At 67.9% G+C, this 461,373-nt stretch carries 387 protein-coding genes, 5 tRNA genes, 19 pseudogenes and 2 riboswitches (2 of these 413 cut by a window edge); of the genes and pseudogenes, 247 read left to right on the forward strand and 164 right to left on the reverse strand.

Features of this window, described 5'->3' with window-relative positions:
- The 5 genes from MVF96_RS03650 to MVF96_RS03670 all read left to right on the forward strand — a co-directional run.
- A protein-coding gene (locus MVF96_RS03650) for a helix-turn-helix domain-containing protein (RefSeq protein WP_272498882.1) crosses the window boundary here: on the forward strand, window positions 1-479 show its 3' portion. It extends 43 nt beyond the left edge of the window; only the last 479 of its 522 coding nucleotides appear in the window; the start codon falls outside the window, past its left edge; the stop codon is at window positions 477-479.
- A 3-nt stretch (window positions 480-482) separates the two neighbouring features.
- The gene (locus MVF96_RS03655) at window positions 483-1,685 is read left to right on the forward strand and encodes a heparin-binding hemagglutinin (protein WP_247451259.1); all 1,203 of its coding nucleotides are present in this window, start codon (window positions 483-485) and stop codon (window positions 1,683-1,685) included.
- Between the two features lie 68 nt (window positions 1,686-1,753).
- The gene (locus tag MVF96_RS03660; RefSeq protein ID WP_058251270.1) at window positions 1,754-2,077 is read left to right on the forward strand and encodes a DUF2516 family protein; all 324 of its coding nucleotides are present in this window, start codon (window positions 1,754-1,756) and stop codon (window positions 2,075-2,077) included.
- Between the two features lie 6 nt (window positions 2,078-2,083).
- Window positions 2,084-2,902: a MerR family transcriptional regulator gene (locus tag MVF96_RS03665; protein ID WP_226512402.1), complete on the forward strand. Its 819-nt coding sequence runs from the start codon at window positions 2,084-2,086 to the stop codon at window positions 2,900-2,902.
- A 58-nt stretch (window positions 2,903-2,960) separates the two neighbouring features.
- Complete coding sequence (locus MVF96_RS03670; protein WP_137810496.1) at window positions 2,961-4,076, forward strand: alpha/beta fold hydrolase; 1,116 nt, start codon at window positions 2,961-2,963, stop codon at window positions 4,074-4,076.
- 13 nt (window positions 4,077-4,089) lie between these two features.
- Here MVF96_RS03670 and MVF96_RS03675 read toward each other — a convergent pair whose 3' ends face one another.
- Entirely contained in the window at window positions 4,090-5,184 is a 1,095-nt protein-coding gene (locus MVF96_RS03675) for a UDP-N-acetylmuramate dehydrogenase (RefSeq protein WP_137810495.1), read from the reverse strand.
- 38 nt (window positions 5,185-5,222) lie between these two features.
- Here MVF96_RS03675 and MVF96_RS03680 point away from each other — a divergent pair, with 38 nt between their 5' ends.
- The 5 genes and pseudogenes from MVF96_RS03680 (at window position 5,223) to MVF96_RS03700 (ending at window position 9,126) form a co-directional block, all read left to right on the forward strand.
- Complete coding sequence (locus MVF96_RS03680; RefSeq protein ID WP_137810494.1) at window positions 5,223-5,729, forward strand: DUF2505 domain-containing protein; 507 nt, start codon at window positions 5,223-5,225, stop codon at window positions 5,727-5,729.
- A gap of 10 nt (window positions 5,730-5,739) precedes the next feature.
- Entirely contained in the window at window positions 5,740-6,252 is a 513-nt protein-coding gene (locus tag MVF96_RS03685; protein ID WP_058251265.1) for a DUF2505 domain-containing protein, read from the forward strand.
- Window positions 6,253-6,362: 110 nt separating this feature from the next.
- Window positions 6,363-7,062, forward strand: a pseudogene (locus MVF96_RS03690) (class I SAM-dependent methyltransferase).
- 10 nt (window positions 7,063-7,072) lie between these two features.
- Window positions 7,073-7,948, forward strand: coding sequence for a carbon-nitrogen hydrolase family protein (locus MVF96_RS03695; protein ID WP_247451261.1), 876 nt, complete (start codon window positions 7,073-7,075; stop codon window positions 7,946-7,948).
- Window positions 7,945-9,126, forward strand: coding sequence for a hypothetical protein (locus MVF96_RS03700; RefSeq protein WP_247451263.1), 1,182 nt, complete (start codon window positions 7,945-7,947; stop codon window positions 9,124-9,126). Before MVF96_RS03695 ends, MVF96_RS03700 begins: the two co-directional genes overlap by 4 nt.
- Window positions 9,127-9,133: 7 nt before the next feature.
- Here MVF96_RS03700 and MVF96_RS03705 read toward each other — a convergent pair whose 3' ends face one another.
- Window positions 9,134-9,757: a hypothetical protein gene (locus MVF96_RS03705; protein ID WP_247451265.1), complete on the reverse strand. Its 624-nt coding sequence runs from the start codon at window positions 9,755-9,757 to the stop codon at window positions 9,134-9,136.
- Window positions 9,758-9,978: 221 nt separating this feature from the next.
- Between MVF96_RS03705 and MVF96_RS24475 the strand changes: the two genes are divergently transcribed.
- Entirely contained in the window at window positions 9,979-10,107 is a 129-nt protein-coding gene (locus MVF96_RS24475; RefSeq protein WP_264186680.1) for a hypothetical protein, read from the forward strand.
- A gap of 534 nt (window positions 10,108-10,641) precedes the next feature.
- Here the strand turns inward: MVF96_RS24475 and purU are convergent.
- Window positions 10,642-11,538 carry a formyltetrahydrofolate deformylase gene (gene purU / locus MVF96_RS03710; RefSeq protein ID WP_137810490.1) on the reverse strand — a complete coding sequence of 299 codons (897 nt, stop codon included), beginning with the start codon at window positions 11,536-11,538 and terminating at the stop codon, window positions 10,642-10,644.
- 27 nt (window positions 11,539-11,565) lie between these two features.
- Between purU and deoC the strand changes: the two genes are divergently transcribed.
- The gene (gene deoC, locus MVF96_RS03715) at window positions 11,566-12,243 is read left to right on the forward strand and encodes a deoxyribose-phosphate aldolase (protein WP_211539042.1); all 678 of its coding nucleotides are present in this window, start codon (window positions 11,566-11,568) and stop codon (window positions 12,241-12,243) included.
- A gap of 32 nt (window positions 12,244-12,275) precedes the next feature.
- Here deoC and MVF96_RS03720 read toward each other — a convergent pair whose 3' ends face one another.
- Window positions 12,276-13,253: an NAD(P)/FAD-dependent oxidoreductase gene (locus MVF96_RS03720; RefSeq protein WP_065631523.1), complete on the reverse strand. Its 978-nt coding sequence runs from the start codon at window positions 13,251-13,253 to the stop codon at window positions 12,276-12,278.
- The gene (locus tag MVF96_RS03725) at window positions 13,250-14,143 is read right to left on the reverse strand and encodes a class I SAM-dependent methyltransferase (protein ID WP_247451268.1); all 894 of its coding nucleotides are present in this window, start codon (window positions 14,141-14,143) and stop codon (window positions 13,250-13,252) included. Before MVF96_RS03725 ends, MVF96_RS03720 begins: the two co-directional genes overlap by 4 nt.
- A gap of 47 nt (window positions 14,144-14,190) precedes the next feature.
- On the opposite strand from MVF96_RS03725, the gene MVF96_RS03730 reads away from it, so the two are divergent.
- Both MVF96_RS03730 and MVF96_RS03735 read left to right on the forward strand, forming a co-directional pair.
- The gene (locus MVF96_RS03730) at window positions 14,191-14,793 is read left to right on the forward strand and encodes a helix-turn-helix domain-containing protein (protein ID WP_137810487.1); all 603 of its coding nucleotides are present in this window, start codon (window positions 14,191-14,193) and stop codon (window positions 14,791-14,793) included.
- 63 nt (window positions 14,794-14,856) lie between these two features.
- Window positions 14,857-16,113, forward strand: coding sequence for a L,D-transpeptidase (locus tag MVF96_RS03735; protein WP_247452048.1), 1,257 nt, complete (start codon window positions 14,857-14,859; stop codon window positions 16,111-16,113).
- A gap of 3 nt (window positions 16,114-16,116) precedes the next feature.
- Here MVF96_RS03735 and MVF96_RS03740 read toward each other — a convergent pair whose 3' ends face one another.
- Entirely contained in the window at window positions 16,117-16,881 is a 765-nt protein-coding gene (locus MVF96_RS03740) for an SDR family NAD(P)-dependent oxidoreductase (RefSeq protein WP_247451270.1), read from the reverse strand.
- Window positions 16,882-16,919: 38 nt separating this feature from the next.
- Here MVF96_RS03740 and MVF96_RS03745 point away from each other — a divergent pair, with 38 nt between their 5' ends.
- Genes MVF96_RS03745 through MVF96_RS03755 form a run of 3 tightly spaced genes read left to right on the forward strand, consistent with a single transcriptional unit; the run spans window position 16,920 to window position 20,071 of the window.
- Window positions 16,920-18,047, forward strand: a complete 1,128-nt coding sequence (locus MVF96_RS03745) for an ROK family transcriptional regulator (RefSeq protein WP_247451273.1) — start codon at window positions 16,920-16,922, stop codon at window positions 18,045-18,047.
- Window positions 18,048-18,105: 58 nt separating this feature from the next.
- Window positions 18,106-18,915, forward strand: coding sequence for a transglutaminase-like domain-containing protein (locus tag MVF96_RS03750; RefSeq protein ID WP_247451275.1), 810 nt, complete (start codon window positions 18,106-18,108; stop codon window positions 18,913-18,915).
- Between the two features lie 4 nt (window positions 18,916-18,919).
- Window positions 18,920-20,071, forward strand: a complete 1,152-nt coding sequence (locus tag MVF96_RS03755; protein WP_247451277.1) for a zinc-binding metallopeptidase family protein — start codon at window positions 18,920-18,922, stop codon at window positions 20,069-20,071.
- On the opposite strand, the gene otsB is transcribed toward MVF96_RS03755, so the two are convergent.
- The 4 genes from otsB to MVF96_RS03775 form a co-directional block, all read right to left on the reverse strand.
- On the reverse strand, window positions 20,068-20,856 hold the full coding sequence (gene otsB / locus MVF96_RS03760; protein ID WP_058251253.1) for a trehalose-phosphatase: 789 nt from the start codon (window positions 20,854-20,856) through the stop codon (window positions 20,068-20,070). The genes MVF96_RS03755 and otsB overlap by 4 nt on opposite strands.
- A complete protein-coding gene (locus MVF96_RS03765) occupies window positions 20,853-22,340 on the reverse strand; it encodes an alpha,alpha-trehalose-phosphate synthase (UDP-forming) (RefSeq protein WP_058251252.1) in 1,488 nt (495 codons plus the stop codon). Before MVF96_RS03765 ends, otsB begins: the two co-directional genes overlap by 4 nt.
- Before the next feature lie 46 nt (window positions 22,341-22,386).
- The gene (locus tag MVF96_RS03770) at window positions 22,387-22,557 is read right to left on the reverse strand and encodes a hypothetical protein (RefSeq protein WP_165630609.1); all 171 of its coding nucleotides are present in this window, start codon (window positions 22,555-22,557) and stop codon (window positions 22,387-22,389) included.
- Between the two features lie 164 nt (window positions 22,558-22,721).
- On the reverse strand, window positions 22,722-24,218 hold the full coding sequence (locus MVF96_RS03775; protein ID WP_247451279.1) for a threonine/serine exporter family protein: 1,497 nt from the start codon (window positions 24,216-24,218) through the stop codon (window positions 22,722-22,724).
- A 179-nt stretch (window positions 24,219-24,397) separates the two neighbouring features.
- Here MVF96_RS03775 and MVF96_RS03780 point away from each other — a divergent pair, with 179 nt between their 5' ends.
- A complete protein-coding gene (locus MVF96_RS03780) occupies window positions 24,398-24,784 on the forward strand; it encodes a RidA family protein (protein ID WP_247451281.1) in 387 nt (128 codons plus the stop codon).
- A 69-nt stretch (window positions 24,785-24,853) separates the two neighbouring features.
- A tRNA-Thr gene (locus MVF96_RS03785) sits at window positions 24,854-24,928 on the forward strand.
- 70 nt (window positions 24,929-24,998) lie between these two features.
- Here the strand turns inward: MVF96_RS03785 and MVF96_RS03790 are convergent.
- Window positions 24,999-25,352 carry a Fe-S protein gene (locus MVF96_RS03790; protein WP_065631513.1) on the reverse strand — a complete coding sequence of 118 codons (354 nt, stop codon included), beginning with the start codon at window positions 25,350-25,352 and terminating at the stop codon, window positions 24,999-25,001.
- 72 nt (window positions 25,353-25,424) lie between these two features.
- Between MVF96_RS03790 and MVF96_RS03795 the strand changes: the two genes are divergently transcribed.
- Window positions 25,425-27,062, forward strand: coding sequence for a carboxylesterase/lipase family protein (locus MVF96_RS03795; RefSeq protein WP_207624922.1), 1,638 nt, complete (start codon window positions 25,425-25,427; stop codon window positions 27,060-27,062).
- Window positions 27,063-27,074: 12 nt separating this feature from the next.
- Here the strand turns inward: MVF96_RS03795 and MVF96_RS03800 are convergent, their stop codons facing one another.
- Window positions 27,075-30,848 carry an nSTAND1 domain-containing NTPase gene (locus MVF96_RS03800; RefSeq protein ID WP_247451284.1) on the reverse strand — a complete coding sequence of 1,258 codons (3,774 nt, stop codon included), beginning with the start codon at window positions 30,846-30,848 and terminating at the stop codon, window positions 27,075-27,077.
- Window positions 30,849-31,345: 497 nt separating this feature from the next.
- Here MVF96_RS03800 and MVF96_RS03805 point away from each other — a divergent pair, with 497 nt between their 5' ends.
- Genes MVF96_RS03805 through MVF96_RS03820 form a run of 4 tightly spaced genes read left to right on the forward strand, consistent with a single transcriptional unit; the run spans window position 31,346 to window position 34,429 of the window.
- The gene (locus MVF96_RS03805; protein WP_247451286.1) at window positions 31,346-32,536 is read left to right on the forward strand and encodes a winged helix DNA-binding domain-containing protein; all 1,191 of its coding nucleotides are present in this window, start codon (window positions 31,346-31,348) and stop codon (window positions 32,534-32,536) included.
- A gap of 42 nt (window positions 32,537-32,578) precedes the next feature.
- Window positions 32,579-32,941 (forward strand): ArsR/SmtB family transcription factor, encoded by a 363-nt coding sequence (locus tag MVF96_RS03810; protein WP_065631509.1) that lies wholly within the window; start codon window positions 32,579-32,581, stop codon window positions 32,939-32,941.
- Window positions 32,938-34,026: an ACR3 family arsenite efflux transporter gene (arsB, locus tag MVF96_RS03815; RefSeq protein ID WP_247451287.1), complete on the forward strand. Its 1,089-nt coding sequence runs from the start codon at window positions 32,938-32,940 to the stop codon at window positions 34,024-34,026. Before MVF96_RS03810 ends, arsB begins: the two co-directional genes overlap by 4 nt.
- Window positions 34,019-34,429, forward strand: coding sequence for an arsenate-mycothiol transferase ArsC (locus MVF96_RS03820; protein WP_159370061.1), 411 nt, complete (start codon window positions 34,019-34,021; stop codon window positions 34,427-34,429). Before arsB ends, MVF96_RS03820 begins: the two co-directional genes overlap by 8 nt.
- 62 nt (window positions 34,430-34,491) lie before the next feature.
- Here MVF96_RS03820 and MVF96_RS03825 read toward each other — a convergent pair whose 3' ends face one another.
- Window positions 34,492-34,977 carry an ArsI/CadI family heavy metal resistance metalloenzyme gene (locus MVF96_RS03825; RefSeq protein ID WP_159370062.1) on the reverse strand — a complete coding sequence of 162 codons (486 nt, stop codon included), beginning with the start codon at window positions 34,975-34,977 and terminating at the stop codon, window positions 34,492-34,494.
- A 101-nt stretch (window positions 34,978-35,078) separates the two neighbouring features.
- On the opposite strand from MVF96_RS03825, the gene MVF96_RS03830 reads away from it, so the two are divergent.
- Window positions 35,079-35,441, forward strand: coding sequence for an Rv2640c family ArsR-like transcriptional regulator (locus tag MVF96_RS03830; RefSeq protein WP_058251241.1), 363 nt, complete (start codon window positions 35,079-35,081; stop codon window positions 35,439-35,441).
- A 28-nt stretch (window positions 35,442-35,469) separates the two neighbouring features.
- Here the strand turns inward: MVF96_RS03830 and MVF96_RS03835 are convergent, their stop codons facing one another.
- On the reverse strand, window positions 35,470-35,709 hold the full coding sequence (locus MVF96_RS03835; RefSeq protein WP_247451289.1) for a three-helix bundle dimerization domain-containing protein: 240 nt from the start codon (window positions 35,707-35,709) through the stop codon (window positions 35,470-35,472).
- A gap of 172 nt (window positions 35,710-35,881) precedes the next feature.
- Here MVF96_RS03835 and MVF96_RS03840 point away from each other — a divergent pair, with 172 nt between their 5' ends.
- The 4 genes from MVF96_RS03840 to MVF96_RS03855 all read left to right on the forward strand — a co-directional run bounded on the left by MVF96_RS03840 (window position 35,882) and on the right by MVF96_RS03855 (window position 39,166).
- On the forward strand, window positions 35,882-36,091 hold the full coding sequence (locus MVF96_RS03840) for a hypothetical protein (protein ID WP_058251239.1): 210 nt from the start codon (window positions 35,882-35,884) through the stop codon (window positions 36,089-36,091).
- 114 nt (window positions 36,092-36,205) lie between these two features.
- Window positions 36,206-36,892, forward strand: a complete 687-nt coding sequence (locus tag MVF96_RS03845; RefSeq protein WP_247451291.1) for a DUF899 domain-containing protein — start codon at window positions 36,206-36,208, stop codon at window positions 36,890-36,892.
- A gap of 95 nt (window positions 36,893-36,987) precedes the next feature.
- A complete protein-coding gene (locus MVF96_RS03850; protein ID WP_247451293.1) occupies window positions 36,988-37,710 on the forward strand; it encodes a response regulator transcription factor in 723 nt (240 codons plus the stop codon).
- 61 nt (window positions 37,711-37,771) lie between these two features.
- Window positions 37,772-39,166 carry a sensor histidine kinase gene (locus tag MVF96_RS03855; RefSeq protein ID WP_247452049.1) on the forward strand — a complete coding sequence of 465 codons (1,395 nt, stop codon included), beginning with the start codon at window positions 37,772-37,774 and terminating at the stop codon, window positions 39,164-39,166.
- Here MVF96_RS03855 and MVF96_RS03860 read toward each other — a convergent pair.
- The gene (locus MVF96_RS03860; protein WP_247451295.1) at window positions 39,163-40,002 is read right to left on the reverse strand and encodes a hypothetical protein; all 840 of its coding nucleotides are present in this window, start codon (window positions 40,000-40,002) and stop codon (window positions 39,163-39,165) included. The two genes, MVF96_RS03855 and MVF96_RS03860, sit on opposite strands and share 4 nt — an antisense overlap.
- Before the next feature lie 17 nt (window positions 40,003-40,019).
- On the reverse strand, window positions 40,020-41,117 hold the full coding sequence (locus MVF96_RS03865; RefSeq protein ID WP_418930417.1) for a DNA adenine methylase: 1,098 nt from the start codon (window positions 41,115-41,117) through the stop codon (window positions 40,020-40,022).
- 98 nt (window positions 41,118-41,215) lie between these two features.
- On the opposite strand from MVF96_RS03865, the gene MVF96_RS03870 reads away from it, so the two are divergent.
- A complete protein-coding gene (locus MVF96_RS03870; protein WP_004020640.1) occupies window positions 41,216-41,641 on the forward strand; it encodes an HIT family protein in 426 nt (141 codons plus the stop codon).
- Window positions 41,642-41,732: 91 nt separating this feature from the next.
- Here the strand turns inward: MVF96_RS03870 and MVF96_RS03875 are convergent.
- Window positions 41,733-43,854: pseudogene (locus MVF96_RS03875) on the reverse strand (RecQ family ATP-dependent DNA helicase).
- A gap of 137 nt (window positions 43,855-43,991) precedes the next feature.
- On the opposite strand from MVF96_RS03875, the gene MVF96_RS03880 reads away from it, so the two are divergent.
- From MVF96_RS03880 to purD, 3 genes are read left to right on the forward strand one after another with little or no spacing between them, the layout of a single operon-like run.
- Window positions 43,992-45,257 (forward strand): bifunctional glycosyltransferase family 2/GtrA family protein, encoded by a 1,266-nt coding sequence (locus tag MVF96_RS03880; RefSeq protein ID WP_159370074.1) that lies wholly within the window; start codon window positions 43,992-43,994, stop codon window positions 45,255-45,257.
- Window positions 45,254-47,332 carry an ArnT family glycosyltransferase gene (locus tag MVF96_RS03885; protein ID WP_247451297.1) on the forward strand — a complete coding sequence of 693 codons (2,079 nt, stop codon included), beginning with the start codon at window positions 45,254-45,256 and terminating at the stop codon, window positions 47,330-47,332. Before MVF96_RS03880 ends, MVF96_RS03885 begins: the two co-directional genes overlap by 4 nt.
- A 54-nt stretch (window positions 47,333-47,386) precedes the next feature.
- A complete protein-coding gene (gene purD / locus MVF96_RS03890) occupies window positions 47,387-48,640 on the forward strand; it encodes a phosphoribosylamine--glycine ligase (RefSeq protein ID WP_175401151.1) in 1,254 nt (417 codons plus the stop codon).
- A 73-nt stretch (window positions 48,641-48,713) separates the two neighbouring features.
- Here the strand turns inward: purD and MVF96_RS03895 are convergent, their stop codons facing one another.
- The 3 genes from MVF96_RS03895 to MVF96_RS03905 all read right to left on the reverse strand — a co-directional run bounded on the left by MVF96_RS03895 (window position 48,714) and on the right by MVF96_RS03905 (window position 51,040).
- Window positions 48,714-49,658 (reverse strand): alpha/beta hydrolase, encoded by a 945-nt coding sequence (locus tag MVF96_RS03895; RefSeq protein ID WP_068971235.1) that lies wholly within the window; start codon window positions 49,656-49,658, stop codon window positions 48,714-48,716.
- An 81-nt stretch (window positions 49,659-49,739) separates the two neighbouring features.
- On the reverse strand, window positions 49,740-50,231 hold the full coding sequence (locus tag MVF96_RS03900) for a nucleoside deaminase (RefSeq protein WP_165630588.1): 492 nt from the start codon (window positions 50,229-50,231) through the stop codon (window positions 49,740-49,742).
- Between the two features lie 53 nt (window positions 50,232-50,284).
- Window positions 50,285-51,040 (reverse strand): DUF6882 domain-containing protein, encoded by a 756-nt coding sequence (locus MVF96_RS03905; RefSeq protein WP_247451299.1) that lies wholly within the window; start codon window positions 51,038-51,040, stop codon window positions 50,285-50,287.
- Window positions 51,041-51,221: 181 nt separating this feature from the next.
- On the opposite strand from MVF96_RS03905, the gene MVF96_RS03910 reads away from it, so the two are divergent.
- The 3 genes from MVF96_RS03910 (at window position 51,222) to purB (ending at window position 53,807) form a co-directional block, all read left to right on the forward strand.
- The gene (locus MVF96_RS03910; protein WP_205333427.1) at window positions 51,222-51,815 is read left to right on the forward strand and encodes a TetR/AcrR family transcriptional regulator; all 594 of its coding nucleotides are present in this window, start codon (window positions 51,222-51,224) and stop codon (window positions 51,813-51,815) included.
- A gap of 99 nt (window positions 51,816-51,914) precedes the next feature.
- Window positions 51,915-52,316 carry a hypothetical protein gene (locus MVF96_RS03915; RefSeq protein ID WP_205333414.1) on the forward strand — a complete coding sequence of 134 codons (402 nt, stop codon included), beginning with the start codon at window positions 51,915-51,917 and terminating at the stop codon, window positions 52,314-52,316.
- A 63-nt stretch (window positions 52,317-52,379) separates the two neighbouring features.
- Entirely contained in the window at window positions 52,380-53,807 is a 1,428-nt protein-coding gene (purB, locus tag MVF96_RS03920; RefSeq protein WP_247451301.1) for an adenylosuccinate lyase, read from the forward strand.
- A gap of 223 nt (window positions 53,808-54,030) precedes the next feature.
- Here the strand turns inward: purB and MVF96_RS03925 are convergent, their stop codons facing one another.
- A complete protein-coding gene (locus tag MVF96_RS03925; RefSeq protein WP_247451303.1) occupies window positions 54,031-54,318 on the reverse strand; it encodes an Rdx family protein in 288 nt (95 codons plus the stop codon).
- Window positions 54,319-54,407: 89 nt separating this feature from the next.
- Between MVF96_RS03925 and MVF96_RS03930 the strand changes: the two genes are divergently transcribed.
- Both MVF96_RS03930 and MVF96_RS03935 read left to right on the forward strand, forming a co-directional pair.
- Entirely contained in the window at window positions 54,408-55,304 is an 897-nt protein-coding gene (locus tag MVF96_RS03930; RefSeq protein ID WP_137810234.1) for a phosphoribosylaminoimidazolesuccinocarboxamide synthase, read from the forward strand.
- Window positions 55,304-57,471, forward strand: a pseudogene (locus MVF96_RS03935) (S9 family peptidase). Before MVF96_RS03930 ends, MVF96_RS03935 begins: the two are co-directional and overlap by 1 nt.
- 114 nt (window positions 57,472-57,585) lie before the next feature.
- On the opposite strand, the gene MVF96_RS03940 reads toward MVF96_RS03935, so the two are convergent.
- Both MVF96_RS03940 and MVF96_RS03945 read right to left on the reverse strand, forming a co-directional pair.
- Window positions 57,586-59,133: a DHA2 family efflux MFS transporter permease subunit gene (locus tag MVF96_RS03940; protein WP_065629102.1), complete on the reverse strand. Its 1,548-nt coding sequence runs from the start codon at window positions 59,131-59,133 to the stop codon at window positions 57,586-57,588.
- Between the two features lie 131 nt (window positions 59,134-59,264).
- Complete coding sequence (locus MVF96_RS03945; RefSeq protein ID WP_065629103.1) at window positions 59,265-59,771, reverse strand: MarR family winged helix-turn-helix transcriptional regulator; 507 nt, start codon at window positions 59,769-59,771, stop codon at window positions 59,265-59,267.
- Window positions 59,772-59,897: 126 nt separating this feature from the next.
- On the opposite strand from MVF96_RS03945, the gene MVF96_RS03950 reads away from it, so the two are divergent.
- From MVF96_RS03950 to MVF96_RS03965, 4 genes are all read left to right on the forward strand, one after another.
- A complete protein-coding gene (locus MVF96_RS03950; protein ID WP_137810230.1) occupies window positions 59,898-60,380 on the forward strand; it encodes a glutathione peroxidase in 483 nt (160 codons plus the stop codon).
- A gap of 95 nt (window positions 60,381-60,475) precedes the next feature.
- Window positions 60,476-60,715: a phosphoribosylformylglycinamidine synthase subunit PurS gene (gene purS, locus MVF96_RS03955; RefSeq protein WP_010844201.1), complete on the forward strand. Its 240-nt coding sequence runs from the start codon at window positions 60,476-60,478 to the stop codon at window positions 60,713-60,715.
- Window positions 60,716-60,725: 10 nt separating this feature from the next.
- Window positions 60,726-61,406, forward strand: a complete 681-nt coding sequence (gene purQ / locus MVF96_RS03960; RefSeq protein ID WP_058251220.1) for a phosphoribosylformylglycinamidine synthase subunit PurQ — start codon at window positions 60,726-60,728, stop codon at window positions 61,404-61,406.
- A 14-nt stretch (window positions 61,407-61,420) separates the two neighbouring features.
- A complete protein-coding gene (locus tag MVF96_RS03965; RefSeq protein WP_247451305.1) occupies window positions 61,421-62,713 on the forward strand; it encodes a M18 family aminopeptidase in 1,293 nt (430 codons plus the stop codon).
- A 135-nt stretch (window positions 62,714-62,848) separates the two neighbouring features.
- On the opposite strand, the gene MVF96_RS03970 is transcribed toward MVF96_RS03965, so the two are convergent.
- On the reverse strand, window positions 62,849-63,613 hold the full coding sequence (locus tag MVF96_RS03970; protein ID WP_247452051.1) for a lytic transglycosylase domain-containing protein: 765 nt from the start codon (window positions 63,611-63,613) through the stop codon (window positions 62,849-62,851).
- 218 nt (window positions 63,614-63,831) lie between these two features.
- Window positions 63,832-65,142: a hypothetical protein gene (locus MVF96_RS03975; RefSeq protein ID WP_247451307.1), complete on the reverse strand. Its 1,311-nt coding sequence runs from the start codon at window positions 65,140-65,142 to the stop codon at window positions 63,832-63,834.
- Between the two features lie 117 nt (window positions 65,143-65,259).
- Between MVF96_RS03975 and MVF96_RS03980 the strand changes: the two genes are divergently transcribed.
- A complete protein-coding gene (locus tag MVF96_RS03980) occupies window positions 65,260-65,733 on the forward strand; it encodes an anthrone oxygenase family protein (RefSeq protein WP_247451308.1) in 474 nt (157 codons plus the stop codon).
- Between the two features lies 1 nt (window position 65,734).
- Here MVF96_RS03980 and MVF96_RS03985 read toward each other — a convergent pair whose 3' ends face one another.
- From MVF96_RS03985 to MVF96_RS03995, 3 genes are read right to left on the reverse strand one after another with little or no spacing between them, the layout of a single operon-like run.
- A complete protein-coding gene (locus tag MVF96_RS03985) occupies window positions 65,735-67,066 on the reverse strand; it encodes a VOC family protein (RefSeq protein WP_247451310.1) in 1,332 nt (443 codons plus the stop codon).
- Window positions 67,063-67,557: an RNA polymerase sigma factor gene (locus MVF96_RS03990; protein ID WP_058251215.1), complete on the reverse strand. Its 495-nt coding sequence runs from the start codon at window positions 67,555-67,557 to the stop codon at window positions 67,063-67,065. The genes MVF96_RS03985 and MVF96_RS03990 overlap by 4 nt, the downstream gene beginning before the upstream one ends.
- Before the next feature lie 41 nt (window positions 67,558-67,598).
- Complete coding sequence (locus tag MVF96_RS03995; protein WP_247451312.1) at window positions 67,599-68,546, reverse strand: alpha/beta fold hydrolase; 948 nt, start codon at window positions 68,544-68,546, stop codon at window positions 67,599-67,601.
- 68 nt (window positions 68,547-68,614) lie between these two features.
- Here MVF96_RS03995 and MVF96_RS04000 point away from each other — a divergent pair, with 68 nt between their 5' ends.
- Entirely contained in the window at window positions 68,615-69,217 is a 603-nt protein-coding gene (locus MVF96_RS04000; protein WP_137810225.1) for a TetR/AcrR family transcriptional regulator, read from the forward strand.
- Between the two features lie 13 nt (window positions 69,218-69,230).
- Here MVF96_RS04000 and MVF96_RS04005 read toward each other — a convergent pair whose 3' ends face one another.
- The 4 genes and pseudogenes from MVF96_RS04005 to MVF96_RS04020 form a co-directional block, all read right to left on the reverse strand.
- Entirely contained in the window at window positions 69,231-70,799 is a 1,569-nt protein-coding gene (locus MVF96_RS04005; RefSeq protein WP_068970471.1) for a GMC family oxidoreductase, read from the reverse strand.
- Window positions 70,796-72,322 (reverse strand): aldehyde dehydrogenase family protein, encoded by a 1,527-nt coding sequence (locus MVF96_RS04010; RefSeq protein WP_247451314.1) that lies wholly within the window; start codon window positions 72,320-72,322, stop codon window positions 70,796-70,798. The genes MVF96_RS04005 and MVF96_RS04010 overlap by 4 nt, the downstream gene beginning before the upstream one ends.
- Window positions 72,319-74,509, reverse strand: a pseudogene (gene betT, locus MVF96_RS04015) (choline BCCT transporter BetT). Before betT ends, MVF96_RS04010 begins: the two are co-directional and overlap by 4 nt.
- A 73-nt stretch (window positions 74,510-74,582) precedes the next feature.
- Window positions 74,583-76,205, reverse strand: coding sequence for an HNH endonuclease signature motif containing protein (locus tag MVF96_RS04020; RefSeq protein ID WP_247451316.1), 1,623 nt, complete (start codon window positions 76,203-76,205; stop codon window positions 74,583-74,585).
- Window positions 76,206-76,837: 632 nt separating this feature from the next.
- On the opposite strand from MVF96_RS04020, the gene MVF96_RS04025 reads away from it, so the two are divergent.
- Window positions 76,838-79,378, forward strand: a complete 2,541-nt coding sequence (locus MVF96_RS04025) for an ATP-dependent Clp protease ATP-binding subunit (protein WP_058251205.1) — start codon at window positions 76,838-76,840, stop codon at window positions 79,376-79,378.
- 146 nt (window positions 79,379-79,524) lie between these two features.
- Window positions 79,525-80,391, forward strand: coding sequence for an enoyl-CoA hydratase-related protein (locus MVF96_RS04030; RefSeq protein ID WP_078111666.1), 867 nt, complete (start codon window positions 79,525-79,527; stop codon window positions 80,389-80,391).
- On the opposite strand, the gene MVF96_RS04035 is transcribed toward MVF96_RS04030, so the two are convergent.
- Window positions 80,349-80,771, reverse strand: coding sequence for a hypothetical protein (locus tag MVF96_RS04035; RefSeq protein ID WP_247451318.1), 423 nt, complete (start codon window positions 80,769-80,771; stop codon window positions 80,349-80,351). The genes MVF96_RS04030 and MVF96_RS04035 overlap by 43 nt on opposite strands.
- A gap of 356 nt (window positions 80,772-81,127) precedes the next feature.
- Between MVF96_RS04035 and MVF96_RS04040 the strand changes: the two genes are divergently transcribed.
- Entirely contained in the window at window positions 81,128-81,625 is a 498-nt protein-coding gene (locus tag MVF96_RS04040) for an HNH endonuclease (protein ID WP_058251202.1), read from the forward strand.
- A gap of 27 nt (window positions 81,626-81,652) precedes the next feature.
- Here MVF96_RS04040 and MVF96_RS04045 read toward each other — a convergent pair whose 3' ends face one another.
- The 3 genes from MVF96_RS04045 to MVF96_RS04055 all read right to left on the reverse strand — a co-directional run bounded on the left by MVF96_RS04045 (window position 81,653) and on the right by MVF96_RS04055 (window position 84,356).
- Window positions 81,653-82,315 carry a DUF305 domain-containing protein gene (locus MVF96_RS04045; RefSeq protein ID WP_247451320.1) on the reverse strand — a complete coding sequence of 221 codons (663 nt, stop codon included), beginning with the start codon at window positions 82,313-82,315 and terminating at the stop codon, window positions 81,653-81,655.
- On the reverse strand, window positions 82,312-83,898 hold the full coding sequence (locus MVF96_RS04050; RefSeq protein WP_137810215.1) for an LVIVD repeat-containing protein: 1,587 nt from the start codon (window positions 83,896-83,898) through the stop codon (window positions 82,312-82,314). The genes MVF96_RS04045 and MVF96_RS04050 overlap by 4 nt, the downstream gene beginning before the upstream one ends.
- Before the next feature lie 131 nt (window positions 83,899-84,029).
- Window positions 84,030-84,356, reverse strand: a complete 327-nt coding sequence (locus MVF96_RS04055) for a hypothetical protein (RefSeq protein ID WP_078113060.1) — start codon at window positions 84,354-84,356, stop codon at window positions 84,030-84,032.
- Between the two features lie 160 nt (window positions 84,357-84,516).
- Between MVF96_RS04055 and MVF96_RS04060 the strand changes: the two are divergent.
- Together MVF96_RS04060 and MVF96_RS04065 are read left to right on the forward strand one after the other, a co-directional pair.
- Window positions 84,517-85,361, forward strand: a pseudogene (locus MVF96_RS04060) (3-hydroxybutyryl-CoA dehydrogenase).
- Between the two features lie 142 nt (window positions 85,362-85,503).
- On the forward strand, window positions 85,504-86,370 hold the full coding sequence (locus MVF96_RS04065; RefSeq protein ID WP_247451322.1) for an oxygenase MpaB family protein: 867 nt from the start codon (window positions 85,504-85,506) through the stop codon (window positions 86,368-86,370).
- Here MVF96_RS04065 and MVF96_RS04070 read toward each other — a convergent pair.
- On the reverse strand, window positions 86,367-87,650 hold the full coding sequence (locus tag MVF96_RS04070) for an MFS transporter (RefSeq protein WP_247451324.1): 1,284 nt from the start codon (window positions 87,648-87,650) through the stop codon (window positions 86,367-86,369). The genes MVF96_RS04065 and MVF96_RS04070 overlap by 4 nt on opposite strands.
- Window positions 87,651-87,712: 62 nt before the next feature.
- Between MVF96_RS04070 and MVF96_RS04075 the strand changes: the two genes are divergently transcribed.
- The gene (locus tag MVF96_RS04075) at window positions 87,713-88,405 is read left to right on the forward strand and encodes an SDR family NAD(P)-dependent oxidoreductase (RefSeq protein WP_247451326.1); all 693 of its coding nucleotides are present in this window, start codon (window positions 87,713-87,715) and stop codon (window positions 88,403-88,405) included.
- Window positions 88,406-88,519: 114 nt separating this feature from the next.
- Here the strand turns inward: MVF96_RS04075 and MVF96_RS04080 are convergent, their stop codons facing one another.
- From MVF96_RS04080 to kstR, 5 genes are all read right to left on the reverse strand, one after another.
- Window positions 88,520-89,068: a DUF2716 domain-containing protein gene (locus MVF96_RS04080; protein WP_247451327.1), complete on the reverse strand. Its 549-nt coding sequence runs from the start codon at window positions 89,066-89,068 to the stop codon at window positions 88,520-88,522.
- A gap of 61 nt (window positions 89,069-89,129) precedes the next feature.
- Window positions 89,130-89,534: a hypothetical protein gene (locus tag MVF96_RS04085; protein WP_159370096.1), complete on the reverse strand. Its 405-nt coding sequence runs from the start codon at window positions 89,532-89,534 to the stop codon at window positions 89,130-89,132.
- 509 nt (window positions 89,535-90,043) lie between these two features.
- Window positions 90,044-90,505: a MaoC/PaaZ C-terminal domain-containing protein gene (locus MVF96_RS04090; protein WP_058251191.1), complete on the reverse strand. Its 462-nt coding sequence runs from the start codon at window positions 90,503-90,505 to the stop codon at window positions 90,044-90,046.
- Entirely contained in the window at window positions 90,502-91,512 is a 1,011-nt protein-coding gene (locus MVF96_RS04095; protein WP_247451329.1) for an alpha/beta hydrolase, read from the reverse strand. The genes MVF96_RS04090 and MVF96_RS04095 overlap by 4 nt, the downstream gene beginning before the upstream one ends.
- A gap of 124 nt (window positions 91,513-91,636) precedes the next feature.
- Window positions 91,637-92,287, reverse strand: a complete 651-nt coding sequence (kstR, locus tag MVF96_RS04100) for a cholesterol catabolism transcriptional regulator KstR (protein WP_065629124.1) — start codon at window positions 92,285-92,287, stop codon at window positions 91,637-91,639.
- A gap of 134 nt (window positions 92,288-92,421) precedes the next feature.
- Between kstR and MVF96_RS04105 the strand changes: the two genes are divergently transcribed.
- The 7 genes from MVF96_RS04105 to MVF96_RS04135 all read left to right on the forward strand — a co-directional run bounded on the left by MVF96_RS04105 (window position 92,422) and on the right by MVF96_RS04135 (window position 101,438).
- The gene (locus tag MVF96_RS04105; protein ID WP_247451330.1) at window positions 92,422-94,629 is read left to right on the forward strand and encodes an acyl-CoA dehydrogenase family protein; all 2,208 of its coding nucleotides are present in this window, start codon (window positions 92,422-92,424) and stop codon (window positions 94,627-94,629) included.
- 123 nt (window positions 94,630-94,752) lie between these two features.
- Window positions 94,753-95,907, forward strand: a complete 1,155-nt coding sequence (locus tag MVF96_RS04110) for an acyl-CoA dehydrogenase family protein (RefSeq protein WP_247451333.1) — start codon at window positions 94,753-94,755, stop codon at window positions 95,905-95,907.
- Window positions 95,897-97,060, forward strand: a complete 1,164-nt coding sequence (locus tag MVF96_RS04115; protein WP_068970485.1) for an acyl-CoA dehydrogenase family protein — start codon at window positions 95,897-95,899, stop codon at window positions 97,058-97,060. The genes MVF96_RS04110 and MVF96_RS04115 overlap by 11 nt, the downstream gene beginning before the upstream one ends.
- Window positions 97,057-98,118: a bifunctional MaoC family dehydratase N-terminal/OB-fold nucleic acid binding domain-containing protein gene (locus MVF96_RS04120; RefSeq protein WP_068970486.1), complete on the forward strand. Its 1,062-nt coding sequence runs from the start codon at window positions 97,057-97,059 to the stop codon at window positions 98,116-98,118. Before MVF96_RS04115 ends, MVF96_RS04120 begins: the two co-directional genes overlap by 4 nt.
- On the forward strand, window positions 98,115-98,570 hold the full coding sequence (locus tag MVF96_RS04125) for a MaoC family dehydratase (RefSeq protein ID WP_068970487.1): 456 nt from the start codon (window positions 98,115-98,117) through the stop codon (window positions 98,568-98,570). Before MVF96_RS04120 ends, MVF96_RS04125 begins: the two co-directional genes overlap by 4 nt.
- Window positions 98,570-99,742: a lipid-transfer protein gene (locus MVF96_RS04130; protein WP_065629128.1), complete on the forward strand. Its 1,173-nt coding sequence runs from the start codon at window positions 98,570-98,572 to the stop codon at window positions 99,740-99,742. Before MVF96_RS04125 ends, MVF96_RS04130 begins: the two co-directional genes overlap by 1 nt.
- 61 nt (window positions 99,743-99,803) lie before the next feature.
- Entirely contained in the window at window positions 99,804-101,438 is a 1,635-nt protein-coding gene (locus MVF96_RS04135) for an acyl-CoA synthetase (protein WP_247451335.1), read from the forward strand.
- Here MVF96_RS04135 and MVF96_RS04140 read toward each other — a convergent pair whose 3' ends face one another.
- The 3 genes from MVF96_RS04140 to MVF96_RS04150 form a co-directional block, all read right to left on the reverse strand.
- Window positions 101,439-102,083: a LysE family translocator gene (locus MVF96_RS04140; protein ID WP_247452052.1), complete on the reverse strand. Its 645-nt coding sequence runs from the start codon at window positions 102,081-102,083 to the stop codon at window positions 101,439-101,441.
- 119 nt (window positions 102,084-102,202) lie between these two features.
- Window positions 102,203-103,507 (reverse strand): SLC13 family permease, encoded by a 1,305-nt coding sequence (locus MVF96_RS04145; RefSeq protein ID WP_247451337.1) that lies wholly within the window; start codon window positions 103,505-103,507, stop codon window positions 102,203-102,205.
- Between the two features lie 13 nt (window positions 103,508-103,520).
- A complete protein-coding gene (locus tag MVF96_RS04150; protein WP_247451339.1) occupies window positions 103,521-105,179 on the reverse strand; it encodes an MFS transporter in 1,659 nt (552 codons plus the stop codon).
- Between the two features lie 219 nt (window positions 105,180-105,398).
- Here MVF96_RS04150 and MVF96_RS04155 point away from each other — a divergent pair, with 219 nt between their 5' ends.
- On the forward strand, window positions 105,399-105,596 hold the full coding sequence (locus tag MVF96_RS04155) for a hypothetical protein (RefSeq protein ID WP_065629132.1): 198 nt from the start codon (window positions 105,399-105,401) through the stop codon (window positions 105,594-105,596).
- A gap of 52 nt (window positions 105,597-105,648) precedes the next feature.
- Here the strand turns inward: MVF96_RS04155 and MVF96_RS04160 are convergent, their stop codons facing one another.
- The 6 genes and pseudogenes from MVF96_RS04160 to MVF96_RS04190 all read right to left on the reverse strand — a co-directional run bounded on the left by MVF96_RS04160 (window position 105,649) and on the right by MVF96_RS04190 (window position 111,969).
- Entirely contained in the window at window positions 105,649-106,080 is a 432-nt protein-coding gene (locus tag MVF96_RS04160) for a DUF6918 family protein (protein ID WP_058251180.1), read from the reverse strand.
- Between the two features lie 121 nt (window positions 106,081-106,201).
- Window positions 106,202-107,065: a MaoC/PaaZ C-terminal domain-containing protein gene (locus tag MVF96_RS04165; RefSeq protein ID WP_065629133.1), complete on the reverse strand. Its 864-nt coding sequence runs from the start codon at window positions 107,063-107,065 to the stop codon at window positions 106,202-106,204.
- 4 nt (window positions 107,066-107,069) lie between these two features.
- Window positions 107,070-108,793, reverse strand: a pseudogene (gene kstD, locus MVF96_RS04170) (3-oxosteroid 1-dehydrogenase).
- A 133-nt stretch (window positions 108,794-108,926) separates the two neighbouring features.
- The gene (locus MVF96_RS04180; protein WP_247451343.1) at window positions 108,927-110,012 is read right to left on the reverse strand and encodes an acyl-CoA dehydrogenase family protein; all 1,086 of its coding nucleotides are present in this window, start codon (window positions 110,010-110,012) and stop codon (window positions 108,927-108,929) included.
- On the reverse strand, window positions 110,009-111,157 hold the full coding sequence (locus MVF96_RS04185) for an acyl-CoA dehydrogenase family protein (RefSeq protein WP_247451345.1): 1,149 nt from the start codon (window positions 111,155-111,157) through the stop codon (window positions 110,009-110,011). The genes MVF96_RS04180 and MVF96_RS04185 overlap by 4 nt, the downstream gene beginning before the upstream one ends.
- The gene (locus MVF96_RS04190; protein ID WP_247451347.1) at window positions 111,154-111,969 is read right to left on the reverse strand and encodes an enoyl-CoA hydratase/isomerase family protein; all 816 of its coding nucleotides are present in this window, start codon (window positions 111,967-111,969) and stop codon (window positions 111,154-111,156) included. The genes MVF96_RS04185 and MVF96_RS04190 overlap by 4 nt, the downstream gene beginning before the upstream one ends.
- 144 nt (window positions 111,970-112,113) lie before the next feature.
- Here MVF96_RS04190 and MVF96_RS04195 point away from each other — a divergent pair, with 144 nt between their 5' ends.
- The 3 genes from MVF96_RS04195 to dmpG all read left to right on the forward strand — a co-directional run bounded on the left by MVF96_RS04195 (window position 112,114) and on the right by dmpG (window position 114,961).
- Window positions 112,114-112,902, forward strand: a complete 789-nt coding sequence (locus tag MVF96_RS04195) for a 2-keto-4-pentenoate hydratase (protein ID WP_058251404.1) — start codon at window positions 112,114-112,116, stop codon at window positions 112,900-112,902.
- Between the two features lie 62 nt (window positions 112,903-112,964).
- The gene (locus tag MVF96_RS04200) at window positions 112,965-113,870 is read left to right on the forward strand and encodes an acetaldehyde dehydrogenase (acetylating) (RefSeq protein ID WP_058251175.1); all 906 of its coding nucleotides are present in this window, start codon (window positions 112,965-112,967) and stop codon (window positions 113,868-113,870) included.
- Entirely contained in the window at window positions 113,867-114,961 is a 1,095-nt protein-coding gene (dmpG, locus tag MVF96_RS04205; RefSeq protein ID WP_159370112.1) for a 4-hydroxy-2-oxovalerate aldolase, read from the forward strand. Before MVF96_RS04200 ends, dmpG begins: the two co-directional genes overlap by 4 nt.
- Window positions 114,962-114,995: 34 nt before the next feature.
- Here the strand turns inward: dmpG and MVF96_RS04210 are convergent, their stop codons facing one another.
- Window positions 114,996-115,913: a LysR family transcriptional regulator gene (locus MVF96_RS04210; protein WP_247451349.1), complete on the reverse strand. Its 918-nt coding sequence runs from the start codon at window positions 115,911-115,913 to the stop codon at window positions 114,996-114,998.
- Between the two features lie 102 nt (window positions 115,914-116,015).
- Between MVF96_RS04210 and MVF96_RS04215 the strand changes: the two genes are divergently transcribed.
- Entirely contained in the window at window positions 116,016-117,164 is a 1,149-nt protein-coding gene (locus MVF96_RS04215) for a TDT family transporter (RefSeq protein WP_247451351.1), read from the forward strand.
- A 400-nt stretch (window positions 117,165-117,564) separates the two neighbouring features.
- Here the strand turns inward: MVF96_RS04215 and MVF96_RS04220 are convergent, their stop codons facing one another.
- Complete coding sequence (locus MVF96_RS04220; protein ID WP_159370115.1) at window positions 117,565-118,359, reverse strand: VOC family protein; 795 nt, start codon at window positions 118,357-118,359, stop codon at window positions 117,565-117,567.
- 153 nt (window positions 118,360-118,512) lie between these two features.
- Here MVF96_RS04220 and MVF96_RS24625 point away from each other — a divergent pair.
- A pseudogene (locus MVF96_RS24625) lies at window positions 118,513-119,081 on the forward strand (hypothetical protein).
- Here the strand turns inward: MVF96_RS24625 and MVF96_RS04235 are convergent.
- From MVF96_RS04235 to MVF96_RS04245, 3 genes are all read right to left on the reverse strand, one after another.
- Window positions 119,056-119,583, reverse strand: a complete 528-nt coding sequence (locus tag MVF96_RS04235; protein ID WP_247451356.1) for a C40 family peptidase — start codon at window positions 119,581-119,583, stop codon at window positions 119,056-119,058. The pseudogene MVF96_RS24625 and the gene MVF96_RS04235 sit on opposite strands and share 26 nt — an antisense overlap.
- 123 nt (window positions 119,584-119,706) lie before the next feature.
- Window positions 119,707-120,105, reverse strand: a complete 399-nt coding sequence (locus tag MVF96_RS04240; protein WP_065629138.1) for a hypothetical protein — start codon at window positions 120,103-120,105, stop codon at window positions 119,707-119,709.
- A 25-nt stretch (window positions 120,106-120,130) separates the two neighbouring features.
- Entirely contained in the window at window positions 120,131-121,369 is a 1,239-nt protein-coding gene (locus MVF96_RS04245; RefSeq protein WP_226512533.1) for a 3-ketosteroid-9-alpha-monooxygenase, oxygenase component, read from the reverse strand.
- A gap of 225 nt (window positions 121,370-121,594) precedes the next feature.
- Here MVF96_RS04245 and hsaA point away from each other — a divergent pair, with 225 nt between their 5' ends.
- From hsaA to MVF96_RS04280, 7 genes are all read left to right on the forward strand, one after another.
- Window positions 121,595-122,779 carry a 3-hydroxy-9,10-secoandrosta-1,3,5(10)-triene-9,17-dione monooxygenase oxygenase subunit gene (hsaA, locus tag MVF96_RS04250; protein WP_065629140.1) on the forward strand — a complete coding sequence of 395 codons (1,185 nt, stop codon included), beginning with the start codon at window positions 121,595-121,597 and terminating at the stop codon, window positions 122,777-122,779.
- A gap of 328 nt (window positions 122,780-123,107) precedes the next feature.
- The gene (hsaC, locus tag MVF96_RS04255) at window positions 123,108-124,019 is read left to right on the forward strand and encodes an iron-dependent extradiol dioxygenase HsaC (protein ID WP_058251167.1); all 912 of its coding nucleotides are present in this window, start codon (window positions 123,108-123,110) and stop codon (window positions 124,017-124,019) included.
- 16 nt (window positions 124,020-124,035) lie between these two features.
- Window positions 124,036-124,635: a 3-hydroxy-9,10-secoandrosta-1,3,5(10)-triene-9,17-dione monooxygenase reductase subunit gene (gene hsaB, locus MVF96_RS04260; protein ID WP_159371818.1), complete on the forward strand. Its 600-nt coding sequence runs from the start codon at window positions 124,036-124,038 to the stop codon at window positions 124,633-124,635.
- Window positions 124,632-125,876 (forward strand): hypothetical protein, encoded by a 1,245-nt coding sequence (locus tag MVF96_RS04265; protein WP_247451358.1) that lies wholly within the window; start codon window positions 124,632-124,634, stop codon window positions 125,874-125,876. The genes hsaB and MVF96_RS04265 overlap by 4 nt, the downstream gene beginning before the upstream one ends.
- On the forward strand, window positions 125,873-126,664 hold the full coding sequence (locus tag MVF96_RS04270; RefSeq protein ID WP_078111640.1) for an SDR family oxidoreductase: 792 nt from the start codon (window positions 125,873-125,875) through the stop codon (window positions 126,662-126,664). Before MVF96_RS04265 ends, MVF96_RS04270 begins: the two co-directional genes overlap by 4 nt.
- Window positions 126,657-127,799, forward strand: coding sequence for a sulfotransferase family protein (locus MVF96_RS04275; RefSeq protein ID WP_247451360.1), 1,143 nt, complete (start codon window positions 126,657-126,659; stop codon window positions 127,797-127,799). Before MVF96_RS04270 ends, MVF96_RS04275 begins: the two co-directional genes overlap by 8 nt.
- Before the next feature lie 38 nt (window positions 127,800-127,837).
- Complete coding sequence (locus MVF96_RS04280) at window positions 127,838-128,467, forward strand: TMEM175 family protein (RefSeq protein WP_137810185.1); 630 nt, start codon at window positions 127,838-127,840, stop codon at window positions 128,465-128,467.
- 7 nt (window positions 128,468-128,474) lie between these two features.
- On the opposite strand, the pseudogene MVF96_RS04285 reads toward MVF96_RS04280, so the two are convergent.
- From MVF96_RS04285 to MVF96_RS04310, 6 genes and pseudogenes are all read right to left on the reverse strand, one after another.
- Window positions 128,475-129,580, reverse strand: a pseudogene (locus tag MVF96_RS04285) (acyl-CoA dehydrogenase family protein).
- Entirely contained in the window at window positions 129,577-130,545 is a 969-nt protein-coding gene (locus MVF96_RS04290) for an acyl-CoA dehydrogenase family protein (RefSeq protein WP_247452053.1), read from the reverse strand. Before MVF96_RS04290 ends, MVF96_RS04285 begins: the two are co-directional and overlap by 4 nt.
- Before the next feature lie 5 nt (window positions 130,546-130,550).
- Window positions 130,551-131,717, reverse strand: a complete 1,167-nt coding sequence (locus MVF96_RS04295) for an acyl-CoA dehydrogenase family protein (protein ID WP_247451362.1) — start codon at window positions 131,715-131,717, stop codon at window positions 130,551-130,553.
- Window position 131,718: 1 nt separating this feature from the next.
- Window positions 131,719-132,642, reverse strand: coding sequence for an enoyl-CoA hydratase (locus MVF96_RS04300; RefSeq protein ID WP_247451364.1), 924 nt, complete (start codon window positions 132,640-132,642; stop codon window positions 131,719-131,721).
- Between the two features lie 720 nt (window positions 132,643-133,362).
- Window positions 133,363-133,836, reverse strand: coding sequence for a hypothetical protein (locus tag MVF96_RS04305; RefSeq protein ID WP_247451366.1), 474 nt, complete (start codon window positions 133,834-133,836; stop codon window positions 133,363-133,365).
- 121 nt (window positions 133,837-133,957) lie between these two features.
- Window positions 133,958-134,887, reverse strand: a complete 930-nt coding sequence (locus tag MVF96_RS04310; protein WP_247451368.1) for an IclR family transcriptional regulator — start codon at window positions 134,885-134,887, stop codon at window positions 133,958-133,960.
- Window positions 134,888-134,949: 62 nt separating this feature from the next.
- Here MVF96_RS04310 and cysD point away from each other — a divergent pair, with 62 nt between their 5' ends.
- The 3 genes and pseudogenes from cysD (at window position 134,950) to MVF96_RS04325 (ending at window position 138,590) form a co-directional block, all read left to right on the forward strand.
- Complete coding sequence (cysD, locus tag MVF96_RS04315; protein WP_247452054.1) at window positions 134,950-135,912, forward strand: sulfate adenylyltransferase subunit CysD; 963 nt, start codon at window positions 134,950-134,952, stop codon at window positions 135,910-135,912.
- Complete coding sequence (cysC, locus tag MVF96_RS04320) at window positions 135,912-137,774, forward strand: adenylyl-sulfate kinase (protein WP_247451370.1); 1,863 nt, start codon at window positions 135,912-135,914, stop codon at window positions 137,772-137,774. Before cysD ends, cysC begins: the two co-directional genes overlap by 1 nt.
- 37 nt (window positions 137,775-137,811) lie before the next feature.
- Window positions 137,812-138,590, forward strand: a pseudogene (locus MVF96_RS04325) (3'(2'),5'-bisphosphate nucleotidase CysQ).
- 12 nt (window positions 138,591-138,602) lie between these two features.
- Here MVF96_RS04325 and MVF96_RS04330 read toward each other — a convergent pair.
- The 3 genes from MVF96_RS04330 to eccA all read right to left on the reverse strand — a co-directional run bounded on the left by MVF96_RS04330 (window position 138,603) and on the right by eccA (window position 141,431).
- Window positions 138,603-139,142, reverse strand: a complete 540-nt coding sequence (locus MVF96_RS04330; RefSeq protein ID WP_211538448.1) for a hypothetical protein — start codon at window positions 139,140-139,142, stop codon at window positions 138,603-138,605.
- A 14-nt stretch (window positions 139,143-139,156) separates the two neighbouring features.
- On the reverse strand, window positions 139,157-139,585 hold the full coding sequence (locus tag MVF96_RS04335; RefSeq protein ID WP_247451372.1) for a hypothetical protein: 429 nt from the start codon (window positions 139,583-139,585) through the stop codon (window positions 139,157-139,159).
- Between the two features lie 64 nt (window positions 139,586-139,649).
- The gene (eccA, locus tag MVF96_RS04340; protein WP_247451373.1) at window positions 139,650-141,431 is read right to left on the reverse strand and encodes a type VII secretion AAA-ATPase EccA; all 1,782 of its coding nucleotides are present in this window, start codon (window positions 141,429-141,431) and stop codon (window positions 139,650-139,652) included.
- A 199-nt stretch (window positions 141,432-141,630) separates the two neighbouring features.
- Here eccA and purL point away from each other — a divergent pair, with 199 nt between their 5' ends.
- From purL to MVF96_RS04355, 3 genes are all read left to right on the forward strand, one after another.
- Window positions 141,631-143,925, forward strand: a complete 2,295-nt coding sequence (purL, locus tag MVF96_RS04345) for a phosphoribosylformylglycinamidine synthase subunit PurL (protein WP_176455858.1) — start codon at window positions 141,631-141,633, stop codon at window positions 143,923-143,925.
- 146 nt (window positions 143,926-144,071) lie between these two features.
- On the forward strand, window positions 144,072-144,443 hold the full coding sequence (locus MVF96_RS04350) for a CD225/dispanin family protein (protein ID WP_247451375.1): 372 nt from the start codon (window positions 144,072-144,074) through the stop codon (window positions 144,441-144,443).
- A gap of 88 nt (window positions 144,444-144,531) precedes the next feature.
- On the forward strand, window positions 144,532-144,888 hold the full coding sequence (locus tag MVF96_RS04355; protein ID WP_247451377.1) for a DUF2752 domain-containing protein: 357 nt from the start codon (window positions 144,532-144,534) through the stop codon (window positions 144,886-144,888).
- Here the strand turns inward: MVF96_RS04355 and MVF96_RS04360 are convergent.
- Window positions 144,874-145,739, reverse strand: a pseudogene (locus tag MVF96_RS04360) (glycerophosphodiester phosphodiesterase). The gene MVF96_RS04355 and the pseudogene MVF96_RS04360 sit on opposite strands and share 15 nt — an antisense overlap.
- 140 nt (window positions 145,740-145,879) lie before the next feature.
- On the opposite strand from MVF96_RS04360, the gene MVF96_RS04365 reads away from it, so the two are divergent.
- Window positions 145,880-146,959, forward strand: coding sequence for an NAD(P)H-dependent amine dehydrogenase family protein (locus MVF96_RS04365; RefSeq protein WP_068972219.1), 1,080 nt, complete (start codon window positions 145,880-145,882; stop codon window positions 146,957-146,959).
- 43 nt (window positions 146,960-147,002) lie between these two features.
- On the opposite strand, the gene MVF96_RS04370 is transcribed toward MVF96_RS04365, so the two are convergent.
- From MVF96_RS04370 to MVF96_RS04385, 4 genes are all read right to left on the reverse strand, one after another.
- On the reverse strand, window positions 147,003-148,622 hold the full coding sequence (locus MVF96_RS04370; protein WP_247451379.1) for an HNH endonuclease signature motif containing protein: 1,620 nt from the start codon (window positions 148,620-148,622) through the stop codon (window positions 147,003-147,005).
- A 105-nt stretch (window positions 148,623-148,727) separates the two neighbouring features.
- Window positions 148,728-149,243 (reverse strand): nitroreductase family protein, encoded by a 516-nt coding sequence (locus MVF96_RS04375; RefSeq protein ID WP_336287427.1) that lies wholly within the window; start codon window positions 149,241-149,243, stop codon window positions 148,728-148,730.
- Window positions 149,244-149,295: 52 nt separating this feature from the next.
- On the reverse strand, window positions 149,296-149,418 hold the full coding sequence (gene ykgO / locus MVF96_RS04380; protein ID WP_033205406.1) for a type B 50S ribosomal protein L36: 123 nt from the start codon (window positions 149,416-149,418) through the stop codon (window positions 149,296-149,298).
- A 65-nt stretch (window positions 149,419-149,483) separates the two neighbouring features.
- The gene (locus MVF96_RS04385; protein ID WP_247451380.1) at window positions 149,484-150,992 is read right to left on the reverse strand and encodes a glutamate-cysteine ligase family protein; all 1,509 of its coding nucleotides are present in this window, start codon (window positions 150,990-150,992) and stop codon (window positions 149,484-149,486) included.
- A gap of 55 nt (window positions 150,993-151,047) precedes the next feature.
- On the opposite strand from MVF96_RS04385, the gene MVF96_RS04390 reads away from it, so the two are divergent.
- The 3 genes from MVF96_RS04390 (at window position 151,048) to purM (ending at window position 154,421) form a co-directional block, all read left to right on the forward strand.
- The gene (locus tag MVF96_RS04390; protein ID WP_159370132.1) at window positions 151,048-151,455 is read left to right on the forward strand and encodes a sterol carrier family protein; all 408 of its coding nucleotides are present in this window, start codon (window positions 151,048-151,050) and stop codon (window positions 151,453-151,455) included.
- Window positions 151,456-151,606: 151 nt separating this feature from the next.
- Window positions 151,607-153,217: an amidophosphoribosyltransferase gene (gene purF / locus MVF96_RS04395; RefSeq protein WP_247451382.1), complete on the forward strand. Its 1,611-nt coding sequence runs from the start codon at window positions 151,607-151,609 to the stop codon at window positions 153,215-153,217.
- 97 nt (window positions 153,218-153,314) lie between these two features.
- The gene (gene purM, locus MVF96_RS04400) at window positions 153,315-154,421 is read left to right on the forward strand and encodes a phosphoribosylformylglycinamidine cyclo-ligase (RefSeq protein ID WP_065629158.1); all 1,107 of its coding nucleotides are present in this window, start codon (window positions 153,315-153,317) and stop codon (window positions 154,419-154,421) included.
- A 275-nt stretch (window positions 154,422-154,696) separates the two neighbouring features.
- On the opposite strand, the gene MVF96_RS04405 is transcribed toward purM, so the two are convergent.
- From MVF96_RS04405 to ygfZ, 3 genes are all read right to left on the reverse strand, one after another.
- Window positions 154,697-154,876, reverse strand: a complete 180-nt coding sequence (locus tag MVF96_RS04405; RefSeq protein ID WP_010842099.1) for a DUF3073 domain-containing protein — start codon at window positions 154,874-154,876, stop codon at window positions 154,697-154,699.
- A 94-nt stretch (window positions 154,877-154,970) separates the two neighbouring features.
- Window positions 154,971-155,648, reverse strand: a complete 678-nt coding sequence (locus MVF96_RS04410; RefSeq protein ID WP_247451384.1) for an MOSC domain-containing protein — start codon at window positions 155,646-155,648, stop codon at window positions 154,971-154,973.
- A complete protein-coding gene (ygfZ, locus tag MVF96_RS04415; protein WP_247451386.1) occupies window positions 155,645-156,829 on the reverse strand; it encodes a CAF17-like 4Fe-4S cluster assembly/insertion protein YgfZ in 1,185 nt (394 codons plus the stop codon). The genes MVF96_RS04410 and ygfZ overlap by 4 nt, the downstream gene beginning before the upstream one ends.
- A 58-nt stretch (window positions 156,830-156,887) precedes the next feature.
- On the opposite strand from ygfZ, the gene MVF96_RS04420 reads away from it, so the two are divergent.
- From MVF96_RS04420 to cydC, 5 genes are all read left to right on the forward strand, one after another.
- Complete coding sequence (locus MVF96_RS04420) at window positions 156,888-157,757, forward strand: aminodeoxychorismate lyase (protein ID WP_065629161.1); 870 nt, start codon at window positions 156,888-156,890, stop codon at window positions 157,755-157,757.
- A 226-nt stretch (window positions 157,758-157,983) separates the two neighbouring features.
- Window positions 157,984-159,564 (forward strand): cytochrome ubiquinol oxidase subunit I, encoded by a 1,581-nt coding sequence (locus MVF96_RS04425; RefSeq protein ID WP_078112986.1) that lies wholly within the window; start codon window positions 157,984-157,986, stop codon window positions 159,562-159,564.
- A 12-nt stretch (window positions 159,565-159,576) separates the two neighbouring features.
- Window positions 159,577-160,659, forward strand: a complete 1,083-nt coding sequence (cydB, locus tag MVF96_RS04430) for a cytochrome d ubiquinol oxidase subunit II (RefSeq protein ID WP_078112987.1) — start codon at window positions 159,577-159,579, stop codon at window positions 160,657-160,659.
- Window positions 160,656-162,377: a thiol reductant ABC exporter subunit CydD gene (gene cydD, locus MVF96_RS04435; protein ID WP_078112988.1), complete on the forward strand. Its 1,722-nt coding sequence runs from the start codon at window positions 160,656-160,658 to the stop codon at window positions 162,375-162,377. Before cydB ends, cydD begins: the two co-directional genes overlap by 4 nt.
- Window positions 162,367-164,079 (forward strand): thiol reductant ABC exporter subunit CydC, encoded by a 1,713-nt coding sequence (cydC, locus tag MVF96_RS04440; RefSeq protein ID WP_078112989.1) that lies wholly within the window; start codon window positions 162,367-162,369, stop codon window positions 164,077-164,079. The genes cydD and cydC overlap by 11 nt, the downstream gene beginning before the upstream one ends.
- A gap of 378 nt (window positions 164,080-164,457) precedes the next feature.
- On the opposite strand, the gene MVF96_RS04445 is transcribed toward cydC, so the two are convergent.
- The 4 genes from MVF96_RS04445 to MVF96_RS04460 all read right to left on the reverse strand — a co-directional run bounded on the left by MVF96_RS04445 (window position 164,458) and on the right by MVF96_RS04460 (window position 168,409).
- The gene (locus tag MVF96_RS04445; protein WP_137808695.1) at window positions 164,458-165,543 is read right to left on the reverse strand and encodes an IS110 family RNA-guided transposase; all 1,086 of its coding nucleotides are present in this window, start codon (window positions 165,541-165,543) and stop codon (window positions 164,458-164,460) included.
- Window positions 165,544-165,781: 238 nt separating this feature from the next.
- Complete coding sequence (locus tag MVF96_RS04450; protein WP_247451388.1) at window positions 165,782-167,281, reverse strand: aldehyde dehydrogenase; 1,500 nt, start codon at window positions 167,279-167,281, stop codon at window positions 165,782-165,784.
- A 129-nt stretch (window positions 167,282-167,410) separates the two neighbouring features.
- Window positions 167,411-168,046 carry an LON peptidase substrate-binding domain-containing protein gene (locus MVF96_RS04455; RefSeq protein WP_247451390.1) on the reverse strand — a complete coding sequence of 212 codons (636 nt, stop codon included), beginning with the start codon at window positions 168,044-168,046 and terminating at the stop codon, window positions 167,411-167,413.
- 54 nt (window positions 168,047-168,100) lie between these two features.
- Window positions 168,101-168,409 carry an antibiotic biosynthesis monooxygenase family protein gene (locus MVF96_RS04460; protein WP_035717146.1) on the reverse strand — a complete coding sequence of 103 codons (309 nt, stop codon included), beginning with the start codon at window positions 168,407-168,409 and terminating at the stop codon, window positions 168,101-168,103.
- Between the two features lie 111 nt (window positions 168,410-168,520).
- Between MVF96_RS04460 and MVF96_RS04465 the strand changes: the two genes are divergently transcribed.
- Window positions 168,521-169,351 (forward strand): alpha/beta fold hydrolase, encoded by an 831-nt coding sequence (locus MVF96_RS04465; protein WP_247451391.1) that lies wholly within the window; start codon window positions 168,521-168,523, stop codon window positions 169,349-169,351.
- A gap of 69 nt (window positions 169,352-169,420) precedes the next feature.
- Here MVF96_RS04465 and MVF96_RS04470 read toward each other — a convergent pair whose 3' ends face one another.
- The gene (locus MVF96_RS04470) at window positions 169,421-170,377 is read right to left on the reverse strand and encodes a hypothetical protein (RefSeq protein WP_055475234.1); all 957 of its coding nucleotides are present in this window, start codon (window positions 170,375-170,377) and stop codon (window positions 169,421-169,423) included.
- Window positions 170,378-170,540: 163 nt separating this feature from the next.
- Window positions 170,541-171,437 carry an HhH-GPD family protein gene (locus tag MVF96_RS04475; RefSeq protein WP_247451393.1) on the reverse strand — a complete coding sequence of 299 codons (897 nt, stop codon included), beginning with the start codon at window positions 171,435-171,437 and terminating at the stop codon, window positions 170,541-170,543.
- Between MVF96_RS04475 and MVF96_RS04480 the strand changes: the two genes are divergently transcribed.
- The 3 genes from MVF96_RS04480 (at window position 171,436) to MVF96_RS04490 (ending at window position 174,257) form a co-directional block, all read left to right on the forward strand.
- Entirely contained in the window at window positions 171,436-172,086 is a 651-nt protein-coding gene (locus tag MVF96_RS04480) for a carbonic anhydrase (protein ID WP_055475232.1), read from the forward strand. The two genes, MVF96_RS04475 and MVF96_RS04480, sit on opposite strands and share 2 nt — an antisense overlap.
- A gap of 133 nt (window positions 172,087-172,219) precedes the next feature.
- A complete protein-coding gene (locus MVF96_RS04485; protein ID WP_055475267.1) occupies window positions 172,220-172,990 on the forward strand; it encodes a hypothetical protein in 771 nt (256 codons plus the stop codon).
- A 283-nt stretch (window positions 172,991-173,273) separates the two neighbouring features.
- Complete coding sequence (locus MVF96_RS04490; RefSeq protein ID WP_083229482.1) at window positions 173,274-174,257, forward strand: alpha/beta hydrolase; 984 nt, start codon at window positions 173,274-173,276, stop codon at window positions 174,255-174,257.
- Window positions 174,258-174,310: 53 nt separating this feature from the next.
- Here MVF96_RS04490 and disA read toward each other — a convergent pair whose 3' ends face one another.
- Window positions 174,311-175,396: a DNA integrity scanning diadenylate cyclase DisA gene (disA, locus tag MVF96_RS04495; protein ID WP_055475230.1), complete on the reverse strand. Its 1,086-nt coding sequence runs from the start codon at window positions 175,394-175,396 to the stop codon at window positions 174,311-174,313.
- 106 nt (window positions 175,397-175,502) lie between these two features.
- On the opposite strand from disA, the gene MVF96_RS04500 reads away from it, so the two are divergent.
- A complete protein-coding gene (locus tag MVF96_RS04500; RefSeq protein ID WP_055475229.1) occupies window positions 175,503-176,051 on the forward strand; it encodes a PaaI family thioesterase in 549 nt (182 codons plus the stop codon).
- A gap of 22 nt (window positions 176,052-176,073) precedes the next feature.
- On the opposite strand, the gene radA is transcribed toward MVF96_RS04500, so the two are convergent.
- On the reverse strand, window positions 176,074-177,453 hold the full coding sequence (radA, locus tag MVF96_RS04505; RefSeq protein WP_055475228.1) for a DNA repair protein RadA: 1,380 nt from the start codon (window positions 177,451-177,453) through the stop codon (window positions 176,074-176,076).
- Between the two features lie 86 nt (window positions 177,454-177,539).
- Window positions 177,540-178,223, reverse strand: a pseudogene (locus MVF96_RS04510) (hypothetical protein).
- 446 nt (window positions 178,224-178,669) lie between these two features.
- Here MVF96_RS04510 and MVF96_RS04515 point away from each other — a divergent pair.
- From MVF96_RS04515 to rlmB, 5 genes are all read left to right on the forward strand, one after another.
- On the forward strand, window positions 178,670-179,158 hold the full coding sequence (locus MVF96_RS04515; RefSeq protein ID WP_004020903.1) for a CarD family transcriptional regulator: 489 nt from the start codon (window positions 178,670-178,672) through the stop codon (window positions 179,156-179,158).
- A gap of 30 nt (window positions 179,159-179,188) precedes the next feature.
- Window positions 179,189-179,881, forward strand: coding sequence for a 2-C-methyl-D-erythritol 4-phosphate cytidylyltransferase (ispD, locus tag MVF96_RS04520; RefSeq protein ID WP_226512552.1), 693 nt, complete (start codon window positions 179,189-179,191; stop codon window positions 179,879-179,881).
- Entirely contained in the window at window positions 179,878-180,375 is a 498-nt protein-coding gene (gene ispF / locus MVF96_RS04525) for a 2-C-methyl-D-erythritol 2,4-cyclodiphosphate synthase (RefSeq protein WP_226512553.1), read from the forward strand. The genes ispD and ispF overlap by 4 nt, the downstream gene beginning before the upstream one ends.
- Before the next feature lie 194 nt (window positions 180,376-180,569).
- Window positions 180,570-181,961 (forward strand): cysteine--tRNA ligase, encoded by a 1,392-nt coding sequence (gene cysS / locus MVF96_RS04530; RefSeq protein WP_247451395.1) that lies wholly within the window; start codon window positions 180,570-180,572, stop codon window positions 181,959-181,961.
- A complete protein-coding gene (gene rlmB / locus MVF96_RS04535) occupies window positions 181,961-182,911 on the forward strand; it encodes a 23S rRNA (guanosine(2251)-2'-O)-methyltransferase RlmB (RefSeq protein WP_068972201.1) in 951 nt (316 codons plus the stop codon). The genes cysS and rlmB overlap by 1 nt, the downstream gene beginning before the upstream one ends.
- Before the next feature lie 20 nt (window positions 182,912-182,931).
- On the opposite strand, the gene MVF96_RS04540 is transcribed toward rlmB, so the two are convergent.
- Window positions 182,932-183,690, reverse strand: a complete 759-nt coding sequence (locus MVF96_RS04540; protein ID WP_247451397.1) for a LamB/YcsF family protein — start codon at window positions 183,688-183,690, stop codon at window positions 182,932-182,934.
- A 98-nt stretch (window positions 183,691-183,788) separates the two neighbouring features.
- On the opposite strand from MVF96_RS04540, the gene MVF96_RS04545 reads away from it, so the two are divergent.
- Entirely contained in the window at window positions 183,789-185,336 is a 1,548-nt protein-coding gene (locus MVF96_RS04545) for a carboxylesterase/lipase family protein (RefSeq protein WP_247451399.1), read from the forward strand.
- A 317-nt stretch (window positions 185,337-185,653) separates the two neighbouring features.
- Here MVF96_RS04545 and MVF96_RS04550 read toward each other — a convergent pair whose 3' ends face one another.
- A complete protein-coding gene (locus tag MVF96_RS04550) occupies window positions 185,654-186,457 on the reverse strand; it encodes an alpha/beta fold hydrolase (protein WP_211538462.1) in 804 nt (267 codons plus the stop codon).
- A gap of 220 nt (window positions 186,458-186,677) precedes the next feature.
- Between MVF96_RS04550 and MVF96_RS04555 the strand changes: the two genes are divergently transcribed.
- Window positions 186,678-188,639 (forward strand): LPXTG cell wall anchor domain-containing protein, encoded by a 1,962-nt coding sequence (locus MVF96_RS04555; protein WP_247451401.1) that lies wholly within the window; start codon window positions 186,678-186,680, stop codon window positions 188,637-188,639.
- A gap of 532 nt (window positions 188,640-189,171) precedes the next feature.
- Here the strand turns inward: MVF96_RS04555 and MVF96_RS24535 are convergent.
- Window positions 189,172-189,411, reverse strand: coding sequence for a hypothetical protein (locus MVF96_RS24535; RefSeq protein ID WP_336286025.1), 240 nt, complete (start codon window positions 189,409-189,411; stop codon window positions 189,172-189,174).
- Window positions 189,412-190,250: 839 nt separating this feature from the next.
- Here MVF96_RS24535 and MVF96_RS04565 point away from each other — a divergent pair.
- Both MVF96_RS04565 and MVF96_RS04570 read left to right on the forward strand, forming a co-directional pair.
- Window positions 190,251-191,810, forward strand: a complete 1,560-nt coding sequence (locus tag MVF96_RS04565) for a glycosyltransferase (RefSeq protein ID WP_247451403.1) — start codon at window positions 190,251-190,253, stop codon at window positions 191,808-191,810.
- Window positions 191,807-193,462 (forward strand): glycosyltransferase family protein, encoded by a 1,656-nt coding sequence (locus tag MVF96_RS04570; protein WP_247451406.1) that lies wholly within the window; start codon window positions 191,807-191,809, stop codon window positions 193,460-193,462. Before MVF96_RS04565 ends, MVF96_RS04570 begins: the two co-directional genes overlap by 4 nt.
- Before the next feature lie 24 nt (window positions 193,463-193,486).
- Here MVF96_RS04570 and MVF96_RS04575 read toward each other — a convergent pair whose 3' ends face one another.
- A complete protein-coding gene (locus MVF96_RS04575) occupies window positions 193,487-194,635 on the reverse strand; it encodes a beta-mannosidase (RefSeq protein WP_247451408.1) in 1,149 nt (382 codons plus the stop codon).
- Window positions 194,636-194,648: 13 nt separating this feature from the next.
- Between MVF96_RS04575 and MVF96_RS04580 the strand changes: the two are divergent.
- Window positions 194,649-195,116 (forward strand): annotated as a pseudogene (locus tag MVF96_RS04580) (DUF2599 domain-containing protein); the annotation flags it as partial.
- A gap of 129 nt (window positions 195,117-195,245) precedes the next feature.
- On the opposite strand, the gene MVF96_RS04585 reads toward MVF96_RS04580, so the two are convergent.
- The 3 genes from MVF96_RS04585 to MVF96_RS04595 are packed head-to-tail and all read right to left on the reverse strand — an operon-like array spanning window position 195,246 to window position 197,943.
- On the reverse strand, window positions 195,246-196,115 hold the full coding sequence (locus MVF96_RS04585; RefSeq protein WP_058252624.1) for a metal ABC transporter permease: 870 nt from the start codon (window positions 196,113-196,115) through the stop codon (window positions 195,246-195,248).
- The gene (locus MVF96_RS04590) at window positions 196,112-196,954 is read right to left on the reverse strand and encodes a metal ABC transporter ATP-binding protein (protein WP_065629190.1); all 843 of its coding nucleotides are present in this window, start codon (window positions 196,952-196,954) and stop codon (window positions 196,112-196,114) included. Before MVF96_RS04590 ends, MVF96_RS04585 begins: the two co-directional genes overlap by 4 nt.
- Window positions 196,951-197,943, reverse strand: a complete 993-nt coding sequence (locus MVF96_RS04595; RefSeq protein WP_247451410.1) for a metal ABC transporter solute-binding protein, Zn/Mn family — start codon at window positions 197,941-197,943, stop codon at window positions 196,951-196,953. Before MVF96_RS04595 ends, MVF96_RS04590 begins: the two co-directional genes overlap by 4 nt.
- A gap of 127 nt (window positions 197,944-198,070) precedes the next feature.
- On the opposite strand from MVF96_RS04595, the gene mshA reads away from it, so the two are divergent.
- The 3 genes from mshA (at window position 198,071) to MVF96_RS04610 (ending at window position 201,797) form a co-directional block, all read left to right on the forward strand.
- Complete coding sequence (gene mshA, locus MVF96_RS04600; RefSeq protein WP_247451412.1) at window positions 198,071-199,426, forward strand: D-inositol-3-phosphate glycosyltransferase; 1,356 nt, start codon at window positions 198,071-198,073, stop codon at window positions 199,424-199,426.
- Between the two features lie 60 nt (window positions 199,427-199,486).
- Entirely contained in the window at window positions 199,487-200,107 is a 621-nt protein-coding gene (locus MVF96_RS04605) for a type III secretion system chaperone family protein (protein ID WP_065629192.1), read from the forward strand.
- 82 nt (window positions 200,108-200,189) lie between these two features.
- Window positions 200,190-201,797, forward strand: a complete 1,608-nt coding sequence (locus tag MVF96_RS04610; RefSeq protein ID WP_065629304.1) for a 4-coumarate--CoA ligase family protein — start codon at window positions 200,190-200,192, stop codon at window positions 201,795-201,797.
- 66 nt (window positions 201,798-201,863) lie between these two features.
- On the opposite strand, the gene MVF96_RS04615 is transcribed toward MVF96_RS04610, so the two are convergent.
- Entirely contained in the window at window positions 201,864-203,312 is a 1,449-nt protein-coding gene (locus MVF96_RS04615; RefSeq protein WP_078113001.1) for an APC family permease, read from the reverse strand.
- 151 nt (window positions 203,313-203,463) lie between these two features.
- Here MVF96_RS04615 and MVF96_RS04620 point away from each other — a divergent pair, with 151 nt between their 5' ends.
- From MVF96_RS04620 to MVF96_RS04635, 4 genes are all read left to right on the forward strand, one after another.
- Entirely contained in the window at window positions 203,464-204,210 is a 747-nt protein-coding gene (locus MVF96_RS04620) for a phosphoglyceromutase (RefSeq protein WP_058252630.1), read from the forward strand.
- 81 nt (window positions 204,211-204,291) lie between these two features.
- Complete coding sequence (locus MVF96_RS04625; RefSeq protein WP_058252631.1) at window positions 204,292-204,612, forward strand: GNAT family N-acetyltransferase; 321 nt, start codon at window positions 204,292-204,294, stop codon at window positions 204,610-204,612.
- A gap of 139 nt (window positions 204,613-204,751) precedes the next feature.
- Window positions 204,752-206,164: a sensor histidine kinase gene (locus MVF96_RS04630; RefSeq protein WP_247451414.1), complete on the forward strand. Its 1,413-nt coding sequence runs from the start codon at window positions 204,752-204,754 to the stop codon at window positions 206,162-206,164.
- Entirely contained in the window at window positions 206,161-206,847 is a 687-nt protein-coding gene (locus tag MVF96_RS04635; protein WP_058252633.1) for a response regulator transcription factor, read from the forward strand. The genes MVF96_RS04630 and MVF96_RS04635 overlap by 4 nt, the downstream gene beginning before the upstream one ends.
- Before the next feature lie 27 nt (window positions 206,848-206,874).
- On the opposite strand, the gene MVF96_RS04640 is transcribed toward MVF96_RS04635, so the two are convergent.
- A complete protein-coding gene (locus tag MVF96_RS04640) occupies window positions 206,875-207,735 on the reverse strand; it encodes a DUF3109 family protein (protein ID WP_247451416.1) in 861 nt (286 codons plus the stop codon).
- A 54-nt stretch (window positions 207,736-207,789) separates the two neighbouring features.
- On the opposite strand from MVF96_RS04640, the gene MVF96_RS04645 reads away from it, so the two are divergent.
- From MVF96_RS04645 to MVF96_RS04690, 10 genes are all read left to right on the forward strand, one after another.
- Complete coding sequence (locus tag MVF96_RS04645) at window positions 207,790-208,767, forward strand: Ppx/GppA family phosphatase (protein WP_176455923.1); 978 nt, start codon at window positions 207,790-207,792, stop codon at window positions 208,765-208,767.
- A 54-nt stretch (window positions 208,768-208,821) separates the two neighbouring features.
- Window positions 208,822-210,594 carry a GtrA domain-containing protein gene (locus MVF96_RS04650; RefSeq protein ID WP_247451418.1) on the forward strand — a complete coding sequence of 591 codons (1,773 nt, stop codon included), beginning with the start codon at window positions 208,822-208,824 and terminating at the stop codon, window positions 210,592-210,594.
- Between the two features lie 180 nt (window positions 210,595-210,774).
- Entirely contained in the window at window positions 210,775-211,548 is a 774-nt protein-coding gene (locus MVF96_RS04655; protein WP_247451420.1) for a sugar phosphate isomerase/epimerase family protein, read from the forward strand.
- Between the two features lie 38 nt (window positions 211,549-211,586).
- Entirely contained in the window at window positions 211,587-212,444 is an 858-nt protein-coding gene (locus MVF96_RS04660; protein WP_247451422.1) for a thioesterase family protein, read from the forward strand.
- A gap of 6 nt (window positions 212,445-212,450) precedes the next feature.
- Entirely contained in the window at window positions 212,451-213,311 is an 861-nt protein-coding gene (gene proC, locus MVF96_RS04665; protein ID WP_247451424.1) for a pyrroline-5-carboxylate reductase, read from the forward strand.
- Between the two features lie 188 nt (window positions 213,312-213,499).
- Window positions 213,500-213,733, forward strand: coding sequence for a helix-turn-helix domain-containing protein (locus MVF96_RS04670; protein ID WP_004019963.1), 234 nt, complete (start codon window positions 213,500-213,502; stop codon window positions 213,731-213,733).
- 293 nt (window positions 213,734-214,026) lie between these two features.
- Complete coding sequence (locus tag MVF96_RS04675) at window positions 214,027-214,128, forward strand: 30S ribosomal protein bS22 (RefSeq protein WP_003402602.1); 102 nt, start codon at window positions 214,027-214,029, stop codon at window positions 214,126-214,128.
- Window positions 214,129-214,225: 97 nt separating this feature from the next.
- Window positions 214,226-215,278, forward strand: coding sequence for an NAD-dependent epimerase/dehydratase family protein (locus tag MVF96_RS04680; protein ID WP_247451426.1), 1,053 nt, complete (start codon window positions 214,226-214,228; stop codon window positions 215,276-215,278).
- Window positions 215,279-215,470: 192 nt separating this feature from the next.
- Window positions 215,471-216,646 (forward strand): lysophospholipid acyltransferase family protein, encoded by a 1,176-nt coding sequence (locus tag MVF96_RS04685; protein ID WP_171011610.1) that lies wholly within the window; start codon window positions 215,471-215,473, stop codon window positions 216,644-216,646.
- Between the two features lie 77 nt (window positions 216,647-216,723).
- A complete protein-coding gene (locus MVF96_RS04690; protein WP_247451428.1) occupies window positions 216,724-217,887 on the forward strand; it encodes a zinc-binding dehydrogenase in 1,164 nt (387 codons plus the stop codon).
- Here the strand turns inward: MVF96_RS04690 and MVF96_RS04695 are convergent.
- Window positions 217,853-219,271 (reverse strand): cytochrome P450, encoded by a 1,419-nt coding sequence (locus tag MVF96_RS04695; protein WP_247451430.1) that lies wholly within the window; start codon window positions 219,269-219,271, stop codon window positions 217,853-217,855. The two genes, MVF96_RS04690 and MVF96_RS04695, sit on opposite strands and share 35 nt — an antisense overlap.
- A 57-nt stretch (window positions 219,272-219,328) precedes the next feature.
- Between MVF96_RS04695 and MVF96_RS04700 the strand changes: the two genes are divergently transcribed.
- Entirely contained in the window at window positions 219,329-219,556 is a 228-nt protein-coding gene (locus tag MVF96_RS04700; protein WP_247451432.1) for a helix-turn-helix domain-containing protein, read from the forward strand.
- Window positions 219,553-219,978 (forward strand): hypothetical protein, encoded by a 426-nt coding sequence (locus MVF96_RS04705; protein ID WP_247451434.1) that lies wholly within the window; start codon window positions 219,553-219,555, stop codon window positions 219,976-219,978. The genes MVF96_RS04700 and MVF96_RS04705 overlap by 4 nt, the downstream gene beginning before the upstream one ends.
- Before the next feature lie 455 nt (window positions 219,979-220,433).
- Here the strand turns inward: MVF96_RS04705 and MVF96_RS04710 are convergent, their stop codons facing one another.
- Entirely contained in the window at window positions 220,434-221,561 is a 1,128-nt protein-coding gene (locus MVF96_RS04710; protein WP_247451436.1) for an HAD family hydrolase, read from the reverse strand.
- A gap of 182 nt (window positions 221,562-221,743) precedes the next feature.
- Here MVF96_RS04710 and MVF96_RS04715 point away from each other — a divergent pair, with 182 nt between their 5' ends.
- From MVF96_RS04715 to MVF96_RS04755, 9 genes and pseudogenes are all read left to right on the forward strand, one after another.
- Window positions 221,744-221,998 (forward strand): glutaredoxin family protein, encoded by a 255-nt coding sequence (locus MVF96_RS04715; RefSeq protein WP_247451438.1) that lies wholly within the window; start codon window positions 221,744-221,746, stop codon window positions 221,996-221,998.
- Window positions 221,999-222,148: 150 nt separating this feature from the next.
- On the forward strand, window positions 222,149-222,955 hold the full coding sequence (locus MVF96_RS04720; RefSeq protein ID WP_247451440.1) for a redox-sensing transcriptional repressor Rex: 807 nt from the start codon (window positions 222,149-222,151) through the stop codon (window positions 222,953-222,955).
- Window positions 222,952-224,370, forward strand: coding sequence for a glutamyl-tRNA reductase (locus MVF96_RS04725; protein WP_247451442.1), 1,419 nt, complete (start codon window positions 222,952-222,954; stop codon window positions 224,368-224,370). The genes MVF96_RS04720 and MVF96_RS04725 overlap by 4 nt, the downstream gene beginning before the upstream one ends.
- Window positions 224,367-225,311 carry a hydroxymethylbilane synthase gene (gene hemC, locus MVF96_RS04730; protein ID WP_247451443.1) on the forward strand — a complete coding sequence of 315 codons (945 nt, stop codon included), beginning with the start codon at window positions 224,367-224,369 and terminating at the stop codon, window positions 225,309-225,311. Before MVF96_RS04725 ends, hemC begins: the two co-directional genes overlap by 4 nt.
- 49 nt (window positions 225,312-225,360) lie before the next feature.
- Window positions 225,361-227,043 carry a bifunctional uroporphyrinogen-III C-methyltransferase/uroporphyrinogen-III synthase gene (locus MVF96_RS04735; RefSeq protein ID WP_247451445.1) on the forward strand — a complete coding sequence of 561 codons (1,683 nt, stop codon included), beginning with the start codon at window positions 225,361-225,363 and terminating at the stop codon, window positions 227,041-227,043.
- Window positions 227,044-227,059: 16 nt separating this feature from the next.
- A pseudogene (gene hemB, locus MVF96_RS04740) lies at window positions 227,060-228,036 on the forward strand (porphobilinogen synthase).
- A gap of 48 nt (window positions 228,037-228,084) precedes the next feature.
- Window positions 228,085-228,804: an MFS transporter gene (locus MVF96_RS04745; RefSeq protein WP_247451447.1), complete on the forward strand. Its 720-nt coding sequence runs from the start codon at window positions 228,085-228,087 to the stop codon at window positions 228,802-228,804.
- Complete coding sequence (locus MVF96_RS04750) at window positions 228,801-229,235, forward strand: hypothetical protein (RefSeq protein WP_247451449.1); 435 nt, start codon at window positions 228,801-228,803, stop codon at window positions 229,233-229,235. Before MVF96_RS04745 ends, MVF96_RS04750 begins: the two co-directional genes overlap by 4 nt.
- Window positions 229,232-229,798 (forward strand): DUF3093 domain-containing protein, encoded by a 567-nt coding sequence (locus tag MVF96_RS04755; RefSeq protein WP_247451450.1) that lies wholly within the window; start codon window positions 229,232-229,234, stop codon window positions 229,796-229,798. Before MVF96_RS04750 ends, MVF96_RS04755 begins: the two co-directional genes overlap by 4 nt.
- Here MVF96_RS04755 and MVF96_RS04760 read toward each other — a convergent pair.
- The 4 genes from MVF96_RS04760 to MVF96_RS04775 form a co-directional block, all read right to left on the reverse strand.
- On the reverse strand, window positions 229,780-230,142 hold the full coding sequence (locus tag MVF96_RS04760) for a hypothetical protein (RefSeq protein ID WP_247451452.1): 363 nt from the start codon (window positions 230,140-230,142) through the stop codon (window positions 229,780-229,782). The two genes, MVF96_RS04755 and MVF96_RS04760, sit on opposite strands and share 19 nt — an antisense overlap.
- Window positions 230,103-230,483 carry a hypothetical protein gene (locus tag MVF96_RS04765; RefSeq protein WP_247451454.1) on the reverse strand — a complete coding sequence of 127 codons (381 nt, stop codon included), beginning with the start codon at window positions 230,481-230,483 and terminating at the stop codon, window positions 230,103-230,105. The genes MVF96_RS04760 and MVF96_RS04765 overlap by 40 nt, the downstream gene beginning before the upstream one ends.
- A 96-nt stretch (window positions 230,484-230,579) precedes the next feature.
- Window positions 230,580-231,494 carry a manganese catalase gene (locus tag MVF96_RS04770; RefSeq protein WP_078113013.1) on the reverse strand — a complete coding sequence of 305 codons (915 nt, stop codon included), beginning with the start codon at window positions 231,492-231,494 and terminating at the stop codon, window positions 230,580-230,582.
- 229 nt (window positions 231,495-231,723) lie between these two features.
- Window positions 231,724-233,817 carry an acyl-CoA dehydrogenase family protein gene (locus MVF96_RS04775; protein WP_247451456.1) on the reverse strand — a complete coding sequence of 698 codons (2,094 nt, stop codon included), beginning with the start codon at window positions 233,815-233,817 and terminating at the stop codon, window positions 231,724-231,726.
- Window positions 233,818-233,975: 158 nt separating this feature from the next.
- Between MVF96_RS04775 and MVF96_RS04780 the strand changes: the two genes are divergently transcribed.
- Window positions 233,976-234,671 (forward strand): TetR family transcriptional regulator, encoded by a 696-nt coding sequence (locus tag MVF96_RS04780; protein ID WP_247451458.1) that lies wholly within the window; start codon window positions 233,976-233,978, stop codon window positions 234,669-234,671.
- A gap of 170 nt (window positions 234,672-234,841) precedes the next feature.
- A complete protein-coding gene (locus MVF96_RS04785) occupies window positions 234,842-236,005 on the forward strand; it encodes an acyl-CoA dehydrogenase (RefSeq protein WP_137809721.1) in 1,164 nt (387 codons plus the stop codon).
- Between the two features lie 178 nt (window positions 236,006-236,183).
- Here the strand turns inward: MVF96_RS04785 and MVF96_RS04790 are convergent, their stop codons facing one another.
- Together MVF96_RS04790 and MVF96_RS04795 are read right to left on the reverse strand one after the other, a co-directional pair.
- Window positions 236,184-236,810, reverse strand: a complete 627-nt coding sequence (locus MVF96_RS04790; protein ID WP_247451460.1) for a hypothetical protein — start codon at window positions 236,808-236,810, stop codon at window positions 236,184-236,186.
- Window positions 236,811-236,876: 66 nt separating this feature from the next.
- Window positions 236,877-237,191: a hypothetical protein gene (locus tag MVF96_RS04795; protein ID WP_247451461.1), complete on the reverse strand. Its 315-nt coding sequence runs from the start codon at window positions 237,189-237,191 to the stop codon at window positions 236,877-236,879.
- A gap of 477 nt (window positions 237,192-237,668) precedes the next feature.
- On the opposite strand from MVF96_RS04795, the gene MVF96_RS04800 reads away from it, so the two are divergent.
- The 21 genes from MVF96_RS04800 to MVF96_RS04900 all read left to right on the forward strand — a co-directional run bounded on the left by MVF96_RS04800 (window position 237,669) and on the right by MVF96_RS04900 (window position 273,020).
- Window positions 237,669-238,616 carry a type I restriction-modification system subunit M gene (locus MVF96_RS04800; RefSeq protein WP_247451463.1) on the forward strand — a complete coding sequence of 316 codons (948 nt, stop codon included), beginning with the start codon at window positions 237,669-237,671 and terminating at the stop codon, window positions 238,614-238,616.
- The gene (locus tag MVF96_RS04805; RefSeq protein ID WP_247451465.1) at window positions 238,597-240,060 is read left to right on the forward strand and encodes a tyrosine-type recombinase/integrase; all 1,464 of its coding nucleotides are present in this window, start codon (window positions 238,597-238,599) and stop codon (window positions 240,058-240,060) included. Before MVF96_RS04800 ends, MVF96_RS04805 begins: the two co-directional genes overlap by 20 nt.
- A complete protein-coding gene (locus MVF96_RS04810; protein ID WP_247451467.1) occupies window positions 240,057-241,859 on the forward strand; it encodes a hypothetical protein in 1,803 nt (600 codons plus the stop codon). Before MVF96_RS04805 ends, MVF96_RS04810 begins: the two co-directional genes overlap by 4 nt.
- A complete protein-coding gene (locus tag MVF96_RS04815; RefSeq protein ID WP_247451469.1) occupies window positions 241,856-242,107 on the forward strand; it encodes a hypothetical protein in 252 nt (83 codons plus the stop codon). Before MVF96_RS04810 ends, MVF96_RS04815 begins: the two co-directional genes overlap by 4 nt.
- A 143-nt stretch (window positions 242,108-242,250) precedes the next feature.
- Entirely contained in the window at window positions 242,251-243,990 is a 1,740-nt protein-coding gene (locus tag MVF96_RS04820; protein ID WP_247451471.1) for a hypothetical protein, read from the forward strand.
- 47 nt (window positions 243,991-244,037) lie between these two features.
- Window positions 244,038-244,403 (forward strand): hypothetical protein, encoded by a 366-nt coding sequence (locus tag MVF96_RS04825; RefSeq protein WP_247451473.1) that lies wholly within the window; start codon window positions 244,038-244,040, stop codon window positions 244,401-244,403.
- Window positions 244,404-244,613: 210 nt separating this feature from the next.
- Window positions 244,614-244,811: a helix-turn-helix domain-containing protein gene (locus tag MVF96_RS04830; protein ID WP_247451474.1), complete on the forward strand. Its 198-nt coding sequence runs from the start codon at window positions 244,614-244,616 to the stop codon at window positions 244,809-244,811.
- 1 nt (window position 244,812) lies between these two features.
- Complete coding sequence (locus MVF96_RS04835) at window positions 244,813-248,082, forward strand: helicase-related protein (protein ID WP_247451475.1); 3,270 nt, start codon at window positions 244,813-244,815, stop codon at window positions 248,080-248,082.
- Window positions 248,075-248,752 (forward strand): DUF4391 domain-containing protein, encoded by a 678-nt coding sequence (locus MVF96_RS04840; protein ID WP_247451482.1) that lies wholly within the window; start codon window positions 248,075-248,077, stop codon window positions 248,750-248,752. Before MVF96_RS04835 ends, MVF96_RS04840 begins: the two co-directional genes overlap by 8 nt.
- Window positions 248,749-250,644, forward strand: coding sequence for a site-specific DNA-methyltransferase (locus MVF96_RS04845; protein WP_247451483.1), 1,896 nt, complete (start codon window positions 248,749-248,751; stop codon window positions 250,642-250,644). The genes MVF96_RS04840 and MVF96_RS04845 overlap by 4 nt, the downstream gene beginning before the upstream one ends.
- 5 nt (window positions 250,645-250,649) lie before the next feature.
- Entirely contained in the window at window positions 250,650-253,715 is a 3,066-nt protein-coding gene (locus MVF96_RS04850) for a type III restriction-modification system endonuclease (protein ID WP_247451485.1), read from the forward strand.
- Between the two features lie 31 nt (window positions 253,716-253,746).
- Complete coding sequence (locus MVF96_RS04855) at window positions 253,747-254,967, forward strand: N-6 DNA methylase (protein ID WP_418930418.1); 1,221 nt, start codon at window positions 253,747-253,749, stop codon at window positions 254,965-254,967.
- The gene (locus tag MVF96_RS04860) at window positions 254,964-256,187 is read left to right on the forward strand and encodes a restriction endonuclease subunit S (protein ID WP_247451487.1); all 1,224 of its coding nucleotides are present in this window, start codon (window positions 254,964-254,966) and stop codon (window positions 256,185-256,187) included. The genes MVF96_RS04855 and MVF96_RS04860 overlap by 4 nt, the downstream gene beginning before the upstream one ends.
- Window position 256,188: 1 nt before the next feature.
- A complete protein-coding gene (locus MVF96_RS04865) occupies window positions 256,189-257,106 on the forward strand; it encodes a type I restriction endonuclease (protein ID WP_247451488.1) in 918 nt (305 codons plus the stop codon).
- Window positions 257,061-259,127, forward strand: coding sequence for a type I restriction endonuclease subunit R (locus MVF96_RS04870; protein ID WP_247451490.1), 2,067 nt, complete (start codon window positions 257,061-257,063; stop codon window positions 259,125-259,127). Before MVF96_RS04865 ends, MVF96_RS04870 begins: the two co-directional genes overlap by 46 nt.
- Entirely contained in the window at window positions 259,124-259,330 is a 207-nt protein-coding gene (locus MVF96_RS04875; protein ID WP_247451492.1) for a hypothetical protein, read from the forward strand. The genes MVF96_RS04870 and MVF96_RS04875 overlap by 4 nt, the downstream gene beginning before the upstream one ends.
- A gap of 44 nt (window positions 259,331-259,374) precedes the next feature.
- A complete protein-coding gene (locus tag MVF96_RS04880; protein WP_247451493.1) occupies window positions 259,375-261,216 on the forward strand; it encodes a DUF262 domain-containing protein in 1,842 nt (613 codons plus the stop codon).
- A 320-nt stretch (window positions 261,217-261,536) separates the two neighbouring features.
- Window positions 261,537-265,328, forward strand: a complete 3,792-nt coding sequence (locus MVF96_RS04885; RefSeq protein ID WP_247451494.1) for a GTPase — start codon at window positions 261,537-261,539, stop codon at window positions 265,326-265,328.
- Window positions 265,325-266,875: a GTPase domain-containing protein gene (locus tag MVF96_RS04890; RefSeq protein WP_247451496.1), complete on the forward strand. Its 1,551-nt coding sequence runs from the start codon at window positions 265,325-265,327 to the stop codon at window positions 266,873-266,875. Before MVF96_RS04885 ends, MVF96_RS04890 begins: the two co-directional genes overlap by 4 nt.
- An 84-nt stretch (window positions 266,876-266,959) precedes the next feature.
- Window positions 266,960-269,770 carry a PD-(D/E)XK nuclease family protein gene (locus tag MVF96_RS04895; RefSeq protein WP_247451498.1) on the forward strand — a complete coding sequence of 937 codons (2,811 nt, stop codon included), beginning with the start codon at window positions 266,960-266,962 and terminating at the stop codon, window positions 269,768-269,770.
- A gap of 1 nt (window position 269,771) precedes the next feature.
- Entirely contained in the window at window positions 269,772-273,020 is a 3,249-nt protein-coding gene (locus tag MVF96_RS04900; RefSeq protein ID WP_247451500.1) for a UvrD-helicase domain-containing protein, read from the forward strand.
- On the opposite strand, the gene MVF96_RS04905 is transcribed toward MVF96_RS04900, so the two are convergent.
- From MVF96_RS04905 to MVF96_RS04930, 6 genes are all read right to left on the reverse strand, one after another.
- The gene (locus tag MVF96_RS04905) at window positions 273,017-274,111 is read right to left on the reverse strand and encodes a hypothetical protein (protein WP_247451502.1); all 1,095 of its coding nucleotides are present in this window, start codon (window positions 274,109-274,111) and stop codon (window positions 273,017-273,019) included. The genes MVF96_RS04900 and MVF96_RS04905 overlap by 4 nt on opposite strands.
- A 20-nt stretch (window positions 274,112-274,131) precedes the next feature.
- On the reverse strand, window positions 274,132-275,082 hold the full coding sequence (locus MVF96_RS04910) for a phospholipase D-like domain-containing protein (protein WP_247451503.1): 951 nt from the start codon (window positions 275,080-275,082) through the stop codon (window positions 274,132-274,134).
- 139 nt (window positions 275,083-275,221) lie between these two features.
- Window positions 275,222-276,916 (reverse strand): HNH endonuclease signature motif containing protein, encoded by a 1,695-nt coding sequence (locus MVF96_RS04915; RefSeq protein WP_247451505.1) that lies wholly within the window; start codon window positions 276,914-276,916, stop codon window positions 275,222-275,224.
- A gap of 94 nt (window positions 276,917-277,010) precedes the next feature.
- Window positions 277,011-278,444 carry a plasmid pRiA4b ORF-3 family protein gene (locus MVF96_RS04920; protein ID WP_247451507.1) on the reverse strand — a complete coding sequence of 478 codons (1,434 nt, stop codon included), beginning with the start codon at window positions 278,442-278,444 and terminating at the stop codon, window positions 277,011-277,013.
- Window positions 278,445-278,563: 119 nt separating this feature from the next.
- Window positions 278,564-279,052 (reverse strand): YdcF family protein, encoded by a 489-nt coding sequence (locus MVF96_RS04925; RefSeq protein ID WP_247452056.1) that lies wholly within the window; start codon window positions 279,050-279,052, stop codon window positions 278,564-278,566.
- A 275-nt stretch (window positions 279,053-279,327) separates the two neighbouring features.
- Window positions 279,328-280,797 (reverse strand): NAD-dependent succinate-semialdehyde dehydrogenase, encoded by a 1,470-nt coding sequence (locus MVF96_RS04930; protein ID WP_247451509.1) that lies wholly within the window; start codon window positions 280,795-280,797, stop codon window positions 279,328-279,330.
- Window positions 280,798-280,932: 135 nt separating this feature from the next.
- Between MVF96_RS04930 and MVF96_RS04935 the strand changes: the two genes are divergently transcribed.
- The 7 genes and pseudogenes from MVF96_RS04935 to ccsB all read left to right on the forward strand — a co-directional run bounded on the left by MVF96_RS04935 (window position 280,933) and on the right by ccsB (window position 288,204).
- Window positions 280,933-281,874 carry an SGNH/GDSL hydrolase family protein gene (locus tag MVF96_RS04935; protein ID WP_247451511.1) on the forward strand — a complete coding sequence of 314 codons (942 nt, stop codon included), beginning with the start codon at window positions 280,933-280,935 and terminating at the stop codon, window positions 281,872-281,874.
- Window positions 281,875-281,957: 83 nt separating this feature from the next.
- Window positions 281,958-283,307 carry a glutamate-1-semialdehyde 2,1-aminomutase gene (gene hemL / locus MVF96_RS04940; RefSeq protein ID WP_165630522.1) on the forward strand — a complete coding sequence of 450 codons (1,350 nt, stop codon included), beginning with the start codon at window positions 281,958-281,960 and terminating at the stop codon, window positions 283,305-283,307.
- Window positions 283,307-283,933 (forward strand): histidine phosphatase family protein, encoded by a 627-nt coding sequence (locus MVF96_RS04945; RefSeq protein ID WP_078113019.1) that lies wholly within the window; start codon window positions 283,307-283,309, stop codon window positions 283,931-283,933. The genes hemL and MVF96_RS04945 overlap by 1 nt, the downstream gene beginning before the upstream one ends.
- A 15-nt stretch (window positions 283,934-283,948) precedes the next feature.
- Entirely contained in the window at window positions 283,949-284,542 is a 594-nt protein-coding gene (locus tag MVF96_RS04950) for a TlpA family protein disulfide reductase (RefSeq protein WP_247451513.1), read from the forward strand.
- Complete coding sequence (locus tag MVF96_RS04955; RefSeq protein ID WP_247451515.1) at window positions 284,542-285,384, forward strand: cytochrome c biogenesis CcdA family protein; 843 nt, start codon at window positions 284,542-284,544, stop codon at window positions 285,382-285,384. Before MVF96_RS04950 ends, MVF96_RS04955 begins: the two co-directional genes overlap by 1 nt.
- An 8-nt stretch (window positions 285,385-285,392) precedes the next feature.
- A pseudogene (gene resB, locus MVF96_RS04960) lies at window positions 285,393-287,164 on the forward strand (cytochrome c biogenesis protein ResB).
- A 20-nt stretch (window positions 287,165-287,184) separates the two neighbouring features.
- Window positions 287,185-288,204, forward strand: a complete 1,020-nt coding sequence (gene ccsB / locus MVF96_RS04965; RefSeq protein WP_068971437.1) for a c-type cytochrome biogenesis protein CcsB — start codon at window positions 287,185-287,187, stop codon at window positions 288,202-288,204.
- A gap of 36 nt (window positions 288,205-288,240) precedes the next feature.
- Here ccsB and MVF96_RS04970 read toward each other — a convergent pair whose 3' ends face one another.
- The 3 genes and pseudogenes from MVF96_RS04970 to MVF96_RS04980 form a co-directional block, all read right to left on the reverse strand.
- Entirely contained in the window at window positions 288,241-288,717 is a 477-nt protein-coding gene (locus MVF96_RS04970; RefSeq protein ID WP_058252664.1) for a helix-turn-helix domain-containing protein, read from the reverse strand.
- A gap of 123 nt (window positions 288,718-288,840) precedes the next feature.
- The gene (locus tag MVF96_RS04975) at window positions 288,841-289,059 is read right to left on the reverse strand and encodes a hypothetical protein (RefSeq protein ID WP_058252665.1); all 219 of its coding nucleotides are present in this window, start codon (window positions 289,057-289,059) and stop codon (window positions 288,841-288,843) included.
- A 136-nt stretch (window positions 289,060-289,195) separates the two neighbouring features.
- A pseudogene (locus MVF96_RS04980) lies at window positions 289,196-289,419 on the reverse strand (BldC family transcriptional regulator).
- A gap of 190 nt (window positions 289,420-289,609) precedes the next feature.
- Between MVF96_RS04980 and MVF96_RS04985 the strand changes: the two are divergent.
- The 6 genes from MVF96_RS04985 to MVF96_RS05010 all read left to right on the forward strand — a co-directional run bounded on the left by MVF96_RS04985 (window position 289,610) and on the right by MVF96_RS05010 (window position 295,656).
- Entirely contained in the window at window positions 289,610-289,987 is a 378-nt protein-coding gene (locus MVF96_RS04985; protein WP_374193888.1) for a DUF4229 domain-containing protein, read from the forward strand.
- A gap of 12 nt (window positions 289,988-289,999) precedes the next feature.
- Entirely contained in the window at window positions 290,000-291,133 is a 1,134-nt protein-coding gene (gene cds1, locus MVF96_RS04990) for an L-cysteine desulfhydrase Cds1 (protein ID WP_247451517.1), read from the forward strand.
- 45 nt (window positions 291,134-291,178) lie between these two features.
- Window positions 291,179-291,880 (forward strand): ABC transporter ATP-binding protein, encoded by a 702-nt coding sequence (locus tag MVF96_RS04995; protein WP_065629222.1) that lies wholly within the window; start codon window positions 291,179-291,181, stop codon window positions 291,878-291,880.
- Entirely contained in the window at window positions 291,880-294,444 is a 2,565-nt protein-coding gene (locus tag MVF96_RS05000; protein ID WP_247451519.1) for an FtsX-like permease family protein, read from the forward strand. Before MVF96_RS04995 ends, MVF96_RS05000 begins: the two co-directional genes overlap by 1 nt.
- A gap of 92 nt (window positions 294,445-294,536) precedes the next feature.
- Window positions 294,537-294,818 carry a hypothetical protein gene (locus MVF96_RS05005; protein ID WP_065629224.1) on the forward strand — a complete coding sequence of 94 codons (282 nt, stop codon included), beginning with the start codon at window positions 294,537-294,539 and terminating at the stop codon, window positions 294,816-294,818.
- Complete coding sequence (locus MVF96_RS05010) at window positions 294,811-295,656, forward strand: Clp protease N-terminal domain-containing protein (protein ID WP_247451521.1); 846 nt, start codon at window positions 294,811-294,813, stop codon at window positions 295,654-295,656. The genes MVF96_RS05005 and MVF96_RS05010 overlap by 8 nt, the downstream gene beginning before the upstream one ends.
- A gap of 30 nt (window positions 295,657-295,686) precedes the next feature.
- Here the strand turns inward: MVF96_RS05010 and MVF96_RS05015 are convergent, their stop codons facing one another.
- Window positions 295,687-296,556, reverse strand: coding sequence for a 1,4-dihydroxy-2-naphthoate polyprenyltransferase (locus MVF96_RS05015; RefSeq protein ID WP_247451523.1), 870 nt, complete (start codon window positions 296,554-296,556; stop codon window positions 295,687-295,689).
- A gap of 146 nt (window positions 296,557-296,702) precedes the next feature.
- Here MVF96_RS05015 and MVF96_RS05020 point away from each other — a divergent pair, with 146 nt between their 5' ends.
- Window positions 296,703-297,578 carry a type IV toxin-antitoxin system AbiEi family antitoxin domain-containing protein gene (locus MVF96_RS05020; RefSeq protein WP_247452057.1) on the forward strand — a complete coding sequence of 292 codons (876 nt, stop codon included), beginning with the start codon at window positions 296,703-296,705 and terminating at the stop codon, window positions 297,576-297,578.
- A gap of 42 nt (window positions 297,579-297,620) precedes the next feature.
- On the opposite strand, the gene menE is transcribed toward MVF96_RS05020, so the two are convergent.
- The 4 genes from menE to MVF96_RS05040 are packed head-to-tail and all read right to left on the reverse strand — an operon-like array spanning window position 297,621 to window position 300,737.
- Window positions 297,621-298,745 carry an o-succinylbenzoate--CoA ligase gene (gene menE / locus MVF96_RS05025; RefSeq protein ID WP_247451524.1) on the reverse strand — a complete coding sequence of 375 codons (1,125 nt, stop codon included), beginning with the start codon at window positions 298,743-298,745 and terminating at the stop codon, window positions 297,621-297,623.
- 38 nt (window positions 298,746-298,783) lie between these two features.
- A complete protein-coding gene (locus tag MVF96_RS05030) occupies window positions 298,784-299,128 on the reverse strand; it encodes a DUF3349 domain-containing protein (protein ID WP_247451525.1) in 345 nt (114 codons plus the stop codon).
- A 29-nt stretch (window positions 299,129-299,157) separates the two neighbouring features.
- On the reverse strand, window positions 299,158-299,439 hold the full coding sequence (locus MVF96_RS05035) for a hypothetical protein (protein ID WP_247451527.1): 282 nt from the start codon (window positions 299,437-299,439) through the stop codon (window positions 299,158-299,160).
- A 2-nt stretch (window positions 299,440-299,441) separates the two neighbouring features.
- Window positions 299,442-300,737: an inorganic phosphate transporter gene (locus MVF96_RS05040; protein WP_247451529.1), complete on the reverse strand. Its 1,296-nt coding sequence runs from the start codon at window positions 300,735-300,737 to the stop codon at window positions 299,442-299,444.
- 143 nt (window positions 300,738-300,880) lie between these two features.
- On the opposite strand from MVF96_RS05040, the gene MVF96_RS05045 reads away from it, so the two are divergent.
- Complete coding sequence (locus MVF96_RS05045; protein ID WP_247451531.1) at window positions 300,881-301,945, forward strand: LLM class F420-dependent oxidoreductase; 1,065 nt, start codon at window positions 300,881-300,883, stop codon at window positions 301,943-301,945.
- Window positions 301,946-301,955: 10 nt separating this feature from the next.
- On the opposite strand, the gene MVF96_RS05050 is transcribed toward MVF96_RS05045, so the two are convergent.
- Together MVF96_RS05050 and MVF96_RS05055 are read right to left on the reverse strand one after the other, a co-directional pair.
- Complete coding sequence (locus MVF96_RS05050) at window positions 301,956-302,510, reverse strand: YdcF family protein (protein ID WP_247451533.1); 555 nt, start codon at window positions 302,508-302,510, stop codon at window positions 301,956-301,958.
- A complete protein-coding gene (locus MVF96_RS05055) occupies window positions 302,507-303,880 on the reverse strand; it encodes an O-antigen ligase family protein (RefSeq protein ID WP_159370175.1) in 1,374 nt (457 codons plus the stop codon). Before MVF96_RS05055 ends, MVF96_RS05050 begins: the two co-directional genes overlap by 4 nt.
- A 238-nt stretch (window positions 303,881-304,118) precedes the next feature.
- Here MVF96_RS05055 and MVF96_RS05060 point away from each other — a divergent pair, with 238 nt between their 5' ends.
- Genes MVF96_RS05060 through MVF96_RS05090 form a run of 7 tightly spaced genes read left to right on the forward strand, consistent with a single transcriptional unit; the run spans window position 304,119 to window position 312,268 of the window.
- On the forward strand, window positions 304,119-305,609 hold the full coding sequence (locus MVF96_RS05060; protein WP_247451535.1) for a tyrosine-protein kinase domain-containing protein: 1,491 nt from the start codon (window positions 304,119-304,121) through the stop codon (window positions 305,607-305,609).
- Window positions 305,606-306,835, forward strand: a complete 1,230-nt coding sequence (locus MVF96_RS05065) for a lipase family protein (RefSeq protein WP_247451537.1) — start codon at window positions 305,606-305,608, stop codon at window positions 306,833-306,835. Before MVF96_RS05060 ends, MVF96_RS05065 begins: the two co-directional genes overlap by 4 nt.
- Entirely contained in the window at window positions 306,828-307,616 is a 789-nt protein-coding gene (locus MVF96_RS05070) for a YveK family protein (RefSeq protein ID WP_247451539.1), read from the forward strand. Before MVF96_RS05065 ends, MVF96_RS05070 begins: the two co-directional genes overlap by 8 nt.
- On the forward strand, window positions 307,613-308,857 hold the full coding sequence (locus tag MVF96_RS05075; protein WP_247451540.1) for an alpha/beta hydrolase: 1,245 nt from the start codon (window positions 307,613-307,615) through the stop codon (window positions 308,855-308,857). Before MVF96_RS05070 ends, MVF96_RS05075 begins: the two co-directional genes overlap by 4 nt.
- Entirely contained in the window at window positions 308,854-310,137 is a 1,284-nt protein-coding gene (locus MVF96_RS05080; protein ID WP_247451542.1) for an acyltransferase family protein, read from the forward strand. Before MVF96_RS05075 ends, MVF96_RS05080 begins: the two co-directional genes overlap by 4 nt.
- Window positions 310,134-311,357, forward strand: a complete 1,224-nt coding sequence (locus MVF96_RS05085; RefSeq protein WP_247451543.1) for a lipase family protein — start codon at window positions 310,134-310,136, stop codon at window positions 311,355-311,357. The genes MVF96_RS05080 and MVF96_RS05085 overlap by 4 nt, the downstream gene beginning before the upstream one ends.
- Before the next feature lie 26 nt (window positions 311,358-311,383).
- Window positions 311,384-312,268, forward strand: coding sequence for a sialate O-acetylesterase (locus MVF96_RS05090; RefSeq protein WP_159370179.1), 885 nt, complete (start codon window positions 311,384-311,386; stop codon window positions 312,266-312,268).
- 31 nt (window positions 312,269-312,299) lie between these two features.
- Here MVF96_RS05090 and MVF96_RS05095 read toward each other — a convergent pair whose 3' ends face one another.
- The 3 genes from MVF96_RS05095 to MVF96_RS05105 are packed head-to-tail and all read right to left on the reverse strand — an operon-like array spanning window position 312,300 to window position 315,792.
- Complete coding sequence (locus MVF96_RS05095; RefSeq protein ID WP_247451545.1) at window positions 312,300-313,814, reverse strand: sugar transferase; 1,515 nt, start codon at window positions 313,812-313,814, stop codon at window positions 312,300-312,302.
- Window positions 313,811-314,800, reverse strand: a complete 990-nt coding sequence (locus MVF96_RS05100) for a GDP-mannose 4,6-dehydratase (RefSeq protein WP_159370181.1) — start codon at window positions 314,798-314,800, stop codon at window positions 313,811-313,813. Before MVF96_RS05100 ends, MVF96_RS05095 begins: the two co-directional genes overlap by 4 nt.
- On the reverse strand, window positions 314,797-315,792 hold the full coding sequence (locus MVF96_RS05105; RefSeq protein ID WP_247451546.1) for a GDP-mannose 4,6-dehydratase: 996 nt from the start codon (window positions 315,790-315,792) through the stop codon (window positions 314,797-314,799). The genes MVF96_RS05100 and MVF96_RS05105 overlap by 4 nt, the downstream gene beginning before the upstream one ends.
- 196 nt (window positions 315,793-315,988) lie before the next feature.
- Between MVF96_RS05105 and MVF96_RS05110 the strand changes: the two genes are divergently transcribed.
- From MVF96_RS05110 to MVF96_RS05155, 10 genes are all read left to right on the forward strand, one after another.
- On the forward strand, window positions 315,989-317,032 hold the full coding sequence (locus MVF96_RS05110) for a hypothetical protein (protein WP_336286204.1): 1,044 nt from the start codon (window positions 315,989-315,991) through the stop codon (window positions 317,030-317,032).
- A 198-nt stretch (window positions 317,033-317,230) separates the two neighbouring features.
- Window positions 317,231-318,376, forward strand: coding sequence for a glycosyltransferase (locus MVF96_RS05115; RefSeq protein ID WP_247451547.1), 1,146 nt, complete (start codon window positions 317,231-317,233; stop codon window positions 318,374-318,376).
- A 23-nt stretch (window positions 318,377-318,399) separates the two neighbouring features.
- A complete protein-coding gene (locus MVF96_RS05120) occupies window positions 318,400-319,017 on the forward strand; it encodes an acyltransferase (protein ID WP_247452058.1) in 618 nt (205 codons plus the stop codon).
- Window positions 319,017-320,183: a glycosyltransferase gene (locus MVF96_RS05125; protein ID WP_247451549.1), complete on the forward strand. Its 1,167-nt coding sequence runs from the start codon at window positions 319,017-319,019 to the stop codon at window positions 320,181-320,183. Before MVF96_RS05120 ends, MVF96_RS05125 begins: the two co-directional genes overlap by 1 nt.
- On the forward strand, window positions 320,180-321,394 hold the full coding sequence (locus MVF96_RS05130; protein ID WP_247451551.1) for a lipopolysaccharide biosynthesis protein: 1,215 nt from the start codon (window positions 320,180-320,182) through the stop codon (window positions 321,392-321,394). The genes MVF96_RS05125 and MVF96_RS05130 overlap by 4 nt, the downstream gene beginning before the upstream one ends.
- Window positions 321,391-322,536 carry a glycosyltransferase gene (locus MVF96_RS05135; protein WP_247451553.1) on the forward strand — a complete coding sequence of 382 codons (1,146 nt, stop codon included), beginning with the start codon at window positions 321,391-321,393 and terminating at the stop codon, window positions 322,534-322,536. Before MVF96_RS05130 ends, MVF96_RS05135 begins: the two co-directional genes overlap by 4 nt.
- A 644-nt stretch (window positions 322,537-323,180) precedes the next feature.
- On the forward strand, window positions 323,181-335,858 hold the full coding sequence (locus MVF96_RS05140; RefSeq protein ID WP_247451554.1) for a non-ribosomal peptide synthetase: 12,678 nt from the start codon (window positions 323,181-323,183) through the stop codon (window positions 335,856-335,858).
- Window positions 335,801-338,116, forward strand: coding sequence for an amino acid adenylation domain-containing protein (locus MVF96_RS24760; RefSeq protein WP_247452059.1), 2,316 nt, complete (start codon window positions 335,801-335,803; stop codon window positions 338,114-338,116). The genes MVF96_RS05140 and MVF96_RS24760 overlap by 58 nt, the downstream gene beginning before the upstream one ends.
- Window positions 338,110-338,733, forward strand: coding sequence for an arsenate reductase/protein-tyrosine-phosphatase family protein (locus tag MVF96_RS05150; protein ID WP_247451556.1), 624 nt, complete (start codon window positions 338,110-338,112; stop codon window positions 338,731-338,733). The genes MVF96_RS24760 and MVF96_RS05150 overlap by 7 nt, the downstream gene beginning before the upstream one ends.
- Window positions 338,730-340,490, forward strand: coding sequence for a DUF4012 domain-containing protein (locus MVF96_RS05155; protein ID WP_247451557.1), 1,761 nt, complete (start codon window positions 338,730-338,732; stop codon window positions 340,488-340,490). Before MVF96_RS05150 ends, MVF96_RS05155 begins: the two co-directional genes overlap by 4 nt.
- 534 nt (window positions 340,491-341,024) lie before the next feature.
- On the opposite strand, the gene MVF96_RS05160 is transcribed toward MVF96_RS05155, so the two are convergent.
- Window positions 341,025-342,284 (reverse strand): HNH endonuclease signature motif containing protein, encoded by a 1,260-nt coding sequence (locus MVF96_RS05160; RefSeq protein WP_247451558.1) that lies wholly within the window; start codon window positions 342,282-342,284, stop codon window positions 341,025-341,027.
- A gap of 883 nt (window positions 342,285-343,167) precedes the next feature.
- A complete protein-coding gene (locus MVF96_RS05165; protein ID WP_247451559.1) occupies window positions 343,168-344,142 on the reverse strand; it encodes a 1,4-dihydroxy-2-naphthoyl-CoA synthase in 975 nt (324 codons plus the stop codon).
- A gap of 178 nt (window positions 344,143-344,320) precedes the next feature.
- Here MVF96_RS05165 and MVF96_RS05170 point away from each other — a divergent pair, with 178 nt between their 5' ends.
- Window positions 344,321-344,554, forward strand: coding sequence for a hypothetical protein (locus MVF96_RS05170; RefSeq protein WP_247451560.1), 234 nt, complete (start codon window positions 344,321-344,323; stop codon window positions 344,552-344,554).
- A 34-nt stretch (window positions 344,555-344,588) separates the two neighbouring features.
- A complete protein-coding gene (locus MVF96_RS05175) occupies window positions 344,589-345,239 on the forward strand; it encodes a PaaI family thioesterase (RefSeq protein WP_247451561.1) in 651 nt (216 codons plus the stop codon).
- Here MVF96_RS05175 and MVF96_RS05180 read toward each other — a convergent pair.
- Window positions 345,230-347,376, reverse strand: a pseudogene (locus MVF96_RS05180) (Rv1355c family protein). The gene MVF96_RS05175 and the pseudogene MVF96_RS05180 overlap by 10 nt on opposite strands.
- A 170-nt stretch (window positions 347,377-347,546) precedes the next feature.
- Between MVF96_RS05180 and MVF96_RS05185 the strand changes: the two are divergent.
- Complete coding sequence (locus tag MVF96_RS05185) at window positions 347,547-348,305, forward strand: hypothetical protein (protein WP_137809702.1); 759 nt, start codon at window positions 347,547-347,549, stop codon at window positions 348,303-348,305.
- Here the strand turns inward: MVF96_RS05185 and MVF96_RS05190 are convergent.
- Window positions 348,251-349,456, reverse strand: a complete 1,206-nt coding sequence (locus MVF96_RS05190; RefSeq protein ID WP_223258822.1) for a GGDEF domain-containing protein — start codon at window positions 349,454-349,456, stop codon at window positions 348,251-348,253. The genes MVF96_RS05185 and MVF96_RS05190 overlap by 55 nt on opposite strands.
- A 461-nt stretch (window positions 349,457-349,917) precedes the next feature.
- Here MVF96_RS05190 and MVF96_RS05195 point away from each other — a divergent pair, with 461 nt between their 5' ends.
- Window positions 349,918-351,123, forward strand: coding sequence for an EAL domain-containing protein (locus MVF96_RS05195; protein ID WP_247451562.1), 1,206 nt, complete (start codon window positions 349,918-349,920; stop codon window positions 351,121-351,123).
- A gap of 393 nt (window positions 351,124-351,516) precedes the next feature.
- Here the strand turns inward: MVF96_RS05195 and MVF96_RS05200 are convergent, their stop codons facing one another.
- From MVF96_RS05200 to MVF96_RS05215, 4 genes are all read right to left on the reverse strand, one after another.
- Window positions 351,517-351,963 carry an Hsp20/alpha crystallin family protein gene (locus MVF96_RS05200; RefSeq protein WP_247451563.1) on the reverse strand — a complete coding sequence of 149 codons (447 nt, stop codon included), beginning with the start codon at window positions 351,961-351,963 and terminating at the stop codon, window positions 351,517-351,519.
- Between the two features lie 251 nt (window positions 351,964-352,214).
- The gene (locus tag MVF96_RS05205) at window positions 352,215-353,507 is read right to left on the reverse strand and encodes a saccharopine dehydrogenase family protein (RefSeq protein WP_058253359.1); all 1,293 of its coding nucleotides are present in this window, start codon (window positions 353,505-353,507) and stop codon (window positions 352,215-352,217) included.
- A gap of 57 nt (window positions 353,508-353,564) precedes the next feature.
- Complete coding sequence (locus MVF96_RS05210) at window positions 353,565-354,650, reverse strand: AbrB family transcriptional regulator (RefSeq protein ID WP_247451564.1); 1,086 nt, start codon at window positions 354,648-354,650, stop codon at window positions 353,565-353,567.
- 78 nt (window positions 354,651-354,728) lie between these two features.
- Window positions 354,729-355,346 carry a class I SAM-dependent methyltransferase gene (locus tag MVF96_RS05215; protein WP_058253339.1) on the reverse strand — a complete coding sequence of 206 codons (618 nt, stop codon included), beginning with the start codon at window positions 355,344-355,346 and terminating at the stop codon, window positions 354,729-354,731.
- Window positions 355,347-355,410: 64 nt separating this feature from the next.
- On the opposite strand from MVF96_RS05215, the gene menD reads away from it, so the two are divergent.
- Window positions 355,411-357,114 (forward strand): 2-succinyl-5-enolpyruvyl-6-hydroxy-3-cyclohexene-1-carboxylic-acid synthase, encoded by a 1,704-nt coding sequence (gene menD, locus MVF96_RS05220; RefSeq protein WP_247451565.1) that lies wholly within the window; start codon window positions 355,411-355,413, stop codon window positions 357,112-357,114.
- A 77-nt stretch (window positions 357,115-357,191) separates the two neighbouring features.
- Window positions 357,192-357,725: a hypothetical protein gene (locus tag MVF96_RS05225; RefSeq protein WP_247451566.1), complete on the forward strand. Its 534-nt coding sequence runs from the start codon at window positions 357,192-357,194 to the stop codon at window positions 357,723-357,725.
- Here the strand turns inward: MVF96_RS05225 and MVF96_RS05230 are convergent.
- The gene (locus MVF96_RS05230; protein ID WP_247451567.1) at window positions 357,706-358,326 is read right to left on the reverse strand and encodes a Type 1 glutamine amidotransferase-like domain-containing protein; all 621 of its coding nucleotides are present in this window, start codon (window positions 358,324-358,326) and stop codon (window positions 357,706-357,708) included. The two genes, MVF96_RS05225 and MVF96_RS05230, sit on opposite strands and share 20 nt — an antisense overlap.
- 108 nt (window positions 358,327-358,434) lie before the next feature.
- Between MVF96_RS05230 and MVF96_RS05235 the strand changes: the two genes are divergently transcribed.
- Both MVF96_RS05235 and MVF96_RS05240 read left to right on the forward strand, forming a co-directional pair.
- Window positions 358,435-359,589 (forward strand): glycosyltransferase family 4 protein, encoded by a 1,155-nt coding sequence (locus MVF96_RS05235; protein ID WP_247451568.1) that lies wholly within the window; start codon window positions 358,435-358,437, stop codon window positions 359,587-359,589.
- A gap of 75 nt (window positions 359,590-359,664) precedes the next feature.
- A complete protein-coding gene (locus tag MVF96_RS05240; RefSeq protein WP_058253357.1) occupies window positions 359,665-360,399 on the forward strand; it encodes a demethylmenaquinone methyltransferase in 735 nt (244 codons plus the stop codon).
- A gap of 158 nt (window positions 360,400-360,557) precedes the next feature.
- Here MVF96_RS05240 and MVF96_RS05245 read toward each other — a convergent pair whose 3' ends face one another.
- Complete coding sequence (locus MVF96_RS05245) at window positions 360,558-361,514, reverse strand: oxygenase MpaB family protein (protein ID WP_247451569.1); 957 nt, start codon at window positions 361,512-361,514, stop codon at window positions 360,558-360,560.
- A gap of 122 nt (window positions 361,515-361,636) precedes the next feature.
- Window positions 361,637-362,896 carry a geranylgeranyl reductase family protein gene (locus MVF96_RS05250; protein WP_247451570.1) on the reverse strand — a complete coding sequence of 420 codons (1,260 nt, stop codon included), beginning with the start codon at window positions 362,894-362,896 and terminating at the stop codon, window positions 361,637-361,639.
- A 117-nt stretch (window positions 362,897-363,013) separates the two neighbouring features.
- On the opposite strand from MVF96_RS05250, the gene MVF96_RS05255 reads away from it, so the two are divergent.
- On the forward strand, window positions 363,014-364,030 hold the full coding sequence (locus MVF96_RS05255) for a polyprenyl synthetase family protein (RefSeq protein ID WP_068970024.1): 1,017 nt from the start codon (window positions 363,014-363,016) through the stop codon (window positions 364,028-364,030).
- Between the two features lie 33 nt (window positions 364,031-364,063).
- Here MVF96_RS05255 and htpX read toward each other — a convergent pair whose 3' ends face one another.
- The 6 genes and pseudogenes from htpX to MVF96_RS05285 form a co-directional block, all read right to left on the reverse strand.
- Window positions 364,064-364,921 (reverse strand): zinc metalloprotease HtpX, encoded by an 858-nt coding sequence (gene htpX, locus MVF96_RS05260; protein ID WP_058253356.1) that lies wholly within the window; start codon window positions 364,919-364,921, stop codon window positions 364,064-364,066.
- Window positions 364,922-365,087: 166 nt separating this feature from the next.
- Window positions 365,088-365,579 (reverse strand): YajQ family cyclic di-GMP-binding protein, encoded by a 492-nt coding sequence (locus MVF96_RS05265; protein ID WP_058253332.1) that lies wholly within the window; start codon window positions 365,577-365,579, stop codon window positions 365,088-365,090.
- Window positions 365,580-365,630: 51 nt separating this feature from the next.
- A complete protein-coding gene (locus tag MVF96_RS05270; protein ID WP_247451571.1) occupies window positions 365,631-366,458 on the reverse strand; it encodes an ABC transporter ATP-binding protein in 828 nt (275 codons plus the stop codon).
- A complete protein-coding gene (locus tag MVF96_RS05275) occupies window positions 366,451-367,212 on the reverse strand; it encodes an ABC transporter permease (RefSeq protein ID WP_336287428.1) in 762 nt (253 codons plus the stop codon). The genes MVF96_RS05270 and MVF96_RS05275 overlap by 8 nt, the downstream gene beginning before the upstream one ends.
- A 21-nt stretch (window positions 367,213-367,233) precedes the next feature.
- Window positions 367,234-368,244, reverse strand: a pseudogene (locus MVF96_RS05280) (ABC transporter substrate-binding protein); the annotation flags it as partial.
- Window positions 368,241-368,951, reverse strand: a complete 711-nt coding sequence (locus tag MVF96_RS05285) for a TenA family protein (protein ID WP_247451572.1) — start codon at window positions 368,949-368,951, stop codon at window positions 368,241-368,243. The pseudogene MVF96_RS05280 and the gene MVF96_RS05285, both read right to left, overlap by 4 nt.
- Window positions 368,939-369,033: riboswitch (TPP riboswitch) on the reverse strand. It overlaps the preceding gene by 13 nt.
- Before the next feature lie 243 nt (window positions 369,034-369,276).
- Here MVF96_RS05285 and MVF96_RS05290 point away from each other — a divergent pair.
- The 10 genes from MVF96_RS05290 to rplA all read left to right on the forward strand — a co-directional run bounded on the left by MVF96_RS05290 (window position 369,277) and on the right by rplA (window position 374,200).
- Window positions 369,277-369,357, forward strand: a tRNA-Tyr gene (locus MVF96_RS05290).
- A gap of 117 nt (window positions 369,358-369,474) precedes the next feature.
- Window positions 369,475-369,547 (forward strand) — tRNA-Thr (locus MVF96_RS05295).
- A 21-nt stretch (window positions 369,548-369,568) separates the two neighbouring features.
- Window positions 369,569-369,642 (forward strand) — tRNA-Met (locus MVF96_RS05300).
- 93 nt (window positions 369,643-369,735) lie between these two features.
- A complete protein-coding gene (rpmG, locus tag MVF96_RS05305; RefSeq protein WP_045823858.1) occupies window positions 369,736-369,903 on the forward strand; it encodes a 50S ribosomal protein L33 in 168 nt (55 codons plus the stop codon).
- A gap of 94 nt (window positions 369,904-369,997) precedes the next feature.
- A complete protein-coding gene (locus tag MVF96_RS05310; protein ID WP_065629247.1) occupies window positions 369,998-371,095 on the forward strand; it encodes a fused (3R)-hydroxyacyl-ACP dehydratase subunits HadA/HadB in 1,098 nt (365 codons plus the stop codon).
- Window positions 371,096-371,341: 246 nt separating this feature from the next.
- A tRNA-Trp gene (locus MVF96_RS05315) sits at window positions 371,342-371,414 on the forward strand.
- Window positions 371,415-371,453: 39 nt separating this feature from the next.
- Window positions 371,454-371,927 carry a preprotein translocase subunit SecE gene (secE, locus tag MVF96_RS05320; protein WP_247451573.1) on the forward strand — a complete coding sequence of 158 codons (474 nt, stop codon included), beginning with the start codon at window positions 371,454-371,456 and terminating at the stop codon, window positions 371,925-371,927.
- Window positions 371,928-371,997: 70 nt separating this feature from the next.
- Window positions 371,998-372,891, forward strand: a complete 894-nt coding sequence (nusG, locus tag MVF96_RS05325; RefSeq protein ID WP_247451574.1) for a transcription termination/antitermination protein NusG — start codon at window positions 371,998-372,000, stop codon at window positions 372,889-372,891.
- Between the two features lie 75 nt (window positions 372,892-372,966).
- Window positions 372,967-373,401, forward strand: coding sequence for a 50S ribosomal protein L11 (gene rplK, locus MVF96_RS05330; RefSeq protein WP_004021736.1), 435 nt, complete (start codon window positions 372,967-372,969; stop codon window positions 373,399-373,401).
- Between the two features lie 82 nt (window positions 373,402-373,483).
- Complete coding sequence (gene rplA, locus MVF96_RS05335; protein WP_159370204.1) at window positions 373,484-374,200, forward strand: 50S ribosomal protein L1; 717 nt, start codon at window positions 373,484-373,486, stop codon at window positions 374,198-374,200.
- A 72-nt stretch (window positions 374,201-374,272) separates the two neighbouring features.
- Here the strand turns inward: rplA and MVF96_RS05340 are convergent, their stop codons facing one another.
- The 4 genes from MVF96_RS05340 to MVF96_RS05355 form a co-directional block, all read right to left on the reverse strand.
- A complete protein-coding gene (locus MVF96_RS05340; protein ID WP_247451575.1) occupies window positions 374,273-376,039 on the reverse strand; it encodes an HNH endonuclease signature motif containing protein in 1,767 nt (588 codons plus the stop codon).
- Between the two features lie 205 nt (window positions 376,040-376,244).
- Window positions 376,245-377,282 carry an ABC transporter substrate-binding protein gene (locus MVF96_RS05345; protein ID WP_238995024.1) on the reverse strand — a complete coding sequence of 346 codons (1,038 nt, stop codon included), beginning with the start codon at window positions 377,280-377,282 and terminating at the stop codon, window positions 376,245-376,247.
- Between the two features lie 53 nt (window positions 377,283-377,335).
- Window positions 377,336-378,142, reverse strand: a complete 807-nt coding sequence (locus MVF96_RS05350; protein WP_159371835.1) for an ABC transporter ATP-binding protein — start codon at window positions 378,140-378,142, stop codon at window positions 377,336-377,338.
- A gap of 23 nt (window positions 378,143-378,165) precedes the next feature.
- A complete protein-coding gene (locus MVF96_RS05355) occupies window positions 378,166-379,245 on the reverse strand; it encodes a FecCD family ABC transporter permease (protein WP_068971794.1) in 1,080 nt (359 codons plus the stop codon).
- 47 nt (window positions 379,246-379,292) lie between these two features.
- Window positions 379,293-379,470: riboswitch (cobalamin riboswitch) on the reverse strand.
- A 150-nt stretch (window positions 379,471-379,620) separates the two neighbouring features.
- Here MVF96_RS05355 and MVF96_RS05360 point away from each other — a divergent pair.
- Window positions 379,621-380,574, forward strand: a complete 954-nt coding sequence (locus tag MVF96_RS05360) for an L-lactate dehydrogenase (RefSeq protein ID WP_078113046.1) — start codon at window positions 379,621-379,623, stop codon at window positions 380,572-380,574.
- 2 nt (window positions 380,575-380,576) lie between these two features.
- Here the strand turns inward: MVF96_RS05360 and MVF96_RS05365 are convergent, their stop codons facing one another.
- On the reverse strand, window positions 380,577-381,461 hold the full coding sequence (locus MVF96_RS05365; protein WP_159370207.1) for an alpha/beta fold hydrolase: 885 nt from the start codon (window positions 381,459-381,461) through the stop codon (window positions 380,577-380,579).
- Window positions 381,462-381,587: 126 nt separating this feature from the next.
- Between MVF96_RS05365 and MVF96_RS05370 the strand changes: the two genes are divergently transcribed.
- The 6 genes from MVF96_RS05370 to MVF96_RS05395 all read left to right on the forward strand — a co-directional run bounded on the left by MVF96_RS05370 (window position 381,588) and on the right by MVF96_RS05395 (window position 384,947).
- Window positions 381,588-381,977 (forward strand): hypothetical protein, encoded by a 390-nt coding sequence (locus MVF96_RS05370; RefSeq protein WP_247451576.1) that lies wholly within the window; start codon window positions 381,588-381,590, stop codon window positions 381,975-381,977.
- 151 nt (window positions 381,978-382,128) lie between these two features.
- Entirely contained in the window at window positions 382,129-382,401 is a 273-nt protein-coding gene (locus tag MVF96_RS05375; RefSeq protein ID WP_065629257.1) for an excalibur calcium-binding domain-containing protein, read from the forward strand.
- A gap of 21 nt (window positions 382,402-382,422) precedes the next feature.
- The gene (locus tag MVF96_RS05380) at window positions 382,423-382,899 is read left to right on the forward strand and encodes a helix-turn-helix domain-containing protein (RefSeq protein WP_247451577.1); all 477 of its coding nucleotides are present in this window, start codon (window positions 382,423-382,425) and stop codon (window positions 382,897-382,899) included.
- Window positions 382,896-383,354: a VOC family protein gene (locus MVF96_RS05385; RefSeq protein WP_247451578.1), complete on the forward strand. Its 459-nt coding sequence runs from the start codon at window positions 382,896-382,898 to the stop codon at window positions 383,352-383,354. Before MVF96_RS05380 ends, MVF96_RS05385 begins: the two co-directional genes overlap by 4 nt.
- 50 nt (window positions 383,355-383,404) lie before the next feature.
- A complete protein-coding gene (locus MVF96_RS05390; protein WP_247451579.1) occupies window positions 383,405-384,106 on the forward strand; it encodes a YoaK family protein in 702 nt (233 codons plus the stop codon).
- Window positions 384,107-384,116: 10 nt separating this feature from the next.
- Entirely contained in the window at window positions 384,117-384,947 is an 831-nt protein-coding gene (locus MVF96_RS05395; protein ID WP_247451580.1) for a DUF2786 domain-containing protein, read from the forward strand.
- On the opposite strand, the gene MVF96_RS05400 is transcribed toward MVF96_RS05395, so the two are convergent.
- Window positions 384,944-385,885 carry a YihY/virulence factor BrkB family protein gene (locus MVF96_RS05400; RefSeq protein ID WP_058253352.1) on the reverse strand — a complete coding sequence of 314 codons (942 nt, stop codon included), beginning with the start codon at window positions 385,883-385,885 and terminating at the stop codon, window positions 384,944-384,946. The two genes, MVF96_RS05395 and MVF96_RS05400, sit on opposite strands and share 4 nt — an antisense overlap.
- Between MVF96_RS05400 and MVF96_RS05405 the strand changes: the two genes are divergently transcribed.
- Together MVF96_RS05405 and MVF96_RS05410 are read left to right on the forward strand one after the other, a co-directional pair.
- On the forward strand, window positions 385,884-386,042 hold the full coding sequence (locus MVF96_RS05405) for a hypothetical protein (RefSeq protein ID WP_247451581.1): 159 nt from the start codon (window positions 385,884-385,886) through the stop codon (window positions 386,040-386,042). The genes MVF96_RS05400 and MVF96_RS05405 overlap by 2 nt on opposite strands.
- A complete protein-coding gene (locus MVF96_RS05410; RefSeq protein WP_078113079.1) occupies window positions 386,039-386,557 on the forward strand; it encodes a TIGR04338 family metallohydrolase in 519 nt (172 codons plus the stop codon). Before MVF96_RS05405 ends, MVF96_RS05410 begins: the two co-directional genes overlap by 4 nt.
- 6 nt (window positions 386,558-386,563) lie before the next feature.
- On the opposite strand, the gene MVF96_RS05415 is transcribed toward MVF96_RS05410, so the two are convergent.
- Both MVF96_RS05415 and MVF96_RS05420 read right to left on the reverse strand, forming a co-directional pair.
- Complete coding sequence (locus MVF96_RS05415; protein WP_065629263.1) at window positions 386,564-388,591, reverse strand: CocE/NonD family hydrolase; 2,028 nt, start codon at window positions 388,589-388,591, stop codon at window positions 386,564-386,566.
- Window positions 388,592-388,803: 212 nt separating this feature from the next.
- Window positions 388,804-389,991 (reverse strand): glycoside hydrolase family 76 protein, encoded by a 1,188-nt coding sequence (locus tag MVF96_RS05420; protein ID WP_247451582.1) that lies wholly within the window; start codon window positions 389,989-389,991, stop codon window positions 388,804-388,806.
- Between the two features lie 279 nt (window positions 389,992-390,270).
- On the opposite strand from MVF96_RS05420, the gene rplJ reads away from it, so the two are divergent.
- The 16 genes and pseudogenes from rplJ to MVF96_RS05500 all read left to right on the forward strand — a co-directional run bounded on the left by rplJ (window position 390,271) and on the right by MVF96_RS05500 (window position 412,907).
- Complete coding sequence (gene rplJ, locus MVF96_RS05425) at window positions 390,271-390,801, forward strand: 50S ribosomal protein L10 (RefSeq protein WP_004019499.1); 531 nt, start codon at window positions 390,271-390,273, stop codon at window positions 390,799-390,801.
- An 87-nt stretch (window positions 390,802-390,888) separates the two neighbouring features.
- Window positions 390,889-391,278 carry a 50S ribosomal protein L7/L12 gene (gene rplL, locus MVF96_RS05430; RefSeq protein ID WP_004019500.1) on the forward strand — a complete coding sequence of 130 codons (390 nt, stop codon included), beginning with the start codon at window positions 390,889-390,891 and terminating at the stop codon, window positions 391,276-391,278.
- A 514-nt stretch (window positions 391,279-391,792) separates the two neighbouring features.
- On the forward strand, window positions 391,793-392,536 hold the full coding sequence (locus MVF96_RS05435) for a hypothetical protein (RefSeq protein WP_307814761.1): 744 nt from the start codon (window positions 391,793-391,795) through the stop codon (window positions 392,534-392,536).
- A 373-nt stretch (window positions 392,537-392,909) separates the two neighbouring features.
- Window positions 392,910-394,136: an ABC transporter ATP-binding protein gene (locus MVF96_RS05440; RefSeq protein WP_068970872.1), complete on the forward strand. Its 1,227-nt coding sequence runs from the start codon at window positions 392,910-392,912 to the stop codon at window positions 394,134-394,136.
- 2 nt (window positions 394,137-394,138) lie between these two features.
- Window positions 394,139-394,945, forward strand: coding sequence for an MlaE family ABC transporter permease (locus MVF96_RS05445; RefSeq protein WP_004023366.1), 807 nt, complete (start codon window positions 394,139-394,141; stop codon window positions 394,943-394,945).
- Between the two features lie 2 nt (window positions 394,946-394,947).
- Entirely contained in the window at window positions 394,948-395,829 is an 882-nt protein-coding gene (locus MVF96_RS05450; RefSeq protein WP_058253306.1) for an MlaE family ABC transporter permease, read from the forward strand.
- 1 nt (window position 395,830) lies between these two features.
- Window positions 395,831-397,197, forward strand: a pseudogene (locus MVF96_RS05455) (MCE family protein).
- Window positions 397,194-398,312, forward strand: coding sequence for an MCE family protein (locus MVF96_RS05460; protein ID WP_247451583.1), 1,119 nt, complete (start codon window positions 397,194-397,196; stop codon window positions 398,310-398,312). The pseudogene MVF96_RS05455 and the gene MVF96_RS05460 overlap by 4 nt, the downstream one beginning before the upstream one ends.
- Complete coding sequence (locus MVF96_RS05465) at window positions 398,281-399,387, forward strand: MCE family protein (RefSeq protein WP_065629320.1); 1,107 nt, start codon at window positions 398,281-398,283, stop codon at window positions 399,385-399,387. Before MVF96_RS05460 ends, MVF96_RS05465 begins: the two co-directional genes overlap by 32 nt.
- Window positions 399,387-400,718: an MCE family protein gene (locus MVF96_RS05470; RefSeq protein ID WP_058253303.1), complete on the forward strand. Its 1,332-nt coding sequence runs from the start codon at window positions 399,387-399,389 to the stop codon at window positions 400,716-400,718. Before MVF96_RS05465 ends, MVF96_RS05470 begins: the two co-directional genes overlap by 1 nt.
- Window positions 400,718-402,061 (forward strand): MCE family protein, encoded by a 1,344-nt coding sequence (locus MVF96_RS05475; RefSeq protein WP_068970877.1) that lies wholly within the window; start codon window positions 400,718-400,720, stop codon window positions 402,059-402,061. Before MVF96_RS05470 ends, MVF96_RS05475 begins: the two co-directional genes overlap by 1 nt.
- A complete protein-coding gene (locus MVF96_RS05480; RefSeq protein WP_159370213.1) occupies window positions 402,058-403,299 on the forward strand; it encodes an MCE family protein in 1,242 nt (413 codons plus the stop codon). Before MVF96_RS05475 ends, MVF96_RS05480 begins: the two co-directional genes overlap by 4 nt.
- A 102-nt stretch (window positions 403,300-403,401) precedes the next feature.
- Window positions 403,402-404,055, forward strand: a complete 654-nt coding sequence (locus tag MVF96_RS05485) for a hypothetical protein (RefSeq protein WP_247451584.1) — start codon at window positions 403,402-403,404, stop codon at window positions 404,053-404,055.
- A gap of 203 nt (window positions 404,056-404,258) precedes the next feature.
- A complete protein-coding gene (locus MVF96_RS05490; RefSeq protein ID WP_336286295.1) occupies window positions 404,259-405,035 on the forward strand; it encodes a hypothetical protein in 777 nt (258 codons plus the stop codon).
- 344 nt (window positions 405,036-405,379) lie between these two features.
- Entirely contained in the window at window positions 405,380-408,886 is a 3,507-nt protein-coding gene (rpoB, locus tag MVF96_RS05495; RefSeq protein WP_247451586.1) for a DNA-directed RNA polymerase subunit beta, read from the forward strand.
- 64 nt (window positions 408,887-408,950) lie between these two features.
- Entirely contained in the window at window positions 408,951-412,907 is a 3,957-nt protein-coding gene (locus tag MVF96_RS05500; RefSeq protein WP_065629271.1) for a DNA-directed RNA polymerase subunit beta', read from the forward strand.
- Between the two features lie 60 nt (window positions 412,908-412,967).
- Here MVF96_RS05500 and MVF96_RS05505 read toward each other — a convergent pair whose 3' ends face one another.
- The 5 genes and pseudogenes from MVF96_RS05505 to MVF96_RS05525 all read right to left on the reverse strand — a co-directional run bounded on the left by MVF96_RS05505 (window position 412,968) and on the right by MVF96_RS05525 (window position 419,070).
- On the reverse strand, window positions 412,968-413,948 hold the full coding sequence (locus MVF96_RS05505; RefSeq protein ID WP_247451587.1) for an alpha/beta fold hydrolase: 981 nt from the start codon (window positions 413,946-413,948) through the stop codon (window positions 412,968-412,970).
- 382 nt (window positions 413,949-414,330) lie between these two features.
- The gene (locus MVF96_RS05510) at window positions 414,331-415,845 is read right to left on the reverse strand and encodes an acyl-CoA synthetase (protein ID WP_247451588.1); all 1,515 of its coding nucleotides are present in this window, start codon (window positions 415,843-415,845) and stop codon (window positions 414,331-414,333) included.
- A gap of 34 nt (window positions 415,846-415,879) precedes the next feature.
- On the reverse strand, window positions 415,880-416,716 hold the full coding sequence (locus tag MVF96_RS05515; protein ID WP_247451589.1) for an SDR family oxidoreductase: 837 nt from the start codon (window positions 416,714-416,716) through the stop codon (window positions 415,880-415,882).
- Between the two features lie 44 nt (window positions 416,717-416,760).
- Complete coding sequence (locus tag MVF96_RS05520; RefSeq protein ID WP_247451590.1) at window positions 416,761-417,558, reverse strand: maleylpyruvate isomerase N-terminal domain-containing protein; 798 nt, start codon at window positions 417,556-417,558, stop codon at window positions 416,761-416,763.
- 56 nt (window positions 417,559-417,614) lie between these two features.
- Window positions 417,615-419,070, reverse strand: a pseudogene (locus MVF96_RS05525) (aldehyde dehydrogenase).
- Window positions 419,071-419,186: 116 nt separating this feature from the next.
- On the opposite strand from MVF96_RS05525, the gene MVF96_RS05530 reads away from it, so the two are divergent.
- Window positions 419,187-420,209, forward strand: coding sequence for an AraC family transcriptional regulator (locus MVF96_RS05530; protein WP_247451591.1), 1,023 nt, complete (start codon window positions 419,187-419,189; stop codon window positions 420,207-420,209).
- Here the strand turns inward: MVF96_RS05530 and glsA are convergent.
- The 7 genes from glsA to MVF96_RS05565 all read right to left on the reverse strand — a co-directional run bounded on the left by glsA (window position 420,206) and on the right by MVF96_RS05565 (window position 425,595).
- The gene (glsA, locus tag MVF96_RS05535; RefSeq protein ID WP_247451592.1) at window positions 420,206-421,474 is read right to left on the reverse strand and encodes a glutaminase A; all 1,269 of its coding nucleotides are present in this window, start codon (window positions 421,472-421,474) and stop codon (window positions 420,206-420,208) included. The two genes, MVF96_RS05530 and glsA, sit on opposite strands and share 4 nt — an antisense overlap.
- 22 nt (window positions 421,475-421,496) lie before the next feature.
- Window positions 421,497-421,868, reverse strand: a complete 372-nt coding sequence (locus tag MVF96_RS05540; protein WP_065629279.1) for a glyoxalase superfamily protein — start codon at window positions 421,866-421,868, stop codon at window positions 421,497-421,499.
- A 212-nt stretch (window positions 421,869-422,080) separates the two neighbouring features.
- On the reverse strand, window positions 422,081-422,896 hold the full coding sequence (locus tag MVF96_RS05545; protein ID WP_396266600.1) for an endonuclease domain-containing protein: 816 nt from the start codon (window positions 422,894-422,896) through the stop codon (window positions 422,081-422,083).
- A 381-nt stretch (window positions 422,897-423,277) separates the two neighbouring features.
- A complete protein-coding gene (locus tag MVF96_RS05550; protein ID WP_247451593.1) occupies window positions 423,278-424,159 on the reverse strand; it encodes an AlbA family DNA-binding domain-containing protein in 882 nt (293 codons plus the stop codon).
- A 58-nt stretch (window positions 424,160-424,217) separates the two neighbouring features.
- The gene (locus MVF96_RS05555; protein ID WP_247451594.1) at window positions 424,218-424,505 is read right to left on the reverse strand and encodes a hypothetical protein; all 288 of its coding nucleotides are present in this window, start codon (window positions 424,503-424,505) and stop codon (window positions 424,218-424,220) included.
- A 139-nt stretch (window positions 424,506-424,644) separates the two neighbouring features.
- Window positions 424,645-425,184 (reverse strand): RNA polymerase sigma factor, encoded by a 540-nt coding sequence (locus MVF96_RS05560; RefSeq protein ID WP_159370226.1) that lies wholly within the window; start codon window positions 425,182-425,184, stop codon window positions 424,645-424,647.
- 63 nt (window positions 425,185-425,247) lie between these two features.
- Window positions 425,248-425,595 (reverse strand): hypothetical protein, encoded by a 348-nt coding sequence (locus MVF96_RS05565; protein WP_159370227.1) that lies wholly within the window; start codon window positions 425,593-425,595, stop codon window positions 425,248-425,250.
- 159 nt (window positions 425,596-425,754) lie between these two features.
- Here MVF96_RS05565 and MVF96_RS05570 point away from each other — a divergent pair, with 159 nt between their 5' ends.
- From MVF96_RS05570 to MVF96_RS05580, 3 genes are read left to right on the forward strand one after another with little or no spacing between them, the layout of a single operon-like run.
- On the forward strand, window positions 425,755-427,137 hold the full coding sequence (locus tag MVF96_RS05570) for a dynamin family protein (protein WP_247451595.1): 1,383 nt from the start codon (window positions 425,755-425,757) through the stop codon (window positions 427,135-427,137).
- A 48-nt stretch (window positions 427,138-427,185) separates the two neighbouring features.
- The gene (locus MVF96_RS05575) at window positions 427,186-429,039 is read left to right on the forward strand and encodes a dynamin family protein (RefSeq protein ID WP_247452061.1); all 1,854 of its coding nucleotides are present in this window, start codon (window positions 427,186-427,188) and stop codon (window positions 429,037-429,039) included.
- 45 nt (window positions 429,040-429,084) lie between these two features.
- Window positions 429,085-430,854: an Hsp70 family protein gene (locus MVF96_RS05580; RefSeq protein WP_247451596.1), complete on the forward strand. Its 1,770-nt coding sequence runs from the start codon at window positions 429,085-429,087 to the stop codon at window positions 430,852-430,854.
- 27 nt (window positions 430,855-430,881) lie between these two features.
- Here MVF96_RS05580 and MVF96_RS05585 read toward each other — a convergent pair whose 3' ends face one another.
- Complete coding sequence (locus tag MVF96_RS05585; RefSeq protein WP_247451597.1) at window positions 430,882-431,550, reverse strand: Rv1733c family protein; 669 nt, start codon at window positions 431,548-431,550, stop codon at window positions 430,882-430,884.
- 305 nt (window positions 431,551-431,855) lie between these two features.
- Between MVF96_RS05585 and MVF96_RS05590 the strand changes: the two genes are divergently transcribed.
- Window positions 431,856-432,560: a hypothetical protein gene (locus MVF96_RS05590; protein WP_211538518.1), complete on the forward strand. Its 705-nt coding sequence runs from the start codon at window positions 431,856-431,858 to the stop codon at window positions 432,558-432,560.
- Window positions 432,561-432,601: 41 nt separating this feature from the next.
- The gene (locus tag MVF96_RS05595; RefSeq protein WP_211538519.1) at window positions 432,602-433,732 is read left to right on the forward strand and encodes a DNA polymerase IV; all 1,131 of its coding nucleotides are present in this window, start codon (window positions 432,602-432,604) and stop codon (window positions 433,730-433,732) included.
- A gap of 717 nt (window positions 433,733-434,449) precedes the next feature.
- On the opposite strand, the gene MVF96_RS05600 is transcribed toward MVF96_RS05595, so the two are convergent.
- From MVF96_RS05600 to MVF96_RS24630, 3 genes are all read right to left on the reverse strand, one after another.
- Window positions 434,450-435,709 (reverse strand): HNH endonuclease signature motif containing protein, encoded by a 1,260-nt coding sequence (locus tag MVF96_RS05600; protein ID WP_247451598.1) that lies wholly within the window; start codon window positions 435,707-435,709, stop codon window positions 434,450-434,452.
- A gap of 700 nt (window positions 435,710-436,409) precedes the next feature.
- A complete protein-coding gene (locus MVF96_RS05605) occupies window positions 436,410-437,609 on the reverse strand; it encodes an alkaline phosphatase family protein (RefSeq protein ID WP_247451599.1) in 1,200 nt (399 codons plus the stop codon).
- Window positions 437,606-437,962 (reverse strand): hypothetical protein, encoded by a 357-nt coding sequence (locus tag MVF96_RS24630; protein WP_418930419.1) that lies wholly within the window; start codon window positions 437,960-437,962, stop codon window positions 437,606-437,608. Before MVF96_RS24630 ends, MVF96_RS05605 begins: the two co-directional genes overlap by 4 nt.
- 564 nt (window positions 437,963-438,526) lie before the next feature.
- Here MVF96_RS24630 and MVF96_RS05615 point away from each other — a divergent pair.
- The 4 genes from MVF96_RS05615 (at window position 438,527) to MVF96_RS05630 (ending at window position 441,306) form a co-directional block, all read left to right on the forward strand.
- Window positions 438,527-439,042, forward strand: coding sequence for a YtxH domain-containing protein (locus MVF96_RS05615; RefSeq protein ID WP_247451600.1), 516 nt, complete (start codon window positions 438,527-438,529; stop codon window positions 439,040-439,042).
- An 85-nt stretch (window positions 439,043-439,127) separates the two neighbouring features.
- Window positions 439,128-439,859 carry a YcnI family copper-binding membrane protein gene (locus MVF96_RS05620; protein WP_247451601.1) on the forward strand — a complete coding sequence of 244 codons (732 nt, stop codon included), beginning with the start codon at window positions 439,128-439,130 and terminating at the stop codon, window positions 439,857-439,859.
- Entirely contained in the window at window positions 439,852-440,400 is a 549-nt protein-coding gene (locus MVF96_RS05625; RefSeq protein WP_058253629.1) for a copper resistance CopC family protein, read from the forward strand. The genes MVF96_RS05620 and MVF96_RS05625 overlap by 8 nt, the downstream gene beginning before the upstream one ends.
- A gap of 6 nt (window positions 440,401-440,406) precedes the next feature.
- Window positions 440,407-441,306 (forward strand): copper resistance D family protein, encoded by a 900-nt coding sequence (locus MVF96_RS05630; protein WP_247451602.1) that lies wholly within the window; start codon window positions 440,407-440,409, stop codon window positions 441,304-441,306.
- A 281-nt stretch (window positions 441,307-441,587) separates the two neighbouring features.
- Here MVF96_RS05630 and MVF96_RS05635 read toward each other — a convergent pair whose 3' ends face one another.
- Window positions 441,588-442,511 (reverse strand): alpha/beta fold hydrolase, encoded by a 924-nt coding sequence (locus MVF96_RS05635; RefSeq protein WP_247451603.1) that lies wholly within the window; start codon window positions 442,509-442,511, stop codon window positions 441,588-441,590.
- Window positions 442,512-442,541: 30 nt separating this feature from the next.
- On the opposite strand from MVF96_RS05635, the gene MVF96_RS05640 reads away from it, so the two are divergent.
- A complete protein-coding gene (locus MVF96_RS05640; protein WP_247451604.1) occupies window positions 442,542-443,438 on the forward strand; it encodes an alpha/beta fold hydrolase in 897 nt (298 codons plus the stop codon).
- 102 nt (window positions 443,439-443,540) lie between these two features.
- On the opposite strand, the gene MVF96_RS05645 is transcribed toward MVF96_RS05640, so the two are convergent.
- Complete coding sequence (locus MVF96_RS05645) at window positions 443,541-444,803, reverse strand: HNH endonuclease signature motif containing protein (RefSeq protein WP_247451605.1); 1,263 nt, start codon at window positions 444,801-444,803, stop codon at window positions 443,541-443,543.
- A 1,241-nt stretch (window positions 444,804-446,044) separates the two neighbouring features.
- Here MVF96_RS05645 and MVF96_RS05650 point away from each other — a divergent pair.
- The 4 genes from MVF96_RS05650 to MVF96_RS05665 are packed head-to-tail and all read left to right on the forward strand — an operon-like array spanning window position 446,045 to window position 452,230.
- Window positions 446,045-447,589 (forward strand): hypothetical protein, encoded by a 1,545-nt coding sequence (locus MVF96_RS05650; RefSeq protein ID WP_247451606.1) that lies wholly within the window; start codon window positions 446,045-446,047, stop codon window positions 447,587-447,589.
- Between the two features lie 23 nt (window positions 447,590-447,612).
- Complete coding sequence (locus tag MVF96_RS05655; RefSeq protein WP_247452062.1) at window positions 447,613-449,031, forward strand: glycosyltransferase family 2 protein; 1,419 nt, start codon at window positions 447,613-447,615, stop codon at window positions 449,029-449,031.
- Complete coding sequence (locus MVF96_RS05660; RefSeq protein WP_247451607.1) at window positions 449,024-450,952, forward strand: hypothetical protein; 1,929 nt, start codon at window positions 449,024-449,026, stop codon at window positions 450,950-450,952. The genes MVF96_RS05655 and MVF96_RS05660 overlap by 8 nt, the downstream gene beginning before the upstream one ends.
- A gap of 30 nt (window positions 450,953-450,982) precedes the next feature.
- The gene (locus MVF96_RS05665; protein ID WP_247451608.1) at window positions 450,983-452,230 is read left to right on the forward strand and encodes a glycosyltransferase family 39 protein; all 1,248 of its coding nucleotides are present in this window, start codon (window positions 450,983-450,985) and stop codon (window positions 452,228-452,230) included.
- Between the two features lie 96 nt (window positions 452,231-452,326).
- On the opposite strand, the gene MVF96_RS05670 is transcribed toward MVF96_RS05665, so the two are convergent.
- The gene (locus tag MVF96_RS05670; RefSeq protein ID WP_247451609.1) at window positions 452,327-453,715 is read right to left on the reverse strand and encodes an IS1380 family transposase; all 1,389 of its coding nucleotides are present in this window, start codon (window positions 453,713-453,715) and stop codon (window positions 452,327-452,329) included.
- 307 nt (window positions 453,716-454,022) lie between these two features.
- Here MVF96_RS05670 and MVF96_RS05675 point away from each other — a divergent pair, with 307 nt between their 5' ends.
- Window positions 454,023-454,526, forward strand: a complete 504-nt coding sequence (locus MVF96_RS05675; protein WP_247451610.1) for a hypothetical protein — start codon at window positions 454,023-454,025, stop codon at window positions 454,524-454,526.
- A gap of 36 nt (window positions 454,527-454,562) precedes the next feature.
- Here the strand turns inward: MVF96_RS05675 and MVF96_RS05680 are convergent, their stop codons facing one another.
- On the reverse strand, window positions 454,563-454,880 hold the full coding sequence (locus tag MVF96_RS05680) for a hypothetical protein (protein WP_247451611.1): 318 nt from the start codon (window positions 454,878-454,880) through the stop codon (window positions 454,563-454,565).
- Between the two features lie 157 nt (window positions 454,881-455,037).
- Entirely contained in the window at window positions 455,038-455,670 is a 633-nt protein-coding gene (locus MVF96_RS05685) for a YdcF family protein (RefSeq protein WP_247451612.1), read from the reverse strand.
- A 708-nt stretch (window positions 455,671-456,378) separates the two neighbouring features.
- Here MVF96_RS05685 and MVF96_RS05690 point away from each other — a divergent pair.
- The 4 genes in view from MVF96_RS05690 to MVF96_RS05705 are tightly spaced (at most 49 nt apart) and all read left to right on the forward strand, a layout consistent with a single transcriptional unit that may run on beyond the window.
- On the forward strand, window positions 456,379-457,845 hold the full coding sequence (locus MVF96_RS05690) for a sugar transferase (protein WP_472924652.1): 1,467 nt from the start codon (window positions 456,379-456,381) through the stop codon (window positions 457,843-457,845).
- Between the two features lie 49 nt (window positions 457,846-457,894).
- The gene (locus MVF96_RS05695; protein ID WP_247451613.1) at window positions 457,895-459,877 is read left to right on the forward strand and encodes a WecB/TagA/CpsF family glycosyltransferase; all 1,983 of its coding nucleotides are present in this window, start codon (window positions 457,895-457,897) and stop codon (window positions 459,875-459,877) included.
- Window positions 459,877-460,974: a polysaccharide pyruvyl transferase family protein gene (locus MVF96_RS05700; RefSeq protein WP_247451614.1), complete on the forward strand. Its 1,098-nt coding sequence runs from the start codon at window positions 459,877-459,879 to the stop codon at window positions 460,972-460,974. Before MVF96_RS05695 ends, MVF96_RS05700 begins: the two co-directional genes overlap by 1 nt.
- On the forward strand, window positions 460,971-461,373 hold the beginning of the coding sequence (locus MVF96_RS05705) for an O-antigen ligase family protein (RefSeq protein WP_247451615.1). The gene runs 887 nt beyond the window's last position; 403 of the gene's 1,290 nt are visible here — the first part of the coding sequence; the start codon lies at window positions 460,971-460,973; its stop codon lies beyond the right edge, outside the window. The genes MVF96_RS05700 and MVF96_RS05705 overlap by 4 nt, the downstream gene beginning before the upstream one ends.

Consider the following 461,373-nt stretch of genomic DNA (forward strand, 5'->3'; position numbering starts at 1 on the left):
CCTCGGCCGCCGACTCCGGCGCACCGGGTGAAAGCTCCACTGCTGACCGCGTTTCCGGCGTCGAGGTGGCCGGCGACGACCCTGATTCGACGACCCCCATCGCGGTGGAGGCGGTCGAGGCCGTCGCCAACGCGGCCCAGGACATCGGTGCGTTCATTCGGTCCCAGCGGGTCGCGGGCAAGGTCTCGCTGCGCCAGCTCGCCGAGCGGGCGGGCGTGAGTAACCCCTATCTGAGCCAGATCGAACGCGGCCTGCGGAAACCGTCGGCGGAAGTGCTCGCCCAGATCGCCAAGGGTCTCCGCGTGTCGGCCGAGGTCCTGTACGTGCGGGCGGGGATACTCGAAGAACGGCCCGCGAGCCCGGTCCGTGATGCTCTCATCGCAGATGACTCCATCAACGAACGTCAGAAGCAGATGTTGCTGGAGATCTACGAGTCGTTCCGGAAAGAGAACACGATCGAGTCGACCGGCAAGGAGTAGTTGATGAGCGAGAACCCGTTGACCACAGCCGTGGGGCAGGTGGCTGCCTTGCTCGCAGACGTGCGTGAGCGCGGCGAGGCCGCGAGCGAGCAAGCCCAGACAAAGCTCGTCGAGACCGTCGGGTCGACCCAGGCGAAGGTCGCCGACGCGCAATCCAAGATCGCCGAGACCGTCGAGAACACCCAGTCGAAGCTGGTCGAGACGGTCGGTTCGACACAGTCCAAGCTCGAGGCGCGGATCACCGGTTCGCGGGACGACGCCCAGGCCCGGATCGACGAGGCGCTCGCCACGGCACTGGCCATCTTCGAGGACGCGAGGACCAAACTGTCGGCGCTGCCGGTCGAATTGCCCGCCGAGATCGAGGATCTGAAGGCGCGGTTCTCCCCGGAGGAACTGCGCAAGGTGGCCGAGGCGTACCTCGCGGTGGCCGCGGGACTGCTGACCGCGCTGGCGGAACGACGCGACGAGGCGGTGGAGAAGCTCAAGTCACAACCGCTCGTCGGCGAGAACCTGCCGAAGCTCGAGAAGGTGTACAACGACGCCGTCGGTCTCACCGAAGACGCGCTGGGGACGATCTCCGAGCAGACGCGGGCGGTCGGCGAACGTGCGCTGAAGCTGGCGAACCGGGCCGACGATGCGCCCCGCGACGAGAAGCCACGCACCGAGCCGCCGGTGAAGTCGGAAGGCGACATCGTTCCGCCGGCGAAGGCCGCGACGAAGGCGGCACCGGCGAAGAAGCCGGCACCCGCCGAGAAAGCCGCGGTCACGACGGCGCCGGCCAAGGAAGCGGCGAAGAAGGCATCGCCGGCGAAAGAAGTGGCGAAGAAGGCCCCGGCGACGAAGACTCCGGCGACCAAGGTCCCGGCCAAGAGTTCGCCGGCCAAGAAAACCCCGGCCAAGAGCGCTCCGGCGAAGAAGGCGGCGGCAAAGGAGGCGGCGACGAAGACGGCGGCGCCGGCCAAGGCGCCCGCCAAGAAGGCCGCCGCCGTCAAGGGTCCGGCCGAGCGGGCTGCCGCGAAGGCCGCCGCCAAGAAGGCCCCGGCGAAGAAGACCCCGGCAAAGAAGACTCCGGCGAAGAAGGCTGCGACCACACAGACCGCGGCCACGAAGACCCCGGCGAAAAAGGCCGCCGCGAAGCAGACCCCGGCCAAGAAGGCTGCTGCCAAAAAGGCCCCGGCGAAAAAGGCGTCTCCCGGCGCCGAATGATCGTCGACGGGCCGGGTGACCGCACCGCGTCGTAGGGTGTCGCAGCAAACGGCACTCGCGCGACTACAGTGTTCGACGTGGACTTCTTCAGCGTAATGGCCTACGGCCAGAGTCTGATCATGCTGACCCTCACGGTGGTCGCGGGCATCGCCTCGACCGTCGCGCTCATCCACGCCGCCATCCAGCGGCCCGACGCCTTCCCGGCGGTGGATCGGCAGAGCAAGGTCATCTGGGTCTCGATCCTCGCCGCCGCGACCCTGTTCATCTGGTTCTTCGGTGCGGTGAACTTCCTGGGCATCATCGGAGTGGTCGCGATGCTCGTCTACCTCGTCGACGTACGCAAACGGGTCGACGACATCCAGGGCAAGTCCTGGTTCAGCAAAAGGGCCTGACGCATCGTGGCGGAGTATCGGATCAACGACCTGGCGGAGGCGTCCGGGGTCAGCGTTCGCAACATCCGGGTCTATCAGGACCGCGGACTGTTGCCGCCGCCCACCATTCGCGGACGCGCCGGTTGGTATTCCGACCAGCACCTCGTCCGGCTGAACCTGATCTCGCGCATGCTCGAGCGCGGTTACACCTTCGCCACCATCAGTGAGCTGCTGCACGCGGCGCATCACGGCATGCGGGTGGAGCAGATCCTGCGCGGCACACCGAAGGGCGGCCGGTTCCGCAACTTCAAGCGCGCGGCGACGATCACCATCACCGAGTTGCGCAAGACGCTGAACGCCAGCGACCGGTCGATCGCGCTCAGCCAGAAGCTCGGACTGCTGGCGAAGGACGGCGCGCACTACGCGATTCGCAACCCGGAATTGCTCGAGGGGGCCGAAATCCTGGTCAAGAGTGGGGTCGACATCGATGTCCTGCTCGACCGGTGGGTCCGCGTTCAGGAAGACCTCGAAGATGTCGCCACCAGCTTCGTCTCGATCATCACCGACAAGTACTTCGACGAGAACCTCCCCGACCTGGGCGAGGCCGGCGTCAGCGAGATGGCCGACCTCATCCAGACGGTTCGGCCCATCGCCCACGAGATCGTCGAGACGACGTTCCGCAAGGCGCTCGACGAGCAGATCTCCAAGGCGATCGGGGAGGCGGCGACCTACTTCGACGCCGAGGTGCCCCCGCCGGTCCTGCCCGCCGACGAGGAGTCAGAGCCGGCACAGGCGGACTGTGAGACAACGGACGTTGGTACATTGAACCCCGAGACGGGGCGCTGAGCCGGATTCGGTGCCTTGCAGAGGACCAGTGAGGTCCTCGACAGGTGAGGAGTGCCGGATGAACACGAAGTCAGTGGCCAGTGCGGGCAGCGTTGCCACCGCGATCGGGGCGGGCGTGGTCGCGCTGGGGATCGGAACCGTCTTCGCGCGACTCGCGCGCGAGGCACTGCAGGCCGAATTCGCCGTCGACGACGGCCCGGACGATCTCCTCACCCGCCCGGACAACGCCCCGCAACGTCTCGAGGTCCCGACCGCGGACGGGGCCCGTCTCAATGTCGAGGTCTACGGTGACCCCGACGGCCCCGGCGCCGACGACACCGGCGACGTCATCGTGATGGTCCACGGCTGGACCTGCAACACCGCCTACTGGTACCCGCAGATCAACCACCTGGCCGCCTCCGAGGGTGGCTCCCGCCGGGTCGTCACCTACGACCAGCGCGGCCACGGTGGCAGTGAGCGCGGCCACCGCCGACCGACCGTCGCCATGCTCGGTGAGGACCTCGACGCGGTGCTCGAGGCGGCAGTGCCGCCCGGGCGCCGCGCGATCCTGGTGGGACACAGCATGGGTGGCATGACCATCATGTCGTGGGCGGCCCAGTATCCCGAGAAGGTCGGATCGCTGGTGTCGTCGGTGGTGCTGGTCTCGACCGCCGCCAAGGCGGTCATGGACAACCACCTGCTGATCCCGGTCGATCTGCCGGTGTACGCCAAACCGTTCGCGCCGGCCGCCGCGAAGATGATCACCTCGGTCCCGGTTCCGATCCCGAAGACGTCCTACGGCGTCCGCTTCTCGCACTACATCGCGCTGGGGCCGCACGCCCGCCGGGCGCACGTCGAGCTCGTCGACGAGATGATCGGCTCGTGCCCGCCGCGCGCTCGGGCCGGATGGGGTTCGGCAATGGGGAAGCTCGACGTGACCGCCGGACTCGAGGCGTTGACGGTGCCGACCACCGTGGTCGTCGGCACCGAGGACCGGCTCACCCCGCAGGTACACGCCGAGCAGATAGCGGAGGTGTTGCGGCGCAACGGCTCCCTGCGCGACCTGGTGGTCTACGAGGGTGTCGGACACATGTCGAGCATCGAGGCCGCCGAGCGCTTCAACGCCCTGCTCGACGAGGTCGTCGCCGAGAGTTCCCGGGAGACAGCGGATCTGAAGGACACCCAGTCGGTCTGACCGGTCCTTCCCGTCACAGACTGCAGTTGACCAGAACCGGCTCGGGCCGCAATGTCACCCCGAACGCCTCGACGACGCCGTCGCGGACCTCGCGAGCCAGATCGAGGAGCTGGGCGGTGGTCGCGGCGCCCCGATTGGTCAGCGCCAGAGTGTGCTTCGTCGAGAGTCGGACCGCCGCGTCCGGGCCCGGGTGCCCACGGTGGAAGCCTGCCCGTTCGATCAGCCACCCGGCCGACAGTTTGATCGCCGCGTCGGTGTCATCGGTGCCTGCGCGATAGGTGGGGATCGCGACATCGTCGCCGACGCGCGCCGCGATCCGGTCGAGCACCGCCGGGGCGTCATCGCCCGGCACGATCGGGTTGGTGAAGAACGAGCCGGCGCTCCAGGTGTCGAAGTCCGTCGTGTCGAGCACCATGCCCTTGCCCGCGCGCAGGTCGAGCACGGCTGCACGCGCCGTGGCGGCGTCGACCCGATCGTCCGGTTCGACCCCCACGCGGGTCGCGAGTTCGCGGTAGCGGATCGGCTGGCTCACGCGATCGTCGTTGAGCCAGAACGAGACCGCAACGACCACGAAGTCGTGCCGGTGCTTGAGATTGCTGGTCCGGTAGCCGAGACCGAGCTCGGTGGGGGAGACCCACCGCAGGTTGCCGGAGCGTCGATCGAGGACCTGAACCGATCGGAGGATGTCGGCCACCTCGACGCCGTAGGCCCCGACGTTCTGCACCGGGGTCGCCCCGGCCGCGCCGGGGATCCCGGAGAGGCACTCGAGCCCGCCGAAACCGGCGTCGACCGTCGCGGCGACCAGCTCGTCCCAGCCCACGCCGGCGTCGGCGACCACGTGCGGCCGTCCCGACTCACGGCCAGAACCGAACTCGACGCGGCCGCTGGCGAGTACGACCGCCGTCCCGTCGAACCCGGCGTCGCCGATGACGAGGTTGGAACCGCCGCCGACGACGAGGACCGGCTCGGACCGTGCATCGAGGTCGAGGATGGTCTCCACGATGGTGCGGGTGTCTTCGCAGCGGATGATCTCGCGCGCGGGCCCACCCAGGCGAAGGGTGGTCAGCTCGGCGAGGGGCGCGCTCAGCGGCGCCTGCGTGTCGGTCACGTCCTCAACGTTAACCGGCGGGCGGTAGCGTTCTCTCCATGGCGAGCAAGCTGCAGCACACGGTGTCCTATCCCTTCTCCACCGCGCGTCTGTGGGCGATCTACACCACCGAGAAGTACTGGCACGACCTCGTCGAGCGCATGAACTCCGGGCACGGGCATGTCGAGAAGGTGACCATCAGCGAGGACACGGTCACCGTCGAGATCCAGCAGGGCATTCCCGCCGACAAGCTGCCCTCCGCGGTCACCAAGGTCATGCCCGGCGACCTCCGAATCCCGCGCAAGAACACGTACCGCCTGGTCGGCGACCGGATCGAGGGGGAGACACATGCCACGGTCGAGGGGGCGCCGGTGCCGGTCGACGTCACCGGCACCACCGTGACGTCGGGTGACCCGGCGACCACCGACAACCGCGCCGAGGTGTCGGTGAATCTCCCGCTGTTCGGCGGGAAGATCGAGAAGTCGGTGGTCAGCGAGCTGTCGGCGCTGCTCGACGCCGAGCGCGGACACACCGTCGAGTGGGAGACCGAGAATCCGCTGACGTAGCCTGGTCTGCATGGCACGACGGCTCAGCTACTCCGCTCGGTACACGCAGTCCGCGGAGAAGCTCTACCAGGCCCAGAGCATCAAGCAGTACTGGGACGACATGATGGCGGGCTTCCAGATGATCTCCCCGCATTGCGAGGTCGATTCCTTCGTCTCCGACGAGACGGGTATCCGGGTGGTCCTCAAGCAGACGATCGGGCGCGACCAGCTGCCCGCGCTCGCGCAGACGGTGATGAAAAAGGACATGGTCATCACCCGCGAGGAGACCCTGGGCCCGTTCGACCCGGACAACACCAAGGGCACCTACAACGCCTCGATCCCGGCGGGACCGGGCAGCCTCAACGGCTGGCAGGAGCTGTTCCCCACCGAGAACGGTGGCTGCACGATCCGCCGGACCAGTGAGGCGAAGGTCTTCGTCCCGTTCGTCAACGGCAAGCTCGAGCAGATGATCCTGATCAACCTCGTCGACCTGTTCCGCGCCGAGGCCGAGTACGCCAAGGACTGGGTCGACAAGAACTTGTGATCCGAGCCGGCCGCCCGTCCGTCAGGTCCGAGCGCATCGAGCACAGACCGCAGGGCCGGGTCACCCGGGGCACGACGAACATCAACCGGCTCCGGCGGGTGGACCGGTGGATGGTCCACTCCCCGCGGGTGCGTGCCGCCCTGGACGTGCCCCGGCCGCTGGTCGTCGACCTCGGCTACGGTGCGCGTCCGGACACGACCGTCGAGATGGCCGAACGGCTCCGCGCGGTCGCCCCGGATCTGGAGATGGTCGGTCTCGAGATCGACCCCGCCCGCGTGGTCGAGCCCCGCGCCGGCGTGCGGTTCGGGCTCGGCGGCTTCGAGCTGGGCGGCCTGCGACCCCGGGTGGTGCGCGCGTTCAACGTGCTGCGTCAGTACGACGAGAACGAGGTCGACGACGCGTGGGCCCGGATCCGCGGTGCACTCTCGCCGGGCGGAGTGATCGTCGAGGGGACGTGCGACGAGATCGGCCGACGGTGCAGCTGGGTGCTGCTAGACGTCGACGGGCCGGTGAGCCTGACCCTCAGCTGGGCGCCGGAGCATTCGGACCGTCCGTCGGAACTGGCCGAGCGACTGCCCAAGGCGCTGATCCATCGCAACGTGCCGGGCGAGCGGATCCACACGCTGCTGGCCCTGGCCGATCAGTGTTGGGACCATCGCCGCGCCGCTGGCGCCGTACGGCCCGCGCGCCCGGTGGGTGCATGCACTGGGTCTGCTGCGCGACCGTGGGGTCGACTGCGAGGTGCCGCGGCGCCGCCTGTCCGACAACGTGCTCACGGTTCCCTGGGAGACGGTCGCACCGGCTGGATAGTGTGGCCGTCATGCGTGTCGCGATGGCCCAGATCAGTTCGACCGACGACCCCACCGCCAACCTCGAGACGGTGCGTGCGGCCACCGCGGACGCGGCGTCGCGCGGCGCCGAGCTCGTCGTCTTCCCGGAGGCGACGATGTGCCGGTTCGGGGTGCCGCTGAAGCCGGTCGCCGAGGATCTCGACGGTCCGTGGGCGCGCGGCGTGTCCGAGGTCGCCGCGGCGTCGGAGGTCACGGTGGTGGCCGGGATGTTCACGCCTGCCGGCGACGGCCGGGTCCGCAACACCGTCGTCGTCGCACACCCGGACGGGACACGCCGCGGGTACCACAAGATCCATCTCTACGACGCCTTCGGATTCACCGAGTCGAAGAACGTGGCCGCCGGGGCGGAGCCGCTGACCTTCGCGGTCGGCGACGTCACCGTCGGCGTGGCCACCTGCTACGACATCCGATTCCCCGCCTTGTTCACCCACCTCGCACGGAGGGGCGCCCAGGTGATCGTGGTACCCACGTCGTGGGGTTCCGGACCGGGCAAACTCCGTCAGTGGGAGGTGCTGGCCTCGGCCCGAGCGCTGGACTCGACGACCTTCGTCGTGGCCGTCGACCAGGCGTTTCCCGCCGACGACGCGGCCGCGTCGTCGAGCGCGCCGACCGGAATCGGACACAGCCAAATCACAGACCCATTCGGTACGTTGGTCGCCGCGTATCCGGATAGCATCCGGGTGGACGTGCACGACCTCGACCTAGCACTGGTCGACCAAGCCCGTACGCAACTGGCAGTCCTCGCCAACGAGCGCCCACTGCCGGTCGGCGGCGAGACGGACAACGACGTGACGCCGGCCCACACGCGGCTCCGCGAGTCAGACGACCCAGGACGGAACCCATGAGCGACAGCAACACGCCCCGCCCCGATTCCTCATCCGGGGACCCCGCCGACGAGACCGCGAAGATCGATCCGCACGCCGGCGACCCCTCCCAGCCCGGTACGACCGGTGAGCCGACGTCGACGGGCCAGGGCGGCGAATGGCGTCCGGTGTCCGGCACCGAACAGGGCGAGCCGCCCGCGACCGAGCAGTTCGCGACCGAACCGATCGTCCAGGGAGCGCAGGCCTACTCGGCCATCCCGCCGTCCGATGCCGACACCGGCACCATCGGCGGTGCCAAGCCCCCCACCTCGCAGTTCGCGCCCGGCGAAGACCCGTACGGGCCCGGGACGACCGCCTCGGGACCGATTCCGCCGGGATCGCCCGACGGCACCGGCAGCGGGCCGGTCCTCACCTCCCCGCGCAAGAAGCGGAGCACCCGCAAGATCGTCGCCTTCAGCGTCGTCGGTGTGCTGCTCCTCGCGGTCATCGCCGCGGTCGGCAGCGAGCTGTACCTGCGCAACAAGGTCACCAACTGCCTCGAGGAGTCCTTCAGCGGGTTGACCGGCGTGCCGACCGAGGTGTCGCTCAGCCGTAAGCCGATCCTCCTGCAGGGCAGCGGCGACATCCCCTTCGTACAGGTCGACACCGATGACAGCGCCGGGGGCGTCCGTCTGCACATGCGTGCCGACGGCATCTCGGGCACCGAGAGCTCCACCGACATCCAGAGTCTCGACGGCACGGGTTTCATCCCCTACGAGCGGATCGTCGAACTCAGCAAGGAGCAGGCCGGGGCATCCGGTCAGAGCACCGGCACCCCGGCCGGTGGCGTCGGCGCGGTCGAGCAGATCACCGGCAATGCGGCCGACGGCACCTTCGAGGTGCAGGCCGCCTTCCCGGTCATGGTCTTCCAGGTGCCGGTGTCGGCGACCATCAAACCGGTGCTGAACGACGGCCGGGTCGACTTCGAGGTCGTGAAGGCCAGCGCCCTGGTCTTCGGCATCCCGCCGGACTTCGCGCAGCAGATCGTCGACCAGATCACGACGTCGTCGCTCGGCCCGTTCTTCGACGAGGTGCAGGTCGACTCGCTCGAGGTGACCGACAGCGGGCTCGAGTTCGCCATCAGCGGTTCGGACGTGCAGCTGACCAGTGAGATGACCGGCACCTCGTCGCAGAGCCAGTCGGGCGGTTGCTCGGTCTGACCGGGACTCAGACCGCCGGCGGCGGGTCGACGGTCAGGAACCAGACCGTCGGACCGTCGGTCAGCGTGAACTCTCCGTAGACCCGGCCGCCCCACTTCCGTGCGTACACGTCGACCATGTGGGCGTCGGCCGTGCTGGCGGTGACCGGCGACCCCGCGCCGAGGGCCTCTTGCAGGACGGGTTCGAGCATTGCCGCGAGAGTGCCGTTCCTTCGATGGGCCGGGTGGACGAGGGCGAACACGATGCTGTGCGAAGTATCAATCGTGAGCGCGCGCGATTTCTCCTGGAGTTCGCGGAATCGTGGAATCAAACCATCGAGGGCGGTCACGAAATGGCGTGTACGGTTCGCCAGTTCGTCGTCGACCGGTTGGGTCCGATGATCGGGGCCCGCCACCGCGATCAGTCCGGTCAATTCTCCGGTGGTGGCGAACAGACCCCGCAGGCCCGGCAGCAGATCGGTGAAGAGGACGTCGCCATACCACCGGAACACTTCGGGCGGGGAGTTCTCGCCCAGAAGCCATCGATAGACCGGGACCTCCTGCATTCCCGCCGCGAGAAGGTCGAGTGCGAGCGGGCGGTCGGCGGCCGTCAACGACCGTGATCCGGTCCCGGTCGCGTGAATGCTGACCATTGATCAATGCCACCATGAAATCCCCGCGAATGTTCCCGGTCGGGTGAATTCCGCGCGAGATTCATGTGTTGTTTAGAACGGCATTTGAGAACCCAAACCAAGAATTATTCATATCGCAGGACGATTCCGTGATCGGTCTGTAACGTCGCCCCCGAGTCGTGTGACCAGGTGAGACGCGCGACCGGCACTCAGGCATCTCACCATCATCAGAGGAGGCGGATATGGCAGGCATAGTCGAGGGCGGTCTCGCGGGTGCGATCGGAGGTGCCGTCGAGGCGATCATCGGCGGGCTCGGTGACGCGGGTTCGATCGGCGGCGGTTCGCTCGGTGGCAGCGATTCGGAGACCTGAATCGACCCGACTCACCACCGGTTCAGCAGTTGATGGCCCCGACGGCATCAACTGCTGAACTGTTTCTGGGCCGAGTCAAGATTCGACGCAGGCACCCGCACGTTGCATTTTCGATGCATTGCAAGGGTGTTCACATTCGATTTCCCATGATTTCAATTCGGGCAATGTTGCGCTTTCAGCTGGGATGACGCTGTTTTCGTGGGTCCGATTGTTGCGATATGCGAAGGTGGGTTTCGCTGATAGGGGAGACATTCCCGAAATGAATATGTAACGTCGGCGTCGAGCCGACGCACGGGTGAGAGCGGACGGTGATCGACGAACAATCTCACCGATGACGAAGGGAGCAGATATGTCTGACGCAATCGAGGGTGGCATCTCCGGCGCTATCGAGGAGATCATCGGCAACCTGGTCACCGGTTCGCTCGGTGGCGAGGAAGAGACCCCCGCCGGCTGAGTGCCCAGACTTTGCAACCGCCCCGCGACGGAAGTCGCGGGGCGGTTCGCTGTGTGGGGGCGGTTCGCTGGGTGGGGCCCTCAGTTGAAGACGACGGTCTTACGTCCGTGGACGAGCACCCGGTCCTCGAGGTGCCACCGCAGGCCTCGGCTGAGCACCAGCGTCTCGATGTCGCGACCCTGGCGGACCATGTCGGCGACCGAGTCACTGTGGTCCACGCGGACCACGTCCTGTTCGATGATCGGACCGGCGTCGAGGTCGGCGGTGACGTAGTGGCAGGTGGCGCCGATCAGTTTCACGCCCCGCGCGAAGGCCTGATGGTAGGGCCGCGCGCCGACGAAGCTCGGCAGGAAGCTGTGGTGGATGTTGATGGCCCGCCCGGCCCATGCGTCACAGAGCTGCGGCGGCAGGATCTGCATGAAGCGCGCGAGCACCACGGCGTCGGGGTCATAACCCTCGACGATCCGCCCCAGCTCGCCGAAGGCCTCGGCCTTGCGCTCGCTCGCGAACGGAACATGGTGGAACGGGATGCCGAACCGAGTGGCCAGGTCTTCCAGTTCGCGGTGGTTGCCGACGACCGCCCGGATGGCCGCCGGCAGTTCTCCACGATGTGCACGTCCGAGCAGGTCGATGAGGCAGTGGGTCTCCTTGCTCACCAGGAGGACCACGGACTTCGTCTCCCGCGAATCGGTGAGGCGCCAATCTGTTTCGGGTCCGAGTTCGGCGGCCACCTCCGACGCGAAGCGCGCGCGTAGTTCGTCCGCGGTCGACGACACCGAATCCGCGCGGATGGCCTGGCGGGTGAAGAACCACCCGGTCTCCTCGTCGGAGTGATAGGCCGCCTCGGTGATCCAGCCCCCGACATCGGTGAGGAAGGTCGAGATCCGCGCCACGATGCCGGTGCGGTCGGGGCAGCCGAGCGTCAGCACGTAGCGGCGCTCGGTCTGGTCTGTCGGGATCGTCTGTGCGGGGGCCACGACAGTCAGTGTGCCAAGCTCGTCGGTGTGACGAACAAGGACCTGCGACGCGGCGACGTCGCCGCCATCATCGACCACACCTTGCTCAAACCCGAGGCGACCCGGGCCGACGCGGAGGCCACGGTCGCCGAGGCCGCACGACTCGGGGTGCTCGCCGTCTGCCTCTCGCCGTCGATGTTGCCGATCGACACCGGGGAACTGCGGACCTGTGTCGTGGCCGGGTTCCCGTCAGGGAAACACCACTCGCTGGTCAAGGCGGCCGAGGCGCGTCTGGCCGTCGACTCCGGGGCGGACGAGATCGACATGGTGATCGATGTGGGTGCGGCCGTCGACGGCCGGTTCGACGAGGTGTTCGCCGACGTCCTGACCGTCCGGGAGGCCGTCGGCGACGACACCCTCCTGAAGGTGATCATCGAATCGGCCGCGCTGCTGCAGTTCGCCGGGCCTGACACCGTCACCGAGGTGTGCCGCCGCGCCGAGCGGGCCGGTGCGTCGATGGTGAAGACGTCGACCGGGTTCCATCCGGCGGGCGGCGCGAGCGTCGAGGCGGTGCAACTGATGCGCGCCGCGGTGAGCGACCGGGTGGGAGTCAAGGCGAGCGGTGGCATCCGGACCGCCGAGGCGGCCGCTGAGCTCATCGCCGCGGGGGCGACCCGGCTCGGGCTGTCCGCGTCGGCCGCCGTGCTCGACGGATTCCCCGAGTAGGCGGCGGCCGCGGATCTGCGTACCGGCATCGGTCACGCCAGGGCGGAGACCTTGGCGTCGAGGTCGGCCATGACCAGGCTGGCGTTGACCGCGGCACCGGCGGACACGCCCTCGCCCATGGCGACGGTCACCATCGCGTGCACGGTGGTGGTGTTGCCCACCGCCCATACGCCCGGCAACGCGGTCTCGCCCATCGGGCCGGTCCCGACCAACCCGCCCATCGGGCCGTCGTCGAGGGTGCCGCCGAGTCGCTCGTAGAGGTCGCCGCGGACGATGAATCGCGGCGAGACGACCACCGCGTCGGCCTCGACCACGGTGCCGTCGGTCAGGAGCACGCCGTCGAGGTGGGCAGAACCGTTCTCCGCGCGCGTCCGGACGCGCTCGACGCGGGCGTCGACGATGTCGATGCCGACCGCGGCGAAGTGCGACCGGTCGTCGTCCGACAGGGCGTCGGGATCGTGCGCGACCACGGTCACCCGGTCGCTGAGCTGGCGGAACATCAGTGCCTGATGCGCCGACATCGGGCTCGTCGCGATCTGCACGATGCGTGTTCCGCGGACCTCGTAGCCGTGGCAGTACGGGCAGTGCAGCACATCGTGTCCCCACAACTCCGCGACGCCGGGGAGGTCGGGGAGTTCGTCGACCAGGCCGGTCGCCAGGATGAGGCGACGGGCCGCGACGACCTCGCCGGAGGACAGCCGCAGGGTGAAGTCGTCGACGGTGCCGGCCGCGTCGACGACTGTGCCGGAACGGATCTCGGCGCCGTATCCCGTCGCCTCCGCCCGACCGCGGGCGAGTAGCTCCAGGGGTGCGATCCCGTCCTGCCCCAGCACATTGTGGGCGCCGGCCGCCGGTGCGTTGCGCGGTTGCCCCGCGTCGATGACCACGACCTTGCGCAGTGATCGCGCGAGGACGGTCGCGGCGCTGAGTCCGGCAGCTCCGCCGCCGACGATGGCGACGTCGTATTCGGTTGTGAGGGAGTCTTTCTGGGCGGATGAGGAGTTGGTCATCGTTGCTCGCTCTCGAGGGTGGGGATGGGGGAGGTGCGCGGCCGGGCGACCCAGAGGAGTCGTCCGGCGGCGAGGGTCAGGTCATCGAGACGATTCCGCGCGTCTGCCTCGGTCAGGTCGTCGAGCAGGGCGAGGTCGGCGGGATCGAGGGTGTCGGCCAAACGGTGCCGGAACTGGGCGAACCAGTGCCGGGCGTACCGCGCGACCGAAGGGCTCGGGTCGCTGCGCCGGACGTGGACGGTCTCGGCGCGGAGTACCTCGTAGTCGACGTCGTGAAACGCGTCGGTCCAGTCCACGAGCGCTTCCCACCCGGCCCCGGCGGCCGCGGTCTGGCAGCGGTCCTGCAGCCCGAGCAGTTCGGCGTCCTCGTGGGCGGGGACGAAACGCGGGACGCCCGCCATCTCGGTGATCACGACGATGCCGTCCGGTCCGAGCGAGGTCGCGGCCTCCCGCAACAGGCGCTGCGGATCGGCGACGTGATGTAGCGACATCGCCGCCCACACGACGTCGGGCGTTCCGAGCGGCGGCAGTCCGTCGTCGAGATCGGCGACGACGGCGGTCACCCGATCGTCGAAACCGCCCTCCCGTGCGCGTCGTTCGACGAGCGCGACCATGTCTGACGACCCGTCGACCGCCAGGATCGAGGCGTGCGGGAAGCGGCGGGCGAGTGCCTCGGTGCCGGTCCCGGTCCCCGCCCCGAGGTCGGCGATGCGCGCGGGTACGCGCCCCAGGACCTCGGCGACGAGGCGGGCGGCGTCGCCGAGGTAGTCGGCCATGAGCTCGGCGTCGAGCTCGAGGACCGCGGCGAGCCGGGCGTGGTTGTGGTGGTCGGCGTGGTTCGCGTGCTCGTGATGTGCGCCGGTCGGATGGGGATGGTGCGTGCTGGTCATGACCTCACGGTAGCGCCGGCATGCCCGGATGGCATAGCATCTTGCCAATGACGCAAGAACTCGACGCGGTGGTCCGCCAGCGCATCCGCGGCCTCCGCATCGCCAGGGGCTGGACGCTCGACGCGCTCGCCGCCCGGTGCTATCTGTCGCCGTCCACACTGAGTCGGATCGAGACCGGGCATCGGCGGGTGGCGCTCGACCAGCTCGTGCCGATCGCCCGCGCGCTGGGCACGACCCTGGATCAGCTGGTCGAACCCGCGGACGACACCGATGTCGTGATCCGGCCCCAGCCGCACGAGGTGGAGGGCATGACGATGTGGCTGCTCTCGCGGGAGAACGCCCCACAGGGTGTCACCGTGGCGAAGATGCGGTTCGACCGCGAGCAACCCGTCGGTGACCTGCGTGTCCATCCGGGCTACGAATGGTTCACGGTGCTGTCGGGAACCGTGAGGCTGTGGCTGGGCGACCGCACGATCCTCGTGCCCGAGGGTGACGCCGCGGAATTCTCGACGATGATCCCGCACGCGATCTGCGCCTATCAGGGCCCGGCGGAGGTGCTGTCGATGATGGACCACGCCGGCGAGCGCGCGCACCTGCCGTCCGTGCGAACCGGACCCGCGGCGCGCGACGACGACGCCCCGGACGCCTGACCACCTGCCCCGCGGCCGCACACCACCGATGCGCGCCGGCGCATCGGTACTGTTGTTGCGGTGATGACTCCCCAGACCTCGGTGAACCGACGCTCCGTGCTCGCCGCGGCCGGGGTCGGAGCGCTCGGGGTCGCGGTGGCGGCCTGCTCCGGCTCCGGCCTCGGCCCCGGAGACGACACACCGGCCGACCCGCCGGTCGCCCTGACCTTCACCCCGGCCCTCGATGCCGAGCCGGCCACCCCGACCGCCGAGTTCTCGGTCAAGGCGACCGACGGTTCCCTCAACCCCGACGTGAAGCTGACCAACCCGCGCGGCGTCGTGGTGAAGGGTCAGTTGTCAGAGGACCGGACGACCTACACGATCAGCGAGCCCCTCGGTTACGGCACCGAATACACCTGGAGCGGAACGGCGGTGGGTCTCGATCGCAAGGTCGTGCCGGTCGCCGGGACGTTCACCACGCTGCAGCCGTCGAGTCAGGTGAACGTCGTCGTCAACATCGGCGACGGTCAGGAGGTGGGCATCGCGGCGCCGATCATCCTGAAGTTCAACGGGACGGTCGAGGACAAGGAGGCCGTGGAGCGGGCGCTGACCGTCACCACCACACCGCCCACCGAGGGGTCGTGGGCGTGGCTCGGCGAGGACAACGGCTCCCGCGTGCACTGGCGCCCCCGCGAGTACTACGCACCCGGCACGAAGGTCAGCATGGCAGCCAAGCTGTACGGCCTCGACCACGGCGGCGGTGCCTACGGAGCGGCCGACGTGACCAGCGACTTCACCATCGGGCGGGCCCAGGTGGTGAAGGCCGAGGAGTCCTCGCACCGGATCGTGGTGCTCCGCGACGGTGTCGAACTCATGGCGCTGCCGTGCAGCTACGGCGGCGGCGACCTCGACCGGAACGTCACGCGCTCGGGCATCCACGTGGTCACCGAGAAGTACGAAGAGTTCTTCATGAGCAACCCGGCCGCGGGTTACTTCAACATCCGGGAACGCTGGGCCGTGCGGATCTCCAACAACGGCGAGTTCATCCACGCGAACCCGGCGACCGTGAACGTGCAGGGATCGGCGAACGTCACCAACGGATGCATCAACCTGTCGGAGGCCGACGCCGAACGCTACTTCCGGGTCGCGGTCTACGGCGACCCGGTGGAGGTGACCGGGACGCGGATCGCGTTGTCGGAGGCCGACGGCGACATCTACGACTGGATCTACGACTGGGAGACCTGGCAGGGCATGTCGGCCATCAAGGGCGAGGTCCGCGAGACCTCGGTCCCGGCGACGCCCAGCGGGGCGCCCACCTCGAACGCCCCGGCCCCGCGCTAGCCGCTAGCCGGTCTTGATGTTCCGCCGGGCCGAGGCCTGATCGCGCGGCTTGAGGATGATCTGGTCCAGGTTCACGTGCGGCGGCCGGGACGCGACGAACCCGATGACCTCGGCCACGTCCTCGGCGACGAGCGGGGTCAGGCCCTCATAGACCTTGTCGGCGCGTTCCTGGTCGCCCTCGAAGCGGACCAGGGAGAAGTCGGTCTCGACCATGCCCGGCGCGATCTCGGTGAGCCGGACCGGCTTCCCGAGGAGTTCATAGCGCAGGGTCCGGTGGGTGACACCCTGCGCGTGCTTCGCCGAGGTGTACCCGGCGCCGTTGTCGTAGGCCTCGAACGCCGCGATCGAGGTGACGGAGACGATCAGGCCGTCACCCGAGGCGATGAGTGCGGGGAGCAACGCCTTGGTGACCCGCAGGCTCCCCAGCACGTTGGTCTCCCACATCCAGCGCCAGTCGTCGAGGTCGGCGGTCGACACCGGGTCGAGACCCTTGGCGCCACCGGCGTTGTTCACCAGCACGTGCACCGTGTCGAGGCCGTCGACAAAGGCGGCCACGGACTGCTCGTCGGTGACGTCGAGTTGTCTTCCGGTGCCGCCGATCTCGTCGGCCAGCGCGGTCACCCGATCGACCCGGCGCGCCCCCAGCACCACGTGGAAGCCCTGCGAGGCGAGCTGCCGCGCGGTGGCCGCGCCGATCCCCGAACTCGCGCCGGTGACCACGGCGATCGGTCGGTTGTCCGTCGACTGGGAGGCGGTGTCGGTGCTCATGGGGTCAACCTTACGGACCGCGCTGCTACATTCGTCGCATGCGTGGGGGAGTGATCCCGGCGGCGCTGCAACTGACCTCCACCCCGGCGGCGGCGGTACTGCACGCGATCCGGGTCGGCGGACCGGTGACGCGGGATCAGCTCGCCGCGACGACGGGTCTGTCGCCGGCCACGATCAACCGCCAGGTGCACGCGCTGGCCGCTCACGGTCTGGTCGTCGAACGCCCCGATCTCGCCGGGCCGAAAGCGATTGGCCGGCCCAAGAATCCGCTGACCATCGACCGCGACTCGCTGTGCGTCGCGGGTATGCACATCGGTGCCCGCCGGACCGTGCTCGTCATCGCCGACCTCGGCGGCCGCACACTGCACAGTCACGCTGTCCTGACGCCGACCGGCGATCAGGAGGACGCGCTCGCGCACCTCAGCGGACTGCTCGCCGAACTCGCCGCCCGGTTCAGCGGGCGGCGGGTGCTGTGGGGAGGTGTCGCGGTCGGTGGCGCGGTCGACGCCGAGACCGGGGTGGTGAACCACCGGGTCCTGGGCTGGCATCAACTCGCCGTGGGCGCAACACTTGCCGGGCGCCTCGACACACCGGTATCGGTCTGTGAGCACGTCGAGGCGATGGCGGCGGCGGAACTGCTCCTGTCCCACCCGCGTGACGACGGGGGCTCCGGGTTGTTCTTCTACGCCCGCGAAACCGCGGGAATGGCAATGACTCTCGACGGCCGGATACATGTACCCGAACGCGGGGCCGGCACCATCGCGCACCTGCCGGTCACGGCTCCGGTGCTCGCCCCCGGTCTCACCCGGGTCCGGTTGCAGAACGTCATCGGCAACGACGCCGCGGAGGCCGCGGCGCGTCGGCTGGGGATCAGCCCCACGGCCGCCCGGATCGTCGACGAACGGGCCCGCGTGCTCGGCGAATCGGTCGCGCTCATCCGGGATGTGATCAACCCCGATGCCATCGTCGTGGGCGGTGATGCCTTCGCCGCACACCCGCACGGGCTCGCGCCGGTGCAGGCGGCCTTCGACGAGGCGACCACCCTGACCTGGCCGCTGGAGATCGCGCCGTCGAGATTCGGTGTGCGCGTGCAGGAGAGCGCAGCGGTGGTGGTGGCGCTCAGCGTCATCTACGCGGATCCGATCGCGGCGATGGCGACGCTGTAGACAGGCCGTCGGCCCGCCTGCCGCTGCCGTCCGCGCCGGTATCCCCTACGGTGTGTCCATGACGCTGCCCCGCGATGTGTCCGCACGGCTCGAGCTGCGGGTCGACGACCCCACCGAACTGGAGATGCAGATCACCGTAGCCCGACTGCCCGGCCTCCAGTTGGAAGAAGAACTCGAGGTCGAATTCGACGGACAGTCGGTGACGCCCGAGGAGATCATCGGGCCGCACGGTTCCCGGATCCATCGGCTGCAGCTCGAGCGGGGTCTGCTGACCATCGACTACCGGGCGTCGGTCCTCACGCCCGCCGATCCGCTGCCCGTCGACATCACCGACCGCTCGACGTACCTGCGGCCCAGCAGATATGCCGAGTGCGACAAGTTCTTCGGCTTCGCCGCGGGTCAGTTCGACGCATCGTTGCCCGACGGGGAGATCCTGAACCAGGTCGCCGCATACGTCTCGGACCGCCTCAGCTACATCCCCGGGACTTCCGACCCCATCGACGGCGCCGCCGACACCCTGCTCGCCGGTGCCGGGGTCTGCCGCGACTACGCGCATCTCGTCGTCGCGCTGCTGCGGGCCCTGAACATCCCGGCCCGCCTCGTCGCGGTGTACGCCCCAGGGTGTTCGCCGATGGATTTCCACGCCGTCGCCGAGGCGATCGTCGACGGTGAGTGGGTGGTGGTCGACGCGACCGGGCTCGCCCCACGCCAGAGCCTGGTGCGGATCTCGACCGGGCGCGATGCCGCCGACACCGCGTTCCTCGACAACCATCGCGGGTCGATCAACCTCAACTCCTACGAGGTGACGGCGACGGTGCGCGGCGAGCTTCCGATCGACGACGGGGATGCGCGCGTCCGGATAGGGTGAGCGCGTGCATGCGCTCACCTGTCCGGTCTGCAATGCGTTGTCGGGCTTCGATCGTCAGACCTGCCCGAACTGTGCGACGACCGTGGGCGTGCACCTGCCGTCGCGGTCGCTGTACGCGGTCGGGCCGGAGGGGGTCGAGATCGACGGTGCCGGCGCCGGGAGCGGAGCGAGCGGGCCGAAGAAGCAATTGTGGGTGTGGTGTGCGAATCGTGATCGGACGCAATGCAACTGGTTGACGCTCGCCGAGGTCGCCGAGGGCAGCATCGGCCTGCGGGGTCGGTGTTTCCCCGAGTCGCTGATCCGGCGTCAGCCCGACGCCGAGGACACGCTCGCGCTCGAGAAGCTCGCGCCGGCATCGTTCGACCTGCGGCTGCTGGTGTACCAACTCGTCGATCTGGGTCTGCCGGTGGAGCCGTTCTGGCGCACCGAGGGCGGCCTGGCCTTCGACCTGTTGTCGAGTCAGACCCTCGGCCGGCCGGTGATGATCGGGCACGCGGGCGGGGTGGTGACCATCGACCTCGCCGAGACCCAGGACGCCTATCGGGAGCGCCTCCGGGTCGACCTCGGCGAGCAGTACCGCACCATGCTGGGTCACTTCCGCCACGAGACCGGGCACTACTACGAACACGTCCTCGTCGAGACCGGCCCGGGCGCGGAACGCTACCTCGACCGGTGCCGGGACCTGTTCGGCGACGAACGCGCGAGCTACGCCGACGCGATCAACCGCCACTATCGGTTCGGGGCACCGGAGAACTGGCGCGAGTCGTACATCTCCGAGTACGCCACTATGCATCCGTGGGAGGACTTCGCCGAGTGCTTCGCGCACTACCTCCACATCACCGGGACCATCGACACCGCCCGGGAATCCGGGCTGAATCTCGACGCGCAGCAGGTCCGGTTCACCATGGACCGTGACATCGTGCCGCTCCGGTCGTACGCCGACGAGCCGATCGAACGGCTGCTGTACGACTGGAAGTGGTTGTCGCTCATGTTGAACCGGGTGAACGTGGCCATGGGACGCCGCCCGCTCTATCCGTTCACGATCCCCGAGCCCGTCGTGCGCAAGCTCGGCTTCGTGCACGAGGTGATCCGGGAGAGTGCGCGGCGGGCGGTGACGACGGACCCGCTCGTCGCGGCCCCGGCGCAGCCGGCCTAACCGGCCGAGGCCGTCCGCGCCCGCTGCTCGGCCACGAACGCGAGAACCGTTGCCACATCGTCGGTGTCGGCGATGCGATAGTCGGCGGCGGTGTCACCCTCGCCGACCTTGATGCCGATGTCACCGGTCTGGGGACGCAGGTGCGCGAAGGCCTTCTCGTCGGTCACGTCGTCGCCGAGATAGATGACCGCGTCGGCGCCGACGGCCGCGCGCAGGGTGTCGAGGGCGTGGCCCTTGCTGGTCTCGATCACCGCGAGTTCGAGGACGGCCTTGCCCTCGGTGGTGTGCACCCCCGGCCAGGAGGCCGGACCGGTGCGGGCGCGATCGAGCGCGGCGACGGCGTCGGACGCCGACGCGTTGCGCACGTGCAACACCGTGCTCGCCGGTTTGACCTCGACGGTGCTGCCCGGGAATTCCGCGGCGATGGCGCGCAACTCGTCGATCAGGCGGGTCAACAGCGCGCGCGCTTCGTCGGTGACCTCGACCGCGAACCCGGACTCGAACTCACTGCCGTGACTACCGACCAGCACGACTGGGGCGGTGAGGCCGGACAGTTCCGCGAGCACGGCCCGTTCGCGGCCGGACACCACGGCGACGACGGTGTCGGGAAGTGCCGCGGCGGCGACGAGCGCGTCGATCGACGCGGGTTCGGGGACGGCGTCCTCGGGACGCGCGACGATCGGCGAGACACATCCGTCGTAGTCGCTGGCCACGAGCAGCACCCCCACGCCGGCGGCCCGGACCAGCGCGTCGGTGAGTTCGGCGGGAATCCCGGTGTGGTTCACTCGGGCTCGTCCACCAGATGAACACCCCGGTTGGGCGACAGTTCGGTGTCGGAGTCGGCGCCGAGGGTGCCGAGGAAGCTTTCCGCCCACTTCGCGACGTCGTGGGCGAGGACCTGCCTGCGCAGCGCGCGCATGCGCCGCCTGCCCTCGTGTTCGCTCTGTTCGACCGCGGCCTCGATCGCGTCCTTGACGCCGTCGAGGTCGTACGGGTTGGCCTGGTACGCCGAGCGCAGTTCGGCTGCCGCGCCGGTGAACTCGCTGAGGACGAGCGCGCCGCCCAGGTCGCCCCGGCAGGCCACGTACTCCTTGGCGACGAGGTTCATGCCGTCGCGCAGGGGCGTGACCAGCATGACGTCGGCCGCGACGAAGAAGGCGACGAGTTCCTCACGCGGCACCGGTCGGTGCAGGTACTGCACCACCGGCTGGCCCACGGTCGCGTGGGTGCCGTTGATGTTCCCGACGAGTTGCTCGATACCGGCGCGCATCTGCTTGTAGCTCTCGACGCGCTCGCGGCTCGGCGTCGCGAGTTGCAGCATCACCGTGTCGGCGGGATCGAGTCGCTTCTCGGCCAGCAACTCGGAGATGGCCTTGAGCCGGACGTCGATGCCCTTGGTGTAGTCGAGCCGGTCGACGCCGAGCATGATCGTCTTAGGATTGCCCAGCTCGCGGCGGATCTCGGCGGCGCGCTCCCGGATCTTGCGGGTCTTGGACAGTGCGTCGAGCTCCCCGGAGTCGATCGAGATGGGGAACGCGCCGACGCGCACGGTGCGGAATCCGACCTGCACCACGCCGAAGCGCGACCGCACCCCGACGGTGCCCTTGCTGGTGGCCTGCCCGGCTAGGCGTCGGGCGAGGAAGAGGAAGTTCTGTGCCCCACCCGGCAGGTGGAAGCCGATGAGATCGGCGCCGAGCAGGCCTTCGACGATCTCGGTCCGCCACGGCATCTGCATGAACAGCTCGACCGGCGGGAACGGGATGTGCAGGAAGAAGCCGATCTTGACGTCGGGCCGCAGCATGCGCAGCATCTTCGGCACCAGTTGGAGCTGGTAGTCCTGCACCCAGACGACGGCCCCCTCGCCCGCGGCTCGCGAGGCCGCCTCGGCGAAGCGCCGGTTCACCTCGACGTAGGTGTTCCACCATTCGCGGTGGTACTCGGGCTTGACGATGACGTCGTGGTAGAGCGGCCACAGGGTGGCGTTGGAGAAGCCCTCGTAGTATTCGGCGATCTCTTGCGCCGACAGCGGGACCGCGTGGATGTCGATGCCCTCGATGTCGGGGTTGTCATCGGAGTCGGGGATGCCCGACCAGCCGACCCAGGCCCCGGTGTTGGCGCGCAGGATCGGCTCGAGCGCGGTCACGAGTCCGCCGGGGCTCTGCTTCCAGTTGACGGTGCCGTCGGGAAGGACCTCTTTGTCGACGGGCAGGCGGTTCGCGACGACCACGAACTCGGCCCCGTCATGGGTGGACCGGTCGGTGCCGGTCACTCCGCCGGTGTCGGGGTTGGTTTCTCCTGCTCGCGGAGCCACCTGCTCAGGCGTTCTCGCCCGGCGCGATCCCCAGCATGGCGAACAGCATCCGGCACTCGTCGGCGTCGGTGGCGTACGCGGCGACGACTCGGCGCGCCGAGTTGGCGGTCTCGTCGGCCACCGGCTCCAGTTCGTCGTCGGTGATGTCGGTCGCGTCGGTGGTCTTCGCGGGCATGTGAGTCCCCTCGTTGTGCGGCATGGTGTGCGGTTCGGTGCGCGGTGACGAGGCGCAGCCGTGCGGTGTCTCGGTCCGTTGCTGACTGGAGCGGCCGTCCGATGACACGCCCGACTCCGCATTCTACCCGGACATCGGTGGTGCTCACGGCCACCCGTCCGGCGTCAGCGTCGTGGCGGTGGCGGCCGCCACCGGTTCGCCCGGACCCGTCGTGCGGCCGCGTCGGCCTGCCGCGCCTCACGGGCTTCGCGCAGGGCTATCCGGCGGCGGAGACGCCAGTCCGGACGGGGTGGCAGCTGAGGGCGACGCAGCGACCGGGCGACGAACTCGCCCAGCGTGACCCCCGCGGCGAGGGCGCAGCCGATGGCCAGCGCGTTCGCGATCCAGGTGAATCCGTCGAGGGTCTGGTCGCCGAGGATGCCGTAGAGGCCGCGATACACCGCGAGACCGGGTAGCAGCGGGGTGATGCCGGCCACCGCGACGACCAGTGGTGGGGTCAACGCGCGGCGTGCCAGCAGGCCGCCGATCAGTCCGACGAACGCGGCCGCGAGACCGTTGGCGATGACGTCGCCGATGTCGGTGAACGTCGAGGCCGCCGCGACCGCGGTGCCGATGAAACCGCCGAGGAACGCCACGCCGAGGGCGCGCGTCTCGGCGTAGCTGGCCAGCGCGTAGGCGCAGGCGGCGACCGCGCCGGCGACCACCCGGATCGGTAGTTCGACGACCTCGAAGCTGGTGGTCGTGGTGATCGTGGGCAGGAAGATGCCGCCCGCCTCCAGGATTCGGATCGCGACGCCGACACCGGCGATGATGCCGCCGGTCATCAGCAGCAACTCGAAGAACCGGGCGACACCGGTGATCGGTGCGCCGGTGATCGCGTCCTGGACCGAGCCGACGAGGGACAACCCCGAGAGCAACACGACGATGCCGGCCGCGATGACCTGCGACGGCGCGATCTGCACACCGAGTCGTTCGGCCGCGGCGAAGACCAGGGCGGCCGGAACGACCGCGATGAAACCGCCGGTCAGCTGCTGGAAGAAGACCGGTGTCCCGATGCGGTTGAGCCAGCGGTTGACGGTGACCGTCACCACGGTGGTAGCGAAGGCGAGCGCGGCGACGAGGTATTCGCCGCCGAGGAGCACCGCGATGCCCGACGCCATGATCCCCCAGGCGGTCGTGGCCAGCCAGTGCGGATAGGGGTGGGGCGCGGTGATGATCTCGTCGACCATCTGGTGGGCGGTGGACGGGCTGATGAACGAATCGCGGATGCGGCGGACGAGCCGGTCGACCTGCGCGAGCCGGGTGAAGTCCATCGACCGGTAGTAGACCTGCTCCATGGTCGTGATCGGCGGGAGCGTCGCGCCGCGCCGCGCGCTGACGACGATCGTGTTGTAGGTGACGTCGACGTCGACGTCCTCGAGGCCGTACACGCCGGCGACGAACTTGATCTGCGTCTGGGTGTCGATGGCCCCGGTGCCCGAGTCGAGCAGCACCGCCCCGATCTTCGTGGCGAGATCGAGGACCTCGGTGATCGCCGCGACGTCGAACGGTTCGATCGGCTTACGTGGCGACACCATGATGCTGCCCGGTTCGATGGTGTCGATCGTCGCCTGCCGGCTGCCGCTGAGCCGACGCAGGACACGGCCGATCTGTTCGCGCACGCAGGCCTCCTCGGGTCGATGGTGGAGTGCTCGCGGGGCAACCGACACCCGGCCGGTTCAACCCTGACAGGAGACTGGATACACCTCGTCCGTCCGGACGACTCCGGCAGGGTCGGCGGAGGAGCCGACGGCGCCGGTGACCGGGGTGACGACGGCGACCACTCGTCTACGATCGCGGCATGTCCTCGGTGCAGATCAACGGTCCGCGAGACGGCCACACCCGCAGTGCCACGGTGAGTCCCGGGAGTCTCGTCTTCACCGCCGGTGCGGCCCCCATCGACGACGACGGCGCCACCGTCGCACCCGGGAACGTTCGCGAACAGGCCGTGCAGTGCATGAAGAACCTCGAGGCCGCGCTGATCGAGTCCGGCGCGACGCTGCGCGACGTCGCGAAGGTCACCGTCTTCGTCGCCGAACACCTGCAGGCCGATCTGGTGGTCGCGTGGGACGCGGTGACCGAGGCCTTCGGCGACCACAGGCCGGCCGGCAGCCTGCTGGGCGTTTCGGTCCTCGCCTACGACGATCAGCTGGTGGAGATCGAAGCGGTCGCGGCCCTCCGGGGCTGATCGCGGCACGGCCGGTCCGCCGGGTGCGGATGAAGCGGGAGCGGTCCGGCCGATATACTCGCCCCGCGCGCCTCCTTAGCTCAGTGGTAGAGCACTCGCCTTGTAAGCGAGCGGTCGTCGGTTCAATCCCGACAGGGGGCTCCACGCACGAACGCCGCGCACCTGTTCCGGTGCGCGGCGTCTGTCGTCTCGCGGGTTCGGCTCGCGGACCGGGCTACCAGATGACGGCGAGGCCCGCGGCCAGCAGGGACAGGGCGCCGACGGACCAGAACAGGGCGCGCGGTACGGGTTCGCCGGTGCGCTTCTGCCGAGCGCTGCCCATGCCGAGGATTCCGCCGAGGACGAGCAGGATCACCAGCTTGATGCCGATCTTCGGGTAGTTCAGCTCGATACCGGCCGGCCACGGCGCCGCGAGCGCGAGCCCGGTCAGCAGGGACAGCAGCAGTCCGTAGTCCATCACGCGGGTGAACCGGAACTCGCGAGCCACGAGTTGGGTGACCCAGCCGCCGAAGGTCACGGCGAAGCCGATGATGTGCAGGAAGATTACGACGTTGCGTAGTAGCTCCATGCGGTCACCATACCCAGCAGACACGGCCGAGTTCTGGATTACGAGAACGGGTTCACGGTGCACGATGGACGGATGAAGCACGACGAACCGGGCACCTCCGCCAACTCGACGTCCCCGACCGACGGCGTGGCTCCGGACGGGACCCGCCCAACGGCCCAGACCCGGGTCGGCACCTTCCGCGGGGTCGCCGGGGAACGGGCCGACGTGTGGCGGGGCATCCGGTACGCCCGCCCGCCCGTGGGGGAGTTGCGCTGGCGCCGTGCGATTCCCCTCGAGGAGGCCGATGCGCCCGAGGACGTGGTGGATGCCTCGACCTTCGGCGCGGTCTGCCCGCAACAACTCAACCCCGCCGTACGTCTCGGTCCCGATGTGGTCATGGACGAGGACTGCCTGTTCCTCAACGTCTGGACCCCGCCGGGGGCCGCGGAGCACGCCGACGACGCCGTCGGACTCCCGGTCATGGTGTGGCTGCACGGCGGCGCCTACGTCCTGGGGTCGGGGGCCCAGCCGTTCTACGAGGGCTCGAACCTCGCCGCCACCGGCGACGTGGTCGTCGTGACGCTGAACTACCGGCTCGGTGTGCTCGGGTTCGCCGACCTGTCGTCGATCGACCCGCGGTTCGAGTCGAATGCCGGCCTCAGCGACGTACTCACGGCGTTGCGCTGGGTCCGCGACCACATCGCCGCCTTCGGCGGTGATCCCGACAAGGTGACCGTGTTCGGCGAGTCGGCGGGCGCGGGACTGGTCACCGCGCTGCTCACCATGCCGGCCGCGGCCGGGCTCTTCGGCCGGGCGATCGCGCAGAGTTCGCCCGTGACGTCGATGTACGGTGCCGACCGGGCCGCGCGGGTCGCCGACCAACTGCTCGAGGCCGCCGGCATCGACGCCGGTGGACTCGACACCGGCGAGATTGTCGGGCGTCTCGAACAACTCGACGGCATGACCTGTTCGGCGATCACCACCACCCTGTTCGAGAAGGTCCCCACCGAGGTGCCGGGGACCATCGCGTTCGCACCGGTCATCGACGGCGATCTGCTGCCCGAACATCCCCTCGACGTCTATCGCGCGGGTCGGGCGCATCCGGTGCCGCTGATCATCGGGACCAACCGCGACGAGGCGAATCTCTTCAAGTACATGAAGTCGCCGCTGATGCCGATCACCACCGCCGACATCGAGCGCATGTTCGCCGGGATGGCGAAGGAGTATCCGGACGTCGTCCTGCCCGAACGTGCGCAGGTGCTCTCCGCGTATTCCGGTCTGCGCCCGAAGGTCACCGGACTCGGCGTGGCCCGTGACGTGGCGTTCCGCATGCCCACGCTGTGGCTCGCGGAGGCGCATGCGCGTTCGGCGCCGGTCTATGTCTACCGCTACGACTGGACGACGCGGATGTTCCGGCTGCTCGGTCTGGGGGCCGCCCATGCGACCGAGGTCCCGTACGTGTGGGGGAATCTGGGCAACGGGCCGAAGGACATCACGTTCCTGCTCGGCGGGCGTAAGCAGGGAGAAGCGGTGTCGGAGAGGATGATCCGACGGTGGACCGCATTCGCACACGGTCAGGAGCCGGACGCCGGGGCGCTCGGGGATCCCTGGCCGACCTACGACACCGGCCATCGCCCGGTGTTGCGCATCGACGCCGAGGACCGGGTCGTGCAGAACCTCGACGGCGACATCTGGGAGGCGTGGGGCGACGAGGTGCTCGGCTTCCGCTGAGCCGCAACTGCTTCAGTCCCGGCGGCAATCCGCGCGAACGTCGATGTGCGGGAGATAGGCGTCGCGCTGGGCGTCGGTGACGGGTGCGGTGCTGGCGCAGATCCAGTCGCGGGCCTCGTCGAGATCGAGCGTGTGCAGGTAGACGTTCCCGGTGGTGTCGCCGCCGGAGATGATGCGCTCGTCGGTGGGGAGTCGGGCGGGTAGTTGCCAGGTGGTGGTCGTGTCGGTGGTCGCGAGCAGCGTCCCGACCGGTTGCGGGTCGGTGAGCCGGCCGTCGTCGTCGAGGGCGAAACTGATCAGCTCGTGCGTCGCGGTACCCACCGTGAGGCGGTTCGGCGCGACGGACACCGTCGAGGCGAACATGTCCTCCTCCCGGTCGATCAGTTCGGGTTCGGCGTCCGTGCCGGCCGGCGGGAGCCGCCACGTGGAGAGGTCGCGGGAGGCGACCACCAGCACATCGCCGTCGAATACGGCCTGGGCGGCCGGCGCCTCGGTGGTGATGACGTCGACCGGGTCCGCGCCCGGCGACGTCAGGTCGTACAGGTAGACGCGTTTGTCGTCGGAGGTGACCGCGAGCCGCAAGCCGTCGGAGCTGAAGGCGACATTGCGGATGAGGTCGGTGGGTCCGCGCAGCGGTGCGCCCACGCGTCGCGGGGAGCCGGGCACCGAGGTGTCCCACAGGGCCACGGTGGTGTCGGTGTCTCCGGTCGCGAGCAGATGGCCCGACGGCGCGAAGGCGACCGGGAACGAATAGCGGGTGGCGACGTCGAGGGCCGCGGCGCGTCGCGGGGCCGCGGTGTCGGTGATGTCCCACAACTCGACGAGCCCGCCGTTGTTGTTGGCGGTCGCGGCGAGGGTGCCGGGGCCGTTGAGGCTGACCCGCGGATGGTCGTTGACCCGACGCTGGATGGGCGTGCGCGATCGCAGGGTGAGGCCGTCGGACATCGTCCACAGGTTCAGGGTGGTGTCGGCGCCGACCGTCGCCAGGACTCGTTGGGCGTCGTCGGTGTCCACGCCGGTGATGGTCCCGCCGCGGTCGGGTTCGGTTCGGCCGGGCAGGCTCCAGACGTCTATCGTCCCGTCGGAGCGGCCGGAGACGAGTTGGCGGCCGCTGGGGTCGAACCGGGCCGCGAAGGTCCGCACCGAGCCCTGTTCGGAGGTCGTCTGCAGCGCCCACTGCAGGATCGGCGAGGCCGGGTTCGCGGTGTTCCACACCCGGACCAGGCCGTCGGCGCGGGCGGAGGCCAACTGCGCACCCGAACCGTCGAAAGCGATCGACCACGACCCGGCCGTGCTGTTGGGCAGCGACGTGCTCAGCGGGCGGGGTGCGAGTGGGTCGGCCACGTCCCAGAGTTGGGTGTTCGGACTGTCGCCGGTGACTGCCAGCGAGCGGCTGTCCGGGCTGAACGCGACGGCATGGGTGATGCTGGGGAAGCCGGTCAGCGGCCCACCCAGCGGCTGCGGCGATTCGCCGGTCGTCCACAGCCGGACGGTCCGGTCGTCGCCGCCGCTGGCCAGGACGCGTCCGTCGGGGCTGAAGGAGAGGGTGCGCGCCGCGGCGGTGTGGCCGCGCAGGACGGCCGTCTCCCGGATCGCTCCGGTCGGTGAGACGGCGTACATCGTGATCGTGCCGTCGTCGGACGATGCGGCCAGGGTCCGCCCGTCGGCGGCGAACCGCACCATGTAGACGGTGCCGTGGCCCGGGGACACCGTCGTCGCCAGCCGCGGGTTCGGTGCGTCGGTCAGGTCCCACATCCGGACGGAACCGTCCCCGCTGCTGCTCGCCAGCAGTTGCCGTGTCGGGTGGAAGTCGGTGCTGGTGACGTAGTTGCCGAAGCCGCGCAGGACCGCGACCTCCCGATAGTCCGACGAGCCGGACCGGGCCCAGACGCGCACGGTCCGGTCGCCGCTCGCCGACGCGAGCTGTGTGCCCGTCCGGTTGAACGACAGGTCGTAGACCGGGCCGGTGTGGCCGGTCAGCGGGGCCACCAGGGGCGTCGTCGCGGCGCCGCGCAGACGGCTCTGGACGGTCGGGTCGTCGGGATAGACCTCGTGGGCGACGAGCAACAGTCGCGCGGCCAGCGACGGGTTGGAGTACTGGATGCTGTCGATGTGCGACAACAGCGCCGAGCGTTCGGCGGCGTTGCGCTGTTCGCGCAGGTCGTGGGCCTGTCGGAAGCCGATGGCGGCGGTGATGGACGCCGCGATGGCCAGCACGACGATCACCGACACCGCGCCGACGCGCGTGATGCGGCGCCGCTGCTGCATGGCGACCGCCGCGTCGAGGAAGGCGTCGTTCTCGTTGCTCAGCAGATGCAGGTAATCGCTGCGCAGGGTTCGTCGCCGGCGCTTGGCGTCCTCGAGGCGCGACCCGGTGTAGAGGAACGACCGGCCGCGCCCGTTGGCCAGCCACGCCGCGGTGTCGGCGTCGACCTGCTGGCGCCAGAGGTGGTTGTCGGTGTCGTCGGCGATCCACTCGGCCAGACGTGGCCAGGCGGTGAGCACCACGTCGTGCACGAGCATCACCGAGTCGGTGGACACCGTGAGCAACCTGGCCTGGGCGAATTCGTCGATGACGGTCGCGACCTCGGGCGGGAACCGGTTCGCGATGGTCGCCGTGGAGAGCGGCACGCGCAGCGCGATGCCGGCCGGCCCGACGTGCACCAGGGCGAGGAGGACCGCGCGCGCGAGATCCCGATGACGCGGATCGATCGCCGCCCAGGCCGTCTCGGCGGTGTCGGCGACCGCGCGGGCGATACCGCCGGTGGCCCGGTACCCGGACAGGGTCATGCGGTTACCGGTCCGGCGTGCCCAGGTCGCCTGGAGAACGTGCGCCAGCAACGGCAGGCGGCCGGCGCGGTCACCGCCGGTCGACGCCTCGTACAGCTCGGTGATCATCACGTCGGCGAGTCCGGTCTCGATGCGGCCGCCGGCGAGTCGGACGGGCGCGGTGATCACCTCGCGCAACTGCGTGCGGGTCATCTCCGAGACGATCACGCAGCGGTGCTGCCACGCATCGGCGAGGAACGGATGCTCGACGCACTGACTGAAGAAGTCGGCTCGCACGCCGACCACGACCACGACGTCGGACGCCAGCTCTTCGACCTCGCGCAGCGTCTCGGCCCGCAGCGGGTCCTCGAGCGAGAAGACGTTCTCGAACTGGTCGATGACGATGACCGCGTCCCCGGTCGTCGAGGCCGGCGCATCGGTGGCGCCCGGCACGTCCGGGTCGGCGATGACGAGCCCGCTCGGGGTGATCTCGCCGAGTCGGGGCGACGACAATCGCCTGTCCCGGGCGAGGCCGGCACGGAGCAGCGATGACTTGCCCGATCCCGAGACCCCGGTGACCACCACCAGTCGCGACGCGGGGGACAGCGGTGGCGGTCCGGAGCGGGCCGACAGGATCGCATCGACGAGGGTGCTGACGACGTCGTCCCGGCCGAAGTACATCTGACTGTCGGCCGCGGTCAGGGTGGCGAGGCCGGGGAACGGCCGGGCATGCTGCGGTGCGGGCGGCTCGGCGGTGGGGGTCTCGTCGGGCGTCCGGCGGTCCCACATCTCCCGCCACTGCGGGATGGTCAGGACGTCGTCGGCCCCGGCGGCGACGGCGCGTGCGGTCAGCCAGACGAGCAGCGGTTCGACGGTCGCGAAGTCGCGGGGGAGATGACGGCCGTTGCGCCAGTCACTGATCCGCTGCGCCGAGACCCGGGCCCGTGTCGCCGCGGCGCGCAGCGTGGGCCGACCGGCTTGCACGAACAAACGCGTGAGTGCCTGACCGAAATCCACTCAGCTGTCCTTGTGCTCGCCCCGACAGATCGACCGCACCATCATGCGATAGCCGATCCCACCGCGCCACCATCGGCGATCCGATGTGGTGACGGCCACACCGCGGACCGCGGATCACCGGACGTGACAAGCGGATCCGGAACCGGTTCTGTCCGGTCCGGATAGTCCGTTAGCGGCTTGATCTGCGCTTATGTGCCGGTTTCCGGAACGGGGGTGGAGTGGGTCGCGTTCGTGGGGTCTGCTGGTGGGGCGCAACTCGACGGGGGTCGGGAAGCGCACAGGTTGCGTCGGTCGAAGGACACACCGAAAGTGTCGCGAACACTGCCCGTCGGGGGCTGTGTGTCGTTCGGCCCACACGACCGCGCGGGTGCCGGACACCGGGTCGACGGGGGTCGGCGGTCTCCGGCACCCGCGTCCCCTCCTCGCCTGCCGGGTCACCCGGGCTGTCGGCTTCGATCACTAAGATCTGTCCATGCGACGACCCCGGGTGCCCGTCGATGAGCCGCCTGTTGATCTCCGACTCGCAACGCCGCACTCGCCTCATGCGCCGGCAACACCTCGATGTCTCGTCTCGAGCCGCCGACTCCGTAGAAGCCGCTGCCACGATGGTCGGTCTGCACGCGACCACACCGTCGACCGTCCACCTCGCCGCATGGGCCCGGGTCGATCCGGAGCTCTCGCGCGAGTCGGTCGACGCCGCCCTCTACGACGACCGGACGCTCGTCAAGCACCTCGCGATGCGTCGCACGCTGTTCGTCTTCCCGCGGGACATCCTGGCCGAGTCCGTCGGAGCCCTCGGGCCGCGGATCTCGGCGTCGGAACGTACCAACATGTTGCGCGACCTCCGCCGCAGTCCCGACTTCGACGACCCGGAGGGCTGGATTCTGACCGCGCGGCAGGCGGTCCTGGCCGAACTCGCCGGTGGTGAGTCGCTGACCTCCACCGAACTGCGCGAGCGTCTGCCCGCACTCGACGGCTACATCAGCCACGGCGCGGGCACCACGTGGGCGGGACGCGCTCCGATGGGCCCGCGTGTGCTCAACATGCTCGACGCCGAGGGGGCGATCGTCCGCGGACCCAACCGGCTGCGCTGGCATCTGTCGCGGCCGGCGTGGACATCCATGCCGCTCTGGCTCGGCGAGGACCTGCCGTCGATGAGCGTCCACGACGGGCACTGCGCGCTGATCGGACGCTGGCTGCGGACCTACGGACCCGGCACCGAGACGGACCTGGTGTGGTGGCTGGGGTCGACCAAGACCGCGGTCCGCGCGGCCCTCGCCGAACTGGAGACCGTCCAGGTCGACCTGGAGGGTGGCGGAGTCGGCCACGTCCTGCCCGACGATCTAGCCGACGACAGGGGGGACGAGCCGGTCGAACCGCAAGCCGTGCTCCTTCCCGAACTCGACCCGACCACGATGGGCTACAAAGAGCGCGGCTTCTATCTCGGCGGCCACGCGCCGCAGGTCTTCGACTCCGCGGGCAACGGTGGCCAGACCGCCTGGTGGGATGGTCGCATCGTCGGTGGCTGGTATCGCCGCGCCGACTCGACGATCGACGTCGTCCCGCTCGAACCGTTGTCAAGGGAAGCGCGTCGGGCTCTCGATGCCCGGGCCGAGGAACTCGCGGCATGGCTGGGGGACGAACCGCTGAAGACCGGCTACACCGCGCCGTATGCGAAAGGGTTGTAGGTCGACGCTTTCGCTTGGTTCGACATCTGTCAATATTGATGAATGTCGAACCAGAACCTGCTGGCGACGGTCTCCCGCGGCATGACGACCGACGAGGCGGAGACCGTCGCTCCGGCGTTGAAGGCACTCGCGGACCCGGTCCGGTTGCGGTTGTTGTCCGAGATCGCCGCGCATCCGGGAGGTGAGGCGTGCGTGTGTGACATCTCCGGACCGTTCGACCTCTCGCAGCCGACGATCTCGCACCATCTGAGAGTGCTGCGCGAAGCCGATCTGGTGACGAGCGAGCGACGCGCGACCTGGGTGTACTACCGCGTGAACACTGGTGCGCTACAAGAACTGTCGGGGCTGCTCGGCTGTCTCGCCACGGTTCTGGGGGAAGCACGTTCGTGTGAGGCCGGACGATGAACGTCACGGAAACCGCCGTCGCGGGCAGGCTGTCGATTCTCGACCGGTTCCTGCCGGTGTGGATCGGCGCCGCGATGGTGGTGGGTCTGCTGCTGGGCCGCAGTGTTCCCGGAGTGGGCAACGCGCTGGCGGCCGTCGAGCTCGACGGCATCTCGCTGCCGATCGCACTCGGGTTGCTGATCATGATGTATCCGGTGCTGGCCAAGGTGCGCTATGACCGGCTCGACTCGGTCACCGCCGACCGTCGCCTGCTGCTCGGGTCGCTGGCATTGAACTGGATCATCGGCCCGGCGTTGATGTTCGCGCTGGCCTGGCTCTTGCTGCCGGACCTGCCGGAGTACCGGACCGGACTGATCATCGTCGGGCTGGCGCGGTGCATCGCGATGGTCATCATATGGAACGACCTGGCGTGCGGTGACCGCGAAGCCGCTGCCGTCCTGGTCGCGCTGAACTCGGTATTCCAGGTGATCATGTTCGCCGTGCTGGGCTGGTTCTACCTCTCCGTGTTGCCCGGCTGGCTCGGCCTCGAACAGACGACCATCGACGCCTCGCCGTGGCAGATCGCGAAGTCGGTGCTGATCTTCCTCGGCATCCCGCTGGTGGCCGGATACCTCACCCGTCGTATCGGAGAGCGCGCCAAGGGCCGCGAGTGGTACGAGTCCGCGTTCCTGCCGCGTCTCGGGCCGTGGGCCCTCTACGGTTTGTTGTTCACCATCGTCATCCTGTTCGCATTGCAGGGTGAGCAGATCATGTCGCAGCCCTGGGACGTCGCGCGTATCGCTCTGCCGCTACTGATCTACTTCGCGGTGATGTGGGGCGGTGGGTTCGTGCTCGGCGCCGCGATGGGTCTGGGGTATGCGCGCACCACCACGCTCGCGTTCACCGCCGCCGGCAACAACTTCGAACTCGCCATCGCCGTCGCGATCGCCACCTACGGTGCGACCTCCGGCCAAGCGCTCGCCGGGGTCATCGGACCGCTCATCGAAGTGCCGGTCCTCGTTGCCCTCGTGTACGTGTCCCTGGCACTGCGGAAGCGGTTCTCTGCAACACCCGACTCGACTGGGGAGCCCGCGCGCCATGTCTGACCCCCTCAATGTGCTGTTCGTGTGCGTCAGCAACCGTGGCAAATCCGTGATGGCCGAACGTCTCTCGGTGACGGTCACCGACCGGATCGCGGCGTCGTCCGCCGGAACCAACGCGAAGATCGGCGGGCAGGTCAATGACTTGTCCGCGCAGGTGCTCGCCGAGGTCGGCGCCGACGCCGTCGGACATCAGCCGCGGCAGCTGACGGATGACCTGATGCGAGCCGCGGATCTGGTCGTGGTGGTCGGCACCGCCGAGGTCACCCCGCCCGACGGGGTGAGTGTCGAGGTGTGGAACACCGACGAACCCTCCGATCGAGGCATCGACGGCCTCGAACGGATGCGGTTGATCCGCGACGACATCACCACCCGCATCCGCGACCTCGCCGACCGCTTGGAGCAGTGAGCGTCTCAGAACGGTGGTGGGTCGGTGGCGTTCCACCCACCGACAAGAACGACGACGCTCGGTCAGCAGCAGGCTGTGCGAGCGTCGGCGGGGTCGGTGGCGCTACCGCCGCAGCACACCGAACCCTCGGCGGATTCGTCGACACCGCTCTCGGCCAACAGCTTCGGGCTGGTTCCGAAGGTGTCGGAATCCGCGAGCACGGTATAGATCTCCCACTTTTCGTCGCTCGGACCGGTGACCCACACCTTGTCTTGCGTTGCGAAACAACAGGTGGAGTTGATCTCCTGCTGTGTGAACATGCCTTCGCCGGACAGTCGGGCGATCTCGGCATGCACCGTCTCGCTCGATTCGACCTCCACTCCGAGATGGTTGATCGTGCCGCCCCGGCCCGGGTTCTCCAGGAGCACCAGTTTCAGCGGCGGTTCGACGATCGCGAAGTTCGCGTATCCGGGCTTTCGCTTGGCCGGCGGGGTGTCGAACAGCTTGGAGTAGAACTCGATCGCGGTATCGAGGTCATCGACATTGAGTGCGAGTTGCATGCGGGACATGAGGGGAACCACCTTCACCTGTGAGACATATGTCGAAAACATTGGTTCTTGCAGGATGTCACCTTTTCGACATATGTCAATGACGAAGGTATGGTCGGCTCATGCCCAAGACCTTGCCGGTGGTCGACATCAGCGCTCCCATCTGCTGTCCGCCGGTGTCGTCGGCGCCGCTGGACGACGAGGCCGCTCTCGAGATCGCGTTGCGACTCAAGGCACTTGCCGACCCGGTGCGCATCAAGCTCGTGTCGATCCTCCTCGCCGACAAGGAGGACGGGATCTGCACGTGCGATCTGGCGACGGCCGTCGGACTCGCCGAGGCCACGACGAGCCATCACCTGGGGCAGCTGCGAAAGGCCGGCATGGTGGCGCCCGAGCGTCGCGGCATGAACGTCTACTACCGTGCCCGGCCAGAATCGCTGGAGGCCGTGCGCAACGTTCTCAGCGCGACCGCCGGCTGCTGCTGAACGCGGGGGCCCTACGACTGGTCAGGGGTCACTCACCGACATGCGGCGGGACGGCGGCGGGGTCGGCCATCACGTCGGTGCCGCCGAGAGCCTTGTTCGCGCGGCGTTCCACCAGCAGCGGCACGAAGTCGCGGACTTCGGTCCCGCTGAAGTGCTCGTAGGCCTGCTCGACCGCGGCGGCGACGTCTTCTGGTCGTCGGTGTGAATAGAGGCCGATCAGCCGGTCCTGTACTTCGCTGATCTGACGAAGTTCGTCATTCGCATCCATGGACACAATTTAGTTCGAACACGACGAAGCGGTCTCTCCTGACGAATGGGTTCACGCACCGTTCATCTCGCCGCTATCGGCGCTCCACCTCGATCGGGGAGTGAGTCGACTGCCCGCAGGGCGAGACGGGGAGGGTCGGCGGTGAACGATCCGAGAACCTACGATGTCAGCCATGGTTCGTTCCGGCCGTCCCGTCGATCCCGTCGCACAGGCGCAGGCACGCGTGCTGATGGAGGAGCTCGAACGTGTCGCGGATTCCCTCGTGGACAGGCTGCAGAACGGAACCGGGGGCGAGAAGGCCCTCCGCACGGCGCGTCGGGAACTCTACGAAGTCCGCGAGCACGTACGACGCCTCCAGGACAGATACGAACTCTCCGCCTGACCGCGCGCCCCGCGTTTCGATGAATTCGAGGGTCGGACCGGGTCTGACCCGGTGGACTGTACTCACCATCGACATTCACCGAGCGAAAGGCACCGTCATGCGAGAGGAATCGTCATGAGCGCGGCATTCCCACCCGTCGCCGACCGCGACACCTGGGCGGCGGCGCTGGCCGACCTGCGGCGCCGCGAGAAGGCGGCGACCCGCGAACTCGACGCCATCGCCGCGCAGCGTCGTCGACTCCCGATGGTCGAGATGGACGACTACGTCCTCACTGGGCCCGCCGGGCCGATCCGTCTGGTCGACATCTTCGACGGACGCTCACAGCTGATCGTCTACAACCACATGTGGACCGACGGCGCCCGGTTCCAGTGCCCGGGTTGTACCGGGTTCACCACCCAGTTCTCTCGGCTCGACTACCTCGCCGACTACGACGCGCGGTTCGTCATCATCACGCACGGGCCGATGGACGAGATCCTGGCCTACAAGCGGCGCGTCGGTAACCGCATGGACTGGTACTCGTCGGGGGGTACGACCTTCTCCGCCGACGTCGACGCCGCCCCGGGCGAAGGCTTCGCCCTCAACGTCTTCCTCCGCGACGGTGACACCGTGTATCGCACCTGGCACTCGACCGGTCGTGGTACCGAACAACTCGGCTTCACCTTCGGACTCCTCGACGTCCTGCCCTACGGACGCCAGGAGGAGTGGCAGGATTCGCCGGACGGCTGGCCGCAGAGCCCGACCTACTCGCGCTGGCGCGGTTCGGAGGAGATGGCCGCCGCGTACGGTGACCCTGACGCGTGACCCACGCCCACGCGCAGAACCCGCTGGTCAGCGTTCACAGGAATCTCCCAGCGTGCCTACAGTGAGGTTCCAGGGCCGGCTGGAACTCTGGTCGTGTGAGTGAAGTGGCGAAACAGAACAGCACGCGCGGCGCGAAGGTCCTCGTGGTCGACGATGAGGAGAACATCCGTCAACTGCTGTCGGTGTCGCTGAAGTTCCAGGGTTACGAGGTCGAGACCGCCGCCGACGGTCCGGCGGCCCTCGACCGATGCCGCATCGCCAAACCCGACGTCCTCGTCCTCGACGTGATGATGCCGGGGATGGACGGGTTCGGGCTGCTGCGCCGGCTGCGTGCCGACGGGGTCGAGGCGCCGGCCCTGTTCCTGTCGGCGCGCGACACGGTGGAGGACAAGATCAACGGCCTCACCATCCGCGGGGACGACTACGTCACCAAACCCTTCAGTCTCGAAGAGGTCGTCGCCCGGTTGCAGGTGTTGCTGCGCCGCAGCGGTTTCGACGACCAGAAGCGCGCGTCGTCGAAGATCACCTTCGCCGACATCGAACTCGACGACGAGACCCACGAGGTGTTCAAGGCGGGCGAACTGGTCGCCCTCTCGCCGACGGAGTTCACGCTGTTGCGCTACTTCATGGTGAACGCGGGCACGGTGTTGTCGAAGCCGCGCATCCTCGACCATGTCTGGAACTACGACTTCGGCGGCGAGGTGAACGTCGTCGAATCCTATGTGTCGTACCTTCGGCGCAAGCTCGACACCGGGGACAAGCGACTCATCCACACCCTCCGCGGCGTCGGCTACGTGATGCGTGAGCCCCGTGACTGATGCGACGGTGACGGGTACCGGCCGCGGCACGCGGAAGCGCGGTGTCCCCCTGCGGATCTCGATGGTGGCGCTGACGGTGCTGCTCGTCGCCATCGGACTCCTCGCCTCCGGTGTCGCGGTGACCTCGTCGATGCGGCAGGACCTCATCTCCCGCGCCGACGAGGGGCTGGAGAACGCGGTACGCACGTGGGCCGAACCCCGTGGTCTCCTCGGCGACGGCCCCGGCCCACCCGGGCCCCGCCGGCCGCCGTCGCCCTACTACGTCGAGTCCGTCGTCTACGGGCCCGGCGGGATGTCGGCCGACAACGTCTACAACCAGTTCGACGACGCACCCGACCTGAGTGGACTGACCGGTGACAACGCCGGACCCGTCACCGTCCCGTCGGTCGACGGGGACGGGCCACAGTGGCGGGTCATCAAGCACAGCAACAGCTTCGGCAGATCCATCGTGGCCACCCCGATGTCCGACATCGACGACACGGTCAGCAGGCTAGTCTGGCTGCAGCTCGCGATCGGCGCGCTGGTCGTCCTGCTCATCGGGGTGCTGAGCTACGTCCTGGTGCGCACGAGTCTGCGCCCGCTCCGCCGGGTCGAGGAGACCGCGCACGAGATCGCGGAGGGCAATCTGACGCGGCGGGTGCCGCCGGCGCCGCCGAACACCGAGGTCGGCAGTCTGTCGGACTCGCTGAACCGGATGCTCGGCCAGATCCAGCATGCGTTCGCCTCGACGGCCGCGTCCGAACAGCAGGCCCGCGCCTCCGAGGAGCGGATGCGCCGTTTCGTCGCCGACGCCAGCCACGAACTACGGACCCCGCTCACGTCCATCAAGGGATTCGCCGAACTCTATTCACAGGGCGGCGTCCCCGACGTGACCGACGCGATGCGGCGCATCGACGACGAGGCCGGCCGGATGAACCTGCTGGTGGAGGATCTGCTGATGCTCGCGCGACTCGACGCGCAGCGGCCGCTGGACTCGGCACCCGTCGACCTCCTCGGCCTGGCCGCCGATGCCGTGCAGAGCGCCCGTGTCGCCGCCCCCGAGCGCGAGATCCGGCTCGACGTCGTCCCGGGCGATCGGCCGCCGGTCGTGCTCGGCGACGGGCCCCGCCTGGTCCAGGTGCTGCGCAACCTCATCGGCAACGCCGTGAACCACACCCCGGCGGACGCCTCGATCACGGTCGGGGTGAGCGTCGACGACGCCGCGAGCCCCGGGGAGGCGGTGCTGACCGTCGCCGACACCGGGCCGGGGCTCTCGCCGGAGGACGCCGAGCGCGTCTTCGAACGCTTCTACCGCGGGGACTCGTCCCGACATCGCGGCTCCGGCGGCGGTAGCGGCCTCGGCCTCTCGATCGTCGCGGCACTGGTCGCCGCGCACGGCGGCCGCGTCGGCGTGGACACGAGCCCCGGTGTGGGAGCCACGTTCTGGGTGCGCCTACCGCTCGCGGAGGCCGATTAGATCAACCGGCGCAACTTCGCGAACTCGGTGACGTCGTCCCGGAACCGATCGAGTCCGACGAGGGTGTACATGCCGTCGATCTGCCGGTTGGCCCACAGCTGATGGATGCGGCGCAGGTCGGATTGCCGTGACTTCCAGCCGATCCCGTCGATCACCGCGAGTACCAGCTGGGTGGGCAACCGCACCTCGGCCATCTCCTCGATCTCACGGACCGCGTCGGTGAGTTTGGAACCGGTCGAGTCGAAACCCTTGGCCGCCACCACGATGTCGGCCGACGACGGGTCGCCGACGATGAGGTCGGCGGGCGCGGTCCGGCCGTTGCGTCCCGCGAACCGCGAGCGGGTGACGTAGTCGAGGCCGATGTCGCGGGCGATGTCCTCGATCTCGTCCTCGATACGCCGGCCCGACGCGCCCGCGCGAGTGGCGGTGGCGCGGGTGCCGGCGCGGGCCACGAGGATGTCGGCGAAGGTGAACGTGCGGGACAGCTGGGTGCGCAGCATGCGGACCAGGTGGAATTCGGTGTCGAGCCAGGTCACCAGCTCGACCGGTTGTGTCCGGGCCAGCGCGTGCCAGCCGCTGGTGTCGAACCGGTCGCGCAGCGCGTTCTTCAGCTTCTCCTGGGACAGCCCGACCGCGAGCCCCAGTACGGGGACATCGGTGGGGTTGTCGCGCACCCACGCCGCCAGTCCCGCGATGTCGGTGTCGAGCAGTTCACCGAGACGCGCCGTGGCCTGGGTGATCCGCTCGGCCTCCGGCGTCGACGCGGTCGGGTCGACGTGAGAGGTCAACCGGCCCAACGATTGCAGATAGTCGTCGAAGTCGCCCGCGGTGCTCATCGTGGAGAGTCGTCCGCTCAGTCCCGGCCGATGAACAGGTACTCGCTCACGTCGCGGCGGGTCGCGGCCGCGTGGGTGCCGAAGCTGTACTTGTGGTCGATCGCGATGACCTCCACCGACGGCTTGACCTTCCCGAGCAGGTCGACGATGCGATCTTTGCCCGGCAACGCATTCGACGAGTACGACAGCACGATGGCGCCGGCGTCCTCGAAATGCTCGAACGTACGCAGCAGCGCGTCCTCGATCGTCCGCTTGTAGGCGAACGGCGTGAAGCGTTTCGGCAGCTTCTTGGTCTTGGTGTTCTCCATGATGCTCATCCCGCGCCAGTAGGCCGACAGGCCTTCGAGGAAGTGGTAGCGCTTGATGTAGTCGTTGTCGTCGGTCGGCGGGGCGTACGGAGGATCGAGGTACACGAGGTCTGGTGCCGCCCAGGGTAATTCGAGGTCGAAGATGTCGCCCTGCACGCTCCGGCTGTTGCGTCCGTTGCTGAACACGGTCGCGTTGTAGTCCGCGGCCGCCCGCAGGCGGAAGTGGTCGCGCAGCGACATCGTCAGGTCGCGACGACCGTCGGCGTAACGCGTCGAGTCGGTGAAGGTGAACACACCACGGGGTTGTTTGCGCGCGGCCGAGAGAACGAGGGCGGCGATCGCAAGGTCGCGCCGGTACCCGCGCAAGGCGTCGACGTGCGACCACGCCGAGTCCAGGAAGGCCCGGTCCTCGGTGGTGAAGTACAGGCCGTCGAACGTCCGTGAGATGTAATCGCGATCGTCGGCGGGGGGACCGCAGATGGCGTCGATCAGGTCCGGCTCGAGCCGGACACTCGAATTGGCCACCGACGCCCTGGTGATGATGTGCGGGAAGTTGAGGAAGTCGTTGCTGACGACCTCGAAGCCCTGCGCCTTCAGGAGATACGACACGACCCCGGAACCGGAGAACGCGTCGACCGCGGTGGACCCGCCGATCTCCGCGAAGGTGCGTTCGAGGTGGGGCAGCAGCCGGTATTTGGAGCCCATGTACCGGAGGCGGGGGAACCGTTGGGCGCGGGCCAGGATGTCGCTGGATCCGACGACGGCTCGGGACGTGCGTCCTGCCCGGGATGATTCTGGCCCACTCACACCGAAAAGAATGTCATGGACCCCTGACATCCGGGGACAACACTCGCCGTCGCCGGCGGCGTCACCGTGGCGACGCCCGCAACACCTAGACTCGGCCCATGGCATCGGTCTTCAGCATGATCATCAATGGCGATCTCCCCGGTCGATTCGTCTGGAAGGACGGCGAGGCGGTCGCGTTCCTCACGATCGAACCGGTCACGCCCGGTCACGTCCTGGTGGTTCCCCGCGCCGAGGTCGACCACTGGGAGCAGATGGACACCGCCGCGTTCGCCCATCTCAGCGCGGTCGCACAGAACGTGGGACGCGCGGTGAAGGACGCCTTCGACGCACCTCGGATGGGTCTGCTCATCGCCGGCCTCGAAGTCCCGCACGTGCACGTCCACGTGTTCCCGGCGCTCTCGATGCAGACCTTCGACCTCGCGAACGCGAACAAGAACGCACGTCCCGAGGACCTCGACGCCGCGGCCGAGAAGATCCGCGCGAGCCTGCGTTCACTCGGGTACGGCGAGTACGTCGCCGACTGACCCGACCGTCCGGCAAACCCACCACTTTTCGGCGAACCCACCCCTCGTCAGGGTGCTGGGTATGCCGAAAAGGGGTGGGTTTGCGTAGGGCTCACACCGTCCGGTGGATCAGCAGCGGTAGCACCGCGGTGGCGCCGGCCTCGCGGAGGGCGGCGGCGGCCAGGGTGATCGGCCAGCCCGAGCCGTTGGCGTCGACCACGAGCAGCACGGCGCGGCCCGCGACGTCGGGCGGGTCGCCGAGGTGGTCGCGCCAGTACGCGGCTTCGACCGCGCCGGTCGCGTCGGTGGGCGGATCGCCCATGCGCACGGGAAAACTGCCGCCCTCGCGTTTCCCGACCTTCCGCAGGTGGTCGGCCAGGGTCTCGGCCAGGACGGTGCCGGTCAGACGGAGCGACACGATGACGTCAGCCCGGATACCGGTGTCGCGCACCCACGCGGCCAGCGTCGCAACCGCGGCGTCGCCCAACTCGGCGAGCGCGCGCTCGTCGCCGTTGCGGGCCGCGGCCAGCACCTCGACCCACTCCGGGGCGTCGGCATGGGCCAGGACACGACCCGGCTCGGCCAGGAGATCGGCGGAAATTCTTCCGCGACGCCCGAATTCGCCGCCCGGCCACATCTTGCGGGGGTCCAGGGTCTGGGCCTTGCGACGCAGCGTCGAGGTCACGGTGCGGACGATCTCGGCGTCGACCGAATCGGGGAGTCCTTCGCTGAGGGCGCCCCGGCAGACCGAGCAGCGTCCGCAGTCCGCGGCCTGCGGGTCGTCGAGGGATTCGGTCAGCAACCGCATGAGGCACGTGCGGCCCGCGATGTAGGCGCGCATGATGTCGGCCTCCCGACGGCGCACGGCGAGGATGCCGTCGTAGTGCTCGGCGTCGTAGGTCCAGGGCTTGCCGGTGACGACCCACCCGTCGGCGGTCCGGTCGGTGACGCCGTCGACCGCCAGTTGCTTCAGCATCAACTCGATACGCGTGCGCCGGAAGCGGGTGGCGGCCTCGAGCTGCACCACCGACTGCGGCTCCCCCGCGGATTCCAGGGCGGCGAGCAGGTCACGCATCTTGTCGGGATCGGGGATGGTCGCGGTCGCGAAATGGTCCCAGATCCGGTCGTCGGTCTGCGACGCCAAGAGCATCACGACGGCGTCGTCGAGGGCGCGTCCGGCACGGCCGACCTGCTGGTAGTAGGACACCGGCGACGGCGGCGACCCGACATGCACCACGAAGCCGAGATCTGGCTTGTCGTAACCCATTCCGAGCGCCGACGTCGCGACCAGCGCCTTGACCTCGTTGCGCAGCAACGCGTCCTCGAGTTCATGGCGGCGGTCGGCGTCGAGCTGGCCGGTGTAGGCCGCCACCGCGACGGCGTCGCCATGGACGGCCCGGATCGCCTCGACCAGGCGGTCGGCGTCGGCGACGGTCAGCACGTAGACGATGCCTGACACCGGCAGCGAAGGCAGCGACTGCGCGACCCACCCGTACCGCTGGACTGGGGAGAGGCCGTCGAGGACATTGAGATGCAGGGACTTCCGCGCCAGCGGTCCGCGGAGGACGAGTGTCGGCTCACCACCGGAGCCGGCATCGAGCTGAAGCGGCGACGTCGTCGGTGACGCGGGCATTGGCGGTGGCGGTGGTGGCCAGGACCGGCGTCGTCGGGTTGACGGTACGCAGCACGTCGGCGACGCGGCGGTAGTCCGGGCGGAAGTCGTGACCCCAGTCGGACACCGCATGTGCTTCGTCGATGACGAGCAGGCCGAGGTTGCCGGCCAAGGCGTCGAGAACCCGGCGACCGAAGCCCGGATTGGCGAGCCGTTCCGGTGACACGAGCAGCACGTCGAGGTCGCCGGCGCGCAGCTGTGCCTCGATCATCGACCACTCGTCGACATTGGACGAGTTGAGCGTCGCCGCCGACAACCCACCGCGAGCGGCGGCGGCGACCTGGTCGCGCATGAGCGACAGCAGCGGTGACACGATGAGCGTCGGCCCCCCGCCACCCGCCCGGATGATCGCGGTCGCCGACCAGTAGACCGCCGACTTGCCCCACCCGGTCGCCTGGACGACCAGCACGCGGGCGCCGCGCTCGGTGGGATCGGCGGGCCGGCCGGCCAGTGCGGTCACGGCCCGGAGCTGGTCGTCGCGCAGCGCGGCGCCCTCACCGGCCAGGCTGGTGATGACACGGTTGGCGGCGGTCAGCTGGTCCGGGGCGAGGGTTGCGGCCATGCGCCCCAATGTAGTGGCGCCCTCGGACACGCCGACGCGGTCCGTCCACACCGCGGCGTGTACCCGGCGAAGCGTTCACAGGAACCTGGCAGTTCACATGCAGGGTGACGCGAGGCTGGGAATCGAGAGTTGTCCGCATGATCCCAGAAGCACCGCCGGGCGCCCCGGCGCAGATGTACACCGTCGCCGACACCTCTACGCCGAATCCAGTACTCGACATCGTGGTCCCCGTCTACAACGAACAGGACGACATCGCCTCGTCGGTGCGACGCCTGGCCGACCACCTGCGCGCGCATGTGCCGTACGCGTCGCGGATCACCGTCGCCGACAATGCCAGCACCGACGAGACCCTCGAGATCGCCGTCGCACTGGCCGGTGAACTCGAGGGCGTTCGGGTCGTCCATCTCGAGCAGAAGGGCCGCGGACGCGCGCTGAGCGCGGTGTGGCAGCACAGTGACGCCGAGATCGTCGCGTACTGCGACGTCGACCTCTCGACCGACCTCAACGCCCTGATGCCGCTCATCGCCCCGCTGGTGTCGCGGCACTCCGACATCGCGATCGGGACGCGCCTCAACCGCTCCGCACGCGTGGTCCGAGGACCCAAGCGCGAGTTCATCTCCCGCTCGTACAACCTTATGCTGCGTACTGCGATGGGCGCCCGGTTCTCCGATGCGCAGTGCGGATTCAAGGCCATGCGCACCGACATCGCCCGCGAACTGCTGCCGTTCGTCGCCGACACCGGCTGGTTCTTCGACACCGAGCTTTTGGTCCTCGCCGAACAGATCGGTCTGCGCATCGCCGAGGTGCCGGTGGACTGGGTCGACGACCCCGACAGCACCGTCGACATCGTGCCGACCGCGATCGCGGATCTGAAAGGCTGTGCGCGCGTGGGCCTCGCACTCGCCATGGGCCGGTTGCCGATCGCCCAGCTGCGCGCCTCCATCGGCCGCGACCGGGCCGCGGGACCACAGCTCGACGGGGTGCCGACGGGCATGGTCGGGCAGCTCGCCCGCTTCTGCGTGGTGGGCGTGGCCTCGACGCTGGCCTACGCGGTCCTGTTCCTGGCGCTGCACTCGTTCTTGGGCGCCCAGGTCTCCAACGTGGTCGCGCTCGCGATCACCGCGGTCCTCAACACCGCCGCCAACCGGCGCTTCAGCTTCGGCATCCGCGGACGCGACAACGCCCTGCGTCACCAGCTCTTCGGCCTCGGCGTCTTCCTCTTCGGCTGGGTCGTCACCTCGGGTGCGCTGTTCGTTCTCCACACCGTCGCCCCCGACGCGACGAAACACATTGAACTGATGATCCTGGTGATCGCGAACCTGGTGGCGACGCTCACCCGGTTCGTCGGTCTCCGCTGGGTGTTCCGCAAGGCGCCCGCTCACCACACGGAGGTTGCCGCATGAGTACCACCCTCGTCTCCCCGTCGGGCTCGGTGGCGCCCGCGGACTCCTCAGAAGCAACGCGTTCACCGGCGAAAAGTGGCATCTGGGAACGTCTCTCGCTGGCGGTGCTGCTGATCGGCACCACGGTGGCCTACCTGTGGAATCTGTCGATCAACGGGTGGGCCAACTCCTTCTACTCGGCTGCGATCCAGGCCGGTTCCCAGTCGTGGAAGGCGTGGTTCTTCGGGTCGTCGGACATGGCGAACTCGATCACGGTCGACAAACCGCCTGCTTCCCTGTGGATTCCGGGGCTCAGCGCCCGGATCTTCGGGGTCAACCCGTGGTCGATCCTGGTGCCCGAGGCGCTGATGGGCGTCGCCTCGGTGGCGCTGCTCTACGTGATCACCCGGAAGTACTTCGGCCACTGGGCCGGCATCGTCGCTGGGGTGACCCTCGCGGTGACACCGGTCGCGGCGATGATGTTCCGCTTCGACAACCCCGAGGCGCTGCTCATCCTGCTGATGATCGCCGCGGTCTGGTCGATGATGAAGGGACTCGAGGACGGACGGTGGCGATGGCTGGTTCTGACCGGCGTGTTCGTCGGCTTCGGTTTCCTCACCAAGCAACTCCAGGTCATGCTGATCGTGCCGCCGCTGGCGGTCACCTACCTCGCCTTCGGGCCGCGTGGTTGGTTGCGCCGGATCGGACAACTGTTCGCCGCGCTCGGCGCGATGATCGTCAGCGCCGGCTGGTGGATTCTCGCCGTCGAGCTGTGGCCCGCGTCGTCGCGTCCGTACATCGGTGGCTCGCAGAACAACTCGATCCTCGAGTTGACCCTCGGCTACAACGGCCTCGGCCGGCTCAACGGCAACGAGACCGGCGCCGTCGTCCCCGGTGGTGGGGGAAACGCGATGGAGGGCATGGGCGGTGGACCGGGTGGCCCCGGAGGCGGGGGCGGCGCGTGGGGCGAGACCGGCTGGCTGCGGATGTTCGAACCCGCGCAGGGCGGTCAGATCGCCTGGCTCATCCCGACCGGCCTGATCCTCGCTGCCGTGGCACTCGTACTGATCGGCAGGGCCCGACGAACCGACCCGCGCCGTGCGTATCTGGTCGTCTGGGCGCTGTGGCTGCTGGTCACGATGGGTGTCTTCAGCTTCATGGCCGGGATCTTCCATCAGTACTACACGGCGGCACTGGCTCCCGCGGTCGCCGCGGTCGTCGCCGGCGGCGCGGCGGTGTGCTGGTCGCACCGGGACCGGCTGTGGGTGCGGATCGCGCTCGGGATCTCCGTCGCGGCCGCCGCGATCTGGGGCTTCGTCCTGCTCGATCGCACACCCGACTTCGTGCCGTGGCTGCGATACGCGGTCCTCGTCGTGGGACTCCTCGCCGCGGTGGCCATGGTCTTCACCCAGCGTCGGACCGTCGCGGCCGCAGCGCTCATCGGGGCCATCATGGCGGGCCTGGCCGGGCCGGTCGCCTACACCGTCGACACCATCGCGACCGAGAAGAGCGGATCCATCATCACCGCCGGACCGCGCGTCGAGGGCGAATTCGGTCCCGGTGGCGGTGGGCCGGGTGGACGAGGTGGCCCGGGTGGTCCCGGCGGACGGGGCATGCCCGGCATGCCACCGCAGGGATTGGGAGCACCCGGGCAGGGGATGCCCGGTATGGGTCAACAGGATGGGGGCGGTCGCGGTGGCGACGGAGCCGCCGGGGGACTGCTCCGTGGTTCGACGCCGTCGGCGGCGCTCGTGGACAGGCTCACCGCCGACGCCGACGAGTACACGTGGGTCGCAGCTGCCGTGGGCTCGATGTCGGCGTCGGGCTACCAGCTCGAGACCGGACACTCGGTGATGCCGATCGGCGGATTCAACGGCAGCGATCCGTCGCCGACCCTGGCCGAATTCCAGCAGCTCGTGGCCGCGAAGAAGATCCACTACTTCATCGGTGGCGGTTCTGGTCCCGGTATGGGGGGCGGCATGGGCGGCAACTCGTCGCAACCGTCGTCGCAGATCAGCACCTGGGTGCAGGAGAACTTCACCGCCGTCACCGTCGACGGCGTGACCCTGTACGACCTCACCCAGCCCACGAGCTGACCGGCGCCGACACCGTTTGGGCGGTCACGGGTACCGGCGTTTAGAGTCATGGACGTGCGCGTACTCGTGATCGGCTCGGGCGGCCGCGAACATGCCCTCCTCATCGGTCTGGCGAACGATCCGGCGGTCACCGACCTGCACGTCGCCCCGGGCAACGCCGGCACCTCGTCGATCGCCACGAACCATCCCGTCGACGCCGTCTCCGGCGACGCGGTCGTCGCGCTGGCACGCGAGATCGGCGCCGACCTCGTGGTCATCGGTCCCGAGGTGCCCCTGGTCCTCGGGGTCGCCGACGCCCTGCGCGCGGCCGGCATCGCGACCTTCGGTCCGAGTGCCGAGGCCGCGCAGATCGAGGGGTCGAAGGCCTTCGCGAAGGACGTCATGAAGGCCGCGGGGGTCACGACCGCCCACGCCGAGATCGTCGACAATCCCGCCCGGCTAGACGCCGCACTCGACCGGTTCGGCCCGACCTGGGTCGTCAAGGACGACGGTCTGGCCGCGGGCAAGGGCGTCGTCGTCACCGCGGACCGTGACGTCGCCCGCGATCACGCGGCCGAGTGCCTCGAGAGCGGCCACCCCGTCCTGCTGGAGAGCTTCCTCGACGGGCCGGAGGTGTCGCTGTTCTGCCTCGTCGACGGCGAGACCGTGGTGCCCCTGCTGCCTGCGCAGGACCACAAGCGCGTCGGGGACGACGACGCCGGACCGAACACCGGCGGGATGGGTGCCTACACGCCGTTGCCCTGGCTGCCCGCCGAGATGACCACGCGCATCGTCGACGAGGTCGTCAAACCCGTTGCCGCCGAGATGGTTCGACGAGGCATCCCGTTCTCCGGCCTGCTGTACGCCGGTCTGGCGATCGGGTCTGACGGGCCCGCCGTCGTCGAATTCAACTGTCGCTTCGGCGATCCGGAGACCCAGGCGGTGCTGGCCCTGCTCGAATCGCCGCTCGGGCAGGCGCTGCACGCGACCGCCACCGGCACCCTCGCCGACCTCCCGCCGCTGCAGTGGCGCGACGGGGCCGCGGTCACCGTCGTGGTCGCCGCGGAGAACTACCCCGGCAAGCCGCGAACCGGCGACCTCATCACCGGTGCCGACACCGACGGGGTGCTGCACGCCGGCACCGCGCGCAACGCCGACGGCGCCGTCGTCTCCTCGGGTGGGCGGGTGCTCGCGGTGGTGGGCACCGGCGCCGATCTCGCCGAAGCTCGCGAGCAGGCCTACGCGCGGATCGCCAACATCAAGCTCCCCGGTTCGCACTTCCGCCGCGACATCGGCCGCAACGCCCTCGAGGGCCGGATCAGCATCTGAGTCTCGCTCACTCGTCCCGTTCCCGATCACCGAAATCGGTTGTGCGCGAACGAAATAGGGAACGACGGTCGACTCAGACCGCCAGGTTCCGCCCGAGGAACTCGACCTGCTCGGGCAGGACGCTGCGCCAGTAGCGATTGGTGTGACCACCCGCCGCGGTCCCGAACGCCGCCGGTGGCCGGAGTCCGGCGGCCCACTGCCGCGTGTAGGTGTAGAACTGGTCGCTCGAGCCGATGTTGATCAGCAGCGGGATCTTCGCGAACTTCGGCTGGGCTCCGAACAGCGAGTTCGTCTGGTAGTCGGCGAGGCCGTCGAAGGCGCGCGGCGGGAAGTTGCGCGGGTCGGCCCACATCGCGGGGGAGCTGACCGCGACCGCGGCGACACGCGGCGAACCCAGCATGGCCGCCAGGCGCAACGCGCCGTACCCGCCCATCGACCATCCGAACAGGCCGATGCGTTCGGTGGACAGGTCCAGGTCCGGATTGCTCGCGAGCATCGGCAGGAACTCGTCGAGGATCATCGCGCCCCCGTCGGCGCCGTCGGTGCGTCGGTGGTAGTAGTTGCGCCCGATGTCGGCGGCGGCCAGCGCGAACGGCGCGTTCCCGGCGTCGACGTACTGCTGCATCACCGACTGCATCTCGAGCTTCGGCCCGAAGATCGACTTCTCGTTGGTGTTGAGCGCGTGCAGCACGACGACGACGGGCAGGGTGCCCGTCACCCCGTTGGGCCGGGCGACGGCCCAGCGCGTGTCACGCCCGGCCATGCGCGCCGAGCGGAAGCTGCCGGTGATCAGCGGTGGGCCGCCGGTGACCGGTGGCGGCGACGCCTCGACCGGTAGTTCATCGTCGGCCCGACCCTCGAGCTTGCGGGGCTCCACCGACGTCGGCGGGGTCGACCCCGAGCACGCGGCGACCCCCAGGGCGGCGGCGCCGAGGCCGGCGGCCAGGACAGCACGACGCCCGACGAACGCACGGGCGTGTTCGTCGGGATTGCTCGGGAGGGGTGGCACTCGGGTCATCGAGTCAACAGGGTAATGGCCGACCCCCGTCCCGCCGCAACGGAATGGCTCCCGACGCGCACCGTTGTGAGGAATCTCCTCTCAGCTGTGCTGCCAGAAACCGGCGTGGACCTCGTGTGCGGCGTCGATTGCGAACGGACCGCGTACCACGATCGGCCGACTGCCCGCCTCGAAGATCCGTCGGCACGGCATCGCCAGCGTGGGATTGGCGGGATCGTCGCCGGTCATCTCCCGCAGGTCGTCCTCGCCGAGCGCGTAGACGACCGTCCCGACCCCGGCCCAGTAGATCGCGCCGGCGCACATGGCGCACGGCTCGGTGCTGGTGTACAGCGTCAGCTCGGCGCGCGTGTCGAGATCGAGGTGCCCGACCGCGCGGACGACGTTCGTCTCGGCATGCCCGGTCGGGTCACCCGCGGTGTCCACGGAATTCATCGCTTCGGCGACCACGCTGCCGTCCGGCGCCAGCAGCAGTGAGCCGAACGGGTGGTCGCCGCGCGTCCGGGCCCGGGCGGCGAGGTCGATCGCCTGCCGGAGATGGGTGATGTCTGGGTCCTCGTGACTGTCGGGGGACATGTCCCGATCGTCGCACGGTTCCGCACGCCGGCGTGGGGCGAACGGCGAGTGTCTCAGGCCTGCCCGACGAGTTCACAGCTGAAGTCGACGGGCCGCGCGCGCCGGTCGAACTCGACGTGCGCCACCGACTCGCCGTCGGTGACGTCGCAGATCGGCGACCGGCCGCCGTCGGAGCCGGTGCGCCAGCTGATGTGCCAGCCGCGGCGGGCGGCCATCCCGTGGATCGCCACCCGATGATCGTTGACCGCAAGTGATCTCATCACCGTCGGCATCGTGGTGGCGAAGTCGGCGAAGGTCGGTTCGGGCAGCGCGACGTCGTCGAGGAGGTACACCGCGAGATCCCCGTCGTCGTGCTGTGCCGTCCAGTACGGACTGATCCCGGTGCTCTCGACCGCGGCCGCGGCCACGATGTCGATCGCCTCTGTCCGGTAGTCGGCGATCTGGTCGCGAGACAGGCTGGGCGGCAACGACACCCGGGGAACGGCGAAATCATCGACGCCGAATCGGGCGCCGACGTCGCGCAGCGCGGCGGCTGGACCCGCCGGTTCGCCGCGGGGATGGGCCCACCCCCACACGATCGCGTCCGATTCGATGACCGCGATCAGGGTGGCACGCGAACGGACACAGTCGCGCTGCCCGCCCGGGTCGGACGAGACTGTCGAGGTGAAGACGACGGACCGCTCCGCCGGGTCGCAGCGCGACTCGAAGCTACCGAGCCGTTCGCGCAGGAAGTCGGCGAACGCGACCTGCCGCAGACAGGTGTAGAGCGCCGCGTAATCGGCGACAGCATGGAGGCCGTCGAACTGCATGAGGTCACGGTAACCGCGGGTATGGTCGTCGTACCCCTCTGTCCGACGTCCGACTGACGGCCGACCGCCGTCGGGCATTTCGCCGAGGTCAGCGGGCTTATACGGGAATCCGCCTGGGCGTGTATCGCTTTGGTGAAAGCGATACGACGGTACCGGCCCTTTGGCAGCATTGACTCCCATGATGACCTCGGCGGCGACACCGAAGGGTGCGCGGCGGCGGTCTCGACTGATCGAGGCTGCCGGCGAGTTGCTGCTCGAAGGAGGCTTCGATGCGGTGCGTCATCGCGCGGTGGCCGAGCGTGCGCAACTACCGCTGGCGTCGACCACCTACTACTTCGGTTCCCTCGACGACCTGATGGCCGAGGCCGCCGCCAATCTGTGCGCGCACGACGAGACCGCAGTCGCCGCCCGCTGCAACGCTCTTCCGCGCCGGCACCGGGGCAGCACGGCGACGGCGGGTGCCCTCGCCGACGTCTTCGTCGGTTCCGACACCACCCTTCAGCAACTGTCCGCGCGGTACGAGATGATCGCGCTCGCGGCGCGGTATCCGCTACTGCGCGAGGTCGTCGCGAGTCGGGGACAATCGCTCGCGTTCCATCACTGCGAGGTCCTCGTGAAGTCGCACCGGGTCGCCGATCCGGCGCACATCGCACAACTGATCGGCATCGAGGACGGAGCGATCGTGGGAGCGTTGTCCCAGACGGCCGTACGACCGGTCGACGCGGTGCGCGACGCCCTGCTCAACGTCGTCGACGTCCTCGCCCCGCGGGAGTGACCGGACGGAGCGCCCGGGCCGAACCTCGCGAACTCACCGCGCGGTGGACGCGGCGATGACACGATGGGTCGTCAGGTCACCGACGGGGAAGGGGATCGCGTGTCAGCGAGACGATGGATGGTGGGAGTCGGGGCCGCGCTCGGCGCGGCCGTCATGGCAGCGACGGCGTTCGTCGCCCCGACAGCGCAGGCCGCGCCGGCCGGGCGGGTCGATGCGTCGGTTCCGTTCTCCTCGGCGGTCTACGGCACCGGCTGCACCTATCCGCTGACCGTGGCGGTCAACTCGTCCGGCTGGGTCGAGTTCTTGGAGGTCAAGGCGGGTCTGCCGCCGCGCTTCGTCGGACGCGACCTGCCGCAGGGTGCGCTCGCCTCGACCACCTGGGTGCCGCACCGGACCGGTGACAAGTATCTGTATGCCGTGCAGAACGGGAAGGTGTCGGCGCCGACGTTCGTCCGCGTGCGACAGGGTTACGGGTCCAACGGGGCGTGCATCGCGTTCTGACGGTGTGTGCGCGGCCCTCTCCGGGTTTTGAGGATCGCGACGGCCGCGACCTACACTGACCGGGTGTCGAAGCCCGTCATCGCCAACGTCCTGGCCAGCCGCTATGCCTCCGCCGATCTCGCCGAACTGTGGTCGGCGAGCACCAAGATCGAGCTCGAACGGCGACTGTGGATCGCGGTCCTCAAGGCGCAGCGCGACCTCGGCATCGACGTACCGGCCGACGCCATCGCCGACTACGAGCGCGTCGTCGACCAGGTCGATCTCGCATCCATCGCCGAGCGTGAACGGGTCACCCGCCACGATGTGAAGGCCCGGATCGAGGAGTTCAACGCCCTGGCCGGCCACGAGCAGATCCACAAGGGCATGACCAGCCGCGACCTCACCGAGAACGTCGAGCAGCTGCAGATCCTGCGTTCGCTCGAACACGTCCACGCCCACGGCGTGGCAGTGCTCGCGCGCATCGTCGCACGCGCCGCCGACTACTCGTCGACGGTGATGGCCGGACGCAGTCACAACGTCGCCGCCCAGGCCACCACGCTCGGCAAGCGGTTCGCCTCGGCCGCCGACGAGCTGATGATCGCGCTCACCCGGTTGCGCGAACTCATCGACCGCTACCCGCTGCGCGGGATCAAGGGGCCGATGGGCACCTCGCAGGACATGCTCGACCTGCTCGGCGGCGACGCGGTGAAGCTCGCCGACCTCGAGGGCCGGGTCGCCGATCACCTCGGGTTCGCCCGCTCGTTCACCTCGGTCGGCCAGATCTATCCGCGGTCGCTCGACCACGACGTGGTGTCGGCACTCGTGCAGCTGGCGGCCGCGCCGTCGTCGCTGGCCCACACCATCCGGCTGATGGCGGGCCACGAGCTGGTCACCGAGGGCTTCCAGCCCGGTCAGGTCGGCAGCTCGGCGATGCCGCACAAGATGAACACCCGCAGCTGCGAACGCGTCAACGGGCTCGCGGTCGTACTCCGCGGATACGGCTCGATGGCCGCCGAACTGGCGGGCGCGCAGTGGAACGAGGGCGACGTCTTCTGCTCGGTCGTCCGTCGCGTGGCCCTGCCCGACGCGTTCTTCGCGATCGACGGACTGATGGAGACCTTCCTGACGGTGCTCGACGAGTTCGGCGCCTACCCGGCCGTGATCGCCAACGAACTCGACCGTTATCTGCCGTTCCTCGCGACCACCAAGGTCCTGATGGCCGCGGTGCGCGCCGGCGTCGGGCGGGAGACCGCGCACGAGGCGATCAAGGAGAACGCGGTCGCGGTCGCGCTCGCCATGCGGGAGGAGGGACGCGAACCCGACCTCCTCGACCGGCTCGCCGCCGACGACCGCATCCCGCTCGACCGCACCGGGCTCGACGCGTTGCTGGCCGACAAGACGGCCTTCGTCGGTGCCGCCGAACAGCAGGTCGCCGACGTCATCGCGGCCGCGGAGAAGATCATCGGGCAGTACCCCGACGCCGCCGGCTACTCGCCGGCGCCGATCCTGTAGCTCTCCGCCATCTCACTCCGGCGCGGTGACGTCGGAGTGCCTGCTACCCCCTGCTCCCTGAGGAGCGCGACCCCGTCTGCTCCCTGAGGTGCGAGCGAAGCGAGCCACGAAGGGCTCCGCAACGTGTCTCACCAGGCCCTTCGTGGCTCGTCGCTATCGCTCCTCACACCTCAGGGAGCAATGGGGTCGTTCTTTCGGATTAGGGAGCAGAAGGTCGGCTCTGTCACTCGGGGGTCGAGACGTCGGAGTGCCCGAGGTTCCAGTCCGGGAGGGCGGTGTCGCGCACGCGACGCTTGAGTTCGGGAGCACCGGGGAAGCCGCCGTCGCGCTTGCGTTCCCAGATCTGGGTGCCGTCGACGTCGATGGCGAACACCCCGCCCGTGCCGGGGACGAGGGTCACCGCGCCGATCTCGGTGCCGAAGGTGTTCAGCAGTTCCGAGGCCATCCACGACGCTCGCAGCAGCCAGTTGCACTGCGTGCAGTAGGTGATGGTGATGTGCGGCTCGCTCATCGGTCCAGGATCGCAGACCCCGGGGCCCACGGCCGGACGGGTGGTCCCTGCCGCCCCGCGGGGTCACCTCACCCTCTAGGGTCGAGTCCATGCGTCCTGAACTGCAGTCCTACCGTCATCTGGCGTCGGGGAAGGTCCGCGAGATCTACGAGATCGACGCCGACACCCTGCTGCTGGTGGCGTCCGACCGGATCTCGGCCTACGACCACATCCTCAGTCCCGCGATCCCCGACAAGGGGCGCATCCTGACCGCGATGAGCTTCTACTGGTTCGACGAGCTCGGCGTGCCCAACCACCTGGCCGGCGGACCCACCGACGAACGGATCCCGGCGTCGGTCGTAGGCCGGTCGATGGTGGTCCGTCGACTGCCGATGGTGCAGGTCGAATGCGTTGCCCGCGGCTACCTGACCGGCTCGGGCCTGCTCGACTACCAGGCGACCGGGTCGGTGTGCGGCGTCGAACTGCCGGCGGGACTGGCGGAGGCGAGCAAGCTCCCCGAACCGATCTTCACGCCGGCCACCAAGGCCGAGCAGGGTGAGCACGACGAGAACATCAGTTTCGAGCGGGTCGTCGAGCAGGAGGGGGAGGAGTTGGCGCAGGCGCTACGATCGGCCACCCTCGACATCTACGCCCGCGGCGCCGCCGTCGCCGCCGAGCGCGGAATTATCTTGGCCGACACCAAATTCGAGTTCGGCCGCGGGGCCGACGGTGAACTCGTCCTGGCCGATGAGGTGCTCACCCCCGACTCGTCGCGGTACTGGGAGGCCGCCACCTACGAGGCCGGCAAGGTGCAGCCCAGCTTCGACAAGCAGATCGTGCGAAACTGGCTCACCGGTGCCGAATCCGGGTGGGACCGGGCCTCCGATGAAGCGCCGCCGCCGTTGCCCGACGACGTCGTCGACCGCACGAGGCAGCGCTATATCGATGCCTACGAATGGATCTCGCGAAAGTCCTTCGCGGACTGGCCCGACGCAGAGGTGATCTGATGACCGACGAGAAGACCATCATGAACGCAGCGCCGGTCACCGCGCCGGTGGCCAAGAAGGTGCCCACCGAACGCACCCACCACGGCGACACCTTCGTCGACGACTACGAATGGTTGCGCGACAAGGACGATCCGGAGGTCATCGCCTACCTGGAGGCGCAGAACGCCTTCACCGAATCGCACACCGCGCAGCTGGCGGACCTGCGCACGCAGATCTTCGGCGAGATCAAGAGCCGCACCAAGGAAACCGACATGTCGGTGCCCAACCGGCGCGGGCGGCACTGGTATTACGGGCGAACCCATGAGGGCAAGCAGTACTCGACATCGTGCCGCTGCCCGATCCGGTCCGAGGACGACTGGACCCCGCCAGAGGTGGGCGACGACCCGCTGCCCGGCGAGGAGATCCTGCTCGACGCCAACGTCGAGGCGGAGGGTCACGATTTCTTCAGCCTCGGGGCGCTGACCGTCAGCGACGACGGCAACTGGCTCGCCTACAGCATCGACATCGTCGGGGACGAGCGATACACCCTGCGCGTCAAGGACCTTCGCACCGGGGAACTCCTCCCCGACGAGGTTCGCGACACCTCGGGGGTGCGGTGTGGTCGGCGGACGCCCGGCACGTGTTCTACTCGACGGTCGACGCCGCCTGGCGCCCGGACACGGTGTGGCGTCACGACATCGGTGCCGGGACGGCCGACGTCAAGGTCTTTCACGAGCCCGACGAGCGGTTCTGGGTCGGGATGGGCACCACCCGGAGCGACAAGTACCTCGTCATCGGCGTCGGGTCCAAGATCACCTCGGAGAGCTACCTGCTCGCCGCCGACGATCCGACGGGTGAATTCCGCAGCGTCACACCGCGGGTCGACGGGGTCGAGTACAGCGTCGAGCACGCCGTCATCGGCGGCGAGGACTATCTGGTCATCGTGCACAACGAAGTCCGCGACGGGCAGAAGGCGGAGAACTTCGCCATCGACCTCGCGCCGGTCGCCGACCCGTCGGACCGTCGTCCGCTGATCGCGCACGACCCGCAGCGACGGATCGAGGACCTCGACGCCTTCGCCGACTACCTGGTCCTGTCCTACCGCCGAGATGCGTTGCCGCGTCTCGCGATCGCCGATCTGCGGCAGATCGACGGCATCCCGGTCGAATCGGATTTCCGCGAGGTGACCTTCGACCAGGAACTCGGCTCCGCGGGCCTCGGCGCCAACCCGGAATGGCGTGCCCCGAGGCTCCGCATCGGATATGGCAGTTTCATCGAACCGGCGGAACTGTTCGAGCTCGACGTCGCCTCCGGCGAGCGGACCCTGCTCAAGCGGCAGCCGGTGCTCGGCGGTTACGACCCGGCCGACTACGTGCAGTCGCGGGAGTGGGCCGTCGCCGAGGACGGCACCCGGATCCCGCTGTCGGTGGTGCGGCGCAAGGAAACCGACGCCGCCAAGCCGGCGCCCCTGCTCCTCTACGGCTACGGCTCCTACGAGGCGAGTATCGACCCGTACTTCTCGGTGGCGCGACTGTCGATGCTCGATCGCGGCATGGTCTTCGTCCTGGCGCACATCCGCGGTGGCGGGGAGATGGGGCGCTACTGGTACGAGAACGGCAAGGAACTCAGCAAGCGGAACACCTTCACCGACTTCGTGGCCGCGGGACGGCATCTCGTCGACACCGGGTGGACGACACCGCAGCAGATGGTCGCGGAGGGCGGGTCCGCGGGCGGTTTGCTGATGGGTGCGGTCGCGAACCTCGCGCCCGAGTTGTTCAACGGGATCCTGGCGTCGGTGCCGTTCGTCGACGCGCTGAACTCGATCCTCGATCCGTCGTTGCCCCTCACGGTGATCGAGTGGGACGAGTGGGGTGACCCGCTGCACGACCCGAAGGTCTACGAGTACATGAAGACCTACACGCCGTACGAGAACGTCGACGCGAAGCCGTATCCGCCGATCCTCGCCTTGACCTCGCTCAACGACACCCGGGTGCTGTTCACCGAGGCGGCGAAATGGGTTGCGCGACTGCAGGAGAAGACCACCTCGGACAATCCGGTACTGCTCAAGACCGAGATGTCCGCCGGCCACGGTGGCGTCAGCGGACGCTACAAGCAGTGGGAAGAGGTCGCGTTCGAGATCGCATGGATCCTGCAGCAGTCGGGCGCGCTCGATACTCCGGCTGGTTGAGCTCACCCTTCCGCTGGTTGAGCTCACCCTTCCGCTGGTTGAGCTTGTCGAAACCACAAAGCCCCACCGACCCGGAAGTCGATGGGGCTTTGGTTTGCGATCAGCAGGCGATGATCAGTGCATCATGATCGGACCGCGGTCCATGTCCTCTTCGGTGAGAGGCGACGCGATCTTCTTGCGGGGCAGGAAGAACGCGGGGATCAGGGTGAGGACGATCAGGACCACCGAGATGGTGAACGTGCTCGAGAACACGTCCGCCGCGGTCTCGAAGAACGACTCCGGCAACGGGTTCGGCACGCCCGGCGGCAGCGGATCGTCGGAGGTGTTCGCCATGATCGCCAGTCCCGCCTCGGGTCGGCTCGCCAGACTGCTGGCCAGGATCACCGAGATGACGGCCGTACCGATCGACGTGGCCGACTGCTGGATGACGTTCAGCAGCGTCGAACCGTCCGGGACCTGCGGGTTGCTGAGGGTCGCGAGGGCCGCGGACATGATCGGCATCATCGTCATGCCCATGCCGAGACCCTGCACGAACAGCGAACCGCAGATCAGCCAGTACGAGGTCTCGGCGCCGAGGAACATGAACGTACTCAGACCCAGCACGATCAGGACGATGCCGGCGAGCACGAACTTGCCCGGACCCATCTTGTCGGTGAGACGGCCGGTGATCGGCATGGTGAGCATGGCGCCGATGCCCTGCGGGGCCAGCAGCAGACCGGCGGTCAACGTGGACTCGCCGCGCACGCCGATGAAGTACTGCGGGAACAGCAGCGCCGCACCGAAGAACGCGACCATGAACAGCACCATCGTGATGACGGAGATGCTCAGTGTGCGGTTCGCGAAGAGCCGCAGGTCGAGCAGCGGGTTCTTCTTGCGCAGGGCGTGCACGATGAAGGCCACGATCAGCAGTGCACCGATGATGGTCGGCACCAGAACCGATGCCGTGACGAACGTGCGGTGCTCGGCGCTCGAGGAGATACCGAACAGGAACAACGCGAGCCCCGGCGACAGGAGCAACAGACCGACGACGTCGATCGAGGGGCGACTGGTCTCCGCGTCGTCGCGCAGGACGATCCACGAGTAGACCAGCGCGATGATGCCGATCGGGACGTTGATCAGAAAGATCCAGTGCCAGCTCAGCTGCTCGATGAGGACGCCGCCGAGGATCGGGCCCGAGATCGGACCCAGGAGCATCGGGATACCGAGCACGGCCATGACCGAACCGACCCGCTCGGGACCGGCCGCCTTGGTCAGCATCATCATGCCGATCGGCATCAGCATGCCGCCGCCGAGTCCCTGGATCACGCGGAAGGCCACGAGCATGCCGATGTTCGGCGCCAGCGCGCACAACACCGAACCCACCGTGAACAGGACCAGCGAGACGAGGTAGACGCGCTTGGTGCCGAAACGCGATGCCGCCCAACTCGACAACGGGATCACCGCCGCCAGTGCCAGGGTGTAACCGGTCGCGGTCCAGGCGGCGCCCGCGGCGTCGGTGCCGAACTCCTGCTGAAAGGTGTTCTGGGCGACCGCCACCACGGTGACGTCGAGGATCGACATGATCGCGCCGAGCACGACCACGCCCGCGACAAGCAGGACGTGACGGTCCAACTTGGTGTCGGGTGGGCCGTCGTGCAGGTGGCCACCTGTGGATGAGGTCATTCGCGTGTTCCTATCGGTCGGGCGAGAAATGGGCGTGCCGCGGCCATCCGCGGCAGAGAAGTCTGTTGGCTCGTTCGACCCCGTGAGGGTCGGTGGTCAGAGATCAGGGAGCGACGAGGTAGGAGAGGGAGTCACGAGGCCTGCCGTCCGTCGGTGGGCAGACAGAAATGGTCGACGCCGTCGTCGACGATGGGACGCAGTGCCGCGCAGAGGTTGTCGCGCATGTCTGCGGGCAGGTTGGCGACGAAGTGTCGGATGGTCCCGCGCTTCACGGCCAGATGGGTCTCGAGGTAGCGCCGGCCCGCGTCGGTGAGGGAGATGCGCTTGACCCGACGGTCGGACGGGTCCTCTCGACGGTCGACGAGACCTCCGGTCGCCAGCTTGTCCACCGTCCGGCCGGCGGCCGCGAGGGACAGGTGAACGTGATCGGCGATCGCGTTGACCGGCATCGGCCCGGGTTGGCATGCAAGCGTGGAGAGGATCCGGAGCTGCGAGAACGTGACCTCGCTTGCCGCCAGACTCTCCAGCGCCTCGGGCCGGCTCAGATCGAGGAGCCGCTCGAGGAAGGCGTTGAGCGCCGACGACGCAGCGTTCACCGACTCGTCGGCGCCGCTGTTCGACCTGCATTCTCCGGACACCGAAAGATGCTAACCCGAATGCAACTATTGCCGAAACGCAATTAACGGTGACCTTGCGCATACCGTGGCGGCACCTGTGACCCGGCTCTCCCGAAGGCGGCGCGGGCGCCGTCTAATCTGGCAGCCATGGCCAACATCAAGGACATCCCCGTTACCGCTTTGGACGGCTCCGACGTCTCGCTGAAGGACTTCGGCGGACCGCTGCTCGTGGTGAACGTCGCCAGCAAGTGCGGCCTCACGCCGCAGTACGCCGGCCTGGAGGAACTCGCCAAGACGTATGGAGACAAGGGACTCACCGTCGTCGGAGTGCCCTGCAACCAGTTCATGGGGCAGGAGCCGGGTACCGCCGAGGAGATCGCGACCTTCTGCTCGGCGACCTACGGGGTGACCTTCCCGCTGCTGGAGAAGACCGACGTCAACGGCGAGGCGCGTCACCCGCTCTACGCCGAACTCACCCAGCACGCCGACGCCGACGGGGAGGCCGGCGACATCCAGTGGAACTTCGAGAAGTTCCTCGTCAACGCCGACGGTGAGGTGGTCAACCGCTTCCGTCCGCGCACCGAGCCGACCGATCCGACGGTCGTCGCCGCCATCGAATCCGTGCTCTGAGCCGATTTGGTGCACCCGGTAAGCTGACCGGCGTGAACTGATCGGGAGAACACCGGTCAGGCGACAACCGACCAGCAGACATTGAGGAGCGGTCCATGGCGCGAGTGGTGGTCGACGTGATGCCCAAAGCCGAGATTCTCGACCCGCAGGGGCAGGCCATCGTCGGCGCCCTGGGCCGGCTCGGGTTCAGTGGGATCGGCGACGTCCGTCAGGGCAAGCGCTTCGAGCTCGAGGTCGACGACACGGTCGACGACACGACGCTCGAGCGCATCGCCGAGGAATTGCTGACCAACACCGTCATCGAGAACTTCAACGTCTCGCGCGTCGCGGAGTAGAGAGCAGCACATGACAGCACGCATCGGGGTCATCACCTTCCCCGGCACCCTCGACGACGTCGACGCCGCCCGCGCGGTCCGGCTGGCCGGCGCCGAGCCGGTCGCGCTGTGGCACGGCGACGCCGACCTGAAGGGCGTCGACGCGATCATCGTCCCCGGCGGATTCTCCTACGGCGATTATCTGCGCGCGGGGGCCATCGCCCGCTTCGCCCCGGTGATGGGATCCGTCGTCGAGGCAGCCGGCAAGGGGATGCCGATCCTGGGTATCTGCAACGGTTTCCAGGTGCTCTGTGAGGCCGGGCTGCTGCCGGGTGCCCTGACCCGTAACGAGGGCCTGCACTTCATCTGTCGCGACGAGTGGCTGCGCGTCGAGTCGAACACCACGGCCTGGACGACCCGCTTCGAGCAGGGTGCGGAGATCCTCATCCCGCTCAAGTCCGGCGAAGGACGTTACGTGGCCTCGCAGCGCAAGCTCGAGGAGCTGGAGGGTGAGGGGCTCGTCGTGTTCCGGTTCCCCGAGCGGAACCCGAACGGTTCGTCCCTCGACATCGCCGGTATCTCGAGCCCTAACGGGCGGATCGTCGGCCTGATGCCGCATCCCGAGCACGCCACGGAGCCGCTCACCGGACCCAGCGACGACGGCCTCGGCCTGTTCTACTCGGCGATCGACTCGGTCCTCGCCTCGGCGTGAATGCGCGTTCGTCGATGAGTGCGTCCGCCAGGATTCCGACCAGCGCGACCGCACGCGGCCTCGGCGAGTTCGTCGACGCCTCGCCGTCGCCGTTCCACGTCTGCGCGACGGTGGCCCGCGAACTCGAAAGTGCCGGGTACACAAGGCTGTTCGAGGATCAGCCGTGGGCGGATGCCGGCCTCGACGCCCCGTCGGCGCGGCACTACGTCATCCGTGGCGGCTCGATCATCGCCTGGGAGACCGGGCAGACCGGCGCCTTCCGCATCGTCGGCGGACACACCGACAGCCCGAACCTGCGGCTCAAGCAGCATCCCGACCGCTCCTCGGCCGGGGTCGCGATGGTCGCGCTCGAACCCTACGGCGGCGCCTGGCTCAATTCCTGGCTCGACCGCGATCTCGGCCTCTCCGGCCGCCTCGCGTACCGATCGGGGAACTCGGTGGCGCACACGCTGGTTCATGTGACCGAACCGGTGGTGCGGGTACCCCAACTCGCCATCCACCTGTCCGAGGACCGGAAGGGCGTGACGCTCGATCCGCAGCGGCATGTCAACGCGGTGTGGGGGATCGGCGACGACGTCCCCGACGTCCTCGGCTGGGTGTCGGAGTACGCGGGCATCGACCCGGACGCGCTCCTCGGCTGGGAACTCATGACCCACGACGTCGCGCCGTCGGCGATCATCGGAGCCGACGGAAACCTGCTCAGCGCACCGCGATTGGACAACCAGGGCACCTGCTACACGGGTCTGCGCGCGCTGCTCGACGCCGGCTCGTCGGCGCACACGAAGATGCTGGTGCTGTTCGATCACGAGGAGGTCGGCAGCGGTTCCGAGCGTGGTGCCGCTTCGGACTTCCTGGGGTCGATCTGCGAACGAATCGTGCTCGCGCGCGGCGGATCACGCGCGGACTTCCTCCAGACGATGGCCGCGAGCATCTGCCTGTCCGGCGACATGGCCCACGCGACCCACCCGAACTATCCCGAGCGCCACGAACCCGGGCACCGCATCTCGATCGGCGGCGGACCGGTGCTGAAGGTCAACCAGAACCTGCGCTATGCGTCGGATGCGGTGGGAGAGGCCGTCTTCGCGCTCGCGTGCGACGCCGCGGGCGTCCCCATGCAGCGATATGTCCATCGCGCGGATCTGCCGTGCGGGTCGACGATCGGGCCCATCACGGCGTCACGCACGGGCCTCACCACGATCGACGTCGGTGCGCCGCAGCTCGCGATGCACTCCGCGCGTGAGCTCATGGGCGCCGACGACGTGCCGATGTATTCGGCTGCGCTGCAAGCGTTTCTGACGCAGGGCTAGGAACGACGCGCGAGCCGTCGAGCGCCTCACCTCGCTCCCTGAGGAGCGAGCTTGCGAGCGTCGCCTACTGCTCCCTGAGGAGCGCCCGGAGCTTGCGGAGGGCGCGTCACCCAGGGTCCTGGTGAGGCAGCGGGATCAGTATTCGCGGGCGAAACCGAGGACCTTGTTCACGTACTCCATCGAGTTGTTGTACCGCAGGACGGCGGTCACCAACGAAGACGAGTCGCGAAGGTCGAGGTTGTCGTCGCACAGGTAGTTCGCGGTGGTCAGCGCGGCGTCGAAGATGTTCTGCGGGTCGGACTTGCCGTCACCGTTGCCGTCGGCGGCGTACATCTTCCACGTCGACGGCAGGAACTGCATCGGGCCGACCGCGCGGTCGTAGACCGGGTCGCCGTCGAGTTCGCCGCCGTCGGTGTCACCGATGACCTGGTTGCCGGCGAGGGAGCCGTCGAGGCGCGGACCGAAGATCGCGCTGCGCAGGACGCCGTCGGGGTTCACGTTGCCCTGGTCGGCGTGGTGGGACTCGACCCGGCCGATCCCGGCGATGACCTTCCAGTCGATGCCGCAGCGCGGGTGGGTGCTCGTGACGGACTTCGCGGCCGCCTCATACGCGTCGTAGTTGGTCACCGGGACCGCGCCCGTCGTCACGCTCGCCGGCCGAACCGGCGGCGGCGGCGGAGTGGGGGCCAGCGGGTGGGCCTTCACAGCCGGCGTCACGGACGGTGGCGTGGTCGGGGTCTCGGACGTCACCTGCGGCGCGGACACCGGCGTGGGGGCCAGCGTGTTGCCGGAGAGTTCGGCCCCGGCGGTCGCCGCGCCGGCCAGAACGCCCACCGGCAGCAGGGCGGTGGCCCACAACGGTGTGCGTGACTTCTTCCGTGGCTTGGAGTGCTTACCCAAAACTGATCGACCTCGCGTGTACATCTCGTGGTTCGTGCTTGCGGAACCGAGCCGACCGTACACGCGGCCGTGAGCAAAGCGTTACCTTGTCGTGATCAATTCAGGTCTGGACACCGCCACCGATTCGTGTCTTTGCAGGTGAGGCCGGAAGCTCGGCCCGGCATGTGAAACGGCCCACAAGTGGGATTGAGACCCTCGGGTTCAGGGAAACGGCGGGGTCAGTTCGGACGGAGCATCGACAGGGTGCTGCCCTCGCTGACGACGATGTATCCGTCGACGACCCGCACGAGTCCGGGGGAGGACAGGCCGCGCTCCCAGGCCGCGGTGTTCGCCGGGGTGAGCCCGGTCAGCAGGCCCTGGTTGACGACGACCATGGTGGTGCCGCTGGACCCGACGCACCGCGGGTTGGCGAGGATCGGCTGCTGCGGTCCCGGCGGCGGTCCGCTGCCGATGTGCGTGCCGTCGGCGAGCGCGTAGGTCGTCCGCGAACCGTCCAGGCGGCCGAAGTTCACGAGGGACCCGCACGCGATGGCATTGGCCTTGGACAGTTCGCCGTCGCGGATCTGCCACAGCGCCCCCGGACGTGCCGGGTCGCGGACCTCGTACTGCCCCTCGGCGGCGAAGACAAGGTTCGCCGCGTTCAGGACCGGGAGGGTCGACGGCCCGGGCAGCACGCTCAGACCGTCGGCCTCGGCGACCGGATCGGCGTCCACCCGGCCGTTGACGGTGGCGTAGGTGACCACCTTCTCCTCGCCGTGCGTCTGGTGGTCGACGGTCACCCCGGTCGGGTAGAGCTTGATGCTGCACTGATCGCAACCGATGCGGTCCTCACCGGTGGCGGGGTTGACCAGGTGTTCGCTCGCGTCGGCGGTCCTGATGACCACGGTGTCGCCGGTGACCTCGATACCGACGACCGGTGCCGCGAAGGTCCGAGCCCAGATGCCGTTGCCGGCCGGTGTGTTCAGGGTGACCTGGTGCCCGACCCGGTTGACGCGCAGGAAGTTGTTGCCGAGGCCCTCCACCGATTTGGTGTCCAGGTATTCGGCGGTGCGGGTCGGGATGCCGGCGTCGTCGACGAGGTAGAAGCCGTCCTCGAGAGGGGTGCCGAGCTGTACCGCGCAACCGACCTGGCCGGCCTCGTTGACCGCGCAGTCGCCCTGCCCCGCGTTGATGGGGCTGTCCCACAGCAGGTTTCCCGATCGTCGGTCCACCATCATGAACGAGCGCCCCAGCCCGGAGGGGTAGGTGATGAGCCATCCCTCGTCGGAGGTGTCGGCGATCTCGATGGCGACCTCGCCGGAGTGGTCCGGTAGATCCTCCTGCCCGACTATCGTCCAGGCGGTCCCCGGTTCGCGTTCGTAGCCGCGCAGCTCGCCGTAGGCGTAGTCGCCGTCGTCGGTCTGGGCGGTGCCGCTCGCCAGCACCACGCCGCCGGTCACGACCAGCGCGGCGCACAGGGCGAAGACGACGGTCCCGATGCCGAAGGGCAGACGCGCGGACAGGGCCCGGACGCGGGAGCGAGAGGACATGGGTAAGAGTCAACCATGACGGTGGTGGCCGCTCCGGAGCCGGGAGCCGGACGGTGGAGCAGGAAATTCGCCGGTCCGGTCATGGTTTTCGCGCCCGCAGGGCACTGGACTGTTCCCATGGACCTGTTGCGTGATGTGTTGGTGACCCTGACGGTCGTGACCACCGGCCTCAGTGCCGGTGTGCTGGCGGGATTCGGCTATGCCGTGATCCCCGGCCTGACCCGGGCCGGCGCCGACGTCGCGGTCGCGGCGATGCAGCGGATGAACAGTGCCATCCTCAACCCGCTCTTCGCGGTGATCTTCGGCGGCGGCGTGGTGTTCGGCGCGCTGACCGTCTGGGCCTCGTGGGGTTCCGGGCTCCGATGGTGGGTCCTGACCGCGACGGTCCTGACCGCGCTCGGTGTCGTCATCACGATGGTCGTCAACGTCCCGGCCAATGACCGCCTCGACGCCGCGGGTGTTGTCCGCGGCGACGAGGCGGTGCGGGTCTGGACGCGGTTCACCGCCGTCTGGGTGCCGTGGAACATCGTGCGGTCCGTGCTGACCACCGCCGCGGTGGCGGTGCTCGTCGTCGGGTTGACCGTGGGGTGACTCAGAACAACTGACCGAGGTAGAACTGAGCGCCCTGGTCGTCGGTGCACCGCGCCGAGATGCCGTAAGGGGCCGCGTTCGGTTCCTCGAGCACCGTGCCGCCCGCGGCCCGGACACGTTCGACCGTGGCCACGACGTCGTCGGTCGTCCACATCGGCACCGCCACCGAGCTCTCGGCGCCGCCCGCGAGCCCGACCTGCGGTCGCGAGTCGTCGACCTCCCAGCCGTCGTCGATGCGTCCGCCGTGGAACGTCCAGCCGAGGACCGATCCGTAGAACGCGCGGAAGCGTCCGCTGTCGGGCGTCAACACCGTCAGGTAGGTCATGGCCCCGGGGTCGCGCGGGTGTGCCTGCGGCCGTTCGTCGCCGGGGTTCGCGGCGTAGACCGCGAACCGGACGCCCTGATCGTCGACGGCGTCGACCAGGCGATGACCGTCGGGACTCGAACCGAACTCGCCCCGCCCGCCCGCTGCGACGATGCGCTCGTGTGCGGCCTCGAGGTCGTCGACGGCGTACGCGCAGAAGATCGTCGGTGCGCCGTCGGTCTCGAAGATGCCGAGGCGATGGCCGACGTTGGTGACGCGTCGGCCCTCGGCGTCGAACTCCCAGCCCAGGACGTCGGCGTAGAAGCGTCGGGCGCGGGCGGCGTCGGGCATGTTCAGGGACATGTAACCGATGTCGCCCTGATGGACCATCTCGGTGCCCACGGTCCTCGACGGCCCACTCAGCATCCAGCGGTGGCCGAACGGGTCGACGATCACCGCGGTGCGGGTGCCGTGGGCTTCGTACGGCTCTCGGGTCACCGCGGCTCCCGCGCGGGCGGCCGACGCGACCGCGTCGTCGGTGTCGTCGACGGCGACCATCAGGCTGACCGAGACCTGTCCGGGTGCAGGCGCCCGGAGCCCGAGGTCCGGGAACTCGGCGGCGAGATAGACCGCGCCGCCGCCCAGTTCGAGTTCGGCGTGACCGATCACGCCGTCGGACATCACGATCGGCTCGCCGCGCAGCCGGGCGCCGAGCGTGTCGACGTACCAGTCGATCGCGGCCTGCGGTTCGGCGACGACGAGATACGGGAGGGCGCCGGGGCGTTCGACCGTCGGTTCCGGTCGGGCGGGCGCCTCGGTCCGGACGGTCTCGGTTGCGTCGAGTTGTGTTGCGGTGGCCATGACGACTCCTTCGGGTAGGGTCGCCCCGCGCTCGAGGCGGTCCCGCAGCGCGGCGGCGAAATCCAGGTCGGGACGGACCGGATCGTCGAAGCCCGGCGTGCGCGCTGCGTTCAGGACGTGCAGCGGATCTCGTGCTGCGTCGAAGCGCGAGCTGTTCCGGGTGCTCATGCGTGACCTCCTCTCCCGCTGGGCTGGGGTTGTGTTTCGGGGTAGGCGGCGCGGAACGCCCGCTTGGCCCTGGTGAGAAGCGCCTCGGTGGCGCCGACCGTGCGGCCCAGGATCTCCGCGCACTCGCCGACGGGGAGATCGTCGACATAGCGCAGCGTCAGCACCGAACGGTGGATCGGCGACAACTGGCCGAGGGTGTGATGGGCGACCATCCGGTCGAGTTCGGTGTCCCACGGGTCGTCCCCGTGGTCGGGCAGGTCGTCGACCGGTTCCGGCGTGCGCTGTGCACGTCGCCAGTGGTCGGCGAGTTTGTGCCGGGCGATCCCGATGAGCCACGGAGTGGTCGGTTCGGTGTCGCGGCGTCGTCGGACGGAGTCCATGGCGGCCAGGAAGGTCTCCGAGGTGACGTCCTCGGCGGTACGACGATCCGTGCAGCGCCGCACGACGAAGCCGTACACCTCCGGCAGTGCCTGGTCGTAGACCGCCAGCAATCCCTCTGGTCCCCGGGCCGAAGAAACCGGTTGGTCGCTGCTCACATCTCTATCGTCGCGGCCGGACCCGATGATCCGACGCCCGTGGCGGAAAAAACTTGCGCCGTTCTCCGGGCGGTCACGGGAGCGGTGCGTTCTCCGACGGTGAGCTCGATGATCTCGTCGGCCAGAATCTGTGGCTGGTCGAGTGAGACGAAGGTCCGGGCGTCGGGAACCTCGACGAACGGCGCCCCGCCCGGGAAGACGGCGGCCAGGCGGCGTCCGTGGGCGGGGGTGAAACACCGGTCGTCGCGACCCCACACCATTCGGACCGGGAGGTCGACGCGCGACATCCGCGGGGTGATCTGCGCCAGTTCGGCGGGGCGGATGCCGCGGAGGAACGCGATGAAGTCGTTGCGGATGCGTACGTCGCGCTGCAGCGGTTCGAAGACCGAGCCGGTGAGGTCGGGATCGGGATCGTTCAACAGCAGACCGACGCCCAGCGCGGAATGGCGTAGTGCACGCAGGCGCATCGCCTCGGCCAGCGGTTTCAGCAGAAGTCGGTGCTTCATCAGCGCGAAGTACAACCGGAACGGCTGCGGCGGAAAGAGATCGAAGGCATCGCAGTTGGTGAACACCAGCCGGCTGACGAACGCGGGATCGTCGTCGAGGGCGAATTGGGTGATGGCGCCACCGGAGTCGTTGGCCACGAGGGTCGCGTCCGACAGGTCGAACCGGTCGACGAACTCACGTAGGAGCTTGCTCATCCCGCGCGGCGAGCGGTCGGCTCCGGGGCCGAGCGGGATGCGGTGCGAGCCCAGCGGCATGAGGGGCACATGGCACCGGAATCCGCGCTCGGCGAGCAACCGTGCCGTCGGTTCCCACAGCCGGTGGTCGACGACGGCGCCGTGGACGAAGACGACCGGCGGATGCGCCGAGTCGTCCGGACCGTAGGTCGCGTACTCGATGACGCCGGACGGAAGTTCGACGGTCGGCAGTGCAGTCGTCATGGCGAGACCCGCTTCTCGTAGACTCGGTAACTTACGAACACTCAGTACGAAAGTTACGTGCAACCTGTATGAAAGTCAACCGTCGTACCCAGGCCGAGCGGACCGCGGCGACCCGCGCGTCGTTGATCGACGCCGGCCGGAAGCTGTTCGGTGAACGCGGCTTCGCCGACGTCGGCACCCAGGAGATCGTCGCCGAGGCCGGCGTGACGCGCGGTGCGCTCTACCACCAGTTCGACGACAAGAAGGGGCTGTTCGTCGCCGTCTACGACGACGTGGAACAGTCGATCGTCGCCCAGATCGCGGCGGCCGTGGGGGAGCGCGCCGGCGAGGACCCGCTCGCCGCGCTGAAGGCGGGTATGCGTCTGTTCCTGCGGTTGTGCACCGAACCGGAGGTGCATCGGATCACGCTCGTCGAGGCGCCGTCGGTGCTCGGATGGAGTGAATGGCGTGCTCGCGGAGAAGAATTCGGATTCGCACTCGTCGAAGGCCTGATCGCGGCCGCGATCGCCACGGGCCAGGCGGTCGAGCAGCCCACGCGCCCGCTGGCCCACGTCGCGATCGGCGCGCTCGACGAGGCGGCGCTCTTCGTCGCCGCCGCCGACGATCGCGAGGCCGCCACCGAACAGGTCGCCGCCGTCCTGGAACGGATCGTCGACTCCTTCGCGACCTAGTCGCTCCTGGCGGTCAGTTGCCGCCGGCGCGCACCAGCTCGGCGCAGCGTTCGCCGACGAGCATCACGGTGAGGTTGGGGTTCACCGTCGTGTGTTCCGGGAACACCGACGCGTCGGCCACCCGAAGTCCTGCAACACCTTTCACGCGGAGTTCGGGATCGAGCGGCGACAGCTCGTCGTCGGGCGCACCCATCCGCACGGTGCCGACCGGGTGGTAGACGGTGTTGTGGGTGCGGGTGATGTAGTCGGCCAGTTCGGCATCGCTCGTGGCGGCGGGGCCCGGATAGAGTTCGCGCGCAACCCACGTCGCCAGCGGCTCCGCGGCGGCGATCTCCCGCGCCTTGCGCAGGCCCGCGATCATGATCCGCATGTCGTAGCCCTCGAGATCGGAGAAGTACCGCGGGTCCACGCGGGGCTTGTCGCGGAAGTCACGGGAGCGCAACCGCACCGTGCCCCGTGACCGCGCGTGCGTCACGTTCGGTGTCAGGCAGAAGGTGTTGTCACTGGTCGGATAACCCTGGCGAAGGGTGTGCATGTCGAACGGCACGCTGCCGTAGTGCATCATCAGGTCCGGCCGGGTCAGACCCGCATCGACGGTGGTGAAGATGCCCGCCTCCCACCACTGGGTCGACTCGCGGACCATCGGCTTCGCGGTCTCGAACCCGATCACCCCTTCGGGGTGGTCCTGCAGGTGTTCACCGACCCCCGGCGCGTCGACGAGGGCCTCGATCTCGTGCTCGCGCAGGTCGTCGGCCGGCCCGATTCCCGAGAGCATCAGCAACTTCGGGGAGTCGATCGCCCCCGCCGACACGATCACCTCGCCCCGGGCCTCGATCCGTGTCGTGCGACCGAACGCGTTGTCGGTGATGTCGACGCCCACGGCACGCAACTCGCCGTCGACCCGCTCGATGACCACCCGTTTTGCCCACGATCCGGTGCGGATGGTGAGGTTCGGCCGGTCGAGGTGCGGGTGCAGATAACTGACCGACGACGAGGCGCGCACACCGTCGGGTCGTCGGTTGATCTGGAAGAAGTTGGCGCCGTTGACAACCGTGCTGCCGCTGTTGAACTCGACGCGGGGGATGCCGACCGACTCGCAGGCCTCGAGCAGGGCGACCCCGCACGGGTCGTTCGGCGGCACCGTCATGAGGTGGACCGGACCGCTGCGACCGTGGTGCGCGCCCGGCGCGTCGTTGGTCTCGATCTGCGGGTAGAGGCGGTATAACTCCGCCGAACCCCATCCGGCGCACCCGAAGTCACGCTCCCACGAGTCGAGGTCCTCGCGCGGCGCCCAGAAGGCGATGCAGCTGTTGTGCGAACTGCACCCGCCGAGGACCTTCGCCCGGGCGTGGCGCATGAAGTCGTTGCCGTTCTCCTGCGGTTCGATGGGATAGTCCCAGTCGTAACCGGATTCGAGGAGTTCCATCCACCGGTCGAGCCGCAGGATCGCGTCGTCGCCGACATCGGACGGACCCGCCTCCAGCAGGCACACCGAGACCGAGGGGTCCTCGGACAGCCGCGACGCCACCACGGCACCCCCGGAGCCGCCGCCGACGACCACGTAGTCGTAGGTCTCGCTCATCGTCGCTCCTCGCCGTCTCCGGACCGGTCCGCGAACCAGCCGGTCACGCCCGGTCGGAGATTCTCGTAGACATGTTTGGCTTCGCGGTACTCCGCCAGACCGGACGGTCCGAGCTCCCGCCCGAAGCCCGACTGGCCGTAACCGCCCCACTCGGCTTCCGGCAGGTACGGCCCGAAGTCGTTGACCCACACCGTTCCGGCCCGGATTCGTCCGGCGATGCGGCGGGCGCGTGCCGCGTCGGCCGACCAGACGGCCCCCGCGAGACCGTAGACGGTGTCGTTGGCCAGGGTCACGGCCTCGTCCTCGGTGGCAAAGGTCTCCACGGTGACGGTCGGTCCGAACGCCTCGTCGTGCACGCAGGCCATCGAACGGTCGGCGCGATCGATCACGGTGGGCAGATAGAACCATCCGTCGTCCAGGCGCCCCGAACCCGCATCGCCCGTGGCGAACGCGCCACCGGTGCGGATGATCGCGCCATCCGCACGAGCCTGTTCGACGTAGGCGTGCACCTTGTCTCGGTGTGCCGCCGAGATGAGCGGTCCGGTCTCGGTGCCCTCGGAGTAGGGCAGGCCCAGCCGGATCTGCTCCGCGCGGCGGACCAGCTCATCGACGAAGCGATCGTGTGCGGACTCCTCGATGATGAGCCGGGCTCCGGCCGAACAGACCTGCCCCGAATGCAGGAACGCCGCGTTGAGTGCGTTGTCGACCGCTGCCGCGAGGAGTTCGTCGGTGGCGCAGGCGTCGGCGAAGACCACGTTCGGGTTCTTGCCCCCGAGTTCGAGCGCGACCTTCTTCACCGTCGCCGCCGCCTCGCGGGCGATGACCCGGCCGGTCACGAGCCCACCGGTGAACGAGACCAGGTCGACGTCAGGATGAGACGACAGCGGAGCGCCGGCCTCGGCGCCCGCGCCCAGGACGAGGTTGCCCACGCCTGCCGGGAGACCGACCTGCTCGAGGACCTGCATGAGCAGGATCGACGTGTGCGGGGTGAGTTCGGCGGGCTTGAGCACGAAGGTGTTGCCTGCCGCCAGTGCCGGCGCGACCTTCCACGCCGCCTGCAGCAGCGGGTAGTTCCACGGTGTGATCAATCCGCAGACGCCGACCGGTTCGTACACGATGCGCGAATCGGCGTCGGGTGACCCGGTGTCGACCACACGCCCGGCGTCGGCCGCCGCGAGCTTGCCGAAGTACCGGAAGCAGTTCGCGATGTCGGTCATGTCGATGTCCGACTCGTAGGGCCGCTTGCCGGTGTCGAGGGTCTCGGCGCGGACGAACTCGTCTCGGCGCTCGTCGATCTGGGCGGCGACGCGGAGAAGGAGGTCCCCACGGTCGGCGGCGGGTGTGGCGCTCCACTCGCCGGCGTCGAACGCGCGGCGGGCCGCCGCGATGGCCTGCTCGGTGTCGGACACCCCGGCCTCGGCCACCACGCCGACGACTGAGTTGTTTGCGGGACACCGGATCTCGCGGGTCTCGCCGGAAGCGGAGGGCCGCCAGCGGCCGCCGATGTAGAGGGTCTCGCTCATCGAGCCGGTGCTCCTTCGGAACTGCTGTCGGGGATGTCCGTGTCGCTGTCGGGCACGGTACCGTCGCCGGCGGCCGGATCGGGTTCGGGGTCGTGGTGATCACCGGCCGCATCCCGCAGATGCAGATAACCGAGATGGCGTTCGTACTGGTCGAGGATGTCACCGATGATCTGGTCGCGGGTGTATCCGGTGAGCGAGTAGCCCTGGGACCCCTCGGTGAGATACACCTCGCACCGGAAGTAGCGATCGTCGGACCGCTGGGTCCGGACCGCGTACGTCGGGGTCGGCGCCGAGACCGGCCACACGCAGTACTCGAACCGGGGGACCTCGGCGAGTTCGACGACCAGGCGCGGCGACGGCAGCCCTTCGTTCTCGGCCGACTCGTCGACCGTCGCGGTGATCCCCTCCCGGCCGAATTGTTCGGCGACCTCGGTCATGGCCGGTACGACGTTGGCTTCGATGAACTTCCGGGTCGCAACCCGGCCGGGGAAGCGCAGCGTGCCGATGAGTCGCTGTCGCCAGCTGCCGTGTTCCGTCGGGCCGCGCCCGACGGCGATCACCTTGGGCAGCGTCGTCCGGAAGCTGTCGAGTTTCACCGACTCGTTGCGGACGGCACGGAGCAGTGAGATGCCGATGAGCCCGAGGACGAAGGAGAACGGCAGGCCCATGATCACCGTCGCGGCCTGCAGGGTGAGGATGGACCCGTCGCCGCCGCCGGCGAACAGCATCGACAGGGTCAGCAGACCGATCGCCACCGACCAGAAGATACGAAGCGACCGTGTGCAATCGGCCATCGGGTCGTCGAGGCGGCTGGTGAAATTGCCCATCACGAGCGAGCCGGAGTCGGCGCTGGTCACGTAGAACAGCAGGCCGGTGATGGTTGCGATCCCGATGAGCAGCGTCGAACCCGGGTACTGATCGAGCAGCGAATAGAACCCGGCCTCGGGTGTGGAGGCCGTCGTCTCGGCGAAATCCGCATCGCCGCGGGCCACCTTGCAGGGCACTGTTCCCGAAGATCGAGATCCACACCAGGATGAAGCTGAACGGGACCACCAGCACGCCGAAGATGAACTGCCGCAACGTGCGTCCGCGCGAGATGCGGGCGAGGAAGAGCCCCACGAACGGCGCCCAGGCCACCCACCAGGCCCAGAAGAACAGGGTCCAGCCATCGACGAAGGCGCGGGCGTCGTTGCCGGGCGGCGGGTTCACCTGGTCCCACGCGAAGGTGTCGAGCGTCCGGTCGGCGAAGGTGGAGACGTAATCGCCCGCGTTCTGGACGAGGCCGTTGAGCAGGAAGTCCGCGTCTTTGGCGACCGTGATGTATATGAGCAGGCAGATGGCCAGGATGACGTTGATCTCGGAGAGGCGTCGAATGCCCCTGTCGACACCAGAGGTCGCAGACGCGGTCGCGATCACCACAGCCAGGACGATCAGGCCGATCTGAGCCGCCTTGCCCTGTTCGATCCCGAAGATCTCGTTCAGCCCGAAGTTGAGCTGAACGACGCCGATCCCCAACGAGGTCGCGATCCCGAAGATGGTGCCGAGGACAGCCGCGACGTCTATCGCGTCGCCCCAGCGACCTTCGACACGCTTGCCGAAGATCGGGTACAGCGCTGCCCGGATCGTCAGCGGCAGATTGTGCCGGAAGGCGAAATACGCGAGCGCGCCGCCCATGAGCGCGTACATCGCCCACCCGGTGACCCCGTAGTGGAAGACCGTCCACGTGACCGCCTCGCGCGCAGCCTCGTTGGTCTCCGCGGGCCCGGTCGGCGGGTTGAGGAAATGGGTCACCGGTTCGGCGACCGAGAAGAACATCAGATCTATGCCGATCCCCGCGGCGAACAGCATCGCCGTCCAGGTGAACAGGCTGTACTCGGGGCGCGATTCCTCCGGTCCGAGCCGGTAGCGCCCGTACTTGCTGAGGCCGAGGAACACCACGAGACCGACGATGGCGGTGGCGAGGATGAAGTACCACCAGCCGAACCAGCGGGTGATGAAGTCGCGTACGTCGTTGATCGTCGACTCGGCCGCTGCCGGTGCCGCCAGCGCCCAGACGGCGAAGGCGACCACGATGACAGCCGAGGCTATGAAGACGGTCAGATTGACCCGGCGCGTGGGCAATCGCCGCTCGCCGGTCTTGGTCTCGGCATGGACCGACGTGGACGGTCGAGCGGCGTCATCACTCATGGACCACGACGCTAGTCCGATCGCCGATGGGGCGGACCGTTTGGACGGATCCGTGTGAGTTGTTCTACCCGGTTCAGTGGGTGGCGAGTAGCTCCATGAGGTGTGCTTCGACGAGGGAGGGGCGGACCTGTCGTCGGCCGGGTCGGGGTGGTCGGACGTCGATGACGTGGCTGATCGTCGCCCATGAGCGGCGTGCGTCGTCGTGGGTGTGGCCGTCTGGGCGTGGGTGATCGCCGGGCCGGGGTGGTGGTCCGTGGATGTCGTTGCGCACGGTGTTCAGGTGGTGTGCGAACCGTCGGGGTATGTCGGGTCGACGGTTGAGGCGTTCGGGGTTGGGTGGCGCCCCGGGTTCAGCGTTCAACCGCCAGAGGCAGCGGCCTTCGTCGGGCCCGGACCGGACGATGCGGGTGGTGTACTGCCCGGGTTGGTCGCCGACCATGCGGTTGTGGCGTGGGCAGGCGGGGGCGAGGTCGTCGATGTCGGTGAGACCACCCTTCGCCCAATCCTTCTGGGCGTGATGCATGTCGACGTGGGTGGCGGGTTGGTCGCATCCTGGTGCCGAGCACACTTCGCCATCGGGGCGGGCAAACGACGCCAGGCGTTGTTCGCGCGTGGCGAGACGTTTCCCCCTACCGAAGTGCAGCGGCACGGTGGTGTGGTCTTTGAAGATCGCCAACCACGGTTGGATGTCGGCGGCCATTGCGATCAGGTCCGGGATGGGCAGCAGGGTGCCGGTGGCGGTGGTCGCGAGGCCGGCTTCACGAATCAGATCAGCGAGGTCGGCTTTGATGATCAGCTGCATCGGCAGCCCACGATGCGTGGTGCCGAGAGTGCCGTCAGCAAATTTGGCGGCCAGTGCGGCGTCGAGGGCGTCGTGATTCGTTTGGGCGGGGGTGCGGCCGTCGCGGTCGGCGGCGGCGGTCAGGGCGTCGGGGTCGGCGGTGGCGGCCGGGCCTTGGGGCGAGTGGGGGTCGTCGGGGTTGTTGAGTCCGGGTTTGCCCCAGACGGCGAACATCATCGTCAGCCGGGCGTGGAGTTCGGGAGTTAGGGTGCCGGAGATGGTGGCGGTGCCATCGGCGCGTTGCCGGCCGATCCACAGGCCGCGGCGTCGTTTCTGGTCCGAATCGTCGGCGAGGGTGCCGTCGGGGTCGAGGTGAGCGAGCAGCCGGGCACCGAGTTGGGTGATGTCAGCAGGCGTGTGGTCGACGGCGATCTCGGCCATCTGTCGTTCGGCGGCGACCTTGATGTCGTGGTCGACGGCTACCGGGATGCGGTCGAGGACATCCAGGGTGGCCTGCACGTGCCCGGAGCCAACAGCTCCCACAGCGAACGCCTCGGCCAGCGTGGGGTGTTCGGGCTCCAGAATGTCGCCGCCCAGGCTGGTCCGGTGGGAGGTGGCATCCATCTGTATTCGGCGCCGCACCGGGTTGGACACCCGCAGCCGGTGGGTCATGAACTGCATGAGTGTCCTGCAGCCTGCCTTGCGGGGGAGGTCGCGGGCCTCGACCTGATCGATCTGCCGGTCACCGGCCACGGTCAGCCGGGCGATCGCTTTCTCGGTGTCGGCCGCCAGATCGGCCAACTCGGTATCGGTGCACGGCGCCAGGTCCACGGTCTGTAGTTCGTCGAGGATGCGGTGGAGGTCGGCCACCAGCTCGACGGCACGTGGTTGCGCCGTGGTGGTTTCGTCAGACATGGTCACCTCCCCCGAGTACCGTTGCTGCGAATGTACGTTCGAGTGTACACGGCCATCGGTCGCCGTCAATACCAAAAATGTTGTCGTGCAACAGAACTGAGCGCCTACATCTTGTCGGTGTCGTGTGATAGGCGTCCGCCGCGTGTCGTGGCCGTGCTCGCCGTGTACCGGGCCGTACCCGGATGCACCCTGCTGCTCGTTGGTGTGCGACGGTCGCAGTCAAGCGAGGGCCAGATCTACCGAGGCCCGGCAGCGGCCCGGGTGGTCCCCATTCGCCTCCTGTGGTCTCGTCGGCCGGCGGTTTCCGCGATACCCGGCTGCTGTCGGGCACAACGCGGGCGCCGCGTCGCGGGTCCCAGCGCCCGGTGGGGGCGCATCCCGGGCCGTCGGCGGCCCGTTCGCTCTCGGCGTAGACGGCGGGGAACACAGCCCCGGCCTGCGCAGTTGTACTGGGCACATCCCCGCCGCAACGGGGGATCCATGCACTCTGCGCAGGCGTTAACTGCAGGTGCACCCCAGACGACCTCTAGAGTGGAAGCAGGCTGGTCGTCGTCTATCCGCACCGGTTGTCCTCCGGGACCTCCGAGGTGGTCTCCGCGGCGGCCGGGGCGCTAGCAATGTGAGGGAGAACAATGTTCGAACGGTTCACCGACCGCGCGCGTCGGGTTGTGGTTCTGGCCCAAGAAGAAGCGCGCATGCTCAACCACAACTACATCGGTACCGAGCACATCCTCCTCGGCCTCATCCACGAGGGCGAGGGCGTGGCGGCCAAGGCGCTCGAGTCGCTCGGGATCTCGCTCGAAGGGGTTCGCAGCCAGGTCGAGGAGATCATCGGCCAGGGCCAGCAGGCGCCGTCGGGACACATCCCGTTCACCCCGCGTGCCAAGAAGGTGCTGGAGCTCTCGCTGCGCGAGGCCCTGCAACTCGGCCACAACTACATCGGTACCGAGCACATCCTGCTCGGCCTGATCCGCGAGGGCGAGGGCGTCGCTGCCCAGGTGCTGGTGAAGCTCGGCGCCGACCTCAACCGGGTCCGCCAGCAGGTCATCCAGCTCCTCAGCGGATACCAGGGCAAGGAGCCGCAGGAGGCGGGCACCGGCGGTCGCAGCAGCGAGTCCGGCACCCCGTCGACCTCGCTGGTCCTCGACCAGTTCGGTCGTAACCTGACCGCCGCGGCCTCCGAGGGCAAGCTCGACCCGGTCATCGGCCGGGAGAAGGAAATCGAGCGCGTCATGCAGGTGCTCAGCCGCCGCACCAAGAACAACCCGGTGCTGATCGGTGAGCCCGGCGTCGGCAAGACCGCCGTCGTCGAAGGCCTGGCGCAGGCCATCGTGAACGGCAAGGTCCCCGAGACCCTCAAGGACAAGCAGCTCTACACCCTCGACCTCGGTTCGCTGGTTGCGGGCAGCCGCTACCGCGGTGACTTCGAGGAACGCCTCAAGAAGGTGCTCAAGGAGATCAACACCCGCGGCGACATCATCCTGTTCATCGACGAGCTGCACACGCTCGTCGGCGCAGGTGCCGCCGAGGGTGCCATCGACGCCGCCAGCATCCTCAAGCCGAAGCTGGCCCGCGGCGAGCTGCAGACCATCGGCGCGACGACCCTCGACGAATACCGCAAGTACATCGAGAAGGACGCCGCACTCGAGCGCCGCTTCCAGCCCGTGCAGGTGGGCGAGCCGTCTGTCGAGCACACCATTGAGATCCTCAAGGGCCTGCGCGACCGGTACGAGTCGCACCACCGCGTCTCGATCACCGACGGCGCGCTGGTCGCCGCCGCCACGCTGGCCGACCGCTACATCAACGACCGGTTCCTGCCGGACAAGGCGATCGACCTCATCGACGAGGCCGGCGCGCGCATGCGCATCCGCCGAATGACCGCGCCGCCAGACCTGCGTGAGTTCGACGACCGCATCGCCGATGCGCGCAAGGAGAAGGAAAGCGCGATCGACGCGCAGGACTTCGAGAAGGCCGCCAGCCTCCGCGACAAGGAGAAGCAGCTGGTCGCCGAGCGCGCCGAGCGCGAGAAGCAGTGGCGCAGCGGTGACATGGACGTCGTGGCCGAGGTCGACGACGAGCAGATCGCCGAGGTCCTCGGCAACTGGACCGGCATCCCGGTGTTCAAGCTCACCGAGGAGGAGACCACGCGTCTGCTCCGCATGGAGGAGGAGCTGCACAAGCGGATCATCGGGCAGGAGGACGCCGTCAAGGCGGTCTCGAAGGCGATCCGTCGTACCCGTGCCGGCCTGAAGGATCCGAAGCGGCCGTCGGGCTCGTTCATCTTCGCCGGTCCGTCCGGCGTCGGTAAGACCGAGCTCTCCAAGGCGCTGGCGAACTTCCTGTTCGGCGAGGACGACGCCCTCATCCAGATCGACATGGGCGAGTTCCACGACCGCTTCACCGCGTCGCGTCTGTTCGGTGCCCCTCCCGGGTACGTCGGCTACGAAGAGGGCGGGCAGCTCACCGAGAAGGTGCGCCGCAAGCCGTTCTCGGTGGTGCTGTTCGACGAGATCGAGAAGGCCCACTCGGAGATCTACAACACCCTGTTGCAGGTCCTCGAAGACGGTCGCCTGACCGACGGTCAGGGTCGCACGGTCGACTTCAAGAACACCGTGCTGATCTTCACCTCGAACCTCGGTACCTCGGACATCTCCAAGGCCGTGGGCATGGGCTTCTCGTCGAGCGACGGGACCCAGTCGAACTACGAACGGATGAAGCAGAAGGTCAACGACGAGCTCAAGAAGCACTTCCGCCCCGAGTTCCTCAACCGCATCGACGACATTGTCGTGTTCCACCAGCTCACGCGGGAAGAGATCATCCAGATGGTCGATCTCATGCTGACCCGCGTGGAGGGTGCGCTGAAGAACAAGGACATGGCTCTCGAGGTCACCGACCGCGCGAAGGCCCTGCTGGCCAAGCGCGGCTTCGATCCGGTGTTGGGTGCGCGTCCGCTGCGTCGCACCATCCAGCGCGAGATCGAGGACCAGCTCTCGGAGAAGATCCTGTTCGGCGACATCGCTCCCGGACAGATCGTCCTGGTCGACGTCGAGAACTGGGACGGCGAGGGCGACGGCGACGACGCCCGGTTCGTCTTCACCGGCTCGGAGAAGCCGCGCATGGTTCCCGACGCACCGGTCGAGCTCACCAAGGCCGGCGAGGCCGACGCGAGCTGAGCGCAGCCCGTCTGAGCTGATCTGACACCAGCGGCGGCGTCCACCCGACAGGGTGGCGCCGCCGTTGTGTTGTGCCCGGCTGGTGCGCGGTTCCGCGGATTGACACAGCCGACGCGGAGTGTCCCAGCGCCCGATAGCATCGATCTGTGACGAGCGATACATCAGAGGTCGGGCGCAAGTCCCGACAGGACCAGCCCACCATCACCGTCGAGCGAGATGGGGAGATCGCGATCTTCCGGCTCAATCGACCCGACCGGCTCAACGCCTTCACCATGCAGATGGGGGAGGAACTGCGGGCCGCGTTCGACGACACCGACGCTGACGACTCCGTTCGTGCCGTCGTGCTGACCGGCAACGGCCGCGCGTTCTGCGCCGGCGCCGATCTCGAGGCGGGCGGGTCCACGTTCGACGCCTCGTCGGTGGTGGACTCAGACGAGGTTCCAGCGGACGAGGGCGGGAAGTTGACGCTGCGGATGTTCGCCTCGCTCAAGCCGATCGTGGTGGCGGTGAACGGTCCGTCGGCCGGCGTCGGCGTCACGATGACGCTGCCCGCCGACGTCCGGATCGCCTCGGAGGACGCGAAGTTCGGGTTCGTCTTCGCCGCCCGCGGCCTGGTGCCCGAAGCCGCGTCGAGCTGGTTCCTGCCGCGGCTCGTCGGGTTGCCGACCGCACTGCAGTGGACGATCGGCGCGAAGATGGTGCCCGTCGCCGAAGCCCATGAACGCGGGCTGATTCAGCAGGTGGTCCCCAAAGACCAGGTGCTCGAGACCGCGATCGCCGTCGCCCGCGAGATGACCGCGAACAGCGCCCCCGTCTCGGCGGCGCTGACCCGACAGCTGTTGTGGCGGATGGCCGGTGCGCCCAGTCCGCTCGATGCCCACCACGCCGACTCGAAGGCGATCTTCTACCGCGGGCAGTCCGGTGACGTGTACGAAGGCGTCATGTCGTTCCTGGAGAAGCGTCCGGCGACCTACCCCAACACCGTGTCGGAAGATCTACCCGAGATCTTTTGATCACTCAGTCGAGGGTCCCGGCCTGGATGCCGATCTCGAGTACCACGAAGATCATCGCCAGCTGGATGGCGCAGCACCAACGCAGCGGCCGGCCAGGCCGGGAGTCCTCGGCGCACGCGGCGGACGACGAGGGTCACCGACACCGCCACCAGCACCACGGCCGACCCGATGCCCACCCCGATGGCGACCTCGGTCCAGACCGGACTCCCGCACTCCTCGTAGGCGCACGCGTCGGTGACGAAGACCGTCAGACCCGCGACGGCGATCGTGATCAGCGCCAAGACGGCGTGCACCAACCCCAGCACCACCGACGCGAACGCGTCAAGGGTCGACACGGGTGGCTGCGGAGGTGGATTCTCGGCGGTCTCCTCGGTGGGCATCCGCCGACGATAGCGTCGGACATTGTCCCGCGGGACCGGCGCGCGGTGAAAAACTCCTGCAAACAGCCCGTGTGAACTGGGTGAACATCCGAACACGCCGGACATAAACGGTGGCAGCGTCCATCGACCGCGGTTATCGTGGCGACAGAGCAGGCCCGACCAACGAGAGGAGGTGACGCAGATGTCGATGGGTGACAAGGCTTTCGCCGGCGAGTGGCGGACGGCCCCCTCCGACCGTCCGTGCGGACTGAAGTCCGACGGAAGGCCGGGACCGATCACATCACGCGTCACCAGTTCCTGAGGTCATGAACCTCGGTGGTCGGCGCACTCACTCGCCCACGCATCGAGGAGCTGTCATGACCATCTTCGTCACCAACGCCGGACTGCAGATCCTGGCGCGCGTCACCTGGCGTCGCGCCGCGGTTCTGTTGACCACCGAGGTCGCGCGGAACGTCGAGGGCACGCCGCTGGTCCGCGTCGTCCATTCGCCGACGCTGTCCCTGCCGATCCACAAGGTGGTGGCGATCAAGCGAGATGCCTACCGCCCGTTCGCCGGTAAGACGATGGACTCCTACGCGTCGAACGCGACCATCCTGCGGCGCGATCAATGGATCTGCGCCTACTGCGACGGTCCCGCCGACACCGTCGACCACATCGTCCCGGTCTCGCAGGGTGGGCCGAGCACATTCGGAAACCAGGTCGCGGCGTGCAAGTCCTGCAACGGTTTCAAGGCCAACCGGACGCCGCGCAAGGCGGGGATGGCCCTACGGCACGCCCCGTTCGTCTACGACCCCTGGGCCGCGGACCAGAAAGAGGTGTGGGAGATGTTCATCCTGCATCCGAAGACGGACTAGACGTTCGATCCGTTGCCGCCCCTGCCATCAGGTCGGCAACGGATCGGCGCCACGTTCCGCGAGCAGCATCGTCATCAGACCGATCTCGTCGCCCTGGTCGCCGATCATCATGAGCGCGAGGTCCTTCGTCGCGGAACCGGTCCGCTCGTCGTTGTATGCCGCCTGGGCCATCGACATCCCGCCACGGTGGTGCCGAATCATCAACTGCAGGAACAAGATCTCCGCCTCGCCGGGTGGCAGGGTGGAGAGACTGCCGATCTCGTCGATACTCGCCATGCCGGGCATCGGCGGAGGGGATTCGTCGTGATGGGTGCCCTCGTGGTGAGGGTCTCCGCCGGACATCCAGGACATCGGCTCCGGCGCGGTCACCGGTTCGTCGAACCACAGCAACCAGCCACGCATCGTGGCGGTTTCGGCGGTCTGCGTGTGGACGATCCGGTCGGCGACGCCGCGGATCTGCGGCGCGACTCCGGGCACCGCACCGATCGTCCGCGACATGAGGATCGCCTGGTCGTGGTGCGCCGACATGTCCTGCGCGAAGCCGATGTCGGACACGCTCATCGCGGATGAGTCGTGATCGCGTCCCTGCCACACCGCCCCGACGACGACACCCATGGTGACGAGCAGGGCCGCGGTCACGCCGAGGACCATCGCGCGCACCAGCGGGACGCCGAGGCGAGAAGCGCTCATCCGATCGAGGAGTTCTGGTCCGGCGGTGGCGTGTACACCGCGGGACTCAACCGCAACACCTGGAAGCCGCCGTCGGAACAGGTGACCCGCAGCTCGTTTCCGCGGAACTCGGGTGGGGACATGCACCAGTCCGTCGACATGTCACCGCCGACGATCATCCCGCTACGTGGACCGACCATCTCGTTCAACCGGACCTTGCCGTTCGCGATCGACATACCGAGGCTGAGGAATTCGACGGCGGGCAAGCCCATCAGCGAGCCGACGACGTGCGGCGAGTTGGGCGACTCCGCGATCGTGGTGCCCTTGCGGGCCGGCGGGTTGTAGTAGGCGATCTCGCGAATCCGGTCGAAGTCGCGGATGTCGAAGACCCGGATACCCGACGATTCCCAGCCGCACGCGAGCGCGGTGGGATCGGTCGCTCGGTCCACCGTGCAGTAGTGCGGATTGCTGCTGAACAGCGACCCGCCGGTCGACGACCGCAGATTGGTGTCGAGGTGCTCGGGGAGATTGATCTCGAGTTTGATCTGCGCGGTGTACCGGGGCTTGTTCACCCGCGTCACGTCGAAGATCTTGACGCCGCCCGAACCTGCTTCGTCGGCGGTGACGATGTGGGGCCGGCCCCGGTAGGTGATCGGGATCGAGTGCTGGTTCAGCTGGCCGTCGGGCCAGAGATAGGCCGCGGTGTGCGGGACCTGCGGGTGCGGCCGGCGCTCCTGGACGTCGCTGACGTCGAGCACGGTGACGCCGGCCATGTTGGACAGGTACATCCGGTTGCCGTCCGGGGACATGCCGAACCCGTGCCCGAGGAACGAGTGCAGACCCTGCCAGATCACGCGGGGCGACCGGGGATCGGCGATGTCGATGGCGCTGAGGTGCCCGGGGAACACCCCGGACGCCCAATAGGTGCGGCCGTCGGGGGAGAAGCCGCCCTCGTGCGAGGTGAACGGCAGGGGCGTCGACGTGCCCGGACCGGTGTTCAGGAGCTTGGGTCGGGTGCAGTCGGAGATGTCGTACACGGCGAAGAAGCCGCCGCCCCAGAGCAACGGCACCGACGTAGCGGCCAGGAGCTTGCGCGCCTTGTTGACCTTCAACGTCTCCCACGTGCCGCCGCGCATCGCCGGATCCGTCAGGGACCCGACGACTCGCGGCGCGCTCGGGTCGGATGCGTCGATGACCTGTACGCCCGGCGGGTTCACCCAGTTGTTTCCGGGGAACAGGCTGCCGGTGTAGCTGCAGTGCTCGAAGTTCGCCGACACGATCCCGCCGCCGGCGCCGCGGACACCGCCGATCCGCGTGATGTTGCAGCGGTAGCCGCGCATGCTCCGCCCGGACAGACGATCTTCGGCGCTGACATCACCCTGCAGGCCGGGTTCGGGGAGTGAGCCCGGCCCGCAGTCCGCTTGGGGAACCGCGACCTCGGAGATGTCGGGGAAGTAGTGGTTGGCCGCGCCGGCGGGGGCCGCGACCAGCATCGTCGAGAGAAGCGTCGCACCGGCCAGGAGGCAGGTGGCGGCATGGCGACGACGGCGCCGGCGGACCCCCGAACGGACCCTGTGTCGCGCGTCGAAACGAGTAGGCATCATCGCATCCCCCGATCGTGATCTGGGTCAGGCTAGTGGGCGAGGCGAGACGACATCGCGGAATCGTCGAATCCGGTCTCACGAACAGAGCCGGCCCGGGTCTCCGGGCCGGCTCGTGTCGGGTGCGTCAGACGTCAGACGGCGTCGCCGCCGTCGATGCTGCCGAAGTCGCCGACCTCGACGTTGCCCTCGTCGTCGACGGCGGTGTCGAAGGTGCCGTCGCCGTCGGTGTCGGCGACGGCGATGTCGGTGTAGCCGTCGGCGTCGGTGTCGGCTTCGATGATGTCGATCTCGCCGTCGGCGTTGGTGTCGTAGGCGATGGAGTCGGCCTGGCCGTCGCCGTCGGTGTCGAGGATGGCGTCGGTGGTGCCGTCACCGTCGACGTCGGTGAGTGCGGCGTCGACGGCTCCGTCGCCGTCGGTGTCGACGAGAACGGCGTCGGCGGGGATCTCGGTGCTCATTGGTATGTCCTTCCAAGTGGGGTGAGTGCTTCTGGGCGGTCCATGTACTTGGAGGCGACGTCGAGGACGAATGTTCCCGGGGTGCCGGGAGTCGTTCGGATGACCGATCCGGCGACCGACTACCGTTTGGTCTCGTATCACTCGACTTCGGAGGTTCACTGTGCAACAGATCGGCGTCATCGGCGGAGGCACCATGGGAGCGGGCATCGCGGAGGTGTGTGCGAAGGCCGGCAGCGATGTCGTGATCGTGGAGGTCAAGCAGGAGTTCGCCGACGCCGCGCGGGCGCGGGTGGAGAAGTCGCTGGCCAAGGCGGTCAGCAAGAACAAGCTGGCGCAGGACGACGCCGACGCCGCCCTCGGACGTCTGCGGGTGACGACCGACTACGCCGACCTCGCCGATCGCGAGCTGGTGATCGAGGCGGCCCCGGAGATCGAGGAGCTCAAGCGGCAGATCTTCGCGAACCTCGACGAGGCGACCGGCGCGAACACCATCCTCGCGACCAACACGTCGTCGATCCCGATCATCAAGGTCGCGACCGCGACGAAGACCCCGAACGCGTTGTCGGCGTGCACTTCTTCAACCCGGTACCGGTGATGCCGCTGGTCGAGATCATCTCCACGCTGACCACCGCGCCGGAGACGGCCGACGCCGTGAGCGCATACGTCACCGACACCCTCGGCAAGACCGCGGTCCGCGCGGGTGACCGCTCCGGCTTCATCGTCAACGCGCTGCTCATCCCGTACCTGTGCCAGGCCATCCGGATGTTCGACTCGGGCTACGCCTCGGCCGAGGACATCGACCTCGCGATGAAGGGCGGCTGCGGCTACCCGATGGGTCCGCTGACCCTGCTCGACACCATCGGTCTCGACGTGACGCTCTCCGCCGCGGAGTCGCTGTACGCGGAATTCGCCGAACCCCACTACGCGCCGCCGGCGCTGCTGCGTCGCATGGTCGATGCCGGCCGCCTCGGACGGAAGACCGGTCACGGTTTCTACACCTACTGACAGCTGGATCGCCGACGCCGAGCCCCGGCTCACCTTCGGGTGAGCCGGGGTTCGGCGTATGGCGGAGTCTTTCGGCTCCGGGATTGTCGGCCCGCGTGCTCCCCGCTAAGCTGACAGCAATCAGACAACAAGCGTTATCAGAATGGGTGGGGTCATGACGCAATCCGATGAGCGGATGTCGCGGGTGGAGATGGACAACATCGACAGCAGCTTCTTCGCGCGTTCCCTGCTCTCGATGGGGCAGACGATGAGCACGACGAACGTCATCATGCAGCTCGCCAATCCGGCGGTCGGCTACGGTGTCGCACACAGTAAGGTCGAGAACGGGCGGCTCGACAAACATCCGGTCAAACGCGCACGGACCACCGCGTCGTATCTGGCGGTCGCGATCCTCGGCAACGCCGACGACCGGCGCCGGTACCGGCATGCCGTCAACCGCCAGCACGCGCAGGTGCGCTCGGACGAGAACAGTCCCGTGGAGTACAACGCGATGAACATCGACCTGCAGCTCTGGGTCGCGGCGTGCCTCTACTTCGGGTGGGAGGACATCTACGAGCGTGTCCACGGACCGCTGCAGGGTGCGGATCGCGAGAAGTTTTACCAGCAGGGCAAGGTCTGCGGGACGACGCTGCAGATGCCGGCCGAGGCGTGGCCCGCCACGCGCGACGAGTTCACCACCTACCGGGACGACCAGGTCTCGCGCATCGAGATCAGCGACGAGATCCGGGACTTCCTGCTCGACATCGCCAATTTCGGTTACGCGCCGGAACGCATCCAGGAGAAGTACGGTCCGGTCAAACTGCGCCGGACCATCGGCTATCTGCCGCAGCCGTTCCGCGACGCACTCCGGGTCGAGTGGACCGACGAAGATCAGAAATGGTTCGACGGCTACGTCGGCCGGCTGGTGGAGAAGGAGCGTCGCACTCCGCTGTGGGTGTCGCAGTTGGGTTTCCGGCTCCTGCTGGCTGATGTCCGGCTCCGGGTGAAGATGGGGCGGCCGCTCGTCTAGGACGCGGTACCGCTCCGGCGTGCGGCCAGGAAGGCGAGCGACCCGGCGGCCAGGCACGCGACGGCTCCGACCGCGAGACCGACACGCGCACCGAATGTCTCGATGATCGCGCCGACGATCGGGCCGCCGATGGGCGTCGAGCCCATGAACGCCACCGACCACAACGCCATCACCCGGCCCCGCATCCGCGGTTCGGAATTGAGCTGCAGGGTCGCGTTTCCCGTCGACATGAAGGTGACACTCAACCAGCCGACCCCGAAGAGCGCGCAGATCGCCGTCGGGAGGTTCGGGGCGAGTGCGGTCGCAGCGACGGCGACCCCGAAGCCGAAGGCCGCCAGCGTGAGTGGGCGCAATCCGGTGTTGCCGCGGGCCGCGACCACGAGTCCGCCGACGACCGCACCCACTCCCATCGCCGACGTCATGAAACCGAGGGCCTGCGGCCCGCCGTCGAACACGAAGTCCGCGGCGGCGGGCAGCGTGACCGGGAAGTTGTACGTCAGGGTGCCGACGAGCGCCATCGTGGCCAGCGGGATCCACAGCGCGGGGCGACTCCGGACGTATCGGAGGCCCTCGCGCAGCTGACCTTTCGCGCGCGGAACCGGCGACTCCGCGGTGACCTTCGACGAGTCGAGCGCAAGCAGCGACGCGACCACGGCGATGAAGCTGACCGCGTTGATCGCGAAACACAGACCCGAACCGACGAGGGCCAGGATCACCCCGGCCACCGCCGGACCCACGGCGCGAGCGGCGTTCACCATGACCGAGTTGAGTGTGACCGCGTTGCGGATGAGGTCCTTGCCGACGATCTGATGGATGAACGCCTGTCGCGCCGGCTGTTCGAAGGCGTGCCCGAGCCCGAGCATCACCGCCAGCACGCCGACGTGCCAGACCTGCACCACCCCGGTGAGGGTGACGGCGGCGAGCGCCGCGGCCAGCAGCCCCATCATCGACTGCAGGACGATGAGCAGGCGTCGACGATCGACGCGGTCGGCGATCACGCCCGCGTAGGGCCCGATGAGCAGGACCGGTAGCGCCTGCAGGGCGACGATAAGTCCCAGGACGGACGCCGATCCGCTGAGCGTCAGCACGAGCCACGCCTGCGCGGTCGCCTGCATCCACGAACCCGTCATCGAGACGGCCATGCCGGCGTAGAAGAGGCGGTAGTTGGGGATGCGCAACGACGCGAACATGCTGCTCCGCGCGGCGTCTCCGGGGCGCCGACCGTCCGGTTCACGCTCCCGGGGTTCGTCTCCGATCTCGGGAACACGGTCGTCGGTCATCGACGACCATCGTAGGCGCGTGCGCCGCCATCCAGGGGCCCACCTCCAGTAGGGTCGGCGGGATGACGCAGACGGTGATCGTGTCGGGCGGGGCGGGCGGCCTGGGGTCGGCGGTCACCCGCACGTTGCTCGACGACGGATGGCGCGTGGTGGTGCCCGGGCGCACCGAAGCCGGGTTGTCACGGCTTCCGGAATCGGACCGGCTGGTCGGTGTGCACGCTGACCTCCTCGACGAGGCGTCGGTCGCCGAGGTCGTGGCGATCGCCGCGAGCGACGCGTCGGCGCCGGTCACCGCGGTGGTGAACCTCGTGGGCGGGTTCGCGATGGGGGAGCGGGTCGACGCGACGCCGGTCGACGAGTTCGAGCGACTGCTCCGGCTCAACCTGCGGCCGCTGTATCTGCTGTCCGCGGCGGCCATTCCGACGATCATCGAGGCCGGCGGCGGGTCGATCGTCGGGGTGTCGGCGAAGGCGGCGTTCGCACCCTTCTCCGGTGCCGCGGGGTACATCACGTCGAAGGCGGCGGTGTGGGCGTTCATCAGTGCGCTCGCCGCCGAGTACAAGTCCGACGGCATCCGGGCGAACGCGATCCTGCCGTCGGTGATCGACACCCCGGGCAACCGCGCCAGTCAACCGGATTCGTCGCGGGCGGGCTGGGTGTCGCCCGAGTCGATCGCTCAGACGATCTCGTTCCTGGTCTCCGACGCCTCGAGTGCGATCACCGGCGCGCAGGTCCCCGTGCCGGGCGTCGGCTGAGCCGGAGAACCGCTGGTGCGCAAGAATCTGCGTTGAGCGATGGTGTAATCGATCGCACCGCAGACGATTCAACGATGCCTGCGCGGAAGTCGCATGCGGGATCGCATCTGTCGACTACCCCGGCAGCGGGTCACCGTTCTCGCGCTTGCGCGGGAGCCATGTTGCGAGGGTCCGGCCCAACGTCTGAACCAGCTCGGAACCGAACACGCACAGCGTCTTCTCCCACGGATGTCCGAATGTGCCAGTGCTGAAGTCGGGCCGAGCGAAGATGTAGTAGTCGCCGTTCGGGAACACCGGCACCGGCCACTCTGCGTCGAACGTCTCGGCATGTGCCGCTGCATTGAGCCGATAGCCGGGATGCTGCCAGTCGAGCACAATCCAGTAAGGATCGTCCTGCACGTGGACGAAGCAACGCTGCGCCTCGGCGTTGATCGCATCGAATTGGGCGCTCCACACGCCGGGAGAGTTCTCCGGGACAGACAGGTCGAAGGTTACCGACGGAGCAGGATCGACAACTGCGGGCCAGTCTGTCGGGTAGATGCTGGGCCGGAACGATCGAAACCGATCACGGAACAACTCCCACGCCACGTCCTCTTCGTCTCGGGGCAGGTAGCTCCATCCCGGCGGTAGCGGGTTTCCGTGGTCGAGGGTCCAACGCATCATCGGACCATCGTCGCAGAGCGTAGCGGGCGGAACACCTTCATCACGTTCCGCCACAGCACTCTCAGACGACATCCGATGGTGCGCGGCGCCAGACGAAGAGACCCACCGCGACGAGGATCTGCCCGCAGATCAGCGCGGCGGGGAGGGCAAGCAGTTCCCAACCGGTCGTGCCGAAGTTCGTCGCCCACACGACGATCGCTGCGCCGAGCGCTAGGGTGGTCAACTGGCCGAGGGTCGTGAGGATCGACGCCACCGTGCGCGAGCGTCCCCGAAAGACACACGCGCCGCCGACGATCAGTGCAACGAAGGCGCACAGCAAGCCGATCAGCGTCGGGAACACCACCATGTACTCGAAGCCGCCTGAGACCTCGACAACACCTGACAGAACGAGTGATGGCACGACGAACGACAAGATGACCACCGTGCACAGCACCGAGATGATCGAGGCGAATCGCAGTGTCTTCATCCAGTCACGGTATCTGCGGTACGGATTCCATTCGGTTCTCCGTCCGTCGTGTCTCGTCCCCCCACGGCCAGGGGTTCGTTCCGACCGTCGGCCCACGCGGATGTGGCCGGTCCACAGCAACGAAAACAGCCGTACTGCTGCCGTCAACACGTACATTGAGCATGTGCTGCTCGCCGAGGCCGGACTGTCGGAATGCGCCAGAGACGCTGCGTGCAGCGCTGACTTCAACCGGCCGTTCTACATCGCGTTCGCATTGCTGGTCTTGTTCTCGGTGTGGTTCACCCTGTCGATGTTCGCGACCGTCGACGTCGTCGGTCATCATCTCGGCCTACGAGGCAGTCTGTCGTGGGTGGGGGTCGTGTGGCTTGTCCCGGTCGTCGGAGCAGCTGTGTGGCGGCTAGCCGGTGGCAATGGCTGGTCAGGCGCAACTCTCTCGAGTGACGCGAGGACTCGAACGTGATGGAAGCCGGAGACGTACGGTGAGAACCGCGGCAGCGCAACCGAAGATGTCAATCGCGATTGGGTCGCGCGTGCACATAGGCTTCGACGACGGTGCGCATCACCGGTTTTCCGTCACCGTTGCGCAGCTCCGCCGACGAGGTGACCAGAGCGCGGGCACGGTCATCGAACTCGATCGCGTCGATGACGGTCGACCCGGTGAGGGTGTCGCCGGGGCGGACGGGACGCAGGAATTCGACGTCGCCCAGTCGCTTGCCCGCGATCACCCGCCAATTGTTCAGCACGCCGGTGACATTGAGCCTCTGGTAGATCGACATCGTGTGCAGCCCACTGGCGATCAGCCCGCCGTAGGGGCCGCGTTCGGCAACGGCCTTGTCCACGTGGAAGTCCTGCGGATCCCATGCGCGGGCGAAGTCGAGCAGTTCGTCTTCGCTGACGTGATGCGTGCCGAACTCGAAGATCTGGCCCACGGACAGGTCATCGGCCCACAAGCGGTCCGATGCGTCGCTCACCTCAGGTCTGCCGCGATCTTCGGCCAGGTGGTCTCGAGGTCGCGTTCCCAGTAACCCCAGGAGTGGGTGCCGCTCGGCCGGAAGGTGACCTCGTGCGGCACCTTGAGGGCCCGCATGCGCGAGACCATCTGCTTGGTGCACTCGTTGACCGCGGCCTCGATGATGCCGCCGATGACCATCTGGTTGGCCAGCGTCAGTGGATCGCCGGCGACCAGCGGCGCCTCGAGCCGGTCTAACTGACCGGGCATGCCGGTGCCGCTGGTCATGTAGACCTTGGTGCCGCGCAGCTTGTCCGCGTGGATGTACGGGTCGTTGTCCCGCCACCCGGCCGAATTGACCGGTCCCCACATGTTGTTCAGGTTGCCCTGCCCGCGGTCGGCGACGACCATCCGGATGTAGGCCTGTCCCACCGGGTCGCTGGTACGCGCGCATCCGCTGTAGGCGGCGGCCGACCGGTAGAGCTTCGGTGCGGCGATCGCGAGGTTGAGCACCGATGTCCCGGCCATCGAGATCCCGGCGATCGCGTTGACCTTGGTGGTGTCGAATTCCTTGTCCACCAGCGGCGGGAGCTCCTTGGTGAGGAACGTCGTCCACTTGTTGCGGCCGAGTACCGGATCGTCGTGCTGCCAGTCGGTGTAATAGGAGAACGCGCCGCCGATCGGCGTGACGACGTTGACCTCTTTGTCGGAGAAGAACTTCGCGTACTGGGTCTTGGCCGCCCAGGTCGCGGAGTCCTCGCCGCCGCCGGCGCCGTTGAGCAGGTAGAGCGTGGGGCGCGACTTGGTGGTGTCCTTGGGGCGCAACACGTTGACGGGGATGAGTTTGCGCATCGCCGCCGAGTACACGATGAGTGTCGACTGCTGGGCGGAGTCGTGGACCACGGTGTCTATGCGAGCGCGATCGGGATCGGGGGTCGGCTCGGCCAGCGCGGCCGGAGCCGATCCGGCGGTCGCGACCGCAACGGCAGATCCGACGACGCACAGTCGTCGCAACCAGGAGGATCGCACCACTAGCCCCTTCTGTTAACAGAATTCTCAGACGTAACAAAGGTAGCCGAGTTCGACTGGCGCTCCCAAGTCGAGAAGGTGCTCGTCACCCAGTTGTGACGTCACGTTCGAGGGGAGAACCCGATTACTTGACGCGATCCTTGAGCAGGAGCCGGACGGTGAGTTCGAGCCGGTTCGTGACGTCGGTCGCCGACGCGCGACGGGTCAGCCACTGCACCAGGTTCGACATCCACACATCGGAGAGGACGCGCGCGATCGCGAGATCTTCCTCGGTGGGTTCGCCGTCGTCGACGATCGCTCCGGCGAGGAGCCGGTCGATGATCCCGGCGACCTGGTCGACCTCGGCGGTCGCCGACGCGTCGGCGAACATGAACGCGCGCGTCATCGCCTCGGTGAGAAGCGGATCGCGCTGCATCGCGAAAGTGATCATGTCCAGGACATGACGGAGGCGGTCGATCGCGGTGTCGCCGCGCAACTGGGAACGATCGACCTTCGACTCGACTCGCTCGAACTCGCGGGCGAGCGCGGTGACGAGAAGGTGGACCTTCGACGGGAAGTAGCGGTACAGCGTCCCGACGGCGACGTCGGCCTTGTCGGCGACGGTGCGCATCTGCACGGCGTCGTATCCGCCCTTGGACGCCAGCGCGAGGGTGGCGTCGAGGATGCGGCGGCGGCGTTCGCGCTGCGCGGTGGAGCCGGCTTCGGGCGAGGCGGCCGGCGCCGCAGCCCCGTTGGGGGCGTCGACCGCGGCGTTGCCGGGTGCAGAACGGGCCATGTGTTCTCGAACATCCTCACGTGATCAAACGTCTCAATGGGTGGATCGTGGGTGGCTACCCGATCCGAGTGCACCCATGGCATATTAGAACAGGTTCTAATTATTCGTCACAACTCGACATACAGGGATTGCCAGTGACAATCGCCACGTCTTCCGAGCAGATCGCGGTCCGTGACAGCATCGCGTCCTGGGCGCGCTCCACCAGTGTGACCGATATCGTGCGGTCCGACCTCGACAAGCCGAGCGACCAGTGGACCGGTCTATTTTCGCAGATCGCCGACCTGGGCGTGTTCGCCGCGGCGGTCCCCGAGGCGTCCGACGGTCTCGGCGCGAGTTTCCTCGACGTGGCCGCCATGCTCGAGCAGTGTGGGGCCGATCTCGTCCCCGGCCCGCTCGGTCCGACGGTGACCGCGGCGATCGCGCTGGCGGTTCGCCGTGCGGATTCGGCGCAGGGCGACACCGACCGGTCTGCCGGACTGCTGGGCGAGGTGCTGGCCGGGTCGGTGCCGGTGGTGACGCCCGCGACGAGCTATGCCGGTAAGGGTCTCACCCTGGCCGACGGCGCACTCGACCTCGGGCTCGTCACCGGCTACGTCGAGGGTTGCGCCGTGATGGTCGAATTCGGGACCGACGATCGGGAACGGTCGTGGTGGATCGTGCCGCCGGGCGTCGGAGTCGCCGACGTCACGCCGCAGACCCCGCTCGACGGAACCGCGTCGGTCAGCCACGTGACCCTGTCCGGGGTCGCCGTCGAGGACCTCGTCGAACTGGGCGACGGGACGTTCGTCGCGGGCCTGCTGTCGGCGACGCTCGCCGCTTATCAGAGCGGCGTCACCCGGTGGGCTCTCGACACCGCCGTCGAGTACGCGAAGGTCCGCACCCAGTTCGGCGTGCCGATCGGGTCGTTCCAGGCGATCAAGCACATCTGCGCCGAGATGCTGTGCCGCAGCGAACGCGTCACCGCGGTCGCGTGGGATGTCGCCGGCGCGGTCGACGACGTGCTCGCGGCCGGGACGGGGGACGAGCTCGCTCCGGCGCTCGAGCAACTCGAGATCAGCAGGCTGGCGGCCGACGTCGTGGTGGGCCGCGATCCGGTCGCCAACACCAAGGACTGCGTTCAGGTCCTCGGCGGCATCGGGTTCACCTTCGAGCACGACGCTCACCTGTATCTGCGCGCCGCACTCGCCGCGCAGGCGTCGCTCGCGAACGCGTCGTCGCACGCCGCCACCCTCGCCCGGCGCGGGCTCGCGGGGGCGCGACGGCGCTTCCGTCTGGACCTCTCGCAGGTCGAGGACCGGCGCGACGAGGTCCGCACCACCGTCGCGAGGATCGCCGACGCCGAACCCGACGATCGTCGCCGTCTCCTCGCCGAGACCGGCTACCTGACCCCGCATTGGCCTGCACCGCACGGTCTGGGGGCGGATGCTGCGATGCAACTGCTGATCGACACCGAGCTCGAGGCGGCCGGGATCGAGCGGCCCGACCTCGTGATCGGCGCATGGGCGATCCCGACGATCCTGGAACACGGCACCGACGCGCAGCGCGAGCGGTTCGTCGCCCCGACGCTGGCCGGCGACATCGTGTGGTGCCAGCTGTTCTCCGAACCCGAGGCCGGCTCGGACCTGGCCGCGTTGCGCACACGGGCGGAACGGGTCGACGGCGGCTGGCGCCTGGACGGCCAGAAGATCTGGACCTCGCAGGCGCACAACGCCCAGTGGGCGATCTGCCTCGCGCGCACCGATCCCGAGGCACCGAAGAACAAGGGCATCACCTACTTCCTCGTCGACATGGGTTCGCCCGGCATCGACATCCGGCCGCTGCGCGAGCTCTCCGGGCGGGCCAACTTCAACGAGGTCTTCCTCGACGGTGTGGTCGTGCCGGATGACTGTGTCGTCGGCGAGATCAACGGCGGCTGGCGGCTGGCCCGCACCACCCTCGCGAACGAGCGGGTGGCGATGGGCGGTACCGGTCTCGGCAAGGAGATGGAGTCGCTGCTCTCGCAGGTGCGGTCGATGGATCGGGAGCTGACCGCCGAGGGGCTCGCGTCGCTCGGCACCCAGCTCGCCGACGCCCACGTCGGCCGGGTCCTCGACGCGCGGGCGGCGACCAGGCAACTGGCCGGGCTCGACCCCGGTGCGTTGTCGAGCGTGCGCAAGCTGATCGGCGTCGAACATCGCCAATCGGTACCCGATCTCGCGCTGCGGCTCCTGGGGGTCGCGGGTCTGGCGGCGACCGAGGCGTCCGACGCGGTCCTGCAGAACCGCTGCCTCTCGATCGCGGGCGGCACTACTCAGATCCTGCGCACGGCCGCGGCGGAACGCATTCTCGGTTTGCCGCGGTAACCGGCTGCGGCGAAAGTGCCGAAACCGCAGATAAACGCCGATTCCGACACCCTTGCGCGCGGACTCTGATACAACTAGAACAGGTTCTAGTTCTTGACGGGTTCATGGTGAGGGAGGCACAGGGTGGACTTTGCCCTGGACGGCACGGCGATCGCGGTTCGCGACGTCGCCGAGGACGTGTTCGCGCGACGGCAGCCCGACTGGGAGTCGACGTTCGGTGGGCGTCATTCCGGTGGGACGGCAGCGGCCAAGCAGGAGGCGACCCGCGGCGGGTTCGAGGCCGATGGCTGGCAGGCGCTCGTCGACGCCGGACTGCTCGCCCTGCCCCTGCCGGCCTCGCTCGACGGTGACGAGGTCGACGAGTCGGGTCTGCTCCCGTTGTTCCGCCGGATCGGCCGGGCCGCGGCGGTGACGCCGGCGCTTGGATCGCTGACCGCGGCGCTCGTGTTCGCCAGGGCCGACGCCCAGGACGGCGAGGGATCGGTGTGGTCGCGGTTCGGCAGTTCGCTCACCGGCGGCAGCTGGGTGTCGGTGGCGATCGGCGAACACGGTGACGCCCTGACCGCGCATCCGCGGACCTCCGTCCGCGACGGGCGGCTCACCGGCACGAAGGTCGGCGTCCTGCACGCCGACGGTGCCTCGCTGTTCCTGGTGGCCGCCGACGCCGGTGTCGTCGCCGTCTCGCCCGCCGCCGACGGGGTCACCATCACGCGCACGCCGACCTCGAGCGGCTGGGGCGAGTACACGGTGGCCTTCGACGACGTACCCGTCGACGACGCCGACATCGTGGTCCGCGACCTCGCGATCCTCCGCGACCGCTACCGCCTGGCGCTGTGCGCCTACGCCGACGGCCTGGTCGCCGGCGCCACCCGACTGACCGCCGACCACGTCTCCACGCGCGAGCAGTTCGGCAAGCCGATCGCCTTGTTCCAGGCGGTGGGCCAGCAGCTCGCCGACATCTACGTCGTCGGCCGGTCGATGGAACTCGCGACCACCTCGGCGGCCTGGCGGTTGTCCGAAGGTCTGGACGCCGCAACCGATCTCGCGATCGCCGCCTACTGGCTGGCCGAGGAGGTCCCACCGACCACGCGGACGATGACCCACCTGCACGGCGGCATCGGCGTCGACATCACCTATCCGCTTCACCGCTACTTCTCGCTCACCAAAGACCTCGCGCGTCTGGTGGGCGGAGCGCACGTGCGGCTCGACGAGCTCGCCGACATCACCGACGTCCCCGCCGACGACACCCGTATCGCAGAGGTGCCCGATGTTCATTGATCTCACCCCCGAACAGCGCGCGCTGCGCGCGGAACTGCGCGAGTACTTCGCCGACCTCGTCACTGCCGACGAGGCAGCGGTGATGCTGACCGAACGCCACGGCCCGACCTACCGCAAGGTCATCAAGCGGATGGGTGACGACGGCTGGCTGGGCGTCGGCTGGCCGACGGAGTTCGGCGGCAAGGGTTTCGGTGAGATCGAACAGCAGATCTTCACCAACGAAGCCGTGCGCGCCGACGTCCCGCTGCCGGCGGTGACGTTGCAGACCGTCGGGCCGACGCTGCAGGTCCACGGCACCGAGGAGCAGAGGCAGAAGTTCCTGCCCGCGATCCTGGCCGGTGATGTGCACTTCGCCATCGGGTACACCGAACCCGAGGCCGGCACCGACCTGGCGTCGTTGACCACCACCGCCGTCCGCGACGGCGACCACTATGTGGTCAACGGCCAGAAGATCTTCACGACCGGCGGTCACGACGCCGACTACATCTGGCTCGCCGTCCGCACCGATCGGGATGCTCCCAAGCACAAGGGCATCTCGATCCTCATCGTCGACACCTCCGACCCCGGTTTCACGTGGACGCCGATCATCACCGCCGACGGCGCGCACCACGTGAATGCCACCTACTACCAGGATGTTCGGGTTCCGGTGTCGATGCGGGTCGGCGAGGAGGGGGGCGGGTGGAAGCTGATCACCACCCAGCTCAATCACGAGCGCGTCATGCTCGGCCCCGCCGGTCGTATCGACGGACTCGCGGCCCGGGTGCGTGCCTGGGCGCAGCGGCCGGGCCCCGACGGGACGGTCATCGCCAAGCATCCCGACGTCCGTCGCGCGCTCGCGACCATCGACGCCTACGGCCGCATCAACGAGTTGCTCAACTGGCAGGTGGCCGCGACAGGTGAGGCCATCTCGATGGCCGACGCGGCGGCCACCAAGGTGTTCTCGACCGAACGCATCCAGACCGTCTGCCGGATGGTCGACGAGATCATCGGGCGCTACGGCGATTTCGCCGATCCGGAGACCGCGGCGCTGGTGAACTGGCTCGACGTCCAGGAGAAGCGTCACGTCGTCATCACGTTCGGCGGTGGCGTCAACGAGGTCATGCGCGACATGATCGCGACCGCCGGCCTCGGACTCCCGCGGGCCAAGCGGTGAGCGCGCCCGAGCTCGCCCGCGACGGCGTCGCCGGAGACGAGGCGATCCGAGCCGCCGCGCAGGAGATCATCGACGCCGGACCGAGCGCACCGGTCGCCGGGCGGGACCCGATCAATCAGCCCATGATCAACAACTGGGTCGAGGCGATGGGCGACACGAACCCCGTCTACACCGACGACGCGGCGGCCCGGGATGCCGGCCATCCCGGCATCGTCGCGCCGCCCGCGATGGCGCAGGTGTGGACGATGCGCGGCCTTCACGGGGTGCGGACCGCGGACGATCCGCTGGGTCGCGCGAGCGAACTCTTCGACGAGGCCGGCTTCACCTCGGTGGTGGCCACCAACTGCGACACCGTCTATCACCGCTACACCCGCCCGGGCGAGGAGGTCGCGCTGTCGGCCGAACTCGTCGAGGTCGTCGGGCCGAAGAACACCGCGCTCGGCGAGGGCTGGTTCTTCACCACCCGCAACGTCTGGTCGGTCGGCGGAGACGACGGGGCGCGTGAGGTCGTCGCCGAGATGCGGTTCCGCATCCTGAAGTTTCGCCCCGCCGCACGCGCTGCCGCCGAGCCGGTTTCCGACGCCGGGGTGCCCGACGATCTCGACCCGGCTCGCTTGCTCAAGCCGAGCGCGTCGAGAGACACCGCCTTCTTCTGGGAGGGCGTCGCCGCCCACGAGTTGCGCATCCAGCGCGACGGCGACGGTACACTGCGGCATCCGCCGGTCCCGGCGACCTGGAAGCCGCGCGAGGCCGACGGAACCGTCCCGCCAACGGATTACGTGGTCGCGGCCGGTACCGGCACCGTCTACAGCTATGTCGTGCATCGAGCGCCGAAGGTGCCCGGGCGGCGGTTGCCGTTCGTCGTGGCCCTCGTCGAACTCGACGAGGGAATCCGTATGCTCGGTGAGCTCCGGGGCGTCGAACCGGAGGAGGTGGCCATCGGCATGCCGGTGCGCGCCACCTATCTGGATTTTCCGGCCGATGACGAGGCCGGGACCCCGGCCTGGACCCTGCACGCGTGGGAGCCGGCCGTGCCTACCGAAGGGGAGCCCGCATGACGAGCGTTGCCACCGACCCCGCTGCCGTCGGAACGACGCTGCCGGCGTTGACGATCGAGGCGACCCCGACGTTCGTCGTGGCGACCGCGCTCGCCACACGCGACTTCCAGGACGTGCACCATGATCGCGATCTCGCGCAGGCGAAGGGGTCCAAGGACATCTTCGTCAACATCCTCACCGACACCGGGCTGGTCGAGCGGTTCGTGACCGATTGGGCTGGCCCGACCGCCCGAATCCGCTCCATCGCGCTGAAACTCGGTGTGCCCTGGTACGCCTACGACACGGTCACCTTCACCGGCGAGGTCACCGCGGTCGACGCCGGGGTCATCACCGTCGCCGTGACCGGGACGAATTCGCTGGGCAAGCACGTCATCTCGACCGTCACGCTGACGATCGGTGCGACCGAAGCCGACACGGTCGGTTCGCCCGCGGGTCGAGGGGAGGGACTCTGATGGGATCACTGTCCGGTCAGGCGGTCATCGCCGGCATCGGCGCCACCGAGTTCTCCAAGGATTCCGGACGCAGCGAACTGCGACTCGCCGCGGAGGCGGTGTCGGCGGCGATCGCGGACGCCGGTCTCACACCCGCCGACGTCGACGGTCTCGTCACGTTCACGATGGACACCAACAGCGAGATCTCCGTCGCCCGGGCCGTGGGGATCGGGGACCTGACCTACTTCTCGCGCATTCACTACGGCGGTGGTGCGGCGTGTGCCACGGTGCAGCAGGCCGCGATGGCGGTGGCCACGGGTGTCGCCGACGTCGTGGTGGCCTACCGCGCGTTCAACGAACGGTCGGGACTGCGCTTTGGGCAGGTGAATTCGGCGGTGGCGAACCAGGAGAACTCGTCCGGCACCGAGAACGCCTTCACCTACCCGCACGGGTTGTCGACACCGGCCGCGTTCGTCGCGATGATCGCGCAGCGCTACATGCACGACTTCGGCGCCACCAGTGAGGATTTCGGTCGGATCGCCGTCGTCGACCGCAAACACGCGGCGGTGAACCCGGACGCGTTCTTCTACGACAAGCCGATCACCCTGGAAGACCACCAGAACTCGCGGTACATCGCCGAGCCGTTGCACCTCCTCGACTGCTGCCAGGAATCCGACGGCGGTGTCGCGCTGGTGATCGTGTCCCCGGAACGCGCGAAAGACCTGCCGCACAAGCCCGCCGTGATCGCGGCCGCCGCGGCCGGCAGTGCTGCCGACCAGTACATCATGACCAGCTATTACCGGGACGAGCTCGCCGGTCTGCCGGAGATGGGGCTCGTCGGCCGGCAGCTGTGGTCGCAGTCGGGTCTGAACCCCGACGACATGGACATGGCGATCCTCTACGACCACTTCACCCCGTACACACTCCTGCAGCTCGAGGAGCTGGGATTCTGCGGTCGGGGCGAGGCCAAGGACTTCGTCCGGGAACCGGGTGCCCTCGAGGTGGGTGGCCGGTTGCCGCTGAACACGCACGGCGGCCAGCTGGGCGAGGCCTACATCCACGGCATGAACGGGATCGCCGAAGGGGTCCGGCAGATCCGCGGGACCTCGGTCAACCAGGTCGAGGCGGCCGAGAAGGTCGTCGTGACCGCCGGAACCGGCGTTCCCACAAGCGGATTGGTGCTGACCGCATGACAGCTGCCGATCCGACGCACTTGCACTCGAATTCACTCCGTATGACCAAGGAGCGCGCACGATGAAGTTCAACCTCGCCGATGTCTTCGAGACCGTCGCCGACTCGGTGCCCGAGCGGATCGCGCTCAGCTACCAGGGTCGCCAGATCAGCTATGCCGAACTCGACACCCTCTCCAATCAGGTGGCGCATCTGTTCGCCGGCGCGGGGATCGGTGCGTTCGACAACGTCGCGCTGTTCCTGAAGAACAGCATCGAACACGTGACGAGCCTCCTCGGCCTCCTCAAGGTGCGCGCTGTTCCGGTCAACGTGAACTACCGCTACACCAACGCCGAACTGCAGTACATCTTCGACAACTCGGACTCCCGCGCGATCATCGTCGAACTGCCGGAGCACCAGCGCAGCGTGGCGGCGCTTCTCGCCGAGACGCCCACCGTGCGAACGGTCTTCGTCATCGGGGAGATCGTCGAGGAGCTGCGGGCGGCGGCCGCCGATCTGCCCGGCGGGCGCGTCGTCGACATCGTGTCGTTCGCCGACGCAGAGTCCAAGCCGGACGGTCGGGACTTCGAGCCGCGCACCGGCGAAGAGCTCTACCTGCTCTACACCGGCGGTACCACCGGGTACCCGAAGGGTGTCATGTGGCAGCACGACGACTTCTTCCGCAAGCCGCTGTCGGGGGGCAACCCGTACGGCGAGGCCCGCAAGGATCTCGCGGAGATCGGCACGGCGGTCAAGGATTTCCCGCCCATCGCGTTCCTGCTCGCGGCTCCGCTCATGCACGGCGCGGCGTCGTACTCGTTGTTCACGTTCTTCACCCTCGGTGGCCGGCTGGTCATCCAGCGCGACTTCGACCCCGAGGCGATCGTGACCGAGATCGAGAAGGAGAAGGTCAACATCGTCCTCATCGTCGGCGACGCCATGGGCATGCCGCTCGTCGAGGAGCTCGAGAAGCGGAAGGACTCCGTCGATCTGTCGTCGATGTTCTCGATCACCTCCGGCGGCGCGATCTGGTCTCAGCACGTGCGGGACCGGATGCTCGCGGTGAAACCGGATCTGGTGCTGCGCGACAACTTCGGCGCCTCGGAGTCGGGCAACGACGGCGAGATCATGATGGACGAGAACGGGAATCTGAAGGTCCCGCCGACGGACCGGATGATGGTCGTCGACGAACGGCACAACAAGATCGAGCCCGGCTCGGGCGAGGTCGGTTACATCGCGCGCATCGGCAACGTCCCGCTCGGCTACTACAAGGACGAGGAGAAGACGGCGAAGACCTTTCCGACGCTGGCCGACGGCACCCGGATCTCGATCCTGGGCGACATGGGCACCGTGGAGGCCGACGGTTCGATCGTGTTCCTCGGACGTGGTTCGCAGTGCATCAACACCGGCGGCGAGAAGGTCTACGCCGAGGAGGTCGAGGCGGTGCTGCACGCGCATCCGGCGATCGCCGACGCACTCGTCGTCCCGGTTCCCGACGAGAAGTACGGCCAGCGGGTCGCGGCGGTGGTCAACGTCGCCGACGGGGTCGACGAGCCCTCGTTGGAGGAGATCCAGGACCACTGCCGGGAGACCCTCGCCCGCTACAAGGTGCCCCGCACGGTCGTCTTCGTCGACGAGGTCAAGCGGACCCCGGCCGGCAAGGCCGACTACCGCTGGGCCAAGGCCGCGGCCGCAGCGAACGAGGCCGCCCCGGTCTGATCAGCCCTCGAGTGCCAGACGCACTCCGAGTCCGATCAACGCGACTCCGCCGATCGCTTCGACGCGACGGCGGATTCGTGCGCTCTGCAGCCATCCGGCGATCCGGCCCGCGGCGCCCACCAGCACGGTGAAGTACGCGGCGGTCAGCGCGATGTAGATGGCCCCCAACCCTAGGGTCGTCCATCCCGTCGAGTAGCCGTCCGGCACGAAGCCGGGCAAGAGACTGATGAACAGGATGCCGATCTTCGGGTTGAGGATGTTGGTGAGCAGGCCGGCGGTGAAACCGGAGAACAGCACTCCCGCCTTCCGGCCCGCGGGCGGCTCGACCGCGTCCTGCGATGCCGCGAGATCAGGTGCGGCGCGCAGCAGCGCGCGGACCGAGCTGATACCCATACATACGAGGTAGCCGGCCCCGACGATCTTGAGGATCTCGTAACCGGTCTCGCTGGCCTGCAGCAATGCCGACAGGCCCAGGACCGCGGCGGTGACCCAGACCATCAGTCCGCACACGATGCCGGCGGCGGTCCGGAAGGCTTCGCCGCGTCCACCACGGACCACTCCGCGCAGGACCACCAGGGTGTCCGGACCCGGCAGCAGCACGATCAGCGTCGCGGTGACGATGAAGGACAAGAGCGCGGCGAGCATGAAGGTCATGGTAGGAACCGGGGCGCGGGCGAGCGCGCCGGGGCCGGTGGCCCCCACTGCTGGCCGAGCAGCGTCGACCGAGCGCAGCGAGGCCGCCGCGTCCGTCGAGGTCACCTGGGTCAAGCCACGGACGTCAGCCGCACCACCGCCCACAGTGCGACCACCGCGACGACGAGCGTGGCGGGAACGGTGAGTGCGCCGAGGCGTAGGTACTCGCGGGAGGTCGGGGCGCCCCTGCCCCCGCCGGAGCCGTCGCGGTGCATGATGTCGCGCCACAGCAGATTGGCCAGCGACCCGAAGTAGGCGAGGTTGGGTCCGAGGTTGACGCCGAGGAGCATCGCCAGGACCAGGCCGGGTTCGTGGGCGACGAGCGGGATGAGCAGCAGGGTGGCGGGCAGGTTGTTCACCAGGTTGGCGAGGACCGCGGCCAGCGCGGCGACCGCGAGCAGCGCGACGAGTGATGAGTCATCCGGGATGAGGTTGCCGATCCAGTCGCCGATCGGGCCGGTTCGCACCGGGAGGATGACGACACCGAGCACGGCGACGAATCCGAGGAACGGGATGTTCAGGGCCTGCACCGTCTCCCGCACAGTGGGCAGCGGTGCGTCGAGCAACCGCGGCACCGTGAAGGCGACCGCGCCCACGCCGGCCACCGCGGCCAACGGGACGCCCAGCGGTTCGGTCACGACGAAGGCGAGCAGCAGCAAGCCGAGCATCACCAGCATGAGGGTGGGGCGGGGCGGAGCATCCACCGGAGCCGGATCGCCGGCGATCGAATCGGCTGCCGGGGCAGCGCGCGCGAGCGAGTCGGCGAAGTACATCCGGAAGATGAGGTATTCGACGACGATCGAGGCGATCCAGGGCGCCAGCATGACGCCGGTGAAGCCGAGGAAGGTCAGCCCGGTCGCGGAGAACGCCAGGAGGTTGGTCAGGTTCGACACCGGCATGAGGGTCGACGCGGTGTTGGCCAGGTGTGCGTTCGCGAACGCGACCGGGGTCACCGGCGCCCCGATCCGCCGTGCGGTGGCGACGGCGACCGGCGTCAGCAGGACGATCGTGGTGTCGAGACTGAGGACCGCGGTCGTCGTCGCCGCGGCCAGGAAGACGATGCGCAACAACCGATGTGGCGAGGCCCGACTCCACCGGGCCAGGAGGGCGCCGATCCAGGTGAAGACCCCGGCGCGGGCGCAGGCATCGGCGACCACCAGCATCGCGGCCAGGAAGCCGATGGTCGGCGCCATCGTGGCGATCTCGTCGGCGGCCTGCTCGACGTCGGCCAGGCCGAGCGCGAGGAGCAGCGCGGCGACCGGTGCGGCCACCACAACGGCCGGAACACGCTGGGCGACAACGGTCGCGACGATCACCACGAGCAGGGCGGCGACTCCGACCAGGGTGCCGGCGATGCTGTCCGCGGTGAGTACCACCGGGACAGGCTACTCAGTCGCGGGCGTAGGTGTCGTCGCGGTCCTGGTCGGGGTCGGACTCGATGGTCGGCGGCACCTCGACGACGCGTCGCGGCGTGAGCCACAGCAGCGCGACCGAACTGACGAGCATGATCCCGCCCAGGACGAGGCAGGCGTACTCGAACGGCACGTAGAACGCCTCTTGACTGCCGTCGGCGATCTTCTCCGCGAGCGATGCGGCCTGACCGGACAACCGGTCCACGACGACCGTCGCCTCGGCGAGGGATCGCTCGATCAGCGTCCCGGCCTGGTCGGCCTGGGCGACCATGGCCTGGCCGCCGGCGGTGTCGCCGGCAGCGATGCGCTGCTCACCGGCGGCGGTCAGTTGATCGCGGGCCAGTTGTGCGGTCTCGCCGATGCGCGACTGGTATCCCGCGGCGACGATGCTGCCCGCGATCGCGATACCGATCGCCGCGCCGATCTCCCGGGCGGTGTCGTTCACGGCCGAGCCGACGCCCTGGTTGTCGAGCGGGGTGTTGGACATGATGGCCGTCGTGGCGGGCGCCGACGCCAGACCGATCCCGACCGCTATCAATGCGACCACGCCGGCGAGCGTCCAATACGTCTCGTACCGGAACGATCCGAGGAGGATCAGCCCGACGCCGGACAGCAGGGCGCCGGCGGCGATGACGAACTTGAGCGAATCCAGTCGTACGGCAAGCCAGTTCGCGATGAGCGTGGTGAGGCCGACGCCGGCCACGAACGGCATCAGCGCGACCGCCGACTGCAGCGGGGTGTAATCGAAGACCAGCTGCAGCAACTGCAGCAGCAGGTAGAACATGCCGAACGAGGCGAGGAACTGGACCGCGACCGACAGCGCCCCGGACCCGAAGGCGCGGTTGCCGAGCAACCGGACGTCGAACAGCGGCGACGTCGAACGCAGTTCCACGGCGACGAACCCGCCCGCGAGCAGGACGCCGCCCACGATGCAGATCAGGACAACGGGATCCGCCCAGCCCCGATGAGGTGCCTCGAGCAGACCGAGGACGACGCCGGTGATGGCCAGGACCGAACAGACGGTCCCCGGGATGTCGAAGCGACCGGGGTCGCTGTCCTTGGAGGTGCCGATCGTCAGGCACAGCGCGGCCGCGACGGCTGACGCCGCGGCGAAGGTGATGAAGATCGAGTGCCAGGAGAAGAACTCAAGGAGAAGCCCGGTGACCAGGAAGCCGGCGATGGCGCCGCCGCCGGCGATCGCCGACCAGATGCTGATCCCGACCGCGCGTTGACCTTCCGGCATCCCGGACGTGATGAGGGACAACGTGGTGGGCATGATCAGCGCCGCCGCGGCACCGGCGAAGCACCGGGCCAGGATCAGCTGGGTCGGGCCGTCCACCCAGATCGCCACCAGTGAGGCGAGGCCGAAGAGGAGAAGGCCGGCGATCAGTACCTCGCGGCGCCCCAGCCGATCGCCGATCGCGCCCGCCGGGAGCAGGAGCGCCGCGAGCGCCAGGGTGTAACCGTCGACGATCCAGGTCATCTGACCGGCGTCGGCGCCGGTGTCGATCGCGATGTCGGGCAGGGCAGTGTTGAGGGCGGCCATGGCGGCCACGACCATGCTGACCGACAGGCAGGCGACGAGGACAAGCCAGGCGGACCGGGCGTCGAGGCGGATGGCGGACGGTAATCTCATTCGGCGTCCTGCGCTTTCGGGGTCGGCATGCGGAACCGGTTCGGTCGGCACGTTCGCCGCCACCGCGGTGTTGCGGTTTCGTTATCGCGACACGCTATGTGGGCGCCGACGCTACTCGAGTAACTTGTGACACATTTATCACTGCAGTATCGATACCGGGCGAACGCGAGACCGCGCCGGTCCCCGTTGGCCCCGGACAACCGAAAGTGGTGACAGGTCATGGCCTCACCCCGAATCGCACGAACCCCCGCCGCTGCTACTCCCGCTGCCGCGACCGCGGCCGCATCGCCCGACGTCGCCCCGAACGGGACCGAGATCTCGCCCGCCCGCGTCCATGTGTGGCGTGTGCTGTCGATGCTCGCCGCACTCATCGGCGTCGTCGTGGCACTCGTGGCCATCGCGTCGTCAGCGGTCTGACCCGACCCTCTGGGGAGGTCGGTGCGACCGCCGACGACGCGCGCGCCGACTCCTAGGCGGCGTGCCGCTCGATGGCGGCACCCAGACGCGGCAGTGCCGCGATCACGTACTTCTTCCCCTTGCCGCGCAGCGAGTTGTACGCCTTCGCGAGTGCGGGCTTGGCGGTCTCGGCCTGCTGGTCGGTCACCGACAGCAGGGCCTCGGCCGCGGCATCTCCGTTGGCCGAGAGGTGGTCGCCGAAGGCGACACCGGCAGGCTTGGAATCCCAGAAGGGCGCCAGCGCCTTCAGGAAGTCCTCGGCCATCTGATCGGTGGCGCTGCGCACGACACCGGGCTTCACCTTCTGCACCGCGGAGTAGGCGGTCTTCACAGCAGCGCCGCTCAGACCCGACTGGTCGGCCACCTCGGCGTCGATGACACCGACGAGGTCGGTCACCAGTGCGCTGCGGTTGTCGGCGAGTAGGGGCGTCAGCGAATCGCTCATGGGCGTCTCCTCGGGGATATGCGACGGGAACCTGCGGGCCGCCTCGCGGCCCGACTGTGTAGCGTACTGGCCCCACGGGACAACGTCTCCGGGCTGCGCCCGGGCCGTCGCGGCGACGGGACTACTGGCGACGTTCGCAGACCACATTGCCGAGGGCCTTCGCGCCGTCGCGTTCGACGACGGTCGCGGTGGCCAGCAACCGGGAGCCGTCCTCCCAGACCTCGACCGCGAGGGTCTCGCCCGGGAACACCACGCCCGCGAACGACGCCGAGTAGTCGGCGACGGCGGTCACGTCGCCGCCGAGGACCTCGTCGACGATCACGCGGCAGACCGTGCCGTACGTGCACAGGCCGTGCAGGATCGGCCGGGGAAAGCCCGCGCGGGAAGCGAATCCGGGGTCGGAGTGCAGCGGGTTGCGGTCTCCGCACAAGCGGTAGAGCAATGCCTGCTGGGGGAGCGTCGCAACGGTGAGGCGATGATCCGGCGCGCGGTCGGGGTAGTCGACCTTGGCCGACGAACCGCGTTCGCCGCCGAAGCCGCCCTCGCCCTTCGCGAAGATCGACGAGCGGGACGTCCAGAGGGTCTGCCCGCCGTCGTCGGTGGTCACCGACTCCTGCACGATCACTGCGGCCGACCCCTTGTCCTGGATCTCGGCGATCCGGGTGCGGGTGGTCGCCTTGCCGGCGGCCGGCAGCGGCCGGTAGGCGGTCACCTGCTGGCTGCCGTGGACGACCTTGGCGAGGTCGATGTCGATGCCGGGGAACGACACCTTCGGGGGTTCGGTGGTGTGGAACCCGGCGGCCACGGTGGCGAAGGTGGGCAGCACCTTCGGCGTCGCGTCGTGGATGTACTCGAGCCCGGTGGTGTCCATCGGGTCTGCTGCGGCACCCACCGCGAGGTTGTAGAGGGCGGCGTCGGAGGCCGACCATTCGAAACTCACCTCGGGCAGTTCGGCACCGAGGGCGACGGAGAGGTCGATGGGCATCGGGTCAGGCTCCTGTCGATGTCGGGGTGGCGGCCTTGGCGGCGATGTCGGTGGCGGCCAGGTATCCGAAGACCATGGCCGGACCGATCGTCGCGCCCGGGCCGGCGTAGGTGTGCCCCATGACCGGCGCGCTGGTGTTGCCCGCCGCGTAGAGACCCTCGATGACCGAGCCGTCGGCCCGCAGGGCGCGACCCGAGGCATCGGCGTTGATCCCGCCCTTGGTGCCGAGATCGCCCGGGACCATCTTGACCGCGTAGAACGGACCCTTGCTGACCTCGCCGAGGCTCGGGTTGGGCTTGTTGGTGATGTCGCCGTAGTAATGGTCGTAACCGCTTGTGCCACGGCCGAAGTCCTCGTCGACACCCTTGCGGGCGAACCCGTTGAACCGCTCGGTGGTCGCGGTGAGCGCGTCGGCCGGTACCCCGATCTTCTCGGCGAGTTCGCTGATGCTGTCGGCCTTCACGACGACGCCCGACTCGAACCACTTCTTGGGCAACGGCTGTCGCGCGTTGATCCCGGCGAAGAGGTAGCGGTTTCGGCACCGCTGGTCGAAGATGAGCCACGACGGCACGTTCTCGCCGGGGCCCTCGCCCTGGCCGAACTCGCCGCCGTACATCTGGTGTACCGCTTCGACATACGGCAGCGACTCGTTCATGTAGCGCTGCCCGCGCGTGTTCACCATGAAGGTGCCCGGTACCGCCCGCTCCGACAGCGCGAACCACGGACCGCGCGGCAGCGGGATCGTCGGACCCCACCAGGCGTCGTCCATGAGCGACACCGCGGCGCCGATCTTGAGGCCGGCGTTGATGCCGTCGCCGGTGTTGCTGGGGGCACCGGTGGTCCACTCGGAGCCGATCGGGTCGCGCTGGTACTTCTTGCGCATCTCGTCGTTGTGCTCGAATCCGCCGCAGGCGAGGATCACGCCGTGGCGGGCCCGGATCTCGACGCGGTTGCCGTCGGATTCGGCGATCACGCCGACCACGCGGCCGTCTTCGGTGATGAGGTCGGCGAGGCCGGTGTTCAGCCGGACCGGGACGCCCGCCTCGCGGACGCCGAGAAGGAGCTCGGCCGCGAGTGCTGCGCCCATGGCGATCAGCTTCTTGCCGCGGCTGCGCGCCCAGAAGAACCGGCTGCCGACCTTCGCCATCCGCAGCGGACCGCGCCAGTGACGCAGGCCGGTGTTGAGCCAGCGGTAGTCCGACTGCAGGACGACCATGTTCAGCGGCGCCTTGGTGTACTGCGGGTGCAGGGTCTTCAGGTCGTCCCCGAGGCGGCGCGCGTCGAACGGGCGCGGCTCGATCGACCGTCCGGCGAGCCGGCCGCCGGGCGCCTCCGGGTAGTAGTCGGAGTAGTTCTTGACCCACTCGAGGTCGAGGGGGGCGTGCGCCATCAGGAAGTCCAGCGCCTCGGGTCCGCGGTCGATGTAGGCGTCGATGCGGTCGGCGGGCGCGTGTTCGCCGATGATCGCGTGGACGTACTCGCGGGCCTTGTCCGGGGTGTCGGTCACGCCGTCGCGGCGGAGGACCGAGTTGTTCGGGATCCAGACCCCGCCCCCGAGCGCGACGTCGAGCCGCCCCAGTACGGCGATTTCTCGATCAGGACCGTCGACAAGCCCTTCTGAGCTGCGGTGATCGCCGCGCTCAGGCCAGCACCGCCGGCTCCCACGACGACGACGTCGTAGGTCTCGGGTTCGGTACTGGTCTGTTCTGGTTCGGTCGAGCCGGCCATGGGGTCCCCTTCGTGCGGGCAGCTGGAACGTGTTCTACCTGAATTAGAACACGTTTCAGAAATGCCACGCCAGGGGTGCTCCCGTTCCCGTCGACTGTGCGCCCGAATCCGTCGACTGTGCGTCTGAACTCGTTCACTGTGCGTCTGTCCTCGTCGACTGTGCGACGGGATCGGACGCGCCGGTGATCACATGCCAAGGATCGAGGCCGCCGTCGAGGATGCGCGCCGCCAACTGCTCCGACCAGTCGTGCTCGGTCCCGTGCCGGTCGCGCCAGGTCCACAACGCCGTGGTGAACCGGCCGAGGGAATGTTCGGCGGTGAACCCGATGGCCCCGTGTATCTGATGGGCCGCGGCCGCGACGTCGTGCGCGGACCGCGACGTGACGATTTTCGCGGCGGCGATCGCGTCGCGGGCCGTAGCGATGTCTTCCGACGACGCGTCGGTGGCTGCCCGGGCGGCGGTCTCCATCATCGTGCTCTGCGCGGCCATGTGCGCGAGCGTCTGTTGGATGGCCTGGAACTTGGCCAGTGGTCGTCCGAATTGGACCCGCTCCGCGGCGTATCGGACCGTGCGTTCGCGGACCGCCCGTGCTGCGGCCGCCAGAGCGACCGCGTAGACGAGTGCCCCACGCGTGTGGAGATCGTCGACCGTGACCGGCGACGGGGCGGAGAACGTGACCTCGGCGTCGTCGAAGACGATGTCGCTGCAGTCCAACCCCATCAGGTCAGTGCCGGGCTCGACCCGAAGCCCCGGTTCGCGACGATTGACGACCGCGATCACGGGACCGTCCGCGGTCGCCGCCAGTACCGCGATGCCATCGGCCGTCGTGGCGCGTGGGACGCCGATTGCCCTGCCGCTGAACTGAATCCGATCAGCGGACCGGACCGCGGTTCCGTCGTCGACGACCGCTACGGTCGCGGTGACGCCATCGAGGGCGTGTCCGACGCTGCCCGCGAGCCAACCGGCGAGCAGTGCGTGTTCTGCATACGGGGTGACCGCCCCGGCTTCAGTGAGGGTGCCGAGAACCACGAGGGCATCGGCGAGATCGGCGCCCTGACCGCCGGCCGCCTGCGGGACGTCGAGCGCGGTGAATCCGGCTTCGGTCAGCGCCTTCCACAGCGCGTTGTCGGCCTCGGTGGCCGGTGTCCGCAGATCGACCGGGAACCGTGCGACCATGGCGGCCGTCGCGGCGGCGAGTTCTGCTGCCAGTTCGGTCATCGCATCCCCAGTCCGCGCGCGACGATGCCGCGCAGGATCTCATTGGTACCCCCACGCAGGGTGAAAGCCGGTGTGTGCAGGACTGATTGAGCCAGCAGGCGGTCGAAGTCCGACCCGCCGGTGCGCCGCGGGATCGCGCCGGACGCATCCCGGATGGCGGTGACGAGGTCCCCTTCGAAGGTCGAACCGAGGTCCTTGACCATCGCCGCCAGTACGTCGGGTTTGCCGCCGGATTGAAGTTCGCGCGCCACCTGCATCGACATCTGGCGCAGCGCCCAGGCCTGTGCGGTCAGCTCGCCCAAAGATTTCCGCTGCTGCGGTGTCGCGCCCTGTTCGCGGAGCAGATCGGTCCAGGCGCGGAGCAACGGCAGCGTGGACAGGTAGCGTTCCGGCCCCGAGCGTTCGAAGGCCAACTCGCTCATCACCTGTCGCCATCCCTGTCCGCGTGCACCGAGCAGGGCCGAGGAGTCGACGACGGCGTCGTGGAAGATCACCTCGTTGAAGTGCGCGTCGCCGTCGATGCTCGCGAGTGGACGGATCTCGATGTCGGGGTGCGGGAGGTCGACGACGAACTGCGACAGTCCCTGCTGGCGGTCCTCGGTGGTGCCGTCGGTGCGTGCGAGGAGCACCATGGCGTGCGCGATGTGAGCACCGGTGGTCCAGACTTTGGTGCCGCTAATGGTCCACGAGTCCCCGTTGTCGGTGGCCCGGGTGCGGACCGCGGCCAGATCGGAGCCGGCGTCGGGTTCGCTCATCCCGATCGCGAAGAACATCGTGCCCGCCGAGATCCGCGGGATGTAGTGCAGCCTTTGCGCCTGCGTCCCGTTGGCGAGGATGCCGGGGGCCATCTGCCGATCGGCGATCCAGTGCGCCGCGACCGGTGCGCCGTGCGCGAGGAGTTCCTCGGTGATCACGAAACGCTCGACCGGCGTACGACCCTGCCCTCCGTACTCGACGGGCATGGTCATACCCAGCCAGCCCCGATCGCCGAGTCGTCGACTGAAGTCGGAATCGAAACCCGTCATCCAGCTGTCGACGTCGGGACGGAAAGCGCCCTCGGCGAGTTCGGTCCGAAGGAACTCGCGCACCTCGGACCGCAGGGCGCGCAGGACGTCGTCGGAAACATCCACGGCTTCCTGGCTCATGACCGGCCGGGACCGCGGGACGACCAGTTCTGCCCCTTGCGGGCCATCGACCACATCTGCATGCCACGCTCGATCTCGATCGCCGAATCCCAGGTCACCGCCGGCGGGCCCAGTTCGAGTCGTACACTGGCCATCACCCGGCGCGTCAGCTCCGGGTCGCGCGAGGCGGGTCCGGTCAGATCGGCGACGATCGCCGGGATGTCCGGAACCGGTGCGGCCGCGTACGCCAGGCCACGTTCGACCGCCTGCGCACCGGACAGCGACTGACCGCAGACGGCGAGCGCGATCGTGTCGGCCCGCCCCACCGCACGGTTCAGCAGGGTGAGGTGCCCGCCCCCGGGATGGATGCCGCGGGCGAGGAATCCGCTGTCGAGGACGGCGTCGGGCGTGGTGACGAGCAGGTCGACGGCGAGCGCGAGGTTGAGGCCCGCCCCCACGGCCCCACCGACGACGACCCCGACCGTGGGGACCGGCAGGGACCCGACCCGGACGAACGCGCGGTAGACCGCGGACAGCTGCGCCACCGATTCCGGTGCCGCCGGATCGGTCGACGCGCCGGCCAGGATCCGCGTGTCGGCCCCGCTGCAGAAGTACGAACCGGCTGCGTCGACGACGACCGCGCCGATGTTGTCGTCCGCGGTGACCCGGTCGCAGAACTCCTCGATCGCCGCGGCCATCTCGAGGGTGATGGCGTTCTTGCGGCGTGGGTTGTTGAGCGTCAGCCGTCCCACGCCGTCGTGGAAGGTCGTGAGGACGGCTTCGCCGGTGTCGTCGGTGTCCGGCGAGACTGGATTCGGGGACTCGGAACTCATGACGAGAACCGTAGTCGTCCGGTGCGCGCGTGATGGCCGATCTCGGTCACGCCTCGGAATGCGCGACGATCGGACCGAGGACTGCCCGCAGACTGCAACGTGTTCTAAACTAGAACGCGTTCACATGTGGAAGGCGAGGGCACGATGACGGTTGAGCAGGGGATTCGCGAGCAGATCGCAGCCGATCTGGCGCGGGCGGAGGCGACGGCGGCCGCCATCGACCGCCCCACCGACGCCCATCCCGACCTCGATGTGGTCGACGCGTACGAGATCCAGCTGATCAACATCCGCAAGCGGCTCGACGCCGGCGCGAAGGTCGCGGGGCACAAGGTCGGCCTGGCCTCCGAGGCCATGCAGAAGATGATGGGCGTCGACGAACCCGACTACGGCCATCTGCTCGACGACATGCAGTACTTCGAGCACACCCCGATCGATGCCAAGAAGCTCTGCTTCCCGCGCGTCGAGGTCGAGGTCGGTTTCATCTTGGGCGAGGACCTGCCGGGCGAGGGCTGCACCAATGAGGACGTGATCGACGCGGTCGCGTGGGTGGTGCCCTCTATCGAGCTGATCGACTCGCGGATCAAGGACTGGAAGATCACCCTGTGCGACACGATCGCCGACAACGCGTCGTCGTGTGGCTGGATTCTCGGACAGCAGCGCGTCCCGATCTCCGAGATCGACACCGGCGACATCGAAGCCACGCTGACGCGCAACGGCGAGATCGTGGCGAAGGGCAACTCGTCTGCGGTGCTGGGGCATCCGCTGAATGCGGTGAGTTGGCTCGCGCGCAAGGTCGAGGGCTTCGGGGTGCGCCTGCGCAAAGGTGACGTGATCCTGCCGGGCACCGCGACGCGGGCCATCGACATCTCGTCGGGCGATCACTTCGTGGCCGACTTCGCCGGTCTGGGCAGCGTCACCCTCGACTTCACCTGACACGAAGTGTCCCTCGATTCACCGAGTCAACAACAGCTTTCACCGAGTAAGAGGAGGAACCCGTGGCAGCCAAGCTGACCGCAGCGATCATCGGGTCGGGCAACATCGGCACCGACCTGATGTACAAGCTGGAGCGCTCCGAGGTGATCGAGCCGCGCTGGATGGTCGGCATCGATGCCGCCTCCGAGGGCATGAAGCGCGCGGCCGATCATGGCCTCATCACGATGAGTGGTGGTGCCGACGAACTGCTGGCGTCGTCGGAACGTCCGGATCTGATCTTCGAGGCGACCTCGGCCTATGTGCACCGCGAGTACGCACCGAAGTACGAGGAGGCGGGCATCATCGCCGTCGACCTCACCCCGGCCGCGGTTGGCCCCGCGGTGGTGCCGCCGGCCAATCTTCGCGAGCATCTCGACGCGCCGAACACCAACATGATCACGTGCGGCGGGCAGGCGACAATCCCGATGGTGCATGCGGTGAGTTCGATTGTGCCGGTGCCGTATGCCGAGATCGTCGCGTCGGTGGCCTCGGTGTCGGCCGGGCCGGGCACCCGCGCGAACATCGACGAGTTCACCGCGACGACCTCGGCGGGTGTCGAGACGATCGGCGGCGCGCAGCGCGGCAAGGCGATCATTATCCTGAATCCGGCGGACCCGCCGATGATCATGCGCGACACCATCTTCTGTGCCATCCCCGAGGATGCGGACACCGATGCGATCGCCGAGTCGATCCACCGGCGGGAGAAGGAGATCCAGGCCTACGTGCCGGGATACCGGTTGCTGCAGGATCCCCAGTTCGACCCGCCGAGCGTCCTCAACGGCGGACACGCCCGAGTGTCCATCTTCGTCGAGGTCGAGGGTGCAGGGGACTTCCTCCCGCCGTACGCCGGGAATCTGGACATCATGACCGCTGCCGCGACGAAGGTCGGCGAAGAGATCGCGAAGACGAAGTTGGGAGTTCCCGCATGAGCACCAATGTGGTTCTGACACCGCGCGACCCGAAGTTGATGGCGAACGCGCGCAAGTACTCCGACACCCTCGACATCCGCATCACGGACTCGTCGCTGCGTGACGGCAGTCACCACAAACGCCACCAGTTCACCGAGGACGAGGTGCGCGCCATCGTCGGCGCCCTCGACGAGGCCGGGGTGCCGGTCATCGAGGTGACCCACGGTGACGGTCTGGGCGGTTCATCGTTCAACTACGGTTTCTCGAAAACCCCTGAGCAGCAGCTGATCAAGGCTGCCGCAGAAACAGCGAAGCGCGCGAAGATCGCCTTTCTGATGCTGCCGGGGCTGGGCACCAAGGACGACATCCGGGCGGCACAGGACAACGGCGGTCAGATTTGCCGCATCGCGACGCACTGTACCGAGGCCGATGTCTCGATCCAGCACTTCGGACTCGCGCGCGATCTCGGCCTAGAGACCGTCGGGTTCCTGATGATGAGCCACAGCCAGCCTCCGGAGGTCATCGCCAAACAGGCCCGCATCATGGCCGATGCCGGGTGTCAGTGTGTGTACGTCGTCGACTCCGCCGGTGCGCTGGTCCTCGAGGACGTGACCGTTCGGGTCCAGGCCCTGGTGGCCGAACTCGGCAACGACGCGCAGGTCGGGTTCCACGGGCACGAGAACCTCGACATCGCGGTTGCCAACTCGGTCAACGCGATTCGAGCGGGTGCCCAGCAGATCGACGGCTCGATCCGGCGTTTCGGCGCGGGGGCCGGCAACACGCCCACCGAGGCCTTCGTGGGTGTGTGCGACAAGCTCGGCATCACCACGGGCGTCGATTTCATGAAGATCGCCGACGCCGCACAGGATGTCGTCCGACCGGCGATGCCGTCGGAGTGCCTCGTCGACCGCTCGGCCATGATGATGGGCTACGCCGGCTGTTACAGCTCGTTCCTCAAGCACGCCGAGGGCCACGCCGAACGCTACGGCGTCTCGGCCGCGGAGATCCTCCTCGAGGCGGGTAGCCGCAAGCTGGTCGGCGGCCAGGAGGACCAGCTCATCGACATCGCCCTCGAGCTCAAGAAGAAGCAGGACGCGAACGCCGGGGTCTGAGCAGCGATCCGCTGGGCCGCTTGCCGGTTGCCGCTCAGCTCCGGCTGATATGCGCGAGAAAGTCGCGCGCGGCGCCGGCGGTCGGTTGTGGGCCCGAGAGCCACACGGCGCGGAGCGGCCGGGCGAGATCGAGGTCGGCGACCGGGACGTGGGCGAGCCGGTGACCGAGGTCGTCGGCGACCGAGAGGTCACTGAGGACTGCCGGACCGGCTCCCGCGATGACGGCCGCCCGCACCGACGCCGTCGTGGACAGTTCCAGGACGGGTGGCGCGGCCTCTCGTCCGGGGCCGAGGGTCCTGGCAAGGGCGCGCTCGAGAAACTCCCGGGTGCCCGAGCCCTCCTCACGCGTCACCAATGGAGTTCGGGCGAGATCGGCGGCCGTGACCGGCCGCCGCAGCCTCGTCCACGGATGACCCGGCGGTACGACTAGGATCAACTCGTCGCGCGCGACGGTCCGGCTGCGCAGACCGGTCTGGACGCGGGACCCTTCCACGAAACCGAGTTCGACGTCGCCGGCACGGACGAGGTCGTACACGTGATCGGAGTTGGTCGCGGTGAACGACACCTTGGGAGCAGGCTGATGGTGGGCGGCGAACGAGACGAGCCAGCGGGGCAGGAGGTGCTCGGCGACGGTGAGGCTGGCGGCCAGGCGCAGCTGATCACGTCGTTCGAGGCGTAGTGCGGCCAGCCCGGCGTCGAATTCGCCGGCCAACGTCAGCAGGCGGTCGGCCCATTCGGCGACGAGTCGCCCGGACTGGGTGGGCACCGATCCGCGCGGTGTGCGTGTCAGCAGGGCGACGCCGAGCTGCGTCTCCATGGCGCGGATGCGCGCTGACACCGCCTGCTGGGTGACGCCGAGTTGGGTCGCGGCGGCGTTCAGGCTGCCCGTGCCGACCACCGCCTGCAGGGTCTCGAGGGACGCTAGGTCGGGCATCCGCGGACTCAGCACCATCGCTCGAGGGTACAAGCGGCGGTGGTACCCCGGATACAAACGGCGGTTGTGCCCTGCCAACGATTCGGGTCCTACCGGCGTCGTTGGATTCGCGGGAACGTGATGGACATGACCACGACCACTGCCTCCGCCGGACTCGCAGCACCGGACCTCGGGACCGCAACAGCCCGCGCGGTGGGGCGGCGTCGCGCCTCCTACGTGCCGCCCAACTGGTTCGCCGCGGTGATGGGCACGGGGATCATCGCGATCGCCGCGCACAGCCTGCCCTGGCAGCCCACGGGTCTGGCGGAGGTGGCAACCGTTTTCTGGCTGTTGGCCTGCGCGGTGTTCGGCGTCGTGCTGGTCGCCACGGTCCGGCACTGGGTCCGCGACCCGGAGGTCGCCCGCGGTCATCACGCCCACCGCGTCGTCGCCCACTTCTACGGGGCCGTACCGATGGCGATCATGACGGTCGGGACCAGCACGATGGTCGTCGGAGCGACGGTGATCGGCCGGGATCTGGCGCTGGGGATCGACCTCCTGTGCTGGGTCCTCGGCACGATCGGCGGGGTCGTCACCGCGGTGGTCATCCCGTACCGGCATCTCATCGTCGGGCGCCCATCGGTCGGTGACGCGTTCGGCGGCTGGCTGATGCCCGTCGTCCCCCCGATGGTCTCGGCGTCGGCGGCCGCGGTGCTGACCGCGCAACTGCCCGCGGGTTGGGCATCGCATGTGGTGATGGGGATCGGTTGCGCGATGTTCATGCTGGCCGCACTCGCCTCGCTCCCCATTCTGTGGGTGCTGGCGTCGCGGTTGCGCACCGGTGACGTCGGCGCCGCGCACATGGTTCCCACCTGGTGGATCGTCCTCGGACCGCTCGGCCAATCGGTCACCGCGGCGTGCCTGCTGGCCCACGTCGCACCCCATGTCGTCGACGCGCCCATGGCTGAGACCTTGCATTCGTTTGCGGTCGGTTATGGCCTCGCCGTCTGGGTGGCAGCGACCCTCTGGATCGCCGTCGCAACACGGCTCACCGCGCGGACCCTGAGGTCGGGGCTGCCGTTCGCGATGACCTGGTGGGCGTTCACCTTCCCCCTCGGCACCTACGTCACGGGTTCGAGTGCGCTGGCCCTCACCGTCGGTGGGACGGTCTTCGAGGTCGTGGCCGTCGCCGGATTCACGGTCCTCGTCCTGGCATGGAGCGGCGTGGCGGTCCGCACGATTCGCGGGGTCGTCACCGGCGAACTCCTCCGGGCACCCGGGGTGCGGTGAGGAGCCGCATCCGCAAACCCACCCCTTTTCCGTAAACCCACCACGCTCGGACCGGGTGGGTTTACGGAAAACGGGTGGGTTTGTCGGAAGGGCGGGGCTACGAGATCCCGGCAGTAGCGGGTTGCGGAGTGTGCGCGGGCGGGTGTGCCGTCTCGCCAGGTGGGGACCTCGTCGAGGTAGCTCTGCACGGAGGCGGGAGGGACGGCCGAATCGTGTGCCGACATGCGAATCCTGTTCTACGCCGACGAGTTCCACGCGATATGACGGTGAATCGTGTCTGTGGAAGTCGGACGCTACAGGGTGCCGTCGGCCATCGCGTTGCGGCGGGATGAACGTTCGACGCCGCCGATGACGTGCGCGGTAGGACTCGGTGCGCACCGAGCCCTACCGCGGCTGCGCGTCACATGCCGGCGGGCGGATGTCCCAGACAGATCAGGGCGCCCATCGGATCCTTGATCGCGGCCAACGTCCCGTACGGGGTGTCCTCGCCGGCCATGAGGATCTCCGCGCCCAGCGATTCGGCCTGCTTCACCGTGGCCGCGACATCGTCGACGGTGATGTAGACCTGCCAGAACGACGGCACCCCGGCCGGGAAGAGCTTGACCGAGTCCATGATCCCCGCGTACGACGCCTCACCGTAGAAGATCTGGCCGTAGCTGTCGGGGCCGACGGCGTCTGGGTCGCCACCGGTGCCGACCTCCTCGATGCGCGCGCCGAGCACGGTCCGGTAGAACTCGACGGACTTGGGGTAGTCCATGCTCTGACACTCGAACCAGTAGGGCGTGCCGTGCTCGCCGAACTCGGTGTACCCCTTGTGATTCTTCGGTTGCCAGAACCCGATCGCCGCCCCCGCGGTGTCGAAGGCCATCAACATCGTGCCCTCCTCACCGATGGCCATCGGCGGCACCATGATCGAGCCCCCGGCCGACTCGACGGCCTTCACCGTGGCGTCGGCATCCTCAGTGTGGAGGTACACCGTCCAGATGTCGGGCGGCCCGGCGCCTTCCATCACCGGACTGAGACCGGCCACCCGCTTGCCGTTCTTGTGGAAGTTGCGATAACCGCCCATCTCCTCGTCGGGGGCCTCGGCCTCCCAGCCGAAGATCGCGCCGTAGAACTCCTCGGCCTTCGCGGTGTCACTGCTCATCAGGTCGAACCAGATCGGTGCCCCGGAGGGGGCTGCATACTCTGCCATTGCTGGGTCCTCTTTCTTGCTCCGCGTGAACTGGTGGACGACTGCCCGTCGGAACTTCTGACTGACAGGGTCGCGCAAACTCATCGGTCGCGGACGGCGTTGCGGATAGTCCGACTCATATCCACCGACGTCGGCTCATGGCACCCTGATCGGATGACCAAGCATGCAGGGACGGTCGAACGACTCCGCGGCCTCGCGTGGCCGACGATGCTGGGGGGTGGTCTGCTGCTGGTGCTCCTGGCACAGGTGCAGTGGGGCAGTACCGATGAGGGCGTGGAGCCGTCGATCACCGGGCTGGGACGCGTCACGATCCTGGGCGCCAGCGACGACGATGTCGAGTTCTTCTTCGAGGACAACACCGGCCGCCCGGGCCTGAGCGTGGTGGTGCTCGGTGCCGTGATCGCGGTGGTCGCCGCCCTCGGCTGGTGGCGCCCACGTCTGCGCCCGTCCGCCATCGGCCTCATCGGGCTGGCGTCGGTCATCGGCTCGTCGTCGGCATCCGCACGCTGAGCGACCCCGCCGCGCATCTGTTCTCCGACCGCGTGTCCGAGGCGCTCGACGCCGACCTCCCCGACATGCAGGCGGGTTACGGACTGATCGGGACCGTCGTAGTCGCGATCCTGCTCCTGGTCGTCGTCGGATTCTGGGTGCTGAGCAGCGTGTGGCCGCGTGCGGGTGCCGCCGACCGAGTCGAGATCAACCGAACCGACGAATCGTCTTGATGTACCCCATGTTCTTGAGTTTCGTGAAGCCGATCGGGACGCCGTTGGGGCCGTAGGCGTTGAACACCCGGCCGGCGCCGGCATAGATGCCGACGTGTCCGGCATCGCGACCGAAGATGATGATGTCGCCCGGTGCGAGTGCACGGAACGGGATCGCGTGTCCGACCTTGGCCTGCTGTTGGCTGGTCCGGGGGAGGTGGACGCCGGTCGTGTAGAACGCCCACCGCACCAGCCCGGAGCAGTCCCACGAATGCGGGCCGACACCGGCCCACTTGTACGGCTTGCCGATCTGGGTGATCGCCGCCCCGAGTGCGTTGAGGCCGACGGTGGTCGGCACCGGCAGGTAGATGGGAACCGACCCGGAGGAGTCCGACGATCCCGCGGCCGCGGCGTGACCGGTGTCGAGGAGTGGGGAGCCGGCAAGGGGAACGCCGACCGACAACGCGGCCGTGAGTGCGATGGTGCAGGTCACGCGCCTGGCGCGCGTCATCGAAACGGACATGACGACAGCTTGGCCGAGGCGGGACGGCGTGTCGTCGATCGTTCCCCAGGAGTGACGAACGTGTGACCGGTGTGATGCCTGAGCCTTGTGTTATCTAATGGTGCTGCAGTTCCGGTTAACCGATCACCAGTAGCCGTCGGGATCGGTGGCGGGCGACTCGGCCGGGATGATGCCCTCGGTGACCCCGTGGTCGATGCTCGCCGACAGCCGGGCGCACGTCGGCATCATCGCTCCGGGCAGCAGCGGGCCGTTCCCGTCGTCGCCGCCGGCGCGCATCTGCTCGAGGCCGAGGCAGCGGTCCCGGGCGTCGGCGTTCCACTGCACGCTGGTGTGGAACGAACTGGTCTTCTTCACCAGCACACAGGCGTGGCATGCCCGGCACTCGATCTCGCGCATCCCACCCTGCAGGTAGTGCTCGCGGTCGCGGCGGGTGGCCTCGTGAACCCGGGCGAGCCGGTCCGGATCGTTCTGGAAGTCGGGCGCCTTCGCCCAACGGTCGGAACCCCCGGGAGCCCCTGCCATCCGAACCCCTGCCGCCCGGGTCACGTCAGACCTCGGCCTTCTCCGTGGATTCCGACGCCGTGGATTCCGCAGCCTTCTCGGCCTCCTGGCGGCGCAGGTTCTCCTGGATCTCCTCGTTCCAGCTCTCGAGGGCCTTGGAGGTGTCGATCTCGTACTCGAACCGGCCGGTCATCTCGTCGGTGACGTCGGCCTTGTCGACGTAGAACTGGTCGTACCAGCGGCGGAGCTGGTACACCGGGCCGTCCTCCTCGACGAGGAGCGGGTTGTCGATCCGGGTCTTGTTCTTCCAGATCTCGACGTCCTGCAGGAAGCCCACCTCGACGCCGGCGCTGATCTTGGTGGCCATCTTCGACGCCTGTTCGGCGGTCAGGCCGTCCGGGACCTTGGCCATCACGCCGTACATCAGGACGAAGGAGTTCTCGTCGATCGGGTAGTGGCAGTTGGTGAGGATGGTCTCGACCGCGTAGCCGCCGTAGTACTGGATCATCGGGTTCAGCATGTAGGACGGGCCGTAATACGCCGCGATCGATTCGAGGCGGCTGTCGCCGTAATTGGTGCCGAGGGTGACGTCGGGCCGGCCGTGCGAATTCATGTACTGCGCGGCGATCTCACCCTCGAAGACGTTCTTGAAGTAATCCGGAAGAGCGAAATGCACGTAGTAGAAGTGCGCCATGTCGACGACGTTGTCAATGATCTCGCGACAGTTGGACCCCTCGATCACGATGCGGTTCCAGGTCCAGGGCGTCCACTCGTCGGACCCGAATTCCTCGAGTTCGGGGATGATGCACTCCTCCGGGGGCGGATTGCCCTCGGGATCGTTGTAGACGAAGATCTGGCCGTTGCGGACCATCGACGGCCACGAACGGGTCTTGGCGAGCTTCGGGTTGCGCTTGGCGTAGGGCACGCCGGCGCAGCGTCCGTTGCCCTTCCACAGCCAGCCGTGGAACGGGCACGCCACGTTGTCGCCCGAGAGCTTGCCCTGGGAGAGGTCACCGCCCATGTGCCGGCAGAACGCGTCGAGCACGTTCACCTCGCCCTTGGTGTCGACCCAGACCACCAGCTTGGTGCCGAAGATCGTGACGGAGTGGGGCTTGCCGTCGTCGAACTCCTCGTGCAGGCCGAGGCAGTGCCAGCCGCGCGCGAACCGGGTGGGCGGCGCACCCGTGTCGATCTCCCGGATACCCACATCGGCCCCGTCGGAGGCGACGGCTGCGCTCGGCGCGCCGGGGCTGCTCGGGGTCATCGTCTCGGGTCCTGAAGACATGTGCCCTCTCCTGTCTGTGGCTGGTGTCGCGTCGAAGAACTGTACCCAATACTAGAACACGTTTCAGATTTGTCAGCCCGATCGTCGTCCCGAACGCCGATCGGGCCTGTGCATGGGCATAAAGTCCGAGTCCTCGACAGAAATGAGAACGTGTTCTAATCTCGAACTCGATGGGTACAGCGGCCGGCTCGTCCGGCCGAGGAGAGACGAGTAGGAGCAGGCGAGATGCCAGCACAACGGAGCGAAGCCGCCGAGCAGGTCCTGGAGAAGATCAACGTCCTGCTCCCGGAACTCGAGCAGCGTGCGCAGTCGACCGAGGATCTGCGTCGAATCCCCGACGAGACCGTCTCGAGCCTCGAGACCGCCGGCTTCTTCCGGCTGTTGCAGCCCGAGCAGTGGGGTGGCTACCAGGTCGACCCGGTCACCTTCTACGAAGCGGTCCGCCGGATCGCGTCGGCCTGCGGGTCCACCGGCTGGGTGTCGGGCATCATCGGCGTCCACAACTGGCACCTCGCCCTCTTCGACCAGCAGGCGCAGGAAGACGTGTGGGGTTCGGACACCAATGTCCGGATCTCGTCGTCGTACGCGCCGATGGGCATGGGCGAGGTCGTCGACGGCGGCTACAAGGTCAACGGTTCGTGGGCGTGGTCGTCGGGTTGCGAGACTGCTGACTGGGTCTTTGTCGGGGGTCCGGTCATCAAGAACGGCAAGCCCGTCGACTTCGTCAGCTTCCTGATCCCGCGTGAGGACTACACGATCAAGGACGTGTGGAACGTCGTCGGTCTGCGCGGCACCGGGTCCAACACCATCGAGGTCAAGGACGTGTTCGTGCCGCGGCACCGCATGCTCAGCATGCGCACGATGTCGATGGGGCAGAGCCCGGGCTTAGAGCGCAACACCGCGCCGGTCTACAAGATGCCCTGGGGCACCATCCATCCCAGCACCATCGCGACGCCGATCGTCGGCATGGCCTACGGCGCCTACCGCGCCCACGTCGAGCACCAGGGCAAGCGGGTCCGGGCCGCCTACGCGGGCGAGAAGGCCAAGGAGGATCCGTTCGCCAAGGTCCGGATCGCCGAGGCCGCCAGCGACATCGACGCTGCGTGGCGCCAGCTGTCGGGCAACCTGCAGGCCGAGTACGACCTCATCCTCGCCGGCGAGGAGGTCCCGATGGAACTGCGGCTGTCCGCTCGACGCGACCAGGTGCGTGCGACCGGACGTGCGATCGCCGCGATCGACCGACTCTTCGAGAACTCGGGCGCCCACGCCCTGGAGAACGGGACACCGATCCAGCGCTTCTGGCGCGACGCCCACGCCGGACGCGTACACGCAGCGAACGACCCGGAGCGCGCCTACGTCGCATTCGGCAACGGCGAGTTCGGGATTCCCATCGGCGACACGATGGTGTGACCCTTCGTGACGCTCGCAAGCTCGCTCCTCAGGGAGCAAAGACAAAGTCTCGCAACGTGCCTCACCAGGCCCTTCGTGGCTCGTCGCTTGCGCTCCTCGCACCTCAGGGAGCAGGGAAGAGGCTCGCAAGCCCGGAGCTTGCGGAGGGCACCCCTCTCCGCTCCCTGAGGAGCCCGGAGCTTGCGGAGGGCACGCCCCTCCGCTCCCTGAGGAGCCCGGAGCTTGCGAAGGGCACCCCTCTCCGCTCCCTGAGGAGCCCGGAGCTTGCGGAGGGCGTCACGAAGGGTCCGGCCAGCACCGTCGGCAAGAGCACAAAGAGGAGTAGCAGATGAGTGACAGTCCGATTCGCTCGTTGGGGTACATGAGGATCGAGGCCACCGACATCGAGGCGTGGCGCACCTACGGCCTCAAGGTCCTCGGCATGATCGAGGGCTCTGGTCTCACCGACGGTGCCCTGTATCTCCGGATGGACGATTTCCCGGCCCGTCTGGTCATCGTGCCGTCCGAGCACGACCGGCTCGCCTGCGCGGGCTGGGAGGTCGCGAATGCCGCTGAGTTGCAGGATGTCCGGGATCGGCTGTCGCGTGCGGGTGTGGTCTTCCGCGAGGGCAAGGACGAGGAGGTCGCCGACCGTCGGGTCGCCGAGATGATCGTCTTCGACGACCCGGCGGACAACACCCTGGAGGTCTTTCACGGCGCCGCGCTGGAGCACCGGCGCGTCGTCAGCCCGTACGGGCATCGCTTCGTCACCGAGGAGCAGGGTCTGGGCCACGTGGTGCTCACCTGCTCCGACGACAAGGCAGCGCTCGAATTCTACCGGGACGTCCTCGGATTCAAGCTCCGGGACTCGATGCGCCTCCCGCCGCAGGTCGTCGGCCGCGAAGAGGGCGACGAGGTGCCGTGGCTGCGCTTCCTCGGTTGCAACCCCCGGCATCATTCGCTGGCCTTCCTGCCGATCCCGAACAGCACCGGCATCGTCCACCTGATGGTCGAGGTCGAGAACGCCGACGACGTCGGCCTGTGCCTCGACCGCGCGCTGCGCAAGAAGGTGCCGATGTCGGCGACCCTCGGCCGACACGTCAACGACCTCATGCTCTCCTTCTACATGAAGACGCCGGGCGGCTTCGACATCGAATTCGGTTGTGAGGGGCGCACGGTGAAGGACGACGAGTGGATCGCCCGGGAGAGCACGGCAGTGAGTCTGTGGGGGCATGACTTCAGCGTCGGGTTCAAGGGCTGAGATGCCCTTGTCCGAGATGCCCTCCGGCGCCACGGCCCAGCAGTCCACGCGTTCGCCGTACGGGTCCGCCGACTTCGACTCCCGTCAGTTCCGAACGGCGATGGGCCAGTTCTGTACCGGGGTCACCGTCATCACGACCCTCGACGACGCGGGCAAGCCGGTCGGGTTCGCGTGCCAGTCGTTCGCCGCGTTGTCGCTCGATCCGCCGCTGGTCCTCTTCTGCCCGATGAAGACCTCCCGGAGCTGGAAGGTCATCGAGAAGACGGGCAAGTTCTGTGTGAACGTCCTGTCGAACCGCCAGCAGGACGTCAGCGCCGCCTTCGGCGCCCCCGGCGACGACAAGTTCGCGAACGTCACCTGGGACCCGTCACCGGCCGGCCTCCCCGTCATCCGGCACAGCCTGACCTGGGTCGAATGCGACGTGGAGACCGTCACCGACGGCGGCGACCATCACATCGTCATCGGCCGCGCACTGACTCTCGGAGAAGTGCTGCAGGACAAGCCGTTGCTGTTCTACCGTGGCGGCTACCTGTCGACCGAACACCCGCGGGTCACACCCGCACAGGCAGAGTTGGAAAACTTCCTCACATGGACGGGCGGGGACACCTGGCTATGACCGTCGACGACGCGACGAGCACCGAGACAGCGACGACCGAGACATCGTCAACCGAAACAACGAGTGGCGCACCGCTGGTCACGCAGCCCCTCCTCGACGCGATCGCGGAGGCCGAGAAGCTGGTCGCATCGGCCGATTTCGCCGAGACCGACCAAGATCTCGCCGAAGGCTACGACTACCTCGCGGGGAGTATCGCCGCCATCGTCCAACTGGTGCGCGCCCGGTCCATCTCCCACCCGAACTTCGTGACGTCCACCGGGCCGTCGACGAAGATGGGCCTGGACAATCCGGACACGCTCTACTATCACGCCGACGTCGAACCCACCGGGACATACCGGGTACGCGGGCGGCGCGGTACCACAACCGATCTCAGCTTCCAGGTCCTGCGCGGCGACTACACGGCCTCGTCGGTACCGGGCGGCGAGGATGCGTTCGACGACCGGCGGCTGACGATCGCCGACGACGGGTCGTTCGAACTGGCCTTCGGCCCACCCATCCCCGATGCGCCGGACGACTACTTCCCGCTCGGGGAGGGCGCGTCGATGCTCGCGGTGCGCGAGGTCTACTCCGACTGGTCCGAACGCAAGGGGTCGATCACCATCGAACGGGTCGACACCATCGGGACCGCGCCGCCGGAGCCGGACCTGGCCCGGGTGTCCCGCCGGTACGCGACGGCCGGCAAGATGCTGACGGCTCGCATCAACACCTGGTTCAATTTCCCGAAGTGGTTCTACCTCGACGAGCCGGTCAACACGTTCACCGAACCGCGGCAGACCCCCGGCGGCCTCAGCACGCAGTTCTCCTCCGTCGGACACTTCCGGTTGGGGCCCGACGAGGCGATGGTGATCACCATTCCGCGGTCCGACGCCCCGTACCAGGGATTCCAGCTCGGCAGCATGTGGTACATCTCGCTGGACTACGTCAACCACCAGACCAGCCTGAACTCCGCTCAGGCGCAGGTGGATCCGGACGGCATGATCCGCATGGTGGTGTCCCACCGCGACCCGGGCGTCGCGAACTGGATCGAGACGACCGGCCGGTCGACGGGCATCCTGCAGTTCCGGTGGCAACGCAGTGATTCGCCGATCGGCCCGGACCTGGGCCCGACCGCACAGGTCGTCGCTTTCGACGAAGTCGCCGGCCATCTGCCGCACCTCGAGCACAACAGGATCGACGCCGACGGCTGGGCGGAGCGGATCACGGCACGTCAGCGCGGGTTCGCCGAGAGGATGCTGGGATGAGCGCACAGGGGGGTCTGCTCGCCGACAAGGTCGTCGTGGTCTCGGGTGTCGGTCCGGGACTCGGGCGGTCGATCTGCCTGCGTGCGGCCGCGGAGGGCGCACGGGTCGTCCTCGCCGCCCGTACGGAATCAAGGCTGAAGGAGGTCGCCGCCGAGATCGACGCCGCCGGCGGGACCAGCCTCGTCGTCCCGGCCGACATCACCGACGACGCCGCCGTCGAGAACCTGGTGGCCACCACCGTCGCCGAGTTCGGCCGGGCCGATGTACTGGTCAACAACGCCTTCGCCCTCCCGTCGATGAAGCCGTTGTCCCGCACCGACTTCGATCAGATCGCGAGCAGCATCGACGTCACCGTGCTGGGCACGCTGCGGGTCATCCGCGCGTTCACCGACGCGCTGGGCGAGTCCGACGGCTCGATCGTGAACATCAACTCGATGGTCATCCGGCACTCCGAACCCCGTTACGGCAGTTACAAGATCGCGAAGTCGGCGCTGCTGGCGATGTCGCAGTCGCTGGCCTCCGAACTCGGCGACAAGGGGATTCGCATCAACTCGGTCGCACCGGGTTACATCTGGGACGACCAGCTGAAGTGGTACTTCGGCGAGGTCGCCAAGAAATACGGGATCTCACCCGACGACGTCTACGAGCAGACGGCGTCGAAGTCCGACCTCAAGCGATTGCCGGAGCCGGACGAGATCGCCGACGCCGTCGTGTTCCTCGCCTCGCCGATGGCGCGCGCCATCACCGGGCACACCCTGGACGTGAATTGCGGTGAATACCATGACTAGTGCGGCACGCACCGACGTCGGCACGATCGAGGACCTGCATTCCTCGGCCACTCGCGCCACCGGCCTCGACGACTTCGGGGACACCGAGTACCTGGAGCCGCTGGGCATCCTGCTCGACTCCTACCGCTCCGAGGCGGGGCTGACCGAGATCGGCAGCAAGATGTTCCGCTTCTTCCTCAAGGGTGCGTTGGTCGCCCGGTTGCTCAGCGAGGCGTCGTGGAAGGCGAACCCGGGGTACGCCGACGTCGAGGTGACGCGGCCGATCTTCGTGACCGGCCTGCCGCGCACGGGAACGACTGCGCTGCACCGACTCCTGGCCGCCGATCCGGCGCACCAGGGCGTCGAGATGTGGCTCGCCGAGTTCCCGCAGCCCCGGCCGCCGCGCGACACCTGGTCCGACAACCCCGTCTACCAGCAGATCCAGGCCGGGTTCGAGCAACATCACGTCGAGAATCCCGAGTTCATGGGGTTGCACTACATGGACGCCGGCGAGGTCGAGGAGTGCTGGCAGCTGCTCCGCCAGAGCGTCATGTCGATCTCGTACGAATCACTCGCGCACATCCCGACCTACTCGAGGTGGCTCGCCCAGCAGGACTGGACGCCGGTGTATCTCCGACACCGCAAGAACCTGCAGCTGATCGGGCTCAACGACCCCGGCAAGCGGTGGGTGCTCAAGAACCCCAGCCATCTGTTCGCGCTCGACGCGCTCATGGCGGCGTACCCGGATGCCCTGGTGATCCAGACGCACCGGCCGCCCAGCACTCTCATCGCGTCGATGTGCAGCTTGGCCGAACACGCCACCCCGGGATGGTCGACGACGTTCACCGGCGAGCAAGTGGGCCAGGACCAGCTCGAGCTGTGGTCACGCGGACTCCGTGAGTTCTCCACCGCACGGAAGCGGTACGACCCGGCCCAGTTCCTCGACATCGACTTCACCGATCTGCGCAACGACCCGATGGGCACCGTCGAGCGGGTGTACGCGGCGCTGGACACCCCGATGTCGGAGGACGCGCGTGCGGCGGTGACCGCGCTCGACGAGGAGAGCCGGTCGGGTGCGCGCAAACCGCAGCACCGGTACCAGCTCGCCGATTACGGACTCGACGAGGCAACGGTCGAGGCGGCCTTCGCCGTCTGACCCACCGGCCGCCCGTCGGTCGTTCTACAGTGCTTCGCATGGCAGAACCGGAGAACCGACAGTCGGCAGAGGGACTGAGCCGGCTCATCGCATTCGCCGACGCGGTGGTCGCGATCGCGCTGACCCTGCTGGTGCTCCCGCTCGTCGACATCGCCAACGACCTGCGCGAGGATTCGTCGGTCGCGGACGTGGTGTCCGACAACTCGATCGAACTGGTCAGCTTCATCATCAGTTTCGGCGTCATCTGGATCCTGTGGCGCCAGCACCATCAGACGATGGAGTACTTCCGCGCCTACGACCGCACGCTGATCAACCTCCACTTCATCTGGTTGCTCACGATCGTGGCGCTGCCCTTCGCGACGGCCCTCATCGACGGCGCCCACATCGAGCAGGCCAACATCCTCTACATCGGTGTGCTGGCCGTCTCGGTGGGCTCGCTCATCGCGATCGCCGAATGGGGTCGTCGGCACCGGGAACTGCTCGCCGACGACGACGCCACCGACCGATGGGTCGCCTCGTCGAGCGGAGTCGCCACGTTCATCATCCTCGCGGTCGCGCTGGGCGTCGCGATCGTGTTCCCGCGCAGCGGAAATCTGCCGCTGTTCCTACTGCTGCTGACCGACCCGGTCGAGCGGTTGCTCGCCCGGTGGCGGCCGCGGCGACACTGAGGTCGGGTCAGCGCAGTGCGCGGGCCGCTTCGGTCACCGCGGTGTGCGGGGCACCGAACATCTGCGACGTGGCCTGTGCGCGTTTGAAAAAGAGCTGGATGTCGTGCTCCCAGGTGATGCCGATGCCGCCGTGCAGCTGGATGGCCTCGCCCGCGACACGACGATAGGCATCGGAGCAGTACACGTGGGCGGCCAGCGCCAGATCGGCGGCATCCGGGTCGTCGGCGGCGAGGGCGGCCACGGCGGCGCGGGAGATCGACCGCGCCGTCTCGACCAGCACGTACATGTCGGCCATCCGATGCTTGAGGGCCTGGAACGAGCCGATGGTGCGCCCGAACTGCTTGCGGGACTTGGTGTACTCGACCGTGAGGTCGAGCGCTCGCTGCGCGCCCCCGACCTGCTCGGCGGACAGCAGGGCCCAGGCGAGCGCACGGAGCCGGGACGCGAGATCGTCCGGCGCGGGGATCGCCGCGGACGCCACCTCGTCGAAGCGCACCGAGGACAGCGCCCGGGTCGGATCGAGGACGGGCATCGGCGACACCGAGACGCCGTCCGCATCGGCGGTCACCTCGTGCAGGGTCAGGTGTGTCCCGGGGCCGGCCGCGAGCACGAGGAGCACGTCGGCCGACTCGCCGTCGACGACGAAGTGGGCTGTCCCGGTGAGGAGTCCGGCGTCGGCACGCACACCGGGGGTCTGCCAGCCGCGTTCACCGGCCCAGCACACCGCCGCGGTCCGCTCGCCGGCGGCCAGGGGGGCAGAAGTCGCGACGACGCGTCGTCGTCACCCGCGAGCAGGATCGTGCCGGTGGCGAGTGCGGAGCCGAGCGCGGGGACGGGACTCAGTGCGGCGCCCAGTTCTTCGAGCACCGCGGCCGACTCCATCCATGCCGCCCCGGCACCGCCGAATCGCTCGGGGACAGCAAGCGCGGCGACCCCGATCTCGGTGCACAGCGTCTGCCACAGGGTCGAGTCGATGCGCCCGGGAGCGCACATGGCCGCGCGGACCGTGGTCGAATCGCCCCGGCGACGCAGGAGATCCCGCACCGCCTCGACGAGTGCCTCCCGTTCCTCCGCGCCGATGGCCGGGCTTTCGATGCCGGTACTGACGGTCACAGCGTCTCCAGGATCCGTTGGCGGTGCACGGCGGGGGAGCCCCAGGCGTTGAGCAGCGCCCGGGTCTTGGTGATGTACAGCGAGATGTCGTGCTCGGCGGTGTACCCGATCGCCCCCATCACCTGCAGCGAGCGGCGGGCCGACAGGTCGGCGGCCTCGGCGGCCGCGACCTTCGCCGCCGAGATGTCGCGCGAGACGTCGGTGCCCTCCGGCACCTGGCCGTCGACGCCGAGGGCGGCTGCGTGAACGAGGGGGCGGGCCATCTCGATGGCGATCGCCACGTCGGCGAGATGATGTTTGACGGACTGGAACGACCCGATCGGTCGGCCGAACTGCTTGCGCGACTGCGCGTATTCCGAGGCGATGGACAGCATCGCCTGACCCAGGCCGAGCAGCTGCGCGGCCGTGGCCAGTGCACCTGCGTCCGCGGCGTCGGACGCATCGACCCCGGTGGCCAGGACGTCGCCGGCGGTGACCCGCGACAACGTCCGGGTGCTGTCGACCGAGGGCTCGGTGCTCTGCACGGTGGCCCGCGAGAGCACTCCGTCCTCGACGAGGTAGACATCGGCGGCGGCGGTGTCGGCGGCCAACGGCTGGAGCGGTCCGATCGCGCAGGTCGCCAGCCGCCCCTCGGCGAGGTCGCTGAGCGGGCCCGACACGTCGGCGTCGTGCAGCAGGATCGGCAGCACGGCGACGCTCTCGACGATCGGGCCCGGGGCACAGTGGCGTCCGAGTTGCTCGACGGCGACGACCATCTCGACGGCCCCGGCGCTGCTGCCGCCGTGTGACTCGTCGATCAGGAGTCCGCTGATGCCCGCGTCGGCCAGCTGTGAGTAGACCTTGGCGACGGCCGCGCGGTCACCGGCCGCCCAGGCGCGCGTGGCGGTCGGCATGTCGGCCTTGCCCAGCATGGCGTCCACCGTCGAGGCGAGGTCCGTGTGGATGTCGGAGAGTCGGAAGTCCATGATGATCACCGATCTCCACGGGGAAGGCCGAGCAGGCGCTCGGCGATGACATTGCGTTGGATCTCGTTGGTACCCGCGTAGATCGGCCCGGACAACGAGAAGAGGTAGCCGTCGGTCCACCGGTCGTCGAGCTCGGCGGCCGGGCCCTGCAGGTCGAGGGCGGTCTCGTGAGCGGCGATGTCCCACTGCGACCAGAACACCTTGTTGATCGACGACTCCATGCCGAGCGAACCACCGGCCGCGAGACGACTCACCGTCTGATACGTGGACAGCTCGTAGGCTCGTGACCCGATCCACGCATCCGCCACGCGCGCATCGGTGTTCGCCGTCGACGGGACGTCATCCCGGTTCGACCGCCACAGTTCGACGAGGCGGTCGGTGGTGGCCAGGAACCGGCCGGGTGCGCGCAGCGACAGCCCGCGTTCGTTGGCGGCGGTGCTCATCGCGACCCGCCACCCGTTGTCCACCTCGCCGATGACACCCGACTCGCCCGGATTCGACGGATCGTCGGGGACGAAGACGTTCTCCAAGAACAGCTCTGCGAACCCGGCCTCGCCGTCGAGCTGTGCGATCGGCCGGACGGTCACGCCCTCGCTGCGCAGGTCGAACATGAAGTAGGTGAGACCCTTGTGGCGCTGTGCCTGTTTGTCGGTGCGGAAGAGGCCGAAGGCGCGGTCGGCGAAACTCGACCGCGAACTCCAGGTCTTCTGACCGTTGAGCAGCCAGCCGCCGTCGGTGCGAACGGCGGTCGACCGCAGCGAGGCGAGGTCGCTGCCGGCCTCGGGTTCGCTCCACGCCTGACCCCAGATGTCGTCGGCGTTGGCCATCCGCGGCAGGATGCGTTCCAGCTGAGCAGGACTCGCGTGCTCGAACAGGGTGGGTGCGAGCAGGAAGATGCCGTTCTGGCTCACGCGTCCGGGAGCACCCGAACGGTAGTACTCCTCCTCGAAGATGACCCAGTGCAGCAGCGGGGCATCGCGGCCGCCGTATTCCTCCGGCCAGCTGACGACCGACATCCGGTCGGCGGCCATCGTTCGCTCCCACTCGCGGTGCGCCTCGAATCCCTCGGCGGTGTCCATCGACGGAAGCGGTTCGCGCGGAACATGATGGGCCAGCCAGGTGCGGACCTCGGCGCGGAAGTCGTCGGCGGCGTCGTCGAACAGCAGGTCCATGTCAGCTCCCCGATCCCGCGGCGGTGCCGGTCGAGGCCGACGCCTTCATCGACTTCGCGTCCATCCCGCCGAGCGAGTCGCCACCCGCCTCGGAGTTCGCCGCGTGCGCGAAGTGGTGCCAGCCGAACACCGAGTCCATCGAGTTGCGAAGTCCCATCTGGTCTTCGCAGATGTTGACGGCCTTCTTGCTCAGGAAGAGCCCCTGCATCGGCATGGCGACCGCCTTCTCGGCGATCTCGTTCACCTTGGTCTCGAGGGCGTCCCGGGGGACGACGTGGTTGACCATGCCCCAGTCGGCCGCCTGCGTCGCGGTGAAACGTTCACCGGTGAACAGGATCTCCTTCGCCCGGCGCGGGCCGAGCACGAAGGCGTGGGCGAAGTACTCGACGCCGGGGATGCCCATGCGGGCGACCGGGTCCGAGAAGAACGCGTCGTCGGAGGCGACGATGAAGTCGCAGATCCAGGCGAGCATGAGACCGCCGGCGATGCACGCGCCATGGACCTGGGCGATGAGGGGTTTGGGGATGTCGCGCCAGCGGCGGCACATCCCCATGTACACCTCCATCTCGCGGGCGAGACGCTGGTCGGCACCGGTCTTGTCCGTGTGGTCCCAGTGCAGGACGGCCGCGTTCTCGTAGTAGGTGTCGAAGTCGCGTTCGGGGGTGCCGATGTCGTGTCCGGCCGAGAAGTGCTTGCCGTTCGCCCGCAGCACGATCACCTTCACCGAAGCGTCGTCGACGGCCTTGCGGAACGCGGCGTCGAGCGAATAGGTCATCACCGAGTTCTGCGCGTTGCGGTACTCCGGGCGGTTCAGCGTCACATAGGCCACCGCGCCGTCGGGGCCGCCGGTCTCGTAGGCGACCGGTGAGGTGTCCGGGCCCAGATCGTCGGGTCCGAGCGCAGGTGGGATGACGGCGTCACTCATGCCCTCGAGACTAACCTAGCAAGTGCTTGGTTGGTAGTCGGTGTCGGTGATCGCCGGGGTCAGAAGTGCGGTGTGGAGCGATAGGTGAACTCCCGGATCCGGCCGTTTAGGAGGCGGCTGTCGTCGGCATCATCTCGGCGAACTCGCGAAACATGTTGGCGACGATCACCATTCGATGTTTCCTCTGCTGTTTAGCCCTAAAGAACACATAACCCCTGCTCCCTGAGGTGAGGAGCGCAAGCGACGAGCCACGAAGGGCAGGCGAGCATCGAACATGGCCCTTCGTGGCTCGCTTCACTCGCACCTCAGGGAGCATGAACAGAACGCTCTCGAGCGTTCGCTGCGTAGTCCACGACGGCCGCCAGGCCGGCGACCGGCAAACTTCAACTCGACTCCTGGACTTCGATCGAGGTCTAGGAGTCGAGTTGAAGTCTGCCGGTCACATGTCGGGGCAGCGCAAGTTCCGTCGAAGTGGCGCCGTTGTGTCGGGCCGGCAGCGTTGCAGGTCTTGCGTGGACTACGAAAGAACACTCTTAAGCGTCCACATCTCTGCTCCCTGAGGTGCGAGCGAAGCGAGCCACGAAGGGCTCCGCAACCTGTCTCACCAGGCCCTTCGTGGCTCGTCGCTATCGCTCCTCACACCTCAGGGAGCAATGGGGTCGCTTCTTTCGGATTAGGGGGCGGTTGGGTGCCCCCGGAAGTCATCGGTGGCGGTCCGGCTCAGGGGATGACGATGCTCCCGCTGCAGCTCGTGGACGGCACGCTCCAGAGCGCGTTCCGGTTGACCGCGCCGAAGGTCACGTTCACCCGGCCCTTGCCGATCTGGTTGACGGGGATCACGAAGTAGTGGACGCCCTGGTACGGCGGGTTCACGCGGACGTTGCTGACCTTCGAGCCGCGCTTGCCGGTGGCCAGGTTGTGCCAGTCGAGGCGGGCCGAGGACTGGTAGCCGCCGGGAAAGTAGCTGGTGAAGTCGGCGGCGATGTAGGCGTTGCCGGCATACGTGCTCACGATCGTGCGTCGCGCCAGGAACGGGACGTCGACGACGTTCGGGCTGAGGCCCACGCAGGTCGACAGCGGATACTCGCGGGACACCGCGTTCGCGTCGCCGGTGGCCGCGACGCCGAGCCCGGCAGCCGAGGTCAGAGCGATGGCGGCGGCGGCCAACCGGGTGATCGTCTTGGTGCTGGGCATATCTCGACTCCCTTGCTGGTGGCGACGATGACGTGTCGTGATCACCGGCCAGTTTTCCGCAGGGGAGTCCGTTTCGTGGGTATTTCCGGGCGCAGTGTTCATTCGTTCGGTCGACCCGCCCTCAGCTGAGATGACTCGAGATCCCGTCGGCGGCAGCACGCGTGGCCTCGCCGAGTCGGCGCACTTCGTCGACGTCGAGGGTGGTGTTCGGGCAGACGACGATGGCCGCGACCACCCGACGGGCGGCGTCGAAGACGGGGGCGCCGATGGTGACCACGGGTACCCCCGTGCTGCCGGCCGCGCAGGCGTCGATCTCCTCGGGCAGGTAATCGATGACCGACAGCTCGGTGAGCAGGTCGCCGACCCGCGCGCGCAGGGTGTCCGACATGGTGTCGAGGGAGCTCAGGGCCTCGATCATCGCCACGTGGTCGTCGGTCATGCGCTCGATCGAGTAGCCGCGTTCGGCGACGACGTCGAGCACCATGCCCAGCCGGGTGCGGGTGGACTCGGCGGCCTGGCCGATCCAGTTCGACCGGGCGTCGTCCGGGTCGAAGGCGATGAACTCCCGACAGATCGGCGGGCGGAGCCGGATGCGGCTGCCGTTTCGCAACCAGGGATGCTGCGCGGTCTCCGGTGCCAGGTGGGGCGGAAAGGCGTGCGACGCAAGGGTCACCCCGTCGGCCGAGGTCCGCCGGGCGACGAAACAGGGGATGTCGAACCGTTCGCACAGGTCGCGCGCCGCAGATGCCGCCCACCGTACGAGGTGGTCCGCGCCGTCGGCGTTCCGGACGAGGCCGACGAAGGCCGGTCCGACGCCGAAGGTGCCTGCCGACGGGTCCCGGATCAGCCATCCGCAGTCGACGAGTTCGGAGACGACGGCGTGCGCGGTGGCGCGCGACATCGAGGTCTGACGCACGATCTCGGCCAGCGTCAGCGACGGTTGCTCGGCGTCGGCGAGGAGTTCGACGATGCGGACGACCCGGGCGGTCGGTGGCGACGCCGCGCGTGCCGGTTGACGCGCGTCGGAGAAGTCACCTACGGTTTGTGTCACATTGTCAACACATAGTGTCGAATATTCGACATGTCAAGGGGGTTGCTCCGGTGGCCATCACCATCGACGCCGACGACGGACGTCGTCCCGACGACGCCGACGACGGACGTCGTCGTCATCACGGCTACGAGCTCTCGCATCTCGCGGCGCTCGAGGCCGAATCGGTACACATCTTCCGCGAGGTCGCCGCGACCTTCGAGCGCCCGGTGCTGCTGTTCTCCGGCGGCAAGGACTCGGTGGTGATGTTCCATCTGGCCCGCAAGGCCTTCTGGCCGGCGCCGATCCCGTTCCCGCTCATGCACGTCGACACCGGGCACAACTTCGACGAGGTGATCGAGTACCGCGACCGCGTGGTCGCCGAGACCGGGGTCCGCCTGCTCGTCAGTTCCGTACAGGACGACATCGATGCCGGACGGGTCGTCGAACAGACCGGGCCGGGTGCCAGCCGCAACCGGCTGCAGACGGCGGCGCTGTTGCGCGGCATCACCGAAAACCGGTTCGACGCGGTGTTCGGCGGCGCCCGGCGCGACGAGGAGAAAGCGCGCGCGAAGGAGCGCGTGTTCAGCTTCCGAGACGAGTTCGGCGCATGGAACCCCCGCGAGCAGCGGCCCGAGCTGTGGCGGCTGTACAACGGACGGCACGCCAAGGGCGAGCACATCCGGGTCTTCCCGTTGTCGAACTGGACCGAACTCGACATCTGGCAGTACATCGCGGCCGAGGACATCGATCTACCCGAGATCTACTACGCGCACCAGCGCGAGGTCATCCCGCGCGACGGCATGCTGCTCGCGAAAACCCGCTTCCTGCAGGAACTCCCGGGTGAGGAGGTGCGAACCGAGACGGTCCGGTTCCGCACCGTCGGCGACGCCACGTGCACCGGTTGCGTGCTGTCGGGCGCGGACGACGTGATGAAGGTGATCGAGGAGATCGAGGTGACGAGGCTGACCGAGCGGGGCGCCACGCGCGCCGACGACCGGATCTCCGAGTCGGGGATGGAAGACCGCAAGAAGGAAGGCTACTTCTGATGGGCGACCTCATCGCCGCCGGCGGCGCGACCGAGATGCTGCGTCTGGCGACCGCGGGCTCGGTGGACGACGGCAAGTCGACACTCATCGGCCGGCTCCTCTACGACTCGAAGGCGATCTTCACCGATCAGCTCGAGTCGATCGAGCGCACCAGCGCCGAGCGCGGCGACGAGTACGCGAACCTCGCGTTGCTCACCGACGGCTTGCGCGCCGAACGCGAGCAGGGCATCACCATCGATGTCGCCTACCGGTATTTCGCCACCCCCCGGCGGAAGTTCATCATCGCCGACACCCCCGGCCATGTGCAGTACACGCGCAACATGGTGACCGGTGCCTCGACTGCCGATCTCGCGATGATCCTGATCGACGCGCGCAAGGGCGTGCTCGAGCAGACGCGGCGGCACGCGTTCCTGTCGTCGTTGCTCGGCATCCCGCACCTGACGGTCTGTGTGAACAAGATGGACCTCGTCGACTGGTCGCAGGAGCGGTTCGACGAGATCTGCGCGGACTTCGTCGATTTCGCGACCAAGCTCAACGTCGTCGACCTGACGTTCATCCCGATGTCGGCGCTGCGGGGCGACAATGTCGTCGAACAGTCCGCGGCGATGCCGTGGTACGAGGGGCGTCCGCTGCTGAATCATCTCGAGCACGTCTACATCGCCTCCGACCGCAACCTGATCGACACCCGTCTGCCCGTCCAGTACGTGATCCGGCCGCAGCGCAGCGACGGCGCCGACCACCGCGCCTACGCGGGCACCGTTGCCGGCGGTGTACTCGCCAAGGGCGACGAGATCGTCGTCCTGCCCAGCGGTTTCAGCACGACCATCACCGAGATCTGGGCGCCCGGCGGCCAGCCGGTCGACGAGGCCTTCGCGTCGATGGCCGTGTCCGTCGAACTCGCCGACGAGATCGACATCGTGCGCGGCGACATGCTGGCCCGCCCCAACAACCGGCCGTACGTGGGACGCGACCTGGACGCGATGGTGTGCTGGTTCGCCGACGACGCCGAACTGCGACCGGGCAACCGGTATCAGCTGCTCTGCGGAACCCGGTTGACCCGCGCGCAGGTCAACGGGCTCAACTATCGCCTCGATGTCAACTCGCTGCACCGCGACGAGGACGCGGAGGGATTGTCGCTCAACGAGATCGGGCGCGTCACCCTGCACACCCAGGAGCCGGTGACCTTCGACTCGTACCGGCGCAACCGCGACACGGGCAGCTTCATCCTGATCGACGAGGCCACGAATCGGACGGTCGCTGCGGGGATGATCACGGCGCCGGTGAGTCACGACAGTCATGTCGTCTGGCAGGCGACGAAGGTCGGCCGTGAGCACCGTGCGCACCGCGGTGCGACGATCTGGCTGACCGGTCTGTCCGGCTCCGGGAAGTCGTCGCTGGCGGTCGAACTCGAAAGGCGCTTCGTCGCCGAGGGGCGTCCGGCGTACCTGATGGACGGGGACAACCTGCGGCACGGCCTGAACTCGGATCTTGGCTTCTCCGACGACGACCGTCGGGAGAACATCCGCCGGACCAGCGAGGTGGCGGCGCTGTTCGCCGACTCGGGTTCGGTGGCGATCGTCTCGCTCATCAGCCCGTTCGCCGAGGAACGGCAGCGGGCCCGGGAGATCCACGCCGAGCGCGGGCTGCCGTTCTACGAGATCTTCGTCGACACCCCGCTCGCCGAATGCGAACGACGCGACCCGAAGGGGCTGTACGACCGCGCGCGGCGGGGGGAGATCAGCCAGTTCACCGGCATCGACTCGCCCTACGAGCGTCCGTCCGACCCGGAACTGCACATCACCCCCGACGACGGCCCGCCGTCCGAGGTCGCCGACCTGGTTCTGCGTAACCTGGGTCTGTGAGTGCAGCCGTCCGGTATTCCGACCGAGAGGAAACCCCGTGACCGACGATCGTGCCCTGGCCGGTGAACTGGCCACCGCTGCAGGTGAACTCCTGCTCGACATCCGACGCTCCAGCGGATTGACGGGCAAAGAGCTCGGTCAGGAGGGCGACCGCCGGTCCGACGAGTTCATCCTCGGGCGTCTCGCACAGGAGCGGCCGGACGACGCGGTGCTGTCCGAGGAGTCGGCCGACGACAAGTCGCGGCTGTCGGCGTCGCGCGTGTGGATCATCGATCCGGTCGACGGCACGCGTGAGTACGGCACCTACGAACCCGGCGGCGGCCGCAGCGACTGGGCCGTGCACGTCGCGCTGTGGTCGGCCGACGACGGGCTGATCGCCGGTGCGGTCGCCTTGCCGGCCCTCGGGGTGACCTACCTCGACGACGGTTCCACCGTCGAGCCCGTGGAAGGCCTGGCGTCCCGGCCCCGGACCGGGGTCCCGCGCGTCGTCGTGAGCAGTTCGCGCCCACCGGCGTTCGCCGACGAGGTGGCCGCGGCGATGGCCGGCGAGGTGCTGCCGATGGGGTCCCCGGGGCCAAGGCGATGGCGGTGGTGCGCGGCGAGGCCGACGCCTACGTCCATGCGGGCGGCCAATACGAGTGGGATTCGGCCGCGCCGGTCGCCGTCGCGAAGGCGAAGGGTCTGTGGTGCGGGCGGATCGACGGTTCGCCCCTCGTCTACAACAACGAGGACACCTACCTGCCCGACCTCGTCATCTGCCGGCCGGAGTTCACCGAGGCGATCCTCACTGTCACCACCGAGGGTGCCGGCGGCTGACGTCCGAGCGCCTCAGTGCGTGACCACGACCTTGATCGCGACGATCACGGTCGCCACCAGCGTGACCGCGCCGGAGCTGAACAGCGTTGCCCGACTCGGTCGTTCGTTGTTGAGCCGGTCGATGACGAAGACCGTGCCGCCGATGCGCAGGAGGATCACGATCTCCGCGACGAGCTGGGCGGTGCGGGGCTCGATCCAGCCGATCAGACCGAGCAGCAGGATCGCGCAAGGTAGGAGCGCCGAGGTCAGGATCGGCACCGAGTCGCGGAGATGACCGAGTACCTCCGATCGCGTCGGCTCGACCTTGCCGTCGGACACGCGCCGGGCGACGCCCTCGGCGAAGACGTGCGCGATGAAGGTCGACGCGGCGGTGCCCGCGAGGATCGCGATACCGACGAAGTCGTCCTCGACGTGCAACGGGATGAGCACGGCCAGGATCAGGATGTTGCCGTAGATGTAGGCACTGATGCGCGGCGCGGCGTGCTTGCGTTCGAGCGGGTTGTCCCGACTGAACAGCGGCCCGTGCAGCAGGGCCCACGGACTGTTGCTCATAGCTGGTGAAACTATCAGCGCGGGAGGAGTTCGGCGACGACAGCGGAGATGGTGTCGTCGGGCCGCGTCAGGCAGACCGTCGCCGCCACGGTGGCCACCTGCTGGACATTGTCGGTCACGTCCAGATCGGTCAGGACCGCCGCCCGCCGGGCATCGTCGAGTTCGCGGAACTCCGTGCACGTCATGGTCGACGCGGAGCCGGACCCGGTATCGGAACCGGACTCGGAGCCGCGCGACGGTGACGCACTGGCCCGGCTGCTGTCCGCAGATGTGGCGGGGCTGCTCGTCTCGGTGGCGCTCGTGGTCGCGACCGCGCTGTCGGGTGAAGGCGCGGGCGCGGCGTCGTCGGACGAACACGCACCGATCGCCAGCATCATCATCGCGGCCATCGACAGGCCCGCGGCCAGCTCCGCGGGGCGGGATCGGCGGGCGGGAACAGACATCACGGAACTCCTCGGGAAGCGGTCCGGGTGGTGACCCGGTGGTGCGGGATGGGATGGGGTGCGGTCAGCGCATGAGGCCGGAGAGCACGCCCGAGATGGCGGCCCGGACATCCGTGGTCTCGATGCGCATCAGGTCGTCCTGGCTGAGTGAGTCGAAGTCGCCTGCGGTGCTGAGCCGGAACTCGCGCTCCTCCTCGGCCGCCTCGATGATGTTGCGGATGAAACGGCCGTTGCCGGCGAGATCGGTGGCGCGCCGCGCGGTGCCCTGATGCTCGCGGACGTCGTGGTACAGCGGAGCGCACGCCTGCTCGATCTCGAGCATCGCCTCCCGCGTCAACGACGAATCACGTTTGCGCGCAATGAAATCAGCGATGCGGGCGAGCTCGTCGGGAGTGTAGGAGTCGAACCGCACCCGGCGCGCGAAGCGCGACGCCAGTCCGTCGTTGGAGGCGAGGAACCGATCGATCTCGGCGTCGTAGCCGGCGATGATCACGACCAGCCGGTCACGGTCGTCCTCCATCCGGGCCAACAGGGTGTCGACGGCTTCGCGACCGAACGCGTCGCCGCCGGACAGCCCCTGCTGGATGAGCGTGTACGCCTCGTCGATGAACAGGACGCCGTCCATCGCGGAGTCGATGAGCGCCGCGGTCTTGATGGCGGTGCTGCCGAGGTGTTCACCGACCATGTCGCGGCGGGTGGCCTCGACGACCTTGTCGGACTTGATGAAGCCGAGGCCGCAGTAGATCTTGGCGACGATGCGGGCCACGGTCGTCTTGCCGGTGCCGGGCGGTCCGGTGAAAGCCAGGTGCAGGCTGCGGGCCGACGTCGACAGCCCGCGGTCGGCGCGGACCTTCGCCAGGGTCGCGGTGGACTGCAGTTTGGCCACCTGCTGCTTGACCGACTCGAGCCCGATCTGTTCGGCCAGTTCCCGTTGCGCCTCGGTCACCAGCGAATTCTGTTCGGCGGGGTCCCCGGAGGCCGACACCAGGGACTCGGCGCGATCGGGCACCGACTTCGGGTCCCACCGGTCGGTGCGTTCGGCGATCTGCTCGGGCGTCGTGGGGGGCATCCGGTAGGAGGGCGACCGGATGGCGTCGGCCGCGCCGGTCAGCGACGGGTCACGGGCGTAGGCCTGCTCGAACATCGACTTCGCCTTCTCCTCGTGGCCCTGCTCGCGCAGCGCGAGGCCGTAGACGAAGATCGCCTGCGTCGAACAGGACGGGATCGGGCCGTCGACCGCGTTCTGCAGGCGCCGCATGCCCTCGCCGTGCATGCCGAGATGCACGCACGACGTCCCGGCCATGAAGTCGGCGACGGCCTGCATGTACGGGTCGTTCCACCGGTCGGACCTGGTCAGCGAGGTCAGGACGTCGGGCCAGCGCTGGGTGGCGAAGTGCAGGAACGCGCGGACGAAATCCACGATCGGCACGCGGTGCGCCGCGGGTACCTCGTCGAGGACCTCTTCCGCACCGGCGAAGTCCGCGCCGCGGACCAGACTGGCCGCGTAGGCCGCGGTCGCCTCGACGGCATTCGACGCCGGGAAGTCGATCAGCATCCCGGTGTACCAGCGCCCCGCGATCGTGCCGGGCGGGAGCCCGAGCCGGCGCTGCTCCGCGCCGATCGACCCGCGGGCACGATAGAGGCCCAGGAGGACCTCATTGCTGCTGTCGCCGCAGGCCAGCCGGCCGATCCAGGCGTCGCCCAGGGCCGGGTCCCATTCGGTCGCTCGAGTGAAGGCCTTGGCGGCCTGAGCGGGATTGTCGACCGGTTCCTGACCTTCGACCGGGATGTTCAGGGACAGGACGCCGAGTTCGAAGAGTGCCCTCGCCTTGCGGACATCGGCCATCGTTTCCCCCTGTGTCGTCCCATCGGCGCACACCGACCCCGAACCGTTCTCCCCGGGTACCACGACGACACACCCCGGGGGCGGTCGCCGGAGACAGAGTATCGCTAGACCGGCGTGACATCCGTCGCAGATCTCCCAGGGTGCGCACCCGAGGCGCCCCGGCGGCCGCAACCGCCCGCGCACGCCTAGACTTGTCCGGGTGAGTGCCCAGGTGGATACCGTCTCAGCCGCTGCCCAGACCCCGGACCATCCGCAACCCTTCCGCGAACTCGGTCTCAAGGACGACGAGTACGCGCGCATCCGCGAGATCCTGGGTCGCCGGCCCACCGACGCGGAGCTCGCCATGTACTCGGTCATGTGGTCCGAGCACTGCAGCTACAAGTCGTCGAAGGTGCACCTGCGCTACTTCGGTGAGACCACCACCGACGAGATGCGCGCGAGCATGCTGGCCGGCATCGGCGAGAACGCCGGCGTCGTCGACATCGGCGACGGATGGGCGGTGACCTTCAAGGTCGAATCGCACAACCACCCGAGCTACGTCGAGCCGTACCAGGGCGCCGCCACCGGAGTCGGTGGCATCGTGCGCGACATCATGGCCATGGGCGCACGCCCGATCGCGGTCATGGATCAGCTGCGCTTCGGCCCGGCCGACGCCCCGGACACCCGGCGCGTCGTCGACGGTGTGGTGCGCGGCGTGGGTGGCTACGGCAACTCCCTCGGCCTGCCCAATGTCGGCGGTGAGACCGTCTTCGACGCCAGCTACGCGGGCAACCCGCTCGTCAACGCGCTGTGCGCGGGCGTGCTGCGCACCGAGGACCTGCACCTGGCCTTCGCCTCGGGCGCGGGCAACAAGATCATCCTGTTCGGTGCACGCACCGGGCTCGACGGCATCGGCGGTGTCTCGGTCCTGGCGTCGGAGACCTTCGACGATTCCGAGGGCTCGGGTCCGAACCGCAAGAAGCTGCCCAGCGTCCAGGTCGGCGACCCGTTCACCGAGAAGGTGCTCATCGAGTGCTGCCTCGAGCTCTACCACGCCGGACTCGTCGTGGGCATCCAGGATCTCGGCGGTGCCGGGTTGTCCTGCGCCACGAGCGAACTCGCCGCAGCCGGTGACGGCGGCATGCACATCGACCTGGAGAAGGTGCCGATGCGCGCCGAGGGCATGACCCCGGCGGAGGTGCTCTCCAGCGAGTCGCAGGAACGCATGTGTGCCGTCGTGACCCCGGACAACGTCGAAAAGTTCCTCGAGGTCTGCCGCAAGTGGGATGTGCTCGCGACCGTCATCGGCGAGGTCACCGACGGCGATCAGCTGGTCATCACCTGGCACGGCGAGACCGTCGTCGACGTGCCGCCGCGCACCGTCGCCCACGACGGTCCGGTCTACGAGCGTCCCGTCGCCCGGCCCGACTGGCAGGACACCGTCATCGCGTCGACGACCGAACCGCTGCAGCGCCCGAGCACATCCGACCAGCTGCGCGAGACGCTGCTGGCCATGCTGGCCTCGCCCGCGCTGTGCAGCCGCAAGTTCATCACCGACCAGTACGACCGCTACGTGCGCGGCAACACCGTCCTGGCCGAGCACGCCGACTCGGGGATGATCCGCATCGACGAGGAGTCCGGGCGCGGCATCGCACTGGCGACCGATGCGTCGGGCCGCTACACCTTCCTCGATCCCTACCGCGGCGCGCAGCTCGCGCTTGCCGAGGCCTACCGCAACGTCGCGGTGTCCGGGGCGACGCCGAAGGCCGTGACCAACTGCCTCAACTTCGGTTCCCCGGAGGACCCGGCGGTGATGTGGCAGTTCCAGCAGGCGGTCCGGGGGCTCGCCGACGGCTGCGCCCAGCTCGGCATCCCGGTCACCGGCGGCAACGTGAGCTTCTACAACCAGACGGGTGCGACGGCCATCCTGCCGACCCCGGTCGTGGGCGTCCTCGGCGTCATCGACGATGTGCACCGCCGCATCCCGACCGGCATCGGCACCGAACCCGGTGAGACACTCATCCTGCTCGGTGAGACCCGCGACGAATTCGACGGCTCGATCTGGGCCCAGGTCAGTCACGACCACCTCGGTGGCGTCCCGCCGCAGGTCGACCTCGAACGCGAACGTCTGCTCGCCGAGATCCTGTCCGCATCGTCCCGCGACGGATTGATCTCCGCGGCACACGATCTCAGCGAGGGTGGCCTCATCCAGACCGTCGTCGAGGCGGCCCTGGCCGGCGAGACCGGGTGCCGCGTCCTGCTGCCCGAGGACGCCGACCCGTTCGTCTGGCTGTTCTCCGAGTCTGCCGGGCGCGTGCTCGTGGCGGTCCCGCGCACCGAGGAATCGCGGTTCACCGCCATGCTCGACGCGCGTTCGATGCCGTGGACACGCATCGGTGTGGTCGACCAGGGCAGCGACGCCGTCGAGGTCCAGGACTACTTCTCGGTGCCCCTCGCCGAACTCCGTGAGGCGCACGAGGGCACCCTCCCGAGGTTGTTCGGCGACACGGTCTAGGACACGCCGTAGTTGCATCACGCAACGGTCCGGCCTGCGAGGATTCCGTTGTATGTCAATGGAATCAATATCGTTTCCAGGCATGTCGCGCCCGGTGATGAACGGTTACGCTCCTGGAGTTCTCTGACCGAGTCGAAAGGGCGCAGATGAGCTACCCCAATGATCCGAACCAGCCGCCGAACTACGGCGCGGGTGGCTACGGACAGCAGCCGTACGGCGGGTTCCCGGGCGGGAATCCGGCCGGCCCGGAACCGGACAACAACCTCGTGTGGGCGATCCTGTCCACGGTGCTCTGCTGTCTGCCGCTCGGGATCGTGTCGATCGTGAAGTCGACCTCCGTCAGCAAGCTGTGGGCCGCCGGCGACTACGCCGGTGCGCAGAAGGCGGCCGACGAGGCGAAGAAGTGGGCGATGTGGAGTGCGATCTCGTCGGTCATCATCTGGGTCCTGATCATCATCGTTTATGTCGTCCTCTTCGTCATCCTCCTCGGCGCCTCCGCGACCACGTCCACGTACTGAGCGTTTCGAGAGGGCCGTCCTCGGACGGGCCTCGGCTCTCTCGAAGCATCGGTACCTCGGTCCGGCGACGGTCGTCGCCGGTACCGGGATGGTCTGTGCGGCCGTGTGGTTCGCCGATCCGACGACACCGGGCGGTGCCCTGCCGGTCTGTCCGACCAAGCTGATCTTCGGGGTGACGTGTCCGGGCTGCGGGTCGCTACGGGCGATCTACTCGCTGCTGCACGGCGATGTCCCGGCGGCGCTGCACTACAACGCCGTCGGGGTGCTCGCAATGGGGTTGCTGCTCTTCGCCTTCGGCGCGTACTGCCTGCGACTGTGGACCGGCCGCCGGGTTCGCAGCTGGCAGCACCTTCGCTACTCCGGGGTCGTCGTGCTGGTGGTCGTGCTGGCCTGGTTCGTCGTCCGCAACATCCCTGTCGAACCGTTCTGGTCACTGCACGTCTGAGCGTCGGCTGCTGCCGCGGATCCAGCGCACCAGCCGCGAACCGGAATCGCGTGCGGGGGCATCGAGGTCGAGCGTCGCCAGGGCCTCGGGATCATCGGTCGTGATCTGGTCGACCCGTAACTCCAGCAGTCGCCTGATGTCCGGGATGACCCGCGGTCCGACCCGCGTCACCGTGTACCCGTCGACGAGCCGACCGCGCTCGTGGAACGCGCCGATCAGGTCGTGGCCGCGGTGGTCGGCCGCCAATATCAGCCGGTTCTCCAGGTACACCATCTCGGCCTCCGGCGATGCCGCCACCGCGCGATCGACGAAGCCGTCGAAGTCCCCGGAGCGGATCGCCGCGTCGGCGGCACCGTGATGGCAAGGGTCGTAACCGATCCGGATGCCCGGTGCGGCCGAGGTCAACGTGTCGACCGCCGCGGCGTCGCCGCACGACAAGATGTAGTGCCGAGCGGGGATGCGACACTGCGGGCGAACACCGCCACGGCCTGGGGATCGAGCGCGGCGTCGTCCTCCTTGAAGTCGAGCTGGAGGGACGCGGTGGGGGCGATGTCGACGCCGTCGAAGAGTTCGGTCAGGTCCTCGAGCAGGAGGACGTGCTCGTCGACGGGCCGGCCACGGTTGTCCCGCAGGGACAGTTCCCGCAGATACGACGCCGGGAGCGCGGACACCGCGCCGGTGCCGGTGGTGGCGTGGTCGACCGTGCGGTCGTGCAGGACGGCGAAACCGCGCTCGGCGTGGATCACCAGATCGATCTCGACACTCGCGCCGAGCCGCATGCCCTCGACGATCCGGGTCGCGGTGAACGCCGTGTCGTCGGCGCGCCGCCGGCCCCGGTGCCACTTGAGCATCGTCCGATGGCCGTCGTGGTCGATGTGGATCGGGGCGGCGGGGTCCGGGGGCGACGTGGCGGTCACAGCTCCCGACTCTAGCGAGGCGCATCTCGCCGAATCGGCACGGCGAAGTTGGAACGTGTTCTAGTTTGGATCGCATGACATTGCGCGTGGTCGAGTGGTCGACCGGAACCGTCGGACGACATGCCATCGCCGGGATCGACGCCCGGCCCGACCTCGAACTCGTGGGTGTGTGGGTGTCCGACCCCGCCAAGGTCGGCAAGGACGCCGGCGAACTCGCCGGGCTCGACCGTGAGCTGGGTGTCGCGGCGACCGGCGACCGCGACGCGCTGATCGCCCTGAAACCCGACTGCATCGTGCACACCGCGATGACCGACGACCGCGTGCTGGAGTCGATCGAGGACCTCATCCACTTCGTGGAGAACGGGATCAACGTGGTGTCGAGCGGACCGGTGGTCCTGCAGTTCCCCCATGGCATCCTGCCCGACTCGCTGCTGGATCGGATCGCCGCCGCGGGTGCGGCGGGTGGCGCGAGCCTCCACGTCAACGGCATCGACCCGGGTTTCGCGAATGACGCACTGCCGCTGGCGATGACGAGTCTCTCCCAGCGCATCGACGAGATCCGCTGTCAGGAGATCGCCGACTACTCGACCTACTACCAGCCGGTCGTCATGCGAGACCTGTTCGGCTTCGGGCAACCACTGGACGCCACGCCGCTGCTGTTCGCGCCGGGCATCCTGTCGATGGGGTGGGGGAGTGTCGTGCGACAGATCGCCGCGGGCCTCGACCTCGTGCTCGACGAGCCGCTTGTCGAACGCGTCGATCGGGTGGCGGCCGATCGTGACTACTCCACGGTCTCCGTCGAGATCCCCGAGGGCACGATGGCCGCGGTGCGCTTCGAGGTCGTCGGCCAGGTCGACGGCGTGGATCGCGTTGTGCTGGAGCACTACACGCGCACCCATCCCGACCAATGCCCGGACTGGCCTACCCCGCACGAGGGCGACGGTTGCTATCGCATCAGCATCTCCGGAGAACCCGAGATGACCGTCGAGTTCGGGCATCACGGCGAGAACGGCGACCACAACGTCTCCGGCATGATCGTCACCGCGATGCGTCTAGTCAATTCCGTTGCGGCGGTTGTCGATGCGAAACCCGGCCTGGTCACCGCGCTCGACCTCCCGCTCGTGACGGGTCGGGGGCTCTTCGTGCAGAAGTAGCCGCGCTCGACGACGGCGGGCGATGTGATCCGACAGGCGCGAGTCATCGACTGGCGAGTAACTCCATGAGGTGTGCTTCGACGAGGGACGGCCTGGGTGTGCGTGGTCCTGGGCGGGGTGGTCGGACGTCGATGACGTGGCTGGTTTTCAACCATGATCGGCGCGCGTCATGTGGGCGTGGCTCATCGCCGGACGTGGTGCGTCCGTGGATCTCTCGCCGCACCTGTTCTAGGTGGGCCTGCAACCGCTTGGGTATGTCGGGTCGGCGGTTGATGTGTTCGGGGTTGGGTGGCGCGCCGGGTTCGGCGTTGAGTCGCCAGGCGCAGCGGCCTTCGTCGGGTCCGTCGCGGACTACCCGTGTTGTGTATTGGCCGGGCTGGTCGCCGACCATCCGGTTGTGTCGGGGACAGGCCGGTGCGAGGTCGTCGATGTCGGTGAGACCGCCTTTGGCCCAGTCCTTCTGGGCGTGATGCATGTCGACCTGGGTGGCGGGCTGATCGCAACCGGGAGCCGAGCACACCTCCCCGTCAGGGCGGGCGAACGAGACGAGGCGTTGTTCGCGGGTGGCGAGGCGTTTGCCCCGTCCGAAGTGCAGCGGGACGGTGGTGGCGTCTTTGAAGATCGCGAGCCAGGGTTGCATGTCGGCGGCCATCGCGATCAGGTCCCGGATGGGCAGCAGGGTGCCGGTGGCGGTGGTCGCGAGTCCGGCTTCGCGGATCAGGTCCCCGAGGTCGGCTTTGATGATCAGCTGCACGGGCAGCCCGCGGTGCGAGGTGCCGAGAGTCCCGTCGGCGAAACCGGCGGCCAGGGCGGCGTCGAGGGCGTCGTGATTGGTCTGGGCGAGAGTGCGTCCGTCGCGGTCGGCGGCGGCGGTCAGGGCGTCGGGGTCGGCGGTGCCGGCCGGCCCGTGGGGCGACTGGGGGTCGTCGGGGTTGTTGAGTCCGGGTTTGCCCCACACGGCGAACATCATGGTGAGCCGGGCGGCGAGTGCGGGGGTCAGGGTGCCCGATATTTTGGCGGTGCCGTCGGCTCGTTGCCGGCCGATCCACAGGCCGCGGCGTCGTTTCTGGTCGGTGTCGTCTGACAGTGTGCCGTCGGGGTCGAGGTGGGCGAGCAGGCGGGCACCGAGCTGGGTGATCTCGGCGGGGGTGTGGGCTTCGGCGATCTCGGCCATCTGTCGTTCGGCGGCGACCTTGATGTCGTGGTCGATGGTGCCCGGGATGCGGTCGAGGACGTCGAGGGTGGCTTGTACGTGGGCGGTGCCGACTGCGCCTTGTGCGAAAGATTCGGCGAGGCAGGGGTATTCGGGTGGGAGGACCTCGCCGCCGAGGCTGGTCCGGTGGGCGGTGGCGTCCATCTGCTTACGGCGGCGCATCGGGTTCGACACCCGTAGCCGATGTGTCATGAACTGCATCAGGGTGCGGCAGCCGGCCTTGCGGGGCAGATCACGAGCCTCGACCTGATCGATCTGCCGGTCACCGGCGACGGTCAGACGTGCGATGGCGCGTTCGGTCTCCGCGGCGACGTCGATCAGTTCTTCGTCGGTGCACGAGGACAAGTCGACGGTCTGTAGTTCGTCGAGGTTCGCGTGTAGTTCGGCGACGAGTTCGGCCGCGCGGGACACGGGCGCGCCGTGGTCGGCGAGTGGTGTGGTGCTGGGCATGACGGTCACCTCCCCCGAGAACCGTTGCTGCGAATGTACGTTCGAGTGTACACGAGTTCGGCTGACTTGGCCACGAAAACAATTGCCCGGCAATGTGAATCAGATTCATTGTGTTGCGGGAGCTTGTCGGTGGCGACCGGTAGGATTCGGCGGGGCGATGAGGGTTGTCGGTTGGGTCAAGCGAACACGATCACCACGACGGCAGCCCGCGTGCCTCGAGCTGCGCACGCAGTCGCTCCCGGCCATGTAACGACTCGGCATCGGCGAGACGAGCGAGAACCTTTGTGCTCCAGTCTCCCTCGAGGCCGTACCGACGTTGTAACCGGACAGGACCTCGTCGTATGCCTCGACGTGGGAGTCCGCAGACTCGGCGTCGTAGGTCTCGTGGTGGAGAACCGCCGCTTGGGGCAGGCGGGGTTTGATACCCGCGGGCTCGGTCGGATCGGGTCGTCCGATCGCCAGACCGAAGGTCGCGACCGCATGGTCGGGTAGGCCGAGTTCGTCGGCCACCGCCAGGGGGTGGTTGCGGATCGACCCGACGAACACCGTTCCGAATTCCAGGGATTCGGCGGCGACGACTGCGTTCTGGGCGGCGAGCGCGGTGTCGACGAAACCGACGATCGTGGATTCGAGGTTGCCGGTGCCCGCGGGCGGGGCCGCCGCCCGACGACGTTCAGCCCTGGCGCGCCTTGAATCTGGGGTTGCCCTTGTTGATCACGTAGATGCGCCCCTTGCGCTTGACCACTTGTGAACCGGGTTGGTTCTTCAACGACCGGATGGATGCACGGACCTTCAACGGAGCCTCCTTAATGGAAATTGTTTCCATTAAAGCAGGTCCGTCGACGAGCGCCGAGGCGGGTGTCAGACCTCCCAGGTGTGCACCGGCTCGCCCTCGTGCATCTGGGTGACGTAGTCGCGGAGCATCCCGTGCAGCGCCTGTGTCCGGCTCTCGCCCGCGCGTTCGCGGGCCGCGACCGCCTGGCGTTGCCAGACCGATCCCGTCTGGCGGGAGATGCAGCGGCCCTCGATGACCGACAGGTAGCGCTTGCGGGCCTTGTCGGAGACGCCGAACCGCTGCAAACCGTCCTCGGCGAGCACGAGCAGCCGGCGCAGGACGAGTTCGTCGGGTCGCACCCAGCCGACGTCGGGCCAGTACAGCTGCGACTCCATGCCGGTGCGGGCGCCGGACTGCAGGTTCTCGGCGGCGGCGTTGAACGACATCCGCGACCACAGCGGCCGATCGGATTCGACGAGGCCCCGGACGACGCCGTAGTAGAACGCGGCGTTGGCCATCGTGTCGACGACCGTGGGACCGGCGGGCAACACGCGGTTCTCGACGCGCAGGTGGGCCTGTCCCTCGTGGATGTCGTAGACCGGACGGTTCCAGCGGTAGACGGTCCCGTTGTGCAGACGCAGTTCGTCGAGGGTGGGGATGCGTCCGTCGTCGAGCTCGGCGAGCGGGTCGGTGTCGGTGCAGACGGGGAGGAGCGCGGGGAAATAGCGCGTGTTCTCCTCGAAGAGGTCGAAGATCGTGTTGATCCACCGCTCTCCGAACCACACTCGCGGCCGGACACCCTGGTTCTTCAGCTCCAGCGGCCGGGTGTCGGTGGCCTGTTCGAAGACCGGGATGCGGCTCTCGTGCCACAACGCGGTCTCGGCGAGGAAGGGCGAGTTCCCGGCCAGGGCGACCTGCACCCCGGCGATGGCCTGTGCCGCATTCCAGTGCGAGGCGAAGTCTTCCGGCGCCACTCGGAGATGGAGCTGCAGGGATGTACAGGCCGCCTCGGGCAGGATCGAGTCGGTCGACGTGCGCAGGTGCTCGGTGTCGTGGGTGTCGGTCAGCGGGATGCCGGTGATGTCGATCTCGAGATCCTCACCCCGGGCTGCGAAGATCTGCTCGTTCAGCAGGTCGTAGCGCGGGTTCGCCGAGATCCAGTGATGCGCGAAGTGTTCGGACTTCAGTGTCGGCAACATGCCGATCATGACCAGGTGGCTCGACGTCTGTGCGGCCCGCTGCTCGGCCCGGTTGAGCGACGTCCGCAACGCCTGCTCGAGCGAGATCGTATCGTCGGTCGTGAACGGTCGCGGCGAGACGTTGATCTCGATGTTGAACTGGCCGAGTTCGGTCTGATAGTCCGGATCGGCGATCGCCTCGAGGACGGCGGCGTTCGCCATCGCGGGCTGCATGTCCTCGTCGACGAGGTTCAGTTCGACCTCCATGCCGAGCAACGGCTTCGGCGGACGGCCCTGATCGGTGAACAGCCCGTCGGCGAGCATCCGCGCGATCGCTTCCGTGCCGCGACCCACCTGACGCCGGAAACGAACCCGGTCCTCGCCGGTGAACTGCTGTTTGGACACCTCGGCTCCCATGCGGTCAATACTGCCCGATCCGCATCGGCGCGAACCCTCTTGCGAAGATGGCGGAGTGCCACCACGCAGGAGAGTGGACCCCGCCGAGGTCCGGGCCGCGGTGCTGGCCGTCTCGGACTGGCTCGTCGACCCGACCGTGCCGACCCCGGGACGCGCCGCCCTCGCCGACGCCGTCCGTCGATCGGCCCGGTCACTCGAGCAGCTCGCCCCCGGGAACTCGGTCGAGGTCCGGGTGCCTCCGTTCGTCGCGGTCCAGTGCATCGAAGGTCCCCGTCACACCCGCGGAACGCCGCCGAACGTCGTCGAGATGGCGCCGCGGACCTGGCTGCTCCTCGTCGCCGGTGTCCTCACCTACGACGACGCCCTCGCCGCGGGCCTGGTGGATGCGTCCGGGCATCGCGCGGCACTCATCGCCGACCTGCTGCCGCTCATCCCGATCGGCCCGCCGGGCGACCGGGAGTAGGAGTGTGATGCATCACTCGACCGGGGCGTCGGGAATGACCCGCCGGTCGACACCGCTGGAAGATTCGCATCGGGAGCCGACCGACCCGTAAACTCACGCATGTCTCCCAGCCCACTCGACGGACCGATTCGCAGCCCCAGGGAGCTAGTCGATGCCTGATCATTCGATCGCCCACATGAACCTGCTCGCTGCCACGACGCCGGCGGGCGGATGCTCCGCACGTGGCTCGGGTGCGATCAATCCGGCCCCGCTGGACGATCTCGAGAACGAACCGCGTGAGGAATGCGGTGTCTTCGGTGTCTGGGCGCCCGGCGAGGACGTCGCCAAGCTGAGTTACTACGGCCTCTACGCCCTGCAGCACCGCGGCCAGGAAGCCGCGGGCATCGCCGTCGGCGACGGCAGCCAGGTGGTCGTGTTCAAGGACCTCGGACTCGTCAGCCAGGTCTTCGACGAGCAGACCCTGGGTGCGATGAGCGGGCATGTGGCGATCGGCCACTGCCGGTACTCCACCACCGGCTCGACGACCTGGGAGAACTCGCAGCCGATCTTCCGCACCACCGACGCCGGGACCGGCGTGGCCCTGGGCCACAACGGCAACCTGGTCAACACCGCGGACCTCGCGGCGCGTGCGCGCGAGCAGGGGATCAAGAGTTCGGCAGCGACGTCGGACTCCGATGTCGTCGGTGCGCTCCTCGCGCACGGCGCCGCGGACAGCTCGATCGAGCAGGCCGCGATGGAACTGCTGCCGACCCTCAAGGGCGCGTTCTGCCTGACCTTCATGGATGAGCACACGCTCTACGCCGCGCGCGATCCGCACGGTGTGCGCCCGCTGTCACTCGGCCGCCTCGACCGCGGCTGGGTCGTCGCCTCGGAGACCGCCGCCCTCGACATCGTGGGTGCGTCGTTCGTCCGCGACATCGAGCCGGGCGAGCTCCTGGCCATCGACGCCGACGGCGTCCGCAGCACGCGCTTCGCCGAGCCGACCCCCAGCGGGTGCGTCTTCGAATACGTCTATCTCGCCCGTCCCGACTCGGTGATCCACGGTCGTTCGGTGCATTCGACCCGCGTCGAGATCGGTCGCCGACTCGCCAAGGAACACCCCGCCGAGGGTGACCTGGTCATCCCGGTACCGGAGTCGGGCGTGCCGGCGGCCGTCGGATTCGCCCAGGAATCCGGGATTCCGTACGGCCAGGGACTGATGAAGAACGCCTACGTCGGCCGTACCTTCATCCAGCCGTCGCAGACGATCCGCCAGCTCGGTATCCGCTTGAAGCTCAATCCGTTGCGCGAGGTGATCCGCGGGAAACGGCTCGTCGTCGTCGACGACTCGATCGTGCGCGGCAACACCCAGCGCGCGCTCATCCGGATGCTGCGCGAGGCCGGTGCCGCCGAGGTGCACGTCCGCATCGCGTCGAGCCCGGTCCGGTGGCCGTGCTTCTACGGGATCGACTTCGCGTCCCCGGCGGAACTGATCGCCAACGGCATGGAGTCCGAGGCCGGAATGGTCGAGGGGGTCCGGCAGGCCATCGGTGCCGATTCGCTGGGTTACATCAGCATCGACGAGATGATCAACTCGACCGGGCAGGCCGCGTCGAGCCTCTGCGCTGCGTGCTTCGACGGCAAGTACCCGATCGAGCTGCCCAAGGAGACCTCGATGGGCAAGGCGGTCCTCGAACAGATGCTGGCGAGCGCGGCCGGCGACCGCTCGGTGGACCCGCTGACCCAGCCGAACGACAACGTCAGCGCGGTCATGCGGCCCTGATTTCGTGCCGTAGGCCCTCCGGTACCGTATGACCCGTCGGCGAACACGCCGGAAACAACGTTCGACCGAGATTTTCTGGAACGGGAGTGCTGCGGTGATGACGGAGCGGGATGCTGCTGCCGACGAGACGGCCGGGAGCTCGACACCGGCGTCGTATGCGGCGGCCGGGGTCGACATCGACGCCGGTGAGCGGGCTGTGGAACTCATCGCGCCCCATGCCAAGCGTGCGTCTCGCCCGGAGGTTCTCGGCGGGATCGGCGGTTTCTCCGGTCTGTTCGCACTCAAGGGCAACTATCGGGAGCCGGTCCTGGCCGCTGCCAGCGACGGCGTCGGCACCAAGCTCGCCGTTGCACAGGCCATCGACAAGCACGACACCGTCGGCCGCGATCTCGTCGCGATGTGTGTCGACGACCTGGTCGTCTGCGGCGCCGAGCCGCTGTTCCTGCAGGACTACATCGCGGTCGGCAAGGTGGTCCCCGAGACGGTGGCCCAGATCGTCGCCGGCATCGCCGACGGCTGCGTCGAAGCCGGTTGCGCCCTGCTCGGCGGCGAGACCGCCGAACACCCCGGCCTGATGCAGGACAACCACTACGACATGTCCGCCACCGCGGTCGGTGTCGTCGAAGCCGACAACGTGCTCACCCCGGACCGCGTCCGCGCCGGCGACGTCGTCATCGGCATGGGGTCGTCGGGATTGCACTCCAACGGGTATTCGCTCGCCCGCAAGGTGCTGCTCGAGTGGGGTCACATGGACCTGTTCGGTCATGTCGAGGAGTTCGGTCGCACCCTGGGCGAGGAGCTGCTCGAGCCGACCCGGATCTATGCCCGCGACTGCCTGGCCCTGATCGCCGAGGCTGACGTGCGTACATTCGCGCACATCACCGGCGGCGGCCTCGCCGAGAACCTCGCGCGTGTGATCCCGAACGGGCTGGTGGCCGAGCTCGAGCGCAACACGTGGACGCCGGCCCCGATCTTCGCGCTCATCGGTCAGCGCGGCCGGGTCGAACAGCTCGAGATGGAACGCACCTTCAACATGGGCGTCGGCATGGTGGCGGTCGTCGCGCCGGAGGACACCGACCGCGCGCAGGCCGTGCTGACGGCACGGCACGTCGACAACTGGGTCCTCGGCACCGTCAAGCGCGCGAGTGACCGCTCGGACAACGACTCTCGCGTCACCCTGCTCGGGGAGCACCCGCGCTTCTAGCGCGATCGGTGAATCCGCAACTCTCGCAGAGACATTGGAGCGGGGGAGCAGCCGCACACACAACACCGACGCCCGCCGGAGGGGATTCCCTCGGCGGGCGTCGGTGTCTGTTCATGACGGGATCACCCCGGAACGGTCGCATGAGCACGCACCACCCATCAGAAACGGGTGGTGCGTACGAAGTCATGGTCCCGCGTCGCCGCGGGTCCGCTCATGCGGAGAAAATGTGGGGTGATCCCGGGCGTCGAGAGATCAACACCCGAAGAGTGTGCGCGTCAAGCGCGTCGCCACTCCTCTTCGTCCACCCAGTCGTCCACCGGATCCGGTCGTTCTACAACCGGATCGCCCTGTCCGGAGAGCTCACGCTGCAAGCTTTCCAGGTCGGTGTTCGGAGTGGAGTACTTCAGCTGACGTGCAACCTTCGTCTGCTTTGCCTTTGCCCGGCCGCGGCCCATATGGGACCCCCTCGCACAATGACGGGGCGGCCAAACAATTGGCGGCCCCGTTCTCTTGAAGTAATTCTGTCGTGGGGACCAGTCTAGCGCGCCTCTAGGATTTGTGTTGTCCACCCTGTGTTGCCGCGCCGACGCGTCTTTCCGACTTGTTCACCATCTTGGTCGCCTCGCGGCGGACCTTCGCGGGTAGATCGTCCTGCGCGAGCAACGACCGAATCGCCTCGACGTCACCGCCGGCGAGCAGATCACGTGATCGCACACCGTGACCGGGGCGGTGGACGACGGTGATCCGATCGCCCTGCGCCACCGTGCCGTTGCGGACAACGCGCAGGTAGGTGCCGAAATCTGCCTGCGCCAGGAACCGCTTCATCCACCGTGGCTCGCCCGCCCACACCGCGAAGGTCTTGCAGGGGACGCGAGGGATGGTCACCTCGAGAATTAGCCCGTCGGTGCCGACTTCCCATCGCTCCCCGACGACGGCATCGGTGACCGCCATCCCGTCGATGCGCAGGTTCTCCCCGAACCATCCGTAAGGAAGCTCACGTCCGAGCTCGTCGGCCCATCGGCGCGCCTCGGGATCGGCGTAGGCGTACACCGCCTGATCGACGCCGCCGTGGTGTCGCTTGTTACCCACGTGGTCGTCGACGAGACCGAGTTCGTCGACGTCGAGGCGCCCGCTGCGGGGTCGCTTGTCGATGGCGGAGGGGCCGATGCCCGCGAGGATCACGTCGTCGCCGGCCGCGCACACGGCCAGCACCACACCCGTGCTCAACCGTTGCGTCCCGGCGCCGCCGAACCGCTGCGGAGTCGTTCCACGGCCGCGCGTCCCGCCTGGACCCGATCGTCGTCGCGGATCGAATCCGGATCGATCCGCGCGCTGACGGCGGACTCGGCCCCGACCGACAACTCCACGTCGGCGCCGACGTTGCGCTTGACGAGTGCCAGCGCGATGGGACCCCACTCATGGTGGTCGATGACCGTGCCCACCCGGCCGACGGTTCGTCCGCCGGCGGTGACCGGGTCGCCGGGGACGGGTCGCTCGTCGACGCTCCCGTCCAGATGCAGCAGGACCAGCCGTCGAGGCGACTTGCCGAGGTTGTGTACGCGGGCGACGGTCTCCTGGCCGCGGTAGCAACCCTTGTCCAGGTGGACCGCGCCTAACTCGTCCGGACCGCCGATCCAGTCGACCTCGTGCGGGATCGTGCGTTCGTCGGTGTCGGCGCCGAGCCGGGGTCGGCGGGCGGCCACGCGCAGGGCTTCGAAAGCCCAGCTGCCGGCCATTCGCGCGCCGGCCTCGGTCAGCGTGTCCCACCAGCGGGTCAGCACGTACTCGGGCACCACGAGGTCGACGACCGGCAGGTCCCGGTCCTCGCCGAGCGGGGGCATGCGCCGCCAGAAGCCGAGCTGTTCGTCCTCGTGGTGCGACTCGGGCAACCCGCCCGCCTGGTACACCACGGCGTCCGCGCCGACCTCCAGGAGATCGGCGACCGGACCGTCGAGGGCCCCGGGCCCGATCAGCGTCAGGACCTTCATGTCCGAACGCGCGGCGGGTTCGGCCTTGGCCCAGAACACCATCTTGGTCAGGAAGTCGAGCAGCGGTCCGCCGCGCGAACCCTCGGTGTCGATCCACGTCACGCCGTCGATGTCGGTGAGGACGAAATGCTCTTCGACTCGACCGTTGAGGTCGAGAGAGAGGTCTTCGGCGCTCGACCGGTCGGCGAGGGTGGCGATGTGCTGGCTGCTGATGGTGTGCAGCCAGGTCAGGCGTTCGGCGCCGGCGATCTCGAGAACGGCGCGGTCGGACCTGTCGACGATGATCACGCCACGTTGTGCGGCTCGTTGTTCGCCGAGGGGGTCGCCGTAGTGCCACGCGGTGTCGGCGGAGAGGAGGTCGCCGGGGCCGGGCACCGCCCCGCCCTCGGAATGCCTGGTCAGGATGGGTGAGCGGCTCACGCGTCGATTCTACGGGTCGATTCGGTGCGGGGCTGCGACGCATGACAACCTTCTATCCATGGCGGATTCGATCCTTGTCTCCCTCGACGGCACCCGACACGATGCCGACGCTCCCTTCCTCCACGCCGACGACCTGGCCGCGGTGCGCGGTGACGGCATCTTCGAGACGCTTCTCGTGCGCGGCGGCCGGGCGCGATGCGTCCGACTGCATCTCGAGCGACTGGCCCGGAGTGCGGCCGCGATGGAACTCGACAAGCCCGATCTCGACGAGTGGCGGGCGGTGATCGAGACCGCGACGCAGGCGTGGACGGAGAAGCACGGGTCGTCGGGTGAGGCACTGCTGCGGCTCGTCTACTCCCGCGGACGCGAGCACGGTTCGGCGCCGACCGCGTACGTCACCGTCGACGCGGTGCCCGACCGGGTGTCGGCGGCGCGTGCGGACGGTGTCCGGGTGGTCACCCTCGCTCGCGGCTTCTCGATCGACCTCGCCGCCACGGCGCCCTGGCAGCTCCTCGGCGCGAAGACCCTCAGCTACGCCACGAACATGGCGGCCCTGCGCCACGCGTCGGCCGAGGGCTTCGACGACGTGATCTTCGTCAGCAGCGAGGGCGCCGTCCTTGAAGGGCCCCGAGCCACGGTCGTCGCCGTGTACTCCGACACCCTGGTCACACCGCCGACCGAGATCGGGATTCTCGAGTCGACCACCGTGCGTGCGGTTTTCGATGTCGCGGAACAGGAGGGTTGGACGACCAAGACCGACGTCCTACGGCCCGAGGATCTGGTGGCGGCCGACTCGGTCTGGCTGGTGAGCAGCGTGACCCTCGCGGCGCGGGTCACCCATCTCAACCGGTACGTGATGCCGCTCGCCGCGGACGCCGCGAAGTTCACCGATCTGGTCGACCGGGCCATCTCGGTGGACGACAATTGATCCCGGTCACCCCCACCTGATCTCGTCCGCCTGGGGCACACACCCGCGTGGGTGAGAGGGAAGACACCGCTTCGAACTGGTCGGCGGGACCTTTGGCGCTTGTAAGGGCCCGGTGACCAGGCGTAACGTCGCGCCTACGACCTACTACTACCGCTAGTAGTAGGTACCCGGCAGGTTTCGACCTTGCCCCCGCAGCCCGGGGGCCGGCAACTCGATTCGAGGCGATATGGACGCTCTGGACGTCTCCAGATGGCAATTCGGGATCACGACCGTCTACCACTTCATCCTGGTGCCGTTGACGATCGGCCTCGCGCCGATGATCGCGGTGATGCAGACGGTGTGGCATGTCACCGGCAACGAGCAGTGGCTGCGCGCCACGAAGTTCTTCGGCAAGCTCTTCCTGATCAACTTCGCGCTCGGTGTCGCGACCGGCATCGTCCAGGAGTTCCAGTTCGGCATGAACTGGAGCGAGTACAGCCGGTTCGTCGCCGATGTCTTCGGCGCGCCACTGGCCCTGGAGGGTCTCGTCGCCTTCTTCCTCGAATCGACGTTCATCGGGCTCTGGATCTTCGGCTGGGACCGCCTGCCGCGCCGCGTGCACCTGGCCTGTATCTGGTTGGCCGCCATCGGTGTGAACGCGTCGGCGTATTTCATCATCGCCGCGAACTCGTGGATGCAGCACCCCGTCGGCGTCACATGGGATGACGAACGCGGCCGGCCTGCCATGAACGACTTCGTCGCGGTGCTCACCAACAACACGACCCTGGCGGCCTTCCCGCACGTCATCGCCGGCGCCTTCCTCACCGCCGGTACCTTCGTCGCGGCCATCGGCATCTGGTGGATGGCGCGGAACTCATGGCGGGCCAAGAAGATCCGCGAGGCCGCGGACACCGGTGACCTGTCCGAGATCCCGGACAGCACCTCGCCGAGCCACGTCGACGCCACACCCGAGGACCTCGAGAAGGACGCCCGCGACCTCTGGCGGCCGGTCACGAGACTCGCGTTGTGGATCACCATCGTCTCCGGTGTCGCGCTGTTCATCACCGGGGACCTCCAGGCGCAGATCATGTTCAAACAGCAGCCGATGAAGATGGCGTCCGCGGAGTCGCTGTGCGAGACCGAGACGGGTCCGGGTTTCTCGGTTCTGTCGATCGGCCGCCAGAACAACTGCGAGAACATCGAACACGTCATCGAGATCCCGAAGATGCTGTCGTTCCTCGCGAATCACGACTTCGATTCGACTCTGCAGGGCGTGGAGGAACTGCAGGAGCAGTACACTCGGGCCTTCGCCGGGCAGCCGAACGTGCCGGCGAACCAGAACTTCGCACCCAACCTGTTCGTGACCTACTGGGGCTTCCGGGCGATGATCACCTGGGCGCTCGGCTCGGTGGTCGTGGCCTTGGGCGGACTGTGGTTCACGCGCCGTAAGCGGGTGGTCGAATCCAGACGCTTCGGCTTCATCGCCCTGTTGATGATCCCGACGCCGTTCCTGGCCAACAGTTCCGGCTGGATCTTCACCGAGATGGGACGCCAGCCGTGGGTCGTGGCGCCCAACTGGGAGGACGACCTCGACCCGCTCCGGATCAGCATGCTGGTGCAGAACGGTGTGTCCAACCATTCGGCGAGCACCGTGCTCGTCACGCTGATCGGGTTCACGCTGCTCTACGGCGCCCTCGGCGTCGTGTGGTTCATGCTGCAGCGGCGCTATGTCATCGAGGGTCCGGCCGCACACGATGCGCGACCGCCGGGCCACACCGACGACGAGTCCGATTCCGATGAACCCAAACAGCTCTCGTTCGCATACTAGAGGAGCGTGCTCATGAGTCTCGAAGAAATCTGGTTCCTGGTCATCGCGTTCCTGTTCGTCGGGTATTTCGTCCTGGAGGGCTTCGACTTCGGCGTCGGCATGCTGATGCCGATCCTCGGTTCGAGTCACACCGGTGGCGACGACAAGGTCGCCGCCGACGATCCCGAAGCCGACCCCGACAAACGTCGCCGCGCGCTCCTCAACACCATCGGCCCGGTCTGGGACGGCAACGAGGTCTGGCTCATCACCGCGGGAGCGGCGTTGTTCGCGGCCTTCGGCGGTTGGTACGCAACCATGTTCAGTGCGTTCTACCTTCCGCTGTTCCTCATCCTCATCGGGCTCATCGTGCGGGTCTGCGCGATCGAGTGGCGGGGCAAGATCAACAACCCCCGCTGGCGCGTGTGGTGCGACGTCGGAATCGGGCTGGGTTCGTGGATTCCGGCGATCCTGTGGGGTGTGGCGTTCGCCAACATCGTGCGCGGGCTCCCGATCGACGCCGACGCCCAGTACACGGGTGGGTTCTTCAACCTCCTCAACCCGTATGCCCTGCTCGGCGGCGCCACGACCCTGCTCGCGTTCCTCACCCACGGGGCGGTGTTCATCTCGCTGAAGACCTCCGGTGTGCTGCAGGAGGATTCGGCTCGCTACGCTGCCCGGCTGGCCTGGCCGACACTGATCGTGGCCGCCGTGTTCCTGCTGTGGACCCAGTTCGCCTACGGCAGCTCGTGGACCTGGATTCCGGTGCTCATCGCCGCCGTCGCCGCGGTGGGCATGGTGGCCGCCACCCAGATCCGCCGCGAGGGTTACGCATTCATGTTCACCTGCATCGCGATCGCCGGCACGGTCGCCACGCTGTTCGCCGAGCTCTTCCCGAACACGATTCCGTCGACTCTGAATCCGCAGTGGAACCTCACCATCGAGAACACGTCGTCGAGCGATTACACCCTTACGATCATGACGTGGGCGGCCGTGCTCATCACCCCGGTGGTGATGGGCTACCAGGCCTGGACCTATTGGGTGTTCCGAAAGCGACTGTCGGTCGCGCACATCCCGGACCCGGCCGGACTTCCGTCGTTGCGAATCCCGAGCAAGTGAGACGCACCGCCCGGCCCCCGCTCGACCCCCGGCTGCTGCGGTATTCGCCGACGACGCGGCGGTATGTCGGGGTCACCGCGGCGTTCGCGGTGGCCGAGGTGGTCGCGATCATCGTGGTGGCCGCGATGGTGGCGTCGATCGTCTCCGAACTGATCGTGTCGCCCGGGGCGCGGTCATTCGCCGCGCAGGGCGTTCACCTGACCGTGTTGGCCGCAGCACTGGCGGCCCGGGCCGCGATGGCATACGGACACGACCGATACGCGCACCGCGCCGCCGAGCGTGCGATCGCGGAGATGCGTGCCGAGGCCCTCGATGTCCTCACCGATCCGGCCCGCACGTCGCCGCGATCGCTGACGGCGATCCGCGAACACGCGAGCACCGTCCTCCTGCGCGGGCTGGACGCCCTCGGGCCGTATCTGTCGGGCTACCTACCGGCCCTGGTGGCCGCGGTGGTTCTGACGCCGACGGTCACGGTGGTCATCGCGTTCGCCGACTGGCCGTCGGCGCTCATCATCCTCGTCACCCTGCCCCTCATCCCGCTGTTCATGGTGCTCGTCGGACTGATGACGCGCGATCGCACCACACGCAAGCTGGCGACGATGAGCCGGCTGAGTGCCCAGCTCCTCGACCTCATCGCCGGATTGCCGACGTTGCGCGCACTGAACCGGGCCGGCGCCCCGGCGGTTCGGGTCGGTGAACTCGGTGAAGCCCACCGCCGCAGCACGATGAGTTCGCTGCGGGTCGCGTTCCTGTCGGGCGCCGTCCTCGAGTTACTGGCCACGCTCTGCGTCGCACTGGTCGCCGTGGGGATCGGTCTCCGTCTGGTCTATGGCGAGATGTCGTTGTACGCGGGCGTTTTCGCGTTGATCCTGGCGCCGGAGGCCTACCTGCCGCTGCGTCGGGTCGGCATGCAGTTCCACAATTCCACCGACGGCCTCACCGCAGCCGAGCAGGTCTTCGAGCTCATCACACCGCCGTCTGACGCGGCCGCGCCGTCCGCCACCGGGAATCGCGGGGTCAGCGTCGCAGGCGAACCGATCACCGTGCTCGACGTCGGCATCCACGGGCGCGACGGATGGGCACCGGAGTGCCTCCGCACGACGATCGAACCCGGGGCGCTGACCGTGTTCGCCGGACCGAACGGGTCGGGCAAGTCGACGATGCTGGCGGCGATCATGGGCCTGCTCGCTCCAGACGCGGGATCGGTGCTGATCGGGTCCACCCCGGTCGGTCAGGCCGATCCGGCGGCGCTGCACGAACAGATCGCCTGGCTGCCCCAGCAACCGGTGATCGTGCCGGGCACGGTCGCCGAGAACCTGGAGCTGTTCGGCGCGCTGGACCGCGACGCCTTCGAATCGGTTTCCGCGGCAACAGGCTTCGCCGCAGTCCTGGGTGAACTGCCGGGCCGGTTCGGCACGGTGCTGGGATCCGGCGGGGTCGGGCTCTCCGCGGGACAACGGCAACGCCTCGCCCTGACCCGAGTCCTCGCCTCGCCGGCGCCGCTGCTGCTGCTCGACGAACCGACCGCCCACCTCGACGAGGCGTCCGAGCGCGACGTGTTCGCCGCACTCCGCGATCGCGCTCGGGCCGGGGACACCGTCGTCGTGGTGGCGCACCGGGGCGTCGCCCGCGAGTACGCGGACCGGGTGGTGGACTTCCCGGCGGCCACCGGCGCAGCAGCCGCGGGCACGGCCGAGGAGGTGGACCATGCGCGGTGATCCGTTGATCCGGGCCCTGGGCTTCCTCGGCCTGCGCCGGCGTCCCGCGCTCACCGCGCTCGCGCTCGGTGTCGGCGGCTCGCTCTCGGCCCTCTTCCTGGCGGCGCTGTCGGCCTGGCTCATCACCCGTGCGTGGCAGATGCCGCCGGTGCTGTACCTGTCGGTCGCGATCACCGCGGTCCGGGCGCTGGGTATCTCGCGCGGAGTGTTCCGCTATCTGGAACGGCTGGCGACCCACGATCTCGCCCTGCAGGCCATGGCCACCGCGCGGCAGCGCGTGTACACGGCGTTGGCGTCGGGCGCACCGGGTTACTCGGTCACGTTGCGGCGGAGTGAACTGCTCAACCGGACCGGTGACGACGTCGACGAGATCGGCAACGCCCTCATCCGCGGCCTCATCCCGATCGGCATCGGTGCCACGACATCGCTTGCGGCAGTGGTGGTGATGGCGCTGGTCTCGGTGCCCGCGGCCGTGGTGCTCGCACTCGCGCTGGCCGTCAGCGGCGGTGTGGCGCCGTGGCTGGCCGCACGCGGTGGTGCCCGGTCGATCCGCGACGGCGCGCAGGCCGCGTCCGAGGCCACGGAGGCCGCCACGACGGCGCTGTGGCACGCGCCTGAACTCGTCGTCGCACGCAGACGCCATCGCGCGCTGGCAGCGGCCGCAGCGGCGGATCGCCGCCATCTCGACGCCACGGACCGGGGTATCCGGTGGCAGGCATCCGCCGCGGCGGCGACTCCGCTGGCACTGGGTGCGTCGCTGATCGCGGCATGCGTCATCGCCGTCGAATTGGCCTCGGCGACCTCGGGTTCGCTCGCCGGGGTGAGTTCGGGGGCTGGACTGACGCCGATGATCCTCGGTGTGCTCGTCCTGCTGCCGCTGTCGGCCTTCGAATCCACCGCGCCGCTCACCGAGGCCGGGCTGCAGATCGAGCGGAGCCGACAGAGTGCGGCCAGGCTCATGGCGCTGGTGGACGGGGCGCACGCCGACGGAACGGTCGATGTGACCGACGCCGAGGTGTATCGGTCTCCGGTGCGTCTGACGACCACGGGATTGCGCTGGGGACACCGAGATCGGGAGATCCTCGGTCCCGCGGCGGGCGTGGATCTCGACCTGCGACCTGGTTCGCGTCTGGTGGTCACCGGGCCGAGCGGGGCGGGGAAGTCGACGCTGCTCCTCACCCTCGCCGGTTTGTTGCCGCCGATGGCCGGGGACGTCGAGGCGGTCGACGTCGGCGACGGTTCGGTTGTCGGGTCACGTTCGGCGGGATGCTATTTCGCCGAGGAGGCACACATCTTCTCGACGTCGGTCCGCGAGAACCTGCGCGTCGCCCGCGGTGACATCACCGACGAGGAGATCGACACCGCGCTGGCGGCCGCCGGGCTGCAGCGCTGGGCCGCAGCACTTCCCGACGGTCTGGACACCGTCCTCACCGGTGGGGCCGATGCGATGAGCGGCGGGCAGCGGCGGCGACTGCTGCTCGCCCGCGCACTGCTGCACCCCGGGCGTGTCGTCCTGCTCGACGAACCGACCGAGCATATGGACGAGGCGGACTCCGACGAGCTGTTGCGGCGCCTCCTGGGGATCGAACGGGACCTGTTCGGGCCCGACCGGATCGTCGTCGTGGTGACCCACCAGCGCCCGGTCGACACTGGTGCGGTAGCGGTGCTCGAGTTGGCGGGCGGGCCCCTTCCTGCTCCCTGAGGTGCGAGCGAAGCGAGCCACGAAGGGCTCCGCAGCGTGCCTCACCAGGCCCTTCGTGGCTCGTCGCTGATATGTAGTGCTGCTCTGTCAAGTCCCATGGCGAAATTGCCTCCTTCTCAGGGGCTGTTGTGGGGTTGGCCACCCGCCGCGGTGTGTGGTGGTCGTTACTCGCGACGGTGTTGTCGGACTGATATACGCGGGTTGGTTACCGCTCAACGGTGTTCGACAGGAGATGAAAACGCTGGCCGACGGGTCTATGTAAACGTGCGTACCGTGCACCCAAAAGTGCTGGCGCACATAGCGACGCCGTGGATTCGTTCCCTGTTCACCACAGCGGGAGTCCCGCGACGGGTGGCCAAGATTGTGTGTCAGTGCTGGTTAGTCGTCGAGCACCGCCAGCGACCAGCACCAGCCGGCGAGCTCACGAGCGATCGCGGTGTTGGCCACGCAGGGATGTTTGCTGCGGCGGTCGAATTGTTGCCAGCGCTTGTGTAGCCGACGATTGCCGGCATGGCCACGGGCGCGGGCAGCCGGTGTAGCAGCCTCCCACCGGCGGCGCATGGTCTGTCCGGGTGTGGCGTAGGGGCGTCGGTGTTGCCAGGCCGCCTCGACCAATAGCCGCCGCACGTGGGCGTTACCGGCCTTGGTGATCGATCCCTGACTGCGGGTCCCGCCGGTCGAGTATTCCGAGGGCACCAACCCGGCGTAGGAGCCGATCGTGGCGCCACTAAACCGTGACCAGTCGCCGATCTCGACCGCCAAAGCGAACGCGGTCAGCGTCGACACGCCCCGCAGACACGACAGCCGGGTGACCACCGCCCGCCACGGATCGGTGGCCGCGGTCTGTTCGATCAGCTCATCGAGGCGGTCACGGCGGGCGGTCACGCTCAACACCGCGTCCAGGTCGTTGTCGAAGGCGGCTTGCAGCAGCGGCAGCTCGAAACGTTGACGCTGCAGCCACCGCTGATGAACACCGGTCCAGGGTTTCCCGCCGGAGTAGACGATCCCCTGTCGCAGAAGCAGTTTGGACAATCGATGCCGAGCGCGCATCAAGTCGCTGCGGGCGTCCTCGCGGGCGCGGACCAGATCCCGTGCGGCTTCGGTGCCCACCTCAGGAACACTGACCGCCACCACTTCGCCCAGGCGCAGCAACTTCGCCAAGTGTGCAGCGTCTCGGGCATCGGTCTTGACGCGGTCCCCGGCTGGCCGCTGCAGCTTCGAGGGCGCGGCAACCACACACTCCATCCCGGCCGCCGTGATCGCCCGCGCCAATCCAAAGCCGGTCGGACCGGCCTCATAGGCCACCCGCACCGGCGGGGCCAGGCCTTGTAGCCAGCTGACGATGGTCGCCGCATCAGGGACCAAGGTCTCCCGAATCACCTGCCCGGTGTCTTCATCGATGGCGTGAGCGACCACCGAGCGTGCGTGAACATCCAATCCGACACTTGTACCCTGAACAATCACCGGAGGCCTCCTGATCTGCAATGTGGTGCTACCGCCGAGTGTGAACTCAGCAGCAGCAACCCACGATGTGTTTGCAGCTTGAGGCCTTCGGCCCCAAGGCCCTCATACCGTCTATCGCTCCTCGCACCTCAGGGAGCAATAGTCAGCGGCTCTCTGCCTGTGGGCGGGCACGAAACAAGAACCGGGGCCGGACGTACACGTCGTCCGGCCCCGGTTCCCCCTGTGAGAGGCGGGAGGTCTAACCCGTGGACACCTCGTAGCCCATCGGCAGCATCGTCGACTTGTGCTCGAGGAAGGACTCGAGACCTTCTCGGCCGTTCTCACGGCCGATGCCCGAGTTCTTGTAACCGCCGAACGGTGACTCGGGATCGATGGCGTACCAATTGATCCCGAAGGTGCCGGTGCGGATCTTGGTGGAGATCTCGATGCCGCTCTCGACGTCGTTCGTCCACACCGTGCCGGCGAGTCCGTAGCTCGAGTCGTTGGCGATGGCGATGGCCTCGTCGACGTCGTCGTAGGCGATGACCGACAGCACGGGACCGAAGATCTCCTCCTGCGCGATGGCCATGTCGTTGGTGACGCCGGTGAAGATCGTGGGGGTGAGGAAGTAGCCGGAGTCGAGTCCCTCGGGACGCTCGCTTTCGAGAACCGCGGTGGCACCGGCCTTCTTGCCGAGTTCGACGTACTCCTCGACCTTGTTCCGCTGGTTCTCGGTGATCAGCGGTCCGAGCTGGGCCTCCGGATCGGACGGCAGCCCGACCTTCATCGCCTTCGCGGCCTCGACCATCGCGGCCACGATCTCGTCCTGTCGGCTGCGCGGCACCAGGATTCGCGTCTGCGCGACGCATGCCTGGCCCGTGTTGAACAGGCCGAGGAACGTCAGCATGAAGGCGTTCGCGGCGAGGTCGACGTCGTCGAGGACGATGGCGGCCGACTTGCCGCCCAGCTCGAGCGAACACCGCTTGAGGGTCTGGGCGCAGGCGGCGCCGATCGCCTTGCCGGCCGCGGTCGAACCGGTGAAGGTGATCTTGTCGACGTCGGGATGCGCGACGAGCGCCTGCCCGGTCTCGGTGCCACCGGTGACCACCGAGATCGCCTCGGCGGGAACGCCCGCCTCGATGAACAGCTGCGCGACGTAGTTGCCGGTCATGGGGGTCTCGGGTGCGGGTTTGAGCACCACCGAGCAGCCTGCGGCCAGCGCGGCACCCATCTTGTTGCAGGTGATGAACAGCGGGACGTTCCAGGCACAGATCGCGCCGACGACGCCCACCGGTTCGCGGGTGATCCTGGTGGTGCCGAACAGGCCGGTGCGGTATTCCTCCCACTGGTAGTCACGGGCCGCGTTGGCGTAGGCGCGCAGGACACCGGTGCCGGGGAGCTGTTGGAGGGTGCTGATCGCGCTCGGCGGCGCGCCCATCTCGGCGGAAACGAGCGCGGTGATCTCGTCGCCCCGCTCGTCGATCAGATCAGCGACCTTCGCGATGATGTCGGCGCGCTGTGCGGGCGGCGTCGAACTCCAGACCCCGGAGTCGAAGGCCGCGCGCGCCGCGCGGACCGCGGCGTCGACGTCGGTGGCATCGGCGAGCGGTACCGAACCGACGCGCTCACCGGTGGCGGGGGAGTGGACCTCGAGGGTCTCGGTGGAATGGGGATCGGCCCATCGGCCGCCGATGAGCAACTGGGGTTGATCGCCCCCGCCGATGAGGGTGGCGGGTTGGGACTCCACGGTCTCGGTCATTACGCGTGTGCTCCTCAGAGGACGGGGCCCTGCCCGGGCGAGGGCGGCCGACAGCCGCCGATGGACAGGTGTGAACTACGGCACACGCAATACTAGAACACGTTCTAACTCTGATGCCAGGGGTGGTCGTCAGGAACTGCCGAAGGCCACCCGGGCCTCCATCCCCTGCAGCACGTCGTGGAGGATCTCGATCTGGTCGGACGGGTCCTCGGCCTCGAGGAGTCGGTGCTGGTCATGCGGTTGTCCCGCCGTCTGCGCCGCCCACCGGTGGATGGGCGAGAGGTCTGCGGCCCGGGGATCGGAGTCGATGAGCGCGAAGGCGGCGATGATCGGCTCGGGGTCCTCGCCGGCGGCGCGGAACTTTCGCCGGATCAGCTCGCGGTGTCGTTCGGCGAGGTCGCGCAGACGGGCCAGATCGGAGCGGCTCGGGGTCCGTTCGGGCAACACCGTGATGCGGGCGCGGGGATATGGATCGTCGGGCAGCCACTCCTCGACCCGGAACCGGCGACGGCCGATTGCGGTCAGCGCCGCGCGGCCGTCCGGCAGCCGGCCGGTGATCTCGGCGTGTGCCAAGGTGCCGACCCGGCAGCGTGATTCGCCGCCGCCGACCTCGGAACCGCGCTCGATGAGTACCACGCCGAATCTGACCGTGGGCGGGTCGGTCGAGGTGTCGGCATGGTCGTCCAGCATCTGCCGATAGCGTGGCTCGAAGATGCGCAACGGCAGTTCCGCGCTCGGCACCAGGGCGGTGCCGAGCGGGAACATCGGCGCGACGAGCGTTTCGCCCGCCGCCGGTTCAGAGGTCAGGGCGTGCTCGTCTCAGGACTTGGGTCGCGCGTCGAGCACGACCTCGAACTCGAGCAGATCCGCACCCGAGGCGACCGGCTTCGCGCGCTCACCGGAGTGCGCCTCGCGGGCCGGACCCGCCGACCAGGCCTGGAAGTCCTCTTCGGACTCCCACTCGGTGACGACGAAGTAGCGGTCGTCACCCTTGACCGGACGCAGCAACTGGAATCCGAGGAACCCCTTGGACCCGTCGACCGAGTGGGCGCGATTGGCGAACCGCTTCTCCAGTTCGGGGCCCGCGCCCTCGGGGACGGAGATGGCATTGATCTTCACAACAGACATGCGTCCACCATAGGCGCTGCGCGCGGGCGGTCGTCTGGGGAACGACGACACGGCGGTCGGGCCCCGTGCCGGTCGTCGGTGGCACTGCGGTTCTGCGACTACAGTTCTGGCATGTTCGACGGTGAGGTTCCGCAGGAGACCGGACTTCGCGACCACAGTGGTCCCGAAGTCGCGGACGACGCGAACGGATCGTCGGCCACAGTCGAGCGCGCGGCGCCGCCCATCGTGTTGCTGCACGGCCTGATGGGCCGCGGACGGACATGGCGCCGCCAGGTCCCGTGGCTGCGCCGGTACGGCCGGGTGTTCACCTACGACGCCGCGTTCCACACCGGCGCCGACGCCGAAGAACCCTGCGACGGCGGCGAACTCGCGACGGAGCGGTTCGTCGCCGACCTCGCCGAGGTCCTCACCTGGATCGACCGCGGGCCTGCGGTCCTCATCGGGCATTCGATGGGAGCCCTACACGCCTGGTGCGCGGCGGCGGAGTACCCCGAACTCGTCGCAGCGCTGGTCGTCGAGGACATGGCCCCCGACTTCCGCGGCCGGACCACCACGAGCTGGACCCCGTGGTTCGAGTCCTGGCCGGACCGATTCGCCTCCGAGGCCGAAGCCGTCGAGATGTTCGGGCCGGTGGCCGGCCGCTACTTCTTCGAGGCCTTCGACGACGGCCGGTTACACGGTCGGATTCCGTTGTGGGCCGCGATCGCCGAGGAATGGGGCCGACGCGACTTCTGGACGCAATGGCGTTCGGTCGGTGTGCCGGCGCTGCTGATCGAGGCCGAGCACGGGGTCACCCCGCCGGGGCAGATGCGGACGATGTGCGCGGTCAACGACCACGCCCGATACCTCCGCGTGCCGGATGCCGGACATCTGATCCACGACGACGCGCCACATGTGTATCGCGGTGCGGTGGAGGCATTCCTGTCCGGCCTCGACCGCTGAGGCTGCTGCGCAACGTAATTCGGGGCGTACACGACGAATCGTGTACGCCCCGAGGAGGAACGAGTGGCGTCAGGCGGGGTCGGCCGGCGCGATGGGCGCGCCGTTGAGCCGGCGCCAGCAGTGCACGAAAAACAGCTGGGCGACGGGAGCTGCAACGATCAGGCCGATTCCGCACAGTAGGGCGCCGACCAGGGTGATTGCGTAAGTCACCAACCACGTGAGTAGAGAGTCGCCGAATCTGGACTTCACCAACTCGAACGATGCCTTCAGTGCCTCGACAGGCGATAGCCCCTTGTCGATTGTGGCAACGATCGAGAAGATCAAGAAGAACGCGGCGATGATGCCGGGGAGCACGCACAGGAACGTACCGATGGCTGTGATGATCCCGACCAGAATCGCGGTGCCGATCACTGGTCCGAATCGAATCGGGGTCAGGAAAGATGCCGCGGATACAGGTTCGCCGTTAGCGACACGGACCGCTCCGGAGATGATGCTCGCCTGCAAGTACAGAATGCCGATGTAGAAGACCACGGCGATAAGCGCCATTAGGATGTAAGTACCGATTCCAGGCCCGCCGGACTGGATATACCCGTTCTCGTCTATAACGAGGTCGTCACTGCTGGCGAATAAAACGGTGTAGAAGACCCCGAGGAACACCGCGTAAAGCAGGAACATCGCGAGGCCCGGCAGGATCATCGCACCGACGTTGTTCTTGAACTTGCCGAAGGCCCACGAGAACGCGGTGCCCACGTCGATCTTGCCCGAATCTCCCGGCGCGCCGTAGGGATCCGGGGCTCCGGGATAGGCCCCGGCGTCACCGTACTGCGGCCCGCCCGGAGGCGGCGGAGGCGGGGCCTGGCCGTACTGCGGCTGCGGCGGCGGCTGCTGGCCGTACGGCGGTTGCTGGGGAGGCTGCTGCCCGTACTGCGGCGGCTGCTGCCCGTATTGGGGCGGCTGCTGCCCGGGGAAGCCGCCTGGTTGCTGCGGGTCCGGCGGCGGGACAGGGGGATACGGCGGCTGACTCATGGAACGGGACATTAGCAACGATCCGGGCGTGGTGGGAGACTATCTCCGAACGATCAAACGACTGGTCAATGAACCCGGCACGGCTTATGAGGTCTGTCGGCACCGGCTCGAGCGGAGTTCCGGTACAGCCGTCTCGGAGCCGTTCGGCGGAGTCCCGGCGGAGCTATGCCTCGCCGGCGAGGCAGTAGCGTCCGCTTGCGGTGATCTCCACGAGCCCGTCGACGAGCAGCGAATCCAGGGCCCGGTCGCGCTGGGCGGTGTCGGAGGTCCACACGACGTCGAGTGCGGCGCGGTCGACGGCGCCGCTCGTGTTGCGCAGGACATCGAGGAGCAGCCCGCGCACCTGACGGTCGGTGCCGGCGAACTTCTGCACCCGGCGCGGCGGTCCGGAGTGCGTCGGCCGGCCGAGGCCGACCCAGGTGCAACCGTCGACGAGAGGGCACTTGTCGCACTTGGGGTTTCGAGCCGTGCAGACGAGCGCGCCGAGTTCCATCAGCGCCGCCGAGAAGCGTGGTGCCGACGCGGCGTAGGTGCCGTCGTCGGACCGGGGGAGCAGCGCCTGCGCGTCGGCGAGATCCCGCCGCGACGGATTCGCCGGTTGTTCGCGCCCGTGAACCGCGCGGACGATGACCCGCCGGACGTTGGTGTCGACCACCGGCACGGCCTGTCCATAGGCGAAGCAGGCGACCGCCCGTGCGGTGTAGTCCCCGATACCGGGCAGTCCCAGCATGGTCTCGACATCCTCGGGAACCCGATCGCCGTGGTCGGCGGCCAGCACCTTGGCGCACTCGTGAAGGCGGAGCGCGCGTCGGGGGTAGCCGAGCTTGCCCCACGCCCGCAGGACCTCCCCGGCCGGTTCGACCGCCATCGCCGAGGGGACCGGCCATCGCCGGACCCACTCCCGCCAGGGTTCGACCACCCGGGACACCGGCGTCTGCTGCAACATGATCTCGCTGATGAGGATCTGCCAGCCGCTACACGACGGGTCACGCCACGGAAGATCCCGTTCATGCATATCGAACCAACCGAGCAGATGGCCCGATGGCACACTATTGGGCATGACCGCAACGACACCACGGCAGGCCTGGCGCATCCTGCGCGACGGCAACAACCGATTTGTGACAGGTGAATCTCAGCATCCCAGCCAGGGTATCGAGGACCGGGCGCGACTCGCCGGGGGCCAGCACCCGCACGTCGCGCTCTTCGGTTGCGCCGACTCCCGCCTGGCGGCCGAGATCATCTTCGACCAGGGTCTCGGCGACATGTTCGTCGTCCGCACGGCCGGTCAGGTCATCGACTCGGCGGTCCTCGGTTCGCTCGAGTACGCCGTCGAGGTGTTGCAGGTACCGCTCATCGTGATCCTCGGGCACGACAGCTGCGGCGCGGTGAAGGCCACCCTCGACGCGCTCGACGACAACCAGATCCCCGGCGGTTACATCCGGGACGTCGTGGAACGGGTCACCCCCAGCATCCTCGCCGGCCGTAGCGAGGGCCTGACACGAGTCGACGAGTTCGAGGCCCGCCATGTGGTGGAGACCGGGCAGCTGCTCATGCAGCGCAGCCGGATCATCGCCGATCGGATCAGTACCGGCCGCCTGGCGATCGTCGGCCTGACCTACCAGCTCAGCGAGGGGCAGGTGAACGTCCAGGGCGTGTACGGGGACATCGGTGAACGCCCGGCGCCCACCGCGGTGGCCGAGTCTGCCTGACGTCGTATTCGTCTCCGCATGCGGTGGACCTGAAGGCGAACTCTAGACTTTGCCTGCTCGGGACCGCTTTCCCGCTGCGACACGCCGCACGTGATGAACCAGAAGTCAAGACCCGGCCGTTAGCGTTGTGGTCGTGATCGAACCCCAGGGCCCGCTGCCACCCGAGATCTACTGGCGACGCCGCGTCGTCGCCGCGGGTGGTGCGCTGGTCGTGGTCGGTCTGGTCGTAGCACTGATCGTGTGGATGACGTCGGGAAGCGGGGATCCGCAGAACACCGCAGCCACCGCGAGCGTGTCGTCGAGCTCATCGGCGTCGTCGACGACATCCGCGCCGCCCGCGTCGGAACCGCAGGCGGGTGGCGCCTCCGGTGAACCGGATGCGGGGGGCGGCGCCGGCGGCGGGGCGGGTGCTCCGGCGGGGCCGCCCGCGGGGTCCGCGACCCCGGTCGAATCGACAAGTCCAGCAGGCGTTCCCGGAGCGGCCGGCGGGCCGGCCCTGTGCCCGGATCAGGCGATCTCGGTGGTCCTCTACACCGACAAGCCCACCTACACGATCGGACAGAACCCGGTGTTCACCATCGTGACCACCAACGCGGGACTGTCCGAGTGCACCCGCGACGTCGGCAAGGCCGTGCAGAACGTCATCGTCCGCACCCTGGACGGCACCCGGACGCTGTGGTCGGCGCGCGACTGCTCGCCGCTGAACACCGTCAACAACGTGGTGCTCAAGCCTGCGCAGCAGGTGAAGGACACGATCACCTGGTCGGGCACCACCAGCAGCCCCGGTTGCGAGCGCCCGCGGACCCAGGTGCCCGCCGGCTCCTACTCCGCCATCGGCAAGATCGGCGAACGCGAATCGTTCCCGATCACGTTCAACATGGTCGCCCCGGCCCAACAGCCCTGAGCGACGGTCACGTTCGCCGGGCCAGGCGACTAGTCGTAGCGCTCGATGCTGGTCTCGGCCAGGCGGGTACCGCGAACTATTCGTTCGCTAGGTAAAGTACCGACTCGTTGAGTATCAATGATGAGATCTCCTACCTCGGTCTCGTCTGGCGGGGAGGTCTCTCATCCGAGTCGGATTCAAGGCGTTCATGCGTCGCTGTGTGGTTGCCGCGGGCGTTGCGGTGACGTGCGCATCATCAGCGCTGGTGTGGGGCAGCGGGCCCGCAGTGGCATCCGACCCGGAGATGCTCAGGGCTGACGCGGGTTGCGTCTGGAGAACGCCGGCCGAGCGCGCTCAGAACCTACAGACTTGTACCTTCGACTCGACTGCGCTCGGGCGAGAGGCCACGGTCCAGATCCGAGCCGCAGACACACGAGAGCGCCAGGCAGGGCGCGGAATCTACTTCCTGGACGGATTGGGGTCGAATCCGGAGTTCAGTACGTGGACAGCGGAGCCTGAAACCGTCGCTGCCTACGATTCCGTCAACACTCTCGTCTTTCCGGCCGGTGGTGCAGGTGAGTGGATGACAGACTGGGAGAAAGCGCCCACCGGTCAGTCGATTCCGCCGCAATGGAGCTCGTTCATCGGGGTCGAACTGCCGAAGTATCTGCAGCGGAACTTCGATGTGCCGAGATCGGGCAACGGCATCGTCGGGGTATCGATGTCCGCGGGTCCGGCGATCGTCCTTGCGCTGGACCATCCAACGGTGTTCAAAGTGGCCCGTTCCTACTCCGGCTACTATCCGACTGACAACCCGCTCGGGTGGTTGGGAATACCTGCCATCCAGCGTGAGCGTGCCGACATCGAGAACGGACGCACCGCGATGTGGGGAGACCCTGAGGCGCCGGGTAACCGCTGGGCACAGAACGACGTCCTGTCCCGTATCGGCGAAGTCGCGCGAACTCGCCAGACCGTGATTGTTTCCTCCGGGAACGGAATTCCGACCAGCAATGAACTCCGCGAAGCCAACCAGGTCCTTCAGGAACGATTGGCTGCTGATCCCGGATCGGGTCCGAAGCTCGTGCAGCAGGCGGCAACCGCGCTAGCTCTGGGAGTTGCGCTGGAGTCTGGCGCTATGTTCTCGACGGTGGCCCTCCAGGCCGTATCGACACGTCTCGGACTGCCGATCTCGTTCAACTATCGGAACGGCGGACACAACTGGTATGCGTGGTCGGCGGACGCGAACGATGACGCGCAGATGATCGAACGAGCACTGCTGTCCAACTAGCGGCCTCGCGGCCGTTGCCGTGATCGAGGTACCAGTCGCCCGAATACGCGCGATCAGTCGTAGCGCTCGATGCTGGTCTCGGCCAGGCGGGACAGTCCCTCACGGATGTGGCGGGCCCAGATGCTGCCGATACCCTCGACCGCCTGCAGATCGGCCGACGAGCTCGCGAGCAGCGCCTGTAGGGTCCCGAAGCTGCGCACGAGCCGGTCCACGTGGGCGAACTGCAGCCGCGAGATCCGGGCGAGCAGACGGTAACCGCGGGGACTCATCGCCGTGTCCTGGGCCTCGATCGTCGTCGGGTACCCGAAGGCCCCGGCGAGCAGGGTGAGGTCGAGAAGGTCTGCGTCGCTGAGGTTCTCGACGACCTCGAGCGCCTGGCGGACATCCTCGGCGGTCGCCGGCTCGGGGCTGGCGTAGTAGTCGCGGACGAGCAGTTCGCGCATGGTGTCGTTGTCGCTGATCAGCTCCTCGAGCTGCAGGCTGACCTGCCGGCCGTTCACACCGAGTTCGAGGACGTACTCCTCGATCTCGGCCGACACACGACGGACCATCTCCATGCGCTGGGCGGTCGACATCGCGTCGCGCAGCAGCACGTAGTCCTCGATCTCCGCGCGCGACAGCGCCGAGATCACCTCGTCGAGCCGGGCCTTGTACCGCTCGAGGGTGGCCAGCGCGACGTTGGCGCGGGACAGGATCGGGTCCGGGCTCTCGACGACCCGGCGGGCGCCGTCGACGTAGACGCTCACGATCGACATCGACGCGCTCACCGAGATCACCGGATGCCCGGTCTGGATGGCGGTCCGCTCCGCCGCGCGGTGACGGGTGCCCGACTCCTCGGTCGGGATGGAGGGATCGGGGACCAGCTGGACGTTGGCCCGCACGATGCGCTTGCCGTCGGTGGAGAGCACGACTGCGCCGTCCATCTTGGCGAGCTCGCGCAGTCGCGTCGGCGCGAACTCCACGTCGAGGTGGAAACCGCCGTCGCAGATCTTCTCGACGTCGGAGTCGTGCCCCAGCACGATGAGGGCGCCGGTGCCGCCTCGCAGGATGCGTTCGAGGCCGTCACGAAGCGGCGTGCCGGGCGCGACGCGCGCCACCGTGTCGCGCGTCAGCTCGGATCTGACCACCTCGGCAACCATGACTTCCCTCCAGTGACCCGTCCGTCCCCGCGGGGACGGCGCCCACCCGCGCCGGGCCGGATGCCAGCGACATCGGCCGTTCTGATGGTGACTAGGGTACCGGGGTGTGAAGAGCAGCAGTTTCGTGGTGCCCGACGACCTGGACGAGGTGGAACGCCACCCGAAGGCGGCCAAGCCGGGCGAACCCGTCCGCATGCACAACCCGACCTGCTACGGCTGCGGACCGGACTCCCCGCAGGGCCTGCATCTGGTGGTGCATGCGGGTGAGGGGTTCACCGTCGACGCGTCGATGGAGGTCGAGACCCGGATGGAGGGCGGCCCCGGCGTCATCCACGGCGGCATCCTGAGCACCGCGTTCGACGAGGTGATGGGCACGATCCCGCTCCTGATCGGGCCCTCCGGGGTGACGGTGCATCTCGAGGTGGATTACATCCGGCCCATCCCGGTGGGCTCGACGCTGCAGTTCACCGGCACCTTGCTGGGCCGACAGCGCCGCAAAATCTTCACCGAGGCGGTCGCCCACATCGGTAATCCGGACGAGCCGGTGGCCAGCGCACACGCGATCTTCGTGACGATCGATGTGCGGAAGCACTTCGCCGCCCATGTCGAGAAGAGCGCCCGGGCGGAGGAGTACAAACGCCGGATGTACCCCTAGGCGTAGCGGCCAGGGGGACGGGTCAGAAGGGCGCGTCCACCGGATCGGCGTCGCGGAGACCGACGGCGTCGCCGAGGTTCGCCACACGCAGGATCCGGATGCCCGTCGGCAGTTCCTCGTCGGTGGCCGCGGGGATGATCGCCTCCCGGAAGCCGAGTCGCTTCGCCTCGGCGAGTCGGCGCGCGACGGCCGAGACACGACGGACCTCACCGCCGAGCCCGACCTCGCCGACGACCACCGTCGACTGCGGGATCGGCTGGTTCTTCACCGTGGAGTACACAGCGAGCGCGATCGCGAGATCGGCGGCCGGCTCGGTCACGCGCATGCCGCCCACCGTGGATAGATACACCTCGCTCTTCGCGATCTGTTTCAGACCCCCGCGTGCCTGCAGGACCGCGAGCACCATCGAGACGCGGTTCATGTCCAGGCCGGAGACCGCCCGGCGCGGAATGTTCATCTCGGTGCCGTTCGCCAGCGCCTGGACCTCGCCCACCAGTGCGCGTTTGCCGTCCATGGTCACCAGGGTCGCGCTGCCGCTCACATCCGAATCACGTTGATGCAGAAAGATTCCGGAGGGATCCGGGACCTGATGGATGCCGTCGTCGCGCTGTTCGAAACACCCCACCTCGTCGGCCGCCCCGAACCGGTTCTTGACACCGCGGACCATGCGTAGCGTCGAGTGCCGGTCACCCTCGAACGCGAGTACGACGTCGACGAGGTGCTCCAGCGACCGCGGCCCGGCGACCGCGCCCTCCTTGGTGACGTGGCCGACGAGGATGACCGCGACCCCGCGGTTCTTGGCGAGCGAGACCAGTGCGGTCGTCACCGCCCGGATCTGGGTCACGCCCCCGGTGACGCCGTCGGCCCCGGAGGCGACGAGGGTCTGGACCGAGTCGACGATCATGAGTGACGGCGCGACGGAGTCGACGTGGCCGAGGATCGTCGCGAGGTCGGTCTCGGCGGCCAGGTAGACGTTCGGGTGCACCGCGCCGGTGCGCTCGGCCCGCATGCGGACCTGCCCGGCAGATTCCTCACCGGTGATGTAGAGCGCGGTGCGGTCCTGTGCCGCCCAGTGTTTGACGGCTTCGAGCAGCAGCGTCGACTTGCCGACGCCGGGCTCACCGGCCAGCAGGATGACCGAGCCCGGGACGACGCCGCGGCCCAGCACCCGGTCGAGCTCGCCGATGCCCGTGGGGATCGCGGCGGACGATTCGGCGTCGACCTCGGTGATGCGCAGAGCGGGGCTCGACGGTGCGACCGCCGCGGTCGAGCGCGCCGACGGTGCCGGCCCGGCCACCTCGCCGATCGTGCCCCATTCGCCGCACTCGGGGCAGCGGCCCACCCACTTGGGCACCTGATGGCCACACGCGGTGCAGCGGAAGGACGTCTTGGTTCTGGCCACCCGGTCAGCCTAGGTGGCGGGGCCGACAGAACGAGCGAGGCCCGGCGTGTGCCGGGCCTCGCTCGTGGAAGTGGTTCGACCGGTGGTCAGTGGCCGCCTTCGCCGTGACCCTCGCCGTCGGCGCCGTGTTCGCCGGTGCCGGCCCCGGAGCCCTCTTCGCCGTGGCCCTCGTCGCCGTGATGCTATTTGTAGAAGGTCGGCTCGGCGTTACGTGCCACGTCCTGGCGCTCGAGCTCGGCGCCGCCGTCGACCGGGGCGTCGACGGTGGTCTGGCCGGCATCGACCCAGCGGCCGTCGGCCTCGCGCTTCTCGAACACGAACGTCAGCTCGGTCGTCAGACCCGCCGCGACCGTGTCACCGGTGTTGTCGAGCTCGACGCTGAGGCGCTTCTCGAACTCGGGGTTGGCGCCGACCGGGGTGCCGCCGCGCAGCGCCCCGTTGGGCGGGATGACGCGGTCATCGGCCTCAGCGCCCTCGATGAAGGTGACCTGCCCCTCCTCGGGGTTGATCCCCTTGAGGCGGTAGTAGACCAGCGGATCGGAGTTGGCGATGACGAACGCCAGCTCGAACGGTCCGCCGTCGCCGAAGACCGTCGATGCGTCGTTCTCGGGGTAGAGGATCTGCACGTCGCGGAGCTCGAGTTCGTCGTAGTTGACGTTCGCGCCGTTGATCGCGGGCAGCTGATTGGCGGTCTGCGAGATCTGACCCGCACCGCAGCCGGTGGTGCCGAGGGCGACGGCGATGCCGATCGCGGCAACCGCGGTCACCATGCGAGATGGCCGAACCGCCGACCGCCGCGCGGAAAGTGATAGCACTGACACCCGATCCTCCCAGGTCAAACGAAGCCGACATGCAGCGCGCGAAACCCTGCACTACGCAGCGTAGTGGGCGCGGTGCGGAAAAGTCCGGCCGGGTACCCGATTGGTCTGTCGCCGTCGCCGGCGCCACGGCCCCGCAGCGGTCGCCGGGTGGTCGAGCCCACGTCGTCCCAGGGGTCGGCGGGCGGTGCCGGGGAGCCCGGTCGACACCGTGGTGGGGCGTACCCCGCGCCAGGCCGACGGGGAGCTCCGGTGGGGTAGCCCACCCTCACCGGGCACCCCTCGCGACCTCGCAAGAGCCTGTCATGAAACCTGTTCACCGCGTTGACCTGCACCGTTGGGTGGGTGCCTCGGAACGCCCGTGCTAGACTGGCTTCACTCGAAAGGGGCAAGGAACATTGAATTTCAAAGTTGGCGACACCGTCGTTTACCCCCATCACGGTGCTGCCCGGGTCGAAGACATCGTGACCCGGACCATCAAGGGTGAGCAGATCGAATACCTTGTTCTCAAGGTTGCCGACGGTGACATGACCGTTCAGATTCCCTCGACGAAGCTCGAGTACGTGGGCGTTCGCGACGTCGTCGGGCAGGAAGGTCTCGATCAGGTCTTCCAGGTTCTGCGGGCCCCGCACACCGAGGAGCCGACCAACTGGGCGCGCCGGTTCAAGGCGAACCAGGAGAAGCTGATCTCGGGCGACATCATCAAGGTCGCCGAGATCGTCCGCGACCTCTGGCGTCGCGAACAGGATCGTGGGTTGTCGGCCGGTGAGAAGCGGATGCTGACCCGAGCCCGTCGCGTTCTGGTCGACGAGTTGTCACTCGCCCAGAACACCGACGACGAGAAGGCCACCAGCATGCTGGACGAGGTCCTCGCCGCCGCTTCCTGACCGCCGGTCGCACCTGGTTCAGGACTCTTCGTGACACCTACGCCGGAGCTTTTCGGCGCAGAAGTCTGTGTCATCATCCCGGCCGCCGGGTCGGGAACCCGACTCGGTGAGCCGGTGCCCAAGGCCTTCGTGGATGTGGGTGGACGGACGATCATCGAGCGATGCGTTGACAACATCCCCGCCTCGCTGGGGGCGACCGTGGTCGTCGTGGTGCCCGCCGACCTCGTCGAGCGGGCATCGGCGTTGCTGACCGGCGTGCGCGTCGTCGCCGGTGGCGCTCACCGGTCGGATTCGGTGCGCGCCGGCATCGCCGCCGCCGGTGGCGCCGGCATCCTGCTCGTGCACGACGCCGCGCGACCACTCACCCCCGCGCGGGTGTTCACCGACGTCGTCGCCGCGATCCGCGCCGGGCATCAGGCGGTCGTCCCCGCCGTTCCCGTCGTCGACACCCTCAAACAGGTCGAGCCCGGCCCGGCCGGTCTCGAGCGCGTGACGCGGACCGTCGACCGCGAGGAGTTGCGCGCCGTGCAGACCCCTCAGGGTTTCGCCCGTGACGCCCTCCTCCGTGCGCACGCCGATGACGCCGGTATCGCGACCGACGACGCCGGCCTCGTCGAGAGATGCGGAATCGATGTCCACCTCGTCCCCGGAGACCCGCTTGCCATGAAGATCACCACGCCCTGGGACCTGCGTATCGTGCGCGACATGGTCGGTGGGCGATGAGGGTCGGCATCGGTACCGACGCCCATCGCGTCGACGCGTCCGCCGAGTGCTGGATGGTCGGTCTGTATTTTCCCGACGAACCGGGGTGTGAAGGCCACTCCGACGGCGACGTCGGCGCCCACGCGCTGTGCGATGCGGTGCTGTCGGCGGCGGGTCTGGGTGACGTGGGTTCCGTGTTCGGCACCGGTCGCCCGGAGTGGGAGGGTGTCTCGGGAGTCCAGATGCTCTCGCACGTACGGACTCTCATCGAGGCCGACGGGCTCCGCGTGGTGAACGCGGCCGTACAGGTGGTGGGCAATCGGCCCAAGATCGGACCGCGCCGTGCGGAGGCGCAGCAGGTGCTGTCCGACGTGCTGGGCGGCCCGGTGTCGGTGTCGGCGACAACGACCGACGGCCTGGGCATGACCGGCCGCGGCGAGGGGATCGCCGCGATGGCCACCGCGCTGCTGGACGCCGCGCTGTCGCAGGCCATGCCGCCGTACGATTCCGCTTAGTCCGCGACGTTCAGCACGAGCCCGTAGGGGCTGCGCTGCTCCAGGTGGCCCCGCCCGTGGGCCCTCGAGCACGCGCGGACGCACACCGTAGCGCCGAACGCCATGCGCCCGTGTCCGGTGGCCTTGCGTGAGGTGCGCGCACCTGCGGCTCGGGCCGTCGGTGGCCAGGTCAGGGTCCGGTAGGATTGCCGGTCGTGACCCTGCGCCTGTATGACACCAACTCCCGAGAGGTGCGCGACTTCGTGCCGCTGCACCCAGGCCAGGCGTCGGTGTACCTGTGCGGGGCGACGGTCCAGGGAGTTCCGCACATCGGGCACGTCCGCAGCGGCATCGCCTTCGACATCCTGCGGCGCTGGCTGACCCACCAGGGCCTCGACGTGCTGTTCGTGCGCAACGTGACCGACATCGACGACAAGATCCTGCGGAAGGCCGCGGACGCGGGACGGCCGTGGTGGGAATGGGCGGCCACCCACGAGCGTGCGTTCGACGACGCCTACCGCGCGCTGGGGGTCCTGCCGCCGTCGGCCGAGCCGCGGGCCACGGGGTTCGTCACCCAGATGATCGAATACATGGAGCGACTGATCGACCGCGGGCACGCCTACGTCGCCGACGGCAACGTGTACTTCGACGTCCTGAGCCTGCCGGAGTACGGGTCGCTGTCCGGACACCGGCTCGACGACGTGCATCAGGGCGAGAGCGCGGGGACCGGCAAACGCGATCCCCGCGACTTCACCCTGTGGAAGGCGGCCAAGCCCGACGAGCCGTCCTGGCCGACGCCCTGGGGCCCCGGCCGTCCCGGCTGGCACCTCGAGTGCTCGGCGATGGCCACCTCGCTGCTCGGCGCTGAGTTCGACATCCACTGCGGCGGAATGGATCTCATCTTCCCGCACCACGAGAACGAGATCGCGCAGGCACACGGTGCGGGAGATGCGTTCGCGCGCTACTGGTTACACAACGGCTGGGTCACCATGGGTGGCGAGAAGATGAGCAAGTCGCTGGGCAACGTGGTGTCGATCCCCGCGATGCTGCAACGGGTCCGGGCGGTGGAGCTCCGCTACTACCTCGGCAGCGCGCACTACCGGTCGATGCTGGAGTACTCGTCGGGGGCGCTCACCGAGGCCGCCGCCGGCTATCGGCGCGTCGAGTCGTTCGTGGCCCGGGTCGGCGCGCGCGTGGGCGAGGTGGTCGTCGGGGACGTCGACCCCGAGTTCGCCGCCGCGCTCGACGACGACCTCGGCGTCCCGGCCGCACTCGCGGTCGTGCACAACGTGGTTCGGCAGGGCAACACCGCCCTGGAGTCCGGTGACGGAGCCGCCGCGCTGGCGGCGGCGTCCACGGTCCGCGCGATGATGGGAATTCTGGGCGTCGACCCGCTGGACGACCGGTGGGCGGGTGCCGCCGACGAGTCGGCCGCCACCTCCGCACTCGACGTGCTGGTGCAGGCGGAATTGCAGCGACGCGCCGATGCGCGCGTCGCCAAGGACTGGGCGACCGCGGACGCGGTGCGGGATCGGCTGGCGCAGGCCGGTATCGAGGTCACCGACACCCCCGACGGTGCGCAATGGGCATTGAAGGGTGAGGCGTGATGGCAGGGAATTCCAAGCGCAGAGGCGCAATTCGCAAGGACGGCACCAAGAAGGGGCAGACCGTCGGCTCGGGTGGTCAGCGTCGCCGCGGCCTCGAGGCCCGTGGCGCGACACCGAAAGCGGTTGACCGGCCGTATCATCCGGCTCACAAGCGAGCCAAGGCGGCGTCGAAGTCGGCGGCGGGTCGCGGCGGGGCGCGGGCCAGGGACGAAGGTCCCGAGTACGTCCTCGGCCGCAATCCGGTCGTGGAATGTCTGCGCGCGGGCGTGCCGGCCACCGCGCTGTACATCGCCACCAACTCCGAGCCCGACGAGCGGGTCGCCGAGGCGGTGAAGATCGCCGGCGACTCGGCGATCTCGATCCTCGAGGTCGGCAAACCCGAACTCGATCGCCTGTCCACCAACGGAATGCACCAGGGCATCGCGCTGCAGGTGCCGGAGTTCGAGTACACCCACCCGGACGACCTGATGGCGGAGGCCAAGGCCAGCGGCACCCCGCCGCTGCTCGTAGCCCTCGACAACATCACCGATCCGCGCAACCTGGGCGCGGTGATCCGCTCGGTCGCGGCCTTCGGCGGGCACGGCGTGGTCATCCCCGCACGACGCAGCGCGAGCGTGACGGCCGTCGCCTGGCGGACCAGTGCCGGCGCCGCGGCGCGTCTACCGGTCGCCCGCGCCACCAATCTGACTCGCACACTGAAGGATTGGGCCGACGCCGGGGCGCAACTGGTCGGTCTCGACGCGGACGGTGACGTCACCCTCGACGACTACGACGGCAGCGGCCCCACCGTGATCGTGGTCGGTTCGGAGGGCAAGGGGCTCTCCCGCCTCGTTCGCGAGAGCTGCGACTCGATCCTGTCCATCCCGATGGCCGGCGACGTCGAGAGCCTCAACGCCTCGGTCGCCGCCGGTGTGGTCCTCGCCGAGTTCGCCCGCCAGCGACGCCGCTAGCAGCACCCCTCCTGGGCCGGTCAGGCCGGTGGCGCGCCGATGACGATCCCGGCGGCGGTGAGTGCATCGCGCACGGCCTGCGCGTGTCCGACCGCGCCCGGGGTGTCGCCGTGGAGGCAGACCGATCCGGCGTCGACGTCGATCTGGGTTCCGTCGATCGCGCCGATCCGGCCCGTCGTGACGAGTTCGACCACCCGTCGCGCGATCTCGGCGCTGTCCGACAACACCGCGCCGTCGGTTCCGCGCGGCACAAGGGTGCCCGCCGGGGTGTAGGCGCGGTCGGCGAACGCCTCGGAGATGATGTCGAGTCCCGCCCGTCGGGCGCGTGACAGCACCTCCGATCCCGGTAGCCCCATGACCGCCAATCCGGCGTCGACATCGCGGACCGCGGTGACCACGGCCTCGGCCTGCTGCTCGTGATGGACGATGGTGTTGTACAGCGCGCCATGCGGTTTGACGTAGGTGACGGCCCCGCCGACCGATCGGGCGAGGGCGTCGAGCGCGCCGATCTGGTACACCAGGTCGGCGACGAGGTCCGGAGTCGTCATCTCCATGAACCGGCGCCCGAAGCCGCTGCGATCGGGGTAGGACACCTGGGCGCCGATCCGGACCCCGGCGTCGACCGCGGCCCGGCAGGTGGCGAGCAACTGCGCGGGGGTGCCGGCGTGAAAGCCGCACGCCACGTTGGCGCTGGTGACGATCCCCAGCATCGCCGCGTCGTCGCCGATGCCTTCACCGAGGTCGGCGTTGAGGTCGATGCGTGCCGCGCCGGAACCCATGAGCGCATCGTAGTGGTGGCCGACCAGCGGGGACCGCCCGATCGGTGTGTGTGCGGCGGCGGGTAGACGAAGTCGTCGTTTCGTCTACGGTGGTGGGTATGGCATTACTCGACAGTAAGGTGACCATCCGTAACGGCGTGGTCGAGGGCGCCCGGGGGAAGCGGCTGCGCAAGGGGACCATCAGCTGGCGAGGCATCCCGTTCGCGGCACCGCCGGTGGCCCATCGCCGGTTCCGTGCACCGGAGCCCGCCCACGACTGGCCCGGCGTCCGCGACTGCACCAAGGTGGCCAAGGCGGCCATCCAGGAGAAGCGGTTCACGGCCATCGCACCGGGCAAGTTCGCGCCGATGGCCGAGGACTGCCTCACGCTGAACGTCTACTCGCCCGACGTCGCGTCGTCGGCACCGCGACCGGTGATGGTGTTCATCCACGGCGGTGCGTTCATCCTCGGTACGGCCGCCACCCCGCTCTACGACGGCGCCTTCCTCGCGCGTGCCCAGGACGTCGTCGTCGTCACCATCCAGTACCGGTTCGGTCCGTTCGGCTTCCTCGACCTCGGTCAGTTCGCCACCGAGGATCGTCCGTTCGACTCCAACGTCGGACTGCGTGACCAGATCGCGGCCCTGCAGTGGGTCCAGGACAACATCGAGGCGTTCGGCGGCGACGCGGAGAACGTCACGATCTTCGGCGAGAGCGCCGGCGGGTCGTCGGTGCTCTCGCTGCTGTCCGCCCCGTCGACGACCGGTCTCTATCACCAGGCCATCGCGCAGAGCCCAGCCCCGGAACTGATCGTCGAGCAGGACGCGGCGAAGATCTACGCGGACGAGTTCGTCCGGCTGTTGCGCGACCCGCAGCGTCGGACGACCTCCCTCGAACGGGACGAGCCGCCCGTCGACACGGTCCACGCCCAGCGTCTGCTCACCTCGCCCAACCCGGCGTTGCTGCTGGCGGCGGGGAACCGGCTGATGCGATTCGCCACCAAGACCGCCGGTGGTGCGATCCCGTTCGCGCCCGTCGTCGACGGCGATCTGCTGCCGCGGTCGCCGCTCGCCGCCGCCGCGGGTGGGCTCACGCAGCCGGTGCCGCTCGTGATCGGCAGCAACCGCGACGAGGGCAAGCTGTTCGCCAAACTCTGGAACGTCCTGCCCGACGCCGAACGCACCCTGATGCGCGTCGAGGACGAGGAGGTCCGGCGCGAGATCGCCTCGCACTACGAGGACGGGGACCGCGACCGCATCCGGCTGGCCGGCGACTCGATCTTCTGGGCACCGATGAGCGCCTTCGCCGACGGGCACAGCGCCGTCGCCCCGACCTACGTGTACCGCTACGACTACCAGACGAAGGTGCTCGAGGCCACGGGCTTCGGGGCCACGCACGCCACCGAGCTGTTCAGCGTGTTCGGTGCCTACCGGGCCCCGATGGGTGCCGGTCTCGCCCTCGCCGACTGGCCCGCCACCGGCCGGGTCACCAAGAACGTCCAGACCCGCTGGGGCGGGTTCGCCCGCACCGGCGACCCGGGTTTCGGCTGGCCCGCCTACACCACCGCCGACCGCAAGGTCCTCGTCCTCGACGACCCCGACCACGTCGAGGCCGACCCGGACACCCTGCGGCGCCAGGCGTGGTACCGGGTGCATTCGCCGGCCTAGGCGGCCGTCGTGCACAACGAGAGAACACCCCTCAGCATCCACATCTCTGCTCCCTGAGGTGCGAGCGAAGCGAGCCACGAAGGGCTTCGCAACGTGTCTCACCAGGCCCTTCGTGGCTCGTCGCTAACGCTCCTCACACCTCAGGGATCAAAGGGGCAATCGCTGACGCTCCTCACACCTCAGGGATCAAAGGGGCAATCGCTGACGCTCCTCACACCTCAGGGAGCAAAGGGGCAGTCGCTAACGCTCCTCGCACCTCAGGGAGCAGAGGGAGCACCCCACAGACCCGCCGCGGTTTGTTGTTCTTTCGGAGCGGGTCAGCCGAACTCCCAGACCGACGGGGGGTCGGCGGCCAGGAACGACAGGACGAGCGGGTTGAACAGCTCGGGCGATTCGACCGGCAGGATGTGGGTGCCCGGGATCACGGCCAGCCGGGCCGCCGGCAGCGTCCGCGACAGCTCGAGCGCGTGCTCGAGGCGGACGAGCCCGCGATCGCCGACCACCACCAGCGTCGGTACCTCGACGTGGGTGAATTCGCTGACCTCGCATTCCAGTTCGGCGGCGAGCATCCGGACCGCCTTGTCGAAGACCGTCTCGAAATGCTCGGGCCCGTCCGGCGACGTGGTGTCGTAGTAGATGCGCAGGTAGTCCATCGTCACCGGGTCGCGGCGAGACACCCGGGAGATGAACTCGTCGGCCATCCGGCCGGCACGGTTCAGGTATCCGCCGACGAACACCAGCCGATGGACGAGGTCCGGGCGGTCCCGGGCGACGAGCAGGGCGACGGTGCCGCCGTCGGCCCATCCCACCAGATTGGCAGGCCGGCGCACGACGGTCTCGAGATAGACGATCGTGCGTGCCACGATCCGGTCGAGGTGGAACTCGCCGGGGAGGTCGGGACTGTGACCGTGACCGGGCCGTTCGGGTACGAACACCTGCTGACCGGCGTCGAGGAAGGCGGGGATCTGCGTTCCCCACGTCGACGCCGACGCGAACAGCCCGTGGAGCAGGACCATCGGCGGGCCGTATGACTCGCCGGCGGTGAAGTGCCAGATCGTCGCGTCGGCGATGTCCACGTAGACGCCGCCGTCGACGCGTTCGCCGGCGTGAACCTGTCGCATCGCGCTCCCTCGAATCTCGCCGGACGTGTCGACCTGCAGGACATGGTCGCAGAGTCGGGTGCCGGTTCGGGGCATCGTTGGCGAATCGAGATGGCACGGATGACTCGCACCGGGCGGCCCACCGGTCCGATCGCGTGAAAATATGTGCCGAGCCGTGTCGTGGGATAGGTTCTCTTCGGGGCGCTAAGGGTCGGGACGGGGGTCACTCGAAGGGTGGCGAATGCACGTGTCCTGGAAAACCCGCGGCGAGTCGCGTTGTCGACGTAGCCGTGGGCCGGCGTTGTTGCTGGTGGGCCTGCTGTTGGCCGGCATCGCCTCGATCGGGGCGCCGTCGACACCGGCCGCGCAGGCGGCGCCGGGGGATCCGCCTGCGCCGCTGAACCTTCGCGATCTCGGTTCGTCGCCGACCATCGCGTTCCCGGGACAGCAGGGCGAGGTGAGTCTGTCCCTCGCGGTACCGCCGGATCTCGCCCCCACCGAATTGCGCGGCGTCACGCAGTATCCCGCTTTCGTCACCGGCGGCAACATCGACGTCCTGCAGGAAGGCCGGCTGATCTCGCGGACGCCGATCAATCCGGCTGTGAATTCGCCGATCTCGCTGTCGCTACGCGGCGTGCGGGTCGAACGCAACGCCGCCGACATCGTCCTGCGGACCTATCTGCGCACGGCCGGATCGTGTCTGTTCGACCCCGATTCGGGGTTGCGCATCCAGAACGCGACCGTCACATACGGTGGCCGGGAAGCCGCGCCGAACAGCGTCGCAGAGTTCCTGCCGCCGGTCCTGCGCAAGCTGACCATCTTCGTCCCCGACGACGTGCGGCCCGCCGAGGGCGCTGCGGCCGTGTCGCTCGCGACCGCCGTGATCGCGAATTACGGTGCGGCGACAGTGGAGATCGAGACGGACTCGCTGCCGCGCGGCGATGCCGCACCTGACGAGGAGATCGAACCGCTCGAGCGGCAGATCGTCATCAACTCGGCCCTGCCCGACGGACTCAGCCTGGGGCCGGGTGCAGGCTGGCCGGTGTTGCGGATCGGCGGCAGCGAGGACGACCTGGAGACCCAGGTCGAGTTCCTCACCTCTGATCTCTCGTCGATCGCCGTCAGCTCCGCGGCCGTGGCCGGACCGCCTTTTGCCGCACCGCAACTCGCGCCGGAGGTCACCACGCTCGCCGAACTGGGCGTGGGGGACCAGCGCGTCTCGGCGACCGGCTGGCCGACCATCTCGTTCGGGGTCGACCAGACGCGCCTGGGACGGCCGTCTCAGAACGTGCGAATCCAGCTGAAGGGCACCTACACCCCGATGGGCGGCCAGATCGCGGTGTCGGTCGGGGACCGGGTCATCGCCTCCTGGCCCGCCGACTCCTCCGGCAGCTACAACTCCTGGGTCGACATCCCCGCCGATCTGCTGACGCGTTTCACCGAGGTCACCGTCACCTACAACCACGGCGACGTCGGCGAGCAGTGTGGCGCGGGAGTGCGCAGTTCGCTGAGCCTGGACTCGTCCGGGGAGGTGCGATCCGAGGTCGCCGACCCGCCGACACCATCCGGGTTCGCATCGTTGCCGCAGGCGTTGATGCCGCGGAACTCGTTGGCCTGGACCCGCGGTGACGTCGCCGACGTCGCCCGCGCGGTGGCGTTGATGTCGGGCCTGCAGCGACTGTCGGCGGTGCGTCTCGGAGTCGACGTCGTACCGCTCGACGACGCCATGTCGGCCTCGGCCCCCGCGGTCGTCATCGCCGCGGACGGCCAGGGATTGCCCGAGCTGTCGCTGCCGGTGACCGCCGACGGCGGCACGGTCTCGGTGCTCAATCCGGACGGCCGGCGCGCCGAGGTGCAGCTGTCGCCGACCGTGCGTTTCGGTTCGCTGCAGGTTGCCCGTGGTGCCGGCCGGTCGGTGCTGGTCGCGACCTCGACGAACGCCGCCGCCGATCTCGACGCCCTGCTCGACTGGCTGGCCGCCGATCCCGATCGCTGGCCGTCGCTGAACGGCGACGCCTTGTTGCAGGTGTCCGGCCAGGAGCCGGTGCCCGTGGTCGATGACGATGTGCAGCAGCCGGAGTCGTCGACCGGCGACACCTCCTGGGTGGCGTTCGCGGTCGTCGGGGTCGGCATCGTCGTGGTGGCGGCCGTCGCCGCGACCCTCATCCTGCGCCGTCGACGCCAACGGACCGCCGAGAGCTGACCGGCGTGCCCGAGGCTCCCGCGACGACCACGGCGCAGAACCCGGAACCGTCGACCCCGGATTCGGGGTCGGCCGGCACGACGAGTGCGGTCGCCACGCTCGTCGGCGTCGTCACGCGCCGCAAGCCCGAGACGCCGCACCCCGCATTCGTCGATCACCCGGAGTGGCTGGTGGCGGCCCGGTGGCTGTTCCTGATCGGGTGCACGGCCCTGGGGTTCTGGAACACCATCGTCGCGATCGTCGACGAGTTGATGGCGCAGACGCTCATCCTCTACGTCCCGGTGCTGGTCGTCCTCGCGCTGATCGCCGTCATCGGGGTGTCGTGGCGCACCGTCGACGAACTGCCGATCTACGACCGGCAGACCGACGTCATCGTCGGCATCGTGGTGCTGATCCTCGCGCTGGCGATGAAGTATCTGGTCAACCCGCGCTATGCGCGCGCGTACCTCACCACCCACATGGATCTGCTCGCCCTGTGGTTGTTCGTCTTCGGCGCGGCGGTTCTGCTCTTCGGGCTGCGTCCGGTCGCCCGCTACCGGTGGGTGTGGCTGCTGTTGGTGCTCATCTTCCCGCCGCCGGTCCGCGCCGTCGTGCTGATCATGGGTGGGACGTCGCTCGCCGCCGGTTTCGTGGTGGTGCTGATGGCCGTCGCCGCGACCGCGATCGCGGTGGGTCGGACGTGGCGGCGAAAATTGGTCGCGGCGTTGCTGGCCGGTGCGGTGGGCCTGGTCGCGCTGTTCGTGCTCGACGCGCTCGGCGCGCCCCGGAACATCGTCGTGCCCTATCCGGGCCTGATCGCGGCCCTCGCGACGTCGGCCTACATGCTGGTCGACTATCGGCGGCGCGGCGGCCGGCAGTGGTCGCCGCCCGAGGCCGGCCGGATCAGTCCGCCGAAAGTCCCGTTCGTGGGCCGGCCGGGTCTGGTGGTGCTGCTCGTGGCGGTCCTGCTGGCGCTGTGCCCCACCCCGCCGGTGGGTAGCAACTACCAGAGCAATCGCTATCCGCAGCTCGGTATCGGTGAGCCGCTCGTGGTCCCGGTCGGCTGGCGGCAGGAGTCCCTGGGTGTCTACGGGTGGGTGTCACGCCTCTACGGGCCGGGGTCCGTGCTGATCCGCCAGGTCCTGGTGCAGACCCGCGGCAATCGCGCCTACGACAAGTTCGCGCGTCCCCGGCGGGTGGTCGTCGACAGCGTCGACAGCAGGCGGCCACTCGTCCTCGACGTCTACCCGGACATCTTCCGCTACGACCTGTCCAGCGAACGCACGAGCCTTCCGATCGAGGTGGACCTGTCGAACGGGGTCCGGGGTCGGGTGTGGAGTGTCGTCGACGACGAGCGCTACCTCACCTACACGGTGTTGTCCTGGCGATGGAACAACGGCAACCGGACCCAGCAGGTCATGCTGTGGGCAGTCGACAACCACGAGCCCGAGGCCTACTTCCCGGAGCCGCGGATCACCATCCTCGCGAACATGAACTCGCTGATGACGATCCTGCTGCGGGGCAACTCGGTCCTGCTGGACACCGACCCGCAACTCAAGGACGAGGCCCTGCTCATCGGCTTGGCCGGGGAGCTCATCCGGGCCCAGCTCGGGGCCGCTCGGGGGCCGGTGCATGAGCATCGACGAGGCCGGCCCCGGGCACGCCGCAGCCGCCGACAAGCCGGGGGTCGCGCGCAGCACCAGACCGACGCGTCCGGTGGCCGAACTGCTCGCCGACCCGGGCTACCGGGCGCAGGCCCTCGAAGACGCCGTGAACCGTCTCCGCAACGCCGACGAGGACATGTCGGCCTCGGTGGCCTTCAGCCGGATTCAGAAGATCATCGGGTTCACGCTGCTCGGCATCATCGCCGTCGCGATGGTGATCGAACCGGTCGGGACCTGCGCGACCCTGGTCTCGATCGCCACGATCGGATACGTGGTGACCCTCGCCGACCGCCTGGTGATCTTCCGGCGGGGACTGGTCAACGGTGCCATCCGCGTCTCCGACGAGGACGCCCGGTCCATCCCCGACGACGAGTTGCCCGCCTACACCGTGTTCGTCCCGGCCTACGGCGAGCCGGAGGTGGTGGGTCAACTGGTGGCCGCGATGGAGACGATCGAGTACCCACGGGACAAGCTCCAAGTCCTGCTGCTGTTGGAAGAGGACGACGAGCCGACGATCGAGGCGGCGCGCGGGGTGGAGGAGAACGGGATCGTCACGGTCGTCCTGACACCCCCGGCGCAGCCGCGGACCAAACCGAAGGCCTGCAACTACGGCATGCACTTCGCCACCGGCGACATCGTCACCATCTTCGACGCCGAGGACAAACCCGACCCGCTGCAGCTCCGTCGGGCGGTGTACGTGCTGAACAACTCCGGCGACGACTCGGTGGTCTGCGTGCAGGGCAAGCTCAGCTTCCACAACGTGCGCGACAACATGCTGACCGAGTGGTTCACGGCCGACTACGGCATCTGGTTCGGCTTCCTGCTGCCGGGCATGATGGTCAGCCGCGCGCCGATCCCGTTGGGCGGCACGTCGAATCACTTCCGGCGTGACGTGCTCGACACGATCGGCGCCTGGGACCCCTACAACGTGACCGAGGACGCCGACCTCGGGGTCCGCATCGCCGACCACGGATACCGCACCCTGGTGCTCGACTCGGTCACGATGGAGGAAGCCAATGTCGATGCCATCAACTGGGTCCGTCAGCGTTCCCGTTGGTACAAGGGCTACATGCAGACGTGGCTCGTCCACATGCGGCACCCGGTCAAGCTCTGGCACATCCTCGGGCCCGTCGCGTTCGTGCGCTTCACGCTGCTGATCGCCGGGACCCCGGTGATCGCCTGCCTGAACATGGTGTTCTGGCTGATCCTGGCGCTGTGGATCGGCGGACAGCCGCCGGTCGTCGCCGAACTGTTCCCCGGACCCATCTACTACCTGTCGCTGATCTCGCTGCTGCTGGGCAACGGGGCGGCGCTGTACATGAACCTCATCGCGATCCGCGAGGACGATCGCAGCGAACTGCTCGTCTCGGCGCTCTTGATCCCGCTGTACTGGCTGATGATGAGTGTCGCCGCCATCAAGGGCATGTGGCAGATCCTGGTCAATCCGTCCTACTGGGAGAAGACCTTTCACGGTCTGTCCACGAGCAGTTCACCGGACACCGATCCCGACGGGCAGGAGACGACGTGACCCGCCGTGTCCCGGCCTCGGTGCTGATCTTCCTCGCGACGTGGATCCCGTACCTCGTCATCGGGGTCTACCTCGTCAGCGAGGTGCAGCTGTTCTTCGGCGACGCGCTGTCGAGGGTGCAGTCGGCACAGAGCGTGCTGTTCAGTCGGACACCGCATCTCGCGGCGATCGGATTCATCTTCACCCCGCTGACCGCCATCGTCCAGCTGCCGCTGACCGCGCTCACCCCGTGGTTCCCGGAGATGACGACGCAGGCGCTCTCGGCGGTGATCATGTCGTCGGCGTTCATGGCCGGATCGGTGGTGCAGGCGTCGGGGATCGCGCGCGACCAGGGCCTGCGTCCGCTCGTGGCGGGTACTTTCACGATCTTCTACGCGATCAATCCGATGATCGTCCTCTATGCCGCGAACGGGATGAGCGAGGCGCCGTACCTCTTCTTCTTGGCTTGGGCCACCCGTCGTCTGATCCGATGGGTCACCTCAGATGACGTCCACGAGCTCGTCGTGGCCGGTATCGCCCTCGGGTTGTCGTACCTGACCCGCTACGACGGCGGTGCCGCCGCATTGGCCGCGGCCTTCGTGGTCGGATGGGTGACCTACACACGTCACGACCGCCGAAAACGGTTGTCGCGCACGCTTCTCGACATCACCCTGGTGGTGGCGCCCAGCGCCCTGGCTTTTCTCGCCTGGGCAGCGGCGGGCTGGCTCATCACCGGCGACGCGTTCGCGCAGTTCACCTCTGAGTACGGCAATGCCGCGATCATCGCGCAGTCCGGTGGTAGCGGATCGGCCACCACCGGCGACGCGGTCGAGTTCTCGCTGACCGAGATGTTCATCCTCGCACCGCTGCTGCCGATACTCATCCTCGGCGTCATCGGGGTCCGTGCCCGACGTCGTCGGCTTGCGGCGATGTTGCCCGCACTGCTGATCGTGGCCGTGCTGGCGTTTCAGGTCTTCGGTTACTCACGCGGTTCCACGTTCGGCTTTCTTCGGTTCTACATGACCGTGGTCCTGCTCGCCGCGATCATCGCCCTGTTGTCCGTGCCCCTGCGGCAGCAGGTTCCGATGCGTCGCGAGGGCAGACATTCGGACATTCTGCCGCCCCGTCCCTATGCCTCGCGTTGGAGTAACAAGATCGCCGCGACGATCGTGATCGTCGTGGTCGCCACCGCGATCCCGGTCACCGCAGCCGGGATGACGTCACCCAAGTACGCGCCGCAGGAGTTCGCGCTCGGATCGGTCGTCGATCCGCGCCCGGACTCGGTGGACCAGAAGTACCTCGGCGAGCAGCGCATCGTGCGGTCGTTCTCCACCGAGCGGGCGCTGGCGCAGTATCTCGACGGTCTGGACCTGCCCGACGGCGCGGTGTTGTGCGACACCGTGTACGGCTTCGCGGTGGTGGTCCAGTCCGAGCGGCCGCGCCAGTTCGTCATCCCGTCGGATCGCGACTTCGCGCAGTTGCTCAACGACCCGGTCGGCGGCGGCGTGCGCTACTTCCTCACCGTCCCACCGGAAGGTCGGGGACTCTCCGACGCGGTCAACCAGCGGTATCCGACCATCTACGAGAACGGCGCCCAGATCGGGGTTCTCGTCCTCGAGGCGCGCAACCAGGGCGCCGATCTTCCGGACTGGCGGCTGTATCAGCTGGTGTGAGCCCGAGCGGATCGTCGCACGCGTTCAGGAGACGTACTCGCGCACCACATTCCAGGCCGGGTCATGCAACCCGATGTCGTACGTGCACTGCGCGCCGCGCGGGTCCGGGACGAAGGACCTCAGCAGCGCGCCGGCGACCCCGGCGTCGCGGTGGCGCGCGATGATGGTCTCGAACTGTTCGGCCCGGTTCGCGATCGAGCCACATGAGCCGGCGTGTATCCCGATCTCGTTGACCACGAGCGGTTTTCCGAGCTCGCGAGCCTGCGCCAGTCGTGCGCGCAGATTGCTGCCCGCGGGCCCCGATTCGGGATCGACATCGGAGCGGTAGTCGTGGAAGTCGAGCACGTCGACGCCGGCCGAGCCCAGGACCTCGGCATAACCCGCGCCTGCGAGGCCGCACTGGTCGCCGCCCACCACTCCCGAGAAGATCGGCCGGTCGGCGTCGTAGGCCCGGAGATGGGCGCCGGCGCGGTCGAAGAACGCGCGCAACACGGCCGTGGCATCGTCGGGACACGTTCGCGCGTCCCAGTCGCACGAGGCCGGACCGCATTTGCTCGCCTCGGGCTCCCCGACGAGTTCCCAGCCGGCGATCGACGGCTCGTCGTGCCAGCGGGTCACCGCGATCTCGACCCACTCCGCGTACGTCAGCCCGCCGACGATCTCCTGGCTCTGCCAACCGTCGACGTAGAAGTCGCGTTCCTTGAACCGCTCGTCCTCACAGTCGCCCGAGCCTCCGGTGAGGACCGGCAGGACCATCTGGTGATGCCGGGCCGCGGCCTGGAAGACCCGGTCGATCGGCCCGAAATCGATGAGCCCGCTGCGCTTGTCGACGGCGAACACCGAGTACAGGTTGAATCGGGTCAGCCCGCGGGGCGGGAGTCTGTCGAAGTACTCGTCGGCGTTGACCTGGGCGCCGCAGCCGCGGTTCACCGACCAGTCGGTGCTGAGCTGATACGCGTTGAACCCCGCTGGCCACCAGGGTTTTCCGTCGAGCACCAGGCCGGTGGGAGTGGTCGAGGCCCGATGCGACTGGGTGGTCTGGGGAGGTCCCGGATCGGGGGTGCGCGCACACCCCGCGAGGCACAGCACGACGACGGCGATCGCGGTGACGAACAACCCGACCGCCCGCTTGTGCGTGCGCCGGCGGACCACAAGGTGCAGGCTACCCGTCACCTAGGGTGTCGGTATGTCGACGGGGTTGCGCAGGGCGGGTGCGGGAGTGACAGACGGAGGGCGGAGGCGGTGGCGCGCCGCAGCAGGCGCGCTGGCCGTCGCCGCGGTCCTGTCCGCATGCGGGACAGACGCGGTCGACCCCGCAGCACCGGGCCCGAGCACGGCCGGCTCGAGCACGACGAGCCCGTCACCCACCCCGTATTCATCGGGTCCGTACTCGCCCACCGAGAGCGCGCCGACGATCGTCTACCGCCCGCCGTACATCGAGCGGACCGAGTGGACCGACACCGCGGTCGGTCCGAGCCTCTCGGTGTTCCCCACGAATTCCGGGCGCTACACCACCGACCCCGGCGCGATGGCCGCCGCGTGGGCGGAGGTCGTCGCTCTCGACCCCACCGCCGACACCCCCGGGATGCAGGCCCAGTTCGATTGCCACTGGCGGTTCGCCCGCATCGTCGAACCCGAGAAGCCCACCTGGAACCTCGAACCCGGCCGGCCGGTCGTCGCCGAGGAGGACATGGTCGGCGCAGGCTGCAACCCGGCTTCGCCGAGGAATGAAAGGTACTGCGGTGCGAGCGAGGCGGCCCGGCAGTGGTTGTGTTCTGTCGGATCAGCGCGTGCGATGCACGCGGCGGTTGCCGATGATCCGGCACACGACGTAGATCGCGAACGAGATGATCGTGACGAAGACCGACACGGGCAGCTTGGGAGCGAGCGACATCAGCAGCCCGCCGACCGCCGCGACCTCGGCGAACACGACCGACAACACCAGCGTGCGCGTCGGATTCGACGTGACGCGGGCGGCGGCGGCGCCCGGGGTGATCATCAGCGACATCACCAGCAGCGCGCCGATGATCTGCACGCCCTGCGCGGCCGCCAGGCCCATGATGATCGCGAACACCACCGACAGGGTCCGGATGGGTACCCCCCGCGCCTGCGCGACGCGGGGATCGGTGGAGGCGAACAGCAGTGGCCGGTAGATGACGGCCAGCACGACGACGACGATGCCCGTGGTGATGGCGATCGCGACCAGGCCGTTGATGCCCACGCTCACGACCTGACCGGTCAGCAACGCGAAGCCGGTCCCGATCCGGCCGTACAGGGCCAGGAACAGGACGCCGATGCCGAGGCCGAACGCCATCACGACGCCGATCACCGAGTCGCGCTCCCGCGCCTTGTTGCCGAGGAAACCGAAGACCGCCGCGGCGATGACCGCGCCGATGACGCCGCCGAGGTTCACGCTGAACCCGATCAGCAGGGCCGCCGCGGCACCGGTCACCGACAGTTCGCTGGCGCCGTGCACCGCGAAGGACATCTGCCGGGCGACGATGAGCGGGCCCAGCAGGCCGCCCAGGAGACCGAGCAGCACCATCGCGAGCAGTGCCTGCTGCATGAAGTCGTAACCCAGCAGGTCGATGGTGGTGGAGAAATCCCAGAGGTCGCTCAACGAGCGGTCGACGGAGAGGTGGGTGACGCTCACGCCGGACCGCCTCGCCTCGCGACACCCGGTTCGCTGTCGGCGGCGCAGTGGTGGGCGTCCTCGCCGCCGATCACGACCAGGCGGCCGTTGACGCGCAACACCTCGACGTCACTGCCGTACAGCTCGCTCAGCGTCTCCGTCGTCATCACCTCATGCGGCTCGCCGATGCGGAACCGGCCGTCGACGAGGTACAGGACGCGGTCGACAAAGGGCAGGATCGGGTTGATCTCGTGGGTCACGAACACGACGGCCGTCCCGGCGTCCCGGCGCCGGCGATCGATGAGGTCCACGACCACCTGCTGGTTGGTCGGATCGAGACTGGCGAGCGGCTCGTCGCAGAGCAGCAGCGCGGGATCGCTCACCACCGCCTGGGCGACGCGTAGCCGTTGCTGCTCGCCGCCGGACAGGACGCCCAGCGGGGCGTCGGCGTACGGCAGGGCGTCCACCGAACCGAGCGCGGTGTCGACGAGTGCGCGGCGTCGTGCCCGGCCCCGGAGTCCGACACCCCAGCGGCCGCCGTCGACACCGAACCCGACGAGGTCCCGGCCGCGGATGGCCATCGGGTCGGCGTCGTCCTCGGCGTGCTGCTGGGGGATGTAGCCCACCGCGTCGGTGGTGGTCACGGTGCCGCGGTCGAGCGCGTACTGGTGCAACAGAACCCGCAGGAACGACGTCTTGCCGGAGCCGTTGGGCCCCAGGACCGCGACGAACTCACCCGGTTCGATCGTCAGGTCGAGGTCGTCCCAGAGAACCCGGTCGCCGAACGCTAGCCGGGCGCCGGTGAAGTCCACGACCGGCCTGCCCTTGCCTACCCCGGTCGAGTCGCCTGCCCCGGTCAATTGGAGCCGGAACCCAGCGCCGCGGTCAGGGCGTCGATCTGGGCGCCCTGCCACACGACGTAGTCGGTGACGCCGTCGGGCAGGGTCTCGGTGAACTCCACGACCGGGACGCCCGCGGAGCGCGCGACGTCGAGCATGGCCTGTGTCACCGGGTCCACGGCCTGGGTGTTGTAGATCAGCACCTTCGTCCGACGGTCGGCCAGGATGTCCTGCAGTGCCGCACGGTCGGCGGCCGCGGGTGACTGGCCCTCCTCGACGGCCTGGGTGAAACCGGCCGGCGCGATGTCGACGAGCCCGGCCTCGGTCAGCATGTAGCCCGCGAGCGGCTCGGTCTGGGCGACCTCGGTGTCGGCGTGCTGTTCCCGGATGGTGGTGAGCTTCGAGCGCAGACCGTCGATGCCGGTGGTGAAGGTCTCGGCGTTGGCGCGGTAGGACTCCGCGTTGTCCGGGTCCTTCTCGGCCAGCGCGTCGGCGACCTTGTCGGCCACCTGGGCGACGACGGGGAGGTCGTAGAAGACGTGCTCGTTCTGGTCGCCGTGCGCGTGGTCGTGGGCCCCGTCGGAGTGATCACCGTCGGAGTGATCGCCGGACGCGTGCTCGTCGCCGTGATCGCCACCGGCCTCGTCGGCATGCTCGTCGCTCCCGAGCAGGGCGTAGGCGTCGACCGCCGTCGCGTCCGAGTTGGCCGCCGCCTCCTCCATGTAGGAGTCGTAGTGGCCGCCGTTGAAGACGAGGATGTCGGCATCGGCGATCGTCGCGGTGTCCGCTGCCGAGGGCTCGAACTCGTGCGGATCACCGTCGGCGTTGGTGTACAGCGCGGTCACCTCGGCGTTGTCGCCGGCGACCGCGGCCGCCACCGCACCCCAGACGTTCGTGGACGCGACCACGGTCGGGGGGCCGTCGGTCCCGCCGGAGTCGCTGGAGCAGGCGGACAACACCAGGGCGGCGGCGGACAGCACACCGGCTGTGGCCAGCAGGGATTTCTTCATCGACAACCTTCACGCAAATGACAATCGTTACCGAAAGCAGTCTAGGTGATCGCGGCGACGGGCGTGCAGGGTGTCCGCAGGCCGGGGGACTCCTCGCCCGACACGGCGTTTCTCTATGGTGGAGACCATGACCTCGAGCCCGTCCCCGCGGCGTGTCGCGCTGATCTCCGTGCACACCTCGCCGCTGGCGCAACCGGGCACCGGCGACGCCGGCGGGATGAACGTCTACGTCTGGCAGACCGCGACGCGGCTGGCCCGTCGGGGAGTCGAGGTCGAGATCTTCACCCGCGCGACGTCGTCGGCCGACCCGGCGTCGGTCGCCGCAGCGCCGGGGGTGACGGTGCGCAACGTCGTCGCCGGCCCGTTCGAGGGCCTCGACAAGCGCGAACTGCCCGCCCAGCTGTGTGCGTTCACGGCCGGGGTCCTGCGGGCCGAGGCCGCGCAGGCGCCCGGTCACTACGACGTCATCCACTCGCACTACTGGCTCTCCGGCCAGGTGGGGTGGCTCGCCCGCGACCGGTGGGGTGTCCCCCTGGTGCACACCGCGCACACCCTGGCCGCGGTCAAGAACGCATCGCTGGCCGAGGGCGACACCGCCGAGCCGCAGCTACGGGTCATCGGGGAGCAGCAGGTGGTCGGGGAGGCCGATCGCCTGGTCGCGAACACCCAGACCGAGGCGACCGAATTGCTCTCGATGTACGGTGCCGCCGCCGACCGTATCGACGTGGTGACCCCTGGTGCCGATCTCGACTGTTACACACCGGGTTCCGCCGCGGCCGCCCGCGCGGAGCTCGGCCTGGACCCCGACGAGATGATCGTGACGTTCGTCGGGCGCATCCAACCGCTGAAGGCCCCGGACCTCCTCGTCGACGCGGTCGCGCCGCTCATCGGTGAGTCCGCCGCGACCGGGCGGAAGCTGCGGGTGCTCATCGTCGGCGGGCCGTCGGGGTCGGGGCTGCAACGGCCCACCGCGCTGATGGATCAGGTCGCCGAACTCGGGATCGCCGATTCGGTCACCTTCCTGCCGCCCCAGCCGTCGAACCGTCTGGTGCAGGTCTACCGGGCATCGGATGTGGTTGCCGTGCCCAGTCATTCGGAGAGTTTCGGACTGGTCGCGATCGAGGCGCAGGCCTGCGGGACGCCCGTCATCGCCGCGAATGTGGGTGGCCTCGGGGTGGCGGTCGACGACGGCCGGACCGGAGTGCTGGTCAACGGGCATCGGGTCGGGGACTGGACGAATGCGCTGGAAAAGCTTCTCGCGCAACCCGATCGACTCGTCGAGCTCGGACAGCACGCCCGCGCCCACGCCGAGCAGTTCTCCTGGGAACACACGGTCGATCAGCTTCTCGAGAGTTACGGCCGGGCGATGCGGTCGTTCGCCGCGCACCAGCGCCCGGCGTCGCCCGAGGTGTCCGCTACGGCCGCGGCCTCGGCGCGCCTCCGACGCCGCTGGCGTCGTCGGCGCAACCGGGTCACCGTCTGACGCTGCGCCGAAATCGCCCGCTGCGCAAGGGGTTCCCGATATCACCGACGAGAGGATGCCGTGAGTCGCAACGAGGTCGTCGACCTGCTGGAGAAGACGCTGGGCGAGAACGAGATCGCCTTCGCACGCAAGAGCGGCGGCGGGGCCGACGTCGATCACGTGGTCGTCGAGCTGCCCGGCGAACGCAAACTGAAGACCACCGTGCTGCTGACGGCGAGCGAGCACGGCGTCCGGGTGGAGGCCTTCGTGTGCCGCCGGCCCGACGAGAACCACGCCGGCGTGTACAAGTACCTGCTGAAGCGCAACCGCCGGCTGTACGGCGTCGCCTACACCATCGACAACACCGGTGACATCTACCTCGTCGGCCGGATCTCCGCCGACGGGTTGAGTTCCGGCGAGGTCGACCGGATCCTGGGGCAGGTCCTCGAGGCCGCGGACGGGGATTTCAACACCCTGCTCGAACTCGGGTTCCTGACCTCGATCCAGCGGGAGTGGGCGTGGCGGGTGTCCCGCGGCGAATCGCTGCGCAACCTGCTCGCCTTCGAGCACCTCATCGACAAGGAGTCCCTGCCGGAGGCGGGGAAGCCGCTCGAAGGCCGCTACGTACCGGGTGAGTCGGTCGTCGACGGTGCGCAGAGCGTCACCGAGGATCCGTCGACCGCCGAATCGGACGAATCGTAGACTCTCTCGAGAGAGGTCCACGTCACATCGTATCAACGTGCGTTGATACGATGTGGTCGAGAAATTCCCCAATGGAGGTGTCATGAGCTTCACGAGTCCGTTCCCCGACGTCGAGATCCCGGACGTGAGTGTGTTCGAGTTCCTGTTCGGCGCGGTGGCCGAGGAGGACCTCGCCCGTACCGCGCTGGTGGACCCGAAGTCGGGGGCGACGACCACCTATGCGCAGCTGATCTCGCAGATCGAGGCGGCGGCGGGCGCGTTGGCGTCGCGGGGGATCGGCGTGGGCGACGTGGTGGGCATCCTGTCGCCCAACATCCCGGCGTTCGCGACGGTGTTCCACGGGATTCTGCGGGCCGGCGGCACCGCGACGACGATCAACGCACTCTTCACCGGGCCCGAGATCGCCAAGCAGCTGCGGGATTCCGGCGCCAAGATGCTGGTGACCATCTCGCCGATGCTGGAGCAGGCCAAGGCCGCCGCCGACGAGGTCGGGCTGGCGGATGCCGACCTGATCGTCCTCGACGGCGAGGGCCAGGACGCCTCCGGCCACCCGAATGCGGCGGACCTCCTGGGCGCCGGACTGGCCGCACCGGAGGTGTCGTTCGATCCGGCCACGCACGTCGCGGTCCTGCCGTATTCCTCCGGTACCACCGGGAATCCGAAGGGCGTCGCGCTCTCGCATCGCAACCTGGTCGCCAATGTCGCGCAGATCCGACCGTTGCAGGGCATGGGCGCCGACGACGTGGTGATCGCGGTGCTGCCCTTCTTCCACATCTACGGGATGACGGTGCTGCTGAACGCGGCGCTGTACAACCGGGCGTCGCTGGTCGTGATGCCGCGGTTCGACCTCGTCGAGTTCCTCGAGAACATCCAGAACCACAAGGTCACCATGGCCTACATCGCACCGCCGGTGGCCGTGGCGCTGGCCAAGCACCCGATCATCGACAACTACGACCTGTCCTCGCTGCACACGATGATGTCGGGCGCGGCGCCGCTGGACGACGAGCTGGGCCAGGCCGTCGCCAAACGTCTCGACCTGCACATGCTGCAGGGCTACGGCATGAGTGAGCTGTCGCCGGTGAGTCACATCATCCCGGCCGACACACCCGGCCTGCTGGGTCAGCAGGACCCCCCGCTGTCCTCGACCGGGTGGGCGGTGCCGAACTCCGAGAACAAGATCGTCGACCCCGCATCGGGGGCGGAGATCGAGCTGCCGAGCGAGGGACTGTCCGAGCCGGGCGAGCTGTGGGTCAAGGGGCCGAACGTGATGCTGGGCTACCTCAACAACGATCAGGCGACCGCCGACACCATCGACGCCGACGGCTACCTGCACACCGGCGACATGGCGCAGGTCGATCCGACCGGCTGCGTCTACATCGTCGACCGGCTCAAGGAGCTCATCAAGTACAAGGGCTACCAGGTGCCGCCCGCCGAGCTCGAGGCGCTGCTGCTCACCAACGACAAGATCGCCGACGCCGCGGTCATCGGCGTGATCGAGGCGGAGTCGGGCGAGGAGATCCCCAAGGCCTTCGTCGTGCGCCAGCCCGATGCGGAGATCACCGCCGACGAGGTCATCGAGTTCGTGGCGTCGAAGGTGGCCCCGCACAAGAAGGTCCGGGCCGTCGAGTTCATCGAGACGATCCCCAAGTCGGCCTCGGGCAAGATCCTGCGCAAGGACCTCCGCAAGTAGTCTCTGCGGCATCCGTATGACGTTGTGCCCGGAAACCGGGCACAACGTCATACGGATTTTTGTGCGTCACGGGATCTCGTGGGGCGGGATGTCGTCGTAGGAGGCCGCTTCGGCGCCGGTTCGCTTCTGATGCCAGTAGGTGAACGCCCACAGCACGACGCCGAGCAGGAGTAGCCAGGCCGCGATCACGTACTGCTGGTTGTCGGCGCGGGCAAACGGGAGGGTGAGCGCCCCGGAGGTCACGGCGCCGAGCACCGCAACCGGCGTATAGGTGCGGAAGTGGTTGTGTCCCACGTGATCCTTGCGCAGCACCAGGACGGAGACGTTGACGACGGTGAACACCGCGAGCAGCAGCAGTGCGGTGGTGCCGCCGAGCAGTCCGACGATGGAACCCTTCGGGTCGGCGCTGACGTAGACCAGTAGGCACAGCGCGATGACGGTGGTGAACACGATCGCGGCGAACGGGGTACGGCGTCCGGGATGGACGTAGGCCAGGAACTTGGGCAGGACCCCCTGCTTGGCCATGCCGTACAGCAGCCGGCTGGCCATCATCATGTTGATCAGGGCCGTGTTGGCCACCGCGAACATCGAGATCCACGGCAACAGCTCGGTCATCGGGAAGTCCGGGGCGGCGGTCTGCACGACGTCGACGAGCGGCGTCTCGCTCTCGGCGAGCACCCCCACGGGCACGATCGCGACCGCGAGGATCGCGATGAGCACGTACACCACCGCGGTGATCCCCAGACCACTGAGCATGACCTTGGGGAAGATCCTGGTCGGTTCCTTGCACTCCTCGGCCATGTTGACCGAATCCTCGAAGCCGACCAGTGCGAAGAACGCCAGCGCCGTCGCCGCCGACACCGCGATGAGGATGTTCCTCTCCTCCGGCGATTCGAAAACCACCACCGCATCCCAGTGATCGGCGTTGCCACCGAACACGAAGAACAAGGCGATGAAGATGACCAGCAGGAGACCCGTCAGCTCGACAAGGGTCAGGACCACGTTGGTGCCCACACCTTCGGCGACGCCGCGGAAGTTGATGAACATGACCAGCAGCAGGAAGCCGATCGCGATGAACAGCAGAGCGGGGTGCGTCGCATCCGGGGACTCGCCGCCGTTGATGCCGGTCAGCATGTTCACCGCGAACGCGCGCGACGCGGTGGTCGCCGAGGTGATACCCGAGCACATGACGGTGAACAGCACGATGAACGTGATGAAGTGGACCCCGAAAGCCTTGTGTACGTACAGCGCAGCGCCGGCGGCCTGGGGATACTTCGTCACCAGTTCCAGATAGGAGAACGCCGTCAGCGTCGCCACCGCGAACGCGATCAGGAACGGCAGCCACGCCGCGCCGCCGACCTCGCCGGCGACCTGGCCGGTGAGTGCGTAGACGCCGGTGCCCAGGATGTCGCCGATGATAAAGAGCAACAACAGCTTCCAGCCCAACACGCGTTTGAGCTCGGGCTGCTTCTCCGCATTCTGGCCGGTCGCGCCGGCGTCTGTACTGGCTGTCATGCGCTAACGCTAGACCCGCCCATGGCCGTTCGCGCGGCGAATCGACCGGTTCATTACCATTTCGTCGTCGCCAGGTGCGCGCCGGGGTCCGGCCGGGGGTTCCGGCGCCGGTGAGGAGAGGGTGCGCACCGACTGTGGAAAACTATCGGCCATGAGCAACGGCACCCTGATCCTGATGCGGCACGGCGAGAGCGAATGGAATGCGTCCAACCAGTTCACCGGCTGGGTCGATGTGGCGCTCACCGACAAGGGCAGGGCCGAGGCCGAACGCGGGGGCGAGCTCCTCGTCGAGCACGACCTGCTGCCCGACGTCGTCTACACGTCGCTGCTGCGCCGCGCGATCACGACCGCGCACATCGCCCTCGACCGGGCCGACCGGCTCTGGATCCCGGTGATCCGCGACTGGCGCCTCAACGAGCGCCACTACGGCGCGCTGCAGGGCCTGAACAAGGCCGAGACCAAGGAGAAGTTCGGCGACGAGCAGTTCATGCTGTGGCGTCGCAGTTACGACACCCCGCCGCCGGCGATCGAACCCGATGCCGAATACAGCCAGGTGGGCGACGCGCGGTACGCCGATCTCCCCGAGGTGCCGCTGACCGAGTGCCTCAAGGACGTCGTCGAGCGGTTCATCCCGTACTACCTCGAGACGATCGTCGCCGACGTCCGGGCGGGGAAGAACGTGCTGCTCGCGGCACACGGCAACTCGCTGCGCGCGCTCGTCAAGCACCTCGACGGCATCTCCGACGACGACATCGCCGGACTGAACATCCCCACCGGCAACCCGCTTCGTTACGACCTCGACGACGACCTGAAACCGCTCAACCCGGGTGGTACCTACCTCGACCCCGAGGCGGCCGCCGCGGGTGCCGCCGCGGTGGCGGCCCAAGGGCAGAAGTAGTCGGCGGGGTCCGTTCGGACATCCAGACGTGACACGTTTCGCCATGGCGTCGACGGTGTGGCGCGCGCTACATTAGACGGCATGGCGGACATGGGCACCCTGCGAATCGAGCACTCACCTGCCCAGGAGCGGTACGAGGCGATCCTCGTCGCCGATTCCCAGGGCGACGACGAGATCGTCGGTTATCTCGACTACGTCTCCGAGCCCTACCAGGTGGTCATCACGCACACCGTTATCCGCGAGCAGTTCAGTGGTCACGGGTACGCGGGCCAATTGGTCCAGGCGGTCCTCGAGGACATCCGGCGCGGCGGCAAGCAGGTCGTGCCGGTCTGCTCGTACGTGCAGCGCTTCATCGAACGTCACCCCGAGTTCGCGGACATGGCGGTTCCGGTTCCGCAATGACCGGTCCGGACACGGCCGCCCCGGTACCGGGGAAGCGCGCCGCCGCGTCGGCAAGGACTCCGGCCAACTCCGCGTGAACAACTGTCGAACACCTTTGTCAGATGTGCGTTCGGTGTTGGTCGAGCCGTAAGCTGCCCCTGTGACCGCCGCAATCTTCGCCGCGACGATCGCGTTCGTACTCGCGCTCTGCCTCGGTGTCGTGATCGGTCGACGCACCCGGGACCGGGACCGGTCCCGAGGGTTCGCGTTCCTCGATCGCATCCCGCGTCGTTCCGCATCCACCGCCGCCGAATTCGTTCCCGAGGCGACCCTCGGTCCCCGTGAGGTGCCGGCCTCGGCCGAGGTCCGTGACTCCGACGTGCAGGCGACCACCGACGACGGCCGCATGACCAAGGCCGGTCTGTTGAGCATGGTCGTGCGTAACACCGAGACCGCCATCGCCGTGGTCGACGAGTTCCGCGACGTCGTGCTGTACAACCAGCGGGCCGTCGAACTCGGGCTCGTACGCGAGATGCTGCTGGCCGACCCGGTGTGGGAGGCCGTGAAGGAAGTGCTCGACACCGGCGTCGAACGGCGCTTCGAGTTCAGCCCGCCGATGTCGAGTCTCGGTTTCGTCTCTACCGGCCGGACGCCCCGGCCCAGTGTCGAGCACGTGCGCTGTCACGCGCGGATCGTCGCGCAGGACGAGGAACGCTATGTCGTCGCGTACGGACTCGACGACACCGAACACAAACGCGTGGAGGCCACCCGGCGCGACTTCGTCGCCAACGTCTCGCACGAGCTCAAGACCCCCGTCGGCGCGATCGGGCTGCTCGCCGAGGCGTTGCTCGAGTCGGCCGACGACACCGATTCGGTGCAGCACTTCGGTCGCCGCGTCGTCGGCGAGACCAAGCGCATGGGCAACATGGTGAGCGAGCTGCTGGCGTTGTCCCGACTCCAGGACGGCGTCACACCGGAGTTCACCTGCATCGATGTCGACTCGCTCATCGACGACGCGCTGACCGCGGCGACGCTCGCCGCCGAGGCGGCGGCCATCGAACTGCGCGCCGACGGTCCGATCGGCGTCATCATCCGCGGCGACCGTCCGCTGCTGCTCACCGCACTGAACAACCTCATCTCGAACGCCATCTCGTACTCGGCGTCGGACACCGTGGTGTCGATCAGCCGCCGCGTGATCAAGATCGACGGGCGGCCGATGGTCGCCATCGCGGTGACCGACCGGGGGATCGGGATCGAGCCGGAGGATCAACAGCGGGTCTTCGAGCGGTTCTTCCGGGTCGACAAGGCCCGGTCCCGGATGACCGGCGGCACGGGACTCGGACTGGCCATCGTCAAGCACGTGGCCGCCAATCACGGCGGGACCATCAACCTGTGGAGCAAACCCGGCACCGGCTCGACCTTCACGCTGTGCATCCCGGAGGACCTGTCCGACGCCGGCTGGCCGCCGGCCGCCCAGCAGGCGCTGTCGGATCCCGATGCGCCGCCCCGCGCACTTCCCTCCGCGGAGGGTGACGACCCATCTGCCCGACCCACCGAAGGAAACAAGAGTTGACCCACGTTCTGATCGTCGAGGACGAGGAATCGCTGGCGGATCCGCTGGCCTTCCTGCTGCGCAAAGAGGGCTTCGAGGCCAGCGTCATCACCGATGGCGCGCAGGCGTTGCCGACCTTCGATCGCGTCAGTCCCGACATCGTGCTCCTCGACCTCATGCTGCCCGGGATGTCCGGAACCGAGATCTGCAAGGCCCTGCGCACCCGGTCGAACGTCCCGGTGATCATGGTGACCGCGCGCGACAGTGAGATCGACAAGGTCGTCGGCCTCGAACTCGGCGCGGACGACTATGTGACGAAGCCGTATTCGGCGCGCGAGCTGATCGCCCGCATCCGCGCGGTGCTGCGGCGCGGCGGGGAGGTACCCGACGACGGTCTGGAGATCGGGATCCTGGAGGCCGGGCCGGTCCGGATGGACGTCGAGCGACACACCGTGTCGGTCAACGGAACGTCGATCACGCTGCCGCTCAAGGAGTTCGACCTCCTCGAGTATCTGCTGCGCAACTCCGGCCGCGTCCTGACCCGGGGTCAGCTCATCGACCGGGTGTGGGGCGTCGACTACGTCGGCGACACCAAGACGCTCGACGTGCACGTCAAGCGACTGCGCTCGAAGATCGAGCCCGACCCGGCGAATCCGAAGCACCTCATCACCGTCCGCGGCCTCGGGTACAAGCTCGAGGCGTGAGCCGGCCGGGCCGCGGCGCCCCGGGGACTACTCCGGGGGCTGCAGCTCGTATTTGACGTCGGTCTCGCGGCGCTCGGTCGCGGCCTGCGTCGCCGGGTGGATCGCGATGAGCCCCAGCCCGTTCCGGCGCCGGCAGGCCGCTGCCAGCGCCGCATAGGCGGCCTCGCCGAGCAGCGCGGTGAGCTCGGGTGCGTACGACTCCCACACCTGCTTGGACCCGATGTGGACGTCGGGGGAACCCGAGCAGTACCACTTCAGATCGTGGCCACCCTCGCCCCAGCCACGCCGGTCGAATTCGGTGATCGTCGTCTGGAGCACCTGGGTGCCGTCGGGGCGTTCGATCCAGTCCTGCTCACGACGGATGGGCAGCTGCCAGCACACGTCGGGTTTGACCGTGAGCGGTTCGAGTCCCTTGCGCAGCGCCATCGAGTGCAGCGCGCATCCGACGCCGCCGGAGAAACCGGGTCGGTTCAGAAAGATGCACGCGCCCTTGTGGAGTCGCGTCTTCAAGGCGGGCTCGTCGTCGAGGTCGCTCTCCTCGAGGTACCCCTTCGGGCCGACCGGGTCCTTGCCGGAGCCCTTCTTGTAGAACTGCCAGTCCTCGGGCGTCAGCATCGCGACGCCGCGGGCGAGGGTCTTGCGATCGTCCTTGTCGGACAGATACGCGCCGTGACTGCAGCACCCGTCGGTCTCCCGGCCCGGGAGGATGCCCTGACATGCGGGTGTGCCGAACACACACGTCCAGTGCGAGAGCAGCCAGGTGAGATCGGCCCGGATGACGTGCTCGGGGTCGGCGGGATCGGCGAATTCGTACCATTCGCGCGGAAAGTCGAGTTCGACCTCCGGCGCGGGATCGATGCGAGGCGCGGACGGCGAAATGGCGGTCACCTTTACACGGTAGCCGGGATCGGGCGGTGCAGGCGGCTGCACTACCGTTGACCCGTGCGCTTAGGAGTCCTCGACGTGGGCAGCAACACAGTCCACCTCCTGGTGGTCGACGCCCATCGTGGCGGTCACCCCACCCCGATGAGTTCGACCAAGGCGGTCCTGCGCCTGGCCGAACAGATTGACGCCGACGGCCGGATGAGTGACCGCGCCGTCGCCAAGCTCATCGAGTCGATCGACGAGTTCACCCACATCGCCCGGACGTCCGGTTGCGAGCAGATGATGGCGTTCGCGACGTCGGCCGTGCGCGATGCGACGAACTCCGACGACCTGCTCGACGAGATCGAGCAGCGGACCGGGGTGCGCGTGCTCGTCCTGTCGGGGCGCGACGAGGCCCGGTTGACGTCGCTGGCGGTGCGCCGCTGGCGTGGCTGGAGCGCCGGCCGCATCCTCGCTCTCGACATCGGCGGCGGCTCCCTGGAGATGTCCAACGGCGTCGACGAGGAACCCGACGTCGCGCTGTCACTGCCGCTGGGGGCCGGACGTCTCACCCGCGAGTGGCTGCCCGACGATCCGCCGGATCGGCGGCGGGTCGGCGTGCTGCGCGACTGGCTCGACGCCGAGCTCCGCGCACCCGCGTCCCAGCTGCTCGCACCCGGTGCGCCGGATCTGTGCGTCGGGACGTCGAAGACCTTCCGGAGCCTGGCCCGACTGACCGGCGCGGCGCCGTCGAGCGCCGGACCGCGGGTGCGCCGCGAACTGACGACGAGCGGGCTTCGTCAGCTCATCTCCTTCATCTCCCGCATGACCAAGGCCGATCGCGCCGAACTCGAGGGCGTCAGCTCGGACCGGGCCGGCCAGCTGGTCGCCGGAGCGCTGGTCGCCGAGGCGGCGATGCGCGCGTTGCAAGTCGATACACTGGAAATCTGTCCGTGGGCACTCCGGGAAGGTGTGATCCTGCGCCGACTCGACGCGGAGCAGGCCGACGCGCTGGAGCCGACACCGGTGCAGGGCGTTCGCGAGGGCGTCGGCTGACACCCTGGTAGACCCGGACCCAAACGTTCGAGAACGAGGACGGAGAGCCACTACATGCCGAAGGATTCGGAGCCCGAATCCCGACCCATCTCGGTGTCGGAACTTCTCGCCCGCTCGCAGGGGTCCCAGGGGGACTCGCCGGCACGTACCCGTGACGGCCGCGGCCACCGACGCGCCGGCCGGGACGGATCGTTCTCGGTGTCCGAGCTGACCGGCGAGATCCCGAAGGTCGCCGACGCGGGAGAGGGTTCCGCGGCGCCCGCGGCCCGGCCCGAGCCGGCAACCCGGCCCGAACCCGCAACCCGGCCCGAGCCGGCTGCCCCGCCAGCGAGCACCGCGCCTGCAAAGACGGCGGCCCCGGAGACGGCGGCCCCGGAGAAGGCAGCTCCGGAGAAGACTGCTGCGGAGAACGGTGCCCCGGAGCGGGACACGACCCCGCGGAACCGTCCGGCCGCGGCCGCCGCGCCGTTCCCGCGTTCGACGAACCCGGTCCCACGCCGCCCGGCCGACGATCAGCCCGTCGTCGACCGGCCGCGCGCCGACCAGCAACACCAGGCACGGCCGGGTAACCGCACCGCCAGCGGGATGCCCGGTTACGGCCAGGGAGCCGTCCCGCCGATGTCGACGCGCGACTTCAGCTCCGAGGCGGTGGCACGTCGGCTCGGGCAGACGCCGCCGCGAGATTCCGCTCCCGTCGACCAGGAGTCGGCGAACGCCGTCACCGGCATCATCCCGGTGGTGGGTGAGAACGGGTCGGATCTGTCGGTCGTCGACTCCGACGACGTGGTCACCTACGACCTGACCGAGGTCGATGCGGGCACCGACGGCCCCCGCGAGCGCGGCGACGGCGGGTTCTCCGAGGTCATGGACTTCGACGCCTATCGCAACTTCGCCGACGTGGAGAGCGGGAACGACGGGCCCGGGGGCAAGGGCCGGTCCGGGGGCCCGGCCCGCAAGACCGGGACGTCGAAGAAGACAGGGCCGTCGGGTGTCGTCGGGTTCGCGCGAAAGCTCTTCGGCGGCAAGAACCGGGACCGGAACGACCCCGATCGCCACACCGACGACCACCCGGACGCACACACCGACGGCGACGAGTCGACGCACGACTGGGCAGCCACCGCGGCCGCCGCCGCGACCGCGGGTGGGACGACGGCGGCGATCGCCGCGGCGCACCCCGAGACCCATGACGCCGACGGTCGGTGGACCGGCTCGGACGAGACCGAGAGTCTCCAGACCGCCGACCGCCCCACCGACGACCACCCGACCGAGGCCATCGAACCGATCGAGTCCACTTCCGAGGGCGACGAGGACCGGGTCGACCTGGTGAAGGAGCGCGAGCCGGAGGGGCCCGCCGAGCCCGAGGGCCCGGCAGAGTTCGATGCCCTGAACGACACCACGGACATCGACGAGACCTCCGATGACGACGCCGATCCCGACTCGGCAGCCGCCACGGCGGAGCACGCCGGCCAGGACGTCGTGCATTCGGCCGCGGACGCGGAGTCCGCCGAGCGGACCGGCACCGTCGACACACCGGCACCGGACGGTCGGGCGACCGACGACGCCGAGGAGTCGCCGGTGAAGGCCTGGCTGGTGTTGTTCGGACAGGCGATCGTCGGCCTCGCGGTCGGCGTCGGCCTGTTCTGGGGTTTCACCGAACTGTGGCGATGGAATCCGTACTTCGCGCTGGTGCTCGCGGTCCTGGTGATCTTCGGCATCGTGACGCTGTCGCATGTGGTCCGGCGCACCAAGGACCTGCCGACGACGCTGCTCGCGCTCGGCGTGGGTCTGCTGGTCACCATCGGGCCGCTGGTGTTGTTGGCCGCGTGAGCCGGTGTGAACCGATGAACCCGTCGGGAGCGGAGCGAAGCGGGCGGACCGGATGAGACCCGACCCCCGCGTCCGTCCGCCGAGATCCCGATCGGTCTGTCGACGGCGTCGGTCTATCCCCAGAACACCGAGGCGGCCTTCGCCTACGCCGCCGAGCTGGGCTTCGACGGCGTCGAGTTGATGGTGTGGGGTGACGCTCTCAGCCAGGACATCCGGCGGGTCGAGTACCTGTCGGACCATTACCAGGTTCCGGTGCTGTCGATCCACGCCCCGTGTCTGCTCATCACCCAGCGGGTGTGGGGACGCGACCCGGTCGTGAAGCTGGCCCGTGCGGTGGAGGCGGCCGAGGATCTCGGTGCGTCGACCGTCGTCGTGCATCCGCCGTTCCGGTGGCAGCGTGGCTACGTCGCCGCCTTCGACGATCTCGTCGACGAACTCGAGGCGGACAGCGGGGTCGCGGTCGCCGTGGAGAACATGTTCCCCATGCGCGCCGACCGGCTGTTCGGCGCAGGGGAGCCCTCGGTCCGGCGACTCAGCAAGCGCGGCGGTGGTCCCGGTCTGGCGGCATCGGCGTTCGGCAAGTCGATCGATCCGACCGATGACGGCTACGCGCACTACACGCTCGATCTCTCGCACACCGCGACCGCCGGCGTCGACGCCCTCGCTCTTCTCGACCGGATGGGCTCGCGCCTCAACCACCTGCATCTCGCCGACGGCAACGGTGCCGCCACCGACGAGCACCTGATCCCCGGTGACGGGGCGCAGCCCTGCGCCGAGGTGTGCCGGCGCATCGCGGCGAGCGACTTCGCCGGGGCGGTTGTGCTCGAGGTCACCACGGGGAGCGCGCGCACCAAACCCGAGCGCAGCGCGCTGCTGGCCCGTTCGCTAGATTTTGCGCGGCGGCATCTCAAACGGGAGCTGCACCCCGAGCCCACCGGCCAGTTGAGCAGCTGATTCGTCGGGGGACGGGTCTCCTCGACGAAGGCGGGACGATGACCAGCGAGATCACCCAGGTGCAGGAGCTGACCGAGGTCGACCGTGGCGGTCCGGACTCGATCACCCTGCGGGCGCACATCGACGAGACGTTCACGATCGGCCCCAAGGTGCACGGCGGCACGCTGCAGATGGTGGTCGCGAAGGCGGCCCGGACCGCGCTGACCGCGCTCACGCCGGACGGCGACCGGCTCGCCGAGTCGGCGGCCGCGATGATCCCGGTGGCGATCTCCAGCGACTACCTCACCGCTCCCGATGCCGCGGACGTCGACCTGGTGATCAGTGTGCGCAAGCGCGGGCGCACCGTCACGGTCCTGTCGGTCGACGCCGTGCAACTCGGTCGGACCGTGGTGTCCTCGTCGGTGACGATGGCGCGTCCCGACAGCGGCCGGCCGCACCACTCCGGCCCCACGGTCCTCGACTCCGTGCCCGTGGAACCGTCGTCGACCGGCATCCCGCTCGACGGTTCGCCCATCGCCGAGGTCAACCACCTCGGCGCCGCCATCGACCTGGTCCTCGACTCGGAGACGTTCCCCGTCGTCCGCGGCGAGACCGGCGAGCCGCTCGTCCGTGGGTGGATCCGGCCGAAGGGCGTCGAACCCGACGAGTACTTCACGGTCCTGGTCGGTGACATCTCGCCCCCGGTCGTCATGAACCTGGCGCTGTTCGGGTGGGCGCCCACGGTGCAGCTGACCACCTACGTCCGGCGCCATCCCGCACCCGGCTGGCTGCGTTTCGCCGCGACGAGTTCCGAGGTCGGCCCCGGGATGTTCGAGGAGGACCACCTCGTGGTGGACTCGATCGGGACCGTCGTCGCACAGTCCCGTCAGCTCGCCCTCATCCCCGCAGGAAGGTAGACATCCGTGTCCGAACGCATCGCCATCATCGGCGGAGGCAAGATCGGTGAGGCACTGCTCGCCGGTCTGATCGGTGCAGGCACCCCCACCAAGGACCTCGTCGTCGCCGAGCGGGTGGAGAGCCGCGCCGCCGAGATCGCCGAGGAGTACGGCGTGCTGGTCACCGACGTCAAGAGCGCGGCCGAGTCGGCGCAGTATGTGTTCCTGGCGATCAAGCCCGACGACGTCGACTCGATCCTGCGCATCCTCGCCTCGGCGGAGGACAACGCGGAATCCGAGCGAGTGACCGTGACCCTGGTGGCCGGCCTGCCCCTGTCGCGCTACGAGAGCGCGCTGCAGGCCGGGTCGCCCGTCATCCGGGTCATGCCCAACACCCCGATGCTCGTCAACGAGGCGATGTCGGCGCTCTCGGCCGGCCGGTACGTCGGCGACGAACAGCTGCAGGCGGTGGTCAAGATCCTGCAGACGGTCGGCCGGGTGACGGTTGTGCCGGAGAAGCAGATGGACGCGGTCACCGCGGTGTCCGGTTCTGGTCCGGCCTACGTCTTCCTGCTCGCCGAGGCGATGATCGACGCCGGCGTCGGCCTGGGGCTCACCCGTGCCCAGGCCTCGGAGATGGCGGTGCAGACCATTCGCGGCGCGGGCATCCTGCTGAGCGACTCGGGGCTGTCCGCGGTCGACCTGCGTGCGGCCGTCACCTCGCCCGGCGGCACCACCGCCGAGGCGATCCGGGAGTTCGAGGCCAACGGTCTGCGGCACGCGGTCTACCAGGCGACTCGTGCCTGCGCGGCCGCCAGCGCCCGCGGCGGACGTCGAGTGGAAGTCGAGGGTTTGGCGCAGGGACACGCCGTCACGGACACCCCATGAATTGTGGTCGAACGGCCGACAAACCCCAGCATGTTGGGGTCGAGTCACAGGAATCTCAGAAATACCGGTCTCTCACGTCGCTTTTTTCACATCTGCCACGCTAAGCTTCTTTAAGCACGTGCGTGTCTGATGTCCGCAGGAGGGGAAGCCTGCGGCCGCGACGCGTGCACCGGAGGTATGAGTGATTCATGGCACCTGCAGACACTCCTGGTGACAGGACAGGCGCAGTGAGCAACGCGGCTTCGGCGTCGCAGTTCCTCACCGTCGCCGAGGTTGCATCGTTGATGCGCGTTTCGAAGATGACCGTCTACCGTCTCGTCCACAACGGCGAACTGCCCGCGGTTCGGGTCGGACGCTCGTTCCGTGTGCACGCGAAAGCGGTCCACGACTACCTGGAGACGTCGTACTTCGACGCCGGCTGATCCGGCTTTCGCACCACGCCTGAACAGCAGTTTCTTCGAAAGGTCTCCGTGACCGGCCCACGCCGGTCACGGGGCCTTTTGCGTGTGGGCGTCCCCCGCCGCCGCTCGTTGGCCATCGCGATTTCCCGATCCGGCGTGCCGCCCGGTAGGCTCGGTGGTCGCGTACCTGGATGCGCCGGTGAGCCCTACGTGACACACCGCCGCTCGTCGCTTCGCTCCCGGCGCCGTACCCGGCTGAAGTGCAGACCAGGGCCGAACAAGTACATCAGTGTCAATCGTGAGGAAGCGCCCCGATGGGTTCAGTGATCAAGAAGCGCCGCAAGCGCATGTCGAAGAAGAAGCACCGCAAGTTGCTGCGTCGGACCCGGGTGCAGCGTCGCAAACTCGGTAAATAGGCTTTTCTTCGGCATCAGGACCCGCCACGGCGGGTCCTTTTGTCGTTCCGGGATTCCTCGGTGCGCCGGAACGCCCGACTGGCGATAGCCTCGGGGCATGGCCGAATCCACCTCCGCACCCCCCAGGGTGGTCCTGGTCACCGGGGCGTCGACCTTCCTCGGCGGCTACCTGGTGGCCCGTCTCGCGGCCAATCCGGACATCGAGAAGGTGCTCGCCGTGGACTCGCGGGTGCCGCGCAAGGATCTTCTCCGCCGGATGGGGCGAGCGGAGTTCCTCCGGGTGGACATCCGGCGTCCCGCCATCGCGAAGGCGCTCGCCGCCTATGACGTGGACACGGTCGTCCACGCCGCGACGTCGATCGCCGACACCGCCCCGCACTCCGCTGCGATCAAGGAGTTCAACCTCGTCGGGGCGATGCAGGTGTGCGCGGCCTGCCAGCGCACACCATCGGTGAAGCGCCTCGTGCTGCGTTCCACCGCCATGGTGTACGGCGCGGGCAGTAGGGACCCGTCGCACTTCGCCGAGGAGACGCGCGCTACCCGGGAGCCGAAGCGGGGATACGGTCGAGATTTACTCGACGTCGAGGGTTACGTCCGCGGTCTCGGCCGTCGTCGTCAGGACATCGACATCACCATCGTCCGCCCGCAGGCCATGTTGGGTCCGCGCATCACCACCCGGATGAGTTCGTACCTCTCCCTGCCGGTCGTGCCGACGGTGATCGGATTCCAGCCGCGACTGCAGTTCCTGCACGAGGAGGATGCGCTCGCGGCGATGGAGCACGTCACCCTCGCCGGGAAGGTCGGCACCTACAACATCTCGGGCGAGGGCGTGGTGACGCTCACGCAGGCGATCCGACGCGTCGGGCACATCGAACTGCCTGTTCCGAGCAGTCTGCTGGCGCCGATCGCGGGGGTGTTCCAGGACCTGCGGTCGGCGAAGCTGCGGTCGTCGCAGACGGAGTTCCTCACCTACGGCCGGGTGCTCGACACGACCCGCATGCGGACCGAACTCGGCTTCGTCCCGCGGTACACGACGCTGGAGACGTTGGACGACTTCATCGAACGCAGCGGGGTGACGCCGGTGATCGGGTCCGATTCGTGGAGATCGTTCGAGCGACGGGTCGTGTCGGCCGCCCACCAGTTGCAGTGAAATTCAGGGTCATGATGGCGGCGAAGTCGCCGTGAGCATGCGCAACGTGGGTGCAACCTCTAGACTTGGACGCCAGACCCACATCGCGCCCAGCGCTCCTACGCCGCGACTCGTTCGCCTCGGCGGTCCGAGTGCCGGCAGCAACCCGAGCCCAGACCCGGCCCGGATTTCGAACCCAGGACTCAGCTAGGGGTGAGCACTTTGGCAGGTGGCGGAGCGACAGATGCACGTACCGCGAAAGTCATTCAGCTCTACACTTCGCCGACGGGTCCCGATGCCCGGGGTGTCCGGGAGTCGGGTCGCCGACGCCATCCGAGTCAGCAGGTCGGTCGTGAACGATCGAAAAGCGCAGCGGCGCAACGGGGATCGTCGACGCTCGGACACCCCAACACCGATGGGTTCGGCCGCGCGCCCGCGCAGGTGACCCCGATCAGCGACGAGATCACCCTTCCCGACGAGGCGCTGGGCGTCGAACATCGCGGTCCGTCGAAATCGAGTCCGCTGTTCAGCCTGGGCGGTCTGCGCGGCGCGGTCGCCGACACCCTCACCTCGACCGCCGGGTTCATCCGGGAACGGATGGCGGGGGAGTACGAGGTCGACGAGTTCGGATTCGATCCCCACTTCACCGAATCGGTGTGGTTCCCGGCGATCCGGCAGGTCTACGAGAAGTGGTTCCGCGTCGAGGTCACCGGTGTGGAGAACCTGCCGCGCGAGGGTGGGGCGCTCCTGGTCGCCAACCACGCGGGCACGATCCCGGTCGACGCCGTGATCACCTCGCTGGCCGTGCGCGACAACCACCCGGAGGGCCGGTACCTGCGGGTCCTGGCCGCCGACATGGCCTTTGACACGCCGGGCGTCAGTGAGGTCGCGCGGCGGATCGGTGCGACGCTGGCGTGCAACTCCGACGCCGACCGTCTGCTGCGCGCGGGTGAGCTGACCGCGGTCTGGCCCGAGGGGTACAAGGGCATCGGCAAGCTGTACAAGGACCGCTACAAGCTCCAGCGGTTCGGCCGCGGCGGGTTCGTGACGACCGCGCTGCGCAACGCCGCGCCGATCATCCCGGTGTCGATCGTCGGCTCCGAGGAGATCTACCCGATGCTCGCCGACCTCAAGCCGCTCGCCAAGATCCTCGGCCTGCCGTACTTCCCGGTGACCCCGCTGTTCCCGTGGCTCGGGCCGCTGGGCATGGTGCCGTTGCCGTCGAAGTGGCACATCCACTTCGGCCGGCCCATCGAGACCGGCTCCTACGACGAGGCGTCCGCCGACGACCCGATGGTGGTCTTCGATCTCACCGACCACGTGCGCGAAGAGATCCAGCAGACCCTCTTCCGGATGCTGAGCCGGCGCGGAAGCGTCTACTTCGGCTGAGCTCGGCCGCCGTTCTCCCGCCCGGTCGGTCCCCGGTTCGGCGCCCGCACGGGGCCGGTAGCTGATACCCATGATGCATGCGTGCAGTCGTGTGCCGGCAGGGCGAACTGACGGTCGAGGAGATCCCCACCCCCGAGCCCGGGAAGGGTCAGGTCCTGCTCCGCGTACTGCGCGCGGGCATCTGTGGCTCGGACCTGCACGCCCGGGTGCACTCCGACGCCACGGCCCAGGTGTCCGCCGAGGTCGGCTACGACGCGTTCATGCGGTCCGAGCAGTCGGTGGTCATGGGACACGAGTTCGCGGGTGAGGTGGTCTCGTACGGGCCCGGTTGCCGTAAACGCTGGGCTCCCGGCACCCCGGTGGTGTCGGTCCCGATGATCCGGCACGGCGCGGACGCCCACCTGACCGGACTGTCGGAGTCCGCGCCCGGCGGGTACGCGCAGTTCGTGCTGGTGTCAGAGGACATGACCTTCGAGATCCCGGAGAACCTGCCGGCCGAGCACGCCGCGCTGACCGAGCCGATGGCCGTCGCCCATCACGCGGTCCGGCGCGGGGAGGTGGGGCGGCGGGACGTCGCGGTCGTCGTCGGATGCGGCCCGATCGGACTCGCGGTGATCACGATGCTCAAAGCCGACGGCGTCCGTACGGTCATCGCGAGCGACCCGTCGCCCGGCCGCCGGGTGCTGGCGCATCGTGTCGGGGCCGACATCGTCGTCAACCCGTCGGTGTCGTCGCCGTTCGAGCGGTGTGCCGAGGTCGGCAAGTACATCACCCGCGCGCAGGATCTGCTCGGCGCGGCGTTCGACGCGATGCGAACCCTGCGTCGAATCCCGCTGGCCCCGTGGTCACCGGTGTTCCGCATGGCCGACCGGCTGGGTGCGACACCCAAGGGGCCCGTCGTCTTCGAATGCGTGGGGACGCCCGGGATGATCGAGCACATCGTGACCGAGGCGCCGTTCCGGTCGCGGATCGTCGTGGTCGGGGTGTGCATGGAACCCGACACCTTCCGCCCCGCCATGGCGCTCAACAAGGAACACGAATTGCGGTTCGTGTTCGCCTACGACCCCGCCGAGTTCCACGACACGCTGCACATGATGGCCGACGGGAAGGTCGACGTCGCACCGCTGATCACCGCGACGGTCGGGCTCGACGGCGTGGGCGCGGCGTTCGATGCCCTCGGGGGCGCCGAACACCACGCCAAGGTCCTCATCGACCCGATGAGTGAAGTGAACTCGCTGTAGGGGATGACGACGACCCGGCGCGGCGCACCGGGGTCAGCCGGAGACCCCGGGGCATCGACGTGAGGCGTTCGGTGGTCCGTAGGCGGTAGCCGGGGGTCGGTGCCAGATCGTAGCGACGGAGGATGGACGCCAGGACGAGCACCGCCTCGTGGATCGCGAACTGACGTCCGATGCATGACCGCAGACCGGTGCCGAACGGCTTGTACAGCTGTGCCGGCCGCGCCCGGACCCGTTCGGGGAGAAATCGATCGGGGTCGAGTGTGTCGGGGTCGTCGCCCCACCGCGGGTCGCGGTGGAGACCGCCCACGAGGACGAGGAACCACTCGCCCGCCCGCACCGGGTGGCCGTCGGCGACGGTGGTGTCCTCGCGCGCGACGCGGAAGTATCCGGGCACCGTCGGATGCAACCGCAGCGTCTCGTCGACGATGCGCCGGACGAATCGCAGCTTGCCGACCTGCTCGAAGTCCGGCGTCGGGTCATCACCCCACACCTCGTCGATCTCCGCGCGCGCTGCGTCGACGAGGTCGGGCCGGGTGGACAGGTGGTGCAGGGCGAACGACATTGCCCCGGAGGTGGTCTCGTGCCCGGCGATAAGGAACGTGATCATCTGGTACCGGATGTTGTCCTCGTCGAGGATCGGGCTGCCGTCGTCGCCCGGGGTCAGCATCAGCGACAACAGGTCGTCGGGCCACTGGGCTCGTGTCGACCTCCGTCGGGTGGCCACGATGTCGTCGACGATCCGCGCCATCGCGTCGCCGTGGTGGCGGACCCACCGCTCGCCCAGATCCGCCGTCCATGCGGGCAGCCAGGACCGGCGGATGAACGACTCGTAGTAGCTGCCGCGCAGTGCGCCGACCATGTGCCGGATGAACGGGTCGGTGCGCCCACGTCCGCCGAAACCGCCGAATCCGTGACCGGCGGTGGCTCGCCCGATGGTCTCGAGCGCGGTGCGGGTCATGTCGGCGGTGACGTCCACCGGCGTGCCCGTCTGCCGGTCCCAGTGGGCGAGGAGTTCACCGACGACCTCCGTCATCACCCGATGGTGCCGACGCATCGCCTTCTGGCTGAAGGCCGGCACCAGCAGCTGGTGGGCAGCGGCCCACTGCGGGTCGTCGTTGTCCGCGGTGAAGAGCCCGTTTCCGACGGCCGGCTGGAGACCGATCAGCTCGGGTCCGAGATGCTTGGCGAAACGGCTCTCGTCGTTGAGCTCCGCGACAACGTCGGCCCCGGCGGCGATCGTGTAGGCGGCGCCCATGGTCGTCGTCTCGAACAGCGGGCCGGTTCGCGACGCGACCTCGACCAGTGACTCCATCGGTGTCCGGATGTCCATCCCGATCAGATCGCCGATCACCGGCAGTCGGCGCGGTGGGTGTGGCAGCGACATCGGAACCCCCGTTAGTAGACGTCTGTGTACTAACGATGATGGGCTACTATTCAACACGTGTCAACCAACGCTGAGGGAGGGGTCCGCCGACGCCTCAGCCCCCAGGCGCGTCGTGCGGAGCTGATCGGTGCGGGCGAGCGGCTCTTCGGCGAGGCCCCCTACGACGAGGTTCGGATAGACGATGTCGCTGCCGAGGCCGGGGTGTCACGGGCGCTCATGTACCGCTACTTCCCCGACAAGCGCTCGCTGTTCGTCGCCTCGTCGACGCCCTGTCGGACCGGATGATCGAGCGGACCGTCGTCGAGATCGACCCCGCTGCAACGCCTTTCCAGAGAATCCGGACCGCGGTCCTGGGTTACCTGGACCAGTACGCGAAGCATCCGCATGCGGCGGATTCCATCGTCCTGGGTGTCGGCGCCACCGATCCGCGGATCGCCGATCGGGACCAGGCCGACCGGGCCCGGTTACGAGATCTCGTCGTCGAGCAGTTCCGGCAGGAGTTCGCCACGCCGCTGCCCGCCGAGACCGACGATCTGTTCCGGGCCGTCGTCGGTGCCTGGCTTGCCTACACCCAGGAACTCATCCGGCACTGGGTGAGCAATCGCGAACTCGACCGCGATCAGATCGCCGACCTCTGCGCGCATTCGCTGCTCGACGTCGCGGCCCGGGTGCCCGGCGTCCCGGTCGACGAGTTGCGGCGCGAGTAGTACGCAGTCACCCGGTGGGTGAATCCGGTTGTCGCAGTGCTTCGTCGACCGTGCGCCACATCCCGTTGGTTGTGCACCCGATCCCGTCGACTGTGCGGCCCCTGCCCGCTGCTGAGCCGGCCTTTTCCTTCGCTGGTTGAGCCGACCTTTTCATCCGCTGGTTGAGCCGGCTTTTTCCCCCGTTGGTTGAGCCGGCCTTTCCCTCCGTTGGTTGAGCCGGCGCTTCCCTCCGTTGGTTGAGCCGGCCTTTTCTCCCGCTCATTGAGCCGGCCCTGCCCGCTGGTTGAGCCGGCAACGAGCCGCTGGGCGAGTCGCCGTGTCGAAACCACTTGGCGACCAGACGAACCGAGCCCACTCGATCCGAAGCCCGCGAATCAGGCTGCACGCCAATACTTCTGACTATCATCCCGCCCAGCGAACCGACCGTCCGGTTTTGTCGGCGTCGAAGACGACGGTCAGCGCTGCCGGAGGAACCGGGCCGCGGCTGCGGCGCCGCCGCCCGCGGCGCCGAGCACGATGGCGGTGCCGGCGCCGTACTTGGCGGCCTTGCGCGCCGTGCGGAAGTCGTACATCTCCCAGCCGCGCACCTTGGCGACATCGCGAAGGTCGGTGTCGGGGTTGATCGCCACCGCGCGGCCGACGAGCGACAGCATCGGCACGTCGTTGTGCGAATCCGAGTACGCCGTACAACGTTTCAGGTTGAGCCCCTCCCGGATCGCGAGCGCGCGCACGGCATGGGCCTTACCGGGACCGTGCAGGATGTCGCCGACGAGTCGTCCGGTGAAGACCCCGTCGACGCTCTCGGCGACGGTGCCCAGTGCGCCGGTGAGGCCGAGACGGTCGGCGATGGTCTGCGCGAGTTCGACGGGCGTCGCGGTCACCAGCCAGACCTGCTGCCCGGCGTCGAGGTGACGTTGGGCCAACGCCCGCGTGCCCGGCCAGATCTTGTCGGCGATGTAGTCGTCGAAGATCTCCTCGCCGAGCTCGACGAGTTCGGAGGTCGGCTTGCCCGCGATGAACGACAGCGCCTTCTCCCGGCCCTCCGCGACGTCGCGCGCATTCTCCTTGCCGGTGATCCGGAACTTCGCCTGCGTCCACGCGAAATCCATGATGTCGCCGTAGGTGAAGTACTTTCGCGCGGCCAGACCGCGAGCGAAGTGCACGATCGACGCGCCCTGGACCAGGGTGTTGTCGACGTCGAAGAAGGCGGCGGCGGTGAGGTCGCGCCGGGGTTCACCGGGAATCTCGGCCGTCGGGCGCGATCGCAGCGAGTCGACGGCGGCCTTGGCGCTCGCCTCACCGGCGAGGGTCTGGCGCAGCTCGTGGGCGGTCTGGCGGAAGCGGCCGGTTGCGGCGGTCGCGCGCTGGGAGATCCAGGTGGTGACCCGGTTGGTCTCGTCGTCGACGAGCTCGTGCAGTTCGGCGTCCTCGTCGAAGTCGTCGGTGAACTCCACGCTCGCCGCGTGGGCCTCCCAGTCGTCGCCCGTCAGGCCGTCGCCCTGCATCGGATTCGGCGGGAGAAGTGCGGCGTCGTCGGGCGTCTCGTCGTCCTGCCGGTCTTCCGGGCCCGGGGTCTCGCCCACTGCCCACCTCCCACGCGTAGCGCCAGCACTGCTTGCCGGGTACAGCCTAGTGGTGCGCCTCGGAACCGGGCGACCGGTCTCCGGCGTCCGATCACCGCCTCACGGTGACTGACCGCACACCCGGCGCACGGGGAGTGTCACCCGGCGGATCCCGCGCGCGCCGCGCTGGGAGGATGGTCGCCATGACGGTGGAACTGTTGACCCGGGCGGGGTGCGCGGCGTGCGCGGCGGCCCGCTCCGACCTGACCCGGATCTGCGCCGACCTGGGCGTCGAGTTCACCGAGGTCGATGTCGACGAGGCGGCCGACCAGGGCCGGCCGGATGTGCGTGCCGAGTTCGGCGACCGGCTTCCGGTGGTCCTCCTGGACGGCGACGAGCACAGCTACTGGGAGGTCGACGAACCGCGACTGCGGGCCGATCTCGCGGCCCGGCGGTGATTCGCGCACACGCTCGACGCGACGCCTAACACAGCGCGGCCGATCCCGAGGGGCCGTGTGAACAGATTCACAGGGAAGTTATATCCTCGCTTGGTCGGGAGAAGTCGGGGCCCGGTGTCTGGTGACGCCGGCGGACGTGTGGGAGTGCGAGTGGGCGCGGAGAGTGCGAAGTCGGCCGACGCCGACCCTCCTGCGTCGCCCGTCCGACCCGTCGCCGACGCGGCGAGCGCCGACACACCGCCCGCCGACATACCCGGTCCCACGGTCGCCCGGCTGGCCACCTACCTGCACGTACTGCGCTCGTTCAGCCGCCGGGGCATCCTGCTGGCGTCCAGCGGCGAACTCGCGACGGCAGCCGGGGTCAACCCGGCCATCCTCCGCAAGGACCTCTCCTACGTCGGCGCCAACGGCGTGCGCGGCGTCGGATACGACGTGGGCAGGCTCACCGCCCGGATCTCGATGACCCTGCACACCGACAGCATCCACACCGTCGCGCTTGCGGGCGCCGGGGCGCTCGGACGTGCGCTCCTGTCGCACGCGGGTTTCGGACGCGGGTTCCGCGTCGCCGCGATGTTCGACGCCGATCCGGCCCTGACCGGCGCGGTTCTCGAACCGGGCGGCCCGCAGGTCGCCCCGCTGACCGACATCGCGACCGTCTGCGCGCGGGTGGTCCCGGCCGTCGAGATCGCGGTGATCGCCACCGCCGACGACGACGCCCGGCGCGTCTTCGACGACTTCGTCGCCGCCGGTGTCCGGCAGGTGCTCAACGTCACGCCCGTGTCGCTTCCGGCGGAGTCGGATGTTGTCGTCAGACAAGTTGATCTAGCCTTGGAACTACAGGTGTTGGCTTTCCAGGCCTCTCGCGGGTCGCGCGATGACGTCAAGGAACCGCGCGGAACGAAGCCGGCGCGCGGGCATCAGGGAAACGTGATGGGTGAAGAAACGGTGACAGCGTGAGTGTTCTGTTGTTCGGGGTATCGCACCGCAGTGCTCCGGTCGAGGTGCTCGAGCGGTTGGCGGTCTCCGACCACGACCGCCCGAAACTGATCGACGAACTGCTCTCCTCGCGGGCGATCTCCGAGGCCATGCTCGTCTCCACCTGCAACCGCGTGGAGATCTACGCCGTCGTCGACGCCTTCCACCCGGCGCTCGAGGCGGTCGGCTCGGTCCTCGGCGACCACTCCGGTATGACCGTCAACGAGATGACCCGCCACGCCTACGTCCGGTACTCCGAAGCCGCCGTCGAGCATCTCTTCACCGTCGCGGCGGGCCTCGACTCGCTCGTCGTCGGCGAGCAGCAGATCCTCGGCCAGATCCGCAATGCCTACCTCAGCGCCGACGCCAACGACTCCGCCGGACGTGTCCTGCACGAGCTCGCCCAGCAGGCGCTGCGGGTCGGCAAGCGCGTGCACACCGAGACCGGGATCGACCGTGCGGGCGCCTCGGTGGTCTCCGTCGCGCTGCACCGTGCCAAGTCGCTGCTCACCGATCCCGCGACGGGCGCGCATCGCCTGCGCCGCGCGGTCGTCGTCGGTGCCGGCGCCATGGGCGGTCTGGCCACCGCGCAGCTGGCCCGCGAGGGCGTGACCGAGATGGTCGTCGTGAACCGGACCGTCGACAAGGCCGACCACCTCGCGGGCAACATCGCCGCCAACCACGGCATCAGCGTCCGCGGCGTCGGGCTCGACGACCTGCCGGAGGCGATGGCCACGGCGGACGTCGTCGTCACGTGTACGGGCGCGATCGGCGCGGTCGTCGGCGTCGGGGCGGTGCACTCGGCGCTCGCCGCCCGTACCCGCGCCGGGAACGGAGTGAGCGGGCGGAATCAGGGCGGCAATGCCGCCGCCCCGCTCGTCATCTGCGACCTCGGGCTCCCGCGCAACGTCGACCCCGCCGCGGCCCGCCTGCCCGGCGTGCACATCGTCGACATCGAGGGACTGCGCGGTGACTCCGAGACCCAGGCCGCCGAGAACGACACCCTCGCGGCCCGGTCGATCGTCGCCGCCGAGCTGGCCGACTACCTCACCCACCAGCGCCAGGCCGAGGTCACCCCGACCGTCGCGGCCCTGCGCCAGCGCGCGGCTGACGTCGTCGAGGCCGAGATCCTGCGCCTCGAGACCCGCCTGCCCGACCTCGAGGGCGCGCAGCGCGACGAGGTCGCCAAGACCGTCCGCCGCGTCGTCGACAAGCTGCTGCACGCACCGACCGTGCGGGTCAAGCAGCTCGCCTCCACCCCCAACGGGGACCACTACGCCGAGGCGCTGCGCGAGCTGTTCGAACTCAAACCCGGTGCAGCCGAGGCGGTTTCGGCTCCCGATCATCTCGGTGGCCTGCCTTCGGGGGACGCGGCCGGCGATCTGGGTGACCGATGAGCGAAACCCCTTCCGCGCCGATCCGGATCGGTACGCGGGGCTCGTTGCTGGCCCGGACCCAGTCGCAGACCATCGCCGACGCCCTGACCGCGGCCGGGCATCCCGCCGAACTGGTCATCATCAAGACCGCCGGTGACGCCTCGGCCGCGCCCGTCGCCGAGATCGGTGTCGGTGTGTTCACGACGGCGATCCGCGTCGCCCTGCGGAACAACGAGGTCGACGTCGCGGTGCACTCGTACAAAGACCTCCCGACCGCCCCCGAGGACGACCTCACGATCGCGGCCATCCCGCCGCGCGTCGATCCCCGGGACGCGCTGGTCGCACGAGACGGACTCGTGCTCGGCGAGCTCCCGCCCGGCTCGGTCATCGGCACCTCCGCCCCGCGGCGGGCCGCGCAGCTTAGAGCACTGGGTCTCGGTTTGGAAATCCGCCCCCTACGAGGCAACCTAGACTCTCGGTTGGGCAAAGTCGCCAGCGGCGAACTCGACGCAGTCGTGGTCGCCCGCGCCGGACTCGTGCGGATCGGACGGACCGATGTGGTCTCCGAAGCGCTCGAACCGGTGGTCATGCTGCCGGCTCCGGCGCAGGGTGCACTCGCTGTGGAGTGCCGCTCAGACGATGCCGAACTGGTGAGAATTCTCGCCGAGTTGGACGACCAGTCCACCCGCGCGGCCATCGAGGCCGAACGGGCGGTACTCGCGGCTCTCGAAGCCGGATGTACCGCACCGATCGGTGCGATTGCCGAGGTGGTCGAGTCGATCGACGAGGACGGGCGCATCTTCGCCGAACTGTCGTTGCGTGCGGCGGTGGCGGCCGAGGACGGGTCGGACGTGATCCGCGCTTCGGTGGTGGGTCCGGTCGATCGTGCCGTTCAGCTGGGCAAGGACCTCGCCGCCGAACTGCTGGAGCTGGGAGCGGGCGACCTCGTCAACTCTCCCTAGCAGAGAACGAACTGCAGCCCTCGCCGAGAGGGCAGGAGAGTGCGAACCCATGAGCCGTACGAAGAAGGCAAATCCCGGACGGATCCTGTTCGTGGGGTCGGGTCCAGGAGACCCAGACCTGCTCACCGTGCGGGCACGCACCGTGATCACCAACGCGACCACCGCCTACATCGACCCCGATGTGCCGGCGCCGGTGGTGTCGCTGATCGGCAGCGCGCATCGCGACGAACCCGCCGCCGACACTCGCCGATCCACCAAGAAGGCCGAGAAACCCGCTGACGACGCCGCGTCGACGCCGACCGACGACCCACAGGCCGACGGTGACGAGGCCGGCACGGCCGATGCCGGACAGACCGACGAGGAGTCGGTGGTCCGACCGGCGCTCGGCGACCCGGCCGAGGTCGCCAAGACCCTCGTGGCCGCGGCCCGCAACGGCGACGACGTGGTGCGCGTGGTCGCCGGCGATCCGCTGACCACCGATTCGGTCCTCGCCGAGGTCAACGCCGTCGCCCGCACGACCGTCACCTTCGAGGTGCTGCCGGGTCTGCCCGCCGCGTCCGTGGTCCCGAGCTACGCCGGCATGCCGCTCGGTTCCACCCACACCGAGGCCGACGTGCGCGGCGAGGTCGACTGGGCGGCGCTGGCCGCCGCCCCGGGCCCGCTGGTGCTGCACGCGACGTCGGGTCACCTGGCCGAGACCGCCAGCGCGCTCACCGAGCACGGCATGGCGCCCCAGACCCCGGCCGCCATCACCATCAACGGCACCACCTGTGCGCAGCGCACCATCGAGGCCACACTCGCGACCCTCAACGAGCAGGGCAACGCGCTCACCGGTCCGCTGATCGTCACGGTCGGCAAGGTCGTGGGTGCGCGCGGCAAGCTGTCGTGGTGGGAATCGCGCGCCCTGTACGGCTGGACCGTCCTGGTGCCGCGGACCAAGGACCAGGCCGGCGACATGAGCGAACGGCTCGTCAGCCACGGGGCTATGCCCAAGGAGGTGCCGACCATCGCGGTCGAGCCACCGCGGAGTCCCGCGCAGATGGAACGCGCCGTCAAGGGTCTCGTCGACGGGCGCTACCAGTGGGTGGTGTTCACCTCGACCAACGCGGTCCGCGCGGTGTGGGAGAAGTTCGCCGAGTTCGGGCTCGACGCCCGGGCGTTCTCCGGCGTCAAGATCGCCTGCGTCGGTGAGGCCACCGCCGAGAAGGTGCGGTCCTTCGGTATCAACCCCGAACTCGTGCCGTCGGGTGAGCAGAGCTCGCTCGGTCTCCTCGAGGACTTCCCGCCCTACGACGACGTCTTCGACCCGGTGAACCGAGTCCTGTTGCCGCGCGCCGACATTGCCACCGAGACCCTGTCCGAGGGGCTGCGTGACCGTGGCTGGGAGATCGACGACGTCACCGCGTACCGCACCGTGCGCGCCGCACCGCCGCCCGCCGAGACGCGCGAGATGATCAAGACCGGCGGTTTCGACGCGGTCTGTTTCACCTCCAGCTCGACCGTCCGCAATCTCGTCGGCATCGCCGGAAAGCCGCACGCGCGCACCATCGTCGCGTGCATCGGACCCAAGACTGCCGAGACCGCAACGGAATTCGGCCTCCGGGTGGACGTGCAGCCGGAGAACGCCTCGGTACTCGAACTCGTCGACGCACTCGCCGAGCACGCCGCCCGACTGCGGGCCGAGGGCGCACTTCCGCCCCCGCGCAAGAAGTCTCGCCGCTCGCGTTCCTGAGGTCGAAGGAGACCCCATGCCACCCGTGATCCGGCCCCGGCGACTGCGGACCACCCCGGGGTGCGCCGGCTGGTCGCCGAGACCTCGCTGGAGCCGCGTCATCTGGTGCTGCCGATGTTCGTCGCCGACGGCATCGACGACCCGGCACCGATCTCGTCGATGCCGGGCGTCGTGCAGCACACGATGGACTCGCTGCGGTCCGCCGCGGCCGAGGCCGTCGAAGCCGGTGTCGGCGGGCTGATGCTGTTCGGGGTGCCGCGTGCCGAGGACAAGGACGCCACCGGGTCGGGCGCGGATGCCGACGACGGGATCCTCAACCGGGCCCTGCGCACTCTCGCCGACGACCTCGGGGACGCCACGGTCCTGATGGCCGACACCTGCCTCGACGAGTTCACCGATCACGGGCACTGCGGCGTCGTCGACGCCCGGGGCCGCGTCGACAACGACGAGACCCTCGAGCGCTATGTGTCGATGTCCCTGGCCCAGGCGCGAGCGGGTGCGCATCTTCTCGGGCCCAGCGGGATGATGGACGGCCAGGTCGCCACGATCCGGGCCGCCCTCGACGCCGCGGGCTTCACCGACACCGGAATCCTGGCCTACGCCGCGAAATACGCCTCGGCGTTCTACGGCCCGTTCCGAGAGGCGGTCGGTTCGTCGCTGCAGGGCGACCGGCGTACATATCAGCAGGACGCGGCTAACCGGGTCGAGGCGCTGCGCGAGGTCCGCCTCGACCTCGAGGAGGGCGCCGACATCGTGATGGTGAAACCCGCGATGAGTTACCTCGACATCGTGCGCGACGTCGCCGACATGAGTGACGTTCCGGTCGCGGCGTACCAGATCAGTGGCGAGTACTCGATGATCTCGGCCGCCGCCGAACGCGGGTGGATCGACCGCGATGCGGCGATCCTGGAATCGCTGACCTCCATCCGACGGGCCGGCGCGTCGATCGTCCTGACCTATTGGGCGGCCGAGGTGGCGCAGCGCCTGTCCTGACCTGAGCGCACAGCGCTCGTCGTGCTGCCCGTTCACTAGGCTGGTCCCATGTCCGCACCGTACGACCCCGCGTCCGATCCCGGCGCGCCGTCGCGACCGAAGATCCCCGACTCCGTCTCCATCGCCGTCGAGCTGTGGGTGGTGGTGATCGTCGGCCAGATCGTGGCCATGTTCGCGCAGACCGGCACCTTCGTCGACATGATCCGCGAGCAGGTGGATTCCACGTCGCAGGAAGGGATCCCGCCCGAGCAGATCGACTTCATGACCTCCTCGGGATTCGTGGTGGGTGTACTCGTCGTGACGTCGCTGTTCCTCACCGCGATCACCGCGCTGGTCGTCTGGTTCACCCGGAAGGGCTACAACTGGGCCCGCATCGTGCTGTCGGCGATGGGTGTCTACGTCGTGGTCAGCCTGCTCTTCTCGCTGTTCGGCGACACGTCGCCGGCGTGGGCGATGATCCCGCAGGTAATCAGTGGAGTCGCGGCACTCGGTGCGACCGTGCTTCTCATGCGCGGCGACTCGGAGCGGTACTGCCGGGAGATGGCCGCCGCGCGGAAGCCGCAGCCGATCCACCCGCCGGCGCCCCCGTACCCGTACGGCCACAGTCCGTATGGTCAGAATCCGTACGGCCACAATCCGTACGGCCAGAATCCGTACGGCCAGAACCCGTACGGCCAGAACCCGGATCAGCAGAACCCGTACGGCGAGAACAGGCCGTATGGTGACAGCGAACATCGCGGCGAGAACGAAGGACCGAAGAACCAGTGACAAGTCCCGATCCGGCGTTGCGTCCGACACTCGTCGTCTGGGCCTACCGATGCTGGCTGGTTTCCGGCGTACTACTGGTCGCGCTCGGTGCCCTGGTCATCGTCGTCTCGGCGGTCAGCGACACCGGGACCGTCACCTCCGGGGTGCTCGGCGCCATGGTCGCCGTCGTGGGTGTGGGGTACATCCTGCTGGGCAGCAAGGCCTATACCGGGGATGTGCGCTGGCGGTCGTCGCTGGCGGCGCTGACCCTGGTCGTCGTGGCCATGCTCCTGTTCCTGAGCCTGGGGATGAACTTCTTCGCGTTCCCGTTGCTCGCGGGTCTCGTGGGTCTGTTCGGGTCGTTGCTCGCGTACCGGCCGCCGGCCGAGGCCTGGTACACCGGCAAGGAGCCGGAGCCCAAGACGCCACGGTCGCGCAAGAAGGGCACATGACGGACGACGATCCGGCCGGTTCCGGCTCCGATCCCGTCGAGCCGGCGGGGGAGGTGCTGTTCGCCGAGTCCGGCGGCAGCTGGTGGGTGATCCTGATCGGCCCGATCCTCGTGGGCGCGGTCCTCGTGATGGAGATTGCGGGACCCGGTCAGGTGCACTGGCCGGTGCTGGCGATCTTCTTCGTGCTGCTGCTCGGGTTCTCGCTCGTGCAGGTGTCCGCGGCCCGCCGGCATGTCAGCGTCGAACTGACCGAGACCACCCTCCGGCAGGGCACCGTCACGACGCCGCTCGCCGACATCGAGACGATCCTCCCGCCCAATCACAGCCACACACCGGAGGACTGGGAGAGTGCGCCCGCGCTGGGCGAACTCCACGGTGTACCCCGGCGCCGCCGCGGGATCGGGGTGCAGCTGACCTCCGGGAAACTCGCCCAGGCCTGGGCCCGCGACGTCGAGCGGTTGCGCAGCGAACTCACGCAGGCGCACGAGGCCGTCCGGCTCGGGCTGCCGCCCAAGGGAACTCCGACATCGCGGGACCCGGGGGATCAGGACTCGACGGAGTGACGCCCGGCCCGGCTGTCGCGGTAGGCGCGGCGTCGTAGATCCCCGAGCCACGACGGAGCGAATTCGACGCCCTCGGGCCGGTGCAGGATCGGGTCGAAGTCCACGTCGAGTCCGGTGAGGACGTGGTCGAGTTCGATCCGGACGACCGGCACGAACCGTCCGGCACCGGCCTCCAGGACGATGACGATCGGCTGGTTGCGGCGCAGACGGGCGGCCAGGTCCTCGATCGACAACCCCGACGAGTCCGACGGTTCGAGGATGCGGGCCCGTATCCAGTACAGGTCACCGTCGTACCGGTACGGCGTCAGGCTCGACACCGCGGTGGCCCAGTGCGTCGTCGGCAACGGGACAGGTAGGCGGCCGTCCAACGGGCCGGCCCGGCGAGCAGGAGATCCCACGCGCCGGTGGCATTGGTCGACGGCGACACCCCGCCGCCGCCGACGGTGCCTGGATCGGTCGACGGGAACCGGATGGCCAGCCCGACGATGTCCGGTAGTCCGCCGGGTGTGCCGATGCCCTTGGACACCCGCACCGAGACCGGACCGCTGTGGAAGGGGAGTGGGTGGTCTGCGGACAGTGCGGCCTTGCCCCCGCACAGCAGACCGTCGGGGTGGAAGACCCGGGCGTGTCTGAGGGCGGCCAGCCAGCGGAACGGGGTCGTGATGAGGTCGGGTAGTGCGCTCATGAGAACTCCGGTTGTCGGGTGGACGCACGCGTGCCCGGAGGCGTCCGGCGAAGCCGGGTCCACCGCCGGGCAGCGTGCACTGCACATGCTGTCGGTCTAGCCGGACGGGTCCGGATCGACGACGTCCTTGATCTTGCCCATGACACCCTTCTCGGTGCCGAACTGCGGCTTCTGCGGGGTGCCCATCGCGCCGTCGTAGGTCGCGTAGAGCTTCGGGTCCGGCGGCGGCCCCGACTGCCGATCGCCCAGCGGCTGCGGATCGGCCAGGAACTTGAACTCGTGCGCGCCGTCGGGGGTGGGTCCGCTGGCCCAGCCACCCTTGTTGGAGTCCTCGCCGTCGGACAGATGCCAGAGGGTGCTCGCGTGCTCGCTGAACTCCTCGTCGAACAGGTCGTCGGGTGCGATGGTGCCCTCCAGGCCGTCCTCCTTGAGCTCCTCGATGCCCTTCAGCCAGAGGTTCTGGTGGAAGGTGTCGCGGGCGAGGTTGAACCGCAGCATCGCCTTGACCCCGGGGTCGTCGGTCATGTGCCACAGGCGGGCCGTCTGTACGCGCCCCTGCGCCTCGGCGGTCACGTTGGCGTGGAAGTCGGCGAGCAGGTTGCCGCTGTGCGTGATGTATCCGCTGTTCCAGGGCACCCCGTTGCTGTCGGCGAGACGGGGACCGCCGCCGGAGAAGATGGCCTGGGTGGGGTCGGTGCCGCCGAGGACGGCGGCGACGACCGGGTCGCCGAGGGCGTTCTCGGTCGAGTTGGTGACCGGCGCGCCCTCGAGCAGACGGGCGACCATGGTGGCGATCATCTCCACGTGACCGATCTCCTCGGTCGCGATGTCCATGATCATGTCCTTGTACTTGCCCTTCATGCGGCAGTTCCAGCCCTGCATGAGGTACTGCATCGTCACCGTCATCTCGCCGTAGGCGCCGCCGAGCAGCTCCTGGAGCTTGCGTGCGTAGATGGGGTCGGGCTTCTCGGGCTTGACGTCGAATTGCATGTAATCGGTGTGGCGGAACATGATTCCCCTTCCGAATTCGGCAGGTGGCACGCTGTGGCAGCGCGAGTGGGACAAGTCGGGGCGCGGGCGGTGGACGCGAGCCCGCGCGCTCTCGTCGGTGCGTCGCGGCGTGGTCTCCACAGCGGCGTCGGCGGCAGTATGCCCGTCGTGCGCACGCCCAAACACGGGCGCCGAAACGAAACGCGGCCACCGTCTCCTCGACGGTGGCCGCGTTGGTGGGGAGCGGGGGTCAGCCGTTCTGCAGCATGGGTGCGCGCAGCAGCTCCTCGGGGACGCCGAAGGCGTCGACAAGCGACCGGGCGTGCGGCCGCAGTTCCTGGCACAACTCGTTCACCCCGCGGCGGATCGCCTTGGCGCGCTCCACCGAGATGTGCCGGTGCATCAGGAACCAGGACAGGTCGTCTTTCAGGGCCGAGTAGACGAACAGGTCGCACACCTTGCCCAGAAGCTCGGCAGCCGAACGAGAATCGCAGTTGTCGATCGCCTCGACGAAGGCCTCGAGCACCACGCGCTCGATGTGCGCGTGCCCGACCTTCAGCAGGTGGTCCTGCGCATTGTTGAACACCTCGAAGGCGTCGTTGTCGTCGTCGAGTGCCCGACGCAGACGTTGCGCGCACGTGCGGACGAGGTGGTCCTCCCGGTTGCGGAACAGCCGGATCTGGGTGCTGCGATCGGTGAGCGCCGACTTCTCGGTGTCCTCGTCGGAACCATCCAGCAGGGTCTGCACGACCTGGCGGACCGCGGTCTTCTCGGCCACCACGTCGCGGGCCATGCCCGCGATGAAGCGCACCCAGCCACCCGCCGACAGACCCTGGACGTCTTCGGAGTACGCCGACAGCAGTTCCTTCGCGATCAGCTGCGTCATGATCGTGTTGTCGCCCTCGAAGGTGGTGAACACGTCGATGTCGCCGCGCATGATCGACAGCTGGTTCTCGTCCAGATAGCCTGCGCCGCCGCACGCTTCGCGGCTGACGTTGATGGCGTGAGAGGCGTGCCAGGTCGCGTAGGCCTTGAGGCCGGCGGCCTGCCCCTCGAGCTGGCGCTGGCGTCCGGCATCGGAGTCGTCCGGTGCGACCGACTGGACCTCGTGCAGTTCGTCGACGATCTCGTTCTGCGCGAAACCGATCGCGTACGACTTGGCGATGAGCGGCAACAGCTTTCGCTGATGGCCGAGGTAGTCCATCACGGTGATCTCGTCGGTGCCCTCGGGCGCCTCGAACTGCTTGCGGATCAGGCCGTAGCGGGTCGACAGTGCCAGCGCCTTGCGGCCGGCGGCACCCGCGGTCGCCGCCACGCTGACGCGGCCGCGGATGAGGGTGCCGAGCATGGTGAAGAAGCGGCGGTTGGTGTTCTCGATCGGCGAGCTGTAACTGCCGTCCTCGGCGACGTCGGCGTAGCGGTTGAGGAGGTTCTCCGCGGGAATGCGCACGTTGTCGAACATGATCCGGCCGTTGTCGACGCCGGCGAGTCCGCCCTTGTACCCGCAGTCGCTGGTGGTGACGCCGGGCAGGTCGGCGCCGTCCTCGCCGCGGATCGGCACCACGAAACAGTGCACGCCACGGCCTTCGGGCTCCTCGTCGGGTCCGCCGGTGACGAGCTGAGCGAACACCGCGGCGTAGCGGGCGTGCGCGGCGGCGCCGCCGATGTAGTCCTTGCGGGACGACGGGGTCGGGGAGTTGATGACGAACTCGCGGGCCTCGCGGTCGTAGGTCGCCGTGGTCTCGATGGCCTGCACGTTCGAACCGTGCCCGGTCTCGGTCATCGCGAAGCACCCGAGGACGCTCAGGTCGATGATGCCGGGCACGTACTTCTCGTGATGCCGTGCGGTACCGAGGTTTTCGACGGCGCCGCCGAAGAGACCCCATTGCACGCCCGCCTTGACCATGAGGGACAGGTCCGCGTAGCCGAGCATCTCGATGGCGGTGATCGACGCGCCGATGTCGCCGCTGCCGCCGTGGTCCTCGGCGAAACCGGCGGCCGCGAAACCCTGCGAGGCGAGCTCGCGCATCACCTCGAGGGTGTGGGCGCGCGCCTCGTCGAGCGTCCGGGACGGGTCGGGCAGGAGGTCGGCGCGGTTCGAGTTCTCCCGCACCGTCTCCCTCGTCGCGCGCCAGCGACCGTCGAGGACGAACCGCAGATTGTCGACGAGCAGGGCACGCTCGTCCGCGGACAGTTCGTCGTCGGCGGAGACGTCGGTCGGGGCGACCGGGTCGTCGACGGTCGGTTCGGTCGCGATGGGTGTCGGACTCGTCGTCGACGGGGTCTTCTCCGTCGAGCTCTTCTCAGCCGGGGTCTTCTCGGTGGGAGCGGTGGGGGTTGCCATGGCTCCACCGTACGTAGTGACCACGCGTCGGACCCAGCTTTTGTGGCGGCCGCTACTGACGAGTAATGCGTGCCGATCCGCTACACCGGTCGGCGCCGAACTCCTCCTTCGGGAACGGCCCGGGGGCCTCGTCGCCTCGATGTGGTGATACTTGACCCATGTCAGTCGCGGACACCGATCCGGCCGCCTTCCGGACGCGCGTCGTCGCCGAGTCCATCCGGTTGTTCAGCGAACACGGGTACGAGTCGACGACCGTCGACCAGCTCGCGGCCGCCGCCGGGATGTCCCGCCGTACGTTCTTCCGGCAGTTCGGGTCGAAGGAAGACGTGATCTTCGCCGATCACGAGTCGCTGCTCGCGCAGGTCGGCGACCGGCTCGCGGCCTCCGACGAGGATCCGTGGCTGGCGGTATGTGCGGCGGCCGAGCTGGTCTTCGCCCACTTCGTCCGGGATCGCGAACTCGCGGTGCGGCGCGCACAGGTGGTGCAGGAGGTGCCCGCGCTGCGGGATCGGGAGCTGGTGACGACGTACCGCTACCAGGGTGCGTTCGAGGAGTTCCTGCGCGCACGGTTGCCCGGCGAGTCGCCGGTGCGGGTGGTTGCCTACGTCGCGGCGGTCACGGGCACCCACAACTTCCTGCTGCGGCAGATGATCCGCGGCGACGCCGAAGCCACCCCCGAACGACTGCGGGACGAGCTGCACCGAGTGGCGATGGCACTCGGTGCCGGCGGCGCCGGCGGCGCATCGGTCCCGGGCGGCGGGTCGCGCGGACAGGTCACCGTGGTTGCCTATCCGGCCGGGATGTCTCGCTCGGAAGTCGCACGTCGGGTGGCCGAAGAGCTGGGGGAGGACTGACCCGGCGGAGGGCTGCGGGACATCGGCGCCGGTTTCGGGGACAATCGGCGGGGACGGGGACTGCATCGATTGACATGGCACTCAGTGCCGTGCTGAACTGGTTGTCAACATCTGCCGGCACCCCGTGTGCCGGGAACGAACAGGCACTCGCTGTGCCGTGAGGAGTTGTCATGGGCTACGGAAATCCCGACTTCAACGTCTTCGAGCTCCCGGAAGAGCACATCGCGCTGCGCGAGGCGATCCGTGCGCTCTCGGAGAAGGAGATCGAGCCGCACGCCGCCGACGTCGACGAGAACTCGCGGTTCCCGCAAGAGGCGCTCGACGCCCTCGTCGCATCGGGTTTCAACGCCATCCACGTGCCCGAGGAATACGGCGGCCAGGGTGGCGACTCCATCGCCGCCTGCATCGTCATCGAAGAGGTCGCCCGCGTCGACGCATCGTCGTCGCTCATTCCCGCGGTCAACAAGCTCGGCACCATGGGCCTGATCCTCAACGGCTCCGACGAGCTCAAGCAGCAGGTGCTACCCGGCATCGCCGCCGGTGAGGACATGGCGTCGTACGCCCTGAGCGAGCGCGAGGCCGGTTCGGATGCCGCGGGCATGAAGACCCGCGCCCGTAAGGACGGCAACAACTGGGTCCTCAACGGCTCCAAGTGCTGGATCACCAACGGCGGCAAGTCGAGCTGGTACACCGTGATGGCCGTGACGGACCCGGAGAAGAAGGCCAACGGCATCTCCGCGTTCATGGTCCACAAGGACGACCCCGGCTTCACCGTCGGACCGCTGGAGAAGAAGCTCGGCATCAAGGGTTCGCCGACCGCGGAGCTGTACTTCGAGGACTGCACCATCCCGCTCGACCGCATCATCGGCGACGAGGGCACGGGCTTCAAGACCGCCCTGCAGACCCTCGACCACACCCGCCCGACCATCGGCGCGCAGGCCGTCGGCATCGCGCAGGGCGCGCTCGACCAGGCCATCGCATATGTCAAGGACCGCAAGCAGTTCGGCAAGCCGATCAGCTCGTTCCAGGGTGTCGAGTTCATGATCGCCGACATGGCGATGAAGGTCGAGGCCGCTCGCCTCATGGTCTACACCTCGGCCGCTCGCGCCGAGCGCGGCGAGAAGAATCTGGGCTTCATCTCCTCGGCGTCGAAGTGCTTCGCCTCCGACGTCGCCATGGAGGTCACCACCGACGCCGTCCAGCTCTTCGGCGGTGCCGGTTACACCCGCGACTTCCCGGTCGAGCGCATGATGCGCGACGCCAAGATCACCCAGATCTACGAGGGCACCAACCAGATCCAGCGCGTCGTCATGAGCCGCGCGCTCCTGCGCTGATCGCCTCACCTCTCACAGGAATCGCCCCGTCGGCTTCGGCCGCCGGGGCGTTTTCATTCCCGCGGGACCGTTTCCCTCGCGCGGGTGCAAACCGGCGAGCGGGAAGGAAACGGACACCGCGGGAGCGGTGAGGCTGCGGTGCCTCTCGGCCTCATGCGGGTGTCGGGCCTGGGACGGGTCAGCGTCCGCGCGTTTGGCGAAGGCCGCCGCGTGCCACCTTGATGAGCCCGACGCGTCCGCCTCCGCTGGACGATGCGGATGCTTTCCGAGAAGGACTGTTGTCGACGATGAACTTCTTCGGTTTCGCCTTCTTTGCCGGCGGTGACTCTAGCTGGTGCATCAACGATTCCAGGTTGCGCAATCGGCCTTGTTGGCCCGCGGTCAGGCCGACCCGAATCTTAGCTGCCTGCAGAAGCTTGATTTCGCGATGCACTTCCTCACGCAGGCGGGCTCTGTGTTCCTTGGTTGCTTTCGTGGATGCAGCGGAGTCGGCTTCGGATCTCTTCGTTGAGGCAACTGATCTCTTGCTCGCCTGGGCTTTCGGTTTGGCGGGGCGCGCCTTATCCGCCGGTTTCGGCCGGGGCGTCTCTGCGTTCGCGTCGCGAATCCGGATGGTGCGCTTCGGCTGCTCGCGACCGAACGCGACGTCGGGGAACTGCACGCGCAACTGGACGCGCTCCTTCTCCCACCGGTCGACCTGTGACACTTCTGAAGGAGTCAGGGTGCGTGTCAGGCCTTCTCGACGCGTCGCGAGAAGCAGTTGGCTGAGCTGCTCGAAGCGGGCAAGAGCGTGGTCGCGACTCACGCGGCGTCTCCTCTATCGACGTACTTCACCAGGATGTCGGTGAACCATCGGGCTGATGGCGTAATCTCACGGCCTCGGTGTGAACTCGATCGTGCTCTCGTTGGGAGCGAATCCGTAAACGTTGACACCGGACCAGTCGGTGTCCACGCGTAAGACGATGCCGCCGTCGATGGTGAGGCATTCCTCGAGGTCCTCCGGTTCGAGCTCCAACTCGTCCTCGTCGGCTCCCAGAGTTTCTGCCAGCTTCGGGCTGATGTATCCCCAATGGGTGGCATCGCCGTAGAAGATGAAGAGGAGGGTCGGATCCGCGTTGTTCGGGCCGTCCTCATTCTCCGCCGGAAGACCGCTGAACGGTGAGTGGACGGCGCCCAAATAGTGCAAAGCGGTGCTCGGTAACGGCAATTCAGATTCCTCCAGGATGCGTCGTGACTACTCGATGTCTCGGATCACCGTAGTCTTACAGACGCTCCCGACAACCCAAGGACTGGTCGGAGGTTGAACGAGATCGCACGCTGCCGAGTGCAGGAATCCTCATCAGCAAACCCGCCGCGGCCGATACCTCCTCCACTGCGTTCGCGACTTCGCCCCACCAAGTGATCTTTGAACGATCCTCTGCTGGGCGAGGCGATGATCTATCAACGGCGCCCGATCCTGTGAACGTCGGTTGGCAAGACGTGCCGCTACGAGCGCTCGTGCTGGCCGGATCGAGAATCTGGCAGGGTGGCCGCTCCGGCAGGTCGTATACCTCCTCGAAGGCGACGGCCGCCCCGACGGTTCATTCCATCCCGCCGCTTGACGACGCCACCTCTACTTACCCGATACATTCACACTCAACCGAGTGAAAGAGTCACCTGACGTATGAGCACGACCAACGCCAACCTCATCTGGAGCATCGCCGAGAAGCTGCGTGGACCGTTTCAGCCGAACCAGTACGGCGATGTCATCCTCCCGTTCGCCATCCTGCGACGTCTGGACTGCATCTTGAAGCCGACCAAGGACGAGGTTCTCGCCGAGTACAAGAAACTTGCGAAGACCAAGGTTGATCCCGACATCGTTCTGAAGACCAAGTTCAAGCTGCCGTTCTACAACACGTCGCGATGGGACTTCCGCGCTCTGACCTCGGACGCTGAGGACGTCGCCGACAACCTGCTCAATTACATCGCACGTTTCTCTCCGAACATCCGTGACGTGTTCGACGGGTTCGGCATGGAAGACCTCATCGAGCGACTCAGCAAGTCCGATCGGCTATACCTGATCGTCAAGGAGTTCGCAGCCGTCGACCTGCACCCCAAGGCAGTCAGTGGGTACGAGATGGGTCTGATCTTCGAAGAGCTCATCCGCAAGTTCGCCGAGTCCAACAATGCCGCCGCCGGTGACCACTTCACGCCGCGTGAGGTCATTGCCCTGATGGTCGACGTCCTGTTCGCGACCGCCGACGACGCGCTCACAAAGCCGGGGACCGTCCGGACGATCTACGATCCCGCAGCAGGTACCGGCGGCATGCTTTCCACCGCCTATGACCATCTGCTGCAGATGAACCACAAGGCCCGACCGGTGCTGTATGGGCAGGAGATCAACTCCCGCTCGTACGCCATGTGCAAGTCCGACATGATCATCAAAGGTCAGGACGTCGACAACATCTATCTCGGCGACACCCTCACCGACGACAACTTCCGCGGCCGCCACTTCGACTACCTGCTGTCCAACCCGCCGTTCCGTAAAATGTCGGCGTGTTGTGGCAGTGTGTGTTGCTGTGGAGCAACGCGCAGGGACACGCGGATGGCGGATGTCCTATGCGCGGCCTAGCCGCCGGCAACTGACCTCCACGGTGGCGCTCGAGTACGCGCCAACGATCGATGCGCGAGAAGCTGCTGTCGGTATCCGGCCGGGGCAACCGTTCCTGCTGCCGCCTATCGGCCGACCGGACATCGACGTCTCGCTGTTCTTCGCTTCCGACACGTTCAAGCGCCTGGCCGCCGACTCCCAGGTCTCGTATGCGATGGACCTCAAGGTGTTCCTGTCGTTCCTCGCCGTCCAAGAAGTGGATTGGCGGGATGCCACCCGCGATGACCTCGTCGACTTCGAGTTCTGGCGCCGGCGCGACGACCGCAACCCCCGGCGGGTGAGCGCGGCCAAGTTCTCGCGGGAGCTCGCTGCAATCTCCAAGTTCTACAGCTGGCAGCAGTACCGGGGCACAGTGAGTCGATCGCCTGTGGTGATGGTCGACCAGCGAAAGCATTCGGGGCCGCCGAGCCTGCGTCCAGAGCTGCTGCCGAAAAGCGTGCGTTCGACCCGGGTGAAATGGTTGACCCCACGCGCATACATTCGGTGGCGCGACATCGGACTCGGCGGGTACCTCCCGGACGGCACGCGAGACGAGAGATGGCGCGGCCGCAACGACGGCCGAAACCTCGCCCTCGCAGAAGCCCTGTGGTCCAGTGGATTACGACTCCGCGAAGGCGGATCCCTGGTCCTCGACGAACTCCCATCATTCACCTCGGAACTGCAGTACGTCAGAGGCCGTGTCGGCGAATCGGTGGCCAAGGGCGGCCGAGGACGGGACTTCTGGATCTCGGGCCGCACCCTGAAACTGATCGACAACTACCGCGAGTCGACCCGACGCGAGGCCGTCCACCGTGCCCAGCGCGAAGGCCGCTACACGGCGATCACCACGAAAAAGGTGGTGGACCGGGTCGACAACCGCCGGATCGTCCACTACCGAGATGGTGACGGCCGGCCGGGCACCGTGCCGCTGGACAACCTCGACTGGAAGGACCGGCTCGACTTCTTCGTCGGGGGTGAGAGCGGCCTCGAGCCGTGGATGCTGTGGCTGTCGGAAGCCGGGCTGCCTCTGCCGTACCGCACCTGGGAGGCCGTGTTCTCCACGGCCAACGCACGCTGCCACGGACTCGGAGTCGACATCCGGTGCCACCCGCACATGCTGCGGCACTCGTTTGCGCTGCGAATGCTGGTGTCGTTGATCTACGCCCACGACAGGCGGATGGGGATCACCGCGGAGGAACGCCGCGAGTTCCGGCATCTGTTCGGTGATCCGTGGGTGCTCGTCCAAACGATGCTCGGACACGCGAATCTGGCGACGACCCGGAACTGTTATCTCGAGCCGGTATCCGGGCTGCAGGTCGAGTTGTTCCTCAACTCCGATCCGGCCGACGGGTCGCTGATCGACGACCTCGTCTCCCGGGTCGCCCAACTCTCGCCCCGAATCCAGGACGGCGAGGGGCAGCGATGAGCCCGTCGACGTCGGCCGCGTTGCCGCCCGCAAGGTACGCCCGGCCGTCGCTGGTCGACGGCTCCCTGCGACGTGTGAACTTCGTCGATCCCGACGGCCGTAGCAAGGCCTTCGACTTCACCGATGCCCCTGCAACACCGACACTTCTCGACGACCTCGTCCGCGCATTCGCCAGCGGTGTCGCACCGGGAGGACGCTGGCAGACGGTTACGACGGCAGAGGCGGCGGCCGGCACGGTCAGACACCTGGCGCGCTACCTGACCGAGTTCCATCCGCACGTCGTCTCCCTGGCCGATCTCGATGCCGAAGTGTGGTGGGCGTGGCGGTCGGAGAAGGACAAGAACACTCGCTGGCCCGGGCAGGTAACGATGATGCGGGCACTGCTGGCGGAGGCGACAACGCTGCCGCAGTCGACCCGTCGAGCGATGCGCGCAAAGGCCGTGAAACCACGCAAGCGCCTCCCCGCGAATGACGCCTACACCCGGGACGAGTTCACCGCCATCCGCAATGCGGCGAATCACCGCGTGAACCAAGCCCTTCGGCGACTCGAGGCGAACACTGCGGTGCTGCAGTGTTACCTCGACGGAGACGAACCCGCCGATGCCCCGTCGTTCCAGGTGCAGGGCACACGCTGGACGGTCGGTTCCCTGCTGGCCCACCTATCCCGCACAGGGACGATGCCGTCGCAGTACCTGTCCTGGGCGGTGAGCCGAAAAGACTGCTTCGACCTTCGCGGTGTCACCAACCCTGCGCAAGCACTGTTCCCGAGCATCGACGAGGTGCTCAACCTGATGGTCCTCCTCGTCTGTGAGCGAGGATTCAACCTGTCGGTGATGAACGCACTGACTGTCGACTCGTTCCCGGCATCGGACCCGGACATCGAGGGCCCCGTCCATACCGTAGGGGTGGACAAACCGCGACGAGGAACCCGGCGATACTCCAACGAAATCCTCGCCGGCGAGGCCGGGAAACTCTGGGAACGCGCGGTCACCCTGACGCAGCCGTGCCGCGACGCACTGCACGGGATGGGCTGTCCGACCGACAGACTGCTGGTCGCCCACCGGAACAAGAACCTCACATCAGACGGCCCATTCCGCACAGAGTGGACGACCGCATGCCTCGGCACCTCCAGTGAAAGCCAGACCGCTGACGGTCCGACGTGGACGTTTCGGCGTCTCCGGTTGACCGAGCAGGTCTTGAACCAGACGGCACGACAGAACTCCGAAACCGAGAGTGAGGACATCTACCGACGGCCGGACCCGCTCACCGCAGAGGCAGCCTCCGAGACGATCACCGCCGGGTTGAACGATGCCGTAGCACACGCACACGCCTCAATCCACGTCCGCGCGATGAACACTCGTGAGGTCGAGCAGGCGCGGCAGAACCCGGAAGCTGCGGCCGCGACCCTCGATGTCCCGGTCCACACACTCAAACTGCTCCTGGCCGGACGTCTGGACACACCGACGGCGGCCTGCACGGACTTCTTCGGCAGCCCGTTCGCCGACGAGGCCGGCCAACCGTGCCCGGCCTCGTTCTTCGCATGCTTCGCATGCGACAACGCAATAATCACCCCGCGGCATCTGCCACGTCTGGTCGTCCTCCTCGACGCACTCGACGACATCGCGACCGTGGTGGCCACTTCCCGGTGGGATCGGGACTTCGCCGAACACTACGCACGGCTGCGCACAATCCTCACGACCAACGCCACGACCGCCGAGATCGTCCAAGCACGCAGTGCTGCCCACGACGAGGATCGAGAGATGGTCCGTCGACTGCTGAATCGGAGGCTCGACGGATGACGGCACGTGTCTCCGCCGCCGCAGCGGTCCCCACCGCGGTGGCCATGTCGGACTCCGATCCGATCATCCTCGACAAGACCCGCATCGCACCCGCCCACACCGAGCCGATCTCGCGGGTCGGAGACACCCGCTGGGATCTGGCCCCGCTGCTGCACAAACCCACCATCGTGGGCTCCCGGTCCATCAACTTCGACACCTTCCCGCCGTGTTTCCGTGCGGCAGCGAAGAGCTCATCTGGCTCTGCGTGAACGTGCCCACTCCCATGGAGGACCTGGAGCGACCGACTGCGACGCGTTCCCAGCTGTCGGTCGGCTCCATCATCGTCTACGCCGGTTTCCTACGACTGTGGATGACATGGCTTGATGGACAAGGCATCCACCGGTTCGACGGTGTGACCGACGACGTGTATCGACGCTACTGTTCCGAGGTCGCCGTCAGCGGGCTCGGGCGTGAGAGCCAGGCCAACCGACTCTTTGCTATCACTCGGTGCTGGCTGTACGGGCCGTACCTGCCTGACTCCGACACCTTGACCCGCCCCTACTGGGAAGACACCCTCGCCAGAGCCGATGTCCTCGGTGACGCCAAGTGGTCCGCGGAGAACCGCACCCCTCCGATCCATCCGCAGACCATGTCGGCGCTGCTCGTCTGGGCGATCCGGTTCTGCACCGACTTCAGCGCGGACATCATCGCAGCGGCACGCACGAAATCGAACCCACCACGTCGTCCGCGCCTCGACGGCCTGACCCCCAGCGAGCGTTTCGGCAACTACGCACAGCACCAGAGGACGTCATCCAAGAGAATCCCGGGGTTCTACCCGGCCAATCGCCCAGGCCAACGCTGCGTCGCAAAGCAGTTCATCGGCTGGCAGCTGGGCCTGGGCACGGACGACGTCGTTCACCTCGGTTCGATGGATCGGATCTTCGGCGACCTCGATCCGATTGACGAGGCAGTGCTGCCGGTACCGATCACCGGCACCATTGATACCCGGCCCTGGACCGGCGGCATCAACTTCTACGACGTCGACAATCTGTGCCGATTGTTGGCTACCGCGGCATTCATCGTGGTCGCGTACCTGACCGGTATGCGCGGCGAGGAATGCCGAGCGTTGCGACGTGGCTGCTGCCGCACGGCCATCGACGAGAAGACTGGGCAAACCCGGCACCTGGTCTACGGTCAAGTATTCAAGGGCGCACTCGACGAGTCCGGCAACGCCCCTCCGGCCGGCAGCGAGCGCGACCAGCCGTGGCAGGCAATCGTGCCGGTCGCCAAGGCAGTCGAGGTGATGGAAGCGCTGTATCCCGACAGTGACCTGCTGTTCCCGCTCCGGGCGTTCACGCCATTCCAGAACGCCGACGCCGACAAGGCTGTGCATCCACGGATGATTCGTGACCGCACAGCGGACCTGATTGCCTGGTGCAACGCCAAGGCTGAGGAGTTCGGGCGCACAAACGAATCGATTCCCGCCGACCCTGAGGGCCCGGTTGTCGTCAAACGATTCCGCCGCACCCTTGCCTGGTTCATCTACCGCCAACCGGGGGGACGGATCGCCCTGGGGATCCAGTACGGGCACCTTCGGGGGCACAGTACCGACGGCTACGGCTCCCGAGTCGCTAGCGGCCTACGGGACGTGTTCCCCATGGAAGAGGCCCTGGCCACTGCCGAGTACCTCGAGGCCGCCGCTACCCGCCTCGACGACGGCGAATCCGTCACCGGGCCGGCCGCTCAGCGATATCAGGACGGTGTCCGCCTCTACCACCGGCAGTTCGGTGGCAGGTATCTGACCAACCGTCAGGCCGCAGCCCTGAACGCGAACCCGCGGCTGCGGATTTACGACAACAGCGAGCAGTTCGTGACCTGCTGCTACGACCAGTCCAAGGCCCTGTGTCACCCCGATCGGGACAGAACAGCGAGGGTCGAGGCATCACCAGATGTCACCAACTGCCAACCGAACTGCGGCAACATCGCCCGGACCGACCGCAACATCACAGACGTCGAGGCTGCAATCGAGCAGACCCGCGACGAGATCGCGAGCCCCACTATCCCGCTACCGCTGAAAGTGCGCCTGGAACAGCGAATCAGCAGCCTTCAGCAGATCATCGACCATCACCGCAACCCTGAAGGATGCCGATGATGGCGGCAACAACGGACGACGACGCGCGGCGGGCGATCCGAGACGCGATGGACCGCCTCATCGCAGGCGAACCCCTGTACTCCGATGGCAAGCTCACCATCAAATCGCTCGCCGAGGAAGCGCGGATCAAACGCTGGTTGCTAACTCACCGCCACACCGACCTGCAATCAGAGTTCCGAGCACGGATTGCGAACACGGACGCGCCACCCGCTCTGGTGGCACTGCGCGATGAGCGGGACGGCGCCCAGCGACGCATCGACGAACTGACCGCAGACGTCACTGCCCTTCAGGAAACCGTCCATCAACTCGAACGGATCATCCAGGTGTTAGCGCTGGAGAACGATCAGCTGCGCGAAGGTCAGCGCTCCGGACGAGTCGTGCCGATCGGGCCGCGTCAGGGAAACCAACAGTGAGCACAAACCGCACCATCGTGACCACGTCAAGCCACTCGGGGGGGGCGTGACCGAACCCAACGGGGTAGAGCAGGTCGATGCTGCCACTTGATCGTGCAGCAGCCCCGCCTGAAGCCGACTATATTCGGATAGATCCTTCCTAACAGGGTTAAACCGGGTAGAGTTCCGAGAGACCGATACACGATCGGTCGATGATTCGGAGGGGTAGCAGTGACGGAGCCGTGGCTGTCCGCTGATGACATCGCTGCCCATCTCGGCGTCACCAAGGACACCGTGTACAGCTGGATCGCCGAGAAGGCCATGCCTGCCCACAAGATCGGCCGCCTGTGGAAGTTCCAGGTCAGCGAGGTCGATTCTTGGGTGCGGGGCGGCGGGGCCGCCGCGATCCCTGATACGGCGGAGGGCTGACGTGCGGAGCATCGACAACGTCAACGATCTACTCGGGGACGACCTCAAAACGGTGATCACGCCGGGTTCGAAGGTGCGCATCGCGGCGTCGACCTTTTCGATCTTCGCGTTCGAGGCGCTACGCAAGGAACTCGAGCAGGTCTCCGAGCTGGAGTTCATCTTCACCTCGCCCTCCTTCGTGACGGAGAAGGTGACCGACCGGCTACGCAAGGAGCGCCGCGAGTTCTTCATCCCGGCCGGTCACGCGGAGTCGAGCCTGTACGGCTCCGAGTTCGAGATCAGACTGCGCAACCAGCTGACCCAGCGTGCGATCGCGAAGGAATGCGCCGACTGGGTACGCCGCAAGGTGACGTTCCGGTCCAACTCGACCGGGAACCCGATGCAGCAGTTGGCAGTGGTCGACGATGCCGCCGCCTACTTCCCGATCCAGGGATTCACGACCACCGACCTCGGCTACGAGCGTGGGCCAGCGGTATCGAACATGAGCACCAAGTTCGAGGGCGCACCCGAGACACGGCATCTCCTCGACATCTTCGACCAGATCTGGAACAACCCGGACCAGCTCGACGACGTCACCCAGGCAGTCCACGACCACATCGCCAGCGTGTACGCCGAGAACTCCCCGGCCCGCATCTACTTCCTGATCCTCTACAACCTGTTCGCCGAGTTCCTCGACGACATCAACGAGGACGTGCTGCCCAACGACCGCACCGGCTACCAGGACACACAAGTCTGGAATGCGCTCTACAACTTCCAGAAGGATGCGGCGACCGGGATCATCAACAAGCTCGAGACCTACAACGGCTGCATTCTCGCCGACAGCGTCGGTCTCGGTAAGACGTTCACTGCGCTCGCAGTCATCAAGTACTACGAGCTGCGCAACAAGTCGGTACTCGTGCTGTGCCCGAAGAAGCTCGCCGAGAACTGGACGAACTACAACGCGAACCTGACCACGAACATCTTCGCCGGCGACCGGTTCAACTACGACGTGCTCGCCCACACCGACTTGTCCCGCACCCGGGGCGAGTCGATGGGGCTACGGCTCGATCGCGTGAACTGGGGCAACTACGACCTGGTCGTGATCGACGAGTCGCACAACTTCCGCAACGCAGACTTCTCCGAGGAGAAGGAGTCCCGCTACCAGCGGCTGATGCGGCAGGTGATCCGCGAGGGTGTGAAGACGAAGGTCCTCATGCTCTCGGCGACCCCGGTGAACAACAAGTTCAGCGACCTGAAGAACCAACTCCAGCTCGCGTACGAGGGCGAGTCGGACAACCTTGCCAAGCACCTCAACATTTCGACGACCGTCGAGAAGGTGTTCAAGGACGCGCAGATGGTGTTCAACGCCTGGTCGAAGCTCGATGCCGAGGATCGCACGACGGACCGCATCCTGAAGGATCTCGACTTCGACTTCTTTGAGTTGCTCGACGCCGTCACTATCGCCCGATCCCGCAAACACATTCAGGCGTTCTACGACACCACCGAGATCGGTGTGTTCCCGAAACGGCTGCCGCCCGCCTCGATCCGCCGGCCACTCACGGACGTCGACGGCATCCCGACGTTCAACGAGATCTTCGAGCAGCTGCAACAGCTCACGCTCGCCGTGTACACGCCATTGGCGTACGTGTTCCCCAGCCGCCTCCAGAAGTACGAGGACCTCTACAACGTCGGCACGGCCGGCGGCAAGGCGAATCTCGGGCAGCGAGGGCGTGAGCAGGGCCTGAAGAAGCTCATGACGGTCAACCTCCTCAAGCGTCTCGAGAGCTCCGTCGACGCGTTCCGGCTGACCCTGACGAAGATCGAGGGAACCGTCGATCGGACACTTGGCCGACTCGACGCACGCCACGGCACGCTCACCGACATGGACATCGATCTGGACGATCTCGAGGTCGACGACGAGGACGCGGCAGACGCCGAGGCACTCGTGTTCGGCAACAAAATCAAGATCGACCTCGAGGACATCGACGTCGACTCCTGGCAGCGGGACCTGTGGAACGACCGCGAGACGCTGCACCGCCTGGTCACCGAGATGCACAGGATCACGCCCGCACACGATCTGAAACTGCGTGCCCTGAAAGATTTGATCACCGACAAGGCGGCGAACCCGATCAACGCCGGAAACCGCAAGGTGCTGATCTTCTCCGCGTTCGCCGACACCGCCAACTACCTCTACCGCGAGCTCGGCCCCGCACTGAGCCCCGCCGGTATGGAACTCGGGCTCGTCACCGGCGGCGGGAACGGGGCGAAGACGACGATCGGCACCGGATACGACTTCCAGTCAGTCCTCACCCTGTTCTCGCCGCGGTCGAAGCAGCGGCACCTGACCATGCCGAAGGCAACGATCGAGATCGACATCCTGATCGGTACCGATGTGATCAGCGAGGGCCAGAACCTGCAGGACTGCGACTACCTGGTCAACTACGACATTCATTGGAATCCGGTGCGGATCATCCAGCGTTTCGGCCGGGTCGACCGCATCGGCTCGACGAACACCCATATCCAGCTGGTGAACTTCTGGCCTGATATCTCGCTTGACGAGTACATCAACCTCAAGGAGCGGGTCGAGAACCGGATGGTCATCGCCGACCTCGCCGGCACCGCCGACGACAACGTCCTCACCCTCGAAGACTCCGACGCCACGTTCCGTAAACAGCAGCTCCGCAAGCTCCAGGACGAGGTCATCGAACTCGAAGACGTCCGCACCGGAGTCTCCATCACTGACCTGGGGCTCAACGACTTCCGCATGGATCTACTCGGTTACCTCAAGGAGTACGGCGACCTCGCGTCCGCACCGAAGGGCCTGCATGCCGTGGTGCCCGCCGACCGGATCAAGGGGCTCACGCCTGGAGTGATCTTTGTGCTGCGGAACGTCGACGCCGACGAGAACATCAACCGCGGAAACCGGCTTCACCCGCACTACCTCGTCTACCTCGACAACAACGGCACCGTCATCGCCGACCACACCGAGGCCAAGCGTCTGCTGGATCTCATCCGGACCGGATGCCGCCCCCACGATCAGCCCGTCGCCGACGTTGTCCGCACCTTCAACACCGCTACCGGTGAGGGCGCGAATATGGAGCGGTACTCACAGCTGCTCACCGACGCGATCTACTCGATGATCGACGTCACCGAGGAACGCGACATCGACAGCCTGTTCACCAGCGGCCACACCACCGCCCTCACCCAGACCATCGCCGGCCTCGACGACTTCGAACTCATCGCATTCATCGCCGTAGTCGACCCCGATGGTGAGGCGCCGACGGATGGGTGACCCCGGCGTGAACCTGCTCTACCGCTGGCCCGAGGCCGCACAGTTCGGCCGCCGCATCCCGAAAGAGAAGTTCTACGAGCACGGCACCGTCCCCGCCGCGGTGCGGGAGAAGTTCGTCGCCGAGGTGCGCCGCATCACCTGGGCCTACAAACTCGCCGAGGCCACCGTCAACCTGCCCGGCAGCGACACGGTCCCCGAGATCCAGGTGTTCCGGATCGACGCGAAGGGCGCCGACGTCACCGAGTCGGTGCTGACCGCGATCGACAAGGCGATCCCGTTCCCGATCGTCTTCGAGATCAACCGCGTTCAGGGCGGGGCCGAGCACACCCGGATGGTGGCCGCGCACAAACAACTCGTCTCCGGCACACCGAAACTCAGCGCCTACTACTCGACCGGCTGGCAGCCCGCCGACACCGGACGCCAACCGCTGCCGACCGCGATCACCCTGCCCGTCCTCTACACCGCGCTCCTGGAACCGTTGACGCCAGTGACGGTGCGGCCCGGCGAGGACATGTCGGAGGTCGCAGGCAGACTGCACGCGGCAGGAAAGCTCGAACGCGAAATCGCCGCACTGGAGCGCAAGCTCCGCACCGAGCCGCAGTTCAACCGCAAGGTGGAGCTGCGCCGGATCCTGAAAACGAAGCAAGCAGAGTTGGACTCATTGAGATGAAGAGGCAGAACTGGCCCGTGGAGAAGCTGCGCATGACGTCCCCAGACTTGACCGACGCGAACGTCGGACAGCTCGCCGCACTGTTCCCCAGCGTCGTCACCGAGACCGTTGACGCCGACGGTAATCCGAAGCGGGCCATCGACTTCGACCTGCTACGTCAGGAGCTGTCCGACCATGTGGTCGAGGGGCCGCAGGAGCGTTACCAGCTCGACTGGCCAGGCAAACGCGCCGCCGCGTTCGCCGCTAACGCGCCCATCGCCAAGACGCTCCGGCCCGTGCGCGAGGAATCCGTCGACTTCGACACCACCAAGAACCTCTTTATCGAAGGCGACAACCTCGACGCACTGAAGCTGCTTCAGGAGTCCTACCTGGGCAAGGTCAAGCTGATCTACATCGATCCGCCGTACAACACGGGGAACGACTTCGTCTATGCGGACGATTTTGCTGAGAGCACGCCGGAATACCTCGCCCGTTCCGGGCAGGTGGATGACTCGGGCGCGAAACTTGTGGCGAACCCCGAATCCAACGGACGGTTCCACTCGGACTGGTTGAGCATGATGTACCCGCGACTTAAGCTCGCGCGCAATCTGCTAACAAGCGACGGCGTCCTCTTCGTATCTGCCGACGATCACGAGTTGGCGAATTTACGTCGCCTCTGCGATGAGATTTTTGGAGAGGCGAACTTCCAAGCAGATATATCGTGGCAGAAGCGATACACACGCAGTAACAACACCCAAGACTTCACAACCGTTGTCGAGCACATCCTCGTTTACAGTCGCTCAAGCGAGTTCGAGGTAAACCTGCTTCCCCGCACGGATGAGGCTGATGGTCGGTACTCGAACCCTGACAACGATCCCCGCGGCCCGTGGAAGGGCGCCTCGTTCCTGAATCCCGCAACGCCTGAACAGCGGCCAAACCTGTGTTACCCGATTGCAAACCCCAATACAGGCAAAGTCACTTCGCCAACTACGAACGCTTGGCGTCGATCCAAGGAAGAGTTCGATCGACTTTGCGAAGAAGGGCTGCTCTATTGGGGAGCAGGCGGAACCTCGGCCGTGCCGTCCATAAAAATGTTCCTCTCGGAAGCACGCGGCTTGACGCCAGTCAACTTCTGGGAACACACGTATGCGGGAAATACTGACGACGGCACCCGCAATGTTGCTTCCCTATTCAATGCCAAATTGTTCGACAATCCGAAGCCGGTCAAGCTGTTAATAAGAATTCTTGAGCACGCGACAGGGCAAGATTCGCTGATCCTCGACTTTTTCGGGGGCTCCGGCACAACAGCCGAGGCAATTTTTGCTAAGAATGCTGAAGACGGGGGAGAGCGCCGATTTATTTTGGTCCAGCTCGATGAGATTCCACACCCCAAGTCTGAAGCCGCCAAGGCTGGCTACCAGACCATCGCTGCCGTCGCTCGCGAGCGCATCCGGCGTGCCGGGCACAAGGTACTTGAGGATGGGGGCGTAATGTCCGGTGACCTGGACGTGGGCTTCCGAGCTCTGCGCATTGACACGACCAACATGACTGACGTGCTGCGGTCACCCGACGAGACGGATCAGTTGGCTCTCGATGAGCTGGAGAGCAGCATCAAACCCCACCGCTCGGGCGAGGACCTGTTGTTCCAGGTCCTGCTCGATTGGGGTCTCGAGCTGACGATGCCGATCAGTGTCGAACAGATCGATGGGCGCGAGGTGTTCGTAGTCGAGGAGGGGGCGCTGATCGCGTGTTTCGACTTGGAGGTCAGCCCTCAGCTCGTGCGTCTCATCGCCGAGCGTGAACCTCTGCGCGCAGTGTTCCGAGATTCCGCTTTCGCCTCGGACGACGCCCGTATCAATGCAGAGCAAGTCTTCCGCGAGGTGTCGCCCGCTACGGATGTGAAGGCGATCTGACAGAGATGAAGCTTCAGTTCAAGTTTCAGCAGTACCAGACCGATGCGGTCGACTCCGTTGTCGACGTGTTCGCCGGTCAACCCAAGCACGATGGCATCTCGTATCGAGTCGACCCCGGACGTCGGCGGCGAACCGGTGAGGAGTCGTTGTACTCCGATTCGGGCCTGCGGAACGCAGAGATCGCATTGACCGGTGCCCAGCTGCTGGAGAACGTCCATAAGGTGCAGCGTTCCCGAAACCTTCCGCTGTCGGCCAAGGTGGAGGACAGCAAGGCGGCACCGGGGGCACCCAATCTGGATGTCGAGATGGAGACTGGTACCGGCAAGACCTACGTCTACATCAAGACGATCATGGAACTGAACAAGCGGTACGGCTGGTCGAAGTTCATCATCGTCGTACCGTCGGTGGCGATCCGTGAGGGCGTGCAGAAATCGTTCGATGTCACCGCCGAGCACTTTCAGCAGCTCTATGGAACGAAGCCGCGGTCGTTCATCTACAACTCGTCGCAACTGCACGAGCTGGAGCGGTTCAGCTCCGATGCCGGTGTGCAGGTGATGATCATCAACATCCAGGCGTTCAACTCGTCCGGCAAGGACAACCGCCGCATCTACGACGTGCTCGACGATTTCCAGTCTCGACGGCCGATCGACGTGATCAAGGCCAACCGGCCGATCGTGATCATCGACGAGCCACAGAAGATCGGCGCGGACAAGTCACTCGTATCTCTGGCCGAGTTCAACGCGCTGATGGTGTTGCGCTACTCGGCCACCCACAAGGTCGAGCACACCAAGGTTCACCGCCTGGACGCCCTCGACGCGTACAACCAGAAGCTGGTCAAGAAGATCGCCGTCCGCGGCATCACCGTCAAGGGACTCGCTGGCTCGACCGCGTACCTGTACGTCGATGCCATCGAGATCGGCAAGGGCGCCAATCCTCGTGCCCGGGTCGAGATTGAAGTTCAGACGAAGACTGGCATCAAGCGCCAGGTCAAGCGTCTCGACAAGGGTGACAACCTGCACGACATCTCCGGCGGCATCGAGGCATACAAGGGCCTGTTCATCACCAACATCGACGCCAACCGTGACGCGCTCGAACTGAGCAACGGTGACGTTGTCATCGCCGGTCAGCTCGCCGACCGGGACGTGACCGAGGAAACCAAGCGGCGCATCCAGATTCGCGAGGTGATCCGGGCTCACCTCGACAAGGAGCGGGAGCTGTTCAGTCGGGGTATCAAGATACTCTCGCTGTTCTTCATCGACGAGGTCGCCAAGTACCGCGACTATGACCGCGAGGACACACTCGGCGACTACGCACGGATCTTCGAGGAAGAGTACGTCGCGATCCGCGACGACGTGCTCGGTGAACTCGCCCTTGACGACTCGACCGCCGCGCACCAGGAGTATCTGCTCCGCGACGACGTCCGTGCCGTGCACGAGGGCTACTTCTCCATTGACAAGAAGACTAAGCGGCAGGTCGACGGCAAGGTCAGTGGACGCGGCGATGACAAGGGCCAGTCCACCGACACCGACGCCTACGATCTGATCCTCAAGAACAAGGAACGACTGCTGTCGTTCGAGGAACCGGTGCGGTTCATCTTCTCGCACTCCGCACTGCGCGAGGGCTGGGACAACCCTAACGTGTTCGTCATGGGGATGCTCAAGAAGAGCGACAACACCGTCTCGCGCCGGCAGGAGATCGGTCGCGGTCTGCGGTTGGCGGTCGACCAGCACGGCGAACGCATGGACAACCCGGTCGTCGTGCACGACATCAACGAACTGACCGTCGTCACCGACGAGTCCTACACCGACTTCGTGACCGGACTCCAGAAGGAGATCGCCGACTCGTTGGCGTCGCGGCCACGCAAGGCGAGTGTCAAGTTCTTCACCGGCAAGACCATCCAGACTCCCAGTGGCGAATCCGTCGTGGAGGAGGCGCTTGCGCAGGCGCTGTACAAATACCTGATCAAGAACGACTACCTCAACGACGACGACACGGTTTCCGAGACGTACAAGCAGGCCAAGGAAACTGGCACCCTCGCCGAACCCACTTCGGAGGTGCTGCGGTCGGTCATCGATTCCGTGTGGCCGCTCGTGGATGCGCTGTATCTCGATGTGAAGGTGATCGGTGAGGACGGCCGCAAGCCGAAGAAGATCCCGCTCAACGAGGCCAACTTCGCTAAGAAGGAGTTCCAGGCACTCTGGCGTCGAATCAACCACAAGGCGGTCTACCAGGTCGAGTTCGACTCGAACGAGTTGATCCGCAAGTGCATTCAGACGCTCGACAGCCATCTCAACGTGGCTGCGATGCAGTATGTCCTCATCGAAGGACTGCAGAAGGACGCCCTCGACGCCGAGGATCTGACCAACACGGCCGGATTCGACCAAACGCGGACACGAACTCACACCGAGACGGTCACCGCCGGCTCACAAGTGAAGTACGACCTGCTCGGCGAGATCACCGAGAAGACGCAACTCACCCGACGTACCGTCGCCGCCATCCTGGGCGGAGTCACGCCGGCGACATTCGCGAAGTTCCGGCTCAACCCGGAACAGTTCATTACCGAGATGGCCCGACTGGTCAACGAGCAGAAGGCCACCGTGATCGTCGAGCATCTGAGCTACGACATGCTGGAAGACCGGTTCGACTCGGCGATTTTTACTGAGAATCAGACCAAGCAGGACTTCACGCAGGCTGGCGACAAGTTGCGCAAGCACGTCTACGACTACGTCGTCACCGACTCCCAGATCGAACAGGACTTCGTCACCGAGATCGACACCAGCAACGAGGTCGCGGTCTACGCGAAACTTCCGCGGGGCTTCTTCATCCCGACTCCGGTCGGTGACTACAACCCCGACTGGGCCATCGCATTCACCGAGGGCAGCGTCAAACACGTGTACTTCGTAGCCGAGACGAAAGGCTCACTGTCGAGCTTGCAGCTCAAGGGGGTCGAGAACGCCAAGATCGAGTGCGCACGCAAGTTCTTCGCGTCGATCAATGCGAAAAACGGGCAGGACGTCACATACGACGTCGTCACCGACTACAGCGAACTGATGCAGCTCGTGACCACGTAGCCGAGAGGATCGGCTGTCTCGCTTCTTCGGCGTGAGACAGCCACCGTCACGGGGTAGCCGGACCTTCCCGGTATCGACGGATTGGACTTCGGCTTACAACACGTTGAAACCCTGTACGGAACCGCCGTTCGGTGTGGAGTGGAAAACCCAACAGCGGGCCGTCGATGAGGAGTACCGAGTCCGTGGTTTCGCCGGCCGATTTGGTCCCGGTCTCCCACGGGTCTCCGACGGTTCGCTGCTGTTCCTCCTGCACCTGATCTCCAAGATGGAGCCGGTGAAGCAGAACGGCGAAGGCGGCTCCCGGCTCGCGATCGTCCTCAACGGCTCCCCGCTGTTCACCGGCGGCGCCGGCTCGGGAGAGTCGAACATCCGCAAGTGGATCATCGAGAACGACCTGCTCGACACGATCATCGCGCTGCCGACCGACATGTTCTACAACACCGGAATCTCGACCTACATTTGGATCCTCGACAACAACAAGCCCGCCGAACGGCAGGACACAGTCCAACTCATCAACGGTGCGGACATGTTCGGGAAGATGCGAAAGTCGCTGGGGTCGAAGCGTAAGTACCTTCGCGATGAGGATATCCAGCAGATCGTGCAGCTCTACGCCGAGCACATCGACGATCCGGGTTCTGACGAGCGAGCGTCGGTGTCGAAGGTGTTCGCCAACGCTGACTTCGGGTATCGCACCATCACCGTCGAGCGCCCACTTCAGTTCGAATTCCGGATCGACGACACCAAGATCGATGCTGTCCTGGCCACAAAGGCTGTCTCGAAACTCGCCGACGACGAGCAGGAAGCGATCCGGAAGTCGCTCACCTACCTCGCGGATTGGGAGTGGTCCAACCGCGATGCCTTCGTCGCTGACCTCAGAGACGCTCTGCGTGACAACGGCTTCGGCAAACCTGGTGCCCCGATTGTGAAAACGGTCTGGTCGACAATCGGCGAGCACTCCGATGCTGGGGACGTCATCACCGACCGCCACGGCAACCCCGAACCCGACCCCGCACTCCGCGACACCGAGAACGTGCCACTCAGCGAGGACGTCGCTGAGTACTTCGAACGCGAAGTGCTGCCGCATGTGCCCGACGCGTGGATCGACCACGACAAGACCAAGATCGGCTACGAGATCCCCTTCACCCGACACTTCTACCGTTACGTGCCGCCGAGGCCTCTCGAGGAGATCCAAAAGGACCTGCGGCAGTTGGTCGGAGAGATTCAGGAGATGCTGAAGGACGTTGGAGCATGAGCGAGACTATTTCACTTCGTCACCTAGTGAGGAATCGCGTAGAGAAGTCGGACGGGGCCCCGCGGCGTTTCATCGGGCTTGAGGCCGTGATGTCGGGTGTGGGGAGGCTGATCTCAGCTGACTTACCGCTTAAGGACGCTTCGGACTCTCTCCTAACACGGCCTGGTGACATTCTCTTCGGCAAGCTGCGCCCTTACCTGTCAAAGACGGTTCATATCGAAGGCGGCGATGTTTCGTGCACAGGGGAATTTCTAGTGCTCGAACCATCTGAGGCTCTGAGTTCTCGATACCTTTACTACCTCACGCTGTCGAAACCTTGGCTCGATACTGCAAATCAGACGTCGTTCGGTTCCAGGATGCCAAGGACGTCGTGGGAGGCGCTCGCGTCTATGCAGATCTCGTGTCCGCCGCGTGACGTGCAGGCGATTTTGGCAGCCTACCTTGACCGCGAGACAGCGAAGATTGATGCGCTGATCGCCAAGCAGGAGCAGTTGATCGCTACCTTGCAGGAAGACCGCATCGCAACTATTACCCACGCGGTGACGCGCGGAATTAGTGTTCACGCGCTACGAAAGTCCGCTGCGGAGTGGCTCGAGAGGATTCCTACGCATTGGAAGGTTATGCCGTTTGTCAGGTGTACGATCGATCGAGTCGATTACCGTGGTGCTACGCCGAGGAAGACTGACTCTGGTGTGCAACTTATCACTGCGAGGAATGTCAAGCAGGGATGGATCGACTACGGAATATCTGAAGAATATGTCGACGATGCAGAGTACGAACAGGTCATGCGTCGCGGAATCCCTCAACTCGGCGATCTTCTGCTAACCATGGAAGCGCCACTCGGAAACGTGGCCCTCGTGGATCGGACGGATATTGCGCTCGCGCAGCGAATTATTAAGTTTCGTATGAACCCAAATGTCATAATTCCTGAATTTACTAGGTATGTGTTGCTCAGTGCCTGGTTTCAGGCACAGTTAATATCACGGGCAACTGGGTCAACGGCGCTGGGGCTGAAGGCCAGCAAGTTGCCTGAGCTGAAGGTAACGGTCCCGCCGGTCGCGGAGCAGAAAGAAATCACCGCCTTCCTGGATGATCGCGAATCGTCGATCGGCCACCTCAAGCGGGCGAGTGAAATCTCCATAGCGACTCTGCGCGAATACCGCGCCGCCCTGATCACCGATGCCGTGACCGGCAAAATCGACGTGCGGGAGACGGTCTGATATGCCGCAGCACCACGAGGTGGTTCTCGAGACCGAGATCTGTGAGTACTTGGCCGAGCGCGGCTGGCTGTACTCGCCGAACGATGCGGGCTACGACCAGCAGTCGGCGCTGTTCCGGGAGGACATCTTCGGATGGCTCGCCGACACCCAACCCCACGAACTCGCGAAACGTATCAAACCCGAACTTACGGGTAGGGCGCGTACGGATGCCGAGGGCAAAGTGCTGGCGACCCTGTCAAAGCGTCTTGATGCGGACTTGAAGTCCGGTGGCGGTACGTTGAACGTTCTGCGTAACGGGTTCAAAGATCTCAACGCCAAGTTCTCGATGTGTCAGTTCAAGCCGAACACCACATTGAACGAGACGACCGCGAAACGCTATGAAGCGGTGCGCCTTCGGGTGATGCGGCAGGTGCACTACTCGTCGAAGAACTCGAATGCCATCGACCTGGTGCTGTTCGTCAACGGAATTCCCGTGGCCACAGTCGAACTCAAGACAAATTACACCGGACAGAGCATCACCGATGCGGTACGGCAGTACAAGAAGGATCGGCCACCGAAGGGTGAGCCGTTGTTGGAGTTCGGTCGGCGGGCGGTGGTGCATTTCGCGGTGTCCAACAGCGAGGTGCAGATGACCACCAAGCTGGCCGGCGACTCGACGTTCTTCCTACCGTTCAATCGGGGCGATCGCGGACATGCCGGCAACCCAGCCAATTCCGATGGCTCACCGGCGGCGTACCTGTGGGAACAGATCTGGGATCGCGATACCTGGCTGGATATCCTTGGGCGGTTCATGCATCTCCAGATCGAGGAGAAGGTCGACCCTTCGGCGGAGCTCAGGGGCGGGGCGCCGTCAAGAAGGTTCGCAAAGAGGCGATGCTGTTCCCTCGGTTCCATCAGTGGGATGCAGTCACCAAGCTGATCTCCGCCGCGAAGACCGAAGGGCCGGGACACAAATACCTTATCCAGCATTCGGCGGGTTCGGGCAAGACGAACTCGATTTCGTGGCTGACACACCGGCTGTCTGTTCTTCACGACGATGACAACAAACCGGTGTTCGACGCGGTGCTCGTGATCACGGACCGCACCGTCCTGGACTCGCAGCTGCAGGAGGCGATCCGTCAGATCGACGACACGCCTGGGATGGTTGCGCATATCGATTCCTTGGGTGGGTCGAAGTCGGGCAAGTTGGCCGAGGCGCTGGAATCGGGGACGAAGATCATCATCGTCACTATTCAGACGTTCCCCTACGCGCTCGATCTGATCCGGACTGGTCGAGGGTTGCAGGGCAAGTCATTCGCGGTTATCGCCGACGAGGCGCACTCGTCGCAGGCGGGGGAGGCGTCCAAGCAGCTCAAAAGGGTACTTGCTGCACCTGAACTCGATGACCTGGCTGACGGCGGCACCTACGACACCGAGGACGTCCTTGCGGCGGAAATGACTGCGCGCGCCGCAGCGAGCAATGTCTCGTTCTTCGAGTTCACTGCCACCCCGAAGGCGAAGACCTTGGAACTGTTCGGGCGTCGGCCTTCGCCCGACGTTCCGCCCGAGCCGTTCCATCTGTACTCGATGCAGCAGGCGATCGAAGAGGGTTTCATCCTCGATGTGCTCCAGAACTACACGCCGTACAAGACGGCATTTCGACTGTCGCACAACGGGCACAGCTACACCACCGAGGACACCGATACCGGCACCGTCGTCGTCGATTCCGATCCAGGCGCGGACTCGCAGTTGGTGGACAAGCGTGAGGCCATCAAGTCGGTCATGAACTGGGTGCGGCTGCATCCGACGAACATCGCGCAAAAGGTGCAGATCATTGTCGAGCACTTCCGCACCAATGTGGCTTGGCGTCTCGAGGGCCGGGCCAAGGCAATGGTGGTGACCAGCTCCCGATTGGCCGCGGTGCGCTACAAGATCGCGTTCGACAAGTATGTCGCCGAGCACGGTTACACCGATGTGGCGGCGTTGGTGGCGTTCTCGGGTGAGATCACCGATGACCAGAACGGTCTGGAGAAGGTCACCGAGACCAGCACGGTGATCAACCCCGGTCTCAAGGGTCGCGATCTGCGCGATGCCTTCGCCACCGACGAGTACCAGGTGATGCTGGTGGCCAACAAGTTTCAGACCGGTTTCGACCAGCCATTGTTGGTGGCGATGTATGTCGACAAACGGCTCTCCGGCGTGCAGGCCGTACAAACTCTTTCGCGGCTCAACCGCACCGCCCCCGGCAAGGACCAGACGTTTGTCATCGACTTCGCGAACGCTGCCGACGATGTCGTCGACGCGTTCGAGCCCTACTACGAGGCCACGACGCTGTCCGACGTCACTGACCCGAATATCGTGCATGCCTCGATGGCCAAGCTCGACACCGCCGGGATCTACCAGTGGGCCGAGGTCAACGGCCTGGCCGCCGACTTTGTCGCGAACAAGGGCAACAACGCCCTCACCAAGTGGATAACGCCGGCCCAGCACCGATTCCGTGATCGTGAACGCGAGGCTGTCGACAACGGTGACACGGCCGGAGCCGACGAGCTCGACATGTTCCGCAAGGACGTGGGCACATTCCTTCGCCAGTACGACTTTCTGTCTCAGCTATTCGACTATGAAGACCCCGACCTGGAAAAGCTGTCGATCTACCTGCGCTACCTGGCTCCGGTCATCCGACGCGAAAACGTACAGCACGCCATCGACCTCTCCGGCGTGGACTTCGAGTACCTGCGGCAAAACCAACAAGCCACAAGCAGTGCAACCCTCGCGGGGTTGCGCAGCTGCCGCCGGCGGGTGAAGGTGGTGGCAGCGGTATCGTGCGTGACCCTGATCTTGTCGAACTCGAGGAGGTCATCGCCACCATCAACGATCTCTTCGAGGGAGGTCACACGGATGCCGACGTCCGAGGTGTCATTTCGCATCTGCGTGACAAGCTCGAGGAGAGCGAGAACTTGAAGATGCAGGCGCGCAACAACTCCCAATCCCAGTTCGAGGCGAGCCCCGACATCGACATCGAGTTCAACGGAGCCGTCATCGAGGCTATGGACGCGCACGCCGACCTCTCCACCCAGATTCTGAACAACGCAGTGATCCGAGACAAGTTGGTGTCGGAGCTTGTTCCCGCCATCTACCGACGCTTGAGGGCAGAGTCGGCGTAACCAGCGCCAATCTACGTGTACTGGAACGAAAGGAACATCGATTTATGGGGTTTCAGACACCGCTTTATGAGCTCAGCGAGTACTTGAAGTGGGCGCAGTCGGGGAAGATCCAGTTGCCCGACTTCCAGCGTGGTTACAAGTGGGAAGACGAGCGGATTCGTCAGCTACTCGTGACCGTGTTGCGGAGGCATCCGCTAGGAGTGGTGATGCTGCTGGACACAGGCAACGATCAGATCCGCTTCAAGCCTCGCCCAATTGAGGGATCGGATGTGTCTCCCGGCACGAAGGCCGAATTGCTGTTGCTCGATGGTCAGCAGCGGCTGACATCGCTGACGCAGGCGCTCACCGGCGACGGCATTGTGCACACGATGGACAGCCGCGGTAAGCGGATGGACCGCCGCTACTTCATCGATATGCGCATGGCCGTGGAGGGTGAGGACCGAATTGACGAGGCGGTGCTGTCGCTGCCCGGTGACGGTGTTGAGCGGACGAATTTCGGGAAAGACATCGTTCGTGACGTCTCAACACCCGAGAAGCAGCGAGCAGCAGGTCTGTTCCCGGTGAACCTGATCTTCGGGGATGCGATGACGTGGCTCTTGACCGACATGAAGGACATCGACCTCGTGAAGGCGTTCAACGACAAAGTCATCAAACCGACCGGTACATACAATATTCCGGCGATCAGGCTCGACAAGGACACCAGCAAGAGCGCCGTGGCGACGGTGTTCGAGAAGGTAAATGTCGGTGGCCTTCCCCTCAATGTATTCGAACTGTTGACCGCGACGTTTGCCGGAGACGCGGCCTACTACGAGGCCCATGGCACCGACTTTCGGCTCAACGATGACTGGAAGGAGACGCAGGCGAAGTTCGCAGCCTATCCGGTACTCGCGGGCATCGAGAATACCGACTTTCTGCAGGCTGTAACGCTCCTCACCACCCGCAAGCGCAACCTTGCACACATCGGCCCTCGCCCGCCTGCCGTATCCGCGAAGCGCGAAGACGTATTGAAGCTGACGCTCAAGGACTACTTGGAGTGGGTCGGTCCGTTACGGGAAGCCTTCATCTGGGCGTCGGACTTTCTGGCTGACCGCCATGTGTTCGACACCAAGTTTCTACCGTATCCGAAGCAGCTCGTACCGCTCGCTGCCATCCGAGTGGTTATGGGTCACGACGCCGATCTTCTCGGACCCCGCGGGAAGCTGGTGCGGTGGTTCTGGTGTGGCATCTTGGGTGAGCTATACGGCGGTGCGATCGAGACACGGTTCGTTCGCGACCTTGAGCAAGTGCCGGAATGGGCGACTGGCGAGGCCGGATCAGTCACGCCCAATACTGTCAACGACGCCACGTTCGTCGAGTCGAGGCTCCACTCCCTTAGGACGCGTAACGCGGCCGCCTACAAGGGAATTTACGCTCTACTGCTCGGCAACGGGGCTCGGGACTGGATGGAGGACAAGGCTCTCGACAAAGTGCAGTACGTGAGCCTTGCGGTCGACATTCATCACATCTTCCCGAAGAAATGGTGCGAGAGCCAGTCGATCGATGACGAACGCCGGGAGAGCATCGTAAACAAGACGGCGATTTCTGCGGTGACCAACCGCACGATCGGCGGCGCGGCGCCATCCAGTTACCTATCCAAGATCGAGCAGAAGGCGCAGATCGACGCAAGTAAGATCGACGGTCTGCTCGAGGCGCACCTCGTTCCCTCTCAGTCACTCCGGACCGATGACTTCGATGCGTTCTTCGTCGAGCGGCGGAAACGTCTGTGCGACCTGGTTGAGGAAGCGATGGGTAAGGCAGTTCCACGAGACGTAGGTCATGGCGCTGCAGAAGACTCGACCCAGTTCGAGATTGCCGAGATCGAAGAACTCCCGGACGAGGCTGACTAGGTCAAGTCCAGCCGTAGATGCGTCAGCCGTCTTGCAGGGTGATCTGCCCCTACTCGCTGCGCTGCCGGAGGCGGCGCAGCGAGTAGGGGGTTGAGCCGGTGGTCCGACAGGAAGACAGCGCCCGTGCGTAGGGCCAGCTGCGATCCACGCGGGTTCGAGCCGCATTTGCGGTACCCGGTGCTGTTGTCAGACCTCTGGTGCATTCTGTGTGGACCAATACGTCTCGGCTCGAGGCGGCTCGGTGGAAGGAAGCGGAGGCGAAGTGTCGGCGACAATGCCGGAGTGTGGGGCGACCGCCTTTGGAGTCGGAAAACGGGTTGGTGAATGACTTCGAACCGACGTCCTTGCAGGACGCCGTCAGCGGTGCGATTGAACGAGGTCGCGCGGAGTTGTCCCTGTTGGATGACGTCGTAGACAGCCTGGTGGCCGCGTTCGCTAAGACCGTGGACGAAAGCGCGGATAACGCGGGCGAGCAGCCTCCGTTGATCCGACAGCTCGAAGACATCGTACGGGGGACAACCCGTGAGCTGCGAACACACCTCGACCGCGAAAGGGACGCGCTCGGAACGTTCAACATCGCGTTCTTCGGCCGCACCGGAGTGGGCAAGAGCACTCTCCTGTCGGCATTCGGCGAACTCGACGGCAGTTATGTATCGCCCGGAGCGAGTGACTGGACGACCGACGTCCGGCACATCGAGTGGCGCGGTTGCCGGCTCTACGACACTCCCGGGATCAACGGTTGGGGCAGGACCGAAAGCCGTGATGACCTCGAGATGAGGGCACGTAGAGCGGTGGAAATCGCCGACATCGTGCTCCTGTGCTTCGACAACCAAAACCAACAAGCCATGGAGTTCGCGAAGATCGCCGACCGGGTCCGCGACTATGGGAAGCCGGTTGCGGCAGTGCTCAACGTTCGCAATCCCCGATGGCGGGACACGATCAAGGTTCCAAAAAGCGGACGGAAGAACCTGTCCGAATCTGTTCGCCAGCACGCTGACAACATTCGAACCGAGCTCGCGAACATCGGGCTGCCGGACACCCCGGTCGTCGCGGTGCACAGTCGGCGTGCCCACTTCGCACGGGCAGCCACACCTTTCCACGGCCCGGGCCGAGAAGAATTTCTTCACGTACGAGAGGAGTTCGGGACCGAGTCGCTCACGCGCTGGTCGAACTTCGAGACTCTGGAACGGTTGATCACCGCGGCGATCGTAGAGGGCGCCGCGGACTTGCGTCTCAACGCGCTCCGCGAGGATGTCCGGGCGCGCTACAAACGGCCGGCCCAAGAATTGAGCCGGCTGGCGGGTGCGATCGAGAAACAAGCAGATGCGCTCGATCGCGAGATCGAATCCCTGTTCGCGATCCTCGGGTATCCGGAGGGTGAGGAACGGGAAAAATGGCTGCAGCCCGCGGAGGTGGATCTTGTCGCAGCTGCGGAGGCGACCAGGGGCCGCCCGTACACGTCCCCGGCCAAGGGCTCGTTAGATCGCTACGTCCGGTACCTCAGCACCTCTCATCTGGCGCAGTGTCGCCGGAAGGCGCGAACCGCAGCAGATGAGCTGATTGAGAATGCGTTTAGCGACCATCGAACCATCGATGAGGCGGAGTTCACTAAGGCGGTGTTCGACGAATCTGCGATCCGAACGGCCATCGACACCGTGTGGACCGACCGGCAGACATTCCTCGAGCGCGAAATCGACATGGCGACAGGCCAGCAGTCTGTGCTGGACCATTCTGCGACCGCGCGTGCCGCTGCCATCCGAGGTTCGGACGGCAGCGGGGCGGCGGGCAAGTTCGTCCAAGGTGGGGGCATTGCCGTCGGTCTCGGTGCGCTCGCGGTTCCGGTTGCGATCGCGAACTTCTGGAATCCCGCTGGCTGGGTCGCCGGGGTGGCTGTCGCTGGCGTCGGAGTCGCAGGTCAGCTTCAGCAGCGTTTCGGTAAACGTCTGAGTGAACGGTCTGAAGAAGCCGCGCGCAAAGCGCGAGTCGAGGCAATCGCGAATAGCCACCGCGCGGTGAACCAGACCTTCGATGAGTACGAGGATCTCGTTGTCCGTGGGAGTCGTGAAGCAGCGTGGGTACTCGTGTCGGAGTCGGCCATCGAACTGCTCACACAAACAGTCCTTCTCCGAAGGGCACGTGACCGGGTCGGAAAGTTAATTGACGCGCTGAACGTCGGCGCTAACTCGATCGGGGCTTCTCGTGCGCCGCAAAACGTCCTCATTCGCGCGCAGGAGCAACTCGCCGATACACGCACCGGCTTGACTCGAGTTCTGTTGGGAGAGGACTGGCTCGACAGCGCTGATTCCTCAGGGCACGTCTCACAAGTGGACCCCGGCACACGAGTCATCTATGCGGAGCGGCACGAATCAGACAAACGCAGGTTGTGCGACGCGATCATCCAACTGTGGGCGGCACCGCCGACCGAGAGCATCAGAGCTTGGCGGGATGAGGTCGAAGCGGAGGCGCTGAGGGACCCCGGCCTTCTTGAAGTGACACAGTCATTTTCGGGTGTGGCCCGCGCGAAACCCGTCCTGTCTGTCTTCGGTGACTACAACTCAGGTAAGTCGTCATTGATCCGCCGCATACTTCTCGAGAACGATGTGCATGCGACCGAATCGATCGACATTCGCGCGGTCCCCGCAACCGAAGTGTCCGACCGATACGAGCTGCCACGGTTCGACCTCGTCGACACGCCTGGATTGCAGGGCGGAGATCCCGGGCATGCGCAGCACGCGGTCCAGTCGGCTGTCGAGTCGGCACTCGTCTTCGTTGTCGTCCATATCAACCTCCTCGTCGGTGACACCGAGATCTTGGAGCAACTTGCGCGTGGTTCGTCAGAACACGCTGCCAAAGGCGACCGGATGATCTTTCTCATCAACCGCTGTGACGAGCTGGGTGCGGACCCGCTGAAGACGCCCGACACCTTTCTCAATCTGGCGCAGCGGAAACGCGAGGAGCTGTGCGCGGCTCTCGCGCGGCGCTCCATCGACGTCGGGGTCGACCGTGTACATGTCCTGTCGGGAGATCCTTATGGATTTGCGGGCGGAGACCACGAACTCGACAAGCATGATTTCGACGGGAACAGAGCTTGGGACGGTGTCGGTGCATTGATCGAGGCCATCGCGGAGTTGCCTGAAGACGTCGTGTCTTCGGCCAAAGTGGCCGCTGCTTTCGACACCGCTGTTACGGCGCTGAAGCGCCAGATGCGTGATCTTCATCGTCAGCGGGACAAAGCCAACGCTGACATTCATCGACTCGAACCACTGTTGGGTGCTGTGCGGGCAGCCCATACGGATGCGTCGATCATTTCGGATTCTCTCCGCGAGCGAGCTCACAGGATCGTCCAGCGTCTTGCATCGGACGCGAAGTCAAGAGTCCACGGGATCGACCGAAAGGATAACGCCAAACTGAAGGACCTCGTCGAAAGTTGGTGGCGGGAGCCACAAGTCGAAACGGAGTTGGAGCGGTACCTTGATGAGGCGGCGAAGACGATCGACGAATGGCGCGGTGAGCACGAGTCGGCCATCGGACGCGAGAGTCGTTCAGCCCAGTTCGAGGTGATGACCGGTGACGGCGTCGGCTTCCAGACCGCCGACCGCGACTGGCTCGACGACATGGCCGAGGGTGTGGGCGAGACGGCCGGAAACCTCGCGCCGCTGGTGAAAGCCTTTGGTAGCCGCGACGCGGTCTACCAGATCGGTAAGCAACTCGGCCACAAGTTCAAACCCTGGGGCGCGGTGAAGGGCGGAGTAAAGGTGGCGAGGGCCGGTGCTGTCCTAGCGGTCGTTGCCGCCGCGGCCGATGCCACGGCGATGGCGAATGATGCGCGCAAGGCTAACGAACACCAGAATCAGCTGGCGCTTGCCATGGAGATGATCGACAAGCGCGCTGAAGAACTAGTGGCCGGCATCGTGGACGGTGGCGAGGAACCCGGTCCCGTCCGATTCCTCGTTGAGCGAATGGCAGAGCTCGACGCGCTACTTGACGAGCATCTCCAGCGCACCAGTGTGTCTCAGAACCTTGTGGGTTCTGCGTCCGTCCGAGCGCGCAGAGTGGAGGCGTTACTGGACTCCGCGGAAGAACTGACCGGCACAGAAAGTAGGCGTGCGTGAACCAGATCGACATCACCGCAGTGCGAAAGTGGCTAGAGCACATCCCCGGTGGCTCGCTGGCCGAGCGGTATGAGACAGAGTGGACCGCGTTCGAGCGACTGGATCGTCCGGTGGTGACTCTCTTCGGCGCGTATGACACGGGTAAGAGTTCGCTCCTGCGTCGTCTGCTCATCGATGCGGGAGCCCAAGTTCCCGAATGGCTGACGATTAGCGCGCGCCACGAGACTTTCGAAGTGAACAACGTGGAACTCGGCGGTTGTATCGCACGAGACACGCCGGGATTCGTGGTCGGCGCGTCTGATATTCGCGCCCAGAACAACTCCGAACGTGCGCTGGCAGCAGTGGGATTGACCGACATCGGGGTTGCAGTTCTGACACCGCAACTGGCCACCGCTGAGCGCGATGTCCTTCGGGAGGTCGCTTCCGCTGGATGGCCAAAGGGTGCTCTGTGGTTCGTCATCTCGCGTTTCGACGAGGCTGGCGCGAATCCTGAGTACGACGTCGATGGGTACCGTGAGCTCGGTGATCGCAAGGTGCGTGAACTTCTCGACGTGTTCGATCAGGTGGATCGTGAGCGTGTGTACGTCGTGGCCCAAGACCCTTTCCAGACAGCGGGTCCCGACCTCGACGTGGATCGCGAGGAATGGGATGCCTATCGAGACTGGGATGGTATGCGCGAACTGGCTAACGCGCTCGAGCAGATCCCGGCGGCGTCGCTACCGGAGCTCCGACGCGCAGCAGGTCAGCGGTACTGGAAAGCGGTTGTCTCTGAGGTTCTTCGGGAGTTGCACGGTCGGCTGGCCGAGTTCACGGCCAGTGCCGAGGTCGCGTCGCATGGCGTGGCACGACGCAACGGTTGGTTGAGTGAGCTCGAAGTCCTGGACCGAGCAGCGCGCGCGGACCTTAATGGGCTCGTAGAGGAGGTCTTTCATCGGTCACGGACAGCGCAGGACCGTTCGTCTGAAGATCTACTGCGCGAGATCGAGATCGCCCTTGATCGTTGGTTCACGAAGCATGAAGCACGACTCCAGAGACTGAAACAGTCGATCGGCAAGGCGGGCGATCGGGATCGTGCCATGCCTTCGTGGGATGGCTTTGCCTCGCTTGTCGCTTCGATCGACTCGGCGCCGACTGTCGATCCGAACAGTGGATACTCGCGTCACGTAGAAGACCTGGGGCCGATGTTGATCGCCTTGCTGAAGGCGACGCAGGGTGTCCAAGAGAAAGCCTCTTCTGCAAAGGGTTCCAACCACATTGCGCAAGGTGTTGCCATCGCGGAAGCGGCCTTTCCCGTCGCACTGTACATAGCGAAGATCGTGGATGACCGGAATGCCGCCATGTCGGGTGGCCAGGGTGCAGCTGCCTCCAGCCTGACGGAAGCGGTGAGTGAATGTACGCGTCAGGCACTCGATGCGTGGGCCCCGTTCGTCGAAGACGTAAGGGCATTGATCGACGCTGAGTCGGGTGAGCAGGTGGCGCTCGACGAGAGTCTGCGACGGATCGTCCAAGACTTGGATACAGCGGTACAGGAGGGAAGTAACCTCTGATCGCCCCATCGTGCGCTTGGCGGCCGCCGGCGGTGATTCCGCAGGTTCGGTCATCATGTCACACCCACCAGGCATGATGGCCCCATGCCCACCGTGATGGACCAGTTGGCGGAGGCGGTGTCCCGCGCCAAGTCCGGCTCACCGCTGACCCAGGTCTCTGTCATCGTGCCGAGCCACGGCTCCGGCCGGGACGTCCTGCACCACCTGGCGCGGACGCAGGGAGTGGCCAACACCAGCGTCCTCACCCTTGGGCAGGTGGTGGACAAGCTCGCCGCGCCCGCGCTCGCGCCTCGCCAACCGTTGCCGTATCCGCTCCTGGAGGCGGCGGTCCAGAGAGTTCTCGCCGACGCGCCGGGCGTCTTCGCCGACGTCGCCGACGAGCCCATCACGTCACAGGCTCTCGCGAGCGCAGCCTGGGAACTCACCGGTATCGCCGAGCCGGCTATGCAGTCGCCGACGCCCCTCGTCGCCGACCTGCTGCGTATCCATTGCGTCACGAAGGAGCGTTTGACCGGCTCGTATTACCTTCAGCATGAAGCGTATTCGGCCGCCGCCAAACGGTTCGACGAGCTCGGCGCGGTGATCGTCCATCACCCGGCCGCTCACGCGCCCGCCGAGCAAGCCCTTCTCAGTGAGCTCCAGCGCCGCGGCGAGACCATCGACGCGAACACCCACGTCTCACCCACCCAGGTCATCCACACCTCCGACGCCGACGACGAGATCCGCGCCGTCGTCCGGCTGGTCCGCAAACACCTCGCCAGCGGGGTGCCCGGCCACCGCATCGGCATCTTCTACGGCACCGACGACCCCTACCTTCCGCTGCTCCACGAGCACCTCACCGCCGGCCACATCGCTTTCGCCGGACCCGAATGCCACACCCTCGTCGACCGTCCCACCGGTCGCGCATTGCTCGGGTTGCTGGCACTCGACCACGACACGATGCCCCGGCGGGAACTGTTCACCCTCCTCGCCGAAGGCGCACTCCGACGCCCCGAACTCGATGACACGCCGATCACGCAGCCCCAGCTCGAACGCCTCACGCGCAGCGACGAACCCATCGTCGGCGGCGCCGACTGGGAGCGCCTCACCCGCGTCGGTGCGCACGAGAAGCACCACGCCAGGGCCGCGGCCGTCTACTCCTACGTCCGTCGCCTGCAGGTCGACCTGCGCGCTCTCGTCGACGCGCCGGACTGGGCGACCGTCGCCGAACATCTGAACACCCTGCTCGACACCTACTTTCGCACGCCGAAACGCGAGACCGCGGCCGCCGACCTCGCCGCGATCCGTGCCGACTGCGCGGGAATCGCCCTGATGGACGGCATCGCACCGCAGCCCACCGCGGCTCGGGTGCTCGACGCGGTCTCGATCCGGCTGAACGCGCACCGAGGCATGCACGGGACGTCGGGTGCAGGCGTGACGGTCGCACCGATCGCGTCGGGAGTCGGTCGCGACCTCGACGTCTGCGTCGTCGTCGGTGCCGCCGAAGGCATCGTGCCCGCACCCCGCCGCGACGACCCGCTTCTCCCGCCGGAACTGATCGGCATCACCGCCCGCGATCACATGGAACGCCAACGCCTCGTCTTCGCCGGTGCGGTGAGTGCCGGGCGCACCGAACGGGTCGTCACCTTCCCGCGCGGCAACCTGCGCGGCGGCGCCGAGAAGGTACCGTCCCGCTGGCTGCTGCCGGCGCTGGCCGATCTCGCCAGCCGCGACGTCGACGTCGTCAACTGGCAACGCGCGACGGAGGATTCGCCGCAGATCGTCGCAGTCGAATCCTTCGACGTCGCCGCCCAACGCGCCGACGAGCGCATCGGCGCCTCCGCGGCCTCCGACACCGAATGGCGCCTCCGCGAACTCGCCGCCGTCCCCGCCGACAGTCGTCGCGGAGCGCTCGACGATCCGATCATCAACCGCGGCATGCACATGCGCAGCGACCGCCTCAACGGCCGCTTCACCCGGTTCAACGGCAACCTGTCGTCGGTCAGCGAACTCATCACCACCTTCGATCAGCCGGTGTCGCCGACCGGCCTCGAACTGTGGGTGCAGAGCCCCTATCAGTACTTCCTCGAACACATCCTGCGCCTGCGTGCCCTCGACGACCCCGACGAGATCGCCCAGATCGACGCATTGACGCGGGGGACCCTGATCCACACCATCCTCGAACGGTACGTCCGCGCGACCATAGACGGCGCAGAGCTCGATCTCGCCCGTCTGCGGATCGTCGCCGCAGAAGTTCTCGACGAGGCGCAGGCCAACAGCCCGGGCTGGCTCGAACAGCTGTGGGCCAAGGACCGCGGCACCATCATGCGCGACCTGGACGAATGGTTCACCCACGACCACGCCGACGCCGCCGACGGCTGGCAGCCGACGCACGCAGAGGCGGACTTCGGTCTCGACGCGCAAGGCAGTCACGAGGTCTCGCTGGAACTGGGCGAAAGCAGGATTCGCTTCCGCGGGCAGATCGACCGCATCGACCGCCACCACGGTGGACGCATCCGCGTCACCGACTACAAGACCGGCAAGTCCGACAAATACAAGGACCTCGCCGAGAGCACACCCACCAACTCGGGTCTCCAGTTCCAGCTCCCCGTCTACGGTCTGTTCGCCCGCACCTTCGGCGCCGACGTCGAAGCCCGGTACTGGTTCATCACCAGCAAAGGCAAGTTCGCCTCGGTCGGCTACCCCGTCACCGACGACGTCGTCGCCACCCTCATCGACGACATGACGCTCGTGCACAAGTCGATTCGGGCCGGGTATTTCCCGCCCAAGATCGAAGACACCCACTGGGACTTGCCCGTCATCGACCTCCTCGGCCGTGCCGGACTGCGACGCGCCTGGGCCGCACTGGAACACGTCGACGAACTGTCCGACTACGTGCAGAAGTACGGAGGCTGAGATGACCCCAGCACAACTCGCCGACCAGGCCGCGCGCGATCGCATCACCACCGACACCGACGCCACCCTGTTCGTCGAAGCCGGCGCCGGCAGCGGCAAGACCCATTCGCTGGTCGGCCGCATCTGTCACCTCGTGCTGCACGACGGCATCGAACTCGATGCCATCGCCGCCATCACCTTCACCGAGAAAGCCGCGGCCGAACTCCGTGAACGCGTGCGTGTCGAGCTCGCCACACACGACACCGACCGTGCGCGAGCCGCTCTCGAACAGATCGACACCGCAGCCATCGGCACGCTGCACGCGTTCGCAGCGCGCATCATCGGCGAGCATCCCCTCGAAGCCGGAGTGCCACCACGCATGGCGGTCGTCGACGCCATGGGCTCCCAGCTGTCCTTCGAACGCCGCTGGCGCCGCATGCGCACCCGACTGTTCACCGACGACGCCCCACCCATGCTGGTCGACGCCATGGGCATCGTGATGGCCGCCGGCGCATCACTCGACCAGATGCGCACACTCGCCGATGCGCTGGACCGCAACTGGGATCGCCTCACCCTCGACGACAACCCCCAGGGCATCGCACCCGCCGACATCGACCGCATCCTGTGGGAGACCGACGCCATCATCGACAAGCTCGACGATTGTCTCGATCCGGAGGACAAACTCGCGGTCAAACTCGAGGAACTCCGCGAATGGCGGATCCTGGTTGCCGCCGAGCGTGATTCCTTCGGATGGGTCCCGATGGTGGACCTGTGCCCGAAGCTCGGCAACGTGGGTCGGGGGTCCGCGTGGCGCGGTGGTGTGGCGCAGTGCAAAGAGATCAAAGCCGCCGCCAAGGCGCTGCGCGAGGAGATCTGCTCCGACGTGGTCGGCACCTACGTCGACGGCGCGGTGCGCGTGGTGGTCCGTCACCTGTCGGAGATCGTCCTCGACGAGGCGCGCGAGCGGCAGCGCAGCGGACAGCTCGAATTCCACGACCTGCTCGTCCTGGCCCGCGACGTACTCGGAAAGCCGGAGGTCGCCGCAGCCGCCCATCAGCGCTACCAGCGCGTCCTCCTCGACGAGTTCCAGGACACCGATCCGCTGCAACTCACGCTGGCACAACGCATCGTCGCCGGCCGAGACGAAGCGGGTCGGCTCTTCACCGTCGGCGACCCGAAACAATCCATCTACCGCTTCCGGCGCGCCGACATCGCGGCGTACATGTCCGCGCGGGACCGCACCCCGTCGACCGACGTCGTGCAGCTGACCACCAACTTTCGGTCCACGCGTCCTGTCCTCGACTGGGTCAACGCCGTTTTCGGCCGGCTCATCGTCGCCGAGCATCACGTGCAGCCCGAGTACACGCCGCTCGACCCGGCCCCGGGCCGACCCCGCTGGGACCTCTCCTGGGGACCGAAGCCGTTCGTCTTCCCCGATACCGAGGAACCCGTCGACGACGAGGACGCACTCTCGCCCGCCGAAGCCCTCCGCGCACGCGAGTCGCGCGACGTCGCGAGGATCATCGCCACCGCCATCGAGAACGACTGGCGCAAGGAGACATTCGACGGCGATGCGTACCAGCATGTCCCATTGCGCTGGAAGGACATCTGCATCCTCATCCCGTCGCGGGCGGTACTGCCGTTCCTGGAGAAGAGCCTTGACGCCGCGGGCATCGAGTTCCGTTCGGAGGCATCGAGTCTGGTGTACTCGACGCAAGAGGTGCACGACCTCCTCGTCACCTGTCGCGCACTGGCGAACACCGCCGACGAGGCCGCCCTCGTCGCCGCCCTGCGTACCCCGCTGTTCGGCTGCGGCGACGACGACCTGCTCCGCTGGAAAGACGCCGACGGCCGATGGAGCATCTACGCCGATGCGCCCACCGACGCGCTCACCGGATCGCCGGTGGCGGCCGCATGTGCATACCTGAAGGCTCTGTCTTTGGAACTGGGGGACCTGAACCCGGGCGCACTGGTGAGCCGCCTGGCCATCGATCGTCGGGTGTTCGAGGTGTCCATGGACTCGCCCCGTCACCGCGACGTCTGGCGGCGGCTCCGCTTCGTCATCGACCAGGCCCGCGCCTGGTACGCCGAAGATCGTGGGTCGCTGCGCGACTACATCGACTGGGCCGCCACCCAGGCCGACGAGAACGCGCGTGTCGCCGAGACCGTACTCCCCGAGATCGGTGTCGACGCCGTGCGCATCATGACCATCCACGCCGCCAAGGGATTGCAGTTCCCGATGGTCGTCGTCGCCGGCATGAGCGGCGGATTCCGCACACAGCCCGAGCCGCTGCTTTGGGACGAAGACGAGAAGCTGCAGGCATGCGCGTCGAAGAACGTGACCTCGAAAGGTTATGCGGCAGCAGCAAAGACCGAAAAGGCGTACGCCGAGGCGGAGAAGAAGCGCCTGTTGTACGTCGCCTGCACGCGCGCCGAGAGTCACCTCGCGGTCTCCGGATACGTCGGGAAGAACGCATCCTGGGGAGCCGCGCTCGCACCCGCGCTGGAGGGCCTGCCCAACGACGTCCCCGAACTCGTCGAACCGGTCAGGCGCGACGACGAAGCGATCGCCCAGCACGAACGACAGGCCTGGATCGACTGGTCGGCAGAGACCGCCGCGATCGAGGCCGCCTCGACGATCCGCGTCTCCTACTCGGCGACGCGGATCGTCCACGGCATAGATGACGCCGAAACAGTTGTGCTGCAGGGGTACCGGGATTCTGGACGGCTGACAGCGCCGGTAGCCGAACAGATTCCGGTCGGCACCGCGAGCCCCGACAGCGGCGCGACGCTGGGTACCGCCCTGCACGCGCTCCTCGAACAGGTCGCCCTGGGTACCGCCGTCGACGACGGATTCGACGAGACCGCTCGGCGCGCGGCCGCACTCGCCGGCGTCGTCGACGTGGATCATTTCGTGGCGCTGGCTCGGTCGGCGTTGCAGTCGGCACCTGTTCAGCGGGCTGCCGTCCGCGAGCACTGGCAGGAAATGCAGCTCGCCGGTTCCGGGCCCGACGGAGTCACCGTGGTCGAGGGCATCGCGGACCTGGTGTATCGCGACGACGACGGTTCGTTGGTCATCGTCGACTACAAGACCGACGTCGGGGTTTCCGCCGACACCCTCGAGGCGTACTGGGCGCAACTCGCGATCTACGCCGATCTGCTGCGAAATGCGACTGGGGAGAGAGTGTCTCGGCTGGAGTTGGTGTTCTGCCGGCCTGACGAAGCAACCGTCGTCGGACGTGCGTTGTCCGGGGGTTCGACGAGCACCTAGGTCTCGTCAGGCTGTCGGTGCCGTGTCTCCCACGTGTGTGGCTCCGCGGATCTCAGCGTCGTCGGGTCGACGAGATAGAAACGCCCGTCCTGTCCGATGAACTCGTGGTAGACCGCGTCTTCCCAGGCTGCGGCGTGGGGACTCGGGCCCCACGGCGCATACCGGCCGATGACGACTCGGCCGGGCTCACCCTTTCGGGAATACGGCCGATAGACGTCCTCCGGGACCGCTGCGATGCGTGCTCGCGCCACGACGCCGTCGTCCAGTTCGGTCGGCAACGGCTGGTATGCATCGTCGTCGTCGGTCCACTCATAGTCGCAGGAGCCGCACCGGTATTCGAATGTCGCCGGGTCCGAGATGTCGCACCCGGCGAGGACGGTTGCGGACCCGATCGGTAGCGGCGGGAATCCCCAGATCACCTCGTAGGTGCGCATCGCCGAACAGCGTGGGCACAACGGTCGAGAACCGAACATGAGGTCGTCGGAACTCGGTGCGAGCGGACGATGGAGCCGGTCATGGCAGGTGCGGCACACGACGATCGGGCCGTAACCGAAGAACTCCAACTCCTGGGTGTCGACGAGCAGGTGATGTTCGAGGACCGGCTCCTCGTCCGCCCACTTCCCGCAACATGCGCACCGTGAGTACGGTTCGACAGGCTCAGACCGAGCGACACATCCCCGTTCGTCCAACTCGCGCCACGGCGTCGGAGACTCCTCCTCCGCCGAAATCGCCGCGATCAACCGTTCGCCCGTCGCCGTGTCGAGGGTGGCTGGGGCGCTCGGTAGGGGAGTGCCGATCCGGCGTTCGACAGCAGTCAGCGAGAGTTCGAACGGTCCCAGATACTGGTCGTACGAGTCCGGCCCCGTGGAGTCGTGGTGGGTTTCCTCCACCACGACGACGGCCGACGCCGGGCTGTCCGTCGTCACGATGACAAACAGATCTCCCGCGGCCCAGCGCGCGGGAAACGTGAACCCGAGATCGTCGAGGTCCAGATCGTCGTCGGGGTTGTAGTAGAAATCGACGGCCTGCCGCCACGGCGCCACGCCGACGAGGTGGATGCGGCGCCGTCCGGTCTCCGGGTCGTCTGGCATCTACTGTGCCCCCGCTTGGTTCACGTGATCTTCAGTTTCCACGCACCCAGCAATTCCGAAGTGAGTTCGCGAGACAGCTTGATCGAGTCGGCGTCCTCATTGTCTACCGCCGAATCGAACTCCCGAAGACGCTGCGTCCCCAACGCTCGTCGGAGTGTGGTCGTCGTCCGTGATCGCAATCCGCGTTGCGCCCGAACCAGCTGGTAGCGACCGGAGTCCCGGTGGGGAATCGGACCGGCCGCCGCAGCATAGGTGACGACCGGAGCCGACACCTCTCCGGAAGAACAGAGGAACAGCGCTGTGTTCATCGAGAATCCGGCATCGTCATCCTGTAGCTGCATCGCCCAAGTCTGGAACTTCGGGATCTGTTCGACGCTTTCCTCTATTTCTCGGCGTTCTTCGTCGGTCAGATCGTCGTCGACGGTGTGCACTAGAATGCCGTTAGGTCGGATGCCCTTGACAAGCGCGGTTTCCGCAGACGTCCCCGTCACACCGGGCACTGCAGCCCGGGCGTTTTCGTCCCACACGCGCCGCAGCTCGTCAAGGCGTGCCGCGCTGATAGGGTCCGCGTCTCGCAGCGTGTCTTCGACAAATGTGCGTGCTTCTCTGACGACGGTCTTTTGATCTGTCAGGATCATTGCCTCTGACGATCGTTGGGAGTTCGCCGAAGCATTGGCAGAGCCTACGATGGCCCACTCCGCAGTGACGAAGACCTTCGCATGCAGCTCAGCCAGAGAACGGACGTCCACCCCTCTCGACTGCAGAGTGTGGATGGCCGCAGGAGACGTTGCGTGGGACGCGACCGCCTCTCTGCTCGCATTGATGACGAGCTTGTCGCCGGCAGCCAAATGTCTCAGGAGATGCGGTCCATCGATGCCCAGGAAGGCAACCGCGACCCTGCGTGGCCCACGCCGGCGCAGTGTGGTCGAGATCTTCGGCCAGGGCTTGTCGCCAAGGAACTGAACCGTCACGCATCCGACTGTGCCACAAGGTGCACGTCGGGGGTGCAGGGTTTCGCAGAGCGCTACACCTCGGGGGCGATTCGCGCAGCGAAATCGCCCCGTCGGCATATCGAAGCCGGCCTTCAGCCGCCCGCGCACTTGTTCTGTGTCAGAACGGTGGCGGGTTGTTTCGGTCCCACTCGACTTGTTGTCGACGATGGGTGTCGGTGCGGTGTGCGCGCTCGTCGGTGAGTCGTTGCCGCGCCGGGTGGTCGGTTGGCTGGGTTTTCAACGACGCGAACAGGTCTCGCCCGGTGTATGGGTTGCCCAGGTAGGTGTGGCCGGTGGGGGCTTCGAACCACACGGCGAGGTACTCATCCTGGGAGTCGCGCCACCTGCCAAAGGTTTTGATGCGGTGGTGGAACCGGCACAACGGTTTGAGGTTGTGCTGGAGGGTCTTTCCGCCGCGGTCGGGCTGGCGGTGGTCGTATGGGTGGGTGTCGTCGAGGTCGACGGTCCACACCGGTTGATTGCAGCCGGAGAAGGTGCAGCACAACTCGCCGGCGCGGACGAGTGCCTGCAGTTTCTTGCTCGGTACGTAGGTGCTGGCGGCGGCTGCGGCCCGGGCGTCGGCGTCGGCCGGGTCGGTGCGCACCCCGGTGGTGATGAAGGTGTGAACCGCGTCAGCGAAGAGTCGGCGCATGGTGTGGGCGTCGATCAGCCCGTAGCCGTCGAGCATGCCGGGTTCGTTGTCGAGCCCGACAAAAGTCGTCAGGTTGCCCACGATGTGGTAAGTCGGTCGGGGTGCGCGGCAACTGGTGCAGGTGCATGTGCAGTCGCCGGTCGGCTCCGGGGCCTGCGCGTCGTCCTCGGGTTGGGTTGCGGCGGTGTCGGTCACGTTCGGTGCAGCAACGGGGGTGGGCCCGGGTCCGGGTGTTGTCGCAACGGCGGGCTCGGGGGTATCGAGGTTCTGCTCGGCTGGTGGGGGTGTGCAGTCGGCGCACCGGCAGTCCAGGGTTTGGTTGCCGTGGGCGAGGGCGAGGAGGGCGTCGGCGCGGCGCTGGGGCATGGTGCGCGGATCACCGGTGTGCACGCCGGTGGCCATGGCGGTCAGCTGGGCGTTGAGGGCGGCGGCGTCGGTGTGTGGCAGGTGCCCGGTGATGCGCGATTGGCCGGGTTGGTGGCGGTCGGGTCGGATGTCGATTCCGCGGTCGCGGGCGGCGTGGTCGTTGCGGCGTTTCACCGCATCAGGTGCATGCGTGTGGACAATGTTGTCGACCATGGTGGTGAACCGCGCCGTCGACATCGGATCGCGCGCCAGGATTGCCTCGGCCAACGCGGCGTCCACCATAGGCATGGTGGCGTTGTCGACGAAGTCGGTGCGTTTGAGTGCGATCAGGAACCGGCGAAGGTCGATTCGTCCGCAGGCCAGGGTGGTGCCGGTGAGGGGGAGTCGGTACCGCATGGCGTCGCCGGTGCGGATGAGGTCGCGGGCTTCGGCGGGGGTGAGGTTCAGGGCGGCGCCGAGTTCGGCGGTGGCTTGTTCGAATCCGTTGGGCCCGAACTGTTCATACGGGTCCGCACCGGTAACTGCTTGTGCTGTCCTGTCGAGGAGTTCGTCGATGGAACCTGCCTCGCCGGAGTGAATCGCACTGCGGTGCAGTAGGTATTCTTCTTCGCGTTGTTCGTGGAGCAGGCTGGCGGTGGTCAGTGTGCGGCAGGTGTTGGCGGCGTTCATCGATGCCGAGTAGACGGCGGTGCTGATCAGGGCTTCGGGCGAGAGGCCGGCGAGTGGTCCGAACACGTCGACACCCTCGTCGGGGAGGTCCCCGCCGGGGTCGATGGTGCCGAACTCGAATGCCATGACACCACCATACGAAAGGGGTCTGACAAAACCTGTCGGCACGATTTCGGCGGATCATCAGGCACGAGAACTACTTTCGGTAGTAGACGCTGGGTCAGCGATGGTGGATTGCGCGTCGCGCGACCTCGATGGCTGTCGGGCTCAGCGTCACCCCTCGGAGTCCCCGTTCCGGGGACGAGACGGTTTCGAGGAACTCGTGGATTCCGTTGTCGAGGTCGTAGAGGTCGTACTTCTGGATCGGGCGCCCGTCCGTGCCCTGCCAGCGATACGCGGTGAGCAGCGCGCCGATCGTCTCGAGGGGCATCTCGTCGCCGGGTTCGGAGGCGGCGGCGAAGAAGAGCATCAGCAGGCTCGCGTCCTCGGTGAACCCATCCATCTTCTGGTTCAGCAGCCGGTCGGCGAGATGGTCGGCCAGTGCCTGCGGATCGTCGGCGAGTTTCGTTCCGACTCGGGTCGGCAGTAGGCGGCCTTTGTGCTTCCGTAACAGCCCCATCCGAAGCAGGGACTCACGGAAGTACAGCACCGGTGTGCTCTGGACTTCTCGGTTCTTGGCGCCGATGAAGTACTTCATCGTCGGCAACACCTTCGACGCCGCGACCACGTCGGCTGGTTTCAGGTAGCCAGCGGAGGTGAGTGTGAAGCCTTCATCGCGCGCGCGACGCAGGAACCACAGGTAGGGGAGCAGGTCGGCTTCGAGCTGGTCGCCCGTCGCAATCGTCGATGAGGCTGCCAACCGCGTTGCGCTCGCCGTAACGGCTCCGGAATCGTCGAGAGGTTGAACCCGGTACAGCAGGTCGCCGAGCCGTGCATCGATTCCGGCATCGACGAGCGAGAGGATGGGGTCACTGAGTGCGGCGTTCACCTCGCCGATGTCGAAATGCGCGGGGTCGTCGACGACCTCGGCGAGTGACTCCGCGTCGGTGATGCCGCCACAATCCTCCGGAGGCGCAGCACGCCGACCGTCGACGCACCGGGCCCACGGTGTGTCCTCCGACGCCTCGTGAACGCTTTCGACCTGGGCTGTCAATTCCCAGCTGTCGCCGTAGTCGTAGACGTAGCGCAGGACGTCGCCTTGATCGTGGAGCGTCTCGTCGAGCCGGACCTCGGCGACCGGTGTGCCCACCTCCTCGCCTTCCCGAGCGTCGAACGGGCACAGGAACAGTTCACTCCTGCGGTCGAATGGGCTGCCGCCCAGGGCAAATCGATAGAGGTGGTAGTCCAGCCACCCGAACGCCGCTTGAATGATCCGGTGCAGGTCCTCCAGGGAGATATCCGAGCGGACGTCGAGGCGGCGCCAGATGGGGGGTCGCGCGTCGTCGAGATCCACGCGGATGCGGAACATTACGGTCTCGGCGAGCGGTTCCTTGCGCTGACGAATCGACGGTGGCCGCTCGAACCTGTCCGCGGCGGCAGCGCTGAGCTGATTCAACAGCGTGGGGAGTTCGTTCGGTTGCAGGCCGGCAAGCATCGCCTCGAACTGGCGACGCAGTCCCTCGGCATCGGACGATTCGTGGCCAGGATCGTGCATACTGCCCAGCGTAGGCCAGGCCCCGTTTCCCGCGGTGTCCGTTTCCCTCCCGCTTACCAGGTCCGGCAAGCGGGAGGGAAACAGTCGGGCGGGAGGGGAGCCGCCCCGCGGGGAAGTGTTTACGCGTACGCCGGCCGGAACGTCAGCCGGGCGTTCTGGGCTTTGGCGGCGTCGCGGAAGTTCTTCATCGCGCGTTCCATGTGGAAGCCGTTGGTGACGATGAGCGCGCCGGTTCCGCCCATCCGTTTCAGCATCGCCACCGTGTTCTGGGCGTTCTGCACCGTCGAGGTCGACGCGACCTCGTTCACCATCTGCCACGGCGGGATTCCGCGCCGGATCAGTCCGAGGTTCATGAACTGGGCCTCGGTGACGGGCAGCCAGTGGGTGTCGCCACCGGAGACGATCATGCGGTTGAACGGGTGCTTCTTGCCGAGGTTCGCCGCGACGTCGAGACGACGCTTGAGGACATCCGGAGTTTGCCCGAGAACGCCGAACTTGGCGCCGAGTACGACGATGTACCGGGTCCCCGGACTCTGCCAGAGGAAGTTGCTGTTGGGGGTCCCGAGTTCGGAGCTACCGAGGTCGACGCTGCCGAAATCGGTACTGATCGCGGCGTTCTCGACCTACGCCACCGGTTCGGACGGTGCGACGGCGACCGCCACCGAGGCGGCAGTTGCGATTGCGGCCGCGGCTGCCGCGGTCGTGAGGGTTCTACGACGCATGGTGACCGAGTGTAGGGATCAGTACGGTCGTACAGGTATCGGGTTGATAACACCTGCATCACTAGTCACATACGTAACATGGCCCTTCGTGGCTCGTCGCTTGCGCTCCTCGCACCTCAGGGAGCGGAGGGAGGACGCAGCTCGCACCGGATCAGAAGGTGTCAGGTGAGCGCGATGTACTTCACCGAGAGGTACTCGTCGATGCCCTCGCTGCCGCCCTCACGCCCGATCCCGGACTGCTTGATGCCACCGAACGGTGCTGCGGCGTCGGAGATCACGCCGCGATTGACCCCGACCATGCCGGAGTCCAGGGCGCCCGCGACGCGCATGCAGCGCTCGAGGTCGCGGCTGTAGAAGTACGACGCCAGGCCGTATTCGGTCGAATTCGCGGCCTCGATCCCCGCGGATTCGTCGTCGAAGCTGCTGATCACCGCGACGGGGCCGAAGATCTCCTCGCGCGTGACCGGCGCGTACGGATCGACGTTGTCGAGAACCGTTGCGGGATAGAAGAAACCCTGACCTTCCGGACGTTCACCGCCCAGTCGCACACGGGCACCGTCGGCCACCGCCTGCTCGACCGCGTCGGCGACCTTGTCCCGCTGGTCGGCGTTCACCAGCGGCCCCAGGGTCACCCCGTCGTCGTACCCCGGTCCCATCCGGACCTCCGACATCTTCGCCACCAGCTTCTCGGTGAATTTCTCGGCGACACCGGACTGCACCAGGAACCGATTCGCGGCGGTGCAGGCCTCGCCCCCATTGCGCATCTTGGCGGCGAAGGCGCCCTCGACCGCGGCGTCGACGTCGGCGTCGTCGAAGACCAGGAACGGGGCGTTGCCGCCGAGCTCCATCGACGTGCGCAGGACGCGGTCGGCGGCCTGGCCGAGCAGGCTGCGACCCACCGGCGTCGACCCGGTGAAGCTGATCTTGCGGATGCGATCGTCGGTGATCAACGTCGACGACACGTCGCCGCTCGACGTGGTGGGCAACACCGACAGCACGCCGGGCGGCAAACCGGCTTCGGCGAAGGCCTCGGCCAGTGCCAGCATCGTCAGCGGCGTCTCGCGGGCCGGCTTCACGAGCATCACGTTGCCCGCGGCGAGCGCGGGCCCGATCTTGCGCGTCCCCATCGCGAGCGGGAAGTTCCACGGGGTGATCGCCAGGCACGGCCCGACGGGCTGGTGGGCCACCAGGATGCGCCCGTTGCCGGCCGGCGACGGACTGAACCGACCGCCGATCCGGACGGCCTCCTCGGCGAACCACCGCAAGAACTCGAGTCCGTACGTCGTCTCCGCCCGGCTGTCGGGGAGGGCGCGGCCCAGCTCGAGGGTCATCAGCATGGCGATGTCGTCGGCGCGATCGGTGAGCAACTGGAAGGTCCGACGGAGGATTTCGCCGCGCTCCCGGGGCGCGGTGGCCGCCCAGTCCGCCGACGCGGCGACGGCGGAATCGAGAGCGCGGCGGGCATCGGCAACCCCCGCGTCGGCGACCGAGACGAGCGACTCCTCGGTCGCGGCGTCGTAGACCTCGAAGGTCCCGCCGTCGGCTGCGGGTGTGGACCGGCCGTCGATCCAGAGCCCGGTCGGCACACCGTCGAGCACGGCCTGCGGGTCGAGAATCTCCTTGTCGCTCATACGCATTCACATCCTCGTGACTCGGCTGCGGGACCCCGCACGATGCGGCGATCCCCTCGGCGAACCACGCTACTCGCGTGGGCGGGCGGCCGGTCGGTGGTTGCCGACGGGCTTCACCGGACGCAGGATGGCGGCATGACGGCACGCAGGTTCGACGATCGACGTCCACGGCGGCTCATCCGGTCCGGGCTCGTGCTGCTCGCGGTGGGAGCGATCCTCGCCGGCTGTGCACAGTCGACGCAGAACGACGCCCAGTCGACGGAAACACCTGCACAGTCGACGCAAACGACTGCACAGTCGACGGAGAACAGTGCACAGTCGACGGAGTACGTGAACCTCGGCGACAGCTTCAGCGCCGGGACCGGCGTGCGGCCACTGGAGGAGGACTCGCCGATCTACTGCCTGCGGTCGTCGAGGAACTACGCGCACGTCGTCGCGGCGGACGAGGACTTCGACCTCACCGACGTCAGCTGCGCGGGCGCCGACACCGACGACTTCCGCGAGTCGCAGCACCAGGGCGTGCCGCCCCAGCTCGACGCCCTCGACGGCGACACCGACGTGGTCACGATGATGATCGGCGGCAACGACGAGGAGACGTACGGTCGCGCGATCCGGCTCTGCGGCGAACTGGCCGACGCCGACCGCACCGGCTCGCCGTGCACGGACCGTTACGGACGGGCGCTGATCGAGCCGGTCGCCACCGACATCTATCCCGCCGTGCGCCAGGCCCTGCGCGACGTCCGGGACCGCGCGCCGAACGCGCGCGTCCTGCTCGTCGGCTATCCCTGGCTGGTCCCGCCGACCGCCGGCTGCTATCCCGAGATGCGACTCGCCGCCGGGGACGTATCGATGATCCGCGAGCTCCAGACCGCGCTCAACACGTACGGGCGGCGCGCGGCCGAGGACGAGGGCGTCGAGTTCGTCGACATGTCACAGGTGTCCGAGGGTCACGACGCGTGTGCCGGCGCGCAGCGCTGGATCGAGCCGATGACCACCTCGGGACCCGGCGCGGTGCATCCCAACGAGGCGGGTCAGGCGGCGATCGCCGAACAGGTGCGCACCGCGCTCGCGAGCTGACCGGGTCCGGTTCGAGCCGGGTCGCACCCCCTCCGACCAGCGAGGATTTGGGTCACCCGGTGCCGTTTGGAACACTGTAGGCCGTGACCCCTTCCGCTGCTGCCACGCCCGCTCCCGGCACGGCCGCCTCCGCCGCGCTGTTCACCCGCGCGACGCAGGCCATCCCGGGCGGCGTCAACTCCCCGGTGCGCGCGTTCTCCGCGGTCGGCGGGACCCCTCGCTTCATCGCCTCGGCGTCCGGATGCCGGCTGACCGACGCCGATGGCAACGACTACGTCGACCTCGTGAGCTCCTGGGGTCCGATGATCCTGGGGCACGCGCACCCGGCCGTCGTCGAGGCGGTGCGTGAGGCGGCCACCGGCGGCCTGTCTTTCGGCGCCCCGACCGAGGCCGAGATCGAACTCGCCGAGGAGATCATCGGCCGCGTCGACCCCGTCGAGCGCGTCCGGCTGGTGAACTCCGGCACCGAGGCGACGATGTCGGCGATCCGGCTGGCCCGCGGCTACACGGGCCGGTCCAAGATCATCAAGTTCGCCGGCTGCTACCACGGTCACGTCGACGCGCTGCTGGCCGCGGCCGGCTCCGGCGTCGCCACGCTCGGCCTGCCGACGAGCCCCGGCGTCACCGGTGCGTCGGCACACGACACCCTCGTGCTGCCCTACAACGACCTCACCGCCGTCGCCGACGCCTTCGCCGAGTTCGGCGACGACATCGCCGCCGTCATCACCGAGGCCGCGGCCGGGAACATGGGCGCGGTCGCGCCGGTCGAGGGATTCAACGCCGGACTCCGCGACCTGACGCGCCGCCACGGCGCGCTGCTGATCATGGACGAGGTCATGACCGGGTTCCGGGTGAGCCCGAGTGGCTGGTACGGACTCGAGGGCGTGGCCGGTGACCTCTACACCTTCGGCAAGGTCATGAGCGGAGGTCTGCCCGCGGCGGCGTTCGGCGGCCGTGCGGACGTCATGGAACGTCTCGCGCCGACCGGGCCGGTGTACCAGGCGGGCACGCTGTCGGGGAATCCCGTCGCCGTCGCCGCCGGCCTCGCCACCCTGCGCAACGCCGACGTCGAGGTCTACCGCACGCTCGACGCGAACGCCGACCGGCTCGCGACCGTGCTGCACGAGGCCCTCTCCGCGGCCGGGGTGGCCCACCGCGTGCAGAAGGCGGGCAGCCTGCTGAGTGTGTTCTTCACTACCGACCCGGAGATCCCGATCTTCGACTACGACGGCGTCGCCGCCACCGAGACCTGGCGGTTTGCGCCGTTCTTCCACGCCCTGCTCGAGCGTGGCGTGTACGCGCCGCCGAGCGCCTACGAAGCCTGGTTTGTGTCCGCGGCGCTGGACGAGGATGCTTTCTCGCAGATCGCCGATGCGCTGCCCGCGGCAGCGCAGGCGGCCGCGACCGCAGCCACCCCGGGGGACAACGCCTGATGCACACGATCGTCCACATGATGCGCCACGGAGAGGTCGACAACCCCGACGGCATCCTGTACGGCCGTCTCCCCGGCTTCCGCCTCTCCGGCGACGGCCAGGCGCAGGCCCGTAAGGTCGCCGACACCCTCGCCGACCACGACGTCAAGGCCGTGTTCGCCTCGCCGCTGCAGCGCGCGCAGGAGACCGCCACCCCGATCGCCGCCGCGCACGGCATCCCGATCCTCACCAACGACGACCTCATCGAAGCCGACAACGTCTTCGAGGGTCTCAAGGTCTCCGTCGGCGACGGTGCGCTGAGCAAGCCCCGGCACTGGCCCAAACTCCGCGACCCGTTCACGCCGTCGTGGGGCGAGCCCTACATCCAGCTCGCGCACCGCATGCTGGCCGCGGCGAACAAGGCCCGCGACGCCGCCCGCGGTCACGAAGCCGTCTGCGTCAGCCACCAACTGCCCGTGTACACGTTGCGCCGGTTCCTCGAAGGTCAGCGCCTCTGGCACGACCCGCGTCGCCGCCAGTGCTCGCTGGCCTCGCTGACCAGCCTCATCTACGACGACGACGCCCTCGTCGACATCATCTACTCCGAGCCGGCCGGGTCCTCGGACCCACTGGCCACCGGTGCGTGAAGAAAGCCTGACGTGGTGCGCAAGTTCCTCCTGCCGACGATGTTGTCGGCCCTGATCCTGCTGGTCGCCGGATGCAGCACCGGCGACGACGCGGTCGCGCAGGGGAACACCTTCCAGTTCGTGTCACCGGGCGGGCAGACCGTCATCACCTACGCGCCCGACGAGCGCAAGCCGATCGCCGAACTCGCCGGCGAGGACCTCGTCACCGAGCAGCCGCTGTCGCTGTCCGACGAGCGGTTCGCGGACAAGGTCGTCGTCGTCAACGTGTGGGGTTCGTGGTGCGGACCCTGCCGCGGTGAGGCCGACGACCTCGAGCGCGTCTACGAACGCAATCGCGCCGACGGGGTGGAATTCCTCGGCATCAACCTGCGCGACGACCGGGAGTCCGCCAAGGACTTCGTCATCGACCGCAAGGTCGGGTTCCCGTCGATCTACGACTTCCCGGGGATGTCACTGGCCGCTCTGACCACGCCCACCTCGGTGGTGCCGACGACGATCGTCCTCGATCGTGAGCACCGTCCGGCGGCGGTGTTCCTCAAGGCGGTCTCCGACAACGAGCTCGACGAGGTCGTCAAGCGCGTCGCGGCCGAGCCGGCGGGGTCGGTGTGATGGACCCCACCACCTTGGATCCGACCACCTTGGACCCCACCACCCTGGTGCTCGCCTCCTCGATCGGCGACACCTTCGCCGACACCGTCTCCAGCGGACCGCTGCTGCTCGCCTTCGCCGCCTGCCTGCTCGCCGGGCTCGTGTCCTTCGCCTCCCCGTGCGTCGTGCCCCTCGTCCCGGGCTACCTGTCCTACCTCGCGGGTCTCGTCGGGGCCGAGGCGCCCGCGGTGAAGGTGGGGGAGAGCGCCAAGAGCGGCCGGTCGCGGGTCGCGCTGGCCGCCGGCCTGTTCGTCCTCGGCTTCACCGTCGTCTTCGTCGCCGCCACCGCCACCGTCCTCGGCGTGACCAGTACCTTCGTGTTGAATCGCGAACTGCTGCAACGCATCGGCGGGGTCGTGACCATCGCCATGGGCCTGGTGTTCATCGGCCTCATCCCGGCTCTGCAGCGCGAGGTCCGCTTCGAACCGCGGCGGGTCTCCAACATCGTCGGGGCGCCGCTGCTCGGAGCGGTCTTCGCGCTCGGCTGGACGCCGTGCCTCGGGCCGACCCTGGCCGCGGTGATCGCGACCGTCAGCGGGACCGAGGGGTCGACGGCGGCCAAGGGCGTGACCCTCATCGTCGCGTACTGCCTCGGCCTGGGCCTGCCCTTCGTGATCCTGGCCTTCTCCTCGGCCTGGGCCCTGCGCAGTCTCGGCTGGCTCCGCCGGAACGCCCGCACGATCCAGGTCATCGGGGGCGTCCTGCTGATCGGGGTCGGCGTCGCCCTCCTGACCGGCTGGTGGGACCAGTTCATCGTGTGGGTCCAGGTCCGCTTCGTCACCGACACCCAACTACCGATCTGAGTGTCCTGATGACCGATGTGACCGACCGCCCGCAGGTGGACACCCCCGAGCCGGCCCCGAAGCCCCACTGGGCCCGCCGCCGGGTGCTGTGGCCGCTGCGCAACCTGTGGCGTTCGCTGACCTCGATGCGGACCGCGCTGATCCTGCTGTTCCTGCTCGCCCTCGCCGCGATCCCCGGTGCCCTGCTCCCGCAGCGCGAGCTCAACGAGCAGAAGACCCTGGAGTACATCGCCGCACGTGGTCAGCTCGGCGTGTGGATGGACCGCCTGCAGCTCTTCGACGTCTTCTCCAGCGCCTGGTTCACCGCGATCTACGTCCTGCTGTTCATCTCCCTCGTCGGCTGCCTGACGCCGCGCATGGTCGAGCACTTCCACAGCCTGCGAGCGAAACCCGTTGCCGCACCGCGCAACCTGTCGCGCTTGCCGCGGCACGTGACCCACACCGTCGACGGGGATCCGGAGACGGTCGCCCGACGGATCGACGGCCGGTTGCGCGGGTGGCGTCGCGAGGTCGTGGTCCGCGAGCCGAGCAAGGCGTATCCGGACGGGTGCGTCGAGGTCTCGGCGGAGAAGGGCTACCTGCGCGAGTTCGGCAACCTGGTGTTCCACTTCGCGCTGCTGGCGCTGCTGGTGTCGATCGCGCTCGGCAAGATGTACGGCTACGAGGGCACCCGCAGCCTCGTCGCCGACGGCGAACAGGGACTGTGCAACACCTCGACCGCTGTCTACGACTCGTTCCGCGCCGGCAACCTGGTCGACGGCACCGACCTGTCGCCGTTCTGCTTCCGCGTCGACGACTTCTCGGCGACCTTCCTGCCCAGCGGTCAGCCCGACATGTACGACGCCACCATCCGGTACGCCGCGGGCAGTGACGGCAGCGTGGGCAACCTCGGCGATCCCGCCGGCTGGGACACCGCGTCGGTGCGCGTCAACGAACCGCTTCGCGTCGCGGGCGACCGGGTCTACGTCCTCGGCAACGGTTTCGCGCCGACGTTCACGGTGACCTTCCCCAACGGGGAGAAGCGCACGCAGACCACCCCGTTCGTGCCGGACGAGCTCCAGACGATGCTCTCGTCGGGCGCGGCACGCTTCGACACCCCGGCGGGCCTGTACCCCGACGCCGACGACCGCCGGAAGAACCAGATCGCGCTGGAGGGCCTGTTCGCGCCCACCGCGTCGTTCCACGGCTCGCTGCTGACGTCGTCGTCGCCGACCCCGACGACCCCTTCGTCGCGATCCGGATCTTCAAGGGCGACACCGGTCTGGACACCGGCAGACCGCAGAACGTCTACTCGCTCGATCAGGACCTCATCGAACAGGGCCGCCTCCAGCGTCAGGCGCAGGTCAACCTCGCGGTCGGCCAGAGCCACACCCTCGCCGACGGCACGACGGTGACCTTCGACGGCTACGAGCGGTGGGTGTCGGTGCAGGTCTCGCACGACCCCGCCCAGATCTGGGTGCTGGTGAGCTCGATCGTCATGCTCGGCGGTCTGCTGGTGTCGCTGCTGATCCGCCGCCGCCGCATCTGGGCCCGACTGGTCCCGGTGCCGGCCGTGAGCGCTCGTGCCGACGGCGATGGCCAGGACACCGATGGCCCGGACACCGATGGCCCGGACACCGATGGCCCGGACACTGGGCAACGACGTACTGTAGTAGAAATCGCCGGGCTGGCGCGTACCGATCAGGCCGGTTGGGGTGAGGGCTTCGACGAGCAGGCGGCCGAGTTGGTGGCCGACGACGCCGACGGACCTGCCTCGCGGCGGACGACCCGGCGGCTCTAGCGGCCGGCGAAAGGAAGCACATGAACACCGACGCTCCGGCGATGCCGATCGACGAGACTCTCGCGCGGTACTCGGACCTGCTCTACGGCACGGCCATGACGGTCTACGTCGTCGCGGTCATCTTGTTCCTGGGCGCCCTCGCCGCGGTCCGCGGCCGACGCCTCGAGCAGAAGCAGCTGGTCAACGCCGGGGTGAACGGAACCGACACGCGGGTGCCCGGGCGGGTCGACGAGTCGTCGCGCCGGACCCTGGGCGAGAAGCTCGGCAACATGGCGCTCCCGGTCGTCGTCGTCGGCCTCGCCGCGCACATCGGTTCGATCGTGCTCCGCGGCATCGCGACCGACCGTGCGCCCTGGGGCAACATGTACGAGTTCATCTCGATGACGTGTGCCGCGGGTGTGCTCGCCGCCTTGATCATCCTGCGCAAGCGCGAGCACCGGCCGCTGCTCTCGTTCGTGCTGTTGCCCGTCATCCTGCTGATGTTCATCGCCGGCCGCTGGCTCTACACCCAGGCCGCACCCGTCGTCCCGGCCCTGAAGTCCTACTGGCTGGCCGTGCACGTCTCGATCATCTCGGTGTCCTCGGGCATCCTGCTGGTGTCCGGTGTGGCGAGCATCCTCTATCTGGTCAAGATGCGCTGGGCTCCGACCTCGTCCGACGACTCCGCCACGGCCGCGACCCGTCCGGGTCTGGGCGGCGCGGTCCGTCGGGTCGTCGACCATCTGCCGTCCGTCGAGCAGCTCGACCGCCTGGCCTACAAGTGCGTCGTGATCGGCTTCCCGCTGTTCGGCCTCGGGGTGATCTGCGGTGCCATCTGGGCCGAGGCGGCCTGGGGCCGGTTCTGGGGCTGGGACCCCAAGGAGACGGTGTCCTTCATCGCCTGGGTGATCTACGCGGCCTACCTGCACGCACGCGCGACGGCGGGCTGGCGCAGCAATGCCGCGGCCTGGATCAACGTCGCCGGTTTCGTGGCGATGCTGTTCAACCTGTTCATCATCAACCTGGTCGTCTCGGGACTGCACTCCTACGCCGGCCTGTGAGGACCGCCCGGTTGTGAGGGCGGGCCGGCGGAACCGTCAGCCGGACGCCTCGCTCGGGGAGTTCTCCTCCGCCCGCTTGGCGATCGCCTGGGCCTTGACCAGTTTGAGCAGGTCGATGAGTGCGTCGATGGTGTCCGGGCACAGCGAACCCATGTCGATCCCGGACAGGTGACTCCCGGTGACCTGGAGCATCTCGACGTAATTCTGTTGCTGCCGAACGCGTTCGAGGTCTTCGTCGGGGTTGGACAGGAAGTAGGTGACGCTGACGTCGAAGGCGCGGGCGATGGCCTCGACGGTGCGGAACGACGGCGTGCGGGCCTTGCCGGTGCGTAGCTGGGAGATGTACGCGTCAGACAGCGAGTAGCCGAGACGGTTGGCCTTCTCGGCGATCTTCTTGCCGGTATATCGGATGCCGTTCTCGTCACGGCTGTGTTCGAAGAGGTATCCGATCTTCTCGGCGAAGCTCAGGTCGTCATCGGTCGACGCCCCTCGCGGAGATCGTCCCGGGTTCAACGGCGCCTTCTCTCGGTCCGGCCATCGGGGAGTCGATGGTGAAGTGGACAATACCCTACCCACGGGTATGTTCCGCAGAGACGTTCTGAACCTGGTCTCAGCTTTTCGGCCGCGCGTCACGCCTCAGATCTCATCACCGTCGGTGCCGTTGGTGCCGCGGGTGCGATTGTCCAGGTCGCGCAGGAAATCGGGGTCGTCGTCGGGGCCGAGCGGGCCGCGGGGACGGGATCGACGCGGGCCGGGCGAAGGGGTGTCGCCGGACTCGTCGGAGTGGGGCCCGAAGGCGCGCCACATGAGGAAACCGATGGCCAGCAGACCCAGAACGGCGAACAGATAGATCATGACAACCTCCCGACGACCAGCGTACGTGAGACGCCTGAGAGGTCAGGGCGAAAGCCGACCTGACCCGCACTTCTCCACTGATCGGATGAGGTCCGGCCGGGCGTCGGGTCGTCGGGAGAACTACAGGGCCGCCGGGTCAGTGGGCGCGGCGGTTGAGCAAGGCGACGACGTCCTCCTCGCGGAAGCGTCGGTGGCCGCCCGGGGTGCGGATCGAGCCGAGGATGCCGGAGCCGCCCAGCGGGCGACCGTCTTGGGATTCACGTTGAACATCGCGGCGACCTGGCCGGGGGTCAACGTGTGCTGGCTGGCCAGTCCCGGGGTGATGTAGGTCGTGGGCGGTGCGGTCTCGATGCTGGTCATGATTCCCCCTGTGCGTGTTGGAGTGCTCGGTCGGTGCGCCGAGATGGCGAAGCGGCTCTGCACGGTGGTGGACGAGTTCCTTATGAATACACGCAAATCGCCCAGGTACTCGAACCGTCAGTGGGAGGTAAAGAGCATGCAAAGGCCCGCGACCTGCGGGAGCGCCGAGACCGCCCAGTACGCTGAGGGGGTGAGTGAAACGCCCGACCCCACCCCCGGCAAGAAGGCCACACCCGACGCGGCCACCCGCGAGACCACGGCCGGCGGCGCCACGCCGCAGGCGGGTGGTCGCCCGATGACCCTGGCGTTCGCCCTGTTCGCGTACACGTTCGCGCGTCTGCTGCTCGTCACCGCGGTCGTGGTGATCATCATGGTCGGCGGCAACCTGGTCGGCGTCGAGGTGCCGTTCCTCGTGGCGGCGGTGTTCGGGGTGCTGATCGCGCTCCCGCTCGGCATGGTCCTCTTCAAGACCCTGCGTCTGAAGGTCAACAGCGAGATCGCGGCACTGGAGGCCGGTCGCCGTTCCAAGCACGACGACCTGCAGGCCCGGCTCCGCGGCGAGAAGTGAGTTCGGCGACCCGTGGAACCCACGCGAGTCGTCGACCGGCGCGCTGATCGGGCCTGGACCCAGAACGCCGTCCGCCTCATCGAGGCCGACGGCCGGCGCAGTGCCGACACCCATCTCCTCCGCGTTGCGCTGCCCGCATGGTCGCGCTGGACCGTCGCCGACGGCGACACGAGCCGCGAGGTCGGCGTGGACCTCTATGTCAAGGACGAGTCGACCCATCCGACGGGGTCGCTGAAGCACCGGCTCGCGCGTTCGCTGTTCCTCTATGCGCTGTGCAACGGGTGGGTCGTCGAGGGCACGCCGGTGATCGAGGCGTCGTCGGGGTCGACGGCGGTGAGCGAGGCCTACTTCGCCGAGCTGATCGGCGTCCCGTTCATCGCGGTGATGGCACGGAGCACGTCGCCGGCGAAGACGGCACTCATCGAACGCCACGGCGGGCGATGTCATTTCGTCGAGCACCCCGGTGAGGTCTATGCCGAGGCGTTGCGTCTCGAGGCCGAACTCGGCGGCCATTTCATCGACCAGTTCACGATGGCCGAACGGGCCACCGATTGGCGCGGCAACAACAACATCGCCGAGTCGATCTTCGCCCAGCTGGCCGAGGAGGAACACCCGATCCCCACCTGGATCGTCGTGGGGGCTGGTACGGGCGGTACGTCGGCGACCCTCGGACGGTATGTGCGCTACCGGCGCCACGACACCTGGCTGGCCGTCGTCGACCCGGAGAACTCGGTGTTCCTGCCGGCCTACGCGTCGGCGGACGGCACGCTGACCGCCCAGACCGGTTCGCGCATCGAAGGCATCGGCCGGCCGCGGGTCGAGCCGTCGTTCATCTCGCAGGTCATCGACCGCATGATCGGGGTGCCCGATGCGGCGTCGATCGCGACCGCCCGCCGCGTGAGCGACCTCCTCGGTCGTCGGGTCGGTGGCTCCACCGGCACCAACATGTGGGGGGCCTTCTCGCTCGTCGCCGAGATGGTCGCCGCGCGCACGCCCGGCAGCATCGTCACCCTGCTGTGTGACTCCGGGGATCGGTACGCGACGACCTACTTCGACGACGACTGGCTCGCCGCCGGTTCGTTCGACCTCGGCCCCGCCGAGACGGTGCTCGACCAGTTCCTCGCCACCGGTCGCTGGACTACCTGAGAGCCGGGCCGGCCGCCGCGGGTGGGTTACGATCCGGGAGTGTCGATGGAACCCGGACGGACGCCCGGCACCGGAAGTGCCCTGGTGGAAGCGGTCGATCTGGTGCGCGAGTACCAGATGGGCGAGGAACGGGTTCGCGCCCTCGACGGTCTGAACCTGTCCATCGACGGCGGTCAGTTCGTCTCGGTGGTCGGCCCGTCGGGAGCGGGCAAGAGCACCCTGCTGCACGTACTCGGAGCTCTCGACACCCCGACGTCGGGTCGGATCAGCATCGACGGCGTCGACCTCGGGGCACTCGACGACACCGCCGCCTCCGAGTTCCGGCGCAACCGCGTCGGGTTCATCTTCCAGTTCTTCAACCTCGTGCCGACGATGTCGGCGTGGGAGAACGTCGCGCTTCCGCGACTGCTCGACAACCAGTCGCTCCGCAAGGCGAAACCCCGTGCCGTGGAATTGCTCCGGCGGGTCGGACTCGGTGATCGAATCGACCATCGGCCCTCGGAGCTGTCCGGCGGCCAGATGCAGCGCGTCGCGATCGCCCGCTCGCTCATCATGGACCCGACGATCCTGCTCGCCGACGAACCGACCGGCAACCTGGACTCCAAGACGGGTGAGGCGGTACTCGAACTGCTCTCCGAGGTCGCCCATGACACCCCCGACCGGCTGGTGGTGATGGTGACCCACGACCCGAAGGCCGCCGCGGTCGCCGACACCACCATCACGGTCCGCGACGGGAAGATCGCCTAGTGGCGGGACGGGGTTCTCGGGCCGCCGCCGTCGCCGCCGGTCTCACCCGCATCCGCCTGCTGAATCTGCGCGAGATCCGTACCCACCGGCTGCGCCTGCTCACCTCGCTGGCGGTGGTGGTCGTGTCGTCGGCGTTGCTGATCGCGGTGCTCGGCACCTACGGGTCGGCGTCGGAGTCGGTGCGGGACTTCAACAATGCGGTGTCGGGGGTCGCCGACATCGAGGTCGCCGGTATCACCGACACCGGCGTCGACGAGTCGCTGGCCGGCGAGATCCGTCGCGACGTCGACGCGGCGGCGGCCGTCGTGCCGATGATCCGCGGGTCGGTCGTCGTCGACGGTTCGGCCGTGCCGCTGCTCGGCTCCGATCAGCGCGTCACCCAGCTCTCGGGCAGTCTGCGCGGCGCCCTGCAGCAGGGGCAGGCCGGGACCGGTCCGGGGACCGTCGACCTGGACCGACTGCGCACCGGCGTGTTCGTCGGCCCGGGACTCGGGCTCGACCGCGGAGACCGATTGACCGTCAACGGGATCGAGGTCGAGGTCCTCGAGGTCGTCGGCAACGAGCAGGCCGCCGGTCTCAACAACGGCCGCTTTCTCTTCGCCTACGTCGACCTCGCGCAGCGGCTCGTCGGACTCGAGGGCCGGCTCGACTCGATCCTCATCGTGACCGAGCCCGGCGCCGATCTGTCCGCCGTGCGCTCGCAGTTGCAGGGCATCGTGGACGGCCGTGCGGTGGTGGTCGATCCGGACTTCCGCGCCAAGCAGGCCGAGGTCGCGAGTTCGGTGACCCGCGATGCGACCCTGCTGGTCTCGCTCGTGTCGCTGGTGATCGCCGCCTTCCTGGTGTTCAACACGATGAACATGGCGGTGGCGTCGCGGCGGAGGTCGCTGGCGATGATCCGAGCGTTGGGGGCCAAGCGGTCTCACCTCGTCGGGGACATGCTCGGCGAGGCCGCGCTGATGGGTTTCGTCGGCGGCGTACTCGGCATCCCCCTTGGAATCCTGGCCGGGCGGGCGGTGATCAGCAGCCTGCCCGAACCCCCGGCCGATTCCGTCGGCACCGTCATCAACTATCACCTGCCCGGATACGCGCCCGCGGCGGCGGTGATCGCCTGCGTGGTCGCGTGTGTCGCGGCGACGACGCTGGCCGCGCGGGCGGTGTTCGCGGTCTCGCCGGTGGAGGCGATGGCTCCGGTCGAGGTGTCGGACTCCGCCGCGCGGCGTGGTCCCGCGGTGGTGATCGCCGCGGTGCTCGGGGTCGCCGGCCTGATCGCGTCGTGGGTGGTCGTGGCAACCGTGCCGGGCCGCCCGGCCATCGTCGCCGGCGTCTTCTATCTGGTCGGCGCGCTGCTGCTGTGCTTCGCGCTGTCGAAACCGTTGGCCTGGGCGGTGGTTCGGGTGGCGCGCTGGTTCGGAGGCCCCGGACAGCTCGCCTCGGTGAACACCGAGCGCGCCCCGCGGCGCGCGTGGGCGACGCTGATGACGGTCGCGGTGGCCATCGCGGTCGGCATGGGGACGTCGGGAGCGCTGGACAACCTCGTCTCGTCGATGTCGAAATCGCTCGACGGACTGGGGGATCCGGACTTCTACGTGTCGTCGACGTCGGCCGCGAGCCTGCCCCTGGGTCCGATCCTGCCGCCCTCGGTGGCCGAACGCGTTGCGGCGGTTCCCGGGGTCACCGAGGTCGTCGGTGGTCAGTGGGCCGCGGTCAACATCGGCGAGAGCAAGGCAAATGTGCAAGGGCTCGAGCCGGGTTCGCGCGCACCGTTCATGCGCAAAGCGTCGCCGGAAGCGGTGGCGAGCGTCCTCGCCGGCGACGGCATCCTGATGTCGAGCGTCTTGGCCCGCGCATTGGGCGTGGGCACGGGCGACACGGTGGAACTCGCGACCCCCAACGGTCCGCGGCAGACGGTCGTGCGTGACACCGTCGACTACGTCTCCCTCGACTCCGGTGTGGCGGCCATGTCGCAGGAGTTGCTGGGGGAGTGGTTCGACCGCGACGGCGACACCTACCTTCAGGTGATCACCTCGCCCGATGCCGACCCGGAGCAGGTCCGCCGGGACCTCGAGGCGCTGGTCGACGGTGTCCCGACGACGGGCAACAAGCCGATCAGTGTCTACAGCGGTGCCGAGGCCCTCGCGGCCACCCAGGCCACTGTCGAGCAGGCGGGCGCGTTCGCGGTCGCCATCCAGTGGATCGTCGCCGGTGCGGCCGCGATCGCGCTGCTCAACACGCTGCTGCTGTCGGTCCTCGAACGACGCCGTGAGCTGGGCGTCCTGCGGGCGATGGGGGCCTCCCGCCGGTTCGTCTCGCGGACAGTGCTCGCCGAGGCGGGAGCGGTCGCCCTGGTCGGGTCGGTCCTCGGCGTCGTCCTCGGTGCCGCCATGCATCTGCTCAGCAATCAGATCCTGACCATCACGACGTCCCTGACGGTGCTGTACTCGCCACGGCCGTCGGCCCTGCTCTTCGTGACCATCGCCGTTGCCCTCTGCCTGATCGGTGCCTTCGTCCCCGCGGTCCGGGCCGGGCGGATGAACATCAGCGAGTCGATCCAGAACGAGTAGTCCGGTCGCGGCTGCGCGGTCGGGCGAGATGCGCCATGCCCCGCTCGTCAACTATTCTTGACACGAGCATGATGTCAACATAACCTGACATCATGCACGACGACCACAGCACCGACACCGCACCCGACGCACCGAGCGCCGAGCTGGCCGGAGACGCCGCGAGCGGCGATCCGGCGAGGGGCTTGGCCGCGGTACGCGCCCTGCGCACCCTGGCCGACCGACTCGAGGACGTGCAGGTGGCCAACGCCCGTGCCCACGGGTGGAGCTGGCAGGCGATCGCAGAAGTGCTGCAGATCAGCCGGCAGGCCGTGCATCAGAAGCACTCACAACGTGAGGCCCGCGCGAGTGGGCCAGAAGGAGACACAGATGTTTGAGCGAATCAGTCGCGATGACAAGATGCTGCTGGCTTTCGCCACGCAGGAGGCCGGCGACCTGGGTCACCGGCAACTCGGCCTCGACCACCTGATCCTGGGCATGCTCTGCAACGCCCGCAGCCCGTTGTTCGCGCTGCTGGCCGACCAGGGGCTGACGCTGACGTCGGCCCGGGAGGTGGTCCGGAAGTACCACGACGAGCGCGCGGAACGGTCCGACACCGCGGAGACCGCCGACGACGAGTCGGCCCGCGAACGCTACGAGGAGGATCGAGAAGCCCTGCGCGGCATCGGAATCGACCTCGACAAGGTCCGGGAAGCGGTGCGCGGACGTTTCGGCGAGGACCTGTCCGACGGCTGGGGCGAGCGTGCCGAGCGTGGCCCCCGGGGACGTGGTCACGGGCGTCGGGGGCACCGGCACCATGGTCGCGGTCGCGGACCCCGGCCGGATTGCGGCCCACAGGGTCTCGGGCCAGAGGGTTTCGGGCCGGGTGGTCTCGGACCGGAGGGTTTCGGCCCAGGAGGTTTCGGGCCGGGTGGTTTCGGGCCGGGCGGACCGTTCGGCGGCGAGGGGCCCTGGGAGCCGGGTCGCGGCCGGCGCGGACCGCGGGGCCGGGGCGCCCGTCCGCGTTTCGCGAACGACACCCGGACGGTGTTCGGCCGGGCCATGGAGATCGCGCGGGAACGGGGTGACCGGCGCCTCCGCGCGGAGTACCTGTTGCTGGGTATCATCGACACCGCCGACGACGCGTCGCGGGCGTTGATCGAGTCCGCCACCACGGCCGACGAACTCCGCGCCGCGGTCGTGGCGAGCCTGCCCGACGTCGAGGCGCAGGTCTGATCGTCGGCGCAGGTCTGGCGTCGAGGTCCGTCAGGTGAGCGCGAGCGCAACCGCAATGACGACCGCCCAGGCGAGCATCGCCTTGCCGGTCGTCCCGATCGACGGGATCAGTCCCGGTCCGGCCGCTCCGGTCCGGACCGGGGCGTAGGCCTGCCACAGCAGCGGGAACGTCACCAGGCCGAGCAGCGCCCAGGGGGTCGCGAACGCCAGGACCACGCTCATCGCGAGCGGGGTCAGCAGAAGCACGGCGAACAGGATCCGGGTCCGGGCGTCACCGAGGCGCACGGCGAGGGTGATCTTGCCGGATTCGGTGTCGCTGGGGATGTCTCGGAGGTTGTTGACGACCAGCACGCTGCTCGAGATCGCGCCGATGCCGACTGCGCCGGCCAGTCCGACCCAGTCGATGCGGCCGGCGGAGACGAACTGGGTGCCGAGGACGGCCACGAGCCCGAAGAAGGTGAACACCGCGACCTCGCCCCAGCCGGCGTAGCCGTAGGGGCGTTTGCCGCCGGTGTAGAACCAGGCGCCGGCGATGCAGATCGCGCCGACCAGCACGAGCCACCACGCCGTCGCGATCGCGAGGAGCAGCCCGCAGACCGCCCCGATCCCGAAGCACAGGAACGCGGCGGTCTTCACGGCCCTCGGCGACGCGGCGCCCGACCCGACCAGGCGCATCGGACCGACCCGATCGTCGTCGGTCCCCCGCACGCCGTCGGAGTAGTCGTTGGCGAAGTTCACGCCGATGATGAACGCGACGGCCACCGCCAGCGCGAGTACGGACTTCCACCACGTGACGTCGCCGGAGTGCAGCGCTGCGCCGACACCGACCACGACCGGCGCGATCGCGTTGGGGAGCGTGCGCGGACGAGCGCCCTGGATCCACTGCGAGGGGGTAGCCACGGGGTTCATCGTGTCACGGCCGCGCGCACGAGCCGGCGGCTGCCCGGCAGGTGTAGAACTTCGTAGCGCCTGGCGCGACGACACACTACATCTGCGGGGGCCGTCGAGCGATGGAACCGGTTGCGGCGCAGGTGCGTCTGAAGGTCATGCATCTTCCGCCGGACTTTCGGGCGTTCGCCCTCGACCAGGACGGCGTGTTCACCGCTGCCGATGCCCGCGGACACGGCATCAACCGGTCGGCGGTGCACCGTCGGGTGCGGGCCGGCGAGTGGGTATCGGTGCATCCTCGTGTCTATCGGCTCGCCGACCACCCCGAGACCGACCGCACGCGAATCCGGACCGCGACGCTTGCCGTCGGCACTCACGGGGTCCTCTCGGGACTCGCTGCCGCATGGTGGCATGGGATCGTCGAAGCCCCACCCGCCTTGCCCACGGTCACCGCTCTCCGCGGCCGCCACGGTCATCCGGTGACGGGAGTCCGGATTCTCAACCGCGCTCTCGCCGACGCCGACGTGCTGACCCGGGACGGGCTACCGGTCACCGGGGTCGCGTTGTCGGTTTTGGAGGGTGCGGTAGAGGGCGGCATCGAGGTCATCGATTCCGCGCTGCAGCAGCGGCGCACCACGGTCGAGCGTCTCGTCGAGGCCTACGAGCGGCGACGCCGTTGCGTCGGCGCGGCGGACATGGGTCCGATGGTCGAGCTGCTGGAATCGGGTGCGCGGTCGGCCGCCGAGCGTCTCGCTGTCACGATCCTCCGGACCGCGGGTATCGAAGGGTGGGTGGCGAACCATCCGACCTGTGGGTACGAGATCGACTTCGCCTTCCTCGACCGGATGGTGGCGGTGGAGATCGACGGGTTCGCCTTCCACCGCGACGCGAAGACGTTTCAGCGTGACCGCACCCGACGCAATGCGCTCATCGCGGCGGGTTGGACGGTGCTGAACTACACCTGGGGTGACCTCCGCGACCGAGCGGAGTACGTCGCTACGTCGATCTCCCAGGCACTTGCGACCGCCGCCTGAACTGCAGTTGTCGCACATCGTTGCGCCAGGCGCGACGACACACTACATCTGCGCACCGAAGCGGGCCCGTAACGCGCGACGGTCGTACTTGCCGGGTCCGCGGAGGGGGAGGGCGTCGAGTTCGACGACCCGCCGGGGGGCCGCGTACTTGTCGAGCCGCTCGGTGACCGAACCGCGAATGCGGTTGACGTCGATGCGTTCTCCGGGACGGACGACGACGAACGCGGTGACCGCCTCGCCGAGCCGGTCGTCGGGGAGTCCGACGACGACGCATTCGGCAACCGCCGGGTCGTCGGCGATCACGGCCTCGACGACCTGCGGTACGACGGTCAGCCCGCCGGTCGAGATGGCCTCGTCGGCGCGGCCGACGATCGAGAGCAGCCCGGCGTCGTCGACGCGGCCGAGGTCGTCGGTGCGGAACCAGCCCGGCTCGGCGAAGGCCGGATGGTCGGGCAGATTGCGATAGCCGGAGGCGACGACGGGACCGCCGAGCAGCACGCGCCCGACGCCCTCGGGTGCCGGATCGGCGATGCGGACCGCGACGCCGTCGAGGGGTCGCCCGTCATAGACGCACCCTCCGGCGGTCTCGCTCATCCCGTATGTCGCGACGACCGGCAGACCTTCGTCGATCGCTCTGTACCACAACGGTTTCGGGGTCGCCGCACCGCCGACGAGGATGGCGTCGAGCTCCCGCGAGGCGGCGGTCGCGGCGGGCTGGTCGAGAACCTTGACGAGCTGGGTGGGTACCAGCGAGGTGTATCGCCGCGGACCCTCGAAGTCGCGTACGGCGCGGGCGTAGACCTCGGGATCGAAACCGGCCCGCATGTCCAGGACCACCGGCGTCTGCCCGGCGGTCAGCGCGCGGAGCAGGACCTGCAGGCCGGCGATGTGGTGCGGGGCCAGCGCCAGCAGCCAGTTGCCCGGCCCGCCCAGATGATCGGCGGTGGCCCGCGACGACGCGGCGAGGGTCGCGGGAGAGTGCTGCGCACCCTTGGGGGTGCCCGTCGACCCCGACGTCGAGACGACGAGGGACACGGGGTCGTCGATGGGTGCGCCCACCTGCAGCGCCGAGGCGAGTTCGGCTGCGGCGCGGGCGTCGTCGGGCACGGGCAGGGAGGCCGAGGAACCGTCGAGGATCGCCCGGAGGTCATCGGCGTGGTCGAGCACGGCGTCGGTCGACGGCAGCGGCAGGGTTCGCAGGGTCCTCAGGGCAGGTCCCCATCGGTCGGACCGTCCCCGTCAGGATCGGGCTCGTCGCTGAACGGCCATCCGCGGGCGACGAGGTGCGCGCGTACCCGCGCGATGTCGTCCTCGTGCGGCAGTTCATGGGTGTAGTGGGTGATCTTCACCGCCGCGTCGGTCCGCGATATCGGTTCGGGTGGCGGCGGGGACTCGCGGGCCAGCTCCGCCGACACCTGGCTGACCTCGTCGTCGGTCAGCTGCCGGCGCAGCAGCGCCACGAGCGGTATGTAGTCGTTGTGCGGGACGCCGTCGGGGTAGCCGGCGCGCAACCACTCCACGACCTTCTGCAGAAGTGTCGGGCGGTCCACGGGGTGTCTCCGATCAGAAGCGGGGACGATCACTTGTAGCCGAACGGGAAGATCTTGACGCCGGTGTAGTAGAAGATCGTCTGCCGGGTGATCCAGAGGATCCCGACGACGATCACCAGGATGACGACGCCGAAGATGAGATACGCCACGGCCTTCAGCGCGGGATGCCCATCGGAGGTCGTCCCGTCGGTGGCGACGGAACCGTCGGCGAGGGACCGCAGACGCAACCCGACTGCGAACAGCGCGGGCAGGCCCGCTCCCAGCATCAGTCCGACGATGAGGACCTTGCCGATGGCCTCGAACGTCTCCATTCTCAGGCGCTCCTCTCCGGGTCGTGCTGCACGATGATCTCGGCCGGGATGACCGGCGGCAGCGGGAGGGTCGTGTCGTCCGTCTCGGTGGCGACCGCTTCCTCCCACTCCTCGCCCGCGAGGGCCTCGCCCTCCCAGGCGTCGTTGACGTTCTCGTGGTCGACCTTGTTCTCCTGCGCGCGCCAGTACATGTAGCCCGACGCGACCACCAGGATCGCGAAGATGATGAGGGCCCCGGTGACTTCGCCGAACAGGTGCGCGAGGAAGTAGCAGGCGGCACCGACCGCGCCGGCGGCGGGCAGGGTCGTCACCCAGGCGACGGCCATCCGGCCGGCGACCGACCAGCGGACCTGGGCGCCTTTGCGGCCGACCCCCGAACCCAGGATGGAGCCGGTCGCGACCTGGGTGGTCGAGAGCGCCATGCCCGCGGCACTCGAGGTGAGGATGATGGCGGCCGACGACGCCTCGGCGGCCATGCCCTGCGGCGAGGTGATCTCGACGAGTCCCTTGCCGAGGGTGCGGATGATCCGCCAGCCGCCCAGGTAGGTGCCGATCGCGATGGCGGCGGCGCAGCTGAACACCACCCAGAAGGGGAGTCCGTGGCTGACGCTCGACGCCTCGAGGTGTCCGGTGGCGATGAGGGCCATCGCGATGACACCCATCGTCTTCTGGGCGTCTCCGGTGCCGTGGGCCAGCGAGACCAGCGATGCGGTGGCGACCTGCCCGTAGCGGAAGCCGTCCTCCTTCTGCCGGTCGGCGATCCGGCGGGTGATCGCGAAGACCAGCCAGGTTCCGCACGCCGCGACCAGACAGGCGATGACCGGTGCGGCCAGCGCGGGGATGAGGATCTTGGAGGTGATCCCGGACCAGTTGATCCCGCTGACACCGATCGCGGCCAGGCCCGAACCGATCAGCCCGCCGAACAGGGCGTGGGACGAACTCGAGGGCAGCCCGAAAAGCCAGGTGAAGAGATTCCACAGGATGCCGCCGATCAGGCCCGCGAAGATGATGAGCAGCGCCGTCGTCGCCGACAAGCCGGCCACCAGCTCCCCGGCGTCGGGTCCCGAGGTCTGCTGGATGTTCAGCACGTCCTTGGTGATGGTGGCCGCGACCTCCACGGACAGGAAGGCGCCGACCAGGTTGAGCACCGCCGACAGCCCGACCGCGACCTTCGGCTTCAGGGCGCCGGTGGCGATCGACGTCGCCATCGCGTTGCCGGTGTCGTGGAAGCCGTTGGTGAAATCGAAGCCGAGGGCTGTGACCACCAACAGCACCAGGATCAGCATCTCGCCGCTCATGGTGACGATTGTGGGACCTACCGCCCTCATTTACCTAAACATCGGGCACAGTTCCGGTGCGCGGGGTCCCCGACCGGGGTGGACCTATCGAACGTTCAACAGACCCTCGGAAACCGGTCGCCGCTGTGGAAGAATCCGTCGGCATGACATCGATGAAGCTGGGCATGCCGATCAACTACGCGGGCGACTTCCGCGAGACCATCAACAACCTCGCGGACTTCGAAGCCGCGGGCGTGCAGCGCATCGCGGTTCCGGAGGCCTACAGCTTCGACGCCGTCTCGCAGCTGGGGTACATCGCGGCCAAGACCGAGACGATGGAACTGCAGACCGCGATCCTGCCGATGTACTCGCGGACGCCCACCAACCTGGCGATGACCGCGGCCGGCCTCGACTACATCAGCGGCGGTCGCGCGGTGCTCGGTATCGGCGCATCCGGTCCGCAGGTGATCGAGGGATTCCACGGCGTCAAGTACGACTACCCGCTGGGACGCGCCCGCGAGCACGCCGAGATCTGCCGGATGGTCTGGCGCCGCGAGAAGCTGGACTACCAGGGCAAGCACTACACGTTGCCGCTCGACGAGGAGCATGGCGGCTCGGGACTGGGCAAGTCCCTGAAGATCATCAATCACCCCGTACGCGACAACATCCCGTTGCTCCTCGCCGCCATCGGCCCGAAGAACATCGAGTTGGCCGCGGAGATGTTCGACGAGCTGCAGCCGATCCTGTTCCACCCCGAGCAGATCGACGCGGCCTTCGGTGAGTCGCTGGCGGCGGGCAAGGCCAAGCGCGATCCGTCGCTGGGGGATCTGGGCATCGTCGTCCAGGCCACCGCCCGCATCTCCGACGACGCCGAGCAGATCGACAACGCCAAGCAGCTCGTGCGCCATCATGCCGCCCTGTACATCGGCGGGATGGGCGCCCGTGGGAAGAACTTCTACAACCAGCTCGCCATCCGCTACGGCTACACCGACGAGGCGAAGCTGATCCAGGACCTCTACCTCGACGGCAAGAAGATGGAGGCCGCCGCCGCGGTCCCCGAGGACCTCGTCACGTCGATGTCGCTGATCGGTTCCAAGGCCCAGGTGGCCGAGCGGGTCGCGGCGTTCCGGGAGGCCGGTGTCACGTGCATCCTGGCCTCGCCCACCGCGCCGACCCACGCCGAGCGCGTCACCGAGGTCGAGCACCTGCGCGACATCTTCGGGGGCTGATCTCTCCGATCTAGCAACCCAGTACGGCGGCCTTCGCCAGGCCGCCGTACTGGTACGCGTAGACGCCGGCCCACAGAACCGGGTTGGCGCTGTAGTCGCGCGGTACCGCGTGCATGACGACGTCGCCGTCGAAGCACTGGCCGAAGATGAACCGGGCCCGCACCAGGTGGTAGCTCCAACTGATGACGATGACGTCGTCCCAGTTGTGCTCCCGGGCCATCTGCCGGACGTACATCGCCTCCCCGCGCGTCGTCGAGGGCTCCGGCTCGAAGCACGTGACGGTGATGGTGGCGGTCCCCGCCGAACAGGCGCCGGGCATCATGGCGTCGAACTCCGTATACGGCCGGTAGGGATCGGAGATCAGCACGTGATTGGCGTAACCCCTTCGCGCTAGCTCGATTCCGTAGGCCTCGCGGCCGTCGTGTTCGCCGCCCAGGACGACGATGGCGTCCACCTTGCGCAGCGGGTCCTGGTGGTCGCGGGTGAACAACTGGTAGCCGAGTACGGCGGAGGCCACAATGGCGACGACCAGGACGCCGACGAGGACCCGGAGAGCGCGTTTCATGCCGCGGCGGGGAGTTTCTCGGGGTGCGACGGCGCCGGGGTACCCGGTGGTCCGGTGAGCCGCAGGGCGACGATCAGATACACCAGCATCAGGGACAGATCGGTGACCGAGACGGGGATGGTCACCGTGCTGAAGTCGAGTTGCATACCCAGCACGAAGAAGGCGATGAAGCCGCCGCCGTAGAACGCCACCCACGGCCGGCTCGAGCGCAGGCACCGATAGGCCAGGTAGCAGCCGTAGATCATGATCGCGGTGAACACCACTCCGACGAAGATCCCGCCGCGATACACCGACAGCAGCGGTGCGTTGGCAACATAGTTGATGGTGAAGGCCTGTTCGGGATCCTTGAACTCGGCGATTCCCCATCCGTGCCCGAACAGCCAGTGGCCGTCCATCTTTCCCGGGAACTCACGCAGTGCGTCGGACCGGGCGGTGGAGCCGGTGTCGTCTTCTCCGAAGGAGGAGAAGATCCGGCGACGCGACGCCGGGAACGCGGCCAGCAGCACCATTCCGCCGACGAGCGACCCGGCGATGACGGCGCGACCCCGGGTCGTCATGGTGTGAAATGCGAGCATCAGCAGCAGGCCCAGCACGACGCTGAATATCGCCGCGCGGCTCAGAGTCATGGCGATCGCCGCGAACATTACGACAGCGAGAACCCAGCGCCGGCCGCCGTCGAAGACCAGCATGCTGATCATGAGGGCGGCGAGGAAGCCGATGCCCGCGGCGTTCGGGTCGATGTAGGTGCCGGACAGGCGAGCGGTGACCGACGCGCCGCTGAACACGAAGCGTCCCGCCGATGCCGAGTCATACCCGAAGGGGGACAGCAGATCGAAGGTGCGCGCGGACTTGTCCACGGTCAGCATCACGAGGCCCAGCCCCGCCGACACCGCGGACGCGACGACGAACACCTGGCCGAACAACCGAAGTTGGTCGGGCCGAAGGCGCAACAGTGCCACGACAAGGAGGACTGCGCTCGACCATTTCACGTACTCGACGATGTCGACGGCGCCGTGCAGGGTTGCGACGACGGAGGCACCGCCGACGGCGACGAGCACGCACAGGGCGCGTTCCAGCGGGACGAACGTCCGTACCTCCCGCGTATGGAGCACGGTGGCGAGGAGCACCGCGACGGTGAGCGCGAAGATCATGGGAATCGGTGTGCCGGGCAGATATCCAGCAGGCAGCACAGCGATCACCACCGCCAGGATCCACAGCAGCCACGTCGGATGGGCGAGTCCGACGTACCCTCCGATCACCAGGAAGACCGCAAGGAACGCCGCGGTCACCGCCGTTCCACCGGCCATCAGGCAGACGAAGGCGCCGACCGCCGCCGCGGCCACGATCAGAAGTGAACGAACGATCCCCACTGCGGCATCATCGCACGATCCGACCGTACCCACCGGTTCGGAGCGTTCTCGGTAACGGGCGTGGGACGCAACGCGTTCAAGATCACAGTACTCGGAGCGCGCGGTCCGCGCGCACTGGTTAGAGTTGTCGCGTCGGGGGGCGGCACGAACGGTCGAACAGCCTCCACGGACACGTCCATCGGACATCACGCGGTGGATATTCGGCGCGTCAGCCAGCTCACCATCCCCGGAAGGAGGCATGTTCGTGCCACTCAGTGACTACGTTCGCGTCATCGTGCGTTATTGGTGGGCGCTCGTCGCCGGCGCGGTCACCTTCGGACTGATCGGTTTCGGTTACGGCATGTTCGTCCAGTCGACGGAATACGTGTCGTCCGCAAGGCTTTTCGTCACGGCGGAGGGCGGAACCTCGGTCGGCGAGTCGTACCAGAACAACCTCTTCGCCGAGGGTCGCGTCAACTCCTACGCGCAGGTCGCGGTGAGCGAACAGGTCGCCACTCGCGCGTCGGCTGCGCTCGACGGGGCGATCAGTCCCGCCGACCTGCGAGCCCGGACGACCGCACTGCCGGTCGACGACACCGTCATCCTCACCATCTCGGTCACCGGACCGAGTCCACAACGCGCACAATCGTATGCGTCCGCGATCGCCCAGCAGACCGTCGAGGTAGTCGAGGAACTCGAGACCTCTCGGCGCGGCGGCACCCCGGCCGCCTCGGCCGTCCTCTACGACGAGCCGGGCCTCCCCGCCCGCGTGAGCCCGCCGTGGCTCCCCTGGACCGCGCTCGGGGTCGTCGGGGGACTCGTGGTGGGTGTACTCACCGCGTTGCTGCTGGGGTGGCGCCGCCGGGGCACCGTCGAGGACGTGTCGGCGGCTGTGGATTCGGCGCACCACCCGGTACTGGCGACGGTGACACATCGAGCCGACGCGGCCGATGGGCCGGCGGGCCTCGGCACGGCCGATCCCGACGCCGACTCGCTGCGCGGAGCGCACAACCTGATCCGTTTCCTGGGGGCGCAACGACAGCCGGACGGCCTTGCGCCGCGGGTACTGGGGTTCGTCGGCGTCGGGAAGGACAGCGAAGCGGGTTCGGTCGCAGCGCGGTTCGCGGCCACGATCTCCGCCACGGGCAACAGTGTCCTGCTCGTCGACGGTGATCTCACCGGCCACGGGATCACCGGCGCCACGTCGTCGTCCGACCATGGTCTGTCGACCGTCCTCACCGGCAGCGCCGGGAGCGTCGATCCGTTCGTGAAGCGAGGAGACCTCACGGTCCTGCCCGCCGGACCCGTTCCGCCGGAACCGGGTGCGCTGGTGAGCGGACCCGCGGTGGCCGGCGTGTTCGACGACCTGCGGAGCAGGTTCGACTACATCGTGATCGCCGGACCGGCGATCGTGTCGAGCCCCGGGGCCATCGTGTTCGCCGCACTCGCCGATGCCACCGTCGTGGTGGTGCGTAGTGGTGCCGCGACGCGGAAGTCGTTGCGCGAGACCGTGGAGACCATCGAGCTCGTCGGCGCCGTCGCCGGCACCATCCTGGTCGGCGGCACGGCCTCCCGGTCTCGTGCGGACAAGGCGGCTCCGGCGGCCGACGATGCGGCTCCGCACGTCGGGACGGACGCCGAACGCGGAGCGCCGAGTTCGGCCGGCATCCGCGCCGAGGTCTACCGCCACACACGGGACGGTCGCGTGGCGTCCCCGATCGGGGTGCCGGACGACGGGGCGGGTCGTTGACGCGGCGGTCGCCCCGTCGGATCGGCCTCTCCGGACTCGCCGCCGTGATCGTCACCGCTGCCCTGGTAAGTGGTTGTGGGACAAGCGGTGTCGCGGATGATTGCACCGGCCACGCCGCCATCCCCCTGACGATCCAACCGCCACCCGACCTGGTGACCCCGTACCCGGAACCGGTGGTCGTCGGTGCCCGCGACACGGGCAGTCCAGGTGCCGTCCTGGAGGTCGAGGATCCGCCGCGCGGCCCGATCCCGGTCATCGACGAACTCGGTGCGATAGTCAAACGCGTCGAATACCGATCGACATCCGGTCTGGATCGGTCCCCGACGGTGGTCTCGGGGATAGTGGTGACACCGAAGGGCATCCCACCTGAGGGAGGCTGGACGACCATCTCGTTCGGACACGGCACCACCGGCGTGCTCGACAACTGTGGTCCGTCGGAGTACGCCAACCTGATCGGCAGCGATCAGATCATCGCGGCACTGGTCCTCAACGGCTTCGCCGTGGCGATGTCCGACTACGAGGGTCTCGGGATCCGCGGTGCCGATCACGCGTTCCTCGACGCGCGATCGTACGGCTACAACATGATCGACGCGGTGCGTGCCGCACGTGCGGTCTTCCCGGGGCTGAGCGACAGATGGATCTCCTACGGGGTGTCGCTGGGTGGCATGGCCTCCTGGGCGGCAGGCGAACTCGCTCCCATCTACGGTGGCGGTCTCGACCTGCTGGGCACGGTGTCGCTGGTGCCGGTGTCGAACATGACCGGCCTGGTCGATCGCGCCGAACGGGGCACGCTGACACCCGATCAGGTCCCGATGATGGCCTACCTCGTCGATTCGGTCGCCCGCACCCTGCCCGACGACTTCGATCGCGACGACTATCGGTCGGCGTTCCTGAGGGAGAACTGGGCCGAGGTGCTCCGCTGCATCCCGATCGACGTCGACATCACCCAGCGCGTCCTGAACTCGATCGGTGTCGAGGACGTGCGGCCCCGGACCCCCGGGCCTCTGCGCGATTGCGCGACTACCTCAGGTACACCGCGCTTCCGGTGGGGGTCGCGCGTGCCCCGACTCTCATCATGTACAGCACCGACGACCCGCTCATCGCGGCACCGTGGACCGAGGGCGCGATCCGTCGCGCCTGTGCGGCCGGGTCGCCGATCCAGGCGATTCGGCGGATCGGTGAGACGCACGCCGATCTGGACTCCGGTCAGTCCGTGGCATGGATGAAGTCGCTGGCGAACGGATGGAATCCGCCGCAGAACTGCCAGGACGTGCAGTGAGGTCCCCGTCGTCGCGGCGACCGTCGGACTACCTCGGCATGGTCCGCCGGAACATCGTGGTGGTCGTCGCCTCGTCGCTCGCCGCGGTTCTCGTCGGCCTCGGGGTGTTCGCCCTTACGCCCGAGACCTACGAGGCACGCTCGAGCGCACTCGTTCTCGCGCCGGGGCCCTCGAGTGTTGCCGCCGAGCAGGCCAGTGACCTCGCCGGGCAGTTACGTACCGCGAGCTACGTGCAGTTGGCGACGTCGGACCAGGTGCTGGCCCGGCTGGTCGTCGACGACGACGCCGGGGTTCTCGGTGACGGCGTCACCCTGGACGAACTTCGTGGGCGCCTGATCGTCACCTCGCTGCCGGACACCGCGGTGCTCGAGATCGTCGCCACCGGACCCACATCGCAAGCGGCGATGTATCTCGCCGACGGCGTGGTCGAGGTCCTGCGCGACCTCGTGGTGGAACTCGAATGGAGCTCGGTGCCGATCGCGCGTCCGCTGCACGCGATCGACGTGATCGACGTTGCGCGGGCTCCCGATTCGCCGATACTGCCCGATCTCGGGAGCACGCTCGGCACGGCCGCGGCCTTGGGACTGGTGGTGGCTCTGCTGCTCGTCGTCGCAGTGGAGCTCGGACGCGATCGGGTCGTCGACCCGCGGGAGGCACGCGTGCCACGGGCACCGGACCACCGCAGCGACGACGATCTGGTGGGGGCACGGGGAGGGACAGCACGATGAGGACACCGAGAACCGGGGGGCGGGGGATCGCGACGATCCTGCTGACCGCGGCCATCGCAGTGGCGGGATGTTCGACGGCGCCACCCGACCCCGGCACGGCCCCGGTGGGCGCGGGCGGCGTCGAGTACCGTGTCGACACCGAGGGCACGGGCCCCGGTGCTCTACGCGCGGCCGAGACGATGCCACTACTCGACCGGCGGGTGCGGGCGAACTCGCAACTCGCTCTTCGGGTCAGGTACGTCTCGACCGACGGACGGACCGGCGCCCAATCCGAGGTGTGGGGTGCGTTCTTCGCGCCGAGAGGGCCTGCGCCCGCGGGTGGGCGGCGGGTGATCGTCCTGCCGCACGGAACGAGCGGAGTCCTGGGAGAGTGCGGCGTCACCCTGAGGTCCGATCTCGGAGACCTCGCGGTGACCGCGGCCGGCTGGCTCGAACTGGGGTATGTCGTCGCGGTGCCCGACTACCAGGGACTGGGGATTCCCGGCGAGGGACGGCCGACCCACCCGTATCTGGATGCACGTACCGCCGGCCGCAACGTCATCGACGCGGTGCGGGCCGCGCGGCACCTGGTGCCCGGGACCGGGACGAGTTGGGCCGCGCTCGGTGGTTCGCAGGGTGGACAGGCCGCCTGGGCTGCCAACAAACTGGCCAGAAGCTATGGGGGCGAACTCGATCTGGTCGGAGTCGCCGCGCTGTCGCCTGCCTCCGACGTCTCCGAACTCGCCGACCTCGCTGCCCGGGAGCAGATGACGGTCGAGCAGTACGGTCTGCTCAACTGGCTCCTGCTGGCCCTCGAATGGGAGAACCCGCAACTCGACCTGAGCCGGTTCGTCGGTCCCGACGTCCTGATGCACTGGGACGAGCTGTCGCAGTGTTCGGCATCCCAGGGCGCACGACGCGCCGAGGTGCTCGGGTCGCTGACGCCGGAGAACCTCCGACCGTCCTCACCCGCGGCAGTCGCGGAACTACGGGCTCTGCTGCGCGAACGAGCGCTGCCCGACCTCCCGGCCGCGTCGCCGTCACTCGTGATCTACGGCGGCAAGGACGAACTCGTGTTGTCGCGTTGGACGACCGCGGCGATCCGGGACAGCTGCGCCCGCGGCGACATCGTCCACACGCAGTTCCAACCCGCCGCCGACCACGGCGGCGTCGACGGCCGTCAGGTGGTGGGCTGGCTGACCGCCCGCTTCGACGGTGAGGCGAGTTACAACCGATGTGTCGAGACCGAGGACGCGCCATGACCGAAGAGTTGGCACGACCCGGCGGCACGGTCCCGCCGGCCGCCGCCGGCGGGCCCACCACCCCGGCTGCGGCGACGCCTCAGCGCAGCCGCATCCGCGGTCTCGACGGTCCGCGGGGTCTCGCGTGCTGGGCGGTCGTGATCGTCCATGTGGCGGTGCACCATTCGCCGGACACCATGAGTCGCGGTGGACTCCAGCTCCTCGGCCAGGCCCTCATCTTCTTCTTCGCGCTCTCGGGCTTCCTGCTCTACCTGCCCTACGTGCGAGATCTGCTGCGGGAGCGGCAATCGCCACCCGACGTCCGGATGTACCTGACGCACCGGGTCCTCCGGGTGTTCCCGGCGTACCTGGCGATCTTCCTCGTCGTCAACTTCGTGTTGCAGGCGTCGTTCCTCGCGAACGAGTACGCGGTGAGCGAGACCGGCGAGGGCACCGGAACCGGCATGATCACGGATCCGTGGATGCTGCTCACCAACCTCTCACTGACCCAGACCTACTTCCCGCAGTATCTCCAGACCGGTATCAGCCCGGCGTGGTCGCTGACGCTCGAACTCGTCTTCTACGTATCACTTCCGCTCTTCGGGATGGCGATGTGGTGGCTGCGGAGGAGGTTCGGCACCCATGCGGCACTGCTGGTGGTGGGCCCGCCGGTGCTGCTGATCATCGTGGGCACCATCGGAAAGCTGGTCGCCGGCAAGGTGGCCGCCGCCGAAGGCATCACCGATGTCACCGAACAGAACTGGGGACCGAACGCCGCCGCGGTCATCCTGCGCAGTTTCTTCGCCGCCTCCGACAACTTCGCGTTCGGGATGCTCGCGACCGCCGCCTTCGTGGCGGTCGGGGCCGGCCACATCTCCGCTCGGATCGCACGGCGGCTACGGGTCGGGGCGGTCATCGCCCTCGTGCCGTCGTTGATGGCGATGCTGCTGCTCATCGCGGCCGGGTCGTCGTTCCAGTCGACCTTCACGGCACTGGCGTCCGCGCTGGTCATCCTCATCATCGTGCTGCCACTCGCGAGCGGACAGGACAGCAGACTCGCCTCGGTCCTCGACTGGAAGCCGTTCGACTACAGCGGCCAGGTGTCGCTCAGCATCTACCTGTGGCACTTCCCGCTGATCATCGTGCTGGGCCGGCTGGGATGGTTGCAGGGGGATTCGGTCCCCGGACTCGCGATCAACATCGCACTCGTCGGTGCGGTCACTCTGGTGTTCGCGAGCCTGAGCTACCACTACGTCGAGAAGCCGGCCATGACGCTCGCCCGTAAGTTGCGAACGCGATGATCGGCGTCGTCCGCCGACATCCGTTGCTCGTCGCCGTTCCGTTCGCGCTGGTGTCGAACCTGGTCGTGCTGCTCGTGCTGGTCGCCGGAATACGCATCTCGAAGGTCGCGCTCGAATCCGACGACGCGCCGGTGCCTTTCACCGCGACCGAGGGACCCGGGAAGGTGGTGTCCGCCGAACGTGTCGGCACTCTGCCGTTGTCGGCACGACTCGACGACGTCAGCGCCATCCGGGTGGAGTACTGGTCGACCGACGCCGGCACCGGAAAACCCACCGTCGTCAGCGGCCTGATCGTCACCGGGCCCGAACCCGAAGCCGGACAGACACGTCCGGTGGTGGCGTTCGCACACGGCACCACCGGCATCGACCAACCGTGCGCACCATCGGTGGCCGACGGGATGTACGGTCTCGGAGTCCTGGCCCACAATCTGGTGAAGGCGGGATTCGTCGTCGCCCTTCCCGACTACCAGGGCCTGGGCGCCCGGGGCGTACACCCTTACCTCGACGCGCGCACAGCGGGACGGAACGTCATCGACTCCGTGCGGGCACTGCGAGCGGTGCTCCCGTATGCCTCTGACACCTGGGCGGCCTACGGCGGGTCGCAGGGAGGCGGTGCGGTGCTGGCGGCCGCCATGATCGCACCGCAGTACGGAGCCGAGACAGGCCTGGTCGGCGCGGCGGCGATGGTGCCGGCCGCCGACGTCGTCGGTCTGGTCGAGAAGTCACGTGCGGGGACGATGACCCGGGACCAGCAACTCATGCTGCAGTGGGTCCTGGAGGCGTGGTCGCGTTCGGATGGCTCGGTACGGCTCGACGACTACCGTCGCGGCGCTGCGGTCGGCGCGTGGGACACACTGTCCGCGTGCACCGGCCCGGCGACTGCACGGCGTGCAGCGGCCGCCGGAACACTCGGTCCGGGCGACATCGGCCCGGGCACCGATGCGTCGGCTACGACGCTGGCGGCGCGATTGACGCGCTATGCGGTGCCCGTCGCGCGGACACCGGTGCCGATGTACGTCCTCTACGGTGGGACCGACACGTTCATCGACGCCGAGTGGACGGCGTCGTTCATCGAGCGGGCCTGTGCGGTGGGGGATTCGGTCACGGTCGATCACCAACCGGACCGAGGGCACGCCGACGTGGACGCGGTGGCGATGCTGCCGTGGATCCTGGACAGGTTCGCCGGGGAGCCGGTGCCGTCGGGTTGCCACGGACGCTGATCAACCGAACGTCGACGGGGACTCCCATGAACACTCATCCGGTTCCGTCCGAGCAAGATCTACGCCGCCACGGCGACGCACCGCTGACGGTGCAATGGACGGTCCGGGCGAAGGATGCCGTCAAGCGCTTGCGGGCGTCGGGAACCGAGGTCGAACCCGCAGGAAACTACTCTGTGGTCGCGGTTCTCGGACAGTCCAACGCTCACGGCGCGGGTCGTCTCGTCCCCGGTCAGCGTCCGCCCGTACCAGACCCACGGGTGCATCAGTGGCCCGGATGCGGGCGCCGCCGCGGTCGTGTCCTGCTCGCCGAGGACCCACTCCTGCACGAGATCCCGGGCGCGGGCGCAGGATTCGCGACGACGTTCGGCTCACTGCTCGCCGTTCACACCGGCCGGCCGGTGTTGCTGGTGCCGTCTGCGCGTGGGGACACGGCCTTTCGACAGAAGAACGGCTACAGCTGGGATCGCGGCAACCGCACGGCCCGTGTGAACCTGTACGACCTCGCGGTTCGTCAGATCGCCAACGCACTCACCGCGGCCGGCCGGGATTCTCGACTCGCCGCGATCCTCTGGCACCAGGGTGAGAGCGATGTCCCGCTGACCCGTCCCGAGGTCTACCGGGACAAACTCGATGCGCTGATCAACGGTCTGCGAGACGAATTCGGCCCGGTGCCGTTCCTCCTGGGACGGATGGTGCCCGAGGAGATCGCGACCGGGCACCCGGGATATCCGGGCATCGACTCGATCCACGCGGACGTTCCGTCGAGACACCGGTCCTGCGCCTGTGTTGCCGGTCCGCGGGGGATGCACAACCCCGGTGAACTGATCCACTACAACGCCGAGGGCCAGCAACACCTCGGGCACGCGATGTTCGAGGCCTACCGACGGCTGGAAAGTTCGTCACCCGCGTGACCCGGAGGGAGCGCGGAGAGGCCAGCCCGGCTCAGTATGCGCCGTCCTTGGCGATCACGGCACGCGCCGTCTTCCAGAGAATCGTCAGATCCTGCATGATCGACCAGTTCTCGACGTAGGAGAGGTCGAGGCGGACCGCTTCCTCCCACGACAGATCCGAGCGCCCCGACACCTGCCACAATCCGGTCATCCCCGGCTTGACGAGCATGCGCCGCGCCACCCGCCCGTCGTACTTCTCAACCTCTTCCGGCAGCGGTGGTCGTGGTCCGACGAGGCTCATGTCACCGGTCAGCACGTTGAACAGCTGTGGGAGTTCGTCGAGGCTGTAGGCGCGGATGACGTTGCCCACCCGCGTGACCCGCGGATCGTCGCGCATCTTGAACAGCAGACCCGCGCCCTCGTCCTGGTCGTGAAGATCGGCACGCATCCGGTCCGCGCCGGTCACCATCGACCGGAACTTCCACATGCGGAAGGTCCGGTTCCCCACACCCACGCGCTCGGCACGATAGAAGACGGGCAGACCGGTGTCGACCACGACGGCGACGGCGACCACGACGAGCAGCGGTGCCAGCAAGAGGATCAGAAGTGCTGCGCCGCAGCGGTCCAGCGCCGCCTTACGGAGCCGGCTCGCCGCCTCGTACCGCGGGTGATCGATGTGGAGCAGTGGCAATCCGGCCACCGGGCGCACCATCATCCGCGGGCCGGTGACATCGGCGACGCCCGGCGCCAGGACCATGTCGACGTCGAGACCGTGCAGATTCCACGACATATCCTGCATGGCCTGGTGGCCCAGGGCGTCGGCGGAGGTGACTGCCACCGTGGTGGCGCCGCAGGCGCCAACCGCAACGGCCACGTCGTCGAAGTCCCCGAGCACCGGGACGACGGCTCCCTCTACGGCGATCTCGCCGGAACCGCTGCGCATACCGGAGGGCAGACATGCGCCGACCACCTCGTAACCCAGGGGGGCGGCGGCCGACAACCGTCGGATCGTGGGGCGTACCGACTCGTCACTTCCGACGATCAGCACCGATTCCCGGTGGCGGCCCGCGACTCTCGCGCGGGCCAGCATTCTGCGGAACACGTTCCTGCTCACCAGCAGCCCGATCGTCCCGACAGGCAACGCGATCGCGAGATAGCCGCGTGCGATGTTGATCCGGAACAGCAGGTCGATGATGGCGAGGGTGCCGAACACGGTGAAGCAGGCGGTCGCCACCCGGCTGTACTCCTGCGCGCCGGAACCGAAGATCCGCCGGTCGTAGGACTGGAAGGCGAACAGCGCGGTCAGCCACACGACCACGAGAACAGCCGACGCGACGATCCAGGGAATGCGAACGCCGGCAGCGGAATCAAGTGATCCGCCGGACCCGAAACGGAGCTGCTGGGCCATACCCACCGACCCCACCACGACGAGGACATCCGCCCGCCGCAACCAGGTCCGGTACCTGGGTACCCAGGACCGGGACCGGGACTGACGACGTCGCACGGCCATCGGTCGCCGGAAGACCGGATCGTGCCTGCCGGGCGGTGACTCGTCTGCCGTGGTCATACGGCTGCCGCCCGGCGGTCGTCACTCCGGGACGCCAGGTTCAGGTCATGGCGGACCATCGCGGCAACCACCTCGTCGAACACCGTGGTGGGGCGCCAACCGAACTCTTCGGTGATCTTCCGATGGTCACCGACCAGATCCACGCCGTCGGCCGGACGCACCAGGGCCGGGTCGGCGGTCACCATCTCGTGCCAGGACTCGATCCCCGCGACCCGGAACGCAGTGGCGAGAAAGTCGCCGACACTGTGTGATTCACCGGTTGCAACGACGTAGTCGTCGTTGGCCCGGTGATCGGCGAGGATCGTCATCGCGTCCACGTAGTCCGGTGCCCAGCCCCAGTCGCGTCGCGCGTCGATGTTGCCCAGCACGATCTGCGTCGCGCGGCCGGTGGCGATCGCGGCGACCCCGGCCGTGATCTTGCGGGTCACGAATCTCGAGGGCCGCAACGGGGACTCGTGCGGGTAGAGGATGGCGTTCGCGACCTCGACGCCTCTCGCCCGTGCGACCGCTCCCATCGTGTGGCCGTAGGCCTTTGCGGCGCCGTACGGTGAGTTCGGCGCGATGGGGGTTCTCTCGTCCTGCGGAGTCACCGCCGCTCCCGCGAAGATCTCGGCGCTCGACGCGTTCACGACATGCACCGGGTGGCCCCGGTCGCCGAGATCCGCAGCGGCTTCGAGCACCGCGACCGTCGACATCCCGTTCACCCGGGTCGTGGTCAGGGGATCGGCCCAACTCTGCGCCACCGAGGACACTGCCCCGAGGTGAAAGATGTGGTCCGGGGCATGATCCAGGATCACCCGACGGGTCGCCTCGGCGTCGCCGAGGTCGACCGGGCTCGTCGCCACGATGCCCTCGGCCGGAGGGCCCCCTGCGTGCCCGGGCCTCACCACGGCGATGACGTCCCATCCCCGGGCGACCAAGGTGCCGGTCAGAAGCCGCCCGTCCTGCCCGTTCGCGCCGGTGACAAGCGCACGTGGCGGGGTCATGCGACCTTGCCGGCCAGCTTCTTCGACTCGAGGCCGAGGTCGGCTTCGACCATCATCGTGACGAGGTCGGTGAATCCGACCTCCGGCTTCCAGTCGAGGATCTCGCGCGCCTTGGTGCTGTCACCGATCAGCAGATCGACCTCGGCGGGCCGGAAGAAACGCGGATCGAGATGGACGAACGGCTCCCAGTCGTCGATGCCCGCGACCCGGAAGGCGACATCGAGTAGTTCGCGGATCGAGTGGGTCTCTCCGGTGGAGATCACGTAGTCGTCGGCGACGTCCTGCTGCAACATCAACCACATCGCTCGCACATAGTCACCGGCGAAACCCCAGTCCCGCTTCGCATCCAGGTTCCCGAGCGCGAGCGAGTCGTCGATCCCGAGCGAGATCCGCGCGACGGCGCGCGTCACCTTACGGGTAACGAACTCCGGGCCACGCCGAGGTGACTCGTGGTTGAACAGAATCCCCGAGCTCGCGTGCATGCCGTAGGACTCGCGGTAGTTGATCGTCATGTAATGACCGAACACCTTCGCCACGCCGTACGGGGACCGCGGCCACAGCAGGGTCGTCTCGCGCTGCGGGACCTCCTGGACCTTGCCGAACATCTCCGAGCTCGACGCCTGGTAGTACCGCACGGCTTTGCCGGACGTATCCTGGTACAGACGAACAGCTTCGAGCATGTTCAGTACGCCCGTACCGGTCACGTCACTGGTGAGGCGCGCGTTCTGCCACGAATAGGCGACGAACGACACCGCGCCGAGGTTGTAGACCTCGTCGGGGTCGGCGTAGTTCATCGCCTGCATCAGACTCGACAGGTCGAGGAGGTTGCCGCTGACGATCTCCACATACGGGTGGGACTCGGCGAGACCGTCCGCCTTCGGATTGTTCTGTCCCCGAACGAGACCCACGACCCGGTAGCCCTTCGAATGGAGGAGTTCGGCGAGGTAGAGGCCGTCTTGTCCGGTGATTCCGGTGATCAACGCTGACTTCATCACACTTCTCCCAGTGCGCGGTGAAGGGACAACGGTGTTCCCCCCACCAAGATCCGAACACGCACTGATTCCTCGACCAGAGCGTGTGTGTGTGCGAACATTTCTGAACGCAACCGTGATCAGAGACCGCTACCCGTGTGGGTTCCCCATCCCGGCGGTATCCTCTGCGCATGACAATACGATCCTTTAGGGGATTTTGCTTTCCGAGAACCCGACTCTTCGCCGCAGCTGTGGTGAGTATCTCTTTGGTACTCGGTCTGGCCGTCGCTGCGTCCGTCCCCGGAAAGGCCCCTGCGGCAGTGCCGGCCACGTCCGGTGGCTTCGGATTCGCGGGGGTTCGGGGTTTCTCTGGGCGACCGATGCCGACCTGAACCGCGAGCTCGACGCCGCGGCGCGCACCGACGCGACCTGGCTGCGGGTCACGCTCGACTGGAATGCGATCGAGGCGACCAAGGGCGCCTACAACTGGTCCGGCCCGGACCGCCTGATCAACGGCGCGCGGGCACGAGGCCTCAAGGTGCTCGCGAACGTCGTGTCCTCGCCAGCATGGGCACGCCCGGCCGGTAGCTTCTTCACCGCGCCCCCGACCCACAATGCCGACCTGAACACGTTCCTGCGCAGGTTCATCGCGCGATACGGGAACGCGGTGACCCATCACCAGATCTGGAACGAACCGAACCTGCCCATCTTCTTCGGTGGAGGGATCGACGCCGTTCGGTACACCTCGCTGCTGAAATCGGCGTACAGCACCATCAAGTCGGCCCAGCCGGGCGCCACGGTGATCAGTGCCGGGATGAGCCGCTCCGCCGGCTGGAACTCGCCGGTCAATTTCCATACCGCGATGTACAACGCCGGCGCAAAGGGCGGTTTCGACGCGCTCGCCATGCACCCGTATGTCTTCCCCTCGGGGCTCCACGCCAACCCGGAGAATGCGATCTCCGACGTCCCGGCGGTGCGGAATCTGATGGTCGCGCGCGGCGACGGGAACAAGAAGATCTGGTTCACCGAACTCGGTGCGCCCACCGGCACCGCACCCGAGGCGGTCTCGGAATGGGAACAGGCCAAAGAGATCACGGATGTACTCGGTTTCGCCTCGTCGGCCGGATACGTAGGACCGACCTTCATCTACAGCATCCGCGACAACGGACCGAACGCCGCCGACCGGGAGCAGAACTTCGGTTCGATCTACAAGCACGACTGGACGCCGAAGTATGCGGCCGGAGTGCTGGGTGCCACCTGACAAGCACGTCCGCCCAACCGTTCTCGCGCCCGTCGCACGTCGGCAAGGTCACATTCGATGATCCTGCCGCGCATGACGCGCGCGAGCGCATTACGATCTGGGCGAGCGGACGTCGACGTCCGTACGAGTGCGTTCACGCGTTAGTCGCGGGAAGAATTCTCGGAGTTCGTCGGGGGGAAAGTGATTGTTGTGGTTCACATGATGGATGCCGGTCGTGGCGGAAGGGGATCGCCGCGCGTGGCGATCGCTCACGATTATCTGACCCAGCGGGGTGGGGCCGAGAAAGTGGTGCTGTCCCTCAGCCGGGCATTCCCCGACGCCCCGATCTACACGCTTCTCTACGAGCCGGACCGGACTTATGAGGAGTTCCGCGACAAGACGATCATCACCTCACCGGTGAACCGGGTCGGCGCCCTTCGCCGCGATCACCGGTCCGCGCTTCCGCTGTTGCCGTCTGCGGCATCGCGTCTGCGCGTGGATGCCGATATCGTCGTGGTGAGCTCGAGTGGTTGGGCACACGGATTCGACATCCCGGGGTACTCGCTCGTCTACTGCTATTCACCTGCCCGCTGGCTGTATCAGACCGAGGTCTATCTCGGCGAGTCCGCGAGTGCTCTGAAGAAACTCGCGATCCGGGTGCTCGGCGGCCGGATGCGGCGATGGGACCGCGCGGCGGCGCTCGGATGCGACCGCTATCTGGCGATCTCGAGTGCCGTCCGGGATCGCATCCGGGACACGTACGGTCTGGAATCGACCGTCGTTCCGGCGCCGGTGATCCCCCCGGTGGAACCGGCGACCGCTCAGACCCCGCCCGCCGGGGTGCCGCAGCGCCCGTTCCACCTGTGCATCTCTCGCCTGTTGGCCTACAAGAACGTCGACGCCGTCATCGAGTCGTTCCGGGGGACAGACGATCACCTCGTCGTCGTCGGTCGTGGGCCGGAGGCCGACCGGCTGCGCGCGATTGCCCCCGACAACGTGACGATGCTCTGCGACCTCACGGACGCGGAGATGGGATGGTTGTACGAGAACTGCACCGCGGTGGTGGCCGCGAGTTTCGAGGACTACGGTCTCACCCCGCTCGAGGGAGGCATGCGCGGCAAACCCTGTGCCGTGCTCCGCTGGGGCGGGTTCCTCGACACCATCGACGAAGGCGTGAACGGGGTCTTCTTCGATCGACCGGACCCGGCGAGTATCCGTGCGGCCGTGTCGGAGCTGGCGACCCGGGAGTGGGATGCCGAGCAGATCAAGTCGCACGTGGGCCAGTTCGGCGAGGAAACCTTCGTCAAGGAAATGAGAAACCTCGTGTCCGCCGTGGCGGGTGTGAGAGAAGCGGAGTGCGCGTGAGCATCGAGAGCGACGACACCACGATGCCGGCGGCAGGACCAGCCGGAACGACGGTGCCCCGACGCGCGGACTTCGTACCGCGGCACACCTTCACCGAGATCTCCACCGTCGCCAAGGCGAAGAACCGGGTCGGGATCCTGCTGTACAACAACCTGATCACCTACCTTCCCTCGCATACCCTTCGTCAGGCGTTCCTGCGTCTGTTCGGCGCGAAGATCGGCAAGGACACCTCGATCCTGCGGGGGTGCCAGGTCTTCGACATCGACCAGATCCGGATCGGCGAGGCGTGCTCCATCGGGTTCCGCGTACTGTTCGACGCCCGGTCGGGAATCTGCATCGGTGACAACGTGGTGATCGCCAGCGACACCCAGATCATCGCGGGCAAGCACGATCCCGCGAGTCCGGAGTTCGCGGCCATCCTCGAACCGGTGTACATCGGCGACTACGCGTGGATCGCCAGCCGCGCCACCGTCACCAGCGGTGTGAGCATCGGCCGCGGCGCGGTCGTCGCCGCCTGTGCGCTCGTCAGTCGCGACGTCGCCGATCTCGACATAGTCGGCGGGGTACCCGCTCGAAATATCTCGAAGCGCCCGGAGTCGGCACTGCGGTACCGGCCCAAGTACCGGCCGCTGTTCTACTGATGGGGAGACCGATCGATCAACGGAGCCTGACAGCCCGAGGTCCCGAACAGCTCTCGGGCGTGCGGGTCGTCTACGTCGCGGCCGAACATCGCGCCGGCGGGGTCGGTGCGTACGCGCAGGTCTTCGCCGACATGGTGCGCTCGCGCGTCGCCGACTTCCATGAGGTCCGGCACCCCCAGCCCGGGAGCGACTCGATCGGGGACCTGCGTGCGCGTCGGCGAGAGATCGCCGCGATCATCGACGATGCGGGTGCACGACCGGTCGTGGTGCACTGTGAGCTCTCCGGCGGGTCAGTCGAATCCTTCTGGCCGACTGCGGGACTCGAGCGCCGGCGCCCGAGTGTTCTGGTCAGTGCCACCGTCCACGACCCTCCGGGCCTCGTGTGGTGGCCGGGTCGCGTCGCCACCCTGGCGCAGCGACGGGTCCTCAACCACGCCATCCACTTCCCGCTGCGTCCGCTCTCGCGCGGGATCGAGCGCCGTGTCACGGGGTCGCGGACGTTGTTCGCGATGAGCGACGTGGGGGCGCGGTCGTTGCTGCGGGCCTATCCGGACGCGGATGTGCGGCACGCCTACATGCCGGTGTGGACCCGGGGCGAGGTGGTCCCCGCGCCGGACCGGCCCCGGGCGATCGGACTGTTCGGACTCGTGTACCGCGGCAAGGGTTTCGAACATGTGACCCGGCTCCGCCGTGCCCTTCCCGAGGACATCGCGATCCGCATCGCCGGACGCGGGACCGAGGACCTGCCCGCGGTCGACGGGGTAGACATCCTCGGCGGCCTCGACGACGCGGATCTCCCGGACTTCTTCTCGTCGATCCGTGCGCTCGTCGTGCCCTACGGTGCGCGCAGCCCGTACGGTGAGGCGTTCCCGGGGTCGAGCGTCGTCAACGACGCCATTGCTCACCTCACCCCGGTGGTGTGCACCGGTCACGGCGCATTGGCCGAACTCCGCTCGGAGGGTGGCGCTGTCGTCGTCGACGAGGAGGGTTGTACGCCCGAGGTCCTGGTCGAGGAGCTCGCGGCCGCGGCCACCGCACTCGTCGGATCGCCCGATCGCCTGTCGGTGATGGTCAACGCCCTGCGGCGGATGCGCGAAGTCCGTCAGCCGGACGCGGTCGTCGACACCTACCTCACCACGTGGTCGGGTGTGCTGTGCCGAAGATGATGGGGCTCACCGAGGCCGAGCCGACCCCGGGGCGTGCGAGAACCGGTCGGCAGCAGATCGCGAAGGCGCTGATCGCCGCGGCGTGGACCTATGGCGGCCGGGCCGCGGGTCTGGGCTGGACGCTCGTCCTGACCGTCCATCTCGGTGTCGGTTCCTACGGTGAGTACGCGATGGCCTTCGCCCTCGGCGCGATCATCGCAGCGCCACTGGACAATCCGTTCGCGGTGCGTGCCATCCGTGAGTCCGAGCGCGCCTTCGACGGTGAGCGCGTCACCCGGGTGCTGCTGGGGCTCGGTCTCATGGTGGCGGGCGCGGCATGTCTGACGACGTCGCTTCTCGTGTGGTTCGCGTTGTTCGTGGCCGGCGGCGAGATCGTCTTCAACGCCGTCAAGAGCCGGGCCCTGCGCGACGGACACCCCGACCGCGTCATGCGGTACGACACCACGAGACAGCTGCTGAGCATCGCACTCGCCGTCGGTTACCTGCAGTTCGCGGAGTCTCCGGATCTGGACATCGCCAGCTTCTGCTATCTCGCACCGTATCTCGTTGTCGCCGTGTACTCGGTGACCCTCATCCCCGGTCACCGGCCGGCGATCCCCGGGTCGGCCCGGCTCATCGCGATCCTGTTCGGCGAGCATCTCGCCAATGCCCTCTACATGCAGGGCGACATCCTGCTCCTGGGCGCGCTGACCGATGCCGATGTGGCCGGATACTTCGCGATCGCGAGTACGGTGGGCTGGGCCGCCGGACAGGTCGGGATGTCGTTGGCCAACACGTACCACGAGTCGCTGCGCGCGGCCGGCGGCGCCGTGTCGGCGGGGCCGCCGAGAAGTCACGTCCTGGTCGTCGCGGCAGTGACGTCGGCACTGGTCATGACGGCCGGCGCTGTTCTCCTGGCGACGTCGATCGCTGATGAACTCGCGTGGGCGCTCGTCGTCATCTCGCTGTTCGTCGGACTGCGCATAGTCAACAACGTACTCACGACCATCCTGTATGTGCAGCGCCGCGACATCGTCCGGAGCGTCGCCGCGGCCGCACTGGTACCGATCAAACTCGGGATGGTCTGGGCACTGGTCGATTTCGGCGCCGTAGGAGCGGCAACGGCGTCGGTGATCACCGACGCCGTACTCCTGGTGATCTTCCTGCGATCGGTACGACCGGCGGGACTGTCTCGGAAGGGAACCCGAATAACGAAGGAGGGCAACGTATGACGACCGTGACGTTCATGGTGGCCAAGGACATCGAGCTGGACCACGGTGGCGATGTGGCACTGGCCCGGGTGGTCCTCGACATCGCAGCCGAGTCGTTCGACGTCCGCACGGTGTGCCTGTCCAACCATCTCGCAGTGGGTACGGCGCCGCCCACCTCGTCCGACGGTTCGGTGATCCGGGTGGCGAAACCGCCGGTGAAGGCGCCGGCATTGCTCGCAGACAGTCTGCGGACACGACGCAGCGTGTGCCACACCCGCTTCGACGTCGACGAACTCGTCCGCGTTCTCGACGAACTCGACAGCGACGTCTTCGTCGCCGAGCACTCCTACATGGCCGAGTCCTATCTGCGCTCCGGGCAGGTGGGTCGCAGCGAATTCGTCGTCAACACCGTCAACTCCGAGTCGCTGGTGTGGCGGCTCACGCGCGGACTCCCCGGAAGGATCGAAGCGCCGCGGATACTGGCCGACGAACTCCGGGTTGCCCGAGCGGCGTCCGCGGTCGGTACCTACGACCTCGAGGAAGCGCAGTTCTACCGCGACGAAGGGTGCCCGGGGGCACGCTGGATCGATCTGACCCTCCCGCCCGGCCCGCGTGCCGGCTCCGAGGCGGACGTGCCGCGGCTGGTGTTCATGGGCACGCGGGACTGGCCGCCGAACCAGGAAGGCTTTCTGGAGATCCTCGAACTGTGGCCGCGGATCGGCGCCGGGATCGACGGTGCCGAACTGTGCATCATCGGGGCACCCAAGCCCGGCGCAACACCACCGCCGCTACCCGCGGGTGTCCGCGATCTGGGCTTCGTCGACGACCTCAACTCGTTCCTCGGCTCCTGCCGTGCCCTGGTCGCGCCGATCTCGACCGGCGGCGGGGTCCGGGTGAAGCTTCTCGACGCGGCGAGCCGGGGTCTACCGGTGGTGGGTACGACGGAGGCGATCGGTTCCCTCGGGCCCGTCTTCGGTCTGACCGCCTACGACGATCGGTACGAGTTCGTCGATCGGTGCCGACAGTTCCTGCTCGACGCCGATCTCGCCCGCAAGGAGGGGCAGCGGATCTTCGATACCAATGCCGATCGATGGCAGCAGCGGGTTCCGCAGGAAGCCGTGGAAATGTTGCTGAGTCGCGGCCCCGTGCCTGCCGGTCACTGACAGGTGGGGCAATTCCGTGCTCGATTGTCGGCTCTTTGTCGCATGATTCACATACGTTAGACGGCAGTCTGTGAACGCTAATATCGAGCTTTGCGGCGGGAATTTTTTTCCGATAACCAGGGCTGATGTCGGGAATTCTCCCGTAACTCCGCAGGCCGGTTTTTCGATGCGCCCCGCCGAGTTGTGAGCGGACAATGCGTCCCATAGTCTCTTGGTATTCCGCTCGGCGTACCCAGATGGTCTCGCCGAGCGCCGGTCTGACGGTGCAGGCCGGGTGAATGGCTGTTGGCACTTATACGGCAGATGTCAAGTGAAATGTCGTGCCATGGCGCGCGGTCACGCGACAACAATCACGTTCATCGAGAATCGGGTGCCGGTCGGTGACGACAAACTCGGACAGGAGAAGGCTGCGCATGGTCAGTGGTGAGGCAAGGCGTTGAATTCTTTCGTGTCGGTGTTTCGATCACAGGGGCGACGCATATGTGTGCGTTTCACCTATGAGTCGGACCAGCGCGAGGTGGGAGTTCGCGCGCGCACACATCGAATGGTCATGAAGTCAGTTGCGGGACCGGGGGGATCAGACGGTCGGCCCGGCCCGTGAGCCCGGGTCTGCCCGGCCGTGGCTGTGAACGCCGGGACATCGTATGAACAATTCGTCCAACCCGGAGGTCGCGGCACCCGACGCCCCGCGTCGTTTCACCCTCAGCGCGGCCCAGCGATCGCTGTGGTTCACCCAGCAGGCGGCGCTCGATGTGCCGATCAACGTCGCCCAGTACGTCGAGATCGACGGCCCCATCGACGCCGAACTCTTTGTGCGCGCGACCAGCACGGTGGTGCAGCGCGCGCAGTTCACCCAACTCCGGTTCGTCGACACCGAGGACGGGCTGGTCGGCGTGTACGACCCCGGCCTGCACTACTGGGCCGACATCATCGATCTCCGTGACCGGCCGGACCCGCGCGCCGTCGCCGAGGAGATGATGGCGCAGGACTATTCGCGACCCCTCGACCCGCGGGTGGACCGGACCGCGCGCGGGTGCCTGTTCCGGCTGTCCGACGACAAGGCGCTGGTCTACAACCGCGGTCATCACCTGCTCTCGGACGGGATGGGCGGCAAGGACCGGATGGTCGAGGCCCTCGCGGCCTATCACGCGGCGGTCACCGGCGAGCCCGCACCGCCCCAGAAGCCGGTCGACCTGGACCTTCCGGCCCGTGCCGACGCCGAGTACCGCCAGTCGAAGCGCTTCGCCACCGACCGCGCGTACTGGCAGGAGAACATGGCGGGCGTGGGGATCGCCGCGACCCTGGCGCATCGCCCGGGGCGTCCCGCCGCCGTTGCCAGACGCGTCGCCGCCGCGGTGCCCGCCGACACGATGGCGCGGTTGCGTGCGGCCGCACAACACGGTTCGACGATCCTGCCCAACGTTCTCGTCGCCGCCTTCGCGGCCTATCTGGGCCGCGCGGCCGCGCAGGGCGACGAGGTGATCTTCCAGTTCCCGGTCGCCGCGCGGACGACCGCGGCGCTGCGTGCCACCCCGCTCCCGGTCGCCAACATCGTGCCGCTGCGCACCGGGGTCACCGGATCGGGCAGCGTCGCCGACGCGCTCGCGTCCACCCAGGCCGCGCTCATGGGCGCGCTGCGGCACCAGCGCTACCGCGGCGAGGACATCTGGGCCGACCTCGCCGCCGACGAATCCTCCGGGGCGACACCGCGCACAGCGGCTCAGGAACGCTCCGGCCCGATGCTCAACCTCATGTTGTTCGACCGCGAATTCCCCTGCGGCGAAGCACGAGCCACGTTTCACATCCTGACCGTCGGCCCAGCCGACGACCTGACGATCAACATCTACCCGGTACCCGGTGAGGATCAGGATTCCTCGCTGATGATCGGCGTCGAGGCGAACCCCAACCGGTACGACGACGCGGAGGTCGCCGAACACCACGGGCAGTTCCTGTCGATGCTCGACACGTTCGCCGATGCGCTCCTCCGGGCACCGGACACCCGCGTCGACGATCTGCCGCTGCGATTCTCCGACACCTCGGCCGGAGAGGCGCGTGAGCTGCCGGCGAACGAGGCGCCGGACGCGGGCACCGTCTGGACGGCCCTCACCGACGTCGCGCTGCGTCACCGGCACGAACCCGCCGTCGAGTCGGGTGGAACATCCCCGGACGCAACGCTGCTGACCTTCGAGCAACTGCACGCGCGGGCTCGCGACCTCGGCGCCCGGTTGCGCACGCTCGGAGCGCGACCCGGCTCGGCGGTCGGCGTCCTGGTCGGGTCGGACGCGGACCGGGTGCTGTCGTGGTGGGCCGTCGCGGCGACGGGGGCCGCCGTGATCCTGCTCGATCCCGCAGCACCGCAATCGATGTCGCCGAATGTCCCGGGGGTGTCCGGCGTGCTGGTGATCGCCGACGACGATGCGGACGTGCCGGCCGGCGTCCGCGCGGAGGACGTGCACACGCTGTCCGGACTGACCGGGGTCGCGCCGTCGGCGGAGCCCGTGTCGTCCCGTCCGGAGGACACCGCTTGCTTCGTCGTCGGCGCCGAGGGTGTCGTCGCGCTGCCGCAGCTGGCCGTGGCCGCGCTCATCGTTGACGGCCTGTTCGCGCCGGAAGCGTTCGGCCACAACGTATCCGACGCGGGACATGGACAGCTCGCGGTCACGGCGCCGATGGCCTCCTGGGCGGCCCACCTCGAGATCGTCGCCGGTGCCGCGCACGGGCTGCGGCTCGTTGAGCCCGACGCCGCCGGAGTGACGCACCGGATCGTGCCCTCCGGGCTACTTGCCGACGACACGGGGCACGGCGCCGCGACGACGGTGCTGATCGTCGACTCCGGCGCCGCGCCGGCGCCGGCCGTCCGATACGCCGCCGGCCGCGAGGTGCGAACCGGCTACAGCCCTCGGGGCGTGCTGGGCCCCTTCACCGCAGCGAACCGGGTCCGTCCCGACCAGCCGATCGACCGGCCACTCCCGAGCGGGCACCCGCGCGACGGCGTCGGCATCGCGATCCTCGACCGCCGTCTACGACCCCTGCCGCCCGGCATCACGGGCGACGTGTACGTCGTGGGAAGCGTTGTGCCACAGCACTTCGCTGGGGAAGGCTCGCGTACGTCGACGACACTCGTCGCCTGTCCGTGGCATCCCGGCCGGCGCATGCTGGTCACCGGCGACCGCGGGCATCTCGAACCGGGGACGGGACTTCTCGTCATCGATCACCGCGCCGGTGAGATCGTCGAGATCGACGGCATCCGAGTCGATCTCGCACTGCTCGAACGTGCCGCCGCGGAGGTCCCCGGTGTTGCGGCCGCGACCGCGACCGTACTCGGCGACGGCGACGGCGACGGCGACGGCGACGGGCTCGCGCTCGGACTCGTGCCCGCCCGTTCCGCGTCGTCGGAGGCGACCGAACCCCCTGATCCGCAACGGATTCGGGCGGCGGCTCGGCGCCGGGTCAACGCGGAACTCCCGGCGGTGCTGTGGCTTCGCCGGGTCACGATCCTGGATGCGGTACCGCTCGACGGGTTCGGCGGCGTCGACCGGTCTGCCGCCGCCGGGCTGATCGCCGCGGCGCCCGAAACGCCCGCCGCGCGCCGCCGTCCGTCGACGCCGATCGAACGCGCCGTTGCCGACGCGGTGACGTCCGTCCTCGGCGTGCCCGACCCGTCCCTGGACGACGAACTGGTCCAGCTCGGCGCCACGTCACTGGGATTCATGCAACTGGCCACGCACCTCGGTGGCACCTTGCAGGTCGTCGTCAGCGTGCGCGATCTCGGTGATGTCACGACCCTCGCCGAACTCGCCGCCGTCCTCGAGGCCTCCGCGCCGCGCCGCGCCGCGCCGGGTGATCCCGCGGGCACCGTCCGCTACCGGCCGACCCGCGCGCAGCAGGAGATCTGGCTGCTCAATCGCGCCGACCGGCAGGCGACCGTTTATCACCTGCCGGTGCATGTCGTTCTCGCCGAGGGTATCTCGGCCGAAGTCGTCCGCGCCGCACTCATCGACGTCGCGGCGCGGCACGAGGCGCTGCGGACCGTGTACCCCGACAACGGCGGGGAGCCGGTCGCGGTCGTCCGCGGAGTCGACGAGGCGAGTGTGGCCGCGCCGATGACCGCGGCCACCCTCGACGCGACCGGCATCGACCTCGCCGTCGCGGCCCCCTTCGACCTGACGGTGGACCTGCCGTGGCGTGCGGTCGTCGACGAGACCGGCGAACGGACCGAGCTCGTACTCGTCGCCCACCACATCGCGATCGACGAGTGGTCGCTGCACACCGTCGTCGACGACTTCGCGCATGCACTGCGTGCTCGTCTCGACGGTGCGACTCCGGTGTGGACCGAGGACGCGGTGGCCTTCAGTGCCGCGCTGTCCGCGCGGCCGGCCGCGGTGGATGCGGCGGCCGAGGTCTATTGGGCGAAGACATTGCGGGAGGCCCCTTCTCGCCTCGTGCTGCCGGAGCCGGCGCAACCGGTGCCGGCGGGACTCACCTCCGGCCCGGCGACCGTCCTGCGTCGTGACGTCGACCGTGGGGCCCGGGACCGTGCCGCTGCTCGTGCACGCGAGTCCGGGACGACGCTCAACACGATGCTGTGCGTGGCGCTCTCGGCCGTACTGGCCGAGTACTCGGATTCCGACGACTTCGTGCTGTCGGTGCCGGTCTCAGGGCGATTCACCACCGAGGAACTACGCCCGGTCGGCATGTTCGTCGAGACGGTGCCGGTGCGGATCACCGGGGTACGGAGCAATAGCGTTGCGGAGGCCCTCGCCCGCGTGGGCGCGGGCCTGACGGCGGCGATCACCCACGCCGACGCGGCACCGACGGGGCTCGCCGATGTCATCTTCGCCTATCACGCCTCCCGGCCCGACGTCGCCGACCCGGCGGTGTTCGCCGAGGTCCAGACCTTGTCCGCCGGCCAGGCGCGAACCGCGTTGGAAGTAACCGTCTTCGACGAACCGGACGGGTTGTCGGTCGCGCTGACCGTCGCCGAACGCCGGGTCGACCCGATGGCTGCCGGCCACCTGCTCGACCGATTCGTCGAGACGGTCGCCGCGCTCGGTGTCGCGACGCCCGACTCGGTCGTCGCGGCGTGCATCCCGGTTCCCGCCGACCGGGCGCTCTCCGCCCGCAGCCGCCGGACCGCTCCCGTCGACCCGATCGATGCCCTGCGACGCCGTGCGCAGGCGAAGCCGGGCGCCGCCGCCGTCATCGCCGACGACGCGATTCTGACCTACCGAGATCTGCTCGGTCGCGCCGAGGCCCTCGCGAACACGTTGCGGGAGAACGGGGTACAACCGGGCGACCGAGTCGCGCTGTCGCTGCCCCGGAGCGTCGAGACCGTGATCGCGATCGTCGCGGTGCTCTTGGCCGATGCCGTGTACGTGCCGATCGAACCCGACGATCCGCCGTCGAGGACGGAGCTGATCGTCGACGCGACCGCACCCGTCGCGGTGATCGAAGCCGGGCCGGCGGTGCGCGCCGTCGCGACAAGCGAACGTGCACAACCGGTTCCGGGTGGCGCCTATGTGATCCACACCTCCGGCTCCACCGGCGTCCCGAAAGCCGTGTTGGTGACCCGCGCGAATCTGGCGGCCATGCTCGGCGCCGCGCTGGACACGATCGCCGCGTCCGACGACGACGTGTGGAGCTGGGTGCACTCCTACGCGTTCGACTTCTCCGTCTGGGAGATCCTGGGGCCGTTGGCCTCCGGTGGTGCCGTGGTCGTACTGGAGCGCGCCACTGTGCTCGACCCGCGCTTGCTGGCGGCGGCGATCGACCGGTACGGGGTCACCGTCTGTTCGCAGACCCCGACGGCGTTCGGCAACCTCATCGACCCGACGGTGGCCGCCGTCGCCCCGGACGCCGGATCACCCGCGTTGCGAGCCGTCGTCTTCGGTGGCGAACCGTTGTCGCCGGGGCTGTTACGGGAGTGGTCGGCCGCGCATCCGGACGTCCGGTTGGTCAACATGTACGGCATCACCGAGACGACCGTGCACCTCACTGCGGTCGACGTCGATGTCGACGACGCCCGGAGCGACATCGGTGTCCCGCTGGACGGCGTCTCGACGGCGATCCTGGGCCGCGACCTACGCCCGGTTCCGGTGGGCGCCATCGGCGAACTGTACGTGAGCGGCGACCAGGTCACGCTCGGCTATCACAATGCCCCGGCCACGACCGCCTCGCGGTTCGTCGCCGACCCGCGCGGCACCGGCCGCCGAATGTACCGCACCGGCGACCGCGTACGCGAGATCGCCGGCGGCCGCATGGTCTATCTCGGCCGCAGTGACGACCAGGTCCAGATCCGCGGGCACCGCATCGAACTCGGTGAAATCGCGTCGGTGCTGCGCGAGCACCCCGGCGTCGGTGACGCGCGCGTGCTCCTCGACCCGGGCAGCCGCCGCGGCGAGGAACGGCTGCTCGCATTCGTCACCGAGGACGGCCTCGCCGACTTCGATGTGCTGGACGCCCTCTCCGCCGAGCAGATCCTCGTGTCCTGTGCGAACAGGCTCCCGGCGCACATGATCCCGGCGCGACTCGCGATCGTCGACGGCTGGCCGATGACCCCGACCGGCAAACTCGACCGCCACCGGCTCACGGGTCTGCTGCCCGAGGTGCCGACGGGACCGACCCGAGCACTGACACCGGCCGAGCAGACCGTCGCCGACGCCATGCGCGCCGTGATCGGCACGGACGCCGTGCTCGCCGCGGACACCAACTTCTTCGCGGCCGGAGGAACCTCACTGTCGGCAGCGCGACTCGCGGCCACACTGACGGGCACCGGCGACCAAGTCTCCGTCGCCGATGTGTTCGCCCACCCGACGGTGGCCGCACTCGCCGCGCAGATCGAGTCCGCGGCGAGTTCGGGACGCACGATCGCCGACGGCTCCCGGACCGGTCTCGCCGACTTCGCAGCCGCTGACGGGGTGGATCTGCCGCTCACCCCCGAGCAGATGGATCTGTGGCTCCGGTGGCGCACCGAGCCGGACTTCACCGGGTATCTGATGCCGCTCGCCGTCCCCGTCGACGCCGGCCCCGACGAGCTGCGCGGTGCCCTGCTCGAGATCGTGACGCGGCACGACGCGTTGTGCACCGTGTTCCCCTCGGGCCCCGACGGCCCGGTGCAGCGTCGCCGACCCGACTCCCATGTCGCGGGTGAACTGAGAGAGCAACTGGCGCAGACGGTCTCGGTCGCAGACATCGACTCGGTCGACGCCGCGCTGGGTGCGCTGCACACGCCGATCGACCTGGCCGCCGAACTGCCCTGGCGGGTACGGATCTGCGCGGTGGACGGGCAGACCTGGCTTCTCGTCGTCGCGCACCACATCGCGGTCGACGGCGAGTCGTTCGGCATCCTGTCCGCAGAGCTGCGATCCGCACTGTCCGGGACCCTCCCGGCACCCGCCGATGTCGACTACCAGGAGTACTCGGCGTGGCGAGCCGGGTCGCTGGCCGCCCGGCGGACCGAGCTCGTCGCGCACTGGGTCTCGGCGTTCGATCGGGCGGTCGAACCACTGCGCCTGCCCGAACTGAACCCGGCGGCCCCGCATCCGTCCGCGCCGGAACGAGCGGTGGTGCACCGTGCGCACCGGTCGCTCGACCGCACCGAGACCGGAGCACTCGACGATCTGGCGGTGGCCAGACACAGCACTCCGTTCATCGTCGTGCACACCGCGCTCGCGGCGGTGCTGACAAGGCAGTCCGACGCCGAGGTGGTCACGATCGGCACCGCTCTGTCCGGGCGGATCGACCCGCGCCTGGTCTCCGTGCCGGGGCTGTTCGCCCGTGCCGTACCCCTGCACACCCCGATCGACGTCGACCTGCCGTTCGTCGATCTCCTGGCCTCGGTCACCGCGGTCGACCTCGGCGCGTTCGCGCACGCCGACCTCCCGCTCACCGAGATCACCGAGATTGCCGATCCCGGTCGGGTCAAGGCGGGCACCCCGCTGTTCGAGGTCTCCCTCGGCGCCGTCCCGGACGAGCTGGTGGCGGCGAGTCTGGCTGCGGCAGCGGATGTCCCGTCGGACGCGAGTCCCTTCGGGGGAGTGCCGCTGTTCGGTGTGGACGTGTCGATGTACCGCCGGGACGGTGCGCTGCATCTGATGATGACGTGCACGGATGCGGTGGCGAGTGCCGCGAGACTGGACGCGCTGTGCGACCTCGTCGTCGAGACGATCCGGCGCGGGGTGCGCGAACCGAACCGGACGGTCGCGGCGCTGCTCGCCCCGTCGGACTCGACGTCGGTGCCGGAAGCCGCGCCGCAGAATCGGAGTCGCGAGTTCGAGACGCTCGACGAGCTGCTGACCGGTGGGCTCGCTGACGATCCGGATGCGATCGCGGTCGTCGACCGACGCCATCCGGTGCCCGGGCCGGGTGTCTCGCTCACCAATTCCGATCTCGACCGGCTCGCGTCGTTCATGGCTCGCACGCTCATCGACGCGGGAATCGGTCCGGGGGACGTGGTGGTCGCCCTGCTGCCGCGCTCGGTCTTCGGCGTGCTCGCCACGGTCGCGGTCGCCCGCGCAGGAGCGGCGTTCGTGAACGTCGACCCAGCCGACCCCGCGGGGCGCCGGCAGATGATCATCGAGCGGTGCCGACCGCGTGCCGTTGTCACCCTCGCGGCGACCGCGGAATCCGTGACCGGCGGCATCCCGGTGCTCGCCCTTGACGAGTTGCTCGCCCGACATACCGATTCCGTTGCGAATGCGGCGGATTCGCTGCCGTTCGCCGCCGCCGAGCGGGTGCGCCCGCTGTCGGTGGACGACGTCGCCTACATCACCTTCACCTCGGGGACGACCGGACTGCCCAAGGGTGTGCAGGTGACCCATCGGGGCCTCACGGACTGGGCGCGCGACACCGTGGCCCGATTGCGGCTCGACTCGTCGGACGCGGTGTTGCACACGTATGCAACCGGATTCGACGCCCACCTGATGGGGCTCGTGCCCCCGCGGGTCGCCGGCGCCACGATCGTCGTGTGCCCGCCCGATGTCATCGCCGCGGACGAGCTCGCCGAGTTCGTCGACGCCGAACGGGTCATCGTCCTGCTGACCACCCCGTCGGTGCTCGCGACCCTGCGGCCCGACGAACTCCCCGGTGTTCGTCACGTGGCGGTCGGCGGTGAACCCCTCGGCGCCGGGCTGGTCCGGGAGTGGACGGCCGGCCACACGCTGAGCAACGAGTACGGCCCGACCGAGGCGACCGTGGCGGTGAGCAGCGCGCGGTACACGGCGACTCCGGGCGGACCGATTCACATGGGCGCGCCGCTGGTGGGTGTGGGGATGTATGTGCTCGACCGTGCGCTGCGACGGGTGCCCGACCACACCGTCGGCGAACTGTACCTTTCCGGGAACTGCCTTGCCCGTGGGTATCTCGACGACCCGGCGACGACGGCCGGGGCGTTCGTCCCCGATCCGTTCAGCACCGACCCGTTCAGCGCCGGCGGGCGGATGTACCGGACCGGTGACCTCGTCCACCGTCGTCCCGACGGCACGTTCGTGATCCACGGTCGCACCGACGATCAGGTGAAGATCCGCGGCGTGCGGTTGGAGCCGGGTGAGGTCGATGCGGCGCTGTCGGGGCTGCCCGGCGTGGCGACCTCGGTGACCGCGACGCGGACCACCCCGGCGGGCGAGAAGATCCTCGTGTCGTGGGTCGTGGTCGACGGAGACGATGCGGAAGTGGCCGACCTGCCTCGTCAGCTCGCGCACCTGTTGCCGCGCAGCATGATCCCGAGTGCGATCGTCGGTGTCCCGGCGTTGCCGTTCGGACGCAACGGGAAGATCGACGTGGCGGCGCTGCCCGATCCCGATTTCGCCGGTGCGGCAGCGGGTTCGGATGTCCGCCCCGGGCGGCCGCCGTCGGGGGCCACCGAGGAACTGGTGACCGCGGTGTGGGCGGAGGTCCTCGACCGTCCCGTTCAGTCGCTGGACGCCGATTCCGATTTCTTCACCGAGGGTGGTACCTCGCTGTCGGCCACGCAGGTGACGTCGAGGCTGACGGCGGCGACCGGTGCGGACATCGGGGTCCGCGAGATCTTCGAAGCACGCACGGTCGCGGGAGTCGCGCGACGTGTCGACGAACTGCTGGCCGGGCCGGGTGATACCGGCGCCGGAAGCGGAGTGGAGTCCGGCGCGGCACCCACCCGACTCCCGGTGCCGGAGTTCCTGCCGCTCGCATATCCGCAGCGCCGCATGTGGATTCACCATCAGTTCGATCCGCGTTCGACGGCCTACCATGTTCCGCTCGTGTTGCGGATGAGTGGCCGTGTCGACCTCGCCCGCCTGCGGAAGGCGGTCGACGAGGTGGTCGCGGCTCATGCCGTCCTCCGGACGGTCCACCCGGATTCGCCGTCGGGTCCACGGCAGCGCCGGATCGAGCACCGGAGTCCGGTGCTACGGCATCACCTCGTCGACGCCGCGGCGGGTCCCGAGGGTCTCCGTCGTGACGTCGAGGACTTCCTGCGACGGCCGTTCGATCTGGAGTCCGAGACCGGGTTCCGGGCCGCGGTCTTCGAGCTCGACTCGGCGGAGGATCCGCACACCCATCTGGCGGTGGTCCTGCATCACGTCGCGATCGACGGGTGGTCGATCCGGGTGCTGCTCACGGACCTGCTCCGTGCCTACGACGGCCAGCGGCTCTCGGTCCCCGCCGACGAGGCGTTCACCTATGCCGACTTCACGCAGTGGCAGATCGCGCGCCTTGGCGACCCGTCCGATCCGCGCAGCAGATACGCACGGCAACTGCGTTTCTGGACGTCGACGCTCGCCGATGCCCCCGGCCCGCTCCGGTTGCCGGGAATCGCGGACACCGGCGGTCGGCCGCGCGACGCTGCGACCGGGCGGTTGTCGGCGTCGATCGTCGGCACGGATTCACTGCACCAGACCGCGAAAGCGATGTCGGCGAGTGTGTTCCAGGTGGCGCACGCCGCGCTCGCGACGGTGTTGGGCCGGTGGACCGGTGAGTGGGACCTGCTGATCGGCGTACCGGTGCACGGCCGGCATGCGCCGGAGTGGGAGTCGGTGGTCGGCATGTTCGTCAACACCGTGGCCCTGCGGACACGGCTGCATCCGGGGCTCCCGATCCGCGACGCCGTCGTGCGGGCTCGCGATGCCGCCCTGGCCGCCCAACCGCACAGTGAGGTCCCCTATGAGGACGTCGCCCGCACGGTCCGTCCCGACGGCCGGGAGGCCGGGGACCCGCTGATCTCGGTACTGCTGGTCAACCAGGACGTCGTGCCCCAGTCCTCCGGCGAGGTCGTGCTCGGCGGAGCGTCGGCGGGTGGCCCGGGTCCCGAGGCGGATGCCGTGATTGCCACGCTGGTCCCGGAGTACACCGCGACCGTGGACGCCAAGTTCGACGTCGAGGTCGTTCTCGCCGAACGCGACGACGAGTTGCACATCACGGTGGTGCACTCCGCCGCCGTCCCGACCGTGGTCGCGCAGGCACTTCTCGACGACTTCCGCCGATCCGTCCTCGCGGCGGCAGCCGATGCCGATCAGCCGTTCCCGGAGGTCGACGGCCCGGCCGTCGACGTCATTGCGGCCGAACGGGTATCGGGCACCGCGGTCGTGCCGGATGGTGCCGGGGCGCCGTCGCATGCGGTGTCCTCGGCCCCACTCGTCGCGGCGATCGCCGACGCGATGGCCGAGGTGCTGGAGGCCTCACCGGGTTCGGTGGGGGACGCCGACGACTTCTTCACGATGGGCGGTACCTCGCTCTCGGCCACACGGGTGACCTCCGCGCTGGGGCGCCGGCTCGGCGTCCGCGTGCCCACCCGGTTGCTCTTCGAGAACCCCACCCCGGTCGCGCTCGCACGGGCGGTGACCGAACTCCCCGCGGAGGGGACGGATGCGGGAGGCGGTTCGCCGACCGGCGCGTCGGAGGCCGACCTCGGCGACCTCCCACTCGCCCCGACGCAGCGCCGGATGTGGGTGGCCGCGCAGATGCTCGGAGCGGTGCCGATCTACGCCGTGCCCGCGGTGGTGCCCGTGCCGCCCGGAACCGACGAGTCTGCGGTCATCGGCGCGGTCGAGGCCCTCGTCGACCGCCATCCCGCGCTCCGTACCCGGTATCTCGCGACGCCTGACGGTCCCCGGCAGCGTGTTCTCGACGCCTGGCGCCCGTCCCTGCGGCGGGTGGGTGCGGCCGAGCTCACGACGCCCGCGGGGATCGGGATGCTCGGGGAGGCCTTCGATCTCACCGGTGAGCCACCGGTCCGGGTGTGGCTGGTCACCGGCGACGATCAGGTGACCCCGGTGGCGGTCGTGGTGATCGCGCACCACATCACCATGGACGGTGAATCCGCCGGCATCGTGCAGCGTGAGCTCGCGTCGCTGCTGGCGGGTCACGACCTCGGCCCGGCGCCGACGGGTTTCGCGGCGGTCGCCCGGCAGATGGCGGCCGACGACGAGCGATCCCGGGTTGCCCTGGTGGACTTCTGGCGGCGCGCGCTCGAGGGGCACAGCGGCGAGCTCGACCTCGCCCAGCGCCGCCCCGTCGTTCGGGACCTGCGGACCTCGACGACCGAGTATCTGCTGGACGATGCGGTCGGACAGGCGATTCCGGCGGCCGCGCGCCGGGCGTCGGCGAGCGAGTTCCACATCCTGCACGCGGCGCTGGTGCTGGCCCTCGCGGTGCAGTCGGGGTCCGATGACATCGCGCTGGCCACGCCCGCCTCGATGCGCCGCGACTCCGACACCGCCGGCACGGTCGGCATGCTCATCTCCACCGTCGTGTTACGCACCCGGATTCGCCCCGGCATGACCGTCGGCGAGCTGATCACGGCGGTCCGCGACGACGACCTGGCGGCGCTCGATCATGCTGCGATCGCCTTCGACGATGTGGTCGCCCTGATCGATCCGCCGCGCGTCCCCGGGCGGCATCCGCTGGTACAGGTGGCGTTCTCGATGGCCGATCCGGAGATGCCCGGGCCCGACCCGGCAGACACCGGCGCGCCGACGTGGATGTCGCCGCGCAGCGAGTTCGACATCCACGTCGAGGCGGTGCCCGACGCCGGCGGCTGGCGGTTGCGCGTCCACCACGGCCGGGAACTGTTCGACGAGGGCACGATTCGTGCTCTCGGCGAGCGAGTGGTCGCCGCGGTCGCCGCCGTCGTGGGGGAGCCGTCACGTCGTCTCGCGGCCATCGAGCCGCTCACCGGCGCGGAACGACGCTTCGTCGCCGACCGGGCGCGGGCGTCATCGACGACGGGGCCGAACCGCTGCTGGCCGAGCTCTTCACGACGGCTGTCGCGGCGTACGGCGACCGTCCCGGCATCGCCGACGAGCACCGGTCCCTCACCTACCGCGAATTCGACGGGTGGGTCTCGGTGACCGCCCGCGCGATGCGACGTCGCGGGCTCGGTGCCGGTGACGCGGTGGCCGTCGTGGTGCCGCGGTCGATCGAGTCGGTCGTCGCCATCTGGGCGGTCAGCCGGATCGGCGCGGTGTGCGTACCGGTCGACGTCACCTACCCGACGGCCCGGATCGACCACGTGGTCGCCGGGGCGTCCGCGAGTGTGATCACGCCCGCCGACATTCCCGCCCAACCGACGGAACCGGTTGTGTCCGAGCCCGTCACATCGGTGTCGCGCGACGCGCTGGCCTACGTCATCACCACGTCGGGTACCACCGGGACCCCGAACATCGTCGGGGTCACCCATCGCGGCGTACACCGCGTGGCCTCGCTCGGCGACGCCGAACCAGACGACCGCGTCGGGATGGCCATCAGTCCGGGATTCGACGCCACGTTCCACGACATGCTGTTGCCACTCGCCGCCGGCGCGACCCTGGTGGTGGTCCCGGCCGGGATCACCGGCGGGGACGACCTCACCCGGTTCCTCGACCGCACCGGGGTCAGCGTCTTCACGGCGACGCCTTCGGTCGTCCGCACACTGCGACCGGCGGCGATCGGTGCGCTGCGTCTGGTGTACATCGGTGGCGAGGCGCTGTCGGCCGATCTGGCCGCGGTGTGGTCGGAGCACGCCCAGGTCCTCAACATCTACGGCCCCACCGAGACGACGGTGACCGTGTCCACCAGTGCGTTCCGGCGCGGCGACCCGATCCGGCTGGGGCATCCGCGACCGGGCATCGGCGCCGAGGTGCTCGACGCCCAGCTACGCCACGTCCCGCCGGGTGTCGTCGGCGAGTTGTACATCGGCGGAACCGGGGTCGCCCGTGGCTATCTCGGTGATCCGGCGCTCACCGCTGCAACCTTCGTCGCCGGCGCCGACGGCGTTCGCCGCTACCGCACCGGGGACCTGGTGCGGTGGGATCGCGACACCGGCGAGCTGGTCTACGTCGGCCGGGCGGACCGTCAGGTCAAGATCCGGGGTCAGCGAGTGGAACCCGCCGAGATCGACGCGGTGATCGTGCGGGCGGGCTCCGAGCGCTCGGTGACCGTCCTGCGGCCGGGTCCGGTCGGACCGGCGCTCGTGTCCTATGTGGTGGCACCGTCGGTGCCGGCCACCGAGCTCCGGGCCGCGTGCCGATCGTCGCTGCCGCGGCACATGGTGCCGAGCCGGATCGTCGTACTCGACGACCTGCCGCTCAGCGGCGCGGGCAAGATCGACGTACGCCGACTGCCCGAACCGGCCTGGTCGGAGTCCGTGCGCGAACCGGGAACCGCCACCGAGGCAGCGGTTCTCGACGCCTTCCGGGCCGTGCTGGGCGACGCGGCGGCCGGTCCGCACGCGGGCGCAGACGGTGCCGGGACACCCATCGGCATGGACGACGACTTCTTCGCCGCCGGTGGGCATTCGCTCGCCCTGCTGCAGTTGCGGGACGAACTGGCCCGCCGGACGGGCCGGGTCGTCGACGCGGCGGAACTCTTCGGTCATCGCACCCCGGCCGAGATCGCACGGCTGCTCGACGACCCGGCCGCGGTGGATCCCGCGGTCCGACGCGTCGTGCCGCTGTCGCCCGAGGGCACCGGCCGACGACCCGAGATCTGGTGTGTGCACACCGCGACCGGGATGGTCGAACCGTTCCGGGCGCTGGGCGAGTCCCTGCCGTCGGCGTCGGTGTTCGGCCTGCAACTGCCCGAACTCGTACTCGCCGAACGCGATCTGCCGACGACGATCGAGGGCATCGCGGCACTGCACGTCGAGGCCATCCGGGCGACTCAGCCGCAGGGACCGTACCGGGTCGTCGGATGGTCCGTCGGAGGTGTCGTCGCCCACGAGATCGCACGCCGGCTCGTCGAACTCGGCGAAGAGGTCGCGCTGCTGGTGCTGCTCGACGCGCGGACGCCGGCCGAACTGGCCACGGTGGACGACGTGGAACTGCGAGCCGCCGATCACCCCCTGCGTGCCCTGGCCGAGCAGCACGACCCCGACGCACTGCGGCGCTTCGAGGACCGGACGAGGGGCCTGGCCGCGGCGGCGCGCTCCTACGACCTGCGTCCGGTGGCCGCCGGTAAGGTCCTCTACGTTGCGGCGCAGGACAACCCGGACCCGGACGCCTGGACGCGTGCGGTCGATCCGGACGGACGGGCCGTCGTCGACGTGCTGCACGCCGGTACGACGCACGCAGAGCTGGGGCATCCGGACGTATTGGCGCGGGTTGCCCGCAGAATCGAGGAGGAATGGTGACCGGATCCGAAGCGGCGACGCCGCAGATGTCGATCCTGTTCGTGTGCACGGGCAACATCTGTCGTTCACCGATCGGCGAACGCGTGCTGACCGGCCTCGCCGGCCGGGCGGGTGTCCCCGTGACGTCGTCGAGCGCCGGTGTCGGAGCGCTCAACGGGCAGCCCATCCACCCGCACGCCTCCGCCGTCCTGGTCGAGAACGGTTACGACGCATCGGGGTTCGAGTCCCGGTATCTGCGTCCGCCGATGCTCACCGAGGCCGACCTCGTGCTGTGCATGAGCCGCGAACACCGTGCCGCCGCGCAGCAGATGGCCCCGGCACGCTGGAAGCGGGTGTTCACGCTGACCGAGTTCGCCGCGCTCTGCGACCTCGGCGCGCTGCCGGAGATCATCGCCGGGCGCGGACGCCTTGATCCGAACTCGGACCTGCTGGACATCGTCGACCCGATTGGCCGTCCCCGCGAGGACTTCGACCGGGTCTTCGCCGAGGTCGAACCGAAGGTCGGGGCGTTGGTCACGTGGCTGGCGGCGCCGGGAGCGAAGCGAGCGGGCCAATCGTCCGCCGAGCAGGCCTCCGCCACTCGAGCGGGCCGGCACGCGACGGGGGAGAGCCGATGATCCGGCGACTGGCGGGTAACCGCGTCGTCCAGGTCGTCGCGGTGGTGCTGCTGCTCGTCGCCGCCGCACTGATCTGGCTGGCGTACTCGGCATTTCAGGTCCGCGACGATCTGGAATCGGTGCGCGCGGATGCGAGCAGGGCCCGGGCGTTGATGCTCGACGGCGATCAGGCCGGCGCCCGTCAGGCGGCCGAGGCGGCGTCGGTGCGGGCCGACGACGCCCAGGACCGTGCGAACGGTTTCCTGTGGTCGGCTGCTGCGGCGGTGCCGGTCGTCGGATCGCCGCTGAAGTCGGTGCAGCAGATGAGCGATGCCGTCGCGGCGCTCTCGGCCGACGTGCTGGTGCCGGCTGCCGACCTCGCCACCGTGCTCGACCCGAATCGCCTGCGCTCGGGCAACACCGTGAACCTGGCACTGCTGCGGGACGCGCAACCGGCGCTGAAGTCGGTCGCGGAGAAGTCGGCGGCGGTGGCCGCCCAGGTCTCGGCGATCGAACCGAGTTGGCTGGGCGTCGTGGCCGATGCCCGGGATCAGCTCGCCGAGCAGGTCGAGGCGGCCGACTCGACGGTGCAGGCGACGAGCATCGCGGCCGAACTCGTCCCGTCGATGCTCGGTGCCGACGGTCCGCGCAACTACTTCATGGCGTTCCAGACACCGTCCGAGGCACGTGGCACCGGCGGCCTCGTCGGCGGTTTCGCGATACTGAACGCCACCGGGGGCCGGGTGACCATCCCTGAGCTCGGTGCGAATTCGGAGTTCCGCGACCCGGCCACCCCGCAGATCAACCTCGGCCCCGAGTACGACGCGATCTACTCCTACTACCGCCCTTACACCGACTTCCGGAACGGCAACCTCAGCGCCCACTTCCCCGACGCCGCGCAGATCTGGCTGGCGAACTGGCGCGCCCAGACCGGCCGCCAGCTCGACGGGGCGATCGCGCTGGATCCGATCGCGCTGAAGTATGTCCTCGAGGTCGTCGGCCCGGTGTCGGTGGGACGGGAGAAGATCACCGCCGACAACGTCGTCCCGATCACGCTGTCGACGGCATACCAGCGCTTCGCCGACGACAACGCCGCGCGAAAGGACTACTTGCAGGCCATCTCCCAGGCCGTGGTGAACAAACTCGTCACGTCCGGCGGCAGCACGCGGGATCTGCTCGAGGCGCTCGGCCGTGGCGTGCACGAGCGGCGGATCATGGTGTACAGCACCGATGCCGAGGATCAGAAGATCCTCGAGTCGACGAAGCTGGGTCACCAGATCTCCGACACGTCGTCGCCCTATCTGCAGGTGGCCATCGGCAATGCGTCCGGAACGAAGCTGGACTATTTCCTGCGGCGCGAGATCAGCTACACCTCAGGCGGGTGCGAGGGTGACACCAGAGAGTCGACGATCACGGTGAAGCTCACCAACACCCTCGACACCACGGACACCACCGACTACGTCGCCGGCAACCTCGGGACCGAACTGTCGGTGAAGAAGGGCACCAACCTCGCCAACGTCGAGTTCCTGGCGACGAAGGGCGCGGTCCTCAAGGAGATGACCCTCGGCGAGGGCGGGGCCTTCTACGTCGAGCAGGCCCTGCACGGCCGGCCGTACTACTCGACCCGCGTGGGCATCGCACCGGGCGAGACCGCCACCATCGTGCTGAAGATCGACGAGCCGACCTCGGCACACGGGGACGCCGAGGTCCCGATCCAGCCGCTCGTCGACGACCCGACCGTCACCGTTGACGTCCCGGCGTGTGGGCCGGAGAACTGAGCACCCGGAGCTTGCGGAGGGCGCGTCAGCCCCTGCTCCCTGAGGAGCGTCCGGAGCTTGCGGAGGGCGCGTCCAATCCCGCTCCCTGAGGAGCGTCCGGAGCGTGCGGAGGGCGCGTCCAATCCCGCTCCCTGAGGAGCGTCCGGAGCGTGCGGAGGGCGCGGCCAATCCCGCTCCCTGAGGAGCGTCCGGAGCGTGCGGAGGGCGCGTCACGAAGGGTCTGGCGACCGAGGTTGCGAAGACCCTTCGTGACGCTCGCAAGCTCGCTCCTCAGGGAGCGGAGGGGGACGATCGCAAGCTCGCTCCTCAGGGAGCAGGGGGGACGCTCGCAAGCTCGCTCCTTGCGGAGCAGGGGGCGGCTCGCAAGCTCGCTCCCAGATTTTGCGGTCCCCGCCGGCCCGTCCCCGGCCGACGATCTGACCGGGAACGGAGCCGATTGGGGCGTCACTGTGGAGTTGTCAAGGAACGGATGCGGTCCCGGGTGTGGCCCGGGTGCGAAAGGGTGCTGCGCGAAAGTGTGTGTCGGAGGGCCGGTCAGGCGGCGTCGTCGAGGCGCATGGTGCGTCGGTTGTATGCGGGTAGCGGTCGGCGTTGCGGATCGATCGACACGGGCGGTACGAGCCAGGGGTGGCGGTCGAAACCCATCACGATGTCCCAGCCGTGGTGGTGGACTTGGGTGTGGCAGCGTTGGCAGAGCAGGCAGCCGTTGTCGAGGTCGGTGGGACCGCCGTCGGCCCACGACTTGATGTGATGCACCTGCGTATGGGACGGCGGTGCACCACATTTGACGCAGCACGCGTCGCGGACGATGATCGCTTTGCGTAAGTGTGACGGATACAACCGGCGGGTGTGACCCATCTGAAGCGGTACGCCTTCGCTGTCGAGGATGATCTCCGTGAGCGAGCCGTCGCACGACACCTGTTTCGCGGTGGCATGGGTGACCGATCCGGTCCACGGCAGCGTTGCGAGGTCTCCGGTCGCGGGGATCGTCAGCATCAATTGAGTGCGTGGGGAACCAACGGTATCGAGGGTAGCGCCGATCGCGGCTTGGTCGAGGATCAGTTCGAAGGCGTCGGCGCGGCGTTGCTCGGCGGTGCGTCGATCCTGTGCGCCGTCGGGTTCCGGCCTGGGGCAGGAGCGTTCATCGATCATGGCCTGGAACTTCTCTCCCACGATTTGGGTGAGGTCGGCATGTACTTCGACGCGGCCGTCGTCGGTGGTGTGGGCGTTGACCGCGTTCAGCGATGGGTCGTCGGCGGCCGGTACACCGGTGTCGGCGCCGTCGGCGAGTGTGTTGCCGATAGTCCGCGCATGCTTGAACACGTCTGTCGGTGTTGCGCCCGAGAGTGCTTGGGCAATCAGTTCGATCTCATAGCGGGAGCGCTCATCCTCGGAAAGCGCTTCACCACAACGCTTGTCGATCTCGTTCATGCCGCGGACGATGGCATCGACGATCTCGCTCGACAGTCGCCCGTCGGCAGCGTGACGCGCCACAGCGGGCAGAGTGGGCAGGACGTCGACACTGCGCATGGTGCGAAGAGCGGCGGCCGGTGCATGTCCTGACTCGATCAGCAGTCTCTTGGTGGTGCTACCGGCCTTCTGGGCGACGCCTAGTTCGTCGAGTTGTGCTGCGTGCGAGACGATCTGATGATCGGCGAGGTTGCGGATCAGACGCCACGTGTCCAGGGCGTCGAATGTTGCTCTGCCCGTGGGATCGTCGGCGGGTGGGGCGGTCTCGACGAGCTGATCGAGGAGCGTGGTGAGCTCTGGCATGACTCCAAGGTACAGGAACATGGGTTCGATTTCGAGGAGATTCCACAGGCTCGGAAATCGCGAAACTGTTTACTTTGCAGCATTATTCGTTGACTGTGCCTCGATCGTGGTCAGTAGTTTAATCCTGTCACATACGTACCGTATTCTGTTCCAGAACGGTAGATGTGCTGCTGACCAACGACTGTCGTGTGCCCGAATGTCGCGCGTCGTCCTGCTGCAGAGGTATCTGCTTGTCCAGGAAGTGGTCGATTACTCCTGAGCGCAGGCGCTGCTCGTCGGGTGATTGATGGTGGACGCCGGTCACCGAGGTGGCACGGGAACTCAACGTCCACGAGATCGCAAGGTGCCGCCCGACCGAGGCGGCGGGTGAGTGCGCGGAACGGACCAGACTGCGTGCCGAGCTCGTCGAGAAGGGCCGTGATGTCGCGCTACGGAAGGAAAATTGCGGCGTACTATGCGGCGCAGCATCATCGGTGATTCGTTTCGAACTCGTCGCCGCGGAGTGTGCCGACCACCATGTCATGAAATACGTTGCGCCGCATATTGTTTCGCGGCCTGGGTTTTCTGCTTGTGCAGATCGGCAACGCCGCGTCGAGTTGACGCCACGACAGCGGCGGCGCCGCGATCTGGAAGTGTCTGGCGCACTTGCAGGCCACGCGACGCACCAACGGTTCACCGCGTACTACTGCCGCACGCCTAGGCGGGTGCGGTTTCTCAGCTCGATTCGGCGGCGTCGTTCGCGCCGGACCTGGTTGGCCGCCGGTTCGATCAGGGCATCGGCGGGGTCGAACCCGCTGAAGAATGATCGCCCACATCCAACATCGATCTACGTCAGACGAGCGACGCTGGTCGTCACCCGCCCTCGATGAATGCCCTGTGCGTTCGACACTCTCGGGCACGCGCCTCAGTAGTAGTACGGGTAATCGTCCCAGCGCGGGTCGCGCTTCTCGAGGAACGCGTCACGCCCTTCGACGGCTTCGTCGGTCATGTAGGCCAGGCGGGTCGCCTCACCGGCGAACACCTGCTGACCCATGAGGCCGTCGTCGGTGAGGTTGAACGCGAACTTCAGCATGCGCTGCGCTGTCGGCGACTTGCTGTTGATCCGGCGCGCCCAGTCGATGGCGGTGGCCTCCAGCTCGGCGTGCGGGGCGACGCGGTTGACCGCGCCCATCCGGTGCATGGTCTCGGCGTCGTAGGCCTCCCCGAGGAAGAAGATCTCGCGCGCGAACTTCTGCCCGACCTGCTTGGCGAGGTAGGCGCTCCCGTACCCGGCGTCGAAGGAACCCACATCGGCGTCGGTCTGCTTGAACCGGGCGTGCTCGGCCGAGGCGAGGGTCAGGTCGCACACGACGTGCAGCGAATGCCCGCCGCCGGCCGCCCAGCCGTTGACGACCGCGATCACGACCTTGGGCATCGTCCGGATCAGGCGCTGGACCTCCAGGATGTGCAACCGCCCGCCCTCGGCCTTCACCCGAGCCGCGTCGACCGTCTCGGCGCCAGCCGCCGCGACGTCGTCGTCGTGTGTCGTGGCGTACTGATAACCGCTACGCCCGCGGATGCGCTGATCGCCGCCGCTGCAGAACGCCCATCCGCCGTCCTTGGGGCTCGGGCCGTTGCCGGTCAGCAGGATCGTGCCGACGTCGGGCGACCGCCGCGCATGGTCGAGGACCCGGTACAGCTCGTCGACCGTGTGCGGGCGGAAGGCGTTGCGGACCTCGGGACGGTCGAATGCGACGCGCACGATCCCGTACTCGCGGCCCTCGCCGACGTGGCGGTGATAGGTGATGTCGGTCAGGTCGTCGAAGCCGGGCACCACCGCCCACGATGCCGGGTCGAAGGGTTGGCCGGAAAGTCCCTGGGTGTCGGGCGTCGCACTCATGGGGTCAGCCTATCGACGCGGCGACGGGGCGCTTCGCACGCCTGCAAGCGGCGGATTGGTCGGAAGAGGTCACGAAGTCGTGACGGGTTCGACGCGGATTGCATTCAACCATTGGATGCCTGCCGGTCTTCGGCTCGAACATCACCGAAATCTCAGTTTCGGATGCTTAGCTGTCCGTATGGCTGTTTGGGGGTGGATTCTGATCCTCGGGGGCGCGTGGTGTGTCGTGTCCGCGGCGGTCGCGGTGATCGTCGGGAGGGCGGTCCGGATCCGGGACGAAAAGGAACGCGGTCCGCGTGGCGTGCCGGACTACATACCCGAGTCCACGCGCCGGCTGGCCCGGGGCGGGGTGTGTGTGGATCTCGCCGACCGTCGACGCACGGAGGGGAACACCGACACCGACACCGGCTAGGGCACGGCACCGCCGGCTCTTATACGGTTGGCCGGTGAGCGAAGCGAACGATCGCGCCGTCGAGACCGTCGACGAGGACCCGCACGAGGGTGGTTTCCGGGCCAATGCGGCCATCACCACCGACCGCGGCGGACCCCGCTACGGCGAGTTCAGTGAGCAGGTCCGCCTGCTGATGGACAACGCCCGCTACGCCTGTCCCGACGACGAGCTCGTCGACGAACTCATCGAGTCACTGAAGGCGCTCAACGACCGGCTCGCCGATTCCCGGATCGACGAGTGGCACTCACCGGCGGGGACCCGCATCGACCTCCCGTCGCGCGGCAACATCACCCTGCCGCCGTATGTGGTCAGCGAGGTGAACGACAACGGGGTCGTCGCCGAACTGACGTTCCGCGATTTCCACCTCGGCGGGAACAACGCCGCGCACGGCGGTCATGTCGCGGTCGCCTTCGACGACGTGGGCGGCTTCGCGTCGGCGGTCGCGATCCAGCATGTCAGCCGGACCGCCTACCTGACCGTGCAATACCGGTCGATCACACCGCTGAACACGCCGCTGCGAATCCACGCCTGGGCGGACCGGATCGAGGGGCGCAAGGTCTTCATCAAGGGCACCCTGCACGACGGCGACCGCCTCTGTGCGGAGATGGACGCCCTGTTCATCAAGCTCAACCCCGGTCAGGCCTGACCAGCACTCGTCGGCGGGCGCACGGGCAGACGACGGCTCACCTCCACCGGCGCATCCGTGCGCGACAGTCGCAGCACGATGGTCGGCGCTTCGCCGGCGTCGAGCGGCCACGTCTCAGCATCTCGCGGCGCAGTGCGGCCAGTTCGTCGCCGTGATTGCTCGACAGTGTTCGCGCGGTCGCGTCGTCCCCGGCGTAGAGAAACGTCGGTGTCATGGGGTGAACCGCGAAGCCGAGACGCTCGGCGGCCACCCACAGCTGCTGCGCGACGATCCCACCGCGGAGGTAATCGGCGGGGGTCGTGCCCCGCTGCACCAGGACCAGGATCGCCGACGACGACTCGGCCCGGGCGCCGGCATCGGCACCGAGTGCGGCACCGCCACCCCATTCGTCGAGCAATGCCATCACATCGGAACGCCGCAACACGTCGAGCATCCCCGCCATCGCCGGCGGTAGGTCGAGCGAGGCGACGTCGATGCCCTCGGCGGCGGCCGGATCGGTGGTGAGCTCGGCGAACATCTCCCGGTGCAGTTCGGGCGTCAGGAACCGGGCGCGATCCGATCGGGCGATGATCGAGGCAAATCGGTCGATGTCCGCGCGGTCGTCGAGCGCCACCAACCGGGTCCGATCACTCGTGGCGGCATCGTGCAGTCGGACGAGATCGGAGGCCGACAGCGGTGATCCGTCCCCGACTCCGCGTCGGGTGCCGCGGGCGAGCAACGCGTCGAGTTCGGTCTCCGCGTCCGCAGAGCGCGACCCGGTGTCGATGCCCTTGAGGCGTGCCCGGCCGGCCAGCGTGTCGGCCGCGTCGACGATCTCGATGTCGTCGAGCACCCCGCGCGCGACGGCCGCGACCTGCGCGTTGTACAGGGCGGCGCCGACCGCCACCGCAGATGCCCGGTGCTCGACGTCGAGGGTCGAGGTGCGGGTGCGGTCCAGGACGATCGTGACGGCGTCGTCGTCGGCCATGATCTGCCAGGGCTGCTGGTTCCCGGCGGACGGCGCCCGGCTCGCGGCGTACACGACGAGTTCGCGATCGGTCATCGCCTCGATGGCGGGCTGCACCTGCGGACGGATCGGTTCGGCGTCGGCCGGTGGTTGTGCTGCGGGTATGGAGGCATGGGTGTCGATCGGGTCCTCGAGGCCGTCCAGCCAGGCGTCCCGGTCGAATCGGACGCGACCGGACGACAGGGACTTGCCCTGGACGAGGCGGCGGACGGCCGCGGCCACGGTGGCGCCGCCCAGGAGGACGTCGCCGCCGAGCTGCGGCCAGGCGGTGACCGTGTGCCCGAGCTCGATGGCCGACGCCGCCATCGGCGCGGTCACCTTCGTCGGCTCGAGTACCCGGACGGCGAGCGGGGTGAGCGACGCGCGGTCGAGTCCGACGAGATCTTCGATCCGCAGGTCGCCGGCCAGGCCGTGGAAAAGAGGCCGATCCGGTTCGATGTCGAATCTCTCGACATCGAGGGTTCCGCCGTCACTCGTCTCCATGAGGACCAGAATTCCTCGCTCGCGACATTTCTGGCGCACGAGGACCTTTACATCGAAAGAATCACATTCTTCGACGACGAGATCAAGGCCGTCGAGGAATTCATCGATGTTCTCGATTGTTATGCCGTCCACATGTACGACGGTGGTGAGATAGGGATCGATCTCGGAAATGCGTCTAGCGGCGATCACGGCCTTGTTGTCGTGAATATCCATGAGGGTCGCCGGAATTCGATTCATATTCGTGAGTTCGAGATCGTCGAAATCGGCAAGGCGTAATTCGCCGGCAAGGCCTTCGAGTGCGAGCGTGAGTGATATCGCGTGTCCCACACTCAAACCGACGACACCGATCCGGAGCTCGCCCGCAGCGTCTTGCTGCGACGCGGTCAGTTTGTGCCGGTTGCGGTCGAGCCGGAGGCGCCGGAACGTGCGCGGACCGGGGATCTTGACGAGGGCGTTACGCCAGGGAAAGTGCGCGTAACGAGGTGTCTCGTCCCGGAGAGCGGGCTCGGCGGGCGGGAGGAGTTCATCGAGCGCGCGGGCGGCGCCGGCCGTGATGTCGGACACAGTGAGGGACGGTTCGGCGGTCAACGCGGCGGGTAGTTCGTCCGGGAAGTAGAGGGTGGCGGCGGCATCCGGCGGCGTGTGCATAAGCCCATGGTGTCGCACGGGATTGCACGACGCCAACCGTCAAAGCGACGGTCGGGCACAAAGAACTGCGCTTGTGGGAGTGCATAAATGTGGCCTTGTGGCAGCATTACACGCGGGGTCGGGGGAGATCTCGTCTCTAAATTTACTAATTCCTGGAAGGCAATACTGCGATGAATAAGGTGTCAGTCACCAATGATCAGGTTCGCACCGGGATGTTGCGATCGATCGCACCCGAAACCGGGGCGGAGTACTCGGTGGTCGTGGCGAGCCCGCGGTCGGAGCCCGAACTGTGGCGTGAGTACCTCGCCGGCGCGGACGCGTCGTACCACCGCCACGGGTGCGCGGCCGCACTCGAGTACGACGAGGTCGCCGGCGGCGAGGGCACCGCGATGTTCTTCGCGGTGCTCGACAGCGAGGGCAAGGTTGTCGGCGGACTACGGGTCCAACCCCGGTTGGAGGCGGCTGCGCAGTCGCACGCGCTGGTCGAATGGGCGGGTCAGCCCGGTCAGGTGCAGCTCGTCAACGCCATCGAAGAACGCCTGCACGACGGCATCGTCGAGGTCAAGACGGCCTGGGTGGACGAGCGATCGGCGATCGCGGGGTCGGTGGCCGGTCAGTTGTCGCGGTTGGGGCTGGTCATCATGGAGATGTCCGGGGTCGAGGCCATGATGGCGACCGCGGCCGACCACGTTCTGCGCCGTTGGCAATCCGGTGGTGGACGCCTCGACGAGTCGGTGTCCGCGACGCCGTTCCCCGACGACCGGTACCGCACCCGGCTCATGTGGTGGGACCGCGCCCGGCTCGACACCCTCACCAGCCCGGAGACCTGGCGTCGGATGCGCCGGGAGGCCGACGCACTCCAGGCCGCGACGACTCAGCGCCCGCTGGTCCGGCTGTCGATGTCGACGAAGTCGGCCGGGCGTCGGTAGAAGACCTCGTACAGGCTGGCCGACGGCGGAGACACCGTCCGCTCGGCGTCGGCGGCATGTGCGCTCGGCGCGCCGTCGTTCCAGGTCACTGCGTCGATGGATTTGATGACCGTGGTGTCCCGGCCGTTCTCCTTGGCCTGATACACGCAGGCGTCGGCCTGGCCCAGGAGGTTGCCGATCACGTCGTCGGTCGAATAGGCGGTGTCGAAACGGCCGGAGACCAGCGGGTCGCCGGCGACGCGCAGCGGCGCGCAGACACCGCCGACGCTGATGGTGACCGGCGCTGCGGCGGCGACGGCGGCCCGTAGGCGTTCGGCGCTGAGCCACAGTTCGTCCGCGTCGTGGACGACGTGGAACATGAGGAACTCCTCGCCGCCGTAGCGGCACACCTCCGAACCCACGGGGGCGTGCTCGCGGATCGCGGCCGACGCCGCCAGCAGCACGCCGTCACCGGCGAGGTGGCCGTACTGGTCGTTGATCTTCTTGAAATGGTCGACGTCGAGCAGCAGGATGCCGATCCAACCGGTGGACGACCGTGCGGCCGAGAGGAGCTGCGATGCGCGGATCAGGAAGCCGCGCCGGTTCAGCAGGCCGGTCAGCGGGTCGATCCCGACCAGGCGGGTCTGCTGATCGAGCACGGCCTCCATCGACTTGCGCAATGCGACGACCAGGAAGACCGGCACCACGATCAGGCCGAGCATCGCGCCGAAGCTGATCAGGTACTCCGGCAGCGAGGGCGTTGTCACCGCGAGGACGGTTGCCGCACAGACGACCGCCAGCGCCAGATGGGACAGGATGAGTCGGGTGGTCGCCGAGATCGCGCCGATCGCCGGGATGACCGCGACGATGGCGAGGACGAGCGTCGACGATCGTGGCGAGGCCAGGATCATCGAGGTGCCGCAGATGCCCACGATCCCCAACCCGCCCAGGAACGCGAACTCGAGGTCGGTCAGCCGGGCGCGGATGGCCGTCACCGCGAAGACGACCGCGATGAACGACCAGATGGTGAGCAGGATGGGCATGCCGCCCGGGTACAGCGTCTCGGGCGCGAGCACGCTGATGACCGGCAGCGGGATGACACCGCCGGTGCTGATCAGTGTCGCCATCGACCGGGCGTCGTAGCGCCGGAGCACCCTCCTGATCAACGACATCTACCACGACCGCTTTCCGTCGGCGGCTGTGGGGACAGCCGCTTGTTCGCCGAGATTCGCATTAATGCCACTGCGACTGCATTGGCGGAAACCGCGTAATCTTTCGTGTCCTACACATAGGCAATGAAAGCACCTTACCAGCAGTTTTGCCGCTTCTCGCGGAATCGTTAGCAGCGCTGCCGAGAATAGTGGCGAATCGCCGGCCGCGTCGGTCTCAGATTTTGTGAACATCTGTCAAAAGAAATCGATGTCTCGACCCGGGCCCACGAAAATTGCACACGGTTTCGTCGAACCGTCGCGGCGGGCATTTGTGAGAACGGTCATGACGGCCGGCCCTGGTCCGCCAGCGGTGGCGCCTCGTCCTCCTTCCCGGAAGCGGACCGGCTGAGTAGTATCTCCGCGATGGAGAACTGCGGCGCCCCCGGCGTCGCCCTGGGGGGATCGGACCAGCGAATGACGTCGTGTTGACGTTCGGCACCTCGGTGATCGCGGTGTCGGTCGACCCGTACCACCGAGCCGTCGTCGCGTATGGCTACGAGACGTCGGCCGCGGCCGCCGAGCGCTTCATCGAACAGGTGCTGATGCCCATCAGTCCGCGGGCGCGTTTCCAGCGGCGGTCGGACTTCGACTGGCTCATCCACCTCCCGTGGACCGGCGCCGGTGACGACGAGAGCGGACGCAACGCACTGATCGAGGCGGCCCGTACCAAACTCGGTGCGCACACCGTGAGCGACGGGGAACGCAACTGGTTCCTCGACGTGTGCATGGGCGTCGCCGTCGGCGATGTGCACCTCGCCGCCGAGTCCGAGGACGATCTGGTCCGCCACGCCGATGCCGCCCTGTGCATCGCGCTGAGCAGCCGCACCGCCGTCGCATTCGCATCGCCGACGATGCTGCGCCACATCCGGGCCGAGGTCGACCTCGCGGGTTGGCTCACCAGATCGGTCGAGCGCGACTTCTCGGTCTTCTATCAGCCGATCGTCGCGGTACCCGACCGGCGGGTCGTCGGGTACGAGTCGCTGCTCCGGTGGCACACCGAGTCCGGTGTGCTGGCTCCGGACGCGTTCCTGTCTGTGGCCGAGGGGATCTCGCTGCTCGCCCCCATCGGACGGCATGCGATCGGCGAGGCCATCCGGGACCTGTCGGGGGCGATCACCCGGAACGTCGGGCCGAGCACGTTCGTCTCCCTCAACCTGTCCGGGCAGCAGTTGTGGGACGACGGGCTCGTCTCGTACGTCCACGGCCTGATCGACGGTCATGGTGTCGAGCCGTCGAGGGTCTGGGTCGAGGTGCGGGAGGACCAGGCGATCCGGGTCGACACCTCCGCGTCGCGGGCGATCGACGCGCTCCACGAACTCGGCTGCACGATCTGCATCGACGACCTGGGGGCCGGGTTCTCGGCCCTGCGCTACGTCCGCGATCTCCCGGTCGACGTCCTGAAGGTCGATCGGACGCTCATCGCGCAACTGGCCGACAGCTCGCCCGATCGCGCCGTCGTCCGCGCGATCGGTGAGATGGCCGCCGCCACCGGGGTGAAGATGGTCGCCGAGGGGATCGAATCCGAGGCGTTGCTCCCGATGCTCGAGGAGTTCGGGTTCGACTACGCCCAGGGCTTCCTGTTCGGCCGCCCGGCGCCGCTCGTCGAACTGTTCGGGTCTGACCGGTAGCGAAGGCTAGGTGCCCGATTTCGTTGTGGCGCAGCGTATTGCTCCCTGGGGTGCGAAGCGTGGCCGATCCTGCTCCCTGAGGTGCGAGCGAAGCGAGCCTCGAAGGGCGTGGTGAACATTTCTTGCCAGGCCCTTCGAGGCTCGTCGCTATCGCTCCTCGCACCTCAGGGAGCGAAAGGCTGTCGCTATCGCTCCTCGCACCTCAGGGAGCGAAAGGCTGTCGCTATCGCTCCTCGCACCTCAGGGAGCAGAGAGAGACGGCACCGCTTTACCCGACAGACCAACGGTTCTGCGGTTCGTTCGGACTAGGGAGCGGGATGATTCGTCGTCGATGGCACCCCCCTTCGACATGCGGCTGCTTCCTCAAATGTGTTGGGGCTTTAGACGATCAATTCATGTGACCGTACTGGTCTCGATCGCCTGTGGTCGGCTGGCCGACTCCACCTCGATCCGCCGCGGCTTGGCCTTCTCGGCGACCGGGATGGTCACGGTGAGAACGCCGTTGTCGTAGCGCGCCGAGATGGCCGCGCTGTCGATGGCGTCGCCGAGAGTCAGTTGGCGGCGGTAGGTTCCGGAGAATCGTTCGCTCGTCAGCCACTGCACGCCCTCGTCGGACGGCGTGCTCCGCTGGGCGGAGAGGGTGAGGACCCCGTTGTCGACGCTGACGTCGATGGAACCGGGATCGGCGCCGGGCAGATCGGCGATGAGCAGGTAGTGGTCCTCGACCTTGTACAGGTCCAGGGGCATGAAGCGGGGAGTGCGGGCAGTTCCGGCCGCTGAACCGGTCATCATGCCTCGGGTCCAGGCATCCATGTCGGAAAAGGGATCGAAACGAAGCACAGCAGTTCACCTCCTGATTCTCAAGGCTGCTCGCCACCCGTTAGACGAGCAGTTCATCGCTGTACTGCCAACGAAGATAGCACCGGATCCGGCACTCGTCTAGCACTCTGGAGGTGAGAGTGCCAGATTTTTCCGGGGCCCGAAGACGACGCCGCCCGACCGCGAGTTCGACTGTGCCGGAGTGGGTCCGGTCTGCGCCGGCGTGGCTGCCGGAGGGTCGAACGACGCGATCGGGCGGGGTCGGGTCAGGGTCAGTCGGTGAGCTCGGTGGCGTCGATGCTGAACCCGGCGTTGCGGAGACGGTCGATGAGAGCGTCGCCCATCGCCACGGCGGTCGTCAGCACTCCGGCCCGCTTGGGCAGGTGGTCGCGGTCGAGGGCCAATGCCAGCGCGCTCTCGGCGAGCATCACCGCGGTGGCCTTGTAACCGGGATCGCCCTGGGCGCGCATCCGGGCCTTGTAGCGTCGTCCGGTGGTCGTCCGCGTGAACGTGTCGACCACGAAATAACCGTTCTCGCGCGCCTTTTCGCTGGGTCCGTCACCGGGCTTCGGCAACACGCGGTCGAGGACACGTCGCGTGGGGCCGAAACTCATCGCTCCCATGAACGCGCCGGTGCCGACCGCGACGGCGCCGGCGATCAGGGTCGACACCGCGGGGACGCCGCCGACGCTCATCGTCTCCGCGTAGTGGAAGTCCTTGCCGTAAGCGTTGTCCAGCAACGCATTCGAGCGCCGCACGATCCGGGTGTTGTGGGCGGCCATGAAGAAGGGCGCGAGGGTGCCGCGCAGCGACGGGTCGACCTTCTTGGCGTTGATGATGGACAGGTCGCTCGGTTCGTCGGACAGGCTGACCCGCGGGACCTCGCCGGGGCCGCCCGAGAGGGCCTGCGGGTTGAGCATGAGCCGTCGGGACTGGGCGTTGCGGGCCTCCTCGGCGATGACCCGCATCGAGTCGATCGTTCCGCCGGAGATCCCGCCGCGGAAGGACGCGACGACGAGGGTCGTGTCGGTCATCTCGCCGGCGGCGTCGTCGGAGACCTTTCGATGCAGCGCGTAGGTGGTGATGTCGGAGGGCACGGAGTCGAAGCCGCAGGAGGGCACGATGCGGGCCCCCGAGGCGGCGGCGACGTCATGGACCTTGTCGATCGCGTACCGCACGAACGGCACCTCGCCGGTGAGGTCGACGTAATCGGTGCCGGCGGTGGCCGCCGCCACGATGAGGGCCTCGCCGTACTTGAGGTAGGGGCCGACGGTGGTGCAGACGACCTGGGTGCGCGCGACCATCGCGTCGAGCGCCGCGGGTGATTCCGCGTCGGCGATGATCAGCGGCCAGTCGTGTGCGCGCAACGGCAGCCGCTTGCGGGCGTCGGTCAGCTTCGACTCATTGCGGCCCGCCAACGCGATCTTCGTACCGATCGGCGCGTGGTCGGCCAGATACCGTGCCGTGAGTTCGCCGACGAAGCCGCTGGCGCCGTAGACCACGACGTCGAATTCGCGGCCGTGGGAGGTGGATGATGTCGTGTCGGTGTTCGATTCCCCGCTCATCTTCCCGACCTTACGTGGGACCGGGGTCACACGTAACCGTTGAGTCGGGCGAGACGGTCACGACGCCCGCCGAGCGGCGAGGCGCGCGGCGAAGGGCGCCACGAACAGCATGAGCAGGACGCGCAGGATCTGGGCGGCCACGACGAACGCGACGTTCCCGCCCGCCCCGGTGGCGGCGGCGAGGACGGCGTAGATCCCGCCCGGAGTGGTCGCGAGATAGCAGTCGAACATCGACTCGCCGGTCCACGCGGACAGCACGACGCCCAGCAGGGCGCAGCCGGCGCCGATGACAAGGATCAGCACGAGCGCCAGCGGCAGGACACGGCCGATCGCACGCAACCGCGGCATGGTGAATCCGAGGCCCGCCTGCCAGCCGATCACCGCGTAGGCGACCGCCAGCAGTGCGGGGGACACCTCGGCGGAACCGGCGATCCCGGTCAGCTCGGCCGCGGTGGCCAGCGCCAGCGGACCCAGCAGACCGGCTGCGGGCATGCGCAGCAACCGGCCGAGCGGGATCCCGACGCCCAGGCACACCGCCAGCAGCAACAGTCCCCAGCCCTGATTCTGCAGAGTTTCCGCCGACCAGGCGTCGGGTCCCGGTGCGACGGCTCCGCTTTCGGCACCGAACACGAGCGAGGCGACCACGGGGATGGTGACGGTGACCAGCGCGACGCGCAGGTACTGGATGACCGCGACCATCCGTTCGTCGCCGCCGAACTCGCGGGTCAGCGCCACCAGCCCGGACGCGCCGCCCGCGACGAGTGCCAGCGAGCCGGTCAGGGAGTCGACGTCTCGGTGCAGCCCGAGCAGGGCGCCGCAGGCGATCGAGATGACCAGTGTCCCCAGGCCGATGACGAGTACCGGGAACCACGACGACCCGAGTCCGCCGACGGTCTCGGGCTCGGCCATCGTGCCGATGAAGACGCCGAGGACACCCTGCGACGCCACGAACGCCCATCGCGGGACGATCGGGTCGTCGGATTCGTCGGCGTCGGTGTTCGTCCGGCCGGGCGCGCGCCCGGCGATCGCGAGGGCACCCGCGACCACGAGCCCCGCGAACAGGGCGGCGGCGTCGACCTCGAGGAGCTCCAGAACGAGCGTCGCGACCGCGGTGAGGAGTACCAGCACTGTCCAGCGACGCACTGGCTCCACAGTAGGCCCGCCGCCGGGAGCGGAGCGAGCGGGGCGAATGTCGCCGCCGGGAGCGGAGTGAGCGGGACCTCAGACCGGCCGGGCGGTCCCGACGGTCAGCGCGCCGAACGGCTTCGGTACGCCGGGCTGATAGAACGCATCGACCGGCCCGAGTGCGAAGCCGGCGGCAGTGAGCTCGGCGCGTACGTCGCGGGTGAGATGGCAGCCGCCTGCGACGCGTTTCTGGATCGGTTCGAGTCGGCGCTGCCACCGCCGGACGCGGGCGTCGGGGGCGGAACCGTGTTCGAGGAATCCGAGTTGTCCGTCCGGACGCAGCACGCGGCGGAGTTCGGCGAGCGCCGCCTGGTGGTCGGGGATGGTGCACAGGGTGAAGGTGGTGAGCGCGGCGTCGAACGAGTCGTCGTCGAACGGCAGTCGTTGGCCGTCGAGTCCGGCACGTTCGATGGGCACCGGGGAGGTGGCGACGCGGTCGGCGGCCATCGACCATCCGACGGTCGACGGTTCGACGGCCGCGACCTCGGTGAGCCCGGCCGGGTAGACGCCGACGTTGAGGCCCGAGCCGAAGCCGATCTCGATCATCCGGCCGGACAACGACGCGCAGGCCCGCGCGCGCAGCGGGGTCAACGCCGCCATGCCGCAGGTGCGCTCGATGAGGTGCGGCAGGACTCGATCGTCGTAAAAGCCCACGTGACGAGGGTAACCCCGCTCCCCGCCGCGATGTGTGGACTCGGGAGAGCACTAGGCTTGTGGGATGAACCGACCGGCCCAGAACGCCCCCGGGCCCAACCCGTCCACACTGCAGGCCCGGGTCATCGTCGACGAGATGATCCGCGGCGGTGTCCGCGAGGCCGTGCTGTGTCCGGGGTCGCGCAACGCGCCGCTCGCCTTCGCCCTCCACGCCGCCGACGCCGCCGGGCGATTGCGTCTGCACGTGCGGATCGACGAGCGCTCGGCGGGTTATCTGGCTCTGGGGCTCGCGGTGTCGTCTGGACAGCCCGTCCCCATCGTGATGACCAGCGGCACCGCCGTGGCGAACATGGGACCGGCGGTCTTCGAGGCCAACTATGCGCGGGTGCCCCTGGTCGTCGTCAGCGCCAACCGGCCGTACGAGCTGCTCGGTTCCGGCGCCAACCAGACCGTCGAACAGTTCGGCATCTTCGGGACCCAGGTGCGTGCGGCGATCAGTCTGGGCCTCGCCGAACAGGATCTCGACACCAACAGCCAGTGGCGGTCGGCGGTCGGTCGCGTGCTCGCCGCCGCCCGGGGCGCGCGTACCGGCAACGCCGGCCCGGTGCAGTTCGACATCCCGCTGCGCGAACCGCTGGTCCCCGACCCGGACGAACTCGCCGGCCCCGACCCGTCGACCGACCTCGGCTCCTTCTCCGGACGGCCCGGCGGACTGCCCTGGACGCAGGCGCCGGTCGGCAAGCTCGACGTCCCGCTGCCCATCGACCTGTCCCTGGACACCGTGGTCGTGTCGGGGCACGGGTCGGGTGTCCATCCGGGGCTTGCCGGGATCCCCACGGTCGCCGAACCGACGGCACCGCGGCCGGTGACGCCGCTGCATCCGCTGGGCCTGAACTCCGTCCGGCCCCAGCAGGCGATCATCTGCGGTCGGCCGACGCTGCACCGCGGGGTGTCCCGCCTGCTCGCCGACCCCGAGGTCCGCGTCTACGCGCTGACCACCGGTCCGCGCTGGCCCGACGTCTCCGGCAACGTCTACGCGACCGGCACCCGGATCGAGGTCGTCGGCGAGCCGCGCGAGGACTGGCTCAAGGAGTGCGCGGCGGTACAGGAGCGGGCGGCCTTCGCCGTCACCGCCGAACTCGACGAGCCGGGCCCGGCCACCGGGCTCCACGTCGCACGGGCGGTCAGCGACGCCATGGCCGCCGGCGACCAACTCGTCGTCGGCGCCAGCAACCCCATCCGGGACATCGCCCTGGCCGGCCGGATCACCGACGGGGTGCGGGTCCTCTCGAACCGCGGGGTCGCGGGTATCGACGGAACCAATTCGACGGCGATCGGTGCCGCCATGGCACGTGAACGGGATCAGGCCGGCGCGCGGACCATCGCCCTGATGGGCGACCTGACCTTCGTGCACGACGCGACCGGTCTGGTCATCGGCCCGGGCGAGCCGCGCCCGACATCGCTGCGGATCGTGGTCGCCAACGACGACGGCGGCGGGATCTTCGGTCTGCTCGAACAGGGCGACCCGCGCTACAACACCGGGCTGTACGCCGGGGCCTACGAGCGGGTCTTCGGGACCCCGCATCGGACCGACATCGCGTCGATGTGCGCGGGTTTCCACATCCCGCATCGTCGGGTCGGGGTCGGTGAGGTCGGCGCGGTGCTCGCGGAGGAGCCTGCTCCCGGCGGGATCGAGGTCGTCGAGGTCGCCACCGACCGCGAACGGCTGCGATCCGTGCACGCGGCGATCGCGGCGCGACTGCGGTAGGGCTGTCGGTGCGTCCCGGCGGTGCGCGACCGGTCGGTCCGGACGCCGGCGGATCGGTGCCCGCTAGTCTGAACGGCATGAATCCGGTGATCCAGCGACGCGTGCAGCTCGGCCTGCTCGTCGTCGGCGTGACGATCACCTTCATGGCGATGACGCTCATCGCCGGTTGTTTCAAGAACGATGCGACGATCGAGGCCAGCAAGGCGACCGTGATGGCCGAGGTCGTGTCCGTGGACAGCCTGCACGCCGCGGTGAATTTCCAGACACCCGACGGCTCGTTCCACAGTCCCCGCTTCGGGCTGCTGTATCCGACCGAGCTGAGCGAGGGACAGCGCATCAGCGTCGACTACGCGGTCTACAACCCGGATCTCGCTCGCCCGACCGGCCGCACCGCGGTGCTGTCGATCATCCCCGCCCTCTCGGTGATGGTCGGAGCGTGGCTCGTGATCGGCCTGCTGATGGTCGGGGTCGCGGAGTCCAGTCGCCGCTGGGCCCGTCGCGGCACCGCCGACGACGCTGTCGCCGAGGACTCCGACGCCGGCAGCGACGCGGCAGAACGGGACCCGGCCGCGGCCGACCGGGACGAGACCGTCAGCCCGGGATCACCCTGAGGTCTCCGCCGGCGACGACGATCGCCTCGGCGTCGGTCAGGAAGTGCAGCCGGTGCTCGGCGCCGAACCGTTGCCTCGTCGCCTCGATCGGTCCGCGACCCCCGACGGTGCCCTCCGCGTGCGGGATCACCGTGGTGTCGATGAGGCCGAGGCCCGCGGTCGAGGTCAGGGGTGCGGCCTCGGCGGGATCGTCGAGCAGCGCCAGGGGAGCGATGTCGGGGCCGACAACCGCGGCGCCCGCGCTGACCCCGATGTAGGGGAGGCCGGCGCGGACCGCGTCGACGAGGGTGCGGTCGGCACCCGCCAGGCGCAGCGCCCCGAGCAGGTGGAAGGTGTTGCCGCCGGCGACGAACACCGCGTCGACCCCGGCGAGCTCCCGGGTGAAGACGGCTGACCCGGTCAGTTCTGGATCGAGGTCGGTCACCTCGAAACCCTGCTGCCGAAGGGTGTCCCGCTCGAGGTCGAGCCACGCGTGATCGGTATAGATCGACGACGCGGTGGGGACGTAGCCGATGCGGCAGCCCGGCCCGGTCAACGGGGCGAGGAACTGCGGGACCGGGGTGAGCCAGCGACTCAGCAGCAGGAGGTGGGTGTCGGCCACCCCTCCACTCTGCCCGGTGGCCGGGGCAACGCACCGTTCATCCTGAATTGGGTGGGCCGACACGTGCGCCGTGTGGTCCGGTCAATTCTGCGGGGGACGATCGCGATCATGCGCGTCGCGATCGTCGCCGAGAGCTTCCTGCCCCAGATGAACGGGGTGGTCAATTCCGTCCTCCGGGTTGTCGACCATCTCGAGTCCACCGGCCACACCGCCGTCGTCATCGCACCCGACACCCCGCGCGGCGTGCCGGGCGGGCCGCGGATGGTCGGCCGCCGGACCCCGGTGCACCTGCTGCCCGCGGTGCAGGTGCCGCGGGTGACCTCGCTCCCGGTGGGAGTGCCGTCGCCGCTGCTGTACCGCACCCTGCGCGACTTCGAACCGGATGTCGTCCACCTGGCGTCACCGTTCGTGGTGGGTGCCGCGGGCGCAGTCGCTGCCCGGGCGCTCGGCGTGCCCGTGGTCGCCGTGTTCCAGACCGACGTCGCCGGGTTTGCGGCAGCGTACCGGCTGGGCGCGGTGGAGAAGCTGGCCTGGCGCTACACACGCCGGCTGCACGAGATGTGCGACCTCACCCTCGCGCCGTCGACCGCGACGCTGGAGGTCCTCGCCGCCCACGGCATACCGCGACTCGCGCGCTGGGGTCGCGGCGTCGACGTCGGACTCTTCTCGCCGGACAAGCGCGACCCGTCGCTGCGCGCGGACTGGCTGGGTGCCGCCCGCGACGCACTGGTGGTCGGGTTCGTGGGTCGGCTCGCGCCGGAGAAGCACGTCGAGCGCCTGGCCGGACTGTCGGGGAACCCGCGTGTGCAGTTGGTGATCGTCGGGGACGGCCCCGAGCGGGACCGGCTCCAGCGCGCGATGCCGGATGCGGTGTTCACCGGCGAACTGCGCGGGGAGGCGCTGGCCCGCGCGTACGCGAGCTTCGACGTCTTCGTGCACGCCGGCGAACACGAGACGTTCTGTCAGGCCATCCAGGAGGCGATGGCCAGCGGTCTGCCCGTGATCGGCCCCGACGCGGGCGGCCCCCGCGACCTGGTGTCGGCGTTCCGGACCGGATATCTGCTGGCGGTCGGACGCTTCGCCGAGGAGCTGCCCGCGATCGTCGAATCCCTGCACGACGAGTCGGTCCGGGCGGCGTTCGGCCGAGCCGCGGTACAGGCCGTGCGTGCGCGCACCTGGCCGTCGGTGTGCGCGGAGCTCGTCGGCCACTACGCGCGCGTGACGGGCCGCGGAGTCGTCACCGAGGTGGGGCGGCCCGCCTGAGGTCGCGGCCGACCGCCCGGCGAGACGACGCACCTCACGGCGGTCCTGGCCCGAACGACCGGTAGCGTGATCGGCATGTCATCGACGGGCGCGACACCACCGGAACGAGCGGGTCTGGGCCGGAGTGTCGGCCGGGCAAGTCTGGAGAAGGACCCGGCCGAGGTCGCGGCCATGTTCGACGGCGTCGCACGCCGCTACGACCTCACCAACACGGTCCTGTCGTTCGGCCGGGATCGCGGCTGGCGCAAGAAGACTCGTAGGGCACTCGACCTGCGTCCGGGCGACGTCGTCCTCGACCTCGCGGCGGGCACCGCGGTGTCGACCGTCGAACTCGCCTCCTCGGGGGCGCACTGCATCGCCGCGGACTTCTCGCTCGGCATGCTCAAGGCCGGTGCGCATCGGGACGTGCCGAAGGTCGCCGCCGACGCCCTGTCGCTCCCGTTCGCCGACGATTCGTTCGACGCCGCCACCATCTCCTTCGGTCTGCGCAACGTCAACGACGTCCCGACGGCGCTCGCCGAGCTCCGTCGGGTACTCAAGCCCGGCGGACGTCTGGTGATCTGCGAGTTCTCCACGCCGACGCTGAAGCCGTTCCGCACGGTGTACATGGAGTACCTGATGAAGGCGCTGCCCGCGGTCGCGACCAAGGTGTCGAGCAGCCCGGCCGCGTATGTCTATCTCGCCGAGTCGATCCGGGCGTGGCCGGACCAGTTCGCGCTGGGCGACCTCATCCGCGACGCCGGGTTCACCGGGGTGCGGTGGGAGAACATGACCGGTGGGATCGCCGCGATCCACTCGGCGCGGGCCTAGTGGTGTGTCTCGGAAATAAGTGACTGGTCTCCGGCGCTCGATCGGCGCCTGGCTGCGTTGTCGTCGGTCGAGATAGCTCCGCTATCCCTCCCTCCTCCGCCTTGCCAGACCACCGATCGCTCCACCGGATACCGGCCACCTATTTCCTAGACACACCACTAGGAGGTCGCGGCCCGCGGGGTCTCGTCGTGCGACACCGGGCACCCGGGCGCGAAGGTGCCGAGGTCGTCGATTCGGAAACCGCCGGGATAGCTGCGAACCTGCTTCGTCTGGCGACCGAAGAGCGGTTCGGTGCGGGGTGACGCGAAGAGGCGGATCGCGAGCCCGCGAGCCTTGAGCCCGCCGCGCACCAGGACCCGTTCGACCGCGGTCGGTTTCGGATATCCGAACGCGCCGAGGAGCCGATCGTCCATGAGCGCGAACGACATCCGACGCACCACCGCCCGCGGCAGCAGCTTGTAGGGCATGAACGTGCCGAGGAGGTCGAGGGTGGCGTCGGCGACGGCGAGCGAGTCGGGACTGAAGGCGAAGTGGGCGGTCTCGTACTCGTCGTAGAACGTCTTGAAGTCGTCGTAGGTCTCGGGGATGTCCTTGATGCCCATCAGCTGGCCGAGCCGGCGGTAGTAGTTGGTGAGACCGAGGACCTCGTGGTTGGTCAGCGAGCGCCACTCATAGGAGTTGACCCACTCGACCGGGCAGACGACGAAAGTGGCCAGCACATAGAGGAAGTCGCTGTTGGGGATGTCGTACATCCCGTGCATCTGGTTGATGCGCCGGATACCGGCCCGTCCGGCCGGGCTGTCGACCCCGTGCTCGATCGGGGCGTCGAGCAGCAGGACCGTGTCGTCGTAGCGCTTCTGCGTCGACTCGGTGAACTGGCTGGTCTTGTAGAGAAGGTCGCCGATGGACGGCACCGCGTAGGTGCGGAACAGGGCGAAGCTCAACGCCTGTGTGATGCCCCACGGGAATTCCTGCGTGCCCAGGGCGCGGGCGATCGCGGTCGGGTCACCGACGGCATCCATGCGGTCGATCTCGCCGCGCAGGTGGTAGCGCTGTGCCAGGCGGTTCTGGACGGCGTGCTTGGCTCGGGTGGCGAGAGTGGATGCGGCGGACATCTTCCATCTCCTGGGTCGACGGGTGGCCTGATTCTGTCACAGCTGTGGCCGCGGCCACACGTGTTGGAACACTACAGCCCGATCGTCTCAACGCGCCACCGGGATGGCCCCGGCGGCCCCTCTCAGGAGAACGGCGGCCGCGGGTCGACCTGCCGGGAAACCCGCCCGGCGGTGCGCCAGGCCCGGGCCACGAGGTCGGCATCCTCGGCGGTGATCAGGTTGCCCATGACCCGCACCACCATGGACATCAGTTGCGGCGACCGGATGCCGGGCCGGCCCAGGGTGGGGACGGTCTTGGGCATGGTGAGCAGGCCGGCGAGACGTCGGGCGGCGGAGAACGCGAGCCCGTAGTGCTCCACCAGCACATCGCGCCACCGGTCGGTGTAGTCGTCCGTGCCGAGGAGTTCGACGGCGAGCCGGGCGGTCTCCAGGGCGTAGTCGATGCCCTCGCCGTTGAGTGGATTGACGCACGCGGCGGCGTCGCCGATCAGCATCCAGTTGCGACCCGCGACACCGGACACCGCACCACCCATGGGCAGCAGGGCGGACGTGATCCGGACGGGTGGGCCGTCGAGAGCCCACTCGTCGCGCACCATCGCGGCGTAGTGCTCGAGGATCGGTCGAAGTGCCATGTGCGCCGGACGTTTCGACGTCGCGAGCGCCCCGACGCCGACGTTGACCTGTCCGCCCCCGGCCGACCCGAGGGGGAAGACCCAGCCGTACCCGGGCAGCAGTGCGTCGTCGGGTCCCCGGAGTTCGAGGTGCGACCCCATCCAGTGCGAGTCGGCGCGCGCCGACGGTGCGTACGCCCGGGCGGCGACTCCGTAGGCGGTGTTCCGATGCCATTGTCGCCCCAGCGATTTGCCGATTCCCGAACGGACGCCGTCGGCGACGACGAGGTCGGTGACCCGCATCGTGTGTGTGCCCGCCGGCGTCGCGAAGGTCACCGCGCCCACCCGGTCGCCGTCCATCTCGACGCCGATGGCCTTGGCGCCCTCGATCATTCGCGCTCCCACCGACACCGCATGCGTACGGATGGCGTCGTCGAACTCGGTGCGCGCCACCGCGCTGCCGTAGGCGGGGAACCGGCCCGAGGGCCACCGGACCTGCTGGCGTGCGCCCCAGCCGTTGAGCAGGAGTCCGTCGATGCGCGGACGGTCGTCGAGGAGTGCGCCGAGCCCCAGCGCGTCGAGTTCGGCGACGGCCCGCGGCGTGAGGCCGTCGCCACACGTCTTGTCGCGCGGGAACACCGCGGCGTCGGCGAGGACCACATCCCGGCCGGCGGCGACGGCATGGGCGGCCGCCGCCGATCCACCCGGTCCGGCGCCGACGACGAGGACATCGGCGGAATCGGGGAAAGTAGGCGTCGTGTCCGTGCTCACCCGACCAGTATGTCCGGACCCCCGACGGGCTAGGCTCGCAGCAGGTGGGGTCTACGCGGCAGTCGCGTGTCCGCCGTCGAGTAGTTGCCGGATCAGACGAGATGGGGCCGCGTTTCCGTGAAGTCCACATTCGCCGGGGTTGACCTGGTGTCGGATGAGTTCGCCGATACGGTGCGCTCGTCGCTGCAGCGGGTCGAGGATCTGTTGCTCGCCGAACTCTCGTCGGGTGACGAGGTCATGACCGAGGCGGCGACCCACCTCGCGAAGGCCGGGGGCAAGCGGTTCCGGCCCATGTTCGCGATCCTGGCGGCCCGGTTCGGTCCGCGCCCGGATTCCGACGATGTCATCACCTCGGCGACGGTGGTGGAGATGATCCACCTCGCCACGCTCTATCACGACGACGTGATGGACGAGGCCGCGATGCGCCGCGGTGCGGCGAGTGCCAACGCGCGCTGGACGAACAGCGTGGCCATCCTGTCCGGAGACTTCCTGTTCGCGCGCGCCTCGCGACTCGTCTCGACGCTGGGCCCCGAGGCGGTGCGCATCATCGCCGAGACGTTCGCCGAACTCGTCACCGGCCAGATGCGGGAGACGGTCGGGGTCAAACCCGGCGCCGACCCCATCGAGCACTACCTGCAGGTCGTCTGGGAGAAGACCGGCTCGCTGATCGCCGCCGCCGCCCGCTTCGGCGCGATGGCCTCCGGGGCCGAGCCCGACGACATCGAGCGGCTCTCCCGCATCGGCGACATCGTGGGAGTCGCCTTCCAGGTGTCCGACGACATCATCGACATCAGCTCGGTGTCGGTGGAGTCGGGCAAGACCCCGGGCACCGACCTCCGCGAAGGCGTCCACACGCTGCCGGTCCTCTACGCGCTCACGGGCGACGACGCGACGTCGGCCCGGTTGCGCGAACTCCTGGTGGCCGCCGACGGCGCCGCCCGGCCGCTCACCGACGACGCCGAGGTTGCCGAGGCGATCGAACTGCTCGGCTCGTCGGCGGGTATGACCGCCGCCCGGGCGAAGTTGCAGGAGTTCGCCGACGAGGCGCACGCGATGCTGGCTGAACTTCCCGAGTCGCCGGCCCACCGTGCCCTGGCGTCGCTCGTGGACTACACGATCGAACGCGTGGGCTGAGGGGTCGACCGGCAGGATCTCTGCCCAGCCGGCTCAGCGACCGTCGCGGGCCATCTCCTGCAGGCGGCGGATGCGTTCCGCGGTCGGCGGGTGGGTGGCGAACATCTTGGCCATCCGGTCGGTCGCGCGGAACGGGCTCTCGATCATCATGTGCGACTGGGCCGCGATGTCGGGCTGCGGCGGCAGCGGCGCGGCCTGTACCCCGCCGGAGATCTTCGCCAGCGCTGATGCGAGTGCGAGCGGATCCCCGGTGAGTTCGGCCCCGGACTGGTCGGCCTGGAACTCGCGTGAGCGGGAGACGGCCAGCTTCACCAGGGTGGCCGCGATCGGTCCCAGCAGCGCGATGAGCAGCATCGCCAGCGGGTTCGGCGCGTTGTCCCGCCCGCCGAACGCGCCCATGAACATCGCGAAGTTGGCCAGGCCGCTGATCACCGCCGCCATCGCGCCGGCGATCGAGCTGATGAGGATGTCGCGGTTGTACACGTGGGACAGCTCGTGGCCCAGCACGGCGCGCAGCTCGCGCTCGTCGAGCAGGTGCAGGATGCCGGTGGTGCAACACACCGCGGCGTTCTTCGGGTTGCGGCCGGTCGCAAACGCGTTGGGCGACTCGGTGGGGGAGATGTAGAGGGCGGGCATCGGCTGGTGTGCCGTGGTCGCCAGCTCACGCACGATCCGGTACATGACCGGTGCCTGCAGTTCGGTGACCGGTTGCGCGTGCATCGCCTTCAGCGACATCTTGGCGCTGTTGAAGTAGACGTAGGCGTTCATGCCGACGGCGACGATCACCGATCCCCACAGGATCAGCGGGCTCTGGAACAGTGCGCCGATGCCGACGATGATCGCCGACATCAGACCCAGCAGAGCCGCCGTCTTCAATCCGTTGAAATGCATCGGGTCCTCGTCTGTCCGGCGCCGCGGGTCTCGGGCTCCGCGGGCGGCCCGGGCGAACCCGGTGCCGGCCGCGGAGTGCAGGCGCCTCATCCGGTCAAACGACGCAGCGCCCGTCTGGGTTTCCGACGGTCGGGGTTCGGTGCCGCCGACCCACCGACCGGGCGGGTCAGCGGTAGTTGACGAACTGCAGGGCGATGCCGAAGTCCTCGCCCTTGAGCAGCGAGATGACGGCCTGCAGGTCGTCGCGCTTCTTGCTCGACACGCGCAGTTCGTCACCCTGGATCTGCGCCTTGACGCCCTTCGGCCCCTCGTCGCGGATCTTCTTGGAGATCTTCTTGGCGTGCTCGGAGTCGATGCCCTGCACCAGCGAGCCGGTGATCTTGAAGGTCTTGCCCGAGCCGACGACCTCGCCGGCGTCGAAGGCCTTCAGCGAGATGTCGCGTCGGATCAACTTCTCCTTGAACACCTCGAGGCCCGCCTGCGCGCGCTCCTCGGCGTCCGAGGTGATCACGATGTTCTCCTCGCCGGACCACTCGATGCCGGTGTTGGTGCCGCGGAAGTCGTACCGCTGCGACAACTCCTTGGCAGCCTGGTTCAGGGCGTTGTCGACCTCTTGCCGGTCGACCTTGCTCACCACGTCGAACGATGAATCAGCCATGTCCGACAGGGTATGTCATGGCGATCAGCGCAAGTGGGCGGCCGCGGGGGTCTACCGGGACGTCCGACGCTGTGCCTGCTCGGCGAGGGCACGACGTGACTCGTCGTGGAGCACCTCGAGCAGTTCTCGCTCGAGGGCGACGAACTCGGGAGCGGTGAGCCCCGCCGGATCGCGCGGGCGCGGGAGGTCGACACGCACCTCGTGGACCACGGTGGCCGGGCGGGCGGACAGCACGATCACGCGGTCCGAGAGGTGGACGGCCTCGCGGACGTCGTGGGTGATCATCAGCACCGTCCACCGATAGCGCTGCCACACCGACTGCAACCACGTCTGCATCTCGGTCCGGGTGAGTGAGTCGAGGGCGCCGAACGGCTCATCGAGCAGCACCAGGTCGCGATTCGAGACGACGGTGCGCAGGAGTGCGGCGCGCTGTCGCATCCCGCCGGACAGCTGGAACGGGCGGGCGTCTTCGAATCCGGCGAGTCCGAAGGCGGGGAAGAGGTCCGCGGCCCGGCGTCGGGCCTCGTTCGTCGGCACGCCCTGCACCTGGAGCCCGAGGATGGTGTTGTCCAGCACGGTGCGCCACGGGAACAGCAGGTCCTTCTGCGGCATGTACGCGCAGTGTCCGGCGACGGCGGGTTCGGAGCCGACGGACGCGCTGCCGGAATCGGGGACGTCGAGTCCGGCCAGCAGGCCGAAGACGGTGCTCTTGCCGCATCCGCTGGGCCCGATGACGGAGACGAACTCGCCGGGCTCGGCGGTGAACGACACCCCGTCGAGGACCTCCAGGGGCGGTTGTCCGCGGCCGGGTCGCGGATAGGACTTGGTGAGCCGGTCGACCACGAGCCGGTGGTCTGGGACGAGCCGGTGGTCAGTCATGGTGGTTCCGGTCCTCGGCGCGGGCCCAGGGCGCGACGACCCGCTCGACGGCGAAGGTGAGCAGGTACAGCGTGACGCTCAGGAGCGCGGTCACCAGCACTGCCGCGAGCACCAGGTCGGTGCGGAACGAGTTCTTCTGCAGGCTCATGTAGATGCCGAGCCCCTGGGTGGCGCCGACGTACTCGGCGAACACGGCGCCCACCACCGCATAGGTGATGCCGATCCGCAGCGCGGTGAAGAACCTCGGTAGCGCGGACGGGAGCCGCACGTACCGGAAGACCTGGCGGCGGGTGGCCCCCATGCTGCGCATCAGCGCGCCGGCCTCGCGGTCGGTGGCGGCGAATCCCTCGATCAGGCCGATCGCCACCGGAAAGAACGTGACCAGGGCGATGACCAGCACCTTCGGGAGTAGGCCGAAGCCGAACCAGATGATCATCAGCGGTGCGATCGCGATGATCGGCAGGGTCTGGGAGGCGACGAACAACGGCACGAACGCCCGTCGCAGCGCCGGCGAGAAGTCGACGACGATGGCCAGCAGCCAGGCCAGGACCATTGAGACCGTGAACCCGATCAGGGTCACCTGCAGCGTCGCCGCGGCGTGCACCCCGATCTCCGCGCGGTGCGACCAACCCTGCGCGACGACGCGCGACGGCGACGGCAGCACCTGCGGCCGGATCCCGCTGACGTCGACGTAGACCTGCCAGACCGCCACCAGGACGACCACCGCGACGAGCGCGGGCGCGATGCGACGCAGGCCGGTGCTACCGAGGGTGTCGAGGTAGTCATTGGTGAAGTACGTCGACCAGTCCGGCTCGGTCGTGAGCGGCGCCCCGTCCGGGCCGGTCAGCAGACCACTGCGGTACAGGAACCCGGAGTTCCCGGCCCACTGTTCGAGCGTCTGTCGCCCGACCCGGCCGTCGGCGTCCTTCATGTACTGACCGGCGAGCATGCGCTGGCTCTCGAACACCAACTGCTCGTCGTTGAACGCACCGGGGTTGGCGGCGAGGAGGTCGCGGGCCGCCGCGTCCGGGTCGTCGGCCGCCGCCTGGTAACCGCGCTGCAGCGCCGTCACGAAGGCCGCCGCGCGGTCCGGGTTGTCCGCCAGCCAGTCCTCGTTGGCGTCGACGACGATCGCGTATGCCTCCGGGAATCCGAAGTCGGTGTAGTGGAAGTACCTCATCGGGGTTCCGCGATGCTCGGCCTCGATGCCCTCCCACGCGAGATAGGAGACGGTGAAGTCGGCCTGACCGGAGTAGACCGCCTCGTATGCCGAGGTTCCGAGGGTCACCGAGGTGAACTCGCCGGTGCCGCCGTCGTTTCGGATCACCTGCTCGAGGGTCTTCTCCTCGCCCGGGTCGCCGAAACCGGCGTATGTCTTCCCGTCGAGGTCCTTCGGGCTCGTGATGTCGCGGCGATCGGCGCGGACACCGATGCCGGTGGCCCACTTCTGCAGCGGCGCGAACACGGAGATGGTCTGCGCGCCCGATGCCCGCGAGAAGGTCGACGAGTTGTGGGTGCTGATCCCGAACTCGGCGTTGCCCGCGTCCACGATGGTGTCCACGGCGGTGTTGTTGTACGGCAGGATCTCGACGTCGAGTCCGGCCTCCTCGAACCAGCCGCGCTGCTGCGCCACGAACAAGCCCGTGTGGTTGGTGTTCGGGGACCAGTCGAGCGCGAATCGGATGCTGCCGTCCGAACCGGCGCCCGAACCGCACGCGGTGATCGCCGACGACGCGACGACCGCGGCGGCGAGCACGGTGAGGAGGCGGCGCGCGCGGGCGCTCATGCGGCGGGCCACGGTTGCGGGTTCAGCGCGGTGTCCCAGAACAGAAGCTCGAACCGGGTGGCGACGGTGAACGCCGTGGCCATCGCGGCCCGCTCCCGCTCGCCGGCGTGCGCCGCGGCCTCGTCCACGAGTTCCCTTGCCCGCGAGGCGGATTCCTGGAATTCCGGGGCGTCGTAGGTGGTCACCCACTGCGCGTAGGGGTGGTTCGGGTCGGCGGCGAGCACCTGGGCGGCACTCGCGGCCAGGGCCCGGCCGACTTCCGCGTAGATCCAGAAGCAGGGCAGGGCCGCGGCCGCGCCGACCGCATACGACTCGGTCGCGGCGACGGCCGTCAGGTAGGACACGTACCCCAGGCACGCCGGCGACGGCTCGGGCTCGCCCTCACGCGGAGGCAACTGGCCGCCGTTGAGCAGGTCGCCGTGCAGCGCCGACTCGACGGTGGCCGCGGTGGCCGAGGAGTTCGCCCAGAACCCCGCGGTCTGCGGGTCGGGGGACTTCGACGCCAGGATCGCCAGCGCCTTCGCGTACCCGGCGAGGTACAGCGAGTCCTGCTCCATGTAGGTGCGGAACACCTCGAGTGGCAGCGTCCCGTCGCCGAGCCGCCGCAGGAACTCGAGATCATCGATCGCCGTCCGCAACCCCTTCGTCTCCTCCCAGAGATGGTCGGAGAAACGGCCGGAGACCGGCATGTGCGCATGCACAGACATGACATCCCTTCGTCAGCATTACCTGGACAGGTTCTCGGGTCTCATCTCAGCCCCGCGTCGCGGAGCACCCCGTGTCAGAACGCAGACACAGTAGCAGTAGGCACGTTCGACGCACGAGGCGTCGCCGATGACGGCGCGCGGAACGACCGAGGTGGTCGACGCCGCTCACGAGCCGCCCCGGAGGGTGCGGGGTATCGCAGTGGGACGCCTGTGCCATGACCGCGCCACGGCTCGCTGACCAGCCGGTTTGCGCGTTGATGCGGTGTTCGTTGTATTCTTCACGGCGTTGTTCGTACGGCCGTCACGGTGGCCGGAAGAGCGGCACGGCAGGTTGCCCGAGCGGCCAAAGGGAGCGGATTGTAAATCCGTCGCGCAAGCTACATAGGTTCGAATCCTATACCTGCCACGGCGTGGTCCAATCTCGCGAAACTGCTCTACAGACGGTCTCCGACCAGCGATTTGTCTAGCGCAGACGCGAGTGTGTAACCTCGTTAAGGCTCTCGGGCGCAACCGCCCGGGGCACGCCCCCTTAGCTCAGTCGGCAGAGCGTTTCCATGGTAAGGAAAAGGTCGACGGTTCGATTCCGTCAGGGGGCTCGCTGGACGAGAAGTCCGCGGGGCGGTGTAGCTCAGCTGGTTAGAGCGCACGACTCATAATCGTGAGGTCGAGGGATCGAGTCCCTCCACCGCTACACATCGGGTCCGACCGGAACCGAGCGCAAGGGTCGCAAGCCCTGAGGGAACTTCCGAACCCGACCACGTACCACCCGAAAGAAGGCAATCAAGTGGCCTCCTCAACAGATGTTCGCCCCAAGATCACCTTGGCCTGCGAGGTGTGCAAGCACCGTAACTACATCACGAAGAAGAACCGCCGCAACGATCCCGATCGCCTCGAGATCAAGAAGTTCTGCCCGAACTGCGGCAAGCACCAGGGGCACAAGGAATCGCGCTGACGCCGTCGTCGGCCGTTTCGAAGTACCACCAGCAGCGGGCTGCCTCTCGATGAGGCAGCCCGTCTTGCTGTGTCGGCCGAAGGAGTAGAGCTCAATGTCACAGGTAAGCGGAGCCGAGATCCAGGATCGTCCGGACGAGGCGTCGAACGGTGGCGCGAAGCCGACCCCCGACGAGATCGCCGCCCACACCCAGAGCCTTGTCGGCTTCCATTACACGGTCGACGATTATTACGAGATCGGCCGCGAGGAGATCCGTAAGCACGCGATGGCGGTGCAGGATGCGCACCCGACCCACTGGAGCGAGGAGGGCGCCCGGGCCTTCGGTCACGACCGCCTGATCGCCGCGCCGACCTATGTGTCGGTGCTCGGGATCATCGCCCAGCGCAAGCTCTTCGAAGACGTCGTCACCGGCTACGACATGTGGCAGATCATGCAGACCGACCAGCGGCTGGTCTACCACCAGCCGATGAAGGTCGGGGACCGCCTGATCTGCGACGTCTCGCTCGAGTCGTTCCGGCACGTGAGCAGTCCCGAGATGATCGACCTGATGGTCACCAAGAACGTCATCTGGAACCAGCACGACGAGCCGGTCATGACCACGTGGACCTCCCTGGCCGCGCGTCCCGGCATGGACGTCGACCCGGAACTCGAGGCCTCCCTCGACCACGTGATGATCAAGGTCGACGCCATCGGCGAATCCGGGCACACCGTCGAGCCGAAGGCGGGTCGCTACGACCTCCCCGACCCGACGCAGTCGCCTGGCGCCTTCGGTGCCGTCGATTTCGACACGCTCACGGTGGGTCAGGAGCTCACGCCCAAGCGGTACCTGCTGACGCGCGGCAATCTCGCGAACTATGCGGGCGTGGCCGGCGACCCCAACCCGATCCACTTCTCCGACCACGTCGTGAACGCGGCCGGCATGGACGACGTCGTCGCGCACGGTATGCAGACGATGGGGCTCGGCGCGAGCTTCGTCTCCGAGTTCATCGGCGACCCGGCGGCCTTCTGCGAGTACAACGTGCGCTTCACCAGCCCGGTGTACGTCCCGGCCGACGACAGCGCGGCCGTCGACTTCACCGGCAAGGTGAAGTCGCTCGATCCTGCGACCCGCCGCGGGACCATCGCGATCACCGCCAAGCAGGGCGATCGCCGCATCTTCGGACGCGCGCAGGCCGTCATCCAGTTCAACTGATCGACCGGTCGCGAGCCGTTCGGGCGGCTCACGGACGGGTGGCGTGTACGGTCGTCGGGGGAGCGGAGGCGAGCCCGTTTTGGGTCCACCGCCCCGGTGATCTACACTGAAGTGTCTGATTGATTCAGACTTGCGCGCTACCCATAGGGTGGCGCGTTGGTTTTGTCGGCGACGAAACGTCGACGGGCCGTGAGGCCGGATCGAGAAGGACGGCAACGCCGACCACTCCGGTGGCGGGCGTCGCAAAGGGGCGTAGCTCAATTGGCAGAGCAGCGGTCTCCAAAACCGCAGGTTGCAGGTTCAAGTCCTGTCGCCCCTGCCCTGGTGAAGGGCACACGCTGACGAGAGGACCGCGAAGTTGAGCAAGCGAGACCGGGCCGCCCGCGCCAAAGACGCCGCAGAGGGTTCTGCGGCCGATTCGGCCGCGGCTGAGCTCGACGGTCGCGACGAGGCCACCGACGCGGGTACGGACGACGACACGTCGACCGCAACCGCGAAGGAGCTGCGTCCGTCCGGTAAGCGCTCGGCTCGCGGACGTCGCTCGGCGGCGGGTGCAACCGACGGTGACACTGACTCCGACACGGGGTCCGTCGCCGTCAAGGAACGCAAGACCAAGAAGAAGGCGTCTGCCGAGGAGAGCCGGAATCCGTTCGTACGGATCTGGGTCTTCCTGACGCAGGTCGTCGCCGAGCTGAAGAAGGTCATCTGGCCTACGCGGCGCGAGATGATCACCTACACGATCGTCGTGCTCGTGTTCGTCATCGTGATGACCGCGTTCATTGCCGGCCTCGACCTCGCCTTCGCCAAGGGCGTGCTCTGGTTGTTCGGCTGACCCACGCGGTGGGCTCGGCCGGCGACGAGGAACACGACCGCCAGATGAACCATAAGGAGCGTGGGCTGCAGTGAGCACCCCGGAGAACGAACTCGCCTCGACCGATTCCGTCGACGTGGCTGCTGCCGACGTCGACGCTGTCGACGCGGCCGTGACCGACGCGGTGGACACCGAGGGTGACGCGGTCGCCGACGACGCGGTCATCGAGGGTGACGAGGCCCCCGCCGAGGACACCGTCTCCGAGGATGCCGACGAGGTCCCGGTCGACGAGGCCGCCGCCGACGAGGTCCCGGTCGACGAGGCCGCCGCCGACGAGGTCCCGGTGGAAGAGGCCGAGGTCGATCCGGTCGAGGAACTGCGCAAGCAGCTCCGGCGCGCGCCCGGCGACTGGTACGTGATCCACAGCTACGCCGGTTACGAGAACAAGGTCAAGGCCAACCTCGAGACCCGCGTGCAGAACCTCGACGTCGGCGACTACATCTTCCAGGTCGAGGTGCCGACCGAAGAGGTCACCGAGATCAAGAACGGCCAGCCCAAGAAGGTCAATCGCAAGGTGCTGCCGGGCTACATCCTCGTCCGCATGGAGCTCAACGACGAGTCGTGGGGCGCCGTGCGCAACACGCCGGGTGTCACCGGTTTCGTCGGGATGACCAGCAAGCCGTCGCCGCTCTCGCTCAACGAGGTGCTGCAGTTCCTGATGCCGCGGACCGAGGCCAAGAAGCCCGCCGCGTCGCGCGGTGCCGCTGCCGAGGGCGTCGAGGCCGCAGCTGCCGCCGCGTCGAACGTCATCGAGGTCGACTTCGAGGTCGGCGAGTCGGTCACCGTCATGGACGGCCCGTTCGCCACGCTGCCCGCGTCGATCAGCGAGGTCAACGCCGAGCAGCGCAAGGTCAAGGTCCTCGTGTCGATCTTCGGTCGCGAGACACCGGTCGAGCTCGGGTTCAACCAGGTCGAGAAGATCTAGGGCCGGACCACCAACCCAGAACTTTCACGTCTCCAGCGGGCGTGAATTCGCAAGGAAACAAGCAAGGAACAGAAGATGCCTCCCAAGAAGAAGAAGCTCGCCGGGATCATCAAGCTCCAGATCTCGGCAGGCCAGGCCAACCCGGCCCCGCCCGTGGGTCCGGCGCTTGGTCAGCACGGCGTGAACATCATGGAGTTCTGCAAGGCGTACAACGCGGCGACCGAGTCGCAGCGCGGCAACGTCATCCCGGTCGAGATCTTCGTGTACGAAGATCGCTCCTTCGACTTCAAGTTGAAGACACCGCCGGCCGCGAAGCTCCTGCTGAAGGCCGCCGGCCTGCAGAAGGGCTCCGGCGAGCCCCACACCAACAAGGTCGGCAAGGTGAGCATGGACCAGGTCCGTGAGATTGCCAAGACCAAGGCCGAAGACCTGAACGCCAATGACATCGACCAGGCCGCGAAGATCATCGCCGGTACTGCTCGGTCCATGGGCATCACCGTCGAAGGCTGAAAGACCTCATCATCACCGTGGGAGGGCCGGCTCGGCCCGCACCACACACCCCGCCGACTGACGGCGGAGAAGGAACAGAGCAATGAGCAAGAAGAGCAAGGCCTACGCGGCCGCGGCCGAGAAGGTCGACAAGACCAAGCTGTACAGCCCGCTGGAGGCTGTGGAGCTGGCGAAGGACACGTCGTCGAAGAACACCGACGCGACCGTCGAGGTCGCGATGCGGCTGGGCGTCGACCCCCGTAAGGCAGACCAGATGGTTCGAGGCACCGTCAATCTGCCGCACGGCACCGGTAAGACTGCCCGCGTGATCGTGTTCGCCGCCGGCGACAAGGCCGCTGAGGCCACCGCCGCCGGTGCCGACGAGGTCGGCGCCGAGGATCTGATCGAGCGCATCCAGGGCGGTTGGCTGGACTTCGACGCCGCGATCGCCACCCCGGATCAGATGGCCAAGGTCGGCCGTATCGCGCGTGTCCTCGGACCCCGCGGCCTGATGCCGAACCCGAAGACGGGCACCGTGACCACCGATGTCACCAAGGCTGTCAACGACATCAAGGGCGGCAAGATCAACTTCCGCGTCGACAAGGCTGCGAACCTGCACTTCGTCATCGGCAAGGCTTCGTTCGACCCGGCCAAGCTGGCCGAGAACTACGGCGCTGCCTACGACGAGATCATGCGCGCCAAGCCGTCGGCCGCCAAGGGCCGCTACATCAAGAAGGTCACCGTCTCCACGACGACGGGCCCGGGCATCCCGGTCGACCCGGCGGTCACCCGCAACTTCGCGGAGGCACCGCAGGCCTGATCCCGCATCAGGCGCACTGACACCCACGAGGGGCCCGGCATTCCGATGCCGGGCCCCTCGTGTTGTGTGCAATCACGCGTGGTCGGTGAGTATGCGTGCGAGCGCTTCTTCGACCGGGGTCAGTCGTTGGGTGGTGAGGTGCTCCGGCGGTGTTCGCGGATGGACCAGTTCGCGATGAGCGAGTTCGAGACGGAGGCCGCGGTCGCCGTAGCCGACGGCATCGGGGCGCCCGCTGCTCCCTGAGGAGCGCCCGGAGCTTGCGGAGGGCGCGTCACGAAGGGTTGGGCGTGACTCATCGCCGGGCCCGCTGCTCCCTGAGGAGTGCCCGGAGCTTGCGGAGGGTGCGTCACGAAGGGTCTGGCGACCGAGCCTGCGAAACCCTCGGGTGGCCGGCCCGTGGATCTCGTTGCGCACGGTGTTCAGGTGGTGTGCGAACCGCCGGGGTATGTCGGGTCGGCGGTTGATGTGTTCGGGGTTGGGCGGTGCGCCGGGTTCGGCGTTCAACCGCCACAGACAGCGGCCTTCGTCGGGGCCGGATCGGGCGATGCGGGTGGTGTATTGGCCGGGTTGGTCGCCGACCATGCGGTTGTGACGGGGACAGGCCGGGGCGAGGTCGTCGATGTCGGTGAGACCGCCCTTGGCCCAGTCTCGTTCGGCGTGATGAAGCTCGACGTGGGTGGCGGGTTGATCGCACCCGGGTGCCGAACACACTTCCCCGTCGGGACGGGCGAAGGAGACGAGGCGTTGTTCGCGGGTGGCCAGGCGTTTGCCCCGTCCGAAGTGCAGGGGGACGGTGGTGGCGTCTTTGAAGATCGCGAGCCAGGGTTGCATGTCGGCGGCCATCGTGATCAGGTCCCGGATGGGCAGCAGGGTGCCGGTGGCGGTGGTGGCGAGTCCGGCTTCGCGGATGAGGTCGTTGAGGTCGGCTTTGATGATCAGTTGCACGGGTAGCCCTCGGTGCGAGGTGCCGAGTGTTCCGTCGGCGAAGCCTGCGGCGAGTGCGGCATCGAGGGCGTCGTGATTGGTCTGGGCGAGGGTGCGTTGGTCGCGGTCGGCTGCGGCGGTCAGGGCGTCGGGGTCGGCGGCACCGGCCGGGCCTTGGGGCGAGGCGGGGTCGTCGGGGTTGTTGAGTCCGGGTTTGCCCCACACGGCGAACATCATGGTCAGTCGGGCGGCGAGTGCGGGGGTCAGGGTGCCGGAGATCTTGGCGGTGCCATCGGCGCGTTGCCGACCGATCCACAGGCCGCGGCGTCGTTTCTGGTCGGTGTCGTCGGCCAGTGTGCCGTCGGGATCGAGGTGGGCGAGCAGCCGCGAGCCGAGCTGGGTGATCTCGGCAGGCGTGTGGGCTTCGGCGATCTCGGCCATCTGCCGCTCAGCGGCGACCTGTACATCGTGGTCGATGGTGCCGGGGATGCGGTCGAGGACGTCGAGGGTGGCTTGTACGTGGGCGGTGCCGACTGTGCCTTGTGCGAAAGCTTCGGCGAGGCAGGGGTATTCGGGTGGGAGGACCTCGCCGCCGAGGCTGGTCCGGTGGGCGGTGGCGTCCATCTGCTTACGGCGGCGCATCGGGTTCGAGACTCGTAGCCGGTGGGTCATGTACTGCATGAGGGTGCGGCAGCCGGCCTTGCGGGGTAGGTCGCGGGCCTCGACCTGATCGATCTGCCGGTCTCCGGCGACGGTCAGACGCGCGATCGCGCGCTCGGTCTCCGCGGCCACGTCGGCGAGTTCGGCATCGGTACACGGCGACAGGTCCACGGTCTGCAACTCACCGAGGATGCGGTGCAGGTCGGCCACCAACTCGAGGGCGCGCGGTCGCCGCGCCGCTTGTTCGTCAGACATGGTCACCCCCGAGAACCGTTGCCGCGAATGTACGTTCGAGTGTACACCGTTGCGAGCGCGTTGCAAGCCAAAACTGATGTTGTGCAACGCTATTCGGAGCCGGTAACTTGTCGGTGCCTCGTGGTAGGGGGTCCACCGACTACTCCGTGGGGCGGCGGCATGACGATCGCCGCGGCCCCACGTGTTCAACGGGGCGTCCCGCGACTCACTCCAGCCAGTTGTTGCCCCCGAGGTCCAATTGCGCGACATCCAGGGACGGGGTGATACCGGATTCCGGTGCGAGGCCGTGGCTCTCGAGAACGCCGCGCATGATCTCGGCGGCGTCGATGTTGAGTGGGCTCGACACCCACATCGCGTACGGCAGGTTCACGAAGCGGTTCTCGCGCACGGCCTTCAGGTTCCGGCTCGCCGGATTAGAACGCAGGGCGGCGATCTTCTCGTCGACCGACTGGCCGGGATAGTCGACGAACACGATGACGTCGGGGTCCGCGGTGGTGAGGCGTTCCCAGCTCACGGCGGTCCAGGTGTCCTCGATGTCCTCGGTCGCGTTGCGCGCGCCCGCGGCGTCGATGATGCCCTGCGGGCCGCCGAAGGATCCGGAGGAGAAGATGGTGTCCGAGACGCTGTCGAAGACGAAGACCGTTGGTTTCGCGGCGGGTTGTGGTGCGGCGCGCAGCTTCTCGAGGCGGTCGGCCACCTCGTCGGCCGCGGCGGCGCCCTGCTCGGGATTGCCGGTGAGGGTGCCGATGTTGCGCAGATCGGTGTCGAGCGCGACCCACGGGTCCATTGTGCCGCGCTGCGCCTCGCCCTCGGTCTGCCGGCACGCCTCGGACAACTGGTACACGTCGATGCCGTGTCCGGCGAGGATCTCGGGTGTGATCCCGCGCGATTCGCTCATGCCGTAGTTGTATCCGGCATACAGCACTTGGGGTTTCGCCGCGACGATGTTCTCGAGGGTGGGACGTTCGGTCGCGACCTCGTTCAGGGTGTCGACCTGGGGTCCGTACTCGAGCCGCAGGATGTCCTTGTCCCGGGCGAGCGCGCTGACCGCCACCATGTTGTCACGGGCACCGGCGGCGAGTGCGATCGCAATCATGCCGCCGTCGTTGACGAACAACCGGTCGAGGGGTTGCGGGAAGGCGACGTCGGCTCCGCAATTGGATACGGTGACAGTGCTTTCCGACGCTGCGGTGCTGTCGGTTCCGCAGGCGGTGGCAGTTCCCAGGATCAGTGTCGCCGCCACGATGGCGACGGTCGGGTGGACTCGGGACGTACGTATGGTCAAAGGATGTCCTCTCACGGGATGTCTTTCGTCAGAGCGCTGGGGGCGGGTGTGGTGGTGGGAGTGTTCAGGAGCAGATGGGGCAGGCCCGTCGATGGATGGTCGACGACGGTGCCGGACACCTCGAAGACGTCGGCCAGCAGAGCCGGCGTCAGCACCTCGACGGGTGGTCCGTGCACGATGACTCCGCCGTCGGAAACCACTGCGACGGAGTCGAAGTGACGCAACACCAGGTCGAGGTCGTGCATCGCCGCGACCACGGTGGCGTCGAGTTCGTCGAGGATCTCCATCAGTCGTAGTCGCCAGGCGGCGTCCAGGTGATTGGTGGGTTCGTCGAGCACCAGGATCGGGGTCTGCTGAGCGAGCGCGCGGGCGAGGACGACGCGGTGCCGTTCGCCGCCGGACAGCTGGGTGCACGAGCGGGTGCCCCAGCCGTCGAGCCCGACCTGGATCAACGCGCGATCGACCACCGTCTTGTCGTCGGAACTCCCGGTGGACCAGGCCGACCGGTACGGGGTCCGGCCGAGGCCGACCGCCTCGCCGACCGTCAGCTCCGCGGAGGGCTGTTCCTCCTGGCCGACCACCGCCATCGACATGGCGCGGCGTCGCGAGGGGATGCGGTGGAGGTCGTCTCCGTTCACCTCGACGGTGCCGGCGGCCGGGCGTTCGAGACCGCACAGCGTGCGCAGCAGGGTGGTCTTGCCGGAACCGTTGGGCCCGACGATGGCCAGTCGGGTGCCGGCGGGGACCGCGAGATCGACATCCCGCAGTACGACGCGGCCACCGCGACGGCACGCAAGCGCAATCGCGCGCAACGACATCGACGATGCGCGGGCGGGGTCGGTCACGAGCCACCCCCGAACACGTACTGGCGTCGTCCCATGAGGAACAGGAAGATCGGTGCCCCGATCAGTCCGGTCACGATGCCCAGCGGCATCTCGCGCGGTGCGGCCGCCACCCGCGAGATCACGTCGACCCACACCAGGAAGAGCGCACCGCCGCAGACCGCCACCGGCAACATCGCGCGGTGGGTGGCGCCGACCAGGAGTCGCGCCGCGTGCGGGACGATCAGACCGACGAAGCCGATGCCGCCCGCCACCGCGACGAGTACGCCGACCAGGAGACCCTGGACACCGAACAGCGCGTTGCGCATCGCGCGTACCGGCACGCCCAGCGACGTCGCGGTGTCGGTGCCGGCCGCGTAGGCATCGAGCCAGGAGTGGATGGCGAGCATGGCCACGACGGTGGCCAGCACGACCACCCCGGCGATCTGCACTTTCGCCCAGGTGGCGCCCGCGACGCTGCCGAGCATCCAGAACATCACGTTGTCGGCGGCGTGCGGGTCGGCGGCGGTGAACACCAGCAGCGACGACAACGCCATGAACGCCGAGGACAACACCACCCCGGACAGGATGAGTCGCAGCGCGGTCAGCCCGCCCTGGGCGCGGGCCACCAGGTACACCGTGACGGTGGCGGCCAGCGCGCCGAGTAGCGCCCCGCCGGACAGCGCCCAGACGCCCAGTCCCGCGAGCACGCCGAGGGTCATCACCGCGGTGGCCCCGACCGCCGCGCCGGCGGACACACCCAGCAGATACGGCTCGGCCAGCGGGTTGCGGACCAGGGCCTGCATGAGTGCGCCGGCCAGCGCCAGCCCGGCTCCGACCAGCGCGGCCAGCACGGACCGGGGCAACCGGAGATCCCAGATGATGACGGCGTGCGCGGAGTCGAGCTCGGCCCCGGTCATCCGGCCGACGACGGTGTGCCACACGTCGCCGACGGGGATGGTCTCCGCGCCGAAAGCGGTGGCCAGGGCGATGCTGAGGAGGGTGAGGACGAACAGTACTGCGGCTAGCGGCGTCGACGGGAGTCGCCGGACCGACGGGGCGGTCGCGCTCTCGGTCGTGCCGTCGGTACGACGGGACACGGGTGGTACTGCCTATCGGTCTGGGTATCTGTGCGCGAGATACACGATGGACTCGAGCGAGAACGGCCGGTAATCGGACTCGGGATCGTGGCGCCGGCGCCTTCCCGGGTCGCCCCGGTGTCCGCGCCGAATCCGTCTCCCATACCGTTGCGCGCCAGTCCCGGATTCACACCGGGTTCCCTGACACCCACGTGTGCGGGTGTGACCGTTCTCGGGGCTGAACATACCAACAACGATTCGCTACACCTGAGTCAGATGTCGCAGTTCGTGGTTCTGGGCGCAACGATGCGCGACATCGGTGCCCGGACAGCCGACACGCGAGCACCTACGCTGGGGGCCGACGATCGACGATCCCGACGCGGAAATGGTGAACCGATGGACGTACGAGACACGAAGCTGGCCATCATCGGGGCGGGTGCGGTGGGCACCGCGATCGCCTACTCGTCCCTCATCCGAGGTGTCGCACGGACCATCGCCCTCCTCGACATCAACGCTGCCAAGGTGACCGCCGAGGTGCTCGACATGTCGCATGGCCTCGAGTTCGTGCCCCGCGCGGACATCATCGGATCCGACGACGTGTCGGTGTGTGCGGACGCCGACGTCGTCGTGTTCACCGCCGGCGCGAAGCAGAAGCCCGGGCAGTCGCGCCTCGAATTGGCCGAGGCGACAATCGGTCTGACACGCGCCATCCTCCCCGGGGTGCTGGCGGTGGCGCCGAACGCGATCTATGTGATGGTCACCAATCCCGTCGACATCGTCACCTACGCCGCCCAGGAGATCAGCGGGCTGTCACCGCACCAGGTCTTCGGCTCGGGCACGGTGCTGGACTCGTCCCGGCTGCGATTCCTGATCGCGCAGCACTGCGGGGTCGCGGTGCAGAGCGTGCACTCCTACATCGTCGGCGAACACGGCGACAGTGAGATCCCGCTGTGGAGTTCGGCGTCGATCGGGGGCGTGCCGCTCACCTCGTGGACGCCGCTGCCCGGCCGTCCGGCGATGGACGCCGTTGCGCGCGAACGTATTCACCACGAGGTCGTACATGCCGCGTACACCATCATCGAGGGCAAGGGGGCGACGAACTACGCGATCGGTCTGGCCTCGACGCGCATCGTCGAGGCGATCCTGAACAACGAACACCGGGTGCTGCCGGTGTCGACGCGGGCGGACGGCATCGAGGGGCTCGACGGCGTGTGCCTCTCGTTGCCGACCGTCGTCGACCGCGGTGGTGCCCAGACCCGGCTCGATGTCCCGCTGTCGGACTCCGAGCGGGCGGGTCTGCTGGCATCGGCGGAAACGCTGCGCGGGATGCAGGCGCGGTTCGGGTTCTGACGTCACACGGGGACGGTCCCGCGCAGGAACTCGAGCTGATCGGCGACCACCCGCTCGAAGTCGGCGCCGACGTAGATGTCGAAATGTCCTGCCGGATAACGAATCACTCGCGCTGCCGGGGCGCGGCGGGCGTACCGGGCAGTCGGTCCGGCCGGCGCCACGGTGTCCTCGTCGCAGATGCACACGAGCGTGGGACAGGTGAGCTTTCGCAATGCCCGACCAGGCGTGTGCAGCGGGATGGCGAGACCGGCCCGCGCGGCGACCTCGTTGATGAACTCCAGGTCGTCGGGCACCAGCGGCAGGTATCCCGACACCGCGTCGGGTGCCGTCATCAGGGCGGCCGAGCCGGACGCACCGGCGAGGCCGACGGTGACCGGCGGACGGCCCAGCGCCGAACCCGCCAGATCCGCGAGCGCGCGCACGGTCACCTTTGCCCCGGACGCCACTCCCAGGGCAGCGGTGGAGGCTATTCCACTGGTGAAGGGGCACTGGGAGATCACCGCGGCCACCCGGCCGTCGCGTTCGCCCGCGACGAGGGCGTGCCCGCCGCCGAAGGAGGTGCCCCACAGCACTATCCGTGAGGTGTCGACACCGCTGAGTGTTCGGGCGAAGGCGATTGCCGCGGCCCAGTCGTCGAGTTGGCGGCGAATGGACAGCAGCTGTCGCGGTTCGCCGTCGCTGGCGCCGAAGTGGCGGTAGTCGAACACCAGGCACGAGTATCCCGCGGCGGTGAAGCGCTCGGCGAACGCGTCCAGGCGCATCCGCCGGACCGCACCGAGCCCGTGCGCCATCACGATGACCGGCGCCGGAGTGGTTCCCTCGGGCAGGTACCACCAGGCCCGGCATGTCGTCCCGGACGAATCGAACTCGACGTCGTTCCTGATCATCGTTTCCCCCGCTGTCGGTGGTTGCCTGGCCGGACTGTACCAATACGCGTTGTCGAATGGCAGGCTCGTGGCAGGCTGTGAAAAGCGAGATGGAACCCGACGTCGACGCTGCTAGCGTCTGCCGTCGTGAAGAGATTGATAGCGGGGGCGTTGATCGCCGGAACAGCAGTATTCGGATTGGCCGTGGGCGCGGGTGATTCCGACGCCAAGATCAAGCCGGGCAACTACAAACAGCAGCAACTCATCTACGGATTCGTTCCGATGCCGGAGTCGAATGCGCGGGTCATCGGCAACGGCATGTACACCGACTACTACGGGATCGGGCCGTGGAATCTGCAGCGTCAGCAGATCCAGCAGACGCCACACGGCGGCGTCGTGGCGCACACTGCGGACCCGGTGATGCAGTGGTTCGCGCGTACGGAGTTTCGGCGCACCAAGAACGGATATGTCGGCACGATGTACAGCTGGGGCGTCCCGCTCGGCAGTGCGCTGCTGAAGGAACAGCCGCGTCGCTGACCCCGCGCCTTCCGATCCCGGGTCCGGCCGATGGCGTGTCCGTCGGCCGGACCAATCTTCGCGTCGCATGCGCTTTTCGCCGGCCGGAACCCGTAGTGTCACTTCGTCACAATTGAGGTGTCGGGGGACACTACGAAGAAGGTCAAGCACGATGCGTTGCTCGCGAAAGATGGTTCTCGGATTTCTGGCCGCGGCGTCGATGACGGTAGCTCCGCTGATGGTGGCGGCACCCGCCGCGGCGGCAACCGACTACGCCAATTGCACCGAACTGCGCGGCGACTACCCGCACGGTGTCGGCAAGACCGGCGCCGTCGACTCGACGTCGGGTACGCCGGTCACGACGTTCACCGTCGACGACGAACTGTACGAGGCGAACTCCGAGAGCGACCGCGACGGGGACGGCATCGCCTGCGAGAAGCACTGAGCGTGCGTCACACTGGGTGACGTGTTCACCCAGGTCGAGGACGAGAACCGCCGGTTGCTCCGTGCGCGCGACGCCATCGACCTCTCCTACGCCGACGACCTCGACATCGCAACGCTCGCCCGCATCGCGCTGATGTCGCCGTCGCACTTCATCCGCCGGTTCCGGGCCGTGTTCGGGGAGACGCCGCACCGCTACCTGCAGCGTCGGCGCATCGAGCGAGCCTGTGCCCTCCTTCGGACCACCGACGTCCCGGTGCTCGACGTCGCGTTGCTGGTCGGCTACGACAGTCCTGGCACGTTCGGCCGGACGTTCAGCCGACTCGTCGGCTCCAGTCCCACGGCCTACCGGCAGCGTGTCGCTCCGATTCCCGTTCCCGGTTGCTTCGTGCGCCGGTGGACCAGGCCGAGCGATGCTGCCACCGGGGTCCCGCGAGCGGCCGAAGTGAGCGATTTCGGAGAAGCGCCGACCGGGCCGCCGGTCGTATCGTCGGGCGCATGATCAACGGCATCGGTATCCATTCCGTCTACGTCCTCGATCAGGACGTCGCACTCGACTTCTACGTCGGCACACTCGGTTTCACGGTCGACACCGACGTCGACATGGGTTTCATGCGGTGGTTGACGATCGCGCCGCCCGGTCAACCCGACCGGCTCATCCTGCTCGAGAAGCCCGGGCCGCCCGCGCTTTCCGACGAGACCGCCGCGAAGATCCGCGACCTCGTGACGCAGGGGGCGATGCCGGTGACGATCCTGTCGACCGACGATTGTCGCGGCACCCACGCGGCGCTCGTCGCGCGCGGCGTCGAGTTCACCCAGGACCCCGAAGACCAGCCCTACGGCACCGACTGTGCGTTCCGGGACCCGTTCGGCAATGCGTTGCGAATGACCCAACGCACCGCCGCCGACCGGCCGATCGGAGCCGACGACATCGGCCGCTGGGCGCCGGACGAGTGAGGTGGTCCGCCGAACATCCCGGCGGCCACGTAGGCGTTAGATTCGTGCCCATGGCGGTCCGACTCGACAATTACCTGAGCAGCAACCACCCGGACATCGCGATCGCGGCGGCGTTGCTGTTCCTGGCCGGGCTGGTCGACGCCATCGCGTTCGTCGTGCTCAAGGGCAGCTTCGTCGCGTTCATGTCCGGCAATTCGACGATCCTGGGAGCGTCGACGGCCGCGGGCGGGTGGTCGACGATCGCGGTCGTCGCCGGACTCGTCGCGGCCTTCTTCGGCGGGGCCGTGGGCGGCGCGGCACTCGGTCGCTGGGGCGGACAGCACTCGCCGGTCTGGGTTCTCGTAGCCGTGACGGTGACGCTTCTCGCCGGCACCGTTGTCGCGCTGACCGCGTCGCCGACGGCCGGGATGATCGTGGTGGCGACGGCGACCGGCGCGATCAACTCGGCACTGTCGCACACCTCGACGGTGCCGGGCGGCTTGACGTACGTCACCGGCACGCTGGTGAAGTCCGCGCACGAGCTGGTCGCCTCGCTGGGTACCGATCGACCGTGGGCGTGGCTGGCGGTGTTCTGGATGTGGCCGGTGTTCGTCCTGGGCGCGGTGTGCGGCGGTTTCGCAGAACGTCACTGGGGTGTCGCCGGGTTGTGGGCCGGGGTCGCGATCGCCGCCTGCACCCTCCTCCTGCGGGTTGCCGAGACGTTGTCTCGGGGCAATTCGCGCTCAGATGGAACCGATCGGGCCGCTGGATAGTCTGAGTTACATGCGCGACGACAAGCTGCTCACCCGGATCTCCGCCCTTCTCCGTCAAGCGGAGAACACCGACAACGAGCACGAGGCCGAGACCTTCATGCAGGCGGCCCAGCGGCTCGCGACGGCATCGTCGATCGACCTGGCCGTGGCGCGCGCCCACGATCCCGCCGCGCGCAAGAAGGTCACCCCGATCAGCCGTCAGATCGCCATCGGCGAACCCGGCAAACGCGGACTGCGGACCTATGTGCAGCTCTTCGTCGCCATCACCGCCGCCAACGACGTGACCGTCGACGTGGCGAGCAACTCGACCTTCGTGCTCGCCTACGGATACGAAGCCGACATCGACGCCTGCGAGGCCCTCTACACGTCGCTGATCGTGCAGATGGTCGCGGCCAGCGACGCCTACCTGCGGTCGGGTGCCTACAAGGGCGAGACGTTCGCGCGGGTCGTCACCCGCGGGAATGGGTGGCGTGCCCGGCGGGTGATCGAGGAGAAGCCGTTGTCGCCGATCACGGCGCGGCTCAACTTCCAGTCGGCGTTCGCCGAACGCATCGGCAAGCGTCTCGCCGAGGCCCGCGACGCCGCGCGTGCGGAGGCCCTGGCCGCCGAACGTGACTCCGGGGACACCACGCGCTCGACGGCAGTCGCGTTGCGCAACAAGGAGATCGAGGTCACCGACTTCTACCGGACGAAGTCGAGTGCTCGCGGGACGTGGCGTCCGTCGAGCGCCTCGGCCGGCTACTCGGAGGCCGCACGCCGCGCCGGCGACCGCGCGGGACGTCGCGCGAAGATCGGCGGTGACCGCGAGTTCGGCGGTGCGCGTGGTGCTTTGGAGGGTTAGGGCTCCACGCGCGTGGGCGGGGCGTCCACCGGACTCCCGGGAGGCCGGTCGTACCAGGATGCAGACGGGTGCGGGACGAACGGTGTCGGTGTGCCGGCCCACCGCCGCACCCACCGGCCCAGACGACCCTCGTCCGTTGCCACGGCGTGCACGACGATGGCGGTGACGACGAGGATGAGTGCGAACACGAACAGCCAGCTGATCGCGACGAAGACGACACCGAGGGTGCCGTAACTGCGGATGGTGCCCGCCGCGAGCGTCGGCAGTGCGACGCGGCTGCCGGCGAGCAGGGCGGTGATGAGGATACCGGTACCGAGGCCGTTGAGGACGAGCAGCTTCATCGGTACCTGCGACGACACCAGGAGCCGCGGGATCGCGGTGAAGGTGACCGACCAGATCAACACGGTCACGGCGACGATGAGCCCGATTCCCAGGACGCCCCGATCGCCGATGTGCATGCCGAACAGCGAGGTGGCCTCCACTCCGGTGGACAGACCCTGCACGGTGACCGCGGCGGGGATGAGGAAGACGACGACGACCCATCGCCAGAAGCTGCTCCACGGCAGTTTGGCGACGTCCCAGATCGACACATACATTCGGCCGAGGGCACGGGACAGGGAGGTGGCGCCGGCGATGGTCATCAGCGCACCGACGATGCCGAAGGTCGTCGCCGAGGTCGGGTCGTCGATCGTGGGCGTGTCGAGACTGCTGACGGGGATACCGAGCTGGGTGAGTGCGTCGTCGACGACGCTGGCGCCCGGCAGGGTGAGCACCAGGATCACGACCGGGAGGATCGAGGTGAAGGCCTGCGCGGCCAGGGTCATCGACCGGTCCGTGAGATTGCCTCGAGCCATGTCGATGACGATGCGGAGCATCAGGGAGGCGCCGGGCAGCCGCATCACGCGCTCGCGTACGGCATCGAGGTCGGGACGGCGCATGAAGTCTCCCATCGGCTCCGGGGTGAGCTTCGGCCCGCTCGCTTCGCTCCCGGCGCCGTGGCTCCTCGGCCCGCTCGCTTCGCTCCCGGCGCCGTGGCTCCTCGGCCCGCTCGCTTCGCTCCCGGCGCCGGGTCTCTCATCATCGGCGATGCCGTGAGTGAACGGGACACCGGGCGCGCACGATTCTATGAGGCCGAGCACCTCGTGCATCGCCTGTTCGACAACGTGTCGTCGTCACGGACGGTGCAACTCGCCGGCACCGAGGTCACCCTCCCCGCGGAGGCGCGCTTCGCCTCGATCGACGCCGTCGACGACTACGTGGGCCGCGTGCTCGCGCTGCCGGGCGTGCGGTCGAGTTTCGAGCGCGCGTCGCACCCGGTATCGGTCCGCGAACGGCGCGGCCAGCGGTCCGCCCACTACGCGGCGCGGGTTCGCAGATCCAACGGTGTGCCTGTCGCCGCCGAGATCGCCATCCCGTCCGCGGCCGACGGACGCTGGGCGCTGCGTGAATTGGTGGTGCTGCACGAGCTCGCCCATCACCTCGACGGCACGACCGGCCCGGCTCACGGGCGCGGATTCGTGCTGACGCTCATCGAACTCGTCGGGCTCGTACTGGGGCCCGAAGCCGCGTTCGTCTATCGCGTCGTGCTGTCGGATTCCGGGGTGGGGTGAATGATCTCAGCGCAGCCCGTCGCCGGCGAGCAGCGTCAGGTGGCTCGGGTGGTCGGGGTCGAGGACCAGGCGCTGGTGTCGGCGGCCGCGTGCCTTGATGAGGTCGGGCACGAGCGTCAGGTAACGCGGGAGACTCGCGGCGTAGACGTCGACCCGGAGCCGATGGCCCGGCTGCAGGACCGCGTCGGTGGGGACGAGGTCGACGTCGAGGCGGATCGGTTCGTCGGCGGGCACCGGCAGCTTGCGCTTGCGGGACAGATAGTGGTGCGCCGAGAGCAGGCTGCCGTCGTCGGCGTACGTCGACTTCGATTGATCCAGTGCGCGATTCGACGCCGACAGCGCACCGTTGGTCAGCACCACCGACGTACCGTCGGGAGCGACGTCGTTCACGGTCACCGCCCAGACGGCCTCGTGTGCCGTGGTGGCGACGTTGAGGCGCAAGTTCATGGCGCCGCTGATCGGGGTGGCCTCTCCGACCGGCTCCGTGGTGAACGACAACGCGCCCCGCTCCTGGTATCGCGCATCCCGGGCGAAGTCCGCGCCGAGGGCCAGCGTCGCCCCCGCGGTCACCTGGGTCATGTCCCGGGACCGGAGTCCGCGGGTGTCGGGCCGGACGTGTAGAGACGAAACACCCTGTGCGGGAGTGGTGCTCAGCGAACCGTCGTGGACGCAATGGTCGGCGGTCGACGACGGTTCGGCAGTCAGGTAGAGCCGCGTCGGGGCCACCCCGGGACGGGGGAAGCTCTGCCCCGCGGTCCACGCACCGCCCTGCTGCAGCATGGTGACCGGCCCGTAGTACTCGATCCCGTTGCGGTGGCCCTTGAGCCAGCGGTCGAACCACGCGCGTTCGAGGACGTCCAGACGCGGGGGAGCGAACTTGCCGCCGTATCCCGACCCCACGTCGAGGTGATAGCCGTCGCCGACGATCATCTGCTTGCGGCCCGGCTCCATCTGCAGGCGCTCGTACACCCCGGTTGCACTGCGGCCGAACAGATCATGCCAGGCGCCGACGGTGAAGGTGGGTGCTTCGATGCGGTCGACGATCGGGTCGCGGGCGTCGAAGTACGGGTCGTCGAAGATGCGTGGATCACGGGCGGTCAGGAACCCCCACAGCAGCGAGGGGATCTCGGTGGCCGGGGACTTCACCCGGTCGATCGCCCAGCGCACCGCGTCGCCGCGCACGAGGTCGCGGATCACGTTGGCGGGGTTGGGAACCCACTTGAGCATGTTGACCGCGGACAACCACACCGGGATGAAGGCCGACGGCATGCCGCCGGTGATGTAGATGTCGCGCACCAGGTCGTCGCAACCCTCTACGGCGAACACGGCTTTCAGCTGTGGCGGCCGCTTGTCCGCGGCCTGCAGCGAGTTGATCGCCGAGTACGACCAGCCGGCCATCCCGACGGTCCCGTCGCACCACTCCTGCTCGGTCACCCAATCGATGACCTCCACCGAGTCCTGCTGCTCGCGAGGACCGAGGATCTGCCATTTACCCAGGCTCGCGCCGGTTCCGCGGACGTCGACGACGACCTGCACGTACCCGCTGCGTACCAGGTTGCGATTGATGCCGAAGACGTCGAAGACGCCGCCCGACAGGGTCTGTGTCAACGTCGTGAGTCCCTCGAGGGCCGTGCCCGTCGCGTCCATCGACCGGGATGCGGTGTGCAGTGCCTTGCCGAGGACGGGGGCGTGGAGGGTCTGGTCGATGAAGTCGATGGCCGCGCGGTTGTACGGGTTGATGTTGATGACCGCGGGATAGGGGGTGAGGATCGTCTGCCCGAACCGGTTGGCGGGCCGGATGACCGTGGCGCGCAGGACGACGCCGTCGCTCATGGTGATGGAGACGTTCCGGTCGATGACGACGCGCGGGTAGAGCTGCTTTCCGTCGACCTGCTCGCGCCAGCGGATACCGTCGGCGCCGCCGGTGGGATCACCCAGCGGGAGCGTGCCGAAATGCGGCGCACCAGTGGTGCGGGTTCGTGTCGACGGAGCGACACGGGCGCGCGGCTGTGTGGGATCCAGCTGGTACGTCATGGTGCATCACCCTGCCTGGGATGAGGTGTCGCACCCGAGTTGTTGCACGGATCGAGACGGCCGGGTGGACACCGACACCCCGTCGTGTCGGTCGCTTGCTTCCCGGCCCGTCCGCTGGCTGCGGATTACAGTGTGGTCCAGGTCACTTCACGTAGTCGCTGAAGGATAACTCAGCGCCGGTATCGGATGGCTAACGAGGTGGCGTCTTTTGGTCATGGCCGTGTGTGTTCCTGGTCACATTCAGGTAAACCCAGGTCGATGGCGGCCGCCGCCTCGAGCACCATCCACGCCGACAACTGCACCGACAGATCCCGCTCCGGGACCTCGGACGGATTGACGGCGCCTGCCACGAACTGGGCTTTCGTGCCGGCGTCGGTCGGGATCACCGCGGTTCGTCGCCAGTCGCTGGAGAAGATCACCCGGCCGCCGAACTCGGTGCGATGAGCCCATGCGGCGTCCGCGCTACGGGTCACGATCCGGGCTGCCCGCGTACGGAGTTCATCCGAACCGTCGACCTCGGGCAGGTCGGTGGCGATGAGTGCGAGGTAGCGGGCCAGCACGCCGTGGAACAGGCCGCCGTCGCCGCCACCTCCGCCGTTGATCACCCCGTCGGTGCAGGAGTGGTGCTCGACGGCGCCGAGCAGCCGGGCCAGCCGGTCGAGGTGCCGGCGATCTCCGGTCGCCCGCAACGCCTCGAGTTCGGCGCCCAGCACGACGCCCTGGCAGTAGGTGTAGGTGCCGGTCTCCGGCTTCAGCGAACCGTCGGGCAGCTTCTTGAGACCGTCGATGACCAGGTGGGTGTCGGGATCGACGAGGTTGGCGTCCATCCAGTCGCACATCGCCACGGCGCGTTCGACGTGACCCGTGCGTGCCAGCAGGATCGCGGCCGGGCCGTTGGCCGGCGCGTTGAAGAACTGATCGGCCTTGCGCCAGGGGATGCCGCCGCCGTCCGCGGGCACCCAGGCGTCAAGCATCTGCCCGGCGAGGACGCGGAGTCCGCCCGCATGGTCGAGGTGCAGGTGCCGGTCGGCGCGTTCGATGGCCAGTCCCAGCCACGCCATGTCGTCGTAATAGTTGTTGGTCCAGCGGCCGCCGTTGCGGATCCGGATGCCGCGCAGCAGCCGGTTGGCGTCGTCGGCGACGTCGGGGTCGAAGGAGCGGTCCGAGCCGACGCGGTGGATCGCGGCGTCGACGAGCAGGTCGACGAGGTGTGCCTGCCACCAGTAATGCCAGGATCCGAACTGGGCCTGCACGCGCCCGATGGGCCAGGCGACGGCTCCGGCACGTGTCCCCGGCAGCCAGAAGGCCCGCTGCAGGTGACGGTCGTAGATGGCGTCCGCGGCGGCCTGTGCGCGGGCGTTGGGGTCCCGCAGGTCCGACGATTTGGATTGTTCGTCCACGTCCGCGTAGCCTAGTCGTCGATGTGATGCACACCCGTGCGTCGTATCGGTTCAACCAGAGACCGTTGGTCGTCGGGATTTCCCGGACGAAGGCGCGACGAGGTCGCCGGCCCACGCAGGATGAACGAGGAATGTCGCTCCACACGAACAGTGTGTGCGTTCACGCCCCGTGCCTGTGTGCCGGGGCGTTTGTCATCTCCGCCCTCGATCGCCTCCCGATGCCCGTCGCTCTTTCGTTGGACTCGACCAACTCATAGTGACGAGGAGAGGAGGCGAAGTATGGCCAAGTCCGAAAAGGTCGCCGCAGTTGCGGAGATCGCGGAGCAGTTCAAGAGCTCCACGGCGACGGTTGTCACGGAATACCGTGGCCTGTCCGTCACCCAGATCAGCACGTTGCGACGTTCCCTCGGTGAGGGTGCAACCTACTCCGTCGCCAAGAACACCCTGGTGAAGCGTGCCGCTGCTGAGGCGGGCGTGGAAGGGCTCGACGAGCTGTTCACCGGTCCGACCGCCATCGCCTTCATCGAAGGTGAGCCGGTCGTGGCCGCGAAGGCGATCAAGACGTTCGCCAAGGACAACAAGGCGCTGGTCATCAAGGGCGGGTACATGGACGGCCGCGCGCTGTCCATTGCCGAGATCGAGCAGATCGCCGACCTTGAGACCCGTGAGGTCTTGCTGGCCAAGCTCGCCGGTGCCATGAAGGGCAACTTGGCTAAGGCCGCCGGTCTGTTCAACCAGCCGGCTTCGCAGGTGGCGCGCCTGGCCGCGGCCCTGCAGGAGAAGAAGAACGAAGCCGGCGAGACCGAATAGGTCGTCCGCCGCACCACACCAATCCCCGAACCGTACGGGGATGAACACCAAAGCCCCGTACGGGGACTGACAGGAAGGACGCCAACCATGGCGAAGCTCACCGCTGACGAGCTCATCGATCAGTTCAAGGAACTGACCCTGCTGGAGCTCAGCGATTTCGTGAAGAAGTTCGAAGAGGTCTTCGAGGTCACCGCTGCGGCTCCGGTCGCCGTCGCCGCTGCCGGTGCCCCGGCTGCCGGTGGCGCCGAGGCTGCTGCCGAGCAGGACGAGTTCGACGTCATCCTCGAGGGTGCCGGCGACAAGAAGATCCAGGTCATCAAGGTCGTCCGCGAGGTCGTCTCGGGCCTGGGCCTGAAGGAAGCCAAGGACCTCGTCGAGAGCGCTCCGAAGGCCCTGCTGGAGAAGGTCGACAAGGAGGCCGCCGAGGCTGCCAAGGCCAAGCTCGAAGAGGCCGGCGCCAAGGTTTCGGTCAAGTAAGACCGACTCACGCGCAAGCGTTTCACGAGCCCGGGACAGCATCGCTGTCCCGGGCTCGTTGCTGTCCCGGGGAGGGGCGCTGGGTCGGGAGGGCGCTGGGTCGGGAGGGCGCTGGGTCGGGGTTCGCCCGCCCACCGGCCCGCGAATTGAGGTCGCATGCGATCTCGTTTCGTCGTTGCGACCTCGATCGAAGTCGCATCGACGACATGAAGTCGCATGCGACCAAGAGGTTGGCCGGCTCGGTAGGAGACCCGGCTCGGCGGATGAAACCGACGGGGCGGTCCGTGCGTCCAAGTCCCATGCCTGCGCCCTTCGCTCATGAACTGCCCGTCGACCGATACGGTCTCGTTCGTCGGGAAGCGACCCTGCGGGCCGGTGTCGGGGACGACGTCGTCGCCGCTGCAGTCCGACGCGGTCAACTCCTGCGGCTGGCGCCGGGGGTGTGGGTCGAGGGGGAGCGCGGTTCGAGGGGCCGGCGGGCGCCGATCTGCTCTTCCGGCACCGATCCATAGCCGTGGCGACATCGGCGCGCGACCGCGGCATCTCGACACTGAGTCACGAATCGGCCGCCGCGCTTCTCGGGCTCGACACCCTGCATCCCGATCGCACCACGGTGCACCTGACGAAGGCCGCGAAATCCAGTGGCGGCTATGTGCGCGGACACCGTCATGTCCACAACGGCCCGCTGGGCCGCGATGAGACGGTCACAGTGGACGGATTGTCGGTCACGAGTGTCGAACGCACCGCGGTCGACATCGCGATGGCCGGTGACTTCGCCCAGGGGGTCGTCGTCTTCGACCGGGCGCTGGCGAAGGACGCGGATCACGACACGATGGCGGCCATGCTCGACGCACGCACGGGATGGAAGAACGTTGGCACTGCTCGCAGAGCGCTGGCGTGTTCGAACCGTCGATCGGAAAGCGTCGGTGAGTCGTGGAGCCGCGCGCAGATGATCGTCGCCGGACTCCCGGCACCCCGCCTGCAGAGCTCGTTCTCGACACCGGACGGAGAAATACGAGCGGACTTCGACTGGGACGGCCGGGTGATCGGTGAGTTCGACGGCCTCCAGAAGTACGGTCGGCTACTCCGCCCCGACGAAGAGCCACGTGATGCATTGATCCGCGAGAAGCGCAGGGAGGACGCGCTGCGCGCTCTTGGGATCATGGTGATCCGCTGGACCTGGTCGACTCTCGAACGCCGAGAACTCGTGGCTCTACTACGACCGTGGTTGACGACGACAGGTTCGCCCGCGGCCTGACCGTACGCAGAGCTAACACAGTCCCCATCGAATGCGATTACGCATTCGACGCACTTACGACGACCACCCGCGCCTCGACCCCGACGCGCGGTGCTGAGCCGTCGAAATCGTGTTCCGCAGGTGGAGCCCAGGTCTGCGGTGGCCGTCACATCGAGGGGCCGGCCCGACTTCCCTCACCGCGAACGATCGGATATTGTCATCGTCGCGGCGAGAGTTACCGGGCGGTAGGTTTCCCGCAGCCATCACCGAGAACCACGCGGCGGCGTTGTGGGCGGGGACGGGTCGGTTAGAGTGACCCCAACCACAAATGCCGCCGGTTGGTGCGCGGTCACACCGTGGCCGCCTCGGGGGCAGCGATCGTCTGGAGGAAGTTGTGGGTGTTGAGGTCAGCGTCGAAGGACTCACCAAGTCGTTCGGTTCGCAGAACATCTGGCGTGATGTCACTCTGACCCTGCCGGAGGGGGAGGTTTCGGCGCTGCTGGGTCCGTCGGGTACCGGTAAGTCGGTGTTCCTGAAGACCCTGATCGGTCTGCTGCATCCGGAGCAGGGGTCGGTGATCATCGACGGGACCGACATCACGCAGTGTTCGGCCAAAGAGCTCTACGAGATCCGCAAGCTGTTCGGTGTGCTGTTCCAGGACGGTGCGCTGTTCGGGTCGATGAGCCTGTTCGACAACATCGCGTTCCCGCTTCGTGAGCACACGAAGAAGAAGGAGAACGAGGTCCGCGACATCGTGATGGAGAAGATCGACCTCGTCGGTCTGACCGGTGCCGAGGACAAACTCCCGGGTGAGATCTCCGGCGGTATGCGCAAGCGTGCCGGGCTGGCGCGCGCGCTGGTCCTCGACCCGCAGATCATCCTGTGCGACGAGCCGGACTCGGGTCTGGATCCGGTGCGTACCGCCTACATCTCGCAGTTGCTGATCGACATCAACGCCCAGATCGACGCCACGATCCTGATCGTGACCCACAACATCAACATCGCGCGGACGATCCCGGACAACATCGGCATGTTGTTCCGCAAGGAACTGGTGATGTTCGGTCCGCGGGAGCAGTTGCTGACCTCGGAGCAGCCGGTGGTCAAGCAGTTCCTCTCCGGTGACCGGTTCGGTCCGATCGGTATGTCCGAGGAGAAGGACGAGGCGGTCCAGAAGCAGGAAGAGGCGATGCAGGCCGCGGGTATCTCCGGTGGTGGTACCAAGGAGGACTTCACCGAGATCATTCCGCAGGTGCAGCCCAATCCCGGTATGCCCGAACGCAAGGCGATCGCCCGGCACCGCGAGCGCGTGCACGCGATGCTGCCCGACCTGCCCCATAACGCTCAGGAGGCGATCCGCCGCAGCCAGGAGCAGGAAGACCAGATCCGCGAGGAGAGCCGCCAGCACGCCGACAACATGGCGAACGGCAACGGCCCGTCCGGCAACAACAGCTCCGGCAATGAGTGGACGACCGCGCCGAGCAACGTCGCCGTCGCGGACTCCAAGACCGACGTCATCGACTACGGCGGCAGCGATGCCCCGACCGAACAGTGGCACACACCCGGTGATGCACTGACCAAGCCCAGCCATCGTGCTGATGGGAACGAAGGGCGGACACCCTAGGGATGAGCAGTGCCACCACGCGTGGCGTCGACCGAATCGCGCAAGCCGGGACAGGTGCCCTGTCACAGACCGGCAATATCGTTCAGCTCTTCGTCGATGTTGCACGCCAGACCTTTGTGCGCCCGTTTCAGTGGCGGGAGTTCATCCAGCAGGCGTGGTTCATCGCCAGTGTGACGATCCTGCCCACCGCCCTGATCGCGATTCCGTTCGGCGCGATCGTCTCGCTGCAGACGGGTTCACTCATCAAGCAGCTCGGCGCGGAGTCCTACACCGGCGCGGCCAGCGTGCTCGTCGTCATCCAGCAGGGTTCGCCGCTGGTGACGTCGTTGCTGATCGCGGGTGCGGCCGGGTCGGCCGTCGCCGCCGACCTCGGCTCGCGCACCATCCGCGAGGAGATCGACGCGATGGAGGTGCTCGGCATCAACCCGATCCAGCGTCTCGTCGTACCGCGTGTGCTGGCGATGGTTCTGGTGGCGATGCTGCTCAACGGTCTGGTCGCCGTCATCGGTATCGGCGGTGGTTACTTCTTCAACGTGGTCGTCCAAGGCGGTACGCCGGGCGCCTACCTCGCGTCGTTCGGTGCGCTGGCACAGCTGCCCGACCTCTGGGTCTCGACCCTCAAGGCCGCGATCTTCGGTGTCCTCGCCGGTGTCGTGGCGTCGTACAAGGGCCTCAACCCCAAGGGCGGTCCGAAGGGCGTGGGTGACGCGGTCAACCAGAGCGTCGTCATCACGTTCCTGCTGCTGTTCCTGGCGAACCTGATCATCACTGCGGTCTACCTGCAGGTCGTCCCACCGAAGGGGAGCTAGACGTGACCGAAGGTGGGGGCGGTGTGACCATCGCCAAGAGCCGGCCCGAGTACTACATGTACGAGGCCCGCAAGCAGCTGGGCAAGCCGCTGAAGGTGCTCGACGGCGCCGGCGAGCAGATGTCGTTCTACGGCCGGACGCTCGCGTGGATGCCGAAGACGATCGTGCATTACACGCGCGAGGTCCTGCGCCTGCTCGCCGAAGTCGCGTTCGGATCGGGCGGACTCGCGGTCATCGGCGGCACCATCGGCGTGATGGTGCTGATGTCGGGGTTCACCGGCGTCGTGGTCGGCCTGCAGGGGTACGCCGCGCTCGACCAGATCGGGTCGCAGGCCCTCACCGGCTTCCTCTCCGCCTACGTCAACACCCGCGAGGTGGCCCCGCTGGTGGCGGGTCTCGCGCTGTCGGCGACCGTCGGCTGCGGCTTCACCGCCCAGCTCGGCGCCATGCGGATCTCGGAGGAGATCGACGCGCTGGAGACGATGGCCGTGCCGTCGATCCCGTTCCTGGTGTCGACCCGAGTGATCGCCGGTTTCATCGCGGTCATCCCGCTGTACGTGCTCGGCCTGCTGTCGGCGTACCTCGCCTCCCGCGTGGTGACGACGGTCTTCAACGGCCAGTCCGGCGGCTCCTACGACCACTACTTCAACCTGTTCCTGCCACCGGCCGACGTCTTGTGGTCGTTCGGCAAGGTGCTGGTCTTCGCGTTCGTGATCATCCTCGTGCACTGCTACTACGGCTACTACGCCTCGGGCGGTCCCGCGGGTGTGGGCGTGGCCGTCGGGCACGCGGTTCGAGCGGCTCTGGTGCTGATCGCGGTCCTGGACTTCTTCCTCGGCCTGGCGATCTGGGGCACCACCACAACCGTGCGAGTGGGAGGTTAACGTGACGCTGCTGCGTAAACGGTTGCTCGGACTCGTCTTCTTCCTCGTCGTCGCGTTGTTCCTCACCTTGACGATCACCAAGTTCAACAAGACGTTCACCGAGTTCACCGACGTCACGTTGCTGACCGACTCGACCGGCAACGCGCTGCCGGCGAACGCCGACGTCAAGGCCCGCGGCATGACCGTCGGCGAGGTGCGCGAGGTCAAGCCCGGACCCGACGGTTCCGTCGAAGTCGTGTTGGGACTCAACCCCGATCAGGCGTCGACGCTGTCGGCCGAGACCACCGCGCGCATCCTGCCGAAGACCCTGTTCGGCGAGCGCTACGTCGCCCTGCAGGTGCCGGAGGACAACTCCGGGCCGACGCTGAGCAACGGTGCGACGATCCAGACCGACCAGAGCGGCAACGCACTGGAAATCCAGCAGTTGTTCGACAAGCTGCTCCCGGTCCTCGAGGCGATCCCGCCGCAGGATCTGAACGCCACGCTGACCTCGCTGTCGTCGGCACTCTCGGGCCGCGGCGAGCAGCTGGGCACGACGCTGGAGGAACTCGACCAGATCTTCGGCGAGATCAACGAGAACCTGCCCGAACTCGAGGGCACCCTCGAGGGGTTGGCCAGCTTCTCGCAGACCTACTCCGAGGCGCTGCCCGACGTGGTCGACGCGCTCGACTCCCTGCGCACGACGACGAACACCATCGTCGAACGCCAGGACGACCTGCGGACCCTCATCGCCACCCTGGGTGTCGCGTCCGACGACCTGACCGGCTGGCTCCGTGCCAACCGCACCGACCTCATCGACCTGGCCGTCGACTCCGAGGAACTCCTCGTCGGACTCGCCAAGCAGTCACCGGCGTTCGTGTGCACCTTCCGCAACTTCGCGGGTCTGATCCCGGAGTCGCGCAAGATCGTCGGCCAGGGCACCGACAATCCGGGTGTGCGGGTGAACCTGCAGTTCGTCAACCCCCGTGGCCGTTACCTACCGAACCAGGACGAACCCGCTTCATGGACCTCGATCCGCCCGCTGTGTGTTACGACCCCAAGATGGGTGGCGACCGCCCGTTCCCGCAGTACCCGGGTGGTTCGCTCGCCGACGGCAGCTACCAACCGCCGTCACGTAACCCCGGTCCGCGCACGATGCCCGAGTTGCCGCAGCCGCAGTTCAGCGGCGTGCCCGCGGGGTCGGTCTCGGCCGCGTCGGGTGCGAAGCCGGTCGCGGTGGAGTCCAACCCGTTCGACGACCCGGACTACCGCAAGCAGCTGCAGGTCATCTACGGCGCCACCTCGGGCAAGGCGCCCGAAGAGGTGCCCACCTGGGTGACCATGATCGGCGGCGGTGCGCTGCAGGGTGCGAAGGTCGACATCAAATGAAGTCGATCGTCGGACCGCTGATCAAGTTGGTCATCTTCGGCGTGGTCACGGTGGTGACCACGAGTCTGCTCGCCGTCACCATCGCCAATGCGGGCGGTGACGGGGACGCGAAGTTCAACGCCGTCTTCACCGACGCCACGCTGCTCAACCCGGGCGACGACGTGCGCATCGCCGGTGTGCGTGTGGGACAGGTCGAGAGCGTCGAGGTCTACGACCGCAACAAGGCGAAGGTCGCGTTCAACGTCGACCGCGACCGGCTGCCGGACGGGACCCAGCTCTTCATCCGCTACCGCAACCTGACCGGGCTCCGGTACCTCGCGCTCGAGCGCGGGGCGGGCGATCCGTCGCAGACGGTCGCGCAGGGGCACACCTTCGGTCTGAACCCGGGCGTCAAGGACACCCACCCGCCGGTCAACCTGACCGAGCTGTTCAACGGATTCCGTCCGCTGTTCCAGCAGCTCTCGGCCTCCGACGTGAACAAGCTGACCGAGCAGATCATCGCGATCTTCGACGGTCAGGGCGGTTCGATCACCCGTCTGGTCAGCGACACCGCCGATCTGACGAACGCGATCGCCGACAAGGACAAGGTCATCGGTGAGCTGATCACGAACCTCACCAAGGTCCTCGACACCGTCAACCGCAACGACGAACAGTTCACCAGCCTGCTCGACAACACCGAGAAGCTCGTGACAGGCCTTGCGGCGCAACGCGGTTCGGTGGGTTCGGCGATCACCTCGGTCTCCAATCTGACCTCGGTCACGGCGAACATCCTCGGTGCGACGCGGCCGTCCATCCAGGGCGACATCGCCGGCCTGAAGTCGCTCGCCGATCAGATCAACGCGCGCGACGAGGACATCGAGGAGACGCTGACCAATCTGCCGATCAAGCTCCAGAAGATCGGCCGCGCAGCGACATTCGGTTCCTGGTTCCAGTTCTACCTGTGCGGTATCGACGTGGTGGCGGGCAACGGCAAGTCGCCGGTGCTGACGCAACCGCTGGTCCCGCTGCCCGACATCAACCATGTGCTCTACACCAGTGCGGCGACGCGCTGCTGGGCCGACGACCGGCCAGGGGGTGACCACGATGGCAGACAACAACGATCCGAACCCGCGTGACCCGAATGTGAACGACGACGAACGCGACGCGGCTGACGCCCCGGTGCAGCATCCGCACCGGCGCTTCGGCGGCCGGCGCAGCCCGGTCAGCATCGGCGCCATCGGCATCCTCATCCTGATGATGCTCGGACTCAGCTCGTTCTATCTCGCCGAACTGCCGCTGCTCGGCGCGGGTGCGCGCTACACGGCGAAGTTCACCGAGGCCGCCGGCCTCAAGCCGGGCAACGAGGTCCGCGTCGCGGGCGTGAAGGTGGGCGAGGTCGACGACGTCACCCTGGACGGGGACCGCGTCAACGTGACCTTCCGGGTGGAGAACACCTGGATCGGTGACCAGACCCAGGCGACGATCCAGATCAAGACGATCCTCGGTCAGAAGTTCCTGTCGCTGAATCCGCGTGGCAGCGAGCCCGCCGATCCCGACGTCCCGCTGACCGACACGGTCGCCCCGTACGACGTCATCGAGGCGTTCTCCGGTGCGGCCGAGCAGATCGGCGAACTCGACAACGACCAGCTGGCCGAGTCGATGCGCGTGCTGTCGGACACCTTCTCGGGGACCGCGGGTACCACGGGACCGGCGCTCGACGGCATCGCCCGTCTGTCGCAGACGATCTCGAGCCGCGACCAAGAGGTGCAGCGACTGCTCGCCGCGACGAAGGACACCTCGAAGATCCTCGCCGACCGCAACGAGGAGTTCGTGCGCCTCATCGGCGGCGCCGGTCAGTTGCTCGACGAGCTGAACAACCGCCAGCGCAACATCTCGGCGTTGCTGGCCAGCACCACGAGCCTGGGTGATTCGCTCACCGGCATCGTGCGCGACAACGAGGAACAGATCGGACCGGCACTCGACGCGCTGAAGGGCGTGAACGAGCTGCTGCAGCGGCAGAACCAGAACATCCGCGACTCGATCAAGTACATGGCGCCCTTCTACCGCCTGTACGCGAACGTGCTCGGCAACGGTCGATGGTTCGAGTCGTCGGTCGTGAACCTCCTGCCGCCGGCGCTGCCGCAGCAGAACACGACGCGGCCGCCGAACAAGCAGGCCATGGAGAACCAGGCCGGAACGGGGGTCGGCTGATGACCGCACCAGACCTGACCCAGAACTCGGGTCCCGGTCGATGGTTCACGCCGCGGCACATCGTGGTGCTCGTGATCGGGCTGATCCTCGCTCTCATCGTCGCGGGTGCGCTGTGGTGGGTGTTCACCTCGGTCGGCACCACCAAGATCACCGCGACCTTCAAGCGGTCGGTCGGCATCTACGAGGGCTCCGATGTCCGGGTGCTCGGGGTGGCGGTCGGCAAGGTCGACTCGGTCACGCCGGAGGGCGACACCGTCAAGGTGACGATGACCGTCGACCGCGGTGTCGAGCTGCCCGCGGATGTCCGTGCGGTGCAGATCATCCCGTCGGTCGTCGCGGATCGTTACGTGCAGCTGACCCCGGCCTACACGGGCGGGGAGAAGGCGCCGCGCGACCTCACCCTCTCCGTCGACCAGACAATGGTCCCGGTGGAGGTCGACCAGATCTACGCGAGTGTCAAGGAGCTGTCCGACGCACTCGGCCCCGACGGCGCCAACAAGACCGACGGCACCGGTCGGCAGGGTGCGGTGAGTGAACTCGTCACCACCGGCGCGGAGAACCTCGAGGGCAACGGCGAGAAGCTCGGCGCGGCCATCGAGGGATTGTCGAAAGCGTCGACGACGCTCAGCGACTCGCGCGGCAACCTCTTCGACACCGTCAAGAACCTGAACGTCTTCGTCGGCGCGCTGCGCGAGAACGACGCCCAGGTGCGGCAGTTCAACACGCAGATGGCCTCGTTCAACCAGTTCCTCGCCGGTGAGCGCGAGCAGCTCGCCGCCGCGCTGAACAAGCTGTCGATCGCTCTCGGCGACGTGGCGACGTTCCTCGCCGACAACCGTGAGCAGATCGGGGAGACGGTGAAGGACCTGCAGCCGACGACCCAGGCCCTGCTCGATCAGAAGAACAACCTCAAAGAGGTCCTGACCGTGCTGCCGATCACGGTGAACAACCTGATCAACGCCTACGACGCCGAGTCGGGCACGCTGTCGATGCGCCTGACGATCCCGGACCTGCAGGATCTGATCGGTGCCCAGTGTCGCCTGCTCGACCTCGGCAAGCTGCTGCCGGGCAACCCGGCCGCCGATCAGTTCAGCGACACCCTGCGGCCGCTGATCAGCCAGTGCGAGGAGATCGGTGAGCAGATCCAGGAAGGCGTCCTCGAGCCGCTGCTGCCCGTGCTGCCCTTCGGCATCATGAGCAACAACAAACTGCAGCGTGCGCCGGTGCCGGGCACCGTCCCGGGCAACCCCGATCCGGAGATCGGCAACCCGCCGTCGGAGCGGGCCCCGGCCTCCTCGTCGACCACCCCGCGACCCCGGGGAGGCAACTGATGAACCGCACGTCGATGCGTACGGCGATGGCCGGCGCGGCGCTGTCGCTGACCCTGCTGGTGACCGGCTGTATGTCCAACGGCATCCAGTCGATCCCGCTGCCCGGCGGCGTGAACACAGGCGACAACGCGCGCACGTACAAGATCCAGTTCGACGACGTGCTCGACCTCGTGCCGCAGTCGATGGTCAAGCGCGACGGGATCCCGGTCGGGCGCGTGACCAAGGTCGAGGTGCCCAACGATCAGTGGTTCGCCCAGGTCACCGTCGAGGTGCAGAACAACGTCGACCTGTCCGATGAGGCCGAGGCGAGCGTGCAGCAGACCTCGCTGCTCGGTGAGAAGTTCGTGTCGCTCACCGAGCCCGACGGCAGTGCCGACGCGCCGCGCCAGAACCCGGACCAGCCGATCCCGGTGTCGCGGACACGGACCGCCACCGACATCGAACAGGTCCTCGGGGCGCTCGCGCTGCTGCTCAACGGCGGTGGCCTCAACCAGCTGCAGCCGATCGTCACCGAGCTCAACAAGGCACTCGACGGCCGGACAGACAAGGTGCGCGACCTGATCGGCGAGACCGAGGACCTGATCGCCGGCCTCAACCGTCAGCGCGACGACATCATCACCGCGATCGACGGCCTGGCCGAGCTGTCCACCCGGACCGCCGCGCAGACCGCGCAGATCGACCGCATCCTCAAGCAGCTGCCCGCGGGCGTCGAGGTGCTCGAGGAGCAGCGTCCGCAGTTCGTCGAACTGCTGACCAAGCTCGACGAGCTCGGCCAGGTCGGTACCGACGTGCTGGGCAAGTCGCGCAAGGCGCTGATCAACGACCTGAAGGCGTTGCGGCCGGTGCTGACGCAGCTCGCCGCGGCGGCTCCGGATCTGATCACCGCCGCGCCGCTGATGCTCACGCATCCGTTCCCGGACTGGTTGCTGCCGGGTGTGCGCGGTGACTCGACCAACCTGTTCATGACGCTGGACCTCCGCGTGCTCAATCAGCTCGAGGCGCTCGGTGTCGGCCAGGGGACCCCGAGGTACGTCCCGCCCGCTCGGGTGAACGTGCCGGTCGACCGGCGCAACCCGTACTACCGCGGCAACGGCCCGCGCTACGGCTGGCCGACGATCACGCTGCTCCCGCCGGCCCCGAACTCACGTCCGGGACCGAACACCCCGCCGTCGGGTGGCACCTACCCCGCGTCGTTCTCACGGCCGGCCGATGCGGCCGGTCAGATGCCGACCCCGGCGGTGCCCGGTCAGGGCATCCTCGACGGTCCGCTGGCCGCCATGGGGCTCGCTCCGGCGGCGCCCGCCGGGAACCCGGCATCCGACCCGTCAGGAGGTGGACGATGATCGGCAAGCTCGTCAAGATCCAGCTGATCGTGTTCGTCGTCGTCGGCCTGGTGGCGCTGGTCTACGTGGGCGCGAAGTACGCCCGTCTGGACAAACTGGCCGGTGTCGGCATGTACACGGTCACCGCCAAGCTGCCCGACTCCGGCGGCATCTTCACCAACGCCGAGGTCACCTACCAGGGTGTGCCCGTGGGTCGCGTCGGCAAGCTGACGCTCACGCCCGACGGTGTGGACGTCGCTCTCGACATCGACTCGGGCGGGCCGGAGATCCCGGCGTCGGCGACCGCGGTCGTCGCGAACCGGTCGGCGATCGGTGAGCAGTTCGTCGATCTGCAGCCGACGTCGTCGGAGGGGCCGTACCTGAAGGGCGGCGACACGATCACCAAGTACGTGCTGCCCGAGCCGCTCGAGGACGTGGTGGCCTCGGCGATCGACTTCACCGATTCGATCCCGGTCGACGACCTGAACACGGTCATCACCGAACTCGGCAACGCGTTCAACGGCCAGGGCGAGAACCTGACCCGCCTCGTCGACTCACTCGGCAAGCTCTCGCGGGCCGGCGTCGACAACCTGAGCGAGACGGTCGCGCTCATTCAGAACTCGAACGTCGTGCTCGACACGCAGGCCGACCAGTCCGACGCGATCCTGACCTGGTCGCGCAACCTGAACCTGGTGACCGCGACCCTCGCCTCGGCCGATCCCGACCTGCGGCGACTGCTCACCACGGGCACGTTGTCGGCGACGCAGATCTCGGAGCTGATCCAGAAGAACGGCAACGACCTGTCGAAGGTCGTGAAGGATCTCGCCGAGGTGGCCCGCACGATCGAGCCGGCGACCTACACGACGTCGACGACGTTCGCGATGCTCTCCGCGCTGTCGGCGGGCAGCCACGCACCCGCGCCGGGCGACGGCCAGATCCACTTCGGTGTCGTCCTGGAGACCAACAACCCCGCGGCCTGTACCCGTGGCTACGAGGGCACCGACGCGGTCCTCGCCGAGGCTCGGCGCAACAACCCGGACTTCGATCCCCGCTACGACGACTTCGCCTTCAACACCGAAGCGAAGTGCACTGTGCCGCTGGGTAATCCGACCGGCGTCCGAAGTGCTGAGCGGGCCCAGTACGCCAATCCGGCGTACCCGCAGCCGTGGGACAACACCCCCAAGAAGGATCCCGACAAGCTCAACCTCAACCCGCTCGCCCAGCAGCTCGCAGCGCTGCTCGGCGTCCGGCCGCGCTAGACCCGACCACCCGACGAGCGTCGCCGCCCCTGATCGGACCTCCCACGGTCCGAACCTCGGCCTTGGCTTGCGCTCAGGAGCGATATATACAGTGTGTTCCCGATGACTGTCACCGCAGAACCGACAGAGAACAAGCCCGGCGGCCCCCGTCCCGCCCTGCGGCGGGCGGCGAAGTCCGCACCGTTCGTCCTGGCTGCCGTGGCGGTCGTGGTCGGCGTGGTGCTCGTCGCCGTGTTCGGTGTGCGGGCCTACAACGTCTACTTCGACGAGTACCCGGCGCAGGAGACGCGCGACGCCGCCACCCAGGCCGCCGAGCAGGCCGTCCTCAACATCACGACGATCGACCCGGCCGACATCGACGGCTTCCGCAAGCGTGCGGAGGCGTCCCTGACCGGGAAGGCCAAGGACGAGGTGCTCGGCAGTGAGAAAGACGGTGAGGGCGGCAACGTGCTCGACATGCTCGGGACCGCCGGACCGAACACCGCCAAGCTGAACGCGCGGCTCTTGCGCAGCGCACCGAGCGAGGTCGACGCCGACGAGCAGAAGGCCAAGGTGCTCGTCTACGTCGTGACGACGCTCGAACGCCCCGGCCAGTCCGGGATCGACGAGACACGCGGCTTCGACGTCAGCATGACCAAGGACGGCGACACCTGGAAGGCCGAGAACATCCTCGGTCTGGAGGGCATCGCCTACGCCGACGGCGGCGGTGCGCCCGCCCCCGCGGCCCCGGCCCCGGCTCCGGAAGGGGGCAACTGATGGCACCGGATCGCGGTAAGAAGAAGCCCACCCCGAAGCGCCGCCCGACCCCAAAGGTCGCCGGCCGGACTTCTCCGCCCTCTGAGGTGCGAGGCGCGAAGGCGACGAGCATCGAAGGGCCTGGTGACGACACCACGAAGGCCGACACCCCACTGCCCCCTGAGGTGCGAGGAGCGAAAGCGGAAGCCCCCCTGCTCCCTGAGGTGCGAGGAGCGAGAGCGACGAGCCACGAAGGGCCTGGTGACGCCACCGCGGAAACCGACACCGCAGAAACCGACGCCGTCAGCCTCGAGAAGTCGGCGACGGCGGAGTCGACCACAGCCGAGTCGCCCAAACCCAAGACCAAACCGGTCGCGCGGGTCTCGACCCTGCGCCGCGGAGACACCCCGGCGCCGGCCGGATCGCCCGACAAGCCGAACCGGCCGATGGGCCGGCGTCCCGGCAAGCGGGACCGGCGGGGGAGGGGTGCCTCCCGCAATCCCCTCGGCATCCGTACCGGAGTGCTGGCGGGCATCGCGGCCGTGTTGTTCGTCATCGCTGCCATCCTCGCGTTCCATCCGGGCGCCGAGATCGGGCCGAACAGGGCGTTCGTGGACCAGGAGTCGACATCGCAGCTCACCTCGCAGGCCCAGGAGCGGATCTGCGCGGTGTTCGGGTACGACCACACCGAACTCGACGAGTGGCAGCGGCGGGCGCAGGACGCGCTGACCGGGCAGGCCCGCACGGAGTTCGACGAGACGCTGAAGGCGCAGCGCGAGCTGATCACGCAGACCAAGACGGGTGCGGAGTGCCGGGTCGACGCGATCGGCGTCCGGGACCTCTCCGGCGCCGACGACGGCGCGACCGCGACCGTCATCGCGAACCTGGTGGTGAGCGAGACGCAGAACAGCATGGCCACCAACAGCGGTGCACCGCGCGCCCAGTTCGCGATGGTGCGTGAGGGCGACCAATGGCGGATCCGGGCGGTCGAGCCCTTCTGATCGAGGTGCGTCGGCTCCCTCATCACCAGGTCGGACGCCGAGTTCGACACCGACTTCGCGAAATTCGCGCGTAGCGCTTGACGTGGAGGCGATGTCGGGCCAGGCTGTGACCAGCGATCGACGTGCAGGCAGCCACCCGCGCGAAATCGCTTTCCGGACGGCTTGACAAAGTGCGTCTATTTTCTGCTACAGTTGGACGTTGCGCTGGCTGCCTCCTGTCCATCTATCGATCCTTCTTCGGCCACTCTCTAGACGTGTGTGCTGCGGTGATCGCCGATTCCAGGGTGTCACCAGCGAACGGCCCATCAAGCCACGTACTGCACATCTAGGTTGTGAATAACGTCGTGTTGGAAGGACGCATCTTGGCAGTCAACCGCCAGTCCACCTCAACAATCCCCGGCGCGCCGCATCGCGCGTCGTTTGCAAAGATCAGCGAGCCGCTGGAGGTCCCGGGCCTCCTCGACCTCCAACTCGATTCGTTCGAATGGCTCGTCGGTTCGCCGGAGTGGCGCGCGAAGGCGATCGCCCGCGGCGACGAGAACCCGACCGGTGGCCTCGAGGACATCCTCCACGAGCTGTCCCCGATCGAGGACTTCTCCGGTTCGATGTCCCTGTCGTTCTCCGAGCCGCACTTCGACGAGGTCAAGGCCTCCGTCGAGGAGTGCAAGGACAAGGACATGACCTACGCGGCGCCGCTGTTCGTCACCGCGGAGTTCATCAACAACAACACCGGCGAGATCAAGTCGCAGACCGTCTTCATGGGCGACTTCCCGATCATGACCGAAAAGGGCAGCTTCATCATCAACGGCACCGAGCGTGTCGTGGTGAGCCAGCTGGTCCGCAGCCCCGGCGTGTACTTCGACGCCTCGATCGACAAGACCACCGAGAAGACCCTGCACACCGTCAAGGTGATCCCGGGTCGCGGTGCGTGGCTCGAGTTCGACGTCGACAAGCGCGACACCGTGGGTGTGCGTATCGACCGCAAGCGCCGTCAGCCGGTCACCGTGCTGCTCAAGGCGCTGGGCTTCACCGCCGAGGAGATCACCGAGCGGTTCGGGTTCTCCGAGATCATGATGTCGACGCTGGAGAAGGACAACACCGGCAGCCAGGACGAGGCGCTGCTGGAGGTCTACCGCAAGCTGCGCCCGGGTGAGCCGCCGACCAAGGAGTCCGCGGAGAACCTCCTGGAGAACCTGTTCTTCAAGGACAAGCGTTACGACCTCGCCCGCGTGGGCCGCTACAAGGTCAACAAGAAGCTGGGCCTGACGGGCAACCCGATGGTGGGCGAGTCCACGCTGACCCGCGAGGACATCATCGCGACCGTCGAGTACCTGGTGCGTCTGCACGAGGCCGACCCGCACACCACCACCTACATGACCGTCCCCGGTGGCGTCGAGGTGCCCGTCGAGGTCGACGACATCGACCACTTCGGCAACCGTCGCCTGCGTACCGTCGGCGAGCTGATCCAGAACCAGATCCGCGTGGGCCTCTCGCGTATGGAGCGTGTCGTGCGTGAGCGTATGACCACCCAGGACGTCGAGGCGATCACCCCGCAGACCCTGATCAACATCCGTCCCGTCGTGGCGGCGATCAAGGAGTTCTTCGGAACCAGCCAGCTGTCGCAGTTCATGGACCAGAACAACCCGCTGTCGGGTCTGACCCACAAGCGTCGTCTGTCGGCGCTGGGCCCGGGTGGTCTGAGCCGTGAGCGTGCCGGCCTCGAGGTGCGCGACGTGCACCCGTCGCACTACGGCCGCATGTGCCCGATCGAGACCCCTGAGGGTCCGAACATCGGTCTGATCGGTTCGCTGTCGGTGTACGCGCGGGTCAACCCGTTCGGATTCATCGAGACCCCGTACCGCAAGGTCGTCGACGGCGTCGTCTCCGACGACATCGAGTACATGACCGCCGACGAGGAGGACCGCTTCCTCATCGGTCAGGCGAACACCAACTTCGACGGCAGCGGACGCATCACCGATGAGCGTGTCCTGGTGCGCAAGAAGGGCTCCGAGGTGGAGTTCGTCGGCGCGACCGATGTCGAGTACCTCGACGTCTCGCCGCGTCAGATGGTGTCCGTCGCGACCGCGATGATCCCGTTCCTCGAGCACGACGACGCCAACCGCGCCCTGATGGGTGCGAACATGCAGCGTCAGGCCGTGCCGCTGGTGCGCAACGAGTCGCCGCTGGTCGGTACCGGCATGGAGCTGCGTGCCGCCGTCGACGCCGGTGACGTCATCGTGTCGTCGAAGACCGGTGTGGTGGAAGAGGTCTCGGCCGACTACATCACCGTCATGTCCGACGACGGCACCCGCGACACGTACCGGATGCGCAAGTTCGCGCGCTCCAACCACGGCACCTGCGCCAACCAGCGTCCGATCGTGGACGAGGGTCAGCGCGTGGAGTCCGGCCAGGTCCTCGCCGACGGCCCCTGCACCGAGAACGGTGAGATGGCGCTCGGCAAGAACCTGCTCGTGGCGATCATGCCGTGGGAGGGCCACAACTACGAGGACGCGATCATCCTGAGCCAGCGGCTCGTGGAGGAGGACGTGCTCACCTCGATCCACATCGAGGAGCACGAGATCGACGCCCGCGACACCAAGCTCGGTGCCGAGGAGATCACCCGGGACATCCCGAACGTCTCCGACGAGGTCCTCGCCGATCTCGACGAGCGCGGCATCGTGCGCATCGGTGCCGAGGTCCGCGACGGCGACATCCTGGTCGGCAAGGTCACCCCGAAGGGCGAGACCGAGCTGACCCCGGAAGAGCGTCTGCTGCGTGCCATCTTCGGTGAGAAGGCCCGTGAGGTCCGCGACACGTCGCTGAAGGTGCCGCACGGCGAGACCGGCAAGGTCATCGGCGTGCGCGTGTTCAGCCGCGAGGACGACGACGACCTGGCTCCCGGCGTCAACGAGCTGGTCCGCGTGTACGTGGCCCAGAAGCGCAAGATCCAGGACGGCGACAAGCTCGCCGGTCGTCACGGCAACAAGGGCGTCATCGGCAAGATCCTCCCGCAGGAGGACATGCCGTTCCTGCCCGATGGCACCCCCGTCGACATCATCCTCAACACCCACGGTGTGCCGCGGCGTATGAACATCGGCCAGATCCTGGAGACCCACCTCGGGTGGGTGGCCAAGGCCGGCTGGAACATCAACGTCGCCGAGGGTGTGCCGGAGTGGGCGTCGCGTCTGCCCGAGGACATGTACTCGGCCGAGCCCGACACCAACACCGCCACCCCGGTGTTCGACGGCGCCCGCGAGGAGGAGCTGACCGGACTGCTGTCCTCGACGCTGCCGAACCGCGACGGTGAGGTCATGGTCAACGGCGACGGCAAGGCGACGCTGTTCGACGGTCGTTCCGGCGAGCCGTTCCCGTACCCGGTGTCGGTCGGCTACATGTACATCATCAAGCTGCACCACCTGGTCGACGACAAGATCCACGCTCGTTCGACCGGCCCGTACTCGATGATCACCCAGCAGCCGCTGGGTGGTAAGGCGCAGTTCGGTGGTCAGCGCTTCGGTGAGATGGAGTGCTGGGCCATGCAGGCCTACGGTGCGGCGTACACGCTGCAGGAACTGCTGACCATCAAGTCGGACGACGTGGTGGGCCGCGTCAAGGTCTACGAGGCGATCGTCAAGGGCGAGAACATCCCGGAGCCGGGTATCCCCGAGTCGTTCAAGGTGCTGCTGAAGGAGCTTCAGTCGCTGTGCCTGAACGTCGAGGTGCTCAGCTCCGACGGTGCCGCCATCGAGATGCACGACACCGACGACGAGGACCTGGAGCGCGCCGCTGCCAACCTCGGCATCAACCTGTCGCGCAACGAGTCGGCCACCGTCGACGATCTCGCCAACTGATCTGACCCTCACCCGGCCGGGTTTCGCCCCGGCTACTGACAACAGAGCTCTGGAAAGGTAACAAGTGCTCGACGTCAACTTTTTCGACGAACTGAAGATCGGCCTGGCCACGGCCGACGACATCCACAACTGGTCATACGGTGAGGTCAAGAAGCCGGAGACGATCAACTACCGCACGCTCAAGCCGGAGAAGGACGGCCTGTTCTGCGAGAAGATCTTCGGCCCGACCCGCGACTGGGAGTGCTACTGCGGCAAGTACAAGCGCGTCCGCTTCAAGGGCATCATCTGTGAGCGCTGCGGCGTCGAGGTGACCAAGGCCAAGGTGCGCCGTGAGCGCATGGGCCACATCGAGCTGGCCGCCCCGGTCACGCACATCTGGTACTTCAAGGGTGTGCCGAGCCGGCTGGGCTACCTGCTCGACCTGGCGCCGAAGGATCTCGAGAAGATCATCTACTTCGCCGCCTACGTGATCACCGCGGTCGACGACGAGCTCCGGCACAACGAGCTCTCGACGCTCGAGGCCGAGATGGAGGTCGAGAAGAAGGCCGTCGCCGATCAGCGCGACGTCGACCTCAACGAGCGTCAGCAGAAGCTCGAGCAGGATCTCGCCGAGCTGGAGGCCGAGGGCGCCAAGGCCGACGTGCGCCGCAAGGTGCGCGACGGTGCCGACCGCGAGATGCGTCGTATGCGCGACGCCGCCCAGCGTGAGCTCGACGGTCTCGAGGAGATCTGGGACAAGTTCGTCAAGCTCGCCCCGGGCGACCTCATCATCGACGAGAAGCTCTACCGTCAGCTCGAAGAGCGCTACGGCGAGTACTTCCAGGGTTCGATGGGTGCCGAGGCGATCAAGAAGCTCCTGGAGACCTTCGACATCGACGCCGAGGCCGAGTCGCTGCGCGAGACCATCCGCAGCGGCAAGGGCCAGAAGAAGCTGCGCGCGCTCAAGCGACTCAAGGTCGTCGCGGCGTTCCAGCAGTCGGGCAACTCGCCGCTGGGCATGGTTCTCGACGCCGTTCCGGTGATCCCGCCGGAGCTGCGTCCGATGGTGCAGCTCGACGGTGGCCGCTTCGCGACCTCCGACCTCAACGATCTGTACCGCCGCGTCATCAACCGCAACAACCGCCTCAAGCGACTGATCGATCTGGGTGCTCCCGAGATCATCGTCAACAACGAGAAGCGGATGCTGCAGGAGTCGGTCGACGCCCTGTTCGACAACGGTCGTCGTGGCCGTCCGGTCACCGGGCCGGGCAACCGCCCGCTGAAGTCGTTGAGCGATCTGCTCAAGGGCAAGCAGGGTCGTTTCCGTCAGAACCTGCTCGGCAAGCGCGTCGACTACTCGGGCCGTTCGGTCATCGTCGTCGGTCCGCAGCTCAAGCTGCACCAGTGTGGTCTGCCGAAGTTGATGGCTCTCGAGCTGTTCAAGCCGTTCGTGATGAAGCGTCTGGTCGACCTGAACCAGGCGCAGAACATCAAGTCGGCCAAGCGCATGGTCGAGCGTCAGCGCCCCGCGGTGTGGGACGTCCTCGAAGAGGTCATCGCCGAGCATCCGGTGCTGCTGAACCGTGCACCGACGCTGCACCGCCTCGGCATCCAGGCCTTCGAGCCGCAGCTGGTGGAGGGCAAGGCCATTCAGCTCCACCCGCTGGTGTGTGAGGCCTTCAACGCCGACTTCGACGGTGACCAGATGGCCGTGCACCTCCCGCTGTCGGCGGAGGCGCAGGCCGAGGCGCGCATCCTGATGCTGTCGTCGAACAACATCCTGTCGCCGGCGTCGGGCCGTCCGCTCGCCATGCCGCGTCTGGACATGGTGACCGGTCTGTACTACCTGACCACCCTCAAGGAGGGTGCGGCAGGCGAGTACACCGCGGCCAACGGCGACGACGTCGAGCGCGGCGTGTACTCGACCCCGGCCGAGGCCATCATGGCCGTCGACCGCGGTGTGCTGACCGTGCAGTCGCGCATCAAGGTGCGTCTGACCGACCAGCGTCCGCCGGCCGACATCGAGGCCGAGCAGTTCCCCGACGGCTGGAAGTACGGCTCGCCGTGGGACATCGAGACCACGCTGGGCCGGGTGCTGTTCAACGAGCTGTTGCCGATCGAGTACCCGTTCGTCAACGAGCAGATGCCGAAGAAGCGTCAGGCCGTGATCATCAACGATCTCGCCGAGCGCTACCCGATGATCGTGGTCGCCCAGACCGTCGACAAGCTGAAGGACGTCGGCTTCTACTGGGCCACCCGTTCGGGTGTCACGGTCTCGATGGCCGACGTGCTGGTGCCGCCGCAGAAGGCGGAGATCCTCGACAAGTACGAGGAGCGGGCCGACGGTCTGGAGCGCAAGTTCCAGCGCGGTGCCCTCACCCCGGACGAGCGTCGTGACTCCCTCGTGGAGATCTGGAAGCAGGCGACCGAAGAGGTCGGCGCGGCCATGGAGGCGCACTACCCGGACGACAACCCGATCCCGATGATCGTGAAGTCGGGTGCGGCGGGCAACATGACCCAGATCCGCTCGCTGGCGGGCATGAAGGGTCTGGTGACCAACCCGAAGGGTGAGTTCATCCCGCGTCCGATCAAGTCCTCGTTCCGCGAGGGCCTGACCGTGGCCGAGTACTTCATCAACACGCACGGTGCCCGAAAGGGTCTGGCCGACACCGCGCTTCGTACCGCCGACTCGGGTTACCTGACCCGTCGTCTGGTGGACGTGTCGCAGGACGTCATCGTGCGCGAGACCGACTGTGGCACCGAGCGTGGCATCACCACGACCATCGCCGAGAAGCAGGCCGACGGCACGCTCATCCGTGACGCGCACGTCGAGACCTCGACCTACGCCCGCACGCTGGCGCAGGACGCGGTCGACGCCGACGGCAACGTCATCGTCGAGCGCGGTCACGACCTGGGCGACCCGGCCATCGAGGCCCTGCTCGCCGCCGGCATCACGCAGGTGAAGGTCCGCTCGGTCCTGACCTGTGGGACCGGCACCGGTGTGTGTGCGATGTGCTACGGCCGTTCGATGGCCACCGGCAAGCTCGTCGACATCGGCGAGGCCGTCGGTATCATCGCGGCCCAGTCGATCGGTGAGCCCGGTACCCAGCTGACGATGCGTACGTTCCACCAGGGTGGCGTCGGTGACGACATCACCGGTGGTCTGCCGCGTGTCCAAGAGCTCTTCGAGGCCCGCGTCCCCAAGGGCGTGGCACCGATCGCGGAGGTCTCCGGCCGGGTGCGCCTCGAGGACGACGACCGCTTCTACAAGATCACCCTCATCCCGGACGATGGTTCGGAAGAGGTTGTCATCGACAAGATCTCGAAGCGTCAGCGTCTGCGCGTGTTCAAGCACGACGACGGTTCCGAGCGGCTCCTCGCCGACGGTGACCACGTCGAGGTCGGCCAGCAGCTCATGGAGGGCTCGGCCAACCCGCACGAGGTGCTCCGCGTCATGGGTCCCCGTCAGGTGCAGATCCACCTGGTCAACGAGGTCCAGGAGGTCTACCGCAGCCAGGGTGTGTCGATCCACGACAAGCACATCGAGACCATCGTGCGTCAGATGCTGCGTCGCGTGACGATCATCGACCACGGTTCGACCGAGTTCCTGCCCGGTTCGCTCGTCGAGCGCGCCGAGTTCGAGGCGGCCAACCGTCAGGTCGTGACCGAGGGTGGCGAGCCCGCAGCCGGACGTCCGGTGCTGATGGGTATCACCAAGGCCTCGCTGGCGACCGAGTCGTGGCTGTCGGCGGCGTCGTTCCAGGAGACCACGCGTGTCCTGACCGACGCGGCGATCAACAGCCGCAGCGACAAGCTGATCGGTCTGAAGGAGAACGTGATCATCGGTAAGTTGATCCCGGCCGGTACCGGTATCAACCGCTACCGCAACATCCAGGTTCAGCCGACCGAAGAGGCTCGTGCCGCGGCGTACGCGGTGCCGTCGTACGACGACACCTACTACAGCCCGGACGGCACCTTCGGTGCTCCGGCCGGCGCTGCGGTGCCGCTGGACGACTACGGGTTCTCCAACGACTACCGGTAGGCGCTAGGACAAGACGACGCGGCCCCCGCACTCATCGCGAGTGCGGGGGCCGCGCTGTTTCTAGGGAACGGGAAGAGTTGTGACGGTGTGGGTTTCGAGGAGCAGGTCGTAGTAACGGCCGCCGGGGTAGTAGGTCGGGGTCGCGGTGTCGGCCACCATGTCCGACGACCAGCCGGTGGCGAGTGCGCGGATGACCCGCCCGTTGCGGGGACGCGGCACGGCGAGCTCGGACAGTTCGCCGATCAGGTCGGTCGACTCGCCTTCGGCGTCGATGTGGATTCCGGTCACCAGGCGCGAGCCGAGAAACTCCTGCCGCGTTGTCTCCTGGAGGACGGACACGCCTTGCCCGAAGTTGTTGGATACCGACGGTTGCGACGCGATGACCCGGATCGGTAGCTCGGCGGCGGCGAGAGATGCTGCGGCGGTGGCGAAGTTGACCCCGAAGAACGAGTTGACGGGATCGAACAGCATGAGGCCGGCGAGGCGCTGGTAGGCGACGGGGTCGGCGCGGCGGAGTGCGTCGGCCGCCACGACGACGAACTCGCCGCCGGCCGAGTGTCCGGAGAAGATCATCCGATACGGCATCGTCACGTCGGGGCGGTGGGCGGAATCGCGTGCTTTGCGAAGGCTTGTCGCGAGCGGACTGCCGCTGTCCCGGCCGGAACCGAAGACCCCGCCGATGGTCCGCGCGAACGCGGCGTTGTCGGCGATGTTGTAGGCGACGGCGCACCCGCCGAGGTTGACCGAGTCCAGCGTCGGGCTCACGACGAGGAACCCGGCTTTCGCATACGCGCGGGCCAATGCGTCGAGGTTGGCCGCCGTGCGGGAGAAGCCGTGCTGCAACCACACGATCGCCGAGGGTTCACCGGGCGGGAAGTACCACCGGACCGCGACCCGGACGGGCTTGCCCGCACATTCGGTGGCGATGTCGGACGACGACACGGCCGCCGGCGCTGCTGTCACTGCCGACGGTGTCACACCGACGAACACCACGATCGCGGCAACAACCGCGATGCACCAGCGGAACAATCCTCCCGACATCCGGCAAGTCTAGGACCGGCCGGACGCCACGGTGCGCGGTTTCAGGGAGCGCGACCCCCTCCGGCCTCCGCTCCCTGTGGTGCAGAGGAGCGAAAGCGACCCCCCCACCCCTCCCCAATCCGAAGAACCGCATAACCCATGCTCCCTGAGGTGCGAGGAGCGCAAGCCGCCGGGCCGAGCAGGCGACGAAGGAGCGCGTCGAGGTCGACGAGCCACGAAGGGCCTGGTGAGGCACCTTGCGAGCCCCTTCGTGGCTCGCTTCGCTCGCACCTCAGGGAGCATGGAGTTCAGACGCTCACGAATGTACTTTCGAAGTTCGCGACGGCCATCCCTCTGCTCCCTGAGGAGCGCCCGGAGCTTGCGGAGGGCGCGTCACGAAGGGTCACAGCTTGCGCTTGACCAACTTCCCGGTCGGCGTGCGCGGCAACGTGTCCCGGAAGATGACCTCGCGCGGCAGCTTGAACTTCGCGATCCGCGGTCGGAGGTGATCCAACAGTGCATCGGCGAGCTCGTCGCCAGCGTCCTGCCCCGAGACCGGTTGCACGACCGCCGTCACCCGCTCGCCGAGATCGGGGTCGGGTACGCCGATGACCGCGGCGTCGAGCACCGACGGGTGGGCGAGCAGCGCATCCTCGATCTCCCGCGGGTAGATGTTGACCCCGCCGGAGATGATCAGGAACGAGTCACGGTCGGTGAGGAACAGGTGGCCCTCGTCGTCGACGTAACCGACATCGCCGGTGGTCGTCCATGTCGGATGCTCGGGATGCTGTGCGCCACTGGTCTTCTCGGGGTCATTGTGGTACTCGAACGGCAGCCGGTCGCGCTCGAAGTAGATCGTGCCGATCGTTCCCGGCGGCACCTCGGTGTCCTCGGGATCGCAGACCCGGATCGTGCCGAGGACGGCGCGCCCCACCGTGCCCGGGTACTCCAGCCACTCCGGGGTGTCGACGATGGTGAGACCGTTGAGCTCGGTGGACGAGTAGTACTCTGACAGGATCGGACCCCACCAGTCGATCATGGCCCGTTTGACGTCGACGGGACACGGCGCGGCGGCGTGCACCGCGACCTTCAGGCTCGACGTGTCGTACCGGGCACGCACTTCCTCGGGCAGGCGGAGCATCCGCACGAACATCGTCGGCACCCACTGGCTGTAGGTGACGCGGTGTTCCTCGATGAGGGCCAGCGCCCGTTCCGCGTCGAACCGCTCCATCACCACCACCGTGCCGCCAAGCGCCTGCACCGAGGCGCAGGTGCGAAGCGGCGCAGCGTGATACAGCGGTGCCGGCGACAGGTAGACGGTGTCGGGACCGACGCCCCACACGGACTGGTTCATCGCGATCATGGTGTCGCCGGGCTCGTCGACCTGCCGGTTCGGCAGTTCGGGTTTGATGCCCTTCGGTCGTCCGGTGGTGCCGGACGAGTAGAGCATGTCCGCGCCTCGCGGCTGGTCGGCGAGCGGTTCGGTCGACTGCGTCGCCGCGGCGGCGTCGAGGCCCTCGTGACCCTCGATCCGGCCGGAGTAGGCGAAGCGAGTCTCGACGCCGGGGGTGAGCGGGACCAGCTCGGCGCCGAGGTCGGCGAGAGCGGCGTCGACGATGAGGGCCTTCGCGCCGCAGTCGGTGACGATGTAGGCGCTCTCGGCGGCGGTGAGGTGCCAGTTCACCATGGTCAGGTAGAGGCCCGACCGCATTGCCGCCCAATAGATGTCGAAGATCCGCGCGGTGTTGGTGGCGAGCACCGCGAGGTGGTCGCCTGGCCGTAGGCCGCGGTCGGCCAGGGCCCGGGCGACCTGGACCGACCGGGTCTCCAACTGGGTGAACGTCACCGTCTCACTCCCGTCGGCCATGATGACCGCGGGATCGTGCGGGCGGGTGGAGAGATGAGCTCCGGGGTACATCAACACTCCTCGTGCATGAGTGGGGCGAGTCGTTCTAGTACAGGTAGTCCTCGCCGCTGGCGCGCACGGTGACATCGGAAAGGCTGATGCCCCAGGGCTGGTCGATGACGTGGACGACGGCGTCGGCGAGATCCTCGGGCTTGATCAGCCAGTACTTGATGGAGTCGACGTCGGTGAGTTCGGCGGGCAGGTCGTCGTTCAGGAGGGCCGTGACGTGCTCGCCGTAAGAGGCGGCGCGCTGGCCGACGAGGCCCATGATCGCGGTGTCGTTGACGATCCAGCTGGCGAGGTTGGTGCCGGTGATGCCGGTCGGCTTGACGGTGGTGACCTTGATCTTGCCCTTGGCCTCGATGCGCAACGAGTCCGAGATGGTGGTGACCGCGGCCTTGGTCGCGCTGTACACGCCCGAACCCTCGATGCCGGCATTGCCGTAGATCGACGAGATGTTGACGACCTGGCCGCGACCCTGCGCGATCATCTGGTCGTAGACCGCGGAGATGCCGTTGACGACGCCCTTGATGTTGATGTCGATGGCGGCGTGCCACTTCTGCCAGGCGCGGGCGTGGTCGGCGAAGTAGGCGAGTGGCATGACGCCGGCGTTGTTGACGAGGACGTCGATGGCGCCGAAGTGCTCCTCGGTGGCGTTCGCCGCCGCGGCGACCTGCTCCATGTCGGTGACGTCGGCGACCTGGGCGAGCGCCGAACCACCGGCCGCGCGGATGCCCTCGACGACGGCGTTGACGTTGTCGGCGTTGACGTCGACTCCGACGACGTGCGCGCCGGCGGCCGCGGTCTTCTCCGCGATCAGCTTGCCGAAGCCGCTACCGGCGCCGGTGATGACGATGACCTTGTCCTTCAGGTACTCGGACATGGGGGTACTCCGTTTCTGTTCTGGGTGAGACGAATTGAGTGAGTTCAGACGATGTCGACGGCGTCGAGGATGCCCGCGACGCGCTGCCGGTCGCCGCTGACGGTGACCGCCGACCGCCAGGCGCTGCGGGTGGTGCCCCAGCGCAGGAAGTCGGTGGCCGAGGAGGTGGCGACGTCGGCCGGCAGGTCGGCGGTCTCGCGCACGGTGACGATCGTGCCCGCGGTGTCGCGGTCGATGACGAACGAGCGGTCCGTCGCGCCGGTGAGCCGCAGGCCGATCGGGCTCTCGAGTGTGGGATACAGTGCCGCACCGTTCATCTGGGTCAGCCCGGCGATCATCCAGTCGATGGCGGGATCGATCGCCGCGCTCACCGACACCTCGGCGGCGTCCAGCGGTCCGAACGGTTGCATCAGGTCGCTGGTGAGATGCACGAGGTGGTCGAACGCGACGGCGTCGCTGAGCTGGCGCAGCCGGTAGGTGCCCAGGTCGAGCATGTCCAGCGGCTGGTCACGAAGGTCCTCGCCCTGCAACGCGGCCAGGGTCGCGTGGCCGGCCTCGGACTGCGCGCGGTAATACTCGACAGCCTGTTCCGACGACCAGTCGGCCCGCTCGCGTACCGCGGCGTCGTTGAGTCGCTCGGACTTTCCGCTCGGATTGTCGGGGAAGACCAGGTCGGGGTCGGCGATGAAGTTGAAGAAGAAGCCCATGTGGGTGACGACGTCGTGGACGCGCCAGCCGTGGCAGGCGCTGTCGGCCGCCCAGTCGGCGGGCGTGAGCCGGTCGAGCAGGGCGAGGGTGTCGTTCACCAGTGCCTTGGCAGCAGTGACTCCGGCATCGGACATGGCCGATCGCCTCCTTGGAATATGTTGTGTACGAGTGTGAATGGACGAGACGGGTGTCAGGCGGGCAGGAAGATCGACTTGAGGTTCTGGTAGGCGGCCAGGCCCTCGGGGCCGAGCTCGCGGCCGATGCCGCTGGCCTTGACGCCACCGAAGGGCGAACCCCAGTCGAGGTTGAAGTAGTTGACGCCGAACGAGCCGGTCTCGACGCGACGGGCGACGTCGACGCCGCGATCGGGATCGGAGGTCCACACCGTTCCGCCGAGCCCGTACGACGAATCGTTGGCGAGAGCGATGGCGTCGTCGACGTCGTCGTAGCGCAGCACGGTCAGGACCGGGCCGAAGACCTCTTCGCGGGCGATGGTGGCCGAGTTGTCGATGCCGGCGAAAACGGTCGGCTCGACGAAGAACCCGCGGTCGACACCCGACGGCGTCCCGCCACCGGTGGTGACCGTGCCGCCCTCGGTGCGGCCGCGGTCGATGAGGGACAGCACCCGGTCGCGATGCCGGCCGCTGGCGAGCGGACCGACCGCGACGGTCTCGTCCATCGGGTCGCCGACGGGCAGCGACGCGCACATCGCGCTGATGGCGTCGAGGTACTCGTCATAACGGCTGCCGGGCACCAAAATTCGGGTGGACATGTAGCAGGTCTGGCCGGTGTTAAGTAGGGATGCGGTGGCGAGTCCGCCGACGGTCTGCTCGAGATCGGCGTCGTCGAGCACCAGCGCCGCGGACTTGCCGCCGAGTTCGAGGGTCACCGGACGGATGAGTTCGCCACAGACGCGGCCGATCTCGCGGCCGGCCGGGGTCGAGCCGGTGAACGCGACCTTGTCGATGTGCGGGTGCGACACCAGGTGACGGCCGATCTCGCTGCCGCCGGTGACGATGTTGAGGACACCGGCGGGCAGGTCGGCTCGGCGATGGCCGCCTCGGCGAGGACGTACGCGTCGAGGCTCGTCTCGGGGGATGGCTTGAGAACCACGGTGCAGCCGGCGGCCAGCGCGGGCGCGATCTTGAACATCGAGAGGACGCGGGGAAGTTCCACGGTGCGATCGCCCCGACGACGCCGATGGCCTCGCGGCGCACGATCGTCGAGCCGGGCAACGGCTGGCTGGTACGCGTCTCCTCCACGGGGGTGGACTCGACGAGGTCGGCGTAATAGCGCAGCAGCTGGACCGGGGCGGCGCCCTCGGCGAACCGCGCCAGCGCGATCGGCATGCCGTTCTCGGACGTCACCGCCGACGCGCGATCCTCGGCGCGCTTGTCGAGCTCGTCGGCGAACCGGCGCAGGTGTGCGGCACGGTCGGCAGGGGACTCCTCGCGCCAGCCCGACGACCGGAACGCGGTGCGGGCGGCCTCGACGGCCGCGTCGACGTCGGCGGTGGTGGCTTCGGGTACCGAGCCGAACTGCTCCTCGGTGAGCGGGGAGATGACCGGGATCGTCGCCGAACCGGCCGGCGCGCGCCAGCCGCCGTCGATGAAGAAACTCGTGCGGACGGTGTCGATGGTGGTCATGGGTACTCCTCGCTGAGTGTGTCGGCCGTCGAGCGGTCGGCGGGGTGTGTCCATGATCACTCCCACCCAGGTCGGATTTCTTGACATCTCACGACGACTTCTTGACAGTTGATGCCATGGCCGATCTGATCTGCGCATCCTCGCTCAGTCAGTTACCCGAGCTGATTGCCGAACACAATGGCGATGCCCGCGCGATCCTCGGCCGCGTCGGCATCGACCCGGCCGTCGTCGGCGCGTACGACCGGTTCGTCCCGTTCACCGCTCTGTCGACGGTCATCGGTTTGTGCGCGGCCGAGTTCGACGTCCCCGACTTCGGGCTGCGCCTCGCCGCCCGGCAGGACCCCGACATCCTCGGCCCGGTCGCGATCGCCGCCCGCAACGCCGAGACCGTCGGCGACTCGTTTCGACAGGTCTCGGCCTTCGCGCACGTGTACAGCCCGGCCATCACCGCCCAGATGCACTACGGCGAGCGGGAGGTCGCCTACGAGTTCGATACCGTGCTGCAGCGTGTGCCGTACCGACCGCACGTCGTCGAACTCGCGATGGGCGTCACCCGGTCGACGTTCGCGATGACGCTGGGCCACGGCTTCCGCGCGAACCGGATCACCTTGGCGCACCCGGCGATGTCCGAGCCGCGCGTCTACACCGACTATTTCGGTTGCCCGGTCGAGTTCGAGGCGCCGGCCAACCTGGTGGTCTTCCCGCGCGGGGTGATGCAGCAGACGTTGCGGCGGGTCGACCCCCTGGCCTACGACGTGGCCATCCGATTCATGACCGGACACGATCGCGAGAGGGCCTTCGGCGAGGCGGTCTCGGCGCTGATCGTGCGCGCCCTGCCGGCGGGGGCGGCCACGCTGGAGGCGGTGTCGAAGCTGCTGATGATGCACCCGCGTGCGGTGCAGCGGGGTCTGGCCGACGAGGGCGCGACGTTCGAGCAACTCGTCGACGACGCGCGCCGCGACCTCGCCGTCTCACTGCTGTCGAATCGGGGTGTCCCGCTGGCGGCGGTGGCGCGGCAGATCGGATACTCCGAGCAGAGCACGCTGACCCGCAGTTGCCGACGCTGGTTCGGCGTGCCGCCGCTGGCGAAGCGCCGCGAGCTGACTGCCCCGGGCCAGGACTTGTCCCGAGATCTCTAGGAGTCGTCGCTGTCCGGGGTGTCGTCGCTGTCCGGGATGTCGTCGCCATCCGAGAAGTCGTCGTCAGCCGAAGCGTCGTCCAGGAGGCCTTCGGGGTCTTCGATGCGGACGTCGTAGTCGTCACCGAGGCGGCGGGCCACCTCGCCGATCAGCCGTCGGGCGGCGTCGTCCATTACGCGGACATGGGTCAGATCGAGGACGACGGCGTCGGTGTCGAAGCCTTCGCACGCACGGCTGGCGAGGATTTCCGCACCCGCGAAGCGCACGTCGCCCTGCAGTTCGACGACTGTCGTGCCGTCGTGTTCGGTCACCGATCGCAGCGCGGGCCGACCGGTGGGGGCCACGTGCATCATGTGCAGTTCCATGACGCGCGACAGCCGTTCGAAAACGGCGACGCCGCGCACGCTGTTGCCCTGTCTGTCGAGCTGCGGCGACCACACCGCGAGCCCTACCTGGCCGGGCAATACGCCCAGGATCGCGCCGCTGACACCGCTTTTCGCGGGGATTCCGACCGTCGCCATCCAGCTGCCGCTGCCGTCGTACATGCCGCACGTGGCCATGACCGACAGGACGTGCCGGGTGATCCAGCCTTCCAGGAGGCGCTCGTCGTCGCCGGTCGACAGTCCGCCGTTGGCGAGTACCGACCCCATGACGACGGCGAGGTCGCGGCAGGAGACCCGGATCGAACACTGGGCTGCGTACCCGTCGACGACCTCGTCGGGTTCGCAGTCGAGTTTGCCCGCCGAGCGCAGCAGGTAGGCCAGCGCGGTGTTGTGGTCGTCGGAGGCGAGTTCGGCGCGGTGGACCTCCTTGTCGACCGAGACCTCGCGACCGGCGAGAGTGCTGACGAGGTCGATGACGCGGTCGACGCGTTCGTTGGGATCCGCGCCGTTGATCATCCCGTGCACGGCGACGGCGCCCGCGTTGATCAGCGCGTTGCGCGGCCGGCCGGTCTCGGCCTCGAGCGAGATCTCGTTGAAGGCGTCGCCGGACGGTTCGGTGTCGACGCGTTCGAGTACGGCGTCGAGCCCGCGGTCGCGCAGGGCGAGCGCGTAGGCCGGTACCTTGCCGATGGACTGGATGGAAAATTCGTGGTCGGCGTCGCCGGCGGTGTACACGGTGCCGTCGATGGTGGCCAGGGCGATACCGAACGACGACGGATCCGCCTGCTCGAGTTCACGATTGCCGGTCGCGACCTCACCGCCGTCGTCGTCGCGGCATTCGGAGAGTACGCGTTCGAGGTAGTCGTCGATGGGGGAGCGCATATCCCACGGTAGCCACCGGGGCTCAGTTCTGGCGGTACGGCATGTACTGCACCGACCAATGATTGCCGTCCGGATCGTCGAAGTACACGAAGTGGCCCCACGCCTGCTCGTCGACCTCGCCCGGGTCGACGCCGGCCGCGAGCAATTGTTCGCGGGCCTCGTTGATGTCGGTGACGACGACCTGCAGACCCTTCACCGATCCCGGTTCCGCGTCGCTCAGTCCCTTGCCGAAGGCGATGGAACACGCCGACCCGGGCGGGGTCATCTGGACAAACCGGATCTCGTCGGACACGACGTGATCGTGGTCGACGTTGAATCCGATCTTGGAGTAGAAGTCTCGCGCCCGGTCGACGTCGCTGACCGGCAGGATGACGAGTTCGAGTGTCCAGTTCACGGTGCCTCCTGGGGTTGTGGTGTGACAACAGCTTCTCAGGGCATGCGGACAGTTACGGTCCTTATTCGGAGACGTTCGCCCGCATCCGAAAGAACCTCAGAACCGCTGCTGTGTGGGGTGCAAGCGATGCCCTCCCTCTGCTCCCTAATCCGAAAGAACGCCCTGCCCCCTGCTCCCTGAGCTGAGGAGCGCCCGGAGCTGGCGGAGGGCCGTCACGAAGGGTCGCCCCGTCGGCGGATGCGGTGCCGGTCGGGGCGTGTCAGCGCGCGGATCTCCTCGAGGACCTCCTCCCAGTCGTACAGCACGTCGTCGTAGGTGAGGCGCATCGTCATCCAGCGGTCGAGCATGGTCATCCGGTCCCGCCGACGGTCGTTGCGGAATGCGGCTCGGTCGGAGTGGTACGACTCGCCGTCGCACTCGATGAGCAACGAACCCGTGCGGAGATCAGCGTGTTCGCGGTCGCCGATCGACGGTTGCACCTCCACGTCGAATCCCGCGGCGATGAGCCGGAGCCGGACGAGCGACTCGGTGCCGGATTGCGAACGGGCATCACATCGGTCGAACATCGCCGAGACCGCACGGGTTACACGACCCATCTCGGCCTGGAGGTCCGGGATGGTCAAGTCGGTGGCGTTGAGGACCGAGTCGACCACCGCTATCCACTCCTCGGCCGGAAGGCACCGTGCGGCGCAGCCGACCGCCACGGCGATCGGGTCGACGGCCGTCGTCACGGGGAGCGGGCGGCCGAAGCCCTGGCACCACCGGAACGGGCCGCTGGCCTTCGTGGCGGACTTCGCGTGTTTGCTGAGACGAACGTGGGTCTCGTTGTGGCCCGGCGGTATCCAAAGATCCGGCAGGCCGCGCCGCTGATGGAACCGCAGCGCGCTGATGCAGGACAGCGCACCTCCGGCCGTCACCGCGGACACGACGTGGGGGTCCGCCGCGGACGTCCGCACCCAGCCGTATCGGAGCGACGTCAGGGTCTCGGCCTTGCGCGCCTGCGCAATGGCATCGGGCGCCCAGCCCATCGCGGTCAGTTCTCTCAGCGAGTACACGCCACAATCCGAAGTCACACCTGCTTTGACGCACGGAACCGGTCGGTGGTTTCGTCAGATCGGGCCGGGTGTGGAAAGTGTTGTCCCCGTGAGAGTCGTGGGAGGGCAATATGCCCTTCGAGGTCGCTCATGGGGACGAGACTTTGACTCACCCCGCAGAGAACCGGACCGTGGTGCGGATATGGGTGGCTCCGGGGTGGTCACAGGCGGTAGTCGTGCCGGCTTTGGGCGTGGCCAGGCGCGACGGGCCGGTTCCTAGGCTTCGTCGGGCCGGGTGTGGAAAGTGTCGTCCCCGTGAGTGTCGTGGGAGGGCAATGTGCCCTTCGAGGTCGCTCATGGGGACGAGACTTCGGCTCACCCCGCCGAGAACCGGATGGCGGCGCGCACCTGGGCCGCGATCGCCCGTCCGGCGCCGAGCGGCCACCGGTGCATGACGTAGTCGGCGGCCGCGTCGACGGAGAGTTGACGGGTGGAGTTTCCCGCGCGCACCCAGAACTCGGGCGGGGCGTTCTTCCCGGCCCGCAGATAGACCGGCCGCGGGGACGGTGAGCACGTCACCCGGCAGACCGGGACGTCCCCCGACCCGTCGGGCCGCGCGACCGATTCGACGGTGATGCCGACGGCCGCCGCGGTGTTCTGGCCGAGAGTGGTGGTCAGCAGATCGCGCAGCCACAGTTCGAAACGGTCGGCGTCGGGCACCTTCAGTGTGGCGAAGTCGGGTTCGAGACCGAGCGGTGTGCCGTCGTCGGCGACACCGATGAGCAGGGTGCCGCCGTCGGAATTGAGAAACGCCGACACCGTCTTGACGATCACCTGCTCCATCCGCGGGTCTTTCTCGCCGCTGCGCAGGTTGACCCGGGCGGTCGACTTGAACTCGAGCCGATCCGATTCGCCGTCGGAGAGCAGTTGCGCGACAGGGGCATTGGATTGCCGTTGCAACCGCGCCGCGAGCAGGCCGTAGGCGCCGACCGCGACGACCGAACTGATCAGTCCCAGCACGACCGTCGTCACGCTCCACACCCGGAGGTGTTTGTCGACGAGGCCGGCGATGTAGAGGCCGAGCGCGGTGCCGAGGATCGACAGCACCATCGCCGTCGTCGCGTCGAGGCGGGCGCGTCGGCGCAGCAACCACCTGGCGACGACGCCGAACACCCACGCGACCACCAGCACCAGTACCAGCGCGGTCGCCGTCGCCCAGACCGGTACCGCGAACTCGATTCCGCCGATCGTTCCCACACAGCAATATAGCCCGGAGCCTCGCTCAGCGCGGCTCCGGGCTACGGAAACGTCGAACTCAGACGGCGTCGCCGCCGTCGATGCTGCCGAAGTCGCCGACCTCGACGTTGCCTTCGTCGTCGACGGCGGTGTCGAAGGTGCCGTCGCCGTCGGTGTCGGCTTCGATGATGTCGATCTCGCCGTCGGCGTTGGTGTCGTAGGCGATGGAGTCGGCCTGGCCGTCGCCGTCGGTGTCGAGGATGGCGTCGGTGGTGCCGTCACCGTCGACGTCGGTGAGTGCGGCGTCGACGGCTCCGTCGCCATCGGTGTCGACGAGAACGGCGTCGGCGGGGATCTCGGTGCTCATGGTGGGTCCTTTCGGGGTTCGGGGCGGTGGTGCCGGGGAGTTGTGAAGTGGTTCTGGTTACTTGGAGGTGAGTCTGCCCCGGTTTGTTCCCCACGGCCTCGAAGTCGCGTCGGGATCATTCGCGGGGAGTACCCCCGCGTCACCGGAGATCGGCGAGCAACTCCGACAGGAGGGACCGCGCGCGCGAGATGCGACTGCGCACGGTCTGCAGGCCGATGCCCTGGGCCTCGGCGATCTCGGAGTAGCTGAGCTCGCCGTAGACGCGCAGCACGAAGGTCGCCCGGTAGGCGTCTGGGACCTGCGCCAACGCTTCGGCGATCCGGTCGGACACGACGACCTGCGCCGCGACGTCCAGATGGCTCATCGGGTCGTGGTCGGCGATGTCGTCGGCGTCGGTGCGTTTGCGGATCCGGGCGAGCGCGGCATTGGACCCGATGCGGTACAGCCAGGTCGACAGTTGCGCGTCGCCACGGAAGTTGCCGATGGCCCGCCATGCGGCGACGAGCGCGTCCTGCATGGCGTCCTCGGCGTCGTGCTGATTGCCGGTGATGCGTAAACAGATGGCCCACAGCCGGTCTCGATGTTGTTCGACGAGCGTGGTGAAGGCCGCCTGATCGCCGGAGCGGGCGCGTTCGAGGAGGTCCGCGCCAGAGGTGGATTCGTCGATCAACGACTGCACCCGCTCATCGTAGGGCCGTGCCCCGACCATGGCAGCACATCGCGACTTTCGGTGCCGCGCAGCTCAGAAGTCGTCATCGAATGTCCCGTCTTCCACGGGATCGACGACCGGATCCCCGTCGTCGCCGAAGACGTCGTCGATGGTGTCCCCGAAGTCACCACCGATCGGATCGTTATCCCCGAAACCGGATTCCGCAGACACCTCGCCGTCGAACTCCTCGTCCGCCGGATCCGGCCCGGGTGCGGCGGTCAGGTCGGTGTCGAGTTCATACGACGGGTCGAACGCGGTTCCGACGGCTGTCTCCCACGCGCCCTCGGGCACGCTCAGCTCGCCGGGCGGGTCGGTGTCGCGCAGCCAGTCGTCGAAGCCGCTCTCCCCGGAGCCGCTGTCATCGTCAAGGTCGTCGGTCATGGTCGTTCGCCTCCGCAGGTATCTCTGTCATCCGGTCGACTGCCGGGCGCCGAGGAGTGATGGACAATTCTCGGCACGTACCTAGGAGTGTCGCCGAGCCCGGAATGTTCCCGCCGGATCGGAAGAAGTCTCGGGAGGTCAGATCTCGTGGAACAGCGCATGACCGTGCGTGGTCGCGTGGAGCAGTTGCTCGACGAGGTGGGCCTGCTGGCGCCGGACCCGGCGACGATTCCCGCCCTGCGGGCCCGACTCGCCGAACCGCTGACCGTCGCGCTCGTCGGACGCGTCAGCTCCGGCAAGTCGACGCTGCTCAACGCCCTCGTCGGGGACCGCGTCGCCCCGACCGACCGCGCCGAGTGCACTCGCGTCGCCGCCCTCTACGTCGAGGGAAACCCGCAGCGGGTCGAGGTCGTCGGACTCGACGGCACGGTCACCGAACTTCCCGGACCCATGCGCGGCGAGCTCGGCCGGCCACCGGAGGAGATCGACCATGCGATCGTCCACACCCCGTCCCGGTTGTTGCGCGAGCGCTTCCGCGTCATCGATACCCCCGGCCTCTCGGGTTTCACCGACACCGCCGAGATCGCGACCCGGCGGGTGTTCGGCGGGCAGAGCAGGCTGGCCCGGCCGGACGTCGTGCTCTTCCTGCTCGACGACGCCGCGGGACCGAAGGCCGATGAGGTCGCCTTCCTGGCCGACGCCGGTGCGTCGGCGCAGAACACCGTCCTGGTGATCTCCCAGGCCGACCTCATCGCCGCCGACAACCCGATGCTCAAGGCGCAGGAGATCGCTCGCCGGGTCTGGCGACGCTTCCCGGCGATCGCGGGCGCCGTGGTCGCGGTGTCCGGGCTGATGGCCGAGGCGGGCGTCTGCGGGGTCACCGAACGTGAGACCGCCCAGATCTCGCGCCGCGGACAGCTCGAGTCCTGGGAGCTGTTGACCATCCTCGACGGCGGGATGCCCGCGCCGCCGGGGATCGACGTCGACGAACTGGGCCGGCTCGAGCAACTCGTGGGCACCTATGCGATGGACGCCGGGGGTGAGATCGCGCGGCAGGGTGCGCGGGCGTACAGCGAGTGGCTGCACCGGGTTTCGGGTATCGACGAGTTGCGGCTGGCCATCGGCCGGCGATTCCTGGCCGTCGGCGACATCCTCAAGGCACGCACGGTGCTGGCCGCGCTGCGCGAGTCGGCCTACCGCAGTCCGCGACGCGACGTCTTCCTGGAGGCGATCGACGAGGCCGAGACGTCGCCGGCGCTGCACCGGCTCCGCGAGATCGCCGCGCTCGAGGCCCTCGCCCGCTGGCAGCCCGACAGTGCACTGGTCGGCGAGCTCAATGTCGTCGTCGCGAGTCGCGATGTGCGGGTGCTGTTGTCGTTGCCGCCGAATGCCGCACCACCGGCGATCGCGGACGCCGCGCGGCTGCGGGCCACCGACTGCCGGTCGCGGCGGGCCTTCGCGGCGACGTCTGCCGAACGGGAGGCGTTGCTGGTGCTCGAGCAGACCTATCAGCTCGTCCGGCGCGGACTGTGGGTCAACTGACGTGATGGTGAAGGAGAGCAGACGGTGACTTCCAGCGAACCCGCCGCCATGTCCGGGGCTGGGGCCAAGGGACTCGAGAAGGCCCCGGCCAAGAGTGCGACGCCGACGCCGGAGGCGGTCCTGCGCTCGGCGATCGACGCATTGCGCAAGCACGGCGAGGACGCCATCGCCGACCGCGCGACCCGCGTCCGCGACCGACCGGCGCCGCAGGGGACCGTGGTCGTCATCGGCGAGGTCAGCCGGGGCAAGAGCTCGCTGGTCAACACGCTTCTCGGGGTCGGCGACCTCGCGCCCGTCGACGCCGAGATCACCACCTCGGTGTACGTCCGGTTCACCCCTGCCTCCGACGACCTGCCCGCCGGCACCGCGCTCGTCGAGTTCCCCGGTGCCGCCCACCGCATCCCGGCGACCGAACTGTCCGACTGGGTGACCGTCGGCGGACGCCACGCGGACGGGGTGCCGGCGGAACGCCTCGCGCCCGGCACGCCCATCGATTCCGTTCTCGTGCCGCCGGTCTCGGCCCGGGTGGGGGTCGACGCCACGGTGCTGCCCGGCGTCACCGTCGTCGACACACCGGGCGTCGGGTCGCTGGTCCCCGAACACGTCGAGGCCGCGGTCAGCGCGGCTCGCGGCGCGTCGGTGCTGGTGATGGTGTGCGACGCGACCGCACCGCTCAGCGCACCCGAACTAGACTTCCTGCGCAGTGTCAGCGAAGAGGTCGCCTCGGTGGTGCTGGTGGTCACCAAGACCGACCTCGTGATGCGGCAGTGGCGGACGATCGTCGCCGAGAACCGAAAGCTGATCGGCGCCAACGCACCTCGCTTCGCGCACATCCCGATCATCGGTGTGTCCAACCGCATCGCCGCCCAGGCCGCGGCGATCGGCGACCCCGACCGTCGCGAACGGGCCCTCGCGGCGTCGGGCGTTCCCGAACTCGTCGACGCCCTGACACCGCTGGTCCGCGACGGGGCCGCGTCGCCGGTGCGCAACGCGCTGCAGCTGACATTCGCCGGGCTCGACGATGTCCGCACGCGTCTGGTCCTGGAGATGAAGGCCGCCACCGCGACTCCCGCCGAACGAGCTGACATCGAAGCCGAACGCGACCGGCTCCAGCGCCTCAAGGATCGTCGTCGGGAATGGCGGGCGCGACTCACGCAGGACATCACCGCGGCGTCGCTGCAGACCGACGACCTCATGCGCGACCGCTTCGACAAACTGCTGGGCCAGTGGTCCACGCGTATCGACAAGTTGCGCTTCTACGAACCGCACCGGGCGGGCCAGGAGCTGATCGCGCAGATGACCGTCGACCTCGAGGCCGCCGCGCGCGAGGTGAGCGCCTCGTTCGTGGCCGGGATCGAGCGGATCGCCGACGCACTGTTCGCCGATGCCGCCATCTCCGACGAGCTGGTCGGGCAGATCGCCGGCAGCGCGGGCGAGCTCAAGCTCCGTGAGCAGGAGAAGATCTCGCCGTGGAAGAACATGGTCGACCCGATCCTGCTCTCCATCGTCGCCGCCGGCGGCCCGCTGGCGATCATCCCGGTGGTCAACGTGGTGGCGGTGCCGGTGTGGGCGGGCGTCGTCGTCGGGTTCCGGGCGTCGAAGGTCGGCAAGGAGAATCATCGCAAGTGGCTGACGAAGGCGGTCGCCGATATGAAGGCCGACGTCCGGTCGCAGCTGCAGTCGATCAAGGCGCAGGCCAGCGGTGACCTGCAGATCGCCTACGACGAACTGCTCGAGCGGCTCCTCGCGGAGTCGACGAAGATCCTGAACGACGCCGCTGCCGATGCCAAGAAGTCGGCGGCCGAGCGGGAGAAGATCGCGCAGGATCTCCGGAACCAGATCATCGCGGTCGACAACGTGCGCAAGTCGATCGCCCGGGTACTTCGAGCGCCCGCCGGATGAAACCCGCTGTCATGTGTAACGATCTGCACCTGAGGAGGTGGCCACGTGGCGCAGGAGAGCAGGCGGCGACTGTGTATCGACTTCGGCACCAGCAACACCGCGGCCGCGTACCGGGTCGGGTTCGGCGAGCCGGTCATCGTGCCGCTCGGCCCGGGTGGACCCGCGATGCCGTCGGCGGTGTTCGCGGCTGACACAACCGTCGTGGTGGGTCACGACGCGGTGCAGCGGAGGTTGCAGGCACCCGACGCCTTCGAGGACACCCCGAAGTCGCGTATCGACGACGGCGAGATCGAACTCGGCGACCGGTTCTGGCCGGTCGAGGATCTGATCGCCGCCGTGCTGCGGCACGTGCACCAGACCGCGTTGCGCCACAGCGGACTGCCGATGTTCGACTCGATCGTGCTGACCCATCCGGACCGCTGGAGCGAGCGACGCAAGAACGTCCTCCGGCGCGCGGCGCAGCGGGCCGGCATCCCCGCCGACGCACTGCGTGTCGCCTCCGAATCACTCGCTGCCGCTTGGTACTACGTGTACCGCGGGCACGACGTCAGTGGTGGCGAACGGATGTGTGTCTTCGACTTCGGCGCCGGCACGTGCGACGTGGCGGTCCTCGTCCGCGACGGCGCCGAGGGATTCACCGTCACCGGGTCGGGCGGCGACAACCACCTCGGCGGCCGGGACCTCGACGCCCGGATGATCCGTTGGGTGCACGACGAGGCCGCCGAACTCGACCCCGACCTCCCGAGCCGGCTCCGATCCCCGGCCGCCGCGATCGCCTTGGCCGATCGGGTGCGGACGGCGAAGGAAGCGCTGTCCGACACCGCGCAGGCCGTCATCGAACTGCCCGGCACCCGGCACACGCTGCTGCTGACACGACGCGAGTTCGAGGCGATGATCGGACCGTTCGTGGAGCGGGCCGTCGAGTTGACCCGGGACGCGATCGCGCGGGCCGACGCCGCGGGTACCGGTCCGGGCGGGCCGGTCATCGTCTATGTCACGGGCGGGACCAGCAGCATCCCGATGTTGCAGTCCGCGCTGTCGTCGGTAGGCCGGGTCGCCCGGATCGGCGACCCGAAGGTCGTCGTCGCGCAGGGTGGGCTTCTCCGCTCGACCAACGTCGTCCCGGGGACCGAGGCCAACAGCTTCGACGCCGGGCGCGAGACCGATCCGCGGCGGACCGTGGGCCCGGCGGTCGACGCATCGGGTCGTCGAATCGCGTTCCCCGCGTTGCCCGGCGGTTCGGTGATCGCCGCCGTCTCGGTGCGCAGCGGCCAGCCCGTACGCGCGGGGGAACCGCTGGCGACCGTCGATTCCCCGGCTGGGCGGGTGACGATCGACGCACCGGTCGCGGGCACGGTGCACGGCCTCGACCTGCGGTCGGGCGCCGCCGTCCAACCGGGTGCGGTGTTCGCGGCCGTCGGACCGGTGGACCTGCGGCCGGACCAGTGGCCGCGGCTGCACCGGATGCCTGCCGGCACATCAGTGGTGGCGGCGCGGCCCGTGATGCAGCCCGTCGTCCCGCAACCCCTCGCCCCGCAGCCCGTCGCTCCACCTGCCCACATCTCGCAACCCGGCTCGGCGCAACCGATTCCGGAATCGGGGAAGGTGAATGCGTTCGGGCTGGCGGGACTCATCGTGGGAATTCTCGGGTTTCCGCTGTGCCTGGGTACGATCGTCGGCCTGGTACTCACGGTCGTGGGCATCACGCGTGCCGGTGGCCGTCGCGATGCCCTCACCACGACGGCGCTCGTCATCAACATCCTGGGCGCCGTGGCCTGGGTGGCGTTCGTCATCTGGGCGGTCGTCAGCGGCTGACCCGCACGCCGACGCGCAGGTCGTCGGTCAGGGATGGCTGTCGATGTCGAACTGACGCCAGGCGGCGTCCCACTCTCGTGACCGGTGCCGGTCGGCGACGAGGCGTACGAGCACGGTCGAGCCCCACCAGACGAGCACGACGAGCATCACCACCCCGGCACCGGCGATCAAGCCCTCCATCACGGCGTCCGTCGTGGTCACGGGCGGGCCCACCACCGCACCGGTGTCGTCGAGCCAGACGGTCCGGACCCGGCCGACGGCGTCGAGCGGCTCGGCGGCGACGGACGCAGTGAGCCGGTGACCGTTCGGGTCCCGCCACGCCACGGTGGTGTGGTCGGTGGTGTTCTGGCCGCTGTCGTTCGGCACGGCGGCGCTCGGCACGTCGGCGCTCGGAACACCGACGCCCGGGACGCCGGCACTCGGTGCACCGATGCGTGGTTCCCCGACGCCCTCGACGGACGTGCGAATGATGGTGGCGCTGACCGAATGTCGGGGTCCCTGGTGCTCGATCGTCGCCTTGTGCGCCGCATAGGTGTTGCCCCCGACGGTCAGGGCGACCATGAGCCCGGCGAGTGCTGCGATCCACAACATCACGAGTGTCGCGGTTTCCAGGCGGTCGGCGCGGCGGACCAGGCCATTCGACGATGCGTGCATCACACGCCAGCAGTGGAGTTCGCGGGCGAGGAATCGCAGCATGTCCCCCTCCTGATGCCTGTCGCCCCTTACATGGTCGTTGCCGGTGGCCCGCCGGGACAGGGCCTTTGGTCCCGAAACGGGCGCAGCACCGGCGTGTTCAGTCATTCGACTCACAAACGATCCGTGCTCAGCGTATCCTCGCACTGCGCCGATGGCCGACATCGTGTGGGGGTGCCGGGGCGTAGGGGGTCGACTCGAGGGGCTCCGATCTCGCTCCTCGTCGGTGTCCACGATCGTCATGGTTCGACAGGTCGTCGATGGTCGTGGTCTGAGTGGAGGGGTTGACGGTGACCAGCGTTTTGTCTGTGGGCGCATCGAGACGCGGTGCGCGCACGTTTCTCACGTCGTCGGCGATCGGCGAGGCGATCGACATCGAAGAGTCGATCGTCCTGACCGGGTACGCGGCGCTCGCCGAGAGTGCCGCGGACTTCGGGGTGACGCCGGACCTGATGCGTGAGGTCGACGCGGCCGTGCACCGGCACCGGGCGATCATCGCGCGGCTTCGGCTGATGCGAACCGAAGCCGTTGCTGCCGAACAGGTCTCGTCGCCGCACGACGAGGCGCTGGCCGCCCTGGGTCTCGGTGGTCCCGATGGTGATCCGATCGCCACGGACGTCGAGCCGTCGAAGGTGGTGCGGTCGTACCGCGACGCCGACCCCGATGGTCGGCGTCCGGCGCTGGTCGCCGTCGCGTACCTGCTCGCGGCGGCGCACGCGCTGACCGACCCGACGAACTGTGGGACCGCTTCGCCCGCACTCAATCTCATGCCCCCGCCGCTGCATCGGGATCGCGCCCTCCTGGAGAAGGTGCTGACCCACGCCGTGGCGATGTCCGACCCGGCCACCCGTGCGGAGCTGGCCGCTCACATCACCGCTGCGAGTACCGCGTTCGCCGACGCCGGCGGCGTGACCGACCGTTCCCTCTCCGTGCTGCGGTACAACCCGCACTCGTTGCGCACCTCGTGCCGGTCGATGGGTCTGGGCGAGGTCGACATCTGTATCGCCGGCTGATCTGATCGGCCACCGGGCGCGCGGCGATTACTCTGGGCGTCGTGACCACGTCGGTTTCGCAACGCTATCGGTGGCTCCTGCACGTCGATCTCGACCAGTTCCAGGTGGCGGTCGAGCGGCTGCGGGCCCCCGAACTGGTCGGGGTGCCGGTGATCGTCGGCGGCAACGGCGATCCGACCGAGGCGCGCAAAGTGGTCACCTGCGCGTCGTATGAGGCGCGCGACGTGGGTGTCCGTGCGGGGATGCCGTTGCGGGCGGCTCACCGCAAGCTGCCCGACGCGGTGTATCTGCCGCTCGACATGGGCGCCTACGACGCGGCGTCCGCCGAGGTCATGGACGTCCTGCGGGCCACCGGTCACCCGGTCGAGGTCTGGGGCTGGGACGAGGCGTACCTGGGGGTGAGCGCGCGCGGGGCGGAGGTCGACCCCTTCGACGACGCGGCCATCGTCGACCTGGCCGAACGGATCCGTTCGGAGATCCTCGACCGGTGCGGGCTCACGAGCTGCGTCGGGATCAGCGACAACAAGCAGCGCGCGAAGATGGCCACCGGATTCGCCAAGCGTCCGCCCGGCGGCGCGCGAAGCGGTGTCGACGCGCCGCGCGTGTTCGTGCTCGACGACCGCAACTGGCTGGAACTGATGGGGGACCGACCCACCCGCGACCTGTGGAGCGTCGGGCCGAAGACGTCGGCGAAGCTCGCCGCCGCTGGGATCAATACGGTTACCGAGCTGATCGCCGCTCCGCGCGACGACTTGATCGCCACCTTCGGTCCGCACCAGGGCAATTGGCTGTATGTCCTCTGCCGCGGCGGCGGTGATTCGACGATCACCGCCGAACCCTGGCTGGCGCGTTCGCATTCCAAGTCCCGCACGTTCGCGACCGACCTCAGCGACGCCACCGAGATGCGCGCCGCCGCCGCGGACCTCCTGCGCGAGTTGCTCGATCAGGTGGTCGGCGAGGAACGCCTGCCGTTCCGGGTCGCGGTGACCGTCCGCACCACGACGTTCTACACCCGCACCAAGTCGAGGAAGCTCCCCGCGCCCAGCCTCGACTTCCCCGAACTCGAGTCGGTGGTCGCCGACCTGCTCACCAGGTTCGACATCGACCGCCCGGTCCGCCTCTTGGGCGTACGCCTCGACCTGGTGACCGACGAGGAAGGCGCCGCAACCTGAAATGCCCCTCCGCTCCCTGATCAGAAAGAAGCGCCAGCCCCTGCTCCCGAGCCCGATGGGCGTGCTTAGCCACCGCTCCTTAGTCCAAAGAAACGACCTGCCCCTGCTCCCTGAGGAGCGCCCGGAGCTTGCGGAGGGCGCGTCACGAAGGGTCTTCGCAACCCGACTCACCAAGAACCTTCGTGACGCTCGCAAGTGGCGGGACTGTCTCGCGTACCCGCCCCGATTCGTGACCGACAGACATCAACTCGACTCCTAGACCTCGATCGAAGTCTGCCGGTCAAGTTGAGGTCTGCCGGTCGCCGGCCCGACGTCTGCTCATAGTTGCTCTGCTCGACCCAGCGGGTCGCTTTCCACACTCCGGAGGGCGCGGCCGACTACTGCTCCCCGAGGAGGCCGGAGCTTGCGGAGGCCGTCATGAAGGGGCCTGGTGAGATGCGTCGCCGTCGCTGGCACTCCTCGCACATCATGGAGCAGGGTTTTTGCAGTCCTTTCGGATCAGGGAGCAGAAGGGACGCTCGCGGCTCGCGACCCAGGGAGCGGGGCGGGGCGGCCCGCAAGCTCGCTTCCAGGTTTCGCGGCCCCCTGCGGGCCGTGCCTGGCCCACGATATTTGACCGGGTACGGAGCCGACTGGGGTGTTCACTGTGGAGTTGTCAAGGGACGGATGCGGTCCCGGGTGTGGCCCGGGTGCGGAAGGTGCTGCGCGAAGGTGTGGTCAGGCGGCGTCGTCGAGTCGCATGGTGCGTCGGTTGTAGGCGGGTAGTGGTCGGCGCTGCGGGTCGATACTGGCGGGTGGGACGAGCCAGGGGTGCCGGTCGTAACCGATGACGATGTCCCAGCCGTGGTGGTGGACCTGTGTGTGGCAGCGTTGGCAGAGCAGGCAGCCGTTGTCGAGGTCGGTGGGTCCGCCGTCGGCCCACGACTTGATGTGGTGCACCTGGGTATGTGACGGTGGTGCACCACATTTGATGCAGCAGGCGTCGCGGACGATGATCGCTTTGCGGAGGTGTGCCGGGTACAACCGGTGGGTGTGACCCATCTGCAGATGTACGCCCTCACTGTCCAGGATGATCTCGGTCAGCGATCCGTCGCACGACATCTGTTTCGCGGTGGCCCGGCTGACCGACCCGGTCCACGGCAGCGTTGCGAGGTCTCCGGTCGCGGGGATGGTCAGCATCAGTTGCGTGCGTGGGCTTCCGACGGTGTCGAGGGTGGCGCCGATCGCGGCTTGGTCGAGGATCAACTCGAACGCATCGGCACGGCGTTGTTCAGCGGTGCGACGATCTTCGGTGCCGTCGGGTTCGGGCCGTGGGCAGGACCGTTCGTCGATCATCGTCAGGAACTTCTCTCCCACGATCTGGGTGAGGTCGGCACGGATTTCGACGCGGCCGTCGTCGGTGGTGTGGGCGGTGACCGCGTTCAGCGATGGGTCGTCGGCCGCGGGAAGGCCGGTGTCGGAGTCGTCGGCGAGGTCGTTGGCGATCGCGCGGGCGTGTTCTAGGACCTGTGTCGGGGTCGCGCCGGACAACGCTTGTGCGATGAGGTCGCTTTCGTATTGGGATCGGTCACCGTCGGAAAGCGCCTCACCACAACGCTTGTCGATCTGGTGCATGCCTCGGACGATGGCGTCGACGACCTCGCTGGACAGCCGCCCGTCGGCGGCATGCCGCGCTGTGGCCGGCAGAGTGGGCAGGGCGTCGACACTGCGCATGGTGCGAAGAGCGGCCGCCGGGGCGTGGCCTGACTCGATCAGCAGCTTCTTGGTGGTGCTGCCGGCTTTCTGTGCGACGCCGATGCCGTCGAGTTGCGCTGCGTGCGTGACGATCTGATGATCGGCAAGGTTGCGGATCAGGCGCCACGTGTCGAGGGCGTCGAGTGTTTCTCTGCCTGTTGGGTCGTCGGCGGGCGGGCTGGTGTCGATGAGTTGATCGAGGAGCGTGGTGAGCTCTGGCATGACTCCAAGGTACCGGAACATGCGTTCGATTTCGAGGTTTCTCCACAGGCCAGAAGCTCGAATTCATCTACTGTGCAGCAATTGTCGTCTAATGAGCGCCTATTCGCGTTGACTGTGCGCAGATCGTCAACAGTGGTGTACTTCAGTCGCACAGCTCTCTAGTTCTGGCGCGCCTTCGACCGACTGAGTTTGAGGTGTTTGAGCTGGTTCCCGTTGAGCAGGGGCCGCCGATCACAAAATCTCGCGCTTGACAGTCGACTTCGGGCGCGCGCGAGAGTGTAGCCGAAAACTCCTCCACCTGAGTGCGTTCGAAGGGCGATATGCCCTTCGATCATGCTGAGGGGGACGAACTTTCAGAGTCGTCTCCGCAGGGTGGCGCGCTGGGTCGTCAACCGTCTTCTACGGGCGGGCTCCTCAGTATCTGCGGCCTGGCGGCCGTCGTGGACTTCGTAAGAATTCGTTGTGCTCGGGGCGAGCCTTACCTCTGCTCCCTGAGGAGGCCGGAGCTTGCGGAGGCCGTCACGAAGGGTCCTGGTCAGTCGGGTTGCGAAGACCCTTCGTGACGCGCCCTCCGCAAGCTCCGGGCGCTCCTCAGGGAGCGGTGGTTGGCCGCGCCGTCCGCAAGCTCCGGGCGCTCCTCAGGGAGCGGTGGTTGGCCGCGCCGTCCGCAAGCTCCGGGCGCTCCCTGAGCTGAGGAGCGGGGGCAGGTCGTTCTTTCGGATCAGGGAGCAGGTTGGGCCACGATGAGCGGCACGAGTTGCTCGGCGGTGGTCCAGGCGCCGTGGTGGCCGAGCATCATCGACTCCATCGTCTCGCGCTTGCTGCGGGTGAGGGTGGTGGCGCCGCGGGCCACGGCGACGACGTCGCCGATGCGTTGTGCCACAGCGTCACTGACGATCGGTCCGAACCACTCTTCGTCGATGGTCTGCTCGCGCGAGACCACGTGCGCGGCGTCGCCGAGATACGACGCCCAACCGCTCAGCACGTCGTCGGCCGATCCCGGTGTCGCATAGACGTGCCGGACCCGCGCCTCGCCGGCCACCGCGTCGACGCCGTCGAGCAGGGCGGGGGCGGTGTCGATGTCGATCGCCCGGTCGGCGGTGATCATCCCGTGGTCACCGGTGACGAGAAGTGTTGTGTCATCGCCCAGTTCGGAGGCGAGGTCGGCGACCAGCCGTTCGACGATGCGCAGCTTCTCCAGCCACTCCGCCGACCCCGGGCCGTGGATGTGGCCCGCCATGTCGAGCTCGCTGTAGTAGGCGTACACGAAACGCCGATGCCGACTCCGACGCCGCAGGGTGGTCAGCACGGCGTCGCGGATGCCGTCGGGCGTCACGGCGGGCAGGAACTGTCCCGACGCGCGGAAGGCCGCCATCGTCAGGCCGGTTCCGCGGAACTCGCCGGGCATCACATAGGTGACCCGGACACCCTTTGCGGCAAGTTCTTCGAGACTCCCTCGCTCGGTGCGGACGAGGGCCGGGGGATACGTCATCAACGCCGACGGTCCGGAGGCGTCGTCGAGGGTCCAGCGCAGCGAGTTGAGCACTCGTCGTGACCCGCGCGTTCGGCATTCGTCACCCGGGCGGAAGCTGTACCCGATGATCCCGTGCACTCCGCACGACGTGCCGCCCGTCAGGCTCAGGATGCTGGTCGCGGTGGTCGCCGGAAACCCGGCACGCAGCGTCGTCGAGGTCAGTTCTTTGAGCGTCGGGGCATGCTCGGCGTAGTCGTCCAGCAGGGTCGCGCCCAGGCCGTCGATGAGCAGCAGAACCACCGAGTCGCTCGGCGGGACAACGGGTCCCGCACCCTCGGATGCGACCCCGAGGGCACCCGCCACCGCCGGCAACACGTCGGCGAGCGTGTGCGGATAGCCGTGCCAGTCTGCCGGGGCCAGCTCCAGCGGACCCGCCACTTCTGTCACCGCGCCCCCGAACCGGCCGGTCCGAACACATAGTGTCCCGACCGCAGGAACCGGACCGACCGACGCGCTTCTCCCTCGACGAGCAACGGCGACAACGCATCTCGCAGCGCGATCCGCCACCGGGCGGCGTCGAGCGGCGCGCTGACCCGCATCGACTCGACGTCACGCGGAACCTCGACAACGGCGCCGGCATCCGGTGTGATGCGCTCGTGGTGCGCGACGGGATGGGATGGTTGTTCGACGTCGATGACCGACACGGCCCCACCGGCGAGCGCCTCGTCCACCGACTGGACCGCTCCTCCGACCTCGACGACCCGTCCGGCACCGACGGCGCAGCGGACTTCAGGTCCCACGCCACCAGCACCCGGTCGGAGTCGGCATCGCCGCCCAGCTCGTCACCGAGTTCGCCGTAGAAATCCTCGTAGTAGTGCACGGGCGTCGCGCCCAGCTTGGTGAGGTTGAAGTAGGCGTTGCGGGCGACCAGGGGATCGAAGGTCCAGGTTATCGTCGACAGTCCGCGCTCCAGAGCCCAGCGACGCTGGTGCATCTTCAGCGCATAACCCACCTGATGGCCGCGGCCGCGGCGGGTGACCCCGGTGATGTGGCTGTGCAGAATCTCGCCGACAGGTGAGCCGAAGAACGCCACGCTCCCGCCCGCGAGGTGGTCGCCGATGAAGGCGCCGGCCACATAGTTGCCGGCGTGACTGAGCGCCCGCAGCATGTCGGTCCCCACGGGCCGGTTCGTCGGATCGGGCCGCCACACGTCGTCGAAGATCCGCAGGAGGTCCTCGAGCTCGTCGGGCGACGACAGTTCACGAACCTCCACACCGAGGGTTGCATCCGACATGGGGTCGATTCTGTCATCGCCCGGCGACACCGTGGTCGTGGTTCGTCCAGCCCGATCTAGGATGAGCCCCATGTCCCGCACCGCCCGACCGTCCGACGCGTTCGCGCGCGTCGCCGCGGCCGGTGTGGTCCCCGCGGTGGCGGTCGCCGCGCACGGTGCGGCGAGCGGGGCGATGCCGAGTTCGTCGGGCGTCCTGCTGAGCGCCGCGATCGGCGTGGTCGCGTCGATGCTGCTCGCGCCGCGCCGGGGACGGCTCGCGGCGGCGGCGGCGTCGACCACGCTGGTCCTGTCCGCTGCCCAGGCGGCTAGTCACTGGGCTCTCGCGCTCGACGCCGGGCACGCCGCCCACGACGCCTCGACGCTGCCGATGCTCCTCACCCACCTGGTGGCGATCCCTCTCAGCGCGGTCGGAATCGTCGCCGGTGCCCATCTCCTGGCGTCGATCGGCTCGGTGATCCGATCGCTGGTGCCACCGGTCACCGTCGCAGCACATACGGCCGCTCCGGTGTTCTGGACGCCGCCCTGTGTTCCGGCCGCACCCGCGTTGGGCGGCACCGGTGTTCGCGGACCACCGGCTGCCTCCTGACGCGCCCGGCCCCAGACCAGAAAGGTGTGGGGTTGAAGCGCGCGTCCACGAGGACCGGTCCCGACACCATCGAAAGACACACTCCATGAAGCTCAGTTCCCCGCGGGCGACGATCGCCCGCCGCATCACCGCACCCGCCACCGCCGTCGCCCTCGTCGGCCTCGCCTCCTTCGCGGGTGCGGGTGTCGCGTCGGCGCACGTCACCGCCAACGCGCCGACGGTCACCCAGGGCGGGTACGGCGTCGTCACCTTCGTCGTCCCCAACGAGTCCGACGCCGCCGCCACGACCGCGCTGCGGGTGACGCTGCCCGGGCTGACCTCGGCCCGCCCGGAGGTGATGCCAGGCTGGAAGTCCGTCGTCACCAAGAAGGACGACAAGGTCACCGAGATCACCTGGACCGCCGATCCGGGGTCGCCGGGGGTGCCGGTCGGACAGTTCGGCCAGTTCCGGTTCTCCGGCGGACCGTTCCCCGAGCAGGAGACCGTCGAACTCCCCGCGCTGCAGACCTACGCCGACGGTGAGACCGCCGACTGGAGTCAGCCGACCCCCGACGACGGCTCCGAGCCGGAGCTGCCCGCACCGACGCTGACCCTGCCCCCGGCCACGGGCGACGGGCATCACGGCGGCTCGCACGCCGCCTCGACGACGGGCACCGCCGACGCTTCGGACACCTCCGAGTCATCGGCATCGTCTGAGGACTCCGCCGCGCGCTGGCTCGGTGGGATCGGCCTGGTGGTCGGCACTCTCGGCGCGGTCATCGGCGTCGCGGCGCTGACAGCGCTGCGCCGCAACGGTCGTGGCGGCGGCGATGCCTGACCGTCGCGCGCCGGTTCGACGCGTCGTCCTGGTCCTCGCGACGCTGCTGTGTCTCGGGCTCGTCGGATCGTGGGCGGCCGCCCCGGCGGCGGCGCACTCGCGGCTGGTCTCCTCCGACCCCGCGGAGGGGGCGACGCTGCAGTCCGGTCCACAGACGGTGACGCTGACCTTCAACGAGCCGATCCAGTCGTCGTATGCGGTGCTCAACGTCGTCGGGCCCGACGACCACTACTGGCAGAACGGGGACCCGACGGTCGACGGCCCCAACCTGCGTGTCGGGGTGCGCGAACTCGGCCCGGCCGGTGAGTACGTCGTCAACTACCGGGTGACCTCGGCCGATGGGCACGTCATTAGCGGACAGCGCACGTTCGAGCTCGCGGTCGCCGGAAATGGTGAACCCGGCCCGGCGATCGAAGCGGTCGATGCGTCGTCGGACGAGGGAATCCCGGTGTGGTGGTTCATCGCCGGCGCCGCCGTCGTGCTGATCGTCGGACTCGGCGTCGTGTTCTGGCTGAGCCGGCGACCCTCGACGCGGCGCTGACACCTGATGACCGTCCGCAACGGGTTGATCCTCGCGATGACCCTGGCCGGCGGTCTCGTGGTGAGCTGGTTGCTCGCCAGTCCCGACGGTCCGGATCTGGTTGCCGTGCCCACGACCCTCGCGCTCGGTGTCTCCGTGACGCTGCTCGGTCTGGGGGCACTGCCGACGGTCGACGCCGAGCCCTCGACCCGGGTGATCGGCCTGCTGGCCGGGGTGTGGGTGTTGGCCGTGCTGGTCAGCGCCTGGGTGCGGACGGCCGATCGGGCGGGTGTCGAGGTGCTCGACGTCAAGGCCGGCGACTTCGGCGACGTGCTGTTCTCGGGTGCGCCCGAGATGGTGGCGCTGGTGGCCGGGGTCCTGATCCTCGCGTGGGTGGTGCTGGACCTGCTGACGGGGATCGAGATCCCCGTGCTCGTGGTCGGAGCGCTCGCGGCGATCGGGGTGCTGGCCACCTCGATCGCCGGTCACGCCGGCAACGACTCGTGGGGGCCGTTCCTCATCGGTGCCCACGCGCTGGCCGCGGCCTGGTGGTGTGGACTGCTCGCGGCGATGCTGCTCTCGGTGCGCGGCCGGTCGGGGTGGGCGCGCAGTCTGCCGGTCTTCTCCGGGCGCGCGCCCTGGGCCGTCGGGGTCCTCACGGTGACCGGCCTGATCTCCGGCCTGATCGAGGTCGACGGTCCGGCGAACCTGGTGAGCAGCGGTTACGGCCGGATCCTGCTCGCCAAGGCCGCAGTCCTCGCGGTCCTCGTGGGTCTCGCCGTCTGGCACCGACGACGCTGGCTACCGGCCGTGCAGCGGCATCGCAGCAGCGAGCCCGCCTCCGTGCGCGCGGCTGTCGTCGAACTGGCGATCATGGCCGTGGCGCTGGGCCTCGCGGCCGGGCTGTCGGCGACCGCGCCGCTCTGAGCTGGAGCGTCTCCCTCGGCTCCCTTTCCGCTGTTCGAGAGGGCGACCTTTCCCGCTGGTCGAGAAGGTGACTTTTCCCGCTGGTTGAGCCGGCTCCGAGCGCAGCGAGGCGCCGTGTCGAAGCCCCCTTACCCGCTGGTTGAGCCGGCTCCGAGCGCAGCGAGGCGCCGTGTCGAAGCCACTTTGCCGCGGGTCACCAGGTGGCCTCGACGGGCGCGGCGGCCTCGCTTCGCTCGTTCGACGCTGCTCGACCAGCGGGGGGCGGCCGTCGCTGCTCGACCTCACTCGCCCAACGGCGGCCGCGATTGGTCCCACAGCGCGAGGAGTTCGTCGATGATGTCGGTCGCCATGTGCAGTGTGCTGAGGTGACTCTCGCCGGGCATCTCGAACAGCTTCGCGTCGGGGAGCAGCGACACCATGTGCTCGCCGTGGGCGTACGGGATGATGTGGTCGGCGTCGCCGTGCCACCAGCGCACGGGCACCGTGACGTCGCCGACGCGGAAGCCCCAGTCCCGCGCGAAGACGACGACGTCGGCGAACGGCGCGTTCATGCGTCGGCTTCCGCCGTGGAGCAGGTCGTCGAGGAACATGGCCCGGAACTCGGGGCGCGCCAACAGTTCTCGGTCCGCCTGCGGGGACAGTCGACCGTAGATGGAGATCGCGGGTTCGGCGATCGGCCGGGCGAAGCCGAGGGCGACGCTCAGCACCTGGCCGATAGGCGCGCCGGCCACGCTCACGAGCGGTGCGAGCAGCGTGCCGAGTCGCATGGCCCCGCCCTCGATGCGGTCGGGTCCGACCGTCGGCGCGACACCGCCGAGGATGCCCGCCGCCGTCACCCGGTCGGGCATGGCATGGGCGACCCCGAGTGCGTACGGCCCGCCGCCCGACAGCCCGATGATCGCGAAGTCGTCGATGCCCAGGGCCTCGAGGACCTCCGCGAGGTCCGGTGCGAAGGCCGCGACGTTGTCGTACCGATGCGGGCTCGACGACCCCACGCCCGGCCGATCGAGCCCGATGAGGCGGATTCCGCGTTCGAGCGCGTACGCACGCGCTTCGACGGGGATCTGGCGCCGCGCGCCGGGCGTGCCGTGTAACCAGACGATCGCCCGTCCGGTGGCCGATCCGTACTCGGCGAATCCGATCCGACGATCACCGTCGGCGACGGCGATCGACCCCTCGATTTTCGGACGGGCGATGTCAATCATGTGATCAGCATCTCACGTACCGTTGGTGGCGTGATCCCCGAGTTCGTTCACGGCACCGCGCGCGCCATCCGCCACGTGTTCACCCCGTACCCGGCTCGGGACATCCCGGAGGGCCGGATGGTCGACCTCCCGGGGCGCGGGCGGGCGTTCGTCACCGACTCGGGCCCGCGCGACGCACCCGCCGTCTTCCTCCTGCATTCGGTGCTGACCACCGGATTGCTCTGCTGGTACCCGACGATCCCGGCGATCAACGACCGCTATCGCGTCATCACCCTGGACGCGCGCTGGCACGGCCGCGGCATCGAGTCCGAGACGTTCGACCTCCGTGACTGCGCCGACGACGTCGTCGCCCTCGCCGACGTCCTGGGTATCGACCAGTTCACGGTCGCCGGGTTCTCGATGGGCGGCGGCATCGCCCAGCTGGTGTGGCGACGCCATCCGGGACGTGTCGCCGGTCTGGTGCTCTGTTCGACCGGCCCGTACTTCAGCACGCACGATCCCCGGCACCGCGCGTCGTCGGAACGCATGGGACGCATCCTCCGCCCCGTCTACCGCATCCTGCCGCGGGTGTCCGAGAAGAGTCTGAACAAGACGACCTCACACACCTCGATCTGGGCCCTTCGACAGTTCTTCTCGACGCCGCTGTCGCACCTCGGTGACTTCGGAAACGGGCTGGGGGAGTTCGACTCTCGTGACTGGCTCCACGAGGTCGACGTCCCGACCGCCGTCGTCGTCTCCATCCGCGACCGGGTCGTCGAGCCCGAACGGCAGCAGCTGCTGATCGACGGCATCCCCGGCGCACAGCGTTTCGAGGTCGACGGCGGGCACGCCTGCTGCGTCGTCGGCGCGCGCTACTTCATCCCACCGTTTGCCGAGGCACTCGACGCCGTGGTGCCTCGGGATCGGTCGTCAGTGGCGGCGCACTGACAGGCCGCCGTTCACACTGTGGAGTTGTCAAGGGACGGATGCGGTCCCGGGTGTGGCCCGGGTGCGGAAGGTGCTACGCGAAAGTGGTTGTCGGACGGCCAATCAGGCGGCGGCATCGAGGCGCATGGTGCGTCGGTTGTAGGCGGGTAGCGGTCGGCGTTGCGGGTCAATGCTGGCGGGTGGGATGAGCCAGGGGTGTCGGTCGAAGCCCATGACGATGTCCCACCCGTGGTGGTGGACTTGGGTGTGGCAGCGCTGGCACAGTAGGCAGCCGTTGTCGAGGTCGGTGGGTCCGCCGTCGGCCCACGACTTGATGTGATGCACCTGTGTATGGGACGGCGGTGCACCGCATTTGATGCAGCAGGCGTCGCGGACGATGATCGCTTTGCGTAGGTGTGACGGATACAGCCGGTGGGTGTGGCCCATCTGCAGCGGTACGCCCTCACCGTTGAGAATGATCTCGGTCAGCGAGCCGTCGCACGACGCCTGTTTCGCGGTCGCTTGGCTGACCGATCCGGTCCACGGCAGCGACGCCGGATCGACGCCGGTAGCGGGAATGGTCAGCATCAACTGGGTGCGTGGGGAACCGACGGTGTCGAGGGTAGCGCCGAGGGCGGCTTGGTCGAGGATCAGTTCGAAGGCGTCGGCGCGGCGTTGCTCGGCGGTGCGACGGTCCTCGGCGCCGTCGGGTTCGGGTCGTGGGCAGGATCGTTCGTCGATCATGGCCAGGAACTTCTCGCCGACGATCTGGGTGAGGTCGGCGCGGATTTCGACGCGGCCGTCGTCGGTGGTGTGGGCGTTCACCGAGTTCAGAGATGGGTCGTCGGCTGCGGGAACACCGGTGTCGGAGGCGTCGGCGAGAGCGTTGGCGATCGCGCGGGCGTGTTTGAGGACCTGTGTCGGGGTCGCGCCGGACAACGCTTGTGCGATGAGTTCGCTTTCGTATTGGGGGCGGTCACCGTCGGAAAGCGGCTCACCACAACGCTTGTCGATCTCGTTCATCCCGCGGACGACGGCGTCGACGACCTCGCCGGTCAGCCGCCCGTCGGCGGCGTGACGGGTCAGGGCTGGAAGCGCGGGCAGGGCGTCGACGCTGCGCATGGTGCGAAGAGCAGCGGCCGGTGCATGTCCTGACTCGATCAGCAACTTCTTGGTGGTGCTGCCGGCTTTCTGAGCGACGCCGAGTTCGTCGAGTTGTGCTGCGTGGGTGACGATCTGGTGGTCGACGGTGTTGCGGATCAAGCGCAGCGTCTCGAGCGCGTCGAATGTTGATCGGCCCGTGGGGTCGTCGGCGGGTGGGGTGGTCTCGATGAGCTGATCGAGAAGAGTGGCGAGCTCTGGCATGACTCCAAGGTACGGGAACATTCGCTCGATTTCGAGGAGTTTCCACAAGCCGGGAACCGCGAATTCATCGACTGTGCAGCGTTTTTCGTCGACAGTGTGGTGACTGTTGTCAGTAATTGACTCCAGTCACACCCGTTTCGAGTTCGCGCCCAGAATTGGTGATTCGCGCCATGACCACGAGCCCCACGGACGGTCAGGTAGCGGCCTTCGTGATGCAGACGAACGCCCACTCGGTGCTCGTCATCCCCACAGAGATCGGCGGTGGCCGGCAGGTCGAAGTTCGGCGACACCTGCGCGAGTGGCGCGTAGACCTCCTTGCGCTCAGCGGGTCCGCCGTAGCCCGCCACGCCGATCGGCCTGCGGTCGGTGGTGTAAGCGGCGCCGTGCCGTGCCGGGCCCCGCCAGTTGTCCTCGTTGTCGGCGATGCCGCCTGCCACGCCGACCGCGCCGACGGGTCCTCAGGTTCGACGGGTGCAACGGCCAGGCCGCCGCCCGAGGGTCGTCCCTCGCGAGGTTGACGAGCGGTCCGACGAGTCGGCTGACGCACCCGTGCCAAATCGGTGGGCCCAATAGCGGAGGGCGCAGCCGATGACGGTGGATGCGCCGACCGATCACTGTCACCGACGTGGATGGCCGAGGTCTGCTGGTCCGGTCGCGAGGACACAGAGCGCCAACACCGCCGTTGTCAAAAGACCAGAAGTCGACGCAGTAGCACCGCGCGACGTCGACGTGGTCTCGCGAATGGACTCATGACGATCCCACCGCGGCTGCTGACTGACAAGTAATAATTGTCGATGATGGTTCGCAGTCGCCCTACCACCCCAACGTCCCGACATTGTTGCCGAACCACATGAAACGCTTGTGAATGGCTGCAGCGCAGCTTATTTAATGTTGTTGATCCGGTCAGGTGACCCACTCTCCCAGGTGTGACATCAACTACAAATGCGTGCCGTAAGTCGCGTGACTTCAGACCAGGACGCGGTCCAGTCGGCGATCCCGGACGAAGCCAATCAAGATCCAAACACGCTGTAGTGCAACCAAAGACGAGAGACGCCTCGACCCCGAGTCGAGCCCTCATTCGGCACCGACACGGCCGCGGCTCATGAAATCGGTGCCGTCGATGTGCTCCATCAACTTTCTTTTTAGCGTTACGCTCTGTTCAGTTCGCGATTCGGTTGCCAGGGGAGGCCCGCAGGGTTGGCGCCGAAGCCGCGTCTGGCGTTGGAGCCCACTGCTCAGGCGCCGTCCTGGGGAGGATTTCGATGACTGTTCTCGATTCAGTCGTGCCCGCGTCGCCGCCATCTGCGGACGTCGACGCCGACGCGGCTTCGGCGCCGGCGCGAGGCGCGGCTCGTCGTACATGGCGAGCGACGCTGACCGCGCCGCGTGAGATGTCGATGGGCGCCCGGTACGCGTCGACGATCGGGGCGGGCATGCTGGCGTTCGCGCCGGCCATCGCTGCCGAGTTCGACGCGCTCCGCCAGGGGTCGCCGACGGCATACCTGCTGTTCGTGCCCCTGTGGTGTCTGATGATCGCCTTCGGGCTCGACGTCTCGTCGCGGGGGCGTGAGATCGGTGACGGCGAGTTCGACCGCATTCTGGTCGTCGTCGTGGGCGGCGCGCTCGGACTGACCGCTGCCCTGGTCATCCCGCGGATTCCGGCCGTCGCGGCGTTCTGGCACGCCGATCTGATCCCGCTTCTCATCTGGGTATTCGCGGCGTCGATCGTGGTCTTCGGGATCCGACGCGTCGTCCGCGACTACCTCATCTGGTTGTTCCTCCTGACCTGCTTCCCGCCGAACTACCTGCTCATGGGGCAGGTGCTCGGCGGCACGACCGTCGCCTTCGGCGCGTTGTCCGTGGCGATTGCCCTCGTCGTGACGTACATGTCGCTGCGTCGGCACCCGCGGGTCGCCCTCGCCACCGCGGCGCTGTCCGGCGTCGGCGGCGCGGTGCTGGTTGCGGTACTCCACGACATCCCGCTCCTGGCCTACACGGTTCCCGCTGGCGCGGTGACCGCGATCGCGATCGTCGCACGACTTCGGTTCGGGAGAACGGGCTCGGCACGCGCCGGTCTGCCCAAGCAGTCCATCGCCACCCTGGCGTCGGCCTGGTTGGTGGCACTGGTGATCCTGGCGGTGACTCCGTTCGCACCGGAGTCGCCGAAACCCGTTGTGTCACCGCCCATCGGCGAGGAGTGGCTCGAGCAGTTGCGGACGCTGGGTATCGGGATCACCGAGCCCGAGGTGTTCGACTGGGGTCCGCGGGTCATGGGGTCCGACGGTGACGTGCGTCGGTACCGCGTCACGACGGGGCAGACCGGTCCGGAGAACAGGCCGCTGTCCACCGCCTATCTCGACGTGTTCTCCACCGCGGATCTGGGCCGCTTCTCCAGTTACCGCCGTGGTCTCTGGTACGAGACGGTGCCGCCGGCGACGATCCACTCGACTCCCGCCTCTTCGGACGGCCGACACACCCGGCTCGGCAGCATCGCCAACACCCTGGAGTCGGTCCGCACCTCGGATCAAACACTGTGGACCGGTCGATTCTGGGGTTGGCGAGTTCCCACGCCAGCCGGTGAGCGCTACATCGCCGTCTACCTGATGGCCGCGCGTGATCAGCCGGGATCGTCGAACGTCGCCGAGCCGAAGCCGCCCAGTTATGCCACCACCGTCGCCGAACCCATCAGTTGGCTCATCCGCGGTGGCGACGACACCCCGGACCCCGTCGACGACTCCGACCTCGATGTCGCGCTGACCGATCTCGCGTGGTCGATGATCGACGCCGTCGAACGACCAGCTCGGTGACCGCCCCCGACGCGGGACGGGTTATGGACGCGCGGCATGTCTCCACCCTGTCGGCACAACATCCGTTGAGCCGCAGGCAGCGTCTCGGCCTCGTCGTGCTCGCGATCGTGACCGCGGCAGCGTTCCTCCTGACCTGGCGGGTCTCACTCGCGGTCATCTTGAGCATCTGCGCTCTGTACTTCCTGGTCTCGAGCGTCGACAAGTTCGTGCTCGTCACCCGCGGCATGACCGGCAGGGGAGTGCTGCGGGTGTCCGACGACGACGCACGCGCGATTCCCGACGCCGACCTGCCGGTCTACACCGTGTTGCTGCCGGTCTACGGGGAACCCGAGATCGTCGCCAACCTGGTCGCCGGTGTCGGCAAGATCGATTATCCCGCAGACAAACTCGACATCCTGTTGGTCCTCGAGGCCGACGACCACGAGACCCGAGCCGCCGTCGAACACGCCGACCTCGACGGGATCACCCCGGTGCTGGTCCCGCCGAGCGAACCGCGGACCAAACCCAAGGCGTGCAACGTCGCCATGGATCTGCCATCGGAACGCAGCGACATCGTCACCATCTACGACGCTGAAGACATCCCGGATCCGCTGCAATTGCGCAGAGCGGCAGCCGTCTTCGCCGCGAGTCCGCCCGAGGTCGGCTCGGTGCAGGCCCGGCTCGGGTACTACAACGAGCGCGAGAACCTGCTGACCCGATGGTTCGCCATCGAATACGACCAGTGGTTCTCCTACATGCTCCCCGCATTGAGTGCGTCGAAGTGTGTGATCCCCCTCGGCGGGACGTCGAACCACATCCGCACCGACGTGCTGCGGGAGGTCGGCGGATGGGATGCCTACAACGTCACCGAGGACGCCGATCTCGGAATCCGGCTGGCGCGCTACGGATATCGCACGGTCGTCCTGGACTCACTCACCGGCGAAGAGGCGAACGCCGACGTGGTGAACTGGGTGCGGCAGCGCTCGCGCTGGTACAAGGGTTATCTTCAGACCTTCCTGGTGCACACCCGCCACCCGGTCGACATGGTCCGTGAACTCGGACTCGTTCCGGCGCTGCGTATCTCGAACCTGACCGCGGGCATGCCGATCGCCAACACCCTCAACCTGCTGTTCTGGACGCTGCTGCTGGTGTGGTTCGCCGGGAAACCCGATTTCATGCATTCCCTGTTTCCGGGTCCCATCTACTACCTGTGTGTCCTGATGTTCACCGTCGGGAACCTGGCCACCATCATGCTGGGCGTCGTGTCGACCCGCACCCTCGGCAAGCCCTACTTACTCGGTGCCGCGCTGCTCGTGCCCGGGTACTGGTTCCTTCAGTCCATGGCTGCGATCAAGAGCATGGCGCAGCTCATCTACAAGCCCTCCTACTGGGAGAAGACCGTGCACGGACTCTCGGCCATGCCCGGTGTGTCCCGACCGCCGAAAGGTCCTGAGAATGTCTAGCAACAGTCCTGTCCGCCTGCGACGCCTCCTGGGAGCGGTCCTGGCGGCGCTGATCGTCGGCATGGGAGCGGTGGCTCCGGCCGCGGCGGCGCCGGGAGACGGCACGACGACGCTCAACTGGCGGCAACTGGGAATGGGCACCTCGGTCACGATCGACGGCGCCGACGTTCCGGTCGGAGTGAGCATCCCGGTGCCGCAGGGGATGTCACCGACCACGCTGACCGGTGTGGTTGCGTCGGCGACCAACGTGACCGACGCCTTCATCCAGGTCGCCCGCACCGACGGCACGATCATCGGTACCGTCGTCGTACCGAGGTTCGGTCCGCGGCAGCTCAGCACCGCGTTTTCCGTTCCGCTGACCGCAGTGCCCGTGGGCGACAACGGCCGTGCGGATCTGCGACTGACGCTGCGCAACGGGACCGACGATTCGGTGTGCGGACCGGTGCCGGAGGTCGCGCTGACCAGCCTGAACGTCGCCTTCCGGGGCGCCGCGACGGTGCCCGCCACCATTCAGGATGCGTTCGGGACCGTGGTCAACCGGGTGACCGTGTACACCCCGGAGGACCCGAGTGCCGCGGCCGCGCAGACCACGCTCGGCGTCGTCGCCGCCATCGCGAATCACTATCGTCCGCAACGTGTTGCGATCGACGTGGTGGAGTCGGCCGATGCCCGGTTGCCGCGCGCGGCCAGTCCGCTGGACCGGGCGGTCGTCATCCGCGAGGAGGGTGGGGCGGGGAGTGTCCGTCTGGAACGTGCGGGACTTCCCGGGGCCGTGTTGGTGATCAGCGGTGATCAGGATTCCTTGCCCGATCAGGTGGCGCTCTTTCGCGACGGGCTGACCGACCTTGCCCAGACAGACTCCGCCGCGGTCGAATCCGTCGGAGACCGCGAGGTGCAGGGTTCGGATTCGGTGACCTTCGGGGAGTTCTCCGATCGGCTGTCGGTGGAGGCTCTCGGAACCGCCTCGCTGGTACCGGGTTTCGATCCGACGATCCTCGCCCTCGGTCGGCCCGGTGCGGTCGACGTCGCGCTGAAGGCGCGCTACACCCCGGTCCGCGACGACGAGCGGGCGAACGTCATGGCCGTCACCGGCGGCGAGATCCTGCACACGAGTGCGCTGAACGCGTCCGGATCGCTGGACACGAAGTTCACCATCCCCGCCGCGCAGGTGGCAGCCAACGAGCCGCTCGAATTCCGGGTCTCCTACGAGCCGGCCCCGGGCGCCTGTTCGCCTCGCAGTGTGCCGCTGACGTTCCAGATCGACCCGTCGTCGACCGCGTCGTCGAGCACGACTCCCGTTCGGATGGGCGGTTTCTCGTCGGTGCCACTCGGGTGGCAGCCGACCGTCCAGGTCGCGCTCGACAACACCAACCCGGCGCAACTCGACGCCGCCGCTGAACTGCTCGCGTCGGTGCAGCGCAGTTCGGCCACCGCACTGTCGCCGGTGCTGGTGCCGCTGGATCAGGCGATCGCCAGCAACACCGGCGCACTCGTGGTGGCCGACGCGGCGAACGCCCGCCCGCTGAACCCGCCGATCAACACCGAGGATTCGTCCACGCTCGTCGACCTGGCCGCGCAGATCCGGCTGGCCATCCCGGACGGGCTGGGTACCATCCAGGCGTTCTCGCAGAACTCGCGCACGGTGGTGTTGGTGAGCACCTCGGGGTCGTGGGATCTGGTCGACCCGCTGTTCGCGTATCTCGATGATCAGCAGGGAGATCTGGCAAACCTCCGCGGTGACGTCCTGGTGGCCGGCCGCGCGGGTCAGCCCGAGCTGATGACCGTGCGGGCCGACGGTCCGCAGGCCGAGGTCGATCAGGTCGGCACCAGTTGGGACCTGGCTGGGTATCAGTGCCGCGGTGATCGTGCTCGGTGTCCTGGTCGTGGTTGCGGTGATGCTGTACCGCAGGCGTTTCGGTGACTCGAACGGCCCCGACAATTCTGCGACTTCATGACCCTCGCGGTTCGCGACGATACCGCGTCGCCGGTGGCCGGCCTCGAACCGCCGGCGACCGGGAGCCGTCGACGATTCACTGCGACACAGTGGTGGGGGATCGCGCTGTTCGGCGGTCTGGTCACCGGCTACCTGGCAGTCGGCGCGTACCTGTATCTCGTTGTCGGGTACATCAATCCCGACGCCAGTAGCCGAGTGGGCAACGCCGGGTTCACCATCTGGAGTCGGGACCCGCACCTGGGTGCGATCGGTTTCGTCTGGAATCCGTTGCCGAGTCTGATCGAGATCCCGCTCGTCGAACTGTCGTCGCATTGGCCGCTGAACCAGTGGCCTGAGTTGCGTCGCGTCGGATTCGCCGGTGCGGTCATGAGCGCGGTGTTCATGGCCGGTGCCGGGTGGCAGGTTCGGCGGATCGCCCTCGATTACGGTGCCGGCCGTCTGCTGCGCTGGATCGCGGTCGCGGCGTTCGCGCTGAACCCGATGATCATCCTGTACGCGGGGATGGGGATGAGCGAGGCGCCGTTCCTGTTCTTCCTGCTGTGGACGTGTCGTCGAATCCTGTTGTGGGTGAACCGATCACGTGTGGTCGATCTGGTCATCGCCGGCGTCGCCCTGGGTCTGGCGTACCTGACGCGCTACGAGGCGCTACCCGCGGCTGCGGGTGTGGCGGTCGGGGTGTTCGTGGTGTCGACCCGACGACACCGTCCCGAAGGAGTCTCCGGACGCGCGGGGTGGCGGGCCGGAGCCGCCTTCGGTGTGCACGACGCGACCATCGTGGCCATACCCACCGCGTTCGCGTTCGTGGTCTGGGCGGGCCTCGGCTGGCTCCTCGACGGCAACGCCTTCTCCCAGTTCTCCTCGCAGTACGGCAACTCGGCGCAGGTGGAGGCGGCGGGGATCGTCTCGGCCGAGGATGTCGGAGCGGGTCCGCTGGCGGAGGTCATCATCGCGAACCTGCTCGGCATGCAACCACTGTTGTTCGCGGTGCTGCCGGTCGTGGCCTGGATCGCGGTCCGGTTGCGCAGGGTCGACGCCGCGGTGCCGGCAGTAGTGTTCGGCTCGGTTCTGCTGTTCCAGATGTCCGCGGTGATCCTCGGCTCGACCTTCGGCTGGTTCCGCTTCTACCTGGCGTCGACGCCGCTGGTCGTCGTCGCGGTCCTCGTCGCCTGCGGTCCCGCACGCCCTTTGATCCCTGAGCCTGGATCCGTGGATGAGGTTTCAGGTGGGCGGGGTTGTGGTGTGTGAGTGTCTGATTATGTTGTGGGCGTGTGGTATTCGCTGACCTGTGTCAGCTTTTTCACTGGGGTTCCTTGGTGGTGGTGGGCGGGTGTGGTTGGTGGGTCAGGTGGTGTTGACTGCGGCCCACAGTGTGGTGAAGGCGTGTTGGGTGGGCCAGTGTCGGGGTAGGTGCAGGACCGGTGTTCGTGCTGGTCGGGCTAGTCGGGCGGGTATCGCGATGAGGGTGCGGCGCAGCGTGGCGCCCCGCGCGGCTCGCAGTCTGGGGGTGTTGGTGAGTGCGGCGAGGGTGCGCATCAGGTTGTGGCTGATCGCGGTCAGGGCCAGCCAGGCGGCGTTGGCGCCGAACCGTCCGGAGGGCAGATGCGCCAGCGGTCCGTCGATGAGGTCGGCGAACACGGTCTCGATGATGGCGTGGCGGCGGTGAGTGATGTCGGCGGTGACGGTGTCGTCGGTGGTGTTGGTGAAAAACGAGTGGTACCGCCACGCAGGCATCAACGTGTCGGTGCCGGCGGGGTGGTGGGCTTTGACCCGACGCACGATCAGCCGCGCGGTGACCGGCTGGGCGGAGTCCGGGTGCACGGTGTAGGTGGTTTCGGCGACCTCGGCATCAGAGATCAGTTCGCCGGTGTCGGGGTCGGTGACCGCACCGGGATAGTGCACCGGGGTCCACGCGTCGTCTCCGATCGCGGTGATGGCGCGGGTGATCGCGGTGTTGGTGCGCAGGACCAGCGAGAACGTCGCTGCGAGGCGTTGACAGGTACGCATCACCGCGGCGGTGCCATAGGCGGCGTCGCCGCGCACGGTGATCTCCCCGCTCGCCCCACACCGGCGTGCGGTGGTCAGGGTTTCAGCGATCATTCTCGCTGCCCCGCTCCCGGAAGCGGTGCGCCCGGCGCGTAGCCAGGCGTTGGCGATCACCGGTTGATGCCCGGCTGCGGACAGAGTGGCGACCTGCGGGGACAACCCTTTGCGCAGGAGTTCACGCCCGGCGATTTTGGCGTGCCCGTAGGAGCCGCCTTCTTTCTGGTAGCCGTAGACCGGGCGTAGTAGCGAGTCAATGTCGACAAATACCCGGGACCCGTCGGTGGGCAGCAGACCCGCCGTGGCGCACATCGCCGGCAATGTGTGGGTCATCACCGCGTTGAGTTGCCGGGCGTGGCCGGGGGTGAACTCGCGCAGCGTTTGTCCGATCGTGGCTGGGGCGTACACGCGGTCGAACAGGCGGGTGTGCCCACCACTGCGGACCCTGCCGAGGTCATCGATACTGTCAGCGCCGCAACAGAATCCGGCGATCACGGTCAACAGTTTCGCCTCGAGGTTGGCCCCGGCGGAGGCGACCTGGGTGGTGCCGAGATCGACCCGGTCGCCCAGCGATGCGGCCAACCCGGTCGATTCGGCCACTCTCATGACCGGTACCAGTCCGGCGTGCGACACCAGGTTGTCGTCGTCGAAGATGGCGGACGTGGCGGAGAACGTGTGCGATACTTTCACTGAAAGTGCCTTCTGAGCTGGAATGTTTTGTTGTCTCAACACCACCAATCATTCCAGCTCAGAGGGCATTTTCACGTTATCGACACCCCGCACCCATCCACGGATCCAGGCTGAGGTGCGAGGAGCGTTAGCGACGAGCCTCGAAGGGCGCCGCTCCTTGAGCAGCGACCGGAGCTTGCGGAGATCGGACACCCGCCGCTCCTTGAGCAGCGACCGGAGCTTGCGGAGGTCGGACACCCGCCGCTCCTTGAGCAGCGACCGGAGCTTGCGTAGGTCGTGTGTCGAAAGGACCACCCTCACCACCCTCATGGCGCTGGTCCTGGCGACCTCGCTACCGGTGACGGCGTCGTCGATGCTCAACCCGGCGCTGGGCAAGGAGGAGTACGGTCTGCGCTCGGCGTTCTGGCCCGATCGCCACCCGCCGTCGGAGTTCTGGTTCTACTGGTTCGGCGAGGTCTCGGGCAACGTCGCCGCCTGGCTGGACAGCCAGAATCTGCCGGAGGGCTCTGTTCTCGTCGACACCTTCGGGGTCTCGCGCGTCTGGCTGGAGTCGAAGCGCCCCGAACAGTTCGTCGTGCGCAGCGACTTCGACTTCTTCGCGAAGCTGAACGCACCCGCCGAGCAGGGCGTGCAGTACATCCTCACGCAGCGGCCGACCGGCCTCGGCTCACTCGACGCCATCAACGTTCGCTATCCAACGCTTTGGGCCGACGGCGCCGGCATCGCGACGGTCGCCATGACGGTGACGACGCCGACTGGCAAACCGCAGTTCCGGATCTATCGGATCGAAGGTGCAACGGCTGCAGGTTGAGTTGTACCGGCTGGTTAGGGAGCTTTCAGTTGAGCCCTACCGTCGGTTGGGCTGCCCATTGCCGGCGGACGAAACCACCCCGTCTGCCGGTCGCCGGTTCTTGACACGAACCCGGTACACCGTGATCGTCCCGATCACAACAGCCAGCACCGACAACATGTCGGACTCTGTGATCCCGTGCTCGATGTTGAAGGACACAAGTACACGCCCCTCGATCGGCTGATTCCACAGCGCCCAGGCGACGCCATTGACCGTGAGGGCCGCGGCGGCGGGGTAGCTCGGCCGGGCCAGGCACCACGCACCCACGACAAAAAGAAGGTTCAGTAGCACGAGGGCGTGGAACGGGTCTGGCATCAGGACAGTATGACCACTGAGCCCAATGTGTGCTTGCCGCGGCCAGTTCGTCGTCGCTGCGGAAACCCTTTTAGTCGGACTCTCGCTCCTAACGACCGATGTTGCCCGTTCGTAGCTGGTTCTGCCTCGACGCATAGCGACGTACCCGTTAGAGCCTCTAGGCACATCCGCCAACGGCAGTCTTAGCAAGCCCGGCGTACTGATACGCGAATACGTGCGCCCAGTCACTTGGCGAGCAGTCGTATGACCGCGGAACGCTGCGCATCACAATCTCGCCCGAATAGCACTGCCCGAAGATGAAACGTGCCCGAAAGAGGCGGTATCGCCAACTGATGACCATGACGGTGTACCACTCGCGGCTCTCGGCAATCCTACGGACAAACTGAGCTTCGCCTGCTGCAGTGGCAGGCTCGGGTTCAAAACAGATGACTTTCAGTTCTGAAGTGCTCAAACGGCAGAGTTGGCGCATCTTTGCCCTTCGGATCGGGTCAGAGCCGGCGTGGTACGGGTAGGGATTAGAGACCACGAGGGTGTCGGCGTATCCGGCCTGCGCGAGGCTCGAACCGTAGGCCTCGCGCCTGTCGTCGTCACCTCCTAGAACCACGACGGCGGCGACATGCTGCACGGGATCCTGGTGCTCTCGGTAGAAACATTGGTACCCGACGACCCAAAACGCGCCGGCAGTCAAAACTGCGTTGACGAGGATCGTGATCAGTGCACGACGATCTCGGGCGACCGTTGCGACAATCAGGTAACCGAGCTGCAGGGCGCGGCCTCCGATCGAACTCATGGCGCGGTTTGCTGAGCGCTGCGTTGGAAGTGCGTCTATTTCTGGAAAAGGGGCAACCGACGGTATTCGACTCGTGAGGATCAACTTGACATCGTGCAGTCTAACGCGGCTGCGACAAAGCTCGTAGTTGACGAATGCTATGCCTGTTAACCAGAACAAATTGTGCCATGCTTCGTGTGCGGCATGCTGCGCTTACGCTTATTTTGAGTTATTCACCTACGGCGAGGTCGGCTGCTCCCCCTAACGTGAGTTTGTTCGGACATGCGATTCTGACGCAGGCTGGATGCCGCTGAAGTGTTGGCGCACAACGGGTATGGGTATCGCGTAACAGCTCGATTGTCGAGCTGGGTGCCCAGCGCGGTGCGAAAATATTAGCGATCGTTTGCGATTAGACTTGCGATTCTTTCGGGTTGCCTAGGATGATGGCCTGCATTATCGTCGGATCGTCCAACGAGGGATGAAATCGAACGGCCGGTGTCTCGATGATCCCGAAGGTGTGAGATCAGGGATTCTGAGACCTCGGGTTTTCGGTAGCTGCAGTTCAATTTGTTCCGCGCATGCGGATATGTTGTGAGTTCTGAAAGGGCGTCCTGCGATGACCGGTAACGAGGTCGGGGGGCAGGGAGTAGAAACGGGGCTGGCGGATTGAGTACCGGCCGCCAGGTGGAAGAGCGGGTTGTAGGCCGACAACGGCAGAACCGTCGAAAGCTGTATCTGTATCCCCTCGCGCGTCGCGAGGCGAAGGCCCGATCATGGGCCGCCGACTACGCGCATCGGTTGGCCTGGACCGATGTGGTCCTCGTCATCTGCGTCGTCGCCTTCGCTCAGGTTCTGAGGTTTGGGCCTGGCAGTCTGACTCCGGGCTCGGGCAGTTTCGGAGTGACATCGGTCTTCGTGTCGATCGTTCTGATCGCGGCATGGTCGATGGCGCTGCAGGTCAGCGGGTCGCGCGACCGCCGGATCGTCGGCTCCAACTCCGAGGAGTACAGCCGAGTCGTCACTGCATGCCTGGGAATGTTCGGGGTGCTGGCCATCGTCGACCTGTTGTTCAAGCTGGACCTCGCCCGCGGGTTCTTGGCCATCGCCTTTCCCCTGGGAACTGTCGGCTTGCTCGTCGGTCGATGGGGTTGGAGACAACGCCTGGGGTGGCAGCGCCTGAAAGGCAGACACCTCGACCAACTGCTCGTCGTGGGTACAGAACGTTCCGCGAAAGTCCTCATCGAACGGTTGTCGGCAGATCCTTCGCTCGGGTTCTCAGTGATCGGCGTGTGCCTACCCGCCGGCGAGCCCGTGCGACAGACTAGCTTGCAGGTCAGCGGGGTTGAGGTGCCGGTCTTCGGCGATTTCGACGACGTGATTCCGGCCATCTACCGGTCAGGCGCCACAACCATCGCGGTGACTTCAGCCGAGGCCCTGGGCCAGGAAGTCATGCAGGACCTCTCGTGGGATCTTCAAGACGCGTATGTGGAGATGCTCGTCGCGCCAGGGGTGACCGACGTCGCTGGGCCGAGGATGCTGGTCCGACCGGTCGCCGGTCTGCCGCTGCTGCACATCGACAAGCCCCGCTACGAGGGAGCGAATCGCTTCCGAAAGATGCTTCTCGACAAACTCGCTGCGAGCTTCGCTTTGCTGGCCGCGGTACCGGTTCTGGTCGCGATTGCGATCGCGGTCAAAGTCGACTCACCGGGACCTGTGTTCTACAAGGCGACACGAATCGGAGTGAACAACAGGCCGTTCAAAATGTGGAAGTTCCGCTCGATGGTGCAGGATGCCGACACCCTCAAGAGTGAACTCACCGCTCAGAACGAGGGCGCGGGTGTGTTGTTCAAAATGCGCAGTGATCCTCGGGTCACCCGGGTCGGTGCGTTCATCCGGCGCTACAGCCTCGACGAACTACCCCAATTGTTCAACGTCCTCGGGGGTTCGATGAGCCTCGTCGGTCCCCGTCCTCCGCTGCCCGAAGAGGTCGCACAGTATGACGGCCGGGTAGCACGAAGGATGCTGGTCAGGCCGGGTATCACCGGACTCTGGCAGGTGTCTGGAAGGTCAGACCTGTCCTGGGAAGAGTCGGTTCGGTTGGACCTCTCCTACGTCGAGAACTGGTCGATCATGCAGGACTTCATCATCTTGTGGCGGACCGTCAAAGCGGTTTTCGCGAAAGAAGGCGCCTACTGATCGTCGTTCTGTCACCCGTCGATTCCAGCATTGAGCACTAAGGATGGAAATGAACGAATCGAATGCGATTACCTGGGTGGGGGAGAATCTGTACATCGGCGGGGTCCCGGTGGTCGTCGGCGGTATCGACGATGTATTGAGCAAGGTGGAAGGTCTGGTTCAGGCACAGGCACCGAAACTGGTCGTCACGCCCAACGTTGACCACCTGATCCGGCTCGAGACCTCGGAAGAGTCTCGGCGTGGTTACGCCGAAGCCGATCTCGCGCTTCTCGACGGGGTGCCCGTCGCCAAGCTGGCGTCGTTCTTGGGCTCCCGGCCGGTGACCCGCAATACCGGGGTCGATCTGTTGCTCGACGTTTGTCGGAAGGCAGGAAAGAACGGTTGGCGGATCGTGATCACCGGTGGCGAAACGGCAACTGCCGATACCGCGGCTCAGAATCTGAGGCAGCAAGCGGGAGCCGATGTCGTTGCGGTCCCGTTCCCATTTGTGAGCTCCGTCGACGATCCCGCCTGCCTCGAGGTCATCGAGCAGCTCACCCAGCTACGCCCCGACGTTGTGTTCATCTGTCTCGGCTCACCGAAGCAGGAAGCCTGGTACGCGCGCTGGAAGCATCAGCTCCCGCCGGCCGTCTACGTCGGATCAGGGGCGGCCGTCGACTTCGCGGCCGAGAAGGTGCGGCGCGCACCAGATGTGATGCAGCGCCACGGTCTCGAGTGGCTGTGGCGATTGGCCAGTGAGCCGAGGCGGCTATGGCGTCGATACCTGCTTGAAGGGCCAAAATTTCTGCCGATCGCCGCGCATGCAACTTGGGATTCTGAAAAGACCGTCATCAGAAGGGAACTCGCAGACAGGCCCGTGGATGGTTGCCAACTATCGGTTACTGGGACAGAGCAGAACCCAGTGGTCGTCCAGATCGGTCCGGAACCGTCCGGCCCCGGTGGAATGTCTACAGTCATCCGCGAATACCTCGGCATGGACCGGGGTTCCTTCGACCAGATCGCGATGCCGACGTGGGGCGACAAGCGTGGGATCGCCTCCCTCGGCACGGCGACCCGTGTTTCGATCCGTCTCCTACTCAGCAGGCGAGACTGGTCGATCGCGCACGTTCACCTCAGCGAGTTCGGGAGCTTCGTCCGCGAGGGCATGATCGTGCTCCTCGTCCGCGCAATGCAAAAGCCCTGCGTCGTCACGCTGCACGGAGCCGATTTCGAACGTCACGTCGAGGAGTATCCGCGATTGACGAAGCTTGTCCTGAAGGCCGCGACCACGGCCATCTGCCTGGGTCGACGACACCAGCGGTTGGTCGCACAGATAGATCCGGAGATCGACACCGCTGTGGTGCTGAACCCCATCGCCGAATCACTGATGTCGGAGACCGAGACCGCAACCGATGACGGGCGTCCCCCGAGATTCGTGTTCGCCGGTGAAGTCGGCGAGCGGAAGGGCGTCGATCGCCTTCTCGAAGCCTGGCCACTCGTCGAGGAAGCCCTGCCCGAGGCCCAGCTACTGATCGCGGGCCCGTTGGCCGAAGACAGCCCGGGCGTCGCTGACCAGCTGCTGAGTGGCGCCAAAGCCAGCGTGCGCTACGTCGGCTCGCTGAACCGCGATGATGTCACAAGAGAGCTCGCTTCGGCGACCGCGACGGTACTGCCGAGCCGCGCTGAAGTGCTTCCGATGGTGATCCTGGAGTCGCTCGCGTGCGGAACGCCCGCGGTCTACACCGACGTCGGAGAATGGGAGACGTTCCGTGGCCTGGACGCCGTGACCGTCGTCAGTCTGGACGACGTCGATCGTGACCGGTCGTCGAAGATTCTTGCCGAGGCGATGATCGCCAGCGCGTTCCGCGGCCAGGAACGTGAGGCAGTTCGCCAGGAATGCCGCGACTGGGCCCGCTCGAATGTGTCCAGCGCGGTGGTGGCCGAGGTGCTTCATTCCGTCTACGAAGCGCAGCCGAAATCTCCGGTGTCGAGGACCTCGCGCGTCGGGCGGATCGATTCGTCCGCGGCCGAAGCGTTGCGCGAGGCCGGCTGATGAGTAAAGTCGCGATCCTCACCCGACACTGCTATCCCAATTACGGATCTCTTCTACAGGCGATCGCGTTGCAGCACGCGCTCACCGCATCGGGCGCAGACGTGCGAGTCGTGGACTACGTGCCGCCTTCCGATGGTCGTTTCGGTCTGGCCACCGCGAGTCTGCGGGAGTCACGTATGCGCGATTCAGCTCTACGCAGTGCGGCATATCTAGCGATTCAGGGCCCCAACTTCGCGGTCATGGCGAGCAGGTTCCGCGGGTTCCAACGAAAGAACCTGCGCTTGACCAAGAAGGTCGCCTCCGGGGCGGACATACAACAGCTCACCGACGACTGTGACCGGATCGTGGTCGGCAGCGACCAGGTGTGGAACGTGATCCACGGTGCGATCGACGAGACATACTTCCTGAGGCCCGTGTTCGACGAGCGCAAGAAGTACAGTTACGCGGCGAGTTTCGGCTCGACGGTGTCGACGGACAATGCGGAGACCAAGCGTCTGCTCGGCGACTTTCAGGCTGTGTCGGTGCGCGAGACGTCAGCAGTGCCGACGCTCACCGAGTTCGACATAGACGTTCGACGCGACGTCGACCCGGTCCTCCTCCACGGACGGAAATTCTGGGCGGAGTTCGCATCTCCGGTGTCACCGCGCTGCGCGGAGCCGTACGTGCTCGCTTATCAACTGCACAACACCCCGCACTTCGCGGAGCGCGTCGATGAACTCAGTCGTCGTACCGGCTTGCCGATTCGGCGCGTCAACGTGGACTTCAAGCGGTTGAGCCGTGGATCGAGTCGAAACCACTACCTGGTTCCCCCGCAGGACTTCGTTGCCTTGTTCCGGGACGCCGAAGCGGTGATCACCGACTCCTTCCATGGACTGTCCTTCAGTCTGATGTTCGGTCGTCCGGTCTTCCCGATCCTGCCGGACAAAGGCGCAGCTCGCTTGACCGACCTGCTCGACTCGGTCGGGCTCGCCCGACTTGCCGTCCGAGAGGCGGACAGTCTCCCGGCGTCAGGTGAGTACGACGCGGAGGAGACGCGCATTGCGCTCGACGTCCTTGCCGCCGACTCCTGGACCTACGTGCGGAAGCTCGCGTCATGACGAGAGCCCTGCCGCATGCCGGCCCGCCGTCCGCGGATCTGCCACCACCGACGCCCTCGCTCGCCACATACCCCCGACCAGCTGACGGAGGGTGGTTCGTTCAGTGGTCGCTACTGGGTCTGTTCACGATGTATGCGTTCTTGCACGTCATCTACACCGCTGGATATGCCTCGGCGAACATCTACTACGCATCGTTCGCCGGGCTCCTGGTGGCCTGCGCCGTCCGTATGGCCTGGGTCGTCGTCATTCGACGACGAAGCCTGAGCGAAATCCATTTTCTGCGATCATTCGGCGTGCTCGTCGGTGCTTCCGTAGTCCTTGTGATCGTCTCCTGGATCAAGGAATACAACGCCTTCGAGATCCTCACCTGGACCGCCACCGGCCAGGTTTTCTATATCC

The sequence above is a fragment of the Gordonia hongkongensis genome, assembly GCF_023078355.1.
GTDB lineage: Bacteria > Actinomycetota > Actinomycetes > Mycobacteriales > Mycobacteriaceae > Gordonia > Gordonia hongkongensis.

Coding starts and splice junctions, on each gene's coding strand:
- MVF96_RS03655 (WP_247451259.1), top strand. CDS start 483: ATGAGCGAGAACCCGTTGACCACAGCCGTGGGGCAGGTGGCTGCCTTG.
- MVF96_RS03670 (WP_137810496.1), top strand. CDS start 2,961: ATGAACACGAAGTCAGTGGCCAGTGCGGGCAGCGTTGCCACCGCGATC.
- MVF96_RS03680 (WP_137810494.1), top strand. CDS start 5,223: ATGGCGAGCAAGCTGCAGCACACGGTGTCCTATCCCTTCTCCACCGCG.
- MVF96_RS03685 (WP_058251265.1), top strand. CDS start 5,740: ATGGCACGACGGCTCAGCTACTCCGCTCGGTACACGCAGTCCGCGGAG.
- MVF96_RS03695 (WP_247451261.1), top strand. CDS start 7,073: ATGCGTGTCGCGATGGCCCAGATCAGTTCGACCGACGACCCCACCGCC.
- MVF96_RS03700 (WP_247451263.1), top strand. CDS start 7,945: ATGAGCGACAGCAACACGCCCCGCCCCGATTCCTCATCCGGGGACCCC.
- MVF96_RS03705 (WP_247451265.1), bottom strand. CDS start 9,757: ATGGTCAGCATTCACGCGACCGGGACCGGATCACGGTCGTTGACGGCC.
- MVF96_RS24475 (WP_264186680.1), top strand. CDS start 9,979: ATGGCAGGCATAGTCGAGGGCGGTCTCGCGGGTGCGATCGGAGGTGCC.
- MVF96_RS03720 (WP_065631523.1), bottom strand. CDS start 13,253: ATGACCAACTCCTCATCCGCCCAGAAAGACTCCCTCACAACCGAATAC.
- MVF96_RS03725 (WP_247451268.1), bottom strand. CDS start 14,143: ATGACCAGCACGCACCATCCCCATCCGACCGGCGCACATCACGAGCAC.
- MVF96_RS03730 (WP_137810487.1), top strand. CDS start 14,191: ATGACGCAAGAACTCGACGCGGTGGTCCGCCAGCGCATCCGCGGCCTC.
- MVF96_RS03735 (WP_247452048.1), top strand. CDS start 14,857: ATGACTCCCCAGACCTCGGTGAACCGACGCTCCGTGCTCGCCGCGGCC.
- MVF96_RS03740 (WP_247451270.1), bottom strand. CDS start 16,881: ATGAGCACCGACACCGCCTCCCAGTCGACGGACAACCGACCGATCGCC.
- MVF96_RS03745 (WP_247451273.1), top strand. CDS start 16,920: ATGCGTGGGGGAGTGATCCCGGCGGCGCTGCAACTGACCTCCACCCCG.
- MVF96_RS03750 (WP_247451275.1), top strand. CDS start 18,106: ATGACGCTGCCCCGCGATGTGTCCGCACGGCTCGAGCTGCGGGTCGAC.
- MVF96_RS03770 (WP_165630609.1), bottom strand. CDS start 22,557: ATGCCCGCGAAGACCACCGACGCGACCGACATCACCGACGACGAACTG.
- MVF96_RS03780 (WP_247451281.1), top strand. CDS start 24,398: ATGTCCTCGGTGCAGATCAACGGTCCGCGAGACGGCCACACCCGCAGT.
- MVF96_RS03790 (WP_065631513.1), bottom strand. CDS start 25,352: ATGGAGCTACTACGCAACGTCGTAATCTTCCTGCACATCATCGGCTTC.
- MVF96_RS03795 (WP_207624922.1), top strand. CDS start 25,425: ATGAAGCACGACGAACCGGGCACCTCCGCCAACTCGACGTCCCCGACC.
- MVF96_RS03805 (WP_247451286.1), top strand. CDS start 31,346: ATGAGCCGCCTGTTGATCTCCGACTCGCAACGCCGCACTCGCCTCATG.
- MVF96_RS03810 (WP_065631509.1), top strand. CDS start 32,579: ATGTCGAACCAGAACCTGCTGGCGACGGTCTCCCGCGGCATGACGACC.
- arsB (WP_247451287.1), top strand. CDS start 32,938: ATGAACGTCACGGAAACCGCCGTCGCGGGCAGGCTGTCGATTCTCGAC.
- MVF96_RS03820 (WP_159370061.1), top strand. CDS start 34,019: ATGTCTGACCCCCTCAATGTGCTGTTCGTGTGCGTCAGCAACCGTGGC.
- MVF96_RS03825 (WP_159370062.1), bottom strand. CDS start 34,977: ATGTCCCGCATGCAACTCGCACTCAATGTCGATGACCTCGATACCGCG.
- MVF96_RS03830 (WP_058251241.1), top strand. CDS start 35,079: ATGCCCAAGACCTTGCCGGTGGTCGACATCAGCGCTCCCATCTGCTGT.
- MVF96_RS03835 (WP_247451289.1), bottom strand. CDS start 35,709: ATGGATGCGAATGACGAACTTCGTCAGATCAGCGAAGTACAGGACCGG.
- MVF96_RS03840 (WP_058251239.1), top strand. CDS start 35,882: ATGGTTCGTTCCGGCCGTCCCGTCGATCCCGTCGCACAGGCGCAGGCA.
- MVF96_RS03845 (WP_247451291.1), top strand. CDS start 36,206: ATGAGCGCGGCATTCCCACCCGTCGCCGACCGCGACACCTGGGCGGCG.
- MVF96_RS03855 (WP_247452049.1), top strand. CDS start 37,772: ATGGTGGCGCTGACGGTGCTGCTCGTCGCCATCGGACTCCTCGCCTCC.
- MVF96_RS03860 (WP_247451295.1), bottom strand. CDS start 40,002: ATGAGCACCGCGGGCGACTTCGACGACTATCTGCAATCGTTGGGCCGG.
- MVF96_RS03870 (WP_004020640.1), top strand. CDS start 41,216: ATGGCATCGGTCTTCAGCATGATCATCAATGGCGATCTCCCCGGTCGA.
- MVF96_RS03880 (WP_159370074.1), top strand. CDS start 43,992: ATGATCCCAGAAGCACCGCCGGGCGCCCCGGCGCAGATGTACACCGTC.
- MVF96_RS03885 (WP_247451297.1), top strand. CDS start 45,254: ATGAGTACCACCCTCGTCTCCCCGTCGGGCTCGGTGGCGCCCGCGGAC.
- MVF96_RS03895 (WP_068971235.1), bottom strand. CDS start 49,658: ATGACCCGAGTGCCACCCCTCCCGAGCAATCCCGACGAACACGCCCGT.
- MVF96_RS03900 (WP_165630588.1), bottom strand. CDS start 50,231: ATGTCCCCCGACAGTCACGAGGACCCAGACATCACCCATCTCCGGCAG.
- MVF96_RS03905 (WP_247451299.1), bottom strand. CDS start 51,040: ATGCAGTTCGACGGCCTCCATGCTGTCGCCGATTACGCGGCGCTCTAC.
- MVF96_RS03910 (WP_205333427.1), top strand. CDS start 51,222: ATGACCTCGGCGGCGACACCGAAGGGTGCGCGGCGGCGGTCTCGACTG.
- MVF96_RS03925 (WP_247451303.1), bottom strand. CDS start 54,318: ATGAGCGAGCCGCACATCACCATCACCTACTGCACGCAGTGCAACTGG.
- MVF96_RS03930 (WP_137810234.1), top strand. CDS start 54,408: ATGCGTCCTGAACTGCAGTCCTACCGTCATCTGGCGTCGGGGAAGGTC.
- MVF96_RS03940 (WP_065629102.1), bottom strand. CDS start 59,133: ATGACCTCATCCACAGGTGGCCACCTGCACGACGGCCCACCCGACACC.
- MVF96_RS03950 (WP_137810230.1), top strand. CDS start 59,898: ATGGCCAACATCAAGGACATCCCCGTTACCGCTTTGGACGGCTCCGAC.
- purS (WP_010844201.1), top strand. CDS start 60,476: ATGGCGCGAGTGGTGGTCGACGTGATGCCCAAAGCCGAGATTCTCGAC.
- purQ (WP_058251220.1), top strand. CDS start 60,726: ATGACAGCACGCATCGGGGTCATCACCTTCCCCGGCACCCTCGACGAC.
- MVF96_RS03965 (WP_247451305.1), top strand. CDS start 61,421: ATGAGTGCGTCCGCCAGGATTCCGACCAGCGCGACCGCACGCGGCCTC.
- MVF96_RS03975 (WP_247451307.1), bottom strand. CDS start 65,142: ATGTCCTCTCGCTCCCGCGTCCGGGCCCTGTCCGCGCGTCTGCCCTTC.
- MVF96_RS03980 (WP_247451308.1), top strand. CDS start 65,260: ATGGACCTGTTGCGTGATGTGTTGGTGACCCTGACGGTCGTGACCACC.
- MVF96_RS03985 (WP_247451310.1), bottom strand. CDS start 67,066: ATGAGCACCCGGAACAGCTCGCGCTTCGACGCAGCACGAGATCCGCTG.
- MVF96_RS03995 (WP_247451312.1), bottom strand. CDS start 68,546: ATGACGACTGCACTGCCGACCGTCGAACTTCCGTCCGGCGTCATCGAG.
- MVF96_RS04000 (WP_137810225.1), top strand. CDS start 68,615: ATGAAAGTCAACCGTCGTACCCAGGCCGAGCGGACCGCGGCGACCCGC.
- MVF96_RS04005 (WP_068970471.1), bottom strand. CDS start 70,799: ATGAGCGAGACCTACGACTACGTGGTCGTCGGCGGCGGCTCCGGGGGT.
- MVF96_RS04010 (WP_247451314.1), bottom strand. CDS start 72,322: ATGAGCGAGACCCTCTACATCGGCGGCCGCTGGCGGCCCTCCGCTTCC.
- MVF96_RS04020 (WP_247451316.1), bottom strand. CDS start 76,205: ATGTCTGACGAAACCACCACGGCGCAACCACGTGCCGTCGAGCTGGTG.
- MVF96_RS04025 (WP_058251205.1), top strand. CDS start 76,838: ATGTTCGAACGGTTCACCGACCGCGCGCGTCGGGTTGTGGTTCTGGCC.
- MVF96_RS04035 (WP_247451318.1), bottom strand. CDS start 80,771: ATGCCCACCGAGGAGACCGCCGAGAATCCACCTCCGCAGCCACCCGTG.
- MVF96_RS04040 (WP_058251202.1), top strand. CDS start 81,128: ATGACCATCTTCGTCACCAACGCCGGACTGCAGATCCTGGCGCGCGTC.
- MVF96_RS04045 (WP_247451320.1), bottom strand. CDS start 82,315: ATGAGCGCTTCTCGCCTCGGCGTCCCGCTGGTGCGCGCGATGGTCCTC.
- MVF96_RS04050 (WP_137810215.1), bottom strand. CDS start 83,898: ATGATGCCTACTCGTTTCGACGCGCGACACAGGGTCCGTTCGGGGGTC.
- MVF96_RS04055 (WP_078113060.1), bottom strand. CDS start 84,356: ATGAGCACCGAGATCCCCGCCGACGCCGTTCTCGTCGACACCGACGGC.
- MVF96_RS04065 (WP_247451322.1), top strand. CDS start 85,504: ATGGGTGGGGTCATGACGCAATCCGATGAGCGGATGTCGCGGGTGGAG.
- MVF96_RS04070 (WP_247451324.1), bottom strand. CDS start 87,650: ATGACCGACGACCGTGTTCCCGAGATCGGAGACGAACCCCGGGAGCGT.
- MVF96_RS04075 (WP_247451326.1), top strand. CDS start 87,713: ATGACGCAGACGGTGATCGTGTCGGGCGGGGCGGGCGGCCTGGGGTCG.
- MVF96_RS04080 (WP_247451327.1), bottom strand. CDS start 89,068: ATGATGCGTTGGACCCTCGACCACGGAAACCCGCTACCGCCGGGATGG.
- MVF96_RS04085 (WP_159370096.1), bottom strand. CDS start 89,534: ATGAAGACACTGCGATTCGCCTCGATCATCTCGGTGCTGTGCACGGTG.
- kstR (WP_065629124.1), bottom strand. CDS start 92,287: ATGGCCCGTTCTGCACCCGGCAACGCCGCGGTCGACGCCCCCAACGGG.
- MVF96_RS04115 (WP_068970485.1), top strand. CDS start 95,897: ATGTTCATTGATCTCACCCCCGAACAGCGCGCGCTGCGCGCGGAACTG.
- MVF96_RS04125 (WP_068970487.1), top strand. CDS start 98,115: ATGACGAGCGTTGCCACCGACCCCGCTGCCGTCGGAACGACGCTGCCG.
- MVF96_RS04130 (WP_065629128.1), top strand. CDS start 98,570: ATGGGATCACTGTCCGGTCAGGCGGTCATCGCCGGCATCGGCGCCACC.
- MVF96_RS04135 (WP_247451335.1), top strand. CDS start 99,804: ATGAAGTTCAACCTCGCCGATGTCTTCGAGACCGTCGCCGACTCGGTG.
- MVF96_RS04140 (WP_247452052.1), bottom strand. CDS start 102,083: ATGCTCGCCGCGCTCTTGTCCTTCATCGTCACCGCGACGCTGATCGTG.
- MVF96_RS04150 (WP_247451339.1), bottom strand. CDS start 105,179: ATGAGATTACCGTCCGCCATCCGCCTCGACGCCCGGTCCGCCTGGCTT.
- MVF96_RS04155 (WP_065629132.1), top strand. CDS start 105,399: ATGGCCTCACCCCGAATCGCACGAACCCCCGCCGCTGCTACTCCCGCT.
- MVF96_RS04160 (WP_058251180.1), bottom strand. CDS start 106,080: ATGAGCGATTCGCTGACGCCCCTACTCGCCGACAACCGCAGCGCACTG.
- MVF96_RS04165 (WP_065629133.1), bottom strand. CDS start 107,065: ATGCCCATCGACCTCTCCGTCGCCCTCGGTGCCGAACTGCCCGAGGTG.
- MVF96_RS04180 (WP_247451343.1), bottom strand. CDS start 110,012: ATGACCGAACTGGCAGCAGAACTCGCCGCCGCGACGGCCGCCATGGTC.
- MVF96_RS04185 (WP_247451345.1), bottom strand. CDS start 111,157: ATGAGCCAGGAAGCCGTGGATGTTTCCGACGACGTCCTGCGCGCCCTG.
- MVF96_RS04190 (WP_247451347.1), bottom strand. CDS start 111,969: ATGAGTTCCGAGTCCCCGAATCCAGTCTCGCCGGACACCGACGACACC.
- MVF96_RS04195 (WP_058251404.1), top strand. CDS start 112,114: ATGACGGTTGAGCAGGGGATTCGCGAGCAGATCGCAGCCGATCTGGCG.
- dmpG (WP_159370112.1), top strand. CDS start 113,867: ATGAGCACCAATGTGGTTCTGACACCGCGCGACCCGAAGTTGATGGCG.
- MVF96_RS04210 (WP_247451349.1), bottom strand. CDS start 115,913: ATGGTGCTGAGTCCGCGGATGCCCGACCTAGCGTCCCTCGAGACCCTG.
- MVF96_RS04215 (WP_247451351.1), top strand. CDS start 116,016: ATGGACATGACCACGACCACTGCCTCCGCCGGACTCGCAGCACCGGAC.
- MVF96_RS04220 (WP_159370115.1), bottom strand. CDS start 118,359: ATGGCAGAGTATGCAGCCCCCTCCGGGGCACCGATCTGGTTCGACCTG.
- MVF96_RS04235 (WP_247451356.1), bottom strand. CDS start 119,583: ATGTCCGTTTCGATGACGCGCGCCAGGCGCGTGACCTGCACCATCGCA.
- MVF96_RS04240 (WP_065629138.1), bottom strand. CDS start 120,105: ATGGCAGGGGCTCCCGGGGGTTCCGACCGTTGGGCGAAGGCGCCCGAC.
- MVF96_RS04245 (WP_226512533.1), bottom strand. CDS start 121,369: ATGTCTTCAGGACCCGAGACGATGACCCCGAGCAGCCCCGGCGCGCCG.
- hsaA (WP_065629140.1), top strand. CDS start 121,595: ATGCCAGCACAACGGAGCGAAGCCGCCGAGCAGGTCCTGGAGAAGATC.
- hsaC (WP_058251167.1), top strand. CDS start 123,108: ATGAGTGACAGTCCGATTCGCTCGTTGGGGTACATGAGGATCGAGGCC.
- hsaB (WP_159371818.1), top strand. CDS start 124,036: ATGCCCTCCGGCGCCACGGCCCAGCAGTCCACGCGTTCGCCGTACGGG.
- MVF96_RS04265 (WP_247451358.1), top strand. CDS start 124,632: ATGACCGTCGACGACGCGACGAGCACCGAGACAGCGACGACCGAGACA.
- MVF96_RS04270 (WP_078111640.1), top strand. CDS start 125,873: ATGAGCGCACAGGGGGGTCTGCTCGCCGACAAGGTCGTCGTGGTCTCG.
- MVF96_RS04275 (WP_247451360.1), top strand. CDS start 126,657: ATGACTAGTGCGGCACGCACCGACGTCGGCACGATCGAGGACCTGCAT.
- MVF96_RS04280 (WP_137810185.1), top strand. CDS start 127,838: ATGGCAGAACCGGAGAACCGACAGTCGGCAGAGGGACTGAGCCGGCTC.
- MVF96_RS04290 (WP_247452053.1), bottom strand. CDS start 130,545: ATGGACTTCCGACTCTCCGACATCCACACGGACCTCGCCTCGACGGTG.
- MVF96_RS04295 (WP_247451362.1), bottom strand. CDS start 131,717: ATGGACCTGCTGTTCGACGACGCCGCCGACGACTTCCGCGCCGAGGTC.
- MVF96_RS04300 (WP_247451364.1), bottom strand. CDS start 132,642: ATGAGTGACGCCGTCATCCCACCTGCGCTCGGACCCGACGATCTGGGC.
- MVF96_RS04305 (WP_247451366.1), bottom strand. CDS start 133,836: ATGCCCAGCACCAAGACGATCACCCGGTTGGCCGCCGCCGCCATCGCT.
- cysC (WP_247451370.1), top strand. CDS start 135,912: ATGGGCGACCTCATCGCCGCCGGCGGCGCGACCGAGATGCTGCGTCTG.
- MVF96_RS04330 (WP_211538448.1), bottom strand. CDS start 139,142: ATGAGCAACAGTCCGTGGGCCCTGCTGCACGGGCCGCTGTTCAGTCGG.
- MVF96_RS04335 (WP_247451372.1), bottom strand. CDS start 139,585: ATGTCTGTTCCCGCCCGCCGATCCCGCCCCGCGGAGCTGGCCGCGGGC.
- eccA (WP_247451373.1), bottom strand. CDS start 141,431: ATGGCCGATGTCCGCAAGGCGAGGGCACTCTTCGAACTCGGCGTCCTG.
- MVF96_RS04350 (WP_247451375.1), top strand. CDS start 144,072: ATGAGCTACCCCAATGATCCGAACCAGCCGCCGAACTACGGCGCGGGT.
- MVF96_RS04355 (WP_247451377.1), top strand. CDS start 144,532: ATGGTCTGTGCGGCCGTGTGGTTCGCCGATCCGACGACACCGGGCGGT.
- MVF96_RS04365 (WP_068972219.1), top strand. CDS start 145,880: ATGACATTGCGCGTGGTCGAGTGGTCGACCGGAACCGTCGGACGACAT.
- MVF96_RS04370 (WP_247451379.1), bottom strand. CDS start 148,622: ATGCCCAGCACCACACCACTCGCCGACCACGGCGCGCCCGTGTCCCGC.
- MVF96_RS04385 (WP_247451380.1), bottom strand. CDS start 150,992: ATGGGAGCCGAGGTGTCCAAACAGCAGTTCACCGGCGAGGACCGGGTT.
- purF (WP_247451382.1), top strand. CDS start 151,607: ATGCCTGATCATTCGATCGCCCACATGAACCTGCTCGCTGCCACGACG.
- purM (WP_065629158.1), top strand. CDS start 153,315: ATGACGGAGCGGGATGCTGCTGCCGACGAGACGGCCGGGAGCTCGACA.
- MVF96_RS04405 (WP_010842099.1), bottom strand. CDS start 154,876: ATGGGCCGCGGCCGGGCAAAGGCAAAGCAGACGAAGGTTGCACGTCAG.
- MVF96_RS04420 (WP_065629161.1), top strand. CDS start 156,888: ATGGCGGATTCGATCCTTGTCTCCCTCGACGGCACCCGACACGATGCC.
- MVF96_RS04425 (WP_078112986.1), top strand. CDS start 157,984: ATGGACGCTCTGGACGTCTCCAGATGGCAATTCGGGATCACGACCGTC.
- cydB (WP_078112987.1), top strand. CDS start 159,577: ATGAGTCTCGAAGAAATCTGGTTCCTGGTCATCGCGTTCCTGTTCGTC.
- cydC (WP_078112989.1), top strand. CDS start 162,367: ATGCGCGGTGATCCGTTGATCCGGGCCCTGGGCTTCCTCGGCCTGCGC.
- MVF96_RS04450 (WP_247451388.1), bottom strand. CDS start 167,281: ATGACCGAGACCGTGGAGTCCCAACCCGCCACCCTCATCGGCGGGGGC.
- MVF96_RS04455 (WP_247451390.1), bottom strand. CDS start 168,046: ATGTTCCCGCTCGGCACCGCCCTGGTGCCGAGCGCGGAACTGCCGTTG.
- MVF96_RS04460 (WP_035717146.1), bottom strand. CDS start 168,409: ATGTCTGTTGTGAAGATCAATGCCATCTCCGTCCCCGAGGGCGCGGGC.
- MVF96_RS04465 (WP_247451391.1), top strand. CDS start 168,521: ATGTTCGACGGTGAGGTTCCGCAGGAGACCGGACTTCGCGACCACAGT.
- MVF96_RS04470 (WP_055475234.1), bottom strand. CDS start 170,377: ATGAGTCAGCCGCCGTATCCCCCTGTCCCGCCGCCGGACCCGCAGCAA.
- MVF96_RS04480 (WP_055475232.1), top strand. CDS start 171,436: ATGACCGCAACGACACCACGGCAGGCCTGGCGCATCCTGCGCGACGGC.
- MVF96_RS04475 (WP_247451393.1), bottom strand. CDS start 171,437: ATGCCCAATAGTGTGCCATCGGGCCATCTGCTCGGTTGGTTCGATATG.
- MVF96_RS04490 (WP_083229482.1), top strand. CDS start 173,274: ATGCTCAGGGCTGACGCGGGTTGCGTCTGGAGAACGCCGGCCGAGCGC.
- disA (WP_055475230.1), bottom strand. CDS start 175,396: ATGGTTGCCGAGGTGGTCAGATCCGAGCTGACGCGCGACACGGTGGCG.
- ispF (WP_226512553.1), top strand. CDS start 179,878: ATGAGGGTCGGCATCGGTACCGACGCCCATCGCGTCGACGCGTCCGCC.
- rlmB (WP_068972201.1), top strand. CDS start 181,961: ATGGCAGGGAATTCCAAGCGCAGAGGCGCAATTCGCAAGGACGGCACC.
- MVF96_RS04540 (WP_247451397.1), bottom strand. CDS start 183,690: ATGGGTTCCGGCGCGGCACGCATCGACCTCAACGCCGACCTCGGTGAA.
- MVF96_RS04545 (WP_247451399.1), top strand. CDS start 183,789: ATGGCATTACTCGACAGTAAGGTGACCATCCGTAACGGCGTGGTCGAG.
- MVF96_RS04550 (WP_211538462.1), bottom strand. CDS start 186,457: ATGCGACAGGTTCACGCCGGCGAACGCGTCGACGGCGGCGTCTACGTG.
- MVF96_RS04555 (WP_247451401.1), top strand. CDS start 186,678: ATGCACGTGTCCTGGAAAACCCGCGGCGAGTCGCGTTGTCGACGTAGC.
- MVF96_RS24535 (WP_336286025.1), bottom strand. CDS start 189,411: ATGTTCCGGGGCGCGCCGAGCGCGTCGAGCACGAACAGCGCGACCAGG.
- MVF96_RS04565 (WP_247451403.1), top strand. CDS start 190,251: ATGAGCATCGACGAGGCCGGCCCCGGGCACGCCGCAGCCGCCGACAAG.
- MVF96_RS04595 (WP_247451410.1), bottom strand. CDS start 197,943: ATGAAGAAATCCCTGCTGGCCACAGCCGGTGTGCTGTCCGCCGCCGCC.
- mshA (WP_247451412.1), top strand. CDS start 198,071: ATGACCTCGAGCCCGTCCCCGCGGCGTGTCGCGCTGATCTCCGTGCAC.
- MVF96_RS04610 (WP_065629304.1), top strand. CDS start 200,190: ATGAGCTTCACGAGTCCGTTCCCCGACGTCGAGATCCCGGACGTGAGT.
- MVF96_RS04615 (WP_078113001.1), bottom strand. CDS start 203,312: ATGACAGCCAGTACAGACGCCGGCGCGACCGGCCAGAATGCGGAGAAG.
- MVF96_RS04620 (WP_058252630.1), top strand. CDS start 203,464: ATGAGCAACGGCACCCTGATCCTGATGCGGCACGGCGAGAGCGAATGG.
- MVF96_RS04625 (WP_058252631.1), top strand. CDS start 204,292: ATGGCGGACATGGGCACCCTGCGAATCGAGCACTCACCTGCCCAGGAG.
- MVF96_RS04650 (WP_247451418.1), top strand. CDS start 208,822: ATGCCGAAGGATTCGGAGCCCGAATCCCGACCCATCTCGGTGTCGGAA.
- MVF96_RS04655 (WP_247451420.1), top strand. CDS start 210,775: ATGGTGTGGGGTGACGCTCTCAGCCAGGACATCCGGCGGGTCGAGTAC.
- MVF96_RS04660 (WP_247451422.1), top strand. CDS start 211,587: ATGACCAGCGAGATCACCCAGGTGCAGGAGCTGACCGAGGTCGACCGT.
- MVF96_RS04670 (WP_004019963.1), top strand. CDS start 213,500: ATGGCACCTGCAGACACTCCTGGTGACAGGACAGGCGCAGTGAGCAAC.
- MVF96_RS04675 (WP_003402602.1), top strand. CDS start 214,027: ATGGGTTCAGTGATCAAGAAGCGCCGCAAGCGCATGTCGAAGAAGAAG.
- MVF96_RS04680 (WP_247451426.1), top strand. CDS start 214,226: ATGGCCGAATCCACCTCCGCACCCCCCAGGGTGGTCCTGGTCACCGGG.
- MVF96_RS04690 (WP_247451428.1), top strand. CDS start 216,724: ATGCGTGCAGTCGTGTGCCGGCAGGGCGAACTGACGGTCGAGGAGATC.
- MVF96_RS04695 (WP_247451430.1), bottom strand. CDS start 219,271: ATGTCGCTGCCACACCCACCGCGCCGACTGCCGGTGATCGGCGATCTG.
- MVF96_RS04705 (WP_247451434.1), top strand. CDS start 219,553: ATGATCGAGCGGACCGTCGTCGAGATCGACCCCGCTGCAACGCCTTTC.
- MVF96_RS04715 (WP_247451438.1), top strand. CDS start 221,744: ATGACGGTGGAACTGTTGACCCGGGCGGGGTGCGCGGCGTGCGCGGCG.
- hemC (WP_247451443.1), top strand. CDS start 224,367: ATGAGCGAAACCCCTTCCGCGCCGATCCGGATCGGTACGCGGGGCTCG.
- MVF96_RS04735 (WP_247451445.1), top strand. CDS start 225,361: ATGAGCCGTACGAAGAAGGCAAATCCCGGACGGATCCTGTTCGTGGGG.
- MVF96_RS04745 (WP_247451447.1), top strand. CDS start 228,085: ATGTCCGCACCGTACGACCCCGCGTCCGATCCCGGCGCGCCGTCGCGA.
- MVF96_RS04755 (WP_247451450.1), top strand. CDS start 229,232: ATGACGGACGACGATCCGGCCGGTTCCGGCTCCGATCCCGTCGAGCCG.
- MVF96_RS04765 (WP_247451454.1), bottom strand. CDS start 230,483: ATGAGCGCACTACCCGACCTCATCACGACCCCGTTCCGCTGGCTGGCC.
- MVF96_RS04770 (WP_078113013.1), bottom strand. CDS start 231,494: ATGTTCCGCCACACCGATTACATGCAATTCGACGTCAAGCCCGAGAAG.
- MVF96_RS04775 (WP_247451456.1), bottom strand. CDS start 233,817: ATGGCAACCCCCACCGCTCCCACCGAGAAGACCCCGGCTGAGAAGAGC.
- MVF96_RS04780 (WP_247451458.1), top strand. CDS start 233,976: ATGTCAGTCGCGGACACCGATCCGGCCGCCTTCCGGACGCGCGTCGTC.
- MVF96_RS04785 (WP_137809721.1), top strand. CDS start 234,842: ATGGGCTACGGAAATCCCGACTTCAACGTCTTCGAGCTCCCGGAAGAG.
- MVF96_RS04800 (WP_247451463.1), top strand. CDS start 237,669: ATGAGCACGACCAACGCCAACCTCATCTGGAGCATCGCCGAGAAGCTG.
- MVF96_RS04805 (WP_247451465.1), top strand. CDS start 238,597: ATGTCCTATGCGCGGCCTAGCCGCCGGCAACTGACCTCCACGGTGGCG.
- MVF96_RS04810 (WP_247451467.1), top strand. CDS start 240,057: ATGAGCCCGTCGACGTCGGCCGCGTTGCCGCCCGCAAGGTACGCCCGG.
- MVF96_RS04815 (WP_247451469.1), top strand. CDS start 241,856: ATGACGGCACGTGTCTCCGCCGCCGCAGCGGTCCCCACCGCGGTGGCC.
- MVF96_RS04825 (WP_247451473.1), top strand. CDS start 244,038: ATGGACCGCCTCATCGCAGGCGAACCCCTGTACTCCGATGGCAAGCTC.
- MVF96_RS04840 (WP_247451482.1), top strand. CDS start 248,075: ATGGGTGACCCCGGCGTGAACCTGCTCTACCGCTGGCCCGAGGCCGCA.
- MVF96_RS04845 (WP_247451483.1), top strand. CDS start 248,749: ATGAAGAGGCAGAACTGGCCCGTGGAGAAGCTGCGCATGACGTCCCCA.
- MVF96_RS04850 (WP_247451485.1), top strand. CDS start 250,650: ATGAAGCTTCAGTTCAAGTTTCAGCAGTACCAGACCGATGCGGTCGAC.
- MVF96_RS04860 (WP_247451487.1), top strand. CDS start 254,964: ATGAGCGAGACTATTTCACTTCGTCACCTAGTGAGGAATCGCGTAGAG.
- MVF96_RS04865 (WP_247451488.1), top strand. CDS start 256,189: ATGCCGCAGCACCACGAGGTGGTTCTCGAGACCGAGATCTGTGAGTAC.
- MVF96_RS04870 (WP_247451490.1), top strand. CDS start 257,061: ATGCTGTTCCCTCGGTTCCATCAGTGGGATGCAGTCACCAAGCTGATC.
- MVF96_RS04880 (WP_247451493.1), top strand. CDS start 259,375: ATGGGGTTTCAGACACCGCTTTATGAGCTCAGCGAGTACTTGAAGTGG.
- MVF96_RS04895 (WP_247451498.1), top strand. CDS start 266,960: ATGCCCACCGTGATGGACCAGTTGGCGGAGGCGGTGTCCCGCGCCAAG.
- MVF96_RS04900 (WP_247451500.1), top strand. CDS start 269,772: ATGACCCCAGCACAACTCGCCGACCAGGCCGCGCGCGATCGCATCACC.
- MVF96_RS04905 (WP_247451502.1), bottom strand. CDS start 274,111: ATGCCAGACGACCCGGAGACCGGACGGCGCCGCATCCACCTCGTCGGC.
- MVF96_RS04915 (WP_247451505.1), bottom strand. CDS start 276,916: ATGGCATTCGAGTTCGGCACCATCGACCCCGGCGGGGACCTCCCCGAC.
- MVF96_RS04920 (WP_247451507.1), bottom strand. CDS start 278,444: ATGCACGATCCTGGCCACGAATCGTCCGATGCCGAGGGACTGCGTCGC.
- MVF96_RS04930 (WP_247451509.1), bottom strand. CDS start 280,797: ATGAGCGACAAGGAGATTCTCGACCCGCAGGCCGTGCTCGACGGTGTG.
- MVF96_RS04935 (WP_247451511.1), top strand. CDS start 280,933: ATGACGGCACGCAGGTTCGACGATCGACGTCCACGGCGGCTCATCCGG.
- MVF96_RS04945 (WP_078113019.1), top strand. CDS start 283,307: ATGCACACGATCGTCCACATGATGCGCCACGGAGAGGTCGACAACCCC.
- MVF96_RS04955 (WP_247451515.1), top strand. CDS start 284,542: ATGGACCCCACCACCTTGGATCCGACCACCTTGGACCCCACCACCCTG.
- ccsB (WP_068971437.1), top strand. CDS start 287,185: ATGAACACCGACGCTCCGGCGATGCCGATCGACGAGACTCTCGCGCGG.
- MVF96_RS04975 (WP_058252665.1), bottom strand. CDS start 289,059: ATGATCTATCTGTTCGCCGTTCTGGGTCTGCTGGCCATCGGTTTCCTC.
- MVF96_RS04995 (WP_065629222.1), top strand. CDS start 291,179: ATGGAACCCGGACGGACGCCCGGCACCGGAAGTGCCCTGGTGGAAGCG.
- MVF96_RS05005 (WP_065629224.1), top strand. CDS start 294,537: ATGCACGACGACCACAGCACCGACACCGCACCCGACGCACCGAGCGCC.
- MVF96_RS05010 (WP_247451521.1), top strand. CDS start 294,811: ATGTTTGAGCGAATCAGTCGCGATGACAAGATGCTGCTGGCTTTCGCC.
- MVF96_RS05020 (WP_247452057.1), top strand. CDS start 296,703: ATGCATCTTCCGCCGGACTTTCGGGCGTTCGCCCTCGACCAGGACGGC.
- MVF96_RS05035 (WP_247451527.1), bottom strand. CDS start 299,439: ATGGAGACGTTCGAGGCCATCGGCAAGGTCCTCATCGTCGGACTGATG.
- MVF96_RS05040 (WP_247451529.1), bottom strand. CDS start 300,737: ATGAGCGGCGAGATGCTGATCCTGGTGCTGTTGGTGGTCACAGCCCTC.
- MVF96_RS05045 (WP_247451531.1), top strand. CDS start 300,881: ATGACATCGATGAAGCTGGGCATGCCGATCAACTACGCGGGCGACTTC.
- MVF96_RS05050 (WP_247451533.1), bottom strand. CDS start 302,510: ATGAAACGCGCTCTCCGGGTCCTCGTCGGCGTCCTGGTCGTCGCCATT.
- MVF96_RS05060 (WP_247451535.1), top strand. CDS start 304,119: ATGTTCGTGCCACTCAGTGACTACGTTCGCGTCATCGTGCGTTATTGG.
- MVF96_RS05070 (WP_247451539.1), top strand. CDS start 306,828: ATGGATGAAGTCGCTGGCGAACGGATGGAATCCGCCGCAGAACTGCCA.
- MVF96_RS05075 (WP_247451540.1), top strand. CDS start 307,613: ATGAGGACACCGAGAACCGGGGGGCGGGGGATCGCGACGATCCTGCTG.
- MVF96_RS05080 (WP_247451542.1), top strand. CDS start 308,854: ATGACCGAAGAGTTGGCACGACCCGGCGGCACGGTCCCGCCGGCCGCC.
- MVF96_RS05085 (WP_247451543.1), top strand. CDS start 310,134: ATGATCGGCGTCGTCCGCCGACATCCGTTGCTCGTCGCCGTTCCGTTC.
- MVF96_RS05090 (WP_159370179.1), top strand. CDS start 311,384: ATGAACACTCATCCGGTTCCGTCCGAGCAAGATCTACGCCGCCACGGC.
- MVF96_RS05095 (WP_247451545.1), bottom strand. CDS start 313,814: ATGACCACGGCAGACGAGTCACCGCCCGGCAGGCACGATCCGGTCTTC.
- MVF96_RS05100 (WP_159370181.1), bottom strand. CDS start 314,800: ATGACCCCGCCACGTGCGCTTGTCACCGGCGCGAACGGGCAGGACGGG.
- MVF96_RS05105 (WP_247451546.1), bottom strand. CDS start 315,792: ATGAAGTCAGCGTTGATCACCGGAATCACCGGACAAGACGGCCTCTAC.
- MVF96_RS05115 (WP_247451547.1), top strand. CDS start 317,231: ATGATGGATGCCGGTCGTGGCGGAAGGGGATCGCCGCGCGTGGCGATC.
- MVF96_RS05120 (WP_247452058.1), top strand. CDS start 318,400: ATGCCGGCGGCAGGACCAGCCGGAACGACGGTGCCCCGACGCGCGGAC.
- MVF96_RS05125 (WP_247451549.1), top strand. CDS start 319,017: ATGGGGAGACCGATCGATCAACGGAGCCTGACAGCCCGAGGTCCCGAA.
- MVF96_RS05130 (WP_247451551.1), top strand. CDS start 320,180: ATGATGGGGCTCACCGAGGCCGAGCCGACCCCGGGGCGTGCGAGAACC.
- MVF96_RS05135 (WP_247451553.1), top strand. CDS start 321,391: ATGACGACCGTGACGTTCATGGTGGCCAAGGACATCGAGCTGGACCAC.
- MVF96_RS05140 (WP_247451554.1), top strand. CDS start 323,181: ATGAACAATTCGTCCAACCCGGAGGTCGCGGCACCCGACGCCCCGCGT.
- MVF96_RS05150 (WP_247451556.1), top strand. CDS start 338,110: ATGGTGACCGGATCCGAAGCGGCGACGCCGCAGATGTCGATCCTGTTC.
- MVF96_RS05155 (WP_247451557.1), top strand. CDS start 338,730: ATGATCCGGCGACTGGCGGGTAACCGCGTCGTCCAGGTCGTCGCGGTG.
- MVF96_RS05160 (WP_247451558.1), bottom strand. CDS start 342,284: ATGTTCCTGTACCTTGGAGTCATGCCAGAGCTCACCACGCTCCTCGAT.
- MVF96_RS05165 (WP_247451559.1), bottom strand. CDS start 344,142: ATGAGTGCGACGCCCGACACCCAGGGACTTTCCGGCCAACCCTTCGAC.
- MVF96_RS05170 (WP_247451560.1), top strand. CDS start 344,321: ATGGCTGTTTGGGGGTGGATTCTGATCCTCGGGGGCGCGTGGTGTGTC.
- MVF96_RS05185 (WP_137809702.1), top strand. CDS start 347,547: ATGAATAAGGTGTCAGTCACCAATGATCAGGTTCGCACCGGGATGTTG.
- MVF96_RS05190 (WP_223258822.1), bottom strand. CDS start 349,456: ATGTCGTTGATCAGGAGGGTGCTCCGGCGCTACGACGCCCGGTCGATG.
- MVF96_RS05205 (WP_058253359.1), bottom strand. CDS start 353,507: ATGAGCGGGGAATCGAACACCGACACGACATCATCCACCTCCCACGGC.
- menD (WP_247451565.1), top strand. CDS start 355,411: ATGAACCGACCGGCCCAGAACGCCCCCGGGCCCAACCCGTCCACACTG.
- MVF96_RS05225 (WP_247451566.1), top strand. CDS start 357,192: ATGAATCCGGTGATCCAGCGACGCGTGCAGCTCGGCCTGCTCGTCGTC.
- MVF96_RS05235 (WP_247451568.1), top strand. CDS start 358,435: ATGCGCGTCGCGATCGTCGCCGAGAGCTTCCTGCCCCAGATGAACGGG.
- MVF96_RS05240 (WP_058253357.1), top strand. CDS start 359,665: ATGTCATCGACGGGCGCGACACCACCGGAACGAGCGGGTCTGGGCCGG.
- MVF96_RS05245 (WP_247451569.1), bottom strand. CDS start 361,514: ATGTCCGCCGCATCCACTCTCGCCACCCGAGCCAAGCACGCCGTCCAG.
- htpX (WP_058253356.1), bottom strand. CDS start 364,921: ATGCATTTCAACGGATTGAAGACGGCGGCTCTGCTGGGTCTGATGTCG.
- MVF96_RS05265 (WP_058253332.1), bottom strand. CDS start 365,579: ATGGCTGATTCATCGTTCGACGTGGTGAGCAAGGTCGACCGGCAAGAG.
- MVF96_RS05270 (WP_247451571.1), bottom strand. CDS start 366,458: ATGACTGACCACCGGCTCGTCCCAGACCACCGGCTCGTGGTCGACCGG.
- MVF96_RS05285 (WP_247451572.1), bottom strand. CDS start 368,951: ATGTCTGTGCATGCGCACATGCCGGTCTCCGGCCGTTTCTCCGACCAT.
- MVF96_RS05310 (WP_065629247.1), top strand. CDS start 369,998: ATGTCACAGGTAAGCGGAGCCGAGATCCAGGATCGTCCGGACGAGGCG.
- rplK (WP_004021736.1), top strand. CDS start 372,967: ATGCCTCCCAAGAAGAAGAAGCTCGCCGGGATCATCAAGCTCCAGATC.
- rplA (WP_159370204.1), top strand. CDS start 373,484: ATGAGCAAGAAGAGCAAGGCCTACGCGGCCGCGGCCGAGAAGGTCGAC.
- MVF96_RS05340 (WP_247451575.1), bottom strand. CDS start 376,039: ATGTCTGACGAACAAGCGGCGCGGCGACCGCGCGCCCTCGAGTTGGTG.
- MVF96_RS05350 (WP_159371835.1), bottom strand. CDS start 378,142: ATGTCGTTGCGCGCGATTGCGCTTGCGTGCCGTCGCGGTGGCCGCGTC.
- MVF96_RS05360 (WP_078113046.1), top strand. CDS start 379,621: ATGGACGTACGAGACACGAAGCTGGCCATCATCGGGGCGGGTGCGGTG.
- MVF96_RS05365 (WP_159370207.1), bottom strand. CDS start 381,461: ATGATCAGGAACGACGTCGAGTTCGATTCGTCCGGGACGACATGCCGG.
- MVF96_RS05375 (WP_065629257.1), top strand. CDS start 382,129: ATGCGTTGCTCGCGAAAGATGGTTCTCGGATTTCTGGCCGCGGCGTCG.
- MVF96_RS05385 (WP_247451578.1), top strand. CDS start 382,896: ATGATCAACGGCATCGGTATCCATTCCGTCTACGTCCTCGATCAGGAC.
- MVF96_RS05390 (WP_247451579.1), top strand. CDS start 383,405: ATGGCGGTCCGACTCGACAATTACCTGAGCAGCAACCACCCGGACATC.
- MVF96_RS05395 (WP_247451580.1), top strand. CDS start 384,117: ATGCGCGACGACAAGCTGCTCACCCGGATCTCCGCCCTTCTCCGTCAA.
- MVF96_RS05405 (WP_247451581.1), top strand. CDS start 385,884: ATGAAGTCTCCCATCGGCTCCGGGGTGAGCTTCGGCCCGCTCGCTTCG.
- MVF96_RS05400 (WP_058253352.1), bottom strand. CDS start 385,885: ATGCGCCGTCCCGACCTCGATGCCGTACGCGAGCGCGTGATGCGGCTG.
- MVF96_RS05415 (WP_065629263.1), bottom strand. CDS start 388,591: ATGACGTACCAGCTGGATCCCACACAGCCGCGCGCCCGTGTCGCTCCG.
- rplJ (WP_004019499.1), top strand. CDS start 390,271: ATGGCCAAGTCCGAAAAGGTCGCCGCAGTTGCGGAGATCGCGGAGCAG.
- rplL (WP_004019500.1), top strand. CDS start 390,889: ATGGCGAAGCTCACCGCTGACGAGCTCATCGATCAGTTCAAGGAACTG.
- MVF96_RS05445 (WP_004023366.1), top strand. CDS start 394,139: ATGAGCAGTGCCACCACGCGTGGCGTCGACCGAATCGCGCAAGCCGGG.
- MVF96_RS05460 (WP_247451583.1), top strand. CDS start 397,194: ATGAAGTCGATCGTCGGACCGCTGATCAAGTTGGTCATCTTCGGCGTG.
- MVF96_RS05465 (WP_065629320.1), top strand. CDS start 398,281: ATGGCAGACAACAACGATCCGAACCCGCGTGACCCGAATGTGAACGAC.
- MVF96_RS05470 (WP_058253303.1), top strand. CDS start 399,387: ATGACCGCACCAGACCTGACCCAGAACTCGGGTCCCGGTCGATGGTTC.
- MVF96_RS05475 (WP_068970877.1), top strand. CDS start 400,718: ATGAACCGCACGTCGATGCGTACGGCGATGGCCGGCGCGGCGCTGTCG.
- MVF96_RS05480 (WP_159370213.1), top strand. CDS start 402,058: ATGATCGGCAAGCTCGTCAAGATCCAGCTGATCGTGTTCGTCGTCGTC.
- MVF96_RS05485 (WP_247451584.1), top strand. CDS start 403,402: ATGACTGTCACCGCAGAACCGACAGAGAACAAGCCCGGCGGCCCCCGT.
- MVF96_RS05505 (WP_247451587.1), bottom strand. CDS start 413,948: ATGTCGGGAGGATTGTTCCGCTGGTGCATCGCGGTTGTTGCCGCGATC.
- MVF96_RS05510 (WP_247451588.1), bottom strand. CDS start 415,845: ATGTACCCCGGAGCTCATCTCTCCACCCGCCCGCACGATCCCGCGGTC.
- MVF96_RS05515 (WP_247451589.1), bottom strand. CDS start 416,716: ATGTCCGAGTACCTGAAGGACAAGGTCATCGTCATCACCGGCGCCGGT.
- MVF96_RS05520 (WP_247451590.1), bottom strand. CDS start 417,558: ATGTCCGATGCCGGAGTCACTGCTGCCAAGGCACTGGTGAACGACACC.
- MVF96_RS05530 (WP_247451591.1), top strand. CDS start 419,187: ATGGCCGATCTGATCTGCGCATCCTCGCTCAGTCAGTTACCCGAGCTG.
- glsA (WP_247451592.1), bottom strand. CDS start 421,474: ATGCGCTCCCCCATCGACGACTACCTCGAACGCGTACTCTCCGAATGC.
- MVF96_RS05545 (WP_396266600.1), bottom strand. CDS start 422,896: ATGGGCTGGGCGCCCGATGCCATTGCGCAGGCGCGCAAGGCCGAGACC.
- MVF96_RS05555 (WP_247451594.1), bottom strand. CDS start 424,505: ATGAGCACCGAGATCCCCGCCGACGCCGTTCTCGTCGACACCGATGGC.
- MVF96_RS05565 (WP_159370227.1), bottom strand. CDS start 425,595: ATGACCGACGACCTTGACGATGACAGCGGCTCCGGGGAGAGCGGCTTC.
- MVF96_RS05570 (WP_247451595.1), top strand. CDS start 425,755: ATGACCGTGCGTGGTCGCGTGGAGCAGTTGCTCGACGAGGTGGGCCTG.
- MVF96_RS05575 (WP_247452061.1), top strand. CDS start 427,186: ATGTCCGGGGCTGGGGCCAAGGGACTCGAGAAGGCCCCGGCCAAGAGT.
- MVF96_RS05585 (WP_247451597.1), bottom strand. CDS start 431,550: ATGCTGCGATTCCTCGCCCGCGAACTCCACTGCTGGCGTGTGATGCAC.
- MVF96_RS05600 (WP_247451598.1), bottom strand. CDS start 435,709: ATGTTCCGGTACCTTGGAGTCATGCCAGAGCTCACCACGCTCCTCGAT.
- MVF96_RS05615 (WP_247451600.1), top strand. CDS start 438,527: ATGTCCCGCACCGCCCGACCGTCCGACGCGTTCGCGCGCGTCGCCGCG.
- MVF96_RS05620 (WP_247451601.1), top strand. CDS start 439,128: ATGAAGCTCAGTTCCCCGCGGGCGACGATCGCCCGCCGCATCACCGCA.
- MVF96_RS05625 (WP_058253629.1), top strand. CDS start 439,852: ATGCCTGACCGTCGCGCGCCGGTTCGACGCGTCGTCCTGGTCCTCGCG.
- MVF96_RS05630 (WP_247451602.1), top strand. CDS start 440,407: ATGACCGTCCGCAACGGGTTGATCCTCGCGATGACCCTGGCCGGCGGT.
- MVF96_RS05635 (WP_247451603.1), bottom strand. CDS start 442,511: ATGATTGACATCGCCCGTCCGAAAATCGAGGGGTCGATCGCCGTCGCC.
- MVF96_RS05645 (WP_247451605.1), bottom strand. CDS start 444,803: ATGTTCCCGTACCTTGGAGTCATGCCAGAGCTCGCCACTCTTCTCGAT.
- MVF96_RS05650 (WP_247451606.1), top strand. CDS start 446,045: ATGACTGTTCTCGATTCAGTCGTGCCCGCGTCGCCGCCATCTGCGGAC.
- MVF96_RS05655 (WP_247452062.1), top strand. CDS start 447,613: ATGGACGCGCGGCATGTCTCCACCCTGTCGGCACAACATCCGTTGAGC.
- MVF96_RS05660 (WP_247451607.1), top strand. CDS start 449,024: ATGTCTAGCAACAGTCCTGTCCGCCTGCGACGCCTCCTGGGAGCGGTC.
- MVF96_RS05665 (WP_247451608.1), top strand. CDS start 450,983: ATGACCCTCGCGGTTCGCGACGATACCGCGTCGCCGGTGGCCGGCCTC.
- MVF96_RS05675 (WP_247451610.1), top strand. CDS start 454,023: ATGGCGCTGGTCCTGGCGACCTCGCTACCGGTGACGGCGTCGTCGATG.
- MVF96_RS05680 (WP_247451611.1), bottom strand. CDS start 454,880: ATGCCAGACCCGTTCCACGCCCTCGTGCTACTGAACCTTCTTTTTGTC.
- MVF96_RS05685 (WP_247451612.1), bottom strand. CDS start 455,670: ATGAGTTCGATCGGAGGCCGCGCCCTGCAGCTCGGTTACCTGATTGTC.
- MVF96_RS05695 (WP_247451613.1), top strand. CDS start 457,895: ATGAACGAATCGAATGCGATTACCTGGGTGGGGGAGAATCTGTACATC.
- MVF96_RS05700 (WP_247451614.1), top strand. CDS start 459,877: ATGAGTAAAGTCGCGATCCTCACCCGACACTGCTATCCCAATTACGGA.